We start from the raw sequence: 461373 nt of genomic DNA on the forward strand, positions 1-461373 counted from the left end.
AGCAGGACAACTTTGAAGAAGCCCTGGAAATTCCGTCGCCTACCAACGACCGCGTGCGCATCCAGCTGTACCTGACGCGCTACGGCAATAACGAACATTTGATGCTGGTGCGCGATGTCACGCGCATCCATCAGCTGGAACAGATGCGCAAGGACTTCGTCGCCAACGTCTCCCACGAACTGCGCACGCCGCTGACGGTGATCTGCGGTTATCTTGAAACGCTGCTCGATAACGTTGAAGACGTGAACCCGCGCTGGACCCGTGCCCTGCAACAGATGCAGCAGCAAGGCGGGCGCATGCAAACTCTGCTCAACGACCTGCTGTTGCTGGCCAAGCTGGAAGCCACCGATTACCCCTCGGACAACCATCCGGTGCCGGTGCAAAGCCTGTTGCAGACCATCAAGAGCGACGCCCAGGCATTGTCCGGGCAGCGTGAGCAGCAGATTACCCTCGAAGCCGACCCGTCGATCCTGCTCAAGGGCAGCGAGGGCGAGCTGCGCAGCGCGTTTTCCAACCTGGTGTTCAACGCCGTCAAATACACTCAGGACAAGGGCAACATCCGCATCCGCTGGTGGGCCGACGACCAGGGCGCGCACCTCAGCGTGCAGGACTCCGGAATGGGCATCGACGCCAAACACTTGCCGCGCCTCACCGAGCGCTTCTATCGCGTCGACTCCAGCCGCAACTCCAACACCGGCGGTACCGGGCTCGGCCTGGCCATCGTCAAGCATGTGTTGCTGCGCCATCGCGCGCGGCTGGAAATCAGCAGTGTGTTGGGCCATGGCAGTACCTTTACCTGCCATTTCCCGCCGGCACAGATGACACGTTCACGGGTCATTCATCAGGACGAGTGACCCTCCACCCGGCAGCCGCCACTAGGCAAGCGCCCCGTCAGCCGCTACATTGGCGGACTTGCGCCTGCCTTTCAGGCCCACCTGCTCACCCTTTTTGATTAGACGGAACCCGCAAAACCCCATCATGGACCCTTCCCCTGGCATCACCCTCGCGACACTCTTCGCCGACTTCGGCATGATTCTTTTTGCACTGATCCTGGTACTGCTCAACGGCTTTTTCGTTGCGGCGGAGTTTGCCATGGTCAAACTGCGCTCGACCCGGGTCGAGGCCATTGCCCACAAAAACGGCTGGCGCGGGCAGATCCTGCGCACCGTACACAGCCAGCTCGACGCGTATCTGTCGGCCTGTCAGTTGGGTATCACCCTCGCCTCCCTGGGCCTGGGCTGGGTCGGTGAGCCGGCCTTCGCGCACATCCTCGAGCCGTTGCTGGGCGCGATCGGCGTGCAATCGCCGGAAGTGATCAAGGGCGTGTCGTTCTTTGCCGCCTTCTTCGTCATCTCGTACCTGCACATCGTGGTCGGCGAGCTGGCGCCCAAGTCCTGGGCCATTCGCAAGCCTGAGTTGCTGTCGCTGTGGACCGCCGTTCCGCTGTACCTGTTCTACTGGGCCATGTACCCGGCGATCTACCTGCTCAACGCCAGCGCCAACGCCATCCTGCGCATCGCCGGCCAGGGAGAGCCTGGCCCGCACCACGAGCACCATTACAGCCGTGAAGAACTGAAACTGATCCTGCACTCCAGCCGTGGCCAGGACCCGAGCGACCAAGGCATGCGTGTATTGGCCTCCGCCGTGGAAATGGGCGAGTTGGAAGTGGTCGACTGGGCCAACTCCCGGGAAGACCTGGTGACCCTGGACTTCAACGCCCCCCTCAAGGAAATCCTGGCGCTGTTCCGTCGCCACAAGTTCAGCCGCTACCCGGTGTACGACGCGGTGCGCAACGAGTTTGTCGGCCTGCTGCACATCAAGGACCTGCTGCTGGAGCTGGCGGCCCTCGACCACATTCCCGAGTCGTTCAACCTGGCCGAGCTGACCCGCCCGCTGGAGCGCGTATCGCGCCATATGCCGCTGTCGCAGTTGCTCGAGCAGTTCCGTAAAGGCGGCGCGCACTTCGCCCTGGTGGAAGAAGCCGACGGCAAGATCATCGGCTACCTGACCATGGAAGACGTGCTGGAAGTGCTGGTAGGTGACATCCAGGACGAACACCGCAAGGCCGAGCGCGGCATCCTCGCTTACCAGCCGGGCAAACTCCTGGTGCGTGGCGACACGCCGCTGTTCAAGGTGGAGCGCCTGCTGGGTGTCGACCTGGACCACATCGAGGCCGAAACCCTGGCCGGGCTGATCTACGACACCCTGAAACGGGTGCCGGAAGAGGAAGAAGTGCTGGAAGTCGAAGGCCTGCGGATCATTATCAAGAAGATGAAAGGGCCGAAGATTGTGTTGGCCAAGGTGCTATTGCTCGACTAGGGCACACCCCCTGTAGGAGCGAGCTTGCTCGCGAAGGACGTTAACGATAACGCTGGGACCCTGACACCCGGCAGCGCCCTCAGGGTTTTCGCGAGCAAGCTCGCTCCTGCAAAAGCCTTATCGCGTGCCCAATGCAAAATTGGGCAACGCCTGCACCGGCTGGTTGAATTCATAGGGAATCGACACCAGCCCCAACGCCGTCGTGCGTTGCACCACAAAATGCAGATGTGGCCCGCTGCTGTTACCGGTATTGCCCGACAACGCCAGCGGGCTGCCCACCGCCACTCGCTGCCCTTCCCTGACGCTGACCGACCCTTGCTTGAGGTGCAGGTACACGCCTTGCGTGCCGTCATCGTGCTGGACCCGCACGAAATTGCCCGATGGATCACCGCCGCGCCCGGATTGGGTGTTCTCGGTTTTCAGCACCACACCTGCGCGTGCCGCAATGATCGGTGTGCCTTCGGGCATGGCGATGTCCATCGCGTAGCGGCTTTTGAGCTCGGAGTGGCTGAAGGTGCCATTGGGGCCTTGGGTGAGACGGAACGGGCCGCCACGCCAGGGCAAGGGATAACGATATGAAGTGGGTTGCGACGGATATACAGGCTTGGGAATCACCCGCTCCTGATACACAAACGCCTGCGCCCCGGGCGTGTACCGGTCGCTGAAGACCACGGCGCCGTCAGCATCGATGGATTTGTAGAGGGTCATGGACATCGCCGGCATGACGACGGCGAACAGTCCACAGAACAGCAGTGAGCGTACGAGCATCGGGTTGGCCTGCCAGGGACGATTGGATGGCAGGCTAACAAGGGATCATGACAGTGCTATGTGAACCGTCCACTGCCCCTGTGGCGAGGGAGCTTGCTCCCGCTGGGGCGCGAAGCGGCCCTGATAAAGTCACTACAGTTCTGCAGAACAGACTGCGCCAAAGTTTCGGGGCTGCTGCGCAGCCAACGGGAGCAAGCTCCCTCGCCACAGGTAAAGCGTTAACCCTGTCACGCACCCGGCACAAAATGCTTCTGTGCAGTCCCGCGGGCGATCAGCCGCGAAATGTAGTCGAGCTTCTGTGCATCCTGGTCGATAAACCGGAAGGTCAGCTGCAGCCAGTCACTGTCAGGCTTGGGCTCGTAGGCCACGACGGCGTGCAGGTAGCCATTAAGACGGGCCACCTCGGCGTTTTCGCCCTGCTCCAGGTCGAGCACTGCGCTTTCCAGTACCTGAGGCAGGATTTCACCGCGACGCACCACCAGCAGCGCCTCCTTGATGCTCAGGGCCTTGATCACACATTGCTGGGTGCCGCTGGACAGGCGCAGCTGGCCCTGGCCACGCCCGCCGGCTGGCGATGCCGTCGCAGCAGCCTGCACCGGCTGGCTGTTGAGCAGGCCTTTGCTCGGTGCGGCCACCGGAGCCGGCTTGAGCGCTTCAGGCTTACCGCCGGTCAGGGCGCTCAGGGAGTCATTGCCGAACGCCGAGTTCATCTTGGTCGGCGCGCTGGCGATCAGCGCGTCGAGGCGACCGATCTTGTTCAGCGCCTGCTTGACCTTGTTCAGCAACTGCTCGTTGGTAAAGGGCTTGCTGACGTAGCCGGAAACCCCGGCCTGGATCGCCTGCACCACGTTTTCCTTGTCGCCACGGCTGGTCACCATGACAAACGGCATGGCTTTGAGATGAGGCTGCTCACGGCACCAGGTCAACAGTTCCAGGCCGGACATTTCCGGCATTTCCCAGTCGCACAGCACCATGTCGAAGGTTTCGCGCATCAGGATGGCCTGGGCCTTTTTGCCGTTCACCGCGTCTTCGATCTTGATACCCGGGAAGTAGTTACGCAGGCACTTCTTCACCAGGTCGCGAATAAACGAGGCGTCATCCACCACCAATACACTGACTTTGCTCATCGACCCTTCATCCTATAAAAACCCCGGCAAGCATAACGCTTCGCTGATGGCGTTTTGCCAAAAATTCCAACGCCACAAACGAAAACGCCCGACCAAAGGCCGGGCGTTTATTTCTCGGGCAATCTTACTTATCGTCAGGAACGCCCGGAACATTAGGGATTTGATCGGTTGTGCCTTCAACTTCTGCTTTCATGCGCTTGAGGCCCATGTGCCGCACGTCGGTACCACGGACCAGGTAGATCACCAGTTCCGAGATATTGCGCGCGTGATCACCGATACGCTCCAGCGAACGCAGCACCCAGATGATGCTCAATACCCGCGAGATAGAACGCGGGTCTTCCATCATGTAAGTCGCCAGTTCACGCAGGGCGGTCTTGTACTCACGGTCGATGATCTTGTCGTACTGGGCCACCGACAACGCCAGCTCGGCGTCGAAGCGGGCAAACGCGTCGAGGGCATCGCGGACCATGTTGCGCACCTGGTCACCGATGTGGCGCACTTCGACATAACCACGCGGCGCTTCGCCTTCTTCGCACAACTGGATGGCCCGGCGGGCAATCTTGGTGGCTTCATCGCCGATGCGCTCCAGGTCGATCACTGACTTGGAAATGCTGATGATCAAACGCAGGTCGGACGCCGCCGGCTGACGACGGGCCAGGATGCGCAGGCATTCTTCGTCGATGTTGCGTTCCATCTGGTTGATCTGGTCGTCGATCTCACGTACCTGCTGGGCCAGGCCGGAGTCGGCCTCGATCAGCGCGGTGACCGCGTCGTTGACTTGCTTCTCCACCAGACCGCCCATGGCCAGGAGGTGGCTGCGCACTTCCTCAAGCTCGGCGTTGAACTGCGCGGAGATGTGATGGGTAAGGCCTTCTTTGCTAATCATGTTGGCGTCCTTGGAACGTCCAGTAAGGTGCGGTCGACCGCAGCATCAGTTCAGTGAGCAACCAGCCACCTACTACCCGTAGCGACCGGTGATGTAGTCTTCGGTCTGCTTCTTCGCCGGGTTGGTGAACAGGGTATCGGTGTCGCCAAACTCCACCAGCTTGCCCATGTACATGAACGCGGTGTAATCGGAAACCCGCGCCGCCTGTTGCATGTTGTGGGTCACGATGACGATGGTGAACTTGGACTTGAGTTCGTAGATCAGCTCTTCGACTTTCAGCGTGGAGATGGGGTCGAGTGCCGAGCAGGGTTCGTCGAGCAGCAGCACTTCCGGCTCCACGGCGATGGTGCGGGCGATCACCAGACGTTGCTGCTGGCCACCGGACAAACCGAGGGCTGACTCGTGCAGGCGGTCCTTGACCTCGTCCCACAGTGCCGCGCCTTTCAAAGCCCATTCAACGGCTTCGTCGAGAATGCGCTTCTTGTTGATGCCCTGGATGCGCAGGCCGTAGACCACGTTTTCATAGATGGTCTTGGGGAACGGGTTGGGCTTCTGGAACACCATGCCCACCCGGCGACGCAGCTCGGCCACGTCTTCGCCCTTACGGTAGATGTTGGTGCCGTACAGATTGATCGCGCCCTCGACGCGGCAGCCGTCCACCAGATCGTTCATCCGGTTGAAGGTGCGCAGCAGGGTCGACTTGCCGCAACCGGACGGGCCGATGAAGGCGGTCACGCGCTGCTTCGGGATGTTCATGCTGACGTCGAACAGCGCCTGCTTGTCGCCGTAGTACAGGCTCAGGCTCGGGACTTCGATGGCCACGGTTTCCTGAGCCAGGCTCAGGCTCTGCTTGTCGCGACCCAGGGCTGACATGTTGATGCCGTGGGAATGGGTTTCATGTTGCATGGGATGCTCCCTGTGCTACCAATTCGTTTTGTGGGAGCGGGCTTGCTCGCGAAGGCGTCAGGTCAGTTGACCCATGTATGACTGATACACCGCATTCGCGAGCAAGCCCGCTCCCACATTTAGTCCGCGTTCATTTCAATTAACTGTCCAACGCTTTGTATTTTTCGCGCAGGTGGTTACGAATCCACACCGCCGACAAGTTGAGCGTGGCGATCACCAGCACCAGCAGCAAGGCAGTGGCGTACACCAGCGGCCGTGCGGCTTCGACGTTAGGGCTCTGGAAGCCGACGTCATAAATATGGAAGCCCAGGTGCATGATCTTCTGGTCCAGGTGCAGGTACGGGTAGTTGCCGTCCACCGGCAGCGACGGCGCCAGTTTCACCACACCTACCAGCATCAGCGGCGCCACTTCACCGGCGGCGCGGGCCACGGCGAGGATCATGCCGGTCATCATCGCCGGGCTGGCCATCGGCAGGACGATCTTCCATAGCGTTTCCGCCTTGGTCGCGCCCAGTGCCAAAGAACCTTCACGTACGGTGCGAGGGATCCGCGCCAGGCCTTCTTCGGTGGCTACGATCACTACCGGTACCGCCAGCAGCGCCAGGGTCAGGGACGCCCAAAGCAGGCCAGGCGTACCGAAGGTCGGTGCCGGCAAGGCTTCGGCGAAGAACAGCCGGTCGACCGAGCCGCCCAGCACGTAGACAAAGAAGCCGAGGCCGAACACGCCGTAAACGATGGCGGGTACACCGGCCAGGTTGTTCACCGCGATGCGGATAATTCGCGTCAGGGTGTTCTGCTTGGCGTATTCACGCAGGTACACCGCCGCCAGCACACCGAACGGGGTCACGATCATCGCCATGATCAGGGTCATCATCACGGTGCCGAAGATCGCCGGGAAAATCCCGCCTTCGGTGTTGGCTTCCCGTGGGTCGTCGCTGAGGAACTCCCAGATCTTGCTGAAGTAGAAGCCGATCTTGGTCATGTAACCCATGGCGTTCGGCTGGTAGGCATGCACCACCTTGCCGATGCCGATTTCGATTTCTTTGCCGTTGGCATCGCGGGCGGTGAGGCTGTCGCGGTTGAACTGGGTGTGCAGGTCCGCCAGGCGGGCTTCGATGTCCTTGTAGCGGTTGTTCAGTTCGGCGCGACCGCTGTCCATATCGGCTTGAGCGGTGGCGTCCAGCTTGCCTTCCAGCTCCAGCTTGCGACCGTGCAGGCGGATGCGTTCGAGGCCGGCGTTGATTGCGCCGATATCGGTTTTCTCAAGGGTCTTGAGCTGGGCCGCGAGCTTGTTGACGCGGTCGACGCGGGCTTGCAGTTCCGGCCAGGCCGCCTCGCCTTCAGCGATGACCTTGCCGTCCTGCTTGACGTTGACCAGGGTGCCGTAGAAGTTGCCCCACTCACGACGTTCGATGGCCATCAGTTCGACCGGCTTGGTCTGGTTGGTCAGCCACTCGCCGACGATCCAGGTGAAGTCGTTGCCGTTCAAGTCACGGTTGCCGACCTTGATCAGCTCGCGGGTCATGAACTCCGGGCCTTGGTCAGGCACCGGCAAGCCAGCGCTTTTCAGACGCTCGCGGGGCACTTCTTCTTTCTGCACCACTTCGCCGACGACGATATGGTTTTCCTGGCCCGGCACGTTGTAGCTGGCCTGGATCAGGTCGGCCGGCCAGAAGTGGCCCAAACCACGCACGGCAATCACGGCCAACAAACCAATGGTCATGATGACCGCGATGGACACCGCGCCACCGCTGATCCAGACGCCCGGGGCGCCGCTCTTGAACCATCCATTCAGGGAGTTCTGTTTCACAGACTTCTACCTTTCTTAAAGCGACGAGTATTTCTTGCGCAGACGCTGACGAATCAGCTCGGCGAGGGTGTTCATGACGAAGGTGAACAGCAGCAGCACCAGCGCCGAGAGGAACAGCACGCGGTAGTGGCTGCCGCCGACTTCCGATTCGGGCATTTCCACCGCGACGTTGGCTGCCAGGGTGCGCAGGCCTTCAAACAGGTTCATCTCCATCACCGGCGTGTTACCAGTGGCCATCAGCACGATCATGGTTTCACCGACCGCGCGGCCCATGCCGATCATCAGTGCCGAGAAGATGCCCGGGCTGGCGGTCAGGATCACTACGCGCGTCATGGTCTGCCATGGCGTGGCACCCAGGGCCAGGGAGCCCAGGGTCAGGCCGCGCGGCACGCTGAATACGGCGTCTTCGGCGATGGAGTAGATGTTCGGGATCACCGCAAACCCCATGGCCAGGCCGACTACCAGGGCGTTGCGCTGGTCGTAGGTGATGCCCAGGTCGTGGGAGATCCACATGCGCATGTCGCCGCCGAAGAACCAGGTTTCCAGGTACGGGCTCATGTAAAGCGAGAGCCAACCCACAAACAGGATCACCGGGATCAGGATCGCGCTCTCCCAGCCATCCGGGACCCGCAGGCGGATCGACTCAGGCAGGCGACTGAAGATGAAGCCGGCCACCAGGATGCCAATCGGCAGCAGCATCAGCAGGCTGAAGATCCCCGGCAAATGCCCTTCGACATACGGCGCCAGGAACAGGCCGGCGAAGAAGCCGAGGATTACCGTCGGCATCGCTTCCATCAACTCGATCACCGGCTTGACCTTGCGGCGCAGGCTCGGGGCCATGAAGTAGGCGGTGTAGATTGCAGCGGCGACGGCCAGTGGCGCGGCCAGCAGCATGGCGTAGAACGCGGCCTTCAGAGTACCGAAGGTCAGGGGCGCCAGGCTCATCTTGGGTTCGAAGTCGGTGTTGGCGGCGGTCGATTGCCAGACGTATTTAGGCTCGTCGTAGTTTTCGTACCAGACCTTGCTCCACAACGCGCTCCAGGAGACTTCCGGGTGCGGGTTGTCCAGCAGCAGCGGTTGCAGCTTGCCACCGGCTTCGACGATCACCCGGTTGGCCCGTGGCGACATGCCGAAGATACCGGTGCCATCGACCACCTGGTCCACCAGCAACGTGCGGTGGGCGGTGCTGTGGAACACGCCGAACTTGCCGGAGGCGTCGAGGGCAGTGAAGCCTTTGCGACGTTCTTCAGCGGTGATTTCAACGATAGGCGCGGTGCCCATCTGGAAAGTACGAATCTGCTTCAGGCGTTGTTCGCCGTCCGGGTCGCGAGCCATGAACCACTGCGCCAGGCCACCGCTGGAGTTACCGATGATCAGCGAGATGCCGCCCACCAGCTGGGTGCTGGCCGTGACTTGCGCCACGCCGTCGTCCAACAATTTGTAGCGACCGTTGAGGCTCTTGTCCCGCAGGCTGAACACATCGGCCTGGGCGCGGCCGTTGATCACGTACAGCCACTGTTGGCGCGGATCAACGAAGATGGCCTTCACCGGCTCGGCCATTTGCGGCAGTTCGATGCGCTTCTGCTCGGTGGTGACTTCCTCGGTCATCATGTTTTCTTCACGGCTGATGGACAGCACGTTCAGATGAGCTCCGCTGGAACCGGCCACCACCAGCGTCGAGTCGGTCGCGTTCAACGCGACGTGCTCAAGGGAGCGGCCTTGTTCGTCGAGGACGATCGGCGTTTCGCCATAAGGGTATTCGACGGCGGGCGAGATGGTCTTCTTGCCGTCCGGGTACGACACTTTATAAGTGTGGCGGAACACCAGCGACTGGCCGTTGGACAGGCCGAGGACCACCAGCGGGCTGCCGGGCTGGTCTTCACCGATGGAGGCGACGGTCACACCGGCCGGCAATGGCAGGTCAACGCGCTTGAGTTCGGCACCCGTGTCAACGTTGAAGAACAGCGCCTGGCCCTTGTCGGAAACCCGCATGGCGACCTGGTTCTGTTCTTCCATGGAGATCATCAGCGGCTTGCCGGCGTCCTGCAGCCAGGCAGGCGCCAGGGCGTCTTCCTTGGTCAGGTTGGCGCCGTGGAACAGCGGGGCGACCACGTAGGCGAGGAAGAAGAAGATCAAGGTGATCGCGCCCAGGACGGCAAGGCCGCCCACCAGCACGTACCAACGGGTCAGGCGATCCTTGAGCGCGCGGATGCGGCGCTTGCGTTGCAGCTCAGGCGTATTGAAATCAATGCGCTTGGGGGGAGAAGTCGTCGTCATGGTGGAATTGGCCAGATCATTCATGCGCACACCCTAGCGATCCTGTATGACAGAAAGATGACAATGCAGTGACGCAAGAAATCCGCCGCGTAGCAGGGCTGGCAGCGGATTAAAAAATGGGAGGCGAGGTCCAGGTCTTACAGACCCCGCCCAGGCCTTGAACCGTGGGTAAACCCCGGTTCAAGGCAGGTTTACCGGAGGCTTATTTGCCACCTTCTTTCAAGCCCAGGTCAGCCAGTGCCTTGGCGGCAACTTTGGCTGGCAGCGGGATGTAGCCGTCTTTCACTACAACTTCCTGGCCTTGCTTGGACAGGACCAGCTTCACGAACTCGGCTTCCAGCGGGGCCAGAGGCTTGTTCGGAGCTTTGTTGACGTAAACGTAGAGGAAGCGCGACAGCGGGTATTTGCCGTTCAGGGCGTTTTCTTCGGTGTCTTCGATGAAGTCAGTGCTGCCTTTCTTGGCCAGGGCCACGGTCTTCACGCTGGCGGTTTTGTAACCGATGCCCGAGTAACCGATACCGTTCAGCGAGGAGCTGATGGACTGCACAACCGACGCCGAACCGGGTTGTTCGTTCACGTTAGGTTTGTAGTCGCCTTTGCACAGGGCTTCTTCTTTGAAGTAGCCGTAGGTGCCGGATACCGAGTTACGACCGAACAGTTGCACTGGCTTGTTGGCCAGGTCGCCGGTCACGCCCAGGTCGCCCCAGGTTTTGACGTCAGCTTTGGCACCGCACAGGCGAGTCGAGGAGAAGATCGCGTCGACTTGCTCCATGGTCAGGTGCTGGATCGGGTTGTCCTTGTGCACGAACACGGCCAGGGCATCCACGGCAACCGGGATAGCGGTTGGTTTGTAGCCGTACTTCTGCTCGAAGGCAGCCAGTTCGGTGTCCTTCATCTTGCGGCTCATCGGGCCCAGGTTGGAGGTGCCTTCAGTCAGCGCAGGAGGAGCAGTGGCGGAGCCGGCGGCCTGAATCTGGATGTTGACGTTCGGGTATTCCTTTTTGTAACCCTCAGCCCACAGGGTCATCAGGTTTGCCAAGGTATCGGAACCAACGCTGGACAGGTTGCCCGACACACCAGTGGTCTTCACGTAAGCCGGAATTGCCGGGTCAACACCAGCGGCTACCGCGTTAGCGGTCGCAACGCCAGCAGCGACAAAAGTCATTGCCGCCATCAAACGTTTCAGTTTCATGCCTTGCTCCTAGCAGATAGGGATAGTTGGATCGGGGCCAAGTATCGGTAGGCCGTGTGAACACTCTATGTCTGGAATATGACAATTAGATGAAAGGCCAGCATTTATGAAAAAGCTGACAGGAAGGAGAAACGTCAATAAATCCGGGGCTTGCGAGGAGATGTGAGCGATTTCGTGGAAACAATCTGTAATCGTTGTAAGGCAAAATCTGTGGCGAGGGAGCTAGCTCCCGTTGGGTCGCGTAGCGGCCCCCAAAATGGAACTGCTGCGCAGTTCAACGGGAGCAAGCTCCCTCGCCACAAGGTTATCCGTCAGTTTTCAAAAAAGTGTCAGCGCCCACGCTTCCACAGATACGCACCCACGGCCATCCCCATCACGCACAGGACAGCCACGTAGTAAGCAGGGCCCATCGGGCTTTCCTTCATCAGCAACGACACCGCCAAGGGTGTCAGGCCACCGAATACGGCATAGGCGACGTTGTAGGAAAACGACAAACCACTGAAACGCACCACTGGCGGGAACGCTTTCACCATGACATAGGGCACCACACCGATGGTGCCTACAAACAGGCCGGTCAAGGCGTACAACGGGAACAGCCAATCCGGGTGAGCCATCAGGCTGTGATAGAGCGTCCAGGACGTTGCCAGCAACAGCGCGCAACCGATGATCAGCACACGCCCGGCACCGAATCGGTCGGCCAGGGCCCCGGAGGCAATACACCCCAGGCTCAGGGTGACGATGGCCAGGCTATTGGCCTGCAGCGCCACCGTAGGGCTGAAGTGGTAGACGGTTTGCAGCACGGTCGGCGTCATCAGGATAACGACGACCACACCGGCCGAGAGCAACCAGGTCAGCAACATCGACAACACGATGGCACCACGGTGGTCACGCAGCACCGCGCGCAATGGCAACTCGGCCGCCAGGGTCTTGCGCTGTTGCATCTCGGCGAAGATCGGGGTTTCGTGCAGCCAGCGACGCAGGTACACCGACAACAGGCCGAACACACCGCCCAGCAGGAACGGAATCCGCCAGGCGTAATCCGACACCTGCTCCGGGCTATAAAGGGTGTTGATGGCAGTGGCCACCAGCGAACCCAACAGAATGCCCGCCGTCAGGCCGCTGGTCAGGGTGCCACAGGCATAACCGATGTGACGGGGCGGCACGTGCTCGGAAACGAACACCCACGCGCCTGGCACTTCACCGCCAATCGCCGCGCCCTGGATCACGCGCATCAGCAGCAACAGGATCGGTGCCCACAGGCCGATCTGTGCATAGGTCGGCAGCAGGCCCATGATCAGGGTCGGCACGGCCATCATGAAGATGCTCAGGGTGAACATCTTCTTGCGCCCCAGCAGGTCGCCGAAGTGCGCCATGATGATCCCGCCCAGCGGCCGCGCCAGGTAGCCGGCGGCGAAAATACCGAAGGTCTGCATCATGCGCAGCCATTCGGGCATCTCGGCTGGGAAAAACAGTTTCCCGACCACCGTGGCGAAAAATACGAAGATGATGAAGTCGTAGAACTCCAGCGCCCCGCCCAAGGCAGACAGCGACAGGGTTTTGTAGTCGTTGCGGGTCAGCGGGCGCGAAGGTTGCGCACTGCTTGCGGGCACGGAGGACATGGCAAGGCTTCTCTTATAGTAGTCAGGACGGCAAGCCCGGGACTTGCGGCAGGCTTGGCAAGATAGCAAATCGCTTGAAAAAGCACAGCGTTGGGCCGTTAACAGTTCAGATAAGCGAAATATTCCCGTAGCAGAAGCGCAATTAGCATGAGCAGGAGCACAGTTGCCGGAAAAAGCCGCGATACAGCGTCTATTTACCGACCAAATGAGCGACGGGAGGTCGTCGTGGCGCCGACGGCTCGATATACTCGCCCATTGCAAGCGCCAGACCCGCATCCTTGAGGGGCTGCTGTGCCAAAACGCCGTTGGTGTCCTCCAGCCGATTTGGCAGAGTTTCCCTTTAGTACGCCTTACGAGAAACGCATCGAGCGGTGTATGTTGGTGCTGAAACGTTTTTCCAGAGACGGCTATCCACTTGAAATACCCATAAAGCGTCACGGGTCAGAGGCACCGGCATGATCGAACTCGAACAAGAAGATCCTATCCCGCAAGGCGACCTCGCCCTGCAAATTACCGCACTCCCGCGTGAGACCAACGGTTTCGGCGACATCTTCGGCGGCTGGCTGGTCGCGCAGATGGACCTGGCCGGCACGGCCATGGCGAGCAAGGTTGCCGGTGGCCGCGTCGCGACCGTGGCGATTGATCGCATGGCATTCCTGGTGCCAGTGGCCGTCGGCGCACAGTTGTCTTTCTATACCCAGGCCCTGGAAATCGGCCGCAGCTCGATCCAGATGATGGTCGAAGTGTGGAGCGACGACCCGCTGTCCAGCGAATGGCGCAAAGTCACCGAAGCTGTGTTTGTGTTCGTTGCCATCGATGGCAGCGGTCGCACCCGGTCGGTTCCGTCGCGGGCGCGTTAAACATCGCGACGTTTTGACGGTCCATTGCCCCATTGTCTGCCATTGAGAGCGCGCGCCTATGTCTACGCCCAACGTTGAAACCGTAAAACTGGATGAGCTGAGCGCTTGGCGCATCCACCATAACGGGGCCGAATTGGTGGTGGCCCAGCAAGGCGCGCATATCGTCAGCTACCAGCGCGCTGGCGAGAAGCCAATCATCTGGCCCAACGATCAGGTGGTGTTCAAGAAAGGCAAAGGCATTCGTACCGGCGTGCCGGTGTGCTGGCCATGGTTTGGCGTGTTCGACCGCAACCCGCAAAGCGTCAAGGCGATGTACCAGGGCGACGAGCCGGCTGGGGCGCATGGTTTCGTACGGACCGCCGACTGGACGTTGGCTGGTGTTGAAGCTGAAGGCACGGCGTTGCGGGTTGAACTGGAACTGCCGGTGCCTGAAGGCGGCTTCCCGGGTTGGCCGCATCCAGTTGACCTGAAGATGAGCATCCTGCTGGATGATCAACTGCACATCCGCCTGACCAGCCATAACCGTGGTACCGAGACCGTCAGCCTCAGCCAGGCGCTGCACAGTTATTTTGCGGTCAGTGATGTGTGCAACGTGCAGGTCGACGGCCTGGACGGGCGGGCCTATATCGACACCGCCGACGGCTGGACCCACAAGCAGCAATCCGGGCTCCTGCACTTCACCGCCGAGACCGACCGCATCTACCTCGACACGCCGGCTCAGCTGAACATTGTCGATAAAGACTGGCAGCGCCGCGTTCAACTCACCAGCACAGGCTCGCGCTCGACGGTGATCTGGAACCCGTGGACCGAACGCGCCAAGGCTTTCGCCGACATGGCCGACGACGGCTGGCAGGGGATGCTGTGCATCGAGACCGCGAACGTGCTGGATGATGCAGTGACACTGGCGCCGGGTGAAAGCCATAGCTTGGGCGTGAGCATCGCCGGTATTGCCCTGTAAACCCAATCAAAAATGTGGGAGCGGGCTTGCTCGCGAATGCGCCGTGTCAGTCAATACATGTGCTGACTGACACACCACTTTCGCGAGCAAGCCCGCTCCCACATTAGGTTCTGCGTCAGATCAGAGATCCGACTCCTTAACCGCCCGCACTTTGCCCGCATCCAGCGCATACGCCGCATCGGCCAGGTCATTGTTGACCTTCTCTACCTTCAGCGTGCCCGTCACCCACAGCGGGGTGTAGATGTCATCCAGCTTCAAACCCTTGGGATAACGCACCAGCACCAACTGGTTGGGCGGCGGTGGCGGCACGTGGATGCAGGCGCCCGGGTAAGGCACCAGGAAGAACAGCGTGCTGCGGCCCTTCGCGTCGGTTTCCAGCGGCACGGGGTAGCCGCCGATGCGGATGTTCTTGCCGTTCATGGCAGCCACGGTCTTGGTGGAATACATCACCGCCGGCAAGCCCTTGCTCTGCTTCAGGCCACCCTTTTCGGTGAACGTGCCTTGGGCTTCCGGGGAGTTGTGGTCGATTTCCGGCATTTCTTCGAGGGCTTTCTGGTCCGACTTGGGCATCAGTTCCAGCCAGTCGGTTTCCGGCAGTTCGCCAGCGTGGGCCAACCCGGTGCATAGAAGAAGGGATAACAGAAGACGGCGCATGGAGAGGCTCGGCATGGATTACAGTGCCGGCATTCTAGCCCTCTGCGCCTGCGCAGCGCAGAGGGCTTGGTCGCTAAATTACTTCTTTTTCAGCAGACCGTAGATCACCAGCAGCACCACGGCACCCACCAGCGCACCAATGAAGCCTGCGCCTTGGCCAGCCTGATAGATGCCCAGTGCCTGGCCACCATAGGTCGCAACCAGCGAACCGGCGATACCCAGCAGGATGGTCATGATCCAGCCCATGCTGTCGTCGCCTGGCTTCAGGAAACGCGCCAGCAGGCCGACGATCAAACCGATAAAGATGGTCCCAATGATACCCATGGCATTTCCCTCTGATTGAAGTGAGCTAAGTCAAAGCCTAGTCAGACTTTGGCTTCCTGCAATCAGAGGGTAGCGGGTACCAATGGTTCCGCCCGGCCTTGGGTTATTGCTCGGCGATCAGCGCTTCGACCTTGAGGATCTGCGCTTGCAGCGTCGCGCGGTCCTTGCAGCGCAGGTTGGCGTGGCCGACCTTGCGCCCGGCCTTGAACGCCTTGCCGTAGTGATGCAGATGGCAGTCATCAATCGCGATCACGCGATCAACCGGCGGCACCACGCCGATGAAGTTGAGCATGGCGCTCTCGCCGACCTTGGCCGTGGAGCCCAAGGGCAAGCCCGCTACCGCCCGCAGGTGGTTTTCGAACTGGCTGCACTCGGCGCCTTCGGTGGTCCAATGCCCGGAGTTGTGCACGCGCGGAGCGATTTCGTTAGCCTTGAGGCCGCCGTCGACTTCAAAGAACTCGAACGCCATCACGCCGACGTAATCCAGTTGCTTCAGCACACGGCTCGAATAATCTTCGGCCAGGGCTTGCAGCGGGTGGTCGGTGCTGGCCACGGACAGCTTGAGGATGCCGCTGTCGTGGGTGTTGTGTACCAGCGGGTAGAAACGCGTTTCACCATCCCGCGCGCGCACGGCAATCAGCGAGACTTCACCGGTGAACGGCACGAAGCCTTCCAGCAGGCAGGCAACGCTGCCCAGTTCGGCGAAGGTACCAACCACGTCATCAGCGGTGCGCAGGACTTTCTGGCCCTTGCCGTCGTACCCCAGGGTGCGGGTCTTCAGCACGGCCGGCAGGCCGATGGAGGCGACTGCGGCGTCCAGGTCAGCCTGGGACTGGATGTCGGCGAAGGCCGGCGTCGGGATGCCCAGGTCCTTGAACATGCTCTTCTCGAACCAGCGGTCACGCGCGATGCGCAAGGCTTCGGCGCTCGGGTACACCGGCACGAACTGCGACAGGAAGGCCACGGTTTCAGCCGGGACGCTTTCGAACTCGAAGGTCACCAGGTCGACTTCATCGGCCAGTTGGCGCAGGTGATCCGGGTCGCTGTAATCCGCCCGCAGATGTTCACCCAACGCAGCCGCACAGGCGTCCGGCGCCGGGTCCAGGAAAGCGAAGTTCATCCCCAGCGGCGTACCCGCCAGGGCCAGCATACGGCCCAGTTGGCCGCCACCGATTACACCGATTTTCATCAATCAACCACCTCAGGCAATGCGTGGGTCTGGATTGTCCAGGACGCTGTCTGTCTGCTCAGCACGGAATTTTTTCAGCACCGCGTGGAACTGCGGGTACTTGGCGCCGAGAATGCTGGCGGACAGCAAGGCTGCGTTGATCGCGCCGGCCTTGCCAATCGCCAGGGTGGCCACCGGAATACCGGCAGGCATCTGCACGATGGACAACAGCGAATCCACGCCCGAGAGCATCGACGACTGCACCGGTACGCCCAGCACTGGCAGGTGAGTCTTGGCGGCACACATGCCTGGCAAGTGAGCTGCACCGCCGGCACCGGCGATAATCACCTCGATGCCACGGGATTCTGCCTCATCGGCATACTGGAACAGCAAATCCGGAGTGCGGTGGGCGGAAACCACCTTCACTTCATAGGGAATGCCGAGTTTTTCCAGCATATCGGCGGTGTGGCTAAGGGTGGACCAATCGGACTTGGAGCCCATGATCACGCCAACCAATGCACTCATCGTCGTGCCTCTTCTCTCTGGGCGCCCGCAGGCGCGTCAAAAAACAACAAGCCACGCGGGAAATCCAGCGTGGCTTGTTGTACGAATTAAGGCCGGTTGGACCGGCCGAAGGCCGCGCAGTATACCGTAATAACGCAGATAAACAGCCCCTGGAATGACCATCTGTCTTACACCTCAACAGGCGGTTTTATTGACTTCCAGGTCAGCGAACACACCAGAAAACTAATGTGGGAGCGGGCTTGCTCGCGAATGCGGTAGATCAGCCACAGATGGGTTGACTGACACTACGCTTTCGCGAGCAAGCCCGCTCCCACATTTGATCTGTGTGGGCTCAGGTATTCTGCGCCGCACCACCTTCCAGCTTGCGCCACAACAACCGCACGTTCGCCTTGCGCACCAACGCGCAGCGATACAACCGGATCTCCAGCGGCACATGCCATTGCGGGCCGCCGCACACCACCAGTTCGCCCCGGGCCAACTCGGCGCGCACGCTCAACTGTGGCACCCAGGCAATGCCCAAGCCTTCAAGGGCCATGCTTTTCAGGCTGTCGGCCATGGCCGTTTCGTAAATTGTGGTGAAGCGCAGCGCCCGCTGACGCAGCAGCAGGTTTACCGAGCGCCCCAGGAAAGCCCCGGCGCTGTAGGCCAGCAGCGGCACGCTGCCCTCGCCTTCCAGGTCGAACAGCGGCTTGCCGTCGGCATCGGCGGCGCACACCGGCAGCATCTCGGTGTTGCCCAGGTGCAGCGACGGGAAGATCTCCGGGTCCATCTGCATCGCCGCATCCGGGTCGTAGAACGCCAGCATCAAATCGCAACCGCCTTCGCGCAGCGCATGCACGGCGTCGCCCACGTTGGTGGCGACCAACCGCGTGGCGATGTTCAGCCCTTCGTTGCGCAACTGCGCGATCCAGCGCGGGAAGAAGCCCAATGCCAGGGAGTGCGCCGCCGCGACTTGCATGACTTCGCCCTGCCCGCCTTCCAGGTGATGGAGGTGGCGGAGCACTTCACCCAGTTGCTCGACCACGGTACGCGCGGTGACCAGGAATAACTGCCCCGCCGCCGTCAGTTCGACCGGCGTGCGCGAGCGATTGACCAGGGTCAGCCCCAGCGCGGCCTCCAGGCTGCGGATGCGCCGACTGAACGCCGGCTGGGTGACAAAGCGCCGCTCCGCCGCCTGGGAGAAGCTGCGGGTGGCAGCCAGGGCGCTAAAGTCTTCCAGCCATTTGCTTTCAAGGTTCATCACATCCTCCCGGGGCATGCACCATTTTGGCACACACGACCGTTATGGTAACGGGGTCACACCGACATTATGCCGTTTATGCATAGGCCAGTGTTTAACAGCATTGGCCCTAAATCTCCTGCAAGCCTAGCATTCACAGCGTTCCGGCCTAGCCCGGGTCCATATCGAGATGATTTCCGTCATGTCCTCCGCTGCATCTTTCCGCACAGAAAAAGACCTGCTTGGCGTACTCGAAGTACCCGCTCAAGCGTACTACGGCATCCAGACCCTGCGAGCGGTGAATAACTTCCGCCTCTCGGGCGTTCCGATTTCGCATTACCCGAAATTGGTGGTCGGCCTGGCAATGGTCAAGCAGGCAGCTGCTGACGCCAACCGCGAGCTGGGCCAACTCAGCGAAGCCAAGCACGCTGCCATCAGCGAAGCCTGTGCCCGTCTGATCCGCGGCGATTTCCACGAAGAGTTCGTGGTGGACATGATTCAAGGCGGCGCTGGCACTTCAACCAACATGAATGCCAACGAAGTCATCGCCAACATCGCGCTGGAGGCCATGGGCCACAGCAAGGGCGAATACCAATACCTGCACCCCAACAACGACGTGAACATGGCGCAGTCGACCAACGACGCCTACCCGACCGCGATCCGCCTGGGTCTGCTGCTGGGCCACGACGCCTTGTTGGCCAGCCTCGACAGCCTGATCCAGGCGTTCGCTGCCAAAGGTGAAGTGTTCAGCCACGTCTTGAAGATGGGCCGTACCCAGCTGCAAGACGCCGTGCCGATGACCCTCGGCCAGGAATTCCGTGCCTTCGCCACCACCCTCGGTGAAGACCTGGCTCGCCTGAAGACCCTGGCGCCTGAGCTGCTGACTGAAGTGAACCTGGGCGGCACCGCCATCGGTACCGGCATCAACGCCGACCCGCGTTACCAGGCCCTGGCCGTTCAACGCCTGGCCACCATCAGCGGCCAACCGCTGGTACCGGCTGCCGACCTGATCGAAGCCACCTCCGACATGGGCGCCTTCGTGCTGTTCTCCGGCATGCTCAAGCGTACCGCGGTGAAGCTGTCGAAGATCTGCAACGACCTGCGCCTGCTGTCCAGCGGCCCACGCACCGGCATCAACGAAATCAACCTGCCGGCGCGTCAGCCAGGCAGCTCGATCATGCCCGGCAAGGTCAACCCGGTCATCCCGGAAGCCGTGAACCAGGTCGCGTTCCAGATCATCGGTAACGACTTGGCACTGACCATCGCGGCCGAAGGCGGCCAGCTGCAACTGAACGTGATGGAGCCGCTGATCGCCTACAAGATCTTCGACTCGATCCGCCTGCTGCAACGCGCCATGGACATGCTGCGCGAGCACTGCATCGTCGGCATCACCGCCAACGAAGCCCGCTGCCGCGAACTGGTGGAGCACTCCATCGGCCTGGTCACCGCGCTGAACCCGTACATCGGCTATGAAAACGCCACCCGCATCGCCCGTATTGCCCTTGAAAGCGGCCGCGGCGTGCTGGAACTGGTGCGCGAAGAAGGCTTGCTCGACGACGCCATGCTCGACGACATCCTGCGCCCCGAAAACATGATTGCCCCACGTTTGGTCCCGTTGAAGGCCTAAGCGTTTGTTGCACCGCTCACCAGGTTGAGGGACTAGACACCTCTCACCTTTTGAGGGCCTGAAGGCTCGTTCTTCAGGCCCTTTTTTTGCCTTACGGTTGCGAAATGATGCCTATAAAAACTCCAAGATCGCCCCACAAACCCGCCTTGCCCGTAACGCCTTGGCTGAAACCTTTAATCGCCTCGTGCAGACGGATCACACACTCCTAGGTATAGTGCCGCCCCTCTTCGCGTCAGCGGTCGTCGGTAACGAGACCCTGGGAAGCGCGAAACCGCATGAATAACAACACCCGCAAAAGGATTGGGGTCGAAGCGTCGCGCACTGCCTGGTGCCGAGCGATGCGCCGGACCGTCCTGCGTTTGCCATTAGAAAAATCAGCGAGGAACACTCCATGCTAGAAGTCATCAACGACTTCCTCTCAGGGAAAGTATTGATCGTGCTCATTGTCGGGCTCGGTGGTTACTTCACGATCCGCTCGCGTTTCGTTCAGTTGCGTCACTTTTTCCACATGTTTTCGGTGTTTCGCGACAGCCTGAAAAGCAGCGCCGGCCAGCTCAGTTCGTTCCAGGCGCTGATGCTCAGCCTCGCCGGGCGCGTGGGTGCCGGCAACATCGCAGGCGTCGGCATTGCCGTGACCCTGGGTGGCCCGGGCGCCGTATTCTGGATGTGGGTCACCGCACTGGTGGGCATGTCTTCGAGCTTTATCGAGTGCTCCCTCGGCCAGCTCTACAAACGCACCGACGCTGAAGGCACCTACCGTGGCGGCCCGGCGTATTACATCCAGCACGGCCTGCACAAGCGCTGGTTGGGCATGGTGATGGCGTTCCTGCTGCTGGTGACCTTCGGTTTCGCCTTCAACGGCCTGCAAGCCCACGCCGTCACCCACTCGCTGAACAACGCGTTTGGCCTCGACACCACCTACACCGGCCTCGCCCTGGCGGTGCTGCTGGGCCTGGTGTTCATCGGTGGGATCAAGCGTATCGCCTCGATCGCCGACCTGCTGGTGCCGGTCAAGACCCTGGTCTACATCGCGGTAACCCTGTACGTGATCGTGCTGCAATTCGACCACGTGCCGGCCATGCTCGCGACCATCGTCAAGAGCGCCTTCGGCCTCGACCAGGCCTTCGGTGGCCTGGTGGGCAGCGCGATCATCATGGGCGTGAAACGCGGCGTGTTCGCCAACGAAGCCGGCCTGGGCAGTGCGCCTAACGTGGCGGCAGTCGCTTCGGTAGAACACCCGATCGCCCAAGGCGTGGTGCAAGCGTTCAGCGTGTTTCTCGACACCTTCGTGATCTGCACCTGCACCGCGTTGCTGATCCTGCTCTCGGGTTTCTACACCCCGGGCTTTGAAGGCGACGGCATTGCCCTGACCCAGAACTCCCTGGCGGCAGTCGTGGGTGACTGGGGCCGGATGTTCATCTCGGTGGCCCTGGCGTTGTTCGTGTTCACCTCGATCATGTACAACTACTACCTCGGCGAGAGCAACCTGCGCTTCATCGTGGGCGACAACCGCAAGGTCCTGATGGGCTACCGCGCGCTGGTGCTGGTGCTGATTTTCTGGGGTTCCATCGAGAACCTGAGCACCGTGTTCGCCTTCGCCGACATCACCATGACCATGCTGGCGTTCGTCAACCTGTTCGCCCTGGCGTTCCTGTTCAAGATCGCCATGCGCATCCTGAATGACTACGACGGCCAGCGTGCTGCGGGCATCAAGACCCCGGTGTTTGATTCCAGCAAGTTCCCGGACCTGGACCTGGACCGCAAGGCGTGGCCGGCGAATCCGGTGAAGCCTGAGCCAACCGCTCAAGCATCGGCTGAACTGAGCGCTCAAACGCAACGCTAAACCTAGATAGATGACACGCCGCCCGGCCTTGGGCATGCTCTGGGCCCGGCGGCGTTTTTCGTTCAGGAGATTCTTCAATGCAACCAGCCAACAACGTCATGGTGCTCTACACCGGCGGCACCATCGGCATGCAGGCCAGTGCCAATGGCCTGGCCCCCGCTTCGGGTTTTGAAGCGCGCATGCGCGAGCAACTTGCCCACCTGCAAGCACCCGCCTGGCGCTTCCGGGAAATGTCCCCACTGATCGACAGCGCCAACATGACCCCCGCCTACTGGCAGCGCCTGCGCGCCGCCGTGATCGAGGCAGTGGACGAGGGTTGCGACGCCGTACTGGTACTGCACGGCACCGACACCCTGGCCTACAGCGCGGCCGCCATGAGTTTCCAACTGCTGGGCCTGCCCGCGCCGGTGCTGTTTACCGGCTCGATGCTGCCGGCCGGCGTGCCCGACAGCGATGCCTGGGAAAACGTCAGCGGTGCGCTGGTAGCCCTGAGCCAAGGCCTGGCGCCGGGCGTGCAACTGTACTTCCACGGTGCACTGATGGCCCCGACCCGCTGCGCGAAAATCCGCAGTTTTGGTCGCCACCCGTTTGCCGCGTTGCAGCGTAACGGCGGCGTCGCCAAGGCGGACATGATTCCGGCGGCGCTGCATTACCGCCAGCCCAAGGCGGTGGTCAATGTGGGCGTGCTGCCACTGGTGCCGGGCATCGCCGCCGAGCAGTTGGATGCGTTGATCGACAGCGGCATCCAGGCGCTGGTGCTGGAATGTTTCGGCAGCGGCACCGGGCCGAGCGACAACCCCCAGTTCCTCGCCAGCCTCCAGCGCGCGCAGGATAACGGCGTGGTGGTGGTGGCAATCACCCAATGCCATGAAGGCGGTGTGGAGCTGGATGTGTACGAAGCCGGTAGCCGCTTGCGTGGCGTGGGCGTGTTGTCGGGTGGCGGGATGACCCGTGAAGCCGCGTTCGGCAAGCTCAATGCGCTGTTGGGTGCCGGCCTGCCCGTGGCAGAAGTGCGTCGCCTGGTAGAACTCGACCTGTGTGGCGAGCTGGGCTGACCTACATATCCACCGCTCTCCCTGGCGTGCCGCTCCCTAGCATGGGGCCTGTTTCCATGCACGCCAGGCCTCCCCATGAGTTCACCCGCCGCACAGCCCAACGCCAACACCGCCACCCAAGCCCTGCTCGCACAACTGTGCCTGGGCCCTTCGTTCCTGGAGGTCGCAGCCGCGTTGCTGCGCCCGGAACTACGTCGTTTGTACCCCGCGTTGGATATCGACCCGGACATCGCCATGGTCTGCACCCCAGGCTGGGTGCTGATGGACGACCAGATCCAGGCCACCACGCCGCAGTATCAGACGCTCACCGGCATTCTCGCCCGGCAGGCGGTGCTTGAAGTGCCTCGCCTGTACATTGAAGGCGAACACTTCCTGACCCAGCAGCCGCTCACCACGACGCCCATTCACCTGCCGGTGCGTATCGCCGAAATCGCCCAGGTTATTAATGTGCTGGCGCCAGTCATGCTCAGCGCCTATCAGGAACAGCAAATCGCTTTCTGGAACAGCGCCAACAAGGACGGCCCGCAATGGCATACCCTGTCCAACCACCTGCGAACGCTGTGGAATGTCCAAGGGGTAACCGGGTGGAGCGCGGTGGATTGCGCCATGGCGCGCCAGCTCTATAACGCACCCGACCTGAAGAGCCGGCAGGCCAAGCCTCTGCTTAACGGCAAGGCCTACCTGATCGACATCAGCCTGATAGAGGGTGAAACCGTCACCCCACTGAGCCTGATGCCCATCGCCGTGCTGGTGGGCACCCATGAATCGCGCACGGTGATCCTGGTGCACTCGCTGCTCAACGGTTATGAAAAGTTCACGTCCTTGCAGCAGCTCGGCGCCTCCCTGCCCGGGCACCTGAACCCCGGCCTGTCTTACACGGGCCTGCACTGGCGCTTGCTGGAACCCGAAGGCGATTTTTTTGACCAGCAAGCCTGCTCGCTGATCACCCTCCAGATCAACGCCATCGGTGCCATTGATTTCTCCGCGCTCAAGCACAAGGATGCCAACCCGGCCGCCCTCGGCTCACCGCCGGCGATCGCCAGCTTCGTCGCGGACCAGGGGCCCGACCTGAGCCAGTATCAGGACGCTATGCCCGCCTGGCTGAACACGGCATCCAGCAGCGACCTGAGCCTCTATTCCCGTCACCTCAAGGACCTGGCGGCCTTGCACAGCCTTAACGCCGGCAAGGGTTACCAGGACGGGATTGCGCCCATCCGCGAGTACACCCTCAAAACCCTCAAGGATTTGATGGTCGCCGACCACGCCGAAGCCGCCACACTGCATCTGGACGATATCGAAATACGCGTCACCAGCCAGGTGGTATGGGGCACATTCCCCGTGCCCGGCAAAATCGAAATGACCACCTTTAACCTGGTCGACCTGGCGCTGCAAAACCTGATCGCGCTGCCCCTGGGAGACAAGAGCCTGCGCCTGCGCAATGCCCGGGCGCTGCCCGCCTGGCTGACCGTGAGCTATGTGGAGACGCTGGTCCAGCAAGCCGACATCGGTCGCCAATATCCGGCACTGGTTAAGGCCAAACTACTGGACGACCCACAGGAATCGCTGCGCCGACAGCAACTGTACGGCCAGCACCTGCGCATTCAGCTGCCGCTGCTGGCCCTGCAATACAAGATTCGTCAGCAGGCCGGCATCGATGAGCGTGGCTACCGCTACATCGTGGCAGTGCTGGAGTCACAGGCCGGCAACCGTCAGGTAGATGGGCAAACCATCGTGTTGCGCGCCCCCTGGCCTTCGTCCCCCTGCGACGTGCGGGCGGTGCGGCCGATGAGGTGGCCAATATGTTCTTGATCGGTCCCCAGGACCCTTCCGCCGGGCCTTGCCTGTTGTATCGCCCATTGTTCGACCAACCGCTGACCCAATATCCGTCGCCCGCCAACGTGCTGTATGCCCTGCAAGAGGACGCCGACCTGCGTGACTCGGTACTGGCCTGGCTGCCCGACGCGGTGCGCAGCGACTACAGCAACTATGTGTTTCCCGGCGCGCTGCCTTCGCCCTGGGCCATCATGCGGTTTATCGTCGAACCCAGCAAACTCTGGGTCATGTGCGGCCCTATGCGCCTTGGCGGCGAGGCCATCAACGATGATCTGGCGGCCCACCTTTTCAAGGCCAACGCCAACGCCGTGGTGGAGTTGGCGGACCGCCAGTCGGTGTCCAATCGTGAGAACCGCTGGGCCACGTTCAAGCAAGCCGGGTGGCTGATCTTCAATGCTGCACTGCCCTTTCTCGGGCGCGGTGTGGGGGTTGCCGCCTGGATCTGGCAAATTCTCGATCAGTTGCAGCAAGCCGCCGAGGCACGCCGACGCAACCATTCACAGCAGGAGTGGGCAGCCCTCACTGACGTACTGCTGAACCTGGCAATGGCCATTACCTTACACTTGGCCAGCCGCAATCAGCCGGCCAGTCGTCGACTGCCCGGCTACCAGGCGGAAAAAAACCTGCGCCGCCCACCTCAACGCCCACGGCGCCAATCATCCAGCAAGGCCCGACCATCCTTCCCCACGAATTGCCGCCAGAGTTGCCGCAATCGGTATATTCCCTAGGCGCCGTGGCCCGCAAACCCGAGACCCTGGCAACCGTGCTGGAACGCTTCAAACTCCCCAGGCCCTCCGGCCTGGGCAACGTTGTCACGCCAGTGGGGCCCCACCAATACCTCTACCCTCTGGGTGAAAAATGGTACGCACCGGTGGGTGAGCGTTGGTTCGAAGTACAGGTAGGTGAAGACGACGCGGTGGTGATTGTCGACCCCAGCCTACCCACCCGCACCGGCCCGCTGCTGCTACACAACCTCAAGGGTGAATGGTTCGTCGATACCCGCCTGCGCCTGCGCGGTGGCGGGCCCAAGGTCGTGAAAAACAAAGCTCAGAAGGAGGCCACCCGCAAGGCCGCCGAGGTACGCGCGCGCCTGGAGCAGTTCGAAAACGACAAACAGCGAGCCCAGCTCGAACTGCAGCAGGCCCGCCAAGCCCTGAGTGACGCGCCGCGCACCTCGGCGCAAGCCGCGCGCCAACTCTACCTGGACAAACTCGTAAGCCAGCGCAACGACTATGAAACCGCCCTGCAACAGCTGAAGACCCTGAATCTGTTTGCGCCCATGAGCAATTATCAACCCAAGGCCCTGAGCTACCTTAAAGCACAGCTGGACCTCACCCAGGCCGGCATTGCAGAAGTCCAGACACGCTTCACCCCCAAGCTTCGGACCGTACTCGACCAGATCGAACGCCAAGCGACGGCCCCTCAGGAGCGCCATATTGAAGACGCGCGGCAAATGACCGAGTTGAGCCAGGACATGCTGACTCGCCTGGACTACGCCCAGTCACGCTTCACTGAACTGAAGGCCCTGGCCCGGGATGGGTTGCGCCTGATCCAGAGCACCCGGCACCTGCTGCCCTCCTACAGCAGCGATGATCTCAAGGCATTGCAGGTAACGATGGCTCGCAACCTGTGCCTGTCTGAAACCAGCCTGCAAACCCATCCCCAGGCCTGGAGCACTCTCGACCGGATCGTCGACGCCGCCGACCTGGCGGTGCAAACCCTGCGCGACACCCTGCACGAACGCAGCGAATCACGGCTCGATGAGCGCATCGACAGCCTCGGCAGCCTGATCGACCAGTTCAAGGTGATCGATGAACGGTTGCAGGACTTTTCCGCTGACTTTTCCGAGCACGCCCTTGGCGAACCATTAGGCCAATTACGCGCACAAATCCGCAGCTATTTGCAACGGACGCTGAACAGCCTGGCGCTGCTGCATGCCGAGCGCGACCTCATCAGGACCCGTCCCACCCCCCGCCGACTCCGCCACGCCCGCTGAAGAAGTTCATCAGCACCCGCTTCAACGGCGTGCTCATCGGTGAACCGCGACTGACCGAAGCCGGGCTGGAAACAAACATGGTGGATATTCGCTCTCCCCTGACCCATAACGTCCTGGCCACCTTCCATGAGAAGCAACCGGGGATCTGGGTCCAGCACGTCAAGGCCAGTGTGCCAGCGCCAGCGCCCGACCTTGAAACCAGCCTGCATGCCGGCGAGACCCTGCTCCTGGAACTGCCGGCGTTCAACCGGCGCGCTGCGGAGCAAGTAAAAAAACCGACCGGACCGTCGTCGGCATCGAGCAGATGTTTCATCAGCACGCCATGCTGCTGGAGCAGGCCGAGCAAGACCTGGAGAGGGCACTGACAAACGCCAACGTCACTGACAGCGATTCAAACTCGGCCGCCAGCCTCTCGAGCCGGCTCAACAACGCAGCCCAAAGCCTTTACCTACAGGCGAAGAATCACCGGATACAAACGACCAAGCAACGCCCACCGACTATCGACGGGGTTGAATGGCTAAAAACCCACAACGAAATCACGGTACGCAAAACCATCACCCGCCGTCGCCTGAAGGCGGCTCAACCGGATTATCTCGACGAATACACCATCAGCGAGCAATCCAGCGGCAAGGTGCTCTGGTACGCGCACTTCCACTACTCCACCAGTTGGACGCCGCCCAAGGCATTTATCTCGGCCCGCCTGAAAACTCCCGAGGAGGCGCGCCGCGGCTCGGCAGCCGACAGCACTGGAGGCTTGAACGGGCAGCAATTGACGGACTTCTACCGCAGTGAATTTGGCCTGGAGCAAGCCCGGCGAGTGTTCTTCGACGCCGGCTGAAACCGGCGGCACACAACTTGCTCGGCTCCTGTCCACCACGGTTGGAGCCGCCCATGCTGCATTCGCACCTCACCACCCTCAACGCCGTGTCGCTGGTGTTGAGCACGTTCCGCGCCAAAGGCCTGCCGAGTACCGCGCTGCTCGCCGGCAGCGGCATTTGCGCTGCGGACTTGAGCCGCACCGACACGCGCATCACCACTCACCAAGAGATGCGCGTGTGTGCAAATGCCGTGGCCTTACAGTGCGACATCGGCCTGGAATTGGGCCAGCGCATGCATGTTTCGTCCTACGGCATGTTGGGCTATGCGTTACTGACCAGTGCCACCTTCGGTGACGCTTTGCGCCTGGCCCTGCGTTATCCGGCGCTGCTGGGAACACTCTTTGAACTGAGCCTGGTGCAGGACGGTGAGCGTATCTGGTTCACCGCCAGCGATTACCGCGAGAGCGCCGCGCTGACCCTGTTTAACGTCGAGCTGTGTCTGGTGTCGTTGAAAGTCATCTGTGACGACTTGCTCGGCCACCCACTTCCTCTGCTGGGCGCACGCTTTGAACACGATGCGCCGGCTTACCAGAGGCGTTACACCGAGCGTTTCGACTGCCCCTTACAGTTCCAGGCCACAACCAATGCATTCGCGTTTGACCCACGCTGGCTCGAACAACCATTACCCTTGGCGGACGCCGTGACGCACCAGGCCATGGCCGAACGCTGCCGTAAACAGAACACCGAATTTACCGGGCGCGAAGCCTGGCTGGGGCGTATCCGTCAGTTACTCGCGACGCAACTGCACGCCGCTCCTGGGCTGGATGGCCTGGCGCAGCAAATCAACTGTTCAGCCCGCACCTTGCGCCGGCACTTGCAGAACCTGGGGTGCAGCTACCAGGAACTGCTCGACGAGCTACGCTTCGAGCGGGCCAAGCAATTGCTGGGGGAAGGCGCGCTGCCGATCCATCGGATTGCCGAGCAGTTGGGTTTCAGCGAGACCGCCAGTTTCCGCCATGCATTTGTACGCTGGAGCGGCGTCGCGCCCAGCCAGTTCCGGCCTTGATCCATTCAAGGGCATGGCTGCGCCATTGAGGGGCGAATTGCGGACAGATAATTTGGCCATATCGGTCCCCTTTTGGCCGCTCCTGCCATTCTCATAAATCCCACCCTCCGCAAGACTGGACCTCACCGATTCAGCCTGCGGAGAACAACAATATGCTGACGATCTACTCGGACGATCACCACCTGCACCATGGCCGGTGCGAGTTGATGGACGGGCAACTGATGCCCTGTTTTGAAATGCCCTCCCGCGCCGACCACGTGCTGCAACGCGTCAGAGACCGCGAACTGGGACCGGTACAAGCGCCCAACGATTTTGGCCTGGCGCCGCTGCAACGTATTCACAGCCCCGCCTATCTGGACTTCTTTAAAGGCGCCTGGGAGCGCTGGACCGCGTTCGGCCAGGATGGAGACTTGCTGCCCTACACCTGGCCCGCCCGCACCTTGCGCCGGGTCATCCCCACCAGCCTGCACGGCCAGCTCGGCTATTACAGCTTCGACGGCGGCGCGCCGATCACCGCCGGCACCTGGCAAGCGGCCTACAGCGCAGCGCAAGTCGCGCTGACGGCGCAACAGGCGATCCAGCAAGGCGCCCGCAGTGCCTTCGCCCTGTGCCGTCCGCCCGGGCACCACGCCGCCAGCGACTTGATGGGCGGATATTGCTACCTCAACAACGCGGCCATCGCAGCCCAGGCATTTCTCGACCAAGGCCACATGAAGGTCGCCATCCTCGACGTGGACTACCACCACGGCAACGGTACCCAGTCGATTTTCTACGAGCGCAGCGATGTGCTGTTCACCTCGATCCACGGCCATCCGGAGGCGGAATTTCCGTTCTTCCTGGGCTATGCCGACGAGTCGGGCGAAGGCGCCGGTGAAGGTTTCAACTTCAACTATCCCTTGCCCGCCGGCTCTGGCTGGGACCGCTGGAGCGCCGCCCTGGAGCAGGCGTGTGAGGAGATTGAACGCTATGGCGCCGACATCATCGTGGTCTCGCTGGGCGTGGACACCTTCAAGGACGACCCGATCTCCCAGTTCAAGCTCGACAGCCCCGACTACCTGGCGATGGGTGCGCGAATCGCCCGCCTCGGCAAACCGACGCTGTTTGTGATGGAAGGCGGCTATGCCGTGGAAGAAATCGGCATCAATGCCGTCAACGTTCTCGAAGGTTTTGAGGGATTCGCCCAATGAACATGCTCAAGCATCTCGTCCTCTGCGCCGCCGTGCTGAGCGGGGCCGCGCACGCCGAAGAAAGAACCCTGCGGGTCTACAATTGGTTCGACTACATCACCCCCAAGGCCCTGGAAGATTTCAAGGCGCAGAACCCCAGCGTCAAGCTGGTCTACGACATCTTCGACACCAACGAAGCCCTGGAGGCCAAGCTGCTGACCGGCAACTCCGGCTATGACGTGGTGGTGCCGTCCAACGTGTTCCTGGCCAAGCAGATCGAAGCCTCGGTGTTCCAGCCGCTGGACCGCAGCAAACTGCCCAACTGGAACCACCTCGATCCCAAGTTGATGAAGCTGATCGAGGCCAACGACCCCGGCAATAAATTCGCCGTGCCCTACATGTACGGCACCATCCTGATCGGCTTCAACCCGGACAAGGTCAAGGCCGCGCTGGGGGCCAACGCCCCCGTGGACAGCTGGGACCTGATCTTCAACGTCGAGAACATCAGCAAGCTAAAACAATGCGGCGTGGCGCTGCTGGATTCGCCGTCGGAGATCCTGCCGCTGGCCTTGCAGCACCTGGGCCTGGACCCCAACAGCAGCAACCCGGCGGACTATGTCAAAGCCGAAGCGCTGCTGATGAAGATCCGCCCGTACATCACCTATTTCCACTCGTCCAAGTACATGGCCGACATTGCCAACGGTGACATCTGCGTGGCGGTGGGCTATTCCGGCAGCTTCTCCCAGGCCGCCAACCGTGCCAAGGAAGCCAAGAACGGCGTGATCGTGGACATGCGCCTGCCGAAAGAAGGTGCACCGATCTGGTTCGACATGCTTGCCATCCCCAAAGGTGCCAAGGACCCGGAAGACGCCTACGCCTTTATCAACTACTTGCTGCAACCGGGCGTGATCGCGCCGATCAGCGATTTTGTCGGCTACCCCAACCCCAACAAGGACGCCACCGGGTTGGTGGATCCGGCGATTCGCAACAACCCCAACCTGTACCCGACCGAGGCGGCCATGGCCACGCTGTATACCCTCAAGCCCCTGGGACGTGACGCCGAACGAGCCAGGACCCGCGCCTGGACCAAGATCAAGTCCGGCACCTGATCGGTTGCCGCCGGTTGCGCCTCAGCGCGTAACCGGCGCGCGCCAAACCTGGCCCAAGCGCTTCAACGCCTGACTGATCTGCGCCTCGGGCACGGCAGCAAACCCCAACACCATTCCGGCACGCTGATCCAGCGGCGTGAGTGAGTCCGGCAGCCAATAGCTGCTCAGGCCATTGACCTCCACACCCACTGCCGCCGCCTGTTGGATCAGCGCCTGTTCCCGCGCCAGGCTGTCGACCCGCACGGTCAAGTGCAGCCCGGCCGCCACTGACGGGAGGCGGCCAACGCCGTCGATACCGGCGGGCCATTCCGCCACCAGCGCGTTGAGCCGGCTCTGCGCGGCGCGGCGCATACGGCGTACATGGCGTTGGAAGTGCCCGGTCGCCATGAACTCCGCCATCACCGCCTGAGTGCTGACTTCCGAGTGGCGCACGTCCACCGCACGGCGACGGGCAAAGGCCTGGACCAGGCCGACCGGCAACACCAGGTAGCCCAGGCGCAGCGCCGGAAAGGCCACCTTGCCGAAGGTCCCGACATACAGCACCCGGCCAGTCCGATCCAGGGCCGCCAGCGGAGCCAGGGGCGCGCCGCTGTAGCGGTACTCACCGTCGTAGTCGTCCTCGACGATCCAGCCGCCCGTACGCTCGGCCCAGGCCAGCAGTTCCAGGCGTCGGGCCAGGCTCATCACCACGCCGGTGGGGTATTGATGCGACGGGGTGACGTAGGCCAGGCGGCAACTGCCGAGGCCGTTCAACGCGGCGCAGTCGATGCCCTCGCTGTCCACCGTCACGCCATGCAATTGGCCACCCGCCACCGCGAACGCATGGCCCGCCGCCCGATACCCCGGATTTTCGATGGCAACTGCATCGCCGGGCTCCACCAGCAACTGTGCACAAAGGCTGATTGCCTGCTGCGCGCCACTGGTGATCACTATTTGCTCAGCCGTGCACTGCATGCCGCGAGAGCTGCGCAAATAGGCAGCAATCAATCCACGCAGGCGCGCGTCGCCCGCCGGGTCGCCATAACACAGTTGCTGCAAGTCCGGCTTGCGCCAGAAAGCCGCAGTCAGCTTGGCCCACACGTCAAAGGGGAACAGATCAAACGCCGGTACGCCCACCCTGAAAGCCCTCGGCGGACCGCTGGGTGGAAGTGCCAAATGATTGTTTTCTACCCGCGTCAACGCGCCACTGTGGATAACTTGACTGGATGAAACCCCAGGCAATTCCGACCGTTTTGTGGATAACCCTGGGGATAAGCCTATTGATAACCCTGTGGACACTTTTGTGGATAGTTTTTTTGCGGGCGTCGGTGTCTGTGGCAATTGCGCCACGTAGGTGCCATCACCCACGCGGCCTTCGATAAATCCTTCGGCATACAGCTGGTCGTAGGCGCGGACCACGCTGTTGCGAGAGATCGACAGCGCGGCCGCCAGGTCGCGGCTGGCCGGGAGCCGGGTGCCGCTGACCAAACGTCCATCCAATACCCGCTGGCGCAGGGCTTGATAGAGCTGGCGCGTGAGGCCCTGGCGGCGGTCCAACTCGATACCTGCCGGATTGAACGAGAGCGGTGGTTCTAACGCAGGCATGGAATTGGACCTATGAAATTGACTGGAGATGGCTCTTACAACGAACCATTAGCCTGCCTAGGATGCAGGCATTCGCCAAGGAAAATCTTCATGTACACACCACGCGCCTTTGCCCTCGATGACTTGCCTGAAATCCAGCAACTGATCCAGCACACGCGCTTAGCGCAACTGGTGACCTTTGGTGAACAAGGCCTGCAAGCCAGCCACCTGCCGTTGCTGCTCAACCCCGATGAAGGGCCAAACGGCACCCTCTACGGACACATGGCCAAGGCCAACAGCCAATGGCAGGCGCTGCAAAATGGCGGCGAGGCCCTGGTGATTTTTGCCGGTGCCGAGGCCTACGTCAGCCCGTCGTTCTACCCGGCCAAAGCCGAACACGGCAAAGTGGTGCCGACCTGGAATTACATCGCGGTACACGCCTATGGCACCGGCGAAGTGTTCACCGATGCCGAGCGCCTGCTCGAGCTGGTCAGCGCCCTCACCGACCGCCATGAAGGCAAGCGCGCCCAGCCCTGGAACGTCAGCGACGCCCCGGCCGACTACATCGACGGCATGCTCAAGGCCATCGTCGGCTTTGCCCTGCCGATCCAACGCCTGGAAGGCAAACGAAAACTCAGCCAGAACCGCAGCCCGGCGGACATCGCCGGCGTTCGTGAGGGCCTCGCGGCCAGCACCGACGTGCGCGACCAGACCCTCGCCCGCTTTATTCCCAAGGAGCCAACATGAGCCAGATCGAAATCCGCCAGGTCAGCGCCGCCGACCACGCCGCGTGGCTGCCCCTGTGGCAAGCCTACCTGCGCTTCTACAACACCGAGTTGCCGGACGCCGTCAGCCAGAACACCTGGCAACGCCTGATCGACGCCCATGAGCCGACCCATTCGGCCCTGGCCTGGCAGGACGGCAAGGCCGTAGGCATGGTCAACTTCATCTACCACCGGTCCAACTGGAGCATCGAAAACTCCTGCTACCTGCAGGATTTGCTGGTAGACCCGGCCCAACGTGGCACCGGCGTCGGCCGCAAACTGATCGAGTTCGTCTACGCCACCGCCAAGGCCGACGGCTGCTGCAAGGTCCACTGGCTGACCCACGAGACCAACGCCACCGCCATCCAGCTGTACGAACGCATCGCCGAACGCCCCGGCTTTATCCAGTTTCGCAAAGGTCTTTAAGGAGAAGCACAGCATGACGACATCATTGGCCGACTGGAAAGGTGTCCCGGCGCCTACCGTCACCCTTATCGAAGGGCGCTTCATCCGCCTGGAAAAACTCGACCCGGCCCGCCATGGCGATGACCTGTTCAACGCCCTGCAAGGCCCCGGCGCGGATCCGACGTTATGGGATTATTTGCCTTACGGCCCGTTCCCCGAGCGCGCCGCCTTCGACGCCTGGCTGAACAACCATGCGTCCCACAGCGACCCGTACTTCTTCAGCGTGATCGACAAAGCCAGCGGCGACGTACAAGGCATCCTCAGCCTGATGTCCATCGTGCCCGAGCAAGGCCGCATCGAAATCGGCCACGTGACCTTCGGCGCACCGATGCAGCGCTCACCGAAAAGCACCGAGGCGGTGTACCTGCTGGCCAAGCACTCGTTTGAGCTGGGCAATCGTCGCCTGGAATGGAAGTGCAACAACGCCAACGCCCGCTCCAAAAATGCGGCCGAGCGGTTGGGATTCAGTTTTGAAGGGGTGTTTCGCCAGCACACCGTGGTCAAGGGCCGCAACCGGGATACGGCGTGGTATTCGATCCTGGATGGGGAATGGCCGGCGATTGGGGCGGGGTTTGAGCGGTGGCTGTCAGATGCCAACCAGACCGGTTCGGGACAGTTGAAAACGCTGGTGGAATGCCGTACCTAATCCACCCTGCCACCCCCTGACAAATGTGGGAGCGGGCTTGCTCGCGAAAGCGGTGTATCAGTCACAAATGTATTAACTGACCCACCGTCATCGCGGGCAAGCCCGGCTCCCACATTGTATCTTCAGCGTATCCGGGCCTTGTGCTCAGCCGAGGCGAATAGGCGAGCATCTATACCTTGAAGTACTTGCTCACGATCAAACACCACGGCATCGCCTTTTCCTACAAGCTTCTGCGAACCTTCACCACTCCCATCTTCAACCCAAACGGCCTGAACACTGCGTTCAACGACTTCAGCGTCTGATTGCCCTCGCCATGTTCGATATGCACCAGCGTGCGTACGGAGATTTTGCACATATTGGCAAACTGGCTCTGATGCAGCCCAGTGACTTCCGTTCGCAGCCGGCGTACTGCCTCGGCTATTTCCAGCGTTCCCTCGGCCAATGCATCCTGAATGCTTTCGATCAACCGGGTTCGTTCTTCAACCGTCAGGCTCATTTCAATCCCCGTCACCTCCCCGCCATCATTCTGTAAAAAACCTCCGCTATACAGGTCGACTCTTTTCCAAAAACAAGGTCGCCCGCCATGCCCCCTTCGCCCCAGCGCCTTGCGCTCACTCTCGGCCTGCTGGTCAGCAGCGGTTTTGTCGATGCGGCGCCCGCGCCAACCAAGACGCTGCAGATCGACACGCCCACCACCACCGGGCAAACCCTGGGCGGTAGCGACTCGTTGACGATTTCGGCACCGGGCAGCATCACGACTTCCAAAGTCGCGGTGACCTTGAAGGACGGCACCACCGGTAATGGCGTGGTGATCGACAACTCCGGCAGCATTACCTCCACGGGTGGCCGGGCCATCGACAGCAGCGGCAGCCTCACCGGTACGCGCAACTACAGCATCTACAACCGAGCCGGCGGGGTGATCCAGGGCGCCAAACGACGCGCTGCGTATCGATAGCAATTTCGCCAGCGGCAGCCTGTTGATCGACAACAGCGGTACCATTCGCTCCACCACCGGCCAAGGCCTGGACCTGGATGCGATCCGCAGCTCCAACGTCACCACCACTATCATCAACCGCCAGGGCGGGCTGATTCGCGGTGACGCCAGCGACGGCATGAAGACCGGCGGCAACGCCAGCATCACCAACTATGGCGAGATTTCCACCGGCGACACTCACTCGCGCGATGACAAATTCGACGGCGTCGACATCGACTCCGCCACCGGCGTGACCGTCACGAACTACGGCCTCATCTCCGGCGGGCGCCACGGCATCACTACCGACCTGGGCGCCACGCTGACCAACTACGGCACGGTGATCGGCCGCAACGGCTCGGGCTTTGGCTCCGACGGCGACGGCACGGTGATCAACCACGGCACCATCACTGGCGCATTCTCCGGATTGCAGCCGGATGGCGACGGCGACGGCGTGGACATCGACAAGATTGCCCACATCGAAAACTACGGAGTCATCCAGGGCGTGGGCGCCGGTGGCGTCGACAAGAACGGCTTTGCCAACGGCAGCGAAGGCATCGCCCTTGGCGGCGGTTATGTGTTCAACGGTGTCGGCGCGCTGGTGAGCGGCGCCAATAACGCGGTGCTGGTGGACGACGGCAGCGACGGCCCGGGACTGGCAGCCACGACCTTGATCAACCACGGCACCATCCAGGGCCTGGGCGGCTTCGGCGTGAAGTTCGTCGGCGAGTTTGCCGACACGGTGGTCAACGCTGGCTTGATCAGCGGCAGCAACGGCCTGGCCCTGGATTTGGGCGGCGGCGATGACAAGCTGACCCTGCTCGGCGGCAGCCGTTTTGTCGGCGTGGTGGATGGCGGCACGGGATATGATCGCGTGATCATGGACGACGTCGCCGGCGGCAGTTTCGGCAACAGCCGCAACTTCGAATGGCTGGACGTAAAGCAAGGCACCTGGACCCTCACCGGCAGCGGTGACTTCAGCGATGGCGGCGAGATTTTCAGCGGCGCCAAGCTGATCAACCAGGGTGGGATCGCCGGCAACGTGACTGTCGATGAAGGCGGTATTTATGCCGGTGGCGGCAGCGTCGGCAGCCTGTTGGTCAAAGGCACGTTGCAGACCAACACTGCACTTGGCACCGCCAGCATTACTCGCGACCTGACCATGACCAGCGGCTCGACCCTGGCCTATGGCGTGAATGCCGACGGCAGCAGCGCACCGGTCCAGGTCGGTGGCACGGCCTACCTGAATGGCGCAACCCTGGCGGTCAATCCCGGCACCGGCACCTACCCGTGGCAAAGCCATTACACGGTGCTGCAGGCCGGCAGCATCAATGGCACATTCGACAAGGTCACCAGCGACTATGCCTTCCTCACCCCCACCCTGGATTACAGCCCTACCCAGGTTGGCCTGACCTATACCCGCAACGACGTGGCCTTCAATCAGTTCGCCAACACTGGCAACGGCGCCAGCGCCGCCAACGCCCTGGCGAGCCTGGGCAACAATAACCCGCTGTATAACGCCCTGCTCAACACCACCAACAACAGCGCCGGCGCCGCCATCGAGCAACTGGCGGGCAGCAGCACTGCCAACCTGACCAGCGCCACCCTCGGCGCCAGCGCCCAGGTCGGCAACAGCATGCTGAGCGCCATGCATCAACTGGGCGGCGGTGCCGGATTGCTGGTGGGCCTTGATCAGAAAGACACCCCCGTACTGGCCGCCACTGGCGTACCCGCCGAAGCCCGCAACCTCAACGACCCCAATGCCCGGGGCCGCCTGTGGCTGCAAGGCATCGGCAGCTACGGCAAGCTCGACGGCGACCACGGCAGCAATGGCCTGACCCAGCGCACCAAAGGCAGTGTGCTGGGTGCCGACTGGGCACTCGATTCGGACTGGCGCGTGGGCGTACTGGGCGGTTACTCGAAGACCGACCTGGACACCACTGGCGTCGATGGCAGCGTCGACAGCTGGCACGCCGGCGTCTACGCCATGCGCCAGAGTGGACCGCTGGCCTTGCGCCTTGGTGCTGCCTACAGTGGGCATCAGGGCGAGAGCAAACGCACCGTGGCCTTCGACGGTTTCAGCGATCGCCCCAAAGGTGACTACGACGCCAACAGCCAACAAGCCTTCGCCGAACTGGGTTATGCCATGGGCAGCGGGCGTCTGAGCGCCGAGCCGTTCGCCAACCTCGGCTACCAGCGCTATCACCGCGACAGCTACAACGAAAAAGGCGCCGCCGCCCTGCGTGTCGAGGGGCAAACCCAGGACAATTTCAGCAGCACGTTTGGCCTGCGCCTGGCGCACCTGAGCCAGCTCGACAATGGCATCAGCCTCACGCCACGGGTCAGCGCCGGCTGGAAACACACCTACGGCGATGTCGACAGCAGCACTCGCCAGGCCTTCCTGATGGGCGGCACCGCGTTTAACGTCGAAGGCAGCGCACTGGACCGTGACAGCCTGATGCTGGAAGCCGGGCTGGATGTTGGCCTGTCGGCCCGCCACACGCTGGGTGTGGGCTACAGCGGCGAAATAGGCAGTAACAGCCGCAATCACGGGGTGATCGGGCAATGGCAGATGAGTTTTTAATCGCAGTTCACTAGAGACATTCCCCGCAAGCACGAGGGGCGCGGCCTGACAGTGGTCGCCCCCCTACCTCGCTAAATTCCCGGCCTCACATTCATAGGTTGGGATTTCATGCCACTTACCAAACAACGACTCATCTTCGCCATTGCGCTCGCCCTCGGCGCCTCCAGCATCCAACACGCCTGTGCGCAGGATGACCTTGGCCTCGGCTATCAGCACCCAGCCCCCCCTGACGCTTCCTTCGCTAACCATGCAACCACCGCCAATGGTCGCCAGGTCGGCAAAGTACTGGATGGCGCCATCCAGTCAGCGATGGAAAACAGGAACATGTCGCCTGAACACAGGAGGGCTCTGTTTGACCTCCAGGACGAACTCCTCCGGAACCCGAACGCTGCCAGTGAGGCCCTGGAACAACTGGCAGGCAGTCAAAACGCCAACCTGGCCGCCGCCACCCAGAACGGTACCGAGCAAATAACCGCCCACCTGCTTTCAGCCATGCGCGCCATCCCCACCGACTCGGTAGGCGACGATAACGGCCGCCTCTGGCTTCAGGGTCTGGGCGCCTCCGGTCGTCTCGACAGCCAGGGTGGCAGCGCCGGCCTGAAACTAGGCACTCAAGGCCTGCTGATGGGTGTCGATTGGGCTGTCGACCCAGCGTGGCGCGCAGGTCTGATGGGCGGTAAAACCTCCAGCGACTTCGACGCCAAGCGCTTCGACGCCGCGCTGGACAGCTGGCACCTGGGCGCCTATGCCGTGCGCCAGGACGGGCCGCTGGCACTGCGCCTGGGTGCGATCTACAGCAACCACGACGGCAATAACAAACGCAACGTCGATGTCTTTGGCGAAAAAAATCAGCTCAAGGGCAAGTACAACGCCCAGAGCCAGACAGCGTTCGGCGAAGTGGGCTATCAGGTAGGCCAAGGTACCTTCAGCGTCGAACCATTCGCCGGCATCGGTTATCAACGCTACCACCGCGACAGCTTCAAGGAAAAAGGCGGCAATGCGGCCCTCAACGTCGGCGCACAAACCCAGGAGAACCTCAGCAGCACCTTCGGCATTCGCCTGGCCAGCCTGCATACGCTGGATAACCAGATGAGCCTGACTCCACACCTGAGCTCCAGCTGGAAACACCTCTACGGCGATGTCGGCAGCCAGGTTCGCCAATCCTCTCGCCGGATCAGCAAGATGGACCTCAATGGCAATTTCACCACCCAGGGTACATCCCTTGACCGTGACAGCCTGGCAATACGGGCGGGCCTGGATCTGGCCCTCTCGGAGTACCAGACGGTGGGCCTGACTTACAACGTTGAGACCGGCAACAACAGCCATCAACAAGGACTGATGGGCAATTGGCAGATGGCGTTCTAACCTCGGTGAATTGAGGAACAATCCCGCAAGCATCGGCCCCCTGCACTGACAGTCGGCGCCCTGGGTTCCTCGCTACATTCCGGTCTCTTTCACCCAAGAGGCCGGAACATTATGTCGTCGACAATCCCGTACCTTCCTTCCCTAGGCTCCCTGCTGGCCTACGGCACTCGGTCACTCGCCGAGGCCGTCGCACCTCGTCCACCTTCAGCCGCCCCCGTCGGTGGAAACTTCACCTCCATCTCCGTAACCCTCAACAATGGTGCAGGACTGGACATCGATAATGTCAGCCAGCTGATTTCCCCTTACGCCAAAACCGGCCCCCGCACTTCACTGCGAGGCATCGAAATCAACAACTCGCCTACCGCCACGACCCAGGGCCTTTCAAGCGCCGGACAGCACCCCGTCTGGCTGGAAAACCAGGGCCTTATTGAAAACAAAAAGGGCACCGGGGTAAAACTCGCGGGCAACCAGGCGGACGAGGTGGTGAACGCCGGCATGATCAAAGGCAGCAACGGCATGGCCCTGGACATGGGCGGCGGCGATGACCTGTTGATTGCGCGCAGCAGCAGCGGTTTCGACGGCGCAGTCGACGGAGGCAGCGGCACCAACCAGTTGCTGCTGGACAGCGCCAAGGGTGGCACCTTTGACGGCGCCAGCCAGATGCAACACCTGTGGGTGGGCAGCGGCGCCTGGACCTTGACCGGCCCTGTGCCCGCCAACCAGAAGGGCGAGGTCTACGCCAACGCAACCCTGATCAATAAAAGCCAGATCGGCGGGGAGATGCACATCCGCCCGGGTGGTACTTACACCGGAGGCTCCGTTGGTAGCCTGAACGTCGCGGGCACCCTGCTGCTCGACCCGGCCACGAAGTCGCAGACCAGGGTCAAGGACACCTTGCACCTTGAGCAGGGTTCCACACTGGCCTTCAAGGTCGGCACGGATGAAGCCCACAGCACGTTGAAAGTCGAGAACCGCGCCGTCTTGAACAACGCCACGCTGAACATCGACGTCACGGCCGAGAATGACCAGCTTCTGGGGCGCCAGCTACGGGTGGTTGACGCCCAGCAGGTTGACGGCCAGTTCGGCACGGTCACCAGCAACCTGAAGGCCTACACCCCCGAGCTGATCTACACCCCAACCGGGGCTTTTGTGGCGTTCAAACCCAAGGAAGCCGTGGCGGCCTGAAGGCAAATTCCAGGCGAAAAAAAAGGGGGCACATGCCCCCCCGAGGTTTAAGCGGTAGTCTCGAAGGCTGTTGATCAGCCTTCGATTTCAATCAGGATTTCACCCGGGTTGACCCGGTCGCCCTTGGCCACGTGAACGGCGGTGACCTTGCCGGCGATAGCCGCCTGTACTTCGGTCTCCATCTTCATCGCTTCAGTGATCAACACGGCCTGGCCGGCTTTCACCACATCGCCTTCCTTGACCAGCACGTCGACGATGTTGCCCGGCATTGCCGTGCTGACATGGCCCGGCGCGGTGGCGTGCTTGCGCTTGCTGCCGCCGCTGCTGACGAATTCGTTGAGCGGTTCGAACACCACTTCTTCGGGCATGCCGTCGATAGACAGATAGAAGTGGCGCTTGCCTTCGGCCTTGACGCCGACACCGGTGATGTCCACGCGGTAGCTTTCGCCGTGCACGTCGATCACGAACTCGGTCGGCACGCCTTCACCACCGGCACGGGCCACGCCGCCGGCTTCAGGAATCGGCAACAGCACTTCAGGGCTCAAGGTGCCGGCATCACGCTCTTCGAGGAACTTGCGCCCGATGTCCGGGAACATGGCGTAGGTCAGCACGTCTTCTTCGGACTTGGCCAACGCGCCGATTTCGCCGCGCAGCTTGGTCATTTCCGGCTTGAGCAGATCGGCCGGACGGACGTCGATCACCTCTTCGCTGCCGATGGCCTGGCGCCGCAATTTTTCATTCACGGTACCCGGCGCTTTGCCGTAGCCGCCTTGCAGGTACAGCTTCACTTCGTTGGTGATGGTCTTGTAGCGCTCGCCGGCCAGCACGTTGAAGAACGCCTGAGTGCCGACGATCTGCGAAGTCGGGGTAACCAGCGGCGGGAAGCCGAGGTCTTCACGAACGCGCGGGATTTCGGCCAGCACTTCGCTCATGCGGTTCAGCGCGCCCTGCTCTTTCAACTGGTTGGCCAGGTTGGAAATCATCCCGCCCGGTACCTGGTTGACTTGCACACGGGTGTCGACGGCGGTGAATTCGCTTTCGAACTGGTGGTACTTCTTGCGCACGGCGTAGAAGTACAGGCCGATTTCCTGCAGCAGTTCCAGGCTCAGGCCGGTGTCGAATTCGCTGCCTTTGAGGGCGGCGACCATCGACTCGGTGCCCGGGTGGCTGGTGCCCCAGGCGAAGCTGGAGATGGCGGTGTCGATATGGTCGGCGCCGTTTTCGATAGCCTTGAGTTGGCACATCGCGGCCAGGCCGGCGGTGTCGTGGGAGTGGATGAAGATCGGCAGGCTTTGCTCGGCTTTCAGCGCCTTGACCAGTTCGCCGGTGGCGTACGGCGTCAGCAGGCCGGCCATGTCCTTGATCGCGATCGAGTCGCAACCCATGGATTCCAACTGCTTGGCCTGGGCCACGAATGCCTCGACGGTGTGCACCGGGCTGGTGGTGTAGGCGATGGTGCCCTGGGCATGTTTGCCCGCCGCTTTCACCGCTTCGATGGCCACCCGCAGGTTACGCACGTCGTTCATCGCGTCAAAGATGCGGAACACGTCGATACCGTTGACGGCAGCTTTAGCGACGAAGGCTTTGACCACGTCGTCGCTGTAGTGGCGGTAGCCCAACAGGTTCTGGCCACGCAAGAGCATTTGCAGGCGCGTGTTGGGCAATGCCGCACGCAGTTTGCGCAGGCGCTCCCACGGGTCTTCTTTCAGGAAGCGTACGCAGGCGTCGAAGGTCGCGCCGCCCCAGACTTCCAGGGACCAGTAGCCGACTTTGTCGAGCTTGTCGCAGATCGGCAGCATGTCGTCGGTGCGCATGCGGGTCGCCAGCAACGATTGGTGAGCGTCGCGCAGGATGGTGTCGGTGACAAAGATTTTCTTGGACATTGTTGTATTCCTCACAGGCCTGCGTGGGCGGCGATGGCGGCGGCGATGGCCAGGGCCAGCTCTTCGGGTTTGCGCTTGATCGAGTAGTTGGTCAGCTCAGGGTGGCTTTCCACGAAACTGGTGTTGAACTGGCCGCTGCGGAATTCCGGGTTGCGCAGGATTTCCTGGTAATAGGCGGCGGTGGTCTTCACGCCTTGCAGGCGCATGTCGTCCAGGGCGCGCAGGCCGCGGTCCATGGCTTCTTCCCAGGTCAACGCCCACACCACCAGCTTCAGGCACATGGAGTCGTAGAACGGCGGGATGGTGTAGCCGGTATAGATCGCCGTGTCGGTACGCACGCCGGGGCCGCCGGGCGCGTAATAACGGGTGATCTTGCCGAAGCTTGGCAGGAAGTTGTTCTTCGGGTCTTCGGCGTTGATGCGGAACTGCAACGCGAAACCCCGGTGCTGAATGTCTTCCTGCTTGACCGACAGCGGCAGGCCCGACGCAATGCGGATCTGCTCACGCACGATGTCGATGCCGGTGATCTCTTCGGTGATGGTGTGTTCCACCTGCACCCGGGTGTTCATCTCCATGAAGTACACCTCGCCCTCGGCGAGCAGGAACTCCACGGTACCGGCGTTCTCGTAGCCCACGGCCTTGGCGGCACGCACCGACAGGTCGCCGATGTAGGCGCGCTGTTCAGGGGTCAGCTGGGGGCTCGGGGCGATTTCGATCAGCTTCTGGTTACGGCGCTGGATCGAGCAATCGCGCTCGAACAGATGCACCACGTTGCCGAAGCTGTCACCGAGGATCTGCGCCTCGATGTGCTTGGGATTGACGATGCATTTTTCCAGGAACACTTCCGCCGAACCGAACGCCTTGGTGGCTTCGGAAATCACGCGAGGGAAGGCTTGTTCGAGTTCTTCACGGCTGTTGCAGCGACGAATGCCGCGACCGCCACCGCCGGAAGTGGCCTTGAGCATCACCGGGTAACCGATACGGTCGCCTTCGGTGAGGGCTTCGGCGATGTCGGCAACGTTGCCTTCGGTGCCCGGGGTGACCGGCACACCGGCCTTGATCATGCTGCGGCGGGCTTCGGTCTTGTCGCCCATGCGGCGAATCACTTCGGCCGATGGGCCGATGAATTTGATCCCGCGTTCGGCGCAAATATCTGCCAGCTCGGCATTTTCCGAGAGGAAGCCGTAGCCGGGGTGCAGCGCGTCGCAACCGGTTTCCACCGCCAGGTTCACCAGCTTGCGCGGGTTCAGGTAACCGGCCAGTGGCTCGGCACCGATGCTGTGGGCTTCGTCTGCGCGCTTTACATGCAGGGCATGGCGATCGGCATCGGAATAGACCGCGACCGAACGAATACCCATCTCGGCGCAAGCACGCACGATACGTACGGCAATCTCACCACGGTTGGCGATCAGGATCTTTTTTATCACTTGGAAATTCCCTTGAGCCGATTGCTAGCTACTTCGACCCACTGGAGCCGGGTCGGCGCGTGACCAAATGTTTCAAGCCAGTCGCGAGACACACACTATGCCCCTGCAGGGATTAACAAAAATCAATAATAATTGGGTTGTGTATAAGCAAAGACTTATAGTCAGTGCATCAGGGGTTGGCGGGGAGGCTTGAGTAATGCGTAAGTCATTGATGCGTATGACATTGCGTCAGTTGCAGATTTTCAATGAGGTCTGTGATTTGCGCTCCTACAGCCGTGCGGCCGAGGAAATGTCTCTCACGCAGCCGGCCGTTAGCCTACAAATCAAGCAGCTGGAAGAGCTGCTGGGCCAGCCGTTATTCGATTACGTCGGCAAAAAGCTCTATATGACTGAAGCAGCCGAAGCGTTGCAACGGGCCAGCCGGGACATCTTCGGCCGCCTGGAAAACCTCGACATGCAGCTTTCGGACATGCAGGGCTCGTTGCAAGGCCAGCTGAAACTGGCGGTGGAATCCAGCGCCAAGTACTTCGTGCCGCACCTGTTTGCCGCCTTCAAGCGCCAGCACCCTGAGGTCAACCTGCACCTGACGGTGGTCAACCGCGCCCAAGTGATTCGCAGGCTGTCGGACAACCGTGACGACCTGGTGATCATGTCCATGGTGCCCCAGGACATGGGCCTGGAATTCCTGCCGTTCCTGAACAACCCGATTGTCGCGGTGGCACCCCACGATCATCCGCTGAGCCATCAAGGGCCGCTGCGCTTGCAGGACCTTGAGCCTTACACGCTGCTGTTGCGCGAGCCAGGGTCCGGGACGCGGATGGCGTGCGAGGAGTACTTCAAAGAGAAGCGCGTGCACTTCACCCAGACAGTGGAGGTGTCTTCCGCCGAGGCACAGCGGGAGTGCGTGACCGCCGGGTTGGGCGTGGCGCTGCTGACACGCCACGCGGTCAACCTGGAACTGGCCACCGGCGGGCTCAAGGAGCTGCCGGTGGAAGAACTGCCGCTGTACCGCAGTTGGTGCCTGGTGCAGGCCAAGGCCAAGCGCCTGTCACCGGTGGCCCATGCCTTCCTGGGCTTTATCCGCAGCGAGCGGCTACAGATCAGCGCGCTGGCTGAGCGCTTCGCTGGGCAGCTGCGGGCGCCTGCCAGTGGAGCTCCGGATAGTCACTGATGCTCTGTTGCAATTGGCGCTGATCGCAGCGGTCTTCAATTGCGCGGCGGAAGGCCATGCGGCGCTGGTCTTCCTGTTGGCGGCGGGTTTTGACAGCGCTGTTGCTTTCTTCGTATTGCCGAGCCATTTCGAGTCTCCCAATGCGAGTAAGGGGAGTTCAGGATGGGCTCGGGCAATGACGGTTTAGCGGCACGGGGATGACAGGACGATGAATCTTCCGGGGCAGAACCCAATCAACATGTGGGAGCGGGCTTGCTCGCGAATGCGGTGGGCCAGCCAGCATATTCAGTGACTGACACTCCGCATTCGCGAGCAAGCCCGCTCCCACAATTGGTCCGCGTACAAACTATCAGTCGTCGAGGGCTTTTACGGACTTGGGTGACAACCGCAGACTGCGCAAGCTGCGCTTTACGCTCTTGAGGTGGTTGACCAGGCTCGGGCCGCGCGCCATGGCCACGCCCATCGCCAGCACGTCGATCACCACCAGGTGGGCGATACGCGAGGTCAGCGGTGTGTAGATTTCGGTGTCCTCGTGCACATCGATCGCCAGGTTGACGGTCGACAGCTCCGCCAATGGCGTCTGGCTCGGGCACAGGGTAATCAGGGTCGCGCCGCTTTCACGCACCAGGTTGGCGGTGATCAGCAAATCCTTGGAGCGGCCCGACTGGGAAATGCAGATCGCCACGTCGCTAGGCTTCAACGTCACCGCCGACATCGCCTGCATGTGGGGGTCGCTGTAGGCCGCTGCCGTCAGCAGCAAACGGAAGAACTTGTGCTGGGCATCCGCCGCCACCGCACCGGACGCGCCGAAACCATAGAACTCCACGCGCTGGGCCTGGGACATGGCGGTCACGGCTTTTTGCAACTCTACCGGGTCGAGCTTTTCCCGCACTTCCATCAGGGTATGCAGGGTGGTGTCGAAGATTTTCAGGCTGTAGTCGGCGACGGAGTCGTCTTCGTGAATCGCGAACTGCCCGAAGCTCGCACCGGCGGCGAGGCTCTGGGCCAGCTTGAGCTTCAAGTCCTGAAACCCGGAGCAACCAATGGCGCGGCAGAAGCGCACGATGGTCGGCTCGCTGATGCCCACGCTGTGGGCCAGGTCGGCCATGGAACTGTGCATCACAGCCGCAGGGTCAAGCAGCACGTGATCGGCAACCTTGAGTTCCGATTTGCGTAACAGGTGGCGCGACTGGGCGATATGTTGCAACAGGTTCAAAGGGCTGGACTCTTTGTTATTGGCAGACGCCAGGGATGTAGCAAGCTTGTAGTTATACTACAAGAATTACCGATTTGCCCGCTCGATGCATCACTTAATCACGCTGCTGCCCGCTGAAACAGCGGGCAGGACCGATGTAGCCCCGCGTGCGGCTTGGACTCAACTACGGAAAATCGGCATTTTTTCGTAACAAATCCGCCAGGCCGTCCGCTTCCACCGGCCGACTGATCAAATAGCCCTGCACTTCATCGCATTGCTCGGCCCGCAGGAAATCCAGCTGCTGTTGATCTTCCACGCCCTCGGCTACCACCTTGAGCGAAAGCCCGTGGGCCATGGCGATGATTGCACGGGTGATCGAGGCATCTTCGCGGCCCTGCCCGAGACCGCGGATGAAGGTCTGGTCGATCTTCACGTAATCCACAGGGATGCGCTTGAGGTAACTGAGGGATGAGTAGCCGGTGCCGAAATCATCAATCGCCAGTTTCACACCCAAGTCACGCAGTTGCTGGAAGGTGGAAATGATGTGCTCGACACTGTCGAGCAGTTGGCTTTCGGTCAGCTCCAGCTCCAGGTACTGCGGATCAAGCCCGGTTTCTTCCAGCACCTGGCGCACCAGGCTGACCAGCTTCCCTTGACGCAACTGGTGCACCGACAGGTTGACCGACACACGGATCGGTTCAAGCCCCTGGCGCTGCCACTCACAGGCCTGCCAGCAGGCCTGACGCAATACGAACTCCCCAAGCGGTACGATCAATCCGGTTTCTTCGGCCAGCCCGATAAAATCCCCCGGCGGCACCATGCCCCACTGCGGATGCTCCCAGCGAATCAAGGCCTCGGCGGCATTCAGCTTGCCAGTGGCCAGGCACAGCTTGGGTTGGTAGAACACCGTAAGCTGGCGCTCATCAATCGCCTTGCGTAGCTGGTTTTCCAGCTGCAAACGCTCCAGAGTGCTGGCTTGCAAGCTGTCGGTGTAGAACTGGAAATTATTCCCGCCCAAATGCTTGGCGTGCTGCATGGCCATGTTCGACTGACTGACCAGCGCGGATATTTCCCGCGCATTGTCGGGCAACAGGCTGACGCCCATTGAGGCGCTGACCACCAGTTCATGCCCCTCCACCGTCACCGGCACCCGCAACTTGGCCAGCAGCCGCGTGGCCACCCGCGCCAGGCTCGACAGGTTGCCGTACGCATCGAACAACACGGCGAATTCATCACCAGAGAGCCGCGCAATGGTGTCGGCTTCGGGCAAGGCATTGATCAAGCGGCGGGCCATTTTCTGCAATAACTGGTCGGCCACTTCATGCCCGAGGCTGTCGTTGAGCAGCTTGAACCGGTCCAGGTTGATATGCAGCAAGGCCAGGCTGCGGCCGCCTTGGCGCACCCGTTGATGGGCTTCGCGCAGCCGCTCGCGGAACAGCGAACGGTTGGCCAACCCGGTCAATTCGTCGTAATGCGTGAGGTAGCGCATGCGCTCCTCGGATTCGCGCCGCGCAGACAGATCAGCGAAGAAACCGACGATATGACTGACATTTCCCCGAATATCCCGCACTACATTGAGTTGCAGCCATTGTGGGTAGAGTTCGCCGTTCTTGCGGGTTTCCACCAGCTCGCCCTGCCAGGTGCCGTGGCTGAGCAGCGCCTGGCGGATCACCGGGAAGTGACGCCGTGCGTCGCGGCTGCTGGGCAGTTCAACGACATTGCGGCCGATCATGTCATCAATATCGAAGCCGGTGACGCGGCTGAACGCTTGGTTGACCGCCACCAGCACGTAGTCCGGGTTCAGGATCACGATGCCTTCGCTGGCCGCCTCGAACACCGTCGACGCCAGGCGCTGCTGTTCTTCCAGGACCTTGCCGGCGCTGATGTCGCGGCGAGTGCCGAGCATCCGCGTGACGCGCCCACTGGGCGAGCGCTCCACGGCGCGGCCACGGTCCTGAATCCACACCCAATGGCCATCGCCATGGCGCACCCGGTATTCCACCAGGTAGTCCTCGCTGCGGCCTTTGAGGTGTTCCACCAGCGCACGCTTGAGCAGCGGCAAATCGTCCGGGTGCAGCCGCGGCTTGAGATGGCTGAGCATCGCCGTGACGTATTCCGGCTCCAGGCCGAACAGTTCCTTGAGTTGGGTGTGGTGGACCTCGTCGGTTTGCAGGTTCCAGTCCCACAGACCCAGTTCGCTGGCCTGCAACGCCATCGCCAGGCGTGCCTCGCTTTTGCTCAAGGCCAGGCTGGCGGCATCCAGTTCCTGGCTACGCTGATCGACGCGCTGCTGCAGGCCGATCTGCGCCTCACGCAGCTCCTGCTCGACCTGGCGTCGTTGCTCCACTTCACGCACCAACTCCTGGTTCAACTGCTCGCTGCGCTGCTGCGCTTGCTGCAGATGCTCGATCAACGCCTGGTTCTGGAAGCGCCTGAGCAGCCCGCGCTGGATCAGGCGATTGACCTGCCACGCCACCAGGCTCAGGGATGCCAGCAGAATCAGGCCCAGGCAACCCCAGCCTTGTTGCTGAGGGTCACCGCTCCAGAACAGATAGATAATCGCCGGCACCAGGCAAGGCACGGCAAACGACAGGAATGCTGGCAGGCTGACGGCGTAAGCCACACTGGCGGACAAGGTCGCCGCGCCGAGCAAGCCGAACACCCAGGCCTGCTGCGCAAAGCTGTCCACCGGTACCAGGGCGATGGCAGCACTGGCCAGCGTCAGGCCGCTGACGGCCGAACCCAGCATGAACATGCGGCGCCAGATCGGCTGCGCCTGGCGGCTCGGCATGGCCGAATCGAACGCCGCCACCTGAATCACCCGCAGGGCCACCAACGCCACCAGCCACACCAGCCAAATGCTGTCCAGCAGGTAACGCTGCGGGCTCCAGAGTAACCAGGCGCAGACCAGTCCGTTCACCAGCATTAATAAGGTAGGCAGCAGGGAGCCTTGGTAAAGCAGGCGCGTGCGCTCGACCGCCATCTCCATGGCGTAGTGTTTGCGGATAACCTGCGCCGGCGCCACCGAGGGGCCAGCCAGGTCAATGCTAAGGGTCATAGGCAGTGTTCTTATAATGGTGAGCCCGAAACGTCGACGGAGCATACACAAGCAAACGCTCGGGCCAAACTGCTCCACGTCATAAAAACAGCGCGACAATCAGGCGCAAACCTTGGAGCCAGACAGCTTGAGTGAGACAGGGCGCGGGCTGCGGCCAATGACCGACCGGTCATCACCGTGAATAGATTGTTGCCTTATCCAGTGCAGGCCCTGAAGTTTTCCCGCGACCATCCGGCATTGGGATTTGCCCGACTCCCCCGGGCACCCTAGAATGCGCCGATGCGCGATGATCTCTCCCTTTTGCTGAACTCCCTCAACGATGCCCAACGCCAGGCCGTAGCTGCCCCCGTTGGCCGTCAGTTGGTCCTGGCCGGTGCTGGCTCCGGTAAAACCCGAGTGCTGGTGCACCGTATCGCCTGGTTGATCCAGGTCGAGAACGCCTCACCTCACTCCATCCTGTCGGTGACCTTCACCAACAAGGCCGCTGCCGAGATGCGTCATCGCATCGAGCAGTTGATGGGCATCAGCCCGGCCGGCATGTGGGTGGGCACCTTCCACGGCCTGGCGCACCGCCTGCTGCGGGCCCATTGGCAGGAAGCCGGCCTGAGCCAGACCTTCCAGATTCTCGACAGCGACGACCAGCAACGCCTGGTCAAGCGGGTGATCCGTGAGCTGGGCCTGGATGAACAACGCTGGCCGGTCCGTCAGGCCCAGTGGTTTATCAATGGCCAGAAAGATGAAGGCCTGCGTCCGCAACATATCCAGGCCAGCGGCGATCTGTTCCTGGCCACCATGCGCAGCATTTATGAAGCCTACGAAGTGGCCTGCCAACGCGCCGGAGTGATCGACTTCTCCGAATTGCTGTTGCGCGCCCTCGACCTGTGGCGCGACAACCCGGGCCTGCTGGCGCACTACCAGAAGCGCTTCCGCCACATCCTGGTGGACGAGTTCCAGGACACCAACGCCGTGCAGTACGCCTGGTTGCGCCTGCTGGCCAAAGGCGGCGACAGCCTGATGGTGGTGGGCGACGACGATCAGTCGATCTACGGCTGGCGCGGCGCGAAAATCGAGAACATCTACCAGTACAGCGACGACTTCCCGGACGCCGAAACCATTCGCCTGGAGCAGAACTACCGCTCCACGGCCGGGATTCTCAAGGCCGCCAACGCCTTGATCGCCAACAACACCGGGCGCCTGGGCAAAGAGTTGTGGACCGACGGCGGCGAAGGCGAGGCAATCAACCTGTACGCCGCCTTCAACGAACACGATGAAGCGCGCTACGTGGTGGAAACCATCGAAAGCGCCCTGAAAACCGGCCTGGCCCGCAGCGATATCGCGATTCTTTATCGTTCCAACGCCCAATCGCGGGTGCTGGAAGAGGCCTTGCTGCGCGAGCGCATTCCGTACCGTATCTATGGCGGCCAGCGCTTCTTCGAACGTGCTGAAATCAAGAACGCCATGGCCTACCTGCGCTTGCTCGAAGGTCGCGGCAACGATGCGGCGCTGGAGCGGGTGATCAATATCCCGGCCCGCGGCATCGGCGAGAAGACCGTCGAGGCGATTCGCGACCATGCCCGCCACAGCGATGTGTCGATGTGGGAAGCCATGCGCCTGCTGATCGCCAACAAGGGCCTGACGGGCCGTGCTGCCGGTGCCTTGAGCGTGTTTGTCGAGCTGATCGAGAACCTGGCCGCCAAGTGCATGGACATGCCCCTGCACCTGATGACCCAGACCGTGATCGAGCAGTCCGGCCTGATCGCCTACCACGAAGCGGAAAAAGGCGAGAAAGGCCAGGCCCGGGTAGAAAACCTTGAGGAACTGGTCAGCGCCGCCCGCGCGTTCGAAAACAACGAAGAGGACGAAGACCTGACGCCACTGGCGGCATTCCTCGGCCACGCTTCGCTGGAAGCGGGCGACACCCAGGCTGACGAGCATGAAGACAGCATCCAGTTGATGACCTTGCACAGCGCCAAGGGCCTGGAGTTCCCGTACGTGTTCCTGGTGGGCATGGAAGAAGGCCTGTTCCCCCACAAGATGAGCCTGGAAGAGCCCGGCCGCCTGGAAGAGGAACGCCGCCTGGCCTATGTGGGCATCACCCGGGCGATGCAGAACCTGGTGATGACCTACGCCGAAACCCGGCGCCTGTACGGCAGTGAGACCTACAACAAGGTGTCGCGCTTCGTACGTGAAGTGCCGAAAGGGCTGATTCAGGAAGTGCGCCTGTCCAACAGCGTCAGTCGCCCGTTCGGCGGCGGCCAGCAGCAGAACTCCAGCAGCATGTTTGCCGGTTCTGAAATTCCCGAGACGCCGTTCAGCCTTGGCCAGCACGTCAAGCATGCGGTCTTCGGCGAAGGCGTGATCCTCAACTTCGAAGGCTCCGGTGCCCAGGCTCGGGTGCAGGTGAACTTCGCCGAAGGCAGCAAGTGGCTGATGATGGGTTACGCCAAGCTCGAAGCAATCTGAAACAACTGCAGAACATGAAGGATGTTGGCCCGCCCTTGTATTTGGCAACGGTGGGGCCAATATCTGTACTAAGTCCTACAGACGATTCGGTATTGGCCCTACGCAAAAGCCCGAAACATTATGCCGCTGGCCACTGCCAACACACCTGTGCAACATGGCGCGCGTGCAATCCACAAATGGGAATTCCCTTTATGAAACGTTTTCTTAGCATCGCCATGGCGTTGTGCATCGGCCTGACGATGAGCCTCGACGCCAACGCCAAGCGCTTCGGTGGCGGCAAATCCATGGGTTCGGCGCCGAGCCACCAGACCAGCCAAATGGCCCCTGCCGGCGGCGGCATGGGCGGCGCAGCTGCGACCGCGGGTGCTGCCGGTGCCGCAGGCGCTGCTGCCAAGGCTGGCGGTGCTTCGCGCTGGTTGGGCCCTCTGGCCGGTATCGCGGCCGGTGGCCTGCTCGCCTCCATGTTCATGGGCGGCGGCTTCCAGGGCATGCAGATCTTCGACATCCTGATCATGGCGGTCATCGCCTTCCTGATCTTCCGCTTTATCGCCGCCCGTCGTCGCAAGCAGCAGGAGCACATGGCTCCAGCCGGCGCGCCGATGCAGCGTGAAGTGTTCGAACAGAAGCCTGCTGCCATGGGTTCGATCTTTGGGGGTTCGGCCGCACCTGCCGCTCGTCCGGTGATCAATGCGCCAGCCTGGTTCAACGAAGAGCGTTTCGTCGAAGCCGCTCGTGGCCACTTCCAGGCGCTGCAGCAACACTGGGACGCCAACGAAATGGACAAGATCGCCGAGTTCGTGACCCCGCAATTGCTGGAGTTCCTCAAGCGCGAACGGGCTGACTTGGGCGACGGCTTCCAGTCGACCTACATCGAAGACCTGAAAGTGCAGCTTGAAGGTGTGGATGACCGCGCCGACAAGACCATCGCCACCCTGACCTTCAGCGGCGTATCGAAGACCTCGCGGTTCGACCAGGGCGAAGTGTTCAGCGAAAGCTGGAACATGGAACGTCCACAGGGCGAAAACCAGCCTTGGCTGGTCGCCGGTATCCGCCAGAACGGCTGACCCCTGCACGCTTTGAGTGCGCTGTAACAAAAACCCCGGACTTGTCCGGGGTTTTCTATTTCACGGTTGCACTTATAGCGAGCTACTGTATAAAACGCCCCTATAAACCGCGCCATCTAGCAAGAGGATCCCGGCCGTGGAAGAAGTTATCGAACAATTGCGTGAAGCCAACGAACCGGTACCGGTTCCTCTGGAGCTGCCTGACGAAGACCAACTGGTGGAGATTGAAGAAGAACTCTTCATCAATATTCCATTCGTCTTCAAAGAGTTTCTGCTGACCGTCAGCGATGTGGTCTATGGCAGCCTTGAGCCGGTGACAGTGACCGACCCGGGCTCACACACCTACCTGCCTGACGTGGCCTCGACCGCCTGGGATCTGGGTGTACCGCGCGAATTGATCCCAATCTGCCAGGACGGCGACGACTACTACTGCGTCGAAGAAGACGGCACCGTGGTGCTGTGGTCCGGCGAAGAAGAACTCGTCACCGAAGAAACCTGGGAATCGGTGTGGCACTGGGCGCGGGACGTCTGGCTGGAAAGCTGAAACCCTGCACCACCCTGTAGGAGCGAGCTTGCTCGCGAAAATCGTCAACGATAACGCTGCCCTCCTGAGGGACGCGGCGCTCTCAGGCTTTTCGCGAGCAAGCTCGCTCCTACAATGTGTCCTTATGGTTATCCAGGGTCTCCAGCAAGGCGACCTGCATCCGCGTATGCACGCGGATGAACCAGCGCCAGAGCACGGCGGCCACGGCGGCCGCTACCACGGCGATCAGCACCAGCAACTTGTTGGTCGGCAGGATACTGGCCGACAAGGCTGCCAATAGCAGGAAAATCACCAGCAGCGAAAGAATCGGGATCACTTCGGCGATCACCCGGCGCACGCGCTGAGTGTGGCGCCCCGCCATTTCCGGCTTCACGCTCATCTCCGCCAGCAGCATCGAGAGCGCCTTGAGCTTGCGGTACGCCGCAATCAAGAACGGCAGCGACAGCAGCAGCGCGCCACCCCAGATCAATGCTTTCTGCCAGCTCGGATCGCTGATCCAGCCTTCCAGATAACCGCCAATGCGCGCCGCAAAAAAGCTGCCGGCAAAAAAGATCGCCACCACCAGCGCCAGATTCACACCCACCTGCAAAATGATCTTGCGGATCATCGACGCCAGCATCGCACCCTCGCCCTGGGGCTGAATGCTGCGCAGCCACTCGCCATACATCCCGAACACCCGGCTCATGCGCTTAGGCATCACAGCCGCTATCTTCAGCGACAGCGGGTCAGCGCCACGAATCAGATACGGGGTAAGCAGCGTGGTGATCGCAGACACCGCCACCGCCACCGGATACAGGAAATCGCTGGTGACCTGCAACGTCATCCCCAGCGCGGCGATGATGAATGAAAATTCGCCAATCTGTGAAAGGCCCATCCCCACCCGCAGCGAGGTGCGGCCATCGTTACCCGCGATAAACGCCCCCAGCCCGCATGACAACATCTTGCCCAGCACCACGGCCACGGTAATCACCGCGATCGGCCAGGCGTATTGCAGGAGGATCTGCGGGTCGATCATCAAGCCAATAGCAACAAAGAAGATCGCGCTGAACATGTCGCGAACAGGTTCGATCAGGCGCTCAATATTCAACAATTGCCGGGATTCGGCCATGATCGCGCCGATCAAAAATGCCCCCAGCACCATGCTGTATTCCAGCTTGACCACCAGCAGGCAGAAGCCGAAACACAGGCCCAGCACGGTGATCAACAGCATCTCGTTGCTTTCGAATTTGGCCACGTACTCCAGCAGGCGTGGCACCAGCAAGATCCCGATCACCAGCGCGACAATCATGAACAACGAGAGCTTGCCGACGGTGGAGAACACCTCGCCGGAGCTGACCGTGCCACTGACGGCGATGCTCGACAGCAGGGCGATGATGCCAATGCCCAGAATGTCTTCAACGATCAGCACGCCAAAAATCAGCTGGGCAAAGCGCTGGTTTTTCATCTTCAGGTCATTGAGGGCCTTGACGATGATGGTGGTGGAGGAAATCGCCAGGATCGCGCCCAGGAACAGTGAGTCCATGGTGTTCCAGTCGAACCAGCGGCCGATTTCGTAGCCGATCCAGATCATCAGGATGATCTCGAGGAACGCCGCGATAAACGCCGTGGCACCGACCTTGAACAGCTTGCGCAGGCTGAACTCCAGGCCCAGGCAGAACATCAGGAAGATCACCCCAAGCTCGGCCAGGGTCTTGATGGTGTCTTCGTCGTGGATCAGGCCAAAAGGCGGTGTGTGTGGGCCGATAATGAAGCCGGCGACGATATACCCCAACACCACCGGCTGCTTGAGCCGATGGAACAGGATCGTCACCACCCCGGCCACCAGCATGATCACGGCCAGGTCCTGGATAAAGCTGATGGCGTGCATGGCGAGGGGCTCCTTGAGGGTACTGGCGCTTTTCCCATTTCCACGCATTCACCCCGAAAGGTCGCAATGAACGGAAAGAAAAGTCTGCCTTGATCGTAAGAATTGCCCTTGAGGCGGGCTTTTGAAGGGTAACACCGCGACTTGCGACAGAAAGCCGGTGCAATATATGGAAACAGATCGCCCCGGGCGTGACGGCAAGCCGGGCCCCAGCGTCCCGTTATGAATGGCTCTGCAAAGATTCCAGCACCCGCAGAGGTGCCTCCCCACCCAATGCCTACAACCCGTGAGTGTGCTATGGAACCCGGAAACGCCCAGCTGTCGATGACCGTATTGATGACCCCTGACATGGCCAACTTTTCAGGCAATGTGCACGGCGGCACGCTGCTCAAATACCTCGACGAAGTGGCCTATGCCTGCGCCAGCCGTTACGCCGGCCGCTATGTGGTGACGTTGTCGGTGGACCAGGTGATTTTTCGCGAGCCGATCCATGTCGGTGAGCTGGTGACCTTCCTGGCTTCGGTCAACTACACCGGCAACACGTCGATGGAAGTGGGGATCAAAGTGGTCACCGAAAACATCCGCGAGCGTTCGGTGCGCCATACCAATAGCTGCTTCTTCACCATGGTCGCGGTGGATGACCAGCGCAAACCGGCCGCCGTGCCACCGCTGCAACCACACAACAGCGAAGACAAGCGCCGGTTTGTACAGGCCCAGCAACGTCGGCAGATTCGCCAGGAGCTGGAAAAGCGCTATCAGGAAATCAAGGCCGACGGGCCTTAAAGCCCTATCGGGGTTGCCTCGAAGCGAACCCGCGGATGGGCAATCCGGTCCTGGGCGCGCACCAGTTCCAGCTCATAGCTGGCGCACGCCTGGGTTTCCAGCAGCACTTCGTGCACCGCTGCAGCGGTGAACTCAAAGGCCGCCACCAGGCTGTCGCCCAACAACACCCGCGCCAGGAACAGGCCCGACGTCAGGTCACCCACGCCCACCGGCTGACGCGGGAACGCCAGCAACGGCCGGCGCAGGTGCCAGCTGCCTTCGGCCGTCACCAGCAGCATCTCGAAACCATCCGGCAGCTTGCCGGGATAATCCAGGTGCTTGACCAACACCGCTTTCGGCCCACGGGCCAGCAACGCACGGGCCATGCCCAGGCAATCGAACAGCGACTGCGGCTTGCGCCCGGCAAAGCTGTCCAGCTCCAACTGGTTGGGGCACAGGAAGTCGGCCATCGCCGCCGCTTCGTCCAGCAGGAAGTCGCTGACCTCCTGGGGCACGATGCAGCCTTTCTCCGGATGGCCCATCACCGGGTCGCACAGGTACAAAACCTTGGGGTTGATCGCCTTGATTCGCGCCACGCCGGTAAGGATGGCCCGCCCCTGGGCCGCACTGCCCAGGTAGCCCGACAGCACTGCATCACAGTTGCCCAGCTCGCCAATCGCCGCGATGCCTTCCACCAGCGCAGGAATTTGCTGCGGCGCCAACACTTCTCCCGCCCACTGACCATACTGAGTGTGGTTGGAGAACTGCACGGTATTGAGCGGCCACACGTTCACCCCGATCCGTTGCATGGGGAACACGGCGGCGCTGTTTCCGGCGTGGCCAAAGACCACATGAGACTGGATCGCAAGCAGATGGGGCGTACGTTTCATGCAGGGGATTTCCGTAAAGCGGTTGAATTTCTGGCTGCGCAGTATGCGACTAAACGCGGCCTGTACGACAGACCGGAGACGCAGTTAAGCTGGCCACACTTTGTTGGAGTTCATCGAATGCTGACCCTCGGAAATATCTTCGTGCTGATGCTGCTGGCGACCGGTGCTGCCTGGCTGTGGCACAACCACGGCCTGCGCGAGCGGGCGCTAGAGCGGGTCAAGCAGCATTGCGCCAAGCTCGACATCGAGCTGCTCGATGGCGCCGTGGCGTTGAAGCGTATCGGTTTTGTGAAGGATGCCAGCGGTCGGCGGCGCCTGGCACGGATCTACAACTTCGAATTCACCGTGACCGGCGAAACGCGGCACCCGGGGACCATCACCCAGTTCGGCGCCCATAGCGCGCAAATCGAGCTGGCGCCCTACCCGTTCGAAATCAAGACGCCACTGCCCAGCGCCGAGATCATCGAGCTAAGCCAGTGGCGCCAGGAGCATGGCAGCAGCAAGACCCGTCACTGACGGCAATCGGCTAACCCGTCCTGTAATTGCGCAACGTCCTGCGCTTCACTGAAGATCAATTCGATACGCGAATCCCGGCGCCATTCACTGGGCAGCCAGGCCAACACGGCGTTATCCACAGCGTTGGCCGACATCCAACCGTCGAGGCTGTGGATAACCAGTTTTGCCCGCCGCCAATCCAGCGACTCCAGCCATTGCTGCAAGCGCTGCCGGTCGAATTGCTGGCTCGGATGCCAGCGCCAACCAATACTCCAGCCACCCTCCTGGCCCTGACTCAGACAAATCGGCGCCGACGGATCCGTCCAGATGGCCGGCATTTGCCCCACGCCTTTGGGCACCTCGAAGTTATCCACAGCCGCTGCGGCTTGAGCGCTCAAACCCGGCAATTGCGCCAGGGATAGTTGCGCCTGCTGAGTCCAATAGATCGGCCGGTCAGGCAATTGCCCTTGAATCACCAGGCGCTGCGCATCACTCAGGGCTTCATTCTTGTTCAATACCAACAGCCCGGCGCTGGCCAATGCTTCACGTTGGGCATCAGGTAATGGCTTGCCCGCCGCCAACGCCTGGGCATCCAGTACCAGCACGCACGGCTGCACCGCCAGCACCTGCTGCCAGGGCGCTTCCCGCAATTGCTTAAGCAGTTGAGCCGGATGCCCCAACCCGGACGGCTCTATAAACAGCCGGTCGGGCTTGGCCTTACGCAACAAACGGCCCAGTCCTACCTGGAACGGCGCACCGTTGACGCAACACAGGCAGCCACCCGCCACTTCCCCGAGGGCGATACCGTCGTCATCGCGGGTCAGCAACGCGGCATCCAGGCCAATCTGCCCGAACTCGTTGATCAACACCGCCCAGCGCTCGTTGGCCGGGCGCTGGGCCAGCAGGTGCTTGATCAGGCTGGTCTTGCCGGCGCCCAGAGGCCCAGCAATCACGTGGGTAGGAATGTTCTGCAGCATGGTGGACATCATTCAGACCGTGTAGAGAGGTTTGATCCTACCCGGTTACGCCAACCAATCCAGCGTCAGGATCAACCGTCGCTCATTCGCTTGCAGTTGCGGCGAGCGGTGGATCAGGCCAAAGCCTTCGTTGCCGTGCCATTTTTCGCCCTTGAGCAACGCCACTTCACCGCAGTGGATTTGCTCAATGCGCGCTTCCGGCTCCGCGCTCGCCTGGCTCAGGTGCCGCCGCTCCATCACGCCTTCACGCAACCACTGGCTGCCGATGCCGGCGTAAGTGGTGATCAGCCGCACCGGCACATGGTCCACGTGAAAACGCGGGCACATCGCCTTGTCCAGCAGCCGCAGGCGCACGCCAATGCGCTTGGCGCCCAGTAAACAGGCAAAGGCGCTGACCAGCCACGACACATCGGCGATAAAGCCTTCGTAACCTTCAAGGTCGCGGCTACCTGACGCGAAGTCCTGCAGGTTCGGCTCGGCGTCTTCGCTGTTCAACTCAACCACCAGCGACTCGGCCAACGGCTCATTGAGCGCCACCAGCAACGCGCCGAACTCGGCGATGTGCAGCGGCAACTGACGCTGCCACACCGCCAGGTTAACGCCGTCTTCAAGGATATCGGTGAGCACGGCCGGGGTTTCACCGTGGGTCTGGCGAATCACCGGGCGCAGTTTCAGGGTCGGTGCCAGCATCAGGCAGCCTCTTCGAACCAAGGGCCAAAGGGATCAGCCAACAAGCGCCAGCCTTCGACGCCTGCGGCCATTTCATCATCGGTGAGCAGGCAGGCATCCAGTTCGGCGGTCATCTGCGCGAAGTCGATGTTCTGGCCGATAAACACCAGTTCCTGGCGGCAATCGCCGGTACTCGGCTGCCAATTGTTCATGATCGCGGCGACACCTTCCTCGTCCTGCGGCCACTGGGTTTTCGGCACAAAACGCCACCAGCGTCCGGCGAAACCATGGCGCATCAGGCCGCCGGCCTGGGACCAACTGCCGGCGTCCTGGTGTTTGCTGGCCAGCCAGAAAAAACCCTTGGAGCGCAGCAGTTTTCCATTCACCCAAGGCCGGTCGATAAAGTCGAAAAAGCGCTGTGGATGGAACGGGCGCCGGGCGCGATACGCGGTGGAGGCGATGCCGTATTCCTCGGTTTCCGGCACGTGCTCGCCCCGCAGTTCCTGCAACCAGCCCGGCGCCTGGGACGCGCGTTCGAAGTCGAAACGACCGGTGTTGAGAATCTTCGCCAGCGGCACTTCGCCCATGACCATCGGGATGATTTCCGCCTGAGCATTCAGCCGCTCCAGGATCGCCATCAACTCCTCGCGCTCGCGGCTGCTGATCAGGTCGATCTTGCTGATGAGGATCACGTCGGCGAATTCAATCTGCTCGATCAGCAGGTCGGTGATCGAGCGCTCGTCTTCTTCACCCAGGGTTTCGCCCCGCGACGCCAGGCTTTCGGCAGCCTGGTAGTCGAGCAAAAAGTTCATGCCGTCGACCACGGTGACCATGGTGTCGAGCCGAGCGATATCCGCCAGGCTCTGGCCTTCTTCATCGCGAAAGGTAAAGGTTTCCGCCACCGGCAACGGCTCGGAGATACCGGTGGATTCAATCAGCAGGTAATCGAACCGACCTTCCTTGGCGAGCTTTCCGACTTCCTCCAGCAAGTCTTCGCGCAAGGTGCAGCAGATGCAGCCGTTGCTCATCTCCACCAGTTTTTCTTCGGAGCGATTGAGGGTGACGTCGCGCTGGACCTCACTGCCATCAATGTTGATTTCGCTCATGTCGTTGACGATCACCGCCACCCGCAGGTTTTCGCGGTTGCGCAGGACGTAGTTGAGCAGCGTGCTTTTACCGGCGCCGAGGAATCCGGACAGCACAGTAACGGGGAGACGATTGGGCATCAGGTATTCCTCATCAGGGTTGGCCGGTCAAATCGCCCGTTGATGGCGTTCGCGCAGCTCTTCACGTTCTTTGGCTTCGATACACAGGGTGGCCGTGGGGCGCAGCAACAGGCGCTTGAGGCCGATGGGCTCGCCGGTTTCACGGCACCAGCCGTATTCGCCGCGGGCCAGGTGTTCCAGGGCTTCGTCGATCTTGTCCAACAGCTTCTTTTCGCGCTCCAGCAGGCGCAGTTGCCATTGGCGCTGTTCTTCAGCACTGCCCACATCGGCGGGATCGCTGTTGGGTTCCTGTTCGCGCAGCACCATGAATTCAGCGTCGATGCGCACTTGCAGCTCATTGCGCTGGGCAAGCAACAGCTCGCGGAAGAAACCTTGCTGGGCTTCATTCATGTAGTCGGTGGAGGGTTGGGCGAGAAGGTCTTGTTCGGTCATTGGAGGTGGTTCACGGGTCAGGCTGTTTTTTAATGTTATAGTATAACAATGCAAATAAGCCAATCCCCCTTGCTCGTGACGACGAAGGGCGCAATGCTGGCAGCCGAATAACGCCCCGAGAGCCTCTATGAAATACCTGTTGTGCGCTGTGTTGCTGATGGTGGCGAGTCAGGCCAATGCCCAGGTGCCCAGCCTGCTGGCCAACTGCACCCGCAGCGCCAACCTGCTGGCGTGCGTCGACGCGCAGGGCAATGCCTACAGCGTCGCGACGGCGGGCAGCACCACGTATTTGCGGGGTTTCGAGGCGATCGGCAAACGCTACTGGGCACAGACCAACAGCCGCTACGGACAGCTGACGTTCTTTACCGGGTTGGCATCCGATGGTGAGGCGTGGGTGGGCTACACACGGCGAGTGGGCTGGACCACCATCAACCGGTTTTCCAGTTCCGGTGGTGCCAGCGCCACATTCACCTGCAGCCGGATTACCGGCTGTTAGACCTGGCCATTCTTCTGTTCCTGAACCCACGCCATGTAGCTGTTCATTGGCGGGTTCTTCTGGAAGTAGTTTTTCAATCCTTCAAATAAACCGTCTGCCACCGCCTGTTGATGGCGCGCGGTGACCAGCCGCTGGGCGTCCTGGGTGTTGGAGATAAACCCGGTTTCCACCAGGATCGATGGCACATCGGGCGACTTGAGCACCGCAAAGCCCGCCTGTTCCACACGCTTTTGATGCAGCGAGGTGATGCTTTGCAGGCTGCCCAGCACCGAACTGCCCAGTTGCAGGCTGGAGGCGATGGTGGCGTTCATCGACATGTCGAGAATGACGCCGGCGAGCATCGGGTCTTTGTCCTTGAGGTTGAGCAAGGTGGTGGCGCCCAGCAGGTCGGCGCCGTTCTCCCGCTGTGCCATGAACCGCGCGGTGGCGGACGTCGCACCGCCTTCAGACAACGCATAGACAGAAGCGCCTGACGCCGTGAGCCGTGGCGCCGCATCGGCGTGCACCGAGATAAACATGTCGGCCTTGTGCTGACGGGCGATGTCCACGCGTTTACGCAGCGGCACGAAGAAATCGTCGTTGCGCACCAGCTTCACATCGAAGCCCTTCTCACGCTTCAAGCGCTTGGCCAGCAATTGGGCGATGGACAGCACCACGTCTTTTTCGCGCTGGCCCTTCGAGCCGATGGCGCCCGGGTCTTTACCGCCATGGCCGGGGTCGACCACCACGATGATGTCGCGCTTCGGATGCGCCTTATCCACCGGCGGTGCCAAGGGCACCGGTGCCGCGGCGATTTGCTGAGGTACACGGGTGGCGCTGGTCAGGTCCAGCACCAGGCGATGACCTTGGCCATCCTGGGGCGGCAGCAGGAAGCTGTTGAGCTGCATCGGCGCCTTCAAGTCCAGCACGATCCGCGTATCACCCTGGCCAAAATGCCCCGAGCGAATCGAGGTAATGCCGCTGTTGGTCAGGGCCAACTGGCTGAAATCCCCGGTCAACTTCGCGCCGCTCAAATCAATGATCAACCGCTCCGGCGCGGTCAGGGTGAAGGTCTTGTATTGCACCGGGCCGCTGAGATCCAGCACCAGCCGCAGCTTGTTATCCGAGCGCCACAGCCGTGCATTGCGGATCTGCGCGGCAGATACACCAAAGGGCAGGGTGAACACCGCGCTGGCCAGCAGCAGGTTGAGGAGTTGACGTCTGTGCATGACTTACACCGCAAATAAAGGAGCGTCCGTACTCGACATGACTGAATAAAAGACAGAGCAGAAAAACTTTCGTCGATTCAATTGTAATAATATAACATGTCTTTTTATTTCCAACGATGGACTGCTCATGAACGCGCTGACTCTGCCCGATATCGCCGCGCAGGCTTCACGCCAAGCCTTGCCGCTGGATTGGGTGGGCATGTGCGGCATTGCCCTGCCCATTCAGATCGACGGCCAGCGCCTCAGCGCCAAGGCCGATGCAGGCGTCAGCCTGGACGACGGCGAAGCGCGTGGCATTCATATGTCTCGGCTTTATCTGGCGCTGGAGATGCTTGAACAGCAGCCGCTTACGCCAGCACTGCTGCGCAGTGTATTGCAACGTTTTCTCGACAGTCATGAAGGTTTATCCACAAATGCCTACCTGCGGATTCATGCGGATCTGCTGCTGAAACGCCCCGCTTTGGTCAGCCCGCTGGCCGGCTGGAAAAACTACCCGGTGAGCATCGAAGCCCGTCTGGAAAACCAGATGTTCCACGTGGAACTAAAAATTGACGTTACTTACTCTTCAACTTGCCCGTGCTCGGCTGCCCTCGCCAGGCAATTGATTCAGCAGCAATTTATCGAAGACTTCGGCAACACCCCGTTGCAACACGAGGACGTGCTGACCTGGCTGGGCAGCGCAAACGGCATCGTCGCCACGCCCCACAGCCAGCGCAGCAGCGCGCTGTTACAGGTCCGCCTTCAAGGCGACCAGCCAACCCTGCCGCTGACGCAACTGATCGACGAAACCGAAGCAGCCCTTGGCACCGCCGTACAAACCGCCGTAAAGCGCGCGGACGAACAAGCCTTCGCCCTGGCCAACGGGCAGAACCTGATGTTCTGCGAAGACGCCGCCCGCCGCCTGAACCTCGCCTTGAAACGCTCGGATGCGGTCATTGCCTTCCACTTGAAAGTGATCCACGCCGAAAGCCTGCACGCGCACGATGCCGTGGCTGAAAGCCGCTGGACGAGACCTACCGAATGATCACCTGCACCGCCCTGCGCTGGGGCGCTCCCGGCCAACCACTGACGCCCGCTGTCGACTTCACCCTGGAAAAAGGCAGCCTCACCGGCATCATCGGCGCCAACGGGACCGGCAAAAGCAGCCTGCTGAAAGTCATCGCCGGCTTGCAGAAGCCCTTGGCCGGGAAAGTGACGATTGAGGTTCCACGCCGGGGTGGCCTGTCGTTCCTGCCCCAACAACAGAACCTCGACCGCCAGTTCCCCATCAGCCTGCAAGAGTTGGTGGCCGCGGGCTTCTGGGGCAGCAAGCAAACCCCACAACAACGCACCGAACGCTTGAGCGCCGTACTCGAAGACTGGTGCCTCAGCGGCCTGGAGCATCGGCCGTTGATGGCCTTGTCGGGCGGCGAACTGCAACGCGCCCTGCTCGCCCGCATGAGTCTGGCCGAGTCACCGATATTGCTGCTGGACGAACCCCACGCCGCTCTCGACGAAGACGGCCAAGCGCTGTGCTGGAAACACATCCACGCCTGGCACGAAGAAGGCCGCACGGTGGTCGTGGTATGCCATGACCTCAGCTCGGTCCGCCAACACACCCAGCACGTGGTGCAGATCAAAAGCAGCGGTTGCGTGTTCGGCTCAAGCAAAGAACTGATCCGCCCCCAGCCACACATGCAGGTGGCCTGATGCACTTCGCCGCTCACCTGTGGATACCATTTCTCGACTTCGTATTCATGCGCCGCGCGCTTGTCGGCGGGCTGGTATTGGCGTGCAGCACGGCACCGCTGGGGGTGTTCCTGATCCTGCGTCGCATGAGCCTGATTGGTGACGCGGTGTCCCACGGCATCCTGCCCGGTGCCGCCCTGGGCTTCTGGTTCGCCGGCCTGAGTTTGCCCGCGCTGACCATCGGTGGCCTGGGCGCCGGCCTGAGCATGGCCGGCCTCGCTGCGTGGATCACCCGTCGCACCGGGCTGAAGGAAGACGCGAGCCTCGCCGCCATCTATCCCATTTCCCTGGCCAGCGGCGTGCTGATTCTTGGCCTTGCCGGCAAGCGCCTGGACCTGCTGCACCTGCTGTTCGGCTCGGCCCTGGCGGTCGACGGCCCGACCCTCACGGGCATGCTCTGGGTCTCCGGCTTCAGCCTGATCGCCATGGCGGTGATCTACAAACCGCTGCTGCTGGACACCCTCGACCCGCTGTTCCTGCAAACCGTCAGCCGCCTCGGCCCGTTGGCTCATGGGCTGTTCCTGACGCTGGTGGTGTTGAACCTGGTGATCGGCTTCCAGGCCATCGGCGCCTTGATGGTGGTCGGCTTGATGATGTTGCCGGCGATTGCTTCACGTTTCTGGAGCCGGCGCCTGCCGGTGTTGATCGCCATATCGGCGGTGCTGGGATGCCTGTCGGTGTGGCTTGGCTTGTTGCTGTCGTTCTACTACTCGCTGCCCAGCGGCCCGGCGATTGTGCTGGTGGCTGGCGGCTTGTACCTGCTGTCCGTGGTCTTCGGTCCGGTGCACGGTTTGCTGCGCCGCCCGCCTTTGCTTACATCCCAATGAGGTGTTTCCCGATGCGCGCTCTACTCGTGCTGTTCAGTGTGTTGCTGCCGCTGTCGTTCGCGACGGCCCAGGCTGCCGACAAGCTTCAGGTGGTTACCAGCTTCAGTATTCTTGACGACATGACCCACCAGGTCGGTGGCGATCATATCCAGATCAGCAACATGGTCGGCCCCGACGCCGACGCCCACACCTACGAACCGACGCCAGACGATGCCAAGGCCCTGCTCAAGGCCAAGGTCATCATCAAGAACGGCCTGGGCTTCGAGCCTTGGCTGGATCGCCTGGTCACCAGCACCGAGACCAAGGCGACGGTGGTCACCGCCAGTAAAGGCGTGCTGTCCCACACCATGGAAGAAGACGGCGAGACCATTCCCGACCCACACGCCTGGCACAACCTGGCCAACACCGTGATCTACGTAAACAACATCACCAAGGCGTTGATCGCTGCCGACCCGGCCAACAAGGCGGACTACGAGCACAACAGCCAGGTGTACCTGAAAGAAATCTACCGCCTGCTGGCTGAAGCCAAAGCCAAGTTCGGCGCCCTGCCACCGGGCAACCGTCGCATCGTGACCTCCCATGATGCCTTCGGCTACCTGGGCCAGGCTTACGGTATCGAGTTCCTGTCGCCTCAAGGTTTGTCCACCGAACGTGAACCGTCCGCCGCTGAAGTCGCCACACTGATCACCCAGATCCGCAAGGACAAGGTCAAGGCCGTGTTCATGGAAAACATCAAGGACTCGCGCCTGCTCAAGCAGATCGCGGACGAAAGCGGTGCGCAAATCGGCGGCACGCTGTACTCCGACGCCCTGGCATCAGAAGGCCCGGCCAGCACCTTTACCGGCTTGTTCGAATACAACCTCAACACCCTGTGCGCCGCCCTGAGCAAGCCATGAAGCTGAGCATGCTCGACCTGGAAAAGGCTGCCATCGGCAGCCGCTTTCCACTCGACCGCGTGCTCGACGCCCTGCCGTGGAACAGCGATGGCCTGATCGCCGCCATCGCCCAGCAACACGGCAGCGGCGAGGTGTTGATGCTGGCCTGGATGAACCGCCCGGCCCTCGAAGAAACCCTGGCCACCGGGCAGGTCTGCTACTGGTCCCGCTCGCGCCAGCAGTTGTGGCGCAAAGGCGAAACCTCCGGCCACTGGCAATTGCTGGTGGAGGCGCGCCTGGATTGCGACGGCGACGCCGTGTTGCTGATCGTCGATCAGCAAGGCCCGGCCTGCCACACCGGGCGCCCCACCTGTTTCTACAACGCCATCGACGGCCGCCACGTACACATCCTTACCGCGCCCCTCCAGGAGCCTGCCCCATGATCCGCAAGAACCCTTCCGGCGATCTGCCCGTGATTGCCGAATCGGCCTACGTCGACAAAACCGCAATCATCTGCGGCAAGGTGATCATCGGCGAAAACGTGTTTGTCGGCCCTTACGCGGTGATCCGTGCCGACGAAGTCGACGCCAACGGCGACATGGACCCGATCACCATCGGCGCCAATTCAAATATCCAGGACGGCGTGGTGATCCACTCCAAATCCGGCGCCGCCGTGACCATCGGCGAGTTCACCTCCATCGCCCACCGCTCCATCGTCCATGGCCCGTGCACTGTCGGCGACCGGGTGTTTATCGGCTTCAACAGCGTGCTGTTCAACTGCATCGTGGGTGACGGTTGCGTGGTGCGCCACAACTCGGTGGTCGACGGTCGCGATTTGCCCGCCGCGTTCTACGTACCCTCCACCACCCGCATCGGCCCCAATACCGACCTGTCCCAGTTCCCGCCGGTGAGTGTCAGCGCCTCGGAGTTTTCCGAAGACGTGGCGCGCACCAACGTCGACCTGGTACTGGGTTACAAAGCCCTGCAAAACGAGTTCTGACCATGAGCCGCCTGCTGATCCGCAATGCCCGCCTGGTGAATGAAGGCCAGGAATTCGAGGCTGACCTGCTGGTCGCCAATGGCCGCATCGAGAAGATCGCCAGCAGCATCGACAACGCCAATGCCACCCTGGAAATCGACGCCCAAGGCCAGTGGCTGTTGCCCGGCATGATCGACGACCAGGTGCACTTCCGGGAACCCGGCGCACCGGACAAGGGCAGCTTCTACAGCGAGTCCCGTGCAGCGGTGGCCGGTGGCATCACCAGTTTCATGGACATGCCCAACACCAACCCGGCGACGTTGAACCTGGAAGCCCTGGCCGACAAGAAGCGCCGTGCGGCGCTGCATTCGGTGGCCAACTACGGCTTTCATTTCGGGGTGAGCAACGACAACCTCGACACCGTGGCCGCGCTGGACCCGCGGGAGGTGGCTGGCGTCAAAGTCTTCATGGGCGCCTCCACCGGCAATATGCTGGTGGATGATCCGAAGATTCTCGAGCGCCTGTTCGCCGAGGTACCGACCATTCTCCTGGCCCACTGCGAGCACACGCCCAGCATCCACGCCAGCGAGCAACGGATGCGCGAGCGTTTCGGCGAGCACATTCCTGCCGTGGCTCACCCGCTGATTCGCGATGCCGAAGCCTGTTATCGCTCGTCGTCTTTGGCGGTGGAACTGGCCAAGCGGCATGGCACGCGCCTGCATGTGTTGCACATCACCAGCGCGCGGGAGCTGGTGCTGTTCGAAGACAAACCCCTGGCTGAAAAACGCATCACGGCGGAAGTCTGCCTGCATCACCTCTTGTTCGATGACCGCGACTACGCGCGCCTCGGCCACCAGATCAAATGCAACCCGGCGATCAAGACACGCGCCGACCGCGACGCCCTGCGCCTGGCATTGTTGAGTGATCGTCTGGATGTGATTGGCAGTGATCATGCGCCGCACACCTGGGCGCAAAAACAGCTGCCGTATCGTGAAGCGCCGTCAGGCTTGCCGTTGGTGCAACACGCCCTGCCGGCGCTGCTGGAACTGGTAGCCGACGGCTTGCTGCCGCTGACTACTCTGGTGGCGAAAACCAGCCATCGCGTCGCGGACCTGTTTGCGATCCCCGACCGTGGCTATCTGCGGGAAGGCTATTGGGCCGACCTGGTGCTGATCAAACCCGAGCCCCATGGCAAGCCCGTCAGCAGCCAGCCGATTATGGCCCGTTGCGGCTGGACGCCCTTCGCCGAGCGCAGCTTCCGGCACAGCGTCAGCACCACCCTGGTCTCCGGTCACCTGGCCTGGCACGACGGGCGCGTGCACGACAGTTGCCAAGGGTTGCCGCTGCACTTCCAGCGCTGAAGAGAATCAGGCACTGGCAATCCAATCAAATGTGGGAGCGGGCTTGCTCGCGAATGCGGTAGGTCAGTCGCCACATGTATTAACTGATCCACCGCATTCGCGAGCAAGCCCGCTCCCACATTTTGATCGGGGGTTTATCTTAGGTTAAGCGCGCGGTTTGACGGTGCCGCAGTCGTTGCCCAACCACTGCGCGTGGGTGTCCAGGCTGCCCTTCTGCTGAATGCCGGTAGCGTTGAAGGTGCCGTTCACCGTGGTGGTGAATTCCTGCTGACTCTGGAACGTCGCCACGCCAGTGCCCTGGGCTTTCGGGCAGCTGAAGCGGAACTTCCACTGGTTGCCGGTCTTGTCCGTCACTTGCTGTTTGCAACCCGATTGCGGGTCCGTCAACGGGATGGAATCGGACGCCACCTGGGCCGGGGTCAGGCACACCTGCACGCCCTTACCGGCCATGGTGATGCCCTGTTTCTCAAGCATGGCGCGTTGTTCCGGGGTCATCTGTTGCTTGAGCTGACCGAGGATCAGCGACAAGTCCGGCAGGTCCTGGTTATCGACCTTCATGTTGCTGGTGGTCAACTCCCACAAGCCCGGCGCCAACATCTGCGCTTGCGCCGCCACGGGCAGCGTTAAACCAACAACCATGGCCAAACCAAGCAGACGAGCATTCATCGGGTAACTCCTGGGCAATTGTCGGCGTTAGACGCCGCAAAAGCGCCAGTGTTGCACAGCAAATAAAATAGCGACATTCGTGGCCGAACATGGTCTGTTAGGCACTTGTTCGTCAGGAGTACCGTTGTCCATGGATTTCTTTGGCCCGCACCTGCTCGCCTATTTCATTGCCACCCTGCATTTTCTGGGCTCCCTCGCTGCCATCCATGCGGTGCTGACCGTCAGGACCGCCCAAGGCTCGATTGCCTGGGCCTTATCGCTGATGTTCATCCCTTACCTGACGCTGATTCCCTACCTGATCTTTGGCCGCAGCACCTTCGACGCCTACATTCAGGCGCGTCGCCAGGCCAACCAGGAAATGCACAAGGCGATTACCGAGCTGAACTGGCGCCCGTGGGTCGAAGAGGCACTGGCCGCGCGTAATTCCCACGCCTACGCCTCGCTGCGGGCCATGCCCAAGCTGGGGCGCATGCCGTGCCTGGCGAACAACCAGGTGCGCTTGTTGATCAATGGCGAGGCCACCTTCAGCGCGATTTTCGAGGCGATCCGCTCGGCAAAAACCGCCGTTCTGTTCCAGTTCTTCATCATTCATGACGACGAGCTCGGCCGCCAACTGCACACCTTGCTCAAGGAAAAGGCCGCCGAAGGCGTCTCCATTTTCGTCCTGTATGACCGTATCGGCAGCCACGCCCTTCCCCATCGTTATGTGCAGTCACTGCGGGACGCCGGAGTGCAGGTCAAGGCGTTCGCCACCCGCAGTGGCTGGCTCAATCGCTTCCAGGTCAACTTCCGCAACCACCGCAAGATCGTGGTGGTGGATGGCATTACCGGGTTTGTCGGCGGGCATAACGTCGGCGATGAGTACCTGGGCAAGAAACCGCCGCTCGCGCCATGGCGTGACACCCATGTGCAAGTCAGCGGCCCGGTGGTGGCGTGCTTGCAGGAATCGTTTGCCGAGGACTGGTTCTGGGCCGCGCGTGAGTTGCCGCCGCTGCTGCTGCCGGATACCTACCCGGACGACGGCGTGCTCTGCCAACTACTCGCCAGCGGCCCGGCGGATCCCTACGAAACCTGCTCGCTGTTTTTCGTCGAGGCGATTCATGCGGCAACCGAGCGGGTGTGGATCACCAGCCCGTATTTCATTCCCGACGAGGCGGTGTTTGCGGCATTGAGGTTGGCGGTACTGCGCGGCGTCGACGTGCGCCTGCTGCTGCCGTCACGGCCGGACCACCGCATCGTCTACGCCGCTTCCAGCCTGTACGCGATTGAAGCCGTGCGCGCCGGGGTGCGGGTCTTCCGCTACACGCCGGGGTTCCTGCATCAGAAGGTGGTGTTGGTAGACAGTGAGATCAGCGCCATCGGCAGTGCGAACCTGGATAACCGTTCATTCCGGTTGAATTTCGAAGTGATGTTGCTGACCGTGGATGAGACCTTCGCCAGCCAGGTGGAGCACATGCTGTTGGATGACTTCGCCCAGGCCCATGAAATCAGCCAGGAAGAAAGCCGCCAGACCCACCGCCTGCAACAACTGGGGATGCGAATCGCGCGGCTTATTTCCCCCATTTTGTAATGGCTTGCACCGAACCAGATGTGGGAGCGGGCTTGCTCGCGAAAGCGGAGTGTCAGTCACTGAATGTGTTTCTGATACAACGCCTTCGCGAGCAAGCCCGCTCCCACACAAGCCCGCTCCCACATTTAGATCACCGGTACGATTGCTTACTGGTACAGGTCATCCCGCGTCCACGGCAGCTCATGGCTACCATCGGCATGGGGTTTCACCGCCAGAATCTGGTGCAAGTTGATCCAGCCACGGGCAAACGCATACGCACAGCCGGCCAGGTACAGGCGCCAGATGCGCAAGGCCTGCTCCGGCACCATCCTGCCCGCCGCCTCCAGGTTGTCTTCCAGGCGCTCGCTCCAGTGGTCCAGGGTGCGCGCGTAATGCAGGCGCAGGCTTTCCACGTCGACCACTTCCAGCCCGACTTCGCTGATCTCGGCGGTCATCATCGCCAGGTGCGGCAGCTCGCCATTGGGAAACACATAGCGCTCGATAAAGTCCCCGGCGCCACGGCCCACAGGCCGGCCATCGGTGTGCTTGGCGGTAATGCCATGGTTCATCACCAGGCCGCCTTCACGCACCGCGCCGTAAAGAATCTTGCAGTACTCCGCCAGGTTGGCGTGGCCAACGTGTTCAAACATGCCCACGCTCACCACCTTGTCGAACCGGCCATCCTGGGGCAAGTCACGGTAGTCGAGCAGCGTCAACTCAACCTGGTCTTCCAGGCCTTCGGCTTTCACCCGTTCCTGGGCCAGCTCCAGTTGTTCCTTGCTCAGGGTGATACCAAACACCTTGACCCCGAATTCCCGCGCGGCATAGCGTGCCAGCCCACCCCAACCGCAGCCTACGTCGAGCAGATACTCCCCCGGCTGCAGCCGCAATTTGCGGCACAGGTGGCGGAATTTGTCTTGTTGGGCTTGATCGAGGGATTCACTGCCGGTCTCGAAATACCCGCAGGAATAGGCCATGTCGCGGTCCAGCCACAGCTGGTAGAACTCGTTGGACAGGTCGTAATGGTAGGAAATAGCGGCTGCGTCGGTGGCCTTGTCGTGGATCGAGCGCACCGGACGAGTGTCCTCGTCGTCATTCACCAGGGCATGACTCAACTCGTCAACGACCCTGATCACTTCGGAAATGGAGCCTTCCAGCTCCAGTTTGCCCTCGACGAAGGCTTCGCCCAGTGAATCGAGCGTCGGATGGCTAAGCTTTGAAACCATCATGGGGTCCTTGACCACAATGGTGACGCTGGGATCCGGGCCCAGGTTGAATTCATGGCCGTCCCAGAGTCGAAGACGCAGCGGTAGCTGAAGATTCTGTAAGGCCGGTGGAAGTTGCGCGAGCATGAGTAGTCCCCCCTTGTTTCAGACGTCTGAAATGAGGGTAGACCATCCACGGAAAAATTAGCAGGCTATCGAAACAATAGCCCTTTTCTATGGTGCCCGCCGCTGGAGCAAACCCTCCTGGACCCACTGTTTCAGCCAGGTAACCGCTTGCAATGGCGCGCCCTCCTGGTAAGTGACTGCCAACTCGGCACACAGTTCGGAAAAACTCCAGCCACGGGTGACCATGCCAGTCAGCGCGCTGGCTTCAGCCGCTTCCAGGCTGCGGTACTGGCAAACATTCTGATGCCGCCAGACCAGGCAGACCTGCGCCAACAGCAGGGCCTCGCTGCCGGGAAAGTCCCATTCACCCTTGCTGGCGCGCCAGATGCCCAGGCTGTTGAAGTCACACGTCACCTGCTGCACCGAAGGTGCGAGCTGCACCCGCAGCCCTGGCCAGTCTTCGGGCGGCAGCGATGCCATGTCCTGCAGGGTCAGCGGCTCGCCCTGCGGCGCATCAAAGGCCAGGGTGAACGCCCATTCCAGCCGCGCCAGCTCGGCCAGCGGAGCGCCCTGCTCGGCATAATGTTCAACGATAAATCCGGGGAACCGCTCGCCAAACCAGCGCAGGCTGTAATGGGCCGAGGGGTAACACCGGATATAGGCCGAACCCAGCTGCGCAAACTCCTCATCCCCCAGCCAATACCAGACGGCGCTGAAGTCATCGCGCAGCACTTCCTGCAACCGGGCGTGATAGGCGTTGTGGTAAATCGCCAGGCCCGTCTCAACATCCAGGGTCGGACCGCCAATCAAGGTGGCGCTGAAGCTGTTGCTGGCAGTGGACGTCTCGGCGAGCAAATGCTGCTCAAACGCCAATTGCCAATCGATCAGGCGCATAACGCTCTCCTGTCCAATGCGCTCGCGCCCAGTTCGCGGGCCTTGCTCAGCTCGTCGAGCAGTTCCTGGAACGGCGGGAAATGGTCATCGCGCTCCAGCAAGGTCGAGACCGGCCCAAGATGCTCCAGGGTCTGCTGATACAGCGCCCACACCGGATCGCATACCGGATGGTCGTGCGTGTCGATCACGTAGTCGCCGTAGTCCATGTGCCCGGCCAAGTGCAGTTGGCGGATGCTTTCGGGCGGCAGGTTGTGGATAAACGTCCAGGCATCGAAGCCGTGGTTGCGCGAGCTGACGTACACATTGTTCACGTCCAGCAACAGCTGGCAGCCGGTGAGATGGGTCAGGGCGTTGAGAAATTCCCACTCGGTAAACTCATTCGCCTTGGAGCGCACATAGCTGGAGACGTTTTCCAGCACCAAGGGACGCTGCAACACATCCTGCACTTGCCGCACGCGACCGGCGACGTGGTACAGGCTTTCTTCGGTGTAAGGCAGCGGCAGCAGGTCATGCAACTGGTGCGCGTTGCCGCGGCTCCAGCACAAGTGATCGGAAATCCACGCCGGGTGGATGCGCTCGGAGAGCTGCTTGAGTTGCTTCAGGTAATCGATATCGAGGGCATGGGGCCCGCCGATGGACAGGGACACGCCATGCATCACCAAGGGATAACGCTCGGCTATCGCGTCCAGGTAGTACAAGGCCTTGCCGCCCTGCACCAGATAATTCTCGGAGATCACTTCGAACCAATCCACGGCCGGCGATTGTTCAAGGATCTGCTGGTAGTACTCGCTGCGTAAACCCAGGCCGTAACCCAGACTCGGAAGGGAAGCGGACATAAAAACACTCCTGGGGAAAGTGTCCGCAGCGGCGGGGGGCCCGCTGCGGTTGCACTCGGTTGTCGGTTACTCGCCGACTTTGCCGCCCTTCTGGTCGCACATCGCCTTGCTCATCGACAGGAAGCCCTGGCCTTTGCAAGAACCCATGCCTTTGCAGGCGTGGTCTTTGGTTTTGCAGTCATTCTGGCCTTTGCAGGCGTTGACGCCATAGCAATGGACCTGGGCGTCTGCTGCCTGTACCTGGGTGGCAACACCGGCAAACATGCCGGCAGCGGCGATAGCGAGGGCGGCACCAGCAGCAGCGGATTTGATGTTCATTGTGTATTCCTCATGATCGGTAGTGGAGCCGGTCTGAACGGATTGTTCAGTCTCGACATAGCACTAGAGTGAGGTCCCCCCATGGCGTTACAGCGCGACTGAAAAATTTATTCCTCGAGTTTCAATAGCGGCTCCTGGAACCGCAACAGACGCCCCGCATTGCCCAGCACCAGCAGCGTACTGAGGTTGTGCAGCACCGCCGCAATCATCGCTCCCGCCGCGCCCAACCAGCCGAATGCGGCGAACACCACGATCGCCAGCGTCCAGCCCAGGCCGATGATCACATTGACCTGCAACGTATGCCGGCACTGGCGACTCAAGCGCACACAGGTGCCCAGGCGCCGCAGGTCGCTGCCGATCAGCACCACGTCCGCCGATGCCAGGGCGATATCCGCCCCGCCCGCCCCCATCGCCACACCGACCACACCCGCCTTGAGCGCCAACGAATCGTTGATCCCGTCGCCCACCACCATCGGCCGGAAACCGCTGCCGATTTCCCCCAGCACGCGCTTGAGCTTGTCTTCCGGCAACGCCTGGGCTTCGACGTCGCTGATGCCCACTTCCAGCGCCAGGCTGTCGGCCACGCTTTGGCGGTCGCCCGTCAGCAACAGTTGGCGACCGAGGCCCAGTTCCCGCAGCTCTTTCATCGCCTGGCGGGCTTCAGGTTTCACGCTGTCCGCCAGCAACAGCCAGGCGAGGAATTGCCCATTCAGCGCCAGCCCGGCAATCGGGCCGTCGTGATTGGGGACCACCGTGGTCGCGATGCCCAGTTGTCCAAACAATTCCGGCCGGCCGAGGGCGGCTTCGCCCTGCCCGGTCTGGGCGACCACACCGAGGCCCTGGCGCTCGCGAATATCCGACAGCACCAGCATTTGTTCCTGAGTCGCCAGCCCCGCCAATGCCCGGCTGACCGGGTGGCTGCTGGCCGAGCCGAGGCTGGCCGCCAGGTTGAGCAGCACTTGCCGATCCGGCTCGCGGGTGTCGATGGACTGCAAACGCAGGGTGCCGAACGTCAGGGTGCCGGTCTTGTCGACCACCAGTGACGTCAGGTCCGCCAACTCTTCGAGAAACGCCGAGCTGCGAATCAGAATGCCGTGACGCGCCGCCACCGCAATGCCCGCAATCGCCGTGGCGGGTGCCGACAACACCAATGCACACGGGCACGCCGCCACCAGTACAGCGAGCATCGCCTGGGCGTCATTGGTGACAAACCAGGTGACCGCCGCCAGCAACAGCACCAGCACCATGTAGCTGCCAGCGTAGCGCTCCAGCAATCGAGTGATCGGCGGCTTGGAACGTTCGGCGCTCTGCATCAGCGCGATGACTTTGCCCAGGGTCGACTCATTGCCGGTGCGGGTCACTTCCAGGCGCAGCAGGCCGTCGAGATTGATCGCGCCACCAAACACCTGCACGCCAACACTCGCTTCCAGCGGCACCGATTCGCCGGTGATCGGCGCGGTGTCCAGGCTGGCCTGGCCCGACAGCACCACACCATCGGCGGGCACCCGGTCACCGGCACGCACTTCGACGATATCGCCGGTCTTCAGGATGCCGTTGTCGACTTCCAGGATCGTGCCGTCCGCCTGCACCAGGCGCGCATGGCTGCGGGTCAGTTTGCCCAGGGCATGAATCGCTTCCTGTGAACCGATGACGCTGCGCTCTTCCAGCACATGGCCGAAGATCATGATGATCGGCAGCAGCGCGGCGGTCAGCAGGTCACCGGTAGCCCAGGCACCGAGCATGGCCAGTGCGATCAGTTGGTCGGTGATGCCATGCAGGCTCGGGTAACGCAGGCTGTACCAGGCCGAGCGCATCACGGGCACGGCCACCAGCAACGAGGCGACGCCCAGCAGCAATTGGCTCACGCCGGTCTGGTCCGGCGCCAGCCAGCGCCATACCAGGCCCAGGCTGAGCAAGCCCAAGGCGAGCATCGCCAGGGTCAGTTGCCGGGCGGCGCTGCGTTGTTCGGCCGATGAGAGCATCGGGGCGGCGTGGGCGGTCATTGTTCGGCTCCCTGAATGATCAGGCGGGAATCGTCTTTAGGGTCAACCGTGGTCACGGAGCCGGCCTGGCCGAGAATCTTCGGCAGGCGTTCGCGGTACAGGCGCAGCAGCAGGCCGGGGTCTTTGACCTGGGCCAGGCTGGCGACGGTGGCGGTTTGGGCCTGGGCGCTGGCCAGGCGCTCGCTGGCCTGGGCGTGGGCCACCTGCACGGCGCGATCAGCGTCCTGGTTGGCGGTCTGGGTGAGTTTCTCGGCGTCGGTGCGCGCATTGGCCACGGCCTTGTCGGCTTGCTGGCTGGCGGTCAGCACCGCGTTGAAAGCGTTGACCGCCGGGCCCGGCAGGCTTGATTGCACGTCGACCCGGGTGACTTCGATACCCAGGCCAAGGCCGGTGGACGTCAGGTCGGCCAGGCGTTGATTAATGCCGCGTACCAGATCACCGCGCAGCCGTTCGCGGCGCTCCGCAGCCTGGTTGTCGGCGCCGATCAGCTCGGGGCGAGCCACCAGAATGGTGTCCAGGTCTCGCGCAGCCGTCAGCACTACGGCGCTGCGGGTGACCAGTCGATCCAAGGCCGGCAGCACGTGATCGCCCTGCAACACAAACGCATAGGGCTCGGTGACCTTGTAGAAGACCCGCACATCCAGTTGCACCACCCCGGCATCGCCGGTCAGCAGGTAACCGGAGCCGGCCAGGGCATCGCTCAGCGGCGTGGCAAAACTGGCCACGCGGTCGGCTTGGGTGGCCGCATCGGAACGCAGCAGGTTTTCCACCCGTCGCTCAATCACCCGGTCCGCTGCGGGCAACAGCACCACTTGCTCGAACGGACGCGGCCAGGCCAGCAGCAGCCCGGCATTCTGGATCCGGTCCAGCGCGCCGAAGTGCAACACCACGGCGCGGTTCTGCGGGTCGATCTGCCGCACGTTGGAAAATGCCCACGCCAGCGCAGCCAATACCGTCACCGCATACAGCGCCAGGAACGTCAGCCGTCCAGCCTGGAGCCACGGGCTGTCGAGGCTTTCCCGCTCACTCATGGCTGAATATCCTTCGGCCCATCCACCAAAGCGCGGAACGGCGCAGCGTCGGTGCGCAGGATGATTTTGGTACCCGGTGTGACCACTGTGCCCAGGGTGTCGAGGGAGCGCAGCAGGTTGTACAACTGCGGATTGCCAGCGTAGGCACGGCCATAAATCTGCGCGGCTTCGACCCGGGATTGCGCTTCGATATCGGCGGCTTTCACCGTGGCGTCGGCCTGGACGATTCGCGCATCACGCTCGGCAGCCGAACGAATCTGCGCCGCCTCACGCTTGCCCACGGCGGTGCGTTCAGTGGCGATGGTCTCGCGCTCGGCACGCATGCGGTCGACAGTGGCGGCCAGGGTCACCGACGGCAAGGTCAGCCGTTCAACACCGACCTGCACCACACGCACGCCATAGGTGGTGAGCAATTGTTGATCAATCTGCTGGCGCAGTTGTGCTTCAAAATCGGCAATACGCACCTGGCTGGCATCGGTGTTCACCAGGTTAGCCAGGTCGAAACTGGCAGCGGTGGTTTCCAACGCCGAGCCGACAAAGGTGCGAATCTGCCGCGCCGCTTCATCCGGCTGGTTCTGCACCGCGCGCATAAAGCGCTGCACATTGTCGGGGTCGCCCTGCACCTGCCAGGCCACGTAGGCCTGCACGATGATCCGCAGGCCATCCCGGGTGCCCACATCTTGCAAGCCGCTGGAGGTGGTGCGCAGGCGCAGGTCCACCGGGATCGCCGCTTCGAACGGCGCCGGCCAGCGCCAGCCCAGGCCCGGTTCCAGCAATACCCGCGACGGGTTGCCGAAGCGGGTAATCACCGTGGCTTCACCGGAACGCACCTGCACCAGGCTCGCCGCGGCGACGGCGAACAGCACCAGCAACACTGCCCAACCCATACGCCGCCAAGGGAACGGGCCGGCTTCCTGTTCATCACCGTGATGGTGATGATGGTGGCCGTGGTGGTGACCATGGCCTGCGTGATCGTGAGAATGAGCGCTCAACAGATGAACTCCTTATTGAACGGCTTTACGCGGCACCGCAGGGTCAGCCGGTAAGGTAAAGGAACGCAGATCGATGGTCGGTGCGCCACTGGCGCCCAGGCGATGATCAAGAATGAGTAATTTGGCGTGGGCCAGGCCCTGGCTCAGTTGGCTCAGGTACTGCTCCAGCACGAAGGCCTGGCCCGCTTGCTGATAGGCCTTTTGTTCGGCGCTGAAGCGCAAATCCGCCGCCTGGGCGCCAGCACTGACTTCATGGGCCGTGGCCTGGGCCTGGTCGCGGGCGGTGCTGGCTTGCAGCAACGCCTGGTTGGTCTGCTCGCTGGCAGCGCCGCGCTCACGGGAAATCAGCGCCTGGGCGCCAATCTGCGCGGCTTGCACCGCGTGATAGGCGTTGGCCGCACCGGAAGGCGGGTGAATGGCTTCCACCACGGTGGCGAGGATTTCCACGCCGCTGTCGAGTGTCTTCAGGTCCGCTTGCACTGCCTTGCCAATGTCATCAGCGAGGCTGTTGCGTTCTTCACCCAACAATTCATCGAGGGTTCGCGAGGCAAATTCGTGCACCAGGATGCGGCTGGCGGTGCTACGGATCAGCGTGGGCACATCGGCACTGTTATAGGTGGCGGCGAGTGCGGCCTGGTCGGTCAGGCCGATGCGGTACACGAAGCGCACATCCATATTGACGATCTGGAAGGTCTGTTTGTCGTCGCTGCTGCTGGCGATGACCTGGGATTTGTCATTCACATGGCTCGCATCCCACAGGCGGTTGGCGATCAGCGGCGCCGGGCCCTCGGCCGGAGCGACGTCGGTGTTTGCCGCTTCGCCAACGCTGGTGGCCAGCTCATGGACCACACCGTTCTCCACGTTCAGCACGCGGCCCAGCGGCCAGGGCAAACCGGCATGCAGGCCAGGCCCGAAGACCTCCACCGGCTTGCCAAAGCGTTCATAAATCCCACGGCTTTGCAGGGCGACTTCATGCACGCCGGTCAGCAACCAACCTACGGCCAGCACCACCACCAGCACCGGCAGGAATGCCCGGCGCATGTAGGTAAAGGCCCAGATCTGTCGCAGGTCGATGCCGAAACGGTTGTGCAGTTCGTGCTGCAAGGCGAGCAACGGTTGCGGCGGCCAGCGCAGCATCCCGGCGATAAAACTTTGCGCCATCAGGCGCGGTTCAAGGCGCTCCTGGCGCGGGCTGAACAGCGACAGCAAGCCTCTTAGCAGAAACTCCAGCGCCACCAGAATCGGCAACAAGCCGATCAACACGGCCAGGCGCAACGGCCACACGGATTCTTCACCGGCAAACAGCAGACAAATCGCACTGACCACCAGGCAAATAATCGCCACCCGGCTCAGTTGCGCGAGTTGCGCGGCTTCCGGCCATTGGGCAGTGCTTTCCTGGGCCATGCGCCGTTCAAACACCAACAAGCCGAACGCCAGTGCCAAGGCAATGGCCGCGCCGACACTGGCAGCCTGGCCCACCGCCGCAGCGGGCAAGGTCAGGCTCCAGAATTCCACGACGCTGAACAGCACCAGCAACGACCAGCCACACAGCCAGAACACCGGCGCGCCAATCTGCACCCGCAAGCCATTACCGACGCGACCGAACTGCCGGTTAAGCCAGCCAGGTTCTTCTTGTGGCAGCGGCTGCTCGATCAACCGCGCAGCCGGCTCCTCCAGCGCCATGGCCCGCCAATCCGCGACCCACCACGCCGATTGCAAACCGGCCACCAGCACCAGCAACGCCGAGGCGCAGTTGATCAGCACCACCGGCCAGATCGACAGCGGGGCGAACAGCGCCACAAACAGCGCCAGCATCCAGCCGCCGACCGCCAGCACCGTCAGGCCAATGCCGGCCTGCCTTAACCGGCGGGCATGAAACAACCCCTGCTGAAAACGCGGCAGCCCTTCGATGGCCACGTCATCAGCGTCTAGATCCACTCGCATCCCCAAACGCCCACCCAGAAACAATTAGTTACTCTATAACCCGAAGCGTGAAATTTTTGTTTGGTTTCACACAGATAGTGATGAAAGCCCCAGAAACACGAGCCATCACTGGTTTCGGCCGTGATAAATCGGCACACTCCCCACAGTTTTTCGCGGGCTTACGGACAAGGAAGCGTCACTCCCCATGATTTCGATCTATCAGCTTAAACCGCGTTTTCAGAACCTGCTGCGCCCGCTGGTGCAGCGCCTCTACGACAACGGCACCACCGCCAACCAGATCACCGTGCTGGCCGGGGTGGTTTCCCTGCTGGTGGGATTGCTGATTGCCGGCTTCGCCCAGCATCTGTGGCTGTTTGCGTTGATCCCGCTGTGGATGATCCTGCGCATGGCCCTCAACGCCATCGACGGCATGCTCGCCCGGGAATTCGGCCAGCAGTCGCGACTCGGCGCCTACCTCAATGAGCTGTGTGACGTGATCGCCGACAGCGCGCTGATCCTGCCGTTTGCGCTGATCCCCGAGGTCAGCCTGGCACCGGTGTTGCTGGTGACGCTGCTGGCGGTGTTCAGCGAATACGCCGGCGTGCTCGGGCCGATGGTCGGGGCCTCGCGGCGCTACGACGGGCCCATGGGCAAGAGCGATCGGGCATTTGTGCTCGGGGTGCTGGCCACCGGCGTGGCGCTGGGCTGGCTCGGTGCCGGGTGGGTCGAGGCGGTGATGTGGCTGGTCGCGGCCTTGTTGGCCTACACCTTGGTCAACCGCGTGCGCCAAGGCCTAAAAGAACAACAAACCTCCCCTTCTGCATAAGGATTTTGCGATGCGTGAACAGCAAGAGCACACCTTCAGCACCCATGACGGGGTGGAGCTTTTCTACCGTCACTGGCCCGCCACGGCGCCTGCGGGCTTTGCACCCCGCAAGGCGATTTTGCTGTTCCATCGCGGCCACGAGCACTCCGGGCGCATCGCCCACCTGGTGGACGAGCTGAACCTGCCGGAGTTCGACTTCTTCGCCTGGGACGCCCGTGGCCACGGTCAATCCCCCGGCGCGCGCGGCGACAGCCCGAGTTTTGCCACCAGTGCGCGGGACGTGCAGACCTTCGTTGATCATATCGGCGGCGCCTACAGCATTGAGGAAGAAAACCTCGCGGTGATCGCCCAGAGTGTCGGCGCAGTGATCGCAGCGACCTGGGTGCACGACTACGCGCCGAAGATCCGCTCGTTGGTGCTCGCCTCGCCCGCGTTCAAGGTCAAGCTCTACGTGCCCTTCGCCCGGCCAGGCCTGGCGCTGATGCGCAAGTTTCGCGGCAATTTTTTCGTCAACAGTTACGTCAAGGCCAAGTTCCTGAGCCATGACCCGGAGCGCGTGGCGTCCTACGACAGCGATCCGCTGATCACCAAAGCCATTTCCGTAAATGTGCTGCTGGGCCTGTACGAAGCGGCCGACCGGGTGGTAGCCGATGCCCAGGCAATTCAGGTGCCGACCCAACTGCTGATCTCCGGCTCGGACTTTGTGGTGCACCGCAAACCCCAGCAGCAGTTTTTCGACCGCCTCGGCAGCCTGAAAAAAGAACTGCACATCCTCCCCGGCTTCTTCCACGACACCCTCGGTGAACGTGACCGCGCCGTGGCCTTGAGCAGCGCCCGGCGCTTTATCCTGCAGAACTTCGAACACCCGCTGGACCGCGCCAACTTGCTGGACGCCGACAAGATCGGCCTGACCTGCGCCGAATCCGAATCCCTGGCCGCGCCGTTGCCACGCAACTCCCTGCGCGACCTGTACTGGCGCATGACCCGCGCCAGCATGGGCCTGGGCAGCAAACTGTCGGATGGGGTGAAGCTTGGTTTCGACACCGGCTTCGACTCCGGCAGCACCCTGGACTACGTGTACCGCAACACACCCACCGGCAAAGGCGGGCTGGGGCGGATGATCGACACCAACTACCTGAACTCCATCGGCTGGCGCGGTATTCGTCAGCGCAAGTTGAACGTGGAAGAGCTGCTGCGCCTGGCGATGGCCAAGCTGCGGGACGAGCAGCGCGAAGTGCGCATCGTCGACATCGCCGCCGGGCATGGTCGGTACATTCTGGAAGCCTTACAGGGCGTTTCGCCGTTGCCGGAATCGATCCTGTTGCGGGACTACAGCGACATCAACGTGCGCGACGGTGGCGCGCTGATTCGTGAAAAAGGCCTGGGAGACATCGCACAGTTCGTCAAAGGTGATGCGTTTGACCGGGCGGACCTGGCAGCGCTGGAGCCCAAGCCGACGCTGGCGGTGGTGTCCGGGCTGTATGAGCTGTTCGCGGATAACGCGATGGTCGGTGGTTCGCTCGCCGGGTTGGCCGAAGCCGTGGAGCCCGGTGGCTATCTGGTGTACACCGGCCAACCGTGGCACCCGCAACTGGAACTGATCGCCCGCGCCCTCACCAGCCACCGTCAGGGCCAGGCCTGGGTAATGCGCCGGCGCAGCCAGGCAGAGATGGACCAACTGGTGGAAGCCGCCGGTTTCCGCAAGATCACCCAGCGTGTGGATGAATGGGGGATTTTCAGCGTGTCCCTGGCACAGCGAGTCTGACCCATGCGTGAACCGGGCCTGTTAAAACCGGCGGTGCTGTGGCTGCTGCTGTTGGCACCGCTGTTTTTCAGCACCTACGGCTTTGCCACGTGGGTCACCAGCCAACGCAGCGACGTGGGCACCATGGTGTTCGGCTGGGAAACCCATATCCCGTTCTGGGCCTGGACCATCGTGCCCTACTGGTCGATCGACCTGCTCTACGGTTTTTCCCTGCTGCTGCCCAGCACCCGCCATGAGTTGAAGCAACACGCCTTGCGCCTGCTGACGGCGCAAGTGATCGCCGTCACCTGCTTCCTGATCTGGCCGTTACGCTTCACCTTCGAACGCCCGGAGCTGGATGGTGTGTTCGGCTGGCTGTTTGCCGTACTCGCCGGGTTCGACAAGCCGTTCAACCAGGCGCCATCGCTGCACATCGCCCTGCTGGTGGTGCTGTGGATAATGTACCAGCGGCATAGCCAGGGCCTTTGCCGCTGGGTGGTGCATGGCTGGTTTGCCTTGATCGGCCTTTCGGTACTGACCACTTATCAACATCACTTTATCGACTTACCCACAGGCGCCCTCGCCGGCTGGCTGTGCGTGTGGCTGTGGCCGCTGGAACATCCGAGCCCGCTGCTGAATGCCCACCTGACTCGGGACCGGCAGCGTTGGCGGCTGGGGTTGCGCTATGGCTTCGGGGCTTTGGTGTGTTTGATCCTCGCGTTTACCCTCGGTGGCGGCTGGTTGTGGCTACTTTGGCCGGCAGTTTCCCTCGGGTTGGTGAAGGCGAATTATCTGGTGCTGGGCGTTTCAGGCTTTCAGAAACGCGCCGACGGGCGACTCACTCCGGCGGCACGCTGGTTATTGGCGCCATACCTGGTAGCTGCCTGGATCAATTCCCGCCTGTGGACACGTAAACATCCACAGCCCGATCAGGTTGTGGATAACGTTTGGCTCGGGCGAATTCCCACCGGCGGCGAGCTGGAGTCATTCAAGGCGGTGGTCGATCTCTGCGCCGAGTTACCGATCAATCCACAGGGCCGCGCCTATTACAGCCTGCCGGTGCTCGACCTCACGGCGCCCACCGCAGCGCAATGTCTGGAAGCCGCCGAAGCCATTGAACGACTGCGCTCAGCGGGGCCATTGCTGGTGTGCTGTGCCCTTGGTTACTCGCGAAGTGCCACGGCTGTGGCTGCATGGCTGGTACACAGCGGGCGCGCAGGCAATGTTGACGACGCGGTAGCTATTATTCGTACAGCACGCCCGCATGTGGTCCTGCATCCCGCTCACCGTGAAGCCTTGGAGGGTTTAGCCCATGCCTGCTGATATGGAATTACAGGTCGTCGCCAGCCTGCTACGCCGCGGCCGTTCCCTGGATCAGTTATCCACAGGCCTGACCTTGCTCGGCGTACTGTTCGGCCTGGCGCAACTGCTTATGGCCAGCATCACGCCGATCTGCCTGATCCTCAGCCTGTGGATGATTGTGCTCGGGCTGCTGCAAAAATACTGGGCGCTGCGGGTGGCCTTCGACGCTGACCTGTTCGCCCTGCTGGCCCGTGATACCGAGCGCACGCCCGATTTTGACCAGGCGATGCAAACCCTCGGCCTGCAATCCGCCAAACGCGCGGGTCGGCCGTGGAACGAACGCCGTCGCGGCGCCCTGAAACTGTTGCGCAAGCAAGCCTACCTGCTGGCGGCGCAAGTGCTGCTGACCGTGGCCGTCATCCTGGCCAGCCCTTGGCTGCCCTTCGCCGGATAAGGAAACCTCATGTTCGAACCCGTGGTCGCCACCCTGATTACCTCCATGGCCCGCACCGTCACCGGCGCCCGCAGCCTGTGGCTTGGCTGCGCGCCCGTGCCGGTGCAGCGCATCTATTACGCCAACCACAGCAGCCACGGCGATTTCGTGCTGCTGTGGGCCTCGTTGCCACAGAACCTGCGTAAATTCACGCGTCCGGTGGCCGGCAGCGATTACTGGAACCAAAGCGCCCTGCGCCGTTACATCATCAACCGGGTGTTCAACGGTGTACTGATTGATCGCGAGCGCAAGGACCCTGTGGATAACCCCCTGCAACCGATGCTCCAAGCCCTGGAGAACGGCGACTCGCTGATTATTTTCCCCGAGGGCACACGCAACCTGGAAGACGGCTTGCTGCCGTTCAAAAGCGGGCTGTATCACTTGGCCAAGAGTTATCCACAAGCCGAGTTGATCCCGGTGTGGATCGCCAACCTCAACCGGGTCATGCCCAAGGGCCGCGTGCTGCCGCTGCCCTTGCTGTGTACCACCAGCTTCGGCGCACCGCTGCAACTGGAGGACGGCGAAGACAAGGCATTGTTCCTCGCCCGCACCCGCGACGCCTTGCTCGCCCTCGCCCCGGAGCATTCCTGACATGGATAGCCAAACCCTGATGTTGTTCGGCGGGATCGGCGCGATCCTGGTACTCGCCTCGCTGATCGGCCTGATCCTCAAACTCCGTACCCGTGGCACGCCCAATGCGGTGATCGACAACCTCAACGCCCGCATCAATGCGTGGTGGGTGATGGTGGTGGTGATCGGCGTGGCCTTCTGGCTCGGCACCGGCGCGGTGATCCTGCTGTTCTACGCCGTGTCGTTCTATGCGCTGCGGGAATTCCTCACGCTCACGCCGACCCGACGAAGCGATTACCCGGCGCTGGTGGCGGCCTTCTACCTGGCGCTGCCGCTGCAATACCTGCTGATCTACTTCGACTGGTACGGGCTGTTCTCGATCTTCATCCCGGTGTACGTGTTCCTGCTGCTGCCGATCCTCGCGTCACTGGGCGGCGACAGCACGCACTTCCTGGAACGGGCGTCGAAGGTGCAATGGGGGCTGATGATCGCGGTGTTCTGCGTGTCCTTCGTGCCGGCGCTGCTGACCCTGGATATTGTCGGCTACGAAGGCCGCAACCTGCTGCTGATCGCCTACCTGGTGATCGTGGTGCAGCTGTCGGACGTCTTGCAGTACGTGTGCGGCAAGCTGTTCGGCAAACACAAGATCGCGCCCAACCTGTCGCCATCGAAAACCGTAGAAGGGTTTGTTGGCGGGATTTTGCTGTCGTCGCTGATTGGCGCGGCGCTGTGGTGGACCACGCCGTTCAACCCCTGGCAGTCGTTCCTGATTGCGCTGTTGATCAACCTGCTGGGGTTTGCGGGCGGGATCGTGATGTCGGCGATCAAGCGCGACCGGGGCGTGAAGGATTGGGGGCACATGATCGAGGGCCACGGCGGGATGCTGGACCGTCTGGATTCCGTGTGCTTTGCCGCGCCGATTTTCTTCCATCTCGTACGCTACTGGTGGACCTGAAACCTCACTCAATTACCTTCCCCCCCGTAGCAGCTGTCGAGCTCCAGCGAGGCTGCGTCGGCCGCACCACCGACCTCAGACCGAGTCGCGCCCTACGCAGCCTCGCTAAAGCTCGACAGCTGCTACGAAGGGAGGGGGTCTGATCGTTCCCACGCTCTGCGTGGGAATGCATCCGGTGACGCTCCGCGTCACGACGTTAAGAGCGGACGCGGAGCGTCCAGGGCGGCGTTCCCACGCGGAGCGTGGGAACGCTCTAGCCGGGAAGATGCCCCAACGGCAACGCCCCCGGCGTCTTCACCGTTTGAATCGCGAAGTTGCTGCGGATATCGCTCACTCCCGGCAACTTCAACAAACTCCCGGTCAGGAACCGCTCGTACCCCCGCAAGTCCGGCACCACCACTTGCAACAGAAAGTCCGATTCCCCCGACACCAGAAACGCCGAAATCACCTGAGGCAACGCCGTCACCGCCAACCGAAACGCCTCGGCCTGTTCGTCGTTATGCCGCTCCACTTTGACCCCGACAAACACCGTCAGCCCCAACCCGACTTCATCCCGATCGAGGCTTGCCTGGTAACCACGAATCACCCCCGCCTCCTCCAACAACCGCACCCGACGCAAACAGGGCGAGGCCGACAAACCAATCTCGTCCGCCAGTTGCACGTTGCTCAAGCGGCCATCACGTTGCAGCGCCTCAAGAATCTTGCGGTCAAACGCATCCAGTTTCAGGTTTGGCATAAGTGAAGTGTTTCGCCCGGTAAAAGTGGCAGGTTATGCCAAGACTAGACGCTTTTCCGGTCGACTACGCAAGCACCTGCCCCGGCCTTCACCTCTAAAATTGCCCTACGAATCACCTACCGCAAGGGGCAGGCACATGGCAGAACTCTGGTTGTTTATGGCAGAACTCTGGTTGTTTTTAGTCGCGCTGGCGGTGGTGTACCTGCTGCCCGGCCCGGACATGATCCTGCTGCTGCAAACCGGCGCCCGCCAGGGCAAGGCGATGGCGCTGGCAACCGCAGCCGGTTTGGGGCTCGCACGGGCCTGCCATGTGGCGCTGGCGGGGATGGGCCTGGCGACGTTGTTCAAGGTCGCGCCCTGGACCTTCGATGTGGTGCGCCTGGGCGGTGCGGCGTATCTGCTGTGGATCGGTGTGCAGTGCTTGCGCTCCAACCTGCTGCCCAACCTGAATACCCAAAACGGCCCGGCACCGGCCCATGCCTGGCGCGAAGCCTTCCAACGCGGCCTGCTGACCAACCTGCTCAACCCCAAGGCGTTGCTGTTCTGCTCTGTATTGCTGCCGCAGTTCATTGATCCACACGGCGCTTCGGTGACGGCGCAGTTCGCAACGTTGGGCGCAATTCTGGTGGCCGTCGGCCTGGCATTCGACAGTGGCTATGGATTGGCCGGCGCCAGAATCGGCCGCTGGCTGCAACGCAGCCCGTCCGCCCAACGCCTGCAACAGTGGCTGTTTGGCAGTCTTTTGATCGGTTTTGCGATACGCCTCACCTTCGTGCAGCAAGCCTGAGCAAAACGAGGTGTTTTGCCGTCATCTTTTGTATTAAAGAGACGTGTAAGATACGCGACACATTGCCAGGGATGCTCACCATGTTTGATTCGTTAAAAGCGACCAGCCGCCGTTTTTTTGGGGCCTTGATCTCAGTGGTGAGTGTTGTGTTCCGCGCTGTGCGATGGCTGGCGCGCAGCCTGTTCGGCCAGTGGCAACCGCCGCGTTGGATGCAAGCGTCCGGCAACGGCCTGGTCAATGTCGGCCATAAGGCCCGGGCGTATCCGCGTCAGGCCGCAGGCGGTGTACTGGCCGTGGCGTTGCTGGTGGCCGCAGGCGTCTATGGCTGGCATTGGTATTCCCACCTGCCGCAGCCCCACACCGTGGGCTATTCGCTGCACAAGCCCAACCTGACGGATTACACCCAGCCGCAGCCGGTTGTGGATAACTTGCAGGTGCGCTTCGCGGAATCCGTGGCTCCGCTGGCGGCAATCGGCAAACCGGTCACCGAAGGCATCACGCTCAAGCCGAGCATCGCGGGTACCTGGCGCTGGTCGGACGACCGCAGCCTGGTGTTCACCCCGGAAAAAGACTGGCCCGTCGACGCCCACTACACCATCGACCTGGCCAAGAAGAACCTGTTGGCCGACGGCGTGCTGCTCAGCCAATACACCAGCCAATTCTCCACCCAGCCGTTTCGCGCGACGTTGACGCAAAACGAGCTGTACCAAGACCCGAGTAACCCGACGCAGAAACAGTTGGTCGCGACCTTCCACTTTTCCCACCCGGTAGATGAAGACAGCGTACGCAAGCGTGCCTCGGTCACCCTCGGCAAAGGCCTGGCCTACCGCGACGCGCAACTGCCCAACCGTCCGGAAGTCACCTTCGACGAGCACAAGCTCAACGCTTTTGTGCGCTCCGCCGCCCTGGCCACTCCGCTGGAAAGCACCCCGGTCAGCGCCAAGCTCGATGAAGGCCTCAAGGCCCGTGACGGCGGCAACGCCAGCACTGCACCGTTGGTGGCCGAAGTCACCGTGCCCGGCCGCTATCGCCTGACCTTTACCGGCGCCGAAGTCAGCTTTGTCGACAACGAGCGCGGCGAGCCCGAGCCGGTGTTGATGTTCAGCAGTTCCAGCGCCGTGGCCGACGAGACCATCGCCAACAAGGTCCAGGCCTGGATGCTGCCGGAAAAAGCCGAGGACGATACCCGCCCCTGGAACCTGCAAGACATCGACGACAAGCTGCTGGCCAGCAGCACCAAGGTCAAGCTGACCCACGTGCCGAGCGTCGAACCGCTGAACACCCTGCACGCCTTCAAGTTCAAGGCCCCGCCGGGCCGCGCCCTGTATGTGCGGGTACCGGCCAACCTGGAAGCCATCGGCGGCTACCTGGCGAAAAATCCGACAGCCTCCCTCGTGAGCATGCCGGCTTATCCGCGCACGCTGCAGTTCCTGTCCGACGGCGCCCTGCTCAGCCTCACCGGCGAAAAACGCCTGGGCTTCATGGCCCGTGGCGTACCTGGCGCCCATGTGGAAATCGCCCGCCTGCTGCCCAACCAGTTGCAACACCTGGTGGACCAGAGCAGCGGCAGCTTTGCCCGACCGAATTTTGCCAATGACTACTTCGACCGGATGGTGGAACGTCAGAGTCTGGACATTCCGCTGTCGGCTGGCGACCCGTCAAAAACCGTCTACGACAACGTCGACCTGAGCAGCTACCTGACAGCCAACGGCGGCCGCCGGGGCATTTTTGTGCTCAAGCTGAGCCCGCAGGACGACCCGGCTGATCGCACCTTCGACTACTCACGCAATACCACCAGCGACCTGCGTTTCATCGTGGTTACCGACTTGGGCATCATCGCCAAACGCTCCAGCGATGGCAGCCACGACGTGTACGTACAGTCCATCGGCAACGGCTCGCCGGTGTCCGACGCCCAGGTCGATATCATCGGCCGCAACGGCTTGCCGGTCGCCAGCGGCCATACCGACGCCGAAGGCCACGCGCACTTCGCCAAGCTGGATGAACTGCGCCGTGAGAAAACGCCATTGATGTATGTGGTCAGTCGCGGCAATGACCAATCGTTCCTGCCGATTGCCCGTCAGTCCCAGCAGCTGGATTTGTCACGCTTTGATGTAGGCGGCCTGGAAGAAGACGGTGCGATCAATCGTCTCAGCGCCTACCTGTTTACCGACCGCGGCCTGTACCGGCCTGGTGAGACCGCGCACCTGGGCATGATCGTGCGCAGCGGCGACTGGAAAGGCGCCCTGCAAGGCCTGCCGGTTGAGCTGCAGATCACCGACCCACGTGGCCTGGAGGTAATTCGCCAGCCATTGAAACTGTCGGCCAGCGGTTTTGAAACCTTCGATTTCCCAAGCAGCGAAGTGGCGCCATCCGGCGATTACACGGCGACCCTGCAACTGATCGGTGAGAAGCAGCGCCGCACTGACCTGGGCAGCGTCAGCTTCAAGGTTCGCGATTTTGAACCGGACCGGATGAAAGTCAGCCTGAGCCTGCACGACACCCCGGTGCTGGGCTGGATCCCGCCAGACCAGGTGGTGGCCAAGGTCACCGCGATGCACTTGTTCGGCGCTCCGGCGGCGGGCCGTCGCGTCACGGCAAAAATGTCCCTGAGCCCAACGCTCGCGGCGTTTGATCGTTACCCGGATTACCGCTTCCGCCTGAATGACTCACTGGAAGAAGCCAGCTCCGAAGACCTGGCCGAAACCACCGTCGACGACAACGGCCAAGCGCTGCTGGATCTCAACCTGCAACGCTTCGCCAACAGCACCTATCGCCTGCAAGTGATGACTCAGGTGTACGAAGCCGAAGGCGGTCGCAACGTCGCCGCACAAAGCGCGTTGCTGGTGTCGGCAGCGCCGTACCTGGTGGGTGTGAAGAGCCAGGACTCGCTGTCCTTCGTCGCCAAGGATGCGCCGCGCCAGGTGCAATGGCTGGCCGTGGCGCCAGACCTCACGCCAGTCGCCGTGGACGGCCTGACCAGTGAAGTGGTCGAACACCGCTACGTCTCGGTGCTGGTGAAGCAATCCAACGGCACCTACAAATACGAGTCGCGCATCAAGAACATCAGCCAGCCGGCCTCGCCGCTGGTGATGACCAAGGACGGCGCCAAGCAAACCCTGAACACCGGCACCCCGGGCGATTTCACCCTGCAACTCAAGGACGCCAACGGCAACCTGCTGAACCAGATCGACTACAGCGTTGCCGGTCGGGGCAATACCTCACGCTCCCTGGAACGCAATGCCGAGCTGCAACTGCGCCTGGATAAACGCAGCTACGCCACCGGTGATGAGATCGCCATCAGTATTCGAGCGCCGTACACCGGGGCCGGGTTGATCACCATCGAGCGGGACAAGGTCTACACCCAGCAGTGGTTCAAGGCCGACAGCACCAACAGCGTGCAACATATCCGCGTTCCTGCGGGGCTAGAAGGCAACGCCTACGTCAACGTGCAGTTCGTGCGGGACATCGGCTCGTCCGAGGTCTACATGAGCCCGCTGTCCTACGGCGTGGTGCCGTTCAGCATCAACCTGGATGCGCGGCGCATGGCGCTCAAAGTCGAAGGCCCGGCGAAGATCGAGCCGGGGCAGACCCTGGATATCAAGGTCAACGCCGACCGCCCTGGCCGCGCAGTGGTCTACGCGGTGGACGAAGGCATCCTGCAAGTGGCGCGCTACCAGACGCCGGACCCGCTGGGCTTCTTCTTCCAGAAGCGTGCGCTGGAGGTCGGTACCAGTCAGATTCTTGACCTGATCCTGCCGGAGTTCAGCCGCCTGCTCAGTGGGGCAGCGCCGGGTGGTGATACCGAAGGCGCCCTGGCCAACCATCTCAACCCGTTCAAGCGTAAACATCAGCCGCCAGTGGCCTGGTGGTCGGGCCTGGTGGACTTGCCGGCCGGTGAAACCGTGCTGCACTACCAGGTTCCGGACAGCTTCAACGGCAAACTGCACCTGTTTGCCGTCGCGGTAGACAGCGACAGCGTGGGCGTCAGCGAGGCCAACACCGAAGTGCGCGGGCCGCTGGTGATCACGCCGAACGTGCCGGCTTTTGTCGCGCCGGGTGATGTGTTCAGCGTCAGCGCCGGGGTGTTCAGCAACCTCGACGCCGCAGCGGACGTGAAGTTTGAAGTGCAGACCAGCAATGGCCTGCAGGTGCAAGGCGACAAGGGCAGCACCCTGGCGCTGCAACCGCGCAAGGAAGGCGTCGCCGAGTTCAAGATCAAGGTGGGTGAAAACCTCGGCTCGGCCGACTTGCGCTTCGTCGCGGTGCTGCCGGATGGCAAGCGGATCCAGGTGGCGGAAACCACATCGATCCGGCCATTGAGCGAACATCGGGTGGCCCTGAGCCTGGGCCGTTTCGACAGCGCCAGCAAAGAACTGAAACCGACCCGCGACCTGTTCGGCCAGTTGCGCGATGTGCAGTTGGGCGTCGCCGCTTCGCCGCTGGTCTGGGCCAACGGCCTCAAGCATTACCTGGACGACTACGGCTACGCCTGCACCGAGCAATTGGTGTCCAAGGCCATGCCGGCGTTGATCTGGGGCGGTAACGCGCCGGAGGCCGAGCAGGCCTTCAGCGGCGCGGTGCGCATGCTGCGTCAGCGGCAGAACCAGGCCGGTGGGTTCGGCTTGTGGGCGGCCAACCCGGACGTGGCGCCGTACGCCAGCCTGTACGCCACCGACTTCCTGATCGAAGCCAGGGAGCGCGGGCTGCCGGTACCGGAAGACCTGTTGCAACGTTCCAACGCGTACCTCACCGACCTGGCCAACGGCCCGAGCGAAGGCCTGTCGGAACTGCGCAACCGCGCCTATGCCAGTTACCTCCTGAGCCGTCAGGGGATTCTGGTGAGCGGCGCCTTGAGCGATATCCGCGAACGCTACGAGAGCTACTTCAAGGACACCTGGCAGAACGACATTGGCGCCGCGTACCTGGCTGCCAGCTACAAGTTGCTCAAGCAGGATCGTCAGGCCGACACGCTGTTCCGCAAGGTGCCGTGGCTTTCCCTGTCGGATAAATGGAACAGCGACGGCCTGTATTACGACCCGCTGGTGCACGACGCAGAGCACCTGCATTTGCTCGCCCGTCACTTCCCGGAAATGCTCGACGATGTGCCGGCAAGCCTGCTGGATAAACTCGGCAAGCGCCTCAACGAGCAACGCTACAACTCGCTGTCGGCGGCACTGTTGCTGCGGGCCCTGGACAACTATGGCCAGCGCGCGCAAAGCGACATGACCCTCAAGGCCACCGCATGGCTCAGCGACAAGCAGCAACAGTTGTTGCAGATGGCCGGCCAGCCGCCACGTGCGGCGGTGCCTGCCGGTACGCAAAAACTGCAGATGGAAAAATCCGACGGCCCGGCGGCGTTCTACATGCTGAGCGAAGCCGGCTATGACAAGGGCGCCAACCTCAAGCCGATCAACAGCGGCCTGGAAATCATCCACGAATACCTCGACCTCAAAGGCAACCCAGTCAGCAAGGTCGCGGTGGGTGATGAGTTCCTGGTGCGCCTGCGCTTGCGGGCCACCGACCGTGATCAGGTGCAACAAGTGGCCGTGGTCGACTTGCTGCCGGGTGGTGTCGAGCCTGTGTATAACTTGCCGCCGGAGCCGGAAGCGGCCAGCAGCGAGGAAAGCGAAGGCGACGATTCGGAGTACGTTGAAACCAGCGAAGACACCGAGGAAGCCGACGCCTGGCAGGCGCCGATTGGCGAGACCGACTTGAGCAACTGGCAACCGGACTACGTCGATGTGCGTGATGACCGAGTGGTGTTGTACGGCACCGCGCTGCGGGACGTAGGCACCTTCGTGTACCGCGTGCGCGCCACCAACGCCGGTACCTTCAATACGCCACCGGCCTACGCCGAGGGCATGTACGAAACCACCTTGCAAGGACGCGGCAAAGTAGGCCAGCTTGAAATTACCAAGCCTTAAAAGCCTGACGCCGCTGCTGGCAGCGGCGTTGATTCTGGCGGGGCTACGGTTGTGGCCCCACGCGCCGCTGGAACAGGCAGCCACCTCCTCACGGGTGGTGCTGGCCGATGACGGTTCGCTGCTGCGCATGACCCTGGCGGCTGACGGGCAATATCGCCTGTGGCTTCCCCTGGAACGGATTTCTCCGTCACTGGTGGAGGCGTTGCTGCTCAAGGAAGACCGCAATTTCTACTGGCACCCGGGGATCAATCCCCCGGCGTTGCTGCGGGCGGCCATGGCCACCTATAGCGGCGGCCAGCGCCAGGGCGGCTCGACCTTGAGCATGCAGTTGGCCAGGCGCCTGTGGGATCTCAATACCCGCCAGGTACCTGGCAAGCTGCAGCAAATGGCCTTGGCGTTGTGGCTCGAGGCGCGTTACAGCAAGCACGACATTCTCGAGGCCTACCTCAACCTGGCCCCCATGGGCGGCAATATCGAAGGTGCCGAAGCGGCCAGCCGGATTTATTTCGGCAAGTCAGCGGCGCAATTGTCCTTGTCTGAAGCCCTCGCGCTAGCTGTGATCCCCCAGCAACCCGGTCGCCGCGCGCGCTTCGGGCCATCGCTGCAAACCGCTCGGCAACGGCTGATGGCGGACTGGCGGGAAACTTATCCACAAGACCCGCGTAACGACAGCTTGCTGGACCTGCCGCTGGAAGCCCGCAACCGCCAGCAGATCCCGTTTCTGGCACCGCACTTGAGCGAACAGTTGCTGGCCTCGCAAACCGGTAACGAGTTGAACAGCACCCTCAACCTGCCGCTGCAACAATTGCTGGAGCGGCTGATCACCGGCTTTATCGCCGAGCGCCGCAGCAGCGGTGTGGAAAACGCCACGGCGATCCTGATCGACAGCCGCGACCAGAGCGTAAAAGCCCTGGTGGGCTCGGCGGACTTCTTATCCACAAGCATCCACGGCCAGGTCAACGGCGTATTGTCGCGGCGCTCGCCCGGCTCCACGCTCAAGCCATTCCTGTATGGGCTGGCGCTGGACCAAGGGGTGATCCACCCCATGAGCATCCTCAAGGACATGCCGAGTAACTTCGGCTACTTCCAGCCGGAAAATTTCGACGGCAGTTTTGTCGGTCCGGTGACAGCCCGCGACGCGCTGATTCGCAGCCGCAATATCCCGGCGGTGTGGCTGGCCAGCCAAACCCGCTCGCCGTCACTCTACGGATTGCTGCAACGCGCCGGGATCAAGGGCCTGCGAGGCGAAAGCCATTACGGTTTGGCCCTGGCCCTGGGCGGCGGCGAGATGACGCCCGAGGAGCTGGCGCGGCTGTATGTGATGCTGGCCGGAGACGGGCATTTGCGGCCACTGCGCTATTTGCAGGAACAGCCGCAAACCACCGGCCCGCAGCTACTTACCCCACAGGCGGCCTTTATGGTGCGCGACATGCTGCGGCGCAACCCGCGCCCGGACGGGCTGCCGGGACGCCATTGGCGCACGGCCTGGAAGACCGGCACCTCATGGGGCTTTCACGATGCGTGGAGCGCCGGCCTCGTAGGCCCGTATGTGCTGGTGGTGTGGGTGGGCAACTTCGATGGGCGTCCGAATCCGGAATTCATCGGCGCGAAAACTGCGGCACCGCTGTTCTTCCGCATCGCCGACGCCCTGCCCCTGGCCTTGCCCAACGTGGTGATCAAACCCGACAAGCCGCCCGCCGGGCTGATCCGTATCGACGTCTGCGCGGCCTCTGGCGACTTGCCCAACCGCTGGTGCCCGCGTACCCGCAAGACCTGGTACATCCCCGGCGTGTCTCCGATTCGCGTGTCCAACCTGCACCGCCCGGTGCTGATCGACACCCGTACCAGCAAGGCCGCGTGCCCGCCATTCGACCCGCAGTACACCCGTGAAGAAGTCTTCGAATTCTGGCCCAGCGATGTGCAGCGGCTGTTCCGCGCTGCCGGGCTGCCCCGGCGCACGCCGCCCAATGTGCAGAAAAGTTGCCAACCCAATCGCATCGGCGACCAGAGCGAGGCGCCGCAGATTCGCTCGCCGCTGACTCAGGTCAGTTATCACCTGCGCCTGTCACAGCCTCAGGAAAGCATTCCGCTGAACGCCAACGCGGCCAGTGATGCACTGACGCTGTATTGGTTTGCCGACCAGACCCTGATCGGCCAGGGCCCGCCGCAAACCACGCTGAACTGGCGGCCGGGTAAGTCGGGGGACTATCGGTTGCGGGTCACTGATGATCAGGGCCGCAGCGCCAGCCGGGGACTGAAGGTGGAGTTTGTGCCCTGATCAGGGATCTTCGTCGCCTGAACCGGCGGTGCCGGCATCTTTTGCGAAATGCTTGTACGCCACCCCTAGCTTGCGTTGCTCAAAGATCGAAAACACCAGGGTGCCCAGCAGAATCATCATCCACACCAGGAACACCTTCATGGTGTCCACCTGGGCCACCACCAGCAGCAACGTCACCACGCCACCAATCACCATGCCCAGGCCCATCCAGGCGCCCAGCACACGGCCTACCGCCAGGCGCATGCCCTTGGGCAGCAACAGCCGCAGCGCGAGCAACACCACAAACATCGTCAGCAAGAAGCCAAACGCGGCCATGAAAGGAATCACGAAGCCATTGTCACGGTACAACCAGGCCAGAAAACGATAGGCAGGGTTCAGCTCCGCCATCTGCTGGTAGGTGGCAGGGCCCGGCAGATGCAGTTGGGCAAAATGTTCCGGGGTCATGGCCATGATGCCGACACCGATCAGGCCCACCACCACCGCGTAGAAACCACCAGCACGCCACAACGGCGCCAGCACACGGCGATTCTCCACGTCCTTGGTCTCGGCCAGGCCGAACACCGCATCACGTTGCCGGCCCTGGGCAATCACCGTCTTGCCCTCACGTTCGCAGGCGTCGCCAATCAGCATCACCTGCATATCCTGGGTGAGGAGCAGTTCGCCCTGGCGGCGGGAGTTGCTGATCCACTCATGGTCGTCAGGGCGCTTCTTGCCGAACAGGTCGATGCCTTCGGCAATCACCGTCACTTCACCGGTGGCGTCCTGCAGGCGGAAGTCGTTGCAGCGAGCCTCGGCTGAGACCTGGCTCCAGCTCCAGTCGCCGTCCTTGTCTTTGGTGCCTTCTTCGATGACCCACACATAACCCGCACAAGGCTTGCCATTGACCGGGGAGATCAGCGGTGTGTCGACGATCACCTTACCGTTCACTTCCACCAGGCCCATGGCCAAGGAGCGTATCTGGCTGGTGGCCAGGCGTTGTTCGGTGCGATAGAAGTTGGGGCCGAAGCTGGCCAGCAAACCGATCAAGATGCAGACAGGGAAAAACAGCGCCACCAGGATCGTCGGGGCGTAAACCATCAGGCCGATGAAGCCGGCGAGAAAGATCAGCGCCACTAGGGTTTTCCACGCCGGCTTTTTCGCGACAACGCCCGCCTGGGTGGTTTTCATGCTCCCGGCACCTCAAGCTTCACGCCTTCGTAGCGGGTTTCTTCGGCACTGATGGCCAGCAGCGGGATGCGCTGGTAGCCGAGCATTTTTGCGAAGAACAGATCAGGGAAAATCGCGATGGCGATGTTGTAGAGGTTGACCGACTCATTGAAGAACTCGCGGCGGTCGGCGATACGCTCTTCCACCGCCGAGATCGCCTGCTGCAACTCGACCATGTTGGGGCCGGAGATCAGCGTCGGATAATTCTCGGCCACCGCAATCACCGACTTGAGCGCCGTATTGAGCTGGTTGGAGGCATCGACCTTATCGGTGAGGCTGCTGGCGTTGAGGTACGCGGTGCGGGCGTCGCTGAGGCGGGTGAACAGCGCGTTCTCATGGTTCATGGCGGCTTGCACCACGCGCATCAGGTCGGGAATCTGGTCCGCCCGTTGCTTGAGCAACACGTCGATGTTGGCAAAGGCTTTATCCACATCGTTGCGGCGCATCACCAGGCCGTTGTAGACCCCCACCAGCCAGCCGACCAGGCCGACCACAATAATCAGCACGACGATACCGGCGATCAGCAGTTCGATGTTCATGGGGCGGCATTCCCTGGCTAGTTATCCACAGCGCATTCTAGGGGTAAAGCGGGGGAATACCTCGGAATTAGTCCACAGAAACGGTAAGAGCTACCTGCAGCAACCGTCAGACCCGTTCACTTCCCATCAAAGCCTACATTCGTTGCAGCACGTAACTGTTCTCGAAGCCATGCACACTGCCCAGCACGTTGAAACCTTGAAAGAACCCGGTTGCTCTCAGCAGGTCGACAGTCGGACCCACCTCTGGCGAATGCTCAAAGTCGCGGTAGTCGTCCAATACGATGAAGCCGCCCGAGACGACGCTTGGCGAATACAGCAAGAAGTCCAGCACCACGTTGCGACGGGTGTGGCCACCATCGATATGCAACAGCGCAACGTTGGGCGCGAGGTTGTAGAAACGTTCAGCACTCAGTTCCGAAAAGCCACGGATCACCTGCGCATTAGGCAACATCAGGTCCTTGTAGTAACTGAACTCTTCGAACTGGTTTGGCAATTCGAACGGGTCAATACCAATGATACGACGCTCGTGGTTGCATACCTCGTTCATCAGCATCAACGATTTGCCCTTCCACACGCCAATTTCCACCACATCACCCGGCAGCTCGGCAATCAGAAAGGTAAGGTAGCCCAATAGACGTACTTGATCATGGAACGACAACTCGCGACGCTCCATTGCGAGCTCAGCCGGCAAGCTGTCTTGCGCCTGCTCGAAATGCTGGCCGATAAACTCCCAGATCTGCGTGATGTTGTCAGTCAATTCCGGGTCGCTGGTAAATTCGTTAAGCGCTTGAATAGTGATCATGGTTTTCTCTGCTTACTTCCAATGATTACGAGGGAAGCTCTGAAAAAGACTTCCAGAATTGATAAGACGTTGAAATAACAAGCGAATCAGTCAATCCCCAAACCATGCGTTTCGCCAGGCAACCAAGTGTTCATCCCGGAGCATCCATTTATCGACTACAGCGCTGCGCAGAGCATCTCCGGCAACGGCACTGGCGCGTGGTTCAGCAAGATGTTCGCGGATAGCGGCAATCCACTCTTTTGACGTGTTCTGGACCCGAGTCACTGGCAGGTCACCACGATAACAAAGGATGTCCGAGCAGATTACGGGGAAGCCGCAGGCGCCATATTCCAACAACCGTAAGTTGCTTTTACAGGCGTTGAAAAAATTGTCTTCCAACGGCGCCAACGCCAGGTCCAGATTCAAGTCGGCCAGCCGTGCGGGATATTTCTCGATATTGACGCCCTTATGGAACTCATGGACATACGGACGAAGCTCAGGTGGGCACATGCCCATAAATACCCATTCCACTTCGCCAGCCAGTTCACGAACGACATCGGCGATCACTTGCAAGTCACCGCCGTGGCTCGACCCGCCCGCCCAACCGACCCGAGGTTTCCGGCCTTGTTGGCGGTAGCTCATCAGCCCGCTCCACCACTGACTTGGCAGGCGATTCTCTACGACACGAATGTCCGCGTTAAAACCCTTCAACGCACTGGCCAGTGGCTGGGTCGACACCACCAGCCGGTCGCACATACCGACCGCTTTCTTCAGGCGCTTGGCGATATCCTTGGGAAACAGTTCTCGGCTTGGATTGCTGTTGGGTATCTTAAGAATATAGTCATCCAGCTCGTAAACCTTGAAGGCCCTGGAGAATGCCTTGGTGTTCTGGATGGTTTCCAGCTGAGGCGTCGTACATTGCCGTTGGAAAATGATCGTGTCTGGCGCCAAGCGATGCAGCTCCACGGGATGAAGCAGGCCATCGCTTATCGTGCCCTCTATCAGGCGTGCGGCTTCAAGGGCTGCGAAGGGCTGGCGAACCCGATAGTTTCCGCTGCCGAAAGCGTCGGCGGGACAGCACAGCGCGTAAGGCAAAGAGCGACCGGCCAGCGGTTCCCAGGCGACCTCGCTACGGCACTCGTAGCCAAAGCCGCCGCCTTCCAAGGTCAGGTTGGGGTTGTAGGCAGGGTCACTGGCGAGCCGGGGCAGCCAATTCTTGTACATCACCGATTGCTCGCGCTTGAAACGCTCTTGCTTGGCTTTTAACTTCGTCTTGTCGACCTTATTCTGGCTGACGTTAGCTTCGTGCATGAGCACCGCATAAGGCGTCCAAACGATCAGTTGCCCGGCCTGGCCGACTTTCAGGCACAGATCGACATCGTTATAAGAAACCCCCAGGTTGATCTCGTCCATCCCGCCCACCTGGCGGTACAGCTCGGTGCGGATCATCAGACACGCAGCCGTCACGGCGCTGTAATTCTGGTCAACCTGGAGACGGTGCAGGTAGCCATTGGACTGCATTGGAGCGCCGATGAATGCGTGGTCTGCCAAGCCACGTAAGCCGAGCACCACACCTCCATGCTGAATAGTCCCGTCGAGGAACAGCAATTTGGCGCCGACTATCCCGACTTCTGGCCGCTGAGCGTGATGGAGCAGCGAACCCAGCCACTCCCCATCAATGACGGCAGTGTCATTGTTGAGCAACACAAGGTAATCACCACGGGCGTGTCTGACGGCAAAATTATTGATCGCCGAATAGTTGAACGCGTGGGGATAACGCAAGATGCGCACCTTTTCGCTGTTCAGACGCTCCATACCCGCGAACCAATTTTTTGCTTCAACCGTTTCACTGTTGTTGTCGACGATTATGAGTTCGAAGTTCGTGTAAAGGGTTTTTTCCATCACGCTTTCGACGCAACGCATCAGCATCGGCAGTTGGTCTTTAGTGGGAATCACTATGGACACCAACGGCTGCGAGGTGTGCTGGTAAACCACCCGGTTGACCATCGGTAAAGGTCCCGGGCGCAACTCATGAGCGACGCCCAGGCGCTGCAGGTGCGCCTCGACTATAGCCGCGGAGTACTTAACGACCTGGGGTTCGACCAGCCACTGGCCCAGGTTGATTGCATGATGCACCAGCACTTCACTGATGTGTCCGACAGTGCCCAGTCCATTAACCTCAATCAACCGATAAAGCAGGTCGTGGGGTGCCAGTTCGGCGAAAGCGAGATCGAAACCATGGACACCCAGCGCGACCGCTCGGTTGAAGGCCAACGCTCGGCCGACATACGGATAACTGCGCAACAAGTCCAGGTTCAGGTCCGGCTTGAATATCGGGTCTTGGCAACCATTTGCGGTAAGCGTGTCTTCATCGCTGTAGCAAACGCTGATACCAGGGTTCAGGGCTATACCCTCCGCGAGTAGCAGCAGAGCGTGGGGGTCGAGTTGGTCTCCTCCCCGAAGCAAATAGCACCAGTCGACATCGATCTCATGCAGCAGCTCATTCAGCTGACTTGGCCAGCATTCAGCGAGCGGCAACCACACCAGGTTGTCGGAAGCTGCTACCCCTACAGGCTCGACGTTAGAAAGCACCGCAATGGCTGCCGCGCCGTAAAGCTGGCGATCAATGCTTTCCAAGCTGGAACGTAACTGCGCAATGTCACCTGTGGTATCAGTCAATACCACCAGAATGTTTGGGTGCTGCGGCCAATTCGCAAGCCGTGCGGGTAAACCTTCGAACTCAGCCGCAGACAGTTGCCGGGTATCCAGCCAGCGACGATACAGATTGGACTCGCGTTGCTCTTTACCAATATTTGCCAGCACGCCGAAAAACCGTTCCACGGCGTGGGCCATGGTGCCGTCCAACTGGCCGCATTCAGGCTCAAAATCTTTGTCGGTCAATTCCATCTGTTCTAAGTGCGCCAGCACCTCGGTACGCACAAAGAACATCGTACCGCCAAAAAAATCGGCCTGGTCCATTCGTTGTGGATCAATGCCGGCACGCTTAGCCAGGAAAAGTAGGTGAGAGCGGTTTTGTCCATTGAGGTTTTGGGTTACGGGCTGCCGAAACGCCTCAGTGCCGATCAGCGGGTGGTGCATGGGATCAGCCAGGTATTCCACCGATTGGCTGAAGCGCGCCGGGTTTAGCAGATCATCGAACAGGTCTTGGGCCCAGGAGTCTTCCACCCCCATGTGCAGCGAGCGCTTGGTGTGGAGTTTGATCAGCGTGTGGATGTTGTCTGCACGTAAAAACGGCAACACTCGCAGGAACGGCAAAATATCCCTGCCGTGATTGGGTACCCGATACAACGAATAGCTCAGCCCGCTCGCTGCCAGCAGGTCGCGCACCTCTTTATCAGCACCTCCCACGCAGGTTACGTAAAGGTGCAGGTGCTCATTCAATTTAATCAGCCGGAGCAAAATTTCTTGCAGCACACCCGGGTAATACGCATGGATGACGACACCGATTGGCGGCTTGCCGTCTTCAAGCGAAGGCTGACTTGAGAAAAGGACTTCGCACTGCTCGGCGAAGGGGGTAATGCTGCTGGAGGTATAGAGGTTCTGGGTATCAGGCGCCAGGTAAGCCTCTCGCAAACGAAACAGTTGAAAGGCCTGATCGGCTGACAACGGCGCACGGCGCACTTGCTTTAACGGCTGTGGGTTATACAGTCCCAGGGCATGTATCTGATTGATAAATCTTGCATGACCCTCTGCGAACAACGCTGGCATGTCTGGCTGTTTCTGGCGCTGTTCGGCGTGATGGCGAAAGAGCGACAGAGGCTCACTTAGAAACGCTAAGTGGCCGCGTTGAAGTAAGTTCACATACAACGACAGGTCGTTGATAGCATCAACGAGCACGCCTCCAAGGGCGCAAATATTCGGAACTTTGTCTACCAACTGAGCCCGTCGAAACATGACGGTGGTGGGTTCGCCGATGAAGTTAACGGGCCAGTCACAGAGCAGTGAAATAAGGTCTGCACCATGGAGGCAGACATCTTCGCCAAATACTTCAGACGTCTCGAGGATGTCTGGCAGCGTCTCACCTTGGGCATCGATCAAACGGCGCCGCGAGGTGACCAGCGAGATGTCCGCGCGAGCATCCAGCACCGCGGCCATGCGCGTTACACAATCTGTCAGTAATACGTCATCGTCGTTGAGAAACTTGATGTACTCGCCCCTGGCTTCTTCCAGCCCACGGGTGAGGTTAAGCAGGCCGCCCAATTGCTGTTCGTTTCGCAGGTAACGGATCGGCACCGTGGTGTGTGCAGCAAGACGTTCGGTGATCAAACGAATACCATCGCCGCGACAGTCATCGTTGATCACGATTTCGATATTCGCGTAACACTGGTTGAGCGCACTGTTCAGCGCGGCTTCGAAGAAGCGCGGGTTGTAAGCCGGTATCGCAATGGTGACAAGCGGCAAGCGCTCAGCCAAGAGGGGGTTTGTCATGCTCATACCAATTTGCATAAGGGACGAAGGTAGAACTCGCTTAAGCCGCTTTCACTGCCTGGGCGGTTGCAGGTACGGCCTGATCGAATACACGGTGCCAGTAATTGTTCTTGGGTCATTGGCGTATACCTGAGCGAAGTAATTCCATGAGCTGATGATTTGCCATATTGGCGCCAGTGACTATGACGACCAGAGGCTTTTCACAAGGCATAACGGTCATCAACTCACCTGCTTTTCAGCAAGCAACTCAGCCAGGCAATCGATAACTCTTCGGATGCTTGCATCGTTCAATGAAAGATGGAATGGCAAACCCAACAGACGTTCAGCCAGGAGGTCAACCATTGGCAGCGGGCACTTCGCGAACGCCTGAAAGGCCGGGTGGTCTTGCAGGGGCGGGCAGTACCAGCGGCGGGTTTCGATGTCTTTGCCCAGCAGCCGCAGTTGAATATCAACAGCCCGGAATCCCGGGGGCAGTAGCACCAGCATCAAGCTGTAAACGCCATCCATGGGTTTGACCTGAAGTTTCAGCGCGGGAATTTTTTCCAGAAGCTGCTCGGTGTAGTGTTGATGCAGGTTGCGTCGTGCTTCAGCAGTGGTTGGCCAGTTGTCCAGGGCAGCCAGTGCAACGGCGGCGTGATATTCGCTCATCTTGCCGTTCTCACCCGCCTCGAACACCAGCCCGCCGCTGTGTGCATCGATACCGAAGTTACTCAACGTACGCATGCTCTGGGCATAGGCATGGTTCCGCGAAGCGACGAACCCCCCTTCTCCACCACCGAGGGCCTTAGTGGCGTGCAGGCTGAAGGCGACTTTGGTGGTCAGGCCGATCTTCTGGTTACCCCAGGCACCTGCGGCGTCGATAACCACAGGGATGCCGGTTTCGGCACTGAACAGGTCCCAGCCTGCGACATCCTGGGGGCAGCCGTAAGTGGATACTGGCATCACTGCGTCGAATGGCATTTCAGCGAGTGCTGCGCGTGCGATAGCAGGCGTCAGCAACCAGCTTTCGGAGTTTACGTCGCTGATCAAGGGAGTGAGCCCTGCCCTGATGATCGCTGTTGCCGTGGCGACGAATGTCAATCCGGGCACCAGTACGCGCGCCCCGCGGCGTAGCTTCAAAGCTTCCAAAGCTATTTGCAGCGCACAGGTACCATTCGCCATAGATACGATGTGTACCTGCGTTGGCTCCCGACTAAATGAGAGCGACAGCCGGCGTTCGAGCTCGATTACAAGCGGGCCGAAGTTGGTGTACCACTGGTTTTCATCGATTTGCTGCCAGTAAGTGAGGATCTGCTCGACTTTAGGCACCTCAGGAACTAACAACTTGATGATGTTTTTCATGGTACACACTGCCGTCAATGAAATGTCGTCCCGTATTATCCAAAGAGGGCTTAAGCAGAAATCGCGCCAACTTCTAACTACCCTACCGCTGACGGGCTAATGGGCCCTTACACAGAACTGCATTATTTGACATGGGACTGTTGATCCATTCAGCTGCCGCCATCCTTCAGCGAGACCGCCGGCAACGCGCATTACCCTGCTGGATGCCGAAGGCGAACCCCGGGACAACATTCCGCGGCTGGACGTGCTTCTCCAGCCCGACAATCAAGCTACGGTATGTGCTATGGGGCGGTGAACATCAGGCAGGCAGAGCATTCATGCTTCCCTATTCAATTCCCCCGACATCCCGTTCCTGGATGTGGAGCGCTTATTTCGACGCATCACGGTGTGCCTGCGCGACGGCAACTTCGTCCCGTGCTTGCGCTGGAAAGCGCAATTGCAACATCCAGGGGGTTACGCAATACTCAGCCAACCCAATATGTTTGGAGCGCAAAGCGAGAAGGGATGTTGAGAAAAACTCAACGAATGCTGGAGACGCTTTAATCCGGAAATTATAAGTAAGTTATTTCGAGAACAGTGCACTAGACCACTCCAGACACTGGCAACTTTCGGCTGTAGAGTCGCTCAGACCAGGAATGATTCATAAGAACTCTCAGGAGCTGAGATGAAAATTTACGCAATTGTAGGCGCAGGCGGTTTTGGGCGTGAGGTTGCACCGCTGGTCAACACAATGCAGAGCGTGATAAATCAAGATAACTTCAAAATTATTTTCGTGGTCGATAATTCGAAAGAAAAGACCGTGAATGGCTATGATGTGGTGAGTAGCGAGTCTTTCTTAAGCATGGAGGGGGATAAGTTTTTCAACATCGCTATCGCGGATAGTAAACCGAGGCAGGAAATCTCCGAACGCCTTATTTCGGCGGGCATAACTCCCTTCACTATTTCAGCTCTGAATGCCCTGAATTTAAGCAACAATACTATTGGTCAAGGCGCGATCCTCTGCCCATTTACCACTATCACTGCGAATGCAAAAATCGGTGATTTTTTTCACGCGAACATTTATTCGTATGTTGCCCACGACTGTGTGATTGGTAACTTCGTGACGTTCGCCCCTAACGTGCATTGCAATGGACGCGTTGTAATCGAAGATCATGCCTACATTGGGACTGGCGCGATTATTCGTCACGGCTCTCCCGACAGACCCATCGTGATTGGTGAGGGCGCCGTTGTTGGGATGGGATCCGTTGTTACGAAAAGCGTGGCACCTTACACAACAGTATTTGGTAATCCAGCAAAGCCATTGCGCACGACTCAACAATAATCAACGCGAATAAACCACATAAAAAAGTCTAGTTTTAAGACGTCGCTTTGAGCGATAGCCAGCCGCGTAACTCAGGCTGAATCCCCCGAGCAAGCGCCTCGACGTCATGCTTCGCGCCTCACGTCGCGTGATTCATAGATCACTCGTTGAACGAGCCAGCTCTGATTCCAGCTGTGTCACGTGAGGCGCCGCCCGAGATCAAGCGGCACCTGCGACGGTTTTGTCTCAAAAAACCATGGTTGGGGTGAGGCTTATTCCACCGTCACCGACTTCGCCAGGTTGCGCGGCTGGTCAACGTCAGTGCCCTTCAGCACGGCGACGTAGTACGACAGCAACTGCAGCGGGATGGTGTAGAGGATCGGCGACAGGGTGTCGTGAATGTGCGGCATGTTGATGACGTGGGTGCCTTCGCCATTGGTCATGCCGGCCTTCTCATCGGCGAACACGATCAATTGGCCGCCACGGGCGCGCACTTCCTGCAGGTTGGATTTGAGCTTCTCCAGCAGTTCGTTGTTCGGTGCGACGGTTACCACTGGCATGTCGTCATCCACCAGGGCGAGCGGGCCGTGCTTGAGCTCACCGGCCGGGTAGGCTTCGGCGTGGATGTAGGAGATTTCCTTGAGCTTGAGCGAACCTTCCATCGCCACCGGGTATTGCGCGCCACGGCCGAGGAACAGGGTGTGGTGCTTGTCGGCGAACAGCTCGGCGACTTTCTCCACAGTGCTGTCCATGGCCAGTGCTTCGCCCAGGCGGGCCGGCAGGCGGCGCAGTTCTTCGACCAGGTGCGCCTCGACGCCTTCGCCCAGCGTGCCGCGAACCTGGCCCAGGGACAGGGTCAGCAGCAACAGACCGACCAACTGGGTAGTAAACGCTTTGGTGGAGGCCACGCCGATTTCGCGACCGGCCTGGGTCAGCAAGGTCAGGTCGGATTCGCGCACCAGGGAGCTGATGCCGACGTTGCAGATCGCCAGGCTGCCAAGGAAACCCAGTTCCTTGGCGTTGCGCAGGGCCGCCAGGGTGTCGGCAGTTTCGCCGGACTGGGAGATGGTCACGAACAGGGTGTCGGGCTGCACCACCACCTTGCGGTAGCGGAATTCGCTGGCAACTTCGACCTGGCACGGGATGCCGGCCAGTTCTTCCAGCCAGTAACGGGCAACCATGCCGGCGTGGTAGCTGGTGCCGCAAGCGACGATCTGTACGTTGCGCACTTTGGCGAACAGCTCGGCGGCTTGCGGGCCGAAGGCTTGTACGAGCACTTGGTTCTGGCTCAGGCGACCTTCCAGGGTGCGTTGCACCACGGCCGGTTGCTCGTGGATTTCCTTGAGCATGAAGTGGCGGAACTCGCCCTTGTCGGCGGCTTCAGCACCGTCGCGGTACTGCACGGCTTCACGTTCCACGGACTGGCCGTTGACGTCCCAGATGGACACGCTTTCACGGCGGATCTCGGCGATGTCGCCTTCTTCCAGGTACATGAAGCGGTCGGTCACCTGGCGCAGGGCCAGTTGGTCGGAGGCGAGGAAGTTCTCGCCCAGGCCCAGGCCGATCACCAACGGGCTGCCACTGCGGGCGGCGACCAGGCGGTCGGGCTGGCTGGCGCTGATCACGGCCAGGCCATAGGCGCCGTGCAGTTCCTTGACGGTGGCCTTGAGGGCGTTGGTCAGGTCGCCGATATCCTTGAGCTTATGGTTCAGCAGGTGGGCGATGACCTCGGTGTCGGTGTCCGAGGTGAAGACATAACCCTGGCCTTTCAGCTGCTCACGCAGCACTTCGTGGTTTTCGATAATGCCGTTGTGCACAACCGCCAGATCACCGGAGAAGTGCGGGTGAGCGTTGCGTTCGCAGGGCGCACCGTGGGTGGCCCAGCGGGTGTGGGCGATGCCCAGGCGGCCTACCAGCGGCTCACCGGCCAGTGCCTGTTCCAGTTCGCTGACCTTGCCCGGGCGACGCATGCGCTCAAGCTTGCCGGCGTTGGTGAAAAGCGCCACACCGGCGCTGTCGTAGCCACGGTATTCCAGGCGTTTGAGGCCTTCGAGCAAAATGGCGGTGACGTTTCGTTCAGCGACTGCGCCAACAATTCCACACATGGTTTCTCTCCTAGATGACTGCCGCGCAAATCAGCGTGATGCCGCGGGCTTGAATCTGGTCGCGGGCCTCAAGCGGCAGGCGATCATCGGTAATAAGGGTATGGACGCTGCCCCAGGGCAGTTCCAGGTTGGGGATTTTGCGGCCGATCTTGTCGGACTCGACCATCACCACCACTTCGCGGGCGACCTCGGCCATGACGCGGCTCAGGCCCAACAATTCGTTGAAGGTGGTGGTGCCGCGCTCCAGGTCGATGCCATCGGCACCAATGAAGAGCTGGTCGAAATCGTAGGAACGCAGTACTTGTTCGGCGACCTGGCCCTGGAACGAGTCCGAATGCGGGTCCCAGGTGCCGCCGGTCATCAATAACACCGGCTCGTGTTCCAGTTCGCTCAAGGCGCTGGCCACATGCAGGGAGTTGGTCATCACCACCAGGCCGGGCTGATGGCCCAGTTCGGGGATCATGGCGGCGGTGGTGCTGCCGCTGTCGATGATGATGCGTGCGTGTTCCCGCAAGCGTCTGACGGCCGCACGGGCGATGGCGCGCTTGTAGGCCGAGATGGGCTGGGCCGGGTCACCGACCAGTTCCTGGGGCATGGTGATGGCGCCGCCGTAGCGACGCAGCAACAGGCCGTTACTTTCAAGGGCAGCCAGATCCTTGCGGATGGTCACTTCCGAAGTTTCGAAACGTTTGGCCAATTCGTCCACGCTGACTTCGCCTTGCTCGGTGAGCATGGCAAGGATGTTGTGGCGACGTTGGGGTGTATTTCGTTTCGACATGGTGGTAATAAGTTTCGTTTCGAAAGATAACGAAGGCAATCAAAACCTATTCACTCAAAATGGTCAAGCATGCGACTGAGTTTTTTGAATAAACACAGATAAAAATGTAGGAGCGGGCTGGCTCGCGAAAGCGGTGTGTCAGTCAGCGCATGTGCAACCGAAAGACCGCCTTCGCGAGCAAGCCCGCTCCCACATGAGTACCACAGTGTTTCAGGGTTGTGGATAACTCAGGTCTTCTTGATTTTGACCGGGCGCTTCCAGCCGTCGATGTTGCGCTGGCGGGCGCGGGCTACACCGAGCTGCAACTTATCCACAGTCAGATTGATTGTCGAGCCGGCGGCAGTGGTGGCGCCGTCGTTAATCTTCACAGGTGCTACAAGGGAGTTGTTGGAGCCGATAAACACGTCTTCACCGATGGTGGTCTGGTGTTTGTTGGCGCCGTCGTAGTTGCAGGTGATGGTACCGGCGCCGATGTTGGTGCGAGCACCGATCACAGCGTCACCCAGGTAGGTCAGGTGACCCACTTTCGCCTCATCGGCCAGCCGTGCGTTTTTCAGCTCAACGAAATTACCCACATGAGCTTTAGTGCCCAGCACGCTACCCGGACGCAAACGCGCGAACGGACCAGCATCACTGCCCTCGCCCATCTCCGCACCATCAATATGACTGTTGGCCTTGATCACCACGCCTTTGCGCAGGGTGCTGTCCTTGATCACACAATTCGGGCCAATCACCACGTCGTCTTCAATGACCACGCGGCCTTCGAGGATCACGTTGATATCGATCAGCACGTCGCGGCCTACGGTGACATCACCTCGCACATCGAAACGTGCCGGATCGCGCAGCGTCACGCCCAGCGCCATCAGGCGACGCCCTTCACGCAGTTGATAGTGACGCTCCAGCTCCGCCAGTTGCTTGCGGTCGTTGGCGCCCTGCACTTCCATTGGGTCGTGGGGCTGTTCGGTGGCGACCACCAGGCCATCACTGACGGCCATCTCGATGACGTCGGTCAGGTAGTACTCGCCTTGGGCGTTGTTGTTGGACAGACGGCTCATCCAGTCAGCCAGGCGATCGGCCGGAACCGCAAGGATGCCGGTGTTGCCTTCGGTGATGGCGCGCTGGGCTTCACTGGCGTCTTTATGTTCGACGATGGCAGCGACCTTGCCGTCAGCGTTGCGTACGATGCGGCCGTAGCCGGTCGGGTCGTCCAGCTCGACGGTGAGCAGGCCCATCTGGCCTGGCACGACGTGTTTGAGCAGGCGCTGCAAGGTTTCCACTTCGATCAACGGCACGTCACCGTAGAGGATCAGCACGGTGTCGGCCTTGATGAACGGAACGGCTTGCGCAGTGGCATGGCCGGTGCCCAATTGCTTGTCCTGCAATACGAAATTCAGGTCATCCGCCGCCAACCGCTCGCGCACCACATCAGCACCGTGGCCGATCACAACATGAATGCGCTGCGGATCCAGCTGCCGGGCGCTGTGGATAACATGGCCAAGCATGGAATTGCCGGCAACCGGGTGCAGCACCTTGGGCAGGGCCGAACGCATGCGGGTGCCCTGGCCTGCGGCAAGAATTACGATTTCGAGAGACATGAATGGCTACCAATCCTGGGCGGTCAGACTTCAGACCAAAGAAGTGTTTTGCAAAAAAAGAAAAAGGGTAGCCGAGGCTACCCTTTTTAATCAATCACGCATGAGGTTTGACGGCTTAGCCGCCAAACTTCTTGCGGATCTGCTGGACGGTGCGCAGCTGAGCTGCGGCCTCGGCCAGACGTGCAGCAGCAGAACCGTAGTCGAAATCTGCGCCTTTTTCGTTCAGGGCCTTCTCGGCAGCCTTGACGGCTTCCTGAGCGGAGGCTTCATCCAGGTCAGCAGCACGTTGCACGGTGTCGGCAAGTACCTTGACCATGTTCGGCTGAACCTCGAGGAAACCGCCAGAGATGTAAAACACCTCCTTTTCCCCGCCTAGCTTGGTCAGAGTGATCGGACCTGGCTTCAAGCTGGTGATCAACGGTGCGTGACCCATGGCAATACCAAGGTCACCCAGCTCGCCGTGCGCAATCACCATCTCAACCTGGCCGGAGAAGATTTCCCCTTCCGCGCTGACGATATCGCAATGGAATGTCATAGCCATCTGCTTGCCTCAACCTGATTAGCGCCCGTTGCCGGGCGCCGGAATTACAGTTTCTTGGCTTTCTCGATCGCTTCTTCGATGCCGCCGACCATGTAGAACGCTTGTTCTGGCAGGTGGTCGTAGTCACCGTTGAGGATGCCTTTGAAGCCAGCAATGGTGTCTTTCAGGGAAACGTATTTACCCGAGGCACCGGTGAAGACTTCAGCCACGAAGAACGGCTGCGACAAGAAGCGCTGGATCTTACGAGCGCGGGATACCAACTGCTTGTCGGTTTCCGACAGCTCGTCCATACCCAGGATCGCAATGATGTCCTTCAGTTCTTTGTAACGCTGCAGAACGTACTGGACGCCGCGAGCGGTGTCGTAGTGTTCCTGGCCGATGACGTTCGGGTCCAGCTGGCGCGAAGTCGAATCCAGTGGATCGACCGCCGGGTAGATACCCAGGGAGGCGATGTCACGGGACAGTACGACGGTGGCGTCCAAGTGGGCGAACGTGGTCGCTGGCGACGGGTCAGTCAAGTCATCCGCAGGTACGTATACCGCTTGGATCGAGGTGATCGAACCGTTTTTGGTCGAAGTGATACGCTCTTGCAGAGTACCCATCTCTTCGGCCAGGGTCGGCTGGTAACCTACTGCGGAAGGCATACGGCCCAGCAGTGCGGATACTTCAGTACCGGCCAGGGTGTAACGATAGATGTTGTCGACGAACAGCAGAACGTCGTTACCTTCGTCACGGAACTTCTCGGCCATGGTCAGGCCGGTCAGTGCTACGCGCAGACGGTTACCCGGCGGCTCGTTCATCTGACCGTAAACCAGTGCCACTTTGTCCAGAACGTTGGAATCCTTCATCTCGTGGTAGAAGTCGTTACCCTCACGAGTACGCTCACCCACACCGGCGAACACGGAATAACCGCTGTGCTCGATGGCGATGTTACGGATCAGTTCCATCATGTTTACGGTTTTACCTACACCGGCACCACCGAACAGACCGACTTTACCGCCCTTGGCGAACGGGCAAACCAGGTCGATAACCTTGATGCCGGTTTCCAGCAGGTCGTTGCCGCCCGCTTGTTCCGCGAAGGAAGGCGCAGGACGGTGAATGCCCCAGCGCTCTTCGGTGTCGATTGGACCGGCTTCGTCGATCGGGTTACCGAGGACGTCCATGATCCGGCCCAGGGTCGCTTTACCGACCGGTACGGAGATGGCTGCGCCAGAGTCAGTGACTTCCAGACCGCGCTTCAAGCCTTCGGTGGAACCCATTGCAATGGTACGAACCACGCCGTCGCCCAGCTGCTGCTGAACTTCCAGGGTGGTGCCTGCATCGCTTTTGACTTTCAAAGCGTTGTAGATGCTCGGTACGCTGTCGCGTGGGAATTCCACGTCGATAACGGCGCCGATGATTTGAACGATACGTCCGCTACTCATAGCTGGATCCTCTGAATATTTGAACCGTTAAACCGCGGCAGCGCCGCCGACGATTTCCGAGATCTCTTGGGTGATCGCAGCCTGACGCGCCTTGTTGTAGATCAGCTGCAAATCGCTGATCAAATCACCGGCGTTGTCGGTAGCGTTCTTCATCGCGATCATCCGCGCAGCTTGTTCAGCCGCGTTGTTCTCGACCACCGCCTGGTACACCTGCGACTCCACGTAGCGCACCATCAAGCCGTCAAGCAGCTCTTTGGCGTCTGGTTCGTAGAGGTAGTCCCAGTGGTGCTTGAGTTCTTGTTCCGGGGTCGCCACCAATGGAATCAACTGCTCCACGGTAGGCTGCTGCGTCATGGTGTTGATGAACTTGTTGGACACCACGGAGAGGCGGTCAATCCGGCCTTCCAGGTATGCATCCAGCATCACTTTGACGCTGCCGATCAAATCATTGATCGACGGTTCTTCACCCAGGTGGCTGATAGCTGCAACGACGTTACCGCCGAAGTTGCGGAAAAAGGCCGCACCCTTGCTACCGACCACACACAGATCGATCTCGACGCCGTTTTCGCGGTTTACCGCCATGTCCTTGACCAGGGCCTTGAACAGGTTGGTATTCAAACCACCGCACAAACCACGGTCACTGCTCACCACGACATAACCGACGCGCTTAACTTCACGGTCGAGCATGAACGGGTGGCGATATTCCGGGTTGGCGTTGGCCAGATGACCAATAACCTGGCGGATACGCTCCGCGTAGGGACGGCTAGCAGCCATGCGCATTTGTGCCTTGCGCATTTTGCTGACCGCCACTTTTTCCATGGCGCTGGTGATCTTTTGCGTGCTTTTGATGCTCGCAATCTTACTGCGAATCTCTTTTGCGCCTGCCATGTAACACCTATCAGGTTAGCAAGCGGGAGCCTCGCGGCCCCCGCTGCGGCTTACCAGGTTTGGGTGGCCTTGAACTTCTCGATACCGGCTTTGATGCCAGCGTCGATGTCGTCATTGAAGTCACCCTTCACGTTGATCTTCGCCATCAATTCGGCGTGATCGCGGTTGAAGTAAGCAATCAGCGCTTGTTCGAAGCTGCCGACCTTGGTGATTTCAACGTCGGTCAGGAACCCACGCTCAGCGGCATACAGCGACAGCGCCATGTCAGCGATCGACATTGGTGCGTATTGCTTCTGCTTCATCAGCTCGGTAACGCGCTGACCATGCTCAAGTTGCTTACGGGTCGCTTCGTCCAGGTCAGAAGCGAACTGGGCGAATGCCGCCAGTTCACGGTACTGAGCCAGAGCGGTACGGATACCACCGGAGAGCTTCTTGATGATCTTGGTCTGAGCGGCACCACCCACACGGGATACCGAAACACCGGCGTTCACTGCAGGACGGATCCCGGAGTTGAACATGGCCGATTCCAGGAAGATCTGACCGTCGGTGATGGAAATCACGTTGGTCGGAACGAACGCGGAAACGTCGCCAGCCTGGGTTTCGATGATCGGCAGTGCGGTCAGGGAACCGGTTTTGCCGGTCACTGCGCCGTTGGTGAACTTCTCTACGTATTCTTCCGAAACGCGGGATGCGCGCTCCAGCAGACGGGAGTGGAGATAGAACACGTCGCCTGGGTAAGCTTCACGGCCTGGTGGACGGCGCAGCAGCAGGGAAATCTGGCGGTAAGCCACTGCTTGCTTGGACAGATCGTCATAAACGATCAGCGCGTCTTCACCGCGGTCGCGGAAGTATTCGCCCATGGTGCAACCGGAGTACGGTGCCAGGAACTGAAGTGCAGCGGATTCGGAAGCACTGGCGGCCACGACGATGGTGTTAGCCAGGGCGCCGTTTTCTTCCAGCTTGCGAACCACGTTGGCGATGGTCGATTGTTTCTGACCGATGGCTACGTAGACGCAGAAAATCCCGCTGTCTTTCTGGTTGATGATCGCGTCGATCGCCAGAGCGGTTTTACCGATCTGACGGTCACCGATGATCAGCTCACGCTGGCCACGGCCGACAGGAATCATGGCATCGACAGCCTTGTAGCCAGTCTGTACAGGCTGGTCTACCGACTTACGCCAGATCACGCCTGGAGCAACTTTCTCGACCGCATCGGTCTCGGTGTTGTTCAGCGGACCTTTGCCGTCAACTGGGTTACCCAGTGCGTCGACAACGCGACCCAGCAGTTCCTTACCAACCGGAACTTCCAGGATGCGGCCTGTGCACTTGGCGCTCATGCCTTCAGCCAGAGTCTGGTAGGAGCCCAATACAACGGCACCTACAGAGTCTTGCTCCAGGTTGAGAGCCATACCGTAGACGCCGCCCGGAAACTCGATCATCTCGCCGTACATGACGTCGGCCAGACCGTGAATCCGCACGATGCCGTCAGATACGCTGACGACAGTGCCTTCGTTACGGGCTTGGGAGGTCACATCGAGCTTGTCGATGCGGCCCTTGATAATTTCACTTATTTCGGAAGGATTGAGTTGCTGCATTGCTCTGCTGCCCCTTCAAACTCAAGATTTCAATGCTTCGGCAAGATTCGCGAGTTTGCCGCGAATCGAGCCATCGATAACCAGGTCGCCGGCGCGAATGATGACACCACCAATCAGGGTGGCATCCTCCGCAACTTGCAGGCGCACTTCCCGGTCGAGTCGTGCACTGAGAACCTTGGCGAGTTTGTCTTGCTGTTCTTGGTTCAATGCAAAAGCACTGGTCACTTCAACGTCTACCGATTTCTCTTGTTCGGCCTTGTACAGGTCAAACAGAGCGGCGATCTCCGGCAGAAGCGGGAGACGGTCGTTTTCGGCAACGACGTGGATGAAGTTCTGCACTTTTACATCAAACTTGTCGCCGCACACGTCAATAAACGTGGCGGCCTTGTCTGCGCTCGTCAGTCGCGGGGCCTTGAGCACGCGCTGCATGGTGTCGTCTTGCGACACTGCTGCAGCCAGGCCGAGCATGGCTGACCAAGAGGCCAGCTGCTGGTGGGCCTGGGCGTGCTCGAAGGCTGCCTTAGCGTAAGGTCGGGCCAACGTGGTCAATTCTGCCATGATCGCCCTCGCTTAAATTTCAGCAGCCAGTTTGTTTACCAGCTCCGCGTGCGCGTTTTGATCGATTGTGGCACCCAGGATCTTCTCAGCACCGCCGACGGCCAGAGCACCCAGTTGGGCACGCAGCGCATCTTTGACACCGTTCAGTTCCTGCTCGATCTCGGCTTGAGCCTGAACCTTCACACGGTCAGCGTCGATACGGGCTTTTTCAACAGCCTCTTCAACGATCTGGTTACCGCGTTTCTTGGCTTGCTCAATGATTTCAGCTGCCTGAGCTTTCGCTTCGCGCAGTTGTTGACCCGCTTTATCTTGGGCCAACTCCAGGTCGCGAGCTGCTCGTGCGGCAGCGTCCAGTCCGTCTGCGATCTTCTTCTGACGTTCGTGCAAAGCCGCGATGACCGGAGGCCATACGAACTTCATGCAGAAAACTACAAAAATCAAGAACGCTAAGGACTGACCAATAATGGTTGCATTAATGTTCACGCCAATACCTCGCTCGTTCGTTGCACAACACACCAATCACTCGAAAAAACGAGTGATTAACCGGCGAGTTGACCAACGAAGGGGTTCGCGAAGGTGAAGAACAGAGCGATACCAACACCGATCATGGTCACGGCGTCGAGCAGGCCGGCGACGATGAACATTTTAACTTGCAGCATTGGAACCATTTCTGGCTGACGCGCTGCGCCTTCCAGGAACTTGCCGCCCAGCAGGCCGAAACCAATGGCAGTACCCAGGGCGCCCAGGCCGATCAACAGTGCAACAGCGATAGCGGTTAGACCAACTACAGTTTCCATCTTTCCTCCCGACTTTTACGTCGTATGGTTTAGGTTTTTTAGATTTTAAAGCGGTAAAACAAATCGTTTCATAGCCCTTCAGGGCTACCCTCCCGTTTGACCGGGAGGGACATCAGACTAGTCGAGACTGGTCTTAATGGTTCTCTTCGTGCGCCATCGACAGGTAGACGATGGTCAGCATCATGAAGATAAACGCCTGCAGGGTGATGATCAGGATGTGGAACACAGCCCACGCCCACTGCAGAACAATGCCCAGGCCGCTAAGCCAGAGCAGACCACTGCCGAACATCACAGCGATCAGAATGAACACCAGCTCGCCGGCATACATGTTGCCGAACAGTCGCAGAGCCAGGGAAATCGGCTTGGCGATCAGGGTCACGAATTCCAGCAGGAAGTTCACCGGGATCAGCAGGGCTTGAACGAAGATGTTCTTGCTGCCGAACGGGTGCAGGGTCAGTTCGCCGATGAAGCCGCCGATGCCCTTGATCTTGATGCTGTAGAAAATGATCAACACGAACACCGACAGGGCCATGCCCAGGGTAGCGTTCGGGTCAGTGGTCGATACGGCACGGAATGGAATGTGCGGATCGCCGGAGATCGCCATGGCCAACTGAGGAATCCAGTCGACCGGAATCAGGTCGACGGCGTTCATCAGGAACACCCAGACGAAGATGGTCAGTGCCAACGGTGCGATCACCGCGCTACGACCATGGAAGCTGTCTTTCACGCTGCCATCGACGAATTCGACCAATACTTCAACGAAGTTCTGCAAAGCACCTGGCTGACCGGAAGTCGCCTTCTTTGCCGCCATGCGGAAAATCAGGACGAAGATCAGACCCAATGCGACAGACCAGCCCAGAGTATCCAGGTGGAATGCCCAGAAGCCCATTTCTTTGGCTTCTGCTGCGGTGTGGGCAAAGCCCCAGCCGCCGTTGGGAAGCTGACCGAAGGTCAGGTTCTGCAAGTGGTGCTGGATATAGCCCGAAGCGGTTGTTTCTGCCATGGTTGCCTCAAACGCCCTAAGGTTTCGAAAGTCTTGTTTTCATTAGCAGGGGAGCGAACCAGCTGACCAGTTGGGTCAACACGAAGACGCCGAATACAGCCAGCGGCGCCAATGGCTTCACACCTGCAAAGGTCAGTGCAAACAGCACTGCCGTCAAAATCAGTTTCCCCGCTTCGCCGGCATAAAAAGACCGGACGATGGCTTGGGCTGCTCGGGCGCCGGAAAACCGAAAGGCCCTGTGAGCAAAATACATATTGGGCAGCAAGGCTATCAGGCCTCCGCAGAGTCCCGAGTATCCCGCTACGACTCCATGCCAATACCAAAGCGCCAAAGCGGCGATCAGCAAGATGACAAATTGAGCCACTAAAACCGGGAAAACGGCCAAGCGATGGAACGGCAACGTGTTTGGCGTGCGGGTTTCCATCACTCTTGCTCCTCAATAGTCGGCTGCCGGAAATCAATAACTTGGCATAATTTGTGCCGACAAAATGCGCGCAGAGTATAGGGGCGGTTCTGCCCCTATTCAACTGCCGGGTAGTGATTTCCGACTGCGCGCTACATAAGCAATTGTTTCAACGGATGTGGGCAAGGACGCCCTGAAGCTCATCCAATGAGTTATATCCGATGACCAATTGCCCTTTACCTTTCTTGCCGTGGCGAATTTGCACCGCAGAGCCTAGGCGCTCGGCCAGGCGCTGCTCCAGGCGTGCAATATCCGGATCAGGTTTGGCGGTTTCGACCGGTGCAGGTTTGCCACTGAGCCACTGGCGAACCAGGGCTTCGGTCTGACGAACGGTGAGGCCTCGTGCGACAACGTGTCGCGCCCCTTCAACCTGTTGATTTTCCGGCAAACCGAGCAAGGCACGGGCATGACCCATTTCCAGGTCGCCGTGGGAAAGCATGGTTTTGATGACTTCCGGCAGCGCAATCAGCCGCAACAGGTTGGACACGGTCACGCGGGATTTGCCCACCGCATCCGCGACTTCCTGCTGCGTCAGTTTGAATTCCTGCTGCAAACGCTGCAGGGCGATCGCTTCCTCGATCGGATTGAGGTCTTCACGCTGGATGTTCTCGATCAACGCCATGGCGATGGCGGTTTCATCCGGCACATCACGCACCATCGCCGGGATGGTTTCCTTGCCGGCCTGTTGGCTGGCGCGCCAGCGGCGTTCGCCGGCGATGATTTCAAAGCGGCCAGCACCAATCGGGCGCACCACGATCGGCTGCATCACGCCCTGGGCCTTGATCGAATTCGCCAATTCTTCCAGCGCCTGGGGGTCCATGTCCCGGCGCGGCTGGTATTTGCCGCGCTGGATCAGGTCCAGCGGCAGGTGCTGCAGCTCACGCTCGTCGGCCTGCACCGCTTGCTCTTCAAGGGTCGTGACAGTCGGACCACTCAGCAGTGCATCCAGTCCACGTCCGAGACCTCGTTTCTTGACGGCCATGGGGATTCCTTAAGTTGGCTGGGCTGCAGCGGTGCGTGAATTGCGGCGTTGACGACGAACCATCTCGCCGGCCAGCGCCAGGTAGGCAATGGCACCACGGGATGATTTGTCGTACGCCAGCGCGGGCATGCCATAGCTTGGCGCTTCGGCCAGGCGGATGTTGCGTGGAATCACGGTGTCGTAGAGCTGGTCGCCGAAGTGTTCCTTGAGCTGCGCCGACACATCGTTCATCAGGCTCAGGCGCGGGTCATACATGGTCCGCAGCAAGCCTTCGATTTGCAGGTTCGGGTTGAGCAACTCGGCAATACGCTTGATGTTATCCACAAGGTCGCTCAAGCCTTCGAGCGCGAAGTACTCGCACTGCATAGGGATAATTACCCCGTCGGCGGCAACCAGCGCGTTCAACGTCAGCATCGACAGCGACGGTGGGCAGTCGATCAAAATGTAGTCGTAATTCTCGCGGATCGGCGCCAAGGCGCTGCGCAGACGGCTTTCTTTCATCTGCATTTCCAGCAACACCACTTCCGCCGCAGTCAAATCGCGGTTGGCCGGCAGCAGTTGATAACCGCCGTGCTCGGAATAGTGCATGGCCTGGGCCAGGTCGCACTCGCCAATCAGCAAGTCGTAGACCGAGTTTTCCAGGCCGTGTTTATCCACACCGCTACCCATGGTGGCGTTGCCCTGTGGATCGAGATCGATCAGCAGCACCCGACGCTTGGTAGCGACCAGGGATGCTGCGAGGTTGATGCAGGTGGTGGTTTTGCCCACGCCACCTTTCTGGTTCGCTATCGCGAATACCTTAGCCATTCTTGCTTGTGTTCCCAATCATGCCGTGCGGCGCAGTATCAGCAGATGGCGTTGGCCTTGGCAACCGGGTACGGCCAAGGCGTGTTCGCTATCGAGGTGGAAGTCTGCCGGCAATGCTAACAGCTCGTCGCTTGGATGAACGCCCTTCATTGCCAGCCAACGGGTATCGCGGTCGCCGAGGTGGCGGGTCCAGTTGCTGAAGTTCTCCATGCTGCTGAACGCCCGGGAAACAATTCCGTTGAAAGGCTGTTCAGGCGTAAAGGCTTCGACGCGACTGTGGATAACTTGCAGGTTATCCAGCTTGAGTTCGAGTTTCACCTGGGTCAGGAAGCGGGTTTTCTTGCCATTGCTGTCGAGGCAGGTCACTTGTGACTCGGGAAACAAAATCGCCAACGGGATGCCGGGCATGCCGCCGCCGCTGCCAACGTCAAGCCAGCGGCCGTTTTCGATAAACGGCATCACACTCAGACTGTCGAGCAGGTGGCGAGAGACCATTTCGTCTGGATCACGCACCGCCGTGAGGTTGTAAGCCTTGTTCCATTTGATCAACAGGGCCAGATAACCCAGCAGCAACTCGTGCTGGGCTTCGGTCAGGTTGACGCCAAGCTGGCGAGCACCTGTGGATAACTCTTCGGCGTGTTGCGAGGTGACCAACGAACTCAAGCGCTTTGCTCCAACTGACGGCCCGCGCCGCGTTTTTTCAAATGAATCATCAACAGCGAAATGGCTGCCGGCGTGACGCCCGGGATACGGGACGCCTGGCCCAGGGTCTCTGGTCGAGTTATCCCCAGCTTGCCTTGAATCTCTTTCGACAGCCCGGAAATGTTTGTGTAATCGATATCCACAGGCAACTTGGTGTCTTCACTGGCCCGCAGGCGAGCGATTTCATCCTGCTGGCGGTCAATATACCCGGCGTATTTGGTCTTGATTTCGACCTGTTCGGCGACCTGTGGATCTTCTGCGCCACCGCCGGTGACCGAGATCAGACCAGCGTAGTCGATTTCCGGACGGGACAGCAGGTTCAGCAAGTTGTATTCGTGAGTCAGCGGCGTGCCGAATTTTTCGGCAATCGCGTCGCCTTGCTCGGTGCCCGGGCGAACCCAGGTACTTTTCAGGCGTTGCTCTTCCAACTCGATGCTTTCGCGTTTTTTGCAGAAGGCAGCCCAACGCACATCGTCGACCAGGCCCAGCTCGCGACCTTTTTCGGTCAAGCGCAGGTCGGCGTTGTCTTCCCGCAGGATCAGGCGGTATTCGGCCCGGGACGTAAACATCCGGTACGGTTCCTGGGTACCGAGGGTAATCAGGTCGTCGACCAACACCCCGATGTACGCCTCATCGCGACGCGGGCACCAGCTGTCTTTGCCCTGGGCACGCAGTGCCGCGTTGGCTCCAGCCAGCAAACCCTGGGCGCCGGCTTCTTCGTAACCGGTGGTGCCGTTGATTTGCCCAGCGAAGAACAAGCCGCCAATAACCTTGGTTTCCAGGCTGTATTTCAAGTCACGCGGATCGAAGTAGTCGTACTCAATGGCGTAACCAGGCCGCACGATGTGAGCGTTTTCCATACCGCGAATCGATTGCACGATCTGGATTTGCACGTCGAATGGCAAGGAAGTTGAAATACCGTTCGGGTACAGCTCGTGGGTAGTCAGACCTTCCGGTTCGATAAAAACCTGGTGGCTTTCCTTGTCGGCAAAGCGGTGGATCTTGTCTTCGATCGACGGGCAGTAGCGCGGGCCAATACCTTCGATCACCCCGGAATACATCGGCGAACGGTCGAGGTTCGCAGCAATGATTTCGTGGGTGCGAGCATTGGTATGGGTAATCCAGCAACTGACCTGTTTCGGATGCTGTTCCTTGGAGCCCATGAACGACATCACCGGGATCGGTGTATCGCCCGCTTGCTCGGTCATCATCGAGAAATCCACAGACCGGCCATCGATACGCGGCGGAGTGCCGGTTTTCAAGCGACCAACACGCAGCGGCAGTTCACGAAGGCGCTGAGCCAAGGCGATCGACGGCGGATCACCGGCGCGGCCACCGGAATAGTTCTGCATACCGATGTGGATAAGTCCGCCGAGGAAGGTACCGGTGGTCAACACCACGGATTCTGCGAAGAAACGCAGGCCCATTTGCGTGACAACACCGCGTACCTGGTCTTGTTCGACGATCAGGTCATCGGCTGCCTGTTGAAATATCCACAGGTTCGGCTGGTTTTCCAGGGTTTCGCGGACAGCGGCCTTGTACAGGATCCGGTCGGCTTGAGCACGCGTGGCTCGCACGGCCGGGCCTTTGCGGCTGTTCAATACGCGAAATTGAATACCACCTTTGTCGGTAGCCATGGCCATCGCGCCGCCCAGGGCATCGATTTCCTTGACCAGATGGCTTTTGCCAATTCCGCCGATTGCGGGGTTGCAGCTCATGGCGCCGAGGGTTTCCACGTTATGCGTCAGCAACAGGGTTTTTGCCCCCATGCGTGCTGACGCCAGTGCTGCCTCGGTACCGGCATGACCGCCGCCGATGACGATCACTTCAAAACGGGAAGGGAAATCCACCACGCACCTCGTGCCTGCTTCTGTAGGTAATTAGGAATGAGCGTTCGAGATCAGGTTTTCGAACGAGTCGGCAAGTATAGGGACTTCGCCCTTCCTAAAGAACCCTTTGCACAAAATTTAACCAGCTGTGGATGAATCACGAACAATAGAAATTAAAAGAGAGAAATTTATTAAATCTTTGTTTTTATGTTTATTTCTACTGAGGCATGTTTCTGTGGATAGATCTCTACAGGCCTTTATTTACTTTATGTACAGAGATTCAAAAGTCTGTGGTTAGGTGCCAAGGAGGCCCTTGGATAAGTGCTTTAAGCCTGTGGATTAAACAGGTGGTTATCCACAGAGGGGTTTTTGCTCAGGTTTTAAGCCTTGTTATCAACCGGGCACAGGGGCGGTTATTCACAGGGCTTAATCCACAGAAAATTCGGATTTCGTTAAGTTTCAGGCACACGGCGGCCTCCAAGAATCTTCGGATAGGCAGGAAACGCTTCGTTTGCATTTGTGAAACGGGTTGATGGCAGGCCTATTGTGAGAAAGCGTCACGGCAGTTAATAATAGTTATTATCATTAACCTACCTCGTCACCTCTCATGGCCCTTCCCCCACATACCCTTGCAGTCCAGCACATCTATGAGCAGCACCATTCGTGGTTGCACAGCTGGCTCAAGGGAAAGTTGCATAACGCCTGCGATGCAGCCGATGTGGCACACGATACGTTCGTGCGGATCCTGGGTGGCCGCAATGCGGCGCAGATCCTCGAGCCCAGGGACTATCTGGCCACGGTTGCCAGGGGACTGGTGATTGATCGCTATCGGCGCCGTGCCATTGAACAAGCCTATCTGCAAACCCTGGCAGACCGGCCAGAAGCGACCGCAATCAGTGAAGAAGACAAGGCCATCATTATTGAAACCCTCGTGGCTGTGGATAAAGCCTTGTATGGGCTGGGCGAGCGTGCTCGGCGAATTTTCATGCTGTCCCAGGTCGAAGGCCTGACTTATCAACAGATCGCCGATCAGCTGCGGGTCTCGCTGACCACCGTCAAGAAACATATGGTCCGCGCCCTGACAGAATGCGCCCTGATCATGGCGGGCGCGTAATGGCCGCCCCGGATCGCAAGACGTTCGAAGCCGCCGCCAGTTGGTACGTGCAATTTCAATCGCAACCCCCTACACCTGCGGAACACAGTGCCTGGCAGCAATGGCTCAACGGCGATCCTTCCCATCAGGCGGCCTGGAACCAGATGGAGCAGTTGCAACGTGGCCTCGGTGCGCTACCCAAGGACTTCACCCGTCGTGCGCTCTCGGCCAGTCAACAACGGCGGCAAGTGCTCAAGCTGATGCTGATGCTCGGTGCCGCCGGGTACTTGGGGTGGAACGTTCAACAACACACGTCCCTGGGCAACCTCTGGGCTGACTATCGAACAAAGGTCGGCGAACGACGGCGAATCGGGTTGGCCGACGGCACTCAAATTGACCTCAATACGAACACGGCTATCGACGTACTTTTCGATGGGCAGCAGCGACTGGTCCGTTTGCGTGAGGGGGAAGTACTTATCCACACCGGCAGGTCAGGCCGGCAAACACCGTTTTATGTCGAAACCCGTGAGGGCCGTGTTCAAGCCTTGGGGACGCGGTTCACTGTTCGCCAACTGCAAGGATCGACGCGGGTTGGTGTGCTGGAAGACCGGGTCAGCGTGCAACCCGTCGACCAGCCAGGCCATAGCCGAGTGCTCGGACCTGGTGAGAGTGTCGACTTCGGTGCGCAAGACGTAGGCCCCAGCCATATTTATCGCGGGAACCAAGCTGCATGGGTCGACGGTCAATTGATCGTTCTGGACGCGCGACTGGGGGATGTCATCGATGAACTCGCGCGCTATCGGCCGGGCGTCATGCAGTGCGACGCCGCATCAGCCCGGCTGCGGGTGTCCGGCACCTTCCGCCTGGATTCCACCGACGCCGTACTGGCCAACCTGCAGGTCACGTTGCCGATCCAGGTGAAGTATTTCACCCGCTACTGGGTCGCCGTTACGCTTACAGGTTAATACCGAAAAAATACTCTCAGCAGGGGTTATCTTTTTTTTACCTGGCGCGGCCCTACAGGTAATCACGATGCTACCTTCAGGGCTTACTCACACATGCGCCTTCCTACAAAACTTCGTCAGCGTCTCTCCTATCACGGTATTACGTATGGCTTGCTGCTGGTCTCGGCAGCGACTGCCAGCACCTTGCTATGCACTCGGGCCATTGCTGCCAGCCCAGTGCAACATTACGTGATCGCCTCCGGACCACTCGACAACGCCTTGAGCCAATTCGCATCGAAGGCCAATGTGATTCTGTCATTCTCGCCGCAGCAGACGGCGCGCTTGCAGAGTCCTGGGCTGGAGGGTGACTACTCGGTGGAGCAGGGGTTTGCGTTATTGCTGCAAAACTCGGGATTGCAGGCGGCGGCTCAAGGCCCCGGCAGCTATGCGCTGCAGCCGGCCACGAGCGGGGAACAACTCATGTTGGCCCCGACGACTGTCAGCACTTATCAACAGACCGGTTTCAATCAGGAGATTGCCGGGGACGTAGGTTACAAGGCGCAAAACAGCCGAATCGGTACCAAGACCAGCACACCATTGTCGGAAACCCCACGCTCGGTGTCAGTGGTGACCGGCCAGCGCATCAAGGATCAAAAATCCCAGACGCTCACCGAAGTGCTGGGCTATGTGCCGGGAATCTTCGCCCCACCCTTCGCAGCGGGCGATGGCCTGGCGGGTGACCTGTTCTTCATTCGCGGCTTCAACGCCACGGATTATGGCTACGGCCTGCTGCGCGATGGCTTGCGAGTACAAGGCAACCGGTATGACACCACCAGCGAACCTTATGGGCTGGAACGGGTAGAAATATTCCGTGGTCCTTCTTCCCTGCTCTACGGCGAAAACGCACCCGGTGGTCTGGTCAACCTGGTGAGTAAACGCCCGACAGCTACACCACAAGGCGAAGTTCAGCTGACCTACGGTTCGAATAATCGCCGCCAGGTAGGTGTGGATATCTCCGGTCCGTTGAACGACAACGACAATATTCTTGGACGCGTGGTGATGCTCGGCAGAAAGTCCGACACCCAAACCGATCACGTTCCCGATGACCGCTTGTATATCGCACCGTCCCTGACCCTCAATTTCGACGACTACAACACCCTGACGCTGCTGGCCAACTACCAGAAAGACCACACCAATCTCGAACTTGGCCTACCTGCCGCCGGCACGTTACTGACCAACCCCAACGGGAAGCTCTCCAAGCACACCATGCTCGGTGACCCGGACTGGAACACCTTCGAACGGGAAACCTGGAGCACCGGTTACGAGTTCAGCCACAGCTTCAACGATGACTGGCAGTTTCGGCAGAACTCGCGCTACATGCAGTCCCGAATCACACGCCATGAAACCTGGCCAGGCAACCTGAATAATGCGGGGTTCGGCACCCAGCTGAACATGAATGCCTACGACCGCTACAACAAATCGATGGTTTACTCGCTGGATAACCAGTTGGAAGGAACATTCCAGGTAGGCGGCCTGGAAAATACCGTGCTGTTCGGTGCCAGCTATGACCGGACCTCCTTCAGCCAGGATTGGAATGCCGGATTTGCAGGCACGATCAATGTGTATAACCCGGTGTACCTGAAGGACCCATTGACGCCTCTCGCGGTGCAAAACACGTTGCTCGAACAGCAGATGAAAGGTGTTTATGCACAGGTCCAGAGCAAGTATGACCACTGGTTATTCTTGCTCGGCGGACGCCAGGACTGGGTCGACAGTGATTTCCGCGACAAGGTGGCCAAGGCCGGCAACATCAGCTCTGAAGACCGCAAATTCACCTATCAGGGCGGGATCATGTACCAGTTCGACAACGGCCTGACGCCGTATGTCAGCTACTCGACTGCGTTCGTCCCGGTACAGCAGATCTCCAATGCCGGCACACCGCTGGACCCGATCACCAGCAGTCAATATGAAGTAGGCCTCAAGTACGAGCCGATCGGCTGGGACACGGCGATGACGTTGTCGGTCTATGACTTGCGCAAGCAGGACGACACGTACCTCGACGCCACGACCAATACCTACCGCCAGGTGGGCGAAAGCCGGGCCAAGGGCGTGGAAGTGGAGGTCAACAGCAACCTCACCCCTAATTTGAACGTGACTGCGGCCTACACCTACACCGATGCTCGGATTACCAAGGATTCGGCAACGTCGCTCGTGGAAGGTCACCAAATGACCGGTGTCCCACGTAATCAGGCTTCGGTCTGGGGCAAGTACCGCTTTCTTGATGGCCAACTCAAGGGCTTGTCCGTCGGCGGCGGCATGCGCTACTTCGACAGCACGTTCGCTTACACCGCGCCTTCCCTTTACGGGAAGCTGGATGCTGGAAGCGTAACGTTGGTGGATGCCGCCATCGGTTACCAGATTGACAAGCACTGGTCGGTGGACGTGAACGCTAAGAACCTGTTCGACAAGGAGTATGTGTCCGGCTGCAACGATGCAGGCCGCTGCTATTGGGGTGAAAGCCGGACGCTACTCGGAACAGTTTCCTACAACTGGTGACGTGCCAGCTGTGGATAACCCGGCTATTTCCCGATACAGAAGCTTGAAAAAATCCGCCCCAACAAGTCATCGGAGCTGAATGCGCCGGTGATCTCACCCAACAGCTGCTGCGCCTGACGTAAATCTTCAGCCAGCAGCTCACCGGCGCCTGCCAGCGTCAGCTGCGCGCGGCCATGCTCGAGGGCGGCGCTTGCATGCCGCAGCGCCTCCAGGTGCCTGCGACGAGCGCTGAAGCTGCTTTCCGAGGTCTGCTCGTAGCCCATGCACGCTTTCAGATGATCGCGCAGCAATTCCAACCCCTCTCCCGCAGACTTGGCACTTAAGCTGATCGTCACGTGGCCGTCCTCACTGACTTCCAGGGCAATCACCTCACCCGTCAGGTCGGCCTTGTTTCGAATCAGCGTGACCTTGGCCGGGTCTGGCCGCTGTTCGAGAAATTCCGGCCACAGCGCAAACGGATCTGCCGCCTCTGGCGCCGTGGCATCCACCACCAGCAGCACACGATCGGCCTCAGTGATCGCCTTCAACGCGCGTTCCACACCGATCTTTTCCACCTGGTCATCGGTGTCACGCAGCCCGGCCGTGTCCACCACATGCAGTGGCATACCATCGATGTGGATATGTTCGCGCAAGATATCCCGGGTGGTGCCGGCGATCTCGGTAACGATGGCCGCTTCTCGCCCCGCCAGTGCGTTGAGCAGGCTCGACTTGCCGGCGTTGGGTCGGCCGGCAATCACCACCGTCATACCGTCACGCAGCAAGGCACCTTGCCCGGCTTCGCGCAGCACTGTGGATAACTCATCACGAACCTTATCCAGCATCGCCAGGACATGGCCATCGGCGAGGAAGTCGATTTCTTCCTCCGGGAAATCAATCGCGGCCTCAACGTAGATTCGCAGGCTGATCAATTGCTCGGTGAGGTTATGCACACGCAGGGAAAATGCGCCCTGCAACGAGCGCAACGCATTGCGCGCGGCTTGTGCAGAACTGGCTTCGATCAGGTCGGCAATCGCCTCGGCCTGGGCCAGGTCGAGTTTATCGTTGAGGAACGCGCGTTCGCTGAATTCACCCGGGCGTGCCAGGCGGCAACCCAACTGCAGGCACCGCTGCAGCAGCATGTCCAGAACGATCGGGCCACCGTGGCCTTGCAGTTCCAGGACGTCTTCGCCGGTAAATGAGTTCGGCCCCGGAAAATAAAGGGCAATACCTTCGTCCAGCACCTCTTCATCAGCACCTAAAAACGGCCCGTAATGCGCATACCGCGGCTTCAGCTCCCGACCACTGATGGCTTGGGCAGCCACGCCGGCGAGCGGCCCGGAAATACGAACGATACCGACACCACCACGACCTTGAGCGGTGGCGACAGCGGCGATGGTTTCACGAGGAGCGCTCATGGCGGGTACCCGGATAAAAGTGACGGAAAGCAAAACGCCCCACTAGGGGGCGTCTTGAGTGGTGTTATCCACAGAGTAAATTACGCCTCGGCTTTTTTGGTAGCCGCTTCGATTTTACGTGTGATGTACCACTGTTGGGAGATCGACAAGCAGTTGTTGACCACCCAGTACAGCACCAGACCAGCCGGGAACCACAGGAAGAAGAAGGTGAAGATGATTGGCATCATTTTCATTACCTTGGCCTGCATCGGGTCCGGCGGAGTCGGGTTCAGACGCTGCTGGATGAACATGGTCGCGCCCATGATGATCGGCAGGATAAAGAACGGGTCTTTGATCGACAGGTCAGTTATCCACAGCATGAACGGAGCCTGGCGCATTTCCACGCTTTCCAGAAGCACCCAGTACAGCGACAGGAACACCGGCATCTGCACCAGAATCGGCAAGCATCCACCCAGCGGGTTGATCTTCTCTTTCTTGTACAGCTCCATCATGGCCTGCGACATTTTCTGCCGGTCATCGCCATGTTGTTCTTTCAGCGCGGCCAGTTTCGGGGCCACGGCACGCATACGTGCCATCGACTTGTAGCTGGCAGCCGACAGTGGGAAGAAGATCCCCTTGATCAACATGGTCAGCAGGATGATCGAGAAGCCCCAGTTGCCGACGATGCTGTGGATATGTTGCAGCAGCCAGAAGATAGGCTGGGCAATGAACCACAGAATGCCGTAATCCACAGTCAGTTCCAGACCTGGGGATAACTCTTTCAGCACAGCCTGGCTCTTCGGACCGGCGTACAACGTAGCACTCGCTTCGGCCTTGGCACCCGGAGCGACGGTCAACGTCGGGCCAGTAAAGCCAATGATGTAGTTGCCTTGGCTGTCTTTACGGGTTTGAACCAGGTTGGCATCACCCTTGTTCGGGATCCATGCGGTCACGAAGTAGTGTTGCAACCAGGCAACCCAGCCACCTTGAACGGTTTCTTTCAGCGCGCCCTTGTCGATATCTTTCATCGACACTTTTTTGTACGGCTCGTTACTTGTCCACAGGGCGGCGCCCAGGTAAGTCGCGGTGCCGGTGGCGGTGCTGGAAGAAGGATCGGCGCTGTTGTCACGCTTGAGCTGGGCAAACAGGTTGCCAGTCCACGGCTTCGCGCTCTCGTTGTCGATCAGATAAGTGACTTTCAGATCGTACAAACCGCGAGTGAAGCTGAAGCGCTTGATGTAGTTGACGCCGTCGTGACTGAATTTCAGGTCAACGTTCAACTGGTTCTGGCCATCAGCCAGTTGATAAGTCTTCTGTTCGGTCGAATAAACCGGACGACCGGTAGCACGAGCATCCGGACCGTCAGTGCCGGTCAGGCCACTTTGTGCCAGATATACACGTTCGCCGCCATTATCGAACAGCTGGAACGGAACATCCGGGTGGTCTTGGCGACGTGGATACAGCGGCAGTTTCAGCTGGGCGATGTCACCACCCTGTGGATCGATTGCCAGGTCCAGTACATCCGTTTTTACATGGATGAGGTCTTTATTGGTGACGACCGGGGTTTCTACCGGGGTGCTGGTATCGGCATTCGCGCTGGGTACATCGGCACTGGCGGCAGCATTGTTACCCAGTGGCGTATCCGGAATAGCCGGCGCCGACTGATTGGTAGCAACATTCTGAGTCGGCAGGGCAGCTTGGCCATAATCCTGGTTCCACTTAAGAACCATAGAGTAGGACACGATTGCCAGGGCGACGATCAGGATCGTGCGTTTAATATCCATGATTACTCGGCCATCGAAGAAGAACGGGAGGTAGGGATAGGCGGAACCGGGTCATAACCACCGGGATTCCACGGATGACAGCGACCTAAACGACGAAAGGTCAGCCAGCCACCGCGCAGAAGGCCATGATTTTCTATGGCTTCCAACGCGTAGCAGGAACAACTGGGGTAGAAACGACAGTGGTTTGCCATCAGGGGACTAATGGCATAGCGGTAAAACTGGATCGGAACGAGCGCCAGTTTACGCATCAGTACTGTCTACCCCTACAGTTTCGGTGCTGACAGCTGGTGCTGGCTTGTTGGTACGAGCCAAACGTTTCCAGAGCTTGCCGAAATGCTGAATCAATTCGGGGTTTTCTACGTCCCCCAAGCCTTTGCGCGCGACGATAACAATATCCCAACCAACCAGAGTCTCCTGGTGGAGGCGAAACGATTCGCGCATCAGACGCTTGAGGCGATTGCGCTCAACGGAGAGCTTTACGCTCTTCTTGCCGATCACCAACCCGAGACGGGGGTGATCCAGATCGTTGTTACGCGCAAGGAGCAGGAGATTTTTCCCCGGAACCTTGCCGGTGGGGGAGTCAAAGACTGCCTTGAAATGCCGGGGGGTTAGCAGACGCTTTTCCCGACTGAAGTCCTGACTCACCACCAGTACCGGATTATCAAACTGCCAGACGCGCACGACCTTTGGCGCGGCGACGCGACAGGACAGCACGGCCGTTCTTGGTGGCCATGCGAGCACGGAAGCCGTGAGTACGGGCGCGTTTGATGGTGCTTGGTTGGAAAGTACGTTTCATGGCGTGTTACCTGGTTCGTCCACAACGGGCCGGAATGGCCCCCGTTTTAAGAGACCGGCGATTCTAGAGAAAGCAAGCCTCTAGGTCAATTTCCAACCAGCTTTTCCTTTAATTAGATATCTGGGGGCCTCTGGACCGAATCCGGGCGCTTCGGCTTTCACGAGCAATGCCATAGATATAAAAATAAAGAAGGAAGTTATTTAAAGCTTTTCTGTAAAGCTTATAAAAGCTAGGGAGGCGATCTTCTGTGGATAACTACCTTAAAGCCATATTCCACGTGATGTACAGAGAATGACAACACGGGGGAGAAACGGTGCTCTGCCTGTGCTGCGCTATCGGATAAGCTGTGTGTGGAATGGCTACTTATCCACAGGCCAGTTACCCACAGACTTTCGACCCCACTTGTACAACGGGCTTAGGGGCGCTTATCCACAGAGCTTATGCACAGACCATTTGTCGCCTTTTTTACGGTTAAGGCATTGATTCTTGGCGGCCTGTAAGCAAGCTACATGTGGATAAGTGGACGGCTGGCCGCTACAATGGCGGCTGTTTTTGCCTCACCGGCTTTCAACTTAGGGGATATCCGTGTCAGTGGAACTTTGGCAGCAGTGCGTGGAGCTTTTGCGCGATGAGCTGCCTGCCCAGCAATTCAACACCTGGATCCGTCCGCTACAGGTCGAAGCTGAAGGCGACGAGTTGCGTGTCTACGCGCCTAATCGTTTTGTTCTCGACTGGGTCAACGAGAAATACCTGAGCCGCGTTCTCGAATTGCTCGATGAACATGGCAACGGGCTTGCTCCGGTGCTCTCCTTATTAATAGGCAGCAAACGTAGCTCGGCACCTCGTGCTGCGCCGAATGCACCGTTGGCAGCCAGTGCCTCGCAGGCTCAGGCCGCTGCGGCACCTGTTAATAACTCGCCAGCCCCGGTTGCCCAGACGCCTTCGAAATCCTCGTCGCAGAAAAACGCGCCTATAAATGAAGAGCCGTCCCGCGACAGCTTTGACCCAATGGCCGGCGCCAGCTCCCAGCAGGCTCCGGTTCGTGCCGAACAGCGCACCGTCCAGGTAGAGGGTGCGCTCAAGCACACCAGTTACCTGAACCGCACGTTCACCTTTGAGAACTTTGTCGAAGGTAAATCCAACCAGTTGGCCCGCGCGGCTGCCTGGCAGGTCGCCGACAATCCCAAGCACGGTTACAACCCGCTCTTCCTTTATGGTGGCGTTGGCTTGGGTAAAACTCACTTGATGCACGCCGTGGGTAACCACCTATTAAAGAAGAACCCGAATGCCAAGGTCGTGTACCTGCACTCGGAGCGCTTCGTGGCCGACATGGTCAAGGCGCTGCAGCTCAATGCAATCAACGAGTTCAAACGGTTCTACCGTTCCGTTGATGCCTTGCTGATCGATGACATTCAATTCTTCGCCCGCAAGGAACGTTCCCAGGAAGAATTTTTCCACACGTTCAACGCGTTGCTCGAAGGTGGCCAGCAGGTCATCCTGACCAGTGACCGTTATCCGAAGGAAATCGAAGGCCTGGAAGAGCGCCTGAAGTCGCGCTTCGGCTGGGGCCTGACCGTTGCGGTAGAGCCGCCTGAACTGGAAACCCGCGTCGCGATCCTGATGAAAAAGGCCGACCAGGCTAAAGTCGACCTGCCTCACGACGCCGCGTTCTTCATTGCCCAACGCATTCGTTCCAACGTGCGTGAGCTGGAAGGCGCACTCAAGCGTGTCATCGCTCACTCGCACTTCATGGGCCGCGACATCACCATCGAGTTGATTCGCGAGTCCCTGAAAGACCTGTTGGCGTTGCAAGACAAGCTGGTGAGTGTGGATAACATCCAGCGCACTGTGGCCGAGTACTACAAGATCAAGATTTCCGACCTGCTGTCCAAGCGCCGTTCGCGCTCGGTAGCACGTCCCCGTCAGGTAGCGATGGCGCTCTCCAAAGAGCTGACCAACCACAGCCTGCCGGAAATTGGTGATGTGTTTGGCGGTCGCGACCACACCACGGTCTTGCACGCGTGCCGCAAGATCAACGAACTTAAGGAATCCGACGCGGATATTCGCGAGGACTACAAGAACCTGCTGCGTACACTGACTACTTGATGAACACCAGCGCAGCTTATTAAGGCAAGGGACTAGACCATGCATTTCACCATTCAACGCGAAGCCCTGTTGAAACCCCTGCAACTGGTCGCAGGCGTCGTCGAGCGCCGACAGACCTTGCCGGTGCTTTCCAACGTATTGCTGGTTGTCGAAGGCCAGCAATTGTCCTTGACCGGTACCGACCTCGAAGTCGAACTGGTTGGTCGTGTCCAGCTCGAAGAACCCGCCGAACCTGGCGAGATCACCGTGCCGGCGCGCAAGCTGATGGACATCTGCAAAAGCCTGCCCAACGACGCGCTGATCGACATCAAGGTTGATGAACAGAAGCTGGTGGTCAAAGCCGGTCGCAGCCGCTTCACCCTGTCGACCTTGCCGGCCAACGACTTCCCGACTGTGGAAGAAGGTCCTGGCTCGCTGACCTGCAGCCTGGAACAAAGCCGACTGCGCCGTTTGATCGAGCGCACCAGCTTCGCCATGGCCCAGCAGGACGTGCGTTACTACCTGAACGGCATGCTGCTGGAAGTCTCCGAAGGCATCATCCGCGCTGTTGCCACTGATGGTCACCGTCTGGCCATGTGCTCGATGAAAGCCGATATCGGTCAGCCGGATCGCCACCAGGTGATCGTGCCGCGTAAAGGTATTCTGGAACTCGCGCGCCTGCTGACCGAGCCGGATGGCAATGTCAGCATCGTCCTGGGCCAGCACCACATCCGTGCGACTACCGGCGAGTTCACCTTCACGTCCAAGCTGGTTGACGGCAAGTTCCCGGATTACGAGCGTGTTCTGCCTAAAGGCGGCGACAAGCTGGTGATCGGTGATCGTCAGGCCCTGCGTGAAGCATTCAGCCGTACGGCCATTCTTTCCAACGAGAAGTACCGCGGTATTCGCCTGCAATTGGCCAACGGCCAGCTGAAAATTCAGGCGAATAACCCTGAGCAGGAAGAAGCGGAAGAAGAAGTGGGCGTCGACTACAACGGCGGCAACCTGGAAATCGGCTTCAACGTCAGCTACCTGCTGGACGTGCTGGGCGTGATGACCACCGAACAGGTTCGCCTGATTCTGTCTGACTCCAACAGCAGCGCCCTGGTGCAAGAATCCGACAACGATGACTCGGCTTACGTTGTCATGCCGATGCGCCTGTAATCATGTTCAGCAGAAGCTAGATGTCCCTCAGTCGCGTCTCGGTCACCGCGGTGCGCAATTTGCACCCGGTGACCTTCTCCCCTTCCCCCCGCATCAATATCCTCCACGGCGCCAACGGCAGTGGCAAAACCAGCGTGCTGGAAGCCATTCACTTGCTGGGGCTTGCCCGCTCCTTTCGCAGTGCCCGCTTGTTACCGGTGATTCAGTATGAGCAACTGGCGTGCACGGTATTTGGCCAAGTCGAATTAGCGGAAGGCGGTCATAGCAGCCTGGGGATTTCTCGTGATCGTCAGGGGGAGTTTCAAATACGCATCGACGGGCAGAATGCTCGCAGTGCCGCGCAGCTGGCGGAAATCCTGCCACTGCAACTGATCAACCCAGACAGCTTCCGCTTGCTGGAGGGTGCGCCAAAAATCCGCAGGCAATTCCTCGATTGGGGAGTGTTCCACGTGGAACCGCGTTTCATGGCCACTTGGCAGCGCCTGCAGAAGGCCCTGCGGCAGCGGAACTCATGGCTGCGGCATGGTACACTTGACGCCGCTTCGCAAGCTGCTTGGGACCGGGAACTGTGCCTGGCCAGCGCTGAAATAGATGAATACCGCCGCGCCTATATCAAAGCCTTGAAACCAGTCTTTGAGCAGACCTTGAGCGAGTTGCTTGAACTCGAGGGGCTGACGTTGAGCTACTACCGTGGTTGGGACAAAGACCGGGAACTGAGTGCAGTGCTCGCGACGTCCTTACAGCGGGATCAGCAAATTGGTCACACCCAGGCCGGACCACAACGAGCTGATTTGCGCCTTAGATTGGGCGCACATAATGCTGCGGACATCTTGTCCCGTGGTCAGCAGAAGTTGGTGGTCTGTGCCCTGCGTATCGCCCAAGGGCATCTGGTTAGCCAGGCCCGGCGCGGGCAATGTATTTATCTGGTGGATGACTTGCCGTCCGAACTGGACGAGCAGCACCGCCGCGCGCTATGCCGCTTGTTGGAAGACTTACGCTGCCAGGTGTTTATCACCTGTGTAGACCACGAATTATTGAGGGAAGGCTGGCAGACGGAAACGCCAGTCGCTTTGTTCCACGTGGAACAAGGCCGTATCACCCAGACCCACGACCATCGGGAGTGAAGGCATGAGCGAAGAAAATACGAATACGTACGACTCGACCAGCATTAAAGTGCTTAAAGGTTTGGATGCCGTACGCAAACGTCCCGGTATGTACATCGGTGATACCGATGATGGCAGCGGTCTGCACCACATGGTGTTCGAGGTGGTCGATAACTCGATCGACGAAGCTTTGGCCGGTCACTGCGACGACATCAGCATCATCATCCACCCGGACGAATCCATCACCGTGCGCGACAACGGTCGCGGCATCCCGGTAGATGTGCATAAAGAAGAAGGCGTTTCGGCGGCAGAGGTCATCATGACCGTGCTCCACGCCGGCGGTAAGTTCGATGACAACTCCTACAAAGTATCCGGCGGTTTGCACGGTGTAGGTGTTTCCGTGGTGAACGCCCTCTCCGAACTGCTGGTGCTGACCGTGCGTCGCAGCGGCAAGATCTGGGAGCAGACCTACGTTCACGGCGTTCCGCAAGAGCCGATGAAAATCGTTGGCGAAAGCGAAACCACCGGTACCCAGATTCATTTCCGTCCTTCCGACGAAACCTTCAAGAACATCCACTTCAGCTGGGACATCCTGGCCAAGCGGATTCGTGAACTGTCCTTCCTCAACTCCGGTGTGGGTATCGTCCTCAAAGACGAGCGCAGCGGCAAGGAAGAGCTATTCAAATACGAAGGTGGCCTGCGGGCGTTCGTTGAATACCTGAACACCAACAAGACTGCGGTCAACCAGGTGTTCCACTTCAACATCCAGCGTGAAGACGGCATCGGCGTGGAAATCGCCCTGCAGTGGAACGACAGCTTCAACGAGAACCTGTTGTGCTTTACCAATAACATTCCTCAGCGCGATGGCGGTACTCACCTGGTGGGTTTCCGTTCTGCGCTGACGCGTAACCTGAACACCTATATCGAAGCAGAAGGCCTGGCGAAGAAGCACAAAGTCGCCACCACCGGTGACGATGCCCGTGAGGGCCTGACCGCGATTATTTCGGTCAAGGTTCCGGATCCGAAGTTCAGCTCCCAGACCAAAGACAAGCTGGTGTCTTCCGAAGTGAAGACCGCCGTTGAACAGGAAATGGGCAAGTACTTCTCCGACTTCCTGCTGGAAAACCCGAACGAAGCCAAACTGGTTGTCGGCAAGATGATCGACGCGGCGCGAGCTCGTGAAGCGGCGCGTAAAGCCCGTGAGATGACCCGTCGTAAAGGCGCGCTGGATATCGCTGGCCTGCCCGGCAAACTGGCTGACTGCCAGGAGAAAGACCCTGCCCTCTCCGAACTGTACCTGGTGGAAGGTGACTCTGCTGGCGGTTCCGCCAAGCAGGGCCGTAACCGTCGCACCCAGGCCATCCTGCCGTTGAAGGGTAAGATCCTCAACGTCGAGAAGGCGCGCTTCGACAAGATGATTTCCTCGCAGGAAGTCGGCACCTTGATCACCGCCCTGGGCTGTGGCATCGGCCGCGACGAGTACAACATCGACAAGCTGCGCTACCACAACATCATCATCATGACCGATGCTGACGTCGACGGTTCGCACATCCGCACCCTGCTGCTGACGTTCTTCTTCCGTCAGTTGCCTGAGCTGATCGAGCGTGGCTACATCTACATCGCCCAGCCGCCGCTGTACAAAGTGAAAAAGGGCAAGCAAGAGCAATACATCAAAGACGACGACGCCATGGAAGAGTACATGACGCAGTCGGCCCTGGAAGATGCGAGCCTGCACTTGAACGACGAAGCCCCGGGCATCTCCGGTGAAGCGTTGGAGCGTCTGGTAAACGATTTCCGCATGGTGATGAAGACCCTCAAGCGTTTGTCGCGCCTGTACCCTCAGGAGCTGACCGAGCACTTCATCTACCTGCCTGCCGTCAGCCTCGAGCAGTTGGGCGACCACGCTCACATGCAAAATTGGCTGGCCCAGTACGAAGTCCGTCTGCGTACCGTCGAAAAATCCGGCCTGGTTTACAAAGCCAGCCTGCGTGAAGACCGGGAGCGTAACGTCTGGCTGCCAGAGGTCGAACTGATCTCCCACGGCCTTTCGAACTACGTCACCTTCAACCGCGATTTCTTCGGCAGCAACGACTACAAGACTGTAGTTACACTCGGCGCGCAATTGAGCACCCTGCTGGACGACGGTGCTTACATTCAGCGTGGCGAGCGTAAGAAAGCGGTTAAAGAGTTCAAGGAAGCCCTGGACTGGTTGATGGCTGAGAGCACCAAGCGTCACACCATTCAGCGATACAAAGGTCTGGGCGAAATGAACCCGGATCAGCTGTGGGAAACCACCATGGACCCCGCTCAGCGTCGCATGCTGCGTGTGACCATCGAAGACGCCATTGGCGCGGATCAGATCTTCAACACCCTCATGGGTGATGCGGTCGAGCCTCGTCGTGACTTCATCGAGAGCAACGCCTTGGCGGTGTCCAACCTGGACTTCTGATCAGGTTGCAGCGCAAACAAAAAAGGCCAACGCTAAGCGTTGGCCTTTTTTATTGGCTGGGATTTGAGCATTTTATAAATGCTCCACGTGGAACATCTCAATCTTCGGCAGCAGATGTCACACTCTCCAACCGATACCCATACCCATAGATCGTCAGCAACTGCCACCCCCGCTCCGCCGTCAGTCCGAGCTTATTCCGTAGCCGATAAATATGCGTATCCAGCGGACGTGACGACACCATTTCTTCATGAGTCCAAAACCGCTCATACAAATATTCCCGAGAAAGTGGTCGCGCCAGATTCTCAAACAGGCACCGAGCCAGGCGATATTCGCGCTCCGTCAGGTTGATGGGCTTCCCTGCCCTGCTCACTGTGAGTTCAGCATCATCAAACGTCAGGTCGTTGAAGGTCAGCACTTCGCTGGCCGCGGACTTTTGCAGGCCGTGGCGCCGCAGAACGGCATTGACCCGTGCCTTAAGCTCGTTAGGGCGAAATGGCTTGCTGACGTAATCGTCGGCGCCACTGTTCAGCGCTTGGACGATATCGCTCTCGGCATCGCGGCTGGTGAGCATGATGGCGGCGGGTGGCGCTTCCATGTGCTCGCGGGTCCAGCGCAGCAATGCCAAGCCGCTGAGGTCGGGCAGTTGCCAGTCAAGGATCAGCAGGTCAAAGGTTTCCCGGCGCAGTTGGCGCAGCAGGTCTTCTCCACGCTCGAAGCAGTGCAGCGTCCATGGCTGATCCGCAGCGCTGGGGATTTGTCGCAGTGTCTGTTCCACCCGCCGCAGTTCAGCAGGTTCGTCATCCAGTATTGCGACACGCATGGCAGGGTCCTTTCTGATTGAAGAATGCGGGCATGAATCTGAACAATTATGGCCAGATTCTCAGGCCCTCTGAATCTCTCGGTACGCTGATATCAAATGGCCGTAGCCATTGGAAATCGTCAATACCCAAGCTGGGAAGATACCGGCTCGAGACCTTCAGGAAAAGGATCAATGGCAATCTGGTTTTATGCTGTTTCGAGACGTGTGATTGTTCTGGAAAAGATTAATGTGTGGGGGCGATTGGTATTGGTGGTAATGGCGGCAACTTTGGGGACCGAAACGGTGGGGGCATCGAAGCCGGTAGTGCCTGCATCGTTCGATGAGCGTCAAACCCTGAGTGAACCCGGTAACGGCATGGGCTTCGCCAGCTCACCCTTTGAGCCGCTCAGCGAACCACAGCAGAACCAACGCTGGGTGTTTTAATCGGCGCCAAATCTGAACAAATGTTGCGAATTGGTCCGATGAACCTCTCTTGTAGGTAAATTCGTTGTCGCTGTATGACGCACGGATTGGAGCGAGGGAATTGCTCCGGCACAGGGATGTGTCATCTTCTGCCATAGATCCCCACGCCCCAGACATTTCGGCTATCGACTGGATACCTCATCGAGTATCGTAGGCGGTATTCAAGGTCTTCCCCGCGAGACGCTTCCTGAACGTGCTTTCTGATGATCCATTAGAACTAGAATCTTGATGAGCGCCATGACCTTTTCCCCCTGCCGATTCCGCTTTGCCATTTCTACGCTGTTGGGCTCAGGCTTGATTGTTACGCTAGGCGTAGTGAGCCTGCCGGCCTTGGCACGTTCCGCCCCTCCCCGCGCGCCCTACATTGACGACAACCAGATGTGCCGCGCGCAGCCTCTACCGGCGGTGGTTCAGCACCTGACAGGCGAGGCCTGGAAGCTGGATGCCAAGGGCGTGTCCACTGCCTTGCAAGAAGGCATGGTCATTGATGAACAAGAGCGTGTGAAAACCTCACCAGACGCATTTGTCAGCCTTCTGCTGGGAGACGGTTCGCGGATTGTCTTGCCGTCCAGCTCCCAGGTTCGACTGCACCTGGTCGAGGAGCAATCGATCCCTCAGGTGATACTTGAAGAAGGTCAGGTTGAGGCTTATGTCATCAAGCGTGCCAGTGACTATGACCGTTTTCAGATCGTGACCCCGGTGGGTGTGCTCGGTGTGCGCGGCACGCATTTCCGTGTGCGTAACGACGGCGAACAATCCCTGGTTGAAGTGCTCAATGGGCAAGTCGCGGTCAATCGGGACGATGCTCCAGCGACCCTACGACCGATCAAGAAGAAGCCCATTACCGGTCCGGTTTCGGGTGAAGTGAAGGTCGGTGCGAGGCAGGGGCTGGCATTCAAAAAACAAGGTGAACTCAAGCCCGTGGAACTGCTGGATGCGCCACGTCTGGTGGGCCAGGACGGGCAAAAAGGCGATGCGCCGGTATGGACGCTGTTCATGCGTCCGTTAGCCGGTGCCCAGCGTTACCGGGCCCAGGTCGCGACCGATAAGGCGTTTCTGAACATTAAGCAGGAAAACTTCTCCGACAAGCCGCAAATGCGCTTCACTGGGCTCAAAGCATCGTTCTATCACGTTCGTTTGTCGGCCTATGATGAACAAGGGCTTGAGGGAGAAACCGGGGTCTATGACATCTTCTATTACCCGCCCGCGAACCGCGTGCAATAACGCTCTGGACGCTAACCGGTGAGGCTTTGGCGCAAGGCTGAAAAGCGCCAACCGACCCAGGCTCAGCGACTGTTCAATGGCTTGGTGCGCGAATGGCTCTGGGTCAGCCTGTTGCTGTTACCCATCACGGCATTCCTGTCCTTGAGCCCGGGCTTTTCCCTCAACAACCTGCTGTATGACAGCCTTCGCCGCTTGGCCCCGTTGCCGGTGGATCCACGCATTTTGCTGGTGACCATTGATGACCGCAGCCTGAAGGAACTTGGCCAATGGCCTTGGTCCCGGCGCGTACACGCCGACCTGCTTGATCGGCTGAGCGTTGCCAAACCCGCAGGTGTTCTGTTTGATGTGATCTTCAGTGAGCCCGCCCGGGAGCCGGCCAATGACCTGCGCCTGGCCGAGGCTATGTGCAACGCCGGCACTGTTCTGTTGCCCTTGATTCGTGAAGGCTCGCCCCGCTACGAGCAAGCTGTTGCGCAAATCCTGCCAGTGTTGCCCTTGCGCGATTGTGCCAGGGGCGTCGGCCATATCAATGTTGAAGCGGACAGCGACGGTATCGTTCGAAGTCTGTATTTGCGTGAAGGCCCACCAGGGGACATGACGCCCCAATTGGCCTGGTTGGCGTTTGAGCTGAGCGGCCAGCAGGCTGTTATGCCGGGCGCGCTTGGTCCGGCGGACAGCAACCATTGGCAGCGGCAAAACTCCATTCGAATTCCGTTCATCGCCAGCCATGCCGGCTTTCCCAGCGTGCCGTATATCAGCGTTTTACGCGGTGAGGTGCCGCCTGAGCTGCTCAGAGGCCGCTTGATCCTGGTCGGCGCCACTGCGCCGGGTATGGGCGACCGTTACGTCACGCCACTGTCAGCCAGCGTCGGCACGACACCTGGCGTGGAGATTCAGGCCAACATCCTCAATGGCTTGCTGCAAGGACGCAGCATCGTTGACCTGCCTGCCTGGACGGCAACGCTGCTGGCCACTGCCATGGTCGCGCTGCTATTGGGCTTGCTGTTGTTTCGCCCCCGTTATGCGCTGTGGTTGACCGTCGGTTGCATGAGTGCCGCGCTTCTCGGTTCTTGGTGCCTGTTGCGCCTGGGTCATTGGTGGTCACCGGCGGCGTGCCTGATCGGCATGCTGCTCAGCTACCTGATCTGGAACTGGCGGCGCCTGAGTGTGATCCTGGCCTACTTCGGTTGGGAACTGGCACGCCTGGACAACGAACCCAAAGTGCTCCCGGAGCGGCGTAGAGCGCCCGCCAGCCAGGGTGATGTTCTGCAGGGACGGATCTTCGCCCTGGAACAAGCGGTCAGCCGTACCCGGGACACGCGCCGCTTTATGGCCGATGGCCTGGAATGTTTGCCCGTAGCGACCTTGATTACCGATCCCAAGGGCAATGTCCTGCTGGCCAACCGGATTGCTCGTGATGTATTCGGCAATGAATTGGTGGCTGAAAACCTGCTGGAGCAGCTCGCTGCATTGGGTTATCCACCGCTGCAGGACGGCATTCGCCCTGCCCTGTCGGCGCTGGAAATCGTCGAATTCCGCGACACCCATAACCGTAGCCTGCGCCTCGACCTGGCCCCGCTGCTGCCCGCGGACGGTGACGTGGCATTGGGCTGGCTACTCAGCCTCACAGACCTGAGCATCGAGCGCGACGCCCAGCAGCAGCGGGAAACCTTGCTGCGCTTTCTATCCCACGACCTGCGTGCTCCGCATTCGGCGATCCTCGCCCTGTTGGATGTCCAGGACACTGCAGCGCCAATATTTGGCCTGATCGAACAACAAGTCCGTCGCGCCCTGAACCTGACCGAATCATTCGTGCAACTGGCGAAAGCCGAATCTGACGGCTACCAATTCCAGCCCAGCCTGTTCGCCATGCTGGTGCTCGACGCATTTGATCAAGTCGCGGTGCTCGCCCAGTTGAAAGGCATCCATCTGGTCCACGATCTGGATGAAGACGGCGAGGAAATGGTCTGGGCAGATCAATCGCTGCTGACCCGTGCCTTGTTCAATCTGCTGGAGAACGCAGTCAAATACAGTCCTTCGGGGACCACCGTGACGTTAACCCTGACCAGCAGCGAAGATCGTTTGGAATGCCGCATCAGCGACCAGGGGCGAGGAATCGCCGCGCAGGATTTGCCAGAGCTCTTCGCTCAATACCGGCGCTTCACCTCTGCTCAAGGCAGTGAGGGATTGGGGTTGGGCCTGACCATGGTCAAGGCGGTGGTGGACCGCCACGGCGGGCGGATTGGCTGCGAAAGCGTGCTGGGTAAAGGCACGACCTTCATCCTTCAGCTGCCATTGTGGAGAGAGTGAACGGCTGCTTTTTACCTGTGCATAGAAAACCGGTCTCAACGACCGGTTTTTTAATGCGGAAAAAACTTATGCACCTTTTCCGCTGTTTTATGAGCTTGGGAAATATGTAAGTAAATCAGCAGCCTATAATCAAAAAAGCCCAATTCGCCAACAAACCGTACACAGGTTATCCACAGAAACTCAAATCACCGGAGTGTCGACGACGACCGGCTCCGGCGGCAGCGAACCCATGGCTCTTTGTTGCGCTTCATTCCATGCCTGGGCACGGTCGTTCAGCGCAGCAATAGCACGCGGGCCTTCACCCTCGGCATACATCGGTTCGCCAATGATCACCGTGATGGTGCCTTCACGCTTGGCCCAGCCGGTCTTTGGCCAAAACTTGCCTGCGTTGTGGGCAATTGGCAGCACCGGCAGGCCTGCGTTTACCGCCAAAGCCGTACCGCCACGTGAGAACTTGCCCACAGTGCCGTAGGGCACCCGCGTACCTTCGGGGAAGATCAGCACCCAAACGCCGTCCTTGAGCAGCTCGTCGCCCTTCTTCGCCACATGCTTGAGCGCTGCCTTGGGGTTGTCACGGTCGATGGCGATCGGGCGCAGCATGGCCATGGCCCAGCCGAAGAACGGCACATACAGCAGCTCCCGCTTGAGCACTTGGCTCAGGGGCGAGAAGTAGGCAGACAGGAAGAAGGTTTCCCAGGTGCTCTGGTGGTTCGACAGAATCACGCAAGGCTGGTCCGGGACGTTTTCGGCGCCTTTGATCTCGAAACGAATGTTCAGGAACACCTTGGTCAACCACAACGCGCAGTTGCACCAAAAAACGTTGATGAAACGATAGCGCGCCTTGAATGGCAGAAAAGGCGCGATAAAAAAGCTCAGGGTGCACCAGAGGAAAGAACTGGTGCCCAGCAGCAGGTAAAAGAAGAAGGTTCTGATGGCCTGCAAAATCGACATGGCGGCATTTACCGTTGCGGGACAAGGCCCGCCTGTTAAAAGCGCGCTCCCGAACAGTCCTTGGTCAGGAAGTCAGAAGGGCTGCTAGTTGTTGATAAGTTCTGCGGCAACCGCCGCCAGATCGTCAAAAATCAAGGTGCCTACCGGCAGGGTTTTAGCCTGGGTCTTTTCGCCTTTTCCGGTTTTTACCAAAACTGGCTGAGAGTCGACGGCTTTGGCAGCCTCCAGGTCACCGAGGCTGTCCCCGACAAACCATAGCCCAGCCAATGGCACGTTGTAATGTTCAGCAATAGTTTTAAGCATACCGGGTTTGGGCTTGCGGCAATCGCAACCTTCATCCGGGCCATGTGGGCAATACACCACCAGCCCTACTTCACCGCCCTGCTCGGCCACCAGCATGCGCAAGCGCGCGTGCATGGCGTCGAGGGTGGCGATGTCGTAGTAGCCGCGGGCGATGCCGGACTGGTTGGTGGCGATGGCCACCGTCCAGCCCGCTTTGCTCAACTGCGCGATGGCCTCGATCGAGCCGGGCAGTGGAATCCATTCCGCCACCGATTTGATGTAAGCGTCGGAGTCGTAATTGATCACTCCGTCCCGATCGAGAATCAGCAGTTTCAACATGATCAGCTCAGTACGGAAATGTCAGCGATATTGATGAACAAGCCACGCAGACGCGCCAGCATGGCGTAGCGGTTTTTCCGCACGCCCGCATCTTCGGCATTGATCATCACCGCTTCGAAGAACGCATCCACCGGCTCACGCAAGGTGGCCAGGCGCGCCAGTGCTTCGGCGTAGTTACGTTCGGCGATCAGCGGCTTCACTGCGTTTTCTGCCTTGGCGATGGCCGAGTTCAGCGAGAACTCCTTGGCATCGGCAAACAGGCCTGGGTCGACTTCGGCATTGCCGAGGTTGTCGGCCTTGCTCAGCAGGTTCGATACACGCTTGTTCACGGCGGCCAGGGCACCGGCTTCCGGCAGCTTGCGGAAGGCCTGAACGGCTTGTACGCGTTGGTCGAAGTCCAGCGCCGAACCCGGTTGCAGGGCACGTACCGACAGGTACACCGAAACATCCACGCCTTCGTCTTCGTAACGTGCACGCAGACGGTCGAACACGAACTCCAGTACTTGCTCGGCCAGGCCCGCTTGCTTGACCTTGGCACCGAACTGGCCGACAGCGAACACCACGGCCTGGGTCAGGTCGAGGTCGAGCTTCTTGTCGATCAGGATCCGCAGCACACCCAGGGCCGCACGGCGCAGGGCATACGGGTCTTTGCTGCCGGTAGGCAACATGCCGATACCGAAGATACCGACGAGGGTATCCAGCTTGTCCGCGATGGCCACGGCCGCACCGGTGAGGGTCGTCGGCAGCTCGGCGCCAGCACCGCGCGGCATGTACTGCTCGTTCAGCGCCAGGGCGACGTCTTCCGGCTCGCCATCATTGAGGGCGTAGTAGTAACCGGCGACACCTTGCATCTCCGGGAACTCGCCGACCATCTCGGTGGCCAGGTCGCACTTGGACAGCAGGCCGGCACGCGCAGCCCAGGCGGCATCGCCACCAATGCGAGGGGCGATGTAGGCCGCCAGCTTGGAAACCCGCACAGCCTTGTCGTAGACGCTGCCGAGTTTTTCCTGGAACACCACGTTTTGCAGGCGCAGGTTGAAGTCTTCCAGCTTCTGCTTTTTGTCTTGCTTGAAGAAGAACTCGGCGTCAGTCAGGCGCGGGCGAACGACTTTCTCGTTACCGGCGATGATCTGCTGCGGGTCCTTGCTTTCGATGTTGGCCACGGTGATGAACCGAGGCAGCAACTTGCCGTCTACGTCCAGCAGGCAGAAGTACTTCTGGTTGTCCTGCATGGTGGTGATCAGTGCTTCTTGTGGCACGTCGAGGAAACGTTCCTCGAACGAGCACACCAGCGGCACTGGCCATTCAACCAAAGCCGTCACTTCGTCCAGCAGGCTTGGCGGCACGATGGCGGTGCCTTCCTGCTGGCGGGCCAGCTCTTCGGTGCGCTTGCTGATCAGCTCGCGACGCTCATCGGCATCGGCCAGCACGTAGGCGGCACGCAGGTCAGCGGCGTAGTTGGCCGGCGAGGTGATGCGCACGGCTTCAGGATGGTGGAAGCGGTGACCACGGGAATCACGACCGGCCTTTTGGGCGAGGATGGTGCAGTCGATGACTTGGTCACCGAGCAGCATCACCAGCCATTGGGTTGGACGCACGAACTCTTCCTTGCGGGCACCCCAGCGCATGCGCTTCGGGATCGGCAGGTCGTTCAGGGAGTCTTCAACGATGGTCGGCAACAGGCTGGCAGTCGGCTTACCGGTGATGACCTGGCTGAAACGCAGTTTCGGGCCGCTCTGGTCGATCTCGCTCAGCTCGACGCCACACTTCTTGGCAAAACCAAGGGCGGCTTGAGTCGGGTTGCCTTCAGCATCGAAGGCGGCCTGGCGTGGCGGGCCGTCGAGGTTGATGCTGCGGTCCGGCTGCTGGGTTTCCAGCGCGGTGAGCAACACCGCCAGGCGGCGTGGCGCGGCGTAGACCTTCTTCGCTGCGAACTTCAGGCCAGCGGTTTGCAGGCCTTTTTCGATACCGGCCAGAAACGCGTCGGCCAGGGTGTTGAGTGCCTTGGGTGGCAGCTCTTCGGTGCCCAGTTCAACCAGGAAATCTTGAGCACTCATTGTGCAGCCTCCAGCTTAGCCAACACTTCATCACGCAGGTCCGGGGTTGCCATCGGGAAGCCCAGTTTGGCGCGAGCCAGCAGGTAGGCTTGGGCGACGGAACGCGCCAGGGTGCGTACACGCAGGATGTATTGCTGGCGCGCGGTGACCGAGATGGCACGGCGAGCATCCAGCAGGTTGAAGGTGTGAGACGCCTTCAGCACCATTTCATAGCTCGGCAACGGCAGTGGCTGATCCAGTTCGATCAGGCGCTTGGCTTCGCTTTCATAGAAGTCGAACAGCTCGAACAGTTTCTCGACGTTGGCGTGTTCGAAGTTGTAGGTCGACTGCTCCACTTCGTTCTGGTGGAACACATCGCCATAGGTCACCTTGCCGAACGGGCCGTCAGCCCATACCAGGTCGTAGACCGAGTCCACGCCTTGCAGGTACATGGCCAGACGCTCGAGACCGTAGGTGATCTCGCCGGTCACCGGGTAGCACTCGATGCCACCGGCTTGCTGGAAGTAAGTGAATTGCGTCACTTCCATGCCGTTGAGCCAGACTTCCCAGCCCAGGCCCCAGGCGCCGAGGGTTGGCGACTCCCAGTTGTCTTCGACGAAACGGATGTCGTGGACCAGCGGGTCCAGGCCGACATGTTTCAGCGAGCCCAGGTACAGCTCCTGGAAGTTGTCCGGGTTCGGCTTCAGAACCACCTGGAACTGGTAGTAATGCTGCAGGCGGTTCGGGTTTTCGCCGTAGCGGCCGTCAGTCGGGCGACGACTGGGCTGCACATAAGCGGCGTTCCAGGTTTCCGGGCCGATGGCCCGCAGGAAGGTAGCGGTGTGGAAAGTGCCGGCGCCTACTTCCATATCGTAGGGCTGAAGTACCACACAACCTTGCTCGGCCCAGTATTGCTGGAGGGCGAGGATCAAGTCTTGGAAGGTACGCACGGCTGGCGTAGGCTGGCTCACGAAATTCACCTGTTACTTGGGCTGCGATTTAAAGAGCGGGAGTATACCCGATTCGGCCGCGCCACCATCCCCTGGAGCCTTATGCCACGCTGCTTTTGGTGTTCTGAAGATCCGCTGTACATGGCTTATCACGATCAGGAGTGGGGAACGCCGCTGCGCGATGCGCAGGGACTGTTCGAGTTGCTTTTGCTCGAAGGGTTCCAGGCGGGCCTGTCCTGGATCACCGTTTTACGCAAACGCGAGCACTATCGAAAGGTCTTGTTTGGATTTGATGCACAGCGTTTGGCGCAACTGAGCGATGCCGAGATTGAAGCGCTGATGCTCGATCCGGGCATCGTGCGTAACCGCCTGAAACTCAATGCCACCCGACGCAATGCCGCCGCCTGGCTGGCGCTGGAGGATCCTGTGGGGTTGCTCTGGTCGTTTGTCGGCGGCGTGCCCAAGGTCAATCATTTCAAGGATCGCAGCCAGGTTCCGGCGATTACGCCTGAAGCGGAAGCGATGAGCAAAGCCCTGAAAAAAGCCGGCTTTACGTTCGTCGGACCCACCATCTGCTACGCGTTCATGCAGGCCTCGGGCATGGTCATGGACCACACCCAGGACTGCGACCGTTACGCGGACCTGGCCAACGCCGGTTAGAATGGCGGTTTTGCGCACCACACACGATCAGGAGTGACCTGTGGAAAAGTTTAAAGGCGCCTTGCTGGTAGGCGCTCTTCGATTGTTTGCCCTGCTGCCTTGGCGCGCGGTGCAAGCGGTCGGTTCGGCGATTGGCTGGATCATGTGGAAAACCCCCAACCGCTCCCGCGAGACGGTGCGGATCAACCTGTCCAAATGCTTCCCCGACATGGACCCGGCCGAGCGCGAGCGCCTGGTGGGCCAGAGCCTCAAGGACATCGGCAAGTCCCTGACCGAAAGCGCTTGCGCCTGGATCTGGCCGGCCCAGCGTTCCATTGACCTGGTGCGTGAAGTCGAAGGCCTGGAAGTGCTGCACGAAGCCCTGGCCTCGGGTAAAGGCGTGGTCGGTATCACCAGCCACCTGGGCAACTGGGAGGTGTTGAACCACTTCTATTGCAGCCAGTGCAAACCGATCATTTTCTACCGCCCGCCGAAGCTCAAGGCGGTGGATGACTTGCTGCGCAAACAGCGGGTGCAATTGGGCAACCGTGTGGCGGCGTCCACCAAGGAAGGCATCCTCAGTGTCATCAAGGAAGTGCGCAAAGGCGGCCAGGTGGGCATTCCTGCCGACCCGGAGCCGGCAGAGTCCGCCGGGATCTTCGTGCCGTTCTTCGCCACCCAGGCGCTGACCAGCAAGTTCGTGCCGAACATGCTGGCGGGGCACAAGGCGGTCGGGGTGTTCCTGCATGCCCTGCGGCTGCCGGATGGCTCGGGCTACAAAGTGATCCTGGAAGCGGCGCCGGACGACATGTACAGCACCGACACCGCCACATCGTGTGCGGCGATGAGCAAGGTGGTGGAGCGGTATGTGGCTGCTTACCCAAGCCAGTACATGTGGAGCATGAAGCGCTTCAAGAAACGTCCGCCGGGTGAGGCGCGGTGGTACTGACCCGCTTCCTGTAGGAGCGAGCTTGCTCGCGAAGGTCGTTAACGATTATGCGGTCTTTCTGATTTGACGCGGCGCTCTCGGGTTTTTCGCGAGCAAGCTCGCTCCTACAGGTGTTTATCGAGTTTCTTCAGGAACACCGTCATTTCTTTTTCGGCCTGCTTATCGCCATGGGCCAAGGCTGCTTCAATACCCTTCTCCCAAGCCAACCGCGCCGCAGCATTATCACCCTGCCCCAACTGCGCTTTGCCCAACAGCTTCCACGCCGCCGAATACTTCGGATCAAACTCGACGCACTTCTGCAAATGCTCCGCCGCCTTGGCGTTGTCCTTCAGATCCAGATAACCCTTGCCCAACCCAAACCGCAGCAGTGAGTTATCCACACCCTTGGCGAGCATTTTTTCCAGGGATTCGAGCATGTCGGTCACTCCGTTTGATCAGAAAAAGCTCAGGCCCACGTGGAACAGTTTCTCCACATCGCGGATATGTTTTTTATCCACAAGGAACAGAATCACATGGTCGCCGGTGGCGATCACCGTGTCGTCGTGGGCGATGATCACCTCTTCATCGCGAATGATCGCGCCGATGGTAGTACCCGGTGGCAGGCCGATATCGCGGATCGCCTTGCCAATCACCTTGCTCGACTTCGAGTCGCCGTGGGCAATCGCCTCGATGGCTTCCGCCGCGCCCCGGCGCAATGAGTGCACACTGACGATATCGCCGCGCCGTACGTGGGCCAGCAAGGTGCCGATGGTTGCCAATTGCGGGCTGATGGCGATGTCGATATCGCCACCCTGGATCAGGTCGACATAGGCCGGGTTGTTGATGATGGTCATCACCTTCTTCGCACCCAGCCGCTTGGCCAGCAACGACGACATGATGTTGGCTTCGTCATCGTTGGTCAGGGCCAGGAAGATGTCGGCGTCGGCAATGTTTTCTTCCAGCAGCAGGTCACGGTCCGAGGCACTGCCTTGCAGGACCACGGTGCTGTCGAGGGTGTCGGACAAGTACCGGCAGCGTGCCGGATTCATCTCGATGATCTTCACCTGATAGCGGCTTTCGATGGCCTCGGCCAAGCGCTCGCCGATCTGCCCGCCGCCGGCGATGACGATGCGTTTGTAGGTCTCATCCAGACGGCGCATTTCACTCATCACCGCGCGAATATTCGCCTTGGCCGCGATGAAAAATACTTCGTCGTCGGCTTCGATCACCGTATCGCCCTGCGGCAGGATCGGCCGGTCGCGACGGAAGATTGCCGCCACTCGCGTCTCGACGTTGGGCATGTGCTCGCGCAGTTGGCGCAGTTGCTGGCCCACCAACGGCCCGCCGTAGTACGCCTTGACCGCTACCAGCTGCGCCTTGCCTTCGGCGAAGTCGATCACCTGCAAGGCGCCCGGGTGTTCGATCAGGCGCTTGATGTAGTGGGTCACCACCTGCTCCGGGCTGATCAGCACGTCCACCGGGATCGCGTCGTTGTCGAACAGCCCGGCGCGGGTCAGGTAGGCCGCCTCACGCACCCGGGCGATCTTGGTCGGGGTGTGGAACAGGGTGTGGGCGACCTGGCAGGCGACCATGTTGGTCTCGTCACTGTTGGTGACTGCCACCAGCATGTCGGCATCGTCGGCACCGGCCTGGCGCAGTACCGTAGGAAACGAGGCACGGCCTTGTACGGTACGGATATCCAAGCGGTCGCCCAAATCCCGCAGGCGCTCCGCGTCGGTGTCGACCACGGTGATGTCGTTGGCTTCGCTGGCCAAATGCTCGGCCAGCGTACCGCCGACCTGCCCTGCGCCGAGGATGATGATTTTCATCCGGTCACTCCCTTAAAACCATTCAGCCGCGAGCGGCGGCAATCTTGATCAGCTTGGCGTAATAGAACCCGTCGTGGCCGCCTTCCTGGGCCAGCAACTGGCGGCCATGAGGCTGCTTGATCCCGGCCTGGATGTCGAGGTCCAGTTCCCGTGCGCCGCTGGTGCGGGCCAGGAAGGCTTCGATGACTTCGGTGTTTTCGGTGGGCAGCGTCGAGCAGGTGGCGTACAGCAGGATGCCGCCGACTTCGAGGGTCGGCCACAACGCGTCCAGCAATTCACCTTGCAGCACGGCCAGGGCGGCGATGTCGTCGGGTTGGCGGGTCAGCTTGATGTCCGGGTGACGGCGGATCACGCCGGTGGCGGAACACGGCGCGTCCAGCAGGATGCGCTGGAAGGGCTTACCGTCCCACCAGGTGGCGGTGTCGCGGCCGTCGGCGGCGATCAGCTCGGCGCTGAGGCCCAGGCGCGCGAGGTTTTCCCGCACACGCACCAGGCGCTTGGCTTCCAGGTCGACGGCGACGACGCCGGCCAGGTCCGCTTGCACTTCCATAATGTGGCAGGTTTTGCCGCCGGGGGCGCAGCAGGCGTCCAGCACCCGTTGGCCAGGCGCCAGGTCCAGCAGATCAGCGGCCAGTTGCGCGGCTTCGTCCTGCACGCTGATCCAGCCTTCGGCGAACCCGGGCAGATTACGGACATCGCCCGGTTCTGTAAGAACGATGCCGTCCTGGCTGTAGACGCAGGCGGTCGCCGCTACACCGGCTTCGCCAAGCAACGTGAGATACGTATCGCGCGTGTGATGACGGCGGTTCACCCGCAGGATCATCGGCGGGTGCGCGTTGTTGGCGGCGCAGATGGCTTCCCATTGCTCGGGCCAGAATGCCTTCAGGGATTTTTGCAGCCAGCGCGGGTGAGCGGTACGCACCACCGGGTCATGTTCCAGTTCGGCCAGCAGCGCTTCGCTTTCGCGCTGTGCGCGGCGTAGCACGGCGTTGAGCAAGGCCTTGGCCCAGGGCTTTTTCAGTTTGTCGGCGCAACCGACGGTTTCGCCGATGGCGGCGTGGGCCGGCACGCGGGTATAGAGCAGTTGATAGAGGCCCACCAGCAGTAGTGCCTCGACATCGGCATCTGCGGCCTTGAACGGCTTTTGCAGCAGCTTGGCCGCCAGCGCCGACAACCGCGGCTGCCAGCGGGCGGTGCCGAAAGCCAGGTCCTGGGTGAAGCCGCGATCGCGGTCTTCGACTTTATCCAGTTGGGTCGGTAACGAACTGTTGAGGGAAGCCTTGCCGTTGAGTACGGCGGCCAGGGCCTTGGCGGCGGCCAGACGTGGGTTCATTGGGTGTCTACCGCTTGGCCGAGGACGATGCCGACGGCAAATTTCTCACGACGGCTGTTGAACAAATCGCTGAAATTCAGCGCCTTGCCGCCGGGCAGTTGCAGACGGGTCAGGCACAGCGCCTGTTCACCGCACGCTACCAATAGGCCGTCCTTGCTGGCGCCGATAATCTCGCCGGGCGCGCCCTTGCCTTCAGCCAGGGTGGCGGCCAGTACTTTCAGGGCTTCGCCATTGAGGGTGCTGTGGCAGATTGGCCACGGGTTGAAGGCGCGTACCAGGCGTTCCAGCTCAACGGCAGGGCGGCTCCAGTCGATGCGGGCTTCATCCTTGTTCAATTTGTGGGCGTAGGTGGCGAGGCTGTCGTCCTGCACTTCGCCTTCCAGGGTGCCAGCAGCCAGGCCGGCGATGGCCTGGACTACGGCCGGCGGGCCCATCTCGGCTAGGCGATCGTGCAGGCTGCCACCGGTGTCTTCAGCGGTAATCGGGGTGGTAACTTTCAACAGCATCGGGCCGGTGTCCAGGCCCGCTTCCATGCGCATTACGGTCACACCACTTTCGGCGTCACCGGCTTCAACGGCCCGTTGGATCGGTGCCGCACCGCGCCAGCGAGGCAGCAGCGAGGCGTGGCTGTTGATGCAACCCAGGCGCGGGATATCCAGCACGGCCTGAGGCAGGATCAAACCATAAGCCACTACCACCAGCAGGTCCGGCTTCAGCGCAGCCAGTTCGGCTTGGGCATCGGCGTTGCGCAGGGTTGGCGGTTGCAGCACCACAATGTTGTTTTCCAGTGCCAGCTGCTTGACCGGGCTGGGCATCAGCTTTTGCCCACGACCGGCCGGGCGATCGGGCTGGGTGTAGACCGCCACGATTTCATACGGGCTGGCGAGCAGGGCCTTGAGGTGTTCGGCGGCGAATTCGGGGGTGCCGGCAAAAACGATGCGCAGTGGCTCGGTCATGGGAAACGTCTCACAAAAGAAAAAGGCTTGCCGGAGCAAGCCTTTGAAAGAAGGGAATCAAGCTTGCTGGCGATGCTTCTTTTCCAGCTTCTTCTTGATCCGGTCGCGTTTAAGCGTGGACAGGTAATCAACAAACAGCTTGCCGTTGAGGTGGTCGCATTCGTGTTGAATGCACACCGCCAGCAGGCCTTCGGCAATCATCTCGAACGGCTTGCCGTCACGGTCCAGGGCCTTGATCTTGACGCGCTGGGGACGGTCGACGTTCTCGTAGAAGTCAGGCACCGACAGGCAGCCTTCCTGATACTGGCCCATCTCGTCGGTCAGGGTTTCGAACTCAGGGTTGATAAACACCAGGGGCTCGCTGCGGTCTTCGGACAGGTCCATGACCACGACGCGCTGATGCACGTCGACCTGGGTCGCGGCGAGGCCGATACCCGGGGCTTCATACATTGTTTCAAACATGTCATCGACCAACTGACGAACCTTGGCGTCCACTACGGCCACTGGCTTGGCGATGGTGCGCAGGCGTGAGTCCGGAAATTCGAGGATGTTCAAAATAGCCATAAGCGTAATTGCTGCACATGTGAGGTAAAGGCAAGTCGGCGCCGGGGATGGACCCTTGATGTGCCGGAATAAGTGCCGTGGGAAAACGTCCGAAAGCCACGAAGGCCAAGGCGTTTCACGCGAATGCACATAATAAAGGAGATTCACCCCATGAGGAAATCGCTACTCGTCTTGCTGCTGTGGGCCCAGGCCGTTGTTGGCCAGGTTCCCGCGAGCTTTCCACAGGCGGGTCAACCGCTGCCGCTTCATACGCAACAAGCCATTCAGCGCTTTTTACTGCACAACCGCATTCTCGATACGCCCCAGGAACTGGACCACGCTCCCTATATTGTTGCAGCAGATGCCGGCCGAGTACTGGGCGCCAATGGCGAACGTGTTTATGCGCGTGGGGCCTTGGACCCTGCCGTGCAAAGCTACGGGATCTTCCGCCGGGGCAAGGCTTATACCGACCCCGATAGCCAGGAATGGCTGGGCATCAACGCTGATGACATAGGCACCGCACGTTTTGTGACAGCGGGCGACGTCAGCACATTGGGTGTGCAGCGGGTGACCCAGGAGGTGCGTCCCGGGGACCGGCTGCTCAGCCAGCAAGCACCCACGGACCTTGCCAGCCTGGTGGTTCAGTGGCCTGCCCGCGCCATTGCCGGGCACATCATCGACGTGCCCCGGGGCGTGACGCAGATCGGCGTGCTGGACGCGGTGACGTTGAACAAGGGCCGCCGTGACGGGCTGATGGAAGGTCATTTGCTGGCCGTGGTGAAAGCCGGTGAAACCGTTCGGGACAGAGTGACCGGCGTTCCGGTGAAGATGCCTGATGAGCCTGCCGGGACGCTGGTGGTGTTCCGCACCTACGAAAAGCTCAGCTACGGCCTGGTGCTCAGCGCGTCACGTTCGCTGGCGGTAATGGACCGTTTTGAGGCGCCTGATCAAAGGCAATAATTAGGTTGCTAAATAAGTTACCAACAGAGTTATCCACAGTTTATTCCGATCAAGGACGATCAAATGTTACCGACGAATAACCGCGAAATTTCCCCGGCAGAGCTGGAAGCCCGACTACGCTTGCACAGGCTGCCGGAACTGGGTCCCAAAGGTTTTCAAAAGCTCATCGAGGCGTTTGGTTCTGCGTCAAAAGCCATCAGCGCACCGGCGAGTGCCTGGCGTTCATTGGGACTCAAGGTGGCCAGCGCCGACGCCCGGCGCAGTGAGGAAGTACGTGATGGTGCCAGTGCGGCCCTCGCCTGGCTGGAGCGTCCGGCCCAGCATTTGCTGATGTGGGACCAACCCGACTACCCGGCATTGCTCGCAGAATTGGATGACGCGCCCCCGCTATTATTCGTCGCCGGCAACCCGGCGATTCTGGAAAAACCGCAATTGGCGATGGTCGGCAGCCGTCGTGCCTCCAGGCCAGGAATGGACACCGCCGCCGCGTTTTCCCGCAGCCTGGCGAGTGCCGGTTTTGTCATCACCAGTGGCCTTGCCCTGGGGATCGACGGCGCAGCTCACCAAGCGGCTTTGGATGTTGGTGGACATACAATTGGCGTAATGGGCACCGGGCTCGAAAATTTTTATCCACAGCGCCACCGACGCCTGGCCGAAGCGATGATTGCCCAAGGCAGCGCCGTGGTTTCCGAGTTTCCGTTGGACGCCCCGCCCCAGGCCGGTAACTTCCCACGCCGCAACCGTATTATCAGTGGCCTGTCCCTTGGGGTGCTGGTGGTGGAGGCCAGTATGGCCAGCGGTTCGCTGATCACTGCACGCCTGGCGGCGGAGCAAGGCCGCGAGGTATACGCTATCCCCGGCTCGATCCATCACCCCGGGGCCAAAGGCTGCCATCAACTGATCCGCGATGGGGCGGTGCTGGTGGAAACCATTGAACACATCCTCGAAAACCTGCGCGGCTGGCAGGCACTGTCCCGCCCGGCGCCGATTGCGGTCACTCACCCACTGGTGGCGCTGTTGCACGCGGCGCCCCACACCAGTGAAGCCTTGGCGATTGCCAGCGGAAGGGCTTTGTCCGAGGTGCTGGCCAGCCTGACGGAACTCGAGCTGGAAGGCCGGGTAATCTGCGAAAGCGGGCGCTGGCTTGCGCGCGGCTAGGTTTTGTAACGAAGATCGGTAAACTGCGCAGAGCTTTAGTCCGGAGAGTGAGCAATGGTCAACAGGTGGCGTGTGCGAGAAGCCGCACGAGAAATTCGCGCAGGCGCGGTGATTGCCTATCCAACCGAGGCGGTCTGGGGCCTGGGCTGTGACCCTTGGAACGAAGAGGCCGTGGATCGGTTGCTGGCGATCAAGGGCCGGTCTGTGGATAAGGGGCTGATCCTGATTGCTGACAACATCCGTCAGTTCGATTTTCTCTTCGAAGACTTTCCTGATGAGTGGATGGACCGCATGGCCAGTACCTGGCCGGGTCCCAATACGTGGCTGGTGCCCCATCAGGATTTATTGCCCGAGTGGATTACCGGGGTGCATGACACGGTGGCGCTACGGGTGACTGATCATCCGCAGGTGCGGGATTTGTGCTCGCTGGTCGGGCCGCTGATTTCCACCTCGGCCAACCCACAGGGCCGCCCAGCGGCGCGCACGCGGATTCGTGTGGAGCAGTATTTCCGTGGGCAGGTGGATCTGGTGTTGGGCGGGAATCTGGGGGGGCGCAAGAACCCGAGTTTGATTCGGGATCTGGCGACGGGTGAGGTTGTGCGGCCTTCCTGAGACCGAGTTGCCTGCATTCGCGAGCAAGCCCGCTCCCACATTTGACCGAGACCAACTTTTGGAACGCGGACAAATGTGGGAGCGGCGGTGCGACGATTCGACTTGCTCGCGAAGAGGCCCTCAAAGCCGCTGAAAATCCAACGCCCTATGGCAACAGAATGGTCGACCCAGTCGTGCGCCGCGCCGACAACTCAATCTGCGCCTTTGCCGCATCCCCCAGCGAAAACCGCTGATTAATATCAATCTGCAACTTGCCACTGATGATCATCGAAAACAGATCATCCGCCATCGCCTGCAGGTTTTCCGGGTTGTTGGCATAAGTCGCCAGGGTCGGGCGGGTCACATACAGCGAACCTTTCGCCGCCAGAATCCCCAGGTTGACCCCATCCACAGCCCCCGAAGCATTCCCAAAACTCACCACCAACCCGCGTGGCGCCACGCTGTCCAAAGATGTGAGCCAGGTGTCCTTGCCTACGCCGTCGTACACCACCGGGCATTTCTTGCCGTCAGTCAGTTCCAACACGCGCTGTGCGACGTTTTCCTTGCTGTAGTCGATGGTTTCCCAGGCACCGAGGGATTTTGCCAGCGCTGCCTTTTCCGGCGAACTGACGGTACCGATCAGCTTCACGCCCAAGGCCTTGGCCCATTGACACGCCAGCGAGCCCACACCACCGGCGGCGGCGTGGAACAGGATAGTTTCACCGCCTTTCAGCTCATAGGTCTGGCGCAAAAGGTACTGCACGGTCAGGCCCTTGAGCATCGCGCCGGCGGCCTGTTCGAAGCTGATGTCGTCCGGCAGGTGCACCAGGTTGGCGGCCGGCAGTACATGCAATTCGCTGTAGGCACCCAGTGGGCCGCTGCCGTAGGCCACGCGATCACCTACCTTGAATTGAGTGACTTCACTGCCTACTGCTTCAACCACGCCAGCGCCTTCAGCGCCCAGGCCCGACGGCAAGGCCGGTGGTGCATACAGGCCGCTGCGGAAATACGTGTCGATGAAGTTCAGGCCAATGGCCTTGTTCTGCACGCGAACCTGCTGCGGGCCGGGTTCTGCCGGGGTGTAGTCCACATACTCAAGTACTTCGGGGCCGCCATGGGCACGGAACTGGATACGTTTGGCCATCTGCACTCTCCTCAAGTCAATTTCGCGTAGCCCCCTATCGGACTCCTATGCTTGATCTTCGTCAACTGCGGCAATACGGGGTGCAGTGGTATCCTGTGCGCCCATTTGCCGCCGACGCCCAATGGCCTCGCGTAGCTTTGCCCGATTCAAGGTGATGTCATGACTACCCGCACCGAGGCTGTCAAAGCCTACCTGCTCGACCTGCAAGACCGTATTTGCAGCGCCCTGGAAACCTTTGAGACGGACACTCGCTTTATCGAAGACGCCTGGACCCGGCCGGCCGGCGGCGGTGGTCGCACCCGTGTGATCGAAAACGGTTCGGTGATCGAGAAAGGCGGCGTTAACTTTTCCCACGTGTTTGGCAGCGGCCTCCCACCGTCCGCCAGTGCGCATCGCCCGGAATTGGCCGGTCGCGGTTTTGAAGCCCTCGGCGTGTCGCTGGTGATCCACCCGCACAACCCGCATGTGCCGACTTCCCACGCCAACGTACGGTTTTTCATCGCTGAAAAAGAAGGCGAAGAGCCGGTGTGGTGGTTCGGTGGCGGCTTCGACCTGACGCCCTACTACGGCAACGAAGAAGACTGCATCCACTGGCACCGCGTCGCCGAGCAGGCCTGCGCGCCGTTTGGCCCGGACGTGTACTCGCGCTACAAGGCTTGGTGCGACACCTACTTCCACATCAAGCACCGCAACGAACCCCGGGGCATCGGCGGTTTGTTCTTCGATGATTTGAACGAGTGGGACTTCGACACCAGTTTCGCCTTCATGCGCGCCATCGGCGATGCCTACATCGACGCCTACCTGCCAATCGTCCAGCGCCGCAAGGCCATGGCCTATACCGAGCAGCAGCGCGAATTCCAGGAATTCCGCCGTGGCCGCTACGTTGAGTTCAACCTGGTCTACGACCGTGGCACCCTGTTTGGCCTGCAATCAGGCGGGCGCACCGAGTCGATCCTGATGTCGCTGCCGCCGCAGGTGCGCTGGAGCTACGACTGGAAGGCCGCACCGGACAGCGAAGAAGCGCGTCTCACCGACTACTACCTGCAAGACCGCGACTGGCTGGGCGTGCTGCCCAAGGCGGCGGTCTGATGGATCGTTATGTCGTCTTCGGCAACCCCATCGGCCACAGCAAGTCGCCGCTGATTCACCGTCTGTTCGCTGAACAAACTGGTGAGCAACTGGACTACAGCACCTTGCTCGCGCCACTCGAGGATTTCACCGGCTGTGCAAAAGCATTTTTCGCACAAGGCCGTGGCGCCAACGTCACCGTACCGTTCAAGGAAGAGGCCTATCGCCTGGCCAATACCCTGACCGAACGGGCCCAACGTGCCGGCGCGGTGAATACCCTGAGCAAACTCGCCGATGGCAGCCTGTTGGGAGACAACACCGACGGCGCCGGCCTGGTGCGGGATTTGACGGTGAATGCCGGGTTCAGCCTGCAAGGGAAACGCATCCTGCTGCTGGGTGCTGGCGGTGCCGTGCGCGGTGCGCTGGAACCGTTACTGGCAGAGCAACCGGCGTCGCTAATCATCGCCAACCGCACCGTGGAAAAAGCCGAACTGCTCGCCGAACTGTTCGACGACCTCGGGCCGGTGTCCGCCAGCGGTTTCGACTGGCTGCGTGAGCCGGTGGACCTGATCATCAACGCCACCTCCGCCAGCCTGTCAGGCGATGTACCGCCGATTGCCGGCAGCCTCGTTGAGCCGGGCAAGACCTTTTGCTACGACATGATGTACGGCAAAGAGCCTACGGCGTTTTGCCGCTGGGCCAGTGAGCAGGGCGCCGCGGCAGCGATGGATGGCCTGGGAATGTTGGTGGAGCAGGCGGCGGAAGCGTTCTACCTGTGGCGCGGCGTGCGCCCGGATTCGGCCCCGGTGCTGGCTGAATTGCGTAGCCAACTGGCCTGACGCAAATCTAAATGTGGGAGCGGGCTTGCTCGCGAATGCGGTGGATCAGTCGATACATACGGCGACTGTCACACCGCATTCGCGAGCAAGCCCGCTCCCACAGTTTTAACCGCGTTCAGTCTTCGAAATGGATGGGGCATTTGTCGGCCCCTTCCAGTTTCTTCAGCTCTTCCACCACCTGCGGCCGGGCCTTGCGCAACGCCAGGCTGCGCCCCAATCCGTTCAATCGGCGCGCTTCTTGGTGCAGCATCTCCACCCCGGAATAGTCGATAAAGTTGATCTGCTGCGCCTCGATCACCACCCGCTGGCCCTGCAGGCTTTGCAGCCGCACCTGCAGGTAATGGCTGGCGCCGAAAAAGATCGACCCGCCGACCCGCAGCACATCGTCCTCACCGTCACGCCATTGTTGGACTCGCGGCTGCGAAGTGCGCTTGAGATAGAAAAACAGCGACGCCAGCACACCCGCATAAATCGCCGTCTGCAATTCCAGCAACAGCGTGGCGATGCAGGTCAGGCTCATCACCACGAACTCTGCGCGGCTGACCCGGAACAGCGCCCGAATACCGCGATGGTCCACCAACCCCCAGCAAATCAGCAGGATGCTCGCGGCCATGCTCGGGATCGGGATATGCGCGATCAGGGCCGCGCCGAACAGCGCAAACAGCGCCACCCACAGCGCAGAAAACACCCCGGCCAGCGGCGAGCAAGCACCTGCTTCATAGCTCAGGCCCGAACGGGTGAAGGAACCTGCCGACAAGTACCCGGAGAAAAATCCGCCGACGATGTTGGATAAACCCTGCGCACGCACTTCCTGATTCGCATCGAGCAATTGCTGGGAGCGGGCCGACAGCGAGCGCGCAATCGACAAGCTGGTCACCAGCCCCAGCATGCCCACCGCCACGGCACTCGGCAGCAGGCGCAGAACCATGTCCAAGTCCATCGGCAGCGGGCTGAAGGGCGGCAGTTTGCCGACAAATGAACTGACCAACGCCACCTGCCCGAACATCGCCGGCCATAGCCATGGGATGAGGCTGCCCAAGGCCAGTGCGATCAACAGTGTGGGCCAGCGCGACACCCACAGTTTCAGCAGTACACCCACCAGCAAGGTGCCGAGCCCGAGCACCAGTGAAGGATGATTCCATTCCCCTGCATGGTTGATCAGCGCCAGCAGGCTGTTGATCGCCGTGGCCTGGCTGGGCAGGTCCAGCCCCAGCAGATTGGGCAGTTGCCCCAGGGCGATCACCACTGCAGCGCCGAGGGTGAAGCCGAGTACCACCGAGTGCGAGACGAAATTCACCAAGGCACCGAAGCGCAGCATGCCCAGCAGCCATTGGAAGACGCCGGCCAGGAAGGTCAGCAACAGGATGAGCGTGATGTAGTCCTGGGACCCGGGCACGGCCAGCGGGCTGACGCTGGCGTAGAGCACGATGGAAATCGCTGCCGTAGGCCCGCAGATCAGGTGCCAGGAAGAGCCCCACAAGCAGGCGATCAATACCGGAAGGATTGCGGCGTACAGGCCGTATTCCGGTGGGAGACCGGCGATCAGTGCGTAGGCAATGGATTGCGGTAATGCCAGGACTGCACCGCTCAGCCCAACGATTGCATCTCGCCCGACGCTGGCGCGGGTTTGGCGCGGGAGCCAGCTGAGGAAGGGGAAGAGTGTACGGCGGTTGGGCCAGGGCATTGGAAACTCGGGCTGGAAGTATTAGGTCAGGATATCAGTTGGTCACGCGTAGCAGCTGCCGAGCCTTGGCGAGGCTGCGTTGGCGGCGTATCTGACACACCGCGGACGCAGCCTCGCCAAGGCTCGACAGCTGCTACGCGGGTTTTAGCTTTAGAGTTGATCGTTCCCACGCTCTGCGTGGGAATGCCTTCTTGGACGCTCTGCGTCCGCTCTTGAGTCGTGACGCGGAGCGTCACCGAATGCGTTCCCACGCAGAGCGTGGGAACGATCAGTGCATCAGAGTTTGGCTTTTACGGCGGCCAGCGCATCTTGACCGTCTACGGTTTTAACCCCGTCCAGCCACTTGTCCAGCACCGCCGGATTCGCCTTGATCCAGGCCTTCGCCGCATCAGCGTTGCTCACCTTCTTGTTCACCACCTCCGCCATGATGGCGTTCTCCATCTCCTGGGTGAAACTCAGGTTGGTCAGCAATTTCCCGACATTCGGGCAGGCTTGCGCATACCCCTTGCGGGTCAAGGTATACACGCTGCCGGTGTCACCAAAGTACTTTTCCCCACCCTTGAGGTAATGCATCTTCAACTGCACGTTCATCGGGTGCGGGGTCCAGCCGAGGAAGGTCACGAACTTCTGCTTCTTCACCGCCCGGGACACTTCGGCCAGCATCGCCTGTTCACTGGACTCGATCAGCTTCCACTGGCCCAGGTCGAAGTCGTTTTTCTTGATGATTTCCTTCAACGAGATGTTCGCCGGCGCACCCGAACCGATGCCGTAGATCTTCTTGTCGAACTTGTCGGCAAACGTGTTCAGGTCGGCAAAATCATGCACCCCGGCGTCCCACACATAATCCGGCACGGCGAGGGTGAACTCGGTGCCTTCGAGGTTTTTCGCCAGTTGCACCACATCGCCATTGGCCACGAACTTGTCGTAGAAGCCCTGCTGCGCCGGCATCCAGTTACCCATGAACACATCCACCTGGCCGTCCTTGAGCCCGCCAAAGGTGATCGGCACCGCAAGGGTGTCGACCTTGGCCTTGTAGCCCATGCCGTTCAACAGGAAACCGGTAATGGCATTGGTGGCGGCGATATCGCTCCAGCCCGGATCGGCCATCTTCACGGTGTCGCAGCTTGAGTCCGCGTAGGCGCCGGCACTGCTCAATGCCAGCAGCGCAACGCTCAACACGGTGGATAACTTTTGCATGGCCTTCCCCTCAGTTTTATTGGTTTTGGCAGGGTTGTGGAAAACGTGCCTTGCGCTCCAGATCGTCGAGGTCGATATGGTTGCGCATGTATTGCTGACTGGCGTCTACCAGTGGCTGGTGGTCCCAACTCTTCAGCTTGCCTTGGGTCAGCGCCTCGAATACCAGGCGGCGACGGCGTTGGCTGGCGAGCACCTGCTGGTGGATCGCCGGGATGTCCCACTTGGCCCGCGCCTCACTCAAAAACGTCTCGAACAGTGGCCGGTGTTCCGGTGACTGGCTGAGTTCTTCCCGCTCGTGCGGGTCGTTGTGCACATCGAACAATAGGCAAGGATCGTCCTCGCTGTAGATGAACTTGTAGGCGCCACGGCGAATCATCATCAGCGGGCTGATGGTGCCTTCGGCCATGTATTCGCCGAACACTTCGTCGTGCCCGCCCCGCCCTTGCAAGTGCGAGACCAGCGAGCGGCCGTCCAGTGGGAGATTGGGGTCCAGCTCGCCTCCAGCGAGTTCCACCAGGGTCGGCAGCAGGTCGGCGGTGGACACGGCAGCCGTCACGCGGCCCGCTGCAAACTGCCCCGGCGCGCTGATCAGCAGCGGCACCCGGGCGGCCATTTCAAACCAGTGCATTTTGTACCAGAGCCCGCGTTCGCCGAGCATGTCGCCGTGGTCACCGGAGAAGATGATGATGGTGTCATCGGCCAGGCCCGTGTCTTCCAGGGTTTGCAGCAGCTTGCCGACGTTGCTGTCGATGTAGCTGCACGCGCCGAAGTAGGCGCGGCGCGCATCGCGGATCTTGTTCAGCGGCAGCGGCTTGTCCCACAGGTCATAGACCTTGAGCAGGCGTTGGGAGTGAGGGTCGAGATCTGCTTGTGGCGGCGTTGTGGGCAATGGGATGTCGTTGTCGCCGTACAGGTCCCAGAACGGTTTGGGAATGGTGTACGGGTCGTGTGGGTGGGTCATCGACACGGTCAGGCAGAACGGCTGGTCGCCGTCCTCGCGGATATGGTCGAACAGGTACTGCTGGGCCTTGAACACCACCTCTTCGTCGAAATCCAGCTGGTTGGTGCGCACGCAGGGCCCGGCTTGCAGCACCGACGCCATGTTGTGGTACCAGGTAGGGCGCACGTCCGGCTCATCCCAGTTCACCGCCCAGCCATAGTCGGCCGGGTAGATGTCACTGGTCAGGCGTTCTTCATAACCGTGGAGCTGGTCGGGGCCGCAAAAATGCATCTTGCCCGACAGCGCGGTGCGGTAGCCGAGGCGACGCAGGTAGTGGGCATAGGTCGGCACGTCGGCGGGGAAATCGGCTGCGTTGTCGTAGGCGCCGATCTTGCTCGGCAACTGCCCACTCACCAGGGTAAAGCGCGATGGTGCACACAGCGGGCTGTTGCAGTAAGCGGCGTCGAACACCACGCCCTCAGCGGCGAGGCGGCTCAAGTTCGGCAGTTTGATAGGCGAAGGACCGTAGAACGGAAGCATCGGCGCGGCCATTTGATCGGCCATGATAAAAAGAATGTTCTTGCGCTTCATGGTTTCGCGGCATTCCATAGTCAACGTTTATGCGAATGAGCATGCAGGCCATGGAAATCGTGGTAAAGCCCATGAGAAGCAATGTCTAGGATAAGCACAGCTTATGTATGAATCCCTCGGTCACCTGTCACTCGATCTGCTGCGCGCGTTTGAAGCGGCGGCTCGCCAACGCAGCTTTACGGCAGCGGCGATGGAGTTGGGCACTACCCAGCCGGCCATCAGCCAACAGATCAAGCGCCTGGAAGAACAGCTGAAGGTGCGCCTGTTTGATCGCATTTACCGGGGCATCGAGCTGACCGATGCGGGCGCCTTGTTGTTCGAGCAGGTGCAGGCCGGTTTGCAGAGCATCAACCAGGGCCTGAGCGCGATTGCCGAGCAGGACCAGCACGAAGTCCTGCAGGTGGCGACCGACTTTGCGTTCGCCGCTTATTGGCTGATGCCGCGCCTGCATCGTTTCCATGAGGCGAACCCGCAGGTGGACGTGAGCCTGGTCACCAGCGAGCGCAATCACGCCGCGTTGCGCAGCGATATCGATGTGGCGGTGTTGTTCGGCGACGGACGTTTCAAACAGGGCGACAGCCTGTGGCTGTTCAACGAGGAAGTGTTCCCGGTGTGCAGCCCGCAGTTGCTCCAGGACCGTAGCGCGCCGCTGCCGGTGCAGAGCCTGCTGGAGTTTCCATTGCTGCACCTGCGCCAGCAAAACAACAACCAGTGGTTCGACTGGAGCGGCGTGTTTCGCGAGCTGGGCATCACCACGTCGCCCACCCCGGGCCAACTGCGTTTCGACAATTATACGCTGTTGATCCAGGCCACAATCGCCGGCCAGGGCGTGGCCATCGGCTGGCGCCACCTTGTGGATAACTTGCTCGAGCAAAAGTGGCTGTGCCGGCCGATTGGCGACACCGTGATCTCACGCTTCGGCTATTACGTGGTGCTGCCCCAGCGCAAACGTCGCAGCCAGTTGATCGAACGTTTCGTCGACTGGCTGATGGCCGAACAAGCCAGCAGCGCACAATCACTGACCGGCCTGGCCCTGCCGTCCATTGCGGTCTAGGATTTGCCGATCATTGAGCCCGGAGCCTGTCATGCAACGTATCAAGGGCTACCACGCCCACATCTACTTCGACGCCAACACCATCGACCAGGCGCGCAAGCTCTGCGAGGACGCCGCGCAAATGTTCCCGCTGCGCATGGGCCGCGTGCATGAACGCCCGGTGGGCCCGCACCCGGACTGGAGCTGCCAGCTGGCGTTCGATCCGGAATACATCGGCGTTGTGCTGCCGTGGCTTGCGCTCAACCGCAACGGCCTGGTGGTGTTCCTGCACCCGACTACCGGCGATGACCTCAAGGACCACACCGACCACGCGATCTGGATGGGGGCGATGCGCACGTTGGACCTGTCGATATTCTAAGTTCGTTCATTCCCTATATATGGGACTGATATTTATATATTGAGACTTTGCCGGTCTTGGGTTTATATTCGCCTCATCCGCTCAGAACACTCAGGTGAAGCGATGCAGGCGCAATTGATCGCGCTCGATTGGGGAACCAGTTCCCTTCGTGCTTACAAGCTCGGCCCGGCAGGCGTGGTGATCGAACGACGCGCGCTGGCGTCGGGGATCATGCACTTGCCCACCGAACCCCGGGACATTGCCGGTGTTCGCTGCAGCAATGGCTTCGAGCTGGCATTCGACGCGGCCTGCGGTGACTGGCTCGATGCCCAGCCCGGCCTTCCGGTCATCGCCTGCGGCATGGTCGGCAGCGCCCAGGGCTGGAGCGAAGCGGCTTACCGCGACACCCCGGCCGACGTCTCCACCCTCGGCCAGGCGCTGCATGTTGTGCGCAGCCTGCGAGGTACAGCGGTGCACATCGTGCCCGGCGTGATTCAACGCGGCGCGTTGCCCAATGTGATGCGTGGCGAAGAAACCCAAGTTCTCGGCGTGCTGCAAAGCGTGTCCGCCACTACCGGGAGCGACGTACTGATCGGGCTGCCGGGCAGCCATTCCAAGTGGGTCGACGTGGTGGAAGGCTGCATCACCCACTTCGACACTTTCATGACCGGCGAGCTGTTCGCCGTGCTCAGCCAACACAGTATTTTGGGGCGCACCCAGCGCCCTTCCGAAGCGTTCCAGGCGGCGGCTTTTGATCGCGGCGTGCAGGTGGCGCTGTCGGTGGACGGCCAGGCCGGGCTGTTGTCGAACTTGTTCAGCGCCCGCACCCTGGGATTGACCGGTGAACTGGCGCCCGAGGAGCAGCCCGACTATTTGTCCGGCCTGATGATCGGCCACGAACTCATGGGCCTGCGCACCCGCCAGCCTGCCCAGCAGCGCGACATCGTCCTGGTGGGCGCTACCCAACTCTGCACCCGCTACCAGCGTGCACTCCAACTCTGTGGCTTTCCCCGCGTGACCCTGGCACAGGAGGCTACCGAGCGTGGCCTTTGGCAGCTGGCCATGGCGGCGGGGCTGCTGCCTGCAACCTGACGAGAGGCTCGACATGCTCAAGCAAGCACTGACACACAACGGTTTGATCGCGATCCTGCGCGGCCTGCGACCGGAGGAGGCGCTGGCAATCGGCGAGGTGTTGTACCAGGCGGGCTTCAGGGTGATCGAAGTGCCGCTCAACTCGCCGGACCCTTATTCCAGCATCCGCATCCTGCGGGACAGCCTGCCCGCCGATTGCCTGATCGGCGCCGGCACCGTGCTGACCCCGGAACAGGTTGATCAAGTCAAAGCCGCCGGCGGCCAGGTCATCGTCATGCCCCACAGCGATGCCAAGGTACTGCGTGCCGCCAAGGCTGCGGGCCTGTATCTGTCGCCGGGTGTCGCCACGCCCACCGAAGCCTTTGCCGCGCTGGCCGAAGGCGCCGACGTGCTGAAGCTTTTCCCCGCCGAGCAAATGGGCCCGGCGGTGGTCAAGGCCTGGCTTGCGGTACTGCCGGCGGGCACGGTGTTACTGCCGGTTGGCGGCATCACTCCGGACAACATGCAGGTATTTTTCGACGCGGGCGTCAAAGGCTTCGGCCTGGGCTCCGGGTTATTCAAGCCGGGCATGAGCGTCGCCCAAGTGGCGAGCAACGCCCAGGCCTACGTCGCGGCCTGGCACGCCTTGGGCTGATCAGCGTTCTCCATCTACAAGAGAGATAAGAAGATGAAAATCACCAAACTGACCACCTTCATCGTCCCGCCGCGCTGGTGCTTCCTCAAGGTTGAAACCGACCAGGGTGTGACCGGTTGGGGCGAACCTGTGGTCGAGGGCCGCGCCCACACCGTGGCTGCCGCCGTCGAAGAACTGTCCGACTACTTGATCGGCAAAGACCCACGCAATATCGAAGACATCTGGACGGTGCTCTACCGCGGCGGTTTCTACCGTGGCGGCGCGATCCATATGAGCGCCCTCGCCGGCATCGACCAGGCGCTGTGGGACATCAAGGGCAAGGCTCTCGGTGTGTCGGTCAGCGACCTGCTGGGTGGCCAGGTGCGCGACAAAATCCGCGTGTATTCATGGATTGGAGGCGACCGCCCGGCCGACACTGCCCGCGCCGCCAAGGAAGCCGTGGCCCGTGGTTTTACTGCGGTGAAAATGAACGGCACCGAAGAGCTGCAATTTCTCGACAGCTTCGAAAAAGTCGACCAGGCCCTGGCCAACGTCGCCGCCGTGCGTGATGCGGTAGGCCCCAACGTCGGCATTGGCGTCGACTTCCATGGCCGGGTGCATAAGCCCATGGCCAAGGTGCTGATGAAGGAGCTCGATCCCTACAAACTGATGTTTATCGAAGAGCCGGTGCTCAGCGAAAACTACGAAGCGCTGAAAGAGCTGGCGCCGCTCACCAGCACCCCGATTGCCCTTGGCGAGCGCTTGTTCTCGCGCTGGGACTTCAAGCGCGTGCTCAGCGAAGGTTACGTCGACATTATCCAGCCGGATGCTTCCCACGCTGGCGGTATCACCGAAACCCGCAAGATCGCCAACATGGCCGAAGCCTACGACGTGGCCCTCGCCCTGCACTGCCCGCTCGGCCCGATTGCCCTGGCGGCGTGCCTGCAGCTGGACGCGGTTTGCTACAACGCGTTCATCCAGGAACAGAGCCTGGGCATTCACTACAACGAGAGCAACGACCTGCTGGATTACGTGCGCGATCCGGGTGTTTTCGACTACGACCAGGGCTTCGTGAAAATCCCCAATGGGCCAGGCCTGGGCATCGAGATCAACGAGGAATACGTGATCGAGCGCGCGGCCATCGGGCATCGCTGGCGCAACCCGATCTGGCGTCATGCCGATGGCAGTTTTGCGGAGTGGTAAACACCGCGAATTTGAGGTGACAACCCGATCAATGTGGGAGCGGGCTTGCTCGCGAAGGCGGAGTTTCAGTCAACATAACCTTTGCTGGTAGACCGCTTTCGCGAGCAAGCCCGCTCCCACATTTGATTCGGTTTCTTCAGTAAGACCTGTCCTCAATAACCATAAGAAGAGGCAACCCCCATGCAATCCGAGTCCTTCACCGGGCAGGCTTCTTTAGTCACGCCCAGCCGAAAGCGTTTCTTCATCATGGTGCTGCTGTTCATCACCGTGGTGATCAATTACCTGGACCGCAGCAACCTGTCGATTGCCGCCCCGGCCCTGACGAGCGAGTTGGGGATCGACCCGGTGCATGTCGGGCTGATCTTCTCCGCGTTCGGCTGGACCTACGCGGCCATGCAAATCCCCGGCGGCTGGCTGGTGGACCGGGTACCGCCGCGCATTCTCTACAGTGTCGCCCTGCTGCTGTGGTCGATCGCCACCGTGATGCTCGGCTTTGCCGCCAGCTTCATCGCACTGTTCGTATTGCGCATGGCGGTCGGTGCCCTGGAAGCCCCGGCTTACCCGATCAACAGCCGCGTGGTGACCACCTGGTTCCCTGAGCGTGAGCGGGCCACGGCGATTGGTGTTTATACCTCCGGCCAGTTTGTCGGGCTGGCGTTTCTCACGCCGGTATTGGCCTGGCTGCAACACACCTTTGGCTGGCACATGGTGTTTGTCGCCACCGGTGGCGTGGGCATTGTGTGGGCGTTGATCTGGTACGCCGTGTACCGCGAGCCACGGGATTTCAAAGGTGCCAATGCGGCGGAAATCGAGCTGATCCGCGAAGGTGGCGGGTTGGTGGACATCCAGGCGCAGGCGGCCAAGGCGCCGTTCAGTTGGGTCGACCTCGGCATCGTGCTGAGCAAGCGCAAGCTGTGGGGTATCTACCTGGGGCAGTTCTGCCTGAACTCCACGCTGTGGTTTTTCCTGACGTGGTTCCCGACCTACCTGGTGAAATATCGCGGCATGGACTTCATCAAGTCCGGCCTGCTGGCGTCACTGCCGTTTCTGGCGGCGTTTGTCGGGGTGCTGTGTTCGGGGCTGTTTTCCGATTGGCTGATTCGCCGCGGAGCGTCGGTGGGGTTTGCGCGCAAGTTGCCGATCATTGGCGGGCTGTTGATTTCCACGGCGATCATCGGCGCCAACTTTGTTGACTCCACGGCGTGGGTGATTGCGTTTCTGGCGGTGGCGTTTTTCGGCAATGGCCTGGCGTCGATCACCTGGTCATTGGTGTCGACTCTGGCGCCGGCGAGGTTGCTGGGGCTGACGGGTGGGGTGTTTAACTTCATCGGCAATCTGTCGGCGATTACCACGCCGATTGTGATTGGCTTTCTGGCGACAGGGGATTCGTTTGCGCCGGCGATTACGTATATCGCGGTGCTGGCGTTGCTGGGGGCGTTGTCCTACATCTTGCTGGTCGGCAAGGTCGAGCGCATAGAACTGTAGGAGCGAGCTTGCTCGCGAAAAACCTGAGAGCGCCGCGGGGTGTCAGATGCCCCGCGTTATCGTTAACGTTTTTCGCGAGCAAGCTCGCTCCTACAGGAAGCTACTAGTACAGCGCGCCATCCAGGATTTGATAAACGATGCTGGTGCCAATCGCGATCAACACGATGTCCCCACCCGAGCGGCGCCATTCATAACCAGGGTATTGCGGCAGATGGCCCAGCGCCCGAGGGTCCAGGCGCTCACCATAGTAGTTTGGCGGCAGGCGCTGGCCGCGCACCAGGTGTATGCCGGGAGGCGGCGGTGCGCCACGGCGGAAGTCGCCATGGTTATCGCGGATGACCTGCCTCACAGGGCCGAAGTCCTGAGGAGGACCGCCACGGTGGTTGTCCTGGGGCCCGCGATGGTCATCGCCACGTTGATCGTGCTGGCCCTGTGGGCCGCCACGGTCAGGTCCGCCGCCTTGGTCATACGGTGCGGCTTGCACCAGCGCGCTGGCGCCGAGCAACAGCACACCCAGACCGGCTATCACACGTTTAGGCATTTTCATCAGGGGTTTCCTCAACTGCACAAACAACAAAAAGGGATTTCGAACCACGGTCGAAATCCCTTGGTCTTGTTAGCTTAGGTGCTGATTTCCCGGCTTGATTCCTCTGTATCAGGAACTTTACCTACCGCTTACGAGCCGCTTACTTACGGGCGTTGCGCACACCTTCCGACAGCGCTGAACACAGGGTCAATACACCGTCGATGGCCTGCTGATCGTTGCTGGCGTTGGCGATGTGATCGATCAGTGCCGAACCCACCACGACACCGTCTGCCAGGCGGGCAATTGCAGCGGCCTGCTCCGGGGTGCGGATACCAAAACCGATGCTGATCGGCAGGTCGGTATGCCGACGCAGACGGGTCACGGCTTCTTCAACGTGTTCCAGGGTGGCGGCACCGGCACCGGTCACACCAGCTACCGAAACGTAGTACACAAACCCGGAGCTGCCGTTGAGTACGGTCGGCAGGCGCACGTCATCGGTGGTCGGCGTGGTCAGGCGAATAAAGTCGATGCCGGCAGCCTGGGCCGGGTCGCACAGCTCGCCGTTATGCTCGGGCGGCATGTCGACCACGATCAGGCCGTCGACGCCGGCTTCTTTCGCATCGCTGATAAAGCGTGGCACGCCGTACATATGGATCGGGTTGAAGTAGCCCATCAGTACCAGCGGCGTGTCGCTGTTGCCCTCGCGGAACTCGCGAACCATTTGCAGGGTTTTCGTGAGGTTCTGCTTGGCGGTCAGTGCGCGGATGTTGGCCAGTTGAATGGCCGGGCCATCGGCCATCGGGTCGGTGAACGGCATGCCCAGCTCGATTACATCGGCGCCGGCCGCCGGCAAGCCCTTGAGGATCGCCAGCGAGGTGTCATAACCCGGGTCACCGGCGGTGACGAAGGTCACCAGGGCGGCGCGGTTTTGTTCTTTCAGTTGCGCAAAACGTGTTTGCAGGCGGCTCATCAGTGTTTCTCCTGCTTGGACTGTTCCATGTGGTGCATCACGGTTTGCATGTCTTTGTCGCCACGACCGGACAGGTTGACCACCATCAGGTGATCTTTCGGCAAGGTCGGCGCGCGCTTGAACACTTCGGCCAAGGCGTGGGCGCTTTCCAGTGCAGGAATAATCCCTTCCAGGCGGCAGCATTTGTGAAAGGCGTCGAGGGCTTCGTCGTCGGTCACCGAGGTGTACTGGACGCGGCCGATGTCGTGCAACCAGGCGTGTTCAGGGCCGATGCCCGGGTAGTCGAGGCCCGCAGAGATCGAGTGGGCGTCGATGATCTGGCCATCGTCGTCCTGCAACAGGAAGGTACGGTTGCCGTGGAGCACACCCGGTACGCCGCCGTTGAGGCTGGCCGCGTGTTTGCCGGTCTCGATGCCGTAGCCGGCCGCTTCAACGCCGATGATTTCGACGCTGGTGTCATCCAGGAACGGGTGGAACAGGCCCATGGCATTGGAACCGCCGCCGATGCACGCCACCAGGCTGTCGGGCAGACGGCCTTCCTGGGCCTGCAGTTGGGTACGGGTTTCCTTGCCGATCACGGCCTGGAAGTCGCGAACCATGGCTGGGTACGGGTGCGGACCGGCCACGGTGCCGATCAGGTAGAAAGTGCTGTCGACGTTGGTCACCCAGTCGCGCAGGGCTTCGTTCATCGCGTCTTTCAGGGTGCCGGTGCCGGCGACTACCGGGATCACTTCAGCGCCCAGCAGCTTCATGCGGAATACGTTGGCCTGCTGGCGCTCGATGTCGGTGGTACCCATGTAGATCACGCATTGCAGGCCAAAACGCGCGGCGACGGTGGCGGTGGCCACACCGTGCATGCCGGCGCCGGTCTCGGCGATGATGCGTTTTTTACCCATGCGCCGCGCTAGCAGGATCTGGCCGATGCAGTTGTTGATCTTGTGGGCGCCGGTGTGGTTCAGCTCTTCGCGCTTGAGGTAGATTTTGGCGCCGCCGCAGAACTCGGTCAGGCGCTCGGCGAAGTACAGCGGGCTTGGGCGTCCGACGTAGTCGCGCTGGAAGTAGGCCAGTTCTTCATTGAAGGCCGGATCGATCTTGGCCGCTTCGTATTCGCGGGCCAGATCAAGGATCAACGGCATCAGGGTTTCCGCCACGTAGCGGCCGCCGAACGAACCAAACAGGCCATTGGCGTCTGGGCCGTTGCGTAAATCGGTCTGGGTCTGAGTCATGGGACGCTCCAGGTAGAAAATGTGTAAGAGGCAATGACGGTCACTCTACCCCTGACGCTTCCACGTGAAAACCGATAAGATCGCCACAACCTGTCAGGAAAACTCACAGATGAGCCGAGACCTCCCACCCCTGAACGCCTTGCGCGCTTTCGAGGCGGCTGCACGCCTGAACAGCGTGAGCCAGGCCGCTGAGCAACTGCACGTGACCCATGGCGCGGTCAGCCGGCAGCTCAAGGTGTTGGAAGAACACCTCGGCGTCAGCCTGTTCGTCAAGGACGGGCGCGGCCTCAAACTCACAGATGCCGGTATCCGCCTGCGAGATGCGAGTTTTGAGGCGTTCGAGCGTCTGAGGGACACCTGCGCAGAACTCACACAAAGCAGCGCAGACGCACCGTTTGTGCTCGGCTGCTCCGGCAGTCTGCTGGCGCGCTGGTTTATTCCGCGGCTGGGGCGCCTGAATGCCGATCTGCCGGATTTGCGCCTGCACCTGTCGGCGGGAGAAGGCGACCTCGACCCGCGCCGCCCCGGGTTGGACGCGCTGCTGGTGTTCGCTGAGCCGCCGTGGCCGGCGGATATGCAGGTGTACGAATTGGCCAGCGAACGCATCGGCCCGGTCATGAGCCCGCGATTTGCCGATTACGAGCGTTTACGCCAGGCACCTGCCGAAGCCCTGCTGGATCAAGCCTTGTTGCACACCACTTCGCGGCCACAAGCCTGGCCCAGCTGGGCGCAGCACCACGGAATCGACGCTGGCGCGTTGAAGTACGGTCAGGGGTTCGAGCATTTGTATTATTTGCTGGAGGCGGCGGTGGCCGGGCTGGGGGTGGCAATTGCGCCTGAGCCGCTGGTGGCAGAGGACCTGCGAGCGGGTCGCCTGGTTGCGCCGTGGGGTTTCAGTGAAACCCCGGCGCAACTGGCGTTGTGGCTACCCAAGCGCGCCGCAGATGGGCGCGCCCGGCAACTGGCGCAGTGGCTCAAGGCTGAGCTTGCGCGCCAGGTTGTTTAGTCGCCGCGTTTGCACAGCAAGTAAGCCGCCAGCAGGCCCAGCGCGCCAACGGCGACGCCAGCGGTAGTCCAAGGGTGCTCTTGCGCGTAGTCCCGTGTCGCAACACCGGTTTCGCGGATTTTGACTTTGCTTTCTTCGTAAGCATCGCTGATCAGGTGACGGGAATGCTTGAGGGCGTTCTCGGCATTGCTTTTCAGGGCCTTCAGGGTTTTGCGCGACTCGTCAGACGCATCGTCCTTGAGGCTTTCCAGAGATTTGAGCAGGCTCGAAATCTCGGCTTCCATGCTTTCCAATGACGCTTTGCGTAAAGAGGTGTTGGCCATGTGGGCTCTCCTGGAGTGATTGAGTGGCGTGTGTTGTTTCCGACTGCGGCGGTTTCAGAAAGTGCAGTAAATCTGAACTTTCGTATGGGAATAGTCGCCAGAAGCAGTACGAGAATTCACTGCTAGGCTTCATTAACGACCCCAGGAGAAAACCTTATGAGTGATCATCACACCTACAAGAAAGTCGAATTGGTGGGTTCTTCCACCACCAGCATCGAGGACGCCATCAACAATGCCCTGGCCGAAGCCAGCAAGAGCATCAAGCACTTGGAGTGGTTTGAAGTGACCGAAACCCGCGGTCATATCAAGGACGGCAAGGCCGCGCATTTCCAGGTGACCCTCAAGGTGGGGTTCCGAATTGCCAGTAGTTGATTGAGCCGGTTGAACTTGCGCGCTGGCCGATTGCCATAAACTCCGCTACAACCTTTAGGCACGTCGACGTGACGAGCGGCGACGTGCTTCCTTTCGATCAACCCAAGGAAGTGACGGATGAAGAACTTTTTGTTGGCGGTAGGTTTGTTGAGCATTGCGGGCACAGCCCTGGCGGCGGGCAAGCCTTGTGAAGAGCTGAAAAGCGAGATCGCGGCGAAAATCGACGCGAAAGGCGCTTCGGGCTACTCCCTGGAAATCGTGGACAAAGGTGCTGCACCTAGTGACCACACGGTTGTCGGCAGCTGTGAAGCCGGTACCAAGGAAATCGCCTACAAGCGCGGGTGATCCCGTGTTGCAGACGTAAAAAACCGACGCAAGTGCGTCGGTTTTTTTATGTCTGCGATTCAGCCCTTCATGATCTGGGCCAGCAGCTCGTAGGAATGAATCCGGTCGGCATGCTCGTACAGGTCACAGGTGAAGATCAGCTCATCCGCGCCGGTCTGCTCCACCAGCACTTCCAGCTTGGCGCGGATCTTCTGCGGGCTGCCCACCATGGCCAGGCCAAGGAAACTGCCTACAGCGTCTTTCTCATGGGGCAGCCACAGGCCGTCCATGGTCTTGACCGGCGGGCGCTGCACCAGGCTTTGCCCACGCATCAAAGCGAGGATTCGCTGGTACACCGAGGTGGCCAGGTAATCAGCCTGTTCATCCGTATCGGCGGCCACCAACGGGATGCCGAGCATCACGTAGGGCTTGTCCAGCACGGCCGAAGGCTTGAAGTGGTTGCGATAGACGCGAATCGCTTCATGCATCAGGCGCGGTGCGAAATGTGAGGCAAAGGCGTAAGGCAAACCGCGTTCGCCTGCCAGCTGCGCACTGAACAGGCTGGAACCCAATAGCCACACAGGGACGTTGGTGCCGGTGCCGGGTACGGCGATCACTCGTTGGTCCGGAGTGCGCGGGCCGAGGTAGGCCATCAATTCCGCTACGTCTTCCGGGAAATCATCGGCGCTGCCGGAGCGTTCACGGCGCAGGGCGCGGGCGGTCATCTGGTCGGAGCCCGGCGCGCGGCCCAGGCCCAAATCGATACGGCCCGGGTACAGGCTTTCCAGGGTGCCAAACTGTTCGGCGATCACCAACGGCGCGTGGTTGGGCAGCATCACGCCACCGGAACCGACACGAATCGTCGAGGTGCCGCCCGCCAGATAACCCAGCAATACCGAGGTCGCCGAGCTGGCGATACCGTCCATATTGTGGTGTTCGGCCACCCAGAAACGGTTGTAGCCGAATTTTTCCACGTGCTGGGCCAGGTCCAGGGAATTGCGCAGCGACTGTGCCGGGCTGCCGTTGGCACGCACGGGCACGAGGTCGAGGGTCGAGAACTTTACGTCGGACAGCGATTTCATAAGCCTGCTTCTCCAATGGGGGCGCAGGCTTCTTAGACGAACCAAAACCTGCCGCTTCATGTGCATGTTCTATGCAATGAGGGCATATACCCGAGATTCAATAGCGAAGGTGAAATTTCCTTCTTAATCGCTAGGTTTCTCCGACAAGATGAACTTTGCCGGGGCGTCTATCCTCAGAACCCTTACTGAGGCAAAACCACCGTTCGAGGAGACCGCTATGAGTATCGTTAAAAAAGCATCCGCGCATTGGGAAGGCGACCTGAAGACTGGCCTGGGTTCCATTTCCACGGAAACCGGCGTGCTGCGCGAAGCGCCTTACGGCTTCAAGGCCCGTTTCGAAGGCGGCAAGGGCACCAATCCTGAAGAACTGATCGGCGCCGCCCATGCCGGTTGTTTCTCCATGGCCTTTTCCATGATTCTCGGCGACGCCGGGCTCAAGGCCGATAGCATCGACACCCAGGCCGAAGTGACCCTGGACCAAGTGGACGGTGGCTTTGCGATTACAGCCGTGCACCTGATCCTCAAGGCAAAGATCCCGGGCGCCAGCCAGGCCCAGTTCGATGAGCTGAGCAAGAAAGCCAAGGAAGGATGCCCGGTATCCAAGGTACTGAACGCAACCATTACCCTGGATGGCACCCTCGTTAATTGATCGACCCTTGTAGGCGCGAGCTTGCTCGCGAAGAGCTCAAAGGTGCCGCGTCCTTCCAGGCGGCACGCGTTATAGTTGAGGTTTTTCGCGAGCACGCTCGCTCCTAGACATAGAGGTATGGTCGAATAGCCGATTGCAGACTCAGCGCACACCCGTGCGCGTGCATTCAGGGAGCTTCACACATGAAACGTATTGCCTTGGCGGTTATCTGCTGCGCACTGGCCACGTCAGCCTTAGCGGCGCCGAAAGACTGTGAAGAGCTCAGGAAAGAGATCGAGGTCAAAATCCAGGCGAATGCCGTTCCGTCCTACACCCTCGAAATCGTCACCAAGGAAGAAGCTGACAAGCACGACAGCGCCATGGTTGTCGGCAGCTGTGAGAATGGCACCAAGGCCATCGTCTACCAGAAGAACAACGACTGATCAGATGCAGTTGACGCTACGTTCTTCGGCCAGCAATTGACCCGCTTTGTTGTACAGCCGGATATTCGGGTTGTAGCCCAGTGAGCGCCCTTCCAGGCGATAGCGCTGGCCTGCCTCGAAACGGTCGTATTGCAGGGTCATGAAGCAGGTTCGGTCAGTGGTTTGGCCAAACCCGCCGAAACTGCCGCCGGTAGGCACCTCGAAATCAAAACGCACCATCAATTCGTGGCTGCCAGGCGGTACCTGGAAGAAGCGCCCGTCGTTCAGGTTTTTCCCGTCCAGGCGTTGCGCCATGACCAGCTTGGCGCCGGGTGTCGGGGTGGCGAAGTCGACCCAGGCTTGCTGGGGATCAACCGCGGGCAGCGGCGTCGACGTGCAGGCACTGAGAAAGATCGCCGCGACGGGAAGCAGTAGCTGACGCATGTTAAGCACTCAACTGTAGGAATGGTCGTTTGAGCGGCTGCGCTCGGCAGCATGCTCCCTGAGTATAAACACGCCACGCCATGGAAAAATTCCCCACAGGCGAGATAGTCTGGCGGGATAGTCACCTGCGAGAGGTTTTAATGGTCAGGCGTTTACTTCCCGGGTTGATGCTGCTGTTGCTCAGTGGCTGCTCCAGCGTCAGTTATTACAGCCAACTGGCAGACGGCCAATTGCAATTGCTGCGGGCCCGGGAGCCGGTCTCCAAGGTCATCGCCGACCCGTCCCGGCCACAGGCGCTGCGGGACCACTTGGCGCAGTCGCAGAAGGCCCGTACCTTCGCCAGCGAACACCTGCACCTGCCGGACAACCAGAGTTACCGCCTGTATGCGGATATTGGCCGCCCTTACGTAGTCTGGAACGTCTTCGCCACGCCTGAATTTTCCCTGTCGCCGCAAACCCACTGCTTCCCGATTGCCGGGTGCGTGGCCTATCGCGGTTACTACAACCAGGGCGCCGCGCGCGGCCAGGCGGCGTTGTTGAAGCAGCAAGGCATGGACGTGTCGATTGGTGGCGTGGAGGCCTATTCCACCCTCGGCTGGTTCAATGATCCGATCATGAGTTCGATGATGAGCTGGGGCGACGAGCGCCTGGCCACGCTGATTTTTCATGAACTGGCGCACCAGCGGTTTTATGTGAAGGACGACACCGAGTTCAACGAGTCGTACGCGACCTTCGTCGAGCAGGAAGGCACTCGACAGTGGCGCGCGGCCCGTGGCTTGCCGCCAGCCAGCGAGTCGGCGTTGAAACAGCGCGACCAGTTCACCCGGCTGGTGCTCGACACCCGCAAGCGTCTGGAGCAGTTGTACGCGCAGCCGCTGGCGGCAGATGCCATGCGCCAGGCCAAGGCGGCCGAATTCGAACGTCTGCGCCGTGATTACCGGCAAATGCGCGATAGCCAGTGGGGTGGTGACAAGCGTTATGACGCCTGGATGAACTTGCCGATGAACAACGCCAGGTTGTTGCCGTTTGGCCTGTATGACCAATGGGTGCCGGCATTTGCCGCGTTGTTCCGGCAGGAAGGCGGGGATTGGCTGAAGTTTTTTGCGGCGGTGGAGAAGCTGGGCGGGTTGCCGGTAGAGCAGCGCAAGGCGGCACTCAGAACACTGGAAGCCCCACCCTCGTCCCCGTCCTCGTAGCAGCTGTCGAGCCCCAGCGAGGCTGCGTAGGCCGCACCGCAACTCTCAAACCAAGCTTGGGACCGAGTCGCACCCGACGCAGCCTCGCTGGGGCTCGACAGCTGCTACGGGATTGTTTTATGGCCGCTGCAAAAACGCCTGATGCATTTCGGCCAATGTTTCGAAGTGCCAGGTCGGCGCTTCAGCACTCAGCTCCTCACGGCTGCCAAATCCATAACCCACCGCCGCCGCATCCAGCCCATTGCTGTGGGCGCCGATCAGGTCGTGCTTGCGGTCGCCAATCATCAAGGTGCTGGCCGGGTCCAGGCCTTCTTCGGCCATCAGGTGGGCGATCAGCTCGACCTTGTTGGTGCGGGTGCCGTCCAGCTCGCTGCCGTAGATCACCTTGAAGTGTTTGGCGAAATCGAAATGCCGGGCGATTTCACGGGCGAACACCCAAGGCTTGGACGTAGCCACATACAGCTGGCGACCCTGGCCATTCAAGTCCTCAAGCAGCGGCATCACGCCGTCGAATACGCGGTTTTCGTACAGGCCGGTGACCTTGAAGCGCTCGCGGTAAAAATTCACCGCTTCCCAGGCCTTGGCTTCGTCGAAGCCATAAAACTGCATGAACGCTTGCAGCAGCGGCGGGCCGATGAAGTGCTCAAGCTTGGTCAGGTCCGGCTCATCGATCCCCAGTTTGGCGAGAGCGTACTGGATCGAGCGGGTGATGCCTTCGCGCGGATCGGTGAGGGTGCCATCGAGGTCGAACAGAATGGTTTGATAACGCATGGGTGTCCTTGTCATTGGTCGAAGCCTTCGGCCAGGTGCAGGTCTTTGAGCTTCACGTAGTTCGCGGCGCTGTAGGTAAAAAACGCCCGTTCCTTGTCAGTCAGCGGGCGGATCTGTTTAACCGGGCTGCCGACATACAAGAAACCGCTCTCTAGTTTCTTACCCGGCGGCACCAGGCTGCCGGCGCCGATGATCACGTCGTCTTCCACCACGGCGCCGTCCATCACAATGCTGCCCATGCCGATCAGAATCCGATTGCCCACCGTGCAGCCATGCAGCATGACCTTGTGGGCAATGGTCACATCGTCGCCGATCAACAGCGGGAAACCATCAGGATTGAAGGGCCCGGCGTGGGTAATGTGCAGCACGCAGCCGTCCTGCACGCTGGTGCGCGCACCGATGCGGATGCGGTGCATGTCGCCGCGGATCACCGTCAGCGGCCATACCGAGCTGTCGGCGCCGATTTCGACGTCGCCGATCACCACCGCCGATGCATCGACGAAAGCCCCGGCAAGCAAGGCCGGCGTGTGATTCTGGTAGGTGCGAAGGGTCACGATAGGCTCTCTCTCTTCTGCTGATAGCTGCGGTGGGCGTTGATTGTAATTAAGATGGCCCCATCTTTGTTCTTACATGTTTCTTCAGCCAAGGTGCCCACCGTGAGCGCGAACAACCCTCTTCTGCAGTCCTACGACCTGCCGCCGTTCTCGGCGATCCGTGCCGAGCACGTACAGCCGGCCATCGAACAGATCCTTGCCGACAACCGCGTCGCCATCGAGGGCATGCTGCAAAGCCAGGGTAAAAATCCGACCTGGGCCGGGCTGGTCCTGGCCATGGACGAACTCAATGACCGCCTGGGTGCTGCGTGGAGCCCGGTCAGCCACCTGAATGCCGTGTGCAACAGCGCCGAACTGCGCGAAGCCTACGAGGCTTGCTTGCCGGCACTGAGCGCCTACTCCACCGAGATGGGCCAGAACCGTGAACTGTTCCAGGCGTTCGAAGCCCTGGCCAACAGCCCGGAAGCCGCCGGCTTCGACGTGGCGCAAAAAACCATTCTGGAACACTCCCTGCGGGACTTCCGCCTGTCGGGTATCGATTTGCCGCCTGAGCAGCAAAAGCGTTATGCCGAAGTGCAGAGCAAGCTTTCCGAGTTGGGCAGCAAGTTCTCCAACCAATTGCTCGACGCCACCCAGGCCTGGACCAAGCACGTCACCGACGAAGCGACCCTCGCCGGCCTGACCGATTCGGCCAAGGCGCAAATGGCGGCCGCTGCCCAGGCCAAGGGCCTCGACGGTTGGCTGATCACCCTGGAATTCCCGAGCTACTACGCGGTGATGACCTACGCCCACGACCGCGCCCTGCGTGAAGAAATCTACGCGGCCTACTGCACCCGTGCGTCGGACCAAGGCCCGAATGCCGGTCAGAACGATAACGGCCCGGTCATGGAACAGATCCTCGACCTGCGTCAGGAGCTGGCGCAACTGTTGGGCTTCGCCTCGTTCTCCGAACTGAGCCTGGCCACCAAAATGGCCGAGTCCAGCGACCAGGTGCTGAGCTTCCTGCGGGACCTGGCCAAGCGCAGCAAGCCGTTCGCCACCCAGGACCTGCAACAGCTCAAGGCCTATGCCGCCGAACAAGGCTGCCCGGACCTGCAAAGCTGGGACAGCGGCTTCTACGGCGAAAAACTGCGTGAACAGCGTTACAGCGTTTCCCAGGAAGCCCTGCGCGCCTACTTCCCGATCGACAAGGTGCTCGGCGGCCTGTTCGCCATCGTGCAGCGCCTGTACGGCATCGAAATCGCCGAGCAGAAAGGCTTCGACACCTGGCACCCGGACGTTCGTCTGTTCGAAATCAAGGAAAACGGCCAGCACGTCGGCCGCTTCTTCTTCGACCTGTACGCCCGCGCCAACAAGCGTGGCGGTGCCTGGATGGACGGCGCCCGTGACCGTCGCCGTACCGTTGATGGCGTGCTGCAAAGCCCGGTGGCCAACCTGGTGTGCAACTTCACCCCGGCCGACAGCGGCAAGCCTGCCCTGCTGACTCACGATGAAGTGACCACCCTGTTCCACGAATTCGGCCACGGCCTGCACCACCTGTTGACCCGTGTCGACCACGCTGGCGTGTCCGGCATCAACGGCGTGGCCTGGGATGCGGTGGAGTTGCCGAGCCAGTTCATGGAGAACTGGTGCTGGGAACCGGAAGGCCTGGCGCTGATTTCCGGTCACTACGAAACCGGTGAGCCGCTGCCTCAGGACCTGCTGGAAAAGATGCTCGCGGCGAAGAATTTCCAGTCTGGCCTGATGATGGTTCGCCAGTTGGAGTTCTCGCTGTTTGACTTCGAGCTGCACGCCACCCACGGCGATGGCCGCAGTGTGCTGCAGGTGCTTGAAGGCGTGCGTGACGAGGTGTCGGTGATGCGTCCGCCGGCCTACAACCGCTTCCCCAACAGCTTCGCGCATATCTTTGCCGGCGGTTACGCGGCGGGTTACTACAGCTACAAGTGGGCCGAAGTGCTGTCGGCGGATGCCTTCTCCAAGTTCGAAGAAGACGGCGTGCTCAATGCCGAGACTGGCCGCGCGTTCCGCGAGGCGATCCTGGCCCGTGGAGGTTCCCAGGCACCGATGGTGCTGTTCGTCGACTTCCGCGGACGTGCGCCGTCGATTGACGCACTCTTGCGCCACAGCGGCCTGAGTGAGGACGCGGCAGCATGAGCGAAGCGCCTGTGAAAACCAAAAAACGCTTTATCGCCGGGGCCGTCTGCCCGGCGTGCAGCGAGCCGGACAAGTTGATGATGTGGAGTGAAGACGATGTGCCGCATCGCGAGTGTGTGGCCTGCGGCTATTCCGACACGCTGAATGAACAAGGTCTGTCGGTACCCAAGGAATTGGGTACGCGGGTCAATACATCGGCGTTGAAAGCACCGGATCCCAAGGTGCAGGCGGTTCAGTTCTTCCCCAATCCGAAGCTGAAAAAAGACTGACCGGCATGCGCTCCCTGAGTCGATGGCTCAGGGCGCGACCACCCAGGATGTTTTTTCCTGGGCAGAGTCTGTGGCGTTGTCCGCAGTATTCAGCCAGCTTTTCATCGAGCACAGCGCAAAAGCGCTGGTGCTGCATTCACCGCTGGCCAGCGCCGTGCGTAACTTGTCGACATCGGCCTTCATCATGTAGCGAACGCCGTCTTTGAAGCCACTGCTGGCGCCAAACCCACCCAGGGTCATTTCGTTCAGCGCGTCTTCCTTGCTCCATCCCTGAATCACCACCCGATACATCGCCGCCATCAGGCCCGTGCGGTCGGAGCCGTGTTTGCAGTGCATCAGCACCGGGCCATTGGCTTCGGCGTCTTGAATGGCCCGCAGCGCCGCGAGCACATCGGCGTCGTCGACATGGTTGGTGCGATAAGGCAATTGCACCTGGTTGATGCCGGGTGATTTCAGCCAGCTGGCATCGGACTCGGGCAGAAAGTTGATCACCGTTCCGATCTTGAGTTTTTCCAGTACAGGAACAGCACCGCTATTTGGTAGCGCGCTGCGATAGAGCGTGGGCGTCATCTGATACAGGTTGTATTGATCGCCCATCGGCTGAGCCCATTCCAATGAACGCATGGGCGTGAGTTCTTCGGCTTGGGCAGGGGCAGTTGTGAACAGCGCCATGAACACGAAGCTGAGAGCAGGCAGCAATTGATTCTTGAACATGCGCGATGTAACCGAATAGGGAGAGGGCTGATAGGGCCCAGATTCGCTTACAGGGGGTCAATGCCGTGTGAGGTGCTCGTCAAAGAATCGTGAATAAGCCGGCTACCGGTGTGTTTTTTCCTGCTGAATCGATTTTCATCGATCCTTAGCCTGCTATCATTTGTAACTATTGATTACTACTGTGTTCTATCCCTTTGGGTCTTTTGGATCCCATTTGCTGCCAAAACTATAAGTCGCTCCTTGAAGCGGCTGATAAACCCGTGACCACATGATGAGGTGCCACCATGTCTGATCAAGATCAAGACAACCCCCGGCGTGAGTTTTTGCGCAAATCCTTGACCTTGATCCCCGTGGTCACTGTCGCCAGCACGGGCCTGGGCGGTTCGATGCTGATGGCGGTTCCCGAGCCGGCTCAAGCCAGCCCCGAAAAGGTGCCTGTCAGCAGCAAGGCCTATGAGCCGAGCTATTTCACTGCCGAGGAATGGGCGTTTATCAACGCGGCCGTTGCCCGCTTGATCCCGGCGGACGACCAAGGCCCAGGCGCCCTGGAAGCCGGCGCGCCGGAATACATCGACCGTCAGATGAACACCCCATACGCGGCTGGCGCCCTCTGGTTTATGCAAGGCCCGTTCAATGCCGACGCGCCGCCCGAAATGGGCTGGCAGAGCAAGTTGGTGCCCAAGGAGATCTACCGCCTGGGCATTGCTGCCACGGATGCCTGGTCGAAAGCGATGAACGGTAAAGTATTTGCTGAGCAAGACAGCGCTACCCAGGAAAAATTGTTGCAACGACTGGAAGCCGGTGACGCGCAGTTCGACAGCGTACCGCCGAAGATTTTCTTCAATCTGTTGCTGCAAAACACCAAGGAAGGGTTCTTCTGCGACCCGGTCCACGGTGGCAACAAAGGCATGGTCGGCTGGACCATGATCGGCTTCCCCGGCGCCCGCGCCGATTTCATGGATTGGGTTGAACGCAACGAGCAATACCCCTTCCCGGCTGTATCGATCCGTGGCGAGAGGGCATAAACGTGGCGACCATCATGAAGAAAGTGGATGCAGTGATTGTCGGCTTCGGTTGGACTGGCGCGATCATGGCCAAGGAGCTGACGGAAGCGGGCCTCAACGTGGTAGCGCTGGAGCGCGGCCCGATGCAGGACACCTACCCGGACGGCAACTATCCCCAGGTCATCGACGAACTGACCTACAGCGTGCGCAAGAAACTCTTTCAGGACATCTCCAAGGAAACCGTGACCATTCGCCATAGCGTGAATGATGTCGCCATGCCCAACCGTCAACTGGGCGCCTTCCTGCCTGGCAATGGTGTCGGCGGTGCCGGCCTGCACTGGTCCGGCGTGCACTTTCGGGTGGACCCGATCGAGTTGCGCATGCGCAGCCATTACGAAGAGCGCTACGGGAAAAACTTCATTCCTAAGGACATGACCATCCAGGATTTCGGCGTCAGCTATGAAGAGCTTGAGCCGTTCTTCGACTATGCCGAGAAAGTCTTCGGTACCTCCGGGCAAGCCTGGACGGTGAAGGGCCAGTTGGTAGGTGAAGGCAAGGGCGGCAACCCTTATGCGCCGGATCGCTCCAATCACTTCCCGCTGGAATCGCAGAAGAACACCGTCTCCGCACAGCTGTTCCAGAAGGCCGCCACGGCCGTGGGGTACAAACCCTACAACCTGCCTTCCGCGAATACTTCCGGGCCGTACACCAACCCTTACGGTGCGCAGATGGGGCCGTGCAACTTCTGTGGCTTCTGCAGCGGTTATGTCTGCTACATGTATTCCAAGGCTTCGCCGAACGTGAACATCCTGCCGGCATTGCGCCAGGAGCCCAAGTTCGAACTGCGGCCCAATTCCCACGTGCTGAAGGTCAACCTCGACAGCACCAAGCGCAAGGCGACCGGCGTGACGTATGTCGACGCCCAAGGTCGGGAATGCGAGCAGCCGGCGGATCTGGTGATCCTCGGTTCCTTCCAGTTCAACAACGTGCGCCTGATGCTGCTGTCGGGCATTGGCAAACCCTACGACCCGATCTCCGGCGAGGGCGTGGTGGGCCGGAATTTCGCCTACCAGAACATGGCCACCATCAAGGCGTTCTTTGACAAGGACGTGCACACCAACAACTTTATCGGTGCCGGCGGCAATGGCGTGGCGGTCGATGACTTCAACGCCGACAACTTCGACCACGGGCCTCACGGCTTCGTGGGCGGCTCGCCGATGTGGGTCAACCAGGCGGGCAGCCGGCCGATTGCGGGTACCTCCAACCCGCCGGGCACGCCGGCCTGGGGCAGCGCGTGGAAGCGCGCCACGGCTGATTACTACACCCACCAGGTGTCGATGGATGCCCACGGCGCCCATCAATCCTACCGTGGCAACTACCTCGATCTGGACCCGGTTTACCGCGATGCCTATGGCATGCCGCTGTTGCGCATGACCTTCGACTGGCAGGAAAACGACATCAAGATGAACCGCTTCATGGTCGACAAAATGAGCAAGATCGCCGAAGCGATGAACCCCAAGGCGATCGCCTTGCTGGGCAAAAAGGTGGGCGAGCACTTCAACACCGCCTCTTACCAGACCACCCACCTCAACGGTGGCGCGATCATGGGCACCGACCCGAAAACCAGTGCCTTGAACCGCTACTTGCAGTGCTGGGACGTACACAACGTGTTTGTCCCGGGCGCTTCCGCGTTCCCACAAGGCTTGGGCTACAACCCTACGGGCCTGGTGGCGGCGTTGACCTACTGGTCGGCGCGGGCGATTCGCGAGCAGTACCTGAAAAACCCCGGCCCACTGGTTCAGGCATAAGGAGCGATGACCATGAAAGCATTTGTGATTGCCTCCTTCGCCTTGATCAGCAGCTGCTCGGTGAGTGCGGCTGAAACCGATCTGGTCAAACAGGGTGAATACCTGGCTCGCGCCGGTGACTGCGTGGCCTGCCACACCGCCAAGGGCGGCAAGCCGTTCGCCGGCGGCCTGCCGATGGAAACCCCGATCGGCACCATCTACTCCACCAACATCACCCCGGATAAAACCGGCCTGGGCGACTACAGCTTCGAAGACTTCGACCAGGCCGTGCGCCATGGCGTCGCCAAGAACGGCAGTACCCTTTACCCGGCGATGCCCTACCCGTCTTATGCGCGCGTCAGCGAAAGCGACATGCAGGCGCTGTACGCGTACTTCATGAAGGGTGTGGAGCCGGTGGCGCAAGCGAACAAGGACAGCGACATTCCCTGGCCGTTGAGCATGCGCTGGCCGTTGGCCGGTTGGCGCTGGATGTTCGCGCCCAAGGTTGAGGACTATCAGGCTCAGGCTGGCGCAGACCCCGTGATCAGCCGTGGCGCGTATCTGGTGGAAGGCCTCGGCCACTGTGGTGCCTGCCATACGCCACGGGCGCTGACCATGCAGGAAAAATCCCTGAGTGCGTCGGACGGCAGCGCTTTCTTGTCCGGCAGTGCACCGCTGGAAGGTTGGATTGCCAAAAGCCTGCGGGGAGACCACAAGGACGGCCTGGGCAGTTGGAGCGAGGAACAGCTGGTGCAATTCCTCAAGACCGGTCGCAGTGATCGCAGTGCGGTGTTTGGCGGCATGAGCGACGTTGTGGTCCACAGCATGCAGTACATGTCGCAAGATGACCTGACGGCTATCGCCCGCTATCTCAAGAGCCTGCCGGCGGTGGATCCCAAGGATCAGCCGCACCAGTACGACAAGCAGGTCGCCGACGCGCTGTGGAAAGGCGATGACAGCAAGCCCGGGGCGTCGGTGTATATCGACAACTGCGCGGCGTGCCACCGCACTGACGGCCATGGCTACACCCGGGTATTCCCGGCGTTGGCGGGCAACCCGGTGTTGCAGACGGCGGATGCCACCTCGTTGATCAACATTGTGTTGAACGGCGGTACGTTGCCGGCGACCCACACCGCGCCTTCGACCTTCACCATGCCTGCGTTTGCCTGGCGTCTGTCGGATCAGGAAGTGGCGGATGTCGTCAGTTTCGTGCGCGGCAGTTGGGGTAACAAAGGCGAGCCGGTGAAAGCCAGTGACGTGGCGAACCTGCGCAAAAATGATATGCGGACCACTTCCGGCGATGACCTTGGCCAGGTGACCTCCAAGCATTGATTGGAGGTTGACCGCCCAACGGCACTGGTCAGAAACCCTGCGCCCCTATACTGTATAAAAAAACAGTATAGGGGCGCTTTCATGTCCACTCCTCTGCCGCCTCGCGGGCGCGGCACGGCCACCAACCTGCACAACCGTTTTGCGCCTACCGTCAGCGTGGCGGAAGACGACGGCTGGTATCAGGAAGTGCCACAGACCCAGGGCACCGAAGTCCGTATCGAAACCGCGAAAACCATCATCACCCGCAACAGCTCGCCGGATATCCCGTTTGATCGGGCGATCAATCCGTATCGCGGCTGCGAGCATGGCTGTATCTACTGCTATGCGCGGCCCAGCCATGCGTATTGGGACCTGTCGCCGGGGCTGGATTTCGAAACCAAGCTGATCGCCAAGACCAACGCTGCCGATGTACTGGAGCAGCAACTGTCAAAACCGGGCTATACCTGCGCGCCGATCAACCTGGGCTCCAATACCGACCCGTACCAGCCTATCGAACGCGAGTACAAGATCACCCGCCAAACCCTCGAAGTGCTGCTGCGCTATCGGCACCCGGTGACGATCATCACCAAGGGTTCGCTGATCCTGCGGGACCTCGACCTGCTGACCGAGCTGGCGCAACAGCGGCTGGTGGCGGTGATGATCAGCCTCACCAGCCTGGACGACGAGCTCAAGCGCATCCTGGAACCGCGTACGGCTGCGCCCAAGGCGCGGCTGAGGGCGATTCGAGTGATGCGTGAGGCGGGAATACCGGTCGGTGTGTTGTGTTCACCGATGATTCCGATGATCAACGACAGCGAGCTGGAAAGTTTGCTGACCGAGGCGCATGCCGCTGGCGCACAAAGTGCGGCGTACATGATGCTGCGCCTGCCCCTGGAGGTTGCGCCGCTATTTGAAGAATGGCTGGCGGCCCACTACCCGCAGCGCGCGGCCCATGTGATGAGCCTGGTGCGACAGGTGCGCGGTGGTGAGGTCTATGACAGTCGCTTCGGGGTACGCATGCGTGGCGAAGGGCCGTTTGCCGATTTGCTGGCGCAACGTTTCGCCAAGGCGATCAAACGACTGGGGCTCAACCGGCGGGAAGGGTTTAATCTGGATTGCACGGCGTTTTGTCCGCCGGGCAGACAGATGGCATTATTGTAAACTGCTGGATAAGCGTACTTATCTGTAGGAATAGTCGCGTTTTGATATCACTGAAAGCCCCGATCTAGAGCGGTTCATTCAGTTTGAGTTAAGTTTCGGCGGGTACCTTGTTTATCGAGTGACTAATGAGTCGGCGCTTCGGTTTGGGCGCCAACCACACTGGAAAACGCCCCTGCTCCAACCAAGAGGATGAATCATGAGTGACAAGGATAAACAGCCGTTGGCTGCGTCGGCTTCAGCCCCTCACGAGGCGGAGTCCGCCGATGCAGCGCTGCAGCACATCGTTGAAGGCTTTTTGCATTTCCATAACGAGATCTTTCCACAGCAGGAAGAACTCTTCAAAAAACTCGCCACGGCCCAGAGCCCACGAGCGATGTTCATTACCTGCGCAGATTCGCGCATCGTTCCCGAACTGATCACCCAGAGCTCCCCGGGGGATTTGTTTGTGACCCGCAACGTCGGCAACGTCGTGCCGCCTTATGGGCAGATGAACGGCGGTGTTTCCACGGCCATCGAGTACGCGGTACTGGCCCTCGGCGTGCAGCACATCATCATTTGCGGCCACTCCGACTGCGGCGCCATGCGCGCAGTGCTCAACCCTCAAAGTCTGGAAAAAATGCCCACGGTCAAAGCCTGGCTGCGTCACGCCGAGGTCGCCAAGACCATGGTCCAGGACAACTGTGACTGCGCCAACGAACACGAAAGCATGCACGTGTTGACTGAAGAAAACGTGATCGCCCAGTTGCAGCACCTGCGCACTCACCCGTCGGTGGCCTCGCGCATGGCCAACGGGCATCTGTTTATCCATGGCTGGGTCTACGACATCGAGACCAGCGAGATCAGGGCCTACGATGCGGATCAGTCGGCGTTCCTGCCGTTGAACGGTACCCAGCCGATCCCATCCGCGACGCCTAAAGCGCGCTTCTAAAACAATCCCCTGTCGGGTAACGCGATGGCTGCCATTCGAGCAGCCAGGCGTTGCCACGCCCGGCAAATGCCTCGGGAGAGTCATTATGCGTGCTGCTCAATTAAAAGCTGTGCTGCCACGGGAGCTGCTGGCCTCCGTGGTTGTGTTTCTGGTTGCCCTGCCACTGTGCATGGGGATCGCAATTGCGTCAGGAATGCCGCCTGCCAAAGGCCTGATCACCGGGATCATCGGTGGGCTTGTGGTGGGCTGGCTGGCGGGGTCGCCGCTGCAAGTCAGCGGCCCGGCTGCCGGCTTGGCGGTGCTGGTGTTCGAATTGGTGCGCCAGCATGGCATGGCTATGCTTGGGCCGATCCTGTTGCTGGCGGGCTTCCTGCAGTTGGTGGCCGGGCGCTTGCGCCTGGGCTGCTGGTTTCGTGTTACGGCACCTGCGGTGGTCTACGGGATGCTGGCGGGGATCGGGGTGCTGATTGTCTTGTCGCAGGTCCATGTGATGCTCGACGGTGTGCCAAAACCCTCCGGGCTGGATAACCTCGCCGGCTTTCCCGCCGCGTTGATTCAGGCGATTCCTGCACTGGGCGGCGGGCTTGGCTGGCAGGCGGGCCTGCTAGGGATATCGACGATTCTGGTGATGTGGCTGTGGGATAAGTTCCGTCCGCAAAAGCTGCGTTTCGTCCCCGGCGCCTTGCTCGGCGTAGGATTGGCGACAGTCACCAGCTTGGTGCTGGCGTTGCAGGTCAAGCGTGTGGAAGTGCCGGAAAACCTGGCGGACGCCATCGACTGGCTGCGCCCCAGCGACCTGTTGAACCTGGCGGATCCCAATCTGTTGATCGCCGCGTTCGCCGTCGCCTTTATCGCCAGCGCTGAAACGCTGCTTTCGGCAGCAGCCGTTGATCGTATGCACAGTGGCCAACGTTCCGATTTCGACAAGGAATTGTCGGCGCAAGGCGTGGGCAACATGTTGTGCGGTCTGGTCGGCGCCCTGCCGATGACCGGTGTGATCGTACGCAGTTCGGCCAACGTCCAGGCCGGTGCCACCACGCGCTTGTCGGCGATGTTCCACGGGTTGTGGCTGCTGGCGTTCGTGCTGTTGCTGTCCAGTGTGCTGCAAAGCATTCCGGTGGCGAGCCTGGCGGGTGTGCTGGTGTACACCGGGATCAAGCTGGTGGACATGAAGGCGTTTCGTGGCTTGGCGCGTTACGGGCGGATGCCGATGTTTACCTACGCAGCGACGGCCCTGGCGATCATCTTTACCGACTTGTTGACGGGGGTGCTGGTGGGCTTCGGGCTGACCCTGGTCAAGCTGGCGTTCAAGGCTTCACGCTTGAAAATCAGCCTGGTGGACTTGCCGCAGGAGGGCGAGATGGAGCTGCGATTGACGGGGGCTGGGACCTTTCTCAAGGTGCCGGCATTGACTCAGGTGTTGTCGACGGTACCTGCCGGGACCACCTTGCATGTGCCACTCAATAACCTGAGTTACATCGACCACTCCTGCCTGGAGTTGCTGGAAGAATGGGGTCGGGCCAATGCGGCCAAGGGCTCGAAGCTGATGATCGAGGCGCGGGGGTTGAAGCGCAGGTTGGAAGGACGGGTAAGAACGACGACCGGAATAGGCTCGGCGCCGTCTGTTGGCTGACGAAACCGGATCAAAAATGTGGGAGCGGGCTTGCTCGCGAAGGCGGAGTGTCAGTCACTGAATGTGTTTCTGATACACCGCCTTCGCGAGCAAGCCCGCTCCCACATTGGATCTTTGCAAGCCGGCAAATCTAAGCTGGCTGGTCCAGCTCAAGGCCCACACCCAACTGCCGCGACAGGCACGGCCAGCGCTTCCATGCCGCTTCCGTGTCCGGGCTCTTGAGCTTGTCGCGGTACGTCTCGACCGACTCCAGCGCAAAGCTCTCTTCGTTAAGCATCTCATCCACGGCGTGGTGCACCGCTTCATCCAGCTGATTGGCAAAGGTCTCGCCGATCAATTGGTGAGCAATCACGTTCGCCACCGTGGTATCCAGCGGAATCAACGGCTGGCCGAAGTGCTTGATATACAGATCGTTGACCTCTTCCACCAGGCGATGAGCCAGGTAGGCCTCGTCCAGCAAACCGTCCAAACCTTCATGCCCGGCCAGGATCGCTGGCGGTTGCAGGAAGAAATGCTCGGCGATTTTCAGCACCGGTTTGATCTGGCTCTCAATACCGGCTTCGCGGGCGACATCATTGGCTGCGTCCAGCAGATCCGGGACCTGGTCGATGTAGGCGCTGACAAAACGCGTCATCACGCCCTTGGCGTCGACGTCAGGCAGGGCAATCGCCGGGTGCAGGTGCGGTAACTGGACTTCCAGCTGCTGAGCAAGCTGGCCAGTGCTGGATTCGTGTTGATGGGCACGGGAAATCTGCTCGCGCAATGCGGCGGTGTTCATGAAAGCTCCAGTGATGCAGGCGTAGGAAATAGGGAGAGCATAAGGTAGCTCGTTTGTACGAGCACCTAAGACGTATTTGTCATAATTATTTCATGGTTATGCGCTGTCGTTATATCAAATTGCCAGCGTTCGTCGGATAACTCGCGCCACCGGTCCTGTTGTGTGGTCGCTTCACCCATTTTCGTTCATTTGCCCGATCACATTGCGGGGTGGCGGTCGCTGTCTATACTCGTTTTGTACGCAATTAGCTGATGACGCCCGACTGCATGAGCAGGCAAGGCTTGGCGGTTGTAAGCAGTATGGAAGCCGCTCCCTTGGCCGCAGGTGCAAACCGGCGGGATAACAAGAACGATAAGGGGAACCCGCAATGACGCGACATCCACATGTTTGGATGGGCCTACTGTTGTGGTCAGTATTCGGCCAGGCGCAAGCCGCCTGGACAACGAATATGGCGCCAGGGGCCACTGAAGTCAGTCACGCCGTGTTTGACCTGCACATGACCATTTTCTGGATCTGTGTGGCGATTGGCATCGTCGTGTTTGGCGCGATGTTCTGGTCGATGATTATTCACCGGCGCTCAACGGGCCAAGTGGCGGCCAAATTTCACGAGAGTACGACGGTGGAGATTCTCTGGACCGTGGTGCCCTTGCTGATCCTGGTGGCGATGGCCATTCCGGCCACCAAGACGCTGATCAACATCTACGACAGTACGGAATCGGATATCGATATCCAGGTCACCGGCTACCAGTGGAAGTGGCATTACAAATACCTGGGCCAGGACGTCGAGTTCTTCAGCAACCTGGCTACGCCCGCCGAGCAGATTCATAACCAGGCCGTCAAAGGCGAACATTACCTGTTGGAAGTCGACCAGCCGCTGGTGCTGCCGGTGGGTGCCAAGGTGCGTTTCCTGGTGACTGCCGCCGACGTGATCCACTCCTGGTGGGTGCCCGCGTTTGCGGTCAAGCGTGATGCGATTCCGGGCTTCGTCAACGAGGCGTGGACCCGGGTCGAGAAGCCCGGCATCTACCGCGGCCAGTGCGCCGAGCTGTGCGGCAAAGACCATGGTTTCATGCCGATCGTGGTGGAGGTCAAGTCCAAGGCGGACTACGACACCTGGCTCGGCGAGCGTAAGGCAGAAGCCGCCAAACTCAAGGAATTGACCTCCAAGGAATGGACCCTGGATGAGCTGGTGGCCCGTGGCGACAAGGTTTACCACACCACTTGCGTGGCCTGTCACCAGGCTGAAGGCCAAGGCCTGCCGCCGATGTTCCCGGCGCTCAAAGGCTCGCCGATTGCCGTCGGGCCCAAGGAAGACCACCTGCACCGCGTGTACTTCGGCAAACCCGGCACCGCCATGGCGGCGTTCGGCAAGCAACTGTCGGAAGTCGATATCGCGGCGGTCGTGACCTACGAACGTAATGCCTGGGGCAACAACAAAGGCGACATGGTCACTCCTAAAGACGTGCTGGCTCTGAAACAGGCGGAAAGCAAATGACCTCCTTCATTGCGTATTCCCTGAACCGTCCCGCCCACTCGTTCGCAGGAGAAAGGCCATGAGCGCTGTGATCGACGACCACGGTCATGCCGGTGAGCACGCTCACGGCCCCGCCAAGGGCCTGATGCGTTGGGTGCTGACCACCAACCACAAAGACATCGGGACCATGTACCTGTGGTTCAGCTTTGCCATGTTCCTGCTTGGCGGCTCGTTCGCCATGGTGATCCGCGCCGAGCTGTTCCAGCCGGGCTTGCAGATCGTGGAGCCGGCGTTCTTCAACCAGATGACCACCATGCACGGCCTGGTGATGGTGTTCGGTGCGGTGATGCCGGCGTTTGTCGGCCTGGCCAACTGGATGATCCCGTTGATGATCGGCGCGCCCGACATGGCCCTGCCGCGCATGAACAACTTCAGTTTCTGGCTGTTGCCGGCGGCGTTCCTGATGCTGGTGTCCACGCTGTTCATGCCCGGTGGCGGGCCGAACTTCGGCTGGACCTTCTACGCCCCGCTCTCCACCACCTACGCGCCGGAAAGCGTGACCTTCTTCATCTTCGCCATCCACCTGATGGGTATCAGTTCGATCATGGGCGCGATCAACGTGGTCGCCACCATCCTCAACCTGCGTGCCCCCGGCATGACCTTGATGAAAATGCCGCTGTTCGTCTGGACCTGGCTGATCACCGCGTTCCTGCTGATCGCGGTGATGCCGGTGTTGGCAGGTTGCGTGACCATGATGCTGATGGACATCCACTTCGGCACCAGCTTCTTCAGCGCCGCCGGTGGCGGTGATCCGGTGCTGTTCCAGCATGTGTTCTGGTTCTTCGGCCACCCCGAGGTGTACATCATGATCCTGCCGGCCTTCGGTGCCGTCAGCTCGATCATCCCGACCTTCTCGCGCAAGCCGCTGTTCGGCTACACCTCGATGGTGTACGCCACGGCGAGCATCGCGTTCCTGTCGTTCATCGTGTGGGCCCACCACATGTTTGTGGTGGGCATCCCGCTGGTGGGCGAGCTGTTCTTCATGTACGCCACGCTGCTGATCGCGGTACCCACGGGCGTGAAGGTGTTCAACTGGGTCAGCACCATGTGGCAAGGCTCGCTGACTTTCGAGACGCCGATGCTGTTCGCCGTGGCTTTCGTGATTTTGTTCACCATTGGCGGTTTCTCCGGGCTGATGCTGGCCATCGCCCCGGCGGACTTCCAGTACCACGACACCTACTTCGTGGTCGCGCACTTCCATTACGTACTGGTACCCGGCGCGATCTTCGGGATCTTCGCCTCGGCCTACTACTGGCTGCCGAAATGGACCGGCCACATGTACGATGAAACCTTGGGCAAGCTGCACTTCTGGCTGTCGTTCGTGGGGATGAACATGGCGTTCTTCCCGATGCACTTCGTAGGACTTGCCGGCATGCCGCGTCGGGTGCCGGACTACAACCTGCAGTTCGCCGATTTCAACATGGTGTCCTCCATTGGTGCCTTCACCTTTGGCGCGACGCAGATTTTCTTCCTGTTCATCGTCATCAAGTGCATTCGTGGCGGTAAGCCTGCGCCCGCCAAGCCGTGGGATGGTGCCGAAGGGCTGGAGTGGAGCATCCCTTCGCCTGCGCCGTACCACACCTTCACCACGCCGCCGGAGGTCAAATGAACACCTCCCTATCCTGTGGGCGCTGGCTTGCCTGCGATGGCATCACTTCGGTGTACCTGAAAGACCGAGTTGCCAGCATCGCAGGCAAGCCAGCTCCCACAGAAAAGCCACTCACAGAACATTCATTCGTAGGTGGCCGCCATGCTTGAGTCCGTGCCTATCAAGCGCCTGGTCACGCGGCTGTTGATCCTGGTGGTGGCGATGTTCGCCTTCGGCTTTGCCCTGGTGCCGATCTACGACGTGATGTGCAGGGCGTTCGGCATCAATGGCAAGACTGCCGGGCAGTACGAAGGCGAGCAGGTGGTGGACCCGACGCGCCAGGTGCGGGTGCAGTTCCTGTCCACCAATGCCATCGACATGGTCTGGGAGTTCCACTCCAAGGCCGACGAGGTGGTGGTCAATCCTGGCGCGGTCACCGAGATGCTGTTTGTGGCCTACAACCCCACCGACAAGCCGATGACCGCCCAGGCGGTGCCAAGCATTTCGCCCGCCGAGGCGGCGATGTACTTCCACAAGACCGAGTGTTTTTGCTTCACCCAGCAAGTGCTACAGCCAGGTCAGCGCATAGAAATGCCGGTGCGCTTCATTGTCGACCGCGACATGCCGAAGGATGTGAAGCATTTGACCCTGGCGTACACGCTGTTCGATATCACCGCGCGCCAACCGCCCGTGGCTGTCCATACCGGCGGCTAGGCGTTGCTTGCGGGCTCGATTAGGAGAACGAATACATGTCGACTCATGATACGTACTACGTACCAGCGCAAAGCAAATGGCCAATAATTGCCACGCTGGGCATGCTGATTACGGTGGTCGGGCTGGCTACCTGGTTTAACGATTTGAAGGCCGCACGCCCGGAATCTCACGGCCCGCTGATCTTTTTCGTCGGCGGCCTGCTGCTGGCCTACATGATGTTTGGCTGGTTCGGCGCGGTGATCAAGGAAAGCCGCGCCGGTTTGTACAGTTCACAGATGGACCGCTCCTTTCGCTGGGGCATGACCTGGTTCATCTTTTCCGAGGTGATGTTCTTCATCGCGTTCTTTGGCGCACTGTTTTATGTGCGGCATATGTCGGCGCCCTGGCTGGCGGGCGAAGGCTCAAAAGGCGTTGCCCACATGCTGTGGCCGAACTTCGAATTCGCCTGGCCGCTGCTGAACAATCCTGACCCGAAACTGTTCCCTGCGCCCAAGGGCACCATCAGCCCCTGGGGCTTGCCGCTGATCAACACGATCTTGCTGGTCAGTTCCAGCGTGACCATCACCATCGCCCACCACGCCTTGCGCAAAGGCCATCGCGGCGCGCTGAAGATCTGGCTGGCGATCACCGTGTTGCTGGGTTGGGCGTTCCTCGGGTTCCAGGCCGAGGAATACATCCACGCTTATAAAGAGTTGGGCCTGACCCTCGGTTCCGGCGTGTACGGCGCGACCTTCTTCATGCTCACGGGTTTTCACGGCGCCCACGTGACCATCGGCACCATCATTTTGTTTGTGATGCTGATGCGCATCCTGAAAGGGCATTTCAACAACGAGCACCAGTTCGGTTTCGAGGCGGCCAGTTGGTATTGGCACTTTGTGGACGTGGTGTGGATCGGGCTGTTTTTCTTCGTTTACGTGCTTTGAGGCCGTTCACCAAGGCGCATGAGACACCAGCTGGCCGCTGAAGAAACCCCAGGTGATCAGCCCTAAGGTGATCACGGCCAGCACCACACGCACGGTCAAGGCAGTGACGAGGCGATTGGAGTTGCCCTCGTCCTTGACCAGGAAGAACAAGCCACTGAACAGGCTCACAACGGTAGCAATCAGCATCAGGGCAATGGCTGCTTTGAGCATGGTGGGCTCCGGGGCTCTTTTTTGGAGGGGGCGAGCAATGAGATTCAGTATAGCCAGCGCAGCACCGACCTCTGCGGCAATGCCATGAAACCCTTTCGCCCCGGTATTGCGCCGACGCTGGTGGTGTTTGTGCTGCTGCCGTTGCTGGTGTTTCTCGGTTTCTGGCAGCTGTCCCGCGGCCAGGAAAAACAGGCGCTGCTGGAAACCTACGCCGAGCGCCGCGCTGCCGAGCCCATGAGCAGTACGCAATTACAGGCCATCGAAGATCCGGCCTTCCGCCGCGTGCATTTGCGCGGGCAATTCGATGCCGAGCACAGCGTGCTACTGGATAACCGCTTTCGTGACGGCAAGGTCGGTGTGGAAGTGCTGCAACCCTTCCACGATCAGGCCAGCGGCCAGTGGCTGCTGCTCAATCGAGGCTGGCTGCCTTGGCCGGACCGGCGCACGCCACCGGTTTTCACCACCCCCGAACAACTACTGAACCTCGACGCGTGGGTCTATGTGGCTCCCGGCGAAACCTTCCAGTTGCACGCCGATCCGGCGGGCGCACAGTGGCCACGATTGTTGACCGCCCTGCATCCCGAAGCGCTGTGGACCGAGTTGGGCCGCAGCGGATTCGCCTATGAAGTGCGGGCTGAAGCGGGCCCTGGCACTTTCGAAACCAACTGGCCCGTGGTCGCCATGGGCCCGGAAAAACACTTGGGCTACGCCGTGCAATGGTTCGCCATGGCGCTGGCGCTGTTCGGTCTTTACCTCTACCTCGGATGGCACAACACAAAGGAGAAGCGCCATGGGAGCGGCCATGAATCCACCCAACATGTCTGACGCGCCAGCAGCGCCCAACCGGCGCAAGGGGCGCTGGCAACTGATCCTGATTTTGCTGATGGTGATCGGCCCGATGGTGCTCGCCACCTTCATGTACAAGTTGCAGTTCTGGGTACCGGACAGCCGCAGCTACCACGGTGAGATGATCGGCAATGGTCAGACCCGTGCCGACATTGGCGTGCAGGCCGACGAAGACCGCTGGCAGCTGCTGGTGACCGCGCCCGCTGCCTGCGCCGCCGACTGCCAGCAACTGGTTTACCTGGCTCGCCAGCTGCAAATCGGTCTGGGTCGCGATGCCTCTCGTGCCAGCCACGCCCTGGCCAGCGCGCAGCCGGTGAACACTGCGTATGACGCCAAGCTCAAGGCCGAATACCCGCAACTGCAACGTTATCCCCTGGACCTGTCGACCTTCAACAAAGACGCCGCCGCCCAAGGCAGCGGCGATGCCCAGCTGTGGATCGTCGACCCCCACGGCAACCTGGTGCTGCGCTACGACGCCCGGGTCAAGGGCAAGGACCTGCTCAACGACCTGCGCCTGCTGCTGAAACTGTCGAACATCGGATAAGGACACCGTCATGGCCAAACCTGGATTTCGCCTCGCGCTGTTTGCCACCCTGCTGGCCCTGATCGTGGTGCTGCTGGGTGCTTATACCCGGCTGACCCACGCGGGCCTCGGTTGCCCGGATTGGCCGGGTTGTTATGGCTTTATCAGCGTGCCAAAAAGCGAAGCCCAGCTGGCCCATGCTGAACTGCATTACCCGGACACGCCGGTCGAGGCGGACAAGGGCTGGAACGAGATGACCCACCGTTATTTCGCCGGCACCCTCGGGCTGCTGATTGTGCTGCTGGCGGCGCGCGCCTGGACCCACCGGCATCATCCGGGGCAGCCGTTGAAATTGCCGTTGTTCCTGCTGGTGGTGGTGTTTGCCCAGGCGGCGTTTGGCATGTGGACGGTGACGCTGAAGCTCTGGCCGCAGGTGGTCACCGGGCATTTATTAGGCGGGTTTGCGACGTTGAGCCTGCTGTTTTTGCTGACACTGCGGCTGTCCGGTGTATTGCCGGCGCTGATTGTGCCCAGGCGTTTGCAGTATTGGGCGACGGCTGGCCTGGTGCTGGTGATCGGCCAGATTGCCCTGGGTGGATGGGTCAGCTCCAACTACGCGGCCGTGGCCTGTATTGACCTGCCGACCTGCCACGGCCAATGGTGGCCGGCGGCGGATTTCGCCAATGGCTTTCACCTGACCCAGCATATCGGCCCCAATTACCTCGGCGGGCAACTGGACAGTGATGCGCGCACGGCGATTCACCTCACCCACCGAATTGGCGCGCTGCTGGTCACCGTCGTACTGCTGGGCCTCGCCTGGCAACTCAAGGTGGTTGGCATGACCCGCTTGGCCGGCCTGTTGCTGATCGCCCTGGCAGCGCAAATCTGCCTGGGTTTGAGCAACGTGTACTTTCACCTGCCGCTGCCGGTTGCGGTCGCTCATAACGCCGGCGGCGCGGCGTTGCTGCTGACGCTGGTGCTGGTCAATTACCACGCCCGCACCAGTCTGGTCCGGGTGCGGCACCAGTTGCCGTTCGGCTGGCGCTTCAGCCCGCGTAAACACGTGTCGGGCCTCATAACCCTAAAAGGAGAGATGCCATGGCGACCTTGATCGGCGAGCGTCATAGCCAGGCGATCTGGCGTGACTACCTGGAGCTGACCAAGCCTAAAGTGGTGGTGCTGATGCTCATCACCTCGCTGGTGGGCATGTTCCTCGCCACCCGCGCCGGGGTGCCGTGGCCGGTGTTGATTTTCGGCAACCTGGGTATCGCCCTGTGTGCCGGTGGCGCGGCGGCGGTGAACCATGTGGTGGATCGGCGCATCGATGCGCTGATGGCGCGCACCCATAAACGTCCACTGGCGGAAGGGCGCGTATCGCCTGTGGCGGCGCTTGTTTTCGCGATGGTGCTGGCGGTGGCCGGGCTGGCGTTGTTGCTGGCGTTTACCAATCCACTGGCCGCCTGGCTGACCCTGGCTTCGCTGTTGGGCTACGCCGTGATCTACACCGGTTTTCTCAAGCGTGCGACGCCGCAGAACATCGTCATCGGTGGGCTGGCTGGCGCCGCGCCGCCGTTGCTGGGTTGGGTTGCCGTCACTGGCCACGTCAGCGCCGAGCCGTTGCTGCTGGTGCTGATCATCTTCGCCTGGACCCCGCCGCACTTCTGGGCCCTGGCGATTCACCGCAAGGAGGAATACGCCAAGGCCGACATCCCGATGCTGCCGGTGACCCACGGCGAGCACTACACCAAGGTGCATATCCTGCTCTACACCTTCGCACTGCTGGCGGTCAGCCTGATGCCGTATGTCATCCATATGAGCGGCATGCTGTATCTGGTGTGCGCACTGGTTCTGGGCGGGCGCTTTCTGCAATGGGCCTGGGTGCTGTACCGTGGCAGTCGGCCGCACGCGGCGATCAACACCTTCAAGTACTCTATCTGGTACTTGTTCGCGCTGTTTATCGCCCTGCTCGTAGACCATTACCTATTGTTGAACCTATGACTCGAACTCAAAAAACTGTCTTCATTCTGGTGGCCATTGTCGCGTTGATCATGGGCCTGACCGTCAACAAAGTACTGAGCGGCAAAGGCCAGGGCGACCCGACCGCCTTGATCGATGCCGGCATCATCCTGCTGCCGCAAAGCCGCCAGTTGCCGCCGGTGACCATGACCAACCAGGACGGCCAGCCGGTGCTGGTCAACGAGCTGAAAGGCAAGTGGAGCGTGCTGTTCTTCGGCTACACCTTCTGCCCGGACATCTGCCCGACCACCCTCGCCCAACTGCGCCAGATCAAGAGTGAACTGCCTAAAGACGTTGTGGATAAGTTGCAGGTGATCCTGGTCAGCGTTGACCCGAACCGCGATACGCCGGCGCAGCTCAAGCAATACCTGGGCTACTTCGATCCGCAGTTTGAAGGCCTGACCGGTGCGAATGTGGAGGATGTGCAGAAAGTCTCGAACGCGGTGAGCATTCCGTTTATTCCGGCGGACACCAGCAAGCCCAACTACACCGTCGACCACAGCGGCAACCTCGCGCTGATCGGGCCGGACGGCACCCAGCGCGGGTTTATCCGGGCGCCGTTGAACAACCAGAAATTGGTGGCGCAGTTCCCGGGGTTGTTGCAGCGTAAATAAGCCTGCCGACCATTTCCTGAGCGACACAAATCAAATGTGGGAGCGGGCTTGCTCGCGAAGGCGGTGTGTCAGTCAACAGATGTATCGACTGAACCACCGCCTTCGCGAGCAAGCCCGCTCCCACATTGGTTTAGATCATTAGATCGTTCCCACGCTCTGCGTGGGAATGCCGCACTGGACGCTCTGCGTCCGCTTTTGAGGTCGTGACGCGGAGCGTCACAGGATGCGTTCCCACGCAGAGCGTGGGAACGATCGATCGGGGTTTTGGCCTTGGATCAGAACGCCGGCAGGATCGCGCCTTTGTACTTCTCGGCAATGAACGCTTTCACTTCCGGTGTGTGCAGGGCTGCAACCAGCTTCTTCACCGCGTCCGAATCCTTGTTGTCTTCGCGGGTCACCAGGATGTTCACGTAAGGCGAGTCGTTGCCTTCGATCACCAGTGCGTCCTTGGAGGGGTCCAGCTTGGCTTCCAGGGCGTAGTTGGTGTTGATCAGCGCCAGGTCAACCTGGGTCAGCACGCGCGGCAGGGTGGCGGCTTCCAGTTCGCGGAATTTCAGGCTTTTCGGATTTTCAGTGATGTCCTTGATGGTCGACAGGATATTGGTCGGATCCTTCAGGGTGATCAGGTTGTGCTTGGCCAGCAGCAACAGCGCACGGCCGCCATTGGTGGCGTCGTTCGGGATGACTACGTTGGCGCCGCTTGGCAGGTCTTCCAGCTTTTTGTACTTGCTGGAGTAGGCGCCCAGAGGTTCCAGGTGCACAGCGCCGACGCTCACCAGGTGAGTGCCCTTGGCTTTGTTGAATTCATCCAGGTACGGCTGGTGCTGGAAGAAGTTGGCGTCCAGGCGTTTTTCGGCAACCTGTACGTTTGGCTGGACGTAGTCGGTGAAGACTTTGACCTGCAAATCCACGCCTTCTTTAGCCAGGGCCGGCTTTACGAATTCGAGGATTTCAGCGTGGGGTACCGGGGACGCGGCCACGGTCAGAGTTTCGGCGGCGTGGGCGGAGAACGCGGCAACGGCGGCGAAAGCAACCAGTAGTTTTTTCATCCAACAAGCTCCTTGTTCGGGCATTGGCCGGCTACGCGCCGGCAATAGCCGTTATTTTCGAGAAAAGTGCACCACCAGCTTGTCGCCGACGGTTTGCAGAATTTGCACCAGGATCAACAGCAGCACCACGGTGACCACCATCACATCGGTCTGGAAGCGTTGATAACCGAAGCGGATCGCCAGGTCACCCAAGCCACCGGCACCCACCACACCGGCCATGGCCGTGTAGGAAACCAGTGTAATCGCCGTCACCGTAATCGCCGCGAAGATGCCGGGGCGGGCTTCGGGCAGCAAGGCGTTGGTGATGATCTGCCGGGTAGTGGCGCCCATGGCCTGGGTCGCTTCGATAATCCCGCGGTCCACTTCGCGCAACGCGGTTTCCACCAGGCGCGCAAAGAACGGCGTGGCGCCCACCACCAGCGGCGGAATCGCACCGGCAACCCCCAGCGAGGTGCCGGTGATCAGCACCGTGAACGGGATCATCACGATCAGCAGAATAATGAACGGCAGCGAACGCAGGATGTTCACGATCAGCGACAGCATCGCGTACAGGCCTTTTTGTTCGAACAGCTGGCGCGGGCTGCACAGGAACAGCAGCACCCCCAGCGGCAGGCCCAGCAACACGGTGAACAGCAGCGAGCCGAACAGCATGGTCATGGTGTCGCCGGTGGCCAGCAGGATTTCGGACCAGTCGATGTTCGAGAAAAAGCTCAAGAAGATTTCCATTAGCGCAGCACCTCCATGTGGACGTCTGCGGCGGTGAAGGCTGCAAAGGCGGCCTCCATGTCGCCACCGGTGACGGCGAGGGTCAGTTGCCCGTAGGGAATGTCTTTAATGCGGTCGATACGACCGGCAAGGATGCTGTAGTCCACACCCGTTTCACGGGCGACGGTACCCAGCAGCGGTGCGTAGGTCGCTTCGCCCTGGAACGTCAGGCGCACAATGCGGCCCGGCACGTGAGCGAAGTCATCACGCTGCTCGCCTTCGTCAACCTGCTCGGACTCTTGCACGAAACGCTTGGTGGTCGGGTGCTTGGGGTGCAGGAACACATCGGCGACGGTGCCTTGCTCGACGATCACGCCGGCGTCCATCACGGCCACGTGGTCGCAGACTCGACGGATCACGTCCATTTCATGGGTGATCAGCACGATGGTCAGCTTCAGCTCACGGTTGATCTCGGCCAGCAGTTGCAGCACCGAGGCGGTGGTCTGCGGGTCGAGGGCGCTGGTGGCTTCGTCGCACAGCAGAATCTTTGGCTTGGTGGCCAGGGCGCGGGCGATGCCGACGCGCTGCTTCTGGCCGCCGGACAGCTGCGCCGGGTACTTCTTGGCGTGGTCGGACAGGCCAACCCGGGCCAGCAGTTCGGCCACGCGCACGTCGATTTCCTTGCGGGAAAGTTCGCCCGCAAGCGTCAGCGGCAGCGCCACGTTGTCGGCGACGGTCTTGGAGGCCAGCAGGTTGAAGTGCTGGAAGATCATTCCGACCTGTTGCCGGAAACGGCGCAGGCCGTTGGCGTCGAGGGCGGTGACTTCTTCGTCATCGACCTTGATCTGGCCGCCGCTGGGTTCTTCCAGGCGATTGATCAGGCGCAGCAAAGTACTTTTTCCCGCACCGGAATGGCCGATCAGACCAAACACCTGGCCATTTTCGACGCGCAGGTTGGTGGAATGCAGTGCGGGGATATCCTTACCGGCGACCCGGTAGGTTTTATGGACGTTATGAAACTCGATCACGTAGCGAACCTTGTGGGGCGCATTAAAAAGGGATCAGCGGTTAGCCGGGCGCGCATTTTAGCCTGTCCGTATAGCGTTTCTTAGCATTTATTTCTCATCCGACCAGCGATTTGGCAATAACGCGATCAAAGGTCATAAAAAAGGAACGGTACAAAACCGTGTCAGTCACTACATAAGCAACTCGAAATTCCCAGGTGCCGTGCCTGGGGTTTTGCTCAAGAAGAGCCGGGGATCGCTCTGGCCTACGCAAACGAGGAGTTTTTGTCTGATGAGCACTAAAAAGCCAGTCACCCCGCCCAAGAGCGAACTTGCGGGTACCGACACTCTGGACCGTGGTAACACCAACGCCAAGCTGCAAAGCCTGGAAACATTTCGCTCTGACGCTACCGGCCAGGCGCTGCGTACCAACCAGGGCGTGAAGGTTTCCGACAACCAGAACAGTTTGAAGGTCGGCTCCCGTGGCCCTTCGCTGCTGGAAGACTTCATCATGCGTGAAAAAATCACGCACTTTGACCATGAGCGCATCCCGGAACGTATCGTTCACGCCCGGGGTACCGGTGCCCATGGTTATTTCCAGACCTATGAAAACCACTCGGCGCTGACCAAGGCCGGGTTCCTGCGTAACCCCGAACACAAAACCCCCGTATTTGCGCGTTTCTCTACGGTGCAGGGCCCTCGCGGCTCGGGTGATACCGTGCGTGACGTGCGTGGCTTTGCCGTGAAGTTCTTCACCGACGAGGGCAACTTCGACTTGGTGGGTAACAACATGCCGGTGTTTTTCATTCAGGACGCGATCAAGTTTCCTGACTTCGTGCATGCGGTAAAACCTGAGCCCCACAACGAGATTCCTACGGGCGGCTCGGCCCACGATACGTTCTGGGATTTTGTTTCGCTGCAGCCGGAGTCGGCGCACATGGTGATCTGGGCCATGTCTGACCGGGCCATTCCAAAAAGCTTGCGGACCATGCAGGGGTTTGGTGTACACACCTTCCGCCTGGTGAATGCCGAGGGCAAATCCAACTTCGTCAAATTCCACTGGCGGCCTACTGTCGGTACCTGTTCCCTGGTGTGGGACGAGGCGCAGAAGCTGGCGGGCAAAGACACCGACTTCCATCGTCGTGACCTGTGGGAATCCATCGAAAGTGGCGATTACCCGGAATGGGAATTGGGCGTGCAGATCATCGCCGAAGAAGACGAGCATAAGTTCGACTTCGACATTCTCGACCCGACCAAGCTGATCCCCGAAGAGCTGGTGCCGATCACGCCGCTGGGCAAGATGGTGCTCAATCGCAACCCGGACAACTACTTCGCCGAGACCGAGCAAGTGGCGTTCTGCCCGGGGCATATCGTGCCGGGTATCGACTTCTCCAATGACCCGCTGCTGCAGGGTCGGTTGTTTTCCTACACCGACACACAGATCAGCCGACTCGGCGGCCCGAACTTTCACGAGTTGCCGATCAACCGTCCGGTGGCGCCGTTCCATAACGGCCAGCGCGATGCCATGCACCGCACCACCATCGACAAGGGGCGCGCGTCCTACGAGCCGAACTCGATTGATGGTGGCTGGCCGAAAGAAACTCCGCCTGCGGCGCAGGACGGTGGCTTTGAGACCTATCCGGAGCGCATTGACGCCCATAAGATCCGTGAGCGCAGCGAGTCGTTCGGCGATCACTTCTCCCAGGCGCGCTTGTTTTTCCGCAGCATGAGCAAGCACGAGCAAGAGCACATCATCGCGGCTTATAGCTTCGAGCTGGGCAAGGTGGAGCGTGAATTCATCCGGGCCCGGCAGGTGAACGAGATCCTCGCCAACATCGACCTGGAGCTGGCCAAGCGCGTGGCGCAGAACCTGGGCTTGCCGGCGCCGAAGAAAGGCACCGTGCCGGAGCGCAAGACGTCTCCGGAACGTTCGCCAGCGTTGAGCCAGGCCAACTTGCTGTCGGGTGATATCAAGACTCGCAAGGTGGCGATTCTGGCCGCGAACGGCGTTGATGGCGCGGCGATTGCTGCCTTGAAGGCGGCGCTGGAAGCCGAGGGTGCGCACGCGAAGCTGCTCGGGCCGACATCGGCACCGGTGACGACGGCGGATGGCAAGAGCCTGCCGGTGGATGCGTCCATGGAAGGTTTGCCGTCGGTGGCGTTCGACGCGGTATTTGTGCCAGGTGGTGCGAAGTCGGTTCAGGCACTGAGTGGTGACGGCGTTGCGTTGCATTACCTGTTGGAGGCGTACAAGCACTTGAAAGCGATTGCCTTGGCCGGTGAGGCGAAGCAGTTGCTGGATGTGCTGAAGTTTGAGGCGGATGCGGGCTTGATTGTGGGCGGCGATGCGAAGGCGTTTAAGGCGTTCTTTGCGGCGATTGCCCAGCATCGGGTCTGGGATCGGGAGCCGAAGGCTAAAGCTGTTCCGGCTTAAGTCATTGGTTGATTGTTAGACCGCTTTCGCGAGCAAGCCCGCTCCCACATTTGACCGCATTCCAAAGTTGGAACTCGGTTAAATGTGGGAGCGGGCTTGCTCGCGAATGGCGTTATTCAGTCTTACGCGGAATCAGCACAACCTGCGCCGGAACCTTCTTCAGGATCTGCCGGTGAATCTTCAGGTCATACCCCGAGTCGATGCGCTTCACCCGTTTGGTCAGCAACGTGGCCAGCCATGGGTAATCTTCGGTGCGCGGTGCCTGGATGCTCACATCGCACTGGTAATTCACCACATCGGTGGCGATTTCATCCAGTTGATGGCGCAGCGCTTCAATATCGGTGAGGTTCAGCGCAACCGTGGTGCTTGGCGCTGCCGGGTCGATGACCTTGGCAGGCGGCTTGGCTTCAGCGGCTTTCAAGGCAGCCTCGGCTTTATCCAGTTCGACCTTGCGGGCGTGGGTAATCGCGCTGTTGACGCCGCCGGTCAGCGCTGGCGCTTTGGGCATCAACGCCCGGGCGCGGCTCAAGGCCGTGGCGGCTGCATTGACGTCACCTTTTTGCAGAACGATCTGGCTGCGCTGCAAATAGGCTTCGGCCAGTTGGCGCTGATAAGGCTCCAGCGCCGGGTCGTTGGGCGACTGGGCCTGCAAGGCGGCCAGCTCGTCTTCGGCGGTGGCCAGTTCACTGCTGGCGAGGTTTTGCTCCAGCTGTGCGATGGCCGCAGCACGTGCGTCCGGCGCTTGGGGGGCGGCGGGCGGGGTGCTTTGGCAGGCGCCCAGCAGCAAGGAAAATGCGGCAAGGAGCAGATAACGGGCGTTGAACAGCTTCATTCCTGCGACTCTCTAATTGCGCAAAAAGCGAGCAAGTCTACACCCCACGACGGGGCAGGACAAAACTCAGCAGAAACAGGGCGGCTGCCGTGACCACAATCGACGGGCCGGCCGGGGTGTCCTTGAACCATGACAGCGCCAGGCCACCGCACACCGCAAGCATCCCCAACAGGCTGGCGCCGACCGCCATTTGCTCCGGTGAGCGGGCGTGGCGCTGGGCCGCTGCCGCCGGGATGATCAGCAGTGATGTGATCAACAATACGCCGACAATCTTCATCGCGACAGCAATCACCACGGCGATCAGCAACATCAGGGTCATGCGCAGCGCCGCCACGGGCAAGCCTTCGACAGTGGCCAGTTCTTCGTGGACGGTGATCGCCAGCAGCGGGCGCCACAGCGTCACCAGCAACACGAGCACTGCCGCGCTGCCGCCGAGAATCCAGGCCAGGTCGGTGGGGCTGATTGCCAGCAGGTCGCCGAACAGATAGGCCATCAGGTCGATGCGCACTTCATGCATGAAGCTCAGGACTACCAGGCCCAAGGACAGCGTGCTCGGCGCCAGGATGCCCAATAACGTATCGGAAGCCAGCGGCTGGCGCTGTTGCAGGGTCACCAGCAGCACAGCCAGCAGCAGGCAGCCGACGGTGACGGCAATGGTTGGGCTCACATCCAGCAGAAAGCCCATGGCCACGCCCAGCAGCGCAGCGTGGGACAAGGTGTCGCCAAAATAGGCCATGCGCCGCCAGACCACGAACGAGCCCAGTGGGCCCGCCACCAGCGCCAGAGCCAAGCCTGCCAGCAGGGCGTAGAGCAGAAAATCAGCCATGCTTGCAGCTATCTCCATGAACGTGGGTATGGGATGCGGTGGAGTCATCGACTACAGCGCCATGCAGGTCATGGGCGTGGTCGTGATGGTGGTGGTAGATCGCGAGGCTTTGGGCGTTCTTGCCGAACAGCTCGACGAAAGCCGGATCGCCGCTGACCTGTTCCGGGTGGCCGGAGCAGCACACGTGGCGATTAAGGCACACCACCTGGTCGGTGGTGCTCATCACCAGGTGCAGGTCGTGGGAGACCATCAGAACGCCGCAGCCGTGGCGGTCCCGCAGGCGGGTGATCAGGCTGTACAACTCGGCCTGGCCGGCCACGTCGACACCTTGCACGGGTTCATCGAGTACCAGCAATTCCGGCTCGCGCAACAGGGCACGGGCCAGTAGCACGCGCTGCATTTCGCCGCCGGAGATGCTTTGCACCGGGCTGTCGATCACCTGTTCGGCGCCGACTTCCTTGAGCGCGGACTGCGCGCGGGCACGGTCAACACCGGGCACCAGGCGCAGGAAGCGCAGCACTGACAGGGGCAAGGTCGGGTCCACATGCAGCTTCTGCGGCATGTAGCCAACTCGCAGCTTCGGCTTACGCCACACACTGCCGCTGTCGGGCTTGAGCAGGCCGAGTACGGCGCGCACCAGCGTGGTCTTGCCGGCGCCGTTAGGGCCGATCAGCGTGACGATCTGCCCTGGCTCGACGCTCAGCGCGATGTTATCCAGCACGTTTTGCCCGGCGAACGTGACCCCGACCTGTTCCAGGCGGATTAACGCAGTGCTCATCAAGCCCCCTGGCAGCCCGAGCACACACCGACCACTTCGACGGTTTGCCCTTCGACCTTGAAGCCGACGTCGCCGGCGCTCTTGATGATGCTGTCGCTGATGCTTTTTTGCTCAAGTTCGATGGCGGCGTGGCACTCGCGGCAAATCAGGAACTGGCCCTGGTGCGCGTGTTCCGGGTGGTTGCAGCCGACAAAGGCGTTGAGCGACGAGATGCGGTGCACCAGGCCGTTGTCCAGCAGGAAGTCCAGCGCGCGGTACACGGTGGGCGGGGCGGCGCGGCGGCCGTCCTGCTCGCTGAGCACGCCGAGGATGTCGTAGGCACCCAGCGGCTTATGGCTTTGCCACACCAGCTCCAGCACCCGGCGACGCAGGGCGGTCAGGCGCAGCCCTTGGCGCGCGCACAGTGCGTCGGCCTCTGACAGCGCGGTGTGCACGCAGTGAGAGTGGTCATGGGGACGGCTGGCAAGCGGTGTTTTAGGCATGAGCGGCGACAGATATTTGTGAGAGACGTTATTATGTTACCTGTTCCTGCCTCCTTGAGTGGTCATCGTGTCCAGACTTTTTCCCGTTTTTGTCGTATTTGTCACCAGTTTGTTGATTGCCGGTGCCGCTCAGGCGGAGGTTCGGGTGCTGACCAGCATCAAACCCTTACAGCTGATTGCCGCTGCCGTGCAGGACGGCGTGGCGGTTCCCGAGGTCTTGCTGCCGCCGGGCGCATCGCCGCATAACTATGCGCTGCGTCCATCCGACGTACGGCGCGTGCAGTCGGTGGACCTGCTTTACTGGATCGGCCCGGACATGGAGAGCTTTCTGCCGCGTGTCCTGAAAGGCCGCAGCTTGCCGACGGTTGCCGTACAGGACCTTCCGGGGATGAAACTGCGCCGGTTCACCGAAGATAGCCACTCCCATGCTGAAGATGCCGACGAGCATGATCACGACCATCGTCCGGGCAGCCTGGATGCACATTTGTGGCTGTCGACGGTCAACGCCCGAGTGATCGCCAACCGCATGGCAGCGGACCTCAGCGCTGCTGACCCGGCTAACGCAGAGCGTTATCAGAGCAACGTGAAGGCCTTTGATGGCCGTATGGACGCCTTGGATGCGCGCTTGAAAGCGCGTATGGCGGATGTCGCCGGCAAGCCTTACTTCGTATTCCATGAGGCGTTCGATTACTTCGAAGATGCCTACGGCCTCAAGCACACTGGTGTGTTCAGCGTTGCCGCAGAAGTGCAGCCGGGCGCCCAGCACGTGGCGGCGATGCGCACGCGGTTGCAGGAAGTGGGCAAGACTTGTGTGTTCAGCGAACCGCCGCTGCGCCCTCGCCTGGCGGAAACGCTGGTGGCGGGTTTGCCGGTGAAGCTGGCGGAACTGGATGCGTTGGGCGGCTACACACCGGCGACGGCTCAGGGTTATGAGCAGGTGCTGGAGAAGCTGGGGAATGACCTGGCTGGGTGCCTGGAGTCGCTCTGACAGACGCCGCATAACCACTGTGGGAGCGGGCTTGCTCGCGAATGCGGTGGATCAGTCAGCGCATCTGGTGACTGAAACTCCGCATTCGCGAGCAAGCCCGCTCCCACATTTTTGACCGCGTACGATCTTTACAGCGCGAACGGCAGCGGGGTCTTGACCTGCTGGCGTTGCGCCAGGCGCACTTGAAACTCTCGCGGGTCGTGAATCAGCACGTCCTGCCCGGCGAACGATTCCGCCGCAATCAGGCGTGACAGCCAGAACCGCACACAGGCCACGCGCAACATCGTCGGCCACAGCTCCGCTTCCTTGGCGGTAAACGGTCGCAAGCCCGCATAAGCCCCCAACAATGCCCGCGCCCGTTGGCCGTCGATCACGCCGTCGGCGTCCGAGCACCAGTCATTCAGGGCGATCGCCACGTCGTACAGCATTGGCCCGGAGCAGGCGTTGTAGAAGTCGATCAGCCCGGTCAGGTGCGTGCCTTCGAACATCGCATTGTCGCGAAACAGGTCGGCGTGGATATTCGCCCGGGGCAGCGCGAGGATCTGCGCCTTATGCGCCTCGATCTCGTCCAGCGCGGCTTGCAGCAGGCGCTGTTGTTCTGTGTCGAGGTGCGAAATCAGTTGCGCGCCTTCGCTGAGCATCCAGTCCAGCCCGCGATCGGTCTTGCGTTCCAACACCTTCTCGCCTTGGGTGGCCAGGTGCAGGTGACCGAGCAATTCGCCCACTTGCACGCAATGCTGGGCGTTGGCGTCCTTGATGTGCTTGCCCGCGAGGCGCGGTTGCAGTAGCGCCGGTTTGCCCGCCAACTCGCGCAAGGCCACGCCGTCGGTGGTACGCAGGGCGTAAGGCACTGGCAAATCAGCGTCGTGGAGCACGTCCAGCAGTTCGATGAAGAACGGCATTTCCTGCACGGGGCCGCGCTCGACCAGGGTCAGGACAAATTCGCCCTGTTCCAGGCTGATGAAGAAATTGGTGTTTTCACTACCAGCGGCAATCCCCTGGAAATCAAGCAGGCGGCCGAGCCCGTAAGGGGCAAGAAAGGTTTCCAGCTCGGGCCGAGCCAGGGGGGTGAACACAGACATGGTTAAAACTGCCGTTACGGGCGCTGCGGGGAGCAGCGCCGATTAAAGTTAAGAAATCATTTCCATTCGAAGATCTTCCATGACGGGATCAGCATATCCGGCTGGTCAGAGCGGATGAAGTTCGCATCGGTTCCGTCCGCGCGCACCAGGAAGTAAGGCGGAAAGCCTTTCTGGGTCACCTTGATTGCGTACAGGAAGCCATTCTGGCGGTATTCCTGGATGGTCTTGTCGCCTTCCGTGCGAATGGTGACTTCCGGATCTGCCGAAGACGCTTCGTCGGCGGCCATGGCGGCCAGCGGAAGGAATGCAATCAAGCCGGTCAACAACAAGCGATTTACTGTACGCATGATAACCTTGTCCCTTTGTCGTCATTGGTCCGGCTATTCTAGCGCCTGACCCGCCGAAAAGGTTGATCCTGCTCATGAGCCAAGCCCCCCTCGTCCTGGTGGACGGTTCTTCTTACCTGTACCGCGCCTTTCACGCGCTGCCGCCGCTCACCACTTCCAAAGGCCTGCCTACCGGCGCGGTCAAGGGCGTGTTGAACATGCTCAAAAGCCTGCGCAGGCAATACCCGAACAGCCCGTTCGCGGTAGTGTTCGACGCCAAGGGCGGGACATTTCGCGATGAGCTGTACGCCGAATACAAGGCCAACCGCGCGAGCATGCCCGATGACATGCGCGTGCAGATCGAGCCGCTGCACCAGAGCGTGATCGCCCTGGGCTTCCCGCTGCTGTGCGTCGAAGGCGTTGAAGCGGACGACGTGATCGGCACCCTGGCCCGCAGCAGCGCGGCCGCCGACCGGCCGGTGGTGATTTCCACCGGTGACAAGGACATGGCGCAACTGGTGGACGGGCACATTACCTTGGTCAACACCATGACCGGTAGCGCCATGGATGTTGAGGGCGTGAAGGAGAAATTCGGTGTCGCTCCCGAGCAGATCATCGATTATCTGGCGTTGATGGGCGACTCGTCCGACAACATCCCGGGCGTTCCCGGCATTGGTCCAAAGACAGCGTCAGGCTTGCTGGTAGGCGTGAACGGCGGTTTGAAAGAGCTCTACGAGCAGCTCGATATCGTGCCGACCTTGCCGATTCGTGGTGCCAAGACGTTGGTTGCCAAACTCGAAGAGCATAAGGCGAGTGCGTTCCTGTCCTACGAGTTGGCGACGATCAAGATCGACGTGCCGCTGGATGTGGGCCTGGACGACTTGCACCTGATCGAGCCCGACCGCGAGAAGCTGCTGGAGTTGTACACGCTGCTGGAGTTCAAGAGCTGGATTGACGAGATTCAGCGCGATGCCAAGCGTGTTGAGCTGAGCGCCGCGCCATCGGCTGCAGTCGCGGAGGAAGCGATTGAAACAATCGCTACGGTTTCTGTAGAGCCGGTGTACGAAACCATCCTCACCCAGGCTCAGTTTGATGTCTGGCTAAAGAAGCTTAACGACGCCAAGCTGTTCGCCTTTGATACTGAAACCACCGGGATCGACGCCCAGAAAGCGCAACTCGTGGGTGTGTCGTTTGCCGTACAGGCCCATGAAGCGGCCTACATTCCGCTGACCCATTCCTACATCGGCGCGCCGGAACAGCTGGATCGGGACACCGTGCTGCTGGCCCTGAAGCCGTTGCTCGAAGACCCTGAAAAACTCAAGGTCGGCCAGCACGCCAAGTTCGACATGAACATCCTGGCCAACTGCGCCATCGGTGGCGACCCGGCACACGGCATCACCGTGCGCGGCATTGCCTTCGACACCATGCTTGAATCCTACGTGCTGAACTCCGTCGCGACCCGCCACGACATGGACAGCCTGGCGAAGAAGTACCTGGACTACGACACCGTCAGCTTCCAGGACATCGCCGGCAAAGGCGCCAAGCAGCTGACCTTTGACCAGATTGCCCTGGAGCAAGCCGGGCCTTACGCGGCGGAAGACGCTGATGTAACCCTGCGCCTGCACCAGGAACTGCATAAGCAACTGTCGGCCATTCCTACCTTGGCCAGCGTCGTGTCCGACATCGAGATGCCGCTGGTACCGGTCTTGGCGCGCATTGAGCGCCAGGGCGCCCTGGTGGATGCTGCCTTGCTGGGTATCCAGAGCATCGAGCTGGGCAACAAGATGGTCGACCTGGAGCGCCAGGCTTACGAGATCGCAGGCGAGGAATTCAATTTGGGCTCGCCCAAGCAGTTGGGCGCGATTCTCTACGAGAAGCTCGGGCTGCCAGTGCTGAAGAAGACCGGCAAAGGTCAGGCGTCTACGGCCGAGGAAGTCTTGGCCAAATTGGCTGAAGACGACTATCCGCTGCCAAAAGTGCTGATGCAGTACCGCAGCATGAGCAAACTGAAAAGCACTTACACCGACCGCCTGCCCGAGCAGATCAACCCGCGTACAGGGCGGGTTCACACGTCCTATCACCAGGCTGTAGCAGCTACCGGGCGCCTGTCTTCCAGCGATCCAAACCTGCAGAACATTCCGGTGCGTACCGCCGAAGGCCGGCGCATCCGCCAGGCGTTTGTCGCGCCCAAGGGCTACAAGCTGCTGGCGGCGGACTATTCGCAGATCGAGCTGCGCATCATGGCGCACTTGTCCAAGGACGAAGGGTTGCTGAATGCGTTCCGCGACGACCTGGACGTGCACACCGCCACGGCGGCCGAGGTGTTCAAGGTTGAGTTGGCTGAGGTCACGTCCAATCAGCGTCGCAGTGCCAAGGCGATCAACTTTGGCCTGATCTACGGCATGGGCGCCCAGAAGCTAGGCAAGGACATCGGCGTCGACACCAAGACCGCCAAGGCTTATATCGATGTGTATTTCGCCCGCTATCCGGGGGTTCGCGAGTACATGGACCGCACCCGTGCCCAGGCGGCTGATCAGGGCTATGTGGAAACCCTGTTCGGGCGTCGCCTGTACTTGCCGGAGATCAACTCCAACAAGCCCCAGGAGCGTGCTGGCGCCGAGCGTACGGCGATCAACGCGCCGATGCAGGGCACGGCGGCCGATATCATCAAGAAGGCCATGGTCAAGGTCGACAACTGGCTGACGGCCTCGGGCCTGGATGCCAAGGTCATCCTTCAGGTGCACGATGAATTGGTGCTGGAAGTGCGTGAGGATCTGGTGGCTGAAGTCAGCGCGAAGATTCGTGAGCACATGAGCGAGGCGGCGAAGCTGGATGTGCCGCTGGTGGTAGACGTCGGCGTGGGCGACAACTGGGACGAGGCGCACTAAGCCAGGGGCTTGGGCCGCGGCATCATGCCGCGGCAGCGCTTTAGATCGGAAAACGCGGCGAGTTATTTCCAATAGTTTTTTGAGCGTGCCGGAACTTAACCCGTGAATTGCTACTCAGAGTTACTGAATGGGTGGTGAAGCCCTTCAATGCTCCTATGTTGTGTTAAGTGTTGGCAGATATCTGGACCCCGCCCTAGCGGTCCGGAACTTGGACCCCGAACTTCCCCTCCCCATACGAAGTCCGGGGTTTTTTTTGCCCCGAGTTTTTACTCGGCGGCTTCCGAACCCTTGTCAGCCAGTTCCATCCAGCCTGCCAGCACAGTGTAGGCATCTTCCAGGCCCATGCGTTTTGGCGCCGAGAACAGCTGGATAGTCACCGCATCGCCCCAACCTTTACGGATTTCTGCCTGCACTTTGAGCAGGGTGTTTTTCGCTGCGCCGTAGGTCAATTTGTCGGCCTTGGTCAGCAGGACATGCATCGGCATGCCGCTGGCAACGGCCCAATCGAGCATCAACAGGTCGAAGTCGGTCATTGGATGACGGATGTCCATCATCAGAATCAAACCCTTCAAACTCTCCCGGCCACCCAGATACGCTTCGAGGTGACGCTGCCAGTGCAGCTTCAGCGGGATAGGTACTTTTGCATAACCGTAGCCCGGCAGGTCGACCAGACGCCGATCATCGTCTAGCTTGAAGAAGTTGAGGAGCTGTGTGCGCCCCGGGGTTTTCGAGGTGCGGGCCAGGCTGGCGTGGGTCAGGGTGTTCAGCGCGCTGGATTTGCCGGCGTTGGAACGGCCGGCGAATGCGACTTCGAAGCCTTCGTCATCGGGGCATTGGTCGACTTTGGCGGCGCTGAGCATGAAGGTGGACTGTTGGCACAGGCCGAGGATGGGATTCTTGAGTTGCATGAGTTTTCCGATGTGGGCGGTGCCGGGAATAGGTGCGGCAAGCGGTGTCGTTTCCGTTTCAGTAGCGCCAGTATATAATGCCGCAGATTTTGTGTGTGCTTTGTCCCAGCGAAGGATGAAGTGCACGGGAGCGATAGACCTTTATTGCGCATTAGAACGCAAAACGCTCTCAAACCCTGAAAAGGTCGATGTATGACCAGGTGGCTGCTAGCCGTCGGTGTCTTGATGCCACTTTACAGTGCTCAGGCTACACAGGAACCGGAGGCTGTGTACAACCGCTTTTGCGGGGCCTGCCATGCCGGACAGTTGCCTAACGCCCCGAAACGGGGTGACCAGGCAGCCTGGAAGCCAAGACTGGCTCAAGGTATGGACACGCTGGTGCAACACGTGACCCAGGGTTTCAAGGCGATGCCGCCGCGTGGTTTGTGCATGGACTGCAGTACCGAGGATTACCATGCCGTCATTCAGTTGATGGTGAGTGAACCCGGTCCATAACTCTTTAACCCTTAGCCGTAGTTGGATTAGCTGATGAACAAATTGATCGTGAGTCTGCTGTTGACCTTGGGCATCACCGGTGTTGCCCATGCCGCAGGCGACGCCGCTGCCGGCCAGGCGAAAGCCGCCGTATGTGGTGCTTGCCATGGACCGGACGGTAATAGCCCGGCGCCAAACTTTCCAAAACTGGCCGGCCAGGGTGAGCGTTACCTGACCAAGCAGATGCACGACATCAAGGACGGCAAGCGTACGGTCCTGGAAATGACCGGCTTGCTGACCAACCTCAGCGATCAGGACCTGGCGGATATCGCGGCGTATTTTGCCAGCCAGAAAGGCAGTGTGGGAGCTGCTGATCCGAAAATCGTGGCGCGCGGAGAGAAACTGTTCCGTGGTGGTGACCTGGAGAAAGGCCTTCCTGCCTGCACCGGCTGCCACTCGCCCAATGGCGCAGGCAATGCCGCCGCCGGCTTCCCGCACCTGAGTGGGCAGCACGCCCAGTACATCGCCAAGCAACTGACCGATTTCCGCAAGGAAGACGCTGGCCGGGTCAACGATGGTGATGCGATGACCATGCGTACCATCGCCCGCAAGCTGAGTGACGAAGACATCGCGGCCGTTTCCAGTTATATCCAGGGCCTGCACTAAGTGCCCCGGCTACGTTAACGCTCGATTAATCCGTCGATGCAAGCATAAAAAGGGTGGCCCAGGCCGCCCTTTTTTGTGGTCGGTGCCGTTACACTAACGAACTCATGCCCGCGTAGACCTGTCACAACAAAGGTCGCGTGAGGCGACTTTATTTGTCCAGGAGTAAAGCATGCGTAATCTGATCCTCAGCGCCGCTCTCGTCACTGCCAGCCTTTTCGGCATGACCGCACAAGCAGCCGACGTGCCGCTTGAAGCCGGTAAAACCTATGTCGAATTGACCAATCCTGTGCCGGTTTCCGTACCGGGCAAGATCGAAGTGGTGGAGCTGTTCTGGTATGGCTGCCCGCATTGCTACGCCTTTGAGCCAGTCATCAATCCGTGGGTCGAGAAGCTGCCTCAGGACGTGAACTTCAAACGTATTCCTGCCATGTTCGGCGGCCCATGGGATGCCCACGGTCAGCTGTTCCTGACCCTGGAAGCCATGGGCGTGGAGCACAAGGTCCACAACGCGGTATTCGACGCGATCCAGAAACAAGGCAAGCGCCTGACCAAGCCTGATGAAATGGCTGACTTCGTTGCCACCCAGGGTGTCGATAAAGACAAGTTCCTGGCCACCTTCAACTCCTTCGCTATCCAGGGCCAGATCAAACAGGCCAAGGAACTCGCCCAGAAATACGGCGTGCAAGGCGTACCAACCCTGATCGTCGACGGCAAATACCGTTTTGACATCGGCAGTGCCGGTGGCGAAAAGGAAGCGCTGAACGTGGCTGACCAGTTGATCGCCAAAGAGCGCGCAGCCAAGTAAGGGGCCTGTCATGCGTCGCTGGGGTACTGAACGTGTCGTTGGCCTGCATGACCCAAAGGTCAACGAGCACCACCTTGAATCCACGGGCCTGCCGGCAGACAGTCGGCTGCGCCTGCTCAGTTTCAATATCCAGGTGGGCATCAGCACCGAGAAATACCGGCACTACCTGACCCGTGGCTGGCAGCACCTGCTGCCCCACAATGGGCGTGCCGGTAATCTGCAGAAGATCGGCGACCTGCTGGGCGACTTCGACCTGGTAGCCCTGCAGGAGGCCGACGGTGGCAGCCTGCGCTCGGGCTACATCAACCAGGTCGAGCACCTTGCCCAGCTCGGTGCCTTTCCCTACTGGTATCAACAACTCAATCGCAACCTCGGCAAACTCGGCCAGCACAGCAATGGTGTGCTCAGCCGCCTGAAACCGTGGGCGATCGAGGACCACCCGTTACCCGGTCCAAAAGGCCGCGGGGCGATTCTCGTACGGTTCGGCGAAGGGCCGGAAGCGTTGGTCGTGGTGATGATGCACCTCGCGTTGGGGGCACGAACCCGCACCCTGCAGTTGGCCTACATCCGCGAGTTGATTGGCAACTACAAACACCAGGTGCTGATGGGAGACATGAACACCCACGCCAGCGACCTGCTGCAGAATTCCCCGTTGCGCGACCTTGGGTTGCTGGCGCCGCAAGTCGAAGCCACCTTTCCCAGCTGGCGACCGCAACGTTGTCTTGATCACATCCTGCTCAGCCCGACCCTGACACTCGAAAGTGTGCAGGTACTGGCGCAGCCCATCTCAGATCACCTGCCCGTCGCGGTAGAGATTCGTCTGCCGGGTTCGCTCACGGCTGATGCATTGCCCGCGTTGAGCCCCGGCCCTCGCGGACCCCTTGCATGAGCGACGACGCCCAGCGTTGGAAAGAAAAATACCTTAAAAGTGTCGAGCAACAAGAAAAGCTCGAGCGCCGCTGGGCCGCCCGCCTCGACCTGCTGCGCCGGGGGCTGGTACGCAGCACCCTGGCGGCAGAAGGGACCGACCGTGCGGTTGACCAATGCATGAAAGAAATGCGCGATGTAGTGCGCACCGACGACATGGACGCCGCCCTCGCCGCATTGTTGCCGCGCCTGGAAAAGGCTGTGCTGGATTCGGAGCAGCGCCGCGAAACCCGGGTTGACCAGATCGGCAGCGCGTTGACGGCCTTGGTCACCCAGTTGCAGAAATTGCCCTTGCCGCGTGAGGTGAGTCGCCCGCTGAAGGCGTTCGCCAAACAGCTGGATGGTCGGGTCGGCCAGGCGCGGGAGATCCCGCTGTTGCTGAGTGAACTGAGTGGCCTCCAGGGGCAGGCCTTGAGTAACCTGGAGCCGGAGGGCGAAACCAACCGTTCGAGCCCGGGGCTGTTGCAGCGCCTGTTTGGCGCCAAAGATGCCGCGGCCGAAGCCCCGGAGGTCGAGCTACCCGCGCCATCCCGTCCGGCTGTTCAGGCGCCAGCTGCGCTAAAGCCGGTGGATGGAGTTGAAGCGCCGGCGCAATCGGCGGAGCTGACCCAGGCGCTGCAGGCTTTTGCACCGCAGCCGAAGGTCACGGCCCCCGTCGAGTCGCCCCCTGAGCCCGTACCGCAAATAAAGCCTGTCGAGGTTGTCAGCGACGCAGCGCCAGTGGCACCCGCCGTCGTGGCCACAGCGCCCGTCATCGAAGCGCCCGCTGCGATTATCGATTCGTTTGAGCCCGAACAACCGGCTGAGCCGGAAGTTGAGCCAGCGCTCGAGAGTGCTCTTGCCGCCATGGTCGAGGCACCAGAGGTTCAAGCCCTTGAGCCGGAGCGCACGGAAATCGGCAGCCTCTCCTTGCCACCGGTCATGTCCGACGAGCCCGAAGAGTCGCCAGAGCTGAACCCCGACGAGCTGCAAGCGGATCAGACCTACGCCCTGCCCGACACCCCCGAGCCGTCTTACAGTTCGGTGGCCAAACACATTGAAGACACCCTGCTCGGCTTGCTGGAGGACCTGTCGCTGCCCGAGCGTCATAGGCCCCAGGCCGAAGCCATGCGTGAGCGCCTGGCTCACGGATTGAACTGGTATGAACTGCTGCCGATCCTCGATGACCTGGCGGTGTTGATGCTGGCGATCACCGACAGCGGCCAGCACGAGTTTGAAGCCTACCTCAAGCAACTCAACGAGCGTCTCGAGGCATTTCAGGGACATCTGCAGGTCGCCACCGACGGTCACGCCGACAGTCGCTCGGCCGCCAGAGAACTGGATACGCAGATCCGCGAACAGGTGGATGGTTTGCAAACCAGCGTCCAGGATGCCGCGGATCTGGACAGCCTCAAGCACGTGTTGGAGAGCCATCTCGAAGGGCTGCTGGGCACCATGGACCAACACCAGCACCAGCGTGACCAGCGCGAGCAGGAAGTGGCTGCACGCCTCAAAAGCCTCGCCGAACGAGTCGCCAATATGGAGCAAGAGGCTCAGGGCTACCGAGAGCATTTGGAGGTTCAGCGCCAAAAAGCCTTGATCGACCCGCTTACCGGCTTGCCCAACCGTGCCGCCTGGACCGAGCGCCTGGAGCAAGAGGTCAACGCCTGGCACCAGCACGGCAACAGCCTGTCATTGGCGATGCTGGACCTGGATCACTTCAAGCGCATCAATGACGGCTATGGCCATCTGGCAGGCGACAAGGTGCTGAAGATCATCGCCACGGTGCTGCGAAAACGCTTGCGGCCCAACGACTTCATCGCACGCTTTGGCGGTGAAGAGTTTGTGTTGCTGATGCCCAACTCATCACTCTCCGATGCCTTGGCCGTGGGTGAGACCCTGCGCGCAGCCATTGAAGCCTGCCCGTTTCACTTCAAGGGCGAGCCGGTGACCATCACGGTTTCCATGGGCATGGCGCAGTTTCAGCCGGCAGAGCGCAGTGACCTGGCGCTAAAACGCGCTGACGAGGCGCTTTACCGTGCCAAGGCTGCCGGACGCAACCAGGTGCAGGCGGCCTGAAAATGTTCCATTTTGTTTAAAACTTCGCATTTGGCCGCCTGGCAGCAAACGGTACGTTACACTGTTGCATTATCGTCTTAAGCGTATTGTCTGCTGCCATGAAATTTCTGTGCTCCGCTTTTCTGTTTCTCCTGCTCGCCGGCTGCGCGAGTGGCCCTCGTCTGGACACCAGCCATCCGTCGGTGAACCACGACAATCGTGTGCAGTTCGTCATCGTGCACTACACCTCGGCGTCCCTTGAGCGCTCCCTGGCGCTGCTGACCCATGGCCAGGTCAGCAGTCATTACCTGATCGGTGATGACGCCTCGGCCACCATCTACAAACTCGTGGATGAAAGCCAACGCGCCTGGCATGCCGGAGAAAGTGAATGGATGGGCCGCACCTGGCTCAACTCCAGTTCCATCGGGATCGAGATTGTGAACCCGGGCTATCGAGACCTGCCGACGGGCCGCGTCTGGTACCCGTACTCCGAAGCGCAGGTGCAGTCGCTGGTGGTGTTGCTCAAGGACATCAGCAAGCGCAACGGCATCGACCCGCGAAACATCATCGGTCATAGCGACATCGCCCCGCTGCGCAAGCTGGACCCGGGGCCGCTGTTCCCCTGGAAACGCCTGGCGGATGAAGGCCTGGGCATATGGCCGGACGCCAAGGCGGTTGCCCGTTACCAGGTGCAGTACGCAGCCGAGTTGCCGAGCATTACCTGGTTCCAGGAAGAGTTGGCGAAGCTGGGCTATCCGACGCCGCAGACGGGCGAGCTGGATGTGGCAACGCGGCATGTGGTGGCCGCGTTCCAGATGCATTTCCGGGCGTCGCTGTTTGACGGGACGCCGGATGCCGAGAGTGCCGCGATCCTGCGGGCGTTGAATCACCAATAACGGTTGGTGCGTGATCCTACAGGGGCAGCGCCATATAGAACTGCGTCCCCTGCCCTGGCCGTGAATAAACCCCCATCCGGCCACCGTGCAATTGCACGATCTCCTTGCACAGCGCCAGGCCCAGCCCGGCGCCGCCTTTCTTGCGGCCTACCTGCACAAACGGTTCGAAGATTCGTCCCTGCTGGCCGTAGGCAATGCCTTCACCGTTGTCCTCGACGCTGACAATCACCCGTTCGCCATGACGACGCGCCTGCAAACGGATCTGCCCACCGTCGGCCGTGTGCCGCAGGGCATTGCCTAAAAGGTTGTCGAGCACCCGCTCAAGCTGCGCTCGATCAGCATGCAACCTTGGCAGCGGGGATTGCTCCTCAACCAGCAGCTCGATGTTCTGCGCATTCGCCTGCTCCGCAAAACGCGCGCGGGCATGTTCCAGCAGGTCGCTGATATCGCACGGGCCGAGGGTAAGTTTCTGCAAGCCATTCTGATAGCGCGAGAAGTTGAGCAAGTCGTTGATCAACTGCATCAGGCGCTGCATTTCCTCATTGACCGTATCCAGCAGGTCCGCTTCGCGGGATTCCGCAGGAAACTTCGCCCGTTCCCGGAACAATCCGAATGCCATGTGCATGCCCGTGACTGGCGTGCGTAATTCATGAGACGCGCGCAACACGAACTCACTGCGCACCCGTTCAAAGGCGCGTTGTTCGGTAACGTCATGCAGCACCATCACCGCGCCCAGAATGTGCCCCTGTGTATGGCTCACCGGCGTCAGGCTGTACGTCAGCAGGCGCAGCTCACCCTCAACCTCCACTTCCAGGTCTTCGGGTGCGCGTTCGAGGTTGCCGCCGCGCAGAACCAGATGCAGCTGTTCATCCAGTTCGGGGCGCACCAGTGCTTCGCCAAGGCCTTGGCCCAGGCGGTTTTCGTCCCAGCCCAGTTGGCGCTGCGCCACCGGGTTAAGGTGTTCCAGGCGACCTTGGCGGTCGATCATCAGCAGGCCGTCGTCGATGCTGTCGAGCACCGCTTGCAGGCGTTGCTGCCCGGCGAGCAGCTCGTCGACATTGGTTGCCTGATGCTGGCGCAACGCCTCGGCCATGATGCCGAAGCGTCGGGTCAGCAAGTTCATCTCGGCGGCTGACGAAATGGGCAGCGTGACTTCGAAGTTGCCCTGGCCGATCTTGTCGGCGGCCTTGGCCAGCGCTTCGATCGGCCCGCCAAAGCGCCGGGCGATCCCGTGGGCGGTGACGAAGCCAATGATCAGCACCGCCAGCCCGACCAGACCCAGCAAGCCGGCGATCAACAGCGCGCGCTCACGGGACTTGTGTTCGGTGTCGTTGATGTTATCCAGGGCCTTCTTGTGCTCGGCGATGAGGCCGTTGCGCAAGATGTTGAAACGCTTGGTCAACTCGTCGTTGTTACGCAACTGCGCCGGAGCATTCTCCTTTTGATCGAATGCCTCGAGAAAGCTCAGGTAATCGGTCTTGGCCTGGGTGAAACCGCTGGTTGCCGCATCCTTTTTTTCGTGTTCGATGCCTTGCTGCAGCAGCGCGAAATAACGTTGCTTGGAATCTTCCAGCGCAGCGGTATTTGGTTGCTCGTTGAGCATGATCATGAGCTGGTCGCCGAGGGTCTGCCGCAGCTTGAGGCCCAGGTCCAGGGTGATGAAGTTGCTGCGAATCAGCGATTCCTGGGTCTTGGCCATTTGCATGACACTCACCAGGCCCAGCAGCAATCCCAGCAGGGCAACGGTGATCAGCGCGGAGATGCTCAGGAACAGCCGAGTGCGCAGCTTCATCGCAAGCTTCATAGGGTACAGCTCACAGGTTGTATTGTTTGCGTTTGCGGTACAGCGTTGACGCATCAATGCCGAGGGTTCGTGCCGCCTGGTCCAGGGTGTCACTGGTGGCCAGCACGGCGCCGATATGGGCCTTCTCCAGTTCATCCAGGCTCAACGCCGCACCAATACGCGGGGCGTTGTTGGTTGGCTGTTCGGCCATGCCGAGGTGGCTGATCTCAACCTTTTCCTGTGGGCAGATGATGCTCGCGCGCTCCACCACGTTGCGCAGCTCACGAATGTTCCCCGGCCAGCGGTAGTTGAGCAGCGCCTCGCGGGCTTCGTCGCTGAATCCGCGGGCCGGCCGCGCATATTCCTTCACGAAGCGCGCCAGGAAGCGGTCGGCCAGGGTCAGGATATCTTCGCTGCGTTCGCGCAGGGGCGGCAGGTGCAAGGTGATTACATTGAGGCGATACAGCAGGTCTTCGCGGAAACGGCCGTCGCGGACCATGTCTTCCAGGTTCAGGTTGGTAGCGGCGAGAATTCGCACGTCGGCGCGACGAGTCACCGGGTCGCCGACGCGCTCGTATTCCTTGTCCTGAATAAAACGCAGCAACTTGGGTTGCAAGGTCAAAGGAAAGTCGCCGATCTCGTCGAGAAACAGCGTACCGCCATCTGCCTGGTTGACGCGGCCCAGGGTGCTTTCACTGGCGCCCGTAAACGCACCACGGCTATGGCCGAACAGCTCGCTTTCCATCAGCTCCGCCGTCAGCGACGGGCAGTTGATGGTGACGCAGGATTTTTTCGCCCGCTTGCTCCAACCGTGTATCGCTCGGGCCAGCTCACCTTTACCGGTGCCGGACTCGCCGAGAATCAGGATGTTGGCATCAGTGCCTGCCACTTGGCGTGCGGTTTCCAGCACCACCATCATTGCCGGGCTGTGTGAGTCCAGACCGTCCTTGGGCTGGCGCACTGCGCCTTCCAGGGCTTCCAGGCGCGCCGAGAGCTGGCGTACTTCCAACTGTTTGGCCGTGGCCAGACGCAATTGGTCGGGGCTGCAAGGTTTAACCAGGTAGTCGGCCGCGCCGGCCTGGATCGCATCTACTGCAGTGTCGACAGCCGAATGGGCGGTGACGATCACCACCCGCATCCATGGCGCCTGGACGCGCATTTGCGCCAATACGTCGAGGCCGTTGTCTTCGCCCAAGCGCAGGTCAAGGAAGCACAGGTCAAACACCTGGCGTTGCAACAGGGCATCGGCTTGGGCGGCGCTGTTGGCGGTGGCTACGGTGTAGCCTTCATCTTCCAGGCAGTATCGGAAGGTGCGAAGGATCGCGGATTCGTCATCCACTAAAAGAATGCGGCCTTGAAGTTCCTTGGCTGATTCCATCTGTCCCGCGCTCCCACTAAAAATGAATGATGTTGTTTAGTCCCGGAATAATCGGGCAAGTTGCATGGTTTATTCTGATTGATTAAAGCCGTCATCGCGCAGCTATCTGCGCTTCTTCTTACAGAGACGCCGATTCATGGCGTTTTTACCTCCCTGTAGCCACTTCGGCAGTCGAACGTTGCTCTCCTATCCCCTGATCCGACCAGTGACCATCGTGCATTTCGCACGGTAAGGATAGGGGCATCGTGCAGGATGCTCGTGGTGTCAAAGCGCTTTTGTTTTTAACTATTTGATTTTGTTGAGTTTTATTTTGTTAAAAAACTGGCACGCAGGCTGCAATACACCTCATACGAGCGTCACCAACGAATAATCAGATCAGAATGCGGGAGAGACACAGCATGACTCGCCAAAGCCTCACTCAACTGCGTGTATCGCCACTGCGTCTGCAACAGGGGCTGTTTGCCAGCCTGGCCCTGTTGGTGACTTTGATCGGCGGTCAGCAATTGGCGCATTGGCAGCAGAGTCACCAGCAAGTCGCGCATTTTGAACGTCCCATGATGACCCAGACCCATTTCCGTTCCGTCGGCAGCACCACCGCCGACGTGACAACCCCGCAACTGACGGCGGTTGAACAAGACTCCACCCTCGGCGACCTGCCTTATCAGGAACGCTGGGTGTTCTAGGCAATACACGGTCCTTGAATCAAGCGATCGCACGCATCACCGCTGTTACCCCTAAAAGAAGCGTAAGGAGAATCACCATGTTGAGTTGGGCAATCACATTTCTGATCATCGCCATTGTGGCTGCAGTCCTGGGCTTCGGTGGTATCGCGGGCACCGCCACGGGTATCGCCAAGATTCTGTTTGTGGTCTTCCTGGTGATGTTCATCGCTTCCTTCTTCTTTGGCCGTCGTGGCCGAGGCTAAGCATGTTCAATTCGTCCCTTAAAGCCCTGACTGCCGCCCTGTTATTGGGCGGCAGTGGCCTGGCGCTGGCTGCCAATGACGGCCAGACTCGGGCCAACGAACTGCTGAGCGCGGATCCGCAATACCGCGAAACCTGGCAGAGCGTGGTCAAGAAGGAAGAGCGCCTGCCGGAATGGGTGATGAACCTGTCGGGCAGCGCTGAACAAATGAATGCCGTTGAAGAGGACGGTGACAAGTACTTGGTAGGGCCGCTGTGTGAAACCGCAGATACGTGCCTTAACAAGCGCCTGATCGTCGCTTTCAGCTTCGACAAAGAAGATGCGTACGCCATGTTGGTGGAAGTTCCTGCGGGCTTGCCTGCAGACAAATCGCCAACGCGGCACGCCGACTACCGCTTTCTTGGCAAGCCTGATGAAGGCATGCAGAAGCTGTTGATGGAACAGCTCAAGAAAGATCCGAATTGGTACTAGGTTCGGTCTGACGACCCTGTCGTCTATCGGCCTATCGTCCATAGAAAGAAGCGCCATGCTTCTTTCTGTTTGCAGCGCCCGACAAGGGCGGTGCATGACCAAGGGGTCGGGTTGCTCTGATCGTTCGGATCGGCGTGACCTACGGGTACAGGGAGTGCCTGCGCAAGGGCCGGGTCAGGTGAAAAGCTGCGACGCAGGTTCCCAAGCCGATGGTTTGTGGAACTTGCGACGGGCTTGCGGCTCTTATGCCCGCTTCTGTCATACCGCCTATAGCGGCAATTTCCCTTTTTGCTTCGCCTCAACCATTTCTTGGTGTTTCCGTGTGACCATCTATCGAGAAAGTTTGTCTCCTGCCAGACAAAGTTTTCGATGGTATGCGTAGGAATTTTCAGCAGTTTTCAGCAGCAGCTGCCGATTCTCAAAAAACCCTGCGCGAGCCTGAAATGGCCGGTTCGCGGCATTTATGCCTGCCGAAATGTCACATTCGAACTGACCGTTCAGACAGAAAAACTCAAAAAAACTCATGCCGATTCGGCATAGGGTAGGCGTTTACGGCATTAGACGTCGCCTCCTTGCATCGGAATAGTTGCGCCTTTTTTCGCCTGCCAGTGAGCCATATCGGCCAACTGCGGTGACCTTCTACGGGGGCAGATGCACACACCTTTTTCGCTTCCGAGCGTTCCAGCTGCTGGCGCATCTGCCTGAGTCCACTTGAAGTAAGGGTAATGACATGAAGAAGGCAAAGCTAAGCCTCGCCTGGCAGATCCTCATCGGTCTGGTGCTGGGGATTGCAATCGGTGCGGTGCTTAACCATTTCAGTGCTGAAAAGGCCTGGTGGATCAGCAACGTGTTGCAGCCCGCTGGCGATATCTTTATCCGCCTGATCAAGATGATCGTTATCCCGATCGTGATTTCGTCGCTGATTGTCGGAATTGCCGGTGTTGGGGATGCGAAAAAGCTCGGTCGGATCGGCGTGAAAACCATCCTTTACTTCGAAGTAGTCACCACCATTGCCATTGTGGTCGGCCTGCTGCTGGCCAACCTGTTCCATCCGGGTACCGGCATCGACATGAGTACCCTGGGTACCGTCGACATCTCCAAATACACGGCCACTGCCGCTGAGGTCCAGCACGAGCACGCGTTCATCGAGACGATCCTCAACCTGATCCCGTCGAACATCTTCGCCGCCGTCGCCCGTGGCGACATGCTGCCGATCATCTTCTTCTCGGTGTTGTTCGGCCTCGGCTTGTCGAGCCTCAAGCCTGAACTGCGCGAGCCCCTGGTCACCATGTTCCAGGGCGTGTCTGAGAGCATGTTCAAAGTCACCCACATGATCATGAAATACGCCCCGATTGGTGTATTTGCGCTGATCGCGGTGACCGTCGCCAACTTCGGTTTCGCTTCGCTGCTGCCGCTGGCCAAGCTGGTGATCCTGGTTTACGTCGCCATCCTGTTCTTTGCCTTTGTGGTCCTCGGCCTGATCGCCCGCCTGTTCGGTTTCTCGGTGATCAAGTTGATGCGCATCTTCAAGGATGAGCTGGTGCTGGCCTACTCCACTGCCAGTTCCGAAACCGTGCTGCCACGTGTGATCGAGAAAATGGAAGCCTACGGCGCGCCGAAGGCGATCTGCAGCTTTGTGGTGCCGACCGGCTACTCGTTCAACCTCGACGGTTCGACCCTGTACCAGAGCATCGCGGCGATTTTTATCGCGCAGCTGTATGGCATCGACCTGTCGATTGGCCAGCAACTGATGCTGGTGCTGACCCTGATGGTCACCTCCAAAGGCATCGCCGGCGTACCGGGTGTGTCGTTCGTGGTACTGCTGGCGACCCTGGGCAGCGTGGGTATTCCGCTGGAAGGCCTGGCGTTCATCGCCGGTGTCGACCGCATCATGGACATGGCGCGTACTGCACTGAACGTGATCGGCAACGCCCTGGCCGTACTGGTCATCTCCCGCTGGGAAGGCATGTACGACGACGCCAAGGGCGAGCGTTATTGGAACTCCCTGCCGCACTGGCGTACCAAGCAAGTGATGCCGGCCGGCGAGACCACTCGCGGCTGATCGCCAGAGTTGGCTCCTACACAAACCCCGGAAAATTCCGGGGTTTGTCGTTTCTGCCAGCCCCGCTATCATTCGCCCCATCTTTCGGGGGATTCAACTGATGCTCAATGGCCTGTGGCTTGGCTTTTTTATCGTGGCGATGGTGTCCGCGCTGGCGCAATGGCTGATTGGCGGTAACGCCGGCATCTTTGCGGCGATGGTGGAAAGCATATTCGCCATGGCCAGGCTGTCGGTCGAGGTCATGGTGTTGCTGTTCGGCACGCTGACCTTGTGGCTGGGCTTCCTGCGCATCGCCGAGAAAGCCGGGATCGTCGATTGGCTGGCCAAGGCCCTGGGGCCACTGTTCCGTCGCCTGATGCCGGAGGTGCCCGCCGGCCACCCGGCCATCGGCTTGATCACCCTCAACTTCGCCGCCAACGGCCTGGGCCTCGACAATGCGGCCACGCCCATCGGCCTCAAGGCCATGAAGGCGCTGCAAGAACTCAACCCTATTCCCAACACCGCCAGCAACGCGCAAATCCTGTTCCTGGTGCTGAACGCATCTTCCCTGACCCTGCTGCCGGTCACCATCTTCATGTACCGCGCCCAGCAAGGTGCGCCGGACCCGACGCTGGTGTTCCTGCCGATCCTGCTGGCCACCAGTGCTTCGACGCTGGTGGGCCTGCTGTCGGTGGCGGTGATGCAACGCCTGCGGCTGTGGGACCCGGTGGTGCTTGCGTACCTGATTCCGGGGGCGCTGGTACTGGGTGGCTTCATGGCCTTGCTGGCGACGCTCTCAGCCACTGCGCTGGCAGGGCTGTCCTCGATCCTCGGCAACCTGACGCTGTTCGGGCTGATCATGTTGTTCCTGGTGATCGGCGCGCTGCGCAAGGTCAAGGTCTACGAGGCATTTGTCGAAGGGGCCAAAGAGGGCTTCGACGTCGCCAGGAACCTGCTGCCGTACCTGGTGGCGATGCTCTGCGCAGTGGGCGTGTTGCGGGCGTCTGGCGCGCTGGATTTCGGCCTGGAAGGGATTCGCCATCTGGTGGCCTGGACTGGCATGGATACACGCTTTGTTGATGCGTTGCCGACGGCGATGGTCAAGCCGTTTTCCGGCAGTGCGGCGCGGGCAATGCTGATTGAGACGATGCAGACCCAGGGCGTGGACAGCTTCCCTGCGCTGGTGGCGGCAACGATTCAGGGCAGTACCGAGACCACGTTTTATGTGTTGGCGGTGTACTTTGGCTCGGTGGGAATCCAGCGGGCGCGGCATGCGGTGGGGTGTGCGTTGTTGGCGGAGTTTGCTGGCGTCGTGGCGGCGATTGCGGTGTGCTACTGGTTCTTCGGCTAAATCGCTATCCCTGTAGGAGCGAGCTTGCTCGCGAAAAGCCTGAGAGCGACGCGGGGTATCAGGTTCCCCGCGTTATCGTTGACGATTTTCGCGAGCAAGCTCGCTCCTACATTGGTGGGCTATCTTCTCGGTGCGGAATTGCCCTGGCTCACAACCCAATCCACCACCTGCTTGTTCAACGCATCCCCAGCCTGACCAAACCCGGCCACCACCGCTGGCACCTTGGTATCCCCCACCGGCTGCCTCGCCTCAAACCGCTTGCTGGCAATAATCCGCTGATCACTGCCGCGCACCAGCCGCGCATCCAGGCGTATCACCACCTCAACCGCACTGCCGCGATACTCACTCTGAAACGCCTGCAACTGCCCGCCCAGCTCAAAGTCCGCCTGCAGATTGGTCTCATCGGTACTGAGCAACGTCACCCGCCCGTCCCGCTGGAACCCGTCCAGCAACCGGTTACGCAACAGTACTGGCGCCGGATCGCTCCAGCGGGAATTCGCATAGCTGCTGATCAGGTCGCCATTGGGCACCACCGCGATCCGCGGGCTGTCGAGGAATTCGCTGGTCTGCGGCTTGGCCACGCGCAGTGACCAGGCCACAGGGCTGGCTTGTGTGGTGGTCTGCGCCGAAGGCAACCGGTACACGTCCGAAGGGTCCGCCTTGGGCAAGATCGAACATGCACTGACCAATGCCAGGGCAACGGGGGCGATCACTTGGTAAGCACGCTTCATGGCGTGAACTCCTTGTTCTTGTCGCTGCCCAGCAGGTAACCGCTGGGGTTGGCTTCCAGGCGGCGGGAAATGGCGCGCAACGAGCCCAGGGTTTCCCGCAGCTCGCGCACCGCAGGTGCCAGTTCGTTGAGACCCTGCATGCCGCTGTTCAGGGAATCCTTGTTGTTGGTCAGCAAGGTGTCGAGGGTGGCGGTGCTTTGTTGAAGGGACTGCATGGCCTTTTCAGCACTGCCGAACACCTGCTTGCCCTGATCATTGAGCAAACCATTGGCGTTGCGCATCAGTGCGGTGGTTTGCTCCAGGGTGGCGCTGGCCTGTTTGCTCACCTGCATCAATTGCTGCATCACCACCTTGATGTCGCCGCGTTGGTCGGCAATCGCGCCGGTGGTCTGTTGCAGGTTGTCCAGGGTGTTGCTGAGGCGATCGACGTTCTCCCGGGAGAACATGTGGTTGGCGTTGTGCAGCAGCAGGTTGATGCTGGTCATCAGGTCATTGCTGTTGTTCAGCAGGCGGGCGATAGGCGACGGTGAGGCAATGATTTGCGGCAGTTCGCCGTCCTTGCCCTTGAGCTCCGGGCTTTGGGGTGTGCCGCCGCTGAGCTGGATGATCGAGGTGCCGGTGATGCCGGTCAGGGCCAGCTTGGCCTGGGTGTCTTCCTTGATCGGTGTTTGCCCGGCCAGACGGATGCGTGCCAATACCCGGCGCGGGTCTTTCGGGTCGAGGCGCAGGCTGGTGACGTCGCCCACCTTGATCCCGCTGTACTGCACCGCGCTGCCCTGGGACAGGCCACTGACCGCCTCGTTGAAGATCACTTCGTAATCCTGAAAGGCGCTGTCGACGCTGGATTTGGCCAGCCACAGGCCAAACAGCATGGCGCCGACCACGACGATCACGCTGAACAGACCGATCATCACATGATGGGCTCGGGTTTCCATGTCATACCTCGTTGAGCAGTTGAGCGGCATCCAGTGCCGCGCGGCCCCGTGGGCCATGGAAGTATTCGTGAATCCAGGCGTCGTCGGTTTCCGAGACGACATCGATGGCATCCGCCACCAGTACCTTTTTCTGCGCCAGTACTGCCACGCGGTCGGTGATGGTGTACAGCGTGTCGAGGTCGTGGGTGACCAGGAACACGCTCAGGCCCAACGCATCACGCAGGGTCAGGATCAGTTGATCGAAGGCGGCTGCGCCGATTGGATCGAGGCCGGCAGTGGGTTCGTCGAGAAACAGAATGTCCGGGTCCAGCGCCAGGGCACGGGCCAGGGCCGCACGCTTGATCATGCCGCCGGAGAGTGACGATGGATATTTGTCCGCGGCCGACAGCGGCAACCCGGCCAGCGCCAGCTTTACCGCCGCCAGGTGTTCGGCATCGGCACGGCTGAGGCCGGCATGTTCGATCAGCGGCAAGGCGACGTTTTCGGTGACCGTCAGCGAGGAAAACAGCGCGCCCTTCTGGAACAGCACACCGAAGCGCCGTTCCACCATCGAGCGCTCGTGCTCCGAGAGGCTCGGCAAGTTCTGCCCGAACACCCGCACTTCCCCTTCGCTCGGCTGGCGCAAACCAATGATGCTGCGCAGCAGCACCGACTTGCCGCTGCCGGAGCCACCGACTACGGCGAGGATTTCGCCCTTGTACAAATCCAGGTCGAGGTTCTCGTGCACGCTTTGCGGGCCAAAGCGGTTGCACAGCCCACGGACTTCGATCACCGCCTCGGTGGGCGCACGGCGTAAACGACTCACCAGCCCATCTCCATGAAGAACAGCGCGGCGACCGCATCCAGCACGATCACCACGAAAATCGATTGCACCACGCTGGAGGTGGTGTGGGCGCCGACGGACTCGGCGCTGCCGCTGACCTTGAATCCTTCCAGGCAGCCGATGGCCGCGATCAGGAATGCGAAGATCGGCGCCTTGATCATGCCGACGATAAAGTGCTGTACGCCAATGTCCGATTGCAGCAGCGAGAGGAACATCGCCGGTGAAATATCCAGGGCCACTGCGCACACCACACCACCCCCGATAATCCCCGAGATCATCGCCAGGAACGTCAGCATCGGCAGCGCCACCAGCAATGCCAGCACGCGGGGCAGCACCAGTAACTCCATCGGGTCGAGGCCCAGGGTGCGAATTGCGTCGATTTCTTCGTTGGCCTTCATCGAGCCGATTTGCGCGGTGAAGGCACTTGCGGTGCGGCCGGCCATCAGGATTGCGGTGAGCAATACGCCGAATTCCCGCAGGAACGAGAACGCCACCAGGTCCACGGTAAAAATGCTCGCGCCAAAACTGGCCAGCACCGTGGCGCCGAGAAACGCGACCACCGCGCCCACCAGAAAGGTCAGCAAGGCCACAATGGGCGCGGCGTCGAGACCGGTTTGTTCGATATGCGCAACCATTGGCGTCACGCGCCAGCGCGCTTGGGCCGGAACACGCCACGGGCGAAGGTTTCGAGGATCAGGCCGATAAAGCCCAGCAGTTTCATGCCGTCTTGCCAGACGGTGTAGACCGCGCCGCCGATGCGCGCCAGCAACATGATGCCGGCGGCTTCTTCCGGTTCCTTGACCGGCACACAGAAGTCGTTCAGGGAGCGGTAAACGGTTTTGAGCAATGCGCGGTCGGCGGTAGAGAGGCTGCAGTCGGTCTGTTCGGCGGATTGTTCGATACGCTCGGGGCCGAGCAACTCCACCAGCAGCGAGGCGCCGGCCGTGTCCAGGGCGCCGAGGCCGTTAAGGTCGATGCGCGCGCCAGCGTCGTACTGGCCGTCGAGCTTTTCCGACAGCTTCTTCAGGTTGGCATAGTGGGCAAGCGTCCAATCCCCCGTAATCCTCAGCTGTGGAGGTTGGGTGGACGTGTCCAGATGGGCTGCACCGGCCGTTGTGCTACTGGTCATAAGCTCCGAGCTTGTTTGGCTATTCCAGAATTCCTACGTAATAGCACGATCCTGCCTACTTTGGCGCGTCTGGCGTAGTAGCGCCCTGACCAGGGTCAGTCACCTTGAAGCGCAGCACGCCGATCACCTGACCATCTTCGGTCAGCACTCGCACCTGCCAGCGTCCCACCGAGTCGGGTGGGAAGTTCTGCTTGTGGGTCCAGGCCCGATAACCTTCCTTGCGCCCGCCATGGATATCCAGGGCGATACGGTCGACTTCCTTGCCGTTGAATTTCCACACATGGTAGATCCGCTCATCCAGCCCGCGCGGCGCGTTGATCGCGGTGTAGGCATACAACCCGCTGCTGCGCAGTTGGGCGGCGCTGACTTCTTTCAGGTCATCGCCGGGCGTGCGGTCCTGCAATTGAGTGCTGATGGCCACTTCGGTCATCCACAGCGTGGCGGGCGGCACCCAACTGCGCAGGAACCAGCCGGCGCAACCAATTGCCGCGGTAACCCCCAGCAGCATCGCCCAGCCTTTGATGCTGCGCAGCGGCAGGCTCACGGCCAGGCTCGGGATAGAGAGCGCCATAGCCACACCGAGGGCCAGTTTGTAACTCTCGGCGGTGGTCAGGTGCAGGATGATCGGCAGCGCGGTCAGCAGGGCTGCGAACAGGGTCAGGGTATGCAGTGCCAGAAACAGCGAGCGCTTGGGCGCCAGCCACTTGTAGTACAGCGGGTCGGTGATCGAGACCAGGGCCGCCGCGCCCAGCAGGCCGGTAAAAATCGACTGGCCGCTGTTCCAGGTGGTGGTGACAAAAAAGAACGGCAGGACAAAAAATAGACTTTCCTGGTGGATCATCTGCGTGGCGTAGCGCAGCAGCGGTTCGGGAATCTCCCGTTTGAAGACTTTGCTGAACAGCTGGGTGAGGCTGTTTTCGAGCATCAGCCATAACCAACTCACCAGCATGATGACCGCGATCCAGCTGGCCATGCCTTGCTGGCGATCCACCAGGATGAAGCTGCCCACACCCGAGATGAAGCCGCCGAGTGCAATCACCCCTGGGTAGCGCTTCATCAGCTCGAGGATGCGCTGGATGTAGTGGGTCAGGTTAGGCATTCGGCAGTTCACAGTCTTTGTAGGAAAAAATCCCAGACAGAATAACGTTTTAGCCGTTTTCCCGGGGCCTCATTACGTAATCCCTTTGCGATAACGCCACACGCCGAGCAACACAATCGCAATCAGCCCCAGCACACCGGCGGCGATCCAGTTGAGGGAATCGTAGCTGAACAACGGTTTCTCGATGCGCCAGTAGCCGTTCTGCTTGAACAACTCGCGCATCGCCTGGTTGGCTTGCGCCAGGCTGACAGCCTTGATGCGCTTGGCCGGGTCACTGAAGCGCCCTTTGGCGTAGTCGCCCGAGGCACTCCAGTAATAGTCGGCCAACGCGCTGTTGCCTTGAACGGCCCAGGCCTGGCGGGCAACGGCGGCTTGTTGCAGGCGGGCAAAGGTGGTGGGGTCGAGGCCGTCCTGCAGCAGTTGGGCCTTGAGAGTTTCCAGCACCTGCTCGGCTTCGGGCAGGTCGTCGCGCTCAAGGTCGGCGTTGAGGCTCATGAAGCCGACGCCGCCCAGTACTTCGCGCTCGCTCCATGGGCCGTAGGACAAACCATGCTGCAGCCGCAGTTGGCGATACAGCGTCCAGTCCAGGTAGTCCTTGAGCAGGTCGAAGGTTTCATCGTACTGATCGTCCAGCACCGGCTCGGGGAATAACCAGTGCAGTTTGGCGTTGTCACCGACCCAGCCGTGGATCAGATCGCGGCGGATGGCAGCGGCGTGTTGAATCTCCGGCAATGGCCGATGTTCGCTGGGGTCAACCGGGTCAAGCGCGCCGTAGGTGCGTTCGAGGTAGGCCGGTAACAGCTTGTCGAGGTCGCCGACGATGATCAGGGTCATGTTGTTGGGGGCGTACCAGGCCTTGCGCAGTTTTTCCAACTGGTCGCGGGTCAGGTGCTCGACTTCGGCCCGCTCGGCGCATTTGAGGCCCAGCTCCACGGCAAGCTGGCTGCTGGCCTTGTGGCCGAGGTCCTGTCGATCCAGCAGGCGTTGCAGGTGCGAGTAGTGGCCGCCGTCTTCGCGCTCCACCACTTGTTTGGCGGCGTTGATGTTGGCGTCGGTCAGTTCGGTGCGGGTGATGATGGCCAGCAGCAGGTCGAGCACCTTGCGCTGGTTTTGCGCCGGAGCCTCGATGACGAAGGTGGTGTCGGCGTTGCTGGTGTAGGCGTTCCAGTCACCGCCGAGGGCTTGCATGCGTTCTTCCAGCTCACCTTCGCCACCGCCGTCGATACCGCTGAACAGCAGGTGTTCCAGCAGGTGCGGCAGCTCCTTGTCTTCGCAACTGAAGTCATCCAGGCCCACGCCCACCACCAGGCGAATGGCCACATGGCCGCGTTCAGTGCCCGGTTTGAGCAGCAATTGCAGGCCGTTGGGCAGGGTGTAGCCCTCGACTTGCAGGCGGTCAAAGGCAAAGGTGTGTGCCGAGCCGATGAGCAGGCAGGCGAATAGCAGGCGACGCATAACAGGCTTCCTGGCGAATGAGGTCCGTTGTTAACTGACTTCACTCGCCGTCGTACGTTCAGGGCGAATGGGTGATGTCGGCAATATCGTCCGCCGAGAGCGCACCGGTGTCGGTGGTTTCCAGCACCACATAAGCGCTGCTGCAGAACAGCGAGTTGAGACGCTTCATGTCGGCAATCAGCTCCAGGTGCAGGGAACTGGTCTCCAGGCTCTGTACGATTTTACGTTGCAAGCGGCTGACGTGGGCGTGGGCCAGGCGACGCTCCTGGGCGCGAAAACGACGTTTCTCCCGCAGCAGTTGCCGGGCGCTTTCCGGGTCGGCGCTGAGGAACACCGACAGGCCCAGGCGCAGGTTGGCGATCAACTGAGATTGCAGGCCGGCCAGTTCCTCCAGGCCGACTTCGGAGAACGAGCGGCGCTGAGAGGTTTTTTGCTGCTGGACCTTGCGCAGCATGCGTTCGATCAGGTCGCCGGCCAGCTTCAGGTTGATCGACAGCTCGATGATCTCGGCCCAGCGTCGGCTGTCTTGCTCGCTGAGGTCTTCCCGGGGCATTTGCGCGAGGTAGAGTTTGATCGCGCTGTAGAGCGCCTCGACATCGTCGCTCAGGCTGCGCATTTCCTGGGTGATGGCGGTCTGCTTGCCTCGCAGCACTTCCAGCATTGAGGTCAGCATGTTGTCGATCAGGTCGCCCAGGCGCAGGGTTTCGCGGGCGGCGTTGGCCAGTGCCAGGCTTGGGGTGGCGAGGGCTGCCAGGTCCAGGTGGCGTGGCTTGGCCAGGCCGTTGACCTCTTCGCGTTCCGGCAGTAACCAGGCGCACAAGCGGGACATTGGGCCAATGGTCGGCAGCAGGATCAGGCACCGGATAACGTTATAGAGCAGGTGGAAGGTGATCACCATGCCTTGGGCGCTGTAGTCCAGGTTGTCCATCCAACCGACCAGCGGGTCGAGTACCGGGATGATCAGCAACAAGCCGATCAGCTTGTACAGCAGGCTGCCCAGGGCCACCTGGCGACCGGCGGCGTTCTGCATGCTGGTACTGAGGAAGGCCAGCACGCCGCTGCCGATGTTGGCGCCGATCACCAGGCCGATGGCCACGTGCAGGCCGATCACGCCGGCACCGGCAAGGGTCGCGGTCAGCAGGACGGCGGCCAGGCTGGAGTAGGAAATCATCGCGAACAGTGCGCCGACCAGGGCATCGAGCAAGATGTCGCCGGTCAGCGAGGCGAACAGGACTTTAACGCCCTGCGCGTGAGTAATCGGGCCTGCGGCTTCGACGATCAGTTGCAGTGCGAGGATGATCAGCCCGAGGCCGATTCCGACGCGGCCCATCTGCCCGGCGCGCGTCTGTTTGCGCGACAGGAAGAAAATCACCCCAAGGAAAATCAACAGCGGCGACAGCCATGACAGGTCAAAGGTCAGCACCCGGGCCATCAGCGCGGTACCGACGTCGGCACCGAGCATAGTCGCCAAGGCGGGCATCAGGCCCATCAGGCCCTGGCCGACAAATGAGGTCACCAGCATCGCCGTGGCGTTGCTGCTTTGCACCATGGCCGTTACCAGGATGCCAGCGATAAACGCCAGCCACCGCTTGGACATGTTCTGCCCGATAACCTGGCGCAAGTTGGAGCCGTAGACCCGCAGGATGCCGGTACGGACGATGTGCGTGCCCCAGATCAGCAGGGTTACCGCGGAAAGCAGATTGAGCAGGGTCAGCATGCTGGGCCCCCTGTGTTGAGTCGTGCTCCAATCGGAGCCAGTGAATAGTGCCGCGTGCCTTTCTACGTCTTGTACTTAAGCTGTAGTTGGCGAATGGGCTCGGCGCCAGCATCGCATAGCTAAAGTCGGGATTGAAACAAAACTGTCATGAAATCAGCTTTTTGCAGATGAAAAAAAGGGGCTTTGCAGGAGCGAGCTTGCTCGCGAAGCACTCCAGGACAACGCGTTCAATCAGACTGCGCGCGTTATCGTTGGCGATCTTCGCGAGCAAGCTCGCTCCTACAGGAGTTCCAGGTTATTGACCCGGAATGTCCTTGCGCAGTTTCACAGGGTCCTGCTGTTTCTTCTTTTTGTTGATGGCAGTGCGCATCTTGATGTTCACCGCTTCTACCGCCAGGGAGAACGCCATGGCGAAGTAAACGTAGCCTTTTGGCACGTGTACGTCGAAGGCCTCGGCGATCAGCACGGTACCCACCACCAGCAGGAACGACAGCGCCAGCATCTTCAACGACGGGTGTTTGTCGATGAAATCGCTGATGGTGCCGGCGGCCATCATCATCACCAGTACGGCGACGATGATCGCGGCCACCATCACCGGTACGTGGGAAACCATACCAACGGCGGTAATCACCGAGTCCAGCGAGAACACGATGTCGATGATCGCGATCTGGATGATGGTGTAGATGAACTGGCCACCGGCACCTTTCGGTTCGTCGTGGGTTTCGTCTTCGCCTTCCAGCGCGTGATACATCTCCTGGGAGCTTTTCCAGAGCAGGAACAGCCCACCAAAGAACAGGATCAGGTCGCGGCCGGAAATGCCTTGGCCGAACACCACGAACAGGTCGTCGGTGAGGCGCATCACCCACGTAATCGACAGCAGCAACATGATTCGCGTGACCATGGCCAGGGCCAGGCCGAAGATCCGGGTGCGGGCCTGCATGTGCTTGGGCATGCGGCTGACCAGGATCGAAATCATGATGATGTTATCGATGCCCAGGACGATTTCGAGGGCAGTCAGGGTGAAGAAGGCAATCCAGATTTCTGGATTGGTCAGCCATTCCATGTGTAGTCCTTTGAACAAGTTTGGACCGCGCCAGCCTTAAGATCCGGCGCGGTGAGTTGTACGATTACAGAGTGCTGAACAGCGGAAAAATCCCCATCAGCAACGCTGCGACCATTATGCACAGGCATACCAGCACCGCCCACTTGAGGGTGAAGCGCTGGTGATCGCCAAATTCGATACCCGCCAGCGCCACCAACAAGTAGGTCGATGGCACCAGTGGGCTCAACAAGTGCACGGGTTGGCCAACGATCGAGGCGCGGGCCATCTCCACGGCGGTGATGCCGTAATGGCTGGCAGCTTCGGCCAGTACCGGCAGTACGCCGTAGTAGAAGGCATCGTTGGACATGAAGAACGTAAACGGCATGCTCACCAGCGCCGTGATCACCGCCAGGTAAGGGCCGAGGGCGTCAGGGATGACTGCGAGCAGGCTCTTGGACATGGCGTCGACCATGCCGGTACCGGACAGAATACCGGTGAAGATACCGGCGGCGAAGATCAACCCGACCACCGCCAGTACGCTGCCGGCGTGGGCGGCGACGCGGTCTTTCTGCATTTGCAGGCATGGATAGTTGACGATCATCGCGATACTGAACGCCACCATGAACAGTACGGGCAGCGGCAGCAGGCCGGCGATCAGGGTGCACATCAGGGCCAGGGTGAGGGCGCCGTTGAACCAGATCAGTTTCGGACGGCGTGCATCCGGGTACTGCGAAACGCTGATTTCGCTATGGTCGATCTCGTCGCCGTGCAAGTGCAGTTCGCCGAGGCGCGCACGTTCTCGTTTGCCGTACAGGTAGGCAATCACCAGGATCGCAACCACGCCCGCCAGCATCGCCGGGATCATCGGCACGAAAATGTCCGACGGGTCTACATGCAGCGCACTGGCCGCACGGGCGGTCGGGCCGCCCCACGGGGTCATGTTCATCACGCCGCCGGCGAGGATGATCAGGCCGGCCATGATCCGCGGGCTCATGCCGATGCGCTTGTACAGCGGCAGCATGGCGGCCACGCAGATCATGTAGGTGGTGGCGCCGTCACCGTCCAGCGAGACCACCAACGCCAGTACGGCGGTGCCGACCGAGACCTTCAACGGGTCGCCCTTGACCAGCTTGAGGATCTTGCGCACGGCCGGGTCGAACAGGCCGGAGTCGATCATCAGGGCAAAGTAGAGAATGGCGAACATCAGCATCACGCCGGTCGGCGCGAGCTTGGTGATGCCTTCGAGCATCATCGGGCCGATCTTCGGCGCAAAGCCGCCGAACAGCGCGAACAGGATCGGCACGATGATCAGGGCAATCAGCGCGGACAGGCGCTTGGTCATGATCAGGAACATGAACGTGATGACCATGGCAAAGCCAAGGAAAGTCAGCATAGGAATACTCCAGGCGTAGCGCGGCTAGGGAATGGCGAACCGGTTGGGGTCAGCGCAGAACGAACAGCACGAGGCGTACGGGTGGAGTTGGGGCAAACAGGCGGGTACGAGCGGACATCGGGAATCACCATTGTTGTTGTTAATAACCGGTCTGTTGCCGGTAGTGGTGGGCGATCCTAGTCCCGGAAGCTTTCAGCCAGCTTTCGCTTAAGAAACAGGCTACGTTGAGTGACGACTGGTCCTATATGAAATGAGGATATGGGAGACAAAGCATGCATGAGCAACACCAAGGCGGCTGCCATTGCGGCCGGGTGCGCTATGAGTTCAGCGGGGCGTTGGTGGACATTGCCCACTGCCACTGTTCGATTTGCCGGCGGGTCAGTGGAGGGCTGGTGACCACCTGGATCACCCTGCCCCGCTCCGCATTTGCCTGGGTGGCGGGAACGCCGGCGCAGTACGAATCGTCATCGACGTGTGTGAGGTATTTCTGTTCGAACTGTGGGGCGCACCTGGCATTGGCGACCCGCCTGAGCCCCGAGGGTATCGATGTGACCATCGCGACCCTGGATCACCCGGAGCGAGCCCCGGCAGATCGGCACATCTGGGTAGAGAGCCGATTGCCGTGGTTGCATCTGGATGAGCAGTTGCCGGAAGAGGATGAAGAGGCGCTCTAGGGCAGCTCGAATCCGCCGGAGGCCTTGTGCAAGGCGCGCAAGTGCTCGCCCAGCAGCTTGAGGTTGGCTTCACACGCGGCAATCTCCGCAGCGCGGGACGGCTCCAGCAGCGCCCTCACCTCTTTGTCCAGATCGCCCGTCAGCGACTGCAATTGCTTCTGGCGCGCGGCGCTTTCCGATTCCAGGCGCTGGGATTCCGTGGGCTGTGGCAAGCCGTAACCGCTGGTGCCCAACAGTTCTGCCGGGCGACTGAGGAAGCCGCTGTTGGCGAGGATCTGCTGCAAGGTCGCGTTGGCTTTCTCCATGCCGCCGTTCTCCAACTCCCGGGCGCCGAGGTAGCGTTGTTTGACTTCATCCTGGGCCAGCATGAGCTGCTTGCGAAAGCTCGCCTGCTCCAGCAACAGCAAGGCCGCGCTGGCGCGCAGGTCCGCCTCGGCAAACCATGGGCGCCGTTCCTCCGCGCTCAGGGACAACCAATCTTCCACCTCGGCCTGTTTGATCGGCAGGCGCTTTTTCAGCACCTCGAACATCGCCTGGTAACGCTCGCGAAAGGAATCGAAGTGATAGCCGAGGCGCAGCGCGCGCTTTTTGTCATCCAGCACGCTGGTATCGGCCAGGCCCCGGCCCTTGAGGACTTCCAGCAGGCCATTCGGCGTGATGTTGTCCAGGCCAGTCAGTTGCGGGTTTGCGCTGCCGCTGCGTAACAGTTTCAGGCTTTCGACTGCGCAGTTGTTGGAGATGAAGAAGTAGTTGCCGTCATAGCTCCAGTGCATTTCGGCGGCGTGCTCAACGGTGTCGTTGATCTCCTGGCGCGTCAATTTCAGCGGCACCGAGGCCAGGCCACGCAGTTCGGTCTTGGTGTACTCGTCGATGACCTGGGACAACGGCAGCACGAACAGCCGCGATGGGTACTTGCCGATCAGACCGTCCCAACTCGACAGCTGTACGTCACCGACAAACGCGCGGTAGGACAGAACCAGGTGCTGGTCCAGGTCCAGCCGGCAATCCGGGCCGCGTGGCCGGCCTGGGGCACAGATCACCAGGCGCAACATGCTGTGGCCCCAGCGGCTCACCAGGTTCTGGTTGGCTTCGGCCAGCAGGTAGTCGATTTCATAGACCCGCTCGGGGTCGACCTGGCCCAGTGGAGTCTTGGCGAAGTCGTTGCCGGCGTTGAGGAAGGCGTAGGTTTTGGCGCAGGTGTCCTTGGCCGGCGGCGCCCAGCCAAAGTGTTCCTTGTAATAGCGGTACAGCGAAGGCCGGCGGCAGGCGTAGCTCGGGTCGAGGAGGAAGTACTCCATGTTGACCGCGACGAACTCCAGCGGGCTGGTGGTTTCGTAGATGTCCGGGCTGCGGGCGACCTGGTGGTTGTTCTGTTCACGTTCGCCGCGGCGACCGACGTATTGCGGCCACCCGGCGAGGTCCAACAGGCGCGGGTCATCGCTGAGGGTAAAGCGGCGGTCGTTCTGGCCACGGCATTGATCGGGCAGGCCGATCAGGCCAGTGATGTTGTTCTGGCGACTGCAACGCTGGATCAGCTTGCGGTCAGCGCTGGACCACAGGCGGGCGCGGTCGTAAATGTGGGTCAGTTCATGCAGCACGGTGGCGAGCATTTCCCGGCGCACGGTACCGTGGGGGCGATTGGTTTTTTGGGTTGCGGCGCTGCCGTCGGTGAGGCTGACCAGCAGGTTGCTGTTGAGGTCCAGTTCGGACACCAACGAGGCCTGGCCGTAGGCGTTCTCGGGCATCTTGTCGGTCCAGCCGACGTCGATGGTCCGGTCCAGTTGCTGGATGAAACGCGGCGGCAACGCCTGCATCGCTTCATCCAGCAATGCCTGGCTGGCCTGCTGTTGGGCCGGGCTCAAGCCATCGGTCTTGAGCCGTAGTTGCAGGTCGGCCTGAGCCGCGCTGGCGCCCAGCAGCAAGGTGCCGGCCATTAGCCAGGCGGCAATGCGCCTCACAGAGAGAGGATAGCTTCGGCGAGGACCTGGTCGCTGGCGTCGCGGGCTTCCGGCACGCGGGTTCGCAGGGTGTCGAAGGCGGCTTCCAGTTGAGCGCCGCGAATCTCACCATTGCTGGCGACGAAACTGGCGGCATCGTCATGGGCTTCGCGTACGACTTTCGAGTCGCGGATGGACGTGGTGGTGTCCGAGGTAAAATCAATGGTGCGGGCCGAGGCGCGGACGATGATGTTACTGGTGGCCTTCAGGGTTTGTGCCTGGGCAACACCGGCCAACAACAGCAGGCCGAGAGCGGCGGCGATCAGCGGGCTACGCATGGAAAGACTCCGAAATACAAAGATGATTATTGGACGAGAATTGCTTGCGCCAGTTCAAGGTCACTGGCGTTAAGTTTTGGCTGGGTTTGGCGCAGATAATCCAGCGCTGATTCCAGTCGGGCTCCCCGCCATTGGCCGTCAGTGGCAATGAAAGCGGCAGCGTCATCCTGGGCGGCCAGTATCAGTTTATGGTCGAACGGTGCGGAGGTCACTTTGCTGGTGGCGTACGCACTGACAACGAGGCTCTGGGTGGACAGGTCAAAGGCCAGAACTTGCGTGGACCAGCAGGCGCAAAACATTACGGGAACGATCAACAGGCGGTATGAAAAAGCCATGGGACTCGACAACTGAAAACGAGCGCCAAGGCTAGCGCAATGCCCGTGCGAGAGCCAGCGCGGAGGGTTCAGGGAGCGTTTGGCGCTCCCTTCCTCCTCGCCTGCGGTCAGATGGCCAGGATCGCCTGGGCCAGTTGAGCGTCAGTCGCGATGTTCAGTTGTGGAGCCTGTTGGCGGATTTGGGCCAGGGCGCTTTCCAGTTTCACACCACGGATGGCACCTTCGCTGGCCACAAAGCTGGCGGCGTCGTCGCGGGCGGCACGTACGACTTTGTTGTCACGCAGGGAGGATGTAGCGTCTGAGGTCGCATCTGAGGTGGCTTTCAGTGCGCCGACGATCGAGTCCGTGGTCACGATCAGGCTGGAGGCGTTGGCATTGGCAGCCAGGGACAGCAGTGCTGCAGTGCTCAGCAGGCGAAGACGGGACATGGGGTGACTCCTGTGGATGAACGAATAAAGGTGGCACAAAGCCGCTAAGTGAGCAGCGGGACCATGGGCATCAGACGCCCGTTCTACAGGGTTCGCCACGTGGTAACCGGATATTAAGCCGCCGTTTATCCGTTCGGATAGCCACCTGAGCGGATTACTCGCTCCAGAACGATTTGGACAGCTCAGATGCTCGGTCCCCGTGACTGATTCCCGCGTCAGATAATTCCCGTGGATCCAGTTGAGCCAGCAGCCTGCGTGTGCGGGTACGTTGCCCCCAGCGGTCGAGCGCTGCGGTCGTGCGCTTGAGTAGCCGTATCAACAGAGGGCGTTGCTGAATTTGGGTAGTCATGACGAGCGCCTTTCATGGGGTTCTGGAACACCATGTTGGGCCGGAAGGTATTACCGGTACAGATACACCAATGCTTAATTGTACTGCTTAATTGTTATGTTTTTTCAACTGTACCTGTCCGTATGAGAGCCTACTGTTTTCGCCCTTGAAAATCCAAACCCCAGAAACCACAAAACCCGCCTCCGATTACCCGGGGCGGGTTTTGCTTTATAAATTCGGAGTGCTGGCGGTGGACCCGGTGGGTCAGGGCCAGCGGACGCTAATTAGCGCCAGAACGGCTTGCTCAGCTCTTCGTAGCGTTGTGCTTCGCTGATACCGGCGTCAGCCAGCAAACGCGAATCCAGACGAGCCAGTTGATGGCGGCTGGAAATGCGGCGCTGCCACAACATCAGGTTGGCGAGAACGCGCAGAGGCAGGGAAGCCTGGGTGTTTACAGCTTTTTCTTCGAAGAACAGATCGGAACTGAGTGTACGTTCCATGATGACATCCTTCCGCTTGTGGCGGGATTAGGTAGTGGTTTAACTGATGCCAATGATCCTCCTCCGGCGCAAGACTCTCTAGATACAGTTCACCTGTATTGTGAGGGGCCAGTTAACTGTTTATAGAGGCTGTACTGTACGAAATTGGGGCAACTGTACCTATGAGCACCTTAATGGTGCGTTTTAGATGATTTTGGAGGTGCGGGTAGGATTTTTCGGTAGGAAATGACCGGTACAGCAGTACAGTTTTTTATAAAAATTGGGTTTGGAAACCCGGACTGATGAAACTGTGTTTGCATCAGTCCGAATCTGTATCAATCACGCCTTCAGCATATGCCCGGTTTCTTCCAGGTTGATGTGCCAACTCAGGGCTTCTCGCAGGATATGCGGGGTGTGACCGCCTAGAGCACAGGCCTGGGTGAAGTACGTGTTCAGGGCATCGCGGTACGCCGGGTGCACGCAGTTGTCGATGATGACCCGAGCCCGCTCCCGCGGCGCCAGGCCCCGCAGATCTGCCAGGCCGACCTCAGTCACGAGGATGTCGACGTCATGCTCGGTATGATCCACATGGCTGACCATCGGCACCACGCTGGAAATCGCGCCAGCCTTGGCGATCGACTTGGTGACAAAGATCGCCAGGTGCGCGTTACGCGCAAAGTCGCCCGAACCGCCAATCCCGTTCATCATCCGCGTGCCGCAGACGTGGGTGGAGTTGACGTTGCCGTAGATGTCGAACTCCAGTGCGGTGTTGATACCAATGATACCCAGGCGCCGCACCACTTCCGGGTGGTTGGAGATTTCCTGAGGCCGCAGCACCAATTTCTCTTTATAGCGTTCCAGGTTGCCGAACACGTCGGCGTTGCGACGCTCCGACAACGTGATCGAGCTACCGGAGGCGAAGCTGAGTTTGCCGGCGTCGATCAGGTCGAACGTGGAGTCCTGCAGAACTTCCGAATACATCGTCAGGTCTTCGAACGGCGACTCGATCAGGCCACACATCACCGCGTTGGCGATGTTGCCGATGCCGGCCTGCAGCGGACCGAGCTTGTTGGTCATGCGCCCGGCGTCCACTTCTTCTTTAAGGAAGTTGATCAGGTGATTGGCGATCGACTGGGTGTCGCTGTCGGGCGGCGTCACGGTGGAGGCCGAGTCCGATTGGTTAGTGATGACGATGGCGACGATCTTCTCCGGCGGGATCGGGATCGCGGTGCTGCCGATACGATCGTCCACAGCGACCAACGGAATTGGCGTACGGGTCGGGCGATAGCTCGGGATATAGATGTCGTGCAGACCTTCCAGGTTCGGGTTATGCGCCATGTTGATCTCGACGATCACCTGCTTGGCGAAAATCGCGAAACTGGCAGAGTTACCCACAGAAGTGGTCGGAACAATATGGCCCTGCTCGGTGATTGCCACGGCCTCGATCACCGCAATGTCTGGCAGCTTGAGCTGATTGTTGCGCAGTTGCTCGACGGTTTCGGACAGGTGCTGGTCGATAAACATCACTTCGCCGGCGTTGATCGCCTTGCGCAGCGTGCTGTCCACCTGGAATGGCATGCGTCGCGACAGTACGCCGGCTTCGGTCAGTTGCTTGTCCAGGTCGTTGCCCAGGCTGGCGCCGGTCATCAGAGTGATTTTCAGCGGTGATGTCTTGGCGCGTTCGGCCAAGGCGTGCGGCACGGCCTTGGCTTCACCGGCGCGGGTGAAGCCGCTCATGCCGACGGTCATGCCGTCCTGGATCAGTGCGGCAGCGTCAGCCGCGCTCATGACCTTGTTCAACAACGAAGGCAAGCGGATACGATCACGGTACATGGATTGTTATCTCGGGCTACGGAAGCAAGATGCGCAGTCTAGTGATTTCAAAAAGTTTCGTCCCGCTACCATGGTCGAATGCCAGGCAGCGATTTAGAGCCTTTTGTCGGTTTCTATCCACAATAAAAAACCCCAGCCTACTAAAGGCCAGGGTTTTGGGTATTGCGCTGGCGCAGTGTTTATTCGACGGCCTTGACCATGTCTTCGATGACCTTCTTGGCATCGCCGAAGACCATCATGGTTTTGTCCAGGTAGAACAGTTCGTTGTCCAGGCCGGCGTAGCCGCTGGCCATCGAGCGCTTGTTGACGATGATGGTCTTGGCCTTGAACGCTTCGAGGATCGGCATGCCCGCAATGGGCGATTTTGGATCGTTCTTGGCGGCCGGGTTGACCACGTCGTTGGCGCCAAGTACCAGCACCACGTCGGCCTGGCCGAACTCGGAGTTGATGTCTTCCATCTCGAACACCTGGTCGTAAGGCACTTCTGCCTCGGCCAGCAGCACGTTCATGTGGCCAGGCATGCGACCGGCAACCGGGTGGATCGCGTACTTCACGGTCACGCCGCGGTGAGTCAGCTTCTCGGTCAGCTCTTTCAGCGCATGTTGCGCCCGTGCTACCGCCAGGCCGTAGCCCGGGACGATGATCACGGTGTCGGCGTTGGTCAGCAGGAAGGTCGCGTCGTCAGCCGAGCCGGACTTCACCGGGCGCGCTTCTTTCGAACCGGCCGGGCCGGCGGCGTCTGCCGTATTGCCGAAACCGCCGAGCAGCACATTAAAGAAGGAGCGGTTCATCGCCTTGCACATGATGTACGACAGGATCGCGCCGCTTGAACCCACCAGTGAGCCAGCAATGATCAGCATCGAGTTGTTCAGCGAGAAGCCGATACCCGCTGCTGCCCAGCCGGAGTAGCTGTTGAGCATCGAGACGACCACCGGCATATCGGCGCCGCCAATCGGGATGATGATCAGCACGCCCAGCACGAACGCCAGGGCCAGCATCAAGGCGAAGGCGCTGAGGTTGCCGGTGAACATGAAGGCCAGGCCCAGGCCCAGCGTCAACAGGCCCAACACCAGGTTCAGCTTATGCTGACCGCCGAACTGTACCGGTGCGCCCTGGAACAGGCGGAACTTGTACTTGCCCGACAGCTTGCCGAAGGCGATGACCGAGCCGGAGAAGGTAATTGCGCCGATGGCTGCGCCGAGGAACAACTCCAGGCGGTTGCCGGCAGGGATCGAATCCCCCAGGTGTTTGACGATGCCCAAGGATTGCGGCTCGACTACGGCGGCAATCGCAATAAACACCGCAGCCAGGCCGATCATGCTGTGCATGAACGCCACCAGCTCCGGCATCTTGGTCATTTCCACGCGCTTGGCCATGATTGAGCCAGCGGTGCCGCCGACCAGCAGGCCAACGATGACGTAGCCGATGCCGGCAGTCGCCAGCTCGGCGCCGAGCTTATAGATGAGGCCCACAGTGGTGAGCACCGCCAGTGCCATGCCGAGCATGCCGAACAGGTTGCCGCGCCGCGAAGTGGTTGGGTGTGACAAGCCCTTGAGGGCCTGGATAAAGCAGATCGACGCGATCAGGTAGAGCGTCGTGACCAGATTCATGCTCATGACGATGGCGCCTCTTCTTTTACTTTCGGGGCTTTCTTCTTGAACATCTCAAGCATCCTGCGGGTAACCAGGAAGCCACCGAACACGTTGACCGCCGCGAGGGCTACGGCCAGGGTGCCCATGGTCTTGCCCAGCGGTGTCACGGTGAGTGCGGCTGCCAGCATGGCGCCGACGATCACGATCGCCGAAATCGCGTTGGTCATGGCCATCAGCGGGGTATGCAAGGCCGGGGTGACGTTCCAGACCACGTGATAACCGACATAAATCGCCAGCACGAAGATGATCAGGTTGTAGATACCGGGGGAGATAAGCTCTTCCATCGTCTGAATCCCTGCTTAGGCGTTTTTGCGGATGACTTGGCCGTCGCGGCACATCAGGCACGCGGCGACGATGTCGTCTTCGAGGTTGATTTCAAACTGCCCTTCCTTGGTGAAGACCAGCTTCAGGAAGTCCAGCAGGTTGCGTGCGTACAGCGCTGAGGCGTCGGCTGCGACGGCGCCTGCCAGGTTGGTCGGGCCGCAGATGGTCACGCCGTTTTCCACGACCACCTGGTCTGCCACGGTCAGCGGGCAGTTACCGCCTTGGGCTGCGGCGAGGTCGATGACCACCGATCCTGACTTCATCTGTGCGACGGTCTCGGCGCTGAGCAGGGTCGGTGCCTTGCGGCCCGGGATCAATGCGGTGGTGATGACGATGTCGGCCTGCTTGGCGCGCTCATGCACGGCCAGGGCCTGACGTTGCATCCAGCTTGATGGCATCGGGCGTGCGTAGCCGCCAACGCCGACGGCGCATTCACGCTCTTCGTCGGTTTCGTAGGGCACGTCGACGAACTTGGCGCCTAGGGATTCGATCTGTTCCTTTACGGCCGGACGCACGTCGGACGCTTCGATGACTGCGCCCAGACGTTTTGCAGTAGCGATCGCCTGCAGCCCCGCTACGCCTGCGCCGAGAATCAACACGCGGGCGGCTTTCACCGTACCGGCTGCGGTCATCAGCATTGGCATAAAGCGTGGGTAGTGATGGGCGGCGAGCAATACAGCCTTGTAGCCGGCGATGTTGGCCTGGGAAGACAGCACATCCAGGCTCTGCGCGCGGGAGGTACGCGGCGCGGCCTCAAGGGCAAAGGCCGTGACGCCATGCTCGGCCAGCCGGGTAATGGTTTCGTTGCTGAACGGATTGAGCATGCCCACTAGCACGGCGCCGCTTTTGATCAGCGTCAGTTCGCTGTCATTGGGGGCGACCACCTTGAGGATCAACTCGGCGCCGAATGCATCACTGGCGTTGCCAATGGTTGCGCCTGCCGCTTCATAGGCACTGTCGACGACACTGGCATTGATGCCTGCCCCGCTTTGCACAGTGACCTTGTGGCCCTGGCCGATCAGCTTCTTGATGGTTTCCGGGGTGGCAGCCACCCGCGTTTCACCGGTCTGGGTTTCGAGAGGAACACCAATGTGCACGTCAAATCTCCTGCATGATCTTTTTGCTTTGATTTTGTAAAAAGGCCAGTGCACCGCAAGAGGCACATCTGGGCGGCCGATCAGCACGATCCCGCTGAAACACAGCGGGGCGCGGCATTTTGCAGGCGAACTTTACGGCCTTCAAGAGATTATGACGGGTGACGAAAAATTAACTACAAGTCACCCCGTGACCGATTGTCGCAACGCTTGGTTATAAAGCCTTCAAATACAGGTTGTTAAAGGGATTCAGCTGAAACCAGAGCCTTTTCCCATGGCCGATGTGAATGGCTGTGTATCGCTGGAGCTTTATGGCTACAGGCCAATATAAACATGGCCTGAAGGCTTATTTATGGATAAAAGGTACGGTCTTCTAAATTGCGACATATATATACATATGTAGGTATTTTTATTATTTGACTACAGGGTCAGTTAATTGCCGTTCCCCTTTAAATGTTGGGGTTATAGCGTTGTGACTGATCAATCAGCCAATCTCTGAATGCGTGGAGAGAAGCAGATTCGACTTTCCTCTCGGGGATCATCAGGTAGTAAGCCTTTGAGCTGGCCAATTTCTGAGGGCTGGCAATCACCAGGTGCCCTTCGCTCAGTTCTCTCTGAATAAGGAACGGTGGGATCAGTGCAATGCCCATGTCGTGTATGGCTGCCTGGGACAACATGGAGAATAGCTCGTAACGCGGCCCTGTCATGTCGCGGGGTATGTCCAGCTGTTGCGCGTTGAACCACTGGCGCCAGGCGTAGGGTCGTGTGGTTTGCTGCAGAAGAGGCAGTTCGGCGATCTCCTGCGCGGTGAAGTGCATGCGCTCACCCAGCAAGCGAGGGCTGCACACTGGGAGTGGGTTTTCTCCCATCAGTTTGTGGGATTCGGTACCGGACCAGTCGGCATCGCCAAAGTAGATCGCGGCATCAAACTCCGTATCGGCGAACAGGAAAGGTCGTGTGCGGTTGGTGAGGTTGACGGTGACTTCGGGGTGTTGGTGCTGGAAGTCCTTGAGGCGCGGGATCAGCCATTGGGTGCCGAACGTTGGGACCACCGCCAGTTCGATAACGTTGGTGCCCTGCTGGCCCATGACCGACAAGGTGTCGCGCTCGACCGCGTCCAGCTGTGTAGCCACCCGGCGGCTGTAGGAAAGCCCGGCTTCTGTCAGTTTTACGCCGCGGCGCGAGCGCCGAAACAGCTCGACACTCAAAAACTCCTCGAGGCTGGCGATCTGTCGGCAGATTGCGCCTTGGGTGATTGAAAGCTCCTGCGCGGCCTTGGTAAAGCTCTCGTGGCGGGCTGCTGCTTCAAAACTGACCAGGGCTGTGGTGCTGGGAATCTTTCTGCGCATGTACCGTAGCCTCACAAGTAAAGAGCATCTATAACGCTTATGGATGTTACGGAGTGAGAAATTAGCACAAGGCTATGCAAAAACCTCGTTTGCCCTCTTCGCCTGCCCGGCCTAGGCTCCATGCACGACTTTTGATTTACTTCGCGAGGACTCACTCATGGGTGGTAAGGCAAGCTTCAACTGGATCGATCCACTGCTGCTGGATTCACAGCTCACCGAAGAAGAACGCATGGTGCGCGACAGTGCTGAACAGTTCGCCCAGGACAAGCTGGCGCCGCGTGTGCTCGAAGCCTTCCGCCACGAAAAGACGGACCCTGCGATCTTCCGCGAGATGGGTGAGACCGGCCTGCTGGGGGCGATGATTCCAGAACAGTACGGTGGCAGCGGCTTGAACTACGTCAGCTATGGCCTGATCGCACGTGAGGTCGAGCGTGTGGACTCCGGCTACCGTTCGATGATGAGTGTGCAGTCCTCGCTGGTGATGGTGCCTATCAATGAGTTCGGCACCGAAGCGCAAAAGCAGAAATACCTGCCAAAGCTGGCCTCTGGCGAATGGATTGGCTGCTTTGGTCTGACCGAGCCTAACCATGGTTCCGACCCGGGTGCGATGATTACTCGTGCGCGTAAGGTGGATGGCGGCTACAGCCTCACCGGCAGCAAGATGTGGATCACCAACAGCCCGATTGCCGATGTGTTCGTGGTGTGGGGTAAGGACGACGCTGGCGACATTCGTGGCTTCGTTCTGGAAAAGGGTTGGAAAGGCCTGAGTGCTCCGGCGATTCACGGTAAGGTCGGGCTGCGCGCGTCGATCACCGGTGAAATCGTCATGGACAACGTGTTTGTGCCTGAAGAAAACATCTTCCCGGATGTGCGTGGCCTGAAAGGACCGTTCACTTGCCTTAACTCGGCACGCTACGGGATCTCGTGGGGAGCGCTGGGCGCTGCGGAGTTCTGCTGGCATACCGCGCGTCAGTACACCCTTGATCGTCAGCAGTTCGGGCGACCATTGGCGGCTACTCAGTTGATCCAGAAGAAGCTGGCAGACATGCAGACTGAGATCACCCTCGCCCTTCAAGGTTGCCTGCGGTTGGGTCGTATGAAGGATGAAGGCACTGCGGCTGTGGAAATCACCTCGATCATGAAGCGTAACTCGTGTGGTAAGTCCCTCGACATTGCCCGGATGGCGCGTGACATGCTCGGTGGGAACGGCATCTCCGATGAGTTCGGCATTGCCCGTCACTTGGTCAACCTTGAGGTGGTAAACACCTATGAGGGCACCCACGACGTGCATGCGCTGATCCTGGGGCGCGCGCAAACCGGTATTCAGGCGTTCTATTAATAGGAGAACGACCATGGGCGCGCTATCGCACCTGCGGGTACTGGATTTGTCGCGAGTGCTGGCGGGCCCTTGGGCCGGGCAGATACTGGCGGACCTTGGCGCTGAAGTGATCAAGGTCGAGCGGCCCGGCAACGGCGACGATACTCGTGCCTGGGGGCCGCCCTTCCTTAAAGATGCCTATGGGGAGAACACCACAGAGGCGGCGTATTACCTGTCGGCCAATCGCAATAAGGAGTCGGTGACGATCGACTTCACGCGGCCGGAAGGTCAGAAGCTGGTGCGTGACCTGGCGGCAAAGTCCGACATTCTGATCGAGAATTTTAAGGTGGGGGGCTTGGCCACCTATGGGTTGGACTATGAGTCGCTCAAGGAGATCAATCCGGAGTTGATCTACTGCTCTATTACCGGGTTTGGTCAGACCGGGCCCTATGCGACACGGGCGGGCTACGACTTCATGATCCAGGGGCTTGGCGGGCTGATGAGTCTGACTGGTCGTCCGGAGGGTGAAGATGGCGCAGGGCCGGTCAAGGTGGGTGTAGCGCTGACGGATATCCTTACGGGGCTCTATTCAACGGTCGCGATTCTGGCTGCCATGGCTCACCGGGATCATGACGGCGGTGGTCAGCATATCGATATGGCGCTGCTGGATGTACAGGTGGCTTGTCTGGCCAATCAGGCGATGAACTACCTGACGACGGGAGTCTCTCCCAAGCGTTTGGGTAACGCTCATCCGAATATCGTGCCGTATCAGGATTTTCCTACGGCGGATGGCGACTTCATTCTCACTGTGGGTAACGATGGGCAGTTCCGCAAGTTTGCCGAGGTGGCTGGGCAGCCCCAGTGGGCGGATGATCCTCGGTTTGCCACTAATAAGCTGCGAGTGGCCAATAGGGCGACGCTGATCCCGTTGATTCGTCAGGCTACCGTGTTCAAGACCACTGCTGAATGGGTGGCCCAGTTGGAGCGAGTAGGTGTGCCTTGCGGCCCTATCAATGACCTGGCACAGGTGTTTGCCGATCCTCAGGTAAAGGCGCGCGGGTTAGCAATGCAGTTGCCTCATGCGTTGGCGGGGATGGTGCCCCAGGTGGCTAGTCCTATGCGCTTGTCCAAGACGCCTGTTGAATACCGCAGTGCGCCTCCTCTATTGGGTGAGCATACTTATCAGGTGCTGCAGCAAGTGCTCGGTTTGACGCCGGCGAGTGTGTCGGCGTTAAGGGAGGCTGGGGTCATCTGAAGCTTCTCTCTATATAGAGGGGGAATTGGTCGGATTTTAGTCAAAATTGTCTATTTGATAGAAATCCTGAATTAAGGGTTGACGGCAGATTCTGGAAGTCTATAATTCGCCCCACTTCCGGCGCAGTCGAAACGGAAAACTCCTTGGTAAACAAAGAGTTATGTAGGTTTCGACAGCGAGCTGCTTCAGATCATAGAAGCCCAGAAGGAGTTAGTAAGGCAGTGTTGTCTGGCCCTATTAACGGTTCGATCTTCTCGGTCGAAAGCGGAGAAAAAGAGGTGTTGACAGCAGCGTGTAACGCTGTAGAATTCGCCTCCCGCTAACGAGAGATCGGAAGCGCAAGTGGTTGAAGTTACAAAGGAAACTTTGAAAACTTCTTAAAAAAACCGCTTGACAGCAACAGAGGCTGCTGTAGAATGCGCGCCTCGGTTGAGACGAAAGATCTTAACCAACCGCTCTTTAACAACTGAATCAAGCAATTCGTGTGGGTGCTTGTGGAGTCAGACTGATAGTCAACAAGATTATCAGCATCACAAGTTACTCCGCGAGAAATCAAAGATGTAACCAACGATTGCTGAGCCAAGTTTAGGGTTTCTTAAAAACCCAAAGATGTTTGAACTGAAGAGTTTGATCATGGCTCAGATTGAACGCTGGCGGCAGGCCTAACACATGCAAGTCGAGCGGTAGAGAGAAGCTTGCTTCTCTTGAGAGCGGCGGACGGGTGAGTAATGCCTAGGAATCTGCCTGGTAGTGGGGGATAACGTTCGGAAACGGACGCTAATACCGCATACGTCCTATGGGAGAAAGCAGGGGACCTTCGGGCCTTGCGCTATCAGATGAGCCTAGGTCGGATTAGCTAGTTGGTGGGGTAATGGCTCACCAAGGCGACGATCCGTAACTGGTCTGAGAGGATGATCAGTCACACTGGAACTGAGACACGGTCCAGACTCCTACGGGAGGCAGCAGTGGGGAATATTGGACAATGGGCGAAAGCCTGATCCAGCCATGCCGCGTGTGTGAAGAAGGTCTTCGGATTGTAAAGCACTTTAAGTTGGGAGGAAGGGCAGTAAATTAATACTTTGCTGTTTTGACGTTACCGACAGAATAAGCACCGGCTAACTCTGTGCCAGCAGCCGCGGTAATACAGAGGGTGCAAGCGTTAATCGGAATTACTGGGCGTAAAGCGCGCGTAGGTGGTTCGTTAAGTTGGATGTGAAATCCCCGGGCTCAACCTGGGAACTGCATTCAAAACTGACGAGCTAGAGTATGGTAGAGGGTGGTGGAATTTCCTGTGTAGCGGTGAAATGCGTAGATATAGGAAGGAACACCAGTGGCGAAGGCGACCACCTGGACTGATACTGACACTGAGGTGCGAAAGCGTGGGGAGCAAACAGGATTAGATACCCTGGTAGTCCACGCCGTAAACGATGTCAACTAGCCGTTGGGAGCCTTGAGCTCTTAGTGGCGCAGCTAACGCATTAAGTTGACCGCCTGGGGAGTACGGCCGCAAGGTTAAAACTCAAATGAATTGACGGGGGCCCGCACAAGCGGTGGAGCATGTGGTTTAATTCGAAGCAACGCGAAGAACCTTACCAGGCCTTGACATCCAATGAACTTTCTAGAGATAGATTGGTGCCTTCGGGAACATTGAGACAGGTGCTGCATGGCTGTCGTCAGCTCGTGTCGTGAGATGTTGGGTTAAGTCCCGTAACGAGCGCAACCCTTGTCCTTAGTTACCAGCACGTAATGGTGGGCACTCTAAGGAGACTGCCGGTGACAAACCGGAGGAAGGTGGGGATGACGTCAAGTCATCATGGCCCTTACGGCCTGGGCTACACACGTGCTACAATGGTCGGTACAGAGGGTTGCCAAGCCGCGAGGTGGAGCTAATCCCAGAAAACCGATCGTAGTCCGGATCGCAGTCTGCAACTCGACTGCGTGAAGTCGGAATCGCTAGTAATCGCGAATCAGAATGTCGCGGTGAATACGTTCCCGGGCCTTGTACACACCGCCCGTCACACCATGGGAGTGGGTTGCACCAGAAGTAGCTAGTCTAACCTTCGGGAGGACGGTTACCACGGTGTGATTCATGACTGGGGTGAAGTCGTAACAAGGTAGCCGTAGGGGAACCTGCGGCTGGATCACCTCCTTAATCGACGACATCAGCTGCTCCATAAGTTCCCACACGAATTGCTTGATTCATTGAAGAAGACGATAAGAAGCAGCCCGAAATTGGGTCTGTAGCTCAGTTGGTTAGAGCGCACCCCTGATAAGGGTGAGGTCGGCAGTTCGAATCTGCCCAGACCCACCAATTTTGTGTGGGAAACGCCTGTAGAAATACGGGGCCATAGCTCAGCTGGGAGAGCGCCTGCCTTGCACGCAGGAGGTCAACGGTTCGATCCCGTTTGGCTCCACCACTACTGCTTCTACGTTATGAAAGCTTAGAAATGAGCATTCCATCGTTGTGATGGTGAATGTTGATTTCTAGTCTTTGATTAGATCGTTCTTTAAAAATTTGGGTATGTGATAGAAAGATAGACTGAACGTTACTTTCACTGGTAACGGATCAGGCTAAGGTAAAATTTGTAAGTAATTGCGAATTTTCGGCGAATGTCGTCTTCACAGTATAACCAGATTGCTTGGGGTTATATGGTCAAGTGAAGAAGCGCATACGGTGGATGCCTTGGCAGTCAGAGGCGATGAAAGACGTGGTAGCCTGCGAAAAGCTTCGGGGAGTCGGCAAACAGACTTTGATCCGGAGATGTCTGAATGGGGGAACCCAGCCATCATAAGATGGTTACCTTACACTGAATACATAGGTGTATGGAGCGAACCAGGGGAACTGAAACATCTAAGTACCCTGAGGAAAAGAAATCAACCGAGATTCCCTTAGTAGTGGCGAGCGAACGGGGACTAGCCCTTAAGTGGCTTTGAGATTAGCGGAACGCTCTGGAAAGTGCGGCCATAGTGGGTGATAGCCCTGTACGCGAAAATCTCTTAGTCATGAAATCGAGTAGGACGGAGCACGAGAAACTTTGTCTGAATATGGGGGGACCATCCTCCAAGGCTAAATACTACTGACTGACCGATAGTGAACTAGTACCGTGAGGGAAAGGCGAAAAGAACCCCGGAGAGGGGAGTGAAATAGATCCTGAAACCGTATGCGTACAAGCAGTGGGAGCAGACTTTGTTCTGTGACTGCGTACCTTTTGTATAATGGGTCAGCGACTTATTTTCAGTGGCGAGCTTAACCGAATAGGGGAGGCGTAGCGAAAGCGAGTCTTAATAGGGCGTCTAGTCGCTGGGAATAGACCCGAAACCGGGCGATCTATCCATGGGCAGGTTGAAGGTTGGGTAACACTAACTGGAGGACCGAACCGACTACCGTTGAAAAGTTAGCGGATGACCTGTGGATCGGAGTGAAAGGCTAATCAAGCTCGGAGATAGCTGGTTCTCCTCGAAAGCTATTTAGGTAGCGCCTCATGTATCACTGTAGGGGGTAGAGCACTGTTTCGGCTAGGGGGTCATCCCGACTTACCAAACCGATGCAAACTCCGAATACCTACAAGTGCCGAGCATGGGAGACACACGGCGGGTGCTAACGTCCGTCGTGAAAAGGGAAACAACCCAGACCGTCAGCTAAGGTCCCAAAGTTATGGTTAAGTGGGAAACGATGTGGGAAGGCTTAGACAGCTAGGAGGTTGGCTTAGAAGCAGCCACCCTTTAAAGAAAGCGTAATAGCTCACTAGTCGAGTCGGCCTGCGCGGAAGATGTAACGGGGCTCAAACCATACACCGAAGCTACGGGTATCACCTTCGGGTGATGCGGTAGAGGAGCGTTCTGTAAGCCTGTGAAGGTGAGTTGAGAAGCTTGCTGGAGGTATCAGAAGTGCGAATGCTGACATGAGTAACGATAATGGGTGTGAAAAACACCCACGCCGAAAGACCAAGGTTTCCTGCGCAACGTTAATCGACGCAGGGTTAGTCGGTCCCTAAGGCGAGGCTGAAAAGCGTAGTCGATGGAAAACAGGTTAATATTCCTGTACTTCTGGTTATTGCGATGGAGGGACGGAGAAGGCTAGGCCAGCTTGGCGTTGGTTGTCCAAGTTTAAGGTGGTAGGCTGGAATCTTAGGTAAATCCGGGATTCTAAGGCCGAGAGCTGATGACGAGTTATCTTTTAGATGACGAAGTGGTTGATGCCATGCTTCCAAGAAAAGCTTCTAAGCTTCAGGTAACCAGGAACCGTACCCCAAACCGACACAGGTGGTTGGGTAGAGAATACCAAGGCGCTTGAGAGAACTCGGGTGAAGGAACTAGGCAAAATGGCACCGTAACTTCGGGAGAAGGTGCGCCGGTGAGGGTGAAGGACTTGCTCCGTAAGCTCATGCCGGTCGAAGATACCAGGCCGCTGCGACTGTTTATTAAAAACACAGCACTCTGCAAACACGAAAGTGGACGTATAGGGTGTGACGCCTGCCCGGTGCCGGAAGGTTAATTGATGGGGTTAGCTAACGCGAAGCTCTTGATCGAAGCCCCGGTAAACGGCGGCCGTAACTATAACGGTCCTAAGGTAGCGAAATTCCTTGTCGGGTAAGTTCCGACCTGCACGAATGGCGTAACGATGGCGGCGCTGTCTCCACCCGAGACTCAGTGAAATTGAAATCGCTGTGAAGATGCAGTGTATCCGCGGCTAGACGGAAAGACCCCGTGAACCTTTACTATAGCTTTGCACTGGACTTTGAATTTGCTTGTGTAGGATAGGTGGGAGGCTTTGAAGCGTGGACGCCAGTTCGCGTGGAGCCAACCTTGAAATACCACCCTGGCAACTTTGAGGTTCTAACTCAGGTCCGTTATCCGGATCGAGGACAGTGTATGGTGGGTAGTTTGACTGGGGCGGTCTCCTCCTAAAGAGTAACGGAGGAGTACGAAGGTGCGCTCAGACCGGTCGGAAATCGGTCGTAGAGTATAAAGGCAAAAGCGCGCTTGACTGCGAGACAGACACGTCGAGCAGGTACGAAAGTAGGTCTTAGTGATCCGGTGGTTCTGTATGGAAGGGCCATCGCTCAACGGATAAAAGGTACTCCGGGGATAACAGGCTGATACCGCCCAAGAGTTCATATCGACGGCGGTGTTTGGCACCTCGATGTCGGCTCATCACATCCTGGGGCTGAAGCCGGTCCCAAGGGTATGGCTGTTCGCCATTTAAAGTGGTACGCGAGCTGGGTTTAGAACGTCGTGAGACAGTTCGGTCCCTATCTGCCGTGGACGTTTGAGATTTGAGAGGGGCTGCTCCTAGTACGAGAGGACCGGAGTGGACGAACCTCTGGTGTTCCGGTTGTCACGCCAGTGGCATTGCCGGGTAGCTATGTTCGGAATAGATAACCGCTGAAAGCATCTAAGCGGGAAACTAGCCTCAAGATGAGATCTCACTGGAACCTTGAGTTCCCTGAAGGGCCGTCGAAGACTACGACGTTGATAGGTTGGGTGTGTAAGCGCTGTGAGGCGTTGAGCTAACCAATACTAATTGCCCGTGAGGCTTGACCATATAACACCCAAGCAATTTGCATGCTTCAAGCTGAAAAGCGAAAGAGCACCAGATTGCGGTGTGTGAAGACGAAACGAACCGAAAGTTCGAGATACTCACAAAACACCGAAGCTATCACATACCCAATTTGCTGAAGCGAGGCCATCTGGTCACGACTCAGTACCCGAATTTCTTGACGACCATAGAGCATTGGAACCACCTGATCCCATCCCGAACTCAGCAGTGAAACGATGCATCGCCGATGGTAGTGTGGGGTTTCCCCATGTGAGAGTAGGTCATCGTCAAGATTAAATTCCAGAACCCCTGATTGCTAACGCAATCAGGGGTTTTGTTTATGTAGAAGTCCATGATTTTCACCGGCACGTTGCGAGCGCAACGGTCTGGTACACAGAATTTCTTGACGACCATAGAGCATTGGAACCACCTGATCCCATCCCGAACTCAGCAGTGAAACGATGCATCGCCGATGGTAGTGTGGGGTTTCCCCATGTGAGAGTAGGTCATCGTCAAGATTGAATTCCGAAACCCCTGTCTGCTAACGCAGACAGGGGTTTTGTCGTTTAGGGGCCACATAAACAAAAAACAATACCTGCTCAACCCTTACGTGTCTTACCGCTTCGCCTGGCCAGTAACTTACGCCACCAAATGTAGATCCCGGTAGCAGACAACATCGCGATCACTACCCCCAGTAGCGCAATCAACACCTGCCCCGTCAGCCCGATGATTTTGCCCCCATGGATCGGCAGTTGCAGCCGATAAAAGCGCTCTCCCAACGTACCTTGCCCTGCTATTTCCTGCCCTAATAAACGCTCGTCCGTCCCATGGAAAAACAACCAGGATTTCCCATGGGCCTCCGTATCATGTTGCCCAAAACCAGCCCCATAAAAGTTGTATTCAAAGCTGTAATACAGCTCTCCAATCGCCGCCGTCAGCCCTAGCCGCTTGCCTTCCTCCAGCGCCCGCTCATAGGCCTGTTGATAACTCAGTAGGGTCACGCCCAATTGTTCGGCCGGTAACCTGCCACGGGCCTCATAGACGCTGGCCTCGACCGGTGAGAACAGCGACACTGCGGGCTTGAACACCTGACTCGGCAAATTCATTGCCACGCTGCTGACCGCGATCGGCAGCAACAACAGCCAAAGCCACAGCCCACCTGCGCGATGCAGGTCGAAATTCAACCGATAAGCATGACCACCCTTGATCTTCCAAGCCGTAGACCACTTCTTCCAGAAAGGTTTGCTTCTCGGCAGGGTCAGCCACAGCGCGATAAAACAATCGAACACCCACGCAATCGCCACCAGCCCCATCAGCCACAAACCCCAATTTCCCGGCAGTGTCAGGTTGTAGTGAAACTCCAGAATGAACGGGATGAGATTCTCACGCTGAAAGCAGCACGCGCCCCAAACACGCCGGCCCAGTTCTTCACCACTCACCGGATCAAGATAGAAAACCTGGTTAGGTTCATCAAAGGGTTTGCCCGTCGCCGGATCGTTTCTGGCAACTGCCGCCAACATAGCGGTATGACTGGCCTCTTGTGGATATTCCATGTACCAGACTTGCAGCTTGGGATGCTGCCCCTGCAACGTATCCACCAGTTCACCTGGCGGTAATGCACGGCCCTTGGCTGTCGCTTTATAGAACCCTGGATTGAGCCATTCATCCAACTCATGGTTGAACGCCAGAAGGCTGCCCGTTATCCCCGCCATCATCAGAAACAACGCCGTCGCCAACCCGATGTAGCGATGAAATAAAACCAGCAATGCACGCATAAAGTTTTCCTGCAAATACGACAAAGCCAGCGCCTGGATCAGGCACTGGCTTTGGATGAATCGAGAGAAATTAGAACTGGTAGCTCACCGTCGCACTGACGTTGCGCTCTTCACCCAGGTAGCAGAAGTTCAGGCTCGCGCACGACGCCACGTAAGACTCGTTCGTCAGGTTGTTGGCATTCAGGCGCACATCCACACCCTTCAAACCAACCTTGCCGAGGTCATAACCCATCGAGGCATCAAACAGCGTATAGGCGGGCACTTTCATGGTGTTCTCCGCATCCGCCCAGCTGTAGCCGACATAGCGCACACCACCGCCGAGCCGCAGGCCATCCAGAGCGCCGCTGTCAAATTTGTAGTCGGCCCACACCGATGCCATATGACGCGGTGCCTGGGTTGGCGAATTTCCCTTGTTCTCGATCACGTTTTCCGCAGTACTCAACGTGCTGACCATCGACTTTGAATACTCGATGTCAGTGAAGGTGTAGCTGCCCAGCAACTTGAGATTGTCGGTCAGCTGCATATGTGCCTCCAACTCCAGGCCCTGGGACCGCACAGCACCTACCGCGCGATAGAAGTTTTCCTGCGGCAGCTTGGTCGCCAGGTTTTCCTGATCGATGCGAAACAGCGAAGCGGTGAACAGGTTGTCAGTACCCGGCGGCTGATATTTCAAGCCAACCTCCCACTGGGTGCCGTCGGTAGGTGCCAGGGGATTGCCGGCACTGTCCGAATAGGAATTTGGGTTGAAGGATTCGGAATAGCTGAGGTAGGGCGCGAGACCGTTATCAAACAGATAAAGCGCTCCTGCACGCCCAGTCAGCTTGGTACGTTTATCACTGATCTCCGTGCCCAGCGGCCGTCCCGCTTCAGCAATGCGGTTTTCATCGGAGGTCTCAACCCAGTCCTGACGCAGCCCGAGAGAGAACCGCCACTTGTCCATCTCAATCAGGTCCTGCAGGTAAACACCAGTCTGCTCAAGCCGACGCAGATAACTGGTTGGACTGTAATAACTGATCTCGGAATTGCCATACGCCGGATTGAACGCATTGATCGGCGCAAGAGAGCCACTGGTCCAGTCCACAACGGTTTTGCGCCGCTGATAGTCCGCCCCCATCAACACCGTATGCTTCGTCGCACCGGTAAAAAATTCAGCCTGCAGCATGTTGTCGATGATGAACGCGTGCAGCTTCTCGTCACCGCCTGAATAGTAGCGATTCAGCTCATTGCTGGTGGGCGTGGTCCAGCCATAGGCATACACCTGGTCCAGCCGGACCTTCGAATCCAGATACCGAAAGTTTTGCCGCGCCGTGAAAACGTCATTGAAGCGATGCTCAAACTGATAGCCGAACGACTGCTGATCACGTTTGTACCCATCAATGTCCGGCTCACCCTCGAAGAAGTGATTGGAGATACGCTGGCCATTGCGCTGATGCAACGCGCCATCCGCCGGCATGCCACCGTGGTAGCCACCGTCGGGATCATGCTGCAGATAAGCCTGGAGTGTGAGGGACGTATCATCGGTAAAGTCGATGCTCAAGGTGGGCGCCAGTGCGTAGCGTTTTTCCTTGGCATGGTCGAACTGTGTGTCGGACTTGTCCGCAAGCCCGGTCAGTCGGTAAGCAATACGCTTGTCGTCATCCACCGGGCCGCTGAAGTCGAAACCCATGCCTCGCTGCCCTTGGGAACCCACAGTGGCCTGCACCTGATGGTAGGGCTCAAACAATGGCTTCTTGCTGGTCAACGCCACCAGCCCGCCCGGCGAGCTGCGCCCGTAGAGCACCGATGACGGGCCTTTGAGAATATCCACCCGCTCGAGGAAGTACGGGTCCACCTGCATGGTGCTGTAAGTCCCGCTGTCCCCCATGGATTTCAGACCGTCGAGGTAGATGTTGTCCACCGAACCGTCGTTGAAGCCACGCATCGCCACATAGTCATAGCGGTGAGTCGCGCCATACGGGTTGGTCAGCACGCCAGGGGTGTAACGCATGGCCTGGGCAACGGTTTGCGAGCCTTGGTCATCCATCTGCTCGCGGGTCACCACCGAAACCGTCTGGGACGTTTCCAGCAGCGCGGTACTGGTCTTGGTGGCGATCTGGCTGTGAGTGGCGTTGTAGCCCTCCATGCTGCCCAAGGCGTTACCCAGGGCGAAGCCTTTGATGTCGGTGGTCGGCAAGGTCAGCGCCTCGCTCTCGGGCTGCGCCTGCAACACGAAACTCACGTCGTCCTGAGCTTGCGCCTGCAAGCCTGACCCGTTGAGCAACTGGCTCAAACCTTGTTCGGCAGAATACTCCCCATGCAATCCGACAGATTGGCGGCCCTGAGTCTGCGCAGGCGTGCTGGAAAGCGTGATGCCTGCCTGACGGGCGAACTGATTGAGCGCATCGCTCAGCGGGCCTGCAGGGATGTCATAGCGCTGGCTGATACGCTCGACGCCGCTATCAGCCGCGACACCGGCCACCGGCAGCAAGCCGATGCCCATTGTGGTCGACAGCAACGCTGCGCGTACGGCTTTACCGAGCAAAGGGTAGGAAGAGGGTGGGTTACTGAAAAAACGCACAGTCATTGTCGAGATCCGTAGAGGTCGCTGAAGGCAGATTGAATTGCTTACTGTCTAAGCCGGACTTACGGAAAAAAGCCGCCAAAAATAAATCAGGTGCGACAGAAATAATCAGGCCTGACGCTCCAGGCTCACCCACCAGCGTGTGCGATAGCGCAGGCGCACAGGCAGCGTCTGCGGAAGGATTGCCAACAGCTTCTCGGTGTCTTCCAGGCGAAAAACACCCGACAGGCGCAAGTCTGCGATATCACTTGAACAGCCCAGATAGCCCTGGCGATAGCGCCCCACCTCCGCCAGGAAGTCGGCAAGACGCATGTTGCGGGTGACGATCAATCCGTCCGCCCAGGCCCCAGTATCCATATCCGAAGCCGGCGCGAGAACGGCCCCGTTCTGACGCACCACGTAGCTTTCTCCTGCATGCACTTGAGTGAACAGTCCGTCGGCGGTATGGGGTGAATGAATCGCGACGTTGCCTGAAGCCACGCTCAAGCGTGTGCAATCACCGTCCTGACGCACCACAAACCGCCCGTTGATGCCTTCGAACAAGCCATGGCGGGTGCGAACCAGCAACGGTGCGGTCGCAACAGCGCCGCAGGTCACCAGGATTTCCCCGCGTACCAACGTGATCAAGCGTTGCTGCGGGTTGAAGTCCAGGTCCACCGCGCTGTCGGTGTTGAGCTGCAGGCGTGTGCCATCCGGCAGTTGCACGCTGCGACGCTCGCCGGTGGTGGTAGCCAGGTCCGAGGTCCAACGCTGCCAACCGGTGAGGTCTCGGCTGACCCAGGCCGCCGAGCCCATCAACAGCACACCGGACAACACCTTCAACGCTTGCCGGCGACCGAGGCGCTGGGCACTGTTCTCCAGCGCCGCATGGGCGCCAGGAATCGCCGCTAACTGGCTGCTCAACTCATGTTGCAGCGCCTGCACGCGTTGCCAGGCCAACTCGTGTTCATGATGAGCTTCACGCCAGTGCTCGCACTGCGCCTTCAACCGGACATTCGCGCGATTGTTACGCAAGCGCAGCATCCAGCTGATGGCCTGCTTGACCACCTGCGGGTCGGGCCCGGAGCGCGCCGTGTTATCCATCGAGGTCATGCCTCATACCGCAGCACATAACAGTGATACAGGGCCTCGGCGACATACCGCTCCACCGAGCGCAACGACACGCCCATCTGCTGCGCAATCTGCTTGTATGTCAGCCCGTCGCACTGAGCCAGTAGAAACGCCTTGCGCACCTTGGGCTTGAGTCCGTCCAGAAGCCGGGCGACGCACTCCAGCAATTCCAGAATCAGCGCACGCTCTTCAGCACTCGGTGCCAAGGCGTCGGGCAAATGCGCGATGGACTCCAGATAGGCGCGCTCGATTTCTTCGCGACGCCAATGATCGATCACCAGGCCTCGGGCGATGGTGCGCAGGAAGGCCCGAGGAGCCTTGAGTTCGAAGCGTTCGGTTTTTTGCAGCAGGCGCACGAACGTGTCCTGCGCCAGGTCCGCCGCATCTGCCGCATTGCCCAGTCGGCTGCGCAGCCAGGTGTTCAGCCAGCCATGATGGTTGCTGTAGAGCGTCTGTACTGCGTACTCGGAAGAGGGCATTCACGCGGCCTGGCAAAGCGTCACAAATGATAATTAGTCGCATTGTCGGCAAGGCTGAAAAATTTTGCAACTCCTGCCATCGGAGGGCTACCGCTGGTCGGCTTCTGACGCAAAAAGCAGATGCTTCTCACAAATTCCTAAGATTTATCCTGACTTGGCCGACAGCCTGACGAGCCATGCGTGCACCGAAATAGAGCAGTCACAGAGTCTGCCTATCCCGTTATATGGAATGTTGCATCCGGCACGCTCACCCCCTTTTGGCAAAAAGAAGTCAATGAAATGAATCTCAAGTTCAGTCATAAAATTCTGTTGGCCGCGTCAGGCGTAGTGGTTCTGGCCTTCGCGTTATTCACGTTCTACAACGACTACCTGCAGCGCAACACCATCCGGCAAAACCTGGAATCGTCTATCCAGCAGTCCGGTGAGCTGACCGCCAGCAGTGTGCAGAACTGGCTCAGCGGCCGGGTACTGGTGTTGGAAAGCCTGGCGCAAAACGTGGCCCACCAGGGCAGCGCTGCCGATCTTCCGGGGTTGGTCGACCAGTCGGCATTTACCTCCAACTTCCAGTTCACCTACGTCGGTTCAACCAACGGTGTGTTCACCCAACGGCCCGACGCCAAAATGCCGGATGACTACGACCCGCGTCAGCGTCCCTGGTACAAACAAGCGGTGGCCGCCGACAAGACCATGCTCACGCCGCCCTATATGGCAGCGGTAGGTGGGCTGATCGTGACCATCGCGATGCCGGTGAAAAAGAATGGCGAACTGCTAGGCGTGGTTGGCGGTGACCTGAGCCTGCAAACCCTGGTGAAGATCATCAATTCGGTGGATTTCGGCGGCATCGGCCATGCATTCCTGGTCAGCGGTGACGGCCAGGTGATCGTCAGCCCGGACCAGGACCAGGTGATGAAAAACCTCAAGGACATCTATCCGGGCACCAACGTACGCATCGATAAGGTCAGCCAGGAAGTGGTCCTCAATGGCCAGGAACGGATCCTGTCCTTCACCCCGATCAGCGGGTTGCCGAATGCAGATTGGTACATCGGCCTGTCGATCGACAAAGACAAAGCCTACGCACCGCTGGGCAAGTTCCGCACCTCGGCATTGATCGCCATGTTTATTGCAGTCGCCGCCATCGCGGTGTTCCTGAGCCTGCTGATCCAGGTCTTGATGCGCCCGCTGACCACCATGGGTCGCGCCATGCAGGACATTGCCCAGGGCGAGGGTGACTTGACCCGCCGCCTGACCGTGGAAAGCAAGGATGAATTCGGTGACTTGGGCAGTGCCTTCAACCAGTTCGTCGAGCGTATTCACGCGTCAATTTCCGAAGTTTCCTCGGCTACCCGCCAAGTACATGACTTGTCCCAGCGTGTAATGGCCTCGTCCAACGCATCGATCGTCGGCTCCGACGAACAAAGCGCCCGCACCAACAGCGTGGCCGCGGCAATCAACGAGCTGGGTGCCGCCACTCAGGAAATCGCGCGCAACGCCGCTGATGCTTCGCAACACGCCAGCGGTGCCAGCGAGCAGGCTGATGACGGGCGCAAGGTGGTGGAGAAAACCATCCTCGCGATGTCGGAGCTTTCGCAAAAAATCAGCCTGTCCTGCACACAGATTGAAACCCTGAACGCCAGCACCGACAACATTGGCCACATCCTGGATGTGATCAAAGGCATCTCCCAGCAAACCAACTTGCTGGCCCTCAACGCTGCGATTGAGGCTGCGCGCGCCGGTGAAGCGGGACGTGGGTTTGCCGTGGTGGCGGATGAAGTCCGCAACCTGGCGCACCGCACCCAAGAGTCGGCCGAGGAGATCCACAAAATGATCACCTCGTTGCAGATTGGTTCGCGTGAGGCCGTGACCACGATGAACGCCAGCCAGACCTCCAGCGAAGAAAGCGTCGAGGTCGCCAACCAGGCCGGTGAGCGCCTGGTCAGCGTGACTCAGCGGATCGTCGAGATCGACGGGATGAACCAGTCGGTAGCGGCCGCCACCGAGGAACAGACTGCCGTGGTGGAAACCCTCAACGTCGACATCAACCAGATCAACCTGCTGAACCAGCAAGGCGTGGCCAACCTCAACGAAACCTTGAAGGATTGCGACGCGCTGTCTCAACAGGCCAACCGGCTGAAGCAGTTGGTCGACAGTTTCAAAATCTGATGATTAACCTGTAGGAGCGAGCTTGCTCGCGAAGAACGTCAACGGTAACGCAGCGCTATCAGATAGCCCGTTTCGCCTATTCGTTTTTCGCGAGCAAGCTCGCTCCTACCGTTCAGGCAAGCATCGCCCGCACATTCTCCAGCGCGCTGTCGGCGAATGCCTGCACAAACGGCTCAAACCCTTCCATGCCCTGTTCAACCGGTTCGGCGATGATCGTCCAGGTCACCCGTGAGCAGCGCTCTCCCAATGCTTCGACATCCATGGCTGCCCACAGCCGTGCCACGCCCAAGGTGTTGTAAATCGTTGTCCAGGTCATGTGCATGGCCTGCTCGTCCCGGCTGTTGAGTTGTTCCACCACCAGATTCCCATCGTGGAAGCATTTCTTGCGCAGCGATCCCGTGCCCTCACCGGTCATTTCGATGTGAGACAAGGCGGGGATAAATCTATCAAACCCAGAAAAATCACCGACTACCGCCCAGGCACGTGCGGCATCACAGGCAACCATCACTGAAGACACCACAGGCTTGCCGCAAGGGTTGCGAATCAATGTATCGGGTTTCATAGGGTTTCCTTCAATTGAGAGCCTGGCGGCAGGAAGCCGATGCTCTTGAGGTACTCGCAGCCCTTGCGTAACAGCGCCGGATTTTTCTCGGGGTAGTGCGTGCCCATCTGCTCGACGCCACGTTGTGCGTTGTCATGCCGGATCATTGACGTATCGCCGATGTCCTCGCCCACGCCATTCAGATAGAAACCCAGTACGCCGAACAGCGCATTGCGGCTATCTACTGTGTGCAGGTGACGTTGCCAGTGTGCGACGCTCACCAGTTCGAATGCATGGCCTGCCTGGCGAAAGGCGTCGACGTAGGTTTCCCAGCTCAAGGGCCGCGGGTTGTGCAGGTTGAACACGGTTCCTCCATCACCACAGCGGCCACTGTGGAACGCAATAAACCGGGCAAGAAAGTCCACGGGCATCAAGTCAAAATTCAGCTTGAGGCGGGGCACCAGGCCCAGTTGGAGTGAGCCTTTGAGCATCAACATCAGGCGATTTTTCTGTGGTTCGCAGACACCGCTGCGGCTGTTGAAACTGATGTTCCCGGGACGGTGGATATTGACCCACGTTCCTTGCTCGGCGGCCCGTCCCAGCAAGCGTTCCGCGACCCATTTGGACAGGTTGTAGCCATTCTGGATGTAGAGCGGCGGGTTGGTGGCAGCGAGTGTTTCGAGAACCTGGCCTTGTGCGTCGACGCTACTGGCCGCCGACAGCGTCGAGATAAAGTTGAAGACCTTCTTGCACCGGGTTTCACACAGGCGCAGGCATTCCAGCACGGGTTCGACGTTGTCCTTGGCCAGCGTGGCGTAGTCCATTACGTGATTGACGTGGGCGGCGTTGTGCACCAACACGCCGAACGCCCCGGCGAGGTACTCATACGCCTCGCTGGCCAAGCCAAGACGCGGCTGACTGATGTCGGCGGCATACACCCGCACCCGGCTCAGGTCCAGGTGTTCCAGGCGGTACTCGCGCAGTGCCTCGGCAAACCTCTCGGTCGCCGAATGTCCAGGGTGATCGCGCACCAGGCACGCCACTTCAAGTGCGCCCTCGGCCAGTAACGCCTCGACGATATGCACCCCGAGAAAACTGTTGGCCCCGGTCACGATCACTTTACGACGTTCGCCCGCCCGGTCCTCTGGCAATGCCTGCAAATGCAGCTCACGCAGCGCATCCCGGGTTGCCTGGCCGGTCGGTGCTTCGGGAGGTGCATCGTCACCCATCAGCGTCGCGAGGGTGCGGACCGTGGGGGTCTCAAAAAAACGGCTGAGGGAGAGGCTGCGCCCGAACTGCTCGCGAATGCGCAGCAGCATCCTCGACAGGAGGATGGAATGGCCACCGAGATTGAAGAAGCTTTCATCCGTCGACAACAGCGTCACCGGTACGCCCAGCAACTCGCTCCACAGGTTGAGCAACTGGACTTGCATCGGCGTGTGCGGTTCGCCGTGATGGGTGGTCGGCAGCGGTTGAGTCGGTAGCGCAAGCAATGCCTGGCGGTCGACCTTTCCGTTGGGCGTGCACGGCATGCTCGCAAGCTCCGTGCACAGCGTTGGTTGCAGATAGTCCGGCAGTGTTTGCCGGGCATGCTGTTTCAGTGCAGTCAGGGCGTCTGGTGTTTCGGGCTGGGCCACAAAGGCCAGGATTTGCCGGTCACGATCAATCACCACCGCCACTTGGCGAAACAGCTGACTGCTGCGCAGGCAATGTTCGACCTCTTGCGGCTCGACCCGGAAGCCACGGATCTTCACTTGCTGATCCCGCCGCCCGCCCAGTTCGATCCCGCTTTTCGTCCACTTCGCCAGATCGCCGCTGCGATAGGCCCGCAAGGTCTGCCCGTCGGGCAACGGCAGGTGTACGAAATGCTCGGCGGTCTGGCGAGGCTGGTTGAGGTAACCCAGGCTGACACCAGGGCCGACGATGTACAGCTCGCCCATCACCTGTTCGTCCACCGGTTGTAGCTGCTCGTCGAGGATCAGTACCTGGCTGTTGGCGATGGGCGTGCCGAGGTTGCGGTTACTGTCGCCTGGCAGCAACGTGCGGTGGGTCGCCAGTACGGTGGCTTCGGTGGGGCCGTAGAAGTTGTGCAGGCGACACTGCCCCGCCAGTTGCTCGATGACACAGGGCTCGCACACATCACCGCCGGTGATCACATGGGCCAGGCCCAAGGGTTCATCCAGCGGCAGGATGCTCAGCAGCGCGGGGGGCAGGAAGGCGTGAGTGATACGTTGTTGGCGGATCAGCTCCACCAGTTGCTGCGGGTCACGTCGCTGGTCTTCACTGGGCACGATCAACTCGGCGCCCGCCATCAGGCTCGGGAAGATATCCATCAGCGAAGAGTCAAAACTCAAGGGCGAGAACTGTAAGACCCGGCTGTGTTCGTTCAGTTGTACATGGCCACCGAACCACGCGGTGAAATGCGCCAGATTGTGCTGACTGAGCAGCACGCCCTTGGGCTGGCCGGTGGTGCCCGAGGTATAGAGCACCATGCAGGCTGCGTCCATGGATGGGCGCTGGCGCATTAGCTGCGGGTTGCCGGCGGTGTCGAGCGTGCTCACATCCAATGCAGAAAAACCGTCCCGCAGTGGATGCTTGCCGTCATCCAGCAGCACCGCGACGCCGGCGGTTTCCAGCATGACTTGCTGGCGTTGCAGCGGGTGGCCTGGCTCCAGGGGCAGGTACACCGCGCCATAGGCCAGCACCGCGAGGATGCTGGCGTACAGCTCTGGAGACTTGCCCAGGCAGACACCGATCACCGGCGGTGTGTCGTGGTGCCTAAGCAGAGGCCCCAGACGTTGCTGGATGGCCAGGCTCATACGATGCAACTGTCGATAACTCAGCACGCTGCCAGCCATGTTCAGCGCCGGCCGGTCGGCGAAGGTTTGAAGGCTGTTTTCCAGTCGTTCGATCATTGGCACCTGGGCTTGGTGCCACAACTCCGCATCGGCGGTCTGGTTAAAGCGATGCAGGTAAGACAGCGATGCGAGCGCTTGCAGGCCGTGTTCCGGATCATCGGAGGCGACGGCCGTCTGCGAGAAGTAGCCCGGGTCCCGGGAGAACCCACTCACCTGCTGGGCCACCCATTCCACCAAGTCGCTGACTGCCTGTTGACGCCACCGTTGACCATTCCCACAGGCTTCGTCGGCAACGTCCAGAGTCGCCAGAAGTCGCCGTGAGTGGTCGTAACACCTGAACTGCAGGGTTGGCAGTCCGCAGTCGGTCAACGTTCCCATACCCACGCGCAGGCTCATCAAGGCTGTGCAAGTCAGGCCTGGCGGAACCTCCTCGCTACCGTCATCGATCAGCAGATCGACGCGGGCTATATCCTGTACTCGCACCAACCCATGACCGAATTGCGCCAGCGCCTCACTGATTTCATTCAACGCCGCACTGGAACCCGTCAGCCCAATTTTCAGGTGCCTCATGGGTGCCCTCCTGATGCCGGAAGAAAGGCATCCAACGCCCGAACCACGCTCGGCGTTTGCAGCAGGCCGCTGTGATTCAGGAACCCCATGATATTGCCCATCAGTGGGTGCTGGCGGGTAATGGGAAAGCCCATCGCCTGCACTTCAGCGCGTAGCGCAGAGCGCGTGTCGTCACTGACATCCAGGTGCTCGATCAATTGCAGGTCGAAGTTTTTTTGCAGGTCGTGGGTCAAATAATGCTGGAGAAATACCGGCAGGATCCGGGCGATGCAGTCGCGGTCCGAGGCGTTGGCAGACTGCCAATAAATACGCACCAGACGCGTCCAGAAAACCGCATGACGGCCCTCGTCAACCAAGTGGTCGGCCATCAAACCACGGATGGATTGCTTGACGCTGTCGTCCTTGGAAAACGCCGCTACGTCATGGGTCACGGTATTTTCGGCGATGGCCACGGCGATCAACTCCACGGCATCGCGCAGGTGTTCGGGGGCCAGCGCCAGCGCGGCAGGCAAGGCACGGCTCAGCTCGATTTGCCCAGGCAGTTCAAGGGGCGGGATGCCGGTCATCTCGACAGTCTGTTGCATGAAATCGAGGGCGACGAGGGCGTGGTAATCCTCATCCACGACTACGGTCATGGCGTCGTAGCGACAGGCGAGCGGGAAGGGCTCTGAAAAGCGATTCTTGGCAATGCTGCGTGCGGTCTTGTCGACGATCTCGGTTTCAAAGATCACCACGTCGTTGATGAACTTGTAGAACGTCTGCAGCAAGACAAAATCCCGATGCTGTGGGCATTGATCGACAAAGGTCGCGCTCAGCACCAAGGGTTGTCGGCTCAAGGGATAAATCAACTTTTGATCATTTTCCAGCAAGCGGCGCGGGCGCGTGCGGATAGTCGCGCGGCGCTCCCAGTCGTCGGCAAATGAGCGGTAGTCGGCAGGGTTCATACGCTCACCTCCAACAGGCGCAGGTACAACCCGTCCCAAAAGGCCAGGCGGCTTTCCACGGCGCCCAGGGCGCTACTGTTGGCTTGCTGCTCGCGACGCGGGTCGGCGAGGATAAGGCGTTGCAGCAATTGCGCCGCCGCCGGGCCATGCTCTTCGGCGTCGATTTCCATGTGGCGGTTGAGGTAGTAGCAGAAGGTCGGCGCCTGGCGATGAGCTATCTCGCAGCTCTCCAGGATGCGTTTGAACATTGACGGGATGACGCTCTCGCGGCCGTGCAGAAAGGCAGCTGCTACGCAGTGGGTGGGTGCGTTCAGCGCAACCTGCAGTGTGCTTCTGACGAACCGGGCCACGACAGGGTGAATATCGATTTTTTGCAGGGCCGTTTCTGCATCGTCGCCGTCACGTTGCAGGCTGACGAACCGCTCGATGGTCGCCGTATTCGCGCCGACTTCACGCATGGCCTCCAGGTACAGCTCGAAGTGGCTGCGGTGTCCGTGGCCGGGGTACGCGTCCGACTCTTCGCCCAATACGATTTCATTGATCAGGCGAGCGGCTTGTGGGTCCGTTGGCGGTAACCAGGGCAGGCGCATACCAGTGAGGTCATGTTGCAGGCGCTTGGTTAGTGTCATGAAGTCCCAAACGGCGAATACGTGGCTCTCCATAAAGTAGTGCAACTGTTGGAGCGTATTTATTTGTAAAAATAATGGATGGCTGTGCAACTGCAGCTTTTTTTGTTTAAGCAGGTGTGAGTGTTGGAGCATGGTCGATGCCTATAAGTCGTTGTCTCTTCCCTGATAAAAGCGTTTTGCTTCAGCGACAAATAAACATTGGTTTTCACGCGCGCGGATGCCTTGATAGCGGATTAGCCATGCTTGAGGCTGGCTCCGTTATTAAAGAAGTCGCACGCTGTGACAAAACACAAGGCTTTATTTAAAGGAACGCCACTCACAGTGACGCCCGAGCATGGGTTCACGCTATTGGTTTGGGAGATTGGGAGTATGGATAATAAAAAACGATAATCTGATTGGGTGTTCAGCGGTTTTTAGTTTTATAAGTTTTTGCAAATAAATGTGTTGCTGTAGTTGGTATGTTATATGAGGTGTGGGAAGTTTCCTTGGGTATTAAATATTAAGCTGGAGTGGTTGTTTTTAACTAATGTTTCGCCGGGCAAGAACTTCGCCGCCGTAATGCACTGAGCTCCCCTGACCCAGGCGGCTTCGCAGCGCTATGTGGTCGAAGGGAGAGATTCAGTTCCCAGAAGCATTCACAGCGATGTTTTATCGTCGCTCTGCTCAAGGCTCCTGAGGTAACCCGTAATCACCTCCATGCCGCGGGTGAGGTGGTTACGCAACGTGAGGATGCTTTCTTCGATCTTCTTTTTTGCCACCAAATCCAGCAGTTCCCGGTGGTCTTCCTGGGACGTCTTGCCCAGGCCCATGGCTTCGAGGTTGAAGCGCAGGAAACGCTCCTCTTCGTTCAAGCCGTGCTCAACCAGCTTGAGCAGCCGCTGATTGCCTGCCTTGCCATACAGCGCCATGTGAAACAGGCGGTTGAGCCGGCCGATTTCGGTGTAGTCGCTTTCTTGTTCCAGCGCATCAATGTAGGCGCCAGCCTGGGCAATGTCGTCGGGCGTGAGCAGGGGAATCGACAAGCGCAGCGCTTCGGATTCCAGGAGTATGCGCAGAGCGTAGGTTTCCGCCGAATGGTCTTCAATCAGCGGGGCCACCACCGCGCCTTTGTGGGTGACCACATGCAGCAGTGACTGGGCTTCCAGTTGACGCAATGCCTCGCGCACCGGCATCCGGCTGACCCCGAACAAGCTGGCCAGCTCCTGTTGGCGCATGGCGGTGCCGCAGGGCAAGCGGCCATCCAGGATGGCGTTGCGCAATGTTTCTTCAATCACGGAGCGAGCGAGATGGGCGGGGATAGGCCCGCTGATCTGGATGCTGCTCAAAGGGTTCGGCTTCTGCGTCACGACTACGCTATCCTCCTTTTCAGGGTGAGGTGGCTAATTGGATCCAATGCACACTAGAGTTTGTCCACAAGCTTGTCAAACAGGCAAGGTTTCGGCTTGTAAGCGACTCAACAACGCTGCTTTTTGACCCACATTTCTTGCTTGCTGCGTCTTACGGCCGCGATGGAAAAATGGGTGCTGCCGCGGTGATTGCACCGTGCCATTGTTTTTTACCATTCGAACCTTCACCATCCAACGCTACTCCGTCTTCTTCTACGGATTGAACGCTTTGGCGGTACGTTTTATTCCCCCTTGGGTCCTGCGCTGGCTTTTTTCGGTGCTATTGCTGGCTGGCTTATTGCCTGGCGGGTTGCATGCCGATTGGGATTTCTCCCAGATCAGCCGCAAAGCGACCGCACTGTACGGCCCGTTGGGAGAAGGGCAGCAGCGCATTGATGCCTGGCAACGGTTGTTGGCGACGCAGAAACAAGTCAGCGAGCTGGAGCAGCTTAAAGTAGTCAACCTGTTCTTCAACAAGCAAATGCATTATGTGGAAGACATCGACCTGTGGCACCAGGTGGACTATTGGGAAACCCCTATCGAAGGCCTGTGGAAGGGCGCCGGGGATTGCGAGGACTATGCAATCGCCAAGTATTTCAGCTTGCGTCATCTGGGCGTCGCCAGCGACAAATTGCGCATTACCTACGTCAAGGCGTTGCGTCAGAATCGCGCCCACATGGTCTTGACCTATTACTCGACGCCGGACGCGATGCCGCTGGTGCTCGACAGCCTGACTGATGAAATCCAGCCGGCAAGCCAGCGTACCGACTTGCTGCCTGTCTATTCCTTCAATGCTGAAGGCTTATGGTTGCCGGGCGCCAAGGGCGACAAAAAAGTCGGTGATACCAAACGCTTGTCACGCTGGCAGGATGTGTTGAAAAAAATGCGTGCGGAAGGCTTTCCAGCCGAGCCTGCCAACTAGGAGTACCTGTACAGATGTCTCTGTTCAAACAGCTTTTGATCGCTATCTGTCTGTTTTTGGTGGTCGCCTTCAGCGGCAGCTTCATGGTGAGCCTGGAAAGTTCGCGCACCCAATATGTCAACCAGTTGCGCTCCCATGCGCAGGACGCCGCGACCGCATTGGCGCTGTCATTGACCCCCAATATCGATGACCCGGCGATGGTGGAGTTGCTGGTCAGCTCGATCTTCGACAGCGGCTACTACGCCAGCATCCGCGTGGTAGATCTGAAGAATGACCAGGTCATTGTCGAACGCAACGGTACCCCCGACAGCGACGGCGTGCCCAAATGGTTCGTCAACCTGATCGGCCTGGAGCCGGCGGGCGGCGACGCCCTGGTTAACCGTGGCTGGGAACAGGCGGCACGGGTCGAGGTAGTCAGCCACCCGATGTTCGCCCTGGCCAAGCTCTGGCGAAGCGCGCTTGGCAGCCTTGGCTGGCTGTTGCTGTGTGGCGCTGTCAGCGCCGTGCTGGGAGCCCTGTTGCTGCGCCGACAATTGAAGCCCTTGGACTACATGGTCAAACAGTCCCATGCGATTGCCCGTCGAGAATTCTTGAGCTTGCCTGAGCTGCCGCGCACCCCGGAGTTACGTCGTGTGGTGCAGGCGATGAACCAGATGGTGGAGAAACTCAAGGCGCTGTTTCAGGAGCAGGCCGAGCGCAGTGAAAGGCTGCGGGTCGAGTCATACCAGGACAACCTCACCGGCCTGGCTAACCGGCGCTATTTCGAGATGCAACTCAACGCCCGGGTGAGTAATCCGGAGGAGACCAACTCCGGTTATTTGCTGCTTTTGCGGGTCAAGGACCTGGCCGGGCTCAACCAGCGCCTGGGCGGCCAGCGCACCGACCAATTGCTGCAGGCGGTGGGCGAGCAACTGTTGCGTCAGTGCGAGCCGTACCCGGAAACCCACAACCTGGTCACCCGGATCCGCGGCGGCGAGTTTGCCGTGCTGGCGCCGGGGCTGGTACGCGAAGAGGCGTTGCAGCTGGCGCAAAACCTGGAAAACGTCCTGCTTAGCCTGCAAGCCACGGGTGCCAGCGATGTCACGCCGGTCGCTTACATCGGCCTGGCACCGTTCAACCATGGCGACGCACCCCAAGCCGTGCTGACACTGGCCGACCAGGCCCTGGCCCAGGCGGAGACCCAAGGGGACACCAGTTGGGTGTGCCTGGACCATAGCGCGCCGGCCAGCGTTGGCGATGACCATCATGCCTGGCATACCTTGCTCGACCGTGCGTTGACCGAGCAACGTTTTCAACTCTATTTCCAGCCGGTGGTTGCCAGCCACGACCCGCAGATGGTGCTGCACTACAAAGTGCTGTCACGCCTGCAGGACGACCAAGGACAGACGATTGCGGCGGGGCGTTTCCTGCCATGGCTTGAACGCTTCGGCTGGTCGGCGCGCCTTGACCGCATGATGCTGGAGCTGGTGTTCAAGCAGATGGCCGGCCACACCGAATCCCTCGCGCTGAACCTGTCGGCCGCGACCTTGGCCGACCCTCAAGCCCTGAATCGAGTGTTCGAGTTGTTGCGTCAACACTCCAATCTTGGCCCACGGCTGACCCTGGAAATCGGCGAAGAGCAACTGCCGGAACAAGCGGCGCTTGAGCAACTGACCCATCGCCTGCGCGAGCTCAATTTCTCCTTGAGCCTGCAGCGCTTCGGCGGGCGCTTCAGCATGATTGGCAACCTGGCGCGCCTGGGCCTGGCCTACCTGAAGATCGACGGCAGCTACATTCGCGACATCGACCAAGAGAGCGACAAACGCCTGTTTATCGAAGCCATCCAGCGCGCCGCCCACAGCATTGACCTGCCACTGATCGCTGAGCGTGTGGAGACCGAGGGTGAGCTGGCGGTGATCTGCGAGATGGGCGTTTTCGGCGTGCAGGGGCAGTTATTTGGCGAGCCGGCGCCCTGGAAGTAATGCGGGTAGCCGCTGCCAAGGCAGTGGCTACCGTCTGTGGCCTCAGATCAGCCCGGTTTCTTCATCGTTGATCAAGCTGTTCAGCCCACCGAGTGCTTCCCGCGCCTGGTTGCGATCCAACAGTTTGGCCTGGGCTGCCGGCGGCAGGTCGGTGACGCGAATCACCCCCTTGCTGGTCAATACCTGGATCAAGTCATCCAGCACCCGAATCATCTCCAGGTCGCTTTGCTTGAGCTGATTCAAGCTGGTTTCGACGAGCGTATTGGCATACCACGCTTCAATCTCATGGTGATCGGCCGGCAGCGTTTCCGTTGACTCGGTGAAGGGCGCGGCCTCTACGCGAATCAGCCCGCCGTGGGCATCACGTTGCACATAAAACATAACAATCCCTCAGCAATGAAGCCCGCAGCCATCAACACAGGCTAACGGTGGGTAATGGGTGCGAGTATGCGGTGCAATCGTCCCACAGAGCCAGTGACGAGCCACTAATGGACATCGGCCGCCCGGTTGGGCGGCCGATGAACGCAGGCTTAGGCGGTGTGATCGATCTTGATGGTCGGGTCGGCACCACTGATCAGCGAGTTGATGCTGGTGTGAGACCAGTCGTTGCCTTCCAGCTTGATGGTGACATCCGCGTTCGCCAGGCCGCCGGCCTTGTTCAGGTTACCTTCGGTACTGACTTGCAGTGTCGAGACGCCTTCCACCGTGGTGATCTTGAGGTAGTTGTCGATGGTGCTGTCGCTCTCACCTTTCAACAAGTCCCGCAGGTCAATCCGGTCACCGTCCGCGGCCTTGAAGTCCTTGATCACGTCGTTGCCCAAGTCGCCAGCCTTCCACACGAACAAATCAGCACCGGAACCACCCACCAGAATGTCGTTGCCCTGCCCGCCGATCAACGTGTCGTTGCCGGTACCGCCCAGCAGGATATCGTTGCCCTTGCCGCCATCGAGGTAGTCGTTGCCGCCCTGACCGAACAGGATGTCGTCGCCGTTGCCGCCCAGCAGCGTGTCGTTCCCGTCCTTGGCGCCGGACACATCAAAGTCGGCGTAGTGTTCGGTCACGTACTGATGCACGTTCGACGTGGTGACGGCCGTGACGGCCACCCCGGTTTTCTGTGCGACGAAGGCCTGCAGCGCGTTGTAGCCCTCGCCGGTGACCCCACTGAAGCTCACCAGGTCACCGAAGATGATGTCATTGCCATCGCCGCCGTTAATGGTGTCAGAGCCCGGCAAGGTCGCCTCGGTGTGGCCCAGGATAGCGTTGGCCAAGTCCTTCGGATCGATGTTGCTCTGTGGCTTGCCGTCCGAGTCGTACGGTTTGAGGTCGTTGAGGCTGACCCCGCTGTTGATACCAATGGCCTCCACGCTGGACAAGCCGCTGAGCAATGCAAACCCGCTGCCGGCATTGCTGGTCGTCGCAGAGCTGGTGCTGCTACCGCTGCCGTCCAGGTACGAGACCTCATAGGTGCCGTCGCCTTGCGCATGCACGGTGCCGATGACGCCGCTGTCGTACCAGCTGCCGTTCCAGTTCTGCATCCACTTGTGAACCTGACCGGCGCTGTCGATCAGTTGCAGCTTGCTGCTGCCGACGGTGATCGAGAACGCGTTGCCCAACTGATAGTTGTTGGTGTTGATGTAGTCATCCAGCCGGCCATCGGTGGTGTAGTAGTTGTAGAAGTCGGCGACCACCGGGTTGGTCTGCTCGCCGTTCTGGAAGTACGTCGGCTGGCCATCAGTGATGAAGTAAGTCAGGTTGGTCGCGCCGGTATTACCGGTCGCCAGGTTGCTCTGGAAGAAGTTGGCGGTGGCCTTGAACACGTCTTCATAGTTGGTGCCGCCACCGGAGACCATCGAATCCAGCACGCCCTTGAGTATCGCCAGCGCATTTGGATCGTTCAGGTTAATCGCCACCGATTTATTGACCTGGGTATCGAAGTCCGCCACGAAGATATTCACGGTGCCCGATGTGTTGGCGCCGAGGCTGTTTTTCAGTGAGCTGAACACCGAGGTCAGCGACGCCTTGGCCGCGTTGACCGAGTCGGTGCTCATGCTGCCGGAGCTGTCGACCATGAACGCGATGTTGTAGTTCTTGCCTTGCACCACGTTCAGGCCACCGATGTCCGCGACCACAATGTCATTGGCATCGGTGCCGGTGATGTTGTCGCTGCCCGACGTCGCGGTGATCGAGTTGTAGTTCGCCGGGTAAACCGTGACCGGCAACTGCGCGGTGGTAACGGCCGAGCCGCCCAGGCTTTCAGTCGAGGTCGAGGTCACCGTCAGGTTGAACTGGCCGCTGTAGTAGGTCGGTGGCTTGATGGTCAGGGTGCTCAAGTCCCAGCCCGTTACGTTCACTTCACCGGTGCTCGCGCCGGCGCTATAGGTATGCCCGGCACCATCGGTGAGTACCGAACCTGCCGGGATCCCGCTGATCTTCACGCTCAGGCTCTCCGAACCGTCAGTATCGGTCAGGCTGGTGGTGACCTTGGACAGGTGCACCGAGCCATTCTCCAGGCCTTCGTTGAGCTTGTAGCCGGTGTAGTAACCGTCGCCGTTGCTGCCATGCAGGTCGGACACGGTCACGCCGGCATTGATCAGGTCGCTGACGCCGGTGTAGAGCGGTATGCCGCTGGTGTTCAGGGGCTGGACCGCACCGTTGCCGATTTGCACGTTGACGTTATAGCTGCCAGGTCCGGACTGGTTGGCGTGGTAGATCTCGATGCTGTAGTAGCCGCTGACGGTCGGGGTGATCGAACCGCTGAACTTGCCGCTGTTGGTACCCCACAGCGCGCTCGCTACGTCTTTGCCGCCAACGTTGATCACCAGGCTGTCATCGCCGGTGCCGCTGAAGGTGTAGCTCTTCCCGGCTTCCATGTAGATCAGGCCGGAAGTCTTGGAGCCAGAGCCCCCCGCAACGTTCGTTTCAGACACGACAGTGGTCACGGTGGTGCTGGTGTTCGGCGTGCCGGCGTTATCAATCGCGTTTTTCAGGTCTGCCGGTGCAGCGCCGTTGCCGTTGGTGCCCAGGTTCGCAATGCTGTTCCAGCTTTGCTTGGTCAGGCCTACGGAATTCACGGTGTTATCCGCGACCGTCAGGTTCGGCGCGTCCGCCACTGGGGTGATATCGACTTTCACCGTCGCGGCAGTGCCCAGATCCTTGCCATCGGTTGGCTGGAACTTGAACTGCGCATAGTCGGCCTGTTTATTGCCAATACCAGTACCGCCGTAACCATCGGTTCCGGACTCGTTGGCATTGGGCGTAAAGCGCAATTGACCGGCGTCGATCTGGGCCTTGGTAAAGGTCTGGCCGCTGGTCACGTTGGACCAGGTCACCCCGTCCGCTGCCAGGAACTGCAATTTACCGGCAACCGGCAACTCGGTGATTTTCACCCCGAGGCTCGCTTGTGGCGAGTCGACGTCAGTCACGCCGAAGTTCGACCAGGCCAGGGCCAGCGGCGTGTCTTCGGTACCCGTGACGGCGCTGCCGGTAGCGACCGGCGCATCGTTGACGGCCACCACGTTGACGGTGGCAGTGGCAACGTTGGAGTAGTTACCGCCATCGGTCACCGTCACGGTAATGATCCGCGGCGTGGTGCTCGGGTCATGGCTGTTGTTGGTGAACGTGATGTTCTGGATCCGCGTCATGTAATCGGCCAGCGTCGCGGTGCCCGACAGCGTCAGGGTGATGGTGCCCGTCTGGTTGTTGGAGTTGATCGTGATGCCGTTGACGCTATTGCCCAGGTTCAACGCGTCGCCCACTTGCGCGTTGGTCAGGGTAACGGTGGCGCCGGTCAGCATGGTGCTGTCCGGGTCGGTGATCTTGATGTCGGTGTCAGCAATCGACACACCCGGCCCGGTGGTGCCTTCGGTGAACGTCACCTTGTAATCCGCACCGGTGGCGCCGCTGGAATTGTTGGCGTCCAGGTCGATGACCGGCGGGGCGTCGTTATCGATGATATTGGTGCTGATGCTGCCATTGGTGCCGCTGATCGCCAGCTTCTCGAAGTTGCCACCGGAGGTCTTGTCGATGGTGATCACCAGCGTTTCGGTAGGTTCGGTCAGCTTGTCGTCAAGGGTGTTCACGTTGAAGGTTGCACTGCTGGCGCCAGCCGGGATCTTCACGGTGTAGACGCCGTTGAAGTCCGAACCGTCGGTGGCCGTGCCGCTGTATTTCAGCGTGACGGTCACGTCAGTGGCCGCAGGGTTACTCAGCGTGAGGGTGTAGTGGGCTGTCTGGCCCTCATTCACTGAAGCATCGCCAGTGATGCTGATCGTGGTGGTGTCGATCGAGTCGGTGATGGTGGTGACCGCTGGATGGCTGTTATCCGGAACCAGCTTCTCGAAGTTGCCGCCAGTGGCTGTGGTGATGGTCGTGCTGACGGTGGAGCCGTTGTTGTAGACGTCGTTAGCCGGAGTCTGGAAGACCACGGTGCCGGTGGTTTTACCGGAATCGATAGTGATCACCTGGCCGTTGGACAGGGTCACGGTCACCGGGGCGTGAGCGACGTTGCTCAAGGTCGCGGTGTAGGTGATCTGGCCGCCTTCAGTGATCGCGGTGTTGGCCGTCGACAGGGTAACGGTGGTGGTGTCGATCGAATCCGAAATGACAGTGGTCGGCGGATTGGTGTTATCCGGGACCAGTTTCTCGAAGTTGCCGCCAGTGGCCGTCGTAATAGTGGTGCTGACGGTGGAACCGTTGTTGTAGACGTCGTTGGCTGGTGTCTGGAAGACCACAGTGCCGGTGGTTTTACCGGAATCGATAGTGATCACCTGGCCGTTGGACAGGGTCACGGTCACCGGGGCGTGAGCGACGTTGCTCAAGGTCGCGGTGTAGGTGATCTGGCCGCCTTCAGTAATGGCGGTGTCAGTGGTGCTCAACTTAACGGTCGTGGTGTCGATCGAGTCGGTGATGGTGGTGACAGCTGGGTGGCTGTTATCCGGGACCAGTTTCTCGAAGTTGCCGCCAGTGGCTGTGGTGATCGTCGTGCTGACGGTGGAGCCGTTGTTGTAGACGTCGTTAGCCGGAGTCTGGAAGACCACGGTGCCGGTGGTTTTGCCGGAATCGATAGTGATCACCTGGCCGTTGGACAAGGTCACGGTGACCGGGGCGTGAGCGACGTTGCTCAAGGTCGCGGTGTAGGTGATCTGGCCGCCTTCAGTGATCGCGGTGTTGGCCGTCGACAGCGTCACGGTGGTGGTGTCGATCGAATCCGAAATGACAGTGGTCGGCGGGTTGGTGTTATCCGGGACCAGTTTCTCGAAGTTGCCGCCAGTGGCCGTCGTAATAGTGGTGCTGACGGTGGAACCGTTGTTGTAGACGTCGTTGGCTGGTGTCTGGAAGACCACGGTACCGGTGGTTTTACCGGAGTCGATAGTGATCACCTGGCCGTTGGACAAGGTCACGGTCACCGGGGCGTGAGCGACGTTGCTCAAGGTCGCGGTGTAGGTGATCTGGCCGCCTTCGGTGATGGCGGTGTCGGTGGTGCTCAACTTAACGGTCGTGGTGTCGATCGAGTCGGTGATGGTGGTGACAGCTGGGTGGCTGTTATCCGGAACCAGCTTCTCGAAGTTACCGCCAGTGGCTGTGGTGATAGTCGTGCTGACGGTGGAGCCGTTGTTGTAAACGTCGTTAGCCGGAGTCTGGAAGACCACGGTGCCGGTGGTTTTACCGGCATCAATGGTGATCACCTGGCCGTTGGACAAGGTCACGGTGACCGGCGCATGCGCTTCGCTCGAAAGCGTGGCGGTGTAGGTGATCTGACCGCCTTCGGTAATGGCGGTGTCGGTGGTGCTCAACTTAACGGTCGTGGTGTCGATCGAGTCGGTGATGGTGGTGACAGCTGGGTGGCTGTTATCCGGAACCAGCTTCTCGAAGTTGCCGCCAGTGGCCGTCGTAATGGTGGTGCTGACGGTGGAACCGTTGTTGTAAACGTCGTTTGCTGGCGTTTGGAAAACCACAGTGCCGGTGGTTTTGCCGGAATCAATGGTGATCACCTGGCCGTTGGACAGGGTCACTGTGACCGGCGCATGCGCTTCATTCGAAAGCGTGGCGGTGTAGGTGATCTGACCGCCTTCAGTAATGGCGGTGTCAGTGGTGCTCAACTTAACGGTCGTGGTGTCGATCGAGTCGGTGATGGTGGTCACCGCTGGATGGCTGTTATCCGGAACCAATTTTTCGAAGTTGCCGCCAGTAGCCGTCGTAATGGTGGTGCTGACGGTGGAACCGTTGTTGTAAACGTCGTTGGCCGGCGTTTGGAAAACCACAGTGCCGGTGGTTTTGCCGGAATCAATGGTAATCACCTGGCCGTTGGACAAGGTCACGGTGACCGGGGCGTGAGCGACGTTGGTCAACGTCGCGGTGTACGTGATCTGCCCACCTTCGGTGATCGCAGTGTCGTTTGTCGACAGCGTCACGGTGGTGGTATCGATCGAGTCGGTAATCGTGGTGGTCGGCGGATTAGTGTTATCCGGGACCAGCTTCTCGAAGTTGCCACCCGTTGCGGTGGTGATGGTCGTGCTGACCGTCGAACCGTTGTTGTAAACGTCGTTGGCGGGCGTTTGGAAGACTACGGTACCGGTGGTTTTGCCCGTGTCGATGGTAATGACCTGGCCGTTGGACAGCGTCACGGTCACCGGCGCATGCGCTTCATTCGAAAGCGTGGCGGTGTAGGTGATCTGACCGCCTTCAGTAATGGCGGTGTCAGTGGTGCTCAACTTAACGGTCGTGGTGTCGATCGAGTCGGTGATGGTGGTCACCGCTGGATGGCTGTTATCCGGAACCAATTTTTCGAAGTTACCGCCAGTAGCCGTCGTAATGGTGGTGCTGACGGTGGAACCGTTGTTGTAAACGTCGTTGGCCGGCGTTTGGAAAACCACAGTGCCGGTGGTTTTGCCGGAATCAATGGTAATCACCTGGCCGTTGGACAAAGTCACTGTGACCGGGGCGTGAGCGACGTTGCTCAAGGTCGCGGTGTACGTGATCTGCCCACCTTCGGTGATCGCAGTGTCGTTTGTCGACAGCGTCACGGTGGTGGTATCGATCGAGTCGGTAATCGTGGTGGTCGGCGGATTAGTGTTATCCGGGACCAGCTTCTCGAAGTTGCCACCCGTTGCGGTGGTGATGGTCGTGCTGACCGTCGAACCGTTGTTGTAAACGTCGTTGGCGGGCGTTTGGAAGACTACGGTACCGGTGGTTTTGCCCGTGTCGATGGTAATGACCTGGCCGTTGGACAGCGTCACGGTCACCGGCGCGTGCGCTTCGTTCGAAAGCGTGGCGGTGTAGGTGATCTGACCGCCTTCGGTAATGGCGGTGTCGGTGGTGCTCAACTTAACGGTCGTGGTGTCGATCGAGTCGGTGATGGTGGTCACCGCTGGATGGCTGTTATCCGGAACCAGCTTCTCGAAGTTGCCGCCAGTAGCGGTGCTGATGGTGGTACTGACCGTCGATCCGTTGTTGTAAACATCGTTGGCTGGTGTTTGGAAGACCACGGTACCGGTGGTTTTGCCTGCGTCGATGGTGATGACCTGTCCGTTAGACAGAGTCACGGTTACCGGCGCGTGAGCTTCGTTGCTCAAGGTCGCGGTGTAGGTGATCTGGCCGCCTTCGGTGATCGCGGTATCGGTGGTCGACAGCGTCACAGTAGTGGTGTCGATCGAATCCGAAATGATGGTGGTCGGCGGATTAGTGTTATCCGGGACCAACTTCTCGAAGTTGCCGCCAGTAGCGGTGGTGATCGTGGTGCTGACGGTCGAACCGTTGTTGTAGACGTCGTTGACCGGAGTCTGGAAAACCACAGTGCCGGTGGTTTTACCTGCATCAATGGTAATGACCTGGCCGTTAGACAGCGTCACGGTGACCGGGGCGTGAGCTTCGTTGCTCAAGGTCGCGGTGTAGGTGATCTGGCCGCCTTCGGTAATCGCAGTGTCTTTGGTCGACAATGTCACCGTAGTGGTGTCGATCGAATCCGAAATGATGGTGGCCGGCGGGTTGGTGTTGTCCGGAACCAGCTTCTCGAAGTTGCCGCCAGTCGCGGCTGTGATCGTGGTGCTAACGGTCGAACCGTTGTTGTAAACGTCGTTGACTGGTGTCTGGAAAACCACAGTGCCGGTGGTTTTACCAGCATCAATGGTGATCACCTGTCCGTTGGACAGGGTCACGCTCACCGGCGCATGCGCTTCATTCGAAAGCGTTGCCGTGTACGTGATTTGGCCACCTTCGGTGATCGCAGTGTCAGTGGTCGACAGCGTCACAGTGGTGGTGTCGATCGAGTCCGAAATGACGGTGGTCGGCGGATTGGTGTTGTCCGGAACCAGCTTCTCGAAGTTACCGCCAGTAGCCGTCGTAATGGTTGTGCTAACGGTGGAACCGTTGTTGTAGACATCGTTGACGGGGGTTTGGAAAACCACGGTACCGGTGTTTTTACCGGCATCGATGGTAATCACCTGGCCGTTGGACAGAGTCACGGTCACTGGCGCATGAGCTTCATTGCTCAAGGTCGCGGTGTAGGTAATCTGACCGCCTTCAGTGATCGCAGTGTCGTTGGTCGACAACGTCACGGTGGTGGTATCGATCGAATCCGAAATGACGGTAGTCGGCGGATTGGTGTTATCCGGAACCAACTTCTCAAAGTTGCCGCCAGTAGCCGCAGTAATCGTGGTGCTAACGGTCGAGCCGTTGTTGTAGACGTCGTTGACCGGTGTCTGGAAGACCACGGTGCCCGTGGTTTTACCAGCATCGATGGTGATCACCTGGCCGTTGGACAGGGTCACGGTCACTGGCGCGTGAGCCTCGTTGCTCAAGGTCGCGGTATAGGTGATCTGACCGCCTTCGGTAATAGCGGTGTCATTAGTCGACAGCGTTACCGTCGTGGTGTCGATCGAATCCGAAATGACAGTGGTCGGCGGATTCGTATTGTCCGGAACCAACTTCTCAAAATTACCGCCAGTAGCCGTCGTAATCGTGGTGCTAACGGTAGAACCGTTGTTGTAGACGTCATTGACCGGGGTTTGGAAAACCACGGTACCGGTGGTTTTACCGGCATCGATGGTGATCACCTGGCCGTTGGACAGGGTCACGGTCACTGGCGCGTGAGCCTCGTTGCTCAAGGTCGCGGTATAGGTGATCTGACCGCCTTCGGTGATCGCCGTGTCGTTAGTCGACAAGGTCACGGTGGTGGTGTCGATCGAGTCGGTAATCGTGGTGGTCGGCGGATTTGTATTGTCCGGAACCAACTTCTCGAAGTTGCCGCCAGTGGCCGCCGTAATCGTGGTGCTAACGGTGGAACCGTTGTTGTAGACGTCGTTGACCGGAGTCTGGAAAACCACGGTACCCGTGGTTTTACCGGAGTCGATAGTGATCACCTGGCCGTTGGACAGAGTCACGGTCACCGGCGCCTGCGCTTCATTCGAAAGCGTGGCGGTGTAAGTGATCTGACCGCCTTCGGTAATGGCAGTGTCGCCGGTCGACAACGTCACCGTGGTGGTGTCGATCGAGTCCGAAATCACAGTGGTCGGCGGATTAGTGTTATCCGGGACCAACTTCTCGAAATTGCCGCCAGTCGCGGTGGTGATGGTGGTGCTAACGGTCGAACCGTTGTTGTAGACGTCATTCACCGGCGTTTGGAAAACCACGGTGCCCGTGGTTTTACCCGCATCAATGGTGATCACCTGGCCGTTAGACAGCGTCACGGTCACCGGCGCCTGCGCTTCATTCGAAAGCGTGGCGGTGTAAGTGATCTGACCGCCTTCGGTGATGGCAGTGTCAGTGGTCGACAGTGTCACGGTGGTGGTATCGATCGAATCCGAAATGACGGTGGTTGGCGGATTTGTATTGTCCGGAACCAACTTCTCGAAATTGCCGCCAGTCGCGGTGGTAATGGTGGTGCTAACAGTGGAACCGTTGTTGTAGACGTCATTGACCGGAGTCTGGAAAACCACGGTACCCGTGGTTTTGCCTGCGTCGATAGTGATCACCTGGCCGTTGGACAGGGTCACGGTCACCGGCGCGTGAGCTTCGTTGCTCAAGGTCGCGGTGTAGGTAATCTGCCCGCCTTCGGTAATCGCAGTGTCGCCGGTCGACAGCGTCACGGTGGTGGTGTCGATCGAGTCCGAAATCACAGTGGTCGGAGGATTTGTATTGTCCGGAACCAGTTTCTCGAAGTTGCCGCCAGTGGCGGTGGTGATCGTGGTACTAACGGTCGAACCGTTGTTGTAGACGTCATTGACCGGCGTTTGGAAAACCACGGTGCCCGTGGTTTTGCCTGCGTCGATGGTGATCACCTGACCGTTAGACAGGGTCACGGTCACCGGCGCCTGCGCTTCATTCGAAAGCGTGGCGGTGTAGGTGATCTGCCCACCTTCGGTGATGGCAGTGTCGGTGGTCGACAGCGTCACGGTTGTGGTGTCGATCGAATCCGAAATGACGGTGGTCGGCGGATTGGTGTTATCCGGAACTAGCTTCTCGAAATTACCGCCAGTAGCGGTGGTGATGGTGGTGCTAACGGTCGAACCGTTGTTGTAAACGTCGTTAACCGGTGTTTGGAAAACCACAGTGCCGGTAGTTTTGCCGGCATCAATGGTGATCACCTGGCCGTTAGACAGCGTCACGGTCACCGGCGCTTGAGCTTCGTTGCTCAAGGTCGCGGTGTAGGTAATCTGCCCACCTTCGGTAATGGCGGTGTCAGTGGTCGACAGCGTTACGGTGGTGGTGTCGATCGAATCCGAAATCACAGTGGTCGGCGGATTTGTATTGTCCGGAACTAACTTCTCAAAGTTGCCGCCAGTAGCCGCTGTAATCGTGGTGCTAACGGTGGAACCGTTGTTGTAAACGTCATTGACCGGAGTCTGGAAAACCACGGTGCCCGTGGTTTTGCCTGCATCAATGGTGATCACCTGGCCGTTAGACAGCGTCACGGTCACCGGCGCCTGCGCTTCATTCGAAAGCGTGGCGGTGTAAGTGATCTGACCGCCTTCGGTGATGGCGGTGTCAGTGGTCGACAGCGTCACGGTGGTGGTGTCGATCGAGTCCGAAATGACGGTGGTCGGCGGATTGGTGTTGTCCGGAACCAACTTCTCAAAGTTACCGCCAGTGGCGGTGGTAATGGTGGTGCTAACGGTGGAACCGTTGTTGTAGACGTCATTGACCGGAGTCTGGAAAACCACGGTACCCGTGGTTTTGCCGGCATCAATGGTGATCACCTGGCCGTTAGACAGTGTCACGGTCACCGGCGCGTGAGCTTCGTTGCTCAAGGTCGCGGTGTAGGTGATCTGACCGCCTTCGGTAATGGCAGTGTCAGTGGTCGACAGCGTCACGGTGGTGGTGTCGATCGAATCCGAAATGACGGTGGTCGGTGGATTGGTGTTGTCCGGAACCAACTTCTCAAAGTTGCCGCCAGTGGCCGTGCTGATGGTGGTGCTAACGGTGGAACCGTTGTTGTAGACGTCGTTGACCGGAGTCTGGAAAACCACGGTGCCCGTGGTTTTGCCTGCATCAATGGTGATCACCTGACCGTTAGACAGGGTCACGGTCACCGGCGCTTGAGCTTCGTTGCTCAAGGTCGCGGTGTAGGTGATCTGACCGCCTTCGGTAATGGCAGTGTCAGTGGTCGACAGCGTCACGGTGGTGGTGTCGATCGAATCCGAAATGACGGTGGTCGGCGGATTGGTGTTGTCCGGAACTAGCTTCTCGAAATTACCGCCAGTAGCGGTGGTGATGGTGGTGCTAACGGTCGAACCGTTGTTGTAAACGTCGTTAACCGGTGTTTGGAAAACCACAGTGCCGGTAGTTTTGCCGGCATCAATGGTGATCACCTGGCCGTTAGACAGCGTCACGGTCACCGGCGCTTGAGCTTCGTTGCTCAAGGTCGCGGTGTAGGTAATCTGCCCACCTTCGGTAATGGCGGTGTCAGTGGTCGACAGCGTTACGGTGGTGGTGTCGATCGAATCCGAAATCACAGTGGTCGGCGGATTTGTATTGTCCGGAACTAACTTCTCAAAGTTGCCGCCAGTAGCCGCTGTAATCGTGGTGCTAACGGTGGAACCGTTGTTGTAAACGTCATTGACCGGAGTCTGGAAAACCACGGTGCCCGTGGTTTTGCCTGCATCAATGGTGATCACCTGACCGTTAGATAGGGTCACGGTCACCGGCGCCTGCGCTTCATTCGAAAGCGTGGCGGTGTAAGTGATCTGACCGCCTTCGGTGATGGCGGTGTCAGTGGTCGACAGCGTCACGGTGGTGGTGTCGATCGAGTCCGAAATGACGGTGGTCGGCGGATTGGTGTTGTCCGGAACCAACTTCTCAAAGTTACCGCCAGTGGCGGTGGTAATGGTGGTGCTAACGGTGGAACCGTTGTTGTAGACGTCATTGACCGGAGTCTGGAAAACCACGGTACCCGTGGTTTTGCCGGCATCAATGGTGATCACCTGGCCGTTAGACAGTGTCACGGTCACCGGCGCTTGAGCTTCGTTGCTCAAGGTCGCGGTGTAGGTGATCTGACCGCCTTCGGTAATGGCAGTGTCAGTGGTCGACAGCGTCACGGTGGTGGTGTCGATCGAATCCGAAATGACGGTGGTCGGTGGATTGGTGTTGTCCGGAACCAACTTCTCAAAGTTGCCGCCAGTGGCCGTGCTGATGGTGGTGCTAACGGTGGAACCGTTGTTGTAGACGTCGTTGACCGGAGTCTGGAAAACCACGGTGCCCGTGGTTTTGCCTGCATCAATGGTGATCACCTGACCGTTAGATAGGGTCACGGTCACCGGCGCTTGAGCTTCGTTGCTCAAGGTCGCGGTGTAGGTGATCTGACCGCCTTCGGTAATGGCAGTGTCAGTGGTCGACAGCGTCACGGTGGTGGTGTCGATCGAATCCGAAATGACGGTGGTCGGCGGATTGGTGTTGTCCGGAACCAACTTCTCAAAGTTACCGCCAGTGGCGGTGGTAATGGTGGTGCTAACGGTGGAACCGTTGTTGTAAACGTCGTTAACCGGTGTTTGGAAAACCACGGTACCCGTGGTTTTGCCTGCGTCGATAGTGATCACCTGGCCGTTAGACAGGGTCACGGTCACCGGCGCTTGAGCTTCGTTGCTCAAGGTTGCGGTGTAGGTGATCTGACCGCCTTCAGTGATTGCGGTATCGGTGGTCGACAGCGTCACCGTAGTGGTGTCGATCGAATCCGAAATGACGGTGGTCGGCGGATTGGTGTTGTCCGGAACCAACTTCTCGAAGTTACCGCCAGTGGCGGTGGTGATCGTGGTACTAACGGTGGAACCGTTGTTGTAGACGTCATTCACCGGCGTTTGGAAAACCACGGTGCCCGTGGTTTTACCCGCATCAATGGTGATCACCTGGCCGTTGGACAGGGTCACGGTCACCGGCGCTTGAGCTTCGTTGCTCAAGGTCGCGGTGTAGGTAATCTGACCGCCTTCGGTAATCGCAGTGTCGTCGGTCGACAGCGTCACGGTGGTGGTGTCGATCGAGTCCGAAATCACAGTGGTCGGAGGATTTGTATTGTCCGGAACCAACTTCTCGAAATTGCCGCCAGTGGCGGTGGTGATCGTGGTGCTAACGGTCGAACCGTTGTTGTAGACATCGTTGACGGGGGTTTGGAAAACCACGGTGCCCGTGGTTTTACCCGCATCAATGGTAATAACTTGGCCGTTAGACAGGGTCACGGTTACCGGCGCTTGAGCTTCGTTGCTCAAGGTCGCGGTGTAGGTGATCTGACCGCCTTCGGTAATGGCGGTGTCAGTGGTCGACAGCGTCACAGTGGTGGTGTCGATCGAATCCGAAATCACAGTGGTCGGCGGATTAGTGTTGTCCGGAGCCAGCTTCTCGAAGTTGCCGCCAGTGGCGGTGGTGATCGTGGTACTAACGGTCGAACCGTTGTTGTAAACGTCGTTAACCGGTGTTTGGAAAACCACAGTGCCGGTAGTTTTGCCGGCATCAATGGTGATCACCTGACCGTTAGATAGGGTCACGGTCACCGGCGCCTGCGCTTCATTCGAAAGCGTGGCGGTGTAAGTGATCTGACCGCCTTCGGTGATGGCGGTGTCAGTGGTCGACAGCGTCACGGTGGTGGTGTCGATCGAATCCGAAATGACGGTGGTTGGCGGATTGGTGTTGTCCGGAACCAACTTCTCGAAGTTACCGCCAGTGGCGGTGGTGATCGTGGTACTAACGGTGGAACCGTTGTTGTAAACGTCGTTAACCGGTGTTTGGAAAACCACAGTGCCCGTGGTTTTACCGGCATCAATGGTGATGACCTGGCCGTTAGACAGCGTCACGGTCACCGGCGCCTGCGCTTCATTCGAAAGCGTGGCGGTGTAAGTGATCTGACCGCCTTCGGTGATGGCGGTATCGGTGGTCGACAGCGTCACAGTGGTGGTGTCGATCGAATCCGAAATGACGGTGGTTGGCGGATTGGTGTTGTCCGGAACCAGTTTCTCGAAGTTGCCGCCAGTGGCGGTGGTGATCGTGGTGCTAACGGTCGAACCGTTGTTGTAGACGTCATTGACCGGAGTCTGGAAAACCACGGTACCCGTGGTTTTGCCTGCGTCGATAGTGATCACCTGGCCGTTGGACAGGGTCACGGTCACCGGCGCTTGAGCTTCGTTGCTCAAGGTCGCGGTGTAGGTAATCTGACCGCCTTCGGTAATCGCAGTGTCGTCGGTCGACAGCGTCACGGTGGTGGTGTCGATCGAGTCCGAAATCACAGTGGTCGGAGGATTTGTATTGTCCGGAACCAACTTCTCGAAATTGCCGCCAGTAGCCGTCGTAATGGTGGTGCTAACAGTGGAACCGTTGTTGTAAACGTCGTTAACCGGTGTTTGGAAAACCACAGTGCCGGTAGTTTTGCCTGCATCAATGGTGATCACCTGACCGTTAGATAGGGTCACGGTCACCGGCGCTTGAGCTTCATTCGAAAGCGTGGCGGTGTAAGTGATCTGACCGCCTTCGGTAATGGCAGTGTCGTCGGTCGACAACGTCACCGTCGTGGTATCGATCGAATCCGAAATAACGGTGGTCGGCGGATTAGTGTTATCCGGAACCAGCTTCTCGAAATTACCGCCAGTCGCGGTGGTAATCGTGGTGCTAACGGTGGAACCGTTGTTGTAAACGTCATTGACCGGAGTCTGGAAAACCACGGTGCCGGTGGTTTTGCCTGCATCAATGGTGATCACCTGACCGTTAGACAGCGTCACAGTCACCGGCGCCTGCGCTTCATTCGAGAGCGTGGCGGTGTAAGTGATCTGGCCACCTTCAGTGATCGCGGTGTCGTTAGTCGACAACGTCACCGTCGTGGTATCAACCGAGTCGGTGATCGTCGTCACCGCTGGCGTAGTGCTCGGCACCAGGTTCTCAAAATTACCGCCAGTAGCCGCGGTAATGGTGGTGCTAACCGTCGAACCATTGTTGTAAACATCATTGGCTGGCGTATCGACGACAACCGTCCCCGTGGACTTTCCGGCTTCAATGGTAATCACCGAGCCATTGCTCAAAGTGACGGTCACCGGCGTCTGCGCGGGGTTAGTCAGGGTAGCGGTGTAAGTAATCTGACCGCCTTCGGTCACGCTTTCGCCCGCCGTCAGGGAGACGGTGGTGTTGTCGATCGAATCGGTAATGGTGGTAACCGCTGGCGTAGTCGCCGGCACCAGGTTCTCGAAGTTACCGCCGGTAGCCCCGGTAATCGTAGTGCTGATGGTTGAACCGTTGTTGTAAACATCGTTGGCTGGCGTATCGACGACAACCGTCCCCGTGGACTTCCCAGCTTCAATGGTAATCACCGAGCCATTGCTCAAAGTGACAGTCACCGGTGTCTGTGCTGGGTTGGTCAAGGTAGCGGTGTAAGTAACCTGACCGCCTTCGGTGACGGTATTACCGGCCGTCAGCGTGACCGTAGTGGTGTCGACCGAATCGGTAATGGTGGTAACCGCTGGCGTAGTCGCCGGCACCAGGTTCTCGAAGTTACCGCCGGTAGCCCCGGTAATCGTGGTGCTGATGGTTGAACCGTTGTTGTAAACATCGTTGGCTGGCGTATCGACGACAACCGTCCCCGTAGACTTCCCGGCTTCAATGGTAATCACCGAGCCATTGCTCAAAGTGACGGTCACCGGCGTCTGCGCGGGGTTGGTCAGGGTCGCGGTGTAAGTAATCTGACCGCCTTCGGTGACGGTATTACCGGCCGTCAGCGTGACCGTAGTGGTATCGATCGAATCGGTAATGGTGGTAACCGCTGGCGTAGTCGCCGGTACCAGGTTCTCGAAGTTACCGCCGGTAGCCCCGGTAATCGTGGTGCTGATGGTTGAACCGTTGTTGTAAACATCGTTGGCTGGCGTATCGACGACAACCGTCCCCGTAGACTTCCCGGCTTCAATGGTAATCACCGAGCCATTGCTCAAAGTGACAGTCACCGGTGTCTGCGCGGGGTTGGTCAGGGTCGCGGTGTAAGTGATCTGACCGCCTTCGGTCACGGTATTACCGGCCGTCAGCGTGACAGTGGTGGTGTCGACGGTGTCGGTGATTTGGGTCACCGCCGGCGCTGGGTCGGTGGTCAGCACCAGGTTGTTGCCACCGGTGGTGCCGGTGACGGTGACGTTGATCTGGCTTGCATCGATGTACGGGGTGTCGTTGGGGGCCAGGGGCACGTTCACGGTGCCCGTCAATTGGCCGGCCGGGATGGTGATCACCGCGCCATTGGACAGGGTGATGCTCAGGTCGCTGGTGGGCGCCTGCGTCACCGTGGCGGTGTAGGTCAGCACGCCGCCCGCTTCGGTGATGGTCGGGGTCGCGCCCAGGGTCAGGGTGGAGGCTTGCAGCACCAGGCCGCCCGCGTCGTTCGCCTGTCCGCCAGTATTCTGGGTCAGGGCCGAGGTGGTCACACCCAGGCCGGCTGTTGGGAAGCCAATGGTCGGCGCGACGCTGGCCGCCGTTGCATCCAGCACCACGAAACTATGGCCGCCACCCGCTGCGCCTGTGCCCGCCGCAGTCGGCCCTGCTGCGGTAGCTTCCAGGTCGGTGGTCGGGTCGGCGCCGGCAGCGATGGCTTGCTGCAGCTCGGCAACCGACGGCGCGGCCTGGGCAGTGGCTTGGGCCAGGTCGAGGCTGGAGTCCGGCGTGTCGGCGCTCCACTGGGTTTCACGGCCCAGGTCCAGTGTGCGGCCGTCGGCCAGTTCCAGGCTAACGGCGCCCGAGAGGCCGGTGTCTACCTGATCCCCTGCGAACAGTCGGTCGCCTTCGACAAGTACACGTCTGACTCCTTCTGGAGAAATGACGAAAACTTGGCCAACAATGCTTTTGACGATGGCAACAACACTGCTCATTGAAGATTTCTCCGGCGATCCGTTCGGGTAACTTCCATAGACCTGAGCACTAGTTAGCGTCAGTTTGGAGGTGTTAGGACTTTTGACAGGTGATTCGTCAATAATTTGGCTATAATTTTTAGGAATTAACTTTATGCCAAACTATTGACCTTATGGCCGCCATCCTAAACAATCGCCCCACTAATGTCACATTGATATTTATGCGGCGAACCGTCCTACATGTGTGAACCAGTTCCGCTTTTGAACTTTCCGACGTACGGTCATTACGGTTGCCATTTTCCGACACAGCGACTCGATCTGCTGTGATTTGAGACAAGAAGTCCTGGGGAATTTTTGAAATGCGTTTGCACCTGTTTAAGGCACTGCCGTTCGTCCTCGCCGCGAGTTTTGTACACGCCCAAACATTGCCTCAGGCCATGCAACAAGCGCTCGACGTGCACCCTGAGATTCAGGCCGGCGTAAATAGTCGTATCGCTGCCGACTACCAATTGCGAGCCGCCCAAGGTGGCTACCTGCCGAAGGTGGATGTGGCCGCCGGCTACGGTCGTGAAGGCGTGGACAACTCCACCACTCGTGCCGCCAATGGCCGTGGCAACAACCAATGGGACACGCTCAACCGCGGCGAATCGAGCCTGCGCCTGCAGCAAATGATTTTTGACGGTTTTGCCACTTCCAGCGAAGTAGGGCGTCAACAAGCCACCGTTAACTCCCGTGCCTATTCGTTGCTCGGCACCTCCGAGCGCACCGGCCTGACCGTTGCCCAGGTCTACCTGGACGTGCTGACCCGTCGTGAATTCGTGCGCCTGGCTGAAGAGAACCTGCGCAATCACGAGCGCATCTACGACCAGATCAAACTGCGCACCCAGCGCGGCGTCGGTAACGGTGCTGACCAGGACCAGGCTGAAGCCCGCCTGGCTCAAGCCCGTAACAACCTGATCACCGAGCAGACCAACCTGGCCGACTCCCAGACTAACTATCTGAGTGCCGTGGGCCAGATGCCTGACCAGTTGGAGCGCCCGGCACCGTTCATGACAATGCTGCCAGCCGACCTGAACGAAGCGCGTCGCCAGATGCTCGACAACAGCCCGATCCTGCGCTCGGCTGAATCCGACATCGTCGCAACCGAACAGCAGTACCAAGCCGCCAAATCGACGTTCTACCCGCGTTTTGACGCTGAACTCGGCACCAATGCCGACAACAACGTCAGCGGTGACCCGTCCCACAGCAATGGCTGGGAAGCCATGTTGCGCATGCGCTTCAACCTTTACTCCGGTGGCAGCAACAAAGCTGACCTGGAATCCAAATCGGCCCTGTCCAACCAGGCCCTGGATATCCGCAATAACGCCTTGCGCCAGTTGAACGAGGAACTGGGCCTGGCCTGGAACGCCCTGAACAACGCCAACGCCCAAGTGCCGATCGCCCAGCAATACGTCGATCACAGCACCCGAGTACGCACTTCCTACCAGCAGCAATTCAGTTTGGGTCAACGTACCCTGCTCGATTTGCTCGACAGCGAGAACGAACTGTTCACCGCTTCCCGCCGTTTGGAAGAGATCAAAAACATTCAGTTATTTACTCAGTACCGAATCAAGGCGACCATGGGCGAATTGCTCAAAAGCCAGGGAGTGGTCGCGCCAATGGCCTCCGTCGTGCAAAACGACGTGAAGCCTAAAGTCCAACTGCCAGGGATGAATTGAGCCACCCTCCAAGCCCCATCTGTTAGTCGAGAGTACCCGCGTGGAATCAGAAGTCAGTCGAGTTCATCTCAGTCATGATCCACGCATGCTGCACGACGACCCGTTACTCGACGGGTTGCTTGCGCTTTGTGCACTGCATCAGAAACCTGCCAGCGCGGCGATGCTCACCACCGGCCTGCCGTTGCCTGCGCAACGCCTGAGCGCCGAACTGCTGCCTCGCGCCGCTGCACGCGCGGGGCTCCAGGGGCGTTTGTTGCAACGCAAGCTGGAACAGATTCCGACCATCGCCCTGCCGGCCTTGCTGTTGCTCAAGGACGGTCGCAGCACGGTGTTGGTCGGTTGGCACGGCGAGGACGAAGCCCGCATTCTGCTGAGCGAAAGCGACGGTGGTGAAGTCATCATCAAGCGCGACGTGCTGGCCGATGATTACACCGGCAAAGTGTTCTTCGCCCAACCCCAGCACAAGTTCGACGTCAACCACGGCACCCTGATTCCCCGTGCCCGCTCCTGGTTCCGCGACACCTTGAAGCGCTCGCGCTGGCTTTACACCGACGCCATCGCCGCCAGTTTCCTGATCAACATCATCGCCATGGCTGCACCGCTGTTCGTGATGAACGTCTATGACCGCGTGGTGCCGAACCAGGCCACGGCCACCTTGTGGGTGCTGGCTATCGGCATTGGTGGCGCCTACCTGTTCGACCTGATCCTCAAGAGCCTGCGCAGTTTGTGCCTGGACCTGGCCGGGAAAAAAACCGACCTGATCATTTCGGCGACGCTGTTCGAGCGCATTGTCGGGATGTCCATGAAATACCGCCCGGCGCGGGTGGGCAGCTTTGCCCAAAACATCCACGAGTTTCAGAGCCTGCGGGATTTCCTCGCGTCGCTGACCCTCACCAGCCTGATCGACCTGCCGTTCACCCTGCTGATTTTCCTGGTGATCGCTATCCTCGGCGGGCACCTGGTATGGATCCCGGTGTTGGCGTTCCCGCTGGCCCTGGGCATCGGTTACGCCCTGCAAAAGCCCCTGGTGGCTACCATGGAGCGAACCATGGCCCTGGCCGCCGAGCGTCAATCGAGCCTGATCGAAACCCTCGCCGGGCTGGACGCGGTCAAGGTCAATAACGCCGAAAGCGAACGCCAATACCAGTGGGAACAAACCATTGGCACCCTCAGCCGTCTGGAGCTGCGGGTGAAGTTGCTGTCGGGCCTGTCGATGAACATGACGCTGCTGATTCAGCAATTGGCGGGCGTCGTGATGATTTGCTTCGGTGTTTACCAGATCATCGACGGCAACCTGAGCATGGGCGGCCTGATTGCCTGCTACATGCTCAGTGGCCGTGCCTTGAGCCCGCTGGCTTCGCTGTCTGGCCTGCTGACCCGTTACCAGCAAGCCAAAGTCACCATGAAATCGGTAGACCAGATGATGGAGTTGCCCCAAGAGCGCAACTTCGAAGAGCGTCCGATGAGCCGCCGCACGCTGCAAGGTGCGATCGAATGCCGGGGCCTGAACTTCACCTACCCGGACCAGCAAAACGCCGCGCTGAAAAACCTCAACCTGGTGATCAAACCCGGGGAAAAAATCGGCATTATCGGGCGCAGTGGTTCGGGTAAAAGCTCACTCGCCAAATTGATTGTCGGCCTCTACCAGCCTGACTCCGGCGCCTTGCTGGTGGACGGCGTGGACGTTCGCCAGATCGACGTCAGCGAGTTACGCCACAACATCGGCTACGTGCCCCAGGACATCCAACTGCTCGCCGGCACCCTGCGGGACAACCTGGTATCCGGTGCCCGCTATGTCGAAGACGAAATGGTCCTGCAAGCCGCGGAATTGGCCGGTGTCCACGAGTTCGCCCGCCTGCACCCCCAAGGTTACGAACTGCAAGTCGGCGAGCGCGGGCAGAACCTGTCCGGCGGCCAGCGGCAGAACGTCGCGCTGGCCCGTGCCTTATTGCTCAACCCGCCTATCCTGCTGCTCGACGAACCGACCAGCGCCATGGACAACACCGGTGAAGAACGCTTGAAACAACGCCTGCAAGCTGTGGTGCAAAACAAGACGGTCGTGCTGGTCACGCACCGCGCCTCGCTGCTGTCCCTGGTGGACCGCCTGTTGGTGGTCGATCGTGGTCAGATTCTCGCCGATGGCCCGAAAGCCGCCGTCATGGAAGCGTTGAAAAAGGGGCAAATCAGTGTCGCTTAAGTCCTTCAAAAACGCGATTGGCCGCTACTTCAAAGGCTCCGAATCCCTGCAAGACCAGCCGCTGCCCGAGGTCAACAAAGCACTGATCGAAGATGCGCCGCGGGTCATCCGTCTGACCATCTGGGCGATCATCGCGTTTTTCCTGTTTCTGGTGGGCTGGGCGTATTTCTCCAGTATCGACGAAGTGACGCGCGGCGACGGTAAGGCAATTCCGTCCTCCAAACTGCAGAAAATCCAGAACCTTGAAGGCGGTATCGTCGCAGAGCTGTACGTCAAGGAAGGCCAGATCGTCGAAGCCGGGGCGCCGTTGATTCGTCTGGATGACACGCGCTTTGTGTCCAACGCCGGCGAAACCGAAGCCTTGCGGTTGTCGATGTTGCTGCGGGTCGAACGCTTGAGCGCGCAGGTGGATGACCGTCCGCTGAATATTCCGGACGACGTGCTCAAGGCCGCGCCGAGCCAGGCCGCCAGTGAGCGCTCGCTCTACGAGAGCCGTCGTCAGCAGCTCAAGGACGAAGTCGGCGGGTTGCAGGAGCAACTGGTGCAGCGTCAACAGGAACTGCGCGAGTTCTCCTCCAAGCAAGGCCAATACCGCAACCAGCTGTCGTTGCAGCGCCAGGAAATCAACATGTCCGAGCCGTTGGTGGCCCAGGGCGCGGTCTCGCCGGTTGAAGTGCTGCGGCTCAAGCGTGCGGAGATGGAAACCCGTGGCCAACTCGATGCAACTACCCTGGCGATTCCCCGTGCCGAATCGGCGATCAAGGAAGTGCAGCGCAAGATCGACGAAACCCGCGGCAAATTCCGCAGTGAGGCCCTGACGCAACTCAACGAAGCCCGTACCGAACTGAACAAGGCTGCGTCTACCGGCAAGGCCCTGGAAGATCGGGTAAGCCGCACCCTGGTGACCTCGCCGGTGCGTGGCATCGTCAAGCAGCTGCTGGTGAATACCGTCGGCGGCGTGATCCAGCCAGGCAGCGACATGGTGGAAATCGTGCCGCTGGATGACACCCTGCTGGTGGAGGCCAAGATACGCCCGCAAGACATCGCCTTCCTGCATCCGGGACAAGAAGCGGTGGTCAAGTTCACCGCCTATGACTACACCATCTACGGCGGCCTCAAGGCCAAGCTTGAGCGCATCGGTGCCGACACCATCACCGACGAAGACAAGAAAACCACCTACTACATGATCACCCTGCGCACCGACCGCAGCCACTTGGGCACCGATGAGAAGCCGCTGATCATCATCCCCGGCATGGTGGCTTCGGTCGACATCATCACCGGTAAGAAAAGCATCCTCAGCTACCTGCTCAAGCCGATCCTTCGGGCGCGGGCAGAGGCGTTGCACGAGCGCTGATCCCGACTGCACGCCCGGCCGTCCCCTGTGGGAGCCGGGCTTGCCCGCGATGAGGCCCTCCAAAACACCCCAGTGCCATGGCCTGTACAAAAGCCATATCGATATTCATTAACGGTATTTAAAATGCCGTTCTTATGACTATAAAGTCACTCTCCTGACCGCCCGGGAGTGAACTCATGTCTGCCACCTCTACTGTTCCAACAGCGAACGACACTGCACAAACCTTTGAGATCCGTCCATTTCCCGGCAGCGTCGGCGCCGAGATCGTTGGCCTGGACCTGACCCGCCCGGTCAGCGACCAGGACTTCGCCCGCATCCATCGCGCGCACCTGGATCATCACATCGTGGTCTTCCGCGACCAACGCATCACTCCCGAGCAACAGATCGCCTTCAGCCGCCGCTTCGGTGTGCTGCAAATCCACGTGCTCAAACAATTCCTGCTGGCCAACCACCCGGAAATCCTGATCGTCTCCAACATCATCGAAAATGGGCAATCCATCGGCCTGGGAGACGCCGGCAAGTTCTGGCACTCGGATCTCTCCTACAAAGAGCTGCCGAGCCTCGGCTCGATGCTCCATGCCCAGGAGCTGCCGTCCGAAGGCGGCGACACCTTGTTCGCCGACATGCACAAAGCCTGGGACCACCTGCCCGAGCACCTGCGCAAGGCTGTCGAAGGTCGCAGCGCCGCACACTCCTACACGGCGCGCTACAGCGAAACCAAATTCGAAGGCAACTGGCGCCCGACCCTCACCCCTGAGCAGCTCGCTCAGGTGGCAGAAGTGGTGCACCCGATCGTGCGCACCCACCCGGAAAACGGCCGCAAGGCGTTGTTCGTCAGCGAGGGCTTCACCACCCGTATCGTCGGCCTGCAGGAAGATGAAAGCCGCGACTTGCTGGCCCAGCTCTACGCCCACAGCGTGCTGCCCGAAAACATCTATCGCCATCAGTGGCAGCCCCACGACCTGGTGTTCTGGGACAACCGCTCGCTGATCCATCTGGCGGCCGGCTGCCCAAGCCACCTGCGGCGCAAGCTGTTCCGCACCACCATCCAGGGCGATGCGCCTTTCTGATCCGGAGCATGACCATGTCCAAGAAAATCCCATTTGCGCGCCTGGCCGCCACGGTCGGCCTGGGTGTCAGCCTGCTGGCCGGCAGCCTTGTTGCACCTGCGGCCGCCCAGGCCGAAGGCGAGATTCGCATCGCCGAGCAGTTCGGCATCGTCTACCTGTTGCTCAACGTGGTGCGTGACCAGAACCTGATCGAAAAATACGGCAAGCAGGAAGGTATCGACATCAAGGTCGACTGGACCCAGCTGTCCGGCGGCGCCGCCGTCAACGATGCGTTGCTCTCCGGCTCCATCGACATCGCCGGCGCTGGCGTCGGCCCGCTGCTGACCATCTGGGACCGCACCCACGGCAAGCAGAACGTGAAAGCTGTCGCTTCCCTGGGCAACTTCCCTTACTACCTGGTGAGCAACAATCCCAAGGTCAAGACCATTGCTGACTTCACCGAAAAAGACCGCATTGCCGTACCCGCAGTGGGTGTCTCCGTACAGTCGCGCTTCCTGCAATACGCCGCGGCCAAGCAGTGGGGCGACAAGGAATTCAATCGCCTCGACAAGTACACTGTCGCCGTCCCGCACCCGGATGCCACGGCTGCGTTGATCGCCGGCGGCACCGAGCTGACCGGGCACTTCTCCAACCCGCCGTTTCAGGAACAGGCCCTGACCAACCCGAATGTGCACGTGGTGCTCAACTCCTACGACATCCTCGGCCCCAACTCGCCGACCGTGCTGTTTGCCATCGAGAAATTCCGCAACGACAACCCGAAAACCTACAAGGCGTTCGTCGAGGCGCTGACCGAAGCCGCGCAGTTCGCCCAGAACGACAAAGGCGCCGCCGCCGATACCTACATCCGCGTGACCAAGGCCAAGATCGACCGCGCCGAGCTGCTGAAAATCATCGAAAACCCGCAATTCGAATTCAGCGTCACACCGAAAAATACCTACCCGCTGGCGGAATTCCTCTATCGCGTCGGCGCGATCAAAAACAAACCCGAATCGTGGAAGGATTACTTCTTCCAGGACGCCAAACCGCTGCAAGGGAGCTGACATGAACGCGCCCTTGCAAGGCCACACGGCCAGCAACCCGAAAACCATCGAAGCGCTCCTGTCGGTGGACCACGTCAGCCTTGAATACCGCACGCCGGAACGGGTCGTGCGGGCCACCCACCAGGTCAGTTTCGAGATCGACCCGGCGGACCGCTTTGTACTGCTGGGACCTTCGGGCTGCGGCAAATCCACGCTGCTGAAATCCATCGCCGGCTTTATCAAACCGTGTGAGGGCGAGATCCGTCTGCTTGGGCAAAAAGTCGAGCAGCCAGGGCCGGACCGCATCGTGGTGTTCCAGGAGTTCGACCAATTGCCGCCGTGGAAAACCGTCAAGCAGAACGTCATGTTCCCGCTGCTCGCCTCCAAGACCCTGAAGCGTCGCGAGGCCGAAGAGCGGGCCCTGTACTACCTGGAAAAGGTCGGCCTCACGGCCTTTGCCGATGCCTATCCACACACCCTGTCCGGCGGCATGAAGGCCCGCGTGGCCATCGCCCGGGCGTTGGCCATGCAGCCGAAAATCCTGCTGATGGACGAACCCTTCGCCGCCCTCGATGCGCTGACCCGACGCAAGATGCAGGAAGAACTATTGCTGCTCTGGGAAGAGGTGCGCTTCACGCTGTTGTTCGTCACGCACTCCATCGAAGAAGCGCTGGTGGTGGGCAACCGCATCCTGTTGCTGTCGCCGCATCCCGGGCGTGTGCGGGCGGAAATCCACAGCCATCAATACGACTTGCACAGCCTCGGCGGTGTGGCGTTCCAGGCTTCGGCGCGGCGTATTCATCGGCTGTTGTTTGATGAAGCGCCCGAGGCGGAAACCGAGCTGGGTTTCGCCGATATCCGCATCGCTTATTGAAGGGTTTCCACCATGCGCCAGGAATATGAAATCACCCTCGAACCGTTGCCCGGTGTTCGCGTAGAGCGCGAGTTGCCGCTGCGTCAGCGCTTGTGGCAACAAGGCTGGCTGCGTAAAAGCCTGATCCTGATTGTGCTCGCGATCCTCTGGGAAGCGGCCGCGCGTTATCAGAACAATGACCTGCTGCTGCCAAGCTTCCTGCAGACCCTGAGCGCGTTCTACGACGGCATGGCCAGTGGCGAGCTGTTGAGCAAGGTCAGCATCTCGCTGGTGGTGCTGATCAAGGGTTACCTGATCGGCATTGTGCTGGCGTTTGCCCTGACCACCCTGGCGGTGTCGACCCAGCTGGGCCGCGACCTGCTGAGCACCCTGACCTCGATGTTCAACCCGTTGCCGGCGATTGCCCTGCTGCCGCTGGCGCTGTTGTGGTTTGGCCTGGGGCAGAACAGCCTGATCTTCGTGCTGGTGCATTCAGTGCTGTGGGCGCTGGCGCTCAACACCTATTCCGGGTTTCTCGGTGTCTCGGAAACCCTGCGCATGGCCGGTCGCAATTACGGCCTCAAGGGCATGCGTTTTGTGCTGTTCATCCTGATCCCGGCGGCGCTGCCGTCGATCCTCGCCGGGCTGAAAATCGGCTGGGCGTTTGCCTGGCGCACGTTGATTGCGGCCGAGTTGGTATTCGGCGCCACCAGCGGCAAGGGCGGGCTGGGCTGGTACATCTTCCAGAACCGCAACGAGCTGTACACCGACAAGGTGTTTGCCGGCTTGGCAGTGGTGATCCTGATCGGTCTGCTGGTGGAGAACCTGGTGTTTGACACCCTGGAGCGGGTCACCGTGAAGCGTTGGGGCATGCAACGCTAATCACCTGCTGCTCCCTGTAGGAGCGAGCTTGCTCGCGAAAAATGCCCAGGCGACGCGTCCCTTCAGGATGCCCGCGTTACCGTTAACGTTCTTCGCGAGCAAGCTCGCTCCTACAGAGAAGCCTGCTACGATTGCGCCAAGTTCACTCCCAACCCATCACGAGTGCTTGGCATGCAATTACCGGACATGAACCTGCTGGTCGCCCTCGACGCCTTGCTCGACGAGGGCAGTGTGGTGGGTGCCGCGCGGCGGATGAACCTGAGCCCGGCCGCCATGAGCCGCACCCTCACGCGAATCCGTGAGGCGGTGGGCGATCCGATCCTGGTGCGCGCCGGTCGCGGCCTGGTGCCGACGCCCAAGGCCCTGGAGCTACAAGGCCAGGTGCGTAACGTGGTGGAACAGGCGGCGCTGCTGTTTCGCTCGGCGGACGAAGTGGACTTGCGCACGTTGCGCCGCCGGTTCAGCGTGCGGGCCAATGACTTTTTTGTCGGGGTGTATGGCGGTCGGCTGTTCGACACCATGGAGCGCATGGCGCCGCTGTGCGAGCTGCGCTTCGTGCCCGAAGGCGACACCGACGACGAAGCCCTGCGTGAAGGCCGGCTCGATCTGCGGGTGGGCAACACCATGCCGATCACTCCGGAAGTGAAGGTGCAAAACCTGTTCACCACCACCTTCGTCGGGCTGGCGCGGGAAGGGCATCCGTTGTTCGATGGAGAAATCACCGCAGCACGGTTCGCCAGCTACTCCCACATCAGCATCTCCCGGCGCGGCATCGCCCGTGGGCCGATCGACACGGCGCTCAACGCCCAGGGCCTGGAACGTCGAGTCGCCATGATCGCCCCGGGGTTTCACGGCGCGATGTTCATGCTGCCGGACTCCGACCTGATCCTGCCGGTGCCCAAGGAAGCGCTCTACAGCGCCAATCGCCTGAAGCTGCCGTTGCGCGCCTTCACCCTGCCGATCTCCCTGCCGACCCTGGTGTTGACCCAGGCCTGGCACCCGCGTTTCGACAAGGACCCGGCCCATAAATGGCTGCGCGAGACCATGCGTGAATGCTGCGAGGCGACGTGGCAAGAAGCGCAACCCACGTGAGTCGCAAGTGAGCTAGGTCAATGTGGGAGCTGGCTTGCCTGCGATGCGGGCGACTCGGCTTTTCGGGAGTAGCGAGGTGATGCCATCGCGGGCAAGCCCGGCTCCCACAGAGATCGCCTATATTTTGATCATTGCGTCTGGTGCACTTATAAGCTTCCTATAAGTCACTTTTTGTCATGTCTAAGCCTGATTAAACTGCTCGGGTATTTCCTATTCCGAGTTGTAGTTCATGACGTCCCTCGCTGCCCCCGCACCCCTGGCCGCAGCCAAGCCGACCGCCATCACCCCGCCCGTTTTCGGCCCGCGCATCATCATCGGCCTGGTGGGCGTATTGCTCGCAGTGCTGGTGTCCGGCCTCAACGAGATGGTGACCAAAGTCGCCCTCGCCGATATTCGCGGTGCGATGTACATCGGCTTTGACGAAGGCACCTGGCTGGTGGCTGCGTACACCGCCACCTCCGTCTCGGCGATGGCCTTTGCACCCTGGTGTTCGGTGACGTTCTCTCTGCGCCGTTTCACCCTGTGCGCCATTGGCCTGTTCACCGTGCTTGGCGTGCTGTGCCCGTTCGCACCGAATTACGAAAGCCTGCTGATTTTGCGCACCGTGCAAGGCCTGGCCGGCGGCGCCTTGCCGCCGATGCTGATGACTGTGGCCCTGCGGTTCCTGCCGGCCAACGTGAAGCTGTACGGCCTGGCCGGCTACGCCCTGACCGCAACCTTCGGCCCCAGCCTCGGCACACCGTTGGCGGCCATGTGGACCGAATACGTCGGCTGGCAATGGGCGTTCTGGCAGATTGTCGGGCCGTGCCTGCTGGCCATGGCTGCTGTGGCCTACGGCTTGCCTCAGGATCCCGTCCGCCTGGAGCGCTTCAAGCAGTTCAACTGGCGCGGCCTGCTGCTGGGGTTCCCGGCGATCTGCATGCTGGTGATCGGCCTGTTGCAGGGCAACCGCCTGGACTGGTTCGAATCACCGCTGATCACCTCGTTGCTGATCGGCGGCCTGGTGTTGCTGGTGCTGTTCATGATCAACGAGTGGTCGCACCCGATGCCGTTTTTCAAGTTGCAGATGCTCGGCATCCGTAACCTGGCGTTCGCGCTGATTGTGCTCGCCGGCGTGCTGATCGTGCTGCTGGCGGTGACCATCATTCCGTCCAGCTACCTGGCCCAGGTGCAAGGCTACCGTCCGCTGCAAACTGCCCCGGTGATGCTGATCATGGCGCTGCCGCAGTTGATCGCGCTGCCGTTGGTGGCAGCGCTGTGCAACCTGCGTTGGGTCGATTGCCGCTGGGTATTGGGCATCGGCTTGAGCATGTTGATCCTGTCCTGTGTGGGCGGGGCGCAACTGACGTCGGCGTGGATCCGCGATGATTTCTACGCGCTGCAGTTGCTGCAAATCTTCGGGCAACCCATGGCGGTGTTGCCGCTGTTGATGCTCTCCACCGGCAGCATCACGCCCCAGGACGGGCCGTTCGCCTCGGCGTGGTTCAACACCGTCAAAGGCCTGGCCGCCGTGGTCGCTACCGGCGTTATAGACGCCCTGACCACCCACCGTCTGCATTTCCACTCGACCATGTTGGTGGACAGCCTGGGCAACTCGCCCCTGGCCGACAGCGATGCCGCCGGCCTTGCCCATCGCTTGCACCAGCAGGCCGTGGTGCTCACTTCTTCGGATCTCTACTACGTCATGGCCGGTGTCGCGGCGGTGTTGATCCTGCTGATTTTCTGGCTGCCGACGCGGATTTATCCGCCCCGCGCGCCGACTTGATTGCTCACTGAGCCAAAGGGATTGTTATGAAACGCAAAGACAAAATCGCTGTAACCGTCATCACCGTGTTCGCCGTGGGTGTGCTGGTTTACCTGCTGGCGCCGGGCGTGTTCGGCAGCAAGCGCCAGACCACCAACGACGCCTTCGTCGCCGCCGACTACACCCTGGTGGCGCCACGCGTGGCCGGGTTTATCAAGGAAGTGCTGGTGGAAGACAACCAGCGGGTCAAGGCCGGCCAGTTGCTGGCGTTGATCGATGACCGTGACTTCCGCGCCGCCGCCCAGGCGGCCGACGCCGATACGTTGGTGGCCCAGGCGCAACTGAAAAACGCCACGGCAACCCTGGAGCGGCAAAGCTCGGTGATCGCCCAGGCCCAGGCCACCGTGGCGGCAGATCGCGCCGAAGTGGCATTTGCCGAACATGAACTGAACCGTTACAACCACCTCGCCGGCGTAGGTGCTGGCACCGTGCAGAACGCCCAGCAAGCCAAGACCCGTATCGACCAGGCGACTGCGCGCCTGGCGAGTGCCACGGCGGTGCTGGCTGCCGAGCGCAAGCAAGTGGAAATCCTCAGCGCCCAGCGGGATGCGGCCGAAGGCGGTTTGAAACGTGCCCAGGCTGCACTGGAAATGGCCAGCTTTCAGTTGTCGTACACCCGCATCGTCGCGCCGGTGGACGGCATGGTCGGTGAGCGCGCGGTGCGGGTTGGCGCCTATGTGACGCCGGGCAGCAAGATCCTCGCCGTAGTGCCGCTGGCCGAGGCTTATGTGGTGGCTAATTTCCAGGAGACCCAACTGTCCCACATGCACGCAGGCCAAGCGGTTGAAGTGCGGGTCGACAGCCTCGACGGTGATGTGCTCAAGGGGCACCTTGAAAGCCTGGCGCCGGCCACCGGCGTGACGTTCGCCTCGGTCAAGCCGGACAACGCCACCGGCAACTTCACCAAGGTGGTGCAGCGCATTCCGGTGAAAATCATCCTGGAGCCCGGCCAGGCGCTGACCGAACGCCTGCGGGTCGGCATGTCGGTGGAAGCCAGCGTCGACACCCACGCCGCCGCCCAGCCACGGGAGGTCGCCCAGCAATGAGACGCCTCGCCTGGATTACCTTGAGTTTGCTCAGCCTGAGTGCCTGCACCGTCGGCCCGGACTTTCAGCGCCCGCAAAACCCGCTGGGTAAATGGACCGAGCCTCAGGGCCGACAAGCCGCCAGTCATGCGGTCAACGAGCCGTTGGAAGAGCGTTGGTGGGAAGTGTTCCACGACGTACAACTCACCGCGCTCACACGTCGCGCGCTGACCGACAACCTCGACCTGAAACTCGCCAGCAGTCGCCTGCAACAAAGCCGCGCGGCGCGCCAGGTGATCACTGCCGAGCGCTACCCGACCGTCAACGCCACCGGCGATTACCTGCGCCAACGCAACAGCGCCGATGGCTTGAGCGATCCCTCCGGCAAGAATGGCCGCTCGGCCTTTAACCAGTGGGATATGGGGTTCTCCGCCGCCTGGGAACTGGACTTCTGGGGCCGGGTAAAACGCGAAACCGAAGCCGCCGACGCGACCTTGCAAGTCGCCGAGAACGACCGCCGCGCCGTGCTGTTGTCAGTGCTGGCGGAAACCGCCCAGGACTACATCCAACTGCGCGGCGTGCAGAACACCCGGGCCGTCACCGAGCAAAACCTCGACGTCGCCCGCCACAGCCTCAAGCTGTCGCAGCTGCGGCTGGCCGACGGGGTTGCTACTGATCTGGACGTCGCCGAAGCCGCCGCTCAAGTCGCCGCCATCGAGGCGCGCCTGCCGGACTTGCAGCAACGCCAGGACCAACTGATCAACGCCCTGAGCTTGTTGATGGGCGAACCGCCACAAGCGCTGTATGCCGAACTGTCCAAGGACGCCGCCGTGCCGCAGACCCAACGTCAGGTTGCCATTGGCCTGCCGTCGCAACTGGCCGAACGTCGCCCCGATATCCGTCAGGCCGAAGCGCGCTTGCATGCCGCCACCGCTTCCATCGGCGTGGCCAAGGGCGACTTCTACCCGCGTATCACCCTGTCCGGCAGCGTGGGCTCCCAGGCGTTGCAGCTGGCGGACTTCGGTTCATGGAGCTCCCGTGCATTCGCCTTTGGGCCGCAGCTGAGCTTGCCGATTTTCAACGGTGGCCGGCTGCAAGGCATGCTCGATCTGCGCGAAGCCCAGCAACAGGAAGCGGCCCTGGCCTACCAGCAGACCGTGCTGCGGGCCTGGCATGAAATCGACGATCAACTGACCCGCTACAACGCCAGCCAACTGCGCCGCGACAGCCTTGCCGAAGCCGTTCGGCAGAACCAGATCGCCCTCGCTACTGCGCAGCATCAATACGTCGAAGGCGTGGTGGATTTCGTCAACGTGCTGACGGTGCAAAGCGCGCTGCTGGCGACGCAAGAGCAGTGGGTGGAAAGCTCCACCGGCGTGTCTCTGGCCATGGTCGGGTTGTACAAGGCGTTGGGCGGTGGCTGGGAATCGGTGTATCCGTTGCAAACCGCCGGACGCTGAATGACAAAGAACTTTGCCAGCCGCGCAACAAGGTGTAATGATAATTGCTCTCAATAACGTATCTGAGCTTTTCATGGACACCGCGACTGACGGCCGGCAACAGCTTCATCTCCTGTATCGCGACCATCACGGCTGGCTGCAAGGCTGGCTGCGCAAACGCCTGGGCGATCGCGAACACGCCGCCGATGTGGCGCAGGACACCTTCCTGCGCTTACTGGTATCGGGGCGCTTTCCCGGTGACAAGGAAAGCCGCAGCTACCTGACACAGATCGCCCGTAACCTGGTGATTGATCAATGGCGGCGGCTGCGCATCGAGCGCGCCTACCTGGAAAGCATCGCCCACCTGCCGGAGCCCGAGTCGCCGTCGCTGGAAACCCGCGCATTGATCCTTGAAACCCTGATGCAAATCGACGCCATGCTCGACCGCATGCCCGACAACGTGCGCCGCGCGTTCCTGTTGTCGCAGTTCGAAGGGCTGAGCTACGCACAGATCGCCGAGCGCCTGGAGGTGACCGTCAGTTCAGTGCAGAAGTACATGACCCGGGCGATTCTCGCCTGCTATCAGGTCGTCTACGAAGAATGAGAACCCGGCACGAAGCGCCGATTGCCCCGGCCATTGTCGAGCAGGCCAGCGAGTGGTTGATGCTGCAGTGGGGCGGCGAGATGGACGGCGATCAGCGCCAAGCCTTCGCGCGCTGGCAGGAGGCCGACCCGGAACACCGGCGCGCCTGGAAGCGCTTGCAGCAGTTACAGCGAACCCTCGGCGGTGTGCCGGTCGACAGTGCCCGTGCGGTGTTACGCGATACACCGGACACCCAACGCCGCGCCGCCTTGAAACTGCTCGGGCTGTTGCTGGTGGCCGGTGGCAGCGGCTATCTGGTGCAAAGCAGCCAGCCTTGGCAGGCGGCGTTTGCCGAATACCGCACCGCCACCGGCGAGATTCGTCACCTGACCTTGAGCGATGGCACGCGCCTGGACCTCAACAGCAACAGCGCGGTCGACCTGCGGTTCAGCGCCAGTGAGCGGCGTATCCGCCTGATACGTGGCGAGATCCTGCTGACCAGCGGCCACGACCCGTCCCGGCCATTGATCGTCGAAACCCCGGCCGGAGATGTGCAGGCCCTGGGCACCCGGTTTGCCGTGCGTGAAGTGGACGATGGCAGCCGCGTCGACCTGTATGAAGGGCGCGTGCAGGTGCGTCCGGTGCGCGGCGCGGCGGTGCAGATGAATGCCGGGGACAGCCTGTGGTTCAGCGCCAGCCAGGCCTCGACGCTGGCGCCTGTGAATGCCAACGCCAGCAGTTGGACCGAGAACCGCTTGATCGCCGAGCGCCAGCCGCTGGGGCAGTTCGTTGCCGAGTTGAGCCGTTATCGCCCGGGGCTATTGCGCTGCGATGCGGCAGTGGCCGGCTTGCTATTGACCGGCGTGTTTCCGCTGAATGACACCGACGCGATTCTCCACGCGCTTGAACGTTCGTTGCCGGTGCAGGTACAGGCGGTGACGCGCTATTGGGTCACGATCAAGGCGCGGGTCTAAAAAAATTTTTTGCCTACGGCTTGTCGGTTTTCCAACCCCGTCCGGGATACCTCTTGAAAGCCAATCAAGAAGCGTTCTCACGGGGAGCCCTGCAATGTCGCACCACCCAATCCAACCCCTGGCCCGCGCCCTGCGCCGTGGCCTGTTTGTCAGTTTGCTGGCGACGGCGCCTGTGGTGCCGAGCGTGGTCCAGGCCCAGGAGAGCGCTGAAGCCCTGCGCCAATACAACATTCCCGCGGGCAACCTCGACCAGGCCTTGAACCAGTTCGCCAGCGCCTCGGGAATCCTGTTGTCGGTGGACGCCTCGCTGACCCAAGGCAAGCGCAGCGCCGGCTTGCAGGGCCGCTACGCCACCGGGCCAGGGTTGGAACGGTTGTTGGCCGGCAGCGGGTTGGTCGCGGTGCAATCCCAGGGCGGCTGGTCGTTGCAGGCGCTGCCGGCGAACGGCGCGCTGCAACTCGGGGCGACGCAGATCAGTGGCCAACAGGATCAGGAAGCGGCCTGGGGCCCGGTCGACGGCATCGTTGCCAAGCGCAGCGCCACCGGCAGCAAGACCGATTCGGCGCTGGTGGAAATCCCCCAGACCATCAACGTCATCACCGCCGCCGAGATCAAGGCGCGCGGCGCCCAAAGCGTCACCCAGGCGCTGCTTTATACGCCGGGCATGACCGCCGGCGGCTTTTCCGACCGCGTCAAACTGTTCGATGAACCCACCTCCCGTGGCTTCTCGCCGACGCCGCTGTACCTCGATGGTTTGCACTTGCCTTATGGCGGCGGCAGCACCGGCGGTGCATTGCAGATCGAGCCGTACTCTCTGGAACGCATCGAAGTGCTCAAGGGCCCGGCCTCGGTGTTATACGGGCAGAACCAGCCGGGCGGCATCGTCAATATGGTCAGCAAGCGCCCCAGCGAAACCCCGGTACATCAAGTGGTGCTGGAAGCCGGTACCTACGAACACAAAAGCGCCGCCATCGACCTCAGTGGTCCACTGGATGAACAAGGCCAGTTGCTCTATCGCCTCACTGGCCTGGCCAAGGACGAGCAGGGCGAGATCAACTACGTCGAGAACAAACGCCAATTCATCGCCCCCAGCCTGACCTGGCAGCCCAACGACGACACGCGCCTGACCGTGTTCGCCCAGTACCAGAAAGACAAAGGCGTGCCCGAGGCCCAGGGTTTGCCCGCGTCCGGGACGATCTGGGACAACCCCAACGGCAAGATCAAGCGTGATGTGTTTATCGGCGAGCCGGGCGTCAACCAGTACAACCGCGAGCAGTACGTGTTGGGCTATGAGGTGTCCCATCGCCTGAACGACACCTGGACCCTCAAGCAAAATGCCCGCTACGCCGAGGTGGACGACCGTTACACCGCACCGCTGCACGGCTACAGATTTGTACCCAACCCGGCAACTGGCGTGCAAGACCAACGCTACCTGCAGCGCTTCGGCGTGGACTGGTCGCAGAACAACAAAGTGTTTGGTGTGGATAGCATCGCCCAGGCGGAATTCGACACCGGAGCACTGTCCCATACGCTGATCGTCGGCCTCGATTACTACCACTTCAACTCGCAATTCCACGGCCTGTACGACCGTAATCCGCCGGTGATCGACCTGTTCAAGCCGGTCTACGGCCAGCGGATGAATTTCGGCCAGCCTTACCGCTGGGACCGCACCGTGACCCAGACCGGCCTGTATGTGCAGGACCAGATCAAACTGGATAAGTGGGCGCTGGTCCTTGGCGGGCGCTACGACTGGGCCAACGTGGTCAACAAGGAGCCGTTGGCCGACACCCGCACCAGCAGCAAAGACCAGGCGTTCACTGGTCGGGCCGGTTTGGTGTACCTGTTCGATAACGGCCTGGCGCCGTTTATCAGCTACTCCGAATCCTTCCTGCCGCTGTCGGGCACCGATATCAGCGGCAAACCGTTTGATCCCTCTACCGGCAACCAGTACGAAGTCGGCCTGAAATATCAGCCGCCGGGCCAGAAGAGTTTTGTGCAGGTCTCGGTCTACCAACTCGACCAGGAAAACGTGCTGACCACCAACCCGGTAGACACCACCTTCAGCACCCAGAGCGGTGCCATGCGCTCACGGGGTGTGGAGCTGGAAGCCAAGGCCTCCCTCAGCGATGCCTGGGACGTGGTCGCCTCGGCAGCGCGCAACGACATCAAATACACCAAAGACAATGACGGCCGCCAAGGCCGACACCCGGCAGGCATCTCACCGCTTACCGCTTCGGTGTGGGTCAATTACACCGTCCTCGGCGACACACCCCTGGCGGGCCTTGGGGCAGGCGTGGGTACGCGCTATGTTCGCAGCAGCTTCGGTGATTACTACGCAGGAGCGTTCAGCATCCCGTCCTATACCGTCTACGACGCCAGCCTGAGCTACGACCTGGGTGCCTCGCCGTTCAAGCTCAAAGGTGTGAAGCTGGCGATGAATGTGCAGAACCTGACCAACAAAACCTACGTGTCGCAATGCACCAGCGACCTGGATTGTTACTACGGGGAAGGGCGCACGGTGGTGTCGAGTTTGACCTATGACTGGTAAACATTTGCGAACGGCGGCCGTTAACGTGTTTTAGCCAAACACCCTTCAGGAGATTTTCCGTGTCAGTGATCGACAACCCCTACGCGCCGCCGCAGGCCGAATTGAGCCAACCGCTTGCCGCTGCATCCACGTTTTTTGTGGTCGCACCGCGCAAGCTGGTGATCATGATTCTGCTGACCTCGGGTATGTATTTCGTCTATTGGTTCTACAAGCAGTGGACCTGCTATCGGCAGGCGACTGGCGCGAACGTCTGGCCGGTTGTGCGGGCGTTCTTCTCGGTGATTTTCCTTTACCCACTGATCATGAAAATCCGCCGGCAAGTTGAGGTCAAGGCTCCGACGTATCAATGGCAGCCACGCAGCGTGGCCATCGGGTTGGTTGTTTGCGGTGCCTTGCCCTACATGTACTCATGGGCCCTTGCGCCGCTGACCGCGATGAAGATCAGTGCTTGCCTGACGATTGTGCATCTCTACCTGATGGTGCAGGTACAGCGCGCGGTGAACCAAGTGGAGAATGACCTCAGGGGTGAAGTGAACAAACGCCTGACCTTGGCTAACTGCATCTGGATCGCTATCGGGTTGTGTTTTTACGCGCTCTCGATTGTATCGGCGATGCGTTTAGCTGAGCTGGCGCAGGGTTAGAGGATGAGCTGCTTCTGAGCTTGCAACAGCATGAAGGTAATGTCGTCGTCGCCTTGGAGATCATCGAGGCTTTGGCCCGCAATAGCCTTGAGTTGTTGCGCGGGTGAGAGCTCAGCCCAAAAACCGTCAGTGGCCAAGATCCACTTCGTATCAGGGCCTGCTTGCAACGATTGGATATGCGGCTCATGCGGCCTGCGATAGCTCATGCAGTTCCACAGTGTTTTACGTGTAGGGCTGCTGGCGATAAGGTCGTGGCTAAGGTCGCTCTTCCAGTTGGGGCCGCAGTGAGGCGGGCTTAGCCAATTTACCGCGCGCCCATCTTCCAGCTGTCCCAGGCAACAGTCACCTGCGTGAATGGAAACGGCGGTGTGACCATGAATCATGAGTACGAGATAGCTGGCGGAGGCGAAGGGGTAATTTGCGCAAAGGGTTGAGCGTACTTCGCTGAGTGAAGTGAGTGTCAGATCAAGGGTTTTGTCGGGACAGGAAATCTCAGAGCGCTTGAGGTTGGAAAAGGAAGCCAGCACATAGTGAGTCAGTGCCCGCGCCAAGGCGCCGCTTTCGGGCTTTGAGGTGCCGTCTGCTATTACGTAAAGGTAGGCACCGCTGTTGTATGCCGAGCCGGCGGCGTCCCTGTTTTCCGCTCGGTTGGTTCCTTGGCGGGTTACGCTCACAGGTAGGGTCAAGCGTGCGCTCCGGATGCAATCATTGTGCTCAGCCGTTCATGAATCAACGTTTCACGATCAGGGTCCTGAGCTGTACTTTGAACCACGTCTAAAAACGCCGTAAGCCTCAGGAGTTCAGAAAGTTGTTGGCTGACGAACGTTCGTAGCTCGCTCGGCGCTAGCTTCATTTCTTCACCCAACTCTTCGCGGCCATCAACCAATGCGATGATGTCTTCAATGTCGTTGGACATCAGAACATCCCCGTTTCCTCGTCCCTTATAGGCCTGCAGTTTCGCGGCAAGAAACCACGGCGCAGCGAATACCTTGATTCGAATGCCGTCGGGCAGGTCGTGGTAAACAGCATTTTCCAACCCGCCCACGAACCAGGTATTTGAAAACCCCAATACCTTTTCATCTGTCGGCATAAAGTCGACTTTCAGGGCGCCCAGGCGCAAGCGGCAGGTAACAGTGTCTTGTCCGGTATTCTTGAAGCCCTTGGATTTGAGATGATCCTCCAGCCGATACCAGTCAGCGGTACTTGTCAGGTGAATGACCAGATCGACATCGTCGGTGCCACGAATGGATTCCTGAGTGAATTCATCGGTGATAAGCAGGACAGTGGTGCATCCGCCGACGAAGGCCACTTGTTCCCGCAGCTCCTCCCCCAGCGCCTCAGCAACCTCTCCAAGCATGCGCAGCATCATTGTTCTGTTTGAGTTCAAAGGATCCACTCCCGCAGCATGGCGTCGGCCACTTTGGTTTCTCGTGGGCCTCCGATACGAATGGCGTCGACGAGGGCGAGGAAGTGGTAGAGAAGCTCGTCCTTTTTTACTGCGCCCGGCACAGTTTTATATAAGGGTGTGATTTCCTGACCTTTACTTTTGCCATAGGCGTCAGGCCAAACAGGCATGAGGTCGCCGCCACTCATGACTTTCCCTGCCAGGATCGGGGCTGCGAATGCAGTCGGAATGCCTCGTACAATAGGGCCGGGCTTCACGGGAAATATATAGCGAATGCTGTAGGTCACCAGATCGAGAAGCGCTTTGCTTCTAACCAGTGGTGAACCGTCGGAGTGGTTTGTGTAAATCAGGCCAATGTCGCGGCAGCGATTGAGTGACGAGGACACTTCGGTTTTGCTTAGCCCGAGTGCGGAAGATAGAGCTCGCACGGAATAGCTTTGAAGATTGCCCTTCTCTACTTCTTCGTCGCGATCATCCCAGCCACGACAATCTTCCGGCTCGGAAAACTGATAGGTCTTGAGATAACTGAAGGTGCCGTCAGAGTGCTGCATTCTCTGGGCCCATGGATCATGCTCGTCATTGGGGACGGTAAATTCGCGCTTTTTTACGCGCTCCCCTTTTGCCCGCAGTTCAAGACTGATTAGTTTGAACAGAACTACGATATCTTGACTTTTCATGGGGCTCCGGTTCCGAGTGTCCTCTGTCCGCGGACAGAGGACACTTTCTTGCATAAAGTCTTAATCCGTGTCAAGCATCAGGTCGGATTCTGCAAAAACACCACATACCCACGAAACCACTTATTTCCCTTCAAATACCCCGGCTCCTCCCATTCCCCACCCTGAATCAAGCCAATCTTGAACGGCACCCCCAGCCGGTTCATGCGTGGCAGGTACGCCGCGTAGTCCGGAATGCTGTGGCGGCCCTGGTAGGTCTGCACCACCACTTCATCAATTACGCCTTTGAGTTGGGCGATGGCGGCCGGGTCAGCGTTGCTGCTCCAGTCCATCAGCCCGGTGATGCTCAGGCGCAAATCCTTGGGCAGGCGCTGGCGCAAGTCGCGCAGGAAGTCGGCGTATTCGTTGAGGTATTGCGTGCGTGCGTCGAAGTCGATCTGGATGCCAACCACCGGGTTGCCCGCGTCTCGCCAGCGTTGTACCTGGCCGAGCATCTGGCTGTAGACCGTCTCGGGCCAGTGCAGGGTGTGGGCGCGGTACACCACCCAGATTTCACCTTGGGTGATGCGCGGCACACTCATGCCTTGGGCGATGAACTGCACGCCACGCTGGGGGGCGCGGCGGGTTGAGTTGATCTGGCCCTGGAGGATGTACAGGGTTTTGGCCTGCTTGAGCACCGGCTGCGGCGCGACGCCGCTCCACAGCCAGAACGCATCATGGTCGCGGGCGTCTACCGCGCCGAAGGCCGGGCTTGCCAGCAGGAGCAGGGCCAGCCAGAAGCGCTTCACGGCTTACCAGTAGTACTGCTGCGACTTGCCCCACTGGGTATCGGCAAACCCGGTTTTCAGCTGGCGGAACCAACCTTTGCGCACCGCCTTGTCGACGTCTTCCCCACCGCAGCTGTTGTAGCCCGAAGGCCCATAGCAGTTGATGGCGCGAAACAGTGCGTAGGCCTTGTCGTTGTGAGGGGCTTTGGGATTGCCGATCACCCGCTTGTAGCCTTCGAGCCGCGAGAAGGTTTCGCCCTTGAAGGGCGAGGCGGTACTGCCCAGGCTGCCGGCGGAGCGCGCTTGTTCCAGGGGCATGCCGTCCAGACCGTTACGCAGGACGAATTCACCGAGGCAGTTCAGGCCTTGCGGGTTTTTCGGATCGGCCTGCAGAGTGCTGGCGATTTGCGCGATGCTCGGGCAGGTGTAGCCGGACTCGGCCTTGTCACCGTTCCATTGGAACAGTTTCAACGACTGGCCGCCGCTGTAGACGTAACCCAGGCTGGTGCCGAGCTTGTCATCGGGAACCGAGGCGGGCAGTTGCTTCAGGTCCTCGGCAAAGGTCTCAAACTGGCCGCGCAACAAGTCTTTATAAAGCAGCGTGAACTGCGCGGTCTGGCGCTCTACCGGGTCGCTGGCATGGGCAAGCTGTTGGCGCAGCAGATCGGGACCGGCGACGTTGCGCAGCAGGATATAGCGCACCTGTTTGGCACTGATCGGCGAGTCGGCGGCGAATACCTTGGCCAGCTGGCCGCTGCGTTCGTAGTTCATCGCCAAGGCCAGCTCCAGCTGGTCGCGTTGCAGCGGTTGTTTGGCCAGCGGCAGCAGTTGCAGCCACAGCGCTTCGGCGGCTTTCCAGTCTTGCTTGGCTTCCAGTGCCAGGCCGCGCAGGGTCTGCTGGCTGAAGGCGAAGTAATCGAGGTTCGACGGCACGTCCTGCGGCAACAGCTTCAAGGCGCGGTCGGGCTGATGCTCGACGTACACGGCAAACGCCGCTTGCACGTAGTTATATAATGCCGGTTCTTGGGCGAATATCGTTTTTTGCCCGTCGAGGGCTTCACGGGTGAGCTTCGGCGGGTCACCGGCGCGCATCCACATCAGGTCGTTGAGGGCCAGGATCAACGGATTGCCCACGGGTGCCGTGGTGCTGGTCAGCAACTTGGTGTCGGCTTCCTGCACCAGTTCATCCAGGGATACGTTGCGCTGGGCCTCGGTGGCCTGAGTCAGTTGCCAGGCGAAGTCGTCCGCCAGTTTGTCGGGGTTGGGCGCCAGCCAGTGCACCCGGCGCAGCAGGCCGCGGGCGGAGGCGGCATATTCGCCCTGTGGATAAGTTTTCAGGTAATCATCGAATCCAGTCTCGGCCTGTTGCAGCGCGGACTTATCCACATGCTCAAGCGAGGGCGTGCCGTATTCGTCGAAAGCATTTTGCTGGGCGTCGTTCAGCGCGGTGCGCGCCGTCATGTACAACGCCGTTTCCTTGAGCCAGGGCAGCGAACTGCTCGTCAGCGCGGCGAAGCCTTTTTGTGCGTCGCTGAAGCGCCCGCTGTAAAAATCCCCGGCGGCTTTCAGATAGGCCAGCAATGCCTGGCCGTCTGCCGATTTCAACTGATCGGCCTCGCCCGCAGGGACGCCGTCCGAGGAACAACCGGTCAGCATCTGCAAGCGCAGTTTGGCCAGCACCTGACGCTCGGCCTGCGGTACATCGGCCTTCACCACCTGGCTGATAAACGCGGCGGCGCTGTCATCGGCGTTGCTGCGGCAACGGCTGCCTTCGCCGGAAAGGAAGGCTTCACCGGCGGCCTTGTAGTCATCGCGCTTGATGCCGAGTGGGCTGAGCAGTTCATCCAGTTCGGCGGTGCGCGAGTCGTCGGGTTTGTTGTCGGGCTCATCTGCTGCGGGCGTGAGCCGATACACCGGGAATGGCACCGGGCCAAAGCCTTCGGAAAAGTCCTGCTCGCCCAGGGCATTCGGTGCCAGCGGCATGACGTTTTTGTCCGCCAGCAGCAGCCGCAGGTTGACTCGGCTGTCATTGCCCGGGCTCAAAAACGGCAGGTTGCTGCACACGTCCAGGCTGTTACGCGACACCCGCCAATCCGGGTAGCACGAGTCATCGCCGCTGGCGTGGGCCTGAAAGGGCAGGGTGGCGAGCAATGCCAGTGTCAGGGGTGACAGAAGACCGATGCGCATGAAGTGTCCTTGATCCTGAATCCATGGAAGGCAGCAATCATAGCCTGATCCGACCAAAGCGTCGGAGACACCCTGCGCAAAATTCAGATTTGTCCGATTGGCGGATGGCGGCTCAAAACGAGCAAAACAGCGGGCGAATCAAGGCCTTTTCACCTAGAGTGGCGGGTGTTCGCGCAAGCGCAGGTTCAGTAGTGGGTGAGGAAGTAGAGGTGCGACGCTCTGTGGCGGAACAAGACAACAAGGCCGGGGCCTTTCCCGTGGTCAATCCTGGTCTTTGGGAGAATGCCGGCTGGCTGGCTCGATTGTGGTGGGTGCCGCTGGTGGCGTTGGCCATGGCCGTGCGCTTCTATGGTTTGACCGCCTCCGCGATTTGGGGCGATGAAGGTTCAAGCCTGCTGCTCGCTGAGTACTCCCTGGAAGACCTGTGGTTTCACGCCGCCCATGACGTTCATCCGCCGCTGTATTTCTTCATGCTGCGCGGCTGGATCGAGCTGTTTGGCGACAGTATTTTCTCCCTGCGCAGCGTGAGTGCGATCCCTGGCGTGGTAGCCGTCGGCCTGGGCGTCTGGCTGACGCGCCTGATCGCGACCCGCCGCGCGTCGGTACTGGCCGGAATTCTGTTGGCGTTGCTGCCCACGGCGGTGCGCTACAGCCAGGAAGTGCGGATGTATTCGCTGCTGGGCGTGTGGCTGCTGGCTGCAACTTTGGCATTGGTGTATTGGGTCCGCCAGCCTGAGCGTAAGCGGTATCTGGTGGTCTATGCGCTGTTGATGACCGCCGCCTTCTACACCCACTACTTCACCGCGTTGTGCGTGCTGGTGCACTGGGCTTGGCTGGTATTGCTGCGGCTGCCACGGGCCGGGGGCCTGCGCCTTGTCACGCGTCCGGGCTGGTGGTTGGCCAACGTGGCGATTGTGTTGCTGTACTTGCCCTGGCTGCCGAACCTGCTCGGCCTGGTGCAGCACACCGAAGAACTCAAGGTGGGCGGTGATATTGGCTGGGAGGATCCGGTCAACCTGTATTCCGTGCCATCGATGGTGTGGCAGTTCCTCATTCAGGACCCGGGCGACCATTTGTGGGGCCCCCTCTTCATTGCGTTTCCTTTACTACTGATAGCGTTGGTAGGCGTCACCGCCTGGCGCGATCAAAGCCGCTATCGTTTCGGCTGGCTGCTGGCGCTGTTTTTCATCCTGCCGGTGCTGCTGGTCTATGGGGTTTCGTTCATTTCCCCGGTGTTTATCGAGCGTTATCTCACCGCCTACGCGATGAGTTTGCCGATCATCGTGGCGGTGGCTGTCGACCGTCTGTCGCCACGCCTGCCGCTCGCGGGGGCTGCGCTGCTGGTGCTGTTTGTCGGGGTCGAGTGGGTGGGCGTGAAGACCAACGCCACCGTCGATGAGCATGATCAATTCAACGTGGTGGTGGAGTTCGTCAACCGCAACTACCAGGAAGATGACCGCATCGTCATCAGCGACATGCTGTGGTACTTGCCCTACGTCTATTACGACGAAACCGACGCCCAGTTGCAGCTCTTCACACCGCCGACCGCCGCCGGCAAATCGACGCGGCCGAATGCCTATGGTTTTGGCACCTTAGTGGACCAGGATGGCGGGCGAATTTACCTGGATCGCCTGTCGGCGTTGCCGGCTGAAATCCAGCGTGTCTGGCTGATCAGCGCCGCTGATGGCCCGGATGATTTTGCCCCATTGCCGGCAGGATGGCGCCAGCTCAGCCAGCAGGATGGCGGTGGCGCACGGGCCCGACTGTTTGTGCTGTGCAACGCGCCGGCAGGTGTTCACCGCACTGGCTGTGATTAATCTGCGCGGCACCTCAGAGGTTCTAGACTCAGGTTAGCCCTCCTTCAGGAACACATCATGGAATCTCCAGTCCACAGCTTGCCGTCATTGTTCAAACAGCTTGGCTTGCCGGATGACCCGGTGAGCATCGAGCGCTTTATCGCGGTGCATTCCCCGCTCAAACCCGAACTGCATCTGGCGGAAGCGTTTTTCTGGACGCCAGGCCAGAAGGCGTTTTTGCGTGAAGAGATTTTGGAGGATGCGGATTGGGCAGAGGTGGTGGATGAGTTGAATTTGCGGCTGAGAGAGGGGCGAGGGGTGTAAAAAAAATTTTGTAAAATCCCCATAATGTAAAAATAAATGGTGAGAGGTAAAAAAAACTGAGCTTTAATCCCCCTGGTTAATTTTTTCTAGGGACGCTCACCATGCCCGTCGTTGGTTACGCTCATTTATGTGAGGCGTTGAGCCTTAAGGTCATCGCTCCCAAGCGCGTCGCCATGATCAAACCGGTGACGCGCATCACCTTGATTGGTGATTGCCTCGCGGTCCCGCAATCGGTGGCGCCCGGACAAGATTCTTTATTCGAGCATGTGCTGTTCGCCCTCAAGCATGAAGGCATCAACCTGCCTGTTTTGGCTCAGACATTTGAGCAGTTTGGCCCTGAGCCTTTTCTGTCTGAACTCGCCAAGTCTCCCAATGGTGTGTTTATTCGCAAAGCCTGCTTCCTGTGGGAAGGGCTCACTGGACGCTCGCTGGATTACACAACGCCGGTGCGCGGAAGTGTTGTTTTCCTGTTCGATCCCAAGCGCTATGTAACAGGCCCCAGTACCCGCAATAGCCGCTGGCGAGTCGATTTCAACGGTCTGGGCTCGTTGCATTACTGTGCCACCGTAGAGCGCACTCCACAGATAGAGGCGTTACTGGCGTTGGATGTGTTGGGCCGCGCCAAGTCCTTCATGGCCACCCTCCCGCCTGAAATGATGGACCGCGCCATCCAATGGGCTTACCTGCATGAAACCCGCGACTCGTTCGCCATCGAAAAAGAACAACCTAGCGAAGAAAAGTCCCGTCGCTTCGTTCAACTGCTGCGCCAGGCCCATGAAGGGCGCCTGCTCACCGAGGACTACCTGGTAGAGCTGCAAAACAGCACTGTATCCAATCCCTTCGACAAAGCTGTCGCCTTCCGTCACGAGCAGAATCACCTGCATAACGGTCTGAGGGGCGCTGCGGGCGTCAGCTATGTGCCCCCCGCGCCGGATTTGTGCCAGGAGTTGATGGAAGAGCTAATGGCTTTTGCCAACCAGCCAGTGCGGGACGTCGACCCATTGGTGGCAGCAGCAGTGACCGCCTTCGGTTTCGTGTTCTTGCACCCGTTCATGGACGGCAATGGGCGCTTGTCGCGCTTTCTGGTGCATCAGACGCTCTGTCATTACGGTGCTTTGGAAAACGGCCTGCTGCTGCCGGTATCGGTCGCGATGAAGCATGAGGAACAAGCCTACCTGCAAGCCCTCAAGGCATTCTCACAACCCTCCCGGGAATTCTGGAATGTCACCTGGCTGGATGGCGACCAGATGGCCTTTGACTTCATTGGCCATCCTTCGATTTACCGCTATTGGGATGCCACCCGCTGCGTGGAATTCACCTTGCAGATGGCCCGCCGGGCGTTTGAAGTAGAGCTGCGCGAGGAAACCGAATTCCTGGATCGCTACGACCGCGTGGTTAAAGCCGTGAACGAGCGCTACGACGTGCGCGGCAGCGATCTGTCGAAGCTGGTGATGATGTGCCTGGATAACGAGGGCAAGGTTTCCCGGCACCGACGCAAGCAGTTCCAGTACAGCGTTGCGCAGGAGGTGTTTGAGTTTATTGAGGAGGAGGTAGGACGGGTGACGGCTTAGCGGCGATCGGCTCGGCGCAAAAAAATCGCCTTTCGCGCGGACGTTTCCGGCACATGAACTAGGGTAAAGAGCAGCAGTTCCTTGGGCTGCGTCGCTTCGCCACCCATCCGCAAATTTGTATCAAAACTTGACTGCTTTGGATCCATCGACCATATTGATAGTTAGCAAACTAACTGTATGCGAAGAGTCCAGTGTCCCAGACCCTCGAACAACTCCAGATGAACATCAGCAGCAGCATGGTGGTAGGTGCCAGGACCTGGCGCAAAATCTGCCAGACCACGCTCGTCAGCTATGGCATCTCCGAAGCCTGCGCCGTGCCGCTGCTGATGATCGGCCGCCTCGGCGACGGTGTGCATCAGGTCAAGGTGGCCCAGGCCGCCGGGATGGAAAGCCCGTCCCTGGTGCGTCTGTTGGACCAACTGTGCAATTCCGGCTACGTGTGCCGCACCGAAGACATCCACGACCGCCGCGCCAAGGCCTTGAGCCTCACCGAGCGTGGCCGCGAGCTGGTGCAGGCGGTGGAGGAACAGCTGGTGCGCCTGCGCCGCGAGGTGCTGGCGACGATCGATCCCGATGACCTGGAAGCTGCGCTGCGCGTACTGCGGGCCTTCGAAGGCGCCAATCAACATCCCATGGTTGTGAGTTCTTGAACGGATTTTTTACCGGCATGCCGCCGGCCAAGGATTGGTTCTACGGCGTAAGGACATTCGCCGCTTCAATGATCGCGTTGTACATCGCCATGCTGATGCAAATGCCGCGTCCGTATTGGGCGATGGCCACGGTGTATATCGTTTCCAGCCCGTTTGTCGGCCCTACCAGCTCCAAGGCGCTGTACCGGGCGGTCGGTACCTTCATGGGCGCCGCCGCTGCGGTGTTTTTTGTGCCGATGTTTGTGCAGACGCCTTACGTGTTGGTGGTGGTGATCGCGCTGTGGACCGGGATTCTGCTGTTCCTGTCCCTGCACCTGCGCACCGCCAACAGCTATGCGCTGATGCTGGCCGGCTACACCTTGCCGCTGATCGCCCTGCCGGTGGTGGATAACCCGCTGGCGGTGTGGGATGTGGCCGAAGCGCGGACTGAAGAAATCTTCCTTGGCATTGCCGTGGCGGCCGTGGTCGGTGCGATGTTCTGGCCGCGACGCCTGGCGCCGGTGTTCGATGACTCGGTAAGCAAGTGGTTTGCCGACGCGCAGGTCTACAGCCGGCGCTTCCTCAGCCGCAACGTGCAGCCCGAAGAAATCAGCACCCTGCGCGGCGGCATGGTTGCCACCTTCAACACCCTGGAATTGATGATCGGCCAGTTGCCCCATGAGGGCTCGCGGCCGCAAACGGTGCGCAACACCAAGGAGCTGCGCGGGCGGATGATCCACCTGCTGCCGGTGATCGATGCCCTCGACGATGCCGTGTATGCCCTGGAACACCGCGCGCCGGAATTGCTCGACCGCTTCACACCGTTGCTGACCGCCGCCAACGAGTGGCTGGACAGCACGCAAAAGGACGCGCCCCTCGAACGCTGGCGTGTTCTGCGCGACCAGATCGAAGCCCTGCAACCCGATGCCGACGCCCTGGATGACCGCCACCAGTTGCTGTTCTCCAACGCCCTGTATCGCCTCGGCGAGTGGGTGGATCTGTGGCAAGACTGCCGCAGCCTGCAAGCCGCTATCCAGTGCGAAAGCCAGGACAGCTGGCGCGCGGTGTACCGCCACTGGCGCCTGGGCCGGCTGACACCGTTCCTCGACCGTGGCCTGATGTTCTACTCGGCGTTTTCCACCGTCACCGCGATCATCGTCGCCTCGGTGCTGTGGATCCTGCTGGGCTGGACCGACGGTGGCAGCGCAGTGATCCTGGCGGCGGTGGCCTGCAGCTTCTTCGCTTCGATGGACGACCCGGCGCCACAGATCTACCGGTTCTTTTTCTGGACGGCGATGTCGGTGCTGTTCGCCAGCCTCTACCTGTTTCTGGTGCTGCCCAACCTGCATGATTTCCCGATGCTGGTGCTGGCGTTTTCGGTGCCCTTTATCTGCATCGGCACGCTGACGGTACAGCCGCGCTTCTACCTCGGCATGCTGCTGACGCTGGTCAACACCTCGTCGTTTATCAGCATCCAGGGCGCCTACGACGCGGACTTCCTGGCCTTCGCCAACTCCAACCTGGCGGGGCCCGTGGGCTTGTTGTTCGCCTTTGTATGGACCCTGATTGCCCGGCCGTTCGGCGCTGAACTGGCGGCCAAGCGCCTGACCCGCTTCAGCTGGCGCGACATCGTCACCCTGACCGAGCCTGCGACCCTGGCCGAACACCGCAAGATGGGCGTGCAAATGCTCGACCGCCTGATGCAACACCTGCCGCGCCTGGCCATGACCGGCCAGGACACCGGCATCGCTTTGCGGGAAGTACGGGTGGCGCTGAACCTGCTGGACCTGCTGGCGTACTCGCCGCGCATCCTCGGGGTTCCGCGTGTGTTGTTGAACCAGGTGGTGGAAGGCGTCGGCGGTTACTTCAAGGCCTGCCTGAAAGCCGGTGAACGTCTGCCGGCCCCCAGCGGTCTGCTGATGACCCTCGACCGTACCCGCCGCGCGCTCAACGGCCAGGGCCTGCAAGGTGAGGGCGAAACCCGCCTGCACCTGCTGCACGCCCTCAGCGGCTTGCGCCTGGCGTTGTTGCCCGGCGTGGAATTTCTTGGCGGCACAGAGACGCAAGCGCCGTTACCCGATGGAGCGCCTTTATGATCGGTGATCTGGATATCAGCGGGGTGTTCCTGCCCACGCTGCTGGTGCTGATGGGCATTACGTATGTGTTGTACCTGGTGGTGCACGGGCTGTTGACCCGCCTCCACTTCTATCGCCTGGTCTGGCACCGGGCATTGTTCAATGTGGGTCTCTACGCTCTGTTGCTGGGCGCAGTGGACTCACTCAGTCGATACCTCATGACATGAAAAAACCTTTTTTGACCATCGGCCGTGTAGTCCTGACGTTATTGGTGGTGACCTTCGCCTGCGTCGTCGTGTGGCGCATGGTGATGTACTACATGTTCGCCCCCTGGACCCGTGACGGCCATATCCGTGCCGACATCGTGCAGATCGCTCCGGACGTGTCCGGGCTGATCCAGCAAGTGGACGTGCGTGACAACCAGTTGGTGGTGCGCGGCCAGGTGCTGTTCTCCGTCGACCAGGACCGCTTCAAACTGGCCCTGCGCCAGGCCCAGGCCGCCGTGGCCGATCGCCAGGAAACCCTGGCCCAGGCCGTGCGCGAGAACAAGCGTAACCGTGGCCTCGGCAACCTGGTGGCCAGCGAGCAACTGGAAGAAAGCCAGTCCCGCGTGGCCCGTGCCCAATCGGCCCTGGCGGAGTCGCAAGTGGCGGTGGATGCCGCGCAGCTCAACCTGGACCGCTCGGTGATCCGCAGCCCGGTGGACGGCTACATCAACGACCGTGCGCCGCGTAATCAGGAGTTCGTGACGGCCGGGCGCCCGGTGTTGTCGGTGGTGGACAGCAATTCCTTCCACATCGACGGCTATTTCGAAGAGACCAAGCTCGACGGCATCCACGTCGGCCAGAGTGTCGACATCCGCGTGATCGGCGACAACGCTCGCCTGCGCGGGCATGTGCAGAGCATCGTCGCCGGTATCGAAGACCGTGACCGCACCAGCGGCTCCAACCTGCTGCCCAACGTCAACCCGGCGTTCAGCTGGGTGCGCCTGGCCCAGCGGATTCCGGTGCGCATCGCGTTTGACGACGTACCGGCAGACTTCCGCATGATTGCCGGGCGCACAGCCACGGTGTCGATCATCGGCGATAAACCCACGTCGGAGAACCAGCCATGAAACGGCTTTTAGCAACCGCCGGGTTGGGGTTGTTGCTGTCGGCCTGCCAAGTGGTGGGCCCCGATTACAAGCTGCCGGACAAGGCGGCCGTGAACCGTGGTGACCTTCAGGGCCAGTTGGCCGGGGAGGGCAACAATGTGGTGTCGGCGCCGGTGCCGGCGGACTGGTGGAAGCTCTATCAAGACCCGCGCCTGGATAAGCTGGTGGAGCAGGCCATGGCCTCCAACACCGACCTGCGGGTGGCTGCGGCCAACTTGCAGCGCTCGCGCTATCAGGTGCAGCAAGCCGAGTCTGCCGGCGGCTGGAGTGCCGGCGCCAAGGCGGAAGCCCAGCGCTTGCAAGAATCCGGTGAGGCCTATTTGCTGACGGAAAAAGTCCCGGTGGGCAATATCGGCGCTGCGAGCATCAGCACGTCCTACCAATTCGATTTGTTCGGCACCTTGCAGCGCGGCATTGAAAGCTCCCAGGCCAGCGCCGATGCGGCCCAGGCGGCGGCCGATATCGCCCGTATCACCCTGGTGGCGGACGTGGTGCGGTCTTACACCCAGGTGTGCGCGGCCAACGAAGAGTTGGCGATCGCCAACGAGTCCCTCGACCTGCAAGCCCAGAGCACGCACCTGACCCAACGCCTGCGGGATGCCGGGCGTGGTGATGAAACCCAGGTCACCCGTTCGCAAACCCAGTACAAATCCCTGCGCGCCGAAATGCCGCGCTATGAAGCGTTGCGCCAGGCCGGGCTGTTTCGCCTGTCGATGCTGCTGGCCAAGCCACTGAATCAACTGCCGGCCGGCACCGCCCAATGCGCCGAGCTGCCGCATATCGCGCAATTGCTGCCGGTGGGCGACGGCGCCACGCTGCTCAAGCGTCGCCCTGATGTGCGCCAGGCCGAACGCCAACTGGCGGCTGCCACTGCGCGCATCGGTGTGGCCACCGGCGCCTTGTACCCGGACATCAGCATCGGGGCCACCGTCGGCACCGTGGGTCTCCTGGATGACCTGGGCACACCGGCCACCAACCGCTGGGGCTTTGGCCCGTTGATCAGCTGGACGCTGCCGACCAACGGCGCCCGCGCCCGCATCCATGAAGCCGAAGCCGCGACCCAGGGCGCCCTGGCGCATTTCGACGGCGTGGTGCTCAACGCCATCCGCGAAACCCAGACGGGCCTGGCGCAGTACACCGCGCAACTGCAACGTCGCGATGCGTTGGCCGATGCTGGCGCGTCGGCCAAAGAGGCCGCGGAGCAGACGCACCGCTTCTTCCAGGCCGGCCGCGCCTCATTCCTGGCCGACCTGCAAGCCACCCGCACCTACACCGATGTACGGGCGCAACTGGCGGCGGCGAACACCCAGGTTGCCATGAGCCAGATCGATTTGTTCCTGGCCCTGGGCGGCGGCTGGGAAAGTGGACGAACGCAAGCCACACAAGCCAGCAAACCCTGAGCTGATTGCTATGCTTTGACTGGCGGGTTCTGTTGATGACCCGCTTGTCACTGCTCGCGTTTGCTCATGGGGATTCCAATAATGAAAAACCCTTATGCTCCCGCTTTCTGGTGCGTGTTCTTCGCACTGGTGTTGCTATCGGCGACGTACTTCTACGGCATCATGCTGGCCCATCAAATCGACAAGGCCATGGTGTTCCTCGACAGTGCCAGCGCGCTGATCGCGGTGCTGTCCATCGGTGTGGTGGCGTGGGCCACCTACCAGGGCCAGCGAATCAAGCGAAGACTGCTCGAACAAGGCAAGACCCGCGTGGCGATCTGGGACACCAAAGTCGCCCTGCGCCGGGTCGAGACGGTGTTCGACCGCTACTTCTGGGGCAGCTACTGGCAACCGGGGCGCACCTTCCAGGAAGTCATGGGTGAACTGACCGGCACCCCGCTGGAAAAAAGCCTCGAAGCCCTGAAAAAACAATGCGTGATGCTTGATCGGCAAGTCGCCGACGGACGGCATTGGCTGAATAACGCCCGGGAATTATCCGACGTGGCCACCGCGATGGCGCGAGAGCGTTACCAGCTGGATTTTTATGATCCCAAGTCGGATACCCCGGGCAATGCGGTGATTCACCGTGAGTTTGAAGTGCTGGTATACACGTGGACGGCGCGGCTGAAGAGCTTTGACCATCAATTGGATGAGATCGAAACCGAGTATTCCTGAAGTCTGTGGTGTCTGTACTGACGCCTTCGCGAGCAAGCCCGCTCCCACCTTCGATCGAGTTCCATCTTTGGAATGCAGTCGAAGGTGGGAGCGGGCTTGCTCGCGAAGGCACTTTACCGTTCACCGCTGAAGCCTGCGCCTATTGAAAAACTGGGCCGCATACGCCAGCCAATGCTAATCTTCCCCGGATTTCGGCGGGCTTGAGCCGACACCCTTCGGGGTTCAGGGAAGACAGCCCACTTCACAGGATTTGATCAGGTCACTACATGAATAAGCCAGCAGTCGTTCTCTTGGGTATCGTCGTCGCCATTGGTGCAATCAGTGCAGGCGGTGCCTGGTACACCGGCAAGCAACTGGAGCCGGTGCTGCAAACCGCCATCCAGGATGCCAACAAGGAACTGCAGACCTCCATGGCCGGCGTCGACGGCACCGTGACCCTTGAACTGGTCTCCCTCGACCGCCAGCTGTTCAGCAGCACCGCCCACTATCGCCTCAAGGCCCAAGGCGCAGTGTTCGGCGAAAACAATCAGGACACCGAACTGCTGTTCGTCGACCATATCGAACACGGCCCGCTGCCGTTCTCGCGCCTGGTGTCGCTGAAGTGGTTGCCGGTCATGGCCACCAGTCACTACGAGCTTGAGAAAAACCCCACCACCGAAAAATGGTTCGCCGCCAGCAAAGACGTGTCGCCGCTCAAAGGCGTGGCCAACATCGGCTACAACCGCTCGGTGAACGGCAACGTTGAACTGCTGCCCCTGGAGCTCAAGGACGACAAGTCGGCCGTGAGCTTCTCCGGTGCCAACCTGGACTTCGACTCCACTGCCGAAGGCAAGAAGGTCAAGGCCAGCGGCTACATGGACAGCCTCAAGGTTTCGGTTGTCGATGCCAACAACGCCAAGCTGGATGCCGAGCTGAGCGGCCTGACCATCGCCAGCAACCTGGAAAAAACCACCTTTGGTTTCTACACCGGGCAAAACACGGTCGAGCTGACCAACACCAAGGTCACCTTCGGCCCGCAGCAAGCGGTGCTGACCCTCAAGAACTTTGAGCAGAAAGACAGCAGCGAAACCAAGGACAACAACCTGGCCGGCCGTGTCGACTACAAGATCGACGAGATCGGTTACCAGGGCAAGCCAGTGGGTTCGGCGGCCATGGCGGTCAGCATGAAGAACGTCGATATCCCATCGATGCTGGTGCTGACCAAGCTCTACCAGGAAAAAGTGCAACCGGCCCAAGCCGCTGCCGCTGCCGGCCAGCCAGTGCCTGAGTTGCAACTGACCGAAGCCGAGCAAACCCTGGCCCAGGCCAATGTCAACCAACTGCTGGCTGCCAAGCCGCAGGTGGCGGTAGAAAACCTGTCGCTGAAAACCACCAATGGCGAGAGCCGCTTCAACCTGGTGGCGGACTTCGCCAAGCCGTCGAGCATGGACCTGCCGCCGGTTGAATTGGGCAAGCAAATCGTTGCGCTGCTGGACGCCAACCTGACTCTGTCCAAGCCGATGGTTCAGGACGTTGCCGCCCTGCAAGCGCAGATCGGTGGTGTGACCGACCCGAAAGCCATCGAGCAGCAATCCCAGATGGCCAGCGAGATGATCAGCGGCATGGCTGTGGGCACTCAACTGGCGACCCTGGTGGGCACCGATATCGTGTCCAAGCTGCACTACGCCAACAATGAAGTGACCTTCAACGGCCAGAAAATGACCGTCGAGCAATTCATTGGTTTTGTGCTGGGCAAGTTCGGCGCGGTCAACGGCGCTCAATAAAACTCGTCTCAAAGTGATGTAGGCCAATTCTGAAGAATTGTTCGGAATTGGCCTTTTTTGTACCCCTCTCAAGGATATTGCGCCCCAGGAAAGCTTGGCCGCGTCATCAGATGCTGGCCGCCTGGAGTGTCGTGCAGGTGAATTTATCGCTACAGCTTTCCCAGGTGAGGAAGCTGACGACATGTCGCGTAATGTTCATCCCTTTATCCGTTTGGCCCTGTGTAGCCAGTTGCTCTGGCCTTTCATCGCGTCGGCGGATGCTGCCTATGATTCGCTGATCAACCAGGCCCGCAGCGGCAACTATGGCCCGGCCCTCAATCTGTTGCGCCAATTGCCCGCCGAGCGTCAGACGCCGGGGCAGGTCAGCGATCACCTGTTGATTGCCAGCTGGGCACGCCAGGACGCCGAAGTGCTTTCGGTCTACGAGACCCAGGGCCGCAGTCGTACCCTGACCACCCAGGCGCTGGCCACCGTCGCCCGCACTTATCGCAACCAGCAGCGTTGGGAGCCGGCGATTGCCGTGTATCGCCAGGCGCTGCAACGCGAGCCAAATAACCCGGACCTGCAACTGGGCCTCGCCCTTACCCAGGCCGACGCCGGCCAAACGGCCGAAGCCGTACAGCGCACCCGTGCTCTTGTGGCCGCCAAACCCGACGACGCCGACCGCCGCATGGCCTTGGGTTACGCCCTGACCCGCGCCGGTTCAACCTATGACGCGCTGTTCGAGTTCGACCAGGCCTTCATCCGGGCCGGCAACAAACCCGAAGTCGCCCGCGAATACATCGTCGCCCTGCAACGCGCGCGACTGCCGGAACCGGCCCTGCGCCTGGCCGCCCGACGCCCGGGCCTGTTGGACCCGGTCACCCAGCGCCGCCTCGAAGGCGACCTGGCCGCCGAGCGCGTGCGCATGGCCGAGTTCGCCTCACGCAGTGAAAAAGAGCGCTACGTCATCGCCGACCGCGCCCTCAAGGATTACGACCAACTGCTCACCACCTGGGCACCGGATGCCACTGCCCATGACGACGTGGTGCGCTGGCGCATCGACCGCCTGGGCGCGCTGAAGGCCCGGGCACGCACCGCCGAGGTGATCCGCGAGTACGAAGCCCTGACGGCCCAAGGTGTGCAACTGCCGACCTACGCCGTGCGTTGGGTCGCGGCGTCCTACCTCGACCAGCGCCAGCCAGAAAAGGCTGCGCCGCTGTATCGCCAGGCGGTGACCGCTCCGGACGCGGACGTGGGCGACCATGTTAAAGACAGCTCCGCCCTGTTCTACGCCTTGTTGGAAAGTGACCAAGTGGCCGAGGCTCGCGCGGTCGCCACTCACCTGGCCGAAACCGAGAAGCCCCGGGTTGAACTCAAGGGTCTGCCCATCGGCAACCCTAACGATGAATGGATGGACGCCCAGCAACTGGCGGCCCAGGCCGGTACCTATGGCGCGGACCTCAACGCCAGTGAAGAAAGCCTGGAGGCCCTGGGCAATAAAGCCCCCGGCAGCATCGGCGTACGTCTGGCCCAGGCCGAGATGTACCGTGCCCGTGATTGGCCGAGGCGCGCCGAAGATTCGCTCAAGGAAACTGAAAACCAGAGCCCGCGCGACATCGGCGTGGAAATGTCCCAAGGCTTCACGGCGTTGGACTTGCAGGAGTGGCGCCAACTCGACCTGCTCACCGACGATGTAGTCGCCCGCGCGCCCGAAAACCGCCAGGTGCAGCGCCTCAAACGCCTGCGCGATGTGCACGACATGGCTGAAGTCCGGGTGGAGGCCTACACCGGTAAAAGCTTCGGTGGCGGCAACGACCAGGAAGCCGGTGCGGTGTCCGGTAGCCGTGACTGGGGCATTGAAACCGTGATCTACACCCCGCCCATTGACGAAGACTGGCGCCTGTTCGCCGGTGCTGGTTATGGCACCGCCGACTTCGCCGAAGGCACCGGCCATCATCGCTGGCAGCGCGTCGGCGTAGAGCGGCGTACCCGCGACATGACCCTCGAAGCGGAGGTCTCCAACCACTCCTATGGTTTTGGGTCCAAACAAGGCGCGCGGGTGTCGATTGCCAGGGACATCAACGACCACTGGCAATACGGGGGCAGCCTCGATTACCTCTCGGCCACCACCCCGTTGCGGGCGCTGAACACCGACGTCACGGCCAACGGCGGCAGTGGTTTTATCCGCTGGCGCGCCAATGAGAGCCGGGAGTGGAAACTCGCGGTCAGCCCGTCCCATTTCAGCGATGGCAACAACCGGGTCGAAGCGTTGCTCACCGGCCGCGAGGGTGTCTACAGCTCGCCCAAAGTGCAAGTGGAGCTGGGCCTGGATGTCAGTGCCAGCCGCAACAGCAAGGAAGACACGCTGTACTTCAACCCCAAGTCGGACCTCGGCGTGTTGCCCACCGTCACCGTCAACCATGTGCTCTATAACCGCTACGAAACCCAGTGGAGTCAGCAGTTCCAGGTCGGCGCGGGTACCTATAGCCAGCGTGATTACTCCACCGGCGGTGTCGGCTTGATCGGCTACGGTCAACGCTTGCGCTGGAACGACGTACTGGAAGCCGGCGCCAACCTGAGCCTGGTCAGCCGACCTTATGACGGTGAGCGCGAGCGCGATCTGCGCCTGCTCGTCGACCTCACTTACCGTTTCTAGAAGAGCCTGACCATGACCCTCCTCAGCCGTTGCTTGCTGGTCCTGGGCGTATTGCTGGCCGCCGCCTGCGCCCAGCAACCCGCGCCATTCACTCCTCCCGCCGAGCGGCCGACCCTGGCCAACGAAGCGCCGTGGCCGAAGAACCACTTTTTGGGCATTGCCTACCACGATGTCGAGGATAACGACCCCGATCAGGCGGTGGTGGCCGTGCGCACCGAGCGTTTGATCGAGCAGTTGGCCTGGCTGCGGGAGAACGGTTACCAAGCGGTCAGTGTGGACCAGGTTCTGGCCGCTCGCCGGGGCGGGCCGACACTGCCGCCCAAAGCCGTCATGCTGAGCTTCGACGACGGCTATTCAAGCTTCTATACCCGCGTGATGCCGATTCTGCGGGCGTATAACTGGCCGGCCCTGCTGGCGCCGGTAGGTAGCTGGATCGATACACCGCTCAACCAACCGGTGGATTTCGCCGGAACGCCTCGGCCCCGTGGCGACTTTCTGACCTGGCAGCAGATTCGGGAAGTGTCCCAATCCGGCCTGGTGGAAATCGCCGCCCACACCGATGCCAATCACAAAGGCATCCTGGCCAACCCCCAAGGCAACCTGGAGCCGGCGGCCACCACACGGCGCTTTGATCCGGCGACCCATCGCTATGAAACCGAGGCGCAGTTCCAGGCGCGGATGCGCGCCGACGTGGTCGCGATCTCCAACAAAATCCGCACGGTCACCGGCAAGGCGCCTCGGGTATGGGTATGGCCGTATGGCGCCGCCGACGGCACCTCGCTGGCGGTGGTGGGTGAGCACGGTTATGAGATGGCGCTGACCCTGGACGACGGCCTTGATGACTCGAACAAGCTGATGAACAGCCCGCGCTTCCTGGTGGATTCCGACCCGGACGGCGAGCACTTCGCCAGCAGCATTGTCTCGGTGCAGGCCAAGGCCCCGCTGCGCGTGCTGCATGTGGATCTGGATCACGTCTACGACCCCGACCCGGTGCAACAGGCGCATAACCTCGACGTGCTGGTACAGCGTGTGGTGGACATGGGCTCTGTGACCGTGTTCCTGCAAGCCTATGCCGACCCCAAAGGTGACGGCCTGGTGCAATCGTTGTACTTCCCTAACCGTCACTTGCCGATGCGCGCTGACTTGTTCAACCGGGTTGCCTGGCAGTTGCACACCCGTGCCCGGGCCAGCGTGTTTGCCTGGATGCCGGTACTGAGTTTCGACCTTGATCCCAAACTGCCACGCGTCACGCGCTGGGATCCGGAAACCGGCAAGGTCAGCCCTGATCCCGACCAATACCAGCGCTTGTCGCCGTTTGATCCGAAAGTGCGGCAGATGATCGGCGAGATTTATCAAGACCTGGCGAGCACCGGCAACAGCGCCATCGATGGTGTGCTGTACCACGATGACGCGCTGCTCAGCGATTTCGAAGATGCCAGCCCGGCAGCGCTCAAGGCCTACGTCGCCAACGGCCTGCCCAACAGCATCGCCGCGCTGCGCGCGGACCCGGCCGTTCTGCAGCGCTGGACCCGTTTCAAGAGTCGCTACCTGATCGACTTCACCAACGAGTTGACCGCCAAGTTCCGCGCCATCCGTGGCCCGCAGATACAAACCGCGCGCAACCTCTTCGCCGAGCCGATGCTCAATCCCGGCAGCGAAACCTGGTTCGCACAAAACCTCGATGACTTCCTCCAGACCTACGACTGGACCGCGCCCATGGCCATGCCGCTGATGGAAGGCGAGACACTCAAAAACTCCAATGCCTGGCTGGAAAGACTGGTGGCGACGGTCAAGGCGCGTCCCGGTGCGCTGGAGAAAACCGTATTTGAGTTGCAAGCCAAAGACTGGCGCACCAAGGCCGCTCCCGACATCAGCGGCACGCAATTGGCCGAATGGATGAATGTGCTCAAGCGCCAGGGCGTGACCAGTTTTGGCTACTACCCGGACAACTTTCTGGAGAATTCGCCGGACCTGAAAACCGTGCGTCCGGCCCTTTCCAACCAGTGGAATCCTTGACTCATGTTCGACAGAATCCTCGCGCTTATCGTTTTGTCGTTGGTATTGGGTGTGCCCCTTGGCCTGATCTTTTTGATCACCGGGCAGTTCCTGATGGACTTCGTATTCTTCTATCCGCTGTTCATGTCCGGCCTGTGGATCGCCGGCGGCCTGTACTTCTGGCTGCACTGGGAGCGCCATTGGCCATGGGCGGACGACACGCCGGCGCCGGTGTTGGCCGGTGAGCCACTGATCTCGATCCTGATCCCTTGCTACAACGAAGGCGACAACGCCGCCGAGACCATCGGCGCCGCGTTGGCTCAGCAATACCGCAACATCGAAGTGATCGCGATCAACGACGGCTCCAGCGACAACACCGCCGCCGTGCTCGATGCGCTGGCGCTGAAAGAACCGCGCCTGCGGGTGCTGCACCTGGCGCAAAACCAGGGCAAGGCCGTGGCCTTGCGCATGGGTGCGGTAGCCGCGCGCAGCGAATACCTGGTGTGCATCGACGGCGACGCATTGCTCTCGCCGAACACGGCGGCGTACCTGGTGGCGCCGATGCTCGACAACCCGCGCCTCGGTGCCGTCACCGGCAACCCGCGGATTCGCACGCGCTCCACCTTGATTGGCCGGGTGCAGGTGGGCGAGTTCTCTTCGATCATCGGCTTGATCAAGCGCACTCAGCGGGTCTTCGGGCGGATCTTCACCGTTTCCGGCGTGGTGGTGGCGTTTCGGCGGGCGGCCCTGGACCGGGTCGACTACTGGAGCACCGACATGATCACCGAAGACATCGACGTGAGCTGGAAGCTGCAACTGGACCACTGGAGCATCTTCTACGAGCCCCGCGCGCTGTGTTGGATCTTGATGCCGGAAACCCTCGGCGGCCTGTGGAAGCAGCGCTTGCGCTGGGCCCAGGGCGGCGCCGAAGTGCTGTTCAAGAACATCCGGGGCATCTGGCAATGGCGCCATCGCTACCTGTGGCCGCTGCTGTTCGAGTACTGCCTGTCCACCGGCTGGGCCTTCACCTTTTTGCTCTCGGTGATCTTCTGGGCCGTGGGCAAAGTCGTGACGCTGCCCGCCGCCATCGCCGTCGACTCACTGATGCCGCCGGCCTTCACCGGCCTGTTGCTGGCAGTGGTGTGCCTGGTGCAATTCGCGGTGAGCATCATGATCGACCGGCGCTATGAAAAGGGCCTGTGGAAAACCCTGTTCTGGACCGTCTGGTACCCGCTGGTGTTCTGGCTGGTCAGCCTGTTCACCACCCTGGTCAGCTTCCCCAAAGTGTTGTTCCGCCAACACCAGAAACGCGCGCGCTGGGTCAGCCCGGATCGCGGTATCAAAGCCCCCGCCAAGGAACTGCAACCATGAACCTGATCCGAACCCAACAGCGCCCGGTAATGTGGGCGATCGACGTATTCCTGACCCTGCTGGCCTGGGCCGGGCTGATCCTCCTGCTGGTGCGCGGCATGGTGCCGATGCTCGACAGCCACGGCGGCCCGCGCATCGAAGCCCCGATTTTTGCCACGCTGGACACCTTGCAGATCTACCTGTGGATCGCCGTGTTCAACGCCGTGATATTGATCAGTTGGGCACGTTACCAGCAGCAACGCGGCAAGCGCTTTGCCCAGCGCCGCTCGGCGGCCAAGGCGTTGAGCGACCAGCGTTTGAGCCACAGCTTCAGCCTGGGGGAAGGTGACCTGGAGCAACTGCGTCGCCCGGGTGTGCTGGTCATTCATAACGACCAGGAAGGTGGCGTGCAGGAAGTGACAGCGCATGTGTCCCGGCATGTGGAGAAGCCAGGGTTGAAGCTGGTGCCGGGGCAGGAGCGGGCGAAGGAGGTCAGTTAACCGGAATGCCGAAAAGTGGGATCCAATTCACAAAATAGCCGCGAACTTTTCCGGTTTTTTGGCTACTAACCAGTCGTGATAACAGATTGATGGCCAAGTAGTGGCAACTGTAAGCCCTTTAGCCGAAGTTGTATCAATACTGTTACCGCTTGTCGGAATAAAAATTCCAATTGCAAGCGATTAAGCGTTGCATGATTTATTTATTGTTAATAATCAGCAACTTAAAGGCCTATTAAACATAATTTCCAACTAAGTCAGATTCTTGGCCGACTGGAAGTTCGATGTTAGTTTGCCGGCCCCCGCTTTCTCGACGGATCGAACATGTCTTTATTACTGCCACGGACTCGGCTGCTGCTGGGCGTTTGCCTGCTGACTTGCTTTGCACTCAATAGTGCGACGGCTGCGCCCACGCCTGGCGATCAGGACCTGATCCGCGATCGGCAAAACCGTCTGCTGGAAGAACAGCGCCGGCGCCTTGAAGACCTCCAGGAACTGCCCGGCAAAGAAGCCAAGCCCGAAGCGCCTGCCACCCCGGCTGACACCCGTTGCTTCCCGATCAAAGACATCGAACTCAAGGGCGCCGACAGCCTGCCTGCACCGGACCGCGAGCGCCTGCTCAAGCCATATATCGGCCAGTGCCTGGGCGTGTCCCAGCTCAATCAAGTGCTCAAGGCGATCACCGACTACTACATCGACAAAGGCATGGTCACCAGCCGTGCTTACTTGCCGCAGCAAGACCTGTCCACCGGCCACCTCCAGGTGTTGGTGGTGGAAGGCAAACTCGAAGGCTTGAAGGGCGCCGACGGCAGCAACCTGTCCCAACGCGAGCTGGCCATGGCCTTTCCCGGCAAGGTTGGCGAGCAGCTCAACCTGCGGGAAATCGAGCAGTTGGTGGACCAGTTGAATCGCTTGCCGTCCAAGCAGGCACAAATGGAACTGACCCCCGGCAGCCAGGTGGGCGGCAGTGAAGTACAGGTCAAGAACGTCCCGCAAAAGCCCTGGCGCGCCAGCCTGTCGCGCAACAACGACGGGCAGAAAAGCACCGGCGAACAGCAGTGGGGTGCCGGCCTTGAGTGGGACAGCCCGCTGGGCCTGGCCGACCAGCTTGTGTTGCGCGGCGGCCACGATGCCGTCAGCGACCACCAGAAAACCTCGAAAAACACCATGCTCTACTACAACGTGCCGTGGGGTTGGTGGAACTTCAGCTACATCTACAGCGAGAGTGATTACCGCACCTTTGGCGTAACCAACGACTTTAAATTCAAGCAGAACGGCGACAACGAAAACCACCAACTGCGCGCCGAGCGGGTGATCCATCGTGACGACGTGAGCAAGACCTCGGTGAACGTCGGCCTGTCGCACCTGCGCACCAACAACTACATCCTCGACGTGCGCACCGAGCCCAGCAGCAACCGCCTCAGCGAACTGCAACTGGGCATCAACCACGGCCGCCGCATCGGCAATGCCTTCGTCAACCTCGACCTGGGCATGCAGAACGGTATCGGTGCCTTCGATGCCCAAGCCGAAAACGAGCGCGATCAGAACGGCAATCGCCTGCCCAACGCGCGCTACCGCAAATACACCGCCACCGTCAGCTACTTGCAGCCGTTCACGCTGTGGGGCGAGTCGTTCAGTTTCTCCAGCCTGGCCACCGGCCAACGCAGTGAAGACATTCTGTTCAGCCCCCAGCGCATGAGCCTCGGCGGTTCGGCCTCGGTGCGCGGTTTCAAAGACCAGCAGCTCACCGGCGACAGCGGTGGCTACTGGCGCAACGACGTGCGCTGGGCGCGCCCGGTGACCTGGGACTGGATGCGCCCGGCCTTTGCCGAATACGGCGCCAGCGTCGGCTACGACCAGGGTGTGATCAGCAACGACCGCTACAACGGTGAAGTGCATGGCCGGGTCTCGAGCAACTCGTTGGAGTTGTTCGCCCGTGGCAAATACGTCAGCACCAGCGTGACCTTTGCCCATTCCCTGGAACGCCCGGCAGTGATGAGCGAGCGCGAAGCGCCGATCTACTTCCGCATGGATTTCTTCCTGTAATTCAACGCCCCGTTACATCGAGAATATGACAATGGATGTTCGCCACTTTGCCTTCCTGGCCCGCCAACCTTCTGCTGCGCTGAAACCGCGAGACTCGTTCTTCGGCCTGCCCAAGCGCGGCCTGGTGCTGATCCTGGCCAACGCGCTGTTCTGGCAGCCGCTGCTGGCCCAGGCCGAAGGCATTGTGGTCAGCGCGCCGGGCACCACCGTCGGCCAGGCCGGCAATGGCGTACCGGTGGTGAACATCGCCACCCCCAATGGCAGTGGCTTGTCCCATAACCAATTCAAGGACTACAACGTCGGCCCCAACGGCGTGATCCTCAACAACGCCAACGGCCCCATGACGAACACCCAGCTGGGTGGCTACATCGTCGGCAACCCCAACCTCAAGGGCGGCGCGGCCAGCGTCATCCTCAACGAAGTCAACGGCGGCAGCCCCAGCCAACTGCGCGGCTACACCGAAGTGGCGGGCCAGTCGGCCAAAGTCATCGTCGCCAACCCGTACGGCGTCACGTGCAGCGGTTGCGGCTTTATCAACACCCCCAACGTGACCCTCACCACCGGCAAACCGGTGCTCGACGCCAGCGGCCAGTTGCAGCGCTACCAGGTTGACGGCGGCGCCGTGACCATCGACGGCGAAGGCTTGAATGCCAGCAACGTCGACCGCTTCGAAATCATCACCCGCTCGGCCAAGATCAATGCGCAGATCAATGCACGGGAATTGACCGTCATTGCCGGGCGTAACGACGTCGATGCCAACAGCCTGAAAGCCACCGCGCGCGCCGATGACGGCAGCGCAAAGCCCGAGCTGGCCATCGATTCCTCGGCATTGGGCGGCATGTACGCCGGTGCGATCAAACTGGTGGGCACCGAGGCCGGCGTGGGCGTGAAGCTTGACGGTACGCTGGCCGCCAGTGGCGGCGACATCCAGCTGGATGCCAACGGGCGCCTGAGCATGGCGCAGACGGCGACCACCGGTAACCTCAAGGTCACCGCGCAGAACGTGAACCTGACCGACAAGGTCTACGCCACCGGCAATGTGCAGGTGAGCAGTGCTGAAGAACTGGTCAACCAGAAGAGCCTGGCCGCTGGCCAACGCATCGAACTCAACGCCACCACCGTCACCAACCCGGGCATCATCGAAGCGGGCGTGCAGGCCGATAACAGCCGAAATACCACGGGCGACGTGGTGGTTAACGCGCAGAGCGTGAACACCAGCGGTGACCTGCTGGCCAGCCGCGCGTTGGCGATCACCGCCGCGCAGGCGCTGACCAACCAGGGCAGCATCATCCAGGGCAAAACCGTCAGCGTCAGCACGGCCAAGCTGACCAACCAAGGCGCCACCGCCCGTGTGTACGGCGAGCAAAGCCTGGCGATCAGCGCGCCGGCCATCGTCAACCTGGGCGGGTTGATTCGCTTCGGTGAAGGCCAGGCCGCTACCCTCGACAGCGCCTCTTTGGACAACCGCCAAGGCCGCATCGAAATGTCTGGCGGCAGCCTGGTGCTGACCAGCGCCGCACTCAACAACAGCGGCGGGCAAGTGATCGCCAACGCCCTGACCGTCAACGCAGGCAGCCTTAACAACCAGAACGGCGTGCTGGTGGCGGATGCCCTCACGGTGAACGCCAGCGACGTCGACAACAGCCTCAAGGGCCTGATCCAGGCCGACAACGGCGCACTGAACCTCACCGTCGCCAATGGGTTCAACAACACCCAGGGTTTTGCCCAGGCCAGCACCGACCTGAACCTCAACGCCGGCAGCCTCAGCAGCAACGCCAACGGCGTACTGAGCGCCAACACCGGCAAGTTGACCCTCGTCACCGCGCAACAGCTCAATAACGCCCAAGGCCGCTTGCAGGCCGGGCAGGGCGATGTCGAGCTGCACGCGGCGAACCTGGATAACCAGAGCGGCGTAATCGTCGGTAAACAACTGCTGCTCGATGTGACTGGCGGTGACATCGACAACCGCGCCGGGCGCGTGGTGGGCGACCAACTCGACGTGCGCGCCTCCGGCCTCGACAACCGCAACGCCGGCCTGCTGGCCGGTGGCGCGCCGGGCGTGAGCCTGCTGCTCAAGGGCCCGGGCCAGTTGCTCAATGCCCAAGGCCGTATTCAAAGTGAAGGCCTGTTGCAGGTACAAGGCGAGCGGCTGGACAACAGCGCCGGCATCCTGATCGGCACCTCGGTTGACGTCACCGCGCAGACCCTCAACAACAGCAACAAAGGCTCGCTGGTCAGCAATGGCGGCGACGTGACCCTCAACGTCAGCGACCTGCTGACTAACGCAGGCGGGGTCATCGACGCTGGCGAACGCAGCCTGCTGGTCAAGGCGCTCACCACCCTCGACAACAGCGGCGGCACTCTGCGCGGCAAGCGCCTCGACATCGCCGCGCAGCACCTGAACAACGATGGCGGCCAGCTGCTGGCCGGTAACCAGGGCCTGAGCTACAGCGGCCAGGACGCGACCAACCGCAAAGGCCTGATGCTCAGCGGCGGCGCATCTACCCAACTGGATACCGGCAGCCTGGATAACACTGGCGGCACCGTGCAAGGCGACACCCTGACCATCACCGCCGACAGCGTGAACAACGCCAGCAACGGCACGTTGGCCAGCCTGGTGGGTAACCTGCAACTGACCGTCGAAGCCCTGGCCAACCAAGGTGGCAAGCTGTTCGGTAAAGAACAGGTGACGATCACCGGCAACACCCTCAACAACAGCGCGGGCGGCCAGATCAGCGGCAACCAACTCAACCTGACTTCACGCGACACGCTCACCAACCAAGGCGGCCTGATTGAAGCCAACCAGGGCCTGACCCTCAACGGTGGCAACCTCGACAACAGCGCACGCGGGCAACTGCGTGCGCTGGCCGGTGCCAGCAGCAGCCTCAACCTCAGCGGCACCCTGAACAACCAGGACGGCACCCTCGAGTTCGGCAGCACAGCCTTCAGCCTCGATGCCACGCACCTGAACAACCAGGGTGGCCAGTTGCAGCACGCGGGCAACGGCCTGTTCCGCATCAACACCGCCAGCCTCATCGGCAGCCAGGGCAACATCAATGGCATGGGCACCGCTGACTGGGCATTCGGCAGCGTCGACGGCCTGGGCCGTCTACAACTGAACGAAGTGCTCACGTACAAAAGCAGCCAGGGCCTGACCCTCAAGGCCGGCGACCGCATGGCCAGCAGCAAGGGCCTGATCCTCGATGTGGCCAGCCTTAACAACGGCGGCGAACTGCTCAGCGACGGCGACCTCAGCCTCAGGCTGAGCGGCGACCTGAGCAACAGCGGGCGCATCGCAACCCTGCAAAACCTCAGCGTGACCGCCAACAACCTCAGCCAGAACGGCGGTCGCCTCGCGGGCAGCAACACCCAGCTCAAACTGAGCGGTACCCTCGACAGCCTCGGTTTCCTCACCGCGCGTCAGCAACTGGATATCGCAGCGGCCCAAATCAATAACCGCGGCACCCTCGGCGCCCAGGGCGCAGTGAGTCTGACGGCCGTCAACGGCATCACCAATAGCGCCGATTCGCTGCTGTTCAGCGGTGGCGACATGACCCTGCGCGCCAATGGGTTCAGCAACAGCTACGGCGACGTCTACAGCAAAGGCAACCTGACCTTTGCCGGTGTGGATGGCGGGCGTGCGGTGCTGTTCAGCAACCGCTCCGGCACCGTAGAAAGCGAAGGTTCGATTGGCATCAACGCCGGCTTTATCGAGAACGCCAAAGACGTTTTCGAATTGGGACAAACCCTCGAGACCGGGAGCCTGAGCTGGGTGTGTGGGCAGCACTGCGGCGAGAAAGACGACTGGCGGCGCGGCACAATCACCATCAACGAAACCTACCTGGAAAAAGCGATCCAGGATTCGGTATCGGCGCGGCTGGTAGCTGGCCAAAACATGCTGCTGCAAGGCGACACCGTACAGAACCGCTACAGCCTGATGGCGGCCAATGGCAACCTGAGCATCGCGGCCGTCGACCTGCTCAACCAGGGCGCGAGTACGCGCACCGGGCAGCGCAAAATTGTCATCGGCACCCCAGGGCACGTCGACAAGCACCTGTGGGAGCGCATGGAATACGTCGATGTGCCTGCGTTCAACAACGCGACGGCGGCCGGGAATTTCAACAAGGCAACGTTTGAAGCGCTGAAAGCGCTGTCGCCCAATAGCGATCCGTTCCGGCAATCGAGTGACGTCACCACCTGGACGCCCAACGGCGGCCTCGCCTACGACGCCACCCTGCAAGCCGGCGGCACCGTCGACCTGTCCAAAGTCACCAACAAAATACAAAACGGCACGCTGCACGAGAACACCCTGGAGCAACTGACCGGCACCCTCGGCAACGACCAGACCGGCATCCCCGTTGGCGGGATCAATATCAACCTCAGCAAGCACGTCAACGACGCCAGCGCCCAGGCGCCCGGCAGTGTGCTGCCGGTGGCCACCCTCGCACCGGGCGGTGGCTTCGTGCCCGTGGACTACACCGGCACGCCGTTCGCCCCGGTCGACCCCACCACCTCGCCGTACTTCCAGCTGCCCAAGGGTGAATACGGCCTGTTCGTCAAAAACGCCGACCCCACCAGCCACTACCTGATCGAAACCAACCCCGAGTTCACCACGGCATCGGGCTTCTTCAGCTCCGACTACATGCTCGGCAAACTCGGCTTCAACAGCGACAACGCCTGGCGCCGCCTCGGCGATGGCCAATACGAGACCCGCCTGATTCGCGACGCGGTACTCGCACAAACCGGCCAACGCTTCCTCGCCGGCGGCCTGCTCAGCGACGCCGACCAGTTCCGCTACCTGATGGACAACGCCCTCGCCAGCAAAGACGCCCTGCGCCTGAGCGTCGGCGTGTCCCTCACCGGCCAGCAAGTCGGCGCCCTGACCCACGACATCGTGTGGATGGAAAACCGCGTGGTCGACGGCCAGACCGTCCTCGTGCCGGTGCTCTACCTGGCCCAGGCCGAATCGCGCAACGTGCGCGGCAACAGCCTGATCCAAGGCCGCGACCTCAACCTCGTCACCGGTGGCGACCTGGTTAACGTCGGCACCCTGCGCGCCAGCAACAACCTCAGCGCCGCGAGTGGCGGCAGCCTCTACAACGGCGGCCTGATCGAAGCCGGCAACAACCTGAGCCTGCTGGCCCAAGACAGCATCCGTAACGCCATGGGCGGCGAAATTCGAGGCAATCAAGTCAGCCTTACCACCCTCAAAGGCGACATCACCAACGACAACACCGCGATCCAAGTGCGTGAAGGCGTCGGCATGCGCACCCTCACCGATGCCAGCGCGAGCACCATCACCGCCCGCGGCAACCTGGCCATCGATGCCGGCCGCGACCTCAACAACCACGGCGCCCTGGTCGCGGGTAACGACGCCAACCTCAGCGCCGGCCGCGACCTGAACCTGGTCGCCGTCAGCGACACCAGCGTGATCCACAACACCATTGATGGCGGCGAAAAATCCACCATCACCACCGACGTCAAAAACCTTGCCGCGAGCGTCACGGCGGGCGGCAACGTCAACATGCAGGCCGGGCAAGACGTCAACATTATTGGCAGCACCGCCACCGCCGGTAAGGACCTGAATATTCAGGCTGGGCGCGATTTCAACGTGACCTCTGTCAGCGATGTGCACAACGTCGAGGGCAAGGAAAAAGACGGTAAAAAGCGCATCAAGACGGCCGATGAGCAGACCACGCAGTTGGCCAGTGTGCTGACGGCGGGCGCGGACTTTAAGAGCCAGGCCGGGCGCGACACCACGATTGTGGCGAGCAAGATCAGTGCGGGGAATGAGGCTTATCTGTATAGCGGGGATAAGTTGAATTTGCTGGCGGCTGAGAACAGTACGCATACGTTGTATGACATGAAAAAGGTCAGCGGTTGGGGCAACAAAAAGACCCAGCGTGACGAAGTGACTCGCGTGACCAACGTCGGTACTGAAATCAAGACCGGTGGTGACCTCGTGCTTAAGAGCGGTGGTGATCAGACTTACCAGCTCGCCAAGCTTCAGAGTGGGAAAGACATCACCCTGGACAGTGGTGGTGCTATCACCTTTGAGGCGGTAAAGGACCTGCATCAGGAAAGCCACGAGAAGACCAATAACAATGCGTTTTGGGTGTCTTCCAAAGGCAAGGGCAATACAGATGAAACCCTGCGTCAGAGCCAGTTGATTGCCGAAGGCAACGTGGCAATCAAAGCCGTCGATGGTTTGAAAATCGACATCAGCCAGGTTAACCAGCAAACCGTTAGCCAGTCCATTGATGCGATGGTCAAGGCGGATCCGCAGTTGGCGTGGATCAAGGAAGCGGAAAAGCGCGGTGATGTGGATTGGCGTCAGGTCAAGGAAATCCACGACAGCTTCAAGTACAGCAACTCGGGGTTGGGGCCGGCTTCGCAAATCATCATTGCAATTGTGATGGCAGCAGTCGTCGGGCCTATGGCCGCCGTCGCTGCAGGCGGAAGTACGGTGGGCGCCGTCGCAGGCGCGGTTGCAGCGGGTGCCTCAACGAACGCGACCGTCAGTGTTATTAATAATCGAGGCAACCTTGGCGCTGTGCTTAAAGATGTGACTTCTTCGGATGCTATGAAGGGGTACGTTATTGCGGGTGCTACGGCCGGTCTGACGGCGGAATATTTTGGTGATTGGACTGGAACCGAAACAAACACGGCAACAGGGAAAATCACAACACCGGGAATATTGAATAGCTGGCGTGGTGTCGGCCAATTTGCGGCTAACCAAACGCTGCAAAGTGGTACGTCCATGCTGTTGAGCAAGGCGCTCGGACAAGGTGGCAGTGCCAGCGATGCGCTGAAAAACGCGTTGTTCAATACCTTGGCGGCTGCCAGTTTCAATTTGTTGGGTAATTACACCAAGAATGTGTTCGCAGACGGTTCCGCACCGAAGGTTGCGATTCACGCCATGGTCGGTGGGTTGCTGGCAGAGGCCACTGGAGGAGACTTCAAGACCGGCGCCTTGGCAGCAGGGGCGAGCGAGGCATTGGTCACCCATCTGGACGGCTTAGTTAAAGGCGACGATAACTTGCTTACGATGAGTTCGCAGATCGTCGGCGTGCTGGCGGCAGCAGCACAAGGCGACGTGGACGCGGCTGCGCTGGAAAAAGGTAGTTGGGTGGCGCAAAACGCAACGCAATATAACTATCTGAACCACAATCAGCTTGAGAGAGCAGCCAAGAAGATAGCGGCGTGCACGGACACTTCCTGCATTGAAGACACCACCCGTAAATTCAAAGAGTTGAGTCTTCAACAAGATATTGACGCGATCGCCGGCTGTAAGGCTGATCCTTCTACGTGTGCAGCGCGGTCTAAAGAAGTCGCCAATACCATGGCGGATCTCAACCCAATCAAAGACATCGTGGAGTACGGCTCGCCGAAGGCTCGAGAAGCAGTACAAAACCTCATTAATTCGAACTTTGAGTTCCAGGAGATGTTAGCGACAGCGACGACTGAGCACACGGTCGGGGCTATGGTCGATACGCTTAAAGCAAAATGGAATTTGAGCGACGCGCAGGCGCAGGAAATTACGAACGATCTCAAAATCGCGCTTGCTGTTGGGTTAGGTACAGCGGCGGGAGCCTTGGCTTACAAGCGCGCCGTTGCGGCCAGTAAGAGAGAGACCCCGCCACCTTCAAGGCCGGATCTCATGCCGCCGGAAAACGGCAAAAATGTTTGGGATCTTGAACCTCGGGCGAGAGGTAGGCAGATTGAGACAACGCTTACTGATACGGACTATAAGGACTGGGCCCGGACGGACAACCTCATCAATCCCAAGACCGGGCAACCCTTTAAATCCAATAACTTCCCAGTTATTGACTTCCAGCTCGACACTAATGTGGTGAGTTTGAAAACGATTGATACCCGAGGTAAAGGGTGGTCTTATGACATGAGAACCCATATGGACACCTTGCAAAGTTCAAAAATTACCGTGGATGGCGTACCGGCAACGAAAATTTTGGACATCCGAGTTCAACCGGGCGGAATGGCTGACGCGAGCAAGCTTATAGAGTATGGAAAGCAACGTAATATTACTGTGATTATTAAAGAGTTCGGTGGCTAATCATATGGCTGAAATTGAAATTGTCTTTAGCGAGAGGCTACATGATGGCGCTTCAGTTGTATGGGGGCGGCTAATACAACAGCTCAAAAACTTTAATGAGGATGCCGTCATTGATGGCTTTACCGGCAAGAAAATAGGGTTGGCGGACGTTTCGGATTACTTGAAGAAAAACAAGTGTCAGAGTTTTTTTATTGAGCTGGCAAACGGTTCTGTCGAGTTTTCGTATGTGGCAGATAAAGCGTTTTATCGGCTTGATATAAAACACCTGGCGAATTCGATTGAAGTTGCACGGCCCTTGATTGAAGCTTTAATCGATGAGCCCGGCTTTGTTCAGGCTCGAATTTACGACGCCGAGTATGATCGATGGCAAAATGCCGAGAGTCTTACGCTCTTTGAAGTTGAGCGCGTCGAACACGCTCATCTGCCCAAGAAAAGTAATGGGCTGCCTTTTCCGCTGACCCAAGAGGTCGTAGATATATCAAAAAATCCTGGGCGTTGGGTTTTAAGAAACGGCTACATTGAGGCGGTTGGCGCTTTCATGTGGGTAAGCAAATACTTGCTTCAGTTAGTGGGTGTCGACGAAAAGAAGTTAATGGATATCGACTGCTTTGCAGTAGAAGATTTGGGCGGCGTTTTGAAGATTGCTGCCTATAACCAGTGCTTCACTGCAGCCGTAGGGGCTCAGGCAGAGAGGCAGGACTTGCTGAGAGAAGTTTTGTTTAACGCGTGAATTAGAGCGAGAATCGGGCGCGAGAAATAGGGTTAAGGCCACGGTTTTCTAATTAAAGTATTAATAGTGGTCTGACCCCTATTTCTCGGTCGATGATATAACAGGATTGCCGAAAAGAGACTATTGGGAGCCGGGCATGAAATCTATCAAGGAGGAAAAATGATGTTGATAGGAGGATATGTCCTGGACCCTGAGCAAGGAAGACTACAGATACCTATCATCCATCAGTCGACAGCTGAAGAGATAGAAGCCATTGTCCGACAATATGCTTCTCGTGACGGCGTTGTTAGCTTAATAATCGATCCCGAACCCGAGTACGGTCCATATAAATTAAATCTGTACACGGATTCTGGAAACTTTGTCCTCATGTTGGCCCAATATCTGGAAGAAGGTGAGCATGATGTAAAAACTATCAATAATCAGCGTGCAGGAGCAGAAATGATAGAGATTTTAGGCGACCGATATCCTGCGAGGTCAATGACGAAAGATATAAATTTTATCTGCTCGTGCTTCAAAGAGTTTTTGCGTGTTGGTAACGTTAGTGAGTCAAAATTAGTAATTTTGTAATCACAGAAAATTGGGGTCACACCACGTTTTAAGGTTGGCAGAGATGCTCTTAAAAAACATCAGAGTTAGTGTAAAGGGGGCGGATTTATTTAAACAATCTAAAACTCCAGATGAGTTGATTAAATAAATCCGTCCCCTTTGACCTCAAATACCTGCGAACTCTCAAGGCCGAATAACTATGGGGGTTGCGGTAGTAGAGGATGCGAATGGTGTTCGCTCTGTTCTGGTCAGTACAAGTGAACCTCGTGGCTATCTTCGCCCTGGAGTGAGTTTGCAAGAAGGCGAGAAAGTAGTTGTTGGAACTGGCCACGCAGAAGCGGATATTGTCAGCTATGCCAACGCTAACGGATTGAAAGTTCTTGATGTCGGTGCGACACGCCCTGTCTGTGCATCATGTCAGCGTAAAGGGGACGGATTTATTTAAATATAAAAACTCCAGATGAGTGATTAAATAAATCCGTCCCCTTTGACCTCTATTCACCCCTCAATAAATACCCATAACAGCTTGATATGTGAGCCTAGGAATTATCTTGAAGAATCTTTTGCTAGCCTTCTTTTCAACTTTGTTCCTGAGCGGCTGCGGCTCCACTGCCTATGAGAAGCCTATTTCTTACGATCAGGCAACCACCGCACGCATCCGTCTTTTCGGGAATAACGGTTTGCCGGTTGCCATCAATCCAGGGCAAGACTGCGCTTCGAGTAAAGAACCTCTTTATGCCTACGGTTATACCGTTGCGGATAAGGTCAATTCCACCTTGGGGCAACACACCAAACGAAGTGTCGGAATGCCTGCTTCCTGGAGAAGTGATCACCTGAGCTACGGCGAGTCTTACGCGGAGTTTGTTATACCCGCGGGTCTACCGTCTGTAGTCGTGATGAAAATGCTTACCGGCGAGGCGTTTTGTGTGCCGGATCCCCGCGTGTTTGTTCCTGAGGCGGGTAAAGACTATGAGGCATACCTTCAGAGGCAAGGCGGGCAATGCGGTGGGGTAATTCGGCTGCTCTCCGACGTAGAGGCGCCTGGCGCTGTCGCAGAAGTGCCGTCGAGTAGATGCGCAAAAAATTAGGTGTGTTCATCGGTTTGAGTCGGCAGTTATTCACGCTTGGCGTGTAGCGCAATAGCCGGGGTACAGAGAGGCGGACCACAGGTGTGATCTGCCCCTATCACTGCCTCATCGTCTAACAAGGCAACTCGTCAGCCGCCCTGTTGCGGTCAGTTGATGCTGTTAAGCCGGCGACTGATGACATCCAGCAAATCACACCCATCGCGCAGCGGAATAGCCAGCAATTGGGCGAAGTCTTGAAGCACCACAGCATCGCTGCTGAGCTGTTCGCGAAAGGCCAGGTTTTCCAGCAGTTGGGTGACGGCGCGAATCCGGTACACGGCGGCGTCGTGGAGGACATCGAGGGGTGCATGGGTGTCGATGAGCAGGGCGGGGACGGTGCAGTCGTGGCCCGTGAGGGGCATGTATCGATTCATTGTCAGTACTCTGTTGGTGGATTAAGCCACCACTCATTCGTCGCCAAACGAATGGGTGGCAGCTGTACGCAGGTTGGCGAACCGGCAACAGAGAAAACCGGCAGACCCGAAGGTCTCCCGCGCACAGCCGCCATATCATGCACAGCTTTGCGGGTGCAAAAACACCCGCATAGAAGCGGGATGCTTTTGCGCTCTGTTGTCAGGTCGCCAAACCTGAATCGCCATATGGGCGACGGCCCGGACTATAAGCCCGCACCCAAACCCACGCAAGGCAGCAAAGTACTGGCCCACTCCCAATGCCTCATGTCTTCACCCCCATTGCCGACACACTGGCGTTGATTAAACGCGTTCACCACCACCAACATTAAAGGACTGATGTGAAAAACCTTCTCCTGATTCTCCTCTCCACCCTCATCCTCGGCGGCTGCGTCAGCCAGCCCCTCACACCCGAGCATCGTGCGCAGGTCAAGACGGTCAAAGTGCTGCCCGTAAAGTGGGAAAAGAACATGGTCTACATGGGCCGTGAACAAGCCTGGGGTGCGGCCCTGGGCGCCGGGCTTGGCGCGGGCGTTGGCATGGCCAGCGGCGCGTCCAAGCTGGGCACGGCGGCCTTGAGCGGTGCGGGGTTTGCCGCCGGCATGAAGGCGGGGCAACTGGCTGAGATGTCGACGCCGGCCGCGATCCTCACGGTGATGGACGCCGAAAATATCGACTTGGGCGTGTTGCTCAAGCAGGCCTTTATCGATGCCTTGGCTAAGACGTCATCGCTCAAAGTGGTGGGTGACGACGAGCCGGCCGATGCACAGATTCAACTGACGGTAGGCGAGTGGGGCTTTCGCCTGACCCAGGGTTTCAGCAGCGTGGTCTACCCAACGCTAACCGTCGTGGCGCGCATGGACCGTGGCGACGAGATGCTCTGGCGCACGGTGGAGACGGTCACGCCGTTCAATGGTCAGAATGTCTACGGCTACACACCGCTCACTCATCGCACTGATCCTGAGGCATTGCGCCGTGCGTTGACGGGTATCACGCAGATCTCCGGTGGATATCTGGTGAAAGAGCTCAAGTAACTCCGCGAGCAGATCAGGAAATACCAGGAGAGTGACAATGGAAAACACATCTGAAATACGACAGTTGATCAGCGAGATTACCTCGGCTGTGGGCTATGAAGGGAACTTTGGCGACCGTATAGATAACGTCGACTTGATACTGAGCGAGGTGGATGCCGCGAGTCGCAATGGTGTTCCTGCTGACTATCTGGAGTTCCTTGCCACCTTTGGGTTTGGTGAGCTGGACTGTGCGCTCTATGTGAGTGATGGGCCGGTAAGGTATACCGCTCTAGCCGATGCAGACGCGGGCATCTATGCCGGGCTGTATGTCTTCGCGGGGGACTCCTGTGAGGTTTCATACGCTTTTGATACTCGGGGGCAATTGGGCGATCGTTGAGCTGGACGCTGAAATCGATGAGGTTGAAGTCGTATCTGAAGACTTTTCGAGCTTCATTTTAAATAAGCTGGCTTATGTAAAAGATCTGATCGAAAGGAGGCAGGCATGGACCTCTACAACTTCACCGAAGGCCAACTGAACGGCCCCGCCGAGGCTGCGTTTGTCGACGGTCTCAACGCCACCCTGGGCGTAGCGCTCCCGCCTAGCTACCTCGATTTTCTCAAAGCACACGATGGCGGCGATGGCTTTATCGGCGACCATTACATCGTCTTCTGGCAAGCGCAGGAATTGGCTGACTTCAATCGTGAGTACGAGGTTGGAACCTATGCCCCGGGCATTTTTCTATTTGCTTGCGATGGTGGTGGGGAAGGCTACGGTTTTGACACCGATGAGGCTTCGATGCCAATTGTGCGCATCCCCTTTATCGGTATGGATCGCCAGTATGCCGAGCCGGTCGCGCAGGATGTGCCCGAGCTTTTTGTTCGGTTAGCGCTTGAGCCTCAGCGGTAGGCCACGGTGCCATAACGCGCAGCATCTTGAACATTTTGTATATCCCATTGTCTTTACCCCGCCCACCCGCAACCGGTCGGGCTGCATGGACTGCAGCGTTTTCAAAATACATTAAGGATTAATGTGAACCTCGCCCTCTCATTCACTTCTCTGCCACCGCCCGCTGCGGTGCACTCGCTCGCGCCTGCGTTGCAGAAAGACGCCTTGGGGGCATGCACTCGGATCAAGTGATCCTTCGCTCAGCACACCTACAGCCGCCGGGCTTATTGGCGGCTTTGACTGTAGTTCATGGAGTTTTAGATGAAGCGTAAGCCGTTCCAGAAAACCCTGTTAGCCCTCATGGTCAGCGCAGTTGCCGCGCATGTCAGTGCGGTGGAGTTTGACGTCAGCACCGGCCAGAACATGTGGAAAGGCCAGGTGTTCAACGAACCTGTCACCTTGACCGGTTCGCGGAATGTGGTGGCCACGCAGCGTTTCGTCGATGGAGCCAGCGTTGCCGAGACGGATATTCAGGGCTCGTTGATCAATCGCGCCGATTACACGATCGATGGCAGCGGCCTCAACATTCGAGGTTTTGTGGTGGACGGCGCGCTGGACTCGGATCTGCGCGCCCGTGGCGGCACCATCACCGGGGATGTGATTCAGGCCGGTTCGATCAGGCTGACCAACCAGACCTGGGCCGAAGGTTTTGAAGTGGGCGCCGCCAACATCGGTGGCAGCGTCATCAACTCCGGCAACATCGTGACCGTTGACGTACCGGGTTCGGACAGTGACGGCGAGGGCATGTACCTCAATGGTACGACCGTCGGCGGTGACGTGGTCAACTCCGGGCTGATTGATGTGACGTCCATCTACGGCTACGGCCTGATTCTGGACACTCACAACAATATGCCGGTGACCATCGGCGGCAAGATTCTCAACTCCGGGACCATTCGCGTCACCGGTGAGGAAGCGCTGGGCATCGAGGTTGAAACCGACACCAGTGACCTGCGCATCGAAAACAGCGGGTTGGTGACGGTCAATGGCGGGCTGGCCAAAGCCGTACAGTTCAACTCCGGGACTTACGATTACGTGCTCAACACCGGCACTATTGAAGCCAACGGCACCAACGCGGTAGCCATTAATTTGGCCGGGGCGACCTTTACCCTGAACCCACAGACGGGCGCACGCGGCATCGTCAACCGTGGCCTGATCAAGGCCGACAGCACGGCGATCCTGGTGGACGCGAAGTACCAAACCTCGCCTTTCGAAATCAACCAGCAAGCCGGCGAGATCCGCAGCAACTCCGGCACCGCCATCGACGCCGCCAACCTCGCCACGCTGAACTGGACCGGCGGCAAAATCACCGGCGACCTGCTCAACTTGAGCGCGGTGAATGTCGCAGGCCAAGCCGATTTCACCGGCAGCCGCATCATCGCCCCGGTCTCGATCAACTCCGGCTCGCTGAACCTTTCCGCCCCGGGCACCACGATCACCGGCGACCTTAACGTTGCCAACGGCGCGGGCATCGATATGCACCTGTCCGACAGCGTCGTGCCGACCACGCCGTACCTGAACGTGAATGGCAACGCCACGTTCGCCCAGGCCTCGAAGCTGACGGTGAGCGCGCAACCAGGCGACTTCGCACGCACCAACAACGGCACCCAATACACCTTGGTGCAAGCCAACAGTGTGCAGAACAACGGCCTGTCGGTCGCCAGTTCGTCGTCGTTGCTCGACGTGCTCAGCTACTCGGCCGACGCGCAAACCGTCAAGGCGGTGGTGGCGGTCAAGGACAACCAGCAAGTGCAGCAAGAGCTGGCCGGCGTGGGCGCCAGTGCCGCAGCGGCGACGGCGGTCAATACCTTCTAAAAATGACGTGCTCGGCGACCTCAACCAGAACGATCAAGTGTTCCAGGCCCTGGCCAACGCCGGTACTGCGCAGCGACTGGCGCAAGTCAGCGAACAGCTCAAGCCGGACGTCAACCGCGGCGCGCTGGACGTGGCGTTGTCGGGCCAGACCGTGGTCAACGGCGCCATCTTCAACCGCCTCACCGACCAGCGCGAAAGCCACCAGGTCGGCGGCGTGTGGGTGCAGGGCCTGAGCAGCAACATGGACCAGGATGGGCGGGGCGGCAACAACGGCTACTCGGCCAACAGCAGCGGCATGGCCGTGGGTGTGGACGGGCGCTTGAACGACACCACCACGTTGGGCGTGGCGTACAGCTACCTTAACTCCAACATCCATTCCGACCTCGGCAACAAGACCGATGTGGAGGGCCATGCGCTGTCGCTGTACGGCAACTGGTCGCTGCAAAACTGGTTTGTCGACGGCAGCCTCAGCTATGGCCATAACGACAACGACAGCAAACGCCATATCGCCGGCACCACAGCCAAGGGCAGTTACGACAGCAATGTGCTGTCTGCGAGTGTGATCGGCGGCTACAGCTTCAAGCCGTCGCAGGCCGTGGTGATCGAGCCGCGCGTGGCAGCGCGTTACGCCAACGTGCGCATGGACGGTTTCGACGAGAAGGGTTCTTCGGCCGCGCTGAGCACCCAATCGCAACGCTATGAAGTGGGCGAGCTGGGCGCTGGTGTGCGCTTGGCGGGCAACTTGCCCATGGGCGCCGGTACCCTGCAGCCGGAAGCAACCTTGATGGCGTATCACGACCTGATGGGTGATCGCGTCGCACAAACCTCCAGCTATGTGCTCGGCGGTTCTGCGTTCACCGTCACCGGCGCTTCGGTGGCGCGTGACAGCTATGAAGCCAGTGTCGGCGTGAACTACCAGGTGTCGGACTTTACCGTGGGGGCCAGCTACACCCGCCAGGCCCGCAGTGGGTTCGATGCGGATGGGGTGATGCTCAAGGCGCGGTACGCGTTTTAAGTTTTACAGCCGATAGAAAACGGCGTTGGGCTGCGGTTCTCCCACGTAGCCCGAGCCAGATTTTTAATTGTGTTCAAGGAAGTTACCCATGAAAAAGACCTCACTCCTAATCCTCGCCCTGGCCTTGGCCGGCTGCCACTCCACTGCCAGGAACTCCTCGCCAAGCCTGCTGACGGACGGCGTTCAGTTGCAGCAAAAAAAGGTCGAGGTGGACGCCGAACACGCCAAGGTCATCATGAAGGCAACCGGTTTCACCTACCCGGTGCAGTTCTCCGTACGCCGTAGTTCCGATGTGGACCAGCGCCCGGAAATTCTCGGGACGGTGGTTGATTCCGGTCGCGGCAAGGTATTCGGCTGGATCGCCAAGATGAGCGAAGTGGGCAACAGCGCCGTCGCCAAACGCTTCCCGCAGTTGGAAGTGCAGGCTGACCCGGGGCAGCCCTTTGAAGTGATCGGCGAGTCACGGGTCTACAACGCCAACTACGTTGGCCTCGTCAAAACCTATGTGTATGAATGCGGCCCCATGAGTTCGACCTTCAAGCCTGAGAAGCAAAAGGTCTACCTGGTGGAGTTCGTGATTATCGGGAAGGGGTGTGAGCAGCATGTGTATGACGTGACTGCGCCTAATGAGCGTGTTCCGGTGGCGACTGTGGCTCCGGCGGCGTGAGCCAGAGCCCGGCGCCAATGCAAATCCGATAGTCGCTCAGGTATCGACGGGTACCGCCGGGCTCCGTGGCAACAGAAGAGGCGCTGATGATTTCTGCAGATGATGTTGATGGCCTGCTTGAAGATATTTTCGAGGGGCACAAGGACTTGGCGGTGTTTGTCGCTGGTGGCAAGTACTACTACCTGGCAGACGACAAGGGAAATTTCTGTATCGATGTCAGGCCTGAATACAGGAGCTATGTCGAAAGTGGCGTCATGGACAGTAGCCTCTATGACCAGGCCGTTTCCGAGTTCAGAGGGGGCGTTCCGGTCCTGGAGGTGAATACCTTTCAGCGCTATCTGGATAACAACAGCGTCAACGTTTATTCGCTGGAGTGGATGGTCAGTTTCTTCACCTACGGTTACTCCGCTGCCTACCTTGGCGAATTTCATAACCATATCGAGGCCGTTCTATCTGGCCACGCGAAGCCTCGTCTGGATGAATGCGAAAAAATGCGGATGAGGCTGCCCCGCTTTTATGTGGACCTGGATAGCAAGGTGTTCCGGCATGTTGATTGGGACAGGTTTCACGAGTCCTATGTGCCCTCGGACTGGGACGGGCAAGCGTCTGGATCATTCGCGGAGCTGATCCCGAAAGAGCAAAGATATTGGGTTGTGGATGGCATGGACTTTTGGACGTTGTACGCCTGATGGCGGGTTAGCTTCGTCGCCTGGCGATAAGTTGGTCTGTGCCGTCGTGCCCCACTCGAAGTAACACACGCACCCGCGCAGGAGAAATACCGTGGTAATGACATTGGTAATGGTTGGACTGGGCCTGGCGATTTTGATGCAGCTGGCCATTTTTTGTGTGGCCGTAAAAAACTCGCTGGTGCATGCGCTGCTGTGCCTGTTTATCCCTTGTTATGTGTATGTTTATGCCAGAAAGGATCGCCAGGCCAGGCCGTTCCTTTGGGGGTGGTACACCGGTATTGGCTTGCTGGCCGCTGGGGCTATTGCTTCAAATTGAAGCGGGACTCGAAAAGGCGCCGACAACGCCGTAAAATGAAGTCAAATTGACATCATTCAGGGACGAGTTCAGACATGCGCGTTGTTGCTTTACTCCTGGCATTCAGCTTTCTGGCTGGCTGCGCCTCCAAGCCGGCTTACTACATTTCGCCCGCACCGGTTCACATTCCCAAGACCGCCACCTATTGGCTCGATACCTTCGACGTTGACGTGGTGGGCAAGAACCCACGCTTCCTGCCTGATGACAAAGTCCGCGAGCAACTGGGCGTCGACCTGGTCAATCGCCTGATCACGGCCAAGCGCTACGCCACCAGCAAGGAAAGCGCCGACTATCTGTTGGATGTGAAGGTCGTCTACGCCCGTCATTTCCAGGATTCGAAGGGCGGGATCGCCACCGTGCTCGTTGATGACAACACGGTCCTGACCAGTGTGGATTTCAACTACCTGGTCAAGGTCAAGAAGGCCGGTGCCGAGGTATTACACTTCGCCAAGGACCGCGACAGCCTGGTTCCCGCGGGCTTGTTTGGCCAATGGCAGCAATACAAGACGATCGGCGGGATCGTCAGCAATACCGGCAACACCAGCGTCGAGCCGTTTTACACGGGCGTGTTGAGCCGATTTATCGTTGATGATTTGCGCAATATTCCGTCACGCTAAGTTGCTTTAACCCGAATCACCCACTCCTTGCGTCTGACCTTGTGAACGGATCATTCACTCACGAGGTTCAGACCATGTCCCGTCCTGTTCTGCTGTTGCGTCCTGCCGCCCAAGGCTTCGCCGTGACCCTGCTGGTGGCGCTCGCCGGGTGTGGGCTTTCTTCATCCCGTGATGTGGCCAAGCCTGCTGAATCGGCACCTGTTGTGCAGGTGCAAAGTGAGCCCGCCAGCGTTCAGGGGGCCATGGTCAAGCGGATGGTTGCTCCTGCACCGATGGCGTCGCGGCTGGTCATGAACGACGCCGTCGCCCTGGAATACCAGGCCGAGCCTCGGGAGCACTATCAGAACCTCCCGGACAACCCGATCCGCAGCGTAGCCGAAGCGCCGGTTTCCACCTTCAGCGTCGACGTCGACACCGGCAGCTATGCCAACGTACGACGTTTCCTCAACCAAGGCAGCCTGCCGCCCGAGGGTGCTGTACGACTGGAGGAAATGGTCAATTACTTTCCCTACGACTACGCCCTGCCTACCGACGGCTCGCCCTTTGGTGTGACCACGGAAGTGGCCCCGTCGCCGTGGAACCCCCACACCCGACTGCTGCGCATCGGCATCAAGGCCTCGGACCGCGCCGTGGCGGACCTGGCACCGGCTAACCTGGTGTTCCTTGTGGATGTGTCCGGCTCAATGAATCGCCGCGAAGGTCTGCCGTTGGTCAAGAGCACCCTCAAATTGCTGGTGGACCAATTGCGCGACCAGGACCGCGTGTCGCTGGTGGTTTATGCCGGCGAATCGCGAGTGGTGCTCAAGCCCACCTCGGGCCGGGACAAAACCAAGATCCGCAACGCCATCGGCCAACTCACCGCCGGAGGCTCCACCGCAGGCGCTTCGGGGATCGAAATGGCCTACCAAATGGCCCGCGAAGGATTTATCGACAAAGGCATCAACCGCATCCTGCTGGCCACCGATGGCGACTTCAACGTGGGCGTCAGTGACTTCGACAGCCTCAAGCAAATGGCCGTCGACCAGCGCAAAAGCGGTGTGTCCCTGACCACCCTCGGCTTTGGTGTGGATAACTACAACGAACACCTGATGGAACAACTGGCCGATGCCGGTGATGGCAACTACGCCTACATCGACAACCTGCGCGAAGCCCGCAAGGTGCTGGTGGACCAACTCAGCTCGACCCTCGCTGTGGTGGCCCGGGATGTGAAGCTGCAAGTGGAATTCAATCCGGCGCAGGTCAGCGAATACCGATTGCTCGGCTATGAAAACCGCGCCCTGAAGCGTGAGGATTTCAACAACGACAAAGTCGACGCCGGCGAAATCGGTGCAGGGCATACGGTGACCGCGTTGTATGAAATTGTCCCGAAGGGTGAACAGGGCTGGCTGGAGCCACTGCGCTACGCATCGGCGGCCAAGGCTGAGGGTAAAACTGATGAGTTGGCGATGTTGCGGGTACGCTACAAACCAGCGGAAGGCGGCAACAGCCGACTGATCGAACACCCGATCAGCAACCAGCAGAGCGGCGAACCCAGCGACGACCTGCGTTTCTCTGCCGCCGTGGCCGCCTTCGCCCAGCAACTCAAGGGTGATGGCCGCTACACTGGCTCCATGAGTTTCAAGGACACGGCCGCACTGGCCCGCTCCGCCCGGGGCGACGACCCCTTCGGCTTGCGCAGCGAGTTTGTGCAACTGGTCGAATTGGCCCAGAGCCTCCAGGCCCCGGCCAAACACTGATCCACCTCAAAGGAGTGCGTCACCTGATGGATTCACCCAGCGACGAAGCCCTGCTGTCCCGCTACCGCAGCGGCGACGGTGCAGCCTTCGAAGCCCTGTACGCGCGGCATCGACAGGGCCTGTACCGTTTTCTGGTGTCCTTGAGCAACAAGGCCGAACTGGCCGAGGAAGTGTTCCAGGACACCTGGCTCAGCCTGATCCGCAGCACCAGCGAGCCACAGGGCCGGGCGAGTTTTCGCACCTGGCTGTTCCAGATTGCCCGCAACCGCCTGATCGACCACTGGCGCAAACACGGCATCCACAACCCGCTGCACGACAGCTACGATGAGCAGCTTCACGGCCAGCCCGACGACAGCGCCGGGCCCGAACAACTGCTGAGCCTGAGCCGCGACCAGGCGCGCCTGGACAGCGCGCTGCAAGACTTGCCCGAAGACCAGCGCGAAGTCTTCCTGCTGCGCCTGCACGGTGAGCTGGAAGTGCCACAAATCGCCGCGCTCACCGGCGCCCCACTGGAAACGGTAAAAAGCCGCTTGCGTTACGCCCAGCAGAAACTGCGCCGACTGCTGGCCGAGGAGGTACCCGCATGACTGACTCCCGACATACCCAGGACTCGAACGACGAGGTGCTGATCGAGCATTTCCGTCAACACACCCGCGGCGAGCCGCCGGCTTCCCTGGACGCCTTCATCCTGGCCACCGCCCACCGCGAAGCGCCCGTGCGGCAACCCGGCCTGTGGCAGCGCTGGTTGCAGGCCTGCCAACGGCCGCGCTGGCAGATGGCATTTGCCACCGTGGCAGGTGTGGCGCTGATGATTGGTTTGGTCACGCGCTCGCCGGTGCCGCAGCCGGAGTTATCCACAGGCACTTACTCGGCGGCTCCGCAAGAACTGGCCCGTCCGGCCCCGGCAGCCGCGCCGATGGCTCGATTCTCCGCGGCTCCGCAGGCTGACAGTGCGCCGCAGGTGCAGGCAGAAGTCGCGGGCTCGCTGGCGGATGAGCCGGTGGCGAAGATGAGCAAGCGCTCGGCTGTTGTGCTGCCGCCATTGGAGCAAGGGCTGCAGGAAATCCTGCGGTTGCGGCAGGCAGGAGAGACGAAGGCGGCGGATGAGAAGCTGCTGGAGTTGCACAAGCGCTTTCCCAAGGAGGATCTGCCGGCGCGGTTGGATGCGTTGAAAAATCCTTGAGGTGGAGGTCGCCAGCTGGCGGTTGACGAGAAACTTCCGGCCTTTATAATCATCCGCAACACGGCCCCTGTCGGTTGATGCGCTTCGGTGCAGCAATTGCTCAGGGGTTTTTTATTGCCTTGATTTTTTCGATTACCAATCGCGCTCCTGCCAGTGGTGATCCACTCCCATGCCCTCCAAATTAAGATCAAGGTGGGACAAGTCTGGAAAGTCATTCTCCAATAGCGCTTTCAGCCGTCGCCCCCAGCTTGATGACGGATTGATGATCTTCATCAAGTGGTGGGTGATACACAAGAGCATAAAAGGGCGCGCGCGTCGGTGTGCATCATCATGGAATGCGACCAATGCAGGAGCCTGTTCCTCAGGTGGCAGTTTTGGCTGATCAACGATGTTCCGATTCCACAGGCGACTGTGATGGGCGCATACGTTTCGCAGGTAGTTCAGGCTGCGCAGCCAACTGGCGAAGACCCTTCCATTGCTGATCCCGTACTCTTGAGATATGGCATCTTGATCCGCCTCAGTCATGCCAGCATAAAGGGTCGACAACGTGCCGAAGTCCCAAACCTCGCAAGCCACCCAGACCGCCAGCGGAAGGCCGTATTTTTCCTTGTTATGCCGGATAAAGTCTTCGTTCGAGCGGCTGATCAATGCGGCGTGTTTGCCTACCCAGGCATGATGTTTGGTGAGCCCTGTTTTCCCGTCGATTTGGGTAGAAAAACTTTCATGGAAGAGCTCAGGTTTTAGATACGCAAACTTTTCGTGCTTGCCCAGCCCGTGGGATATGTCCACTCGCAATGCGATTTCGATACGTTCCAAGGCGTCCATGGTCAACAGGCGAAGTTTTTTATCAAACACATAAAGATCGACTGCGTTTTGGAAGGTAGTGCCGGGTTTGAAAGTGTCTAAAGGGAGCCGCCCCGGTTTGGTTTTGCTCGGCTTCTGATTTTTGTGCTGAATAAGTGGGCAGCACAGCTCGGTGCGCTCACGAAAGGCGAACCAGTAGCCGCTGAGGCGGTAATAGCCAATGCGCTCCAGATACTCCAAGGCTTTAGATCGCTCAGTAACGATCATTCCGCGAGCTATCAATATCTCAAGTTGGTCCTGGTAGCTCTGCCAAGGTTTAGGGTAACCCTGGATCATTGGTGCATCACTTTAGGCATGTGCAAGTCCCTCCTGCTTGAAATCGATACAAGCGCCCGCCCTTCGATGTGTGGCGTCACTCGGGCTTTCACTTTGCTGGTCGAGAAACTTATGGTCAGCCATAAAACTGTTACTTTATTTGCATCTTCTTCTTTATCTTGCGCCCACAAAAAAGCCCCAGGCCTTTCGACCTGGGGCTTTTTCATCTGTATCTGGTGCACCCGGCGGGATTCGAACCCACGACCCCTGCCTTCGGAGGGCAGTACTCTATCCAGCTGAGCTACGGATGCTTGTGCGGGCGACATCATACCCATGTCGACCTTGGGCGTCCATGCCGCTTTTCGCCCGGCCGCCCGTAGGAATACGCGCCGCTGACGCCCTGTGCCGGGCGTCTCGGCGCAATAGGGCGGAACTCGCCTGAAACACGCTGATCAGAAAAATGGAGCAAATGCGCCGTTTTCGTTCTTTTTTTCGAACAGACTATTGCCCTGCACCCCCATTGATCCTAGGATTCGTTTGAGATTTCAAACGCTCCTGCCTGGGTGCTGAACCGCACATTTGTCCTTTCGTGCGCTATTTACGTGCTTGCGCCCAGTGAATGATTTCCCTGACGGCAGCCCTCAAGGCGCCTTTCAACAACTCTAATTCGCTCCGCGCGTGCGCGGTGCTGTTAAGGAAAGCCGACATGCAGCTCAAAGACACCCAGTTGTTCCGCCAGCAAGCCTTCATTGATGGCGCTTGGGTCGATGCGGACAACGGTCAAACGATCAAGGTCAACAACCCCGCTACCGGCGAAATCCTCGGTACCGTGCCAAAAATGGGCGCCGCCGAAACCCGTCGCGCCATTGAAGCAGCTGACAAGGCCCTGCCGGCCTGGCGTGCACTCACCGCCAAGGACCGCGCCAACAAGCTGCGTCGCTGGTTCGAGCTGATTATCGAGAACCAGGACGACCTGGCTCGCCTGATGACCCTGGAGCAAGGCAAGCCGCTGGCCGAAGCCAAGGGCGAAATCGTTTACGCCGCTTCGTTCATCGAGTGGTTCGCCGAAGAAGCCAAGCGCGTCTACGGTGATGTAATTCCCGGCCACCAGCCGGACAAGCGCCTGATCGTGATCAAGCAACCGATCGGCGTTACCGCTGCCATCACGCCGTGGAACTTCCCGGCAGCGATGATCACCCGTAAAGCCGGCCCGGCCCTGGCCGCCGGTTGCACCATGGTGCTCAAGCCTGCGTCGCAAACTCCGTTCTCCGCGTTCGCCCTGGCCGAACTGGCCCAGCGTGCCGGCATTCCGAAAGGCGTGTTCAGCGTGGTCTCCGGCAGCGCCGGCGATATCGGCAGCGAGCTGACCAGCAACCCGATCGTGCGTAAATTGTCCTTCACCGGCTCCACCGAAATCGGTCGCCAGCTGATGGCCGAATGCGCCAAGGACATCAAGAAAGTCTCCCTGGAACTGGGGGGCAACGCGCCGTTCATCGTGTTTGACGACGCAGACCTGGATAAGGCCGTCGAAGGCGCGATCATTTCCAAGTACCGCAACAATGGCCAGACCTGCGTCTGCGCCAACCGTCTGTACATTCAGGATTCGGTGTATGACGCGTTCGCCGAAAAACTGAAAGTGGCCGTGGCCAAGCTGAAGATCGGCAACGGTCTGGAAGAAGGCACCACCACCGGTCCGCTGATCGACGAGAAGGCCGTGGCCAAGGTTCAGGAACACATCGCTGATGCCCTGAGCAAAGGCGCGACCCTGTTGGCTGGCGGCAAGGTGATGGAAGGCAACTTCTTCGAGCCGACCATCCTGGTCAACGTGCCGAAAGACGCTGCCGTGGCCAAGGAAGAAACCTTCGGCCCACTGGCGCCGCTGTTCCGTTTCAAAGACGAAGCCGAAGTGATCGCGATGTCCAACGACACCGAGTTCGGCCTGGCTTCCTACTTCTATGCCCGCGACCTGGGCCGTGTGTTCCGTGTGGCCGAAGCCCTGGAATACGGCATGGTTGGCGTCAATACCGGGTTGATCTCCAACGAAGTGGCGCCGTTCGGCGGCATCAAGGCTTCGGGCCTGGGCCGTGAAGGCTCCAAGTACGGGATCGAGGATTACCTGGAAATCAAATACCTCTGCCTGGGCATCTAAGCCCGGCGCGAGATTGCAGTAAACGCAAAGGGCACGAGAGCGCTGTCCCTTTGCGTGTTTCACACCGTTATTCGTAGTGGCCGGGAAAGCTGTGGCAGTCGATCATCGCATGCTGCCGTAGTTGCCTCCCCGCCACGTATTCCTTGGACCACGCCACCCGATGAGTGGCGAATGAGGACTTTATGAGCAAGACCAACGCATCCCTGATGAAACGCCGCGAAGCCGCTGTACCGCGCGGCGTTGGCCAGATTCACCCGATCTTCGCCGAGTCGGCGAAGAACGCCACCGTGACCGACGTTGAAGGTCGCGAGTTCATCGATTTCGCCGGCGGTATCGCCGTGCTGAACACCGGTCACGTGCACCCGAAAATCATCGCGGCCGTGACCGAACAGCTGAACAAGCTGACTCACACCTGCTTCCAGGTACTGGCCTACGAGCCGTACGTTGAGCTGTGCGAAAAAGTTAACGCCAAGGTGCCGGGTGATTTCGCCAAGAAAACCCTGCTGGTCACCACCGGTTCCGAAGCGGTAGAAAACGCCGTGAAGATTGCCCGTGCCGCCACTGGCCGTGCCGGCGTGATCGCGTTCACCGGCGCTTACCACGGTCGCACCATGATGACCCTGGGCCTCACCGGTAAAGTCGTGCCGTACTCGGCCGGTATGGGCCTGATGCCAGGCGGCGTGTTCCGCGCGCTGTTCCCGAACGAACTGCACGGTGTGAGCGATGACGACTCCATCGCCAGCATCGAACGCATCTTCAAGAACGATGCCGAGCCGCGTGATATCGCTGCCATCATCATCGAGCCGGTGCAGGGCGAAGGCGGTTTCTACGTCGCGCCTAAATCGTTCATGAAGCGCCTGCGCGAACTGTGCGACAAGCACGGCATCCTGCTGATCGCCGACGAAGTGCAAACCGGTGCTGGCCGTACCGGTACCTTCTTCGCCATGGAACAGATGGGCGTTGCCGCCGACCTGACCACCTTCGCCAAATCCATCGCGGGCGGTTTCCCGTTGGCCGGCGTGTGCGGCAAGGCTGAATACATGGATGCCATCGCGCCGGGTGGCCTGGGCGGCACCTACGCCGGTAGCCCGATCGCTTGCGCTGCGGCCCTGGCGGTAATGGACGTGTTCGAAGAAGAGCACCTGCTGGACCGCTGCAAGGCTGTCGGCGAGCGCCTGGTGACCGGCCTGAAAGCTATCCAGGCCAAGTACCCGGTAATCGGCGACGTGCGTGCCCTGGGCGCGATGATTGCGGTCGAGCTGTTCGAAGATGGCGACAGCCACAAGCCGAACGCCGCTGCTGTTGCTTCCGTGGTGGCCAAGGCTCGCGACAAGGGCTTGATCCTGCTGTCCTGCGGCACCTACGGCAACGTGTTGCGCGTGCTGGTTCCGCTGACCTCGCCGGACGAGCAGTTGGACAAAGGCCTGGCGATCATCGAAGAGTGCTTCTCCGAGCTGTGATCGAAAGTTGACCTGATCGACAAAAACCCGCTTAGGCGGGTTTTTTTGTGCCCGATGAACGGTATTCAGCCGTTGTTCATTGTACCCAAGCGTCTCCTTTGTCTAAGGTGCTGGTATTGCCGATGGAGCGTGCTGGATGACTGCTGTTGATTTACCTGCTGTACCCCGTGTGCTGATTGCCGAGGCCGACCCTTGGTCCCGGGATTTGCTCAAGCAGGTGTTGCTGAATGTGCGCTGTGACGCACGGCTGGATGTGTGTGCCGATGGCCAGCAGGCCGCCGAGCTGCTGCGTGACAAACCCTACGACCTGATCATCGCCGACTGGGAGCTGCCCGGCGTCGATGGCCTGAGCCTGTTGCACAGCGTGCGCCAGCAACGGCGAACGCCGCTGTTGCCGTTTATCCTGCTGGGCACCCGCAACGACAGCGCCAGCGTGCACGAAGTCTTGCCCCTGGCGCCGACGGCGTACCTGACCAAACCCTTGAACATGGAAAGCCTGACCCAGCGCCTGCAAGACCTGCTGCTGAATGAAGGCGAAACGGTGTATTGCGAAGTCCCGGCCCTGGCGCCGGGCATGACCTTGCCGGTGTTTCTGGAGCGGCGCCGCGAAGCCTCCGATGGCGCGCCGCTGCGAGTCGACGTGCAGGCTGCGGTGCAATACAGCCTGGAACCGGAGGGCCTGGACCTCAAGCGCCTGGAAGAGCAGGTGCGCATGGACCCGCAAATCACCGCCGTGCTGATCGCCGCCGCCAACAGCGCCGGGTATCACGGCTCGCCGGTACAAACCCTGGCCATGGCCCTGCACAAGCTGGCGGCCGGGCAGAGCATGAACCTGATCCTGGGGCTGGCCCTCAAGCACAACGTGGTGCTGAGCGACCCTGGCCTCAGGGATTACGCCGAGCGTTACTGGCAGCTTTCCCAACGCACCGCCGATTACGCCCGCAGCCTGGGGCGCATGCTCGACCTTGATCACGAGCGTTGCTACAGCGCCGGCATCCTCCATCGCCTCGGCGACCTGGCCTTGCTGCGGTGCCTGCAAGACTGGTTGCAGGGTGGCGGCGAACTGGATGACGAAGCGATTGGCGAGTCTCTCTACACCTTCGGCGCGGCCTATGGCTCGGCGTTGCGCACGCGCTGGCGCTTGCCGCTGGAGCTGCGCCAGTTGATCGCGGCGATTTACTCGCTGGAAGGCGGGGTGTATTCCCGGGAAGCGCTGGTGGTGAACCTGGCGGCGCAGCTGGCGCGGCTGACCGAGCATGAAGGCGTTGAGGCGCTGGCGAAAAGCAAGACGGCGCGCCTGCTCAAGGTGGGTTTGCCGGAATTGACGCGTATGCGCAAAACCTAGCAGGCGATACGGGCCAGTGTGGGAGCTGGCTTGCCTGCGATAGCATCATCCCGGTACAACTGGCACACCAAGGTGCCTGCATCGCGGGCAAGCCCGGCTCCCACAGGTAATCGCGTAGCGTCAGCCGACGAGCACGCGATTTTTGCCTTGGCGCTTGGCCTCGTACATCGCGGCGTCGGCGCGGGCGAACAGGCTGTCGACGTTGGCATCCTCGGCCGTCAGGCTCGCCAGGCCCTGACTGACGGTGACTGCGAAGCTCTCACCGTCATGGCTGAAACTCAGTTGCGCAATCTCATGCCCCAGGCGTTCGGCCACCTGCATTGCCATCTCCGGTGCGCAACCGGGCAGCACGGCGGCGAATTCTTCGCCACCAATGCGCCCGAACAGGTCGCCACGGCGCAGAACCCCTCGACCGCTCTCGGCGATACGCTGCAACACCTGATCGCCCTCCAGGTGGCCGTAGGTGTCGTTGACCACTTTGAAGTCATCAATGTCCAGCAACAGGAACGCCAGAGGCGTGCCCTGCAGGCAGGCACGTTCGAACTCGTGGTGGGCGCACTCGAAGAAGTGCCGGCGGTTGCTGCTGCGGGTCAGCACGTCGGTGGTGGCCAGGCGATGCAGTTCCAGCTCAAGCTGCTTCTTTTCAGTGATGTCCTCAGCCATGCCTACGACGATCACCGGCTGGCCGGGCTCGGCCTGCTGGCTGATGTAGCACTTGTCGCTGAGCCAGCGGATCTGCCCGTCGGCGGTGATGATGCGGTACTCGCGGTCTTCCACGGCGCCGCTGTGCAGCACTTGGGCCAGGCTGTGCTCGGCGTAGTCGAGGTCTTCGGGGTGAATGCTATTGCGCCATTCCCGATGGTCCGCCAGCAGCATGCCTGCCGTACGTCCGAAAACCCGCTCATAGGCCGGGCTGACATACAGCACGCGGCGGGTGTCCCACTCGATGGCCCAGAGCACGGCATTCACGCTGACCAGCAGTGAACTCAGCAGTTGCTCGCGTTCACTCAAGCGTTCCACTTCGCCCTGGGCATGCATCAGCGCCAGCAACGTAGCGGCGGCGGCCGGTCGTGGCTGTTCGTGGACGGGGGTGTCGGTGAAGGTCTTTTCGGGGACCATCGGCACAACTCTCTCTGGGCATGCCGCGGGGTTGGGCAGCGGTCACAACAAGGGCCGCCGGGATGGCGAAGTGTTGTTTGAGAGGGGGAATTTGCAGCTAAGTTCCGTTATCAGCGCCGATTTGAGGTGACCAAGAAATGGCGCCAGAAACATGTAGGAGCGAGCTTGCTCGCGAAGGGCGTCAACGATAACGCGTGCTGTCTGGCTGCACGCGGTGTAATTGGGCCCTTCGCGAGCAAGCTCGCTCCTACAGTGATCAGACCGCGGCAGGCCGCAGCGAATAGGTCTTCAGTTGGTGGGCAAAGTCCCGCAGGGATTGAATCCCGCTGGCCTCGGCCTCGTGTACCCATTCCTTGATCGCCGCCAGCATGTCGTGGCCGTTGGTGCTGGTTTTCAGCCAGATCTGTTGCAGCGCCAGGCGCTTCTCGTAGATCACTTTCAGGGCCTGGCTGTGTTCCAGCATGCTTTGGATGCGCACGTGGTGACGGTCATCCAGCAGGCTGGTTTCCCGCGACAGCAGGCGCTTGGCGCGATGGAATTGGTGACGCACCGAGTGATCGACCTTCTCCAGTTCCTGCTTGACCAGCGGGCCAATCACCAACTTGCGGTACTGGGCCATGATCTGGAAGCGGTTGTTGAGGATCGCCATGGCGGTGTCCATGTCCAGGTGGCCCTTGCCTTCAACCCGGTGGGCGATCGGCGCGACCCGTTGCACCTTGGCCAGGCGCAGGAAGCTGAACACTTTGATCCAGGCCCAACCCAGGTCGAACTCCCATTTCTTCACCGACAGCTTGGCGGAGTTGGGGTAGGTGTGGTGGTTGTTATGCAGTTCTTCGCCGCCAACGATGATGCCCCAGGGAATCAGGTTGGTCGCCGCATCACGGCATTCGAAGTTGCGGTAGCCGATGGCATGGCCCAGGCCGTTGATCACGCCGGCGGCCCAGAACGGGATCCACATCATCTGGATGGCCCAGATGGTGATGCCGATGGTGCCGAACAGCAGCAGGTCGATCACGCCCATGATCGCCACGCCCAACAGCGGGTAGGGGGTGTAGAGCTTGCGTTCGATCCAGTCTTCCGGGCAGTTCTTGCCGTAGATGCGCAGGGTCTCGGGGTTTTCGGCCTCGGCGCGGTACAGCTCGGCGCCTTTGCGCAGCACGGTGGACAGACCTTTGATCACCGGGCTGTGGGGATCGTCGACGGTTTCGCACTTGGCGTGGTGTTTGCGGTGGATAGCGGTCCACTCGCGGGTGTTCTGCGCCGTGGTGAGCCACAGCCAGAAGCGGAAGAAGTGTTTCAGGCCAGCATTGAGCTCCAGGGAGCGGTGGGCTGAATAGCGGTGCAGATAGACCGTGACCCCGACAATGGTCACGTGGGTCATCAACAGGGTGACTGCCACCAGTTGCCAGGCCGACAAGTCAAGAAAACCGTTGTACCACATAGGCTGTATGGCCCTCAGATAAAGAAAAAACCAGCTTGCGCATTATCACTAAGCCTACAGATAAAACCAGCCGCCCTTTCAGATAGGAGTGACTGGATGTTTCTTATTCTATAATCCGTAACCTTTGTAGGGCGAATCTGGTTTTTTAGTAAGGATTACTAAACATATGCTGTTTTCATACCGAGGTGCCCTGCGTGCAGGGCTGGTGTACCTGCTGGTTTCGATTGTGTGGATTCAGCTCAGCCATCAGGTATTGATCAACTTTATTGATGAACCCGTGGAATTGGACCGCTGGCTTCAGATGCGCGGCTACGTGTGGGTCAGCCTCAGCGCGCTGGCGATCTACCTGCTCTGCGCCCGTTTTGCCCGGGCGAACCTGGTCCAGCAGCCACTGCGGGAAAACCGTGAGCGCCTGCGCCAGGCCGCTGCCGTATTCGATTGCACCCGTGAAGGTGTGCTGGTCACTGACGCCCAAGGGCTGATTGTTCACGTCAACCGGGCCTTTATCGAAATTACCGGCTACCAGTGCGAAGACGTCATGGGCCACCAGCCCAGCCTGTTTAAGTCCGGACGCCACTCGGCCAGTTTCTACCGGGCCATGTTCCAGACCCTGGAGCGCGACGGTGAATGGAGCGGTGAAATCTGGAACCGCCGAAAAAGCGGCGAAATCTACCCCCAGTGGCAGACCATCCGGGTGATCCGCGATGATCAGGGCCAGATCAGCCACTACGTCGCGGTGTTCTCCGACATCAGTGCCATCAAGCACTCCGAGCACGAGTTGGCGCACCTGGCCCACCACGACCCGCTGACCGACCTGCCCAACCGCCTGCTGTTCACCGACCGCGCCGAACAGGCCCTGGCGTCGGCGCAGGCGCATAAACGTGGCTGCGCCTTGCTGCTGCTCGACCTCGACCACTTCAAGATCATCAACGACAGCCTCGGCCATAACGTCGGCGACCAGTTGCTCAAGACGGTCGGCGAGCGCCTGCAAGGCCTGTTCGGCCCCGGCGTGACCCTGGCACGGTTGGGCGGCGACGAATTTGCGGTGCTCGCGGAGAGTTGTCCACAGCTGGTCCAGGCTGCCGCGCTGGCACAACGTATTCTCGACGCGATGAAAGAGCCGTTCATTTTTGACGGACATCAACTGTTTATCAGCGCCAGCATCGGCATCAGCCTGTTCCCTAGCGATGCCCTGAGCGCCGAGCAACTGCTGCGCAACGCCGACTCCGCGTTGTTCAAGGCCAAAAGCGCTGGCCGCGAAGGCTACGCCTTGTACACCGAGGAACTCACGGCCCACGCCCAGCACCGGGTGGAAATGGCCGGCGAACTGCGCCGCGCCCTGGAGCAGCAAGAGCTGCGGGTCTATTACCAGCCGGTGCACGAGCTACAGAACAGCCGCCTGATTGGCGTCGAAGCCCTGGTGCGCTGGCAGCACCCGGAGCGCGGGCTGGTGCCGCCGGGAGATTTCATCCCGATTGCCGAGCGTACCGGGCTGATTGCCGATATCGATGCCTGGGTCATGGACCAGGCCTGCCGCCAGATGTGCCAATGGCTGGCCGACGGCGCGCCGCTCACGTTTCTCGCGGTGAATGTGTCCAGTCGCCTGTTTGCCCGGCGCGAGCTGTACGACCAAGTGGCCAAGGTATTGCACGACACTGGGCTGGATCCGGCGTTTCTGGAGTTGGAAGTGACCGAAAGCGCGGTCATGGAAGATCCGGAAGTCGCCCTTGAGCAAATGCACCGCCTGCGGGAGCTGGGCCTGCGCCTGGCGATTGATGACTTTGGCACCGGTTATTCATCGCTGCTGCGGCTCAAGCGGCTGCCGGTGCAGAAGCTCAAGATCGATCAGGGTTTTGTCGCCGGGTTGCCGTGGGATGAGGACGATGCGGCGATTGTGCGGGTGGTCATTGCGTTGGCGCAGAGCATGGGCATGCAAGTGCATGCCGAGGGCATCGAGCAGGTCGATCAGGCGCGGTTTCTGTTGGACCAACAGTGCGACCTGGGCCAAGGGTACTGGTTTGGTCGGCCAATGCCGGCCAGTGAGCTGGATTGGAATAGAGCGCCGACAATTTTCTAAACACCTTGATTTGAAACAGGATCAAGTGTGGGAGCGGGCTTGCTCGCGAATGCGGTGGATCAGCCAATCTATGTATCGACTGACACGCCGCCTTCGCGAGCAAGCCCGCTCCCACATTTGGATCTCCACACGGCTTTATTTCGCGGGTCGTCTTGCCAAACCCCTCGCAACCCCACGTCCCACCAGAAAATTCTTTCTGGTTATATAAACATTCTTAAATAGTATTTTTAAGAATATCCGCGCTTATCTACTATCGCCCTCACGCCGCAAGCAGTGCCGCCACTGCGAGGCACTTCTCATTTCAGGAGCACGACCATGAGCGCATCTCTACGTAGCGTTGACGGCCAGGACGAAGCAGCCATTTTGCGCGAGATCCAGAGCGCCCTGCGCGATCTGCGGTTTGGTGCGGTGGAAATCACTGTGCACAACGCCCAGGTAGTACAGATCGAACGCAAAGAGAAATTCCGTTTGCAGAACCCGGGCAACAAACCGAGCTGAGCAAGATCGGCGATTCGATTGCAAGACCCGCAACTATAAGAAAAAGCCAACACCCAAGAATTTCAGGAGCCTTCTATGTCGTCGATTCGCCGTTATGCCCTGGCAGCACTGGCCAGTGCCGTGTTTGCCGGTTCCGCCGTTGCCAAGGATTACGAACTGCTCAACGTGTCTTACGACCCGACCCGCGAGCTTTACCAGGACTACAACGCTGAATTCACCAGCTTCTGGAAGCAGTCGCACCCGGGCGACAACGTCAAGATCCAGCAATCCCACGGCGGTTCGGGCAAGCAAGGCCGTGCGGTGATCGACGGCCTGCGTGCCGACGTCGTGACCCTGGCCCTGGCCGGTGACATCGACGAAATCGCAAAGCTGGGCAAGACCCTGCCGGAAAACTGGCAAACCCGCCTGCCGGACGCCAGCACTCCGTACACCTCGACCATCGTGTTCCTGGTGCGCAAGGGCAACCCTAAAGGCATCAAGGATTGGGGCGACCTGATCAAGAAAGACGTTTCCGTGATCACCCCGAACCCGAAAACCTCCGGCGGCGCCCGCTGGAACTTCCTCGCCGCCTGGGCCTACGGCCTGAAAGCCGGTGGCAGCGAAGCCAAAGCCCAGGAATACGTGAAAGAGCTGTTCAAGCACGTGCCGATCCTCGACACCGGCGCTCGCGGTTCGACCATCACCTTCGTCAACAACGGTCAGGGTGACGTGTTGCTGGCCTGGGAAAACGAAGCCTTCCTGGCCCTGAAAGAAGACGGCGGCGCCGACAAGTTCGACATCGTTGTACCTTCGCTGTCGATCCTCGCCGAGCCGCCAGTGGCCGTGGTCGACAAGAACGCCGAGAAAAAGGGCAACACCGAGATTGCTACCGAATACCTCAAGCACCTGTACAGCCCGGCTGGCCAGGAGATTGCGGCGAAGAACTTCTACCGCCCACGCGATGAGAAAGTCGCCGCCAAATACGCCCAGCAGTTCCCGAAACTGGACCTGGTGACTATCGACAAAGACTTCGGCGGCTGGAAAACTGCCCAACCGAAATTCTTCAATGACGGTGGCGTGTTCGACCAGATCTACTCGGCCCAGTAGGCGCGAGCTTGCTCGCGAAAAGCTTCATGACGCCGCGTGCTTCCTGACTGCCCGCGTTATCGTTGACGTTTTTCGCGGGCAAGCCCGCTCCTACAGGGATCAGGAGCCCGCATTCGTTTGCGGGTTTTGCATGTCCGTTCCGCTAACCAAGGACTCTTATGTCGCGTCGTATCTCCCCCGTCATACCCGGCTTCGGGCTGACGCTGGGCTACACCGTGGTGTACCTCAGCCTGATCGTACTCATCCCCCTGGCGGCGATGTTTGTACACGCCGCTCAACTCACCTGGGATCAGTTCTGGAACATCATCACCGCACCCCGCGTGCTGGCGGCGTTGAAACTGAGCTTCGGCACTGCGTTGTATGCCGCGATCATCAACGGCGTGATCGGTACCCTGCTGGCCTGGGTGCTGGTGCGCTACACCTTCCCCGGGCGCAAGATCATCGATGCGATGATCGACCTGCCGTTCGCCCTGCCCACCGCCGTCGCCGGTATTGCGCTCACCGCGCTGTACACGCCCACCGGCCTGGTAGGCCAGTTCGCCGCCGACCTGGGCTTCAAGATCGCCTACACCCCCTTGGGCATCACCCTGGCGCTGACCTTCGTCACGCTGCCCTTCGTGGTGCGTACGGTGCAGCCGGTGTTGGCCGATATCCCACGGGAAATCGAAGAAGCGGCCGCCTGCCTTGGCGCCAAGCCCTTGCAGGTGTTTCGCTACATCCTGGTGCCGGCGCTGCTGCCGGCCTGGTTGACCGGGTTCGCCTTGGCGTTTGCACGAGGTGTCGGTGAGTACGGTTCGGTGATCTTCATCGCCGGCAACATGCCGATGAAAACCGAGATCCTGCCGCTGCTGATCATGGTCAAGCTCGACCAATACGACTACCACGGCGCCACGTCCATCGGTGTGCTGATGCTGGTGGTTTCCTTTGTCCTGCTGCTGCTGATCAACTTGCTGCAGCGGCGCATCGAACACCCATAAGGAGGCGCGGAACATGTCCCAATCGTCTATTTCCGCCGCGTCCTCGGCCAACGCTGCCCGTCGTGGCAGTGCGGTGTCCCGACGTATCCTGATCAGCCTTGGCTGGCTGGTGTTCTTCCTGTTTTTGCTGCTGCCGCTGTTTATCGTGGTGTCCCAGGGCCTGAAGAATGGCCTGGGTGCATTCTTCACCGCGATCCTTGAGCCGGACGCGCTGTCGGCGCTGAAACTCACGGTGATCGCCGTGGCGATTTCGGTACCGCTCAACGTGGTGTTCGGTGTCAGTGCCGCCTGGTGCGTGAGCAAGTACTCGTTCCGTGGCAAAAGTATCCTGGTGACCCTGATCGACCTGCCGTTCTCGGTCTCGCCGGTGATCGCCGGCCTGGTCTACGTGTTGATGTTCGGCGCCCAGGGCTTCTTTGGCCCGTGGCTGCAGGACCATGACATCCAGATCGTGTTTGCCTTGCCGGGCATCGTGCTGGCGACCATCTTCGTCACCGTGCCGTTCGTGGCCCGTGAGCTGATCCCGCTGATGCAGGAACAAGGCACCCAGGAAGAAGAGGCCGCGCGCCTGCTGGGCGCCAACGGTTGGCAGATGTTCTGGCATGTCACGGTGCCGAACATCAAGTGGGGCCTGATCTACGGCGTGGTGCTGTGTACCGCGCGGGCCATGGGTGAGTTCGGTGCGGTGTCGGTGGTGTCCGGCCACATTCGCGGCGTAACCAACACCTTGCCGCTGCACGTCGAGATCCTCTACAACGAATACAACCACGTCGCCGCGTTTGCCGTCGCGAGTCTGTTGCTGATCCTGGCGCTCTTCATCCTGCTGCTCAAGCAGTGGAGCGAGAACCGTATTAACCGCCTGCGCGCCGGTGCGGCTGAGGAATAAGTCATGTCGATCGAAGTCCGTAATGTCAGCAAGAATTTCAACGCCTTCAAGGCCCTGAACAGCATCAATCTGGACATCCAGAGTGGCGAGCTGGTGGCGTTGCTGGGCCCGTCCGGCTGCGGCAAGACCACCTTGCTGCGGATCATCGCCGGTCTCGAAACCCCGGATGCCGGCAGCATTGTGTTCCACGGTGAAGACGTCTCCGGCCACGACGTACGTGATCGCAACGTCGGCTTTGTGTTCCAGCACTACGCGCTGTTCCGCCACATGACGGTGTTCGACAACGTCGCGTTCGGCCTGCGCATGAAACCGAAAAACCAGCGCCCCACCGAAAGCCAGATCGCGGTAAAAGTCCATGAGTTGCTGAACATGGTGCAGCTCGATTGGCTGTCGGATCGCTACCCGGAACAACTCTCCGGCGGCCAGCGCCAGCGTATCGCCCTGGCCCGCGCTTTGGCGGTAGAACCTAAAGTGCTGCTGCTGGATGAACCGTTCGGTGCCCTGGATGCCAAGGTCCGTAAAGAACTGCGCCGCTGGCTGGCGCGCCTGCACGAAGACATCAACCTGACGTCGGTGTTCGTGACCCACGACCAGGAAGAAGCCATGGAAGTGGCGGACCGCATCGTGGTGATGAACAAGGGCGTGATCGAGCAGATCGGCTCACCGGGGGAAGTCTACGAAAACCCGGCCAGTGATTTCGTTTATCACTTCCTTGGGGATTCGAACCGCTTGCACTTGGGTGAAGACAAGCACGTGCTGTTCCGCCCGCATGAAGTGTCGCTGTCGCGCCATGAGCTGGAGGACCACCACGCGGCTGAAGTGCGTGATATTCGCCCGCTTGGCGCGACTACCCGGGTGACCCTGAAAGTCGAAGGCCAGAGCGAATTGATCGAGGCAGAAGTGGTGAAAGACCACGACAGCCTGACCGGCCTGGCGCGGGGCGAGACGTTGTTCTTCAAGCCCAAGGTCTGGCAAAAAGCCTAAGACGTTGATCGTTCCCACGCTCCGCGTGGGAACGCCTCTTGTGACGCTCTGCGTCACGCTTCAGGACGCGGAGCGTCCCGGGCTGCATTCCCACGCAGATCGTGGGAACGATCATGTGGGAGCGGGCTTGCTCGCGAAAGCGGAGTGTCAGTCACCAGATGTATCGACTGAACCACCGCTTTCGCGAGCAAGCCCGCTCCCACATGTGGATCTCCAGTGTCTGTCAGGCCGTGGCGTTCTTGTGCCGCACGGCCACCGGCCCCGAGCGCTCTTCAATCTGCCGCTTCAGGTCATGCCGTAGCCCCACCAGAAACGCCAACTCCGCCACCACAAACAACGGCCCCACGATCAACCCGGACACGTCATCGACAAATGCCGGCTTGCGCCCCTCGTAGTAATGCCCCACAAACTGGATCACCCAGCCCACCACGAACATGCCGATGCCGCTGCTCAGCCACACCAGCGTGCTTTGCGCCGCCAGCACATGCCCGGCCCACACCGACAGGCCCATCAGCACCGTCATCAGCACACCGAGTGCCAGCTCCAGGCGCAAATAGAACCACGCCGAGAACAATGCCAGCAGCACCGCAGGCGACAGCCAGAGCCCGGCCACCGTCCATTCGGGGCGTGACAGCAGCACGGCCACCGCCACCACAATCAGCGGGATGCCGATAAAGTGGCTGGCGATATTGCGCGGGTCGCGGTGGTAGGCGGCGTATTGACTGAGGTGGTCGACGAGGCTTTTCATTGTTGTTCCTCCTGTAGGATGTTTGATCATGCCCTGTAGGCCCGCGACACACTGTCAACTGGCCGACAATCTTCGGAGTTCGCATGGATGTAGAGAAATGGCACCCACGGTTGGCCACCGGTCACTGGTACAGCCATCTGCCTGCTGACTTACAGAATAGCTTGCTGGCCAGCGCCCGGTTGCGGCAGCTCACGGCGGGGCAATACCTGTTCAAGCGCGGCGACCCGCCGTGTGGGTTGTACGCGGTGCTGGAAGGCTCCCTGCGCATCAGTGCGGTGAACGAGCAGGGCAAGGAAGCGGTGCTGAGCCTGGCGGAATTGCCGTACTGGTTCGGCGAGATCTCCCTGTTCGACGGGTTGCCCCGTACCCACGACGCCTGCGCGGTCGGGCCTTGTACGTTGTTGCAGGTGCCGCAGCCGGCCTTGCTGCACATCCTTGAACAGACTCCGCGTTACTGGCGCGACATGGCCCTGTTGATGAGCCAGAAGCTGCGCCTGACCTTTATCAATATCGAACAATTGAGCCTGATGCCGGCTTCGGTACGGGTGGCGCATCGTTTGCTGATGATCGCCGAAGGCTACGGCGACATCGAGCAGGTGCGGCAGGTGCTGCAACTGCCCCAGGAAGACCTGGCCGCAATGTTGAGCCTGTCACGCCAGACCACCAACGCGCTGCTCAAGGATCTGCAGGGCCAGGGCATCGTGCGCCTGGGCTATGGCGAGATCGAAATCCTCGACCCGCAGCGTTTGCGCGAGGCGGCGCACGCCTGAGGGTGGTAGCCTGCGTTCACGATTATTCGAGGTGTGTTATGCGCGTCCTGCTAGTGGAACACGAGTCAGAGGCGGCCGAGGCGATGGGCCGCAGTCTTGAAGAGGCGAGTTACATGGTGGAGGTGGCGGCCAACGGCATGGCGGCCCTGCGCTTTGTGGAAAGCACCGAATACGACCTGGTGATCCTGGATGTGATGCTGCCGGGGTTGAATGCCTGGAAGCTGCAGCAGGCGATTCGGTTGAAGGGTGAGACGCCGATGTTGTTTTTGACCACGCCCGACGGGATTGAAGACCGGCTGCGTGGGCTGGAATTGCATGAGGATGATTATTTGCTCAAGCCCTTTGAGGCCCGGGCCTTGGTGGCGCGGGTGAAGAAGGTGTTGCGGCGGGATCGGGGGCGCTGACTGATTCTGGCTTTTGTGGTGTTTGATCGACCGCTTTCGCGAGCAAGCCCGCTCCCACATTTGACTGCATTCCAAAGGATGTACTCGGTCAAATGTGGGAGCGGGCTTGCTCGCGAAGAGGCCCTCACAACCACCGCAACTCCACCTACCTCAACCCATCCCGAAACTGCCCCGGCGTCATCCCGGTCCAGCGCTTGAACGCCCGGTTGAAACTGCTGGTATCAGCAAACCCCAGCAAATGACTGATCTCCGCCAGCGAACACTCGGGATCCCGCAGATGCAGCAGCGCGAGGTTCTCCCGACATTCGTTCAGCAGCGCATCAAACCGGCAGCCCTCGTCCGCAAGGTGCCGCTGCAAGCTGCGCAAACTCAAATGCAACGCCTGGGCGATGCGCTCGGCACTTGGCTCACCGTCGGGTAACTGCGCTTCAATGGCCGAACGCACCTTGCGCTCCCAGGTCAGCGGCCGCAGTTGCGCCAGGGTGCGCTTGAGCACGGTTTCATTATGTTCGGCCAACTCCGGGTTGGCATCGTCCAGGTGGCTGTCAAAGTCCTGGGCGGCGAATTCCAGACGGTCTTCCTCGGCGGCGAAAAACACGGGGGCACGAAACACCGTGTGCCACGGCTTGGGGTCGGCCGGCTCGGGCCGCCGCAGGTACACCGCCAGCGGCGCATATTCGCGCCCCAGTCGATTGCGGCATGTGCGCACGTAAATCGCGGCGAACGCATCAATCGCTTCAAACGCTGGCGCGGGTGTGCCGGCAGGTTGTTGCAGGCGAAAGCGGTAACGTTCGCCCTCCCGGCTAAGCTCCAGGCTCAGGGCGTCGCTGACCACCTGGTGATAGCGCACGATCCGCTCGAACACTTCCCGCAGGCTGCCGCTGGCCACCAGCGCATAACCCAGCGCATGGAACGTGGTGGGGCTGACAAACCGCGACACCCGCAAACCAATCGCCGGGTCGCCACTGGCCTGCACCGCCAGTTCCCACAGGCGCGTGGTGGCCGACAACGGATAACGTGCGTTGGGATCGTCCATCAACTGCGGGTCAAGCCCGGCCTGGGCGCACAGCGCGGCGCTGTCGAGGCCCAGGGCGTCGAGCTGCTTGCGCAGGGCGCGGGTCCAGCTGGCGAGGGAGGTCGGTTCGGTCATGTTGATTGGCGCTTGCGGTCAACAGGTTGGCGTGTGGGGCTAGCGTCCCGCCAGATCGCATAGGGCAGGATGTACGCATCAATAAGACAGAGGATGGAAGCATGGACGGTACTTCTGCAAGCCCCCGGCGGATGAACGCACAGCAGCGCTCAGCGCATATTCGTGAAGTGGTGCTGGCCGAGGGCCTGTTATTGCGTCAGCGCCACCCCTGGCTGCTGCATCAGGACGCGTTGGGCGCGGGCATCCTGGCCTTTGCCCTGGTGGGCATGCTGGGTTCGGCGGCGCTGTATATCACCGGGCACATGGCGTGGTGGGTGTGCCTGCTGCTCAACGCATTCCTTGCATCGTTGACCCACGAGCTGGAACACGACCTGATCCACAGCATGTACTTTCGCAAGCAACGCCTGCCCCACAACCTGATGATGGGCCTGGTGTGGCTGGCGCGGCCCAGCACCATCAACCCTTGGGTGCGACGCCATATTCACCTGAATCACCACAAGGTGTCCGGCAGCGAAACCGACATCGAAGAGCGTGCAATCACCAACGGTGAGCCATGGGGCCTGGCGCGGTTGCTGATGGTCGGTGACAACATCATGTCGGCACTGATCCGGGTGCTGCGGGCACCAACCTGGAAGCACAAGCTGGGCATTCTCAAGCGCACGGCGCTGGTCTATGCACCGCTGGCGCTGCTGCATTGGGGCGCGTGGTATGTGTTCCTGGGCTTTCATGCCGCCAATGGCATCGCCAGCCTGCTGGGCGCGCCAATCGACTGGTCAGCCAACACCCTGGCGGTGATGCACATCATCGACATCGCCGCCGTGGTGATCATCGGGCCCAACGTGCTGCGCACCTTCTGCCTGCACTTTGTCAGCTCCAACATGCACTACTACGGTGACATCGAGCCGGGCAATGTGATCCAGCAAACCCAGGTGCTCAACCCTTGGTGGCTGTGGCCGTTGCAGGCGTTCTGCTTCAACTTCGGCAGCACCCACGGGATTCATCATTTCGTGGTCAAGGAACCGTTCTACATCCGCCAGATGACGGTGAAAACGGCTCACAAGGTGATGGCTGAAATGGGCGTGCGCTTCAACGATTTCGGCACGTTTGCCCGGGCCAATCGGTTTGAGCGTGCTGCCCATTCATCGGTGGCGATCAATCCGGCTGAAACGGCGACGCGCTGAGGATTGCGCCTCGTCAGCAGGCAATAAAGGCCAGGGGCAGGTCGCGGATCTGTTCGCGCAGCGGCGGCTGGTAGTGGTCGTCGCTGATCAGCTCGTGCAGCAGTTCTTCACGCAACTGATGGAAGTCGAAACTGCTGCGCTGGCGCGGATGGGGCAGGGCGATGTCCACCACCTGCTTGATCCGCCCCGGGCGGGGCTCCATGACCACCACGCGGTCGGCGAGAAAAATCGCCTCTTCCACGTCGTGGGTCACCAGGATCGTGGTGATTTTAGCCCGCGCACGGATGGCCAGCAGTTCGTCCTGCATCTGCTGGCGGGTCAGGGCGTCGAGGGCGCCGAAGGGTTCGTCCAGCAGCAGGATGCGCGGGCTGGCCACCAGGCCGCGGGCAATCGCCACCCGTTGCGCCATCCCGCCGGACAACTGGTGCGGGTAGGCACGAGTGAAGTCGGTGAGGCCCACCAGCTCGATAAAGTCGCCGATGCGCTGCTGCTTTTCGGCAGCGCTCAGGGGCTCGTTGACCAGGCCCAGGCCGATGTTTTCTTCCACCGTCAGCCAAGGGAACAGACGGTGTTCCTGGAACACGATGCCGCGCTCGCCACCAATCCCGCTGACGGCCTTGCCATCGACGCTGATCTGGCCGCGAAACTGTGTGTCGAGGCCCACCAGCAAGCGCAACAGGGTGGATTTTCCACAGCCGCTGGAGCCGACGATGGCGACGAACTCACCTTCGGCAATATCCAGGTTGAATTCGCGGATGGCCTCCAGTTCGAAGCCGTCGACATCAAAGGATTTGCCCACATGGGCGAAGCTGACGATAGGTGCGTTCATGCGTGCCTCCAGCGCGTGGCGCGGGTTTCGATGCGTTGGCCGATAAGGTTGAGAGTGGCGCCGGTAAGGCCCACCAGAAGCATGCCGCTCATGATCAGGTCCATGCGCAGCAACTGCTGGGCACCGATCATCAGGCTGCCGATGCCGCCATTGGACGGCATGAAATATTCGGCGCCGATGGTGCCCAGCCAGGCGTAGATCAGGCTCAGGCGCAGGCCGGCAAAAATCCCCGCTGCCGCACCCGGCAGCACCAGCCGCCGCAGGCGTTGGCCGAGGCTCAGGCGCAGGACCTGGGCCGCTTCATTCAAATGTGGCGACAGGTTCAGTACGCTGCGTTGGGTGGCGATAAACAGCGGGAAAAACGCGGCAAGGGCGATGAACACCCACTTGGCCAGTTCGCCCAGGCCGAACCAGGCGGTGAGCAGCGGTACCCAGGCGAAAATCGCAATCTGGCGCAGGGCGGCAAGGGTCGGGCCGAGTACCCGTTCACTGGTGCGCGACAGGCCCAGCAGCAAGCCCACGAGGAAGCCCAGGCCGCCTCCCAGCACCAAGCCGCCCAAGGTGCGTCCGAGGCTCAGGGCCAGGGCGTTGACCAGGCTCATGTCCAGCACCCCGGCCGCGGTGGTTTGCAGGACGGCCCATGGGCTGACCAGGATGTTTGGATCCACCCAGGCCTGCTGTGTTACCAGTTGCCACAGCGCCACTAAACCCAGCGGCAGCAGCCAGGGTTGCAGGCGTTGCCAGCCTTGGTAGCGCGGGCCACGACGAATCTGTGCGGTGGCCGGATGGGGCCAGTGCACCCACTTGCGGTCCAGCCAGCCGACGCCGCGGTCCATGACCACGCCCAGCACGCCGATCACCACGATGCACACGAAGACGATATCCAGCATGAACAGTTGCCGCGCCCACACCATCAGGTAGCCGATGCCCTCACTGGAGGCCAGCAGCTCCACGGCCAGCAACGAAGTCCAGCCGGCGGCCAGGGCCAGGCGCACACCGGCCATGAACGCCGGCAATGCGGCCGGCAGAATCAGGCGACGGATCAACAAGTGAGAAGGCAGGCGCAGCACCCGTGCGGCTTCACGCAGGCCGGGCTGGGCGTCGCGCACCCCCACCAGCGTATGCAGCGTGACCGGCACCACAATCGCCTTGACCAGCACCACCAGCTTGAGGGTTTCGCCAATTCCGAAAAACACCATGAACAGCGGGATCCACGCCAGCGTCGGGACTTGCGACAAAGCGCTGAACGTCGGGAACACCAAGCGCTCGGCTCGGGGACTGAAACCCAGCAGCGCCCCCAGCAATGCCCCGGCACTCACGCCCGCGAGCAAGCCCCAGAACAACCGTTGCAGGCTGATCGCCAGGTGGCTCCACAACTCACCGCCGGCCAGTTCCACTGCGCTGCTCCAGACCAGCGACGGGGCGGGCAGGATCTGTTCGCTCATCCAATGATTGCGGCTGGCCAGCCACCACAGGGCGAACAACGCCAGCGGCAGCAGCCAGGGCAACAGGCGGTCGCCCAGGTGCGGCCAACGTGGCTGCCGCCCTTGGGCAGGGGCCGCCAGTGGCAGGCTCAATAGCGAGATTCGGGCCATGGATGACCTCCGTTGTCCGGTGGGCTTTATGTTTTTTTGATCTTATAAACAAACAATCAAGACGATTGAGGGATAAGAAAAACCATTTAAAGCCGCTACCCCACACGCATCCAATGCATTTGGAGAATATTTTCCATGCTGTTGATGCATAGCCTTCTGGGGCCTGGGTTTGGCTGCCTATAGATCTTAAAGCTATTAAATTGTGAATTTATAGTATTTAAAGTTTTGATCCGCTTATGCCTACTTTCTGCTCCCCAGGCTACCGCCGCCCTCAGGAGCACCCCCTATGAAGCTGCCCTTCAAACGCTTGATCACACTGGTTGCCGGCACGGCGTTGGCCGGGCTGGTGCAGGCTGCCGACCTCAAGGAAATTCGGATTGCCGTGCCCGACCTCACCGCCGGTACCCAACACAGCGGCGGCGGGGTGGTGGACGTGCTGCGCCAACAGCAGATCTTCGAAAAGGCCTTCGCCGACCAGGGCATCAAGATCCAGTGGAATTTCTTCAAGGGCGCGGGCCCGGTGATCAATGAAGCCTTCGCCAATGGCCAGGTGGACCTGGCCTACCTGGGCGACCTCGCGGCTATCATCGGCAAATCCAACGGCCTCGACACGCGCCTGTTGAGTGCCAGCGCCCGAGGCGTCAAACATTATCTGGGGGTGGTGCCGGGTTCGGGCATCAAGACCCTGCAGGACCTCAAGGGCAAGCGCGTTGCGGTGTTCCGCGGCACTGCCAGCCAACTGTCATTCGACAGTGCATTGGCCAGTCAGGGCTTGAGTGAAAAAGACCTGAAAGTCATCAACCTGGACTTCAACGCCGCCGTCGCCGCACTGGCCGCCAAGCAGATCGACGCGACCTGGGGCAGCTCGGGCCTGAGCGCGTTGCAAGCCAAGGGCCTGGCCGAAATCCCGCTGAGCACCAAGGACCTGGGCGACGCCGGCAGTATCCAGAGCGTGTTGGTGGGCAGTGGCAAGTTTGTCGATGAGCATCCCGAAGCCGTGGCCACGCTGCTCAAGGCGCAGCAGCAAGCGGTGCAATGGCTGACCGATGACAACAACAAGCAGGCCTACATCCAGTTGGTGTCGGGGCTGGCGAGTTATCCACCGGTGATCCTGACCAATGATTTGCAAGACCAGAAACTCAGCGAGATATTCCCGTCGACCCTCGACCCGGTATTCCTCGCCAAATTGCAGGACAAGGTGGACCTGGCATCGCAGCAGCGTTTGATCCGCAAGCCGTTCCAGGTGAGCGATTGGGTGGCGCCGAAGTTGGCGGCCGCCGGCATCTGAAGCCCCCCTAAAGCAAGCTACCTTCGTAGCAGCTGTCGAGCCCCCGCGAGGCTGCGTCGGGCGCGACGCGATCTTGCTGTATGACTCCAAGTTCTGCAGCGCTGCCGACGCAGCCTCGCTGGGGCTCGACAGCTGCTACGTGGGAGGTGAGTGGGGCGGTGCGCTAGACCGCCACACTTACTTCGTGTTGATCCACTGCCACCAGCGTCTCGATCATCGCCTTGGCCGCCGGCGACAAGCGAAAGCCGGTGCGGCTGACGATCCCGCAACGGGCATTCAGGCTCTCCAGGTTTTGCGGCAGGTTGCGCCAGTGCAGCAGCACCAGTTCACCTTTGGCGATGTCCTCGGCAAACGCCTCTTCGGTGCCCACGCCAATGGCATTGGACTGCAGCACGATCTTCACCAAGGCCGGGAAGTGTTCGGTGTGAATGCTCGGTGAAAAATCCATGCGCCCGCTGAGGTTCGCCAGCAGTTTGCGAGTGCCCTGGGAAATCAGCGGCGCGGCCAACGGGTAATCAAACATGTCGTTGGTCGACAGGCTGTCCTTGGCCAGCAGCGGGTGCCCCGGGCGGCAGAAAAACACCCCGCGTTTGGGCGTCAGTGGCCGGGTCTGAAAGTTCGGGTCGGACTCGAACTGGCGGATGTCGGCGATAAAAAATTCGATCTCTTCACGGCTCAGGCTACGGCTGAGTTTTTCCCAGTTATCCACCTGGAAACTGGTGCGGATTTTCGGGTGCGCGGTGATAAACCGCGCCACCGCATCCGGCACCAGTTTCACTGCCGGCGCCGGGCCGCAACCGAAGCGCAATTCGCCCGCATCCAGCTTGGTCATGCGCGTGACTTCGCTGCTCAACAAGGCGGCGCCATGCACCAGGCTCAGGGCGTGTTGCAGCACCACCTGGCCTTCAGGCGTGGGGCGCAGATCCTTGTTGCCCCGGTCGACCAGCACGCAGCCGAACTCCTGTTCCAGCCCCTGGATGCTGCGGCTGAACGCCGGTTGGGTGATGCCCATGGCGTCGGCGGCGCGCACAAAACTGCGGTGCTCGTTGAGGGCGATGAAGTAGCGCAGTTGGCGAAGATCCATATGCTTTCCTGGCATTTGAAAAATAGGTCGAAGGCATTTGCGACCGGGGGAGCTGAGGTTTTAAATGCAAGCTCTTATTCCGTCAACGAAGCATTCGTTCATTTGCTAGACCTAAAATGCATATGAATAGAGCCTTGTTGCACGCTACTCCCAACCGAAAGCTGGCACATGAGGGTCATCACTATGAGCAACGCCGCACTAGCTGTTCAACCCGTCGCCCTGGCGATGGATATCCACCCGGTGGCCGGACGAATCGGCGCCGAGATCCGTGGCATCACGTTATCCGGCGGGCTGGACGCCGCCACGGTCGAAGCCATCCAGCAGGCGCTGGTGCAGTACAAGGTGATCTTCTTCCGCGAGCAGACCCACCTCGATGACCAGAGCCAGGAAGCCTTCGCCCACTTGCTCGGCGAGCCGATTGCCCACCCCACCGTTCCGGTGCGCGATGGCACGCGGTTCCTGCTGGAACTGGACGGCGCCCGTGGCCAGCGCGCCAACTCGTGGCACACCGACGTGACCTTTGTTGATGCCTACCCGAAAGCCTCGATCCTGCGTTCGGTGCTGGCGCCGGCCTCGGGTGGCGACACCGTCTGGGCCAACACCGCGGCGGCCTACAACGACCTGAATGCCGAACTGCGGGAACTGGCGGACAAGCTCTGGGCCGTGCACAGCAACGAATACGACTACGCCGCGCGCAAGCCGGATGTGTCGCCGGAGAAGCTGGAGGAATACCGCAAGATCTTCACCTCGACGGTCTACGAGACCGAGCACCCAGTGGTGCGTGTGCACCCGGTCAGCGGTGAAAAGACCCTGCTGCTGGGGCACTTCGTCAAACGCCTGAAGGGCTATTCACAGGTGGATTCGGCGCACCTGTTCAACCTTCTGCAAAGCCACGTCACGCGCTTGGAAAACACCGTGCGCTGGCGCTGGAACACCGGCGACGTGGCGATCTGGGACAACCGCGCCACCCAGCATTACGCCGTGGACGACTACGGCACCCAGGAACGCATCGTGCGCCGGGTGACGCTCAAGGGCGATGTGCCGGTGAGTGTGCAGGGGCAGCGTAGCCAGACCACCCGCGGTCTATAACTCCAACGCAAACCCCTGTGGCGAGGGAGCTTGCTCCCGCTGGGGCGCGAAGCGGCCCCAAAAAATGGGACTGCTACGCAGTCCAGCGGGAGCAAGCTCCCTCGCCACAAAAGCTTATCGGTCGTTTCGGGTCACCAGACCCCGATCTGCACCACCTTCTCCGCTTCCGGCTCTCCATACCTGAACCATTGGCCACGCAGATCAATCTCGGCATGGCTGATGGTGGTGCGCCGTTTCAAGCCTCGCAGCCATTCAAACAGATAACCCCGATGCGCCTCGCGCACATCCGCGTGCGCCGGGTCGGTGCCCAGGTCATGCAGTTCCTGCGGGTCATTCTGCAAGTCGAACAACTGTGCGGGGTAACCGTCGTAGGCCAGGTATTTCCAGCGTTCGCTGCGCACCATGGTCATGCGGCAGCGGTCGATGGGCTGGTCGAGGCGTTCCCGGGCCGGGGCCTGGAAGGCGTAGTCGTATTCGGCGATGGCGTAGCGGCGCCAGGTGATGTTTTCACCGTGCAGCAGCGGGATCAGCGAGCGGCCTTCCAGGCGGTGTTCGGCACCGGGTAATCCCAGCGCTTGCAGGAATGTGGGCAGCGCATCGATGGTTTCCACCAGGCGCTCGTCCACCGAGCCACGGCTGATATCGGCGGCAGCCCGAGGGTCGCGCACGATCAGCGGGATGCCCACTGCAGGCTCCAGCAGGAATTCCTTTTCACCGAGGAAATGATCGCCGAGGAAGTCGCCATGATCGCTGGTAAACACGATCAAGGTGTCGTCCCAGCGGCCATTGCTTTCGAGGAAATCAAACAGCCGGCCGAGTTGATCGTCCACCTGCTTGATCAGGCCCATGTAGGTCGGGATCACGTTAAGCCGCACTTCATCCCGGGAGAAATTCAGGCTCTCCTGGTGCTGGCGGAAGGCGTGGTACACCGGGTGATCACTTTCCTTTCCAGGCGTTGGTCGAATCGGTGCCTGTACATGCTCAGCCGTATACAACGCGTGGTACGGCGCCGGGGCGATGTAGGGCCAGTGCGGCTTGATGTACGACAGGTGCAGGCACCACGGCTGCTCGCCTTGCTCGGTGATGAAGTCGATGGCGCGGTCGGTGGTGTAGACGGTTTCCGAGTGCTGTTCATCCACCCGCGCCGGCAGGTGAGCGTTGCGCATGTGCCAGCCGCTGAGGATCTCCCCGGATTCGCCGGCGGCTGCATTCGCCCATTCGTGCCAGGGGTTGGTGCCGTCGTAGCCCTGTTCGCGCAGGTAGTGGGTGTAGGGCGCGGATTCACGTTTTTCGGTGAACAGCGGGCTGTCGGGGAAGATCCCGTCGTGGCGAAAATAGGCTTCGAAGCCCACCTCATTCAGCGGTTGGGCCTGGGCACTGTCGGGGTCGATTTCCAGGCGTTGCAGGGCTTCGAGATTGGGCGTGGCGTGGGTTTTGCCCACCAGTGCAGTGCGGATACCGTGGGGCCGCAAGTAGTCACCGATAGTCAGTTCTTCCAGAGGCAGCGGCACCGCGTTCCAGGCCACCTGATGGCTGCTGACATAGCGCCCGGTGTAGGCCGACATCCGCGACGGGCCGCAAATTGTGCCCTGGGTGTAGGCCCGGCTGAAGCGCACGCCGGCGGCGGCCAGGCGGTCGATGTTGGGGGTGTGCAGATGGGCATGGCCATAGCACGACAGGTAATCGCGGCGCAGTTGGTCGCACATGATGTACAGCACATTGCGCACGGGTTTGGGTTGGGACATGAGGCTTCACCGAACGGAGGACAGGCGAACGATTTCGCCGCTTGGCAGGCCTTGAAGCAAGTGCATTTGGGGAATGGGTTTTATGCAGTGAGTGCATGCGTTCGGCGACTAGCGCTTTCGCGAGCAAGCCCGCTCCCACATTCGATCGCGTTTCTACAGGATGAATGCGGTGAAAGGTGGGAGCGGGCTTGCTCGCGAAGGCGGTCGCTCAGACGGCAAAATTCTCCAGCGCACACACCTCTTCATCCTGCTCATCAATCACCTTGATCTGCTCGATCATCGCCTCCGCCAGCGGTGACAGGCGATACCCCGCGCGACTGACAATTCCATAGCGGGTGTAGCGCTCCTCCAGGTCTTCCGCCAAACCTTCAATCCGCAGGCACACCAGCTCGCCACGAGCCATGTGCAGTACGTCGCTGTTGGCGCTGACGATGCCGATGGCGTCCGAACGCAGCACCACGCCCAGCAGGCTGTACCCGTTTTCGCATTCGACGTTGGGCGTGTAGTCGGGTCGGCCGCTGAGGTCGACGATGACCTTGCGCAGGTTCGGCGGGCGAATCGTCACCGCCAGCGGGTAGCTCATCAGCTCGGCAGCGGTCACGCTTTCCAGCTCCGCCAACGGGTGCCCGGCGCGGCAGCAGAAGTGCCATTTACGTGGGCGCAGCCGGTGGGTCTGGTAATCCGGGTGGGCCTCGAAATGCCGGGTGTCGGCGACGAAAAATTCGAACTCTTCGCTGAGCAGGCGCTTGCTCAGGCTTTGCCAGTCGTCCACCTGGAACTGCACACGGGCCTTGGGGTAGCGCCCGATAAAACTGCCGATGGCCCTGGGGATCAATCCGGCAGCGGGCGCCGGGCCGCAACCGAAGCGCAGCTCACCCGCCTCCAGCCCGTTGAACTGGCTGATCTCATTCGCCAATTGCTGGGCACCGCTGACCAGCCGCCGCGCATGTTCGAGCAGTACCTGGCCTTGTTTGGTCGGCGCCAGGTCCTTGCGGCCGCGGTCCACCAACTGGCACCCGGCGCTGAGTTCCAGCGCCTGAATGCTGCGGCTGAAGGCCGATTGCGACAGGTTCACGGTCACCGCTGCCGCGACAAAACTGCGTTGCTCGGCAAGGGCGATGAAGTGGCGAAGTTGGCGCAGGTCGATATGCATTTTTCACATTGAAAATATCGGGGAAATGCATTGGCTATGCATTAGGTCGACTCCTTATAAAGGCTATCTCTTATGCAGTAAATGTTTGTAAAAACATAAATAAATAGCCTTTAGGAATATGCGATCCAGCGTATTTCCTGACACCGGAGCCGCTTATGAGCCTGTTGAATCGCGCTGTCCCTCCCTCTCCCTGGCGCCTGAAACGCCTGCCGATGGCGCTGTTGCTGGCGGGCAGTGCCGGTTGGTCCAGCAGCCAGGCGGCCGACGAGCCCGCGCCGGCGCCCAAGGGTGAGAACGCCAGTGGCCAGTTGGAAACGGTCACGGTGACGGCGCGGCGGCGTACCGAAAGTGCCCAGGAAGTGCCCACGCCCATGAGCGTGATCGGCGGCCAGGCCCTGGAGAGCCAGCGGGTCTACCGGATTCAGGATTTGCAGCAACTGGTGCCCAGCGTCAACGTCGCCTACATGCATGCGCGCCAGTCCAGCGTGTCGATTCGCGGGCTGGGGAACAACCCGGCCAGTGACGGCCTGGAAGGCAGTGTGGGGCTGTACATCGACAACGTGTACCTGGGGCGGCCGGGGATGGCCGTGTTCGACCTGATGGACATCGAACAACTCGAAGTACTGCGCGGCCCCCAAGGCACGTTGTTCGGCAAGAACACCACCGCCGGGGTGATCAATATCAGCACCCGTGCGCCGAGTTTTACTCCGGAGCGCAGCATTGAAACGTCACTGGGCGAGGACGGTTACTTCCAGACCAAGGGCACGATTTCCGGCCCGCTGACCGAGGACCTGGCGGGCCGTTTCTCCGCGTACCGCACCCGCAGCGACGGCGACATCAAGAACGAGTACGACGGCCACGACCTCAATGGCGGCTCGCGCCAGGGCTTTCGCGGGCAACTGCTGTACAAGCCCAGCGACACCTTCAACCTGCGCTGGATCGGCGACTACAACGAAGAAGATTCCAGCGCCGGCACCCGCGTGCTGTACAGCACCGGGCCGACCATCAATGGCACCAACCTGTATCAATCGCGGGCGGCGGCGGCAGGCGCGACCCTGGTCGACGGCACGCACCGCAAGGTCAACCTCGACAGCGACCAGCACGTCACCGTGTTTCAGGGCGGCACCTCGCTGGAAGCCAACTGGACCCTGCCCAGCGACTTCACCCTGACCTCGGTCAGCTCCTACCGCTGGTGGAATTTCACCCCGCGCAACGACGACGGCCTCAACGTCCCGGCCTCCTACAACGCCGGCGTGTCGGTGGAAGACAAACAGTGGTCCCAGGAATTTCGCCTGGCCTCACCCACCGGCGGCTTCTTCGATTACGTGCTCGGTGCCTACTACTTCGGCTCCGACCTGGATAACAAATCCTTCGCTTATTACGGGCCCAAGGCCGACATCTGGAACGGCACGCCCAGGGGCGCCTTGAACAACGTCAGCAGCGTGGGCAACGGGCATATCCGCACCGACAGCTTTGCGTTGTTCGCCCAAGGCACCTGGCACCTGACCGAGCGCCTGGACTTCACCGCCGGCCTGCGCGGTACCTATGAGCAGAAAAGTGCCTGGGTCACGCGCAACGCACCTATTGGCGGCGCTGCGGTGACCGGTGCGGCGGCCACTGCACGGCGCGGGCGCGCGGGGGCTTATGACTCCGGCGACCTCAACCAATACAGCACCAGCCCGTCCGGATTGTTGAACCTCAGCTATCGCTTCAACGACGACCTGCTGGGCTACGCCACCTTATCCCATGGCGAGAAATCCGGCGGGGTCAACCTGGCGGTCGGCTCCGCGCCCACCGCTGGCCCGGACTCACTGTTGATCGGCACCGAGCGCGCCAACAATGCCGAATTGGGGTTCAAAAGCACCCTGTGGGACCGTCGCCTGCAACTCAACGCCAACCTGTTCTGGACCCAGGTCAATGGCTATCAGACCAACGCCTACGACGACAGCAACCGCGTGCAGTACCTGACCAACGCCGGCTCGGTGCGCTCCCGGGGCGTGGAGGTGGAGAGCACGCTGATCCCGATCAAGGGCCTGACGCTCAACATCAACGGCTCGTACAACGACGTGCAGTACCTGTCGTACAAAGATGCGCCGTGCCCGCCGGAAGTCAGCCTGCGCCCGGGCGCGCCGGCTTCGTGCGACTTGAGTGGCCACCAGGTGGTGGGCGCCTCGAAGTGGATTGCCAACGCCAATGGCGAATACAAATGGAACCTGGATAACGGCTTTGAACCCTACGTCACCGCCAGTTATGCGTTCCGCTCCAAGGCGGTGGGCACGGTGGAAGATTCCGATTACGGGCAGATCCCGGCCTACGCGGTGGTCAACCTCTCTACCGGCCTGCGGGGCAACTATCAGCAGGGGCAGTGGGACGTGTCGTTGTGGCTGAAGAACGCGTTCGACAAGACCTACTACACCACGCTGTGGACCGGCGGTAATGGGGGTTATGAAGGGTTGTTGGGCACCCCGCGCACGCTTGGGGTGACCGGGCGTTACGACTTCTAGGCCGCCACCGGGGCGGTGCGATACGTCGCCGGGCTGAATACCCGGGTGAGTATCAGCATCGCCACCACCGTCAGCGTCAGCACCAACCAGGCGCTGACGAAACTGCCGGTCAGTTCCCGCAGCCAGCCGGTTAGCCACGGCGAGATGGCGTTGATCAAAAAGCCCACGCCCTGGACGAACGCCGCCAGTTGGCCGGCTTCCCGAGGGTCGCGGCGGTGATCCAGGGTCAGCAGCAGGCTCAGGGCAAAACATGCCCCCAGGCCGAAGCCGATCAGCGCCACCCACAGGTGCGGGAATTCCAGCGGCGCTGCCAGCAGGCCGATATAGCCCACGGTCTGGGCCAGCAGGCTGATGCTCAGCAACGGCCTACGATCAATACCGCGTTGCGCCAGTGCGGGCATCAACAGCGCGGCGATCACCTGGAAGATCGTCATGAACGCCAGCAGCGAACCACTGGGCAGCACGTCCCAACCCAACTGCTGATAGTAGGCCGGCAACCACGCGACCATGCTCATGTAGCCGCAATTCACCAGGCCGAAATACAGCGCCAGCAACCACGCCCGACGGTTGCGCAGGCCCTGGAACGGCGCCGTCACCTGCGGGTTTTTCGCCGCGCCCAATGGCAGCCACGCCCACAGCAACAGCTCGCCCAGGGCCGGTAGCAGCCAGATCCCGAGCCCCGCCTGCCAGTGCTGGAAATGCCCGGCCACCAACGGGCTGAGCAGCGCCGCCAAGCCACCGCCGCCCATCAGCGACGCCGAGTAAACCCCCATCGCCAGCGGCACGCGCTGGTGAAACTGGCGCTTGATCATCGCCGGCACCAGCGCCTGGATCAGCGCCACACCGGCGCCGCCGAACAGTGCGGTAGCCAGCAGCGCCGGCGCCTGGCCAAACAACCAACGCGCGAGGCACGCCAGCAGGATCATCATCAAACCCAGGGCAATCCCGCGACGTTCTCCCAGCTTCGCCTCCAGGCGCACACCCACCAACGCCACCAGCCCCATGCAGATCACTGGCAGGCTGGTGAGCAGGGCGCTGCTCTGGAAACTCAGGCCGGTGGCCAGGCGGATTTCCCCCAGCAATGGGCTGATGGAGCTGAGGATCGGCCGCAGGTTCAGGCCCAGCACCACCAGCAAACCCCAACCGGCGAGTTTGCCGGCGAACGAATTATTCAGCGTCATGCAGGGCCTGCCATTCACCGTAGAGGGCTTGCATTGCCGCTTGAGGCAGATGCTGCACGGGCAATTTTTGCTCCGCCAACGGCAACGCCATTTGCTGGTAGATCGCCGCTGTCGACAGGCCAAAAGGTGCTGCCACTTCGTTGCTGGCGGCGAATACCACGCGGGACACGCCGCACAGGTACATCGCACTCAGGCACATCGGGCAGGGCTGGCCGCTGGCGTAGATCACGCAGCCTTCCAGGCGCGGGCCGAGTTGGTGGCTGGCGGCGCGGATGGCGAGCATCTCGGCATGGGCGGTGGGGTCCTGGCTCAAGTGGATTTCGTTGACCGCTTCCACCAGCACCTTGCCGTCGCGCACCAGGACCGCACCAAACGGGCGGCCACCGGCGGCTACGTTGGCCTTGGCCAGTTGCACGGCGTGATGCAGATGCTGTTGATCTTCAGTCATGGAAACCCCCTCGTGCGCAATGAGGCGTGAAGTATGGGCAGCCGCAGGGGTATTCTGAAATTAAATATAACCATGCCAATCAGTGGCAAATGGAATGGTGAGGCCCATGTTCGATCCCGTGTTGTTGCGCAGCTTTGTTGCCGTTGTCGATTGCGGCAATTTCACCCGCGCGGCTGAGCGCCTGCATTTGACCCAGTCCACGGTCAGCCAACAGATCCGCCGCCTGGAAGACGCACTCGGCAGCCAGGTCCTCGACCGCGACCAGCGCCGCGTGGTGGCCACGGTGGAGGGCGAACGCTTGCTGGCTTATGCGCGGCGCATCCTGGCGCTGCAAGAAGAGGCGGCCGATGTGTTGATCAACCAGCAGAGCGATGGCGTGCTGCGCCTGGCGGTGCCCGAGGACTTTGCGGCCGAGCGCTTGATGCCACTGCTGTCGGCGTTTGTGCAGGCTTATCCACGGGTGCGGCTGGAGGTCACCAGCGGCTTGGGGCCGGAGTTGTTGCGGGATTATCGCGGCGGTGAATTCGACGTGCTGCTGGTCAAGCAAATGGGCGACAGCGATGACTGCCTGGCGTCCTGGCCGGAGCCGTTGTGTTGGGTCGACAGCCGCAGCGCGCCCTCTCTGGGACGTGATCCGTTGCCGCTGGTGGCGTTTCCCGCTGGTGGCCTGTATCGCAATGAAATGTTGCATCACCTGGAGGTGGGTGGCTGGCGCTGGCGCATCGGTTATTCCAGCGCGAGCCTGGCCAGCGTGTGTTCGGCGGTGGCGGCGGGGCTGGGAATCAGCTTGCTGCCGGTGCGGGTCGTGCAGCCCGGGCATGTGGTGTTGGGCGCAGACAGCGGTTTGCCGGCGGTGCAGGGCGTGCGGCTGGCGCTGTATGGCCGCAATGGTCTGGGCGCGGCGGGGCAGGCGTTGCTGCGCCAATTGCAGGATTTATGTGCCAGCAATCCCCGCTGAGCCATGCCTTCAGCGAATATTTTGTATGCCTCAAAAGCATTCGGATTTTAGGCCTCGGCGCCAGCCCGCGCAGGCCGTGGCTTTGGCGTATCTGGATGTTTCGTTTATTCATTTTGGATCTATGTATAACTTTAAAGATTACTTTAAGAGATAAGCGTCTGGCCCCGATGATTCAGCCCTCGACGGCCGCCAAGGCAGGCCCGTCGGTTTTTTTGCTTAAGACCGCAGGGGAGTTAATCAATGGGCAATGTCCAGACCGCCGCCAGTGCACAAGAGGCGCAGTGGCGCCATGCACCGGGTGGTGAGTTGGTCGACCTTGGCCGGCCGCACCGCGCGCCGTTGGGGCAGTTGCGTACGCAGAAAACCCCCAAGGGAGTGTTGAGTCGGCGTGAAGCGATCCTGTTGGGGATTCTCGCGCTGGCCTTGCATGGTGCGGTGATCTATTGGGTCAGCCAGAAGCCAACCCCGGTGCTGCCGATTGTGCCGCCGGAAATTCCGCCAATGACGATCGAATTTTCCCAGCCGGCGCCGCCGGTGGTAGAGCCGCCACCGCCCGTGCCGCCACCGCCGCCGCCACCGGTTGTCGAGCCACCACCACCGGTGGTCGATGAGTTGGCCGCCAAGCCGGCGCCGAAAAAGATTCCGAAACCCAAGCCGGTACCGAAGCCCGTGCCCAAGCCCGCACCGAAACCGGTCGCCGAGCAGCCGCCCGCGCCGCCTGTACCCCCGCCACCGGCTCCAGCACCCGCACCGCCTGCGCCTGCTCCGGTAACACCGGCTTCGGCCAACGCCGCGTACCTGAAGAACCCGGCGCCCGAATACCCGTCACTGGCCCAGCGCCGGGGTTGGGAAGGCACGGTGTTGTTGCGGGTGCATGTGTTGGCCACCGGCAAGCCGGGTGAGATCCAGATTCAGAAAAGCAGTGGTCGCCAGCAACTCGACGACGCCGCACTGGCTGCCGTGAAGCGCTGGAGTTTTGTACCGGCCAAGCAGGGTGATGTGGCCCAGGACGGCTGGGTCAGCGTACCGATCGATTTCAAGATTCATTAATTATTGGATGCGGTGTGTCGGACACATCGCGCCATGCACAGAGGGAAAACATCATGGCATTAGCATCTCCAACTGAATCCATCGAAAGCGCGGTGATCTGGCTGCTGGTGGTCTTTTCGGTCGCCACCTGGGGCCTGGCACTGCTCAAGGGTGTCCAGTTCGGCCGCCTCAAGTCCCAGGATCGCAAGTTCCACAAACAGTTCTGGGCGGCCTCCAGTCTGGACTCGGCTGCTGAACTGGCTGAAACCAGGCCGGGCGCCGCTGCCCGTGTGGCCCAGGCCGGTTACGCCGCGATCCAGGTGGGTGAGGCGCCACACGCTGCTGACCTGAGCCAGGCGATCAATCATCAGGACCGCTTGGAGCGTGCCCTGCGCCAACAAATCGTGCGTGAGCGTCGCTCCCTGGAAACCGGCCTGGCGGTGGTCGCGAGTATCGGCAGTACGTCGCCGTTTATCGGTCTGTTCGGTACCGTTTGGGGGATCATGGAAGCCTTGAAAGGCATCAGCGCTGCCGGTTCCGCGAGCCTCGAAACCGTGGCCGGGCCGATTGGTGCCGCGTTGGTCGCCACTGGTGTGGGTATTGCCGTCGCGGTGCCGGCGGTGCTGGTTTACAACTACTTCCTGCGTCGCCTGAAACTCACGGCTGCTGACCTGGATGACTTCGCCCATGACTTCTACAGCCTGGCGCAGAAGAACTCGTTCCGCGTGCTGCTGCACCCGACGTTGAGCAAAGCCGGTGCCCAGGGCGGCGTGCAAAAAGTGAAGGAGGCGTCCTGAGATGGCCTTCTCCACGCAAGACAGTGATGAGGTGCTGAGCGAGATCAACGTCACGCCGTTGGTGGATGTGATGTTGGTGCTGCTGGTGGTGTTTATCGTCACCGCGCCGTTGTTGACCAATGCGATTCCGATCAACCTGCCCAAGACCGAGGCCGTGGCGCCGGTGGAGCAGAAAGACCCGCTGGTGGTGAGCATTGATGCTGCCGGCAAACTGTTTATCAACAAGGATGAAATCCAGCCGGATTTGCTGGAATTCAACTTGCAGTCGGCCAAGGCCAAGGACCCGGATGTTCGGGTGCAACTGCAGGCTGACGATGGAGTTAATTATGGCGAAGTGGCGCGAGCCATGGCGTCTATCGAGCGCGCGGGGATTACCAAGCTGTCGGTGATTACTGCACGTTAGTTTCAAATGCCTCGACAATTTTTTTGGCCGTTTCCTTGGCAGGGTGCGGCCTTTTTTTTGGGCTGTGGTTTTTTGGGGGGGCTGGGTACATATCCGTTATTTAGGTAACGGCCACCTATGGTTTCGCTCTTACAGCGAGTCACTTTGCAAAAGCGGCAAAGTAACCAAAACGCTCTGCCCCGCCTGTCGGCGCCTCGCTTAGGCTCGGCGTTCCCTCACTCCGGCATTGCTCCGCGGGCCGCCGCGACGGGCCATCCATGGCCCGGCGCGGCTAAACCGGCGTCCTGCCGGTTTACCCGCTCCGCAATACCTGCGTTCGGCCTCGGGCTTATTGGGGCAGTCAGATCAAAATCAAAAGCAAAAGCACAGCGGCCTACCGGCCGGCTTGAGTGTTAAAAGCAGAGGCAAGATCCAGAGCGAAAACAGAGCTGCTTTTCTGTGGGAGCGGGCTTGCTCGCGAAAAACCTGAGGGCGCCGCGTTCATCCAGGATGCCAGCGTCATCGTTAACGACCTTCGCGAGCAAGCCCGCTCCCACATTTTTTGGACCGTGCCCGCTTTAGCTTTTGATTTGGCTTCTAAACACTCAAGCCGGCCGGGAGGCCGCTGTGCTCTTGATCTGCTTTTGATCTTGATCTTAGGCGCCCCGTTAAACCACGCTGGCCGAACGCAGGCTTTGGAGCGTGGGTAACCCGGCAGGACGCCGGGTTAGCCGCGCTGGGCCAAGGATGGCCCATCGCGGCGGCCCACGGTCCAAAGCCGGAGTGAGGGCACACCGAGCCTAGGCGAGGTGCCGAGTGGTGGGGCAAGAGCGTTTTGCTTACTTTTGCGCTCTTCAAAAGTGAGCCGCTGTAAGAGCGGAACCCTAAGCCGCCGTTACCCAAATAACGGATATGTCCCCCCAACCCCCTAAACCCCCCCACCCTCAAACAAACATTTTGGTTATTAATAAATAGCTTCTTATTCCTTAACGAATATATACCCCGTGCCTATACTGACCCACAACGTTAAACGCTGCAGGAGGGCACACCCATGCACAGCGAGTCGATTCGTTATCTGATCGTGCCGGGCTGGCAAGGATCGCCAGAAGATCATTGGCAAAGTCATTGGCAGAACAGCCTGCCCAACAGCGCGCGCGTGGAGCAGGCCGACTGGCTCACCCCACGCCGCGAAGACTGGGTGGCCGCACTGGCCGAAGCCATCGCCGCCGACAGCACCCCGGTGATTCTGATCGCCCACAGCCTGGGCTGCATCACCGTCGCCCATTGGGCCGCCACCGCACCGGTGCAGTTCCTGCGTCAGGTACGCGGCGCCTTGCTGGTGGCCCCGGCCGATGTCGAACGCCCTGCCTGCGCGCCCGCCCTGCGTAACTTTGCACCCATCCCCAGTGACCTGCTGCCGTTCCCAAGCCAGGTCGTCAGCTCCGACAACGACAGCGCCGTCAGCGCCACCCGCGCCCTGGAACTGGCACGTAACTGGGGCGCCGAAGCGGGAATTCTCGCGGGTGCCGGGCATATCAACGTGAAGTCCGGCCATCAACGCTGGGAACAGGGTTTCGCCTACCTCTATCGCCTGCAAAATCGCCTGGAACATCACTCCCGGCGCCGTGCATAAAATTTTTTAAACGCCCCTTCCCCTTCGTGGATGGGGCGGGAGTCTGCCATGAGCCTGCATGAAACCTTCGGTCAGCCCCTGCTGACCTTCCCCGACGCCGAAAAAAGCCCCCTGAGCATTCGTGCCAAGGCGCTGGTGTTTGTCGACCCGCGTTCGCGGCAACTGCGCGAAGACCTCGAAAACCTCGCCCCCCGCGCCTTGCCCGTGTTGATCCGTGGCGAAACCGGCAGCGGCAAGGAGTTGCTCGCGCGGCATATCCACCGGGGCAGCGACCGCACCGGCTTGTTTGTCTCGGTGAATTGCGGCGCCATCAGCCCGACTTACGCCGACGCCGAACTGTTCGGCTACGCCGCAGGCAGCCACAGTGGCGCAGCCAGCAGCCGTGCGGGCTGGTTTGGCTCGGCCAATGGCGGCACCTTGTACCTGGATGAAATCGGCGACCTGCCGTTGCCGATCCAGGTCAAGTTGCTGGCGGCGCTGGAAAACCACGAAGTCACCCGCGTCGGCGCTCATCAGCCAAGTCCGGTGGATGTGCGGCTGGTGGCCGCCACCAGCATCGACCTCGCTCAGGCCGTGGCGGCCGGCAAGTTTCACGAGCGTCTGTTTCATTACCTCAGCGAAGGCCAACTGGAACTGCCCGCACTGCGCGAGCGGGTGGGCGATATCCTGTCACTGGCCGAGTATTTCCTCGGCATCTACAGCCAGCGCCTCGACCTGCCGGTGCCGCTGATCAGCGACGAGGCCCAGCGCGTGTTGGAGCATCACACCTGGCCGGGAAACACCCGGGAGTTGGAGAACGTGATTCACTTTGCCCTGCTGGTCAGCAGTGGCGACGAGATTTTGCCGGAGCATTTGAACCTGCCGCTGCCGTCGGTGACGCAGATCGAACACCAGGCGCGGCAGATCCTCAGCAGCGGCACCGAGGCTGAACGTGATGCGTTGAAGCGTCTATTGAAAGGGTTGGGGTCTGTATGAACAAAATGGAATATCAAAGTGAATAAAAAGTATTGTTCTGGAATAAAAAACCTCGGTATTGTCCGCTCCACGCCGCGATAGCACTTCGCTGGCATCCACTAAAAAAGCGGCCGTCCCAGACGACCCGGATTTTCGATAAGGACACTGCATGAAAAAGGTTCTGTTGTTTACCGCACTGGCGGCTGCCCTGACTGCAAGCTTCGCCCAGGCCAACGAGAAACTGGTGGTAGCCGCTACCCCGATCCCGCACGCCGAGATCCTTGAGCTGGTCAAGCCGACCCTGGCCAAAGAAGGCGTGGACCTGGAAATCAAAGTCTTCACCGACTACGTGCAGCCGAACGTGCAGGTGGCCGAGAAGCGTCTGGACGCCAACTACTTCCAGACCCTGCCGTACCTGGAAAACTTCAACAAGGGTAAAGGCACCAACCTGGTCACCGTCATCGGTGTGCACGTTGAGCCCTTCGGTGGTTACTCGAAAAAGATCAAAAATATCTCTGAGCTGAAAGATGGCGCCACCGTGGCCATTCCGAACGAAGGCAGCAACTCCGGCCGTGCCCTGCTGCTGCTGCAAAAGGCTGGCGTGATCACCCTGAAAGACCCGAGCAACGCCCTGGCCACGCCGAAAGACATCGCCAGCAACCCGAAAAACCTGAAATTCAAAGAGCTGGAATCGGCCCTGCTGCCTCGCGTACTGGACCAGGTTGACCTGGACCTGATCAACACTAACTACGCCCTGGAAGCGGGTCTGAACCCGGCCAAGGACGCATTGATCATCGAAGACGCCAAGTCGCCGTACGTGAACTTCCTGGTTGCCCGCCCGGACAACAAGGACAGCGACGCGATCCAGAAGCTGGCCAAAGCCCTGACCAGCCCAGAAGTGAAAGCTTTCATCGAGAAGAAATACAACGGTGCGGTCGTGCCGGCGTTCTGATCGAGCCCCAAAACCTCCTTCAAGGTTTAAACGCCGACGGCTTCTACAGCGTCGGCGTTTTTTATGGCTGGAATGCAATCGAAATGTGGGAGCGGGCTTGCTCGCGAATGCGGTGGGGCAGCCAACACATCTGCTGACTGATACACCGCATTCGCGAGCAAGCCCGCTCCCACATTTGGGACCGTGTCAGCTCAGAGATTCCGGCTATTGATGGCCCTGCGCAGCGCCACCAGCCACTTCACCAGCTCCTGCGGATCAATCGGTTTTGCTTTGGTCATCGCTCATTCCCTCGCCTGTTGATTGGCCGCCAGTCTGGCCACGCGCTGCCTATCCCTGAAGTGCAGCACCGATAAAAAGACCCTTCCTACCTCCCGAGGAACAGTAGCTGTCATCCGCCTGTACCGCGAATCCGCCGGTTATCTATTTGGGTGATATCAATATGCTATTTCGGTATTTAAAGTTTGCTTTTTATACCTTTAAAGTCGGTGCTACTCGGCGTTACCCACGCTGAACCGGACCGCACCAACGCCGCATTACCCCTGCGGCGTCAGGGATTTCAGATGACCTTCGATTACGCATTTATCCTCAGCACGCTGCCTGCGTTTCTCAAGGCCGTGGGCGTGACCTTGCAAGTCGGCCTGATCGCCATCGGCACCTCGTTAGTGGTGGCCTTGATCAATGCTGCGCTGCTGGTATTTCGCACACCCTACGTCTGGCGCCTGGTGGCGCTGTACGTCGAGCTGGCGCGCAACACACCGCTGCTGATCCAACTGTTTTTTGTCTACTTCGCGTTGCCGGCCCTGGGCTTGAACATCTCCGGGTTCTGGGCGGCGATCATCACCATGACCTTTCTCGGCGGCGCCTACCTCACGGAAGTGCTGCGCGCCGGTGTCGAGGCGGTGCCGCTGGCGCAGATCGAGTCGGGCAAGTCCATCGGCTTGTCCCACTGGCAGCTGCTACGCCATGTGATCCTGCCTCAGGCGGGGATCCTCAGCCTGCCGGCGCTGTTTGCGAACTTCATTTTCCTGCTCAAGGAAACCACCATCGTGTCGGCGGTGGCGGTGCCGGAGATTCTCTACACCACCAAAAGCTACATCGCCCTCTACTACAAAACCTACGAAATGCTCGCGGTGCTGACGCTGATCTGCGTGCTGTTATTCCTGCCGCTGTCGCTGCTGCTCAGCCGCCTTGAAAGGAGGCTCCAGCATGGCCAGTTCGGGTCTTGAATTACTCTGGGTGTCGTTGCCGCAACTGGGCAAGGGCGCGGCGCAAACCCTGTCGATCTCATTCCTGAGCATTGCCTTCAGTACCGTCGGCGGCGTGGTGTATGGCGTGCTGCGCACGCTGAATTCAAAAGCGCTCAACTTGGTGCTGCGGATTTACCTCGAGCTGTTCCGCGCGATCCCGGTGCTGGTGTGGCTGTACCTGCTGTTCTTTGGCCTGCCGATTTTCTTTGGCCTGAGTATCCCGAGCTTCTGGTGCGCGGTGCTGGTGTTGTCGCTGTGGGGCGCCAGTGAAGTCGGCGAAGTGGTGCGCGGTGCCTTGCATTCGTTGCCCCGTGGCCAGCGTGAAGCCGGCTTGTCGATTGGCCTGTCGGACCCGCAACTGTACGGTTACGTGCTGCTGCCCCAGGCCCTGAAACGCATGACCCCGCCGACCATCAACGTCTACACCCGCATCATCAAGACCAGCTCCCTGGCGGTGCTGATCGGCGTGGTGGACGTGATCAAGGTTGGCCAGCAAATCATCGAGCGCACCTACGAGTCAGTGTTGATCTACGGCGCGCTGTTCCTGTTTTTCTTCTTTATCTGCTACCCGTTGTCGGCCGCCTCCAAGGTGCTGGAACGGCGCTGGGCCCAAGCATGAGCGCATTGATCGAGTTTCAGGGTTTCAACAAATACTTCGGCGACCAGCAGGTGCTCAAGGGCATCGACCTGAGCGTGCAAAGCGGCGAAGTGGTGGTGATCCTCGGCCCCAGCGGTTGCGGCAAAAGCACCTTGCTGCGGTGCCTCAATGGCCTGGAAGTGGCCCACAGCGGCAGCCTTCGTTTTGCCGGCAAGGAGCTGCTGGACAAGGCCACCGACTGGCGCCAGGTGCGCCAGGACGTGGGCATGGTGTTCCAGAGTTATCACCTGTTCCCGCACATGAGCGTGCTCGACAACATTTTGCTCGGCCCGTTGAAAGTGCAAAAACGCGAACCCCGTGAGGCCCGTGCTCAAGCCGAAAAGCTGCTGGAACGGGTGGGTCTCTCGGACAAGCGTGACGCCTACCCGCGCCAGCTTTCGGGCGGCCAGCAGCAACGCATCGCCATCGTCCGCTCGTTGTGCATGAACCCCCAGGTCATGCTGTTTGACGAAGTCACCGCCGCCCTCGACCCGGAAATGGTCAAGGAAGTACTGGAAGTGATCCAGGGCCTGGCCCGGGACGGCATGACCCTGCTGATTGTCACCCATGAAATGGCCTTCGCCCGCGCCGTCGCCGACCGCGTGGTGTTCATGGAGGCCGGCCGCATTCTCGAACAAAACACCCCCGAGGCATTCTTTACGAACCCGCAAACCGCACGCGCGCAGCAGTTCCTGGAGAAGTTCTCCTTCGTTTCAACACTGCCCAAAAGAACCAAGGAATTGGAGCTGCTATGAAAACTGCCAAGTTGTTATTCCCCCTGTTCGGCCTCGCTCTGCTGGCCGGCTGCAACAAATCCGAAGAGCCCGCCAAGACGGCCGCTGCGGCCACCCCGGCCCCGGCGGCGGTGAGCTACATCGACAAGATCAAGGCCCGGGACAAGCTGATCGTCGGCGTGTTTACCGACAAGCCGCCGTTTGGTTTTGTGGATGAGTCCGGTCGCTATGTCGGCTTCGATACCGACATCGGCCGCCGCTTCGCCAAGGACCTGCTGGGCGACGAGAACAAGGTTGAATTCGTTGCCGTGGAACCGGCGAGCCGCATTCCGTTCCTGCAAAGCGACAAGGTCGACCTGATCCTCGCCAACATGACCGTGACGCCTGAGCGCAAGGAAGCGGTGGACTTCACCAACCCGAACCTGAAAGTGGCGGTGCAGGCACTGGTGGCCAACGGCAGCCCGGTGAAAAGCCTGGACGACCTGGCGACCCGCACCACCATCGTCACCACCGGCACTACCGCGGATATCTGGCTGACCAAGAACCACCCGGACTGGAAACTGCTGAAGTTCGAGAAAAACTCCGAGTCGCTGCAAGCGCTGTCGGCTGGTCGTGGTGATGCCTATGCCCAGGACAACCTGGTGCTGTTCAGCTGGGCCAAGCAGAACCCGGGCTACCGTGTGCTGGAGCAGAAACTGGGGGATGAAGCGCCGATTGCGCCAGCGGTGAAGAAGGGCAATATCGAACTGCGGGATTGGGTTAATGCCGAGCTGGCCAAGTTGGGCGAAGAGAAGTATTTGCTCAAGCTGTATGACCAGTATGTTCGCAAGGAACTGAGCGATGACACCAAGCCTGAGAGTGTGATTGTTGAAGGCGGAAAGTGGCAGGGTTGATCAGTTAGCTGTTGGGTGACTGATCTACCGTCTTCGCGAGCAAGCCCGCTCCCACATTCGACCGAGTTCCACCTTTGGAATGCGGACAAATGTGGGAGCGGGCTTGCTCGCGAAGAGGTCCCCACAGGCACCGCCTAACTCGGCCAATGCCACGCCGGCTCATCCAGCACCCGCTGCCCCACCACCTGCGTCTGCCCCATCACCTTCTCCAGCACGATCGAATTACACCCTTCATCCTGCTGCAACGCCGCAATCAAGCGGCTGGCATGGGACACCACCCACACCTGACACTGCTGCGACACCTGGATGATCAGCCGCGCCAACGCCGGCAACAGGTCCGGGTGCAAGCTGGTTTCCGGTTCGTTCAATACCATCATCGTCGGTGGCCTCGGCGTCAGCAGCGCCGCCACCAGCAGCAAGTAGCGCAAGGTCCCGTCCGACAGCTCCGCCGCCGATAACGGCCGCAGCAACCCTTCCTGATAAAACTCGATGGCAAACCGGCCGCCCTGCAACGGCTCGATATTCAACCGCGCGCCGGGAAACGCATCGCTGATCGCCCGCTGCAAGGCGTCCGGGTCGCCAATCTCGCGAATGGTCTGCAACGCCGCCGCCAAATCCCGACCGTCGTGATGCAACACCGGCGTGCGCGTGCCCAGTTGCGGTTGGCGCACCGGGGCGTCGACGTCGCTGCGAAAGTGATCATAAAAGCGCCAGCCACGAATGCTTTCGCGCAGCAGCAACACCTCCGGCGAACCCCGCAGGCTGCCGACCTGATCGAACAGGCTGTGGTAGTTCGGCGTGTGCTGGGCCAGTACATCCCAGGCTCGGCCATCGCGGGCACGTACCATCGGGCCGGGGCGCTGCACCAGCAGGCTCGCCGGGCGAAATACATGCCCGGCCCAGATACATTCTTTCTTGATCTCCGGGTCCAGGGAAAAATAGGACAAGGTTTTCTCGGGCAACCCCAGGGAAATCGCATAGCTGAAATCCTCTGCGGCAAACCCCAAGCGCAGGCGCTTGGCGCCCTGGCGCACGATGGGCTCCACCGCCACTTCGCCGCTGAGCATGCGCCGGCTGATGCTTTCCGGCCCGGCCCAGAAGGTTGAATCCAGCCCGCCTTCGCGGGCCAGTGCGTTGATCACGCCCCCCTGGGCCGTCTCCGCCAGCAGCCGCAGGGCGCGATACAGGTTGGATTTACCGCTGCCATTTGGGCCGGTGATCAGGTTCAGCCGATCCAGTGGCACCACCAATTTGTTGATCGAGCGGTAATTGGCCACCGCGAGGGTTTTGAGCATGAGAGGATGTTCGCGATTATGTGGATCCGCATGTTACCTGCGTCGGCTGGCGGAGATGTGTCGCGAGCGTCCTGATTTCCTGTAAGTCAATGCCTACGACGCGGAACCCTGAACTACGCTAACAGTCGCATAATCACCGACGCGTCAATCAAGCAAGGAGCCTGCATGGGCGGTCCCAAACTCACATTTATCCTCGGCCTTGGCTTGCTGGCGCTGCTGAGCGGTTGCGGCCAGGAAAAAGCCGAGCCCAAGGAACATTCCCGGGTGTTTGTGCAGACGGTGAAATCCACCGACTTTGCCGCCGCCGTGACCTTGACCGGCGATATCCAGGCCCGAGTGCAGACCGATCTGTCGTTCCGCGTCGGCGGCAAGATCATCCAGCGCATGGTGGATGTCGGCGACCGCGTCAGCGCCAAGCAAGTGCTGGCCAAGCTCGACCCGAAAGATTTGCAGACCAACGTCGACTCCGCCCAGGCCCAGGTGGTCGCCGAACAGGCGCGGGTCAAACAGACTGCCGCCGCGTTTGTGCGCCAGGAAAAACTCTTGCCCAAGGGCTACACCAGCCGCAGTGAATACGACTCCGCCCAGGCCGCGTTGCGCAGCAGCCAGAGCGCGCTGACCGCCGCCCAGGCGCAGTTGGCCAATGCTCGTGAGCAGTTGGGCTACACCTCGCTGGTCGCCGACGCGCCGGGCATCATCACCGCGCGCCAGGCCGAGGTGGGCCAGGTGGTGCAGGCCACCGTGCCGATCTTCAGCCTGGCCCGGGATGGCGAGCGCGACGCGGTATTCAACGTCTATGAGTCACTGCTGGTAGAGCCGCCGCCGGACAAACCGATTACCGTCAGCCTGCTGGAAAACCCGCAGATTACCGCCGTGGGCAAGGTCCGCGAAGTCACCCCGGCCGTGGCCGCCAATACCGGCACGGTGCAAGTCAAAATCGCCCTCGACGCGCTGCCCAAGGGCATGCAGCTAGGTTCGGTGGTCAGCGCCACCGCCAATGGCCCGGCCAAGGCCAGCATCGAGTTGCCGTGGGCTGCCTTGACCAAAGACATCAGCGCGCCGGCTGTCTGGCTGATTGACGGCGACGGCAAGGCGCAACTGCATAAGGTCACGGTCGCGCGTTATCTCACCGGCAAGGTGATCATCAGCGACGGCCTCAAGGGCGGCGAAAAAGTCGTGGTGGCCGGCGGGCAACTGCTGCACCCCGGCATGATCGTGGAAATCGCCCAGCCGCCGGATCAGGCTCAGGCCCAGGGAGTGCAGCCATGAAGCAGTTGACGTGTGTTCTCGCCGCCAGCCTGCTGTTGATGGCGTGCTCCAAGGAAGAACCGGCGCCGGAGCCGGTGCGCCCGGTGCTGTCGATTGAAGTGAAAGCCGAAGACCAGGAAAACCTCGGCCGCTTCGCCGGCACCATCCAGGCCCGTTATGAAAGCAACCTGGGTTTCCGTGTGCCCGGGCGCATTGCCCGGCGCGCGGTCGACGTGGGCGCCGAAGTGGAGCAGGGCGCGTTGCTGGCCGTGCTCGACCCCACCGATCAACAGAACCAGTTGCGTGCTGCCCAGGGTGACCTGGCTCGCGTGCAGGCGCAGTGGATCAACGCCCAGGCCAATGCCCGCCGCCAGCAGGAACTGTTCAGCCGTGGCGTCGGCGCCCAGGCCCAACTGGACATCGCCCAGACTGACTTGAAAACTACTCAGGCTTCCCTGGATCAGGCCAAGGCTTCGGTCAACCAGGCCAAGGACCAGCTCAACTACAGCGAACTGCGCACCGACCATGCGGGCATCGTCACCGCGTGGAATGCCGAGGCCGGCCAGGTGGTCAGCGCCGGTCAGCAAGTGGTGACCTTGGCGCGTCCCGACATCAAGGAGGCCGTCATCGACTTGCCCGCCGGCCTCGCCGAGCGCCTGCCGCCGGATGTGGTGTTCCTGGTCGCCGGGCAGATGGACCCGAACATCAGCACGACTGCCACCGTGCGCGAGATCGAACCCCAGGCCCAAAGTGCCACCCGCACCCGTCGCGCCCGCCTGACCCTGGCCGAAACGCCGCCCGCGTTTCGCCTCGGCACCGCCATCAGCGTGACCTTGAGCTCAGCCATCGCTCCGCGTATCGAACTGCCCCTCAGCGCCTTGCAGGAAGCCGACGGCAAGACCCGCATCTGGGTGATCGACACCCAAAGCCAGACCGTACAACCCCGAGACGTCACCATCGTCAGCCGCGACGCCGACAGCGCCTTGCTCAACGCCGGCGTCAAACCCGGCGAGCGCGTGGTGAGTGCCGGCGTGAACAGCCTGAAGCCTGGGCAAAAAGTCAAAATCGACGAGGACAGCCCGCGATGAAAGGGAGCTTCAACTTATCCGACTGGGCCCTCAAGCATCAGTCCTTCGTCTGGTACCTGATGTTCGTCGCGCTGCTGATGGGCGTGTTCTCGTACATGAACCTCGGCCGCGAGGAAGACCCGTCGTTCACCATCAAGACCATGGTGATCCAGACCCGCTGGCCGGGCGCGACCCAGGAAGAAACCCTGAAGCAGGTCACCGACCGCATCGAGAAAAAACTCGAAGAGCTGGACTCCCTCGACTACGTGAAAAGCTACACCCGGCCCGGTGAGTCCACGGTGTTTGTGTTCCTCAAGGACACCACCAGCGCCAAGGCTATTCCGGAGATCTGGTACCAGGTCCGCAAGAAGATCGACGACATCCGCGGCAGCTTCCCCCAAGGCTTGCAGGGGCCGGCGTTCAACGACGAGTTCGGTGATGTGTTCGGCTCGGTGTATGCGTTTACCGCCGATGGCTTGTCGATGCGCCAGTTGCGCGACTACGTCGAGCAAGCGCGCGCCGAGATTCGTTCGGTGCCGGGGCTGGGCAAGGTCGAGATGATCGGCCAGCAGGACGAAGTGATTTACCTGAATTTCTCCACCCGCAAACTCGCGGCCCTGGGGATTGATCAGCGCCAGGTGGTGCAGAGCCTGCAATCGCAGAACGCGGTGACGCCGGCCGGGGTGATCGAGGCGGGGCCGGAGCGGATTTCGGTGCGCACCTCCGGGCAGTTTGCCTCGGAGAAGGACCTGGCCAACGTCAATCTGCGGCTCAATGACCGTTTCTATCGCTTGGCCGATGTGGCGGAAATTACTCGCGGCTATGTCGACCCGTCGACGCCGATGTTCCGTTTCAATGGCAAGCCCGCCATCGGCTTGGCCATCGCCATGCAGAAGGGCGGCAACATCCAGGACTTCGGCAAGGCCCTGCACAAACGCATGGACGAGCTGACCGCCGACCTGCCGGTGGGTGTGGGCGTGCACAAGGTTTCCGACCAGGCAGAAGTGGTGGAAGAGGCCGTCGGCGGCTTCACCAGCGCATTGTTTGAGGCGGTGATCATCGTGTTGGTGGTGAGCTTTATCAGCCTCGGCGTGCGTGCCGGGTTGGTGGTGGCGTGCTCGATTCCATTGGTGCTGGCGCTGGTGTTCGTGTTCATGGAATACAGCGGCATCACCATGCAGCGGGTGTCGCTGGGCGCTTTGATCATTGCCCTCGGCCTGTTGGTGGACGACGCGATGATCACCGTGGAGATGATGATCACGCGCCTGGAAAAAGGCGAAACCAAGGAGCAGGCGGCGACCTTCGCCTACACCTCTACGGCGTTCCCGATGTTGACCGGTACGCTGGTGACCGTTGCCGGTTTTGTGCCGATTGGCCTCAACGCGAGTTCGGCGGGCGAGTACACCTTCACCTTGTTCGCGGTGATTGCCGTGGCGATGCTGGTGTCGTGGGTGGTCGCGGTGTTGTTCGCGCCGGTGCTCGGGGTGCATATCCTCAGCAGCAAGGTAAAACCCCATAACGCCGAGCCGGGCCGTGTAGGCCGGGCGTTCAATGGCGGCATGCTGTGGGCGATGCGCAACCGCTGGTGGGCCATTGGCATTACGGTGCTGTTGTTTGTGGCGTCGGTGTTTTCCATGCAGTTTGTGCAGAACCAGTTTTTCCCGTCCTCGGACCGTCCGGAAATTCTCGTCGACCTCAACCTGCCGCAAAACGCCTCGATCAACGAGACCCGCAAGGCCGTCGACCGTCTTGAGGCAATCATCAAGGACGACCCGGACATCGCCCGCTGGAGCACCTATATCGGCCAGGGCGCGATCCGTTTCTACCTGCCGCTGGACCAGCAACTGGAGAACCCGTACTACGCGCAACTGGTGATCGTCAGCAAGGGCCTGGAAGAGCGCGGCGCCTTGATTGCGCGCCTGCAAAAACGCCTGCGGGAAGATTTTGTCGGCGTGGGCAGTTTCGTGCAGCCACTGGAAATGGGGCCGCCGGTGGGGCGTCCGATCCAGTATCGGGTGTCTGGCAAGGACATCGACCAAGTGCGCAAACACGCGATCGAGCTGGCGACCATGCTCGATAAAAACACCCACATGGGCGAAATCATCTACGACTGGAACGAGCCCGGCAAAGTCCTGCGGGTGGACATCGCCCAGGACAAGGCGCGGCAATTGGGGCTGTCGTCGGAAGACGTGGCGCAGTTGATGAACAGCGTGGTCAGCGGTGCGTCGGTGACCCAGGTGCATGACGATATCTACCTGATCAATGTGGTCGGCCGCGCCGAAGATGCCGAACGCGGTACGCCGGAGACTTTGCAGAACCTGCAGATCGTCACGCCTAACGGCACCTCGATTCCGCTGCTGGCGTTTGCCACCGTGCGTTATGAGCTTGAACAGCCGCTGGTGTGGCGTCGCGACCGCAAGCCGACCATCACCATCAAGGCGGCGGTGCGCGACGACATGCAGCCGACCGACCTGGTGAAACAGCTCAAGCCGGAAATCGACAAGTTCAGCGCCGCGTTGCCGGTGGGCTACAAGGTCGCCACCGGCGGCACCGTGGAAGAAAGCGGCAAGGCCCAGGGCCCGATTGCCAGGGTGGTGCCGCTGATGCTGTTCCTGATGGCGACCTTCCTGATGATCCAGCTGCACAGCGTGCAGAAGATGTTCCTGGTGGCCAGCGTCGCGCCGTTGGGGTTGATTGGCGTGGTGTTGGCGCTGATTCCCACCGGCACGCCCATGGGCTTTGTGGCGATCCTGGGGATCCTCGCGCTGATCGGCATCATCATCCGTAACTCGGTGATTCTGGTGACCCAGATCGACGCCTACGAGCGCGACGGCTACACGCCGTGGGACGCGGTGGTGGAAGCCACCGAACACCGGCGCCGGCCAATTCTGTTGACGGCGGCGGCGGCCAGCCTGGGCATGATCCCGATTGCCCGGGAAGTGTTCTGGGGGCCGATGGCCTACGCGATGATCGGCGGGATCATCATCGCCACCTTGCTGACGCTGCTGTTTTTGCCGGCGCTATATGTGGCCTGGTACAAGATTCGCGAGCCGAAGAAAGAAAACGCCTGACAGCCACTGCGATGACATTCCTACACGGACGTGGGAATGTTCCCTGAAACATTTTTTTGCCCTTGGCGCCCGGTCGATTGTTTTACCCTCCGGGCCTGATCCTTTTCCAAGGCCTGCCCCATGCGTTGTTTCCTGCTGGTTTGTAGCTTGTTGCTGTCGCCCGTGGCCCTTGCCGGCACGGTGCTGGAGAACGCCCTGTGGCGGGTTGAGCTCGACCCGGCGACCCTTGCGATCCACGTCACTCCCAGTGACAAGACCGCCGTGCAGGCTTCAAGCGGAGTCCCTGCGCACAGGGTCAACCAGCTCTCCCAAAGCGCCCGTCAGGCCAGTTGGCAATGGGACGATGGCGCCTATCGCCTGAGCGCCACCCTCGATCAACGGGATCTTGCCCTGACGATTACCGCCCGTGATGCCGGTGAGTTGGCGATCCTGCGGCAACCCGCCAGCGCCATGGGCAAGGGCCTGATCTGGCCCCTGGCCGAGGGGCATTACGTACCGGCGGGCAATGGTGTGTGGCAGGACTTCCTGCTGGAACAGGGCGACGTCAACACCACCCAGGACCTCAGCTTGCCGCTGTGGGGTGTGGACCACGGCGCGTTCACCCTCAACTGGCTGATGACCAATCCTTACAACAACCGTTTGCACTGGCAGGCCGACGGCAAAGGACTGGCGTTGTCCGCCTTCCACGAATTCACCACGCTGGACCCAGCGGCGCCGATGACCGTGCTGTTGCACCTGGGCGAAAGCGACCCGCTGGCCGGCGCCAAGCGTTATCACCAGTGGCTGGTGGAGCAGGGGCTGTTTGAACCGTTGGCGGACAAGTTGCGGCAAACCCCTGAAGCGGAAAAGCTGCTGGGCGCCAGCCATATCTACCTGTGGGGCAATGACCTGCTGAGCTTGGGTGATGTGCGGGACTGGCCGCAGTTGCTCAAACTGCTGCGCAGTGGCAAAGGCTTGGCGGCGGAGTTGAATGGCTTGCTGGACAAAGAGGCTGCGCAGGTTCGACAGGTCAAGCAACCGTATGAGCAGGCAGTCCTGCTGCGCGGCCTGAACGCGGCGATCAACACAAAGGCCCGGCAGGGCTGGCAGCCCTCCACCGAACCGAATATGACCCAACTCGCTGATGGCTATGGTGCGCTGCGTCGTGAGTTGGCCGTGGCCTTTGCCGGTGCCTTGAGCACAACGCCCGAGACCTGGGGCAATACGTTGTCGGTCACCAATGCATTGAAGGGCGCCGGCCTCAAACGTCTCTTGGTGACCCAGGGGGAGGGCTGGGAAGGTGGGCTCTGGCATCCTGAAGCGGTGAAGGCCGGGGTCGACGCCGGTTACCTGATGGCGCCCTACGACTCTTATGAAACGGCACTGTCTGCCACTGAAAACCCCGACTGGACCACCGCGCACCTGGGCAGCAAGGCCTATGGCGAGTGCGCAATCGTGTTGAAGGGCGGCCAGTTGAAGACCGGCTTCCAGAAGTCCGGCCACTACACCGACCCGCGCTGCGTGCGGCCATTGCTGGAGGCGCGGATCAAGGCGGTGCAGGCCAAGTCCGGGTTCAACGCCTGGTTCCTCGACGCCTATGCCACCAGCATGTTGTTCGACAGCTACCGCACGGGCGCGAGCATGACCCAGGCCCAAAATGCCGAAGGCAATATCGACGCGGCCCGCTGGATCAATACCGCGCTGAAGTTGCCGGCAGGTTCCGAGGACGGCAACGCGATCACCGCCCGAGGCATCCTGTTTGCCCACGGTATGCAAACGCCGGTGCTGGGCTGGGGTGATCGGGAGATGACCCAGGACAAGCAGTCGCCGTATTACGTCGGGGCCTGGTACCCGCCGGAACAGCCGGCGGTGTTCTTCAAGTCGGTGCCGTTGAAAGAGCCGTTTCGCACGGTCTATTTTGACCCGACGATGCGCCTGCCGCTGTATCAGTCGGTGTTCCACGGCTCGGTGATCACCACCCACCATTGGCTGTTCGACAGCCTGAAACTGAGCAACGTGCGGGCCGAGAACGAGCTGACGCAACTGCTCTACAACGTGCCGCCGCTGTATCACCTGAGTGCGGCGACGGTGAAGCAGCGCTTGCCGATGATTCAGCGCCAGGACGCGTTCTTTCGGCCGCTGCATGAGCGGTTGGCGACTCAGGCGATGACGGATTTTCGTTGGCTGACGGAAGATAAGCAGGTGCAGCAGACCACCTTTGCCGATGGGACGCGGTTGGTGGCGAATTTTGCTGAGGGGCGTATTACGGCTTTTGTGCCTGGCGCCCAGGCTGTGGTGTATCAGCTGGATTAGTGGCGGCTGTGAGTCCTTCGCGAGCAAGCCCGCTCCCACAGGGAAATGCATTCCAAAATGTGGGAGCGGGCTTGCTCGCGAAGGCGTAAGCCCAAACAACAAAGACCTACAGCTTGCGCCACACGCTCGCCAGCCACGGCTGCAAGTCGTGATACGAGCCATACCGCGGCCCGTTCCAACCCTCCTGGTTTTCACCCCGAGGGTTTGAGCTGAACAACACCCCATCGACCTTCAACGCCCCATGCAACTGCCCAAGAAATTCCTGCTGCGGCTAACAGCCTGACGGTATTAATTTCCGACGAATCACCGACGATTTATTCCGTAGCAGCTGTCGAGCTTTAGCGAGGCTGCGTTGGCCGCGCTGCCGAGTTTGCGTCAGGCTCGGGACCGAGGCGCGCCTGACGCAGCCTCGCCAGTGCTCGACAGCTGCTACGGGGGGGGGGCTGGTTTTGCGCCACACACTCGCCAGCCACGGCTGCGAGTCGTGATACGAGCCATAGCGCGGCCCGCTCCACTGCCCAAGCATGCGCGGCAACTCCTGCTGCGGCTAACAGCCCACGGTATTAATTTCCGACGAATCACCGACGATTTATTCCGTAGCAGCTGTCGAGCTTTAGCGAGGCTGCGTTGGCCGCGCTGCCGAGTTTGCGTCAGGCTCGGGACCGAGGCGCGCCTGACGCAGCCTCGCCAGGGCTCGACAGCTGCTACGGGGGGGGCTGGTTTTGCGCCACACACTCGCCAGCCACGGCTGCGAGTCGTGATACGAGCCATAGTGCGGCCCGTTCCAGCCCTCCTGGTTTTCACCCCGAGGGTTTGAGCTGAACAAAACCCCACCGACCTTCAACGCTCCATGCGACTGCCCAAGAATGCGCGGCAATTCCTGCTGCGGCTAACAGACTGACGGTATTAATTTCCGGCGAATCACCGACGATTTATTCCGTAGCAGCTGTCGAGCCTTAGCGAGGCTGCGTTGGCCGCGCTGCTGAGTTTGAGTCGGGCTTGGGACCGAGGCGCGCCTGACGCAGCCTCGCTAAGGCTCGACAGCTGCTACGGGGGGGCAGGTTTTGCGCCATACGCTCGCCAGCCACGGCTGCTGTTCCCGAGGCAGCCCGGCAGGTCGGTAGTAATGCTCCAACTCCACAAACCCCGCCGCCGTCAGCAACTCTTGCCAGGCCTGCAGGTCGTGATACGAGCCATACCGCGGCCCGTTCCAACCCTCTTGGTTTTCACCCCGAGGGTTTGAGCTGAACAACACACCACCGATCTTCAGCGCCCCATGCAATTGCCCGAGAATGCGCGGCAGCTCCTGCTTGGGAATATGAAACAGCACCGCATTGGCGAAGATCCCGTCGAAACGGCCGGCCGGCAAATCCAGCTTCAGGAAGTCCTGTTGCAGCACTTCACAGCCGCTGTCTTCCCGGGCCATCTGCGCGAAACGCTCCGAACCATCGAGCCCCACGGCGATGTGGCCCATGCGGGTAAACGTCTGCAAATCCCGCCCCGGCCCGCAGCCGAAATCCAGTACGGTAAACGGCGCGTCGCCCTGGATATGCCGCAACAACGCATCAATGTTCTGGCTCACATCGTGATCACGGGTGCCTTCTCGAAAATCCTCGGCCACCTTGTTGTAGTGGCCGAGGGTGGTGGAGGTGATCTGGTCGAGGTCGTCGGGGGCGAGTTTCATGGCGGGCAATACCGGGCGCTGAGAGGGCCCGACTATACCTCACCTCTTGTTCAGAACCCTGGCCAACCGATCGCCGCCCAACTGAATCACCGCCACCAGGATCACCAGCAGCACAATCACCGTCAGCATGATCTGGGTGTCAAAGCGCTGATAACCATAGCGGTAGGCAATATCGCCCAGCCCACCGGCGCCAATCGCCCCGGCCATGGCCGAGGAGTTGATCATCGTCACCAGGGTAATCGTGAACCCACCAACAATTCCCGGCAGCGCCTCCGGCAGCAGCACGTGCCAGACGATATGCCAGCGCCGGCAACCCATGGCTTGCGCCGCCTCGATCAAGCCGTGATCGACTTCGCGCAAGCTGACTTCGGCGATCCGCGCAAAGAACGGCGTCGCCGCGATGGTCAACGGCACCACCGCCGCCCACACGCCATAGGTGGTGCCGACGATCAGCCGGGTGAACGGGATCAGCGCCACCATCAGAATCAGGAACGGAATCGAGCGGAACAGGTTAACGAACGCCCCCAGCACCCGGTTCAACGCGGGCGCCTGATAGATGCCGCCCTTGTCGCTGGTCACCAGGAACACCGCCAGCGGAATCCCCACCAGCAGCGCGATCAGCGATGACACACCGACCATCAACAGCGTGTCGATGGCGCCCTGCAATAAACGATCAAACCACATAGCCCAGCACCTCCACCTGTTGTGCCCAGCGCCCGGCGCGGGCGCGCAGTTCTTCGGCGGTAAGGGCCGAGCCGTTCACCGCCAGCAGCAATTGCCCCAACGCATGGCCCTGAATGCGTTCCACACCGCCTTGCAGCAAGCGCACGCGCCCGCCGAGGGCGCTGAACAGTGCCGCCAGGTCCGGTTCGTCTTCGGCACTGCCGGTCAGTTGCAAGCGCAGCACCACGGCAGCGTCCTTGGATGCCGGGTTGGCCTGCAAGCGGCTCTGCAACTCTTCAGGCAAGCCGTGTTGCAGCGGAGCCAGCAGGGTTTTGCTGACGTCGTGCTGCGGGTTGCCAAACACTTCCCACACCGGGCCTTGCTCGACCACGTGGCCGTGTTCCAGCACCACGACGCGGTCGCAGATTTCGCGAATCACGGCCATTTCGTGGGTGATCAACACGATGGTCAGGCCCAGGCGTTTGTTGATCTCCCGCAGCAGGCCGAGGATGGATTGGGTGGTCTCCGGGTCGAGCGCCGAGGTGGCTTCATCGCACAACAGAATCTGCGGGTCATGCACCAGCGAACGGGCGATACCCACTCGCTGCTTCTGCCCGCCGGAAAGCTGCGCCGGGTAGGCCTTGTGCTTGTCCTGCAAACCCACTAATTCCAGCAGCTCGCGCACCTTCTTCTCGCGCTGCTCCTTGGGCACACCCGCGACTTTCAGCGGCAATTCGACGTTCTGCCACACGGTCTTGGCCGACATCAGGTTGAAGTGCTGGAAGATCATGCCGATGCGTCGACGCAGGGCTACCAGGCGGTCTTCGTCGAAGTCACCGATGTCGACCTGGTCAATCAACACCCGGCCGCTGCTCGGTTGTTCCAGGCGGTTGATGGTGCGGATCAGCGACGACTTGCCGGCGCCGCTGCGGCCGATGATGCCGAAGACTTCGCCGCGCTGGATCGCCAGGTCGATGCCTTGCAGGGCGGGCACGACCTGGCCGTCGTAGGTCTTGCCGAGGTTGATGAATCGCACATGGGCATGGTTCAGCGCCAGATGCAGCTCGGTCTGCTGCGCGTCCAGGTGCGGTGGTTGCGTCTCGCGTCGTTGTGCTGTGGCGGCGCTCATGTTCAGCCTTCCCAGCCGACTTGGTAGAGCTTGCCAAGGGATTTATCCAGGGCGGCGCGCACCACCGGCGAGTGCTGGTAGATGTCGACGAACTTGATCACACGCGGGTCGGTTTTGCTCTTGGGCTGGATCACGAACTGGATCACGTATTCCGGGTGGTCGAGGCCGTCGAACAGCAGCGCCGACTCGGCATCGAAGGTCTTGGACAGGCGGATATACGCCGGGTAGCCCTGCACCAGGTCGGCGTCGTCATAGGCGCGCACCAGTTGCACGGCTTCCACTTGCAGGATCTTGATCTTCTTCGGGTTGGTGACGATGTCTTCTTCAGTGGCCTTGTAGCCCACGCCCGGCTTGAGCGTGATCAAGCCGGCCTTGGCCAGCAGTTGCAGGCCGCGACCGCTGTTGATCGGGTCGTTGGCAATCGCCACGCTGGCGCCTTGGGGCAGGTCGTTGATGCTTTTGTACTTCTTCGAATACAGCCCGACGTTGTTGATGATCCCCGGGGCGAACGGCACCAGGTCAAACCCGGCGGCGGCTTTGGCGTTTTCCAGGAACGGGATGTGCTGGAAGTAGTTCACGTCGATATCGCCCGCTGCCAGGCTGACGTTGGGTGCGATCCAGTCGGTGAACTCCACCAGTTCGACTTTCAAACCCTGTTTTCCGGCCTCTTCTACGGCGGCTTCCAGGGGGATTGCGAAGGCGGCGGTGGTGCCAACTTTCAAGGGAGCGTCAGCGGCGAATACCGCCGAGCTGAAGAGTCCGAGGGCGAGGGCCAGTGCTTTGACTGGGTGGCTGAGCAATGTTTTTTTCATCGTGGATTTCCAATTGTAGGAGCGAGCTTGCTCGCGAAAAACCTGAGGGCGCCGCGGGGTGTCAGGTGCCCCGCGTTATCGTTGACGATTTTCGCGAGCAAGCTCGCTCCTACAGGGTTCAGTGGCGGTAGGTGGAACCGGTGTGTTGTTCGGGCAGGTGCGCTGAGTGGTGGAACACTTTTTCCCGCAGCGTCCCGGTGTCATACGCGGTCTTGTACGAGCCCCGGCGCTGCAACTCCGGCACCACCAGTTCGATAAAGTCGACGTAGCTTTCCGGGGTGACGATGCGCGTCAGGTTGAAGCCATCCAGGCCGGTTTCGCTGATCCATGATTCAAGTTCATCCGCCACCTGTGCCGGCGAGCCCACCAGGGTGATGTAGCGGCCGCCGAGGGCGTGTTGCTCCAGTAATTTGCGCCGGGTCCAGTCGTTGTTTTGCAGGTTTTTGGTCGCGGACTGAATGGCGTTGCTCTTCACGTACTGGATCGGTTCATCGATTTCGTACTGGGAAAAATCAATCGCGGTGGACGCCGAGAAATGCGCCACGCCAGCTTCCGCACTGGCGTAGCTCAGGTACTCGGCGTGCTTGGCCCATGCGGCTTCTTCGGTGGCGCCGACAATCACGTTCAGCCCCATGAACACCTTGATGTCCTCCGGGTTACGCCCGGCTTCCACGGCGCTGGCGCGCACCTTGTCCACCTGGATTTTGGTCGAGGCCTTGTTCTGCCCGCTGATGAATACGCACTCGGCATGACGCCCGGCGAACAGCAAACCACGGTCCGAACTGCCCGCCTGGAACAGCACCGGTGTGCGTTGCGGCGACGGCTCGCACAGGTGATAACCCTCCACCTGATAGAACTCGCCCTTGTGCTCGACCTTGTGCACCTTCTCCGGCTGGGCATACACCCGCGCCTGCGGATCGTTGATCACCGCGTCGTTTTCCCAACTGCCTTCCCAAAGCTTGTAGAGCACTTCCAGGTATTCGTCGGCCTGGTCGTAGCGCCGGTCATGCTCGACCTGCTCGGTCAGGCCCATGGCCTTGGCGGCACTGTCCAGATAGCCGGTGACGATGTTCCAGCCCACCCGGCCACGGCTCAGGTGGTCGAGGGTCGACATGCGCCGGGCGAACAGATACGGCGGTTCGTAAGTGAGGTTGGCGGTCAGGCCGAAGCCGAGGTTTTTGGTCACCGCCGCCATGGCCGAGACCAGCAGCAACGGGTCGTTGACCGGCAGCTGGATCGACTCTTTGAGCGGCACATCCACCGAGTTCTGGTAGACGTCGTACACGCCGACGATGTCGGCGATGAACAGCCCGTCGAACAGTCCGCGCTCCAGTAGCTGTGCCAGTTCGGTCCAGTATTCGAGGGTCTTGTATTGAGTCGAAGTGTCCCGTGGATGGGTCCACAGGCCATGGTTGATGTGCCCGATGCAGTTCATGTTGAAGGCATTGAGCAGGATCTTTTTCTTGGCCATCAGATAGTCCCCCGCAGTGGCGGGTTTTCATCGTTGAGGTAGTAATTGCCCACAGCAAAGTACTTCCAGCGCACCGGGTCGTGCAGGGTGTGCACCCGAGCGTTGCGCCAGTGGCGGTCCAGACCGTGTTCGGCGAGGGTGGCCTGGCTGCCCGCGAGTTCGAACAGGGTGCTGCCGGCGGCCAGGGAAATCTCGGTGCTGAGGGCGCGCACTTCAGCGACGGCGATGGATGCGGCCGCGACGGTGTCGGCATTGCTGTCAGCCTGGGCACGGTCGAGGAATTCACCGGAGCGCTCCAGCAGGGCTTCTGTGGCGTGCAGGCGGATGCTCAAGTGGCCGAAGCTTTTCAGGGTCAGCGGGTCTTCGGTGGCCTTGTCGCTGGTGGCGTCGATCCATGGCCGGGTCTTGGTGCGCACGAAGTGCAGCGCATCTTCATAGGCCGCACGGGCGATGCCGGTGTCGATGGCGGCGTGAAGGATCTGCGCCAGCGGGCCGACGGTGGTCGGGCGTTCGAAGGCGCTCTGGAACGGAATCACGTCCTGGGCCGCGACCCACACGTTATCGAACACCACCGAACCGCTGCCGGTGGTGCGCTGGCCGAAGCCGCTCCAGTCGTCGATCACAGTCAGGCCCTCACTGTCACGGGTGACAAAGGCCAGTTGCTGCACGCCGTTTTCGTCCACCACAGACGTGGGAATACGTTGGGCGTAGATCGCGCCGGTCGAGTAGAACTTGCGACCGGTGATACGGAAACCGTCACCGTCGCGGGTGATTTTCGTGACGCGGTCGTGGGCGGTCTTGGTGCCCAATTCTGCCAGGGCATTGCCGAAGCGCTGGCCGGCGAGGACTTCGGCGTACAGGCGTTTTTGCTGCGCCGGGCTGCCATTTACCCGCAGTACTTCGAGGGCATAAAAGTGGTTTTGCGGGATCTGCCCCAAGGATGCATCCGCCTGGGCAATCAGTGCCGTGACCTTGGCCAGGGTCACGTTGGAAACACCGGCACCGCCGAATTCCTTGGGTACGCTGATGCCCCACAGGCCGGAGCGGGAAAACACGTCCAGTTCAGGCAGGGGCAAGCGGCGTTCGCGGTCACGCAAGGCGCTGTCGCGGCGGAAGTCTTCGGCCAGGTCGCTGGCGACAATAAGGGCTTGTTCATCGCTGGTAATAACCGCGACGTGATGAGAAAGAGTCATAGGTTTCTCCAGAGGTCTGGTCGTTAAATCCAGGAATGCCGGGCAGGCAAAGCGCCGTTCAGGTGATAGGCGCCCACCGCGTGATATTTCCAGCGCACCGGGTCGTGCAGGGTGTGTACCCGGGCGTTGCGCCAGTGACGGTCGAGGTTGAATTCGGCGAGGGTCGCGCGGCTGCCGGCCAGTTCGAACAGCTTTTCGCTGGCAAGCAAGGAAATCTCGGTGGTCAGCACCTTGGCTTCGGCCACGGCAATCGAGGCGCGTGCGGCAGACTGCGCGGTGATCGGTGCGGCACTGACTTGATCCAGTACCTGGCCGGCCTTGCGCAACAGCGCTTCAGCGGCGTGCAGTTCGATCTTCAGCTTGCCGATATCGGCGATCACATACAGGTCATCGCTGGCCCGCTCGACCTTGGCGTCGATCCATGGCCGCGAGCGTTCGCGTACGAAGCTGATGGTGTCGTCCAGCGCACCACGGGCGATGCCGGCGTCGATGGCCGCCTGGATCAATTGCGAAACGGCGCCCTGGATCCCCGGCGTTTCGCCGAGGCGCCACGTCTCCACCACCAGTTCGGCGTCCACCGCCACCTGATCGAGCAGCACCGTGCCGCTGGCCGTGGTGCGTTGGCCAAAGCCTGACCAGTCATCGACGATACGCAGGCCTTCGGTGCCACGGCGCACGAACGCCATGACGACTTTGCCTTCATCGTTCAACGCCTTGACCGCCACCCAATGGGCGAACAGCGCGCCAGTGGAGTAGAACTTCTGGCCACTGATGACGTAGCCGTCACCCTCGGCGGTGATGCGTGACTTGAGGTCCAGGGTGTTTTTGGTGCCGCGTTCCGGGCCGCCGTTGCCGATGCGCCAGCCGTCCAGCACGCTCTGGAACAGCTGCTTTTTCTGGCGTTCGCTGGCCGCACCTTGCAGCACGTGCAGGATGCCGAAATGGTTCTGCGGGATTTGCCCCAGCGCCGGGTCGGCCGCGCTGATGATCGCGAACACCTCGGCCAGGGTCACAAAGGACACTTGCGGGCCGCCGTACTCACGGGGAATGGAAATACTGCCCAGGCCACTGCGGGTGAAGTGTTCGAGTTCAGCCCAAGGCAGTTTGCGTTGCTGATCGCGCCTGGCCGCTTGCAGGCGCGCAGCCTGTGCCAGCTCATGAGCCGCGCTCAGGGCCTCGGCGTCGTTGCGCAGCACCTTGGCGGGCAACAACAGCGGGGCGACGTCCAGATCACTCTGGGGGGGTGTTTGTGCCAAGTTAGACATCAGCGCCGCTCCTTGGCTGCACGTAATGCCCTGGCGTTACGCACCGGGGTAATTTTGACCATACCTACCTCACATCCGTTGAAAAGATAAAAAATCAGGAATGTCCGGTGGTCCGGTGCATATACCCTAAGCGTGTTAAATTTTTAAATAAACTAACTTTTAGGAATATGCATAGAAGGTCTGTCACCCCGGCTCACAGGGCGAACCGGGGCGGCGGGGTTGGTAGACCAGCACAGGCTTGGCGGGGCTGGTCGGAGCCTTGGGAACGTGCGTGGCGATGCGCAGGGCGCGGGCTGGCGCCCAGCGTGAATTATTGCCGACCCGGTCGCGAATGCAGTAGGTCACTTCGAGGCGATGGTCATCCCCGGCCTCGACGATGATCGTCGACGGCACCCACACCTGCACCGCCTTACCGACATCGCCGGCCTGGATTTTTGGCAGGTCCAGGCGGACGTCACCCCAGCGCAGCGTGATCTCGTCGTCGGTCGCCATGTTCAGGTACGGCTCGATGGTGAGGGGCACGCCTCGGCGAATCTGGCTGCTGTTGAGGCCATGGCGGCGGATGGTTTCGGGCAGGCTGACGGCGGCCAGGTTCTGGTTTTCGTCAATGCTCAGTGCACAGGGCAGGCCGCCGGGGTAATCAGTCTTGATCTGCACCCGGGTGATGGCTGAGTGCGCCGAGTCGCGTCCGACTTGCATGACCCGGTAATGAATCCGCGCCGGGCCATTTTGCACAAAGCTTTCCGGCACCCGCAGGCGGGTGGGCATGCCGATTTTGCCGGCGGTGACACGCCGGGAGGCGGCAAAGCAGTTGTTCCAGAACAACTCGATCAGGTCGCCTTCATCCATGCCGCAGTAAGGCGCGATATCGACTTGCAGGTTTGTCGCGGCGAGGGCATTGATGCCTTCTCGATTGGCCTGGGGCAAGGTCGGGGCAGTGAGCAGCGCCTGGGTGGAAATACGCTTCATAAATAATCTCCTTGATGCAGCCAGCAGCCATCGCTCCGGACATTAAGCGCGGGCAGGCGGCGTAGTCCGAAAGGAACGACTTAATGAAAAACCGGAATGGATCCAATTATCTGGGTTCTAGATAAGAGGCTTGGTTAGTTGGCGTCAAGAGGCGGGGCGGGGCAAACAGGGGGTTATGGAATATTCAGAAAGGTCTTACTGGAGGGGCACTTGAAGTGAGTGTTTCAAGGTGACTTTTACCCAATGAATAAAGGGCACTTCCCAAAAAACGCTAAAGGAGAGAGTTGCCTTTCGGCAACTCTATTAAGCGAAGATTCTTACACTTTATAGGCGCAAGTTAGTTGTTGATAAACTTGCTCAGAAACTGCCGGGTACGTTCTTCTTTCGGGTTGGCAAACAGTGCCTTTGCATCGCCTTGTTCAACAATTACACCCTTGTCGAAGAAGATCACGCGATTGGCAACATCCCTGGCAAAACTCATCTCGTGGGTCACGATGACCATGGTGCGGTTTTCTTCCGCGAGGCTGCGAATGGTCGCCAGCACTTCGCCTACCAGCTCCGGGTCCAGGGCCGAGGTGGGTTCATCGAACAGGATCACCTCGGGTTCCATCGCCAAGGCCCGGGCAATGGCTACCCGTTGCTGCTGCCCGCCGGACAGGCGCCGTGGGTAGGCGTCTTCCTTGCCCGCCAGGCCGACCCTGGCCAATAGCTTGCGGCCGAGGGCATCCGCGGCGGCCCGGGGCATCTTCTTGACCACGATCGGGCCTTCGATGACGTTCTCCAGGGCCGTGCGGTGGGGGAACAGGTTGAAGTTCTGGAACACAAAGCCCACGTGCTGGCGCAGGCGCCGCACCAGGCTTTGTTGTTGATTGAGCGGGCGGCTGCTGTCGATCTCGATGTCACCGACCTTGATCCGGCCACTGGTGGGTTCTTCGAGGAAATTCAGGCAGCGCAGGAAGGTGGTCTTGCCGGAACCGCTGGGGCCGATGATGGCGACGACTTCGCCTTCCTTGACCTCAAGGTCGATCCCGTTAAGCACCACCTGCCCCTTGAATTGTTTGGTCAGTTTTTCAACCACGATCATGCTTCAAGACTCCAGGTCATGCCGGTTGACTCGTGCTTCCAGGCGGTTTTGCACGTGCGCCAGAACGCTGGCAAGAATCCAGTAGATCAAGGCGGCGGACAGATACATGGTGAAAATTTCGAAGGTGCGGGCCGAGACCAACTGCGCCTGGCGGAACAGTTCCGGCACCTGGATGGTGGCAGCCAGGGCGGTGTCCTTGACCAGGGAAATAAAGCTGTTGCCCAACGGCGGCAAGGCCGTGCGCATGGCCTGCGGCAGGATGGCCCGGCGCAGGGTCTGCGCACGGGTCATGCCGATACTGGCCGCAGCTTCCCACTGGCCGCGCTCGATGGAACCGATGGCGGCACGCAGGATTTCGCAGGCATAAGCGGCCATGTTCAGCGAGAAGCCGATCATGGCGGCCGGGATAGGATCCAGCTCGATGCCCACTTGCGGCAAGCCGTAGTAGATCAGGAACAGCTGTACCAGCAAGGGCGTGCCGCGAAAGAACGACACGTAGACGCGGGCGGTCCAGCTCAACAGCTTGAAGCGCGACAGGCGCATCAAGGCCAGGCCGAAGCCCAGCAGCAAGCCGAAAAACATCCCGCCAAGGCTAAGAATGACCGTGTAATACGCGCCCTTGAGCAGAAAGGGCGCGGAGTCCAGCGCGAGTTGGAAACCTGCTTCCATTATTGAGTAACGTCAGCGTTGAAGTACTTCTCGGACAGCTTCTTCAAGGTACCGTCGGCGCGCAGTTCGTCGAGGGCCTTGTTCACGGCGGCCAGCAGTTCAGGCTCGCCTTTGCGCAGGGCAATACCGGCTTCCTGACGGGAGAAAGCAGCACCTGCAGCGGCAGTGTCCTTGGCTTTCTTGGCGTATTCCAGCGCCGCCAGGCGGTCGATCAGGATGGCGTCGACACGGCCGATGCGCAGGTCCTGGAACTTGGTTGGGTCATCGTTATAGGTTTTGACGATGGCTTTCGGTTGGTTTTCCTTGAGCCATTGTTCGTAGTTGGTACCCAGGCCCACACCGATCTTCTTGCCGGCCAGGTCGTCGGCGGTCTTGATGGTGTCGACGTTTTTCGCCAGGGTCAGCGCCTGGATACCGGAGACGGTATACGGCTTGGAGAAGTCGTACTTTTCCTTGCGCGCGTCGGAGATGGTCACCTGGTTGACGACTGCGTCCAGGCGCTTGGATTCCAGGGCGGCGAGGATGCCATCCCACGGCGTGGCTTGCAGCTTGACCTTGACGCCGAGCTTCTTGGCCAGCGCTTCGGACAACTCGACCTCGAAACCGCTGAGCTTGCCGCTTTCATCGACGAAGCTGAACGGTGGGTAGGTGCCTTCCAGGCCAATCTTGATTTCGCCGGCTTTCTTGATGTTATCCAACTGCTCGCCGGCAACCGCCTGACCGAGCCACCCGGCGCCAAGCGCCAGCCCCAACGTACCAACCAGTAACGTGCGACGGAATACGGAAATAGTCATGAAGAGCCCCTGTGTTTTTATGTTGAGCGATGCAGGTGACGCGGTAGTCGTATCCTGCCTTAAAAGCGCGGTGTGTGGGAGCGGGCTTGCTCGCGAATGCATCAACTCGGTGGTGAAGTTTTTACCGAGTTGTGGGCATCGCCAGCAGATTCGCCTACGGCGCGACTATAAAGCCGGTTTTTAAGACTTGAAAATAATATAAAATCAGACTGATATTTCTTTATGGAATATCAAAAGCTCGAATCATAAGCGAACAATGCCGGTGCGCCACCGGTGTGCAGGAAGATGATCGGCCCCTCTTCAAAGCGCTGGCGGCCAATGCCATCCAGCAACCCGGCCATGGCTTTGCCCGTGTAGACCGGGTCCAGCAGCAAGCCTTCCTGGCTGGCCACCAGCTTGATCGCCGCCAGCGTGCCGGCACTCGGTTCGCCATAACGGGGGGCGAAGTACTCGTCCCACAGGATCACCTTGAAAGCGTCCGGCAGCGGCACACCGAGCAATTCGGCGGTGCGTTCGGCCAGGCCTTGCACCTTGGGGCGCTGGGCTTCGTCGGTGCGGGACACCGTGACGCCAATCACTTGCAGGTCCGGCAGTACTTCGGCCAGTGCCAGTGCCAGCCCGCTGTGGGTGCCGGCGCTGCCGGAGGCCAGGACCACGGTGGAGAACGGGATGCCGCTGGCTTCAATCTGCCCGGCCAGCTCCAGCCCGGCGCGCACATAACCCAGGGCGCCGAGGGCGTTGGAGCCGCCGATGGGCACCAGGTACGGCTTCTTGCCGTTACTGCGCAGGCGGTCGGCGAGGGCGTTGAGCTGGTCGTCGACGTTGTCCAGGTTCTCTACCAGCTCGACCTTGGCGTCGAACAGTTCCAGCAACAGGCGATTGCCGTTGGCCAGGTAGTTGGGGTCTTCGGTGCCTGTCGGGTTTTCCAGCAGGGCGACGCAGCCCAGGCCCAGCTTGGCGGCCAGTGCGGCGGTTTGACGTACATGGTTGGACTGGATCGCGCCGGCGGTCACCAGGGTGTCGGCACCTTGGGCGAGCGCATCGGCGGCGAGGTATTCGAGTTTGCGCAGCTTGTTGCCGCCCATCGCCAATGGTGTGGTGTCGTCGCGTTTGACGTAGACGTCACGCCCCAGCCAGGCCGACAGCCGCTCGAGTTTTTCCAGGGCGGTAGCGCCGCCCAGCAGTTCCAGACGGTTAAAGCGGTCGAGCTGTTGTTTGATCATGGCTACGCACGGGTGGTCAGAGATGCACCGACTATAGGCAGGCACTTTTCAGGGGGCAACCGCCAATCGCTTATGTCTGTGGGTTATTAGCATTGCACTATTGGTTCTTAAGGACGCTCAGGTGCCTTGCCGTAAAGTGGTGGGCATTTCGTCAGGAGTGAAGACCGTGAGTGAGCGTTCCAGTCATTGGCAATTACAGACCATCGTCAGCCAGCTGCGCAGCGCCCGGGACCAGTGGCGTACCCGCAATGGCCGGGTCAGCGGCGAGCAGGGTGGGCGCGAGCTGCCTTCACGGGAAGCCGTGGCGCAGATTCTCGAGGCGTTGTGCGGTGCGCTGTTCCCTATGCGTTTGGGGCCGGTGGACCTGCGTGAAGAAAGTGAAGACTTCTACGTCGGCCATACCCTGGATGTGGCGCTGAACGCGTTGCTCGCCCAGGCGCGGCTGGAGCTGCGGTATGCCGCACGCCAAGGCGGCCAGGATGACAGTGAGGTCGACGCCCATGCCATCCACCTGATCCAGGATTTCGCCCTGGCATTGCCAGCCTTGCGCAGCCTGTTGGACACCGACGTACTTGCCGCCTACCACGGCGATCCGGCGGCCCGCAGCGTGGATGAAGTGCTGTTGTGCTACCCGGGGATTCTGGCGGTGATTCACCATCGCCTGGCGCATCACTTGTACCGGGCGGGCTTGCCATTGCTGGCGCGGATCAGTGCGGAAATCGCGCACTCGGCAACCGGGATTGATATTCACCCGGGCGCGCAGATTGGCCCGAGCTTCTTCATCGACCACGGGACAGGTGTGGTGATTGGCGAGACGGCGATCATCGGCGAACGGGTGCGTATCTATCAGGCCGTGACCTTGGGCGCCAAGCGTTTCCCGGCGGATGAAGACGGGCAATTGCAGAAGGGCCATCCGCGGCATCCGATTGTCGAGGATGATGTGGTGATCTACGCCGGGGCGACGATTCTGGGGCGGATCACGATTGGCAAGGGTTCGACCATTGGCGGCAACGTGTGGCTGACGCGGAGCGTGCCGGCGGGAGCGAACCTGACCCAGGCGAATCTGCAGCATGATGACGGGACGCAGAAGTAAAACCCCTCTCTCAAGATCACACAGCTCAAATGTGGGAGCGGGCTTGCTCGCGAATGCGGTGTATCAGTCGCCAGAAGTGCTGGCTGACACGCCGCATTCGCGAGCAAGCCCGCTCCCACATGTGTCTGCATTCCAAATTCGAGCCGCCATTACCCAAATTCGAGCCGTATTTCCCTCAGCCATCGCTGAACGTTTCGTCATCCCCATACGTCATACCTTTCCTTGAGCTAGTGTAGGAAATACCTACCACTCGGCCCTGCGATTAGTCCTCAAACCCCTATCCATGTTTAACTTGACTGTTCGTTCAAGTTAAATCGGTGGTTCGCTGCCCGCTCACAACAGGAGGCTTACCTTTGCTGAGTCCGTTTTTTACAGCCACATCCCACACCCTTGAGGTGCACCCTTCATGAGTGCATCGTCCATACCTTCAAGCGGTCTGGTCCGCATGAACCCGCCGGTGTTTTACTTCGCCGCGAGCTTCATCCTGCTGTTCGGCCTGACTGTCATCGCGATTCCCGAACAAGCCGGCGCCTGGCTGCTGGCCGCCCAAAACTGGGCGGCCAATACGGTCGGCTGGTACTACATGCTGGCGATGACCCTGTATCTGGTCTTCGTGGTGGTCACCGCGTTATCGGGCTACGGCAAGATCAAACTCGGTGCCGACCACGACGAGCCCGAATTCAGTTACCTGTCCTGGGCGGGCATGCTGTTCGCCGCCGGGATCAGCATCACGCTGTTTTTCTTTTGCGTTTCCGAACCGTTGACTCACCTGGTGCAACCGCCCCAGGGCGAGGCGCTGAACGGTGACGCGGCGCGCCAGGCCATGCAGATCCTGTTTCTGCACTGGGGCCTGCATGGCTGGGGTGTGTTCGCCTTCGTCGGCATGGCCCTGGCGTATTTCGCCTACCGGCATAACCTGCCGCTGGCGTTGCGTTCGGCGCTGTACCCGCTGATCGGCAAGCGCATCAACGGCCCCATCGGTTATGCCGTGGACGGCTTCGGCATCATCGCCACGGTGTTCGGCCTTGGCGCCGACATGGGCTTTGGCGTGTTGCACCTCAACTCCGGGCTGGATTACCTGTTCGGCGTGGCCCACACCCAGTGGATCCAGGTCGGCCTCATCACTTTGATGATGGGCGCAGCAATTCTTGTCGCCGTCTCGGGCGTCGACAAGGGCGTGCGGGTGATGTCTGACATCAACATGCTGCTGGCCTGTGCGCTGCTGCTGTTCGTGTTGTTTGCGGGGCCCACCCAGCACTTGCTCAACACCCTGATCCAGAACATCGGCGACTACCTCGGCGCTTTGCCGACCAAGAGTTTCGACCTCTACGCCTACGACAAACCCAGCGACTGGCTGGGCGGCTGGACCGTGTTCTATTGGGCCTGGTGGATCGCATGGTCGCCGTTCGTGGGCCTGTTTATCGCGCGTATTTCCCGCGGCCGCACCATCCGTGAGTTCGTGTTCGGCGTGCTGTTGATCCCGTTGGGCTTCACCCTGGCGTGGATGTCGATCTTCGGCAACAGCGCCATCGACCAGGTGCTCAACCACGGCCTCACGGCGCTCGGTCAGTCGGCCATCGATGATCCGTCGATGAGCCTCTACCTGCTGCTGGAAACCTACCCGTGGAGCAAGACGGTGATCGCCGTCACGGTGTTTATCAGCTTCGTGTTCTTCGTCACTTCGGCCGACTCCGGCACCGTGGTGCTCTCGACCTTGTCGGCCAAAGGCGGCAACGCCGATGAAGACGGGCCGAAGTGGCTGCGGGTGTTCTGGGGCGCGATGACCGCGTTGGTGACCAGCGCGCTGTTGTTTGCCGGTAGCATCGACTCGCTCAAGTCGGCCGTGGTGCTGACCTCGCTACCGTTCTCGATGATCTTGCTGCTGATGATGTGGGGGCTGCACAAGGCGTTCTACCTCGAATCCCAGAAGCAGATTGCGCAGATGCATTCCCTCGCACCTGTGTCGGGCTCACGCAAAGGCACGGGCGGTTGGCGCCAGCGTTTGAGCCAGGCGGTGCATTTCCCGTCACGGGATGAGGTGTACCGTTTCCTCGAGACCACGGTGCGTCCGGCCATCGAAGAAGTGACGGCGGTGTTTGTCGAAAAAGGCCTCAACGTCGTCACCCAGCCTGACCCGTCCAACGACAGCGTCAGCCTGGAAATCGGCCACGGCGAACAGCATCCGTTCGTGTACCAGGTGCAGATGCGCGGCTATTTCACCCCGTCATTCGCACGGGGCGGCATGGGTTCCAAGCAGCTCAACAACCGCCGCTACTACCGGGCGGAAGTGCACTTGAGTGAGGGCAGCCAGGACTACGACCTGGTGGGCTACACCAAAGAGCAGATCATCAACGACATCCTCGACCAGTACGAACGGCATATGCAGTTCCTGCACCTGGTTCGCTAAACGAAAAAGGCCCTGTTCAATACCTCGAACAGGGCCTTTTTTTTGCTCCTCGTCTCGCCTCCATACCCCTCCACCCTTGGCGCGCTGAAGCGCTCGCCAGCGCCCGCAAAGCCCCGTGTTTGAAGGGTTCCTTAAATTTAATTTCATCCGGGTAAAGGGTGTTTTGACTCCGAACTGTCACATGGCCATCGCCTAATTGTGTGAAGCGTTTGACGCTTTCATTTCAGAACAGTGACGGAGACCGGTACCAATGAAGACGTTATTGAGCCCCATGGTAGGTGCCGCCATGGCGAGCTTTATGCTGTCCGCCCACGCCGATTTTATCGATGACAGCCACGCCGACGTGACCCTGCTCAACCGCTACCTCAATCAGCAGGGGCGCGATGTGGTGAACAGCAATAACAAGGCCCATAGCATCCGTGATTGGGGCCAGGGTTTTGAGTTCAACTTCAAGTCCGGCTACACCGATGGCCCAGTGGGCTTTGGCTTGGACTTGCAGGCGTTCTACGGCTTGAAACTGGATTCCGGTGGCGACCTCAATGACAAGGATCACCAGGGCCGTTACCCCGGCAGCATGTTCCCGCTGGATGACGGCAAGTCCGCCGACCAGTTCGGCGTGCTCAGCCCGACCTTCAAGATGCGCTTCGCCCAGGATGAATTGCGCGTCGGCACGCTCTACGGCAACAACCCGGTACTGGCCAACACCGATGGTCGCTTGTACCAGCAGACCAACACGGGCGTGCAGTTGGTTTCCAAGGACTTGACCGACTTCACCTTTACCGCCGGTGACATCCTCAAGACCAAGATCCGCAACGAAACCGGCGACCAGGGCATGATCACCGCCGGCGGCACCAAAGAGAGTGATCGCTTCCTCTACGGCGGCGCGGACTACAAGGGGTTGCCGGACACCACCGTCAGCCTGTGGTACTCCAACCTCGAGGATTACTACCAGCAGTTCTTCCTCGGTGCCAAGCGCCATGACGCCTTGCCTGTGGGCGCAATCGACACCGACGTGCGCCTGTACCGCAGCCTGGGTGTGGGGGCAAACGCCGATGGCGACAAGGACTATTCCGCAGCCGGTCTTTATGGCGACGGCACCTCCAAGGGGCGCATCAACCAGTCCACCGTCAGCCTGTTGGAAAGCTACAGCCTGGACGGCCATACCGTCGGCCTGGGCATCCAGAAAAACAGCGGCGACAGCGACTTCCCGTACCTGGATTCCGGCCTGAACAGCGGTGCCAGCAACCAGGGCCCGGGCTCGGGCGCCGACACCCCGGCACTCACCAACATGCAATTGAACAAGTTCCAGCATGCCGGCGAGCGCACCTGGCTGGCGCAGTACAAATATGACTTCGGCAAGCTCGGCCTCAATGGCCTGACGTTCGCCACGTCCTACGCACACGGTGATGACATCCGCACCACCCAGGGCACTACCAGTGAATGGGAACGTAACGTCACAGTGGCTTACCAAGTGCCCACCGGCACCCTCAAAGGCCTCGGCGTGACGTGGCGAAATGCCCACGCCAGCCCGGATATTACGGGCGCCACCGTGCAAGATGAAAACCGTCTGTATGTGAGCTATGTCGTTCCACTCTGGTAGGACTTTGCTGTAAAAGGGAAAGGCAGACTTAAGCGATTCAGCTGCTTAAAAGGCCCGGGAATATGCTTATTCCCGTGCCTTATTTGCCCCAAGTCCAAGAGAGGATTCGATGACTTACATTGCTGCCGAAAACCGCTATGAATCTATTCCTTATCGCCGCGTAGGTCGCAGCGGACTGGTGCTGCCGGCACTGTCCCTGGGGCTGTGGCACAACTTTGGCGACAGCACCCCGATCGACACCCAGCGTGCCCTCCTGCGCACGGCGTTCGACCTGGGTATCAACCACTTCGACCTGGCCAACAACTACGGCCCCCCGTACGGCAGCGCCGAGATCAACTTCGGCCGTTTGCTGCGGGAAGATTTCAAGCATTACCGCGATGAACTGATCATCTCCAGCAAGGCGGGTTGGGACATGTGGCCAGGCCCTTACGGCCAGGGCGGCGGTTCGCGCAAGTATGTACTGGCGAGCCTCGACCAGAGCCTGCAACGCCTGGGCGTCGACTACGTGGACATCTTCTACTCCCACCGTTTTGATGCCGACACCCCACTGGAAGAAACTGCCAGCGCACTGGCCACTGCTGTGCAACAGGGCAAGGCGTTGTACATCGGGATTTCGTCCTATTCCGGCGTGAAGACCCGGGAGATTGCCGCGCTGCTGCAAGAGTGGAAGGTTCCGCTGCTGATCCATCAGCCGGCCTACAACCTGCTCAATCGCTGGGTGGAAAAAGACCTGCTGGACGTCACCGAAGAACTGGGTGCCGGGGTGATTGCCTTTACGCCATTGGCCCAGGGTCTGTTGACCGACAAATACCTCAACGGCGTACCGGCGGATGCGCGGGTGAATCGCCCGGGTGGTGGTTCGTTGCAGGCCAAGCATTTGTCCGAGGCCAACATCGCCCACGCCCGCGCGCTGAATGAAATTGCCAAGCGTCGCGGCCAGAGCCTGGCGCAGATGGCGCTGGCGTGGACGTTGCGTGATCCACGGGTCACCAGTGCCCTGATCGGTGCAAGCCGGCCGGAGCAGATCATTGAAAACGTCGGGGCGTTGCAGAATTTGAGCTTCAGCGCGCAAGAGCTGGCGGAGATTGACCGGTTTGCCCAGGAAGGCGGGATTAACTTGTGGGAAAAGCCGTCGACGGCTGAATAAGCAGTAGAGCCTGATTTCTGCATCAACCCCTACCCAATGTGGGAGCGGGCTTGCTCGCGAAAGCGGAGTGTCAGTCGCTGGATATGTTGACTGATCCACCGCCTTCGCGAGCAAGCCCGCTCCCACATTTGATTTGTGGTGTGCCTGCTAGAACGGCACATCCCCCAAAATCGTCGCCCGATGCATCACCCGCCGTTGCGGCCGGTAATCATCCACCGCGTAATGCTGGGTCACGCGGTTATCCCAGAACGCCACGTCATTTTCTTGCCAACGCCAGCGAATGGTGAATTCCGGCCGTGTCGCGTGCGCAAACAGCAGCTTCAACACCGCCTCGCTTTCCGCCGGCTCCAGTTCATTGATCTTGCTGGTGAACCCTTCACTGACGAACAACGATTTACGCCCGCTCACCGGATGCGTACGAATCACCGGATGGGACAGCGGCGGGTTCTTGCGCCGGGCTTCTTCCCAGCGCGCTAAATCTTCCGGCGTGTTGCCATAACGCTCCAGCGGGAAGGAGCGGGTGAAGTCATGGGTTGCCGTCAAACCGTCCAACAGCTTCTTGAACGGCTCGGACAACGCCTCATACGCGGCAATCCCACTGGCCCACAACGTATCACCACCAAACTCCGGCAACAGCTTGGCGCTGAGCACCGCGCCGAGGGCCGGGGTGGGCAGGAAAGTCACGTCGGTGTGCCAGATGGCGTTGTCGCGCACATCGGTCACGGCGGTGTCGAGGATCAGCACTTCAGGCTGTTCCGGCACGTTGGGGTAGATCGGGTGAATGTGCAGGTCGCCGAAATGCGCCGCGAACCGTGCCTGTTGCTGCGGGTTGATCGGCTGGTTGCGGAAGAACAGCACCGAATGTTTGAGCAGCGCCTGTTCGATAGCGTCGCGTTGTTCGATGTTCAGCGGTTGGGTGATGTCGACGCCACTGATCTGGGCGCCAAGGGCGGTGCTGAGAGGTGTTACGGTCAGGCTGCTCATGGGATTCTCGTCGAAAAATGCTTAGTGTGCCTGGCCATGCCACGGCACCAGTTTGCGCTGCAGGGCACGCAAGCCCATTTCCATCGCAAAGGCGATCAATGCGATCACCAGGATGCCCAGCACCACCACATCGGTGACCAGAAACTGCGCGGCGGACTGCACCATAAAGCCCAGGCCGCTGGTGGCGGCGATCAGCTCGGCGGCCACCAACGTCGACCATCCGACACCGAGGCCAATCCGCACGCCGGTGAGAATGTCGGGGAGGGCGCTCGGCAGGATTACGTGACGAATCAGCTGTGCCCGTGTCGCACCCAACGACTGAGCAGCGCGCAGTTTGGCCGGGTCGACGGTACGTACGCCGGTGGCGGTGGCGATGGCGATCGGCGCAAAAATCGCCAGGTAGATCAACAACACCTTGGACAGCTCGCCGATGCCGCACCAGATCACGATCAGCGGCAGGTAAGCCAGCGGCGGGATCGGGCGGTAAAACTCGATCAGCGGATCCAGAATGCCCCGGGCGATGCGGTTGGAGCCGATGGCAATCCCCACCGGCACGGCGGTCAGCACGGCAAAGCCGAGGCCGAGGCCGATACGCTTGAGGCTCGCGCCCAAGTGCTGCCACAGGGTGGAGTCCATGTAGCCAGTGGTCGCCAGCAGCCAGCCTTTTTGCAGTACGGCGGAAGGCGGTGGCAGGAACAGCGGCTCGATCAGCCCGCTGGCGGTCACAGCCCACCAGATGGCAACCAGGGTCACCAGGGTGAACACGCTGATCCAGCGGGTGCTCAGGCTGCGGCGTACGGGCACGGCGGGTTTGCTCACCGGCTTGGCGGCCGTGGCCGGTAATTCATAACTGCTCATGCGGACACCTGCCGTTGGGAGAACACCTTGCCCAGCACGTGTTCGCGGGTTTCGATAAAGCGCGGGTCGGACTTGATCGCCCGTGCAGACTCACCGGCGGCGTAGCGCTGGCCGAAGTCCAGGCTCAGGCGCTCGACGATCTGCCCGGGGTTAGGCGCCAACAGAATCAGGTCCGTGGCGAGGAATACGGCTTCTTCGATGTCGTGGGTAATCAGGAACACCGGCTTGGCTGTGCGCCGCCAGACTTGCAGCAACAGTTCCTGCATCTGTTCGCGGGTGAAGGCATCGAGGGCGCCGAAGGGTTCATCCATCAGCAAGACGCGCGGGTCAGCAGCCAACGCGCGGGCCAGGCCCACACGTTGCTTCTGGCCACCGGAGAGTTGCCAGATGCGGCGGCCGTCGAAGCCGGCGAGGTCCACCAGGGCGAGCATTTCCCGAGCGCGGATTTCCCGCTGGGCCTTGGGTACGCCCGCCAGTTCCAGGCCGAAGCCGACGTTGGCCAGCACGTCCTGCCAGGGCAGCAGGGCGTCGTCCTGGAACACCACGCCGCGTTCGGCGCTCGGTCCTTTTACCGGCACACCATCAAGGGTGATGCGCCCGGCGCTGGGTTCGACAAAGCCGGCAATCAGGTTCAACAACGAAGTCTTGCCACTGCCGGAAGGGCCGAGGGCTACCAGCAATTGCTGGGGCCCAAGGCTCAGGGAAATATCGGCCAGTACGGGCTCCGGGCTGCCTGGGTACTGTGCGCTGATGCGCTCCAGTTGTAGCAAGGCCATCGCGGTGAACTCCTGGTATCAGTTAGTGATGAACTTCGGGCTGACGTACGGGGCGTAGTCCGGCAGTACGGCGTCGACCTTGCCCTGTTCCTTGAGGAACGCGGCGGTGTCGGTGACAGCCTTGGTGGTCGGCGCGCCAAGCAGGGTCACCTGGTCAGCCGCCAGCGGGTAGACGTTGCCTTGCAGCAGCAGCGGAATGTCGCTGGCCTTGGCTCCGGAGAGCTTCACCAGTTTGTCGACGTTGCCTTTGTCCGCCAGCCAGGCTTGTGGGTCTTTGCGGTAAGCGGCGTAGGCATCCAGGGTGACCTTGGCAAAAGCCGTGACGATTTCCGGGTGCTTCTCGGCGAAATCCTTACGCACGATCCAGGCATCGAAGGTCGGTGCGCCAAATTTGGCCAGTTCGCCGGAGGTGATCAGCACCTTGCCGTTTTCCTTGGCCACGCCGAGCGCAGGGTCCCATACGTAAGTCGCGTCGATATCACCACGCTTCCAGGCGGCGATGATGGCCGGCGGCGCGAGGTTGAGGATGGTCACTTTGGAGGGGTCGATGTTCCAGTGCTTCAGCGCGGCCAGCAGGCTGTAGTGGCCGGTGGAAACGAACGGCACGGCGACTTTCTTGCCGATCAGATCCTGCGGGCTGTTGATCCCGGAACCGTTGCGGGCCACCAGGGCTTCGGCGCCGCCGATCTGGGTGGCGATCAGGAAAGTTTCTACCGGGACCTTGCGGGTCACGGCAGCAGTCAGCGGGCTGGAGCCCAGGTAGCCGATCTGCACGTCGCCGGAAGCGATGGCGGCGATGATGTCTGCACCGTTGTCGAATTTGCGCCAGTCGATCTTGGCGTTGGTGGCTTTTTCGTAGGCGCCGTCGGCCTGGGCGACTTTCGCCGGGTCAACGGTGGTCTGGTAAGCGATGGTGACGTCGGCGGCCTGGGCAAACAGGCTGGCGCCGGCCAGGGACAATGCCGCCAAGAGGCGAAGGGGGAAGTGCAGTTTCAAGGGGAAGTCCTCATCAGGCGGCCGGAGGTCGGCGTGTGAGAAGACTAAATGATCTAAGAATCCGAAAATAAATAACCTTTTCGAATTAGCTTATGAGGAGAAACTTGAGCACCAGGCTATAAGGCGCATAGGTCAAATGTGGGAGCGGGCTTGCTCGCGAACGCGGTGAATCAGTCACCGAATACATCGACTGATACAACGCTTTCGCGAGCAAGCCCGCTCCCACAAGGGTCTGTGCCAGGCTTTTAGTTGCTGATGGCGAGGATGCTCGCCTGGTACGACCCGACAAACACGTCAAAATCGCCCACTTCGTTCTGCTCCAGCTCCGCCTGCTGCGCCAGCGAATTACGCGCCAGCTCTTCAAAGCGTGCCTGTTCCTCAGCCTTCAACGGCTCGCTGCGGAAGTGTTCGGCATGCACCTGGCTCTGATGCAACGAGAACTGCGCAAAGCTCTCTTTACGCTCGCTCATCGCCGCCAGCACCTGGGCCGACGGGGTCAGGGACGAATCCTTGACCTTCGCCAACTGGGCGTCCAGCGCCTGGCTGTGTTCATTGATGCCTTGGCTCTGGTCCAGCAAGGCTGCCAACGGAGCGATTTGCTCCAGCAACTCGGCGGCCCATTCCTTCATGTCCACCGATTCGCCACGGCGCTGCAATTGCAGGCCCGGACGGCGACCTTCCTTGACCACGCTGAGGAAGTTGGAGGTGGCGTTGCCGCACTCGTTGTCGGCGAACAGCGGGCTGTCATTCAGCGCGCAATACAGCAGGAACGCGTCGAGGAAGCGCGACTCTTGCAAGTCGATGCCCATCGGCAGGAACGGGTTGATGTCCAGGCAGCGCACTTCGATGTATTGAATGCCACGGGCCATCAGCGCCTGGATCGGCCGCTCGCCGGTGTAGGTCACCCGCTTGGGCCGGATGTTGGAGTAGTACTCGTTTTCGATCTGCAGGATGTTGGTGTTGAGCTGTACCCACTCACCGTCCTTATGGGTGCCGACTTCGACGTACGGCGCGTAGGGCGTTGCCACAGCTTCGCGCAGGCTGTCGGTGTAGCTCGCCAGGTCGTTGTAGCAAGGCGTAAGGCCGGCCTGGGCGTTGCTCTGGTAACCCAGGTCGCTCATGCGCAGGCTGGTGGCGTACGGCAGGTACAGCGTTTCGGCGTCCAGCACTTCCAGCTGATGCGAGCGACCACGCAGGAAACCCGCGTCCAGGGCCGGCGAGGCGCCGAACAGGTACATCAGCAGCCAGCTGTAGCGGCGGAAGTTGCGGATCAGCGCGATATAGGCCGTGGACTGGTAGTCGCGGTCGGTTCCTACAAAGCCTTCGGCTTCCTTGAGCAGCGGCCACAAGGCTTCCGGCAGGGAAAAGTTGTAGTGGATCCCGGCGATGCACTGCATGGTCTTGCCGTACCGCAGGGCCAGGCCCTTGCGATACACGTACTTGAGCTGTCCGATGTTGGAGGTGCCGTAGTAGGCAATCGGAATATCTTCCTCGGCCGGCAACGGGCACGGCATCGATGGACTCCACAGGTACTCGTTGCCGAGCTTGCTGTAGGCAAAACGGTGGATCTTGTCGAGGCTGCTCAGGGTATCGGCCGGGTTGGGCAACGCCGGGGTGATGAACTCAAGCAGCGACTCGGAATAGTCGGTGGTGATCTGTTCGTGGGTCAGTGCAGCGCCCAGCGCCTCGGGATGCGGCGTTTGTGCCAGTCGGCCTTCACCGGTGACGCGCAGGCATTCGCGCTCGATGCCGTGCAGGCATTGCTCGAGCAAAGAGAGGTGTTCGTGCTTGCCGAGCAGGGCCAGGCGGCGGTTGAGAAGTTCGCTCAAGTTGGATTCCTTCACGCGTCAGTCGCCCCAATATGGGGGTGGGCAGGACGGTCTACAAGGGTGAAGTGGAAACTGGCGTTATCGCCTGGTTTTCGAGCCGGATTGACCCACTCTGAAAGAGCCGCCCTCGTCCCTGATTCTGGCTATCGCGCACGAGGAAAAGTTCGGCGCAACTTTCGAAGCGCCGAAATTAACTCAAATCGATGACAGGGAGCTATAGGACAGCGAAGGTGCCTTGTGCTTTTGCGACCAGTTTTTCGTCCTGGTACACGTCAGCCTCGACCACCAGCGTGCGCCGACCGGGGTGAATCACCCGGGCAGTGCACAGCACATCGCCCTCGGAAACGGCGCGGATGTAGTTGATCTTGCATTCGATGGTCGCGCTCTGCTGGTCGAAACCATGGGAGCTGGAGCAGGCCAGCCCCATGGCAATGTCCACCAGGCTGAAGATCGCCCCGCCATGGAGCTTGCCAGCGCGGTTGCGCAACTGCGGCTCCAGGGACATGGCCACCTCTGCAACCCCGGTTTCCAGGCGTTGCAGGCGGCAGCCAATGAGTTCGCTGAAAGCGCTGTGGGTCAAGCCGGCTGGCAGTTCCATTAACGTTTCTTCAGTTGTTTGGCGTTGGCGAACAGCGAGGCCATGGCGTTGTTGGCCGGGGCTGGCGCAGTGGTTTCCTTGCGCGGTGCGCTGCCTTGGGACTGGCGGGGCGCCGAGCCTGGGCGTGCGCCGCGGGCACCGTCGATTTTCTCGCCCGGGGTGTCGCTCATGCGCATCGACAGGCCGACGCGTTTGCGCGGGATGTCGACTTCCATGACCTTGACCTTGACCACGTCACCGGCTTTCACCGCTTCGCGCGGATCCTTGATGAACTTCTCCGAAAGCGCAGAGATATGCACCAAACCGTCCTGATGCACGCCGATATCCACAAACGCGCCGAAGTTGGTCACGTTGGTGACGACGCCCTCGAGGATCATCCCCAGTTGCAGGTCCTTGAGGTCTTCGACGCCGTCCTGGAACTCGGCGGTCTTGAACTCGGGACGCGGGTCGCGGCCAGGTTTTTCCAGTTCTTGCAGGATGTCGGTGATGGTCGGTACGCCGAAGGTTTCGTCGGTGTACTTTTTCGGGTCCAGGCGCTTGAGGAAGGCGGCGTCGCCGATCAACGAGCGGATGTCACGGTCGGTTTCAGCGGCGATGCGTTGTACCAGCGGGTAGGCTTCCGGGTGGACGGCCGAGGAGTCCAGCGGGTTGTCGCCGTTCATGACGCGCAGGAAGCCGGCGGCCTGTTCGAAAGTTTTTTCGCCCAGGCGTGCGACTTTTTTCAGTGCTGCACGGGTCTTGAACGCACCGTTCTCATCGCGGTGGGTCACGATGTTCTGCGCCAGGGTGGTGTTGAGGCCGGAGATCCGGGCCAACAGCGCTACCGAGGCGGTGTTCACGTCCACGCCGACCTTGTTCACGCAGTCTTCCACTACCGCATCCAGGCCGCGTGCCAGTTTCAGCTGCGACACGTCGTGCTGGTACTGGCCGACGCCGATGGATTTCGGGTCGATCTTCACCAGCTCGGCCAGTGGATCCTGCAGGCGGCGAGCAATGGATACCGCGCCACGGATCGACACGTCGAGGTCCGGGAATTCCTTGGAGGCCAATTCAGACGCGGAGTACACCGAAGCGCCGGCCTCGGAGACCATTACCTTGGTCATCTGCATGCCTGGGTATTTTTTGATCAGCTCGGCGGCCAGCTTGTCGGTTTCGCGGCTGGCGGTACCGTTGCCGATGGCGATCAGGTCCACCGAGTGCTTGGCGCACAAGGCGGCCAAGATCGCTATGGTCTGGTCCCACTTGTTGTGCGGCACGTGGGGGTAAACCGTGGCATGGTCGAGCAGCTTGCCGGTGGCGTCGACCACGGCAACCTTGCAGCCGGTACGCAGGCCCGGGTCGAGGCCCAGGGTGGCGCGTGGGCCGGCGGGCGCGGCCAGCAGCAGGTCGTGCAGGTTGTGGGCGAACACGCTGATGGCTTCGGTCTCGGCGCCGTCGCGCAACTCGCCCAGCAGGTCGGTTTCCAGGTGGGTGTAGAGCTTGACCTTCCAGGTCCAGCGCACGACTTCACTGAGCCACTTGTCCGCAGGACGGTTCTGATTCTGGATGCCGAACTGTTGACCGATCATACCTTCGCACGGGTGCATGGTGCCGGGCAGCTCGTCGCCGACTTTCAGCGCGGAGCTCAGGATGCCTTCGTTGCGACCGCGGAAAATCGCGAGGGCGCGGTGGGACGGCATGCTTTTCAGCGGCTCATCATGTTCGAAGTAGTCGCGGAACTTGGCGCCTTCCTCTTCCTTGCCGGCGATCACGCGGGCACTGAGGGTGGCTTCCTGCTTCAGGTAATTGCGCAGTTTTTCCAGCAGGTTGGCGTCTTCGGCGAAGCGCTCCATGAGGATGTACTTGGCGCCTTCGAGGGCGGCCTTGACGTCGGCCACGCCTTTTTCGGCATCGACAAAGCGTGCAGCTTCGGTTTCCGGGGCCAGGGTCGGGTCGTTGAACAGGCCATCGGCCAGCTCGCCGAGGCCGGCTTCCAGGGCGATCTGGCCCTTGGTGCGGCGCTTCTGTTTGTACGGCAGGTACAAGTCTTCGAGACGGGTCTTGGTGTCGGCGAGTTTGATGTCGCGTTCCAGTTGCGGGGTCAGCTTGCCTTGCTCTTCGATGCTGGCGAGGATGCTGATGCGCCGTTCGTCGAGTTCTCGCAGGTAGCGCAGGCGCTCTTCCAGATGCCGCAACTGGATATCATCGAGGCTGCCGGTGACTTCTTTACGGTAACGGGCGATGAAGGGCACTGTGGAGCCTTCATCCAGTAGAGCGACGGCCGCTTCGACCTGTTGTGGGCGTACACCGAGTTCCTCGGCGATGCGGCTGTTGATGCTGTCCATAAAACCACCTGAAATTCTGAAAGCAGGCTCGCAGGCCCGGAAAACAAGGCTTGCGAGGCTGGTTGAGCGGCCCGACTGGCGCCGCTGCCTGGGTCAAGAGGCAGCCTATTGACCCTCGAAATCGAAAAAATCACTACAAGCGGGTGAAAAAAATCCCCTGGCAGTAAACGGCAACGAACTGACGTTGCCCTGCACAAAGGCGCCGCATTATAACCAGCGTTCCGCCCTTGGGGGGATTGCCGCCAAGGTTGTAGGGCGCGGGTTCGCTGGCGGTAGAGGAAAAATCTGCTAACAATGCACACGGTGCGTATAACGGCAGCTACGCCATAATGCGCGCCGAGATAAGAGGAGCATCTAATGAGCAGCACTGCACAAACTGCTGAAGGCGAAAAAATTCTCATCGTTGATGACGATCCGGGGCTGAGCAGCCTGCTGGAGCGTTTCTTCAACTCCAAGGGCTATCGCGCACGCGCGGTGCCAAACACCGAACAGATGGACCGCCTGTTGGGACGTGAAGTCTTCAACCTGGTGGTGCTGGACCTGATGCTGCCCGGCGAAGACGGCCTGACCGCCTGCAAACGCCTGCGCGGTGCCAACAATCAGATCCCGATCATCATGCTGACCGCCAAGGGCGATGAGCTGAGCCGTATCAAGGGCCTGGAACTGGGCGCTGACGACTACCTGGCCAAGCCGTTCAACCCGGATGAGCTGATGGCGCGGGTCAAGGCCGTACTGCGTCGCCAGGCCGCCCCGGTACCGGGTGCCCCAGGCAGCGAAGACGAAAGCGTGACCTTCGGTGACTACGAGCTGTCGCTGGCGACCCGTGAGCTCAAGCGTGGCGATGAAGTGCACATGCTGACCACCGGCGAATTCGCCGTGCTCAAGGCACTGGTGATGAACGCTCGCCAGCCGCTGACCCGCGACAAGCTGATGAACCTGGCCCGTGGCCGCGAGTGGGACGCCCTGGAGCGCTCCATCGACGTACAGATCTCCCGTCTGCGCCGGATGATCGAGCCCGATCCATCCAAGCCGCGTTATATCCAGACGGTGTGGGGCGTGGGTTACGTGTTTGTGCCGGATGGCACTGCAACCAAGTGACCGATGATTTGCAGAAGCGGGCTTGCCGGTATTGACTCGATAAGAGTCGGCCGGTTGCCCGGCGTTTGCAATTCTGCGAGCCTCGCTCGCTCCTGCAAGGTGTCTAGCTGTCTTCTATGAAAACCCCGTTGTGGTTCCCGCAAAGTTTCTTCTCACGCACCCTTTGGCTGGTGCTCATCGTCGTACTGTTTTCCAAGGCCCTGACACTGGTTTATCTGTTGATGAACGAAGACGTGCTGGTGGACCGGCAGTACAGCCACGGTGTTGCCCTGACCTTGCGCGCCTACTGGGCCGCAGACCCCGAGAACCGCGAGAAGATCGCCAAGGCTGCCACCCTGGTCCGGGTCGCAGGTGCGGGCGTGCCCGAGGGCGAGCAACATTGGCCCTACAGCGAAATCTACCAAAGACAGATGCAGGCCGAACTGGGTGAGGACACCGAGGTACGGCTGCGCATGCATGTGTCGCCGGCGCTGTGGGTGCGGGCCCCGAGCCTGGGGGAGGACTGGCTGAAGGTGCCGCTGTACCCGCATCCACTGCGGGGGCAGAAGATCTGGAACGTGCTGGGCTGGTTCCTGGCAATTGGTTTGCTTTCCACCGCGTCAGCCTGGATTTTTGTGCGCCAGCTCAACCAGCCGCTGAAACGCCTGGTGTTTGCTGCACGCCAGCTCGGTCAGGGCCGTAGCGTGCGGCTGCCCATCAGCGACACGCCGAGTGAAATGACCGAGGTGTACAGCGCGTTCAACCAGATGGCCGAGGATGTCGAACAGGCGGGGCGCGAGCGCGAGCTGATGCTGGCGGGGGTGTCCCATGACCTGCGCACGCCATTGACGCGTTTGCGGCTTTCCCTGGAGCTGATGGGCAACCACACCGACCTTACCGACGACATGGTTCGAGACATCGAGGACATGGACGCGATTCTCGACCAGTTCCTCGCGTTTATCCGCGATGGCCGGGATGAGGTGGTGGAAGAGGTCGACCTGACGGACCTGGTGCGTGAGGTGGTGGCGCCCTACAACCAGAACGGTGAGCAGGTGCGGATGCGCCTGGAACCGATCCAGCCGTTCGCGTTGCGTCGGGTCTCGATGAAACGCCTGCTGAACAACCTGATTGGCAACGCCCTGCATCACGCCGGTTCCGATGTGGAAGTGGCGGCCTACGTTTCCGGGGATACCAGTGCGCCGTACGTGGTGCTGAGTGTCATGGACCGTGGCGCCGGTATCGATCCCGCAGAGCTGGAAGGCATCTTCAACCCGTTCACCCGTGGCGATCGTGCCCGGGGCGGCAAAGGTACGGGCCTGGGGCTTGCGATTGTGCGGCGGATTGCTTCGATGCATGGCGGCAATGTCGAATTGCGTAACCGGCCGGATGGCGGTTTGGAAGCACGGGTTCGCTTGCCGTTGGGGCTGATGTTGCCCAGGGACGCGGTCTAAATGTGGGAGCGGGCTTGCTCGCGAAGGCGGTGGGTCAGTCCATAGAAATGTTGACTGACCCACCGCCTTCGCGAGCAAGCCCGCTCCCACACTGGTTTTGCGGTGCTTTACAGGTTGGGAGTCCTCAACCTTTGCCTTTGGTCCTGGTCATATTCGGCCCACCATTCTTCTCCAGATGCTGAATGATGATCCCCGCCACATCCTTGCCGGTGGTGGTCTCAATCCCTTCCAGGCCCGGTGACGAGTTCACCTCCATCACAAGCGGCCCGTGGTTGGAGCGCAAGATATCCACACCCGCCACACTCAACCCCATGACCTTGGCTGCCCGCAGGGCCGTCATGCGTTCTTCCGGGGTGATCTTGATCAGGCTGGCGCTGCCGCCACGGTGCAGGTTGGAGCGAAACTCACCCGGCTTGGCCTGGCGCTTCATCGCAGCAATTACCTTGTCGCCCACCACGAAGCAGCGGATATCTGCACCGCCGGCCTCCTTGATGTACTCCTGCACCATGATGTTCTGCTTGAGGCCCATGAACGCCTCGATCACCGACTCGGCCGCTGTCGCGGTTTCACACAGCACCACGCCGATGCCTTGGGTGCCTTCCAGCACCTTGATCACCAGAGGCGCGCCATTGACCATGTCGATCAGGTCGGGAATGTCATCCGGGGAGTGCGCAAAGCCGGTCACCGGCAAACCAATGCCACGGCGCGACAGCAACTGCAACGAGCGCAGCTTGTCCCGCGAACGGGCGATGGCCACCGATTCATTGAGGGGAAATACACCCATCATTTCAAACTGGCGCAGTACTGCGCAGCCATAGAACGTCACCGAAGCACCGATACGCGGAATCACCGCATCGAAGCCTTCCAGCGGTTTGCCCCGGTAGTGGATCTGCGGCTTATGACTGGCAATGTTCATATAGGCGCGCAACGTATCGATCACCACCATCTCATGGCCACGTTCGGTGCCGGCCTCGACCAGGCGACGGGTGGAATACAGACGCGGGTTACGCGACAGCACAGCGATCTTCATGCAACACCTGTGGCAGAGGTAGTAGAGACCGGGAACACCGGCTTGTCTTGAACGTATTTGAGGCCGGGATTGACCACCAGTTGGCCGTCAATCAGGGCTTTGGAGCCGAGCAACAGGCGATAGCGCATCGCCTTGCGGCAGGCGAGGGTGAATTCCACCCGCCATACCCGATCGCCCAGGGCCAGGGTGGTGCTGATCACGTACCGCACCTGGGCCTGGCCGTTGGAGCTTTTAATGGTTTTCATCGCCACCAGCGGCGCTTCGCAGCGCCGGTGGCGCAGTTGCACCACGCTGCCCAGGTGCGCGGTGAAGCGCACCCACTTCGCACCGTCGCGCTCAAACGGCTCGATCTCGGTGGCATGCAGGCTTGAGGTGCTGGCGCCGGTGTCGATCTTGGCGCGCAGGCCAGCCACTCCCAGGTCGGGAAGTGCCACCCACTCACGCAGACCCACAACGGTCAAATGGTCAAATGTCTTCAATATGAATAACCAGCAATTAATTCGCCCAGGCGTCGGGTGATACCTTGGCCAGGGCTTTGAATGCAGGCTTGGCGAACCAGTAGCCTTGCATCAGGAATATTCCGCAGTCGGCGAGAAAGTCCCGCTCACCGGCACTTTCGATGCCCTCGGCGATGACAGTAACGCCCAACTGCTCACAGATTGTGACAATCCCCCGGACGATCACCTGACGGACACGATCACGGTCGACATCGCGGATCAGCGCCATGTCGAGTTTGATCAAGTCGGGTTGGAAATCAGCCAGCAGATTCAGCCCCGAATAGCCCGCCCCGAAATCGTCGATGGCGGTCTTGAAGCCGAATTCTCGGTATTCACGCAGAATATTCGTCAAATGGCGATAGTTATCTACGTGCTCGCTTTCCAGTGTTTCAAAAATCAGTCGGTCCAGCGGAAAATTGTGTGCGCGAGCGGCCTCCAGGGTGCTGCGAATGCACAGCTCTGGCCGGTAGACGGCGTTGGGCATGAAGTTGATTGAAAGGTGCGTCTGCATGGCCAGTGTCGAGGCGGTGGCGATCGCCTTGGTGCGGCATTGCTGGTCGAAACGGTAGCGATTGCTGTCGTTGACCTGATCCAGCACCGACAGCGCGCCCTCACCATTCACGCCGCGCACCAAGGCTTCATGGGCAAAAATCGACTGGTCCCGCAGGTCCACGATAGGCTGATACGCAAAGGCAAACTCAAAGCCCAGCGGTTCGCTTTGCTGGCAACCCGCACAGGCTTGTTTGGGCGAGGTGAGTGAAATGGGAAAGTCGGTCACGCGTTAACCTCGCGAAAACAGGATGCTACCTGGCGTATCTTAGGTGAGCTCAAGGGTTTATGCGTTGAAGGGGTTCAACGTTAAAGTTGCGACATTTTTCAGAGCGAGGAATTCAAGTGGCTCAGAAGCAGGAAGAGGAAGAAAAAGTCCGTTTGGACAAGTGGTTGTGGGCGGCGCGCTTCTTCAAGACCCGCGCCCTGGCCAAAGCGGCCATCGAGAGTGGCAAGGTGCATTGGCGCGGAGAGCGTTGCAAGCCCGGCAAGGAGCCGCGCATCGGCGATGAATTCCAGATTCGTGCCGGTTTTGATGAGCGAACCGTCGTGGTCCAGGCGCTTTCAATTGTACGAAAGGGCGCTCCCGAGGCGCAGGCGTTGTATACCGAAACCGAAGCCAGTATCGCCAAGCGCGAAAACGCGGCGGCCATGCGCAAGGCGGGCTCCCTGGGCATGACCACCGACGGCAAGCCGAGTAAGAAACAGCGGCGCGACCTGTTCAAGTTTCGCGGCAGTGGCAATGATGATTAACCGGAAAACCGCAGGAGCCAAGCGGCTCCTGCAACTTCCACTCAAGCGCTGCGGATAACGCTCAAGCGATTGACCAACGGTACCCGCTGAAACCAATCCAGCAGCGGCGTCGTCACCCGCACCAATCCCCCGGAAACCTTCGCCGCAAACGGCGTGTAGTAACCCCAGCCCAACGCCAACAGCGCCAGCAACACCCCGCCGATGTAATCGTCCTGCCCCCAATGCGCGCCGGCCACCAGCCGCGGCGTCATGAACAGCAGCGCCAGCCCCCAAATCACCACAATCTGGCTGATCCGTTTGGCAAACACCGTCATAAACATCCCCCAGATCAACAACACCGACGCGTGATCCCCCGGGAAACTCTGGCTGGAGCGGTCCTTCAGTTCCCACGTCTTCTCAAGGCCCGGGAAATAGTCGCTCATCTGAATCGCCCCGCTGATTACCATCGACGGGCTATGGTGTTGCCAGCCCATCTGGGCCGCGAGCTTGGAAAACAACATGCGGATAAACAGCAACAGCAGCAGAATGCCCAGGAATCCGAAAAACGCCTGGCGCACGTGAATTGCCTTGAACACCCAGTCGCCACGAATCAACAGCGCCAGCAGAATCACCCCGACCACCGCATCGAACGGTCGCAAACTCGCCACCGCCCACACATGCAGCCACGTCGAGCTGCTCGCCAACGGGTCGTTGAGCAGATGAAACAGCCACTCGTCGAAAACTACGCAGAGCGCCTGGCCCGCCGGCCAGAGCCAAAAACACAGGAGTCCCACAGCGAGTAAATTACACAGGGCCAAGCGCCCGAGGTTCCACTTGGCTTGGAACAGACCCGGATTGTTCATAAACTGTTTCCTCTTTGCTTTAAAGCGCTTCGTTTTCCCGCAGAAGGCCGCACCAAAACGGTGCTAAAGCGTGTAATTTTATAAACGTTGTCATCATTTTGTCATCAATTCAGATACCCAGACCTATGACTGATCTACCGGATACCGACTTCACCCAACGCTTCATCTTCGACGACAGCGACGCCCGCGGCGAACTGGTCGCCCTGGAGCGCAGCTATGCCGAAGTCCTCGCCAAGCACCCCTATCCGGAGCCGGTTGCACAATTGCTCGGCGAACTGATGGCGGCCGCCTCGCTGCTGGTAGGCACCCTGAAGTTCGACGGCTTGCTGATCCTGCAGGCCCGCTCCGAAGGCCCGATTCCGCTATTGATGATCGAATGTTCCAGCGAGCGCGAGATCCGTGGCCTGGCCCGATACGACGCCGACCGGATTGCCCCAGATGCGACCCTGGCCGACCTGATGCCTGACGGTGTGCTGGCGCTGACCGTCGACCCGACGGTTGGCCAGCGCTACCAAGGCATCGTCGACCTCGACGGCGAAACCCTGTCCGACTGCTTCACCAACTATTTCGTGATGTCCCAGCAAGTGGGCACCCGCTTCTGGCTCAACGCCGACGGCAAGCGTGCCCGTGGCCTGCTGCTGCAACAACTGCCGGCCGACCGTATCAAGGATGAAGAAGACCGTGCCGACAGCTGGGCCCATATCACCGCCCTGGCCGGCACCTTGAAAGCCGAAGAACTGCTGGGCCTGGACAACGAAACCATCCTGCACCGTCTCTACCACGAAGAGGCCGTGCGCCTGTTCGACGTGCAATCCCTGCACTTCCACTGCAGTTGCTCCCGCGAGCGTTCGGCCACGGCCCTGGTCAGCCTGGGTCTGGAAGATGCGCAGGCCTTGGTGGTGGAACACGGTGGCAACATCGAGATCGACTGCCAGTTCTGTAACCAGCGCTACCTGTTCGACGCCGCCGATATTGCTCAATTATTCGCCGGCGCGGGCGTAGACACCCCTTCAGGCACCCGCCACTAAAACGTTTAAGCACAGGTAAATCACCTGACAAACGCCGGATTTCCGCCGTTCTGACCGGAGGGCCCTACTCTTTTTGGGCTTTTCTGGCATAATCCGGCCCACTTTTTTCGCGGTAGTAGTGCGCAACTTTCTACTACAAAACGTTTGGAGCACTCGGCCACTGGCCGACGGGGAACCTCATGACGCAAGCCAATAACGCCGTATACACCGATCTGAGTGTTGACGATCTGGTCAAAGAAGCCCTGCAGCGCGGTGAAGGCGTGCTTGCCGATACCGGCGCGCTGGTCGTAGAAACCGGTCATCGTACCGGCCGTTCGCCAGTCGACCGCTTCATCGTTGAAGAGCCTTCCACCCAGGCTGCCATTGCCTGGGGCCCGATCAACCGCAAGTTCCCGGCCGACAAGTTCGATGCCCTGTGGGCTCGCGTCGAGGCATTCAACAACGCGCAAGAGCATTTCGTTTCCCACGTTCACGTAGGGGCTGCAGAAGACCACTACCTGGCCGTGAAAATGACCACCCAGACTGCCTGGCAGAACCTTTTCGGTCGTTGCCTGTTCATCAACCCTGCCCAGTACAACCCGGCCGGTCGTGAAGAGTGGCAAGTGCTCAACGTGGCCAACTTCGAATGCGTGCCAGAGCGTGACGGCACCAACTCCGACGGTTGCGTGATCCTCAACTTCGCCCAGAAAAAAGTGCTGATCGCTGGCATGCGTTACGCCGGTGAGATGAAAAAAGCCATGTTCTCGGTGCAGAACTTCCTGCTGCCGGCCTCCGACGTACTGCCGATGCACTGCGCCGCCAACATTGGCGAAGCCGGCGACGTAACCCTGTTCTTCGGCCTGTCCGGCACGGGTAAAACCACCCTGTCCGCCGACGAAAGCCGCTACCTGATCGGCGACGACGAACACGGCTGGGGCGAAGGTGTTGTGTTCAACATCGAAGGCGGTTGCTATGCCAAGTGCATCGACCTGTCCGAGAAGAACGAACCGGTTATCTGGAAAGCCATCAAACACGGCGCCGTGCTGGAAAACGTCGTCATTGATGACGCCAAGCACGCCGACTACGCTGACGTCAGCCTGACCCAGAACAGCCGCGCCGCCTACCCGCTGGAACACGTTGCCAAGCGCTCCGAGAAAAACCTCGGTGGCGAGCCAAACGCTGTGATCTTCCTGACCTGCGACCTGACCGGCGTACTGCCGCCAGTCTCGATCCTCAGTGAAGAACAAGCGGCCTACCACTTCCTGTCCGGCTACACCGCACTGGTGGGCTCGACCGAAATGGGTTCGGGTGCCGGCATCAAGTCGACCTTCTCCACCTGCTTCGGCGCGCCGTTCTTCCCGCGCCCGGCCGGCGAATACGCAGAGCTGCTGATCAAGCGCATCCGCGGCTTCGGCTCCAAGGTCTACCTGGTCAACACCGGCTGGACCGGCGGCGGCTACGGCGTTGGCAAGCGCTTCAACATCCCGACCACCCGTGGCGTGATTGCAGCGATCCAGAGCGGTGCGTTGATTGGTGCCGAGACCGAACACCTCGACACCATCAACCTGGACGTGCCGTTGGCTGTGCCGGGCGTCGAGACTGGCCTGCTGAACCCACGTAACACCTGGGCTGACAAGGCTGCCTACGATGAAGCCGCTAAGGCGCTGGCGGGTCTGTTCGTTGAGAACTTCAAGAAGTTTGAAGTGAGCGACGCGATCAAGGCTGCGGGTCCGAAGTTGTAAGATTCGGCCGTTGTGAAAAAGCCGCCCCTAGTGGGCGGCTTTTTTGTGGGCGAAGGATCAGTCGACGAGGTGCAGAACCACGGCTCCGACCAACACCAGCACAACACCGGTTACTTGCACTGCCGACAGTCGTTCCTTGAAAAACACAAACCCCAGGATCGCGGCGATCCCGCCGGATAAGGTGCTGATCACCGTCACTACCGAAACCGATCCTGCCATTGCACCCCACGAGAACGCCGAGAACCCGCCGAGGTTCATCAGGCTCGCGCCGGTCAGCGTTGCGCAGTTTTTCAGTGGCGGGATTTTCAGGCCGTCTTTGATCTTAAGCACCATCAACACCAGGACGCACAGGCCCACCAAATACCCAAGCCAAAGCATCGTGACCGGGCCAAGCGTCGGCAGAGTGTAGCGGCCCTGCACCCAGAAGCTGGTGCCGTAGAGCAACGCTGCGAGCATCGCGTAGCCGATAGCGCTGCTGGAGTTGTTGTGAGGCACGCCGTTGTCCTTGTGGATGCTGGAGAGGATCACGCCCACCACGCACAAGGCGATGCAGCCGAGCTGGCTCAGGCTGATGTGTTCGCCGCTGGCCCATGACAGCAAAGTAGTCACCACGCCGTAGGACGTCACCAGAGGCGCGACGATGGCCGCTTTGCCCAGGGCGAAGGCCTTGGACAGTGCGAGGGCGCCGGAGACGGTCAGCAGGGCTGCTGCGGCGCCGAGGAGCCAGACACTCAAAGGCGCCGCGAGGGATTTGACGAGGAACGCCGGGAATATGACCAGCAGCAGGGTCATGATCAGGAAGCCCAGGGCCTGGCCGAAGTACACCGCGCGTTTGACGCCGACGGCTCGGGCGTTGAGGCCGACGAGGAAGTCCGTGCCGCCCCAGAGCAGGGCGGCCAGCAGGCCCATTAGTACGTCCATGTAAGGTCCTTGGTTGTAGGTGCGAGCTTGCTCGCGAAGGTCGTTAACGATAATGCGGGCTTTCAGGGGGAACGCGGCGCTCTCAGGTTTTTCGCGAGCAAGCTCGCTCCTACAGGTTTTCCAGGGCTTGCGTGTCCCAGCGTTGGGCCTTGATAGCCAGGTAAAGCATGCCGATGGTCAGCGGGATTTTGTCGCCGCGGCCTTTGGCTCTGTGCTTCAGGAAGACATCGAAGACGGGAGGTTGGAAATAACGATAAGCGTCGTAGTCGTTCAAGTCGACAGCGAAGTCTTGCTCCAGCGCTTCCATCAATTGATTGGCTTCGGCGCCGTCGCAGCCCAGGTCGAGGTTGATGGCCGTTTCAAGGCGCAGCGTCTTATGTTCAGGCAAGCCAATTTCTTCATGCAGCAGTTGCAGGAGCTGCTGCATCGCGATGTCTTCGGGGAAGTTGGGGGCCAGGTTCATGGTGGATACGCGAGAGTGGGTGGAGGCGACCGACTTTATCGATGGCGCTGCGATCCTTCAAACGAAACTGGTCAAATGTGGGAGCCGGGCTTGCCCGCGATGGCGGTGTGTCAGTGGTAGAGGTGTTTTCTGACACTCCGCTATCGCAGGCAAGCCAGCTCCCACATTTTTAGTTGTGTGGCTGCTCAGGTGGTGTTCGCTTTACGGCGTCGGTGGTGGTGAGTTGCATCATGCCGTATTGGGCGACTTCCAGCAGGTCACAGCCATCCTGGACCAGCAAATACAGTGCGTTGGTGATGTGGGAAATGTCTTTGATGTCCGCCTGTTCATAGGTCAGGCAGGAGAGGGTCTCTAGGAGGTCGGCAGCGGCACGGATGCGTTGGTGTGCAGCTGCCTGGATGTCTTCGGCAGCGGCGTCGGTGTCGATGAGAAGCGGATATGTCTCGGTAACGTTGGTTGTAAGAAAGCGGTAGCGATTAGCTGTCGAGTTGGTCATTACTGATCGTTCCCACGCTCCGCGTGGGAATGCATCCCGTGACGCTCCGCGTCACCAGTGTTCATGGCTTGGGTCGTGCGCGGATGACGGGACGCGGAGCGTCCGTGGCGGCATTCCCACGCGGAGCGTAGGGAACGATCGGGGCTAGCGCGGGGTGCTGATACACCGCTCAAAAATCGCCTCCAACCCCCGGTAATCACACGCCACCGCGTCGATATTCGCCGGTATCCACGCCGCATTCTTCACCAGCCACCAATTCACCGAAAACCCGGCATTGACGATGATCTGCTCGAACAGAATCCTTTGCGCCCGGCCGTTCCCTTCGCGAAACGGGTGGATCACGTTGAGGTCGCCATAGGCCTCGGCAATTTGCGTCACCAACTCTGCCTGCGTCACCCCGACAAACCAATTGGCCTGCGCCATGTGCTGGATGATCTTGGCGGCCTCGGGCGGAATTCGCTCCGGTGTGCAGAATAGCGTGTCGCCTTTCTGGATGTTGACCGTACGCAGTTCCCCGGCCCATTCGTAGATGTCCCCGAACAGGGTGCGGTGGATGTGTTGCAGGCGTTCCAGGTCGTAGGGCGGCGGATACAGCGGAAGGCTGCCGACGGCAATTTCAGACAATTCCCGTTCGGCCTGATGCAGGCGTTCTTCGTCGAACAAATCGAGGCGGTTGCGCAGGACGCTGCTACCGGGGTAGCAGTACGGGTCCTGGCCCACGCCATATTTGTCGAGCATCAGCGTGGGGTGTTGCGGTACTTGGCGAGGACGGCTTCGCGGGTCGGCAGGGGTTTGTCGACATCGGCGGGCTGGGTGTCGAACCCCTCCAGGCGCAGGCTGGCCAGGTAGTTGGAACGGCGGATCTTGTGGTAGTGATCCTGCTTTTGCTCAAACGTCAGTTCAGCCATGACAGCGTCCTCTCGGTGCGAAGCTTGATTGTAGCGCAATGAGTTTCGAGATGCGTCCTGCGTAAGGTTGGAACGTTTCTTACGGGTGCCTACTCCACTTCCCAGGCTGTGTATCATCCAGACTCTTTTTTCCTTGCGACCTTTCTCGATTCGCTGAATGCGCTGGTCTATGTTTTGGGCTCGTTCAGCGGTCAATGGAGTGACAGCTTATGCACAACACCCTCCAACAGGTCTTTGGTTATCCACAGTTTCGTTTGGGCCAGGAGGCGGCGGTTAGCGCTGTGCTGGCCGGCCGTTCGGCGGCGGCGATTTTCCCCACCGGTTCCGGCAAGTCGCTGTGCTATCAACTTTCCGCTGTGCTGCTGCCGCATCTGACGTTGGTGGTTTCACCGTTGCTGGCGCTGATGCAGGACCAGCTGGGTTTCTTGCAGCGCCACGGTATCTCGGCGGGCAGCATCGACTCGGCCCAAAGCCGCGATGATGCCAATGACGTCATGGCCCGGGCGCGTTCGGGCGAGCTGAAAATCCTGATGGTTTCCGTGGAGCGTTTGAAGAACGAGCGCTTTCGCAACTTCCTGCAAAGCGTGCCAATCTCGCTGCTGGTGGTGGACGAGGCCCACTGTATTTCCGAATGGGGCCATAACTTTCGCCCGGACTACCTGAAGCTGCCGGACTATCAGCGTCAGTTCCGCATCCCCCAGGCGCTGCTGCTGACCGCCACGGCGACGCCCAAGGTGATCGCCGACATGCAGGCCAAGTTCGCCATTGCGCCGGACGATGTGATCACCACCGGCTTCTACCGCTCCAACCTCAACCTGCTGGTGGAGCCCGTCAGTGGCCAGGACAAGCGCCGCCGTCTGGTGGAATGGATGAAGGCGCGGGCCAATCAGCCGAGCATCGTCTACGTCACGTTGCAGAAAACCGCCGAACACATTGCCGAGCATTTGAATCGTAACGGTATCCAGGCCGAGGCTTATCACGCGGGCTTGGCCCACGATAAACGCGAGGGCATTCAGAAGCGGTTCATGGGTGGCCAGTCCAATTGCATCGTCGCTACCATCGCCTTCGGCATGGGTATCGATAAGAGTGATATCCGCAACGTGGTGCACTTCGACCTGCCCAAATCCATCGAGAACTACAGCCAGGAAATCGGCCGTGCCGGGCGTGACGGGCAGCCGTCTGACTGTCTGGTTTTGGCCAACCGCGACAGCCTGAATATCCTGGAAAACTTTGTGTACGGCGACACACCGGAACAGGAAGGTATTCGCCGCGTCCTGGAGGAAATACAGGCCGCCCGTGGTGATGGGCAATGGGAGTTTTTACTCCGCTCGCTTTCGGATCTCAGCAACATCCGCGAACTGCCGCTCAAGACGTTGCTGGTGCAGCTTGAACTTAAAGGCGTGATCGCGCCGCGCTATGCGTTTTATGCTGAATATCGATTCAAGTATCTGATTGAACCTGAAGCACTACTGGCGCGCTTTTCCGGCGAGCGGCAGCAGTTCGTCGCGGCGATTATCCAGGTCTGTAAAAGGGCAAAAACCTGGGCGACGGTGGACTTCGACGTGCTGTATCAACAGCACCAGGCCGAGCGCAGTCGGGTGGTAAAGGCCCTGGATTATTTCCAGGAACAGGGCCTGATCGAGATGGAAAGCAAGCAGATGACCGAGGTCTACGCCCTGCTGAATACCGACTTTGATCCACAGGTGCTGAGCACGGAGTTATACACAGGCTTCAAGCAGCACGAGGTGACGGAAGTGGCGCGGATTCACGCCATGCTGGATCTGTTCGCGACGCGGGAGTGCCTGGGTTACCGCCTGGCGCATTACTTCGGTGATGAAAACGCGCCCCGGCAATGCGGGCACTGCTCGGTGTGCCACGGCAACGTCGCCCACTTGCCGGCGCCGCCGAGCCTACCGCCGCTTGTGGATAAAAACTTTCAGGCGCTGTGCGGTGAATTTATCCACAGGCATCATGAATACAACGGCCACCTGCCGGGCGCTGAGCGTTTGACCCGGTTTCTGGGCGGGATCAGCGTGCCGTTGTTTACCAAGTTGAAGGCGAAAGGGATTCCAGGTTTTGCTGTGCTGGAGGAGTATCCCTACGCCGAGGTGCGTGAATGGGCCGAAGCTCATTTGAATGACCTGTAACTTCACTTACCCGAGATCTTTCCATGTCCGACTCAATGCCACAGCGCGCCGACTACCGCCACTTCCAGCCAATCATCACGCGCTGGCACGACAACGACGTTTATGGCCACGTGAATAACGTCACCTACTACAGCTTCTTCGACACGGCGGTGAATACCTACCTGATCGAGCAGGGCGGGTTGGATATTCATGACGGTGAGGTAGTGGGGTTTGTGGTGAGTTCGGCGTGCGACTACTTCGCCTCGATTGCCTTTCCGGACCGCATCGAGATTGGCCTGCGGGTGGGCAAGTTGGGCAACAGTTCGGTGCAGTATGAGCTGGCGGTGTTCAAGGCGGGAGAAGACGATGCCTGTGCTGCGGGGAGGTTTGTGCATGTATTTGTAGATCGGGCGTCGAACCAGCCGGTGGCGATTCCGGGGATGTTGCGCGACGCGTTACAGCGATTGGTGGTCTAAATACGATCTGCGAAACAATGAAAATCAAATGTGGGAGCGGGCTTGCTCGCGAAGGCGGTGTATCAGCCAATACATCCGGCGACTGACCCACCGCTCCCACATTAAGCCCGCTGTGTTCTTTCGATTTGCGTATTACCGGTGGTGGCGATAGTGATGCTTGTTCTTGCGATGCCCATAAGCATGGCCGCGCCCGCGATGGTCGTCGCGGTCATAGCGGCGGTTATCGCGCCCACGGTAACGACGATCATCGTCATCGCTCTTGTTGCCCATGTAGTTGCCCAGTGCACCACCAGCGCCACCGCCGGCGGCTGCGCCGATCAGGCTGCCGGTGCTGCCGCCGACACTGCGGCCTACAACGTTGCCGCCGGCTGCGCCCAATGCACCGCCAATGGCCGCTTCGCCGCGGCTGCGCTTGTCTGCGCCGACCGCACTGCCGCCTGCGCCGCCGAGAGCCGCACCGATGGCTGAACCGGTGTTACCGCCCAACTGCTGACCTACGACCGAACCTAGAACCCCGCCCAATGCGCCGCCCACACCGGCTTCGGTGGTGCCACCGGCCATGGCTGCGCCACTGACCAGGCCAAGGGACAACAAGAGAATCGAGGAGAACTTCATAGAGGAACCTCAAGAGGATGACGGCGCGATCCTGAGGTTGTATCGAGACGGTGACAATCGAAACCCGACCAGTGGTATAGGTTGTATACAATTCTCTAAGTTGCTGTTTTTTATAGGGAACTTAAGTTGTTTTTGCGAGTCTTTATTGACTTCGGAACGGCCGCTTTTATGCAAAAGCGGCCTTTTTTGTGCCCGTAGAAAACTCGGGTGCTGGCTGTGGCGAGGGAGCTTGCTCCCGTTGGGCTGCGCAGCGGCCCAAAATTTCTTCGGGCGCTACGCACCCGAACGGAAGCAAGCTTCCTCGCCACAATGAGGTGTCACTCAGGCCGACTTCGCCATGATCAAGCCGGTCGCGCTCGCCGCTTCCAGCCGGATGGCCACAAACTTCGACGTTGGTGTGTGGCTGCCATCCCCGGTGCTTTCCAGCGGCACCAGTGGGTTCACCTCCGGGTAATAAGCCGCTGCCTGCCCCGCCGGGATATCAAACGCCAGCAAGGTAAAGCCCTTCACGCGGCGCTCACGGCCGTCATCCCAGATCGACACGATATCGGCCTTCTGCCCCGGCTTGAAGCCCAGGCGGATGATGTCGGCTTCGTTGACGAACAACACGTCCCGCTGACCCTTGACCCCGCGATAGCGGTCGTCCAGGCCATAAATGGTGGTGTTGTACTGATCGTGGGAGCGCATCGACTGCATGATCAGGTCCGGCAATTGCCCTGTGTTGCGGGTGCGTTCATGCACCAGGTCCTTGGGCAGGATGTTCGGGCGGAAGTTGGCGCGGCCCGACGGGGTGTTCCAGCGACGGGCGCCGGCCGAGTTGCCCAGGTAGAAACCACCCGGGTTTTTCAGGCGTTCGTTGAAGTCCTTGAAGCCTGGAATGGTGTCGGCGATCAGGTCGCGAATGCGGTCGTAATCGGCCACCAGCCAGTTCCAGTCCACCGGCTTGCTGCCCAATGTAGCGGCAGCAATGCCCGCCAGAATCGCAGGCTCGGATTTCATCTGTTTCGACAATGGCTGCAGCTGGCCATTGGAGGCGTGGACCATGCTGAACGAGTCTTCCACGGTCACGGCTTGCGGGCCTTCGGCCTGGATGTCGATGTCGGTGCGGCCCAGGCATGGCAGGATCAGTGCGTCCTTGCCGTGCATCAGGTGGCTGCGGTTGAGCTTGGTGCTGATCTGCACGGTCAGGTCGCAATTGCGCAGGGCTTCAAAGGTGCGCGGGCTGTCCGGCGTAGCTTGGGCGAAGTTGCCACCCAGGCCGATAAATACCTTGGAGCGGCCTTCGAGCATGGCGTGAATTGCTTCCACCACGTTGTGGCCGTTGTCCCGCGGTACCTGGAACTGGAAACGACGCTCCAGGGAGTCGAGGAACGCCACCGGTGGCCGTTCGTTGATGCCCATGGTGCGGTCGCCCTGCACGTTACTGTGACCACGCACCGGGCACAGGCCGGCGCCGGGGCGGCCGATATTGCCGCGCAGCAGCATCAGGTTGGCGATTTCCTGGATGGTCGGTACCGAGTGGCGATGTTGGGTGATGCCCATCGCCCAGCACATGATCACGTTTTTGCCTTTGGCATACATGCGCGCGGCTTGCTCGATCTCCACCAGGGTCAGGCCGGACTGCTCGACGATTTCATCCCATGAGGTGTCGTCGATCTTGCCCAGGTAATCCAGCACGTTGGCGGTGTGTTCGTTGAGGAAGTCGTGGTCGAACACGGCTTCCTTGCCTTCGGCCTGGGCCTGGCGTTCCCACAGCAGCAGGAACTTGGCCATGCCCCGCAGGATGGCCATGTCGCCACCCAGCGCCGGGCGGAAGTAGGCGGTGTTGGTCGGTTTGTCGCCGTTGGTGAGCATTTCCAGCGGGTGTTGCGGGTGCTGGAAACGTTCCAGGCCACGCTCTTTCAGCGGGTTGATGCACACCACCTGAGCGCCGCGTTTGACCGCCTCACGCAGTGGCTCCAGCATCCGAGGATGGTTGGTGCCGGGGTTCTGGCCCCAGACGAAAATCGCGTCCGCATGTTCGAAGTCATCGAAGGTCACGGTGCCTTTGCCCACGCCCACGCTTTGCGCCAGGGCGACGCCGCTGGCTTCGTGGCACATGTTCGAGCAGTCCGGGAAGTTGTTGGTGCCGTAGGCGCGCACAAACAGTTGATACAGGTAAGCCGCCTCGTTGCTGGCCCGGCCCGAGGTATAGAACTCGGCCATGTCCGGGTTTGGCAGCGCATTGAGGTGCTTGCCGATCAGGTCGAAAGCCGATTCCCAGCTGATAGGTTTGTAACGGTCGGTTTCGGCGTCATAGCTCATTGGCTCGGTCAGGCGGCCCTGATACTCAAGCCAGTAGTCGCTCTGCTCCAGCAGCGCGCTGACGCTGTGCTTGGCGAAGAAGGCCGCGTCGACGCGACGCTTGGTGGCTTCCCAGTTAACAGCCTTGGCGCCGTTCTCGCAGAACTTGACCATGCCGCTTTCCGGCGAGTCACCCCAGGCGCAGCCGGGGCAGTCGAAACCGCCGTTCTGGTTGGTCTTGAGCATCATGCGGATGTTTTTCAGCGCGTTGTCGCTGGTCAGCCAGGCTTGCGCCACGCTGATCAGTGCGCCCCAGCCACCGGCCGGACCTTTGTAGGGCTTGTAGCGCGGGGTGGGTTTGTCGTCGGCTTGATGATGAGTGCTCACGGTTGATTCTCCATCGCAGGGCTGTAGACCCGCGGCGCACTTTTCTGCGGCAGGTGGATGAGATTGAGGTTGTGCCGGCGGGCCCATTGCAGGGCCAGGCCGGTGGGCGACGACAGGCTGACCAGGGTCTGGATGCCTGCGCGCAATACTTTCTGGATCAGCTCGAGGCTGCAGCGGCTGGTGACAATCGCCAGGCCGCCGTCGGTCGGAATCTTTTGGCGGATCAGCGCGCCGATCAGCTTGTCGAGGGCGTTATGCCGGCCGATGTCTTCACGGCCCAGCAGCAATTCGCCCTGATTGTTCATGAACACTGCCGCATGCACCGCGCCGCTGTACTGGCCCAGCGGTTGGAACGCGCTGATGCGCTGGCGCAGGCCGTCCAGCCATTCGGCGGGCGGCAGGGGCGCGCCGGGCAGCACCTTGAGGTTGGGCAGCGCCTGTTCCACCGCTTCCACGCCGCACAGCCCACAGCCGCTGGTGCCCGCCAGTTGCCGGCGCTGTTGCTTCATATTCCAGAACGCGCGGCTGGAAATCTGCACCTGAGCGTATTGGGTCGAACCCGAGCCGCTGATTTTCAGGTCATAAATGTCGCTAACGTCTTCGATAATGCCGCTACCGATGCTGAAACCGACAATGAAGTCTTCAAGGTCAGTTGGCGTCACCAGCATCACCGCCTGGCTGATGTCGTTATAGGCAATCGCCAACGCCACTTCCTCGGCGAGCGCGGTGCTGGCCGATGCGGTGTGTTCGAGATTACAAAACTGGTAGCTCTGGCTGGCGGCGGGCGCGGGCGTTTCGAGGGCGGGCGCCGCGCAAACTGGGCGCTGGGCGTTCATTGGGCATTACCACCGGAAGTATTCAGCTGTAAGACTAGGCGCGACAAAGGGTCGCGTCTAATCGTCAGTACTGATCTACCGATAGATGACGTCGATCAAGGTTCCAGCAGCGATTTCTGGTACAGCGCAAAACAGGCTTCTGCCAGCGCCGAGCGTGGCGCACTGCGGCGCATGATCAGCCCCAGGCGGGCCAGTGTGTGAGCGTCTTCAATGGGTTGCAGGCGCAAGTGCTCGGTGAGGGCGTCGAGGCCGCCGTCCAGTGGCATCACCGCGCAGCACAGGCCGCCGTGCACGGCTTGTAACAATTGATGGACGGCATCGGTCTGCAACAGCGGCTGCGGGTTGAGGCCGCGGCTGTGGAAGTTGTGGTCGATGGACTGGCGAAAGTGCATGCCGCTGGTGAGCATGCCCAAGGGCAGTTCGATCAGCGCTTCCCAGCTCAGGGGCTTGTCGCCGAAGCTGAAAAACCGTTGGTCGTACAGCAGGCCCATGCGGGTTTCGCCCAAGGCCAGGGAGTCGAAACGCTCGGCGTCCAAGCGTTCGAGGTACGACACGCCGAGGTCCAGGCGGTTGCTCGCCAGTTGTTCAAGAATTTGTTCGGAGCTTAACGCGGACAACTCAAAGCGCAGGCTGGGGTGTTCCTTGTGCAGCTTCTGCATCAATGCCAGCGGATCGAAACTCGACAACGGCACCACCCCCAGGCGCAACGTGCCCACCAGATTGCCGCGACACGCCGCCGCTTCGGCCTGCAAACCGTCATACGCGGCCAGCACCGTGCGTGCCCAGGCCAGCACGCGCTCGCCGGGGGCGGTAAAGCCTTCGAAACGCTGGCCGCGATTGACCAGCGGCAACTGCAACTCGTCCTCAAGGCTGCGCAGGCGCATCGACAGCGTCGGCTGGGTGATGTGGCAGCGCGCCGCCGCCTGGCCGAAGTGACGGGTTTCGTCGAGGGCGATGAGGAATTTCAGCTGTTTGATGTCCATCTTCGCTCCGGGCTTATTCCAATGCGGTGGGATTCTAGCGTGTTTGGGTCTTTGGTCAGGCTGGAACCCAATTCTGTGGGACTGGTCTAGTCTTTGGCATCTGGAAATTAAATCCCAAGGAGAGCGCACCATGAGTCTTTTAAGCTTTGTTAAGGAAGCAGGCGAGAAGTTGATTGATCTATTGACACCGGGTAATGCCAACGCGAGCGAGCAGTTAAAAGAGCACGTGGCCAAGGTCGGGTTGGGTAACCCCAATGTGCAAACCACCGTCGACGGTGACAAGGTGACCGTGACAGGTGAAGTCGCCACCCAGGAAGAGAAAGAAAAAATCCTGCTGGCGCTGGGCAATATTGCCGGCGTTGCGAGTGTTGATGACCAGATCACCGTTTCCGGTCCTGCTGTCGCGGCGGCCCGCTTTGTCGTGGTGAAAAAGGGCGACACCCTGAGCGCTATTTCGCTGGCGGTGTATGGCAACGCCAACCAGTACAACAAAATCTTCGAGGCCAACAAGCCGCTGCTGTCCCATCCGGACAAAATCTACCCAGGGCAGACGCTGCGTATTCCTGAGTAATACGCGAACCAAATGTGGGAGCGGGCTTGCTTGCGAATGCGGTGTGTCAGCCACTGAATATATTGACTGATCCACCGCTTTCGCGAGCAAGCCCGCTCCCACATTGGATCTTCAGCGTTGTTGCAAACCTACGATCAATTCCCGGTAATCCCCAACCGCCGCAAACTCCGCCGTGTCCTTAGGCCCCTTCCGGCTGTCCGGTTCCTTCACCGCCAGCAAGTGGCCCACGCCAAAGTCCCGGGCGCTGCGCAGGATCGGCAAGGTGTCGTCGATAAACAGGCTGTGGGCTGGGTCGAAGGCGATATCGGCGTGCAGGGCGTCCCAGAACTGAGGGTTTTCCTTGGCAAAACCATAGTCGTGGGAACTGATCAGTCGCTCGAAATAAGGCGCCAACTCGATGCGTTCCAGCTTCAACGACAGCGAATCCCGATGGGCGTTGGTGATCAGGATCACTCGTTTGCCCGCTTGTTTGATCGCCGCCAGGAACGTATCGGCATCCGGGCGCAAGGCGATCAGGTGCGCGGTTTCCAGCTTGAGTTCGCGCACCGGGATCTTGAGTTCGGCGCTCCAGAAATCCAGGCAATACCATTGCAACTGTCCGGCGTTACGCTCGAACAGTGGTTGCAACTCCATCTCGGCCATGGCCCGGCTCACACCATGCAACTCGGCATAGCGCTGGGGCAGGTGCTCCATCCAGAAATGGTTGTCGAAGTGCAGGTCGAGCAAGGTGCCGTCCATGTCCAGCAGGACGGTGTCGATGGCGTGCCAGGGCAATGGAGGCATAAAGAACACTCATGTAAGAAAAGATATCCGACACAGACAATCGGAAAAGCCACGGTATAGTAACCCGATCACGCCAAGGAGCCGCTCATGCGCCAGAAACCCACCGTCCTCGCCCGCGAAATAGTCGCCAGTAGCCGTTTGTTCCGCGTGGAGGAAGTGCAATTGCGCTTTTCCAATGGCGTGGAGCGGACCTACGAGCGCCTGGTGGGCAGGGGGGCCGGTTATGGCGCGGTGATGATTGTGGCGATGATCGACTCGGACCATGCGTTGCTGATCGAAGAATATTGCGGCGGCACCGACGAGTATGAGTTGTCACTGCCCAAGGGCTTGATCGAACCGGGCGAAGACGTGTTGGCGGCAGCAGACCGTGAGCTCAAGGAAGAAGCCGGTTTTGGCGCCCGCCAGCTGGAGCACATCACCGAGCTGTCGCTGTCCCCCGGCTACATGAGCCAGAAAATCCAGGTGGTACTGGCCACCGAGCTGTACGAAGAACGCCTGGAAGGCGACGAGCCGGAGCCCATGCGCGTCGACCGGGTCAACCTGCGGGAGCTCTCGCAGTTGGCGCAGAACGAGCAGTTCAGCGAGGGCCGCGCCTTGGCGGCGCTGTATCTGGTGCGCGACCTGTTGACTCAGCGTGGAGCGTTCCAGCCATGAGCGAACTGTTCCTGGGTCACCCGTTTATTGCCCCCGTGATTGAATTGGCCCGCCAGGCCGGCGAGGTCATCCTGCCATATTGGCGCGCCGATGTTGCCGTCACCACCAAGACCGATGATTCGCCGGTCACTGCCGCAGACTTGGCTGCCCATCACTTGATCCTCGCAGGGCTGACTGCCCTGGACCCGAGCATTCCGGTGCTCTCGGAGGAAGACGCGGACATTGACCAGAGCGTGCGCGCCGGTTGGCAGCGCTGGTGGCTGGTGGACCCGCTGGATGGCACCAAAGAGTTCATCTCCGGCAGCGAGGAGTTCACCGTCAACATCGCACTGATCGAAAAGGGCCGCGTGGTGTTTGGTGTGGTGTCGATGCCTACCAGCGGTCGGTGCTATTTCGGAGGTGCCGGGCTGGGTGCCTGGCGTTCCGATGTGAATGCTGCGCCCAAGCAAATCCAGGTGCGCCAGACACCGGCGACGGGTGAAGCATTTACCGTGGTTGCCAGTCGTCGCCACACGAGCCCTGAACAGGACCGCTTGCTCGCGGGCCTAAGCGCCGGATTGGGTGAGTTGAAGCTGGCGAACATCGGCAGTTCATTGAAGTTTTGCCTGTTGGCCGAAGGCAGCGCCGATTGCTACCCGCGTCTGGCGCCGACCTCGCAGTGGGACACCGCCGCGGCACAGGGTGTGCTGGAAGGGGCGGGCGGTGAAGTGCTGGAATTGAATGGGCAGCCGTTCAGTTATCCGGCGCGGGAATCGCTGTTGAATCCGTTCTTTTTAGCACTGCCGGCTAAAGCGGAGTGGCGTGAGCGGTTGCTGACTCTGGCCCGGTCTTAAACACAGCGCCGATCAAAAATGTGGGAGCGGGCTTGCTCGCGAAGGCAGTGTGTCAGTCACCAGATGTATTGGCTGATCCACCGCTTTCGCGAGCAAGCCCGCTCCCACATTTGTTATGTGTGCAGGACGTACTGCCCGGTAAAGGCCACGGCTCGCTCTTCACTGCCCTCGTTGACGATCCATGTCTCCAGCGTCAAGCGCGCCCGGCCATACCGTTTATAGGTCGCCAAAAACCGCTTCCACACCTTGTCATCCGGTGCCTGGCAAATCGCCGTCGCATCGGTAGTCACCGGCAGCGGATAACTGATCTGCCCTTCCTGAATCACGATGTGCCCGTCTTCGATCCCTTCCTCACGCAACTGCAAATGCAACCAACCCCAACCTGCAAGCACGGCGCCGCAATAAAGGCTGCCACCAAACATGGTGCTCTTGTGGTTGATGTTGGCGTCGAGCGGCAAGTGCAGTTGCAGTCGCCGGTCCTGCCAGTCGATAACCTTGAGACCCATTTCCCGGGTCAAGGGAATGTCGTGGTGAAGGATCGATTCCAGGTAACGGCTATCGCGACTCATGGTGGCCTCGTGGCAGGTGGAAAAGGGTCATTCGTCGTCAGCGTGGCTGTTGCCGCTGTCAGCGAAATTCAGTCCGTGCTTGCGCAGTTTGTCGTGCAGGGTTTTACGCGGCACACCGAGGGCTTCGGCAAGACTGCGCATGGAGTTGTGGGTGCGTGCCAGCTCTGCGGCGATCAGGCTTTTTTCAAACTGCTCGACCTGTTCGCTCAACCCCCCGGGGGTGCTGGTCAGGACACTGGCTGAAGGGCTGTCCGAGGTGCTGTCCAGCGCCAGTTCAAGGCCAAGGGCAAAACGCTCTGCGGCGTTTTGCAGCTCGCGCACATTGCCTGGCCAGCTGTGACGCAACAGCAGCGCGCGTTGCCCCGGTTGCAGCTCTTTCATCGGTAGCCCGTGGCGGGTGCTGGCTTCGTCGGCAAAGTGCTGGAACAGCATCAGCGCATCCTCGCCCCGCTCACGCAGCGGCGGAATGCGCAGGGGCGCGACGTTGAGGCGGTAATACAAGTCGGCGCGGAAGCGGCCCTGGTCGGCGGACTGGCGCAGGTCTTCCTTGGTGGCGGCGATGATGCGGATATCCAGCGGGATCAACTGATTGCCACCAAGACGTTCCACCACGCGCTCCTGCAACAGTCGCAGCAGCTTGACTTGCACATCCAGGCTCATGCTTTCGATTTCGTCGAGAAACAGCGTGCCGCCATTGGCAAATTCGAACTTGCCGATGCGCCGCTTCTGGGCGCCGGTGAAGGCACCTGGCTCATGGCCGAACAACTCGCTTTCCACCACCGATTCGGCCAAGGCACCCGCGTTGATTGCCACAAACGGGCCGGTGCGGCGGTTCGACAGGTCGTGCAGCGCGCGGGCCACCACCTCTTTACCGGCGCCGGTTTCGCCGAGGATCAGCACGTCGGCCTTGGTCGCCGCCAGCGCACCAATCTGTTCGCGCAGGCGCAGCATTTGCGGGGAGTGCCCCACCAGGCGGGTGCTCAATTGTTGGCGGTCGCTCAAGGCCAGGCGCAGGCTGCGGTTGTCCAGCACCAGGCGGCGCAAGGCCAGAGCGCGGCGCACGCTGTCGAGCAGGGCGTCGCTGGCGAAGGGTTTTTCCAGGAAGTCATAGGCGCCGGTGCGCATCGCCTGTACCGCCAGCGGCACGTCGCCGTGGCCGGTGATCAGCAGCACCGGCAGTTCCGGGTCCTGGGCGTGGAGCTCCCTCAACAGTTCCAGGCCGTCCATGCCGGGCATGCGGATGTCGCTCACCACAACCCCCGGCCAGTCCCGGGACAGGCGCGCGGTCAGGCCCTGGGCTTCGCCGAGGGTCAGGACTTTCAGCCCGGCCAGGTCCAGGGTCTGGCACAGGGCCTGACGCAGGTGTGGATCATCGTCGATCAACACCACCTGAATCTGGTTATCGATACTCATACACTGCGGTCCTCGGACGGTTGCAGACTGACACCCGGTGCTCCGGCGCGCAGTTTCAAGGTTAACAGCGCGCCACCTTCCTTGTGGTTAGCGAACAACAGTTCACCGCCGAAGGCGCGCATCAGGGTGTCGCAGATCGCCAGGCCCAACCCCAGGCCCTGGGTGCGGGTCTTGGTGGTGTAGAAGGGCTCGCTGGCGCGGCCCAGGGCTTCCATGCAGAACCCCGGGCCATTGTCGCGAATGTACAGGTTGACGCCCTGTTCGGTGGTTTCGGCGCTCAACCAGAGTTTGCGCGGCGGGCCTTTTTCGGTCAGGGCGTCAAGGGCATTGGCCAGCAGATTGCCCAGCACCTGGCGCAGGCGGGTTTCGCCGGCGGCGACCCACAAGGTGGCCTCGGGCAGGTCGCGGATCAGTTCCACTTCCATCGCCCGCCGCCGTTTGGCCAGCAGCGCCAGTGCATCGTCCAGGGCCGGTTGCAGGGCCACGCTTTCCGGCGCATGCCGGTCGCGTCGGGCGAAGGCGCGCAAGTGGGCGATGATCGAGGCCATGCGCCCGGTCAGTTCGCTGATCAGCTTGAGGTTGCCACGGGCGTCGTCGGTGCGCTCATGGTCGAGCAGAATCCCGGCATTTTCCGCGTAGCTGCGAATCGCCGCCAGCGGTTGGTTGAGCTCGTGGCTGATGCTGGCCGACATGGTGCCCAGCGCGGAAAGCTTGCCCGCCTGCACCAGGTCATCCTGAGCCCGCACCAATTCCTGCTGGGCATGTTCGCGCTCCAGCACTTCCTGCTTCAGCCGGCGGTTGAGGCCTTCCAGGTCGCTGGTCCGCTCGATCACGCGCATCTCCAGCTCGCGACGGGCCTTGGCTTCGAAGGCGATGCGTTCAAGGTAGTGACGGCGGCGCTGCATCATCAGGCCGAGCAACAGCATCAGCACCAGCAAGGCGGCGCCACCCACAGCGACCACGGTACGCACCGGACGGCTGATCAAGGTACGCGGCGCGAGAATCTCGACTTTCCAGCCGGTTTCGGCAATGTCGGTGGACTGGCGCACCCAGGCTGTGGAACTGAGGTTCAGCGGCTGCGGGTCGCGGGTCGGGTAGGGCTGGATGGCGATGATGGCGCGGCGTTCTTCGTCCGTCAGCGGGCGGGTGGCACGGAATCGCCATTGCGGGCGCGAGGTCAGGATCACCACGCCGTTGTGGTCGGTCACCAGTAATTGTTCGGGGGTGTTGCCCCACAGGCTTTCGGTGTGGTCCAGGTCGACCTTGACCACCAGCACACCGATGATCCTGTCGCCATCGCGCACGGCGGCGGCGAAGAAGTAGCCGCGCTTGGCCGAGGTGGTGCCCAGGCCGAAGAAGCGCCCCAGGCGCCCGGCCATGGCTTCGCTGAAATACGGGCGGAAGGAGAAATTACGCCCGACGAAGCTGTCCTGCTTGTCCCAGTTGGACGCGGCGAGGGTTTTGCCGGTGGTGTCCATCAGGTACATCACTTCCACCCCGGCCTGGGCGGCGACGTCCTTGAGCAGGTGGTTGGCGTTGACCAGGTTGGTGCTGACCTGGGGGGCGTCGATGGCGGTACGCAGGGCCGGCAGGTCGCCGAGAATTTGTGGCAACACTTCGTAGCGGTGCAGGGTGCCCAGCAGGTTGGCGACGTACAGGTCCAGCGTCTGACGGTTCTGACCGGCCAGTTCGCTGCGGTAATAGCGCTCGGCCAAGTGCTCCAGCGGCCACAACAACGGTGCCAGGCACAGCGCCAGCAACGCCAGGCTGCGCCAGCGGGGTCTTCGCGGAAGGGGTGGAGTCATGGGAGTCATGCGCCTGTGGGTACAGGCGCATTATGCCTAGTGCTGCTCGGCAAGACACTCGCGCAATGCGTCGCGCCACTGCGGTTGCGAGACGTGCCACTGCTGTTGCAGGCGGCTGCAATCCAGGCGCG

General features: G+C 60.4%; 385 protein-coding genes, 3 tRNA genes, 4 rRNA genes and 8 pseudogenes (2 of these 400 cut by a window edge). 207 read left to right on the forward strand and 193 right to left on the reverse strand.

What is annotated here, in order from left to right:
* Together phoR and NVB75_RS19500 are read left to right on the forward strand one after the other, a co-directional pair.
* On the forward strand, positions 1-854 hold the 3' portion of the coding sequence (phoR, locus tag NVB75_RS19495; protein WP_375378882.1) for a phosphate regulon sensor histidine kinase PhoR. The gene continues 469 nt to the left of window position 1, outside the view; the window shows 854 of its 1323 coding nt (coding positions 470-1323); its start codon lies off the left edge, out of view; its stop codon occupies positions 852-854.
* A gap of 124 nt (positions 855-978) precedes the next feature.
* Positions 979-2319, forward strand: coding sequence for a hemolysin family protein (locus NVB75_RS19500; protein ID WP_076013189.1), 1341 nt, complete (start codon positions 979-981; stop codon positions 2317-2319).
* A gap of 117 nt (positions 2320-2436) precedes the next feature.
* Here the strand turns inward: NVB75_RS19500 and NVB75_RS19510 are convergent, their stop codons facing one another.
* The 8 genes from NVB75_RS19510 to NVB75_RS19545 form a co-directional block, all read right to left on the reverse strand.
* Positions 2437-3087, reverse strand: coding sequence for a M23 family metallopeptidase (locus NVB75_RS19510; RefSeq protein WP_258342867.1), 651 nt, complete (start codon positions 3085-3087; stop codon positions 2437-2439).
* Between the two features lie 227 nt (positions 3088-3314).
* Positions 3315-4214: a response regulator gene (locus NVB75_RS19515; protein ID WP_258342868.1), complete on the reverse strand. Its 900-nt coding sequence runs from the start codon at positions 4212-4214 to the stop codon at positions 3315-3317.
* A gap of 124 nt (positions 4215-4338) precedes the next feature.
* Entirely contained in the window at positions 4339-5100 is a 762-nt protein-coding gene (gene phoU / locus NVB75_RS19520; protein WP_063033814.1) for a phosphate signaling complex protein PhoU, read from the reverse strand.
* 72 nt (positions 5101-5172) lie between these two features.
* Positions 5173-6006 (reverse strand): phosphate ABC transporter ATP-binding protein PstB, encoded by an 834-nt coding sequence (pstB, locus tag NVB75_RS19525; RefSeq protein ID WP_076013195.1) that lies wholly within the window; start codon positions 6004-6006, stop codon positions 5173-5175.
* A gap of 139 nt (positions 6007-6145) precedes the next feature.
* Complete coding sequence (gene pstA, locus NVB75_RS19530) at positions 6146-7816, reverse strand: phosphate ABC transporter permease PstA (RefSeq protein ID WP_258342869.1); 1671 nt, start codon at positions 7814-7816, stop codon at positions 6146-6148.
* Between the two features lie 15 nt (positions 7817-7831).
* On the reverse strand, positions 7832-9865 hold the full coding sequence (locus NVB75_RS19535) for an ABC transporter permease subunit (RefSeq protein WP_258348678.1): 2034 nt from the start codon (positions 9863-9865) through the stop codon (positions 7832-7834).
* Between the two features lie 430 nt (positions 9866-10295).
* Positions 10296-11285, reverse strand: coding sequence for a phosphate ABC transporter substrate-binding protein PstS (locus tag NVB75_RS19540; RefSeq protein WP_076013198.1), 990 nt, complete (start codon positions 11283-11285; stop codon positions 10296-10298).
* A gap of 329 nt (positions 11286-11614) precedes the next feature.
* On the reverse strand, positions 11615-12904 hold the full coding sequence (locus tag NVB75_RS19545; RefSeq protein WP_258342870.1) for an MFS transporter: 1290 nt from the start codon (positions 12902-12904) through the stop codon (positions 11615-11617).
* Positions 12905-13359: 455 nt separating this feature from the next.
* On the opposite strand from NVB75_RS19545, the gene NVB75_RS19550 reads away from it, so the two are divergent.
* The gene (locus tag NVB75_RS19550) at positions 13360-13764 is read left to right on the forward strand and encodes an acyl-CoA thioesterase (protein ID WP_003176975.1); all 405 of its coding nucleotides are present in this window, start codon (positions 13360-13362) and stop codon (positions 13762-13764) included.
* Positions 13765-13822: 58 nt separating this feature from the next.
* Complete coding sequence (locus tag NVB75_RS19555) at positions 13823-14722, forward strand: D-hexose-6-phosphate mutarotase (RefSeq protein ID WP_258342871.1); 900 nt, start codon at positions 13823-13825, stop codon at positions 14720-14722.
* 120 nt (positions 14723-14842) lie between these two features.
* Here NVB75_RS19555 and NVB75_RS19560 read toward each other — a convergent pair whose 3' ends face one another.
* The 5 genes from NVB75_RS19560 to NVB75_RS19580 all read right to left on the reverse strand — a co-directional run bounded on the left by NVB75_RS19560 (position 14843) and on the right by NVB75_RS19580 (position 18633).
* Positions 14843-15391 (reverse strand): DUF3299 domain-containing protein, encoded by a 549-nt coding sequence (locus NVB75_RS19560; protein WP_258342872.1) that lies wholly within the window; start codon positions 15389-15391, stop codon positions 14843-14845.
* Between the two features lie 63 nt (positions 15392-15454).
* Positions 15455-15700 (reverse strand): GlsB/YeaQ/YmgE family stress response membrane protein, encoded by a 246-nt coding sequence (locus NVB75_RS19565; protein WP_003213408.1) that lies wholly within the window; start codon positions 15698-15700, stop codon positions 15455-15457.
* A 103-nt stretch (positions 15701-15803) separates the two neighbouring features.
* On the reverse strand, positions 15804-16889 hold the full coding sequence (locus NVB75_RS19570) for a 5-(carboxyamino)imidazole ribonucleotide synthase (protein WP_258342873.1): 1086 nt from the start codon (positions 16887-16889) through the stop codon (positions 15804-15806).
* A gap of 12 nt (positions 16890-16901) precedes the next feature.
* A complete protein-coding gene (gene purE / locus NVB75_RS19575; protein WP_258342874.1) occupies positions 16902-17393 on the reverse strand; it encodes a 5-(carboxyamino)imidazole ribonucleotide mutase in 492 nt (163 codons plus the stop codon).
* Between the two features lie 331 nt (positions 17394-17724).
* Positions 17725-18633: a LysR substrate-binding domain-containing protein gene (locus NVB75_RS19580; protein ID WP_003213413.1), complete on the reverse strand. Its 909-nt coding sequence runs from the start codon at positions 18631-18633 to the stop codon at positions 17725-17727.
* Between the two features lie 181 nt (positions 18634-18814).
* Between NVB75_RS19580 and NVB75_RS19585 the strand changes: the two genes are divergently transcribed.
* The 10 genes from NVB75_RS19585 to NVB75_RS19630 all read left to right on the forward strand — a co-directional run bounded on the left by NVB75_RS19585 (position 18815) and on the right by NVB75_RS19630 (position 31125).
* Positions 18815-20239 (forward strand): aspartate ammonia-lyase, encoded by a 1425-nt coding sequence (locus NVB75_RS19585; protein WP_258342876.1) that lies wholly within the window; start codon positions 18815-18817, stop codon positions 20237-20239.
* Positions 20240-20630: 391 nt separating this feature from the next.
* Entirely contained in the window at positions 20631-22082 is a 1452-nt protein-coding gene (locus tag NVB75_RS19590) for a sodium:alanine symporter family protein (protein WP_258342877.1), read from the forward strand.
* 77 nt (positions 22083-22159) lie between these two features.
* Positions 22160-23137, forward strand: a complete 978-nt coding sequence (locus tag NVB75_RS19595) for an asparaginase (RefSeq protein WP_258342879.1) — start codon at positions 22160-22162, stop codon at positions 23135-23137.
* A 75-nt stretch (positions 23138-23212) separates the two neighbouring features.
* Positions 23213-24946, forward strand: coding sequence for a dermonecrotic toxin domain-containing protein (locus tag NVB75_RS19600; RefSeq protein ID WP_258342881.1), 1734 nt, complete (start codon positions 23213-23215; stop codon positions 24944-24946).
* The gene (locus tag NVB75_RS19605) at positions 24937-25698 is read left to right on the forward strand and encodes a DUF6543 domain-containing protein (RefSeq protein WP_258342882.1); all 762 of its coding nucleotides are present in this window, start codon (positions 24937-24939) and stop codon (positions 25696-25698) included. Before NVB75_RS19600 ends, NVB75_RS19605 begins: the two co-directional genes overlap by 10 nt.
* Before the next feature lie 5 nt (positions 25699-25703).
* Positions 25704-26966, forward strand: a complete 1263-nt coding sequence (locus NVB75_RS19610; protein ID WP_258342884.1) for a hypothetical protein — start codon at positions 25704-25706, stop codon at positions 26964-26966.
* A gap of 304 nt (positions 26967-27270) precedes the next feature.
* Positions 27271-27804, forward strand: a complete 534-nt coding sequence (locus NVB75_RS19615) for a hypothetical protein (protein ID WP_258342886.1) — start codon at positions 27271-27273, stop codon at positions 27802-27804.
* 53 nt (positions 27805-27857) lie between these two features.
* Positions 27858-28850, forward strand: coding sequence for an AraC family transcriptional regulator (locus NVB75_RS19620; RefSeq protein WP_258342888.1), 993 nt, complete (start codon positions 27858-27860; stop codon positions 28848-28850).
* A 152-nt stretch (positions 28851-29002) separates the two neighbouring features.
* Positions 29003-30037 carry a histone deacetylase family protein gene (locus NVB75_RS19625; protein ID WP_258342890.1) on the forward strand — a complete coding sequence of 345 codons (1035 nt, stop codon included), beginning with the start codon at positions 29003-29005 and terminating at the stop codon, positions 30035-30037.
* Positions 30034-31125, forward strand: a complete 1092-nt coding sequence (locus tag NVB75_RS19630) for a polyamine ABC transporter substrate-binding protein (RefSeq protein ID WP_258342891.1) — start codon at positions 30034-30036, stop codon at positions 31123-31125. Before NVB75_RS19625 ends, NVB75_RS19630 begins: the two co-directional genes overlap by 4 nt.
* 21 nt (positions 31126-31146) lie before the next feature.
* Here NVB75_RS19630 and NVB75_RS19635 read toward each other — a convergent pair whose 3' ends face one another.
* Positions 31147-32709, reverse strand: a complete 1563-nt coding sequence (locus NVB75_RS19635) for a PLP-dependent aminotransferase family protein (RefSeq protein ID WP_258342893.1) — start codon at positions 32707-32709, stop codon at positions 31147-31149.
* Positions 32710-32799: 90 nt separating this feature from the next.
* On the opposite strand from NVB75_RS19635, the gene NVB75_RS19640 reads away from it, so the two are divergent.
* From NVB75_RS19640 to NVB75_RS19650, 3 genes are read left to right on the forward strand one after another with little or no spacing between them, the layout of a single operon-like run.
* Complete coding sequence (locus NVB75_RS19640) at positions 32800-33435, forward strand: FMN-binding negative transcriptional regulator (protein WP_258342895.1); 636 nt, start codon at positions 32800-32802, stop codon at positions 33433-33435.
* Positions 33432-33878: a GNAT family N-acetyltransferase gene (locus NVB75_RS19645; RefSeq protein WP_177048318.1), complete on the forward strand. Its 447-nt coding sequence runs from the start codon at positions 33432-33434 to the stop codon at positions 33876-33878. The genes NVB75_RS19640 and NVB75_RS19645 overlap by 4 nt, the downstream gene beginning before the upstream one ends.
* 13 nt (positions 33879-33891) lie before the next feature.
* The gene (locus NVB75_RS19650) at positions 33892-34563 is read left to right on the forward strand and encodes a GNAT family N-acetyltransferase (protein ID WP_063033797.1); all 672 of its coding nucleotides are present in this window, start codon (positions 33892-33894) and stop codon (positions 34561-34563) included.
* Positions 34564-34783: 220 nt separating this feature from the next.
* On the opposite strand, the gene NVB75_RS19655 is transcribed toward NVB75_RS19650, so the two are convergent.
* Positions 34784-35059 carry a helix-turn-helix transcriptional regulator gene (locus NVB75_RS19655; protein WP_258342898.1) on the reverse strand — a complete coding sequence of 92 codons (276 nt, stop codon included), beginning with the start codon at positions 35057-35059 and terminating at the stop codon, positions 34784-34786.
* 87 nt (positions 35060-35146) lie between these two features.
* Here NVB75_RS19655 and NVB75_RS19660 point away from each other — a divergent pair.
* The 3 genes and pseudogenes from NVB75_RS19660 (at position 35147) to NVB75_RS19670 (ending at position 40667) form a co-directional block, all read left to right on the forward strand.
* A pseudogene (locus tag NVB75_RS19660) lies at positions 35147-38117 on the forward strand (autotransporter domain-containing protein).
* Positions 38118-38225: 108 nt separating this feature from the next.
* On the forward strand, positions 38226-39482 hold the full coding sequence (locus NVB75_RS19665; protein ID WP_258342900.1) for an autotransporter domain-containing protein: 1257 nt from the start codon (positions 38226-38228) through the stop codon (positions 39480-39482).
* Positions 39483-39593: 111 nt separating this feature from the next.
* Positions 39594-40667, forward strand: a complete 1074-nt coding sequence (locus NVB75_RS19670; protein ID WP_258342901.1) for a hypothetical protein — start codon at positions 39594-39596, stop codon at positions 40665-40667.
* Between the two features lie 74 nt (positions 40668-40741).
* Here NVB75_RS19670 and oadA read toward each other — a convergent pair whose 3' ends face one another.
* A complete protein-coding gene (gene oadA / locus NVB75_RS19675) occupies positions 40742-42550 on the reverse strand; it encodes a sodium-extruding oxaloacetate decarboxylase subunit alpha (protein WP_258342902.1) in 1809 nt (602 codons plus the stop codon).
* A gap of 11 nt (positions 42551-42561) precedes the next feature.
* Positions 42562-43977 (reverse strand): acetyl-CoA carboxylase biotin carboxylase subunit, encoded by a 1416-nt coding sequence (locus tag NVB75_RS19680; protein WP_003213442.1) that lies wholly within the window; start codon positions 43975-43977, stop codon positions 42562-42564.
* A 196-nt stretch (positions 43978-44173) separates the two neighbouring features.
* On the opposite strand from NVB75_RS19680, the gene NVB75_RS19685 reads away from it, so the two are divergent.
* Positions 44174-45148 (forward strand): LysR family transcriptional regulator, encoded by a 975-nt coding sequence (locus NVB75_RS19685; protein ID WP_226476846.1) that lies wholly within the window; start codon positions 44174-44176, stop codon positions 45146-45148.
* Here NVB75_RS19685 and NVB75_RS19690 read toward each other — a convergent pair.
* From NVB75_RS19690 to NVB75_RS19700, 3 genes are all read right to left on the reverse strand, one after another.
* On the reverse strand, positions 45078-45275 hold the full coding sequence (locus NVB75_RS19690; protein WP_081253237.1) for a PA3496 family putative envelope integrity protein: 198 nt from the start codon (positions 45273-45275) through the stop codon (positions 45078-45080). The two genes, NVB75_RS19685 and NVB75_RS19690, sit on opposite strands and share 71 nt — an antisense overlap.
* A gap of 222 nt (positions 45276-45497) precedes the next feature.
* Complete coding sequence (hexR, locus tag NVB75_RS19695; RefSeq protein ID WP_003213447.1) at positions 45498-46364, reverse strand: transcriptional regulator HexR; 867 nt, start codon at positions 46362-46364, stop codon at positions 45498-45500.
* A 163-nt stretch (positions 46365-46527) separates the two neighbouring features.
* Positions 46528-49401: an EAL domain-containing protein gene (locus tag NVB75_RS19700; protein ID WP_258342903.1), complete on the reverse strand. Its 2874-nt coding sequence runs from the start codon at positions 49399-49401 to the stop codon at positions 46528-46530.
* A 279-nt stretch (positions 49402-49680) separates the two neighbouring features.
* Here NVB75_RS19700 and uvrD point away from each other — a divergent pair, with 279 nt between their 5' ends.
* The 3 genes from uvrD to NVB75_RS19715 all read left to right on the forward strand — a co-directional run bounded on the left by uvrD (position 49681) and on the right by NVB75_RS19715 (position 53472).
* Entirely contained in the window at positions 49681-51864 is a 2184-nt protein-coding gene (gene uvrD, locus NVB75_RS19705; RefSeq protein ID WP_258342904.1) for a DNA helicase II, read from the forward strand.
* Between the two features lie 191 nt (positions 51865-52055).
* The gene (locus NVB75_RS19710; protein ID WP_258342905.1) at positions 52056-52928 is read left to right on the forward strand and encodes a Tim44 domain-containing protein; all 873 of its coding nucleotides are present in this window, start codon (positions 52056-52058) and stop codon (positions 52926-52928) included.
* A 136-nt stretch (positions 52929-53064) separates the two neighbouring features.
* Complete coding sequence (locus tag NVB75_RS19715; protein ID WP_088421990.1) at positions 53065-53472, forward strand: SMI1/KNR4 family protein; 408 nt, start codon at positions 53065-53067, stop codon at positions 53470-53472.
* 109 nt (positions 53473-53581) lie between these two features.
* On the opposite strand, the gene NVB75_RS19720 is transcribed toward NVB75_RS19715, so the two are convergent.
* Positions 53582-55339, reverse strand: a complete 1758-nt coding sequence (locus NVB75_RS19720) for a cation:proton antiporter (RefSeq protein WP_258342908.1) — start codon at positions 55337-55339, stop codon at positions 53582-53584.
* 294 nt (positions 55340-55633) lie between these two features.
* Between NVB75_RS19720 and NVB75_RS19725 the strand changes: the two genes are divergently transcribed.
* Positions 55634-56119 carry an acyl-CoA thioesterase gene (locus NVB75_RS19725; protein ID WP_076013223.1) on the forward strand — a complete coding sequence of 162 codons (486 nt, stop codon included), beginning with the start codon at positions 55634-55636 and terminating at the stop codon, positions 56117-56119.
* Here the strand turns inward: NVB75_RS19725 and pdxY are convergent.
* A complete protein-coding gene (gene pdxY, locus NVB75_RS19730; RefSeq protein ID WP_258342910.1) occupies positions 56116-56988 on the reverse strand; it encodes a pyridoxal kinase PdxY in 873 nt (290 codons plus the stop codon). The two genes, NVB75_RS19725 and pdxY, sit on opposite strands and share 4 nt — an antisense overlap.
* Positions 56989-57105: 117 nt before the next feature.
* On the opposite strand from pdxY, the gene NVB75_RS19735 reads away from it, so the two are divergent.
* Positions 57106-57504, forward strand: a complete 399-nt coding sequence (locus tag NVB75_RS19735; protein ID WP_017476780.1) for a DUF3301 domain-containing protein — start codon at positions 57106-57108, stop codon at positions 57502-57504.
* Here the strand turns inward: NVB75_RS19735 and NVB75_RS19740 are convergent.
* Genes NVB75_RS19740 through dksA form a run of 4 tightly spaced genes read right to left on the reverse strand, consistent with a single transcriptional unit; the run spans position 57498 to position 60787 of the window.
* Positions 57498-58460 (reverse strand): GTP-binding protein, encoded by a 963-nt coding sequence (locus tag NVB75_RS19740; protein ID WP_258348679.1) that lies wholly within the window; start codon positions 58458-58460, stop codon positions 57498-57500. The two genes, NVB75_RS19735 and NVB75_RS19740, sit on opposite strands and share 7 nt — an antisense overlap.
* 45 nt (positions 58461-58505) lie before the next feature.
* Positions 58506-59150 carry a DUF1826 domain-containing protein gene (locus NVB75_RS19745; RefSeq protein ID WP_093203522.1) on the reverse strand — a complete coding sequence of 215 codons (645 nt, stop codon included), beginning with the start codon at positions 59148-59150 and terminating at the stop codon, positions 58506-58508.
* Positions 59150-60355: a zinc metallochaperone GTPase ZigA gene (gene zigA, locus NVB75_RS19750; protein ID WP_258342911.1), complete on the reverse strand. Its 1206-nt coding sequence runs from the start codon at positions 60353-60355 to the stop codon at positions 59150-59152. The genes NVB75_RS19745 and zigA overlap by 1 nt, the downstream gene beginning before the upstream one ends.
* Positions 60356-60382: 27 nt before the next feature.
* Positions 60383-60787, reverse strand: coding sequence for an RNA polymerase-binding protein DksA (gene dksA / locus NVB75_RS19755; RefSeq protein WP_258342912.1), 405 nt, complete (start codon positions 60785-60787; stop codon positions 60383-60385).
* A 127-nt stretch (positions 60788-60914) separates the two neighbouring features.
* Between dksA and NVB75_RS19760 the strand changes: the two genes are divergently transcribed.
* Positions 60915-61283: a glutamine synthetase gene (locus NVB75_RS19760; protein WP_258342913.1), complete on the forward strand. Its 369-nt coding sequence runs from the start codon at positions 60915-60917 to the stop codon at positions 61281-61283.
* On the opposite strand, the gene NVB75_RS19765 is transcribed toward NVB75_RS19760, so the two are convergent.
* A complete protein-coding gene (locus tag NVB75_RS19765; RefSeq protein WP_258342914.1) occupies positions 61280-62491 on the reverse strand; it encodes an N-acetylmuramoyl-L-alanine amidase in 1212 nt (403 codons plus the stop codon). The genes NVB75_RS19760 and NVB75_RS19765 overlap by 4 nt on opposite strands.
* 127 nt (positions 62492-62618) lie before the next feature.
* On the opposite strand from NVB75_RS19765, the gene folE2 reads away from it, so the two are divergent.
* The 7 genes from folE2 to NVB75_RS19800 are packed head-to-tail and all read left to right on the forward strand — an operon-like array spanning position 62619 to position 68261.
* Positions 62619-63515, forward strand: a complete 897-nt coding sequence (gene folE2 / locus NVB75_RS19770) for a GTP cyclohydrolase FolE2 (protein ID WP_258342915.1) — start codon at positions 62619-62621, stop codon at positions 63513-63515.
* On the forward strand, positions 63512-64180 hold the full coding sequence (locus NVB75_RS19775) for a metal ABC transporter ATP-binding protein (protein WP_258342916.1): 669 nt from the start codon (positions 63512-63514) through the stop codon (positions 64178-64180). Before folE2 ends, NVB75_RS19775 begins: the two co-directional genes overlap by 4 nt.
* Positions 64180-65046, forward strand: coding sequence for a metal ABC transporter permease (locus NVB75_RS19780; protein WP_258342917.1), 867 nt, complete (start codon positions 64180-64182; stop codon positions 65044-65046). The genes NVB75_RS19775 and NVB75_RS19780 overlap by 1 nt, the downstream gene beginning before the upstream one ends.
* An 11-nt stretch (positions 65047-65057) precedes the next feature.
* On the forward strand, positions 65058-65942 hold the full coding sequence (locus NVB75_RS19785) for a metal ABC transporter substrate-binding protein (RefSeq protein WP_201140704.1): 885 nt from the start codon (positions 65058-65060) through the stop codon (positions 65940-65942).
* Entirely contained in the window at positions 65939-66364 is a 426-nt protein-coding gene (hisI, locus tag NVB75_RS19790) for a phosphoribosyl-AMP cyclohydrolase (RefSeq protein WP_258342919.1), read from the forward strand. Before NVB75_RS19785 ends, hisI begins: the two co-directional genes overlap by 4 nt.
* Complete coding sequence (locus tag NVB75_RS19795) at positions 66361-66921, forward strand: DapH/DapD/GlmU-related protein (RefSeq protein ID WP_076013235.1); 561 nt, start codon at positions 66361-66363, stop codon at positions 66919-66921. The genes hisI and NVB75_RS19795 overlap by 4 nt, the downstream gene beginning before the upstream one ends.
* Before the next feature lie 2 nt (positions 66922-66923).
* Positions 66924-68261: a dihydroorotase gene (locus tag NVB75_RS19800; RefSeq protein ID WP_258342922.1), complete on the forward strand. Its 1338-nt coding sequence runs from the start codon at positions 66924-66926 to the stop codon at positions 68259-68261.
* Between the two features lie 144 nt (positions 68262-68405).
* Here the strand turns inward: NVB75_RS19800 and NVB75_RS19805 are convergent, their stop codons facing one another.
* Positions 68406-68927, reverse strand: coding sequence for a DUF3617 domain-containing protein (locus NVB75_RS19805; RefSeq protein ID WP_258342923.1), 522 nt, complete (start codon positions 68925-68927; stop codon positions 68406-68408).
* A 130-nt stretch (positions 68928-69057) separates the two neighbouring features.
* Here NVB75_RS19805 and cls point away from each other — a divergent pair, with 130 nt between their 5' ends.
* Positions 69058-70497, forward strand: a complete 1440-nt coding sequence (gene cls / locus NVB75_RS19810; protein WP_258342924.1) for a cardiolipin synthase — start codon at positions 69058-69060, stop codon at positions 70495-70497.
* A 146-nt stretch (positions 70498-70643) separates the two neighbouring features.
* Here the strand turns inward: cls and cfaB are convergent, their stop codons facing one another.
* The 8 genes from cfaB to hflK (NVB75_RS19850) all read right to left on the reverse strand — a co-directional run bounded on the left by cfaB (position 70644) and on the right by hflK (NVB75_RS19850) (position 79825).
* On the reverse strand, positions 70644-71828 hold the full coding sequence (gene cfaB / locus NVB75_RS19815) for a C17 cyclopropane fatty acid synthase CfaB (protein WP_258342925.1): 1185 nt from the start codon (positions 71826-71828) through the stop codon (positions 70644-70646).
* An 87-nt stretch (positions 71829-71915) separates the two neighbouring features.
* Positions 71916-72701 (reverse strand): DNA-binding domain-containing protein, encoded by a 786-nt coding sequence (locus tag NVB75_RS19820; protein ID WP_258342926.1) that lies wholly within the window; start codon positions 72699-72701, stop codon positions 71916-71918.
* Positions 72692-73537 carry a DUF692 domain-containing protein gene (locus tag NVB75_RS19825; RefSeq protein WP_258342927.1) on the reverse strand — a complete coding sequence of 282 codons (846 nt, stop codon included), beginning with the start codon at positions 73535-73537 and terminating at the stop codon, positions 72692-72694. The genes NVB75_RS19820 and NVB75_RS19825 overlap by 10 nt, the downstream gene beginning before the upstream one ends.
* Before the next feature lie 66 nt (positions 73538-73603).
* On the reverse strand, positions 73604-73855 hold the full coding sequence (locus NVB75_RS19830; protein ID WP_003213503.1) for a hypothetical protein: 252 nt from the start codon (positions 73853-73855) through the stop codon (positions 73604-73606).
* 107 nt (positions 73856-73962) lie between these two features.
* Positions 73963-75858, reverse strand: coding sequence for a cation-translocating P-type ATPase (locus NVB75_RS19835; protein WP_258342928.1), 1896 nt, complete (start codon positions 75856-75858; stop codon positions 73963-73965).
* Positions 75855-76889: a protease modulator HflK gene (gene hflK, locus NVB75_RS19840; protein ID WP_258342929.1), complete on the reverse strand. Its 1035-nt coding sequence runs from the start codon at positions 76887-76889 to the stop codon at positions 75855-75857. The genes NVB75_RS19835 and hflK (NVB75_RS19840) overlap by 4 nt, the downstream gene beginning before the upstream one ends.
* Positions 76886-77884, reverse strand: a complete 999-nt coding sequence (hflC, locus tag NVB75_RS19845) for a protease modulator HflC (protein ID WP_167410192.1) — start codon at positions 77882-77884, stop codon at positions 76886-76888. Before hflC ends, hflK (NVB75_RS19840) begins: the two co-directional genes overlap by 4 nt.
* Positions 77885-77893: 9 nt before the next feature.
* Positions 77894-79825, reverse strand: coding sequence for a protease modulator HflK (hflK, locus tag NVB75_RS19850; RefSeq protein WP_258342930.1), 1932 nt, complete (start codon positions 79823-79825; stop codon positions 77894-77896).
* Positions 79826-80009: 184 nt separating this feature from the next.
* On the opposite strand from hflK (NVB75_RS19850), the gene NVB75_RS19855 reads away from it, so the two are divergent.
* Genes NVB75_RS19855 through NVB75_RS19880 form a run of 6 tightly spaced genes read left to right on the forward strand, consistent with a single transcriptional unit; the run spans position 80010 to position 85694 of the window.
* Complete coding sequence (locus tag NVB75_RS19855) at positions 80010-80630, forward strand: CDP-alcohol phosphatidyltransferase family protein (protein WP_258342932.1); 621 nt, start codon at positions 80010-80012, stop codon at positions 80628-80630.
* 10 nt (positions 80631-80640) lie between these two features.
* Entirely contained in the window at positions 80641-82395 is a 1755-nt protein-coding gene (locus NVB75_RS19860; RefSeq protein WP_258342933.1) for a bifunctional alpha/beta hydrolase/class I SAM-dependent methyltransferase, read from the forward strand.
* A 3-nt stretch (positions 82396-82398) separates the two neighbouring features.
* Positions 82399-83697, forward strand: a complete 1299-nt coding sequence (locus tag NVB75_RS19865; RefSeq protein WP_258342935.1) for a phosphatase PAP2/dual specificity phosphatase family protein — start codon at positions 82399-82401, stop codon at positions 83695-83697.
* On the forward strand, positions 83687-84130 hold the full coding sequence (locus NVB75_RS19870) for a hypothetical protein (protein ID WP_258342937.1): 444 nt from the start codon (positions 83687-83689) through the stop codon (positions 84128-84130). The genes NVB75_RS19865 and NVB75_RS19870 overlap by 11 nt, the downstream gene beginning before the upstream one ends.
* A gap of 9 nt (positions 84131-84139) precedes the next feature.
* Positions 84140-84760, forward strand: coding sequence for a 1-acyl-sn-glycerol-3-phosphate acyltransferase (locus NVB75_RS19875; protein WP_076013249.1), 621 nt, complete (start codon positions 84140-84142; stop codon positions 84758-84760).
* A 1-nt stretch (position 84761) separates the two neighbouring features.
* Positions 84762-85694: a phosphatidate cytidylyltransferase gene (locus NVB75_RS19880; RefSeq protein WP_063033761.1), complete on the forward strand. Its 933-nt coding sequence runs from the start codon at positions 84762-84764 to the stop codon at positions 85692-85694.
* 253 nt (positions 85695-85947) lie between these two features.
* Here NVB75_RS19880 and NVB75_RS19885 read toward each other — a convergent pair whose 3' ends face one another.
* Entirely contained in the window at positions 85948-86421 is a 474-nt protein-coding gene (locus NVB75_RS19885; protein WP_026078018.1) for an Lrp/AsnC family transcriptional regulator, read from the reverse strand.
* 166 nt (positions 86422-86587) lie between these two features.
* On the opposite strand from NVB75_RS19885, the gene NVB75_RS19890 reads away from it, so the two are divergent.
* The 3 genes from NVB75_RS19890 to pbpC all read left to right on the forward strand — a co-directional run bounded on the left by NVB75_RS19890 (position 86588) and on the right by pbpC (position 95419).
* Positions 86588-87217 carry a LysE family translocator gene (locus tag NVB75_RS19890; protein ID WP_258348682.1) on the forward strand — a complete coding sequence of 210 codons (630 nt, stop codon included), beginning with the start codon at positions 86588-86590 and terminating at the stop codon, positions 87215-87217.
* Positions 87218-87297: 80 nt separating this feature from the next.
* Positions 87298-93141: an alpha-2-macroglobulin gene (locus tag NVB75_RS19895; RefSeq protein WP_258342938.1), complete on the forward strand. Its 5844-nt coding sequence runs from the start codon at positions 87298-87300 to the stop codon at positions 93139-93141.
* On the forward strand, positions 93122-95419 hold the full coding sequence (pbpC, locus tag NVB75_RS19900; protein WP_258342939.1) for a penicillin-binding protein 1C: 2298 nt from the start codon (positions 93122-93124) through the stop codon (positions 95417-95419). The genes NVB75_RS19895 and pbpC overlap by 20 nt, the downstream gene beginning before the upstream one ends.
* Here pbpC and NVB75_RS19905 read toward each other — a convergent pair whose 3' ends face one another.
* The 5 genes from NVB75_RS19905 to NVB75_RS19925 all read right to left on the reverse strand — a co-directional run bounded on the left by NVB75_RS19905 (position 95420) and on the right by NVB75_RS19925 (position 103735).
* A complete protein-coding gene (locus tag NVB75_RS19905) occupies positions 95420-96586 on the reverse strand; it encodes a hypothetical protein (protein WP_258342940.1) in 1167 nt (388 codons plus the stop codon).
* A complete protein-coding gene (locus NVB75_RS19910) occupies positions 96583-97164 on the reverse strand; it encodes a LemA family protein (protein WP_076013254.1) in 582 nt (193 codons plus the stop codon). The genes NVB75_RS19905 and NVB75_RS19910 overlap by 4 nt, the downstream gene beginning before the upstream one ends.
* Positions 97165-97297: 133 nt before the next feature.
* A complete protein-coding gene (locus tag NVB75_RS19915) occupies positions 97298-97966 on the reverse strand; it encodes a class I SAM-dependent methyltransferase (RefSeq protein WP_017477883.1) in 669 nt (222 codons plus the stop codon).
* A 90-nt stretch (positions 97967-98056) separates the two neighbouring features.
* Entirely contained in the window at positions 98057-102400 is a 4344-nt protein-coding gene (locus tag NVB75_RS19920; RefSeq protein ID WP_258342941.1) for a glycosyltransferase, read from the reverse strand.
* Positions 102401-102613: 213 nt separating this feature from the next.
* Positions 102614-103735 carry a DegT/DnrJ/EryC1/StrS aminotransferase family protein gene (locus NVB75_RS19925; RefSeq protein WP_258342942.1) on the reverse strand — a complete coding sequence of 374 codons (1122 nt, stop codon included), beginning with the start codon at positions 103733-103735 and terminating at the stop codon, positions 102614-102616.
* 664 nt (positions 103736-104399) lie between these two features.
* Here NVB75_RS19925 and NVB75_RS19930 point away from each other — a divergent pair.
* On the forward strand, positions 104400-105056 hold the full coding sequence (locus tag NVB75_RS19930; protein ID WP_258342943.1) for an acetyltransferase: 657 nt from the start codon (positions 104400-104402) through the stop codon (positions 105054-105056).
* Positions 105057-105307: 251 nt separating this feature from the next.
* Here NVB75_RS19930 and glmS read toward each other — a convergent pair whose 3' ends face one another.
* From glmS to mnmG, 16 genes are all read right to left on the reverse strand, one after another.
* Entirely contained in the window at positions 105308-107140 is a 1833-nt protein-coding gene (gene glmS / locus NVB75_RS19935) for a glutamine--fructose-6-phosphate transaminase (isomerizing) (RefSeq protein ID WP_008439539.1), read from the reverse strand.
* Positions 107141-107150: 10 nt separating this feature from the next.
* Positions 107151-107918: a DeoR/GlpR family DNA-binding transcription regulator gene (locus NVB75_RS19940; RefSeq protein WP_258342944.1), complete on the reverse strand. Its 768-nt coding sequence runs from the start codon at positions 107916-107918 to the stop codon at positions 107151-107153.
* 227 nt (positions 107919-108145) lie between these two features.
* Positions 108146-109513: a bifunctional UDP-N-acetylglucosamine diphosphorylase/glucosamine-1-phosphate N-acetyltransferase GlmU gene (gene glmU / locus NVB75_RS19945; RefSeq protein WP_258342945.1), complete on the reverse strand. Its 1368-nt coding sequence runs from the start codon at positions 109511-109513 to the stop codon at positions 108146-108148.
* A 115-nt stretch (positions 109514-109628) separates the two neighbouring features.
* Complete coding sequence (locus NVB75_RS19950) at positions 109629-110054, reverse strand: F0F1 ATP synthase subunit epsilon (protein WP_258342946.1); 426 nt, start codon at positions 110052-110054, stop codon at positions 109629-109631.
* A gap of 44 nt (positions 110055-110098) precedes the next feature.
* Positions 110099-111478 (reverse strand): F0F1 ATP synthase subunit beta, encoded by a 1380-nt coding sequence (gene atpD / locus NVB75_RS19955; RefSeq protein ID WP_003213545.1) that lies wholly within the window; start codon positions 111476-111478, stop codon positions 110099-110101.
* A 27-nt stretch (positions 111479-111505) separates the two neighbouring features.
* The gene (gene atpG, locus NVB75_RS19960) at positions 111506-112366 is read right to left on the reverse strand and encodes a F0F1 ATP synthase subunit gamma (protein WP_076013260.1); all 861 of its coding nucleotides are present in this window, start codon (positions 112364-112366) and stop codon (positions 111506-111508) included.
* Positions 112367-112416: 50 nt separating this feature from the next.
* The gene (gene atpA / locus NVB75_RS19965; RefSeq protein WP_003213549.1) at positions 112417-113961 is read right to left on the reverse strand and encodes a F0F1 ATP synthase subunit alpha; all 1545 of its coding nucleotides are present in this window, start codon (positions 113959-113961) and stop codon (positions 112417-112419) included.
* A gap of 21 nt (positions 113962-113982) precedes the next feature.
* A complete protein-coding gene (locus tag NVB75_RS19970) occupies positions 113983-114519 on the reverse strand; it encodes a F0F1 ATP synthase subunit delta (RefSeq protein WP_003213551.1) in 537 nt (178 codons plus the stop codon).
* A 12-nt stretch (positions 114520-114531) separates the two neighbouring features.
* Positions 114532-115002 (reverse strand): F0F1 ATP synthase subunit B, encoded by a 471-nt coding sequence (locus tag NVB75_RS19975; protein ID WP_008439543.1) that lies wholly within the window; start codon positions 115000-115002, stop codon positions 114532-114534.
* 56 nt (positions 115003-115058) lie between these two features.
* A complete protein-coding gene (atpE, locus tag NVB75_RS19980; protein WP_002555987.1) occupies positions 115059-115316 on the reverse strand; it encodes a F0F1 ATP synthase subunit C in 258 nt (85 codons plus the stop codon).
* 133 nt (positions 115317-115449) lie between these two features.
* A complete protein-coding gene (gene atpB / locus NVB75_RS19985; protein WP_017477891.1) occupies positions 115450-116319 on the reverse strand; it encodes a F0F1 ATP synthase subunit A in 870 nt (289 codons plus the stop codon).
* Positions 116320-116335: 16 nt separating this feature from the next.
* Entirely contained in the window at positions 116336-116743 is a 408-nt protein-coding gene (locus NVB75_RS19990; RefSeq protein ID WP_181077562.1) for a F0F1 ATP synthase subunit I, read from the reverse strand.
* 148 nt (positions 116744-116891) lie between these two features.
* Positions 116892-117764, reverse strand: coding sequence for a ParB/RepB/Spo0J family partition protein (locus tag NVB75_RS19995; protein WP_003213558.1), 873 nt, complete (start codon positions 117762-117764; stop codon positions 116892-116894).
* 9 nt (positions 117765-117773) lie between these two features.
* Complete coding sequence (locus tag NVB75_RS20000) at positions 117774-118571, reverse strand: ParA family protein (RefSeq protein WP_017477894.1); 798 nt, start codon at positions 118569-118571, stop codon at positions 117774-117776.
* Between the two features lie 18 nt (positions 118572-118589).
* Positions 118590-119234: a 16S rRNA (guanine(527)-N(7))-methyltransferase RsmG gene (gene rsmG, locus NVB75_RS20005; RefSeq protein ID WP_003213561.1), complete on the reverse strand. Its 645-nt coding sequence runs from the start codon at positions 119232-119234 to the stop codon at positions 118590-118592.
* On the reverse strand, positions 119231-121123 hold the full coding sequence (mnmG, locus tag NVB75_RS20010) for a tRNA uridine-5-carboxymethylaminomethyl(34) synthesis enzyme MnmG (RefSeq protein ID WP_258342950.1): 1893 nt from the start codon (positions 121121-121123) through the stop codon (positions 119231-119233). Before mnmG ends, rsmG begins: the two co-directional genes overlap by 4 nt.
* 586 nt (positions 121124-121709) lie before the next feature.
* Here mnmG and NVB75_RS20015 point away from each other — a divergent pair.
* The 3 genes from NVB75_RS20015 (at position 121710) to NVB75_RS20025 (ending at position 125695) form a co-directional block, all read left to right on the forward strand.
* Positions 121710-122216 (forward strand): sigma-70 family RNA polymerase sigma factor, encoded by a 507-nt coding sequence (locus tag NVB75_RS20015; RefSeq protein WP_258342951.1) that lies wholly within the window; start codon positions 121710-121712, stop codon positions 122214-122216.
* Positions 122216-123160 (forward strand): FecR domain-containing protein, encoded by a 945-nt coding sequence (locus tag NVB75_RS20020; RefSeq protein ID WP_258342953.1) that lies wholly within the window; start codon positions 122216-122218, stop codon positions 123158-123160. The genes NVB75_RS20015 and NVB75_RS20020 overlap by 1 nt, the downstream gene beginning before the upstream one ends.
* Positions 123161-123253: 93 nt before the next feature.
* A complete protein-coding gene (locus NVB75_RS20025; protein ID WP_258342954.1) occupies positions 123254-125695 on the forward strand; it encodes a TonB-dependent siderophore receptor in 2442 nt (813 codons plus the stop codon).
* Between the two features lie 23 nt (positions 125696-125718).
* On the opposite strand, the gene mnmE is transcribed toward NVB75_RS20025, so the two are convergent.
* The 5 genes from mnmE to rpmH form a co-directional block, all read right to left on the reverse strand.
* Positions 125719-127089: a tRNA uridine-5-carboxymethylaminomethyl(34) synthesis GTPase MnmE gene (gene mnmE, locus NVB75_RS20030; RefSeq protein ID WP_258342955.1), complete on the reverse strand. Its 1371-nt coding sequence runs from the start codon at positions 127087-127089 to the stop codon at positions 125719-125721.
* An 80-nt stretch (positions 127090-127169) separates the two neighbouring features.
* Positions 127170-128852, reverse strand: a complete 1683-nt coding sequence (yidC, locus tag NVB75_RS20035) for a membrane protein insertase YidC (protein ID WP_010168487.1) — start codon at positions 128850-128852, stop codon at positions 127170-127172.
* Positions 128853-128854: 2 nt separating this feature from the next.
* The gene (yidD, locus tag NVB75_RS20040; RefSeq protein WP_003213574.1) at positions 128855-129100 is read right to left on the reverse strand and encodes a membrane protein insertion efficiency factor YidD; all 246 of its coding nucleotides are present in this window, start codon (positions 129098-129100) and stop codon (positions 128855-128857) included.
* Entirely contained in the window at positions 129093-129497 is a 405-nt protein-coding gene (gene rnpA / locus NVB75_RS20045) for a ribonuclease P protein component (RefSeq protein WP_010168490.1), read from the reverse strand. The genes yidD and rnpA overlap by 8 nt, the downstream gene beginning before the upstream one ends.
* Before the next feature lie 16 nt (positions 129498-129513).
* Entirely contained in the window at positions 129514-129648 is a 135-nt protein-coding gene (gene rpmH, locus NVB75_RS20050) for a 50S ribosomal protein L34 (RefSeq protein WP_003213577.1), read from the reverse strand.
* A gap of 585 nt (positions 129649-130233) precedes the next feature.
* Between rpmH and dnaA the strand changes: the two genes are divergently transcribed.
* The 4 genes from dnaA to gyrB are packed head-to-tail and all read left to right on the forward strand — an operon-like array spanning position 130234 to position 136449.
* Positions 130234-131754, forward strand: a complete 1521-nt coding sequence (dnaA, locus tag NVB75_RS20055) for a chromosomal replication initiator protein DnaA (RefSeq protein ID WP_032868695.1) — start codon at positions 130234-130236, stop codon at positions 131752-131754.
* 39 nt (positions 131755-131793) lie between these two features.
* A complete protein-coding gene (dnaN, locus tag NVB75_RS20060) occupies positions 131794-132897 on the forward strand; it encodes a DNA polymerase III subunit beta (protein WP_003213582.1) in 1104 nt (367 codons plus the stop codon).
* 20 nt (positions 132898-132917) lie between these two features.
* Complete coding sequence (gene recF, locus NVB75_RS20065) at positions 132918-134021, forward strand: DNA replication/repair protein RecF (protein WP_003213585.1); 1104 nt, start codon at positions 132918-132920, stop codon at positions 134019-134021.
* A gap of 4 nt (positions 134022-134025) precedes the next feature.
* A complete protein-coding gene (gene gyrB, locus NVB75_RS20070; RefSeq protein WP_017477902.1) occupies positions 134026-136449 on the forward strand; it encodes a DNA topoisomerase (ATP-hydrolyzing) subunit B in 2424 nt (807 codons plus the stop codon).
* 97 nt (positions 136450-136546) lie between these two features.
* On the opposite strand, the gene NVB75_RS20075 is transcribed toward gyrB, so the two are convergent.
* Entirely contained in the window at positions 136547-137269 is a 723-nt protein-coding gene (locus tag NVB75_RS20075) for a response regulator transcription factor (protein WP_177025264.1), read from the reverse strand.
* A gap of 171 nt (positions 137270-137440) precedes the next feature.
* Between NVB75_RS20075 and NVB75_RS20080 the strand changes: the two genes are divergently transcribed.
* The 3 genes from NVB75_RS20080 (at position 137441) to NVB75_RS20090 (ending at position 141265) form a co-directional block, all read left to right on the forward strand.
* The gene (locus NVB75_RS20080; RefSeq protein ID WP_258342957.1) at positions 137441-137692 is read left to right on the forward strand and encodes a hypothetical protein; all 252 of its coding nucleotides are present in this window, start codon (positions 137441-137443) and stop codon (positions 137690-137692) included.
* A gap of 267 nt (positions 137693-137959) precedes the next feature.
* Positions 137960-138955: a FecR domain-containing protein gene (locus NVB75_RS20085; protein ID WP_258348684.1), complete on the forward strand. Its 996-nt coding sequence runs from the start codon at positions 137960-137962 to the stop codon at positions 138953-138955.
* 18 nt (positions 138956-138973) lie between these two features.
* Complete coding sequence (locus NVB75_RS20090; protein ID WP_258342958.1) at positions 138974-141265, forward strand: CHASE2 and HATPase_c domain-containing protein; 2292 nt, start codon at positions 138974-138976, stop codon at positions 141263-141265.
* Between the two features lie 180 nt (positions 141266-141445).
* On the opposite strand, the gene NVB75_RS20095 is transcribed toward NVB75_RS20090, so the two are convergent.
* The 4 genes from NVB75_RS20095 to glyQ form a co-directional block, all read right to left on the reverse strand.
* On the reverse strand, positions 141446-142216 hold the full coding sequence (locus NVB75_RS20095) for a 1-acyl-sn-glycerol-3-phosphate acyltransferase (protein ID WP_003213596.1): 771 nt from the start codon (positions 142214-142216) through the stop codon (positions 141446-141448).
* A gap of 84 nt (positions 142217-142300) precedes the next feature.
* Positions 142301-142840: a D-glycero-beta-D-manno-heptose 1,7-bisphosphate 7-phosphatase gene (gmhB, locus tag NVB75_RS20100; protein ID WP_173860314.1), complete on the reverse strand. Its 540-nt coding sequence runs from the start codon at positions 142838-142840 to the stop codon at positions 142301-142303.
* On the reverse strand, positions 142840-144894 hold the full coding sequence (glyS, locus tag NVB75_RS20105) for a glycine--tRNA ligase subunit beta (RefSeq protein WP_258342961.1): 2055 nt from the start codon (positions 144892-144894) through the stop codon (positions 142840-142842). Before glyS ends, gmhB begins: the two co-directional genes overlap by 1 nt.
* Complete coding sequence (gene glyQ / locus NVB75_RS20110) at positions 144891-145844, reverse strand: glycine--tRNA ligase subunit alpha (RefSeq protein ID WP_003213601.1); 954 nt, start codon at positions 145842-145844, stop codon at positions 144891-144893. Before glyQ ends, glyS begins: the two co-directional genes overlap by 4 nt.
* Before the next feature lie 81 nt (positions 145845-145925).
* Between glyQ and NVB75_RS20115 the strand changes: the two genes are divergently transcribed.
* Together NVB75_RS20115 and NVB75_RS20120 are read left to right on the forward strand one after the other, a co-directional pair.
* On the forward strand, positions 145926-146483 hold the full coding sequence (locus NVB75_RS20115) for a DNA-3-methyladenine glycosylase I (protein WP_258342963.1): 558 nt from the start codon (positions 145926-145928) through the stop codon (positions 146481-146483).
* Between the two features lie 40 nt (positions 146484-146523).
* The gene (locus NVB75_RS20120) at positions 146524-147411 is read left to right on the forward strand and encodes a lysophospholipid acyltransferase (protein ID WP_258342964.1); all 888 of its coding nucleotides are present in this window, start codon (positions 146524-146526) and stop codon (positions 147409-147411) included.
* 104 nt (positions 147412-147515) lie between these two features.
* On the opposite strand, the gene NVB75_RS20125 is transcribed toward NVB75_RS20120, so the two are convergent.
* From NVB75_RS20125 to def, 5 genes are read right to left on the reverse strand one after another with little or no spacing between them, the layout of a single operon-like run.
* Positions 147516-147827 carry a lipopolysaccharide assembly protein LapB gene (locus tag NVB75_RS20125; protein ID WP_258342965.1) on the reverse strand — a complete coding sequence of 104 codons (312 nt, stop codon included), beginning with the start codon at positions 147825-147827 and terminating at the stop codon, positions 147516-147518.
* Positions 147828-147845: 18 nt separating this feature from the next.
* The gene (gene trkA, locus NVB75_RS20130) at positions 147846-149219 is read right to left on the reverse strand and encodes a Trk system potassium transporter TrkA (protein WP_003213611.1); all 1374 of its coding nucleotides are present in this window, start codon (positions 149217-149219) and stop codon (positions 147846-147848) included.
* A 22-nt stretch (positions 149220-149241) separates the two neighbouring features.
* Positions 149242-150552, reverse strand: a complete 1311-nt coding sequence (gene rsmB, locus NVB75_RS20135) for a 16S rRNA (cytosine(967)-C(5))-methyltransferase RsmB (RefSeq protein WP_258342966.1) — start codon at positions 150550-150552, stop codon at positions 149242-149244.
* Entirely contained in the window at positions 150549-151508 is a 960-nt protein-coding gene (fmt, locus tag NVB75_RS20140; RefSeq protein ID WP_258342967.1) for a methionyl-tRNA formyltransferase, read from the reverse strand. Before fmt ends, rsmB begins: the two co-directional genes overlap by 4 nt.
* A 57-nt stretch (positions 151509-151565) precedes the next feature.
* Positions 151566-152072 (reverse strand): peptide deformylase, encoded by a 507-nt coding sequence (gene def, locus NVB75_RS20145; RefSeq protein ID WP_003213617.1) that lies wholly within the window; start codon positions 152070-152072, stop codon positions 151566-151568.
* A 150-nt stretch (positions 152073-152222) separates the two neighbouring features.
* Between def and NVB75_RS20150 the strand changes: the two genes are divergently transcribed.
* From NVB75_RS20150 to NVB75_RS20160, 3 genes are all read left to right on the forward strand, one after another.
* Positions 152223-153011, forward strand: coding sequence for a peptidoglycan-binding protein (locus NVB75_RS20150; protein ID WP_258342968.1), 789 nt, complete (start codon positions 152223-152225; stop codon positions 153009-153011).
* Between the two features lie 63 nt (positions 153012-153074).
* Positions 153075-154169 (forward strand): DNA-processing protein DprA, encoded by a 1095-nt coding sequence (gene dprA / locus NVB75_RS20155; protein ID WP_258342969.1) that lies wholly within the window; start codon positions 153075-153077, stop codon positions 154167-154169.
* A gap of 54 nt (positions 154170-154223) precedes the next feature.
* Positions 154224-154781 (forward strand): L-threonylcarbamoyladenylate synthase, encoded by a 558-nt coding sequence (locus NVB75_RS20160; protein ID WP_003213622.1) that lies wholly within the window; start codon positions 154224-154226, stop codon positions 154779-154781.
* Between the two features lie 145 nt (positions 154782-154926).
* On the opposite strand, the gene NVB75_RS20165 is transcribed toward NVB75_RS20160, so the two are convergent.
* A complete protein-coding gene (locus NVB75_RS20165; RefSeq protein WP_003213623.1) occupies positions 154927-155904 on the reverse strand; it encodes an NADPH:quinone reductase in 978 nt (325 codons plus the stop codon).
* A 159-nt stretch (positions 155905-156063) separates the two neighbouring features.
* Here NVB75_RS20165 and hemF point away from each other — a divergent pair, with 159 nt between their 5' ends.
* The gene (hemF, locus tag NVB75_RS20170) at positions 156064-156993 is read left to right on the forward strand and encodes an oxygen-dependent coproporphyrinogen oxidase (protein ID WP_017477929.1); all 930 of its coding nucleotides are present in this window, start codon (positions 156064-156066) and stop codon (positions 156991-156993) included.
* The gene (gene aroE, locus NVB75_RS20175) at positions 156993-157811 is read left to right on the forward strand and encodes a shikimate dehydrogenase (RefSeq protein ID WP_258342970.1); all 819 of its coding nucleotides are present in this window, start codon (positions 156993-156995) and stop codon (positions 157809-157811) included. Before hemF ends, aroE begins: the two co-directional genes overlap by 1 nt.
* Positions 157812-157926: 115 nt before the next feature.
* Here aroE and NVB75_RS20180 read toward each other — a convergent pair whose 3' ends face one another.
* From NVB75_RS20180 to betC, 3 genes are all read right to left on the reverse strand, one after another.
* Positions 157927-159495 carry a SulP family inorganic anion transporter gene (locus tag NVB75_RS20180; RefSeq protein ID WP_258342972.1) on the reverse strand — a complete coding sequence of 523 codons (1569 nt, stop codon included), beginning with the start codon at positions 159493-159495 and terminating at the stop codon, positions 157927-157929.
* A gap of 276 nt (positions 159496-159771) precedes the next feature.
* Positions 159772-160692, reverse strand: a complete 921-nt coding sequence (gene choX, locus NVB75_RS20185) for a choline ABC transporter substrate-binding protein (protein ID WP_258342974.1) — start codon at positions 160690-160692, stop codon at positions 159772-159774.
* A gap of 16 nt (positions 160693-160708) precedes the next feature.
* Positions 160709-162223, reverse strand: coding sequence for a choline-sulfatase (gene betC, locus NVB75_RS20190; protein WP_258342976.1), 1515 nt, complete (start codon positions 162221-162223; stop codon positions 160709-160711).
* A 103-nt stretch (positions 162224-162326) separates the two neighbouring features.
* Here betC and NVB75_RS20195 point away from each other — a divergent pair, with 103 nt between their 5' ends.
* The 6 genes from NVB75_RS20195 to NVB75_RS20220 all read left to right on the forward strand — a co-directional run bounded on the left by NVB75_RS20195 (position 162327) and on the right by NVB75_RS20220 (position 168007).
* Positions 162327-163277, forward strand: coding sequence for a choline sulfate utilization transcriptional regulator (locus NVB75_RS20195; RefSeq protein WP_258342977.1), 951 nt, complete (start codon positions 162327-162329; stop codon positions 163275-163277).
* 31 nt (positions 163278-163308) lie between these two features.
* Positions 163309-163635: a DOPA 4,5-dioxygenase family protein gene (locus NVB75_RS20200; protein ID WP_093203349.1), complete on the forward strand. Its 327-nt coding sequence runs from the start codon at positions 163309-163311 to the stop codon at positions 163633-163635.
* A 102-nt stretch (positions 163636-163737) separates the two neighbouring features.
* Positions 163738-164706, forward strand: a complete 969-nt coding sequence (locus NVB75_RS20205) for a 2-dehydro-3-deoxygalactonokinase (RefSeq protein WP_258342979.1) — start codon at positions 163738-163740, stop codon at positions 164704-164706.
* A gap of 13 nt (positions 164707-164719) precedes the next feature.
* A complete protein-coding gene (locus tag NVB75_RS20210; RefSeq protein WP_134325491.1) occupies positions 164720-165340 on the forward strand; it encodes a 2-dehydro-3-deoxy-6-phosphogalactonate aldolase in 621 nt (206 codons plus the stop codon).
* A gap of 33 nt (positions 165341-165373) precedes the next feature.
* Positions 165374-166522, forward strand: a complete 1149-nt coding sequence (gene dgoD, locus NVB75_RS20215; protein ID WP_003213645.1) for a galactonate dehydratase — start codon at positions 165374-165376, stop codon at positions 166520-166522.
* Between the two features lie 180 nt (positions 166523-166702).
* On the forward strand, positions 166703-168007 hold the full coding sequence (locus NVB75_RS20220) for an MFS transporter (protein ID WP_063033727.1): 1305 nt from the start codon (positions 166703-166705) through the stop codon (positions 168005-168007).
* Here NVB75_RS20220 and NVB75_RS20225 read toward each other — a convergent pair.
* From NVB75_RS20225 to trpB, 4 genes and pseudogenes are all read right to left on the reverse strand, one after another.
* Positions 167994-168089 (reverse strand): annotated as a pseudogene (locus NVB75_RS20225) (outer membrane lipoprotein carrier protein LolA); the annotation flags it as partial. The gene NVB75_RS20220 and the pseudogene NVB75_RS20225 overlap by 14 nt on opposite strands.
* Before the next feature lie 21 nt (positions 168090-168110).
* Positions 168111-168554 carry an anti-virulence regulator CigR family protein gene (locus tag NVB75_RS20230; RefSeq protein ID WP_258342984.1) on the reverse strand — a complete coding sequence of 148 codons (444 nt, stop codon included), beginning with the start codon at positions 168552-168554 and terminating at the stop codon, positions 168111-168113.
* A 139-nt stretch (positions 168555-168693) separates the two neighbouring features.
* Positions 168694-169503, reverse strand: coding sequence for a tryptophan synthase subunit alpha (gene trpA / locus NVB75_RS20235; RefSeq protein WP_008439583.1), 810 nt, complete (start codon positions 169501-169503; stop codon positions 168694-168696).
* Positions 169503-170729 carry a tryptophan synthase subunit beta gene (trpB, locus tag NVB75_RS20240; RefSeq protein WP_003214899.1) on the reverse strand — a complete coding sequence of 409 codons (1227 nt, stop codon included), beginning with the start codon at positions 170727-170729 and terminating at the stop codon, positions 169503-169505. Before trpB ends, trpA begins: the two co-directional genes overlap by 1 nt.
* Positions 170730-170838: 109 nt before the next feature.
* Here trpB and NVB75_RS20245 point away from each other — a divergent pair, with 109 nt between their 5' ends.
* Entirely contained in the window at positions 170839-171735 is an 897-nt protein-coding gene (locus NVB75_RS20245) for a LysR family transcriptional regulator (RefSeq protein ID WP_076013295.1), read from the forward strand.
* Here NVB75_RS20245 and NVB75_RS20250 read toward each other — a convergent pair.
* Complete coding sequence (locus NVB75_RS20250) at positions 171732-172058, reverse strand: YqjD family protein (RefSeq protein WP_003170746.1); 327 nt, start codon at positions 172056-172058, stop codon at positions 171732-171734. The genes NVB75_RS20245 and NVB75_RS20250 overlap by 4 nt on opposite strands.
* Before the next feature lie 156 nt (positions 172059-172214).
* On the opposite strand from NVB75_RS20250, the gene NVB75_RS20255 reads away from it, so the two are divergent.
* Positions 172215-172430, forward strand: coding sequence for a dodecin (locus tag NVB75_RS20255; protein WP_003214895.1), 216 nt, complete (start codon positions 172215-172217; stop codon positions 172428-172430).
* Between the two features lie 117 nt (positions 172431-172547).
* A complete protein-coding gene (locus NVB75_RS20260; protein WP_003214893.1) occupies positions 172548-172775 on the forward strand; it encodes a DUF1161 domain-containing protein in 228 nt (75 codons plus the stop codon).
* Between the two features lie 59 nt (positions 172776-172834).
* Here NVB75_RS20260 and NVB75_RS20265 read toward each other — a convergent pair whose 3' ends face one another.
* A complete protein-coding gene (locus NVB75_RS20265; protein WP_008439586.1) occupies positions 172835-173836 on the reverse strand; it encodes an LLM class flavin-dependent oxidoreductase in 1002 nt (333 codons plus the stop codon).
* 217 nt (positions 173837-174053) lie between these two features.
* Here NVB75_RS20265 and NVB75_RS20270 point away from each other — a divergent pair, with 217 nt between their 5' ends.
* Both NVB75_RS20270 and NVB75_RS20275 read left to right on the forward strand, forming a co-directional pair.
* Positions 174054-174485 (forward strand): OsmC family protein, encoded by a 432-nt coding sequence (locus NVB75_RS20270; RefSeq protein WP_003170750.1) that lies wholly within the window; start codon positions 174054-174056, stop codon positions 174483-174485.
* 182 nt (positions 174486-174667) lie between these two features.
* The gene (locus NVB75_RS20275; protein ID WP_003214887.1) at positions 174668-174907 is read left to right on the forward strand and encodes a DUF1161 domain-containing protein; all 240 of its coding nucleotides are present in this window, start codon (positions 174668-174670) and stop codon (positions 174905-174907) included.
* Here NVB75_RS20275 and NVB75_RS20280 read toward each other — a convergent pair whose 3' ends face one another.
* The gene (locus NVB75_RS20280; protein WP_258342988.1) at positions 174908-175330 is read right to left on the reverse strand and encodes a hypothetical protein; all 423 of its coding nucleotides are present in this window, start codon (positions 175328-175330) and stop codon (positions 174908-174910) included.
* A 140-nt stretch (positions 175331-175470) separates the two neighbouring features.
* Between NVB75_RS20280 and NVB75_RS20285 the strand changes: the two genes are divergently transcribed.
* The gene (locus NVB75_RS20285) at positions 175471-176526 is read left to right on the forward strand and encodes an aminopeptidase (RefSeq protein WP_258342989.1); all 1056 of its coding nucleotides are present in this window, start codon (positions 175471-175473) and stop codon (positions 176524-176526) included.
* Between the two features lie 117 nt (positions 176527-176643).
* Here the strand turns inward: NVB75_RS20285 and NVB75_RS20290 are convergent, their stop codons facing one another.
* Both NVB75_RS20290 and NVB75_RS20295 read right to left on the reverse strand, forming a co-directional pair.
* A complete protein-coding gene (locus NVB75_RS20290; protein WP_258342990.1) occupies positions 176644-177297 on the reverse strand; it encodes an HAD family hydrolase in 654 nt (217 codons plus the stop codon).
* Positions 177298-177308: 11 nt separating this feature from the next.
* The gene (locus NVB75_RS20295) at positions 177309-177851 is read right to left on the reverse strand and encodes a gamma carbonic anhydrase family protein (RefSeq protein WP_076013301.1); all 543 of its coding nucleotides are present in this window, start codon (positions 177849-177851) and stop codon (positions 177309-177311) included.
* Between the two features lie 54 nt (positions 177852-177905).
* On the opposite strand from NVB75_RS20295, the gene prlC reads away from it, so the two are divergent.
* On the forward strand, positions 177906-180005 hold the full coding sequence (gene prlC, locus NVB75_RS20300) for an oligopeptidase A (RefSeq protein WP_258342991.1): 2100 nt from the start codon (positions 177906-177908) through the stop codon (positions 180003-180005).
* Positions 180002-180274, forward strand: a complete 273-nt coding sequence (locus tag NVB75_RS20305) for a YheV family putative zinc ribbon protein (protein ID WP_003214872.1) — start codon at positions 180002-180004, stop codon at positions 180272-180274. The genes prlC and NVB75_RS20305 overlap by 4 nt, the downstream gene beginning before the upstream one ends.
* A gap of 27 nt (positions 180275-180301) precedes the next feature.
* On the opposite strand, the gene NVB75_RS20310 is transcribed toward NVB75_RS20305, so the two are convergent.
* A complete protein-coding gene (locus NVB75_RS20310; RefSeq protein WP_258342992.1) occupies positions 180302-180988 on the reverse strand; it encodes a dual specificity protein phosphatase family protein in 687 nt (228 codons plus the stop codon).
* Between the two features lie 284 nt (positions 180989-181272).
* Here NVB75_RS20310 and NVB75_RS20315 point away from each other — a divergent pair, with 284 nt between their 5' ends.
* The 6 genes from NVB75_RS20315 to NVB75_RS20340 all read left to right on the forward strand — a co-directional run bounded on the left by NVB75_RS20315 (position 181273) and on the right by NVB75_RS20340 (position 188812).
* On the forward strand, positions 181273-182013 hold the full coding sequence (locus tag NVB75_RS20315; RefSeq protein ID WP_258342993.1) for a gluconate 2-dehydrogenase subunit 3 family protein: 741 nt from the start codon (positions 181273-181275) through the stop codon (positions 182011-182013).
* 2 nt (positions 182014-182015) lie between these two features.
* On the forward strand, positions 182016-183800 hold the full coding sequence (locus NVB75_RS20320; protein WP_258342994.1) for a GMC family oxidoreductase: 1785 nt from the start codon (positions 182016-182018) through the stop codon (positions 183798-183800).
* A gap of 12 nt (positions 183801-183812) precedes the next feature.
* Entirely contained in the window at positions 183813-185111 is a 1299-nt protein-coding gene (locus NVB75_RS20325) for a cytochrome c (RefSeq protein WP_258342995.1), read from the forward strand.
* Between the two features lie 81 nt (positions 185112-185192).
* Positions 185193-186251, forward strand: coding sequence for a PA0069 family radical SAM protein (locus NVB75_RS20330; RefSeq protein WP_063033715.1), 1059 nt, complete (start codon positions 185193-185195; stop codon positions 186249-186251).
* Positions 186252-186447: 196 nt separating this feature from the next.
* On the forward strand, positions 186448-187179 hold the full coding sequence (locus NVB75_RS20335) for a carbonic anhydrase (protein WP_258342996.1): 732 nt from the start codon (positions 186448-186450) through the stop codon (positions 187177-187179).
* An 85-nt stretch (positions 187180-187264) separates the two neighbouring features.
* Positions 187265-188812 (forward strand): SulP family inorganic anion transporter, encoded by a 1548-nt coding sequence (locus NVB75_RS20340; protein ID WP_258342997.1) that lies wholly within the window; start codon positions 187265-187267, stop codon positions 188810-188812.
* 130 nt (positions 188813-188942) lie between these two features.
* On the opposite strand, the gene NVB75_RS20345 is transcribed toward NVB75_RS20340, so the two are convergent.
* A complete protein-coding gene (locus tag NVB75_RS20345; RefSeq protein ID WP_258342999.1) occupies positions 188943-189590 on the reverse strand; it encodes a hypothetical protein in 648 nt (215 codons plus the stop codon).
* 367 nt (positions 189591-189957) lie between these two features.
* Here NVB75_RS20345 and coxB point away from each other — a divergent pair, with 367 nt between their 5' ends.
* The 4 genes from coxB (at position 189958) to NVB75_RS20365 (ending at position 194349) form a co-directional block, all read left to right on the forward strand.
* Positions 189958-191085 (forward strand): cytochrome c oxidase subunit II, encoded by a 1128-nt coding sequence (coxB, locus tag NVB75_RS20350; RefSeq protein WP_258343000.1) that lies wholly within the window; start codon positions 189958-189960, stop codon positions 191083-191085.
* Positions 191086-191143: 58 nt separating this feature from the next.
* Complete coding sequence (gene ctaD / locus NVB75_RS20355) at positions 191144-192733, forward strand: cytochrome c oxidase subunit I (protein ID WP_258343002.1); 1590 nt, start codon at positions 191144-191146, stop codon at positions 192731-192733.
* Between the two features lie 141 nt (positions 192734-192874).
* Positions 192875-193426, forward strand: a complete 552-nt coding sequence (locus NVB75_RS20360; RefSeq protein ID WP_076013311.1) for a cytochrome c oxidase assembly protein — start codon at positions 192875-192877, stop codon at positions 193424-193426.
* A 35-nt stretch (positions 193427-193461) separates the two neighbouring features.
* The gene (locus tag NVB75_RS20365) at positions 193462-194349 is read left to right on the forward strand and encodes a cytochrome c oxidase subunit 3 (RefSeq protein ID WP_258343004.1); all 888 of its coding nucleotides are present in this window, start codon (positions 193462-193464) and stop codon (positions 194347-194349) included.
* A 6-nt stretch (positions 194350-194355) separates the two neighbouring features.
* Here the strand turns inward: NVB75_RS20365 and NVB75_RS20370 are convergent, their stop codons facing one another.
* Positions 194356-194559, reverse strand: coding sequence for a twin transmembrane helix small protein (locus NVB75_RS20370; RefSeq protein ID WP_010168612.1), 204 nt, complete (start codon positions 194557-194559; stop codon positions 194356-194358).
* Between the two features lie 84 nt (positions 194560-194643).
* Here NVB75_RS20370 and NVB75_RS20375 point away from each other — a divergent pair, with 84 nt between their 5' ends.
* Genes NVB75_RS20375 through NVB75_RS20395 form a run of 5 tightly spaced genes read left to right on the forward strand, consistent with a single transcriptional unit; the run spans position 194644 to position 198558 of the window.
* Entirely contained in the window at positions 194644-195384 is a 741-nt protein-coding gene (locus NVB75_RS20375) for an SURF1 family protein (protein WP_258343006.1), read from the forward strand.
* A complete protein-coding gene (locus NVB75_RS20380; protein ID WP_258343007.1) occupies positions 195350-195949 on the forward strand; it encodes a hypothetical protein in 600 nt (199 codons plus the stop codon). Before NVB75_RS20375 ends, NVB75_RS20380 begins: the two co-directional genes overlap by 35 nt.
* A 10-nt stretch (positions 195950-195959) precedes the next feature.
* The gene (locus tag NVB75_RS20385) at positions 195960-197039 is read left to right on the forward strand and encodes a heme A synthase (RefSeq protein ID WP_258343008.1); all 1080 of its coding nucleotides are present in this window, start codon (positions 195960-195962) and stop codon (positions 197037-197039) included.
* Positions 197027-197926 carry a heme o synthase gene (gene cyoE, locus NVB75_RS20390; protein WP_258343009.1) on the forward strand — a complete coding sequence of 300 codons (900 nt, stop codon included), beginning with the start codon at positions 197027-197029 and terminating at the stop codon, positions 197924-197926. The genes NVB75_RS20385 and cyoE overlap by 13 nt, the downstream gene beginning before the upstream one ends.
* Positions 197923-198558, forward strand: a complete 636-nt coding sequence (locus NVB75_RS20395; RefSeq protein WP_258343010.1) for an SCO family protein — start codon at positions 197923-197925, stop codon at positions 198556-198558. The genes cyoE and NVB75_RS20395 overlap by 4 nt, the downstream gene beginning before the upstream one ends.
* Positions 198559-198833: 275 nt before the next feature.
* Here the strand turns inward: NVB75_RS20395 and NVB75_RS20400 are convergent, their stop codons facing one another.
* The 3 genes from NVB75_RS20400 to NVB75_RS20410 are packed head-to-tail and all read right to left on the reverse strand — an operon-like array spanning position 198834 to position 201340.
* Positions 198834-199607 (reverse strand): MetQ/NlpA family ABC transporter substrate-binding protein, encoded by a 774-nt coding sequence (locus NVB75_RS20400; RefSeq protein WP_258343011.1) that lies wholly within the window; start codon positions 199605-199607, stop codon positions 198834-198836.
* A gap of 51 nt (positions 199608-199658) precedes the next feature.
* A complete protein-coding gene (locus NVB75_RS20405; protein WP_063033708.1) occupies positions 199659-200333 on the reverse strand; it encodes a methionine ABC transporter permease in 675 nt (224 codons plus the stop codon).
* Positions 200333-201340, reverse strand: coding sequence for a methionine ABC transporter ATP-binding protein (locus tag NVB75_RS20410; RefSeq protein WP_076013316.1), 1008 nt, complete (start codon positions 201338-201340; stop codon positions 200333-200335). Before NVB75_RS20410 ends, NVB75_RS20405 begins: the two co-directional genes overlap by 1 nt.
* 268 nt (positions 201341-201608) lie before the next feature.
* Between NVB75_RS20410 and katE the strand changes: the two genes are divergently transcribed.
* The gene (gene katE / locus NVB75_RS20415; protein ID WP_258343012.1) at positions 201609-203750 is read left to right on the forward strand and encodes a catalase HPII; all 2142 of its coding nucleotides are present in this window, start codon (positions 201609-201611) and stop codon (positions 203748-203750) included.
* A 112-nt stretch (positions 203751-203862) separates the two neighbouring features.
* Here katE and NVB75_RS20420 read toward each other — a convergent pair whose 3' ends face one another.
* Genes NVB75_RS20420 through zur form a run of 4 tightly spaced genes read right to left on the reverse strand, consistent with a single transcriptional unit; the run spans position 203863 to position 206668 of the window.
* Positions 203863-204582: a PA5502 family lipoprotein gene (locus NVB75_RS20420; protein ID WP_258343013.1), complete on the reverse strand. Its 720-nt coding sequence runs from the start codon at positions 204580-204582 to the stop codon at positions 203863-203865.
* A gap of 37 nt (positions 204583-204619) precedes the next feature.
* Positions 204620-205408 (reverse strand): zinc ABC transporter permease subunit ZnuB, encoded by a 789-nt coding sequence (znuB, locus tag NVB75_RS20425; protein ID WP_010168631.1) that lies wholly within the window; start codon positions 205406-205408, stop codon positions 204620-204622.
* Positions 205401-206186 carry a zinc ABC transporter ATP-binding protein ZnuC gene (gene znuC / locus NVB75_RS20430; RefSeq protein WP_003214821.1) on the reverse strand — a complete coding sequence of 262 codons (786 nt, stop codon included), beginning with the start codon at positions 206184-206186 and terminating at the stop codon, positions 205401-205403. The genes znuB and znuC overlap by 8 nt, the downstream gene beginning before the upstream one ends.
* Positions 206186-206668, reverse strand: a complete 483-nt coding sequence (zur, locus tag NVB75_RS20435) for a zinc uptake transcriptional repressor Zur (RefSeq protein ID WP_026078035.1) — start codon at positions 206666-206668, stop codon at positions 206186-206188. Before zur ends, znuC begins: the two co-directional genes overlap by 1 nt.
* Positions 206669-206726: 58 nt before the next feature.
* Between zur and NVB75_RS20440 the strand changes: the two genes are divergently transcribed.
* Positions 206727-207656: a zinc ABC transporter substrate-binding protein gene (locus NVB75_RS20440; RefSeq protein ID WP_258343015.1), complete on the forward strand. Its 930-nt coding sequence runs from the start codon at positions 206727-206729 to the stop codon at positions 207654-207656.
* 128 nt (positions 207657-207784) lie between these two features.
* Here the strand turns inward: NVB75_RS20440 and NVB75_RS20445 are convergent, their stop codons facing one another.
* Positions 207785-208738 (reverse strand): homoserine kinase, encoded by a 954-nt coding sequence (locus NVB75_RS20445; RefSeq protein WP_258343017.1) that lies wholly within the window; start codon positions 208736-208738, stop codon positions 207785-207787.
* A gap of 56 nt (positions 208739-208794) precedes the next feature.
* The gene (locus NVB75_RS20450; protein WP_258343019.1) at positions 208795-209085 is read right to left on the reverse strand and encodes a DUF2782 domain-containing protein; all 291 of its coding nucleotides are present in this window, start codon (positions 209083-209085) and stop codon (positions 208795-208797) included.
* Between the two features lie 74 nt (positions 209086-209159).
* On the opposite strand from NVB75_RS20450, the gene polA reads away from it, so the two are divergent.
* Entirely contained in the window at positions 209160-211952 is a 2793-nt protein-coding gene (gene polA, locus NVB75_RS20455; protein WP_258343021.1) for a DNA polymerase I, read from the forward strand.
* 266 nt (positions 211953-212218) lie between these two features.
* On the opposite strand, the gene yihA is transcribed toward polA, so the two are convergent.
* Complete coding sequence (yihA, locus tag NVB75_RS20460; protein ID WP_003214811.1) at positions 212219-212860, reverse strand: ribosome biogenesis GTP-binding protein YihA/YsxC; 642 nt, start codon at positions 212858-212860, stop codon at positions 212219-212221.
* Between the two features lie 192 nt (positions 212861-213052).
* On the opposite strand from yihA, the gene NVB75_RS20465 reads away from it, so the two are divergent.
* The 6 genes from NVB75_RS20465 (at position 213053) to NVB75_RS20490 (ending at position 218665) form a co-directional block, all read left to right on the forward strand.
* Positions 213053-213355 (forward strand): cytochrome c5 family protein, encoded by a 303-nt coding sequence (locus NVB75_RS20465; RefSeq protein WP_258343022.1) that lies wholly within the window; start codon positions 213053-213055, stop codon positions 213353-213355.
* Positions 213356-213388: 33 nt separating this feature from the next.
* The gene (locus tag NVB75_RS20470; RefSeq protein ID WP_258343023.1) at positions 213389-214000 is read left to right on the forward strand and encodes a cytochrome c; all 612 of its coding nucleotides are present in this window, start codon (positions 213389-213391) and stop codon (positions 213998-214000) included.
* Between the two features lie 169 nt (positions 214001-214169).
* Positions 214170-214805: a thiol:disulfide interchange protein DsbA gene (gene dsbA / locus NVB75_RS20475; protein WP_258343024.1), complete on the forward strand. Its 636-nt coding sequence runs from the start codon at positions 214170-214172 to the stop codon at positions 214803-214805.
* A gap of 10 nt (positions 214806-214815) precedes the next feature.
* On the forward strand, positions 214816-215694 hold the full coding sequence (locus NVB75_RS20480; protein WP_003214803.1) for an endonuclease/exonuclease/phosphatase family protein: 879 nt from the start codon (positions 214816-214818) through the stop codon (positions 215692-215694).
* A complete protein-coding gene (locus NVB75_RS20485) occupies positions 215691-217790 on the forward strand; it encodes a diguanylate cyclase (protein ID WP_258343025.1) in 2100 nt (699 codons plus the stop codon). Before NVB75_RS20480 ends, NVB75_RS20485 begins: the two co-directional genes overlap by 4 nt.
* Positions 217791-217888: 98 nt before the next feature.
* A complete protein-coding gene (locus tag NVB75_RS20490; RefSeq protein ID WP_258343026.1) occupies positions 217889-218665 on the forward strand; it encodes an N-acetylmuramoyl-L-alanine amidase in 777 nt (258 codons plus the stop codon).
* A 16-nt stretch (positions 218666-218681) separates the two neighbouring features.
* Here the strand turns inward: NVB75_RS20490 and NVB75_RS20495 are convergent, their stop codons facing one another.
* Positions 218682-220469: a KinB sensor domain-containing domain gene (locus tag NVB75_RS20495; protein WP_258343027.1), complete on the reverse strand. Its 1788-nt coding sequence runs from the start codon at positions 220467-220469 to the stop codon at positions 218682-218684.
* Positions 220470-220479: 10 nt separating this feature from the next.
* Complete coding sequence (gene algB / locus NVB75_RS20500; protein WP_258343028.1) at positions 220480-221826, reverse strand: sigma-54-dependent response regulator transcription factor AlgB; 1347 nt, start codon at positions 221824-221826, stop codon at positions 220480-220482.
* A 398-nt stretch (positions 221827-222224) separates the two neighbouring features.
* Between algB and NVB75_RS20505 the strand changes: the two genes are divergently transcribed.
* The 5 genes from NVB75_RS20505 (at position 222225) to NVB75_RS20525 (ending at position 226613) form a co-directional block, all read left to right on the forward strand.
* Positions 222225-222509, forward strand: a complete 285-nt coding sequence (locus tag NVB75_RS20505; protein ID WP_258343029.1) for a hypothetical protein — start codon at positions 222225-222227, stop codon at positions 222507-222509.
* A 77-nt stretch (positions 222510-222586) separates the two neighbouring features.
* Entirely contained in the window at positions 222587-222751 is a 165-nt protein-coding gene (locus tag NVB75_RS20510) for a DUF1328 domain-containing protein (protein ID WP_003170804.1), read from the forward strand.
* A gap of 2 nt (positions 222752-222753) precedes the next feature.
* The gene (locus NVB75_RS20515) at positions 222754-223221 is read left to right on the forward strand and encodes an inhibitor of vertebrate lysozyme family protein (protein WP_258343031.1); all 468 of its coding nucleotides are present in this window, start codon (positions 222754-222756) and stop codon (positions 223219-223221) included.
* 730 nt (positions 223222-223951) lie between these two features.
* Complete coding sequence (gene gltP, locus NVB75_RS20520) at positions 223952-225283, forward strand: glutamate/aspartate:proton symporter GltP (protein ID WP_063033694.1); 1332 nt, start codon at positions 223952-223954, stop codon at positions 225281-225283.
* A 100-nt stretch (positions 225284-225383) separates the two neighbouring features.
* Entirely contained in the window at positions 225384-226613 is a 1230-nt protein-coding gene (locus NVB75_RS20525) for a nucleoside recognition domain-containing protein (protein ID WP_258343033.1), read from the forward strand.
* A 119-nt stretch (positions 226614-226732) separates the two neighbouring features.
* Here NVB75_RS20525 and NVB75_RS20535 read toward each other — a convergent pair whose 3' ends face one another.
* From NVB75_RS20535 to NVB75_RS20575, 9 genes and pseudogenes are all read right to left on the reverse strand, one after another.
* Positions 226733-227344: an ABC-type transport auxiliary lipoprotein family protein gene (locus tag NVB75_RS20535; RefSeq protein ID WP_258343034.1), complete on the reverse strand. Its 612-nt coding sequence runs from the start codon at positions 227342-227344 to the stop codon at positions 226733-226735.
* Complete coding sequence (locus NVB75_RS20540) at positions 227341-228279, reverse strand: MlaD family protein (RefSeq protein ID WP_258343036.1); 939 nt, start codon at positions 228277-228279, stop codon at positions 227341-227343. Before NVB75_RS20540 ends, NVB75_RS20535 begins: the two co-directional genes overlap by 4 nt.
* Position 228280: 1 nt before the next feature.
* Complete coding sequence (locus NVB75_RS20545) at positions 228281-229084, reverse strand: ABC transporter ATP-binding protein (protein WP_258343037.1); 804 nt, start codon at positions 229082-229084, stop codon at positions 228281-228283.
* A pseudogene (locus NVB75_RS20550) lies at positions 229081-230231 on the reverse strand (MlaE family lipid ABC transporter permease subunit). The gene NVB75_RS20545 and the pseudogene NVB75_RS20550 overlap by 4 nt, the downstream one beginning before the upstream one ends.
* Before the next feature lie 55 nt (positions 230232-230286).
* Positions 230287-231330, reverse strand: coding sequence for a DUF2914 domain-containing protein (locus tag NVB75_RS20555; protein ID WP_258343038.1), 1044 nt, complete (start codon positions 231328-231330; stop codon positions 230287-230289).
* Positions 231331-231402: 72 nt separating this feature from the next.
* Positions 231403-232785, reverse strand: a complete 1383-nt coding sequence (locus NVB75_RS20560; protein WP_258343039.1) for a pitrilysin family protein — start codon at positions 232783-232785, stop codon at positions 231403-231405.
* Between the two features lie 58 nt (positions 232786-232843).
* The gene (locus NVB75_RS20565) at positions 232844-234502 is read right to left on the reverse strand and encodes a Na/Pi cotransporter family protein (protein ID WP_258343040.1); all 1659 of its coding nucleotides are present in this window, start codon (positions 234500-234502) and stop codon (positions 232844-232846) included.
* Between the two features lie 295 nt (positions 234503-234797).
* Positions 234798-235565, reverse strand: a complete 768-nt coding sequence (locus tag NVB75_RS20570) for a TerC family protein (protein ID WP_167664662.1) — start codon at positions 235563-235565, stop codon at positions 234798-234800.
* Positions 235566-235629: 64 nt separating this feature from the next.
* Positions 235630-236937 (reverse strand): CitMHS family transporter, encoded by a 1308-nt coding sequence (locus tag NVB75_RS20575; protein WP_258343041.1) that lies wholly within the window; start codon positions 236935-236937, stop codon positions 235630-235632.
* 272 nt (positions 236938-237209) lie between these two features.
* Between NVB75_RS20575 and NVB75_RS20580 the strand changes: the two genes are divergently transcribed.
* Positions 237210-237611: a GFA family protein gene (locus NVB75_RS20580; protein WP_258343042.1), complete on the forward strand. Its 402-nt coding sequence runs from the start codon at positions 237210-237212 to the stop codon at positions 237609-237611.
* Here the strand turns inward: NVB75_RS20580 and NVB75_RS20585 are convergent.
* The 11 genes from NVB75_RS20585 to NVB75_RS20635 all read right to left on the reverse strand — a co-directional run bounded on the left by NVB75_RS20585 (position 237608) and on the right by NVB75_RS20635 (position 247708).
* The gene (locus NVB75_RS20585) at positions 237608-239569 is read right to left on the reverse strand and encodes a DUF4105 domain-containing protein (protein ID WP_258343043.1); all 1962 of its coding nucleotides are present in this window, start codon (positions 239567-239569) and stop codon (positions 237608-237610) included. The two genes, NVB75_RS20580 and NVB75_RS20585, sit on opposite strands and share 4 nt — an antisense overlap.
* Positions 239566-239886 (reverse strand): DUF2388 domain-containing protein, encoded by a 321-nt coding sequence (locus NVB75_RS20590; RefSeq protein ID WP_003214760.1) that lies wholly within the window; start codon positions 239884-239886, stop codon positions 239566-239568. Before NVB75_RS20590 ends, NVB75_RS20585 begins: the two co-directional genes overlap by 4 nt.
* Positions 239887-239912: 26 nt before the next feature.
* The gene (locus NVB75_RS20595; RefSeq protein ID WP_258343044.1) at positions 239913-240221 is read right to left on the reverse strand and encodes a DUF2388 domain-containing protein; all 309 of its coding nucleotides are present in this window, start codon (positions 240219-240221) and stop codon (positions 239913-239915) included.
* 107 nt (positions 240222-240328) lie between these two features.
* Positions 240329-240649: a DUF2388 domain-containing protein gene (locus NVB75_RS20600; RefSeq protein ID WP_076013345.1), complete on the reverse strand. Its 321-nt coding sequence runs from the start codon at positions 240647-240649 to the stop codon at positions 240329-240331.
* 154 nt (positions 240650-240803) lie between these two features.
* The gene (locus tag NVB75_RS20605; protein WP_258343048.1) at positions 240804-240998 is read right to left on the reverse strand and encodes a DUF1127 domain-containing protein; all 195 of its coding nucleotides are present in this window, start codon (positions 240996-240998) and stop codon (positions 240804-240806) included.
* 263 nt (positions 240999-241261) lie between these two features.
* Complete coding sequence (locus NVB75_RS20610) at positions 241262-241477, reverse strand: DUF1127 domain-containing protein (RefSeq protein ID WP_003214752.1); 216 nt, start codon at positions 241475-241477, stop codon at positions 241262-241264.
* A gap of 318 nt (positions 241478-241795) precedes the next feature.
* Positions 241796-243289 (reverse strand): acetyl-CoA hydrolase/transferase family protein, encoded by a 1494-nt coding sequence (locus tag NVB75_RS20615; RefSeq protein WP_076013347.1) that lies wholly within the window; start codon positions 243287-243289, stop codon positions 241796-241798.
* Positions 243290-243468: 179 nt separating this feature from the next.
* A complete protein-coding gene (locus tag NVB75_RS20620) occupies positions 243469-244905 on the reverse strand; it encodes an NAD(P)(+) transhydrogenase (Re/Si-specific) subunit beta (RefSeq protein WP_003214748.1) in 1437 nt (478 codons plus the stop codon).
* Positions 244902-245225 carry an NAD(P) transhydrogenase subunit alpha gene (locus tag NVB75_RS20625; RefSeq protein WP_258343049.1) on the reverse strand — a complete coding sequence of 108 codons (324 nt, stop codon included), beginning with the start codon at positions 245223-245225 and terminating at the stop codon, positions 244902-244904. Before NVB75_RS20625 ends, NVB75_RS20620 begins: the two co-directional genes overlap by 4 nt.
* A 15-nt stretch (positions 245226-245240) precedes the next feature.
* Positions 245241-246362 (reverse strand): Re/Si-specific NAD(P)(+) transhydrogenase subunit alpha, encoded by a 1122-nt coding sequence (locus NVB75_RS20630; RefSeq protein ID WP_258343050.1) that lies wholly within the window; start codon positions 246360-246362, stop codon positions 245241-245243.
* 446 nt (positions 246363-246808) lie between these two features.
* Positions 246809-247708 (reverse strand): LysR family transcriptional regulator, encoded by a 900-nt coding sequence (locus NVB75_RS20635; RefSeq protein WP_258343051.1) that lies wholly within the window; start codon positions 247706-247708, stop codon positions 246809-246811.
* Between the two features lie 157 nt (positions 247709-247865).
* On the opposite strand from NVB75_RS20635, the gene NVB75_RS20640 reads away from it, so the two are divergent.
* The 8 genes from NVB75_RS20640 to rrf (NVB75_RS20675) all read left to right on the forward strand — a co-directional run bounded on the left by NVB75_RS20640 (position 247866) and on the right by rrf (NVB75_RS20675) (position 256338).
* Positions 247866-249047: an acyl-CoA dehydrogenase gene (locus NVB75_RS20640; RefSeq protein WP_010168706.1), complete on the forward strand. Its 1182-nt coding sequence runs from the start codon at positions 247866-247868 to the stop codon at positions 249045-249047.
* Between the two features lie 13 nt (positions 249048-249060).
* Complete coding sequence (locus NVB75_RS20645) at positions 249061-250281, forward strand: CaiB/BaiF CoA-transferase family protein (RefSeq protein WP_258343052.1); 1221 nt, start codon at positions 249061-249063, stop codon at positions 250279-250281.
* Between the two features lie 615 nt (positions 250282-250896).
* Positions 250897-252433: ribosomal RNA gene (locus NVB75_RS20650) — 16S ribosomal RNA — on the forward strand.
* An 82-nt stretch (positions 252434-252515) separates the two neighbouring features.
* Positions 252516-252592: transfer RNA gene (locus NVB75_RS20655), tRNA-Ile, on the forward strand.
* A gap of 30 nt (positions 252593-252622) precedes the next feature.
* Positions 252623-252698: transfer RNA gene (locus tag NVB75_RS20660), tRNA-Ala, on the forward strand.
* Positions 252699-252932: 234 nt separating this feature from the next.
* Positions 252933-255826, forward strand: a 23S ribosomal RNA gene (locus NVB75_RS20665).
* A 171-nt stretch (positions 255827-255997) separates the two neighbouring features.
* Positions 255998-256113, forward strand: a 5S ribosomal RNA gene (gene rrf, locus NVB75_RS20670).
* Positions 256114-256222: 109 nt separating this feature from the next.
* Positions 256223-256338: ribosomal RNA gene (gene rrf / locus NVB75_RS20675) — 5S ribosomal RNA — on the forward strand.
* Together the 16S, 23S and 5S rRNA genes with 2 tRNA genes alongside form the textbook arrangement of a ribosomal RNA operon.
* 81 nt (positions 256339-256419) lie before the next feature.
* Here rrf (NVB75_RS20675) and NVB75_RS20680 read toward each other — a convergent pair.
* The 4 genes from NVB75_RS20680 to NVB75_RS20695 form a co-directional block, all read right to left on the reverse strand.
* Positions 256420-257595: a PepSY domain-containing protein gene (locus NVB75_RS20680; RefSeq protein ID WP_258343053.1), complete on the reverse strand. Its 1176-nt coding sequence runs from the start codon at positions 257593-257595 to the stop codon at positions 256420-256422.
* A 70-nt stretch (positions 257596-257665) separates the two neighbouring features.
* Positions 257666-260158, reverse strand: a complete 2493-nt coding sequence (locus tag NVB75_RS20685; RefSeq protein ID WP_258343054.1) for a TonB-dependent siderophore receptor — start codon at positions 260156-260158, stop codon at positions 257666-257668.
* A gap of 105 nt (positions 260159-260263) precedes the next feature.
* A complete protein-coding gene (locus NVB75_RS20690) occupies positions 260264-261247 on the reverse strand; it encodes a FecR domain-containing protein (protein ID WP_275710881.1) in 984 nt (327 codons plus the stop codon).
* Positions 261244-261744 carry a sigma-70 family RNA polymerase sigma factor gene (locus NVB75_RS20695; protein WP_258343055.1) on the reverse strand — a complete coding sequence of 167 codons (501 nt, stop codon included), beginning with the start codon at positions 261742-261744 and terminating at the stop codon, positions 261244-261246. Before NVB75_RS20695 ends, NVB75_RS20690 begins: the two co-directional genes overlap by 4 nt.
* Before the next feature lie 279 nt (positions 261745-262023).
* Here NVB75_RS20695 and NVB75_RS20700 point away from each other — a divergent pair, with 279 nt between their 5' ends.
* Positions 262024-263904, forward strand: a complete 1881-nt coding sequence (locus NVB75_RS20700) for a methyl-accepting chemotaxis protein (protein WP_219272952.1) — start codon at positions 262024-262026, stop codon at positions 263902-263904.
* A gap of 112 nt (positions 263905-264016) precedes the next feature.
* Here the strand turns inward: NVB75_RS20700 and NVB75_RS20705 are convergent, their stop codons facing one another.
* From NVB75_RS20705 to NVB75_RS20725, 5 genes are all read right to left on the reverse strand, one after another.
* Complete coding sequence (locus NVB75_RS20705) at positions 264017-264466, reverse strand: SRPBCC family protein (protein WP_258343056.1); 450 nt, start codon at positions 264464-264466, stop codon at positions 264017-264019.
* On the reverse strand, positions 264463-267873 hold the full coding sequence (locus NVB75_RS20710) for an amino acid adenylation domain-containing protein (RefSeq protein ID WP_258343057.1): 3411 nt from the start codon (positions 267871-267873) through the stop codon (positions 264463-264465). Before NVB75_RS20710 ends, NVB75_RS20705 begins: the two co-directional genes overlap by 4 nt.
* On the reverse strand, positions 267870-268817 hold the full coding sequence (locus tag NVB75_RS20715; protein ID WP_258343059.1) for a diiron oxygenase: 948 nt from the start codon (positions 268815-268817) through the stop codon (positions 267870-267872). Before NVB75_RS20715 ends, NVB75_RS20710 begins: the two co-directional genes overlap by 4 nt.
* Positions 268814-269578, reverse strand: a complete 765-nt coding sequence (locus NVB75_RS20720) for a DUF3050 domain-containing protein (protein WP_258343060.1) — start codon at positions 269576-269578, stop codon at positions 268814-268816. The genes NVB75_RS20715 and NVB75_RS20720 overlap by 4 nt, the downstream gene beginning before the upstream one ends.
* Before the next feature lie 503 nt (positions 269579-270081).
* A complete protein-coding gene (locus NVB75_RS20725) occupies positions 270082-270792 on the reverse strand; it encodes a GntR family transcriptional regulator (RefSeq protein ID WP_258343061.1) in 711 nt (236 codons plus the stop codon).
* 268 nt (positions 270793-271060) lie between these two features.
* On the opposite strand from NVB75_RS20725, the gene lapG reads away from it, so the two are divergent.
* Both lapG and lapD read left to right on the forward strand, forming a co-directional pair.
* Entirely contained in the window at positions 271061-271753 is a 693-nt protein-coding gene (gene lapG / locus NVB75_RS20730; protein ID WP_167665764.1) for a cysteine protease LapG, read from the forward strand.
* Positions 271754-271767: 14 nt separating this feature from the next.
* Complete coding sequence (lapD, locus tag NVB75_RS20735; RefSeq protein WP_258343062.1) at positions 271768-273714, forward strand: cyclic di-GMP receptor LapD; 1947 nt, start codon at positions 271768-271770, stop codon at positions 273712-273714.
* 42 nt (positions 273715-273756) lie between these two features.
* On the opposite strand, the gene NVB75_RS20740 is transcribed toward lapD, so the two are convergent.
* Together NVB75_RS20740 and NVB75_RS20745 are read right to left on the reverse strand one after the other, a co-directional pair.
* Positions 273757-274095: a tryptophan synthase subunit beta gene (locus NVB75_RS20740; protein ID WP_258343063.1), complete on the reverse strand. Its 339-nt coding sequence runs from the start codon at positions 274093-274095 to the stop codon at positions 273757-273759.
* 149 nt (positions 274096-274244) lie between these two features.
* Entirely contained in the window at positions 274245-291023 is a 16779-nt protein-coding gene (locus tag NVB75_RS20745) for a retention module-containing protein (RefSeq protein ID WP_258343064.1), read from the reverse strand.
* Positions 291024-291361: 338 nt separating this feature from the next.
* On the opposite strand from NVB75_RS20745, the gene NVB75_RS20750 reads away from it, so the two are divergent.
* The 15 genes from NVB75_RS20750 to NVB75_RS20820 all read left to right on the forward strand — a co-directional run bounded on the left by NVB75_RS20750 (position 291362) and on the right by NVB75_RS20820 (position 310201).
* Positions 291362-292720: a TolC family outer membrane protein gene (locus NVB75_RS20750; RefSeq protein WP_258343065.1), complete on the forward strand. Its 1359-nt coding sequence runs from the start codon at positions 291362-291364 to the stop codon at positions 292718-292720.
* A 40-nt stretch (positions 292721-292760) separates the two neighbouring features.
* Positions 292761-294917, forward strand: coding sequence for a type I secretion system permease/ATPase (locus tag NVB75_RS20755; RefSeq protein WP_258343066.1), 2157 nt, complete (start codon positions 292761-292763; stop codon positions 294915-294917).
* The gene (locus tag NVB75_RS20760) at positions 294907-296271 is read left to right on the forward strand and encodes an HlyD family type I secretion periplasmic adaptor subunit (protein ID WP_258343067.1); all 1365 of its coding nucleotides are present in this window, start codon (positions 294907-294909) and stop codon (positions 296269-296271) included. The genes NVB75_RS20755 and NVB75_RS20760 overlap by 11 nt, the downstream gene beginning before the upstream one ends.
* 176 nt (positions 296272-296447) lie before the next feature.
* Positions 296448-297341: a TauD/TfdA family dioxygenase gene (locus NVB75_RS20765; RefSeq protein ID WP_258343068.1), complete on the forward strand. Its 894-nt coding sequence runs from the start codon at positions 296448-296450 to the stop codon at positions 297339-297341.
* A gap of 14 nt (positions 297342-297355) precedes the next feature.
* The gene (locus NVB75_RS20770; RefSeq protein WP_258343069.1) at positions 297356-298381 is read left to right on the forward strand and encodes an ABC transporter substrate-binding protein; all 1026 of its coding nucleotides are present in this window, start codon (positions 297356-297358) and stop codon (positions 298379-298381) included.
* Position 298382: 1 nt separating this feature from the next.
* Entirely contained in the window at positions 298383-299234 is an 852-nt protein-coding gene (locus NVB75_RS20775) for an ABC transporter ATP-binding protein (RefSeq protein WP_258343070.1), read from the forward strand.
* Positions 299235-299246: 12 nt separating this feature from the next.
* Entirely contained in the window at positions 299247-300095 is an 849-nt protein-coding gene (locus NVB75_RS20780) for an ABC transporter permease (RefSeq protein WP_017478025.1), read from the forward strand.
* 171 nt (positions 300096-300266) lie between these two features.
* Entirely contained in the window at positions 300267-301187 is a 921-nt protein-coding gene (locus NVB75_RS20785) for a LysR family transcriptional regulator (RefSeq protein ID WP_063033667.1), read from the forward strand.
* A gap of 229 nt (positions 301188-301416) precedes the next feature.
* The gene (locus NVB75_RS20790) at positions 301417-302952 is read left to right on the forward strand and encodes an MFS transporter (protein WP_258343073.1); all 1536 of its coding nucleotides are present in this window, start codon (positions 301417-301419) and stop codon (positions 302950-302952) included.
* Between the two features lie 26 nt (positions 302953-302978).
* On the forward strand, positions 302979-304037 hold the full coding sequence (locus NVB75_RS20795; RefSeq protein ID WP_093203138.1) for an HlyD family secretion protein: 1059 nt from the start codon (positions 302979-302981) through the stop codon (positions 304035-304037).
* On the forward strand, positions 304034-305476 hold the full coding sequence (locus NVB75_RS20800) for an efflux transporter outer membrane subunit (protein ID WP_258343075.1): 1443 nt from the start codon (positions 304034-304036) through the stop codon (positions 305474-305476). The genes NVB75_RS20795 and NVB75_RS20800 overlap by 4 nt, the downstream gene beginning before the upstream one ends.
* A gap of 73 nt (positions 305477-305549) precedes the next feature.
* Positions 305550-306059 carry a sigma-70 family RNA polymerase sigma factor gene (locus NVB75_RS20805; RefSeq protein ID WP_008433639.1) on the forward strand — a complete coding sequence of 170 codons (510 nt, stop codon included), beginning with the start codon at positions 305550-305552 and terminating at the stop codon, positions 306057-306059.
* Positions 306056-307012: a FecR domain-containing protein gene (locus NVB75_RS20810; protein WP_258343076.1), complete on the forward strand. Its 957-nt coding sequence runs from the start codon at positions 306056-306058 to the stop codon at positions 307010-307012. Before NVB75_RS20805 ends, NVB75_RS20810 begins: the two co-directional genes overlap by 4 nt.
* 94 nt (positions 307013-307106) lie before the next feature.
* Positions 307107-309560, forward strand: a complete 2454-nt coding sequence (locus NVB75_RS20815) for a TonB-dependent siderophore receptor (protein WP_258343077.1) — start codon at positions 307107-307109, stop codon at positions 309558-309560.
* A 59-nt stretch (positions 309561-309619) separates the two neighbouring features.
* On the forward strand, positions 309620-310201 hold the full coding sequence (locus NVB75_RS20820) for a hypothetical protein (RefSeq protein WP_258343078.1): 582 nt from the start codon (positions 309620-309622) through the stop codon (positions 310199-310201).
* Here NVB75_RS20820 and NVB75_RS20825 read toward each other — a convergent pair.
* The 5 genes from NVB75_RS20825 to NVB75_RS20845 form a co-directional block, all read right to left on the reverse strand.
* A complete protein-coding gene (locus NVB75_RS20825) occupies positions 310198-310887 on the reverse strand; it encodes a protein phosphatase 2C domain-containing protein (RefSeq protein WP_258343079.1) in 690 nt (229 codons plus the stop codon). The two genes, NVB75_RS20820 and NVB75_RS20825, sit on opposite strands and share 4 nt — an antisense overlap.
* A complete protein-coding gene (locus NVB75_RS20830; protein ID WP_258343080.1) occupies positions 310884-311567 on the reverse strand; it encodes a hypothetical protein in 684 nt (227 codons plus the stop codon). The genes NVB75_RS20825 and NVB75_RS20830 overlap by 4 nt, the downstream gene beginning before the upstream one ends.
* 17 nt (positions 311568-311584) lie before the next feature.
* Positions 311585-312283 carry a hypothetical protein gene (locus tag NVB75_RS20835; RefSeq protein ID WP_258343081.1) on the reverse strand — a complete coding sequence of 233 codons (699 nt, stop codon included), beginning with the start codon at positions 312281-312283 and terminating at the stop codon, positions 311585-311587.
* Between the two features lie 77 nt (positions 312284-312360).
* A complete protein-coding gene (locus NVB75_RS20840) occupies positions 312361-313068 on the reverse strand; it encodes a DUF3142 domain-containing protein (protein WP_258343082.1) in 708 nt (235 codons plus the stop codon).
* A 3-nt stretch (positions 313069-313071) separates the two neighbouring features.
* Complete coding sequence (locus tag NVB75_RS20845; protein WP_258343083.1) at positions 313072-315234, reverse strand: outer membrane assembly lipoprotein YfiO; 2163 nt, start codon at positions 315232-315234, stop codon at positions 313072-313074.
* Positions 315235-315455: 221 nt separating this feature from the next.
* On the opposite strand from NVB75_RS20845, the gene NVB75_RS20850 reads away from it, so the two are divergent.
* The 19 genes from NVB75_RS20850 to NVB75_RS20940 all read left to right on the forward strand — a co-directional run bounded on the left by NVB75_RS20850 (position 315456) and on the right by NVB75_RS20940 (position 345623).
* On the forward strand, positions 315456-317051 hold the full coding sequence (locus NVB75_RS20850; protein ID WP_258343084.1) for a glycosyltransferase family 39 protein: 1596 nt from the start codon (positions 315456-315458) through the stop codon (positions 317049-317051).
* A 57-nt stretch (positions 317052-317108) separates the two neighbouring features.
* Positions 317109-317354 (forward strand): DUF2789 domain-containing protein, encoded by a 246-nt coding sequence (locus NVB75_RS20855; protein WP_258343086.1) that lies wholly within the window; start codon positions 317109-317111, stop codon positions 317352-317354.
* A 101-nt stretch (positions 317355-317455) separates the two neighbouring features.
* Positions 317456-318925: a Fic family protein gene (locus NVB75_RS20860; RefSeq protein ID WP_258343087.1), complete on the forward strand. Its 1470-nt coding sequence runs from the start codon at positions 317456-317458 to the stop codon at positions 318923-318925.
* Between the two features lie 218 nt (positions 318926-319143).
* Complete coding sequence (locus NVB75_RS20865) at positions 319144-319575, forward strand: MarR family winged helix-turn-helix transcriptional regulator (RefSeq protein WP_003218197.1); 432 nt, start codon at positions 319144-319146, stop codon at positions 319573-319575.
* Positions 319572-321650: an FUSC family protein gene (locus tag NVB75_RS20870; RefSeq protein ID WP_258343089.1), complete on the forward strand. Its 2079-nt coding sequence runs from the start codon at positions 319572-319574 to the stop codon at positions 321648-321650. The genes NVB75_RS20865 and NVB75_RS20870 overlap by 4 nt, the downstream gene beginning before the upstream one ends.
* Positions 321647-321856, forward strand: a complete 210-nt coding sequence (locus NVB75_RS20875; RefSeq protein ID WP_017478036.1) for a DUF1656 domain-containing protein — start codon at positions 321647-321649, stop codon at positions 321854-321856. Before NVB75_RS20870 ends, NVB75_RS20875 begins: the two co-directional genes overlap by 4 nt.
* Positions 321853-322743, forward strand: coding sequence for an efflux RND transporter periplasmic adaptor subunit (locus tag NVB75_RS20880; protein WP_258343091.1), 891 nt, complete (start codon positions 321853-321855; stop codon positions 322741-322743). Before NVB75_RS20875 ends, NVB75_RS20880 begins: the two co-directional genes overlap by 4 nt.
* On the forward strand, positions 322740-324182 hold the full coding sequence (locus NVB75_RS20885) for an efflux transporter outer membrane subunit (RefSeq protein WP_258343092.1): 1443 nt from the start codon (positions 322740-322742) through the stop codon (positions 324180-324182). Before NVB75_RS20880 ends, NVB75_RS20885 begins: the two co-directional genes overlap by 4 nt.
* 81 nt (positions 324183-324263) lie before the next feature.
* Positions 324264-324896, forward strand: coding sequence for an NADH:ubiquinone oxidoreductase subunit N (locus tag NVB75_RS20890; RefSeq protein WP_258343094.1), 633 nt, complete (start codon positions 324264-324266; stop codon positions 324894-324896).
* A 266-nt stretch (positions 324897-325162) separates the two neighbouring features.
* On the forward strand, positions 325163-326659 hold the full coding sequence (locus NVB75_RS20895; RefSeq protein WP_258343096.1) for a YdgA family protein: 1497 nt from the start codon (positions 325163-325165) through the stop codon (positions 326657-326659).
* 181 nt (positions 326660-326840) lie between these two features.
* Complete coding sequence (gene pgaA / locus NVB75_RS20900) at positions 326841-329297, forward strand: poly-beta-1,6 N-acetyl-D-glucosamine export porin PgaA (protein WP_258343097.1); 2457 nt, start codon at positions 326841-326843, stop codon at positions 329295-329297.
* A gap of 12 nt (positions 329298-329309) precedes the next feature.
* On the forward strand, positions 329310-331313 hold the full coding sequence (gene pgaB, locus NVB75_RS20905) for a poly-beta-1,6-N-acetyl-D-glucosamine N-deacetylase PgaB (protein WP_258343099.1): 2004 nt from the start codon (positions 329310-329312) through the stop codon (positions 331311-331313).
* A gap of 3 nt (positions 331314-331316) precedes the next feature.
* Positions 331317-332663, forward strand: coding sequence for a poly-beta-1,6-N-acetyl-D-glucosamine synthase (gene pgaC, locus NVB75_RS20910; protein WP_258343101.1), 1347 nt, complete (start codon positions 331317-331319; stop codon positions 332661-332663).
* A complete protein-coding gene (pgaD, locus tag NVB75_RS20915; protein ID WP_258343103.1) occupies positions 332660-333142 on the forward strand; it encodes a poly-beta-1,6-N-acetyl-D-glucosamine biosynthesis protein PgaD in 483 nt (160 codons plus the stop codon). The genes pgaC and pgaD overlap by 4 nt, the downstream gene beginning before the upstream one ends.
* A gap of 321 nt (positions 333143-333463) precedes the next feature.
* The gene (locus NVB75_RS20920) at positions 333464-335185 is read left to right on the forward strand and encodes a ShlB/FhaC/HecB family hemolysin secretion/activation protein (protein WP_258343109.1); all 1722 of its coding nucleotides are present in this window, start codon (positions 333464-333466) and stop codon (positions 335183-335185) included.
* A gap of 31 nt (positions 335186-335216) precedes the next feature.
* Positions 335217-343259 carry a DUF637 domain-containing protein gene (locus NVB75_RS20925; protein ID WP_258343110.1) on the forward strand — a complete coding sequence of 2681 codons (8043 nt, stop codon included), beginning with the start codon at positions 335217-335219 and terminating at the stop codon, positions 343257-343259.
* Between the two features lie 4 nt (positions 343260-343263).
* Positions 343264-343989, forward strand: a complete 726-nt coding sequence (locus NVB75_RS20930; protein ID WP_258343111.1) for a hypothetical protein — start codon at positions 343264-343266, stop codon at positions 343987-343989.
* A gap of 159 nt (positions 343990-344148) precedes the next feature.
* Positions 344149-344556: a DUF6911 family protein gene (locus NVB75_RS20935; protein ID WP_258343112.1), complete on the forward strand. Its 408-nt coding sequence runs from the start codon at positions 344149-344151 to the stop codon at positions 344554-344556.
* A gap of 530 nt (positions 344557-345086) precedes the next feature.
* Positions 345087-345623 carry a hypothetical protein gene (locus NVB75_RS20940; RefSeq protein WP_258343114.1) on the forward strand — a complete coding sequence of 179 codons (537 nt, stop codon included), beginning with the start codon at positions 345087-345089 and terminating at the stop codon, positions 345621-345623.
* Positions 345624-345769: 146 nt separating this feature from the next.
* Here NVB75_RS20940 and NVB75_RS20945 read toward each other — a convergent pair whose 3' ends face one another.
* Positions 345770-346024, reverse strand: a complete 255-nt coding sequence (locus NVB75_RS20945; RefSeq protein WP_258343115.1) for a hypothetical protein — start codon at positions 346022-346024, stop codon at positions 345770-345772.
* 389 nt (positions 346025-346413) lie between these two features.
* On the opposite strand from NVB75_RS20945, the gene NVB75_RS20950 reads away from it, so the two are divergent.
* The 11 genes and pseudogenes from NVB75_RS20950 to NVB75_RS21000 all read left to right on the forward strand — a co-directional run bounded on the left by NVB75_RS20950 (position 346414) and on the right by NVB75_RS21000 (position 356105).
* Positions 346414-347106 (forward strand): hypothetical protein, encoded by a 693-nt coding sequence (locus NVB75_RS20950; protein WP_258343117.1) that lies wholly within the window; start codon positions 346414-346416, stop codon positions 347104-347106.
* Positions 347107-347143: 37 nt separating this feature from the next.
* A complete protein-coding gene (locus NVB75_RS20955; RefSeq protein ID WP_258343119.1) occupies positions 347144-347482 on the forward strand; it encodes an SMI1/KNR4 family protein in 339 nt (112 codons plus the stop codon).
* 105 nt (positions 347483-347587) lie between these two features.
* On the forward strand, positions 347588-347992 hold the full coding sequence (locus tag NVB75_RS20960; RefSeq protein ID WP_258343120.1) for an SMI1/KNR4 family protein: 405 nt from the start codon (positions 347588-347590) through the stop codon (positions 347990-347992).
* A 300-nt stretch (positions 347993-348292) separates the two neighbouring features.
* Positions 348293-350858: pseudogene (locus NVB75_RS20965) on the forward strand (autotransporter domain-containing protein).
* An 88-nt stretch (positions 350859-350946) separates the two neighbouring features.
* A complete protein-coding gene (locus NVB75_RS20970; protein WP_177069510.1) occupies positions 350947-351525 on the forward strand; it encodes a hypothetical protein in 579 nt (192 codons plus the stop codon).
* An 86-nt stretch (positions 351526-351611) separates the two neighbouring features.
* Positions 351612-352214: a hypothetical protein gene (locus NVB75_RS20975; protein WP_093203056.1), complete on the forward strand. Its 603-nt coding sequence runs from the start codon at positions 351612-351614 to the stop codon at positions 352212-352214.
* Between the two features lie 97 nt (positions 352215-352311).
* Complete coding sequence (locus NVB75_RS20980; protein WP_207198617.1) at positions 352312-352530, forward strand: hypothetical protein; 219 nt, start codon at positions 352312-352314, stop codon at positions 352528-352530.
* Between the two features lie 74 nt (positions 352531-352604).
* Positions 352605-353186, forward strand: a complete 582-nt coding sequence (locus NVB75_RS20985; RefSeq protein ID WP_258343122.1) for a hypothetical protein — start codon at positions 352605-352607, stop codon at positions 353184-353186.
* Positions 353187-353260: 74 nt separating this feature from the next.
* On the forward strand, positions 353261-354922 hold the full coding sequence (locus NVB75_RS20990; protein WP_258343123.1) for a VWA domain-containing protein: 1662 nt from the start codon (positions 353261-353263) through the stop codon (positions 354920-354922).
* Positions 354923-354948: 26 nt separating this feature from the next.
* Complete coding sequence (locus tag NVB75_RS20995; protein WP_003218160.1) at positions 354949-355509, forward strand: RNA polymerase sigma factor; 561 nt, start codon at positions 354949-354951, stop codon at positions 355507-355509.
* Entirely contained in the window at positions 355506-356105 is a 600-nt protein-coding gene (locus NVB75_RS21000) for a hypothetical protein (protein WP_258343124.1), read from the forward strand. The genes NVB75_RS20995 and NVB75_RS21000 overlap by 4 nt, the downstream gene beginning before the upstream one ends.
* Before the next feature lie 132 nt (positions 356106-356237).
* Here NVB75_RS21000 and NVB75_RS21005 read toward each other — a convergent pair whose 3' ends face one another.
* The 3 genes from NVB75_RS21005 to NVB75_RS21015 all read right to left on the reverse strand — a co-directional run bounded on the left by NVB75_RS21005 (position 356238) and on the right by NVB75_RS21015 (position 357535).
* Positions 356238-357245 carry an Abi family protein gene (locus tag NVB75_RS21005; protein WP_258343125.1) on the reverse strand — a complete coding sequence of 336 codons (1008 nt, stop codon included), beginning with the start codon at positions 357243-357245 and terminating at the stop codon, positions 356238-356240.
* A complete protein-coding gene (locus NVB75_RS21010) occupies positions 357242-357451 on the reverse strand; it encodes a hypothetical protein (RefSeq protein WP_017478058.1) in 210 nt (69 codons plus the stop codon). Before NVB75_RS21010 ends, NVB75_RS21005 begins: the two co-directional genes overlap by 4 nt.
* Positions 357452-357458: 7 nt before the next feature.
* A tRNA-Arg gene (locus NVB75_RS21015) sits at positions 357459-357535 on the reverse strand.
* Positions 357536-357930: 395 nt separating this feature from the next.
* Here NVB75_RS21015 and gabD point away from each other — a divergent pair.
* The 3 genes from gabD to NVB75_RS21030 all read left to right on the forward strand — a co-directional run bounded on the left by gabD (position 357931) and on the right by NVB75_RS21030 (position 362178).
* Positions 357931-359373 carry an NADP-dependent succinate-semialdehyde dehydrogenase gene (gabD, locus tag NVB75_RS21020; protein WP_003218155.1) on the forward strand — a complete coding sequence of 481 codons (1443 nt, stop codon included), beginning with the start codon at positions 357931-357933 and terminating at the stop codon, positions 359371-359373.
* 182 nt (positions 359374-359555) lie between these two features.
* Positions 359556-360833: a 4-aminobutyrate--2-oxoglutarate transaminase gene (gene gabT / locus NVB75_RS21025; RefSeq protein WP_258343126.1), complete on the forward strand. Its 1278-nt coding sequence runs from the start codon at positions 359556-359558 to the stop codon at positions 360831-360833.
* A gap of 136 nt (positions 360834-360969) precedes the next feature.
* Entirely contained in the window at positions 360970-362178 is a 1209-nt protein-coding gene (locus NVB75_RS21030) for a response regulator (RefSeq protein WP_258343127.1), read from the forward strand.
* Between the two features lie 120 nt (positions 362179-362298).
* Here the strand turns inward: NVB75_RS21030 and NVB75_RS21035 are convergent, their stop codons facing one another.
* Together NVB75_RS21035 and desA are read right to left on the reverse strand one after the other, a co-directional pair.
* Positions 362299-363297, reverse strand: coding sequence for a sensor domain-containing diguanylate cyclase (locus NVB75_RS21035; RefSeq protein WP_258343128.1), 999 nt, complete (start codon positions 363295-363297; stop codon positions 362299-362301).
* A 256-nt stretch (positions 363298-363553) separates the two neighbouring features.
* The gene (desA, locus tag NVB75_RS21040) at positions 363554-364738 is read right to left on the reverse strand and encodes a delta-9 fatty acid desaturase DesA (RefSeq protein WP_010168824.1); all 1185 of its coding nucleotides are present in this window, start codon (positions 364736-364738) and stop codon (positions 363554-363556) included.
* A gap of 166 nt (positions 364739-364904) precedes the next feature.
* Here desA and dibA point away from each other — a divergent pair, with 166 nt between their 5' ends.
* The 6 genes from dibA (at position 364905) to NVB75_RS21070 (ending at position 371246) form a co-directional block, all read left to right on the forward strand.
* Positions 364905-366815: a phosphodiesterase DibA gene (gene dibA, locus NVB75_RS21045; protein ID WP_258343129.1), complete on the forward strand. Its 1911-nt coding sequence runs from the start codon at positions 364905-364907 to the stop codon at positions 366813-366815.
* Positions 366816-367130: 315 nt separating this feature from the next.
* Positions 367131-367313: a sulfur starvation response protein OscA gene (gene oscA / locus NVB75_RS21050; RefSeq protein WP_003170956.1), complete on the forward strand. Its 183-nt coding sequence runs from the start codon at positions 367131-367133 to the stop codon at positions 367311-367313.
* A 75-nt stretch (positions 367314-367388) separates the two neighbouring features.
* On the forward strand, positions 367389-368399 hold the full coding sequence (locus tag NVB75_RS21055) for a sulfate ABC transporter substrate-binding protein (protein ID WP_003218143.1): 1011 nt from the start codon (positions 367389-367391) through the stop codon (positions 368397-368399).
* A 158-nt stretch (positions 368400-368557) separates the two neighbouring features.
* Positions 368558-369376 (forward strand): sulfate ABC transporter permease subunit CysT, encoded by an 819-nt coding sequence (gene cysT / locus NVB75_RS21060; protein WP_258343132.1) that lies wholly within the window; start codon positions 368558-368560, stop codon positions 369374-369376.
* A gap of 13 nt (positions 369377-369389) precedes the next feature.
* A complete protein-coding gene (gene cysW / locus NVB75_RS21065) occupies positions 369390-370262 on the forward strand; it encodes a sulfate ABC transporter permease subunit CysW (protein ID WP_177025672.1) in 873 nt (290 codons plus the stop codon).
* Positions 370263-370265: 3 nt separating this feature from the next.
* Positions 370266-371246: a sulfate/molybdate ABC transporter ATP-binding protein gene (locus tag NVB75_RS21070; RefSeq protein WP_063033633.1), complete on the forward strand. Its 981-nt coding sequence runs from the start codon at positions 370266-370268 to the stop codon at positions 371244-371246.
* Positions 371247-371469: 223 nt separating this feature from the next.
* Here the strand turns inward: NVB75_RS21070 and NVB75_RS21075 are convergent, their stop codons facing one another.
* On the reverse strand, positions 371470-371994 hold the full coding sequence (locus NVB75_RS21075; protein ID WP_063033632.1) for a DUF962 domain-containing protein: 525 nt from the start codon (positions 371992-371994) through the stop codon (positions 371470-371472).
* An 83-nt stretch (positions 371995-372077) separates the two neighbouring features.
* Here NVB75_RS21075 and NVB75_RS21080 point away from each other — a divergent pair, with 83 nt between their 5' ends.
* Together NVB75_RS21080 and NVB75_RS21085 are read left to right on the forward strand one after the other, a co-directional pair.
* Entirely contained in the window at positions 372078-372764 is a 687-nt protein-coding gene (locus NVB75_RS21080; RefSeq protein ID WP_258343133.1) for a Crp/Fnr family transcriptional regulator, read from the forward strand.
* 38 nt (positions 372765-372802) lie between these two features.
* On the forward strand, positions 372803-373168 hold the full coding sequence (locus NVB75_RS21085; protein ID WP_218264122.1) for a response regulator: 366 nt from the start codon (positions 372803-372805) through the stop codon (positions 373166-373168).
* Between the two features lie 145 nt (positions 373169-373313).
* Here NVB75_RS21085 and NVB75_RS21090 read toward each other — a convergent pair whose 3' ends face one another.
* Positions 373314-374318: an AraC family transcriptional regulator gene (locus NVB75_RS21090; protein ID WP_063033630.1), complete on the reverse strand. Its 1005-nt coding sequence runs from the start codon at positions 374316-374318 to the stop codon at positions 373314-373316.
* Between the two features lie 101 nt (positions 374319-374419).
* On the opposite strand from NVB75_RS21090, the gene NVB75_RS21095 reads away from it, so the two are divergent.
* Positions 374420-375499, forward strand: a complete 1080-nt coding sequence (locus NVB75_RS21095; RefSeq protein WP_258343134.1) for a fatty acid desaturase — start codon at positions 374420-374422, stop codon at positions 375497-375499.
* Positions 375500-375512: 13 nt separating this feature from the next.
* Here NVB75_RS21095 and NVB75_RS21100 read toward each other — a convergent pair whose 3' ends face one another.
* On the reverse strand, positions 375513-376328 hold the full coding sequence (locus tag NVB75_RS21100; RefSeq protein ID WP_258343136.1) for an ABC transporter ATP-binding protein: 816 nt from the start codon (positions 376326-376328) through the stop codon (positions 375513-375515).
* The gene (locus tag NVB75_RS21105; RefSeq protein ID WP_258343138.1) at positions 376325-377923 is read right to left on the reverse strand and encodes an ABC transporter permease; all 1599 of its coding nucleotides are present in this window, start codon (positions 377921-377923) and stop codon (positions 376325-376327) included. Before NVB75_RS21105 ends, NVB75_RS21100 begins: the two co-directional genes overlap by 4 nt.
* Positions 377924-378209: 286 nt before the next feature.
* On the opposite strand from NVB75_RS21105, the gene NVB75_RS21110 reads away from it, so the two are divergent.
* Positions 378210-379211: an ABC transporter substrate-binding protein gene (locus NVB75_RS21110; RefSeq protein ID WP_076015538.1), complete on the forward strand. Its 1002-nt coding sequence runs from the start codon at positions 378210-378212 to the stop codon at positions 379209-379211.
* Between the two features lie 163 nt (positions 379212-379374).
* Here NVB75_RS21110 and NVB75_RS21115 read toward each other — a convergent pair whose 3' ends face one another.
* Positions 379375-380295 carry a LysR family transcriptional regulator gene (locus tag NVB75_RS21115; protein ID WP_258343141.1) on the reverse strand — a complete coding sequence of 307 codons (921 nt, stop codon included), beginning with the start codon at positions 380293-380295 and terminating at the stop codon, positions 379375-379377.
* A 183-nt stretch (positions 380296-380478) separates the two neighbouring features.
* On the opposite strand from NVB75_RS21115, the gene NVB75_RS21120 reads away from it, so the two are divergent.
* Entirely contained in the window at positions 380479-381384 is a 906-nt protein-coding gene (locus NVB75_RS21120) for a TauD/TfdA family dioxygenase (protein WP_258348695.1), read from the forward strand.
* Between the two features lie 131 nt (positions 381385-381515).
* Here NVB75_RS21120 and NVB75_RS21125 read toward each other — a convergent pair whose 3' ends face one another.
* Both NVB75_RS21125 and NVB75_RS21130 read right to left on the reverse strand, forming a co-directional pair.
* Complete coding sequence (locus NVB75_RS21125; protein ID WP_258343143.1) at positions 381516-383129, reverse strand: alkaline phosphatase family protein; 1614 nt, start codon at positions 383127-383129, stop codon at positions 381516-381518.
* 208 nt (positions 383130-383337) lie between these two features.
* Positions 383338-384282 (reverse strand): LysR family transcriptional regulator, encoded by a 945-nt coding sequence (locus NVB75_RS21130; protein WP_076015534.1) that lies wholly within the window; start codon positions 384280-384282, stop codon positions 383338-383340.
* Between the two features lie 155 nt (positions 384283-384437).
* Here NVB75_RS21130 and NVB75_RS21135 point away from each other — a divergent pair, with 155 nt between their 5' ends.
* Positions 384438-386786 carry a TonB-dependent receptor gene (locus tag NVB75_RS21135; protein ID WP_258343146.1) on the forward strand — a complete coding sequence of 783 codons (2349 nt, stop codon included), beginning with the start codon at positions 384438-384440 and terminating at the stop codon, positions 386784-386786.
* Here NVB75_RS21135 and NVB75_RS21140 read toward each other — a convergent pair.
* Positions 386783-387967 carry a CynX/NimT family MFS transporter gene (locus NVB75_RS21140; RefSeq protein WP_258343147.1) on the reverse strand — a complete coding sequence of 395 codons (1185 nt, stop codon included), beginning with the start codon at positions 387965-387967 and terminating at the stop codon, positions 386783-386785. The two genes, NVB75_RS21135 and NVB75_RS21140, sit on opposite strands and share 4 nt — an antisense overlap.
* A complete protein-coding gene (locus tag NVB75_RS21145) occupies positions 387954-388415 on the reverse strand; it encodes a nucleoside deaminase (protein WP_258343149.1) in 462 nt (153 codons plus the stop codon). The genes NVB75_RS21140 and NVB75_RS21145 overlap by 14 nt, the downstream gene beginning before the upstream one ends.
* Before the next feature lie 106 nt (positions 388416-388521).
* On the opposite strand from NVB75_RS21145, the gene NVB75_RS21150 reads away from it, so the two are divergent.
* The 11 genes from NVB75_RS21150 (at position 388522) to NVB75_RS21200 (ending at position 398631) form a co-directional block, all read left to right on the forward strand.
* On the forward strand, positions 388522-389373 hold the full coding sequence (locus tag NVB75_RS21150; RefSeq protein ID WP_258343151.1) for a LysR family transcriptional regulator: 852 nt from the start codon (positions 388522-388524) through the stop codon (positions 389371-389373).
* A 240-nt stretch (positions 389374-389613) separates the two neighbouring features.
* Positions 389614-390423: an energy transducer TonB gene (locus NVB75_RS21155; protein ID WP_258343153.1), complete on the forward strand. Its 810-nt coding sequence runs from the start codon at positions 389614-389616 to the stop codon at positions 390421-390423.
* 50 nt (positions 390424-390473) lie between these two features.
* Complete coding sequence (locus NVB75_RS21160; RefSeq protein WP_167665676.1) at positions 390474-391199, forward strand: MotA/TolQ/ExbB proton channel family protein; 726 nt, start codon at positions 390474-390476, stop codon at positions 391197-391199.
* 1 nt (position 391200) lies between these two features.
* The gene (locus tag NVB75_RS21165) at positions 391201-391602 is read left to right on the forward strand and encodes a biopolymer transporter ExbD (protein WP_003218118.1); all 402 of its coding nucleotides are present in this window, start codon (positions 391201-391203) and stop codon (positions 391600-391602) included.
* 1030 nt (positions 391603-392632) lie between these two features.
* Positions 392633-393214, forward strand: a complete 582-nt coding sequence (locus tag NVB75_RS21170) for an alpha/beta hydrolase (RefSeq protein WP_010168877.1) — start codon at positions 392633-392635, stop codon at positions 393212-393214.
* Positions 393215-393262: 48 nt separating this feature from the next.
* Entirely contained in the window at positions 393263-394189 is a 927-nt protein-coding gene (locus tag NVB75_RS21175) for a sigma 54-interacting transcriptional regulator (protein ID WP_258343156.1), read from the forward strand.
* Positions 394190-394337: 148 nt separating this feature from the next.
* The gene (locus tag NVB75_RS21180) at positions 394338-395120 is read left to right on the forward strand and encodes a MetQ/NlpA family ABC transporter substrate-binding protein (RefSeq protein ID WP_258343158.1); all 783 of its coding nucleotides are present in this window, start codon (positions 394338-394340) and stop codon (positions 395118-395120) included.
* A gap of 560 nt (positions 395121-395680) precedes the next feature.
* Positions 395681-396346: an amino acid ABC transporter permease gene (locus tag NVB75_RS21185; protein WP_063033611.1), complete on the forward strand. Its 666-nt coding sequence runs from the start codon at positions 395681-395683 to the stop codon at positions 396344-396346.
* Positions 396327-396986, forward strand: a complete 660-nt coding sequence (locus NVB75_RS21190; RefSeq protein WP_258343162.1) for an amino acid ABC transporter permease — start codon at positions 396327-396329, stop codon at positions 396984-396986. The genes NVB75_RS21185 and NVB75_RS21190 overlap by 20 nt, the downstream gene beginning before the upstream one ends.
* Entirely contained in the window at positions 396983-397759 is a 777-nt protein-coding gene (locus NVB75_RS21195) for an amino acid ABC transporter ATP-binding protein (protein WP_219272056.1), read from the forward strand. The genes NVB75_RS21190 and NVB75_RS21195 overlap by 4 nt, the downstream gene beginning before the upstream one ends.
* A complete protein-coding gene (locus NVB75_RS21200; protein ID WP_010168882.1) occupies positions 397756-398631 on the forward strand; it encodes a transporter substrate-binding domain-containing protein in 876 nt (291 codons plus the stop codon). The genes NVB75_RS21195 and NVB75_RS21200 overlap by 4 nt, the downstream gene beginning before the upstream one ends.
* 134 nt (positions 398632-398765) lie before the next feature.
* On the opposite strand, the gene NVB75_RS21205 is transcribed toward NVB75_RS21200, so the two are convergent.
* Positions 398766-399926, reverse strand: coding sequence for an AAA family ATPase (locus NVB75_RS21205; protein WP_258343163.1), 1161 nt, complete (start codon positions 399924-399926; stop codon positions 398766-398768).
* A 165-nt stretch (positions 399927-400091) separates the two neighbouring features.
* Between NVB75_RS21205 and NVB75_RS21210 the strand changes: the two genes are divergently transcribed.
* From NVB75_RS21210 to NVB75_RS21225, 4 genes are all read left to right on the forward strand, one after another.
* On the forward strand, positions 400092-401195 hold the full coding sequence (locus NVB75_RS21210) for an efflux RND transporter periplasmic adaptor subunit (protein WP_177045599.1): 1104 nt from the start codon (positions 400092-400094) through the stop codon (positions 401193-401195).
* Entirely contained in the window at positions 401192-402262 is a 1071-nt protein-coding gene (locus tag NVB75_RS21215) for an efflux RND transporter periplasmic adaptor subunit (protein WP_258343164.1), read from the forward strand. The genes NVB75_RS21210 and NVB75_RS21215 overlap by 4 nt, the downstream gene beginning before the upstream one ends.
* Positions 402259-405312, forward strand: a complete 3054-nt coding sequence (locus NVB75_RS21220; RefSeq protein ID WP_063033606.1) for an efflux RND transporter permease subunit — start codon at positions 402259-402261, stop codon at positions 405310-405312. Before NVB75_RS21215 ends, NVB75_RS21220 begins: the two co-directional genes overlap by 4 nt.
* A gap of 120 nt (positions 405313-405432) precedes the next feature.
* Complete coding sequence (locus tag NVB75_RS21225) at positions 405433-407604, forward strand: glycoside hydrolase (protein ID WP_258343166.1); 2172 nt, start codon at positions 405433-405435, stop codon at positions 407602-407604.
* A gap of 106 nt (positions 407605-407710) precedes the next feature.
* Here NVB75_RS21225 and NVB75_RS21230 read toward each other — a convergent pair.
* The 15 genes and pseudogenes from NVB75_RS21230 to NVB75_RS21300 all read right to left on the reverse strand — a co-directional run.
* A pseudogene (locus NVB75_RS21230) lies at positions 407711-407875 on the reverse strand (SAM-dependent methyltransferase); the annotation flags it as partial.
* A 450-nt stretch (positions 407876-408325) separates the two neighbouring features.
* Positions 408326-408493, reverse strand: a pseudogene (locus NVB75_RS33445) (SAM-dependent methyltransferase); the annotation flags it as partial.
* Between the two features lie 141 nt (positions 408494-408634).
* A complete protein-coding gene (locus tag NVB75_RS21240) occupies positions 408635-409288 on the reverse strand; it encodes a bifunctional 2-polyprenyl-6-hydroxyphenol methylase/3-demethylubiquinol 3-O-methyltransferase UbiG (protein ID WP_258343167.1) in 654 nt (217 codons plus the stop codon).
* 39 nt (positions 409289-409327) lie between these two features.
* A complete protein-coding gene (locus tag NVB75_RS21245) occupies positions 409328-409972 on the reverse strand; it encodes a methionine ABC transporter permease (protein ID WP_003211840.1) in 645 nt (214 codons plus the stop codon).
* Entirely contained in the window at positions 409962-411080 is a 1119-nt protein-coding gene (locus tag NVB75_RS21250) for a methionine ABC transporter ATP-binding protein (RefSeq protein ID WP_258343168.1), read from the reverse strand. Before NVB75_RS21250 ends, NVB75_RS21245 begins: the two co-directional genes overlap by 11 nt.
* 2 nt (positions 411081-411082) lie before the next feature.
* The gene (locus tag NVB75_RS21255) at positions 411083-411892 is read right to left on the reverse strand and encodes a MetQ/NlpA family ABC transporter substrate-binding protein (RefSeq protein ID WP_258343169.1); all 810 of its coding nucleotides are present in this window, start codon (positions 411890-411892) and stop codon (positions 411083-411085) included.
* Between the two features lie 11 nt (positions 411893-411903).
* Positions 411904-411993 (reverse strand): annotated as a pseudogene (locus NVB75_RS21260) (outer membrane lipoprotein carrier protein LolA); the annotation flags it as partial.
* Positions 411994-412010: 17 nt separating this feature from the next.
* Positions 412011-413363, reverse strand: a complete 1353-nt coding sequence (locus tag NVB75_RS21265; RefSeq protein ID WP_258343170.1) for an LLM class flavin-dependent oxidoreductase — start codon at positions 413361-413363, stop codon at positions 412011-412013.
* Positions 413363-414556, reverse strand: a complete 1194-nt coding sequence (locus tag NVB75_RS21270) for an SfnB family sulfur acquisition oxidoreductase (RefSeq protein WP_258343171.1) — start codon at positions 414554-414556, stop codon at positions 413363-413365. Before NVB75_RS21270 ends, NVB75_RS21265 begins: the two co-directional genes overlap by 1 nt.
* Positions 414557-414579: 23 nt before the next feature.
* On the reverse strand, positions 414580-415821 hold the full coding sequence (locus tag NVB75_RS21275; RefSeq protein WP_258343172.1) for an SfnB family sulfur acquisition oxidoreductase: 1242 nt from the start codon (positions 415819-415821) through the stop codon (positions 414580-414582).
* 183 nt (positions 415822-416004) lie between these two features.
* On the reverse strand, positions 416005-416790 hold the full coding sequence (locus tag NVB75_RS21280; protein ID WP_258343173.1) for a hypothetical protein: 786 nt from the start codon (positions 416788-416790) through the stop codon (positions 416005-416007).
* A gap of 337 nt (positions 416791-417127) precedes the next feature.
* Positions 417128-417874 carry an L-cystine ABC transporter ATP-binding protein TcyN gene (tcyN, locus tag NVB75_RS21285; RefSeq protein WP_063033598.1) on the reverse strand — a complete coding sequence of 249 codons (747 nt, stop codon included), beginning with the start codon at positions 417872-417874 and terminating at the stop codon, positions 417128-417130.
* 3 nt (positions 417875-417877) lie between these two features.
* The gene (gene tcyL, locus NVB75_RS21290) at positions 417878-418543 is read right to left on the reverse strand and encodes a cystine ABC transporter permease (RefSeq protein WP_063033597.1); all 666 of its coding nucleotides are present in this window, start codon (positions 418541-418543) and stop codon (positions 417878-417880) included.
* Positions 418543-419337, reverse strand: coding sequence for a cystine ABC transporter substrate-binding protein (gene tcyJ / locus NVB75_RS21295; RefSeq protein WP_003211859.1), 795 nt, complete (start codon positions 419335-419337; stop codon positions 418543-418545). The genes tcyL and tcyJ overlap by 1 nt, the downstream gene beginning before the upstream one ends.
* A gap of 230 nt (positions 419338-419567) precedes the next feature.
* Positions 419568-420560 (reverse strand): D-cysteine desulfhydrase, encoded by a 993-nt coding sequence (locus NVB75_RS21300; protein ID WP_258343176.1) that lies wholly within the window; start codon positions 420558-420560, stop codon positions 419568-419570.
* A gap of 166 nt (positions 420561-420726) precedes the next feature.
* Here NVB75_RS21300 and epsC point away from each other — a divergent pair, with 166 nt between their 5' ends.
* The 4 genes from epsC (at position 420727) to mgrA (ending at position 426807) form a co-directional block, all read left to right on the forward strand.
* Positions 420727-421653: a serine O-acetyltransferase EpsC gene (gene epsC / locus NVB75_RS21305; protein ID WP_010168915.1), complete on the forward strand. Its 927-nt coding sequence runs from the start codon at positions 420727-420729 to the stop codon at positions 421651-421653.
* Between the two features lie 445 nt (positions 421654-422098).
* Complete coding sequence (betT, locus tag NVB75_RS21310) at positions 422099-424060, forward strand: choline transporter BetT (protein ID WP_177025968.1); 1962 nt, start codon at positions 422099-422101, stop codon at positions 424058-424060.
* Between the two features lie 271 nt (positions 424061-424331).
* Positions 424332-425660 carry an OprD family outer membrane porin gene (locus NVB75_RS21315; RefSeq protein ID WP_083676749.1) on the forward strand — a complete coding sequence of 443 codons (1329 nt, stop codon included), beginning with the start codon at positions 424332-424334 and terminating at the stop codon, positions 425658-425660.
* Positions 425661-425769: 109 nt separating this feature from the next.
* Complete coding sequence (gene mgrA, locus NVB75_RS21320) at positions 425770-426807, forward strand: L-glyceraldehyde 3-phosphate reductase (protein ID WP_003211877.1); 1038 nt, start codon at positions 425770-425772, stop codon at positions 426805-426807.
* Positions 426808-426954: 147 nt separating this feature from the next.
* Here mgrA and tauD read toward each other — a convergent pair whose 3' ends face one another.
* The 7 genes from tauD to NVB75_RS21355 form a co-directional block, all read right to left on the reverse strand.
* Positions 426955-427791, reverse strand: a complete 837-nt coding sequence (tauD, locus tag NVB75_RS21325; RefSeq protein WP_258343178.1) for a taurine dioxygenase — start codon at positions 427789-427791, stop codon at positions 426955-426957.
* A gap of 21 nt (positions 427792-427812) precedes the next feature.
* Entirely contained in the window at positions 427813-428649 is an 837-nt protein-coding gene (tauC, locus tag NVB75_RS21330) for a taurine ABC transporter permease TauC (RefSeq protein WP_258343180.1), read from the reverse strand.
* On the reverse strand, positions 428646-429425 hold the full coding sequence (gene tauB, locus NVB75_RS21335; protein WP_258343182.1) for a taurine ABC transporter ATP-binding subunit: 780 nt from the start codon (positions 429423-429425) through the stop codon (positions 428646-428648). The genes tauC and tauB overlap by 4 nt, the downstream gene beginning before the upstream one ends.
* Positions 429426-429443: 18 nt before the next feature.
* The gene (gene tauA / locus NVB75_RS21340; protein WP_003213167.1) at positions 429444-430421 is read right to left on the reverse strand and encodes a taurine ABC transporter substrate-binding protein; all 978 of its coding nucleotides are present in this window, start codon (positions 430419-430421) and stop codon (positions 429444-429446) included.
* A gap of 245 nt (positions 430422-430666) precedes the next feature.
* Entirely contained in the window at positions 430667-432250 is a 1584-nt protein-coding gene (gshA, locus tag NVB75_RS21345; protein WP_258343185.1) for a glutamate--cysteine ligase, read from the reverse strand.
* Positions 432251-432464: 214 nt separating this feature from the next.
* Positions 432465-432848: a PaaI family thioesterase gene (locus tag NVB75_RS21350; RefSeq protein ID WP_258343186.1), complete on the reverse strand. Its 384-nt coding sequence runs from the start codon at positions 432846-432848 to the stop codon at positions 432465-432467.
* Complete coding sequence (locus NVB75_RS21355) at positions 432848-435172, reverse strand: Tex family protein (protein ID WP_258343188.1); 2325 nt, start codon at positions 435170-435172, stop codon at positions 432848-432850. Before NVB75_RS21355 ends, NVB75_RS21350 begins: the two co-directional genes overlap by 1 nt.
* A gap of 357 nt (positions 435173-435529) precedes the next feature.
* Here NVB75_RS21355 and ompR point away from each other — a divergent pair, with 357 nt between their 5' ends.
* Entirely contained in the window at positions 435530-436270 is a 741-nt protein-coding gene (gene ompR / locus NVB75_RS21360; protein ID WP_003213175.1) for a two-component system response regulator OmpR, read from the forward strand.
* A gap of 116 nt (positions 436271-436386) precedes the next feature.
* Positions 436387-437700 carry an ATP-binding protein gene (locus NVB75_RS21365; protein WP_003213176.1) on the forward strand — a complete coding sequence of 438 codons (1314 nt, stop codon included), beginning with the start codon at positions 436387-436389 and terminating at the stop codon, positions 437698-437700.
* A gap of 124 nt (positions 437701-437824) precedes the next feature.
* On the opposite strand, the gene rimK is transcribed toward NVB75_RS21365, so the two are convergent.
* Genes rimK through NVB75_RS21380 form a run of 3 tightly spaced genes read right to left on the reverse strand, consistent with a single transcriptional unit; the run spans position 437825 to position 440005 of the window.
* A complete protein-coding gene (rimK, locus tag NVB75_RS21370; protein ID WP_010214091.1) occupies positions 437825-438730 on the reverse strand; it encodes a 30S ribosomal protein S6--L-glutamate ligase in 906 nt (301 codons plus the stop codon).
* Entirely contained in the window at positions 438727-439191 is a 465-nt protein-coding gene (locus tag NVB75_RS21375) for an ATP-dependent zinc protease (protein WP_017478110.1), read from the reverse strand. Before NVB75_RS21375 ends, rimK begins: the two co-directional genes overlap by 4 nt.
* Before the next feature lie 34 nt (positions 439192-439225).
* Entirely contained in the window at positions 439226-440005 is a 780-nt protein-coding gene (locus NVB75_RS21380) for an EAL domain-containing protein (RefSeq protein ID WP_258343194.1), read from the reverse strand.
* A 116-nt stretch (positions 440006-440121) separates the two neighbouring features.
* On the opposite strand from NVB75_RS21380, the gene NVB75_RS21385 reads away from it, so the two are divergent.
* Entirely contained in the window at positions 440122-440529 is a 408-nt protein-coding gene (locus NVB75_RS21385; protein ID WP_017478112.1) for an RNA-binding S4 domain-containing protein, read from the forward strand.
* A gap of 41 nt (positions 440530-440570) precedes the next feature.
* On the opposite strand, the gene NVB75_RS21390 is transcribed toward NVB75_RS21385, so the two are convergent.
* Positions 440571-441371 carry a phosphatase PAP2 family protein gene (locus NVB75_RS21390; RefSeq protein ID WP_258343195.1) on the reverse strand — a complete coding sequence of 267 codons (801 nt, stop codon included), beginning with the start codon at positions 441369-441371 and terminating at the stop codon, positions 440571-440573.
* 125 nt (positions 441372-441496) lie between these two features.
* Between NVB75_RS21390 and hslO the strand changes: the two genes are divergently transcribed.
* Together hslO and NVB75_RS21400 are read left to right on the forward strand one after the other, a co-directional pair.
* Positions 441497-442399 (forward strand): Hsp33 family molecular chaperone HslO, encoded by a 903-nt coding sequence (gene hslO, locus NVB75_RS21395; RefSeq protein WP_258343196.1) that lies wholly within the window; start codon positions 441497-441499, stop codon positions 442397-442399.
* 179 nt (positions 442400-442578) lie between these two features.
* On the forward strand, positions 442579-444120 hold the full coding sequence (locus NVB75_RS21400) for a phosphoenolpyruvate carboxykinase (protein WP_017478115.1): 1542 nt from the start codon (positions 442579-442581) through the stop codon (positions 444118-444120).
* A 57-nt stretch (positions 444121-444177) separates the two neighbouring features.
* Here NVB75_RS21400 and NVB75_RS21405 read toward each other — a convergent pair whose 3' ends face one another.
* On the reverse strand, positions 444178-445029 hold the full coding sequence (locus NVB75_RS21405) for a DMT family transporter (RefSeq protein ID WP_258348706.1): 852 nt from the start codon (positions 445027-445029) through the stop codon (positions 444178-444180).
* A gap of 39 nt (positions 445030-445068) precedes the next feature.
* On the opposite strand from NVB75_RS21405, the pseudogene NVB75_RS21410 reads away from it, so the two are divergent.
* Positions 445069-445173 (forward strand): annotated as a pseudogene (locus NVB75_RS21410) (outer membrane lipoprotein carrier protein LolA); the annotation flags it as partial.
* On the opposite strand, the gene NVB75_RS21415 reads toward NVB75_RS21410, so the two are convergent.
* From NVB75_RS21415 to NVB75_RS21430, 4 genes are all read right to left on the reverse strand, one after another.
* Positions 445151-445504: a DUF1493 family protein gene (locus tag NVB75_RS21415; RefSeq protein ID WP_258343197.1), complete on the reverse strand. Its 354-nt coding sequence runs from the start codon at positions 445502-445504 to the stop codon at positions 445151-445153. The pseudogene NVB75_RS21410 and the gene NVB75_RS21415 sit on opposite strands and share 23 nt — an antisense overlap.
* Positions 445505-445673: 169 nt before the next feature.
* Positions 445674-446000 (reverse strand): hypothetical protein, encoded by a 327-nt coding sequence (locus NVB75_RS21420; protein ID WP_258343198.1) that lies wholly within the window; start codon positions 445998-446000, stop codon positions 445674-445676.
* A gap of 144 nt (positions 446001-446144) precedes the next feature.
* Positions 446145-446738 carry a putative adenosine monophosphate-protein transferase Fic gene (locus NVB75_RS21425; protein ID WP_258343199.1) on the reverse strand — a complete coding sequence of 198 codons (594 nt, stop codon included), beginning with the start codon at positions 446736-446738 and terminating at the stop codon, positions 446145-446147.
* Positions 446738-446908, reverse strand: a complete 171-nt coding sequence (locus NVB75_RS21430) for a YhfG family protein (protein WP_017478120.1) — start codon at positions 446906-446908, stop codon at positions 446738-446740. The genes NVB75_RS21425 and NVB75_RS21430 overlap by 1 nt, the downstream gene beginning before the upstream one ends.
* Positions 446909-447117: 209 nt before the next feature.
* Here NVB75_RS21430 and NVB75_RS21435 point away from each other — a divergent pair, with 209 nt between their 5' ends.
* Positions 447118-449055: an ATP-dependent DNA helicase RecQ gene (locus NVB75_RS21435; protein ID WP_258343200.1), complete on the forward strand. Its 1938-nt coding sequence runs from the start codon at positions 447118-447120 to the stop codon at positions 449053-449055.
* A gap of 23 nt (positions 449056-449078) precedes the next feature.
* Positions 449079-449510 (forward strand): thioesterase family protein, encoded by a 432-nt coding sequence (locus tag NVB75_RS21440; RefSeq protein ID WP_258343201.1) that lies wholly within the window; start codon positions 449079-449081, stop codon positions 449508-449510.
* Between the two features lie 132 nt (positions 449511-449642).
* On the opposite strand, the gene NVB75_RS21445 is transcribed toward NVB75_RS21440, so the two are convergent.
* The 4 genes from NVB75_RS21445 to NVB75_RS21460 all read right to left on the reverse strand — a co-directional run bounded on the left by NVB75_RS21445 (position 449643) and on the right by NVB75_RS21460 (position 454614).
* Positions 449643-450125, reverse strand: a complete 483-nt coding sequence (locus tag NVB75_RS21445) for a glycine zipper domain-containing protein (RefSeq protein ID WP_008435777.1) — start codon at positions 450123-450125, stop codon at positions 449643-449645.
* A 321-nt stretch (positions 450126-450446) separates the two neighbouring features.
* Positions 450447-452795, reverse strand: a complete 2349-nt coding sequence (locus tag NVB75_RS21450; RefSeq protein ID WP_063033578.1) for an FdhF/YdeP family oxidoreductase — start codon at positions 452793-452795, stop codon at positions 450447-450449.
* Positions 452792-453631: a formate dehydrogenase accessory sulfurtransferase FdhD gene (gene fdhD, locus NVB75_RS21455; RefSeq protein WP_258343202.1), complete on the reverse strand. Its 840-nt coding sequence runs from the start codon at positions 453629-453631 to the stop codon at positions 452792-452794. Before fdhD ends, NVB75_RS21450 begins: the two co-directional genes overlap by 4 nt.
* 95 nt (positions 453632-453726) lie before the next feature.
* Positions 453727-454614 (reverse strand): LysR family transcriptional regulator, encoded by an 888-nt coding sequence (locus NVB75_RS21460; RefSeq protein ID WP_258343203.1) that lies wholly within the window; start codon positions 454612-454614, stop codon positions 453727-453729.
* A 130-nt stretch (positions 454615-454744) separates the two neighbouring features.
* Between NVB75_RS21460 and lysM the strand changes: the two genes are divergently transcribed.
* The gene (lysM, locus tag NVB75_RS21465; RefSeq protein WP_258343204.1) at positions 454745-455185 is read left to right on the forward strand and encodes a peptidoglycan-binding protein LysM; all 441 of its coding nucleotides are present in this window, start codon (positions 454745-454747) and stop codon (positions 455183-455185) included.
* A 111-nt stretch (positions 455186-455296) separates the two neighbouring features.
* On the opposite strand, the gene yrfG is transcribed toward lysM, so the two are convergent.
* Positions 455297-455968: a GMP/IMP nucleotidase gene (gene yrfG / locus NVB75_RS21470; protein ID WP_258343205.1), complete on the reverse strand. Its 672-nt coding sequence runs from the start codon at positions 455966-455968 to the stop codon at positions 455297-455299.
* Between the two features lie 87 nt (positions 455969-456055).
* Here yrfG and nudE point away from each other — a divergent pair, with 87 nt between their 5' ends.
* Positions 456056-456622 (forward strand): ADP compounds hydrolase NudE, encoded by a 567-nt coding sequence (gene nudE / locus NVB75_RS21475; RefSeq protein ID WP_003213218.1) that lies wholly within the window; start codon positions 456056-456058, stop codon positions 456620-456622.
* Positions 456619-457455: a 3'(2'),5'-bisphosphate nucleotidase CysQ gene (gene cysQ / locus NVB75_RS21480; RefSeq protein ID WP_258343208.1), complete on the forward strand. Its 837-nt coding sequence runs from the start codon at positions 456619-456621 to the stop codon at positions 457453-457455. The genes nudE and cysQ overlap by 4 nt, the downstream gene beginning before the upstream one ends.
* A 113-nt stretch (positions 457456-457568) precedes the next feature.
* Here cysQ and NVB75_RS21485 read toward each other — a convergent pair whose 3' ends face one another.
* The 4 genes in view from NVB75_RS21485 to rfbD are tightly spaced (at most 36 nt apart) and all read right to left on the reverse strand, a layout consistent with a single transcriptional unit that may run on beyond the window.
* Positions 457569-458024 carry a thioesterase domain-containing protein gene (locus NVB75_RS21485; RefSeq protein WP_258343209.1) on the reverse strand — a complete coding sequence of 152 codons (456 nt, stop codon included), beginning with the start codon at positions 458022-458024 and terminating at the stop codon, positions 457569-457571.
* Positions 458025-458051: 27 nt separating this feature from the next.
* Entirely contained in the window at positions 458052-459437 is a 1386-nt protein-coding gene (locus NVB75_RS21490; RefSeq protein WP_258343210.1) for a sigma-54 dependent transcriptional regulator, read from the reverse strand.
* Complete coding sequence (locus NVB75_RS21495; RefSeq protein WP_258343211.1) at positions 459434-461242, reverse strand: ATP-binding protein; 1809 nt, start codon at positions 461240-461242, stop codon at positions 459434-459436. Before NVB75_RS21495 ends, NVB75_RS21490 begins: the two co-directional genes overlap by 4 nt.
* Positions 461243-461278: 36 nt before the next feature.
* Positions 461279-461373: the 3' end of a dTDP-4-dehydrorhamnose reductase gene (gene rfbD, locus NVB75_RS21500; RefSeq protein WP_258343212.1), read on the reverse strand. 787 nt of this gene lie beyond the right edge of the window; 95 of the gene's 882 nt are visible here — the last part of the coding sequence; its start codon lies beyond the right edge, outside the window; its stop codon occupies positions 461279-461281.

Origin of the sequence: Pseudomonas sp. CBS (genome assembly GCF_024734645.1) — a bacterium.
In the GTDB taxonomy this organism is placed as follows: Bacteria; Pseudomonadota; Gammaproteobacteria; order Pseudomonadales; family Pseudomonadaceae; genus Aquipseudomonas.

Bases quoted from the DNA above. Each gene is read 5' to 3' on its own strand.
- NVB75_RS20925 (WP_258343110.1), top strand. From the start codon at position 335,217: ATGGATGTTCGCCACTTTGCCTTCCTGGCCCGCCAACCTTCTGCTGCG.
- NVB75_RS21140 (WP_258343147.1), bottom strand. From the start codon at position 387,967: ATGACGCTGAATAATTCGTTCGCCGGCAAACTCGCCGGTTGGGGTTTG.
- NVB75_RS21245 (WP_003211840.1), bottom strand. From the start codon at position 409,972: ATGTGGTTTGATCGTTTATTGCAGGGCGCCATCGACACGCTGTTGATG.
- NVB75_RS19880 (WP_063033761.1), top strand. From the start codon at position 84,762: ATGGATAGCCAAACCCTGATGTTGTTCGGCGGGATCGGCGCGATCCTG.
- cysQ (WP_258343208.1), top strand. From the start codon at position 456,619: ATGAGCGAACTGTTCCTGGGTCACCCGTTTATTGCCCCCGTGATTGAA.
- NVB75_RS20875 (WP_017478036.1), top strand. From the start codon at position 321,647: ATGATCGGTGATCTGGATATCAGCGGGGTGTTCCTGCCCACGCTGCTG.
- NVB75_RS21265 (WP_258343170.1), bottom strand. From the start codon at position 413,363: ATGGCCAAGAAAAAGATCCTGCTCAATGCCTTCAACATGAACTGCATC.
- NVB75_RS21215 (WP_258343164.1), top strand. From the start codon at position 401,192: ATGAAGCAGTTGACGTGTGTTCTCGCCGCCAGCCTGCTGTTGATGGCG.
- NVB75_RS21240 (WP_258343167.1), bottom strand. From the start codon at position 409,288: ATGAAACTCGCCCCCGACGACCTCGACCAGATCACCTCCACCACCCTC.
- hflK (WP_258342929.1), bottom strand. From the start codon at position 76,889: ATGAGTGAGCGGGAAAGCCTCGACAGCCCGTGGCTCCAGGCTGGACGG.
- NVB75_RS19735 (WP_017476780.1), top strand. From the start codon at position 57,106: ATGCTGACCCTCGGAAATATCTTCGTGCTGATGCTGCTGGCGACCGGT.
- NVB75_RS21010 (WP_017478058.1), bottom strand. From the start codon at position 357,451: ATGAAAAAGCCCCAGGTCGAAAGGCCTGGGGCTTTTTTGTGGGCGCAA.
- coxB (WP_258343000.1), top strand. From the start codon at position 189,958: ATGACGCGACATCCACATGTTTGGATGGGCCTACTGTTGTGGTCAGTA.
- NVB75_RS21210 (WP_177045599.1), top strand. From the start codon at position 400,092: ATGGGCGGTCCCAAACTCACATTTATCCTCGGCCTTGGCTTGCTGGCG.
- trpA (WP_008439583.1), bottom strand. From the start codon at position 169,503: ATGAGCCGCCTGCAAACACGTTTTGCGCAACTGAAAGAACAAAACCGC.
- NVB75_RS19785 (WP_201140704.1), top strand. From the start codon at position 65,058: ATGCGCGCTCTACTCGTGCTGTTCAGTGTGTTGCTGCCGCTGTCGTTC.
- NVB75_RS20815 (WP_258343077.1), top strand. From the start codon at position 307,107: ATGTCGCACCACCCAATCCAACCCCTGGCCCGCGCCCTGCGCCGTGGC.
- NVB75_RS19990 (WP_181077562.1), bottom strand. From the start codon at position 116,743: ATGGAAACCCGCACGCCAAACACGTTGCCGTTCCATCGCTTGGCCGTT.
- choX (WP_258342974.1), bottom strand. From the start codon at position 160,692: ATGCAAAAGTTATCCACCGTGTTGAGCGTTGCGCTGCTGGCATTGAGC.
- NVB75_RS20705 (WP_258343056.1), bottom strand. From the start codon at position 264,466: ATGAAACCCGATACATTGATTCGCAACCCTTGCGGCAAGCCTGTGGTG.
- NVB75_RS20345 (WP_258342999.1), bottom strand. From the start codon at position 189,590: ATGAACACCGCCGCATTGCGCGAGCAGATTTCCCGTGCCCATCAACAC.
- NVB75_RS20895 (WP_258343096.1), top strand. From the start codon at position 325,163: ATGAATAAGCCAGCAGTCGTTCTCTTGGGTATCGTCGTCGCCATTGGT.
- NVB75_RS21145 (WP_258343149.1), bottom strand. From the start codon at position 388,415: ATGACTGAAGATCAACAGCATCTGCATCACGCCGTGCAACTGGCCAAG.
- NVB75_RS19620 (WP_258342888.1), top strand. From the start codon at position 27,858: ATGCTGCATTCGCACCTCACCACCCTCAACGCCGTGTCGCTGGTGTTG.
- pstB (WP_076013195.1), bottom strand. From the start codon at position 6,006: ATGCAACATGAAACCCATTCCCACGGCATCAACATGTCAGCCCTGGGT.
- pgaD (WP_258343103.1), top strand. From the start codon at position 332,660: ATGAACCTGATCCGAACCCAACAGCGCCCGGTAATGTGGGCGATCGAC.
- NVB75_RS21255 (WP_258343169.1), bottom strand. From the start codon at position 411,892: ATGAAAAAAACATTGCTCAGCCACCCAGTCAAAGCACTGGCCCTCGCC.
- NVB75_RS20790 (WP_258343073.1), top strand. From the start codon at position 301,417: ATGACGTCCCTCGCTGCCCCCGCACCCCTGGCCGCAGCCAAGCCGACC.
- oadA (WP_258342902.1), bottom strand. From the start codon at position 42,550: ATGTCCAAGAAAATCTTTGTCACCGACACCATCCTGCGCGACGCTCAC.
- tcyJ (WP_003211859.1), bottom strand. From the start codon at position 419,337: ATGACTATTTCCGTATTCCGTCGCACGTTACTGGTTGGTACGTTGGGG.
- NVB75_RS20095 (WP_003213596.1), bottom strand. From the start codon at position 142,216: ATGTCGATTTTGCAGGCCATCAGAACCTTCTTCTTTTACCTGCTGCTG.
- NVB75_RS19765 (WP_258342914.1), bottom strand. From the start codon at position 62,491: ATGCACAGACGTCAACTCCTCAACCTGCTGCTGGCCAGCGCGGTGTTC.
- tcyL (WP_063033597.1), bottom strand. From the start codon at position 418,543: ATGGAAGCAGGTTTCCAACTCGCGCTGGACTCCGCGCCCTTTCTGCTC.
- NVB75_RS20775 (WP_258343070.1), top strand. From the start codon at position 298,383: ATGAACGCGCCCTTGCAAGGCCACACGGCCAGCAACCCGAAAACCATC.
- NVB75_RS19605 (WP_258342882.1), top strand. From the start codon at position 24,937: ATGTTCTTGATCGGTCCCCAGGACCCTTCCGCCGGGCCTTGCCTGTTG.
- NVB75_RS19690 (WP_081253237.1), bottom strand. From the start codon at position 45,275: ATGGCTCGGCAATACGAAGAAAGCAACAGCGCTGTCAAAACCCGCCGC.
- NVB75_RS19825 (WP_258342927.1), bottom strand. From the start codon at position 73,537: ATGTCCGCTTCCCTTCCGAGTCTGGGTTACGGCCTGGGTTTACGCAGC.
- NVB75_RS21150 (WP_258343151.1), top strand. From the start codon at position 388,522: ATGTTCGATCCCGTGTTGTTGCGCAGCTTTGTTGCCGTTGTCGATTGC.
- NVB75_RS19570 (WP_258342873.1), bottom strand. From the start codon at position 16,889: ATGAAAATCGGTGTAATCGGTGGCGGCCAACTGGGCCGTATGCTGGCC.
- NVB75_RS21135 (WP_258343146.1), top strand. From the start codon at position 384,438: ATGAGCCTGTTGAATCGCGCTGTCCCTCCCTCTCCCTGGCGCCTGAAA.
- gyrB (WP_017477902.1), top strand. From the start codon at position 134,026: ATGAGCGAAGAAAATACGAATACGTACGACTCGACCAGCATTAAAGTG.
- NVB75_RS20180 (WP_258342972.1), bottom strand. From the start codon at position 159,495: ATGCCCTGGCCCAACCGCCGTACACTCTTCCCCTTCCTCAGCTGGCTC.
- dprA (WP_258342969.1), top strand. From the start codon at position 153,075: ATGTTACCGACGAATAACCGCGAAATTTCCCCGGCAGAGCTGGAAGCC.
- NVB75_RS20395 (WP_258343010.1), top strand. From the start codon at position 197,923: ATGACTCGAACTCAAAAAACTGTCTTCATTCTGGTGGCCATTGTCGCG.
- hisI (WP_258342919.1), top strand. From the start codon at position 65,939: ATGAAGCTGAGCATGCTCGACCTGGAAAAGGCTGCCATCGGCAGCCGC.
- dgoD (WP_003213645.1), top strand. From the start codon at position 165,374: ATGAAAATCACCAAACTGACCACCTTCATCGTCCCGCCGCGCTGGTGC.
- NVB75_RS20605 (WP_258343048.1), bottom strand. From the start codon at position 240,998: ATGACTACCCAAATTCAGCAACGCCCTCTGTTGATACGGCTACTCAAG.
- NVB75_RS19580 (WP_003213413.1), bottom strand. From the start codon at position 18,633: ATGAACCTTGAAAGCAAATGGCTGGAAGACTTTAGCGCCCTGGCTGCC.
- NVB75_RS20515 (WP_258343031.1), top strand. From the start codon at position 222,754: ATGTTCAATTCGTCCCTTAAAGCCCTGACTGCCGCCCTGTTATTGGGC.
- NVB75_RS19670 (WP_258342901.1), top strand. From the start codon at position 39,594: ATGTCGTCGACAATCCCGTACCTTCCTTCCCTAGGCTCCCTGCTGGCC.
- NVB75_RS20580 (WP_258343042.1), top strand. From the start codon at position 237,210: ATGCATGAGCAACACCAAGGCGGCTGCCATTGCGGCCGGGTGCGCTAT.
- zur (WP_026078035.1), bottom strand. From the start codon at position 206,668: ATGCCTAAAACACCGCTTGCCAGCCGTCCCCATGACCACTCTCACTGC.
- NVB75_RS19600 (WP_258342881.1), top strand. From the start codon at position 23,213: ATGAGTTCACCCGCCGCACAGCCCAACGCCAACACCGCCACCCAAGCC.
- NVB75_RS19510 (WP_258342867.1), bottom strand. From the start codon at position 3,087: ATGCTCGTACGCTCACTGCTGTTCTGTGGACTGTTCGCCGTCGTCATG.
- mgrA (WP_003211877.1), top strand. From the start codon at position 425,770: ATGACTTACATTGCTGCCGAAAACCGCTATGAATCTATTCCTTATCGC.
- NVB75_RS21365 (WP_003213176.1), top strand. From the start codon at position 436,387: ATGAAAACCCCGTTGTGGTTCCCGCAAAGTTTCTTCTCACGCACCCTT.
- NVB75_RS20955 (WP_258343119.1), top strand. From the start codon at position 347,144: ATGGAAAACACATCTGAAATACGACAGTTGATCAGCGAGATTACCTCG.
- NVB75_RS19625 (WP_258342890.1), top strand. From the start codon at position 29,003: ATGCTGACGATCTACTCGGACGATCACCACCTGCACCATGGCCGGTGC.
- cfaB (WP_258342925.1), bottom strand. From the start codon at position 71,828: ATGCTCGCGCAACTTCCACCGGCCTTACAGAATCTTCAGCTACCGCTG.
- NVB75_RS19775 (WP_258342916.1), top strand. From the start codon at position 63,512: ATGATCACCTGCACCGCCCTGCGCTGGGGCGCTCCCGGCCAACCACTG.
- NVB75_RS20960 (WP_258343120.1), top strand. From the start codon at position 347,588: ATGGACCTCTACAACTTCACCGAAGGCCAACTGAACGGCCCCGCCGAG.
- NVB75_RS21035 (WP_258343128.1), bottom strand. From the start codon at position 363,297: ATGGTCCCCGAAAAGACCTTCACCGACACCCCCGTCCACGAACAGCCA.
- NVB75_RS19780 (WP_258342917.1), top strand. From the start codon at position 64,180: ATGCACTTCGCCGCTCACCTGTGGATACCATTTCTCGACTTCGTATTC.
- desA (WP_010168824.1), bottom strand. From the start codon at position 364,738: ATGTGGTACAACGGTTTTCTTGACTTGTCGGCCTGGCAACTGGTGGCA.
- NVB75_RS19560 (WP_258342872.1), bottom strand. From the start codon at position 15,391: ATGCCGAGCCTCTCCATGCGCCGTCTTCTGTTATCCCTTCTTCTATGC.
- NVB75_RS21495 (WP_258343211.1), bottom strand. From the start codon at position 461,242: ATGACTCCACCCCTTCCGCGAAGACCCCGCTGGCGCAGCCTGGCGTTG.
- NVB75_RS19565 (WP_003213408.1), bottom strand. From the start codon at position 15,700: ATGGGTATCATTGGGACCATCTTTATCGGTTTGATCGTCGGCCTGCTG.
- cls (WP_258342924.1), top strand. From the start codon at position 69,058: ATGGATTTCTTTGGCCCGCACCTGCTCGCCTATTTCATTGCCACCCTG.
- NVB75_RS20855 (WP_258343086.1), top strand. From the start codon at position 317,109: ATGGAATCTCCAGTCCACAGCTTGCCGTCATTGTTCAAACAGCTTGGC.
- hflK (WP_258342930.1), bottom strand. From the start codon at position 79,825: ATGCGAGTGGATCTAGACGCTGATGACGTGGCCATCGAAGGGCTGCCG.
- NVB75_RS20845 (WP_258343083.1), bottom strand. From the start codon at position 315,234: ATGCGCATCGGTCTTCTGTCACCCCTGACACTGGCATTGCTCGCCACC.
- NVB75_RS20990 (WP_258343123.1), top strand. From the start codon at position 353,261: ATGTCCCGTCCTGTTCTGCTGTTGCGTCCTGCCGCCCAAGGCTTCGCC.
- NVB75_RS20795 (WP_093203138.1), top strand. From the start codon at position 302,979: ATGAAACGCAAAGACAAAATCGCTGTAACCGTCATCACCGTGTTCGCC.
- NVB75_RS19865 (WP_258342935.1), top strand. From the start codon at position 82,399: ATGCGTGAACCGGGCCTGTTAAAACCGGCGGTGCTGTGGCTGCTGCTG.
- NVB75_RS20645 (WP_258343052.1), top strand. From the start codon at position 249,061: ATGGGCGCGCTATCGCACCTGCGGGTACTGGATTTGTCGCGAGTGCTG.
- NVB75_RS20710 (WP_258343057.1), bottom strand. From the start codon at position 267,873: ATGAGGCACCTGAAAATTGGGCTGACGGGTTCCAGTGCGGCGTTGAAT.
- NVB75_RS21085 (WP_218264122.1), top strand. From the start codon at position 372,803: ATGCGCGTCCTGCTAGTGGAACACGAGTCAGAGGCGGCCGAGGCGATG.
- NVB75_RS20230 (WP_258342984.1), bottom strand. From the start codon at position 168,554: ATGAAAATGCCTAAACGTGTGATAGCCGGTCTGGGTGTGCTGTTGCTC.
- NVB75_RS21105 (WP_258343138.1), bottom strand. From the start codon at position 377,923: ATGGCCCGAATCTCGCTATTGAGCCTGCCACTGGCGGCCCCTGCCCAA.
- NVB75_RS20360 (WP_076013311.1), top strand. From the start codon at position 192,875: ATGCTTGAGTCCGTGCCTATCAAGCGCCTGGTCACGCGGCTGTTGATC.
- oscA (WP_003170956.1), top strand. From the start codon at position 367,131: ATGAGCGCATCTCTACGTAGCGTTGACGGCCAGGACGAAGCAGCCATT.
- NVB75_RS20220 (WP_063033727.1), top strand. From the start codon at position 166,703: ATGCAATCCGAGTCCTTCACCGGGCAGGCTTCTTTAGTCACGCCCAGC.
- NVB75_RS20270 (WP_003170750.1), top strand. From the start codon at position 174,054: ATGAGTATCGTTAAAAAAGCATCCGCGCATTGGGAAGGCGACCTGAAG.
- NVB75_RS19940 (WP_258342944.1), bottom strand. From the start codon at position 107,918: ATGTCGAAACGAAATACACCCCAACGTCGCCACAACATCCTTGCCATG.
- NVB75_RS20880 (WP_258343091.1), top strand. From the start codon at position 321,853: ATGAAAAAACCTTTTTTGACCATCGGCCGTGTAGTCCTGACGTTATTG.
- NVB75_RS19635 (WP_258342893.1), bottom strand. From the start codon at position 32,709: ATGCCTGCGTTAGAACCACCGCTCTCGTTCAATCCGGCAGGTATCGAG.
- NVB75_RS19890 (WP_258348682.1), top strand. From the start codon at position 86,588: ATGGCAGAACTCTGGTTGTTTTTAGTCGCGCTGGCGGTGGTGTACCTG.
- atpG (WP_076013260.1), bottom strand. From the start codon at position 112,366: ATGGCAGGCGCAAAAGAGATTCGCAGTAAGATTGCGAGCATCAAAAGC.
- NVB75_RS21220 (WP_063033606.1), top strand. From the start codon at position 402,259: ATGAAAGGGAGCTTCAACTTATCCGACTGGGCCCTCAAGCATCAGTCC.
- cyoE (WP_258343009.1), top strand. From the start codon at position 197,027: ATGGCGACCTTGATCGGCGAGCGTCATAGCCAGGCGATCTGGCGTGAC.
- NVB75_RS19905 (WP_258342940.1), bottom strand. From the start codon at position 96,586: ATGAAAACCACCCAGGCGGGCGTTGTCGCGAAAAAGCCGGCGTGGAAA.
- NVB75_RS21430 (WP_017478120.1), bottom strand. From the start codon at position 446,908: ATGGCTGAACTGACGTTTGAGCAAAAGCAGGATCACTACCACAAGATC.
- NVB75_RS20285 (WP_258342989.1), top strand. From the start codon at position 175,471: ATGGTCAGGCGTTTACTTCCCGGGTTGATGCTGCTGTTGCTCAGTGGC.
- NVB75_RS19545 (WP_258342870.1), bottom strand. From the start codon at position 12,904: ATGTCCTCCGTGCCCGCAAGCAGTGCGCAACCTTCGCGCCCGCTGACC.
- NVB75_RS20000 (WP_017477894.1), bottom strand. From the start codon at position 118,571: ATGGCTAAGGTATTCGCGATAGCGAACCAGAAAGGTGGCGTGGGCAAA.
- NVB75_RS20860 (WP_258343087.1), top strand. From the start codon at position 317,456: ATGCCCGTCGTTGGTTACGCTCATTTATGTGAGGCGTTGAGCCTTAAG.
- gltP (WP_063033694.1), top strand. From the start codon at position 223,952: ATGAAGAAGGCAAAGCTAAGCCTCGCCTGGCAGATCCTCATCGGTCTG.
- NVB75_RS20015 (WP_258342951.1), top strand. From the start codon at position 121,710: ATGGCCCTTCCCCCACATACCCTTGCAGTCCAGCACATCTATGAGCAG.
- NVB75_RS20540 (WP_258343036.1), bottom strand. From the start codon at position 228,279: ATGGAAACCCGAGCCCATCATGTGATGATCGGTCTGTTCAGCGTGATC.
- NVB75_RS21155 (WP_258343153.1), top strand. From the start codon at position 389,614: ATGGGCAATGTCCAGACCGCCGCCAGTGCACAAGAGGCGCAGTGGCGC.
- ompR (WP_003213175.1), top strand. From the start codon at position 435,530: ATGAGCAGCACTGCACAAACTGCTGAAGGCGAAAAAATTCTCATCGTT.
- NVB75_RS21390 (WP_258343195.1), bottom strand. From the start codon at position 441,371: ATGAACAATCCGGGTCTGTTCCAAGCCAAGTGGAACCTCGGGCGCTTG.
- NVB75_RS20315 (WP_258342993.1), top strand. From the start codon at position 181,273: ATGTCTGATCAAGATCAAGACAACCCCCGGCGTGAGTTTTTGCGCAAA.
- NVB75_RS20420 (WP_258343013.1), bottom strand. From the start codon at position 204,582: ATGAAGCTGTTCAACGCCCGTTATCTGCTCCTTGCCGCATTTTCCTTG.
- NVB75_RS19805 (WP_258342923.1), bottom strand. From the start codon at position 68,927: ATGAATGCTCGTCTGCTTGGTTTGGCCATGGTTGTTGGTTTAACGCTG.
- glmS (WP_008439539.1), bottom strand. From the start codon at position 107,140: ATGTGTGGAATTGTTGGCGCAGTCGCTGAACGAAACGTCACCGCCATT.
- NVB75_RS19820 (WP_258342926.1), bottom strand. From the start codon at position 72,701: ATGCGCCTGATCGATTGGCAATTGGCGTTTGAGCAGCATTTGCTCGCC.
- hemF (WP_017477929.1), top strand. From the start codon at position 156,064: ATGACTACCCGCACCGAGGCTGTCAAAGCCTACCTGCTCGACCTGCAA.
- NVB75_RS19860 (WP_258342933.1), top strand. From the start codon at position 80,641: ATGCGTGAACAGCAAGAGCACACCTTCAGCACCCATGACGGGGTGGAG.
- NVB75_RS20375 (WP_258343006.1), top strand. From the start codon at position 194,644: ATGAAACCCTTTCGCCCCGGTATTGCGCCGACGCTGGTGGTGTTTGTG.
- NVB75_RS19585 (WP_258342876.1), top strand. From the start codon at position 18,815: ATGTCCTCCGCTGCATCTTTCCGCACAGAAAAAGACCTGCTTGGCGTA.
- NVB75_RS19930 (WP_258342943.1), top strand. From the start codon at position 104,400: ATGAAAATTTACGCAATTGTAGGCGCAGGCGGTTTTGGGCGTGAGGTT.
- NVB75_RS19725 (WP_076013223.1), top strand. From the start codon at position 55,634: ATGGAACCCGGAAACGCCCAGCTGTCGATGACCGTATTGATGACCCCT.
- NVB75_RS20255 (WP_003214895.1), top strand. From the start codon at position 172,215: ATGAGTGATCATCACACCTACAAGAAAGTCGAATTGGTGGGTTCTTCC.
- NVB75_RS19745 (WP_093203522.1), bottom strand. From the start codon at position 59,150: ATGCTGGCACCGACCCTGAAACTGCGCCCGGTGATTCGCCAGACCCAC.
- katE (WP_258343012.1), top strand. From the start codon at position 201,609: ATGAGCACTAAAAAGCCAGTCACCCCGCCCAAGAGCGAACTTGCGGGT.
- NVB75_RS19870 (WP_258342937.1), top strand. From the start codon at position 83,687: ATGCCTGCTGATATGGAATTACAGGTCGTCGCCAGCCTGCTACGCCGC.
- NVB75_RS21120 (WP_258348695.1), top strand. From the start codon at position 380,479: ATGAGCAACGCCGCACTAGCTGTTCAACCCGTCGCCCTGGCGATGGAT.
- ctaD (WP_258343002.1), top strand. From the start codon at position 191,144: ATGAGCGCTGTGATCGACGACCACGGTCATGCCGGTGAGCACGCTCAC.
- NVB75_RS20570 (WP_167664662.1), bottom strand. From the start codon at position 235,565: ATGGAATGGCTGACCAATCCAGAAATCTGGATTGCCTTCTTCACCCTG.
- NVB75_RS20200 (WP_093203349.1), top strand. From the start codon at position 163,309: ATGCAACGTATCAAGGGCTACCACGCCCACATCTACTTCGACGCCAAC.
- polA (WP_258343021.1), top strand. From the start codon at position 209,160: ATGAGCCAAGCCCCCCTCGTCCTGGTGGACGGTTCTTCTTACCTGTAC.
- NVB75_RS21095 (WP_258343134.1), top strand. From the start codon at position 374,420: ATGGACGGTACTTCTGCAAGCCCCCGGCGGATGAACGCACAGCAGCGC.
- algB (WP_258343028.1), bottom strand. From the start codon at position 221,826: ATGGAATCAGCCAAGGAACTTCAAGGCCGCATTCTTTTAGTGGATGAC.
- NVB75_RS20080 (WP_258342957.1), top strand. From the start codon at position 137,441: ATGGCAATCTGGTTTTATGCTGTTTCGAGACGTGTGATTGTTCTGGAA.
- NVB75_RS20720 (WP_258343060.1), bottom strand. From the start codon at position 269,578: ATGCTCCAACACTCACACCTGCTTAAACAAAAAAAGCTGCAGTTGCAC.
- NVB75_RS20610 (WP_003214752.1), bottom strand. From the start codon at position 241,477: ATGGAACGTACACTCAGTTCCGATCTGTTCTTCGAAGAAAAAGCTGTA.
- NVB75_RS21175 (WP_258343156.1), top strand. From the start codon at position 393,263: ATGAGCCTGCATGAAACCTTCGGTCAGCCCCTGCTGACCTTCCCCGAC.
- NVB75_RS21030 (WP_258343127.1), top strand. From the start codon at position 360,970: ATGACTGCTGTTGATTTACCTGCTGTACCCCGTGTGCTGATTGCCGAG.
- NVB75_RS21420 (WP_258343198.1), bottom strand. From the start codon at position 446,000: ATGACCAACTCGACAGCTAATCGCTACCGCTTTCTTACAACCAACGTT.
- NVB75_RS20525 (WP_258343033.1), top strand. From the start codon at position 225,384: ATGCTCAATGGCCTGTGGCTTGGCTTTTTTATCGTGGCGATGGTGTCC.
- NVB75_RS21165 (WP_003218118.1), top strand. From the start codon at position 391,201: ATGGCCTTCTCCACGCAAGACAGTGATGAGGTGCTGAGCGAGATCAAC.
- NVB75_RS20945 (WP_258343115.1), bottom strand. From the start codon at position 346,024: ATGCCCCTCACGGGCCACGACTGCACCGTCCCCGCCCTGCTCATCGAC.
- NVB75_RS21080 (WP_258343133.1), top strand. From the start codon at position 372,078: ATGGATGTAGAGAAATGGCACCCACGGTTGGCCACCGGTCACTGGTAC.
- NVB75_RS20025 (WP_258342954.1), top strand. From the start codon at position 123,254: ATGCGCCTTCCTACAAAACTTCGTCAGCGTCTCTCCTATCACGGTATT.
- NVB75_RS21000 (WP_258343124.1), top strand. From the start codon at position 355,506: ATGACTGACTCCCGACATACCCAGGACTCGAACGACGAGGTGCTGATC.
- NVB75_RS20450 (WP_258343019.1), bottom strand. From the start codon at position 209,085: ATGCGTACAGTAAATCGCTTGTTGTTGACCGGCTTGATTGCATTCCTT.
- NVB75_RS21115 (WP_258343141.1), bottom strand. From the start codon at position 380,295: ATGGATCTTCGCCAACTGCGCTACTTCATCGCCCTCAACGAGCACCGC.
- pgaA (WP_258343097.1), top strand. From the start codon at position 326,841: ATGTCGCGTAATGTTCATCCCTTTATCCGTTTGGCCCTGTGTAGCCAG.
- NVB75_RS19795 (WP_076013235.1), top strand. From the start codon at position 66,361: ATGATCCGCAAGAACCCTTCCGGCGATCTGCCCGTGATTGCCGAATCG.
- NVB75_RS20770 (WP_258343069.1), top strand. From the start codon at position 297,356: ATGTCCAAGAAAATCCCATTTGCGCGCCTGGCCGCCACGGTCGGCCTG.
- NVB75_RS19970 (WP_003213551.1), bottom strand. From the start codon at position 114,519: ATGGCAGAATTGACCACGTTGGCCCGACCTTACGCTAAGGCAGCCTTC.
- NVB75_RS20445 (WP_258343017.1), bottom strand. From the start codon at position 208,738: ATGTCTGTGTTCACCCCCCTGGCTCGGCCCGAGCTGGAAACCTTTCTT.
- NVB75_RS21425 (WP_258343199.1), bottom strand. From the start codon at position 446,738: ATGCTCGACAAATATGGCGTGGGCCAGGACCCGTACTGCTACCCCGGT.
- NVB75_RS21460 (WP_258343203.1), bottom strand. From the start codon at position 454,614: ATGGACATCAAACAGCTGAAATTCCTCATCGCCCTCGACGAAACCCGT.
- NVB75_RS20205 (WP_258342979.1), top strand. From the start codon at position 163,738: ATGCAGGCGCAATTGATCGCGCTCGATTGGGGAACCAGTTCCCTTCGT.
- NVB75_RS19895 (WP_258342938.1), top strand. From the start codon at position 87,298: ATGTTTGATTCGTTAAAAGCGACCAGCCGCCGTTTTTTTGGGGCCTTG.
- NVB75_RS19875 (WP_076013249.1), top strand. From the start codon at position 84,140: ATGTTCGAACCCGTGGTCGCCACCCTGATTACCTCCATGGCCCGCACC.
- NVB75_RS20745 (WP_258343064.1), bottom strand. From the start codon at position 291,023: ATGAGCAGTGTTGTTGCCATCGTCAAAAGCATTGTTGGCCAAGTTTTC.
- NVB75_RS19590 (WP_258342877.1), top strand. From the start codon at position 20,631: ATGCTAGAAGTCATCAACGACTTCCTCTCAGGGAAAGTATTGATCGTG.
- purE (WP_258342874.1), bottom strand. From the start codon at position 17,393: ATGAGTGCATTGGTTGGCGTGATCATGGGCTCCAAGTCCGATTGGTCC.
- NVB75_RS21270 (WP_258343171.1), bottom strand. From the start codon at position 414,556: ATGACTCTTTCTCATCACGTCGCGGTTATTACCAGCGATGAACAAGCC.
- NVB75_RS20635 (WP_258343051.1), bottom strand. From the start codon at position 247,708: ATGCGCAGAAAGATTCCCAGCACCACAGCCCTGGTCAGTTTTGAAGCA.
- def (WP_003213617.1), bottom strand. From the start codon at position 152,072: ATGGCTATTTTGAACATCCTCGAATTTCCGGACTCACGCCTGCGCACC.
- NVB75_RS20615 (WP_076013347.1), bottom strand. From the start codon at position 243,289: ATGTACCGTGATCGTATCCGCTTGCCTTCGTTGTTGAACAAGGTCATG.
- NVB75_RS20250 (WP_003170746.1), bottom strand. From the start codon at position 172,058: ATGGCCAACACCTCTTTACGCAAAGCGTCATTGGAAAGCATGGAAGCC.
- NVB75_RS20365 (WP_258343004.1), top strand. From the start codon at position 193,462: ATGTCGACTCATGATACGTACTACGTACCAGCGCAAAGCAAATGGCCA.
- NVB75_RS21205 (WP_258343163.1), bottom strand. From the start codon at position 399,926: ATGCTCAAAACCCTCGCGGTGGCCAATTACCGCTCGATCAACAAATTG.
- NVB75_RS20830 (WP_258343080.1), bottom strand. From the start codon at position 311,567: ATGCTGCGCATGCTTGGAGAGGTTGCTGAGGCGCTGGGGGAGGAGCTG.
- NVB75_RS20765 (WP_258343068.1), top strand. From the start codon at position 296,448: ATGTCTGCCACCTCTACTGTTCCAACAGCGAACGACACTGCACAAACC.
- NVB75_RS19925 (WP_258342942.1), bottom strand. From the start codon at position 103,735: ATGAAAAACATCATCAAGTTGTTAGTTCCTGAGGTGCCTAAAGTCGAG.
- NVB75_RS20600 (WP_076013345.1), bottom strand. From the start codon at position 240,649: ATGTCCCGTCTTCGCCTGCTGAGCACTGCAGCACTGCTGTCCCTGGCT.
- NVB75_RS20930 (WP_258343111.1), top strand. From the start codon at position 343,264: ATGGCTGAAATTGAAATTGTCTTTAGCGAGAGGCTACATGATGGCGCT.
- tauC (WP_258343180.1), bottom strand. From the start codon at position 428,649: ATGAGCAGTTATGAATTACCGGCCACGGCCGCCAAGCCGGTGAGCAAA.
- NVB75_RS20335 (WP_258342996.1), top strand. From the start codon at position 186,448: ATGAGTGACAAGGATAAACAGCCGTTGGCTGCGTCGGCTTCAGCCCCT.
- NVB75_RS21435 (WP_258343200.1), top strand. From the start codon at position 447,118: ATGCACAACACCCTCCAACAGGTCTTTGGTTATCCACAGTTTCGTTTG.
- NVB75_RS21185 (WP_063033611.1), top strand. From the start codon at position 395,681: ATGACCTTCGATTACGCATTTATCCTCAGCACGCTGCCTGCGTTTCTC.
- NVB75_RS19595 (WP_258342879.1), top strand. From the start codon at position 22,160: ATGCAACCAGCCAACAACGTCATGGTGCTCTACACCGGCGGCACCATC.
- NVB75_RS20640 (WP_010168706.1), top strand. From the start codon at position 247,866: ATGGGTGGTAAGGCAAGCTTCAACTGGATCGATCCACTGCTGCTGGAT.
- NVB75_RS21100 (WP_258343136.1), bottom strand. From the start codon at position 376,328: ATGAACGCACCTATCGTCAGCTTCGCCCATGTGGGCAAATCCTTTGAT.
- betT (WP_177025968.1), top strand. From the start codon at position 422,099: ATGAACCCGCCGGTGTTTTACTTCGCCGCGAGCTTCATCCTGCTGTTC.
- NVB75_RS20920 (WP_258343109.1), top strand. From the start codon at position 333,464: ATGTCTTTATTACTGCCACGGACTCGGCTGCTGCTGGGCGTTTGCCTG.
- NVB75_RS21190 (WP_258343162.1), top strand. From the start codon at position 396,327: ATGGCCAGTTCGGGTCTTGAATTACTCTGGGTGTCGTTGCCGCAACTG.
- NVB75_RS19645 (WP_177048318.1), top strand. From the start codon at position 33,432: ATGAGCCAGATCGAAATCCGCCAGGTCAGCGCCGCCGACCACGCCGCG.
- NVB75_RS20280 (WP_258342988.1), bottom strand. From the start codon at position 175,330: ATGCGTCAGCTACTGCTTCCCGTCGCGGCGATCTTTCTCAGTGCCTGC.
- NVB75_RS19830 (WP_003213503.1), bottom strand. From the start codon at position 73,855: ATGAACATCAAATCCGCTGCTGCTGGTGCCGCCCTCGCTATCGCCGCT.
- NVB75_RS20590 (WP_003214760.1), bottom strand. From the start codon at position 239,886: ATGCGTAGCCCGCTGATCGCCGCCGCTCTCGGCCTGCTGTTGTTGGCC.
- NVB75_RS20885 (WP_258343092.1), top strand. From the start codon at position 322,740: ATGAAACGGCTTTTAGCAACCGCCGGGTTGGGGTTGTTGCTGTCGGCC.
- NVB75_RS21400 (WP_017478115.1), top strand. From the start codon at position 442,579: ATGACGCAAGCCAATAACGCCGTATACACCGATCTGAGTGTTGACGAT.
- NVB75_RS20330 (WP_063033715.1), top strand. From the start codon at position 185,193: ATGTCCACTCCTCTGCCGCCTCGCGGGCGCGGCACGGCCACCAACCTG.
- NVB75_RS21180 (WP_258343158.1), top strand. From the start codon at position 394,338: ATGAAAAAGGTTCTGTTGTTTACCGCACTGGCGGCTGCCCTGACTGCA.
- NVB75_RS21315 (WP_083676749.1), top strand. From the start codon at position 424,332: ATGGTAGGTGCCGCCATGGCGAGCTTTATGCTGTCCGCCCACGCCGAT.
- NVB75_RS20700 (WP_219272952.1), top strand. From the start codon at position 262,024: ATGAATCTCAAGTTCAGTCATAAAATTCTGTTGGCCGCGTCAGGCGTA.
- NVB75_RS20085 (WP_258348684.1), top strand. From the start codon at position 137,960: ATGAGCGCCATGACCTTTTCCCCCTGCCGATTCCGCTTTGCCATTTCT.
- NVB75_RS20505 (WP_258343029.1), top strand. From the start codon at position 222,225: ATGACTCGCCAAAGCCTCACTCAACTGCGTGTATCGCCACTGCGTCTG.
- NVB75_RS20800 (WP_258343075.1), top strand. From the start codon at position 304,034: ATGAGACGCCTCGCCTGGATTACCTTGAGTTTGCTCAGCCTGAGTGCC.
- glmU (WP_258342945.1), bottom strand. From the start codon at position 109,513: ATGTCTCTCGAAATCGTAATTCTTGCCGCAGGCCAGGGCACCCGCATG.
- NVB75_RS20275 (WP_003214887.1), top strand. From the start codon at position 174,668: ATGAAACGTATTGCCTTGGCGGTTATCTGCTGCGCACTGGCCACGTCA.
- rimK (WP_010214091.1), bottom strand. From the start codon at position 438,730: ATGAAGATCGCTGTGCTGTCGCGTAACCCGCGTCTGTATTCCACCCGT.
- NVB75_RS20290 (WP_258342990.1), bottom strand. From the start codon at position 177,297: ATGCGTTATCAAACCATTCTGTTCGACCTCGATGGCACCCTCACCGAT.
- NVB75_RS19630 (WP_258342891.1), top strand. From the start codon at position 30,034: ATGAACATGCTCAAGCATCTCGTCCTCTGCGCCGCCGTGCTGAGCGGG.
- NVB75_RS20785 (WP_063033667.1), top strand. From the start codon at position 300,267: ATGCAATTACCGGACATGAACCTGCTGGTCGCCCTCGACGCCTTGCTC.
- NVB75_RS20750 (WP_258343065.1), top strand. From the start codon at position 291,362: ATGCGTTTGCACCTGTTTAAGGCACTGCCGTTCGTCCTCGCCGCGAGT.
- NVB75_RS21445 (WP_008435777.1), bottom strand. From the start codon at position 450,125: ATGAAGTTCTCCTCGATTCTCTTGTTGTCCCTTGGCCTGGTCAGTGGC.
- NVB75_RS20510 (WP_003170804.1), top strand. From the start codon at position 222,587: ATGTTGAGTTGGGCAATCACATTTCTGATCATCGCCATTGTGGCTGCA.
- NVB75_RS19920 (WP_258342941.1), bottom strand. From the start codon at position 102,400: ATGAGCATGACAAACCCCCTCTTGGCTGAGCGCTTGCCGCTTGTCACC.
- NVB75_RS19615 (WP_258342886.1), top strand. From the start codon at position 27,271: ATGTTTCATCAGCACGCCATGCTGCTGGAGCAGGCCGAGCAAGACCTG.
- yidC (WP_010168487.1), bottom strand. From the start codon at position 128,852: ATGGATATTAAACGCACGATCCTGATCGTCGCCCTGGCAATCGTGTCC.
- pgaC (WP_258343101.1), top strand. From the start codon at position 331,317: ATGTTCGACAGAATCCTCGCGCTTATCGTTTTGTCGTTGGTATTGGGT.
- NVB75_RS19995 (WP_003213558.1), bottom strand. From the start codon at position 117,764: ATGGCCGTCAAGAAACGAGGTCTCGGACGTGGACTGGATGCACTGCTG.
- NVB75_RS20970 (WP_177069510.1), top strand. From the start codon at position 350,947: ATGAAAAAGACCTCACTCCTAATCCTCGCCCTGGCCTTGGCCGGCTGC.
- NVB75_RS21300 (WP_258343176.1), bottom strand. From the start codon at position 420,560: ATGATCAAACAACAGCTCGACCGCTTTAACCGTCTGGAACTGCTGGGC.
- dibA (WP_258343129.1), top strand. From the start codon at position 364,905: ATGCTGTTTTCATACCGAGGTGCCCTGCGTGCAGGGCTGGTGTACCTG.
- NVB75_RS20385 (WP_258343008.1), top strand. From the start codon at position 195,960: ATGGCCAAACCTGGATTTCGCCTCGCGCTGTTTGCCACCCTGCTGGCC.
- NVB75_RS19650 (WP_063033797.1), top strand. From the start codon at position 33,892: ATGACGACATCATTGGCCGACTGGAAAGGTGTCCCGGCGCCTACCGTC.
- phoU (WP_063033814.1), bottom strand. From the start codon at position 5,100: ATGATTAGCAAAGAAGGCCTTACCCATCACATCTCCGCGCAGTTCAAC.
- yrfG (WP_258343205.1), bottom strand. From the start codon at position 455,968: ATGCCTCCATTGCCCTGGCACGCCATCGACACCGTCCTGCTGGACATG.
- atpE (WP_002555987.1), bottom strand. From the start codon at position 115,316: ATGGAAACTGTAGTTGGTCTAACCGCTATCGCTGTTGCACTGTTGATC.
- gabT (WP_258343126.1), top strand. From the start codon at position 359,556: ATGAGCAAGACCAACGCATCCCTGATGAAACGCCGCGAAGCCGCTGTA.
- NVB75_RS19700 (WP_258342903.1), bottom strand. From the start codon at position 49,401: ATGACCCTTAGCATTGACCTGGCTGGCCCCTCGGTGGCGCCGGCGCAG.
- NVB75_RS21075 (WP_063033632.1), bottom strand. From the start codon at position 371,994: ATGAAAAGCCTCGTCGACCACCTCAGTCAATACGCCGCCTACCACCGC.
- mnmE (WP_258342955.1), bottom strand. From the start codon at position 127,089: ATGAGCGCTCCTCGTGAAACCATCGCCGCTGTCGCCACCGCTCAAGGT.
- NVB75_RS19685 (WP_226476846.1), top strand. From the start codon at position 44,174: ATGCGTAAGTCATTGATGCGTATGACATTGCGTCAGTTGCAGATTTTC.
- NVB75_RS20305 (WP_003214872.1), top strand. From the start codon at position 180,002: ATGAGCGAAGCGCCTGTGAAAACCAAAAAACGCTTTATCGCCGGGGCC.
- prlC (WP_258342991.1), top strand. From the start codon at position 177,906: ATGGCCCCATCTTTGTTCTTACATGTTTCTTCAGCCAAGGTGCCCACC.
- NVB75_RS20160 (WP_003213622.1), top strand. From the start codon at position 154,224: ATGGTCAACAGGTGGCGTGTGCGAGAAGCCGCACGAGAAATTCGCGCA.
- NVB75_RS21225 (WP_258343166.1), top strand. From the start codon at position 405,433: ATGCGTTGTTTCCTGCTGGTTTGTAGCTTGTTGCTGTCGCCCGTGGCC.
- NVB75_RS19950 (WP_258342946.1), bottom strand. From the start codon at position 110,054: ATGGCTATGACATTCCATTGCGATATCGTCAGCGCGGAAGGGGAAATC.
- NVB75_RS21440 (WP_258343201.1), top strand. From the start codon at position 449,079: ATGTCCGACTCAATGCCACAGCGCGCCGACTACCGCCACTTCCAGCCA.
- NVB75_RS21200 (WP_010168882.1), top strand. From the start codon at position 397,756: ATGAAAACTGCCAAGTTGTTATTCCCCCTGTTCGGCCTCGCTCTGCTG.
- NVB75_RS20310 (WP_258342992.1), bottom strand. From the start codon at position 180,988: ATGTTCAAGAATCAATTGCTGCCTGCTCTCAGCTTCGTGTTCATGGCG.
- NVB75_RS19740 (WP_258348679.1), bottom strand. From the start codon at position 58,460: ATGCTGCAGAACATTCCTACCCACGTGATTGCTGGGCCTCTGGGCGCC.
- NVB75_RS21490 (WP_258343210.1), bottom strand. From the start codon at position 459,437: ATGAGTATCGATAACCAGATTCAGGTGGTGTTGATCGACGATGATCCA.
- NVB75_RS20480 (WP_003214803.1), top strand. From the start codon at position 214,816: ATGCGTCGCTGGGGTACTGAACGTGTCGTTGGCCTGCATGACCCAAAG.
- aroE (WP_258342970.1), top strand. From the start codon at position 156,993: ATGGATCGTTATGTCGTCTTCGGCAACCCCATCGGCCACAGCAAGTCG.
- NVB75_RS20210 (WP_134325491.1), top strand. From the start codon at position 164,720: ATGCTCAAGCAAGCACTGACACACAACGGTTTGATCGCGATCCTGCGC.
- tcyN (WP_063033598.1), bottom strand. From the start codon at position 417,874: ATGATCGTGGTTGAAAAACTGACCAAACAATTCAAGGGGCAGGTGGTG.
- dsbA (WP_258343024.1), top strand. From the start codon at position 214,170: ATGCGTAATCTGATCCTCAGCGCCGCTCTCGTCACTGCCAGCCTTTTC.
- NVB75_RS20555 (WP_258343038.1), bottom strand. From the start codon at position 231,330: ATGCCTAACCTGACCCACTACATCCAGCGCATCCTCGAGCTGATGAAG.
- NVB75_RS19665 (WP_258342900.1), top strand. From the start codon at position 38,226: ATGCCACTTACCAAACAACGACTCATCTTCGCCATTGCGCTCGCCCTC.
- NVB75_RS20245 (WP_076013295.1), top strand. From the start codon at position 170,839: ATGAGCCGAGACCTCCCACCCCTGAACGCCTTGCGCGCTTTCGAGGCG.
- NVB75_RS20115 (WP_258342963.1), top strand. From the start codon at position 145,926: ATGCCACGCTGCTTTTGGTGTTCTGAAGATCCGCTGTACATGGCTTAT.
- NVB75_RS19555 (WP_258342871.1), top strand. From the start codon at position 13,823: ATGTCTACGCCCAACGTTGAAACCGTAAAACTGGATGAGCTGAGCGCT.
- znuB (WP_010168631.1), bottom strand. From the start codon at position 205,408: ATGGCTGATTTTCTGCTCTACGCCCTGCTGGCAGGCTTGGCTCTGGCG.
- NVB75_RS20680 (WP_258343053.1), bottom strand. From the start codon at position 257,595: ATGCGTGCATTGCTGGTTTTATTTCATCGCTACATCGGGTTGGCGACG.
- NVB75_RS20560 (WP_258343039.1), bottom strand. From the start codon at position 232,785: ATGCGTCGCCTGCTATTCGCCTGCCTGCTCATCGGCTCGGCACACACC.
- NVB75_RS20595 (WP_258343044.1), bottom strand. From the start codon at position 240,221: ATGGCTTTTTCATACCGCCTGTTGATCGTTCCCGTAATGTTTTGCGCC.
- yidD (WP_003213574.1), bottom strand. From the start codon at position 129,100: ATGCGTAAACTGGCGCTCGTTCCGATCCAGTTTTACCGCTATGCCATT.
- NVB75_RS20780 (WP_017478025.1), top strand. From the start codon at position 299,247: ATGCGCCAGGAATATGAAATCACCCTCGAACCGTTGCCCGGTGTTCGC.
- atpD (WP_003213545.1), bottom strand. From the start codon at position 111,478: ATGAGTAGCGGACGTATCGTTCAAATCATCGGCGCCGTTATCGACGTG.
- NVB75_RS20805 (WP_008433639.1), top strand. From the start codon at position 305,550: ATGGACACCGCGACTGACGGCCGGCAACAGCTTCATCTCCTGTATCGC.
- rsmB (WP_258342966.1), bottom strand. From the start codon at position 150,552: ATGAACCCACGTCTGGCCGCCGCCAAGGCCCTGGCCGCCGTACTCAAC.
- NVB75_RS20695 (WP_258343055.1), bottom strand. From the start codon at position 261,744: ATGCCCTCTTCCGAGTACGCAGTACAGACGCTCTACAGCAACCATCAT.
- NVB75_RS20495 (WP_258343027.1), bottom strand. From the start codon at position 220,469: ATGAAGCTTGCGATGAAGCTGCGCACTCGGCTGTTCCTGAGCATCTCC.
- NVB75_RS20715 (WP_258343059.1), bottom strand. From the start codon at position 268,817: ATGAACCCTGCCGACTACCGCTCATTTGCCGACGACTGGGAGCGCCGC.
- NVB75_RS20810 (WP_258343076.1), top strand. From the start codon at position 306,056: ATGAGAACCCGGCACGAAGCGCCGATTGCCCCGGCCATTGTCGAGCAG.
- NVB75_RS21070 (WP_063033633.1), top strand. From the start codon at position 370,266: ATGTCGATCGAAGTCCGTAATGTCAGCAAGAATTTCAACGCCTTCAAG.
- NVB75_RS20565 (WP_258343040.1), bottom strand. From the start codon at position 234,502: ATGCTGACCCTGCTCAATCTGCTTTCCGCGGTAACCCTGCTGATCTGG.
- uvrD (WP_258342904.1), top strand. From the start codon at position 49,681: ATGCGCGATGATCTCTCCCTTTTGCTGAACTCCCTCAACGATGCCCAA.
- NVB75_RS20485 (WP_258343025.1), top strand. From the start codon at position 215,691: ATGAGCGACGACGCCCAGCGTTGGAAAGAAAAATACCTTAAAAGTGTC.
- NVB75_RS19710 (WP_258342905.1), top strand. From the start codon at position 52,056: ATGAAACGTTTTCTTAGCATCGCCATGGCGTTGTGCATCGGCCTGACG.
- znuC (WP_003214821.1), bottom strand. From the start codon at position 206,186: ATGAGCACTGCGTTAATCCGCCTGGAACAGGTCGGGGTCACGTTCGCC.
- NVB75_RS21130 (WP_076015534.1), bottom strand. From the start codon at position 384,282: ATGCATATCGACCTGCGCCAACTTCGCCACTTCATCGCCCTTGCCGAG.
- atpB (WP_017477891.1), bottom strand. From the start codon at position 116,319: ATGGCAGAAACAACCGCTTCGGGCTATATCCAGCACCACTTGCAGAAC.
- NVB75_RS21195 (WP_219272056.1), top strand. From the start codon at position 396,983: ATGAGCGCATTGATCGAGTTTCAGGGTTTCAACAAATACTTCGGCGAC.
- NVB75_RS20490 (WP_258343026.1), top strand. From the start codon at position 217,889: ATGAAATTTCTGTGCTCCGCTTTTCTGTTTCTCCTGCTCGCCGGCTGC.
- cysT (WP_258343132.1), top strand. From the start codon at position 368,558: ATGTCGCGTCGTATCTCCCCCGTCATACCCGGCTTCGGGCTGACGCTG.
- NVB75_RS19655 (WP_258342898.1), bottom strand. From the start codon at position 35,059: ATGAGCCTGACGGTTGAAGAACGAACCCGGTTGATCGAAAGCATTCAG.
- lapD (WP_258343062.1), top strand. From the start codon at position 271,768: ATGTCTCTGTTCAAACAGCTTTTGATCGCTATCTGTCTGTTTTTGGTG.
- NVB75_RS20575 (WP_258343041.1), bottom strand. From the start codon at position 236,937: ATGCTGACTTTCCTTGGCTTTGCCATGGTCATCACGTTCATGTTCCTG.
- NVB75_RS21405 (WP_258348706.1), bottom strand. From the start codon at position 445,029: ATGGGCCTGCTGGCCGCCCTGCTCTGGGGCGGCACGGACTTCCTCGTC.
- NVB75_RS21250 (WP_258343168.1), bottom strand. From the start codon at position 411,080: ATGAGCGCCGCCACAGCACAACGACGCGAGACGCAACCACCGCACCTG.
- NVB75_RS20020 (WP_258342953.1), top strand. From the start codon at position 122,216: ATGGCCGCCCCGGATCGCAAGACGTTCGAAGCCGCCGCCAGTTGGTAC.
- NVB75_RS20980 (WP_207198617.1), top strand. From the start codon at position 352,312: ATGACATTGGTAATGGTTGGACTGGGCCTGGCGATTTTGATGCAGCTG.
- NVB75_RS20685 (WP_258343054.1), bottom strand. From the start codon at position 260,158: ATGACTGTGCGTTTTTTCAGTAACCCACCCTCTTCCTACCCTTTGCTC.
- hslO (WP_258343196.1), top strand. From the start codon at position 441,497: ATGACTGATCTACCGGATACCGACTTCACCCAACGCTTCATCTTCGAC.
- NVB75_RS19540 (WP_076013198.1), bottom strand. From the start codon at position 11,285: ATGAAACTGAAACGTTTGATGGCGGCAATGACTTTTGTCGCTGCTGGC.
- NVB75_RS20125 (WP_258342965.1), bottom strand. From the start codon at position 147,827: ATGCTCGAATCCCTGGAAAAAATGCTCGCCAAGGGTGTGGATAACTCA.
- dnaN (WP_003213582.1), top strand. From the start codon at position 131,794: ATGCATTTCACCATTCAACGCGAAGCCCTGTTGAAACCCCTGCAACTG.
- NVB75_RS19835 (WP_258342928.1), bottom strand. From the start codon at position 75,858: ATGACCGCCCACGCCGCCCCGATGCTCTCATCGGCCGAACAACGCAGC.
- pdxY (WP_258342910.1), bottom strand. From the start codon at position 56,988: ATGAAACGTACGCCCCATCTGCTTGCGATCCAGTCTCATGTGGTCTTT.
- yihA (WP_003214811.1), bottom strand. From the start codon at position 212,860: ATGCAACTCAAGAATCCCATCCTCGGCCTGTGCCAACAGTCCACCTTC.
- pgaB (WP_258343099.1), top strand. From the start codon at position 329,310: ATGACCCTCCTCAGCCGTTGCTTGCTGGTCCTGGGCGTATTGCTGGCC.
- NVB75_RS21280 (WP_258343173.1), bottom strand. From the start codon at position 416,790: ATGAAGCGTATTTCCACCCAGGCGCTGCTCACTGCCCCGACCTTGCCC.
- betC (WP_258342976.1), bottom strand. From the start codon at position 162,223: ATGAAGCGCAAGAACATTCTTTTTATCATGGCCGATCAAATGGCCGCG.
- NVB75_RS19550 (WP_003176975.1), top strand. From the start codon at position 13,360: ATGATCGAACTCGAACAAGAAGATCCTATCCCGCAAGGCGACCTCGCC.
- NVB75_RS20260 (WP_003214893.1), top strand. From the start codon at position 172,548: ATGAAGAACTTTTTGTTGGCGGTAGGTTTGTTGAGCATTGCGGGCACA.
- NVB75_RS21125 (WP_258343143.1), bottom strand. From the start codon at position 383,129: ATGTCCCAACCCAAACCCGTGCGCAATGTGCTGTACATCATGTGCGAC.
- NVB75_RS20075 (WP_177025264.1), bottom strand. From the start codon at position 137,269: ATGCGTGTCGCAATACTGGATGACGAACCTGCTGAACTGCGGCGGGTG.
- tauB (WP_258343182.1), bottom strand. From the start codon at position 429,425: ATGGCCTTGCTACAACTGGAGCGCATCAGCGCACAGTACCCAGGCAGC.
- NVB75_RS21005 (WP_258343125.1), bottom strand. From the start codon at position 357,245: ATGATCCAGGGTTACCCTAAACCTTGGCAGAGCTACCAGGACCAACTT.
- NVB75_RS21415 (WP_258343197.1), bottom strand. From the start codon at position 445,504: ATGAACCTGGCCCCCAACTTCCCCGAAGACATCGCGATGCAGCAGCTC.
- NVB75_RS20995 (WP_003218160.1), top strand. From the start codon at position 354,949: ATGGATTCACCCAGCGACGAAGCCCTGCTGTCCCGCTACCGCAGCGGC.
- NVB75_RS20890 (WP_258343094.1), top strand. From the start codon at position 324,264: ATGAAAAACCCTTATGCTCCCGCTTTCTGGTGCGTGTTCTTCGCACTG.
- NVB75_RS20625 (WP_258343049.1), bottom strand. From the start codon at position 245,225: ATGGAAGAGCTTATCTCCCCCGGTATCTACAACCTGATCATCTTCGTG.
- NVB75_RS19760 (WP_258342913.1), top strand. From the start codon at position 60,915: ATGAAATACCTGTTGTGCGCTGTGTTGCTGATGGTGGCGAGTCAGGCC.
- NVB75_RS19500 (WP_076013189.1), top strand. From the start codon at position 979: ATGGACCCTTCCCCTGGCATCACCCTCGCGACACTCTTCGCCGACTTC.
- trkA (WP_003213611.1), bottom strand. From the start codon at position 149,219: ATGAAAATCATCATCCTCGGCGCAGGGCAGGTCGGCGGTACGCTGGCC.
- cysW (WP_177025672.1), top strand. From the start codon at position 369,390: ATGTCCCAATCGTCTATTTCCGCCGCGTCCTCGGCCAACGCTGCCCGT.
- NVB75_RS19910 (WP_076013254.1), bottom strand. From the start codon at position 97,164: ATGAACATCGAACTGCTGATCGCCGGTATCGTCGTGCTGATTATTGTG.
- NVB75_RS20340 (WP_258342997.1), top strand. From the start codon at position 187,265: ATGCGTGCTGCTCAATTAAAAGCTGTGCTGCCACGGGAGCTGCTGGCC.
- NVB75_RS21055 (WP_003218143.1), top strand. From the start codon at position 367,389: ATGTCGTCGATTCGCCGTTATGCCCTGGCAGCACTGGCCAGTGCCGTG.
- NVB75_RS20975 (WP_093203056.1), top strand. From the start codon at position 351,612: ATGATTTCTGCAGATGATGTTGATGGCCTGCTTGAAGATATTTTCGAG.
- NVB75_RS20150 (WP_258342968.1), top strand. From the start codon at position 152,223: ATGAGGAAATCGCTACTCGTCTTGCTGCTGTGGGCCCAGGCCGTTGTT.
- NVB75_RS19720 (WP_258342908.1), bottom strand. From the start codon at position 55,339: ATGCACGCCATCAGCTTTATCCAGGACCTGGCCGTGATCATGCTGGTG.
- folE2 (WP_258342915.1), top strand. From the start codon at position 62,619: ATGAACGCGCTGACTCTGCCCGATATCGCCGCGCAGGCTTCACGCCAA.
- NVB75_RS19915 (WP_017477883.1), bottom strand. From the start codon at position 97,966: ATGATCACTATTCAAGCGCTTAACGAATTTACCAGCGACCCGGAATTG.
- NVB75_RS20935 (WP_258343112.1), top strand. From the start codon at position 344,149: ATGATGTTGATAGGAGGATATGTCCTGGACCCTGAGCAAGGAAGACTA.
- NVB75_RS20985 (WP_258343122.1), top strand. From the start codon at position 352,605: ATGCGCGTTGTTGCTTTACTCCTGGCATTCAGCTTTCTGGCTGGCTGC.
- NVB75_RS20835 (WP_258343081.1), bottom strand. From the start codon at position 312,283: ATGAAAAGTCAAGATATCGTAGTTCTGTTCAAACTAATCAGTCTTGAA.
- NVB75_RS21485 (WP_258343209.1), bottom strand. From the start codon at position 458,024: ATGAGTCGCGATAGCCGTTACCTGGAATCGATCCTTCACCACGACATT.
- trpB (WP_003214899.1), bottom strand. From the start codon at position 170,729: ATGACTCAGACCCAGACCGATTTACGCAACGGCCCAGACGCCAATGGC.
- glyS (WP_258342961.1), bottom strand. From the start codon at position 144,894: ATGAGTGCTCAAGATTTCCTGGTTGAACTGGGCACCGAAGAGCTGCCA.
- fdhD (WP_258343202.1), bottom strand. From the start codon at position 453,631: ATGAACGCCCAGCGCCCAGTTTGCGCGGCGCCCGCCCTCGAAACGCCC.
- NVB75_RS20325 (WP_258342995.1), top strand. From the start codon at position 183,813: ATGAAAGCATTTGTGATTGCCTCCTTCGCCTTGATCAGCAGCTGCTCG.
- NVB75_RS20370 (WP_010168612.1), bottom strand. From the start codon at position 194,559: ATGCTCAAAGCAGCCATTGCCCTGATGCTGATTGCTACCGTTGTGAGC.
- NVB75_RS21170 (WP_010168877.1), top strand. From the start codon at position 392,633: ATGCACAGCGAGTCGATTCGTTATCTGATCGTGCCGGGCTGGCAAGGA.
- NVB75_RS20265 (WP_008439586.1), bottom strand. From the start codon at position 173,836: ATGAAATCGCTGTCCGACGTAAAGTTCTCGACCCTCGACCTCGTGCCC.
- NVB75_RS20740 (WP_258343063.1), bottom strand. From the start codon at position 274,095: ATGTTTTATGTGCAACGTGATGCCCACGGCGGGCTGATTCGCGTAGAG.
- zigA (WP_258342911.1), bottom strand. From the start codon at position 60,355: ATGCCCAATCGTCTCCCCGTTACTGTGCTGTCCGGATTCCTCGGCGCC.
- nudE (WP_003213218.1), top strand. From the start codon at position 456,056: ATGCGCCAGAAACCCACCGTCCTCGCCCGCGAAATAGTCGCCAGTAGC.
- NVB75_RS20165 (WP_003213623.1), bottom strand. From the start codon at position 155,904: ATGGCCAAACGTATCCAGTTCCGTGCCCATGGCGGCCCCGAAGTACTT.
- NVB75_RS20380 (WP_258343007.1), top strand. From the start codon at position 195,350: ATGGGAGCGGCCATGAATCCACCCAACATGTCTGACGCGCCAGCAGCG.
- dksA (WP_258342912.1), bottom strand. From the start codon at position 60,787: ATGACCGAACAAGACCTTCTCGCCCAACCCTCCACCGACTACATGAAT.
- NVB75_RS19515 (WP_258342868.1), bottom strand. From the start codon at position 4,214: ATGAGCAAAGTCAGTGTATTGGTGGTGGATGACGCCTCGTTTATTCGC.
- NVB75_RS20400 (WP_258343011.1), bottom strand. From the start codon at position 199,607: ATGAAAAAACTACTGGTTGCTTTCGCCGCCGTTGCCGCGTTCTCCGCC.
- rpmH (WP_003213577.1), bottom strand. From the start codon at position 129,648: ATGAAACGTACTTTCCAACCAAGCACCATCAAACGCGCCCGTACTCAC.
- NVB75_RS20535 (WP_258343034.1), bottom strand. From the start codon at position 227,344: ATGAAGCGTGCTTACCAAGTGATCGCCCCCGTTGCCCTGGCATTGGTC.
- gabD (WP_003218155.1), top strand. From the start codon at position 357,931: ATGCAGCTCAAAGACACCCAGTTGTTCCGCCAGCAAGCCTTCATTGAT.
- NVB75_RS20195 (WP_258342977.1), top strand. From the start codon at position 162,327: ATGTATGAATCCCTCGGTCACCTGTCACTCGATCTGCTGCGCGCGTTT.
- lysM (WP_258343204.1), top strand. From the start codon at position 454,745: ATGAGTCTTTTAAGCTTTGTTAAGGAAGCAGGCGAGAAGTTGATTGAT.
- NVB75_RS20690 (WP_275710881.1), bottom strand. From the start codon at position 261,247: ATGACCTCGATGGATAACACGGCGCGCTCCGGGCCCGACCCGCAGGTG.
- NVB75_RS20405 (WP_063033708.1), bottom strand. From the start codon at position 200,333: ATGGAAATCTTCTTGAGCTTTTTCTCGAACATCGACTGGTCCGAAATC.
- NVB75_RS21350 (WP_258343186.1), bottom strand. From the start codon at position 432,848: ATGGAACTGCCAGCCGGCTTGACCCACAGCGCTTTCAGCGAACTCATT.
- NVB75_RS21110 (WP_076015538.1), top strand. From the start codon at position 378,210: ATGAAGCTGCCCTTCAAACGCTTGATCACACTGGTTGCCGGCACGGCG.
- fmt (WP_258342967.1), bottom strand. From the start codon at position 151,508: ATGACCGAGCCACTGCGCATCGTTTTTGCCGGCACCCCCGAATTCGCC.
- NVB75_RS20470 (WP_258343023.1), top strand. From the start codon at position 213,389: ATGAACAAATTGATCGTGAGTCTGCTGTTGACCTTGGGCATCACCGGT.
- NVB75_RS19855 (WP_258342932.1), top strand. From the start codon at position 80,010: ATGATTTCGATCTATCAGCTTAAACCGCGTTTTCAGAACCTGCTGCGC.
- NVB75_RS20620 (WP_003214748.1), bottom strand. From the start codon at position 244,905: ATGAGCATGAATCTGGTCACGACGCTCTACCTGATCGCGTCGATCTGC.
- NVB75_RS20465 (WP_258343022.1), top strand. From the start codon at position 213,053: ATGACCAGGTGGCTGCTAGCCGTCGGTGTCTTGATGCCACTTTACAGT.
- NVB75_RS19800 (WP_258342922.1), top strand. From the start codon at position 66,924: ATGAGCCGCCTGCTGATCCGCAATGCCCGCCTGGTGAATGAAGGCCAG.
- tauD (WP_258343178.1), bottom strand. From the start codon at position 427,791: ATGAGCAGCCTGACCGTAACACCTCTCAGCACCGCCCTTGGCGCCCAG.
- recF (WP_003213585.1), top strand. From the start codon at position 132,918: ATGTCCCTCAGTCGCGTCTCGGTCACCGCGGTGCGCAATTTGCACCCG.
- NVB75_RS21090 (WP_063033630.1), bottom strand. From the start codon at position 374,318: ATGACCGAACCGACCTCCCTCGCCAGCTGGACCCGCGCCCTGCGCAAG.
- atpA (WP_003213549.1), bottom strand. From the start codon at position 113,961: ATGCAGCAACTCAATCCTTCCGAAATAAGTGAAATTATCAAGGGCCGC.
- NVB75_RS21275 (WP_258343172.1), bottom strand. From the start codon at position 415,821: ATGTCTAACTTGGCACAAACACCCCCCCAGAGTGATCTGGACGTCGCC.
- NVB75_RS20865 (WP_003218197.1), top strand. From the start codon at position 319,144: ATGAACATCAGCAGCAGCATGGTGGTAGGTGCCAGGACCTGGCGCAAA.
- NVB75_RS21355 (WP_258343188.1), bottom strand. From the start codon at position 435,172: ATGGACAGCATCAACAGCCGCATCGCCGAGGAACTCGGTGTACGCCCA.
- NVB75_RS19640 (WP_258342895.1), top strand. From the start codon at position 32,800: ATGTACACACCACGCGCCTTTGCCCTCGATGACTTGCCTGAAATCCAG.